The 363079-nt window shown below is 38.9% G+C and carries 321 protein-coding genes, 1 tRNA gene, 2 rRNA genes, 1 other RNA gene and 1 other annotated feature; of the genes, 195 read left to right on the top strand and 130 right to left on the bottom strand.

Annotated elements, in window-relative coordinates; all coding sequences use genetic code 11:
• Positions 1-96: 96 nt before the first annotated feature.
• From rrf (I6E72_RS03280) to glsB, 3 genes are all read left to right on the top strand, one after another.
• Positions 97-211: ribosomal RNA gene (gene rrf / locus I6E72_RS03280) — 5S ribosomal RNA — on the top strand.
• A gap of 62 nt (positions 212-273) precedes the next feature.
• Positions 274-388 (top strand): 5S ribosomal RNA (gene rrf / locus I6E72_RS03285).
• Positions 389-926: 538 nt separating this feature from the next.
• Positions 927-1850 (top strand): glutaminase B, encoded by a 924-nt coding sequence (glsB, locus tag I6E72_RS03290; RefSeq protein WP_197111049.1) that lies wholly within the window; start codon positions 927-929, stop codon positions 1848-1850.
• Positions 1851-1887: 37 nt separating this feature from the next.
• Here the strand turns inward: glsB and I6E72_RS03295 are convergent, their stop codons facing one another.
• On the bottom strand, positions 1888-3192 hold the full coding sequence (locus I6E72_RS03295) for an inosine/guanosine kinase (RefSeq protein ID WP_010554383.1): 1305 nt from the start codon (positions 3190-3192) through the stop codon (positions 1888-1890).
• Positions 3193-3370: 178 nt separating this feature from the next.
• Between I6E72_RS03295 and tadA the strand changes: the two genes are divergently transcribed.
• On the top strand, positions 3371-3886 hold the full coding sequence (gene tadA, locus I6E72_RS03300) for a tRNA adenosine(34) deaminase TadA (RefSeq protein ID WP_033026952.1): 516 nt from the start codon (positions 3371-3373) through the stop codon (positions 3884-3886).
• Positions 3887-3888: 2 nt separating this feature from the next.
• On the opposite strand, the gene I6E72_RS03305 is transcribed toward tadA, so the two are convergent.
• On the bottom strand, positions 3889-4056 hold the full coding sequence (locus I6E72_RS03305; RefSeq protein WP_007584688.1) for a hypothetical protein: 168 nt from the start codon (positions 4054-4056) through the stop codon (positions 3889-3891).
• Positions 4057-4219: 163 nt separating this feature from the next.
• Positions 4220-5728 carry a membrane-bound lytic murein transglycosylase MltF gene (mltF, locus tag I6E72_RS03310; RefSeq protein ID WP_101217691.1) on the bottom strand — a complete coding sequence of 503 codons (1509 nt, stop codon included), beginning with the start codon at positions 5726-5728 and terminating at the stop codon, positions 4220-4222.
• 211 nt (positions 5729-5939) lie between these two features.
• Between mltF and purL the strand changes: the two genes are divergently transcribed.
• The 4 genes from purL (at position 5940) to I6E72_RS03330 (ending at position 12943) form a co-directional block, all read left to right on the top strand.
• Positions 5940-9830, top strand: a complete 3891-nt coding sequence (gene purL / locus I6E72_RS03315; protein WP_197111051.1) for a phosphoribosylformylglycinamidine synthase — start codon at positions 5940-5942, stop codon at positions 9828-9830.
• 121 nt (positions 9831-9951) lie between these two features.
• Complete coding sequence (locus tag I6E72_RS03320; protein ID WP_197111053.1) at positions 9952-12402, top strand: intermembrane phospholipid transport protein YdbH family protein; 2451 nt, start codon at positions 9952-9954, stop codon at positions 12400-12402.
• A gap of 2 nt (positions 12403-12404) precedes the next feature.
• Positions 12405-12602 carry a YnbE family lipoprotein gene (locus I6E72_RS03325; RefSeq protein WP_007584699.1) on the top strand — a complete coding sequence of 66 codons (198 nt, stop codon included), beginning with the start codon at positions 12405-12407 and terminating at the stop codon, positions 12600-12602.
• Positions 12603-12613: 11 nt separating this feature from the next.
• The gene (locus I6E72_RS03330; RefSeq protein ID WP_007584701.1) at positions 12614-12943 is read left to right on the top strand and encodes a YdbL family protein; all 330 of its coding nucleotides are present in this window, start codon (positions 12614-12616) and stop codon (positions 12941-12943) included.
• Between the two features lie 83 nt (positions 12944-13026).
• On the opposite strand, the gene I6E72_RS03335 is transcribed toward I6E72_RS03330, so the two are convergent.
• Together I6E72_RS03335 and waaA are read right to left on the bottom strand one after the other, a co-directional pair.
• Positions 13027-13575, bottom strand: a complete 549-nt coding sequence (locus tag I6E72_RS03335) for a DUF1415 domain-containing protein (RefSeq protein ID WP_024591451.1) — start codon at positions 13573-13575, stop codon at positions 13027-13029.
• Positions 13572-14870, bottom strand: a complete 1299-nt coding sequence (gene waaA, locus I6E72_RS03340) for a lipid IV(A) 3-deoxy-D-manno-octulosonic acid transferase (protein ID WP_197111055.1) — start codon at positions 14868-14870, stop codon at positions 13572-13574. Before waaA ends, I6E72_RS03335 begins: the two co-directional genes overlap by 4 nt.
• A gap of 182 nt (positions 14871-15052) precedes the next feature.
• On the opposite strand from waaA, the gene I6E72_RS03345 reads away from it, so the two are divergent.
• Positions 15053-15643, top strand: a complete 591-nt coding sequence (locus I6E72_RS03345) for an SIS domain-containing protein (RefSeq protein ID WP_002961065.1) — start codon at positions 15053-15055, stop codon at positions 15641-15643.
• The gene (gene hldE / locus I6E72_RS03350; protein ID WP_197111057.1) at positions 15643-17082 is read left to right on the top strand and encodes a bifunctional D-glycero-beta-D-manno-heptose-7-phosphate kinase/D-glycero-beta-D-manno-heptose 1-phosphate adenylyltransferase HldE; all 1440 of its coding nucleotides are present in this window, start codon (positions 15643-15645) and stop codon (positions 17080-17082) included. Before I6E72_RS03345 ends, hldE begins: the two co-directional genes overlap by 1 nt.
• Positions 17083-17180: 98 nt before the next feature.
• Here the strand turns inward: hldE and I6E72_RS03355 are convergent, their stop codons facing one another.
• Entirely contained in the window at positions 17181-18686 is a 1506-nt protein-coding gene (locus I6E72_RS03355) for a capsule assembly Wzi family protein (RefSeq protein WP_197111241.1), read from the bottom strand.
• Positions 18687-18897: 211 nt separating this feature from the next.
• On the opposite strand from I6E72_RS03355, the gene I6E72_RS03360 reads away from it, so the two are divergent.
• Positions 18898-19968: a glycosyltransferase family 1 protein gene (locus I6E72_RS03360; protein ID WP_165739968.1), complete on the top strand. Its 1071-nt coding sequence runs from the start codon at positions 18898-18900 to the stop codon at positions 19966-19968.
• On the top strand, positions 19968-21053 hold the full coding sequence (locus tag I6E72_RS03365) for a glycosyltransferase (RefSeq protein WP_197111059.1): 1086 nt from the start codon (positions 19968-19970) through the stop codon (positions 21051-21053). Before I6E72_RS03360 ends, I6E72_RS03365 begins: the two co-directional genes overlap by 1 nt.
• Position 21054: 1 nt before the next feature.
• Here I6E72_RS03365 and I6E72_RS03370 read toward each other — a convergent pair whose 3' ends face one another.
• Positions 21055-21783 (bottom strand): 3-deoxy-D-manno-octulosonic acid kinase, encoded by a 729-nt coding sequence (locus I6E72_RS03370; protein WP_197111061.1) that lies wholly within the window; start codon positions 21781-21783, stop codon positions 21055-21057.
• Between the two features lie 122 nt (positions 21784-21905).
• Here I6E72_RS03370 and I6E72_RS03375 point away from each other — a divergent pair, with 122 nt between their 5' ends.
• The 6 genes from I6E72_RS03375 (at position 21906) to glpG (ending at position 27167) form a co-directional block, all read left to right on the top strand.
• Positions 21906-22964 carry a glycosyltransferase family 9 protein gene (locus I6E72_RS03375; RefSeq protein ID WP_197111063.1) on the top strand — a complete coding sequence of 353 codons (1059 nt, stop codon included), beginning with the start codon at positions 21906-21908 and terminating at the stop codon, positions 22962-22964.
• Positions 22964-23527, top strand: coding sequence for a D-glycero-beta-D-manno-heptose 1,7-bisphosphate 7-phosphatase (gene gmhB, locus I6E72_RS03380; RefSeq protein WP_197111065.1), 564 nt, complete (start codon positions 22964-22966; stop codon positions 23525-23527). The genes I6E72_RS03375 and gmhB overlap by 1 nt, the downstream gene beginning before the upstream one ends.
• 169 nt (positions 23528-23696) lie before the next feature.
• Positions 23697-24890: a glycine C-acetyltransferase gene (locus I6E72_RS03385; RefSeq protein ID WP_007584715.1), complete on the top strand. Its 1194-nt coding sequence runs from the start codon at positions 23697-23699 to the stop codon at positions 24888-24890.
• Positions 24891-24940: 50 nt separating this feature from the next.
• A complete protein-coding gene (gene tdh, locus I6E72_RS03390) occupies positions 24941-25966 on the top strand; it encodes an L-threonine 3-dehydrogenase (protein WP_197111066.1) in 1026 nt (341 codons plus the stop codon).
• Positions 25967-26034: 68 nt separating this feature from the next.
• Positions 26035-26352 (top strand): thiosulfate sulfurtransferase GlpE, encoded by a 318-nt coding sequence (gene glpE / locus I6E72_RS03395; RefSeq protein ID WP_007584717.1) that lies wholly within the window; start codon positions 26035-26037, stop codon positions 26350-26352.
• Positions 26349-27167, top strand: a complete 819-nt coding sequence (gene glpG / locus I6E72_RS03400; RefSeq protein ID WP_007584718.1) for a rhomboid family intramembrane serine protease GlpG — start codon at positions 26349-26351, stop codon at positions 27165-27167. The genes glpE and glpG overlap by 4 nt, the downstream gene beginning before the upstream one ends.
• Positions 27168-27170: 3 nt before the next feature.
• Here glpG and I6E72_RS03405 read toward each other — a convergent pair whose 3' ends face one another.
• Positions 27171-27569, bottom strand: coding sequence for a flagellar basal body-associated protein FliL (locus I6E72_RS03405; RefSeq protein ID WP_007584719.1), 399 nt, complete (start codon positions 27567-27569; stop codon positions 27171-27173).
• 154 nt (positions 27570-27723) lie between these two features.
• Here I6E72_RS03405 and I6E72_RS03410 point away from each other — a divergent pair, with 154 nt between their 5' ends.
• Both I6E72_RS03410 and ubiA read left to right on the top strand, forming a co-directional pair.
• Positions 27724-28263 (top strand): chorismate--pyruvate lyase family protein, encoded by a 540-nt coding sequence (locus tag I6E72_RS03410; protein ID WP_165729394.1) that lies wholly within the window; start codon positions 27724-27726, stop codon positions 28261-28263.
• Positions 28260-29138 carry a 4-hydroxybenzoate octaprenyltransferase gene (gene ubiA, locus I6E72_RS03415; RefSeq protein ID WP_197111067.1) on the top strand — a complete coding sequence of 293 codons (879 nt, stop codon included), beginning with the start codon at positions 28260-28262 and terminating at the stop codon, positions 29136-29138. The genes I6E72_RS03410 and ubiA overlap by 4 nt, the downstream gene beginning before the upstream one ends.
• Before the next feature lie 37 nt (positions 29139-29175).
• On the opposite strand, the gene I6E72_RS03420 is transcribed toward ubiA, so the two are convergent.
• The 3 genes from I6E72_RS03420 to I6E72_RS03430 all read right to left on the bottom strand — a co-directional run bounded on the left by I6E72_RS03420 (position 29176) and on the right by I6E72_RS03430 (position 31573).
• A complete protein-coding gene (locus tag I6E72_RS03420) occupies positions 29176-29796 on the bottom strand; it encodes a 2OG-Fe(II) oxygenase (RefSeq protein WP_007584723.1) in 621 nt (206 codons plus the stop codon).
• A 92-nt stretch (positions 29797-29888) separates the two neighbouring features.
• The gene (locus I6E72_RS03425; protein WP_007584725.1) at positions 29889-30773 is read right to left on the bottom strand and encodes a LysR family transcriptional regulator; all 885 of its coding nucleotides are present in this window, start codon (positions 30771-30773) and stop codon (positions 29889-29891) included.
• A gap of 377 nt (positions 30774-31150) precedes the next feature.
• The gene (locus tag I6E72_RS03430; RefSeq protein WP_007584730.1) at positions 31151-31573 is read right to left on the bottom strand and encodes a DUF2721 domain-containing protein; all 423 of its coding nucleotides are present in this window, start codon (positions 31571-31573) and stop codon (positions 31151-31153) included.
• Between the two features lie 75 nt (positions 31574-31648).
• On the opposite strand from I6E72_RS03430, the gene I6E72_RS03435 reads away from it, so the two are divergent.
• Genes I6E72_RS03435 through tsaD form a run of 3 tightly spaced genes read left to right on the top strand, consistent with a single transcriptional unit; the run spans position 31649 to position 33637 of the window.
• The gene (locus I6E72_RS03435; RefSeq protein WP_007584731.1) at positions 31649-32002 is read left to right on the top strand and encodes a putative signal transducing protein; all 354 of its coding nucleotides are present in this window, start codon (positions 31649-31651) and stop codon (positions 32000-32002) included.
• The gene (locus I6E72_RS03440; protein WP_007584732.1) at positions 31995-32585 is read left to right on the top strand and encodes a YjaG family protein; all 591 of its coding nucleotides are present in this window, start codon (positions 31995-31997) and stop codon (positions 32583-32585) included. The genes I6E72_RS03435 and I6E72_RS03440 overlap by 8 nt, the downstream gene beginning before the upstream one ends.
• Positions 32586-32623: 38 nt before the next feature.
• On the top strand, positions 32624-33637 hold the full coding sequence (gene tsaD / locus I6E72_RS03445) for a tRNA (adenosine(37)-N6)-threonylcarbamoyltransferase complex transferase subunit TsaD (protein WP_007584734.1): 1014 nt from the start codon (positions 32624-32626) through the stop codon (positions 33635-33637).
• Between the two features lie 11 nt (positions 33638-33648).
• Here tsaD and plsY read toward each other — a convergent pair whose 3' ends face one another.
• Positions 33649-34260: a glycerol-3-phosphate 1-O-acyltransferase PlsY gene (gene plsY, locus I6E72_RS03450; RefSeq protein ID WP_007584736.1), complete on the bottom strand. Its 612-nt coding sequence runs from the start codon at positions 34258-34260 to the stop codon at positions 33649-33651.
• A 230-nt stretch (positions 34261-34490) separates the two neighbouring features.
• Between plsY and folB the strand changes: the two genes are divergently transcribed.
• The 8 genes from folB to trmB all read left to right on the top strand — a co-directional run bounded on the left by folB (position 34491) and on the right by trmB (position 40658).
• Entirely contained in the window at positions 34491-34850 is a 360-nt protein-coding gene (gene folB, locus I6E72_RS03455) for a dihydroneopterin aldolase (protein ID WP_197111068.1), read from the top strand.
• A complete protein-coding gene (gene folK, locus I6E72_RS03460; RefSeq protein ID WP_007584740.1) occupies positions 34851-35339 on the top strand; it encodes a 2-amino-4-hydroxy-6-hydroxymethyldihydropteridine diphosphokinase in 489 nt (162 codons plus the stop codon).
• Positions 35336-36136: an undecaprenyl-diphosphate phosphatase gene (locus I6E72_RS03465; protein ID WP_197111069.1), complete on the top strand. Its 801-nt coding sequence runs from the start codon at positions 35336-35338 to the stop codon at positions 36134-36136. The genes folK and I6E72_RS03465 overlap by 4 nt, the downstream gene beginning before the upstream one ends.
• Before the next feature lie 176 nt (positions 36137-36312).
• Entirely contained in the window at positions 36313-37668 is a 1356-nt protein-coding gene (gene mpl / locus I6E72_RS03470) for a UDP-N-acetylmuramate:L-alanyl-gamma-D-glutamyl-meso-diaminopimelate ligase (protein WP_024594077.1), read from the top strand.
• Position 37669: 1 nt separating this feature from the next.
• A complete protein-coding gene (locus tag I6E72_RS03475; protein ID WP_007584746.1) occupies positions 37670-38290 on the top strand; it encodes a flavin prenyltransferase UbiX in 621 nt (206 codons plus the stop codon).
• Positions 38290-39219: an ABC transporter ATP-binding protein gene (locus I6E72_RS03480; protein ID WP_007584747.1), complete on the top strand. Its 930-nt coding sequence runs from the start codon at positions 38290-38292 to the stop codon at positions 39217-39219. Before I6E72_RS03475 ends, I6E72_RS03480 begins: the two co-directional genes overlap by 1 nt.
• Entirely contained in the window at positions 39220-39987 is a 768-nt protein-coding gene (locus I6E72_RS03485) for an ABC transporter permease (protein ID WP_010554413.1), read from the top strand.
• Positions 39987-40658 carry a tRNA (guanine(46)-N(7))-methyltransferase TrmB gene (trmB, locus tag I6E72_RS03490; protein ID WP_165722914.1) on the top strand — a complete coding sequence of 224 codons (672 nt, stop codon included), beginning with the start codon at positions 39987-39989 and terminating at the stop codon, positions 40656-40658. The genes I6E72_RS03485 and trmB overlap by 1 nt, the downstream gene beginning before the upstream one ends.
• Before the next feature lie 6 nt (positions 40659-40664).
• Here trmB and I6E72_RS03495 read toward each other — a convergent pair whose 3' ends face one another.
• A complete protein-coding gene (locus I6E72_RS03495; RefSeq protein WP_010554415.1) occupies positions 40665-42548 on the bottom strand; it encodes a bifunctional diguanylate cyclase/phosphodiesterase in 1884 nt (627 codons plus the stop codon).
• Between the two features lie 264 nt (positions 42549-42812).
• Between I6E72_RS03495 and panP the strand changes: the two genes are divergently transcribed.
• A complete protein-coding gene (panP, locus tag I6E72_RS03500; protein ID WP_197111070.1) occupies positions 42813-44438 on the top strand; it encodes a pyridoxal-dependent aspartate 1-decarboxylase PanP in 1626 nt (541 codons plus the stop codon).
• 53 nt (positions 44439-44491) lie between these two features.
• On the opposite strand, the gene serA is transcribed toward panP, so the two are convergent.
• The 5 genes from serA to metK all read right to left on the bottom strand — a co-directional run bounded on the left by serA (position 44492) and on the right by metK (position 48928).
• Positions 44492-45721 carry a phosphoglycerate dehydrogenase gene (gene serA / locus I6E72_RS03505; protein WP_165722874.1) on the bottom strand — a complete coding sequence of 410 codons (1230 nt, stop codon included), beginning with the start codon at positions 45719-45721 and terminating at the stop codon, positions 44492-44494.
• 9 nt (positions 45722-45730) lie between these two features.
• Positions 45731-46384 carry a ribose-5-phosphate isomerase RpiA gene (rpiA, locus tag I6E72_RS03510; RefSeq protein WP_197111071.1) on the bottom strand — a complete coding sequence of 218 codons (654 nt, stop codon included), beginning with the start codon at positions 46382-46384 and terminating at the stop codon, positions 45731-45733.
• A 53-nt stretch (positions 46385-46437) separates the two neighbouring features.
• Positions 46438-47034, bottom strand: a complete 597-nt coding sequence (locus tag I6E72_RS03515) for a 5-formyltetrahydrofolate cyclo-ligase (RefSeq protein WP_010554418.1) — start codon at positions 47032-47034, stop codon at positions 46438-46440.
• Between the two features lie 18 nt (positions 47035-47052).
• Complete coding sequence (locus I6E72_RS03520; RefSeq protein ID WP_101217711.1) at positions 47053-47601, bottom strand: hypothetical protein; 549 nt, start codon at positions 47599-47601, stop codon at positions 47053-47055.
• 175 nt (positions 47602-47776) lie between these two features.
• Positions 47777-48928, bottom strand: coding sequence for a methionine adenosyltransferase (gene metK, locus I6E72_RS03525; RefSeq protein ID WP_197111073.1), 1152 nt, complete (start codon positions 48926-48928; stop codon positions 47777-47779).
• A 303-nt stretch (positions 48929-49231) separates the two neighbouring features.
• On the opposite strand from metK, the gene tkt reads away from it, so the two are divergent.
• From tkt to I6E72_RS03555, 6 genes are all read left to right on the top strand, one after another.
• Positions 49232-51223, top strand: a complete 1992-nt coding sequence (tkt, locus tag I6E72_RS03530) for a transketolase (RefSeq protein WP_197111075.1) — start codon at positions 49232-49234, stop codon at positions 51221-51223.
• Positions 51224-51407: 184 nt separating this feature from the next.
• Positions 51408-51722 (top strand): pyrimidine/purine nucleoside phosphorylase, encoded by a 315-nt coding sequence (ppnP, locus tag I6E72_RS03535; protein WP_182720484.1) that lies wholly within the window; start codon positions 51408-51410, stop codon positions 51720-51722.
• A gap of 177 nt (positions 51723-51899) precedes the next feature.
• The gene (gene hpf, locus I6E72_RS03540) at positions 51900-52256 is read left to right on the top strand and encodes a ribosome hibernation-promoting factor, HPF/YfiA family (RefSeq protein WP_007376058.1); all 357 of its coding nucleotides are present in this window, start codon (positions 51900-51902) and stop codon (positions 52254-52256) included.
• A 202-nt stretch (positions 52257-52458) separates the two neighbouring features.
• Positions 52459-53634, top strand: a complete 1176-nt coding sequence (locus I6E72_RS03545; protein WP_197111243.1) for an NRAMP family divalent metal transporter — start codon at positions 52459-52461, stop codon at positions 53632-53634.
• A 64-nt stretch (positions 53635-53698) separates the two neighbouring features.
• A complete protein-coding gene (locus I6E72_RS03550) occupies positions 53699-54154 on the top strand; it encodes a GNAT family N-acetyltransferase (RefSeq protein WP_197111077.1) in 456 nt (151 codons plus the stop codon).
• 187 nt (positions 54155-54341) lie between these two features.
• Complete coding sequence (locus tag I6E72_RS03555; protein ID WP_182780327.1) at positions 54342-55142, top strand: hypothetical protein; 801 nt, start codon at positions 54342-54344, stop codon at positions 55140-55142.
• Positions 55143-55395: 253 nt separating this feature from the next.
• On the opposite strand, the gene I6E72_RS03560 is transcribed toward I6E72_RS03555, so the two are convergent.
• From I6E72_RS03560 to I6E72_RS03570, 3 genes are all read right to left on the bottom strand, one after another.
• Complete coding sequence (locus I6E72_RS03560) at positions 55396-56583, bottom strand: vWA domain-containing protein (protein WP_197111079.1); 1188 nt, start codon at positions 56581-56583, stop codon at positions 55396-55398.
• A gap of 265 nt (positions 56584-56848) precedes the next feature.
• Positions 56849-57694, bottom strand: a complete 846-nt coding sequence (locus I6E72_RS03565) for an AAA family ATPase (protein WP_182692907.1) — start codon at positions 57692-57694, stop codon at positions 56849-56851.
• 52 nt (positions 57695-57746) lie between these two features.
• Complete coding sequence (locus I6E72_RS03570) at positions 57747-57986, bottom strand: DUF1653 domain-containing protein (protein WP_024594065.1); 240 nt, start codon at positions 57984-57986, stop codon at positions 57747-57749.
• A gap of 60 nt (positions 57987-58046) precedes the next feature.
• On the opposite strand from I6E72_RS03570, the gene I6E72_RS03575 reads away from it, so the two are divergent.
• From I6E72_RS03575 to rpoS, 11 genes are all read left to right on the top strand, one after another.
• Positions 58047-58526, top strand: a complete 480-nt coding sequence (locus tag I6E72_RS03575) for a DUF2947 domain-containing protein (RefSeq protein ID WP_010554439.1) — start codon at positions 58047-58049, stop codon at positions 58524-58526.
• A 74-nt stretch (positions 58527-58600) separates the two neighbouring features.
• Positions 58601-59236: a hypothetical protein gene (locus I6E72_RS03580; RefSeq protein WP_197111081.1), complete on the top strand. Its 636-nt coding sequence runs from the start codon at positions 58601-58603 to the stop codon at positions 59234-59236.
• 37 nt (positions 59237-59273) lie between these two features.
• On the top strand, positions 59274-59561 hold the full coding sequence (gene ftsB, locus I6E72_RS03585; RefSeq protein WP_007584772.1) for a cell division protein FtsB: 288 nt from the start codon (positions 59274-59276) through the stop codon (positions 59559-59561).
• On the top strand, positions 59551-60252 hold the full coding sequence (gene ispD / locus I6E72_RS03590) for a 2-C-methyl-D-erythritol 4-phosphate cytidylyltransferase (protein WP_165722867.1): 702 nt from the start codon (positions 59551-59553) through the stop codon (positions 60250-60252). The genes ftsB and ispD overlap by 11 nt, the downstream gene beginning before the upstream one ends.
• A complete protein-coding gene (gene ispF / locus I6E72_RS03595) occupies positions 60249-60746 on the top strand; it encodes a 2-C-methyl-D-erythritol 2,4-cyclodiphosphate synthase (RefSeq protein ID WP_010554441.1) in 498 nt (165 codons plus the stop codon). Before ispD ends, ispF begins: the two co-directional genes overlap by 4 nt.
• Entirely contained in the window at positions 60743-61795 is a 1053-nt protein-coding gene (gene truD, locus I6E72_RS03600) for a tRNA pseudouridine(13) synthase TruD (RefSeq protein ID WP_197111083.1), read from the top strand. The genes ispF and truD overlap by 4 nt, the downstream gene beginning before the upstream one ends.
• Positions 61776-62540: a 5'/3'-nucleotidase SurE gene (gene surE, locus I6E72_RS03605; RefSeq protein WP_007584778.1), complete on the top strand. Its 765-nt coding sequence runs from the start codon at positions 61776-61778 to the stop codon at positions 62538-62540. Before truD ends, surE begins: the two co-directional genes overlap by 20 nt.
• Positions 62530-63168, top strand: coding sequence for a protein-L-isoaspartate(D-aspartate) O-methyltransferase (locus I6E72_RS03610; protein WP_007584780.1), 639 nt, complete (start codon positions 62530-62532; stop codon positions 63166-63168). The genes surE and I6E72_RS03610 overlap by 11 nt, the downstream gene beginning before the upstream one ends.
• A 9-nt stretch (positions 63169-63177) precedes the next feature.
• A complete protein-coding gene (locus tag I6E72_RS03615) occupies positions 63178-63756 on the top strand; it encodes a YqaA family protein (RefSeq protein WP_007584782.1) in 579 nt (192 codons plus the stop codon).
• A gap of 41 nt (positions 63757-63797) precedes the next feature.
• Positions 63798-64622, top strand: a complete 825-nt coding sequence (locus I6E72_RS03620; protein ID WP_197111085.1) for a peptidoglycan DD-metalloendopeptidase family protein — start codon at positions 63798-63800, stop codon at positions 64620-64622.
• A 35-nt stretch (positions 64623-64657) separates the two neighbouring features.
• Positions 64658-65632: an RNA polymerase sigma factor RpoS gene (gene rpoS / locus I6E72_RS03625; RefSeq protein WP_007584786.1), complete on the top strand. Its 975-nt coding sequence runs from the start codon at positions 64658-64660 to the stop codon at positions 65630-65632.
• 91 nt (positions 65633-65723) lie between these two features.
• Here rpoS and mutS read toward each other — a convergent pair whose 3' ends face one another.
• On the bottom strand, positions 65724-68309 hold the full coding sequence (gene mutS, locus I6E72_RS03630) for a DNA mismatch repair protein MutS (protein ID WP_197111087.1): 2586 nt from the start codon (positions 68307-68309) through the stop codon (positions 65724-65726).
• A 21-nt stretch (positions 68310-68330) separates the two neighbouring features.
• Here mutS and I6E72_RS03635 point away from each other — a divergent pair, with 21 nt between their 5' ends.
• Complete coding sequence (locus tag I6E72_RS03635; protein ID WP_165722864.1) at positions 68331-68819, top strand: CinA family protein; 489 nt, start codon at positions 68331-68333, stop codon at positions 68817-68819.
• 68 nt (positions 68820-68887) lie between these two features.
• Positions 68888-69931, top strand: a complete 1044-nt coding sequence (recA, locus tag I6E72_RS03640; RefSeq protein WP_024591486.1) for a recombinase RecA — start codon at positions 68888-68890, stop codon at positions 69929-69931.
• A gap of 382 nt (positions 69932-70313) precedes the next feature.
• Here recA and I6E72_RS03645 read toward each other — a convergent pair whose 3' ends face one another.
• Positions 70314-72437 (bottom strand): TonB-dependent siderophore receptor, encoded by a 2124-nt coding sequence (locus I6E72_RS03645; protein WP_197111089.1) that lies wholly within the window; start codon positions 72435-72437, stop codon positions 70314-70316.
• 220 nt (positions 72438-72657) lie between these two features.
• Positions 72658-73824: a DcaP family trimeric outer membrane transporter gene (locus I6E72_RS03650; protein ID WP_010554447.1), complete on the bottom strand. Its 1167-nt coding sequence runs from the start codon at positions 73822-73824 to the stop codon at positions 72658-72660.
• 440 nt (positions 73825-74264) lie between these two features.
• Between I6E72_RS03650 and acs the strand changes: the two genes are divergently transcribed.
• Positions 74265-76205 (top strand): acetate--CoA ligase, encoded by a 1941-nt coding sequence (acs, locus tag I6E72_RS03655; RefSeq protein ID WP_121955524.1) that lies wholly within the window; start codon positions 74265-74267, stop codon positions 76203-76205.
• Between the two features lie 104 nt (positions 76206-76309).
• On the top strand, positions 76310-76960 hold the full coding sequence (locus tag I6E72_RS03660; RefSeq protein ID WP_197111091.1) for a response regulator transcription factor: 651 nt from the start codon (positions 76310-76312) through the stop codon (positions 76958-76960).
• 181 nt (positions 76961-77141) lie between these two features.
• On the opposite strand, the gene purU is transcribed toward I6E72_RS03660, so the two are convergent.
• Both purU and I6E72_RS03670 read right to left on the bottom strand, forming a co-directional pair.
• Positions 77142-77972, bottom strand: a complete 831-nt coding sequence (gene purU, locus I6E72_RS03665; protein ID WP_197111093.1) for a formyltetrahydrofolate deformylase — start codon at positions 77970-77972, stop codon at positions 77142-77144.
• A 213-nt stretch (positions 77973-78185) separates the two neighbouring features.
• A complete protein-coding gene (locus tag I6E72_RS03670; protein ID WP_197111095.1) occupies positions 78186-80072 on the bottom strand; it encodes a hypothetical protein in 1887 nt (628 codons plus the stop codon).
• Positions 80073-80289: 217 nt separating this feature from the next.
• Here I6E72_RS03670 and I6E72_RS03675 point away from each other — a divergent pair, with 217 nt between their 5' ends.
• The gene (locus I6E72_RS03675; protein WP_101217730.1) at positions 80290-81264 is read left to right on the top strand and encodes a DNA topoisomerase IB; all 975 of its coding nucleotides are present in this window, start codon (positions 80290-80292) and stop codon (positions 81262-81264) included.
• Positions 81265-81312: 48 nt separating this feature from the next.
• Here I6E72_RS03675 and pelG read toward each other — a convergent pair whose 3' ends face one another.
• From pelG to I6E72_RS03715, 8 genes are all read right to left on the bottom strand, one after another.
• The gene (gene pelG / locus I6E72_RS03680) at positions 81313-82677 is read right to left on the bottom strand and encodes an exopolysaccharide Pel transporter PelG (protein WP_101217731.1); all 1365 of its coding nucleotides are present in this window, start codon (positions 82675-82677) and stop codon (positions 81313-81315) included.
• Entirely contained in the window at positions 82665-84182 is a 1518-nt protein-coding gene (gene pelF, locus I6E72_RS03685; RefSeq protein WP_197111097.1) for a GT4 family glycosyltransferase PelF, read from the bottom strand. The genes pelG and pelF overlap by 13 nt, the downstream gene beginning before the upstream one ends.
• Positions 84175-85158 (bottom strand): HEAT repeat domain-containing protein, encoded by a 984-nt coding sequence (locus tag I6E72_RS03690; RefSeq protein WP_165736375.1) that lies wholly within the window; start codon positions 85156-85158, stop codon positions 84175-84177. The genes pelF and I6E72_RS03690 overlap by 8 nt, the downstream gene beginning before the upstream one ends.
• On the bottom strand, positions 85155-86453 hold the full coding sequence (locus I6E72_RS19890) for a PelD GGDEF domain-containing protein (RefSeq protein WP_007584806.1): 1299 nt from the start codon (positions 86451-86453) through the stop codon (positions 85155-85157). The genes I6E72_RS03690 and I6E72_RS19890 overlap by 4 nt, the downstream gene beginning before the upstream one ends.
• Positions 86450-86965, bottom strand: coding sequence for a hypothetical protein (locus I6E72_RS03700; protein WP_007584808.1), 516 nt, complete (start codon positions 86963-86965; stop codon positions 86450-86452). The genes I6E72_RS19890 and I6E72_RS03700 overlap by 4 nt, the downstream gene beginning before the upstream one ends.
• A 14-nt stretch (positions 86966-86979) precedes the next feature.
• Positions 86980-90261, bottom strand: a complete 3282-nt coding sequence (locus tag I6E72_RS03705; protein ID WP_197111099.1) for a tetratricopeptide repeat protein — start codon at positions 90259-90261, stop codon at positions 86980-86982.
• Positions 90261-92969: an endo alpha-1,4 polygalactosaminidase gene (locus I6E72_RS03710; protein ID WP_197111100.1), complete on the bottom strand. Its 2709-nt coding sequence runs from the start codon at positions 92967-92969 to the stop codon at positions 90261-90263. The genes I6E72_RS03705 and I6E72_RS03710 overlap by 1 nt, the downstream gene beginning before the upstream one ends.
• A gap of 308 nt (positions 92970-93277) precedes the next feature.
• Positions 93278-95983 (bottom strand): endo alpha-1,4 polygalactosaminidase, encoded by a 2706-nt coding sequence (locus I6E72_RS03715; RefSeq protein ID WP_197101416.1) that lies wholly within the window; start codon positions 95981-95983, stop codon positions 93278-93280.
• 524 nt (positions 95984-96507) lie between these two features.
• On the opposite strand from I6E72_RS03715, the gene I6E72_RS03720 reads away from it, so the two are divergent.
• The 5 genes from I6E72_RS03720 (at position 96508) to I6E72_RS03740 (ending at position 102610) form a co-directional block, all read left to right on the top strand.
• Positions 96508-98175, top strand: a complete 1668-nt coding sequence (locus I6E72_RS03720) for a methyl-accepting chemotaxis protein (protein ID WP_197101418.1) — start codon at positions 96508-96510, stop codon at positions 98173-98175.
• A gap of 120 nt (positions 98176-98295) precedes the next feature.
• Positions 98296-98814, top strand: a complete 519-nt coding sequence (locus I6E72_RS03725) for a MarR family winged helix-turn-helix transcriptional regulator (RefSeq protein ID WP_231614031.1) — start codon at positions 98296-98298, stop codon at positions 98812-98814.
• A gap of 133 nt (positions 98815-98947) precedes the next feature.
• Positions 98948-99697 (top strand): hypothetical protein, encoded by a 750-nt coding sequence (locus I6E72_RS03730; RefSeq protein WP_007584826.1) that lies wholly within the window; start codon positions 98948-98950, stop codon positions 99695-99697.
• Between the two features lie 313 nt (positions 99698-100010).
• Positions 100011-101363 carry a magnesium transporter gene (locus I6E72_RS03735; protein ID WP_007584828.1) on the top strand — a complete coding sequence of 451 codons (1353 nt, stop codon included), beginning with the start codon at positions 100011-100013 and terminating at the stop codon, positions 101361-101363.
• Between the two features lie 185 nt (positions 101364-101548).
• On the top strand, positions 101549-102610 hold the full coding sequence (locus I6E72_RS03740) for a DUF21 domain-containing protein (protein WP_197101426.1): 1062 nt from the start codon (positions 101549-101551) through the stop codon (positions 102608-102610).
• A 33-nt stretch (positions 102611-102643) separates the two neighbouring features.
• Here I6E72_RS03740 and I6E72_RS03745 read toward each other — a convergent pair whose 3' ends face one another.
• The gene (locus I6E72_RS03745; RefSeq protein WP_007584830.1) at positions 102644-103249 is read right to left on the bottom strand and encodes a TIGR04211 family SH3 domain-containing protein; all 606 of its coding nucleotides are present in this window, start codon (positions 103247-103249) and stop codon (positions 102644-102646) included.
• Positions 103250-103556: 307 nt separating this feature from the next.
• Here I6E72_RS03745 and I6E72_RS03750 point away from each other — a divergent pair, with 307 nt between their 5' ends.
• From I6E72_RS03750 to I6E72_RS03760, 3 genes are all read left to right on the top strand, one after another.
• On the top strand, positions 103557-105080 hold the full coding sequence (locus I6E72_RS03750) for a CYTH and CHAD domain-containing protein (RefSeq protein ID WP_007584831.1): 1524 nt from the start codon (positions 103557-103559) through the stop codon (positions 105078-105080).
• 424 nt (positions 105081-105504) lie between these two features.
• Positions 105505-106314, top strand: coding sequence for a phosphate/phosphite/phosphonate ABC transporter substrate-binding protein (locus I6E72_RS03755; protein WP_197101429.1), 810 nt, complete (start codon positions 105505-105507; stop codon positions 106312-106314).
• Positions 106301-108532 carry an ATP-binding protein gene (locus tag I6E72_RS03760; protein WP_197111101.1) on the top strand — a complete coding sequence of 744 codons (2232 nt, stop codon included), beginning with the start codon at positions 106301-106303 and terminating at the stop codon, positions 108530-108532. Before I6E72_RS03755 ends, I6E72_RS03760 begins: the two co-directional genes overlap by 14 nt.
• A 39-nt stretch (positions 108533-108571) precedes the next feature.
• On the opposite strand, the gene I6E72_RS03765 is transcribed toward I6E72_RS03760, so the two are convergent.
• Complete coding sequence (locus tag I6E72_RS03765) at positions 108572-110089, bottom strand: S10 family peptidase (protein ID WP_197111102.1); 1518 nt, start codon at positions 110087-110089, stop codon at positions 108572-108574.
• A 365-nt stretch (positions 110090-110454) separates the two neighbouring features.
• Between I6E72_RS03765 and I6E72_RS03770 the strand changes: the two genes are divergently transcribed.
• The 4 genes from I6E72_RS03770 to mrcB all read left to right on the top strand — a co-directional run bounded on the left by I6E72_RS03770 (position 110455) and on the right by mrcB (position 115969).
• Positions 110455-111678: a diguanylate cyclase domain-containing protein gene (locus tag I6E72_RS03770; protein ID WP_007584842.1), complete on the top strand. Its 1224-nt coding sequence runs from the start codon at positions 110455-110457 to the stop codon at positions 111676-111678.
• 220 nt (positions 111679-111898) lie between these two features.
• Positions 111899-112237 (top strand): P-II family nitrogen regulator, encoded by a 339-nt coding sequence (locus I6E72_RS03775; protein WP_004587162.1) that lies wholly within the window; start codon positions 111899-111901, stop codon positions 112235-112237.
• Positions 112238-112246: 9 nt separating this feature from the next.
• Positions 112247-113476 carry an ammonium transporter gene (locus I6E72_RS03780; protein ID WP_010555509.1) on the top strand — a complete coding sequence of 410 codons (1230 nt, stop codon included), beginning with the start codon at positions 112247-112249 and terminating at the stop codon, positions 113474-113476.
• 150 nt (positions 113477-113626) lie between these two features.
• Entirely contained in the window at positions 113627-115969 is a 2343-nt protein-coding gene (gene mrcB / locus I6E72_RS03785) for a penicillin-binding protein 1B (RefSeq protein WP_010555510.1), read from the top strand.
• A gap of 65 nt (positions 115970-116034) precedes the next feature.
• Here mrcB and I6E72_RS03790 read toward each other — a convergent pair whose 3' ends face one another.
• From I6E72_RS03790 to I6E72_RS03810, 5 genes are all read right to left on the bottom strand, one after another.
• Positions 116035-117876, bottom strand: coding sequence for a methyl-accepting chemotaxis protein (locus I6E72_RS03790; RefSeq protein WP_197111103.1), 1842 nt, complete (start codon positions 117874-117876; stop codon positions 116035-116037).
• Positions 117877-118054: 178 nt separating this feature from the next.
• Entirely contained in the window at positions 118055-119335 is a 1281-nt protein-coding gene (gene hemL / locus I6E72_RS03795) for a glutamate-1-semialdehyde 2,1-aminomutase (protein WP_024589288.1), read from the bottom strand.
• Between the two features lie 33 nt (positions 119336-119368).
• Positions 119369-120385 (bottom strand): aspartate carbamoyltransferase, encoded by a 1017-nt coding sequence (locus tag I6E72_RS03800; RefSeq protein WP_007584862.1) that lies wholly within the window; start codon positions 120383-120385, stop codon positions 119369-119371.
• A gap of 114 nt (positions 120386-120499) precedes the next feature.
• Positions 120500-120934, bottom strand: coding sequence for a CopD family protein (locus tag I6E72_RS03805; protein WP_007584864.1), 435 nt, complete (start codon positions 120932-120934; stop codon positions 120500-120502).
• 15 nt (positions 120935-120949) lie between these two features.
• Entirely contained in the window at positions 120950-122632 is a 1683-nt protein-coding gene (locus I6E72_RS03810; RefSeq protein ID WP_007584866.1) for a chloride channel protein, read from the bottom strand.
• A 322-nt stretch (positions 122633-122954) separates the two neighbouring features.
• On the opposite strand from I6E72_RS03810, the gene erpA reads away from it, so the two are divergent.
• Positions 122955-123293 (top strand): iron-sulfur cluster insertion protein ErpA, encoded by a 339-nt coding sequence (gene erpA / locus I6E72_RS03815; protein WP_002958911.1) that lies wholly within the window; start codon positions 122955-122957, stop codon positions 123291-123293.
• Positions 123294-123342: 49 nt separating this feature from the next.
• Here the strand turns inward: erpA and I6E72_RS03820 are convergent, their stop codons facing one another.
• The gene (locus I6E72_RS03820) at positions 123343-123531 is read right to left on the bottom strand and encodes a hypothetical protein (protein WP_010555198.1); all 189 of its coding nucleotides are present in this window, start codon (positions 123529-123531) and stop codon (positions 123343-123345) included.
• Positions 123532-123983: 452 nt separating this feature from the next.
• On the opposite strand from I6E72_RS03820, the gene I6E72_RS03825 reads away from it, so the two are divergent.
• Positions 123984-124223 carry a helix-turn-helix domain-containing protein gene (locus I6E72_RS03825; protein ID WP_007584874.1) on the top strand — a complete coding sequence of 80 codons (240 nt, stop codon included), beginning with the start codon at positions 123984-123986 and terminating at the stop codon, positions 124221-124223.
• Positions 124224-124293: 70 nt separating this feature from the next.
• Here I6E72_RS03825 and I6E72_RS03830 read toward each other — a convergent pair whose 3' ends face one another.
• Genes I6E72_RS03830 through I6E72_RS03845 form a run of 4 tightly spaced genes read right to left on the bottom strand, consistent with a single transcriptional unit; the run spans position 124294 to position 128050 of the window.
• Positions 124294-125673 carry an AmpG family muropeptide MFS transporter gene (locus tag I6E72_RS03830; RefSeq protein WP_007584875.1) on the bottom strand — a complete coding sequence of 460 codons (1380 nt, stop codon included), beginning with the start codon at positions 125671-125673 and terminating at the stop codon, positions 124294-124296.
• A gap of 50 nt (positions 125674-125723) precedes the next feature.
• A complete protein-coding gene (locus I6E72_RS03835) occupies positions 125724-126344 on the bottom strand; it encodes a peptidylprolyl isomerase (RefSeq protein ID WP_010555196.1) in 621 nt (206 codons plus the stop codon).
• 2 nt (positions 126345-126346) lie between these two features.
• The gene (locus I6E72_RS03840; protein ID WP_101164209.1) at positions 126347-126907 is read right to left on the bottom strand and encodes a YajG family lipoprotein; all 561 of its coding nucleotides are present in this window, start codon (positions 126905-126907) and stop codon (positions 126347-126349) included.
• Positions 126908-128050, bottom strand: a complete 1143-nt coding sequence (locus I6E72_RS03845; protein WP_010555194.1) for a methyltransferase — start codon at positions 128048-128050, stop codon at positions 126908-126910.
• 42 nt (positions 128051-128092) lie between these two features.
• Here I6E72_RS03845 and I6E72_RS03850 point away from each other — a divergent pair, with 42 nt between their 5' ends.
• The 17 genes from I6E72_RS03850 (at position 128093) to cyoE (ending at position 144997) form a co-directional block, all read left to right on the top strand.
• Positions 128093-128704, top strand: a complete 612-nt coding sequence (locus tag I6E72_RS03850; protein WP_197111104.1) for an alpha-ketoglutarate-dependent dioxygenase AlkB family protein — start codon at positions 128093-128095, stop codon at positions 128702-128704.
• A 62-nt stretch (positions 128705-128766) separates the two neighbouring features.
• A complete protein-coding gene (locus I6E72_RS03855) occupies positions 128767-129078 on the top strand; it encodes a BolA family protein (RefSeq protein WP_007584885.1) in 312 nt (103 codons plus the stop codon).
• 107 nt (positions 129079-129185) lie between these two features.
• Positions 129186-130379 (top strand): enoyl-ACP reductase FabV, encoded by a 1194-nt coding sequence (gene fabV / locus I6E72_RS03860; RefSeq protein WP_197111105.1) that lies wholly within the window; start codon positions 129186-129188, stop codon positions 130377-130379.
• Between the two features lie 629 nt (positions 130380-131008).
• Positions 131009-132352 carry a Na(+)-translocating NADH-quinone reductase subunit A gene (locus tag I6E72_RS03865; protein ID WP_010555190.1) on the top strand — a complete coding sequence of 448 codons (1344 nt, stop codon included), beginning with the start codon at positions 131009-131011 and terminating at the stop codon, positions 132350-132352.
• A 4-nt stretch (positions 132353-132356) separates the two neighbouring features.
• Positions 132357-133559, top strand: coding sequence for an NADH:ubiquinone reductase (Na(+)-transporting) subunit B (locus I6E72_RS03870; RefSeq protein WP_007584889.1), 1203 nt, complete (start codon positions 132357-132359; stop codon positions 133557-133559).
• Positions 133552-134304 (top strand): Na(+)-translocating NADH-quinone reductase subunit C, encoded by a 753-nt coding sequence (locus tag I6E72_RS03875; RefSeq protein ID WP_007584890.1) that lies wholly within the window; start codon positions 133552-133554, stop codon positions 134302-134304. The genes I6E72_RS03870 and I6E72_RS03875 overlap by 8 nt, the downstream gene beginning before the upstream one ends.
• Complete coding sequence (locus I6E72_RS03880; protein ID WP_007584891.1) at positions 134304-134936, top strand: NADH:ubiquinone reductase (Na(+)-transporting) subunit D; 633 nt, start codon at positions 134304-134306, stop codon at positions 134934-134936. Before I6E72_RS03875 ends, I6E72_RS03880 begins: the two co-directional genes overlap by 1 nt.
• A 10-nt stretch (positions 134937-134946) precedes the next feature.
• On the top strand, positions 134947-135555 hold the full coding sequence (nqrE, locus tag I6E72_RS03885) for an NADH:ubiquinone reductase (Na(+)-transporting) subunit E (protein ID WP_007584892.1): 609 nt from the start codon (positions 134947-134949) through the stop codon (positions 135553-135555).
• Positions 135556-135574: 19 nt separating this feature from the next.
• Entirely contained in the window at positions 135575-136804 is a 1230-nt protein-coding gene (gene nqrF / locus I6E72_RS03890) for an NADH:ubiquinone reductase (Na(+)-transporting) subunit F (protein WP_007584893.1), read from the top strand.
• A 109-nt stretch (positions 136805-136913) separates the two neighbouring features.
• Positions 136914-137945, top strand: coding sequence for an FAD:protein FMN transferase (locus tag I6E72_RS03895; RefSeq protein ID WP_165734694.1), 1032 nt, complete (start codon positions 136914-136916; stop codon positions 137943-137945).
• A gap of 101 nt (positions 137946-138046) precedes the next feature.
• A complete protein-coding gene (gene nqrM / locus I6E72_RS03900; RefSeq protein WP_007376137.1) occupies positions 138047-138259 on the top strand; it encodes a (Na+)-NQR maturation NqrM in 213 nt (70 codons plus the stop codon).
• Between the two features lie 1175 nt (positions 138260-139434).
• Positions 139435-139854: a hypothetical protein gene (locus I6E72_RS03905; RefSeq protein ID WP_007581161.1), complete on the top strand. Its 420-nt coding sequence runs from the start codon at positions 139435-139437 to the stop codon at positions 139852-139854.
• Between the two features lie 319 nt (positions 139855-140173).
• Positions 140174-141133 carry a ubiquinol oxidase subunit II gene (gene cyoA, locus I6E72_RS03910; protein ID WP_024608764.1) on the top strand — a complete coding sequence of 320 codons (960 nt, stop codon included), beginning with the start codon at positions 140174-140176 and terminating at the stop codon, positions 141131-141133.
• A 2-nt stretch (positions 141134-141135) separates the two neighbouring features.
• Positions 141136-143124, top strand: a complete 1989-nt coding sequence (cyoB, locus tag I6E72_RS03915; protein WP_007581166.1) for a cytochrome o ubiquinol oxidase subunit I — start codon at positions 141136-141138, stop codon at positions 143122-143124.
• Positions 143121-143747 (top strand): cytochrome o ubiquinol oxidase subunit III, encoded by a 627-nt coding sequence (gene cyoC, locus I6E72_RS03920; protein ID WP_024589277.1) that lies wholly within the window; start codon positions 143121-143123, stop codon positions 143745-143747. The genes cyoB and cyoC overlap by 4 nt, the downstream gene beginning before the upstream one ends.
• The gene (gene cyoD, locus I6E72_RS03925; protein ID WP_010555185.1) at positions 143747-144103 is read left to right on the top strand and encodes a cytochrome o ubiquinol oxidase subunit IV; all 357 of its coding nucleotides are present in this window, start codon (positions 143747-143749) and stop codon (positions 144101-144103) included. The genes cyoC and cyoD overlap by 1 nt, the downstream gene beginning before the upstream one ends.
• A 9-nt stretch (positions 144104-144112) precedes the next feature.
• Positions 144113-144997, top strand: coding sequence for a heme o synthase (gene cyoE / locus I6E72_RS03930; protein ID WP_197111107.1), 885 nt, complete (start codon positions 144113-144115; stop codon positions 144995-144997).
• A gap of 60 nt (positions 144998-145057) precedes the next feature.
• On the opposite strand, the gene I6E72_RS03935 is transcribed toward cyoE, so the two are convergent.
• Positions 145058-145645: an FMN-binding negative transcriptional regulator gene (locus I6E72_RS03935; RefSeq protein ID WP_169060007.1), complete on the bottom strand. Its 588-nt coding sequence runs from the start codon at positions 145643-145645 to the stop codon at positions 145058-145060.
• Complete coding sequence (locus I6E72_RS03940; protein WP_197111110.1) at positions 145645-146220, bottom strand: GNAT family N-acetyltransferase; 576 nt, start codon at positions 146218-146220, stop codon at positions 145645-145647. The genes I6E72_RS03935 and I6E72_RS03940 overlap by 1 nt, the downstream gene beginning before the upstream one ends.
• 106 nt (positions 146221-146326) lie before the next feature.
• Here I6E72_RS03940 and pdxR point away from each other — a divergent pair, with 106 nt between their 5' ends.
• Entirely contained in the window at positions 146327-147784 is a 1458-nt protein-coding gene (gene pdxR / locus I6E72_RS03945; protein WP_197111112.1) for a MocR-like pyridoxine biosynthesis transcription factor PdxR, read from the top strand.
• A 14-nt stretch (positions 147785-147798) separates the two neighbouring features.
• Here the strand turns inward: pdxR and I6E72_RS03950 are convergent, their stop codons facing one another.
• From I6E72_RS03950 to ettA, 5 genes are all read right to left on the bottom strand, one after another.
• Positions 147799-148464 (bottom strand): hypothetical protein, encoded by a 666-nt coding sequence (locus tag I6E72_RS03950; protein ID WP_197111114.1) that lies wholly within the window; start codon positions 148462-148464, stop codon positions 147799-147801.
• A gap of 85 nt (positions 148465-148549) precedes the next feature.
• Positions 148550-149044, bottom strand: a complete 495-nt coding sequence (locus I6E72_RS03955; RefSeq protein WP_197111115.1) for a TlpA family protein disulfide reductase — start codon at positions 149042-149044, stop codon at positions 148550-148552.
• A 62-nt stretch (positions 149045-149106) separates the two neighbouring features.
• Positions 149107-150015, bottom strand: a complete 909-nt coding sequence (locus tag I6E72_RS03960; protein WP_021032146.1) for a histone deacetylase family protein — start codon at positions 150013-150015, stop codon at positions 149107-149109.
• Between the two features lie 53 nt (positions 150016-150068).
• Positions 150069-150437, bottom strand: a complete 369-nt coding sequence (locus tag I6E72_RS03965; protein WP_007581201.1) for a PilZ domain-containing protein — start codon at positions 150435-150437, stop codon at positions 150069-150071.
• A gap of 156 nt (positions 150438-150593) precedes the next feature.
• Positions 150594-152267: an energy-dependent translational throttle protein EttA gene (ettA, locus tag I6E72_RS03970; RefSeq protein WP_007581203.1), complete on the bottom strand. Its 1674-nt coding sequence runs from the start codon at positions 152265-152267 to the stop codon at positions 150594-150596.
• Between the two features lie 333 nt (positions 152268-152600).
• On the opposite strand from ettA, the gene I6E72_RS03975 reads away from it, so the two are divergent.
• From I6E72_RS03975 to I6E72_RS04010, 8 genes are all read left to right on the top strand, one after another.
• Complete coding sequence (locus I6E72_RS03975; RefSeq protein WP_197111116.1) at positions 152601-153248, top strand: outer membrane beta-barrel protein; 648 nt, start codon at positions 152601-152603, stop codon at positions 153246-153248.
• A 214-nt stretch (positions 153249-153462) separates the two neighbouring features.
• Positions 153463-154410, top strand: a complete 948-nt coding sequence (locus I6E72_RS03980) for a homoserine O-succinyltransferase (protein ID WP_010555178.1) — start codon at positions 153463-153465, stop codon at positions 154408-154410.
• Positions 154400-155473 carry a homocysteine S-methyltransferase family protein gene (locus I6E72_RS03985; protein WP_166378502.1) on the top strand — a complete coding sequence of 358 codons (1074 nt, stop codon included), beginning with the start codon at positions 154400-154402 and terminating at the stop codon, positions 155471-155473. The genes I6E72_RS03980 and I6E72_RS03985 overlap by 11 nt, the downstream gene beginning before the upstream one ends.
• A gap of 9 nt (positions 155474-155482) precedes the next feature.
• Positions 155483-158113, top strand: coding sequence for a methionine synthase (metH, locus tag I6E72_RS03990; protein WP_197111119.1), 2631 nt, complete (start codon positions 155483-155485; stop codon positions 158111-158113).
• A 1133-nt stretch (positions 158114-159246) separates the two neighbouring features.
• Complete coding sequence (locus I6E72_RS03995) at positions 159247-160002, top strand: hypothetical protein (protein WP_197111120.1); 756 nt, start codon at positions 159247-159249, stop codon at positions 160000-160002.
• Positions 160003-160212: 210 nt separating this feature from the next.
• Entirely contained in the window at positions 160213-163311 is a 3099-nt protein-coding gene (locus tag I6E72_RS04000; RefSeq protein ID WP_197111121.1) for an Ig-like domain-containing protein, read from the top strand.
• Between the two features lie 543 nt (positions 163312-163854).
• Positions 163855-164352 carry a (2Fe-2S)-binding protein gene (locus tag I6E72_RS04005; RefSeq protein ID WP_197101447.1) on the top strand — a complete coding sequence of 166 codons (498 nt, stop codon included), beginning with the start codon at positions 163855-163857 and terminating at the stop codon, positions 164350-164352.
• Positions 164349-166610 carry a xanthine dehydrogenase family protein molybdopterin-binding subunit gene (locus tag I6E72_RS04010; RefSeq protein ID WP_197111122.1) on the top strand — a complete coding sequence of 754 codons (2262 nt, stop codon included), beginning with the start codon at positions 164349-164351 and terminating at the stop codon, positions 166608-166610. The genes I6E72_RS04005 and I6E72_RS04010 overlap by 4 nt, the downstream gene beginning before the upstream one ends.
• A 68-nt stretch (positions 166611-166678) precedes the next feature.
• Here the strand turns inward: I6E72_RS04010 and I6E72_RS04015 are convergent, their stop codons facing one another.
• Positions 166679-166876: a CsbD family protein gene (locus I6E72_RS04015; RefSeq protein ID WP_007581220.1), complete on the bottom strand. Its 198-nt coding sequence runs from the start codon at positions 166874-166876 to the stop codon at positions 166679-166681.
• A gap of 280 nt (positions 166877-167156) precedes the next feature.
• On the opposite strand from I6E72_RS04015, the gene I6E72_RS04020 reads away from it, so the two are divergent.
• The 5 genes from I6E72_RS04020 (at position 167157) to I6E72_RS04040 (ending at position 172980) form a co-directional block, all read left to right on the top strand.
• The gene (locus I6E72_RS04020) at positions 167157-167570 is read left to right on the top strand and encodes a group II truncated hemoglobin (protein ID WP_197111123.1); all 414 of its coding nucleotides are present in this window, start codon (positions 167157-167159) and stop codon (positions 167568-167570) included.
• 83 nt (positions 167571-167653) lie between these two features.
• Positions 167654-170080 (top strand): ATP-dependent helicase HrpB, encoded by a 2427-nt coding sequence (hrpB, locus tag I6E72_RS04025; RefSeq protein ID WP_197111124.1) that lies wholly within the window; start codon positions 167654-167656, stop codon positions 170078-170080.
• Positions 170081-170176: 96 nt separating this feature from the next.
• Complete coding sequence (locus I6E72_RS04030; protein ID WP_197111125.1) at positions 170177-170641, top strand: nuclear transport factor 2 family protein; 465 nt, start codon at positions 170177-170179, stop codon at positions 170639-170641.
• Positions 170642-170673: 32 nt separating this feature from the next.
• On the top strand, positions 170674-171018 hold the full coding sequence (locus I6E72_RS04035) for a DUF6694 family lipoprotein (RefSeq protein WP_007581228.1): 345 nt from the start codon (positions 170674-170676) through the stop codon (positions 171016-171018).
• A 396-nt stretch (positions 171019-171414) separates the two neighbouring features.
• On the top strand, positions 171415-172980 hold the full coding sequence (locus I6E72_RS04040; protein WP_231620496.1) for a diguanylate cyclase domain-containing protein: 1566 nt from the start codon (positions 171415-171417) through the stop codon (positions 172978-172980).
• 49 nt (positions 172981-173029) lie between these two features.
• Here the strand turns inward: I6E72_RS04040 and I6E72_RS04045 are convergent, their stop codons facing one another.
• Positions 173030-173245 carry a hypothetical protein gene (locus tag I6E72_RS04045; protein WP_002958138.1) on the bottom strand — a complete coding sequence of 72 codons (216 nt, stop codon included), beginning with the start codon at positions 173243-173245 and terminating at the stop codon, positions 173030-173032.
• 170 nt (positions 173246-173415) lie between these two features.
• On the opposite strand from I6E72_RS04045, the gene I6E72_RS04050 reads away from it, so the two are divergent.
• The 4 genes from I6E72_RS04050 (at position 173416) to I6E72_RS04065 (ending at position 178685) form a co-directional block, all read left to right on the top strand.
• On the top strand, positions 173416-175323 hold the full coding sequence (locus I6E72_RS04050) for a DUF1800 domain-containing protein (protein WP_197111126.1): 1908 nt from the start codon (positions 173416-173418) through the stop codon (positions 175321-175323).
• 9 nt (positions 175324-175332) lie between these two features.
• The gene (locus I6E72_RS04055) at positions 175333-176673 is read left to right on the top strand and encodes a DUF1501 domain-containing protein (protein ID WP_010555167.1); all 1341 of its coding nucleotides are present in this window, start codon (positions 175333-175335) and stop codon (positions 176671-176673) included.
• Between the two features lie 108 nt (positions 176674-176781).
• A complete protein-coding gene (locus I6E72_RS04060; RefSeq protein ID WP_010555166.1) occupies positions 176782-177495 on the top strand; it encodes a DUF1499 domain-containing protein in 714 nt (237 codons plus the stop codon).
• Positions 177496-177638: 143 nt separating this feature from the next.
• Positions 177639-178685, top strand: a complete 1047-nt coding sequence (locus I6E72_RS04065) for an NAD(P)-dependent alcohol dehydrogenase (protein ID WP_007581239.1) — start codon at positions 177639-177641, stop codon at positions 178683-178685.
• A gap of 76 nt (positions 178686-178761) precedes the next feature.
• Here the strand turns inward: I6E72_RS04065 and I6E72_RS04070 are convergent, their stop codons facing one another.
• The gene (locus tag I6E72_RS04070) at positions 178762-179967 is read right to left on the bottom strand and encodes an MFS transporter (RefSeq protein ID WP_007581242.1); all 1206 of its coding nucleotides are present in this window, start codon (positions 179965-179967) and stop codon (positions 178762-178764) included.
• Positions 179968-180324: 357 nt separating this feature from the next.
• On the opposite strand from I6E72_RS04070, the gene I6E72_RS04075 reads away from it, so the two are divergent.
• The 3 genes from I6E72_RS04075 to I6E72_RS04085 all read left to right on the top strand — a co-directional run bounded on the left by I6E72_RS04075 (position 180325) and on the right by I6E72_RS04085 (position 185112).
• On the top strand, positions 180325-181623 hold the full coding sequence (locus I6E72_RS04075) for a methyl-accepting chemotaxis protein (protein ID WP_197111128.1): 1299 nt from the start codon (positions 180325-180327) through the stop codon (positions 181621-181623).
• Between the two features lie 154 nt (positions 181624-181777).
• A complete protein-coding gene (locus tag I6E72_RS04080; protein ID WP_197111130.1) occupies positions 181778-183934 on the top strand; it encodes a TonB-dependent receptor in 2157 nt (718 codons plus the stop codon).
• Positions 183935-184149: 215 nt separating this feature from the next.
• The gene (locus I6E72_RS04085) at positions 184150-185112 is read left to right on the top strand and encodes a TDT family transporter (RefSeq protein ID WP_197111132.1); all 963 of its coding nucleotides are present in this window, start codon (positions 184150-184152) and stop codon (positions 185110-185112) included.
• A 2-nt stretch (positions 185113-185114) separates the two neighbouring features.
• On the opposite strand, the gene I6E72_RS04090 is transcribed toward I6E72_RS04085, so the two are convergent.
• Entirely contained in the window at positions 185115-185306 is a 192-nt protein-coding gene (locus tag I6E72_RS04090; protein ID WP_024610949.1) for a DUF2986 domain-containing protein, read from the bottom strand.
• Between the two features lie 137 nt (positions 185307-185443).
• On the opposite strand from I6E72_RS04090, the gene I6E72_RS04095 reads away from it, so the two are divergent.
• Positions 185444-186931 (top strand): dipeptidase, encoded by a 1488-nt coding sequence (locus I6E72_RS04095; protein WP_197111134.1) that lies wholly within the window; start codon positions 185444-185446, stop codon positions 186929-186931.
• A gap of 45 nt (positions 186932-186976) precedes the next feature.
• Here I6E72_RS04095 and I6E72_RS04100 read toward each other — a convergent pair whose 3' ends face one another.
• The gene (locus I6E72_RS04100) at positions 186977-187753 is read right to left on the bottom strand and encodes an EAL domain-containing protein (protein ID WP_165721299.1); all 777 of its coding nucleotides are present in this window, start codon (positions 187751-187753) and stop codon (positions 186977-186979) included.
• Positions 187754-187971: 218 nt separating this feature from the next.
• Between I6E72_RS04100 and I6E72_RS04105 the strand changes: the two genes are divergently transcribed.
• Positions 187972-188157 (top strand): 2TM domain-containing protein, encoded by a 186-nt coding sequence (locus I6E72_RS04105; RefSeq protein ID WP_010555348.1) that lies wholly within the window; start codon positions 187972-187974, stop codon positions 188155-188157.
• Between the two features lie 66 nt (positions 188158-188223).
• Here I6E72_RS04105 and I6E72_RS04110 read toward each other — a convergent pair whose 3' ends face one another.
• The 3 genes from I6E72_RS04110 to I6E72_RS04120 all read right to left on the bottom strand — a co-directional run bounded on the left by I6E72_RS04110 (position 188224) and on the right by I6E72_RS04120 (position 190452).
• Positions 188224-188661: an OsmC family protein gene (locus I6E72_RS04110; protein ID WP_197111136.1), complete on the bottom strand. Its 438-nt coding sequence runs from the start codon at positions 188659-188661 to the stop codon at positions 188224-188226.
• A gap of 130 nt (positions 188662-188791) precedes the next feature.
• Positions 188792-188926, bottom strand: a complete 135-nt coding sequence (locus I6E72_RS04115; protein WP_121954948.1) for a DUF2256 domain-containing protein — start codon at positions 188924-188926, stop codon at positions 188792-188794.
• Positions 188927-188928: 2 nt separating this feature from the next.
• Positions 188929-190452, bottom strand: a complete 1524-nt coding sequence (locus I6E72_RS04120; RefSeq protein ID WP_197111138.1) for a cryptochrome/deoxyribodipyrimidine photo-lyase family protein — start codon at positions 190450-190452, stop codon at positions 188929-188931.
• A 120-nt stretch (positions 190453-190572) separates the two neighbouring features.
• Here I6E72_RS04120 and I6E72_RS04125 point away from each other — a divergent pair, with 120 nt between their 5' ends.
• From I6E72_RS04125 to I6E72_RS04145, 5 genes are all read left to right on the top strand, one after another.
• Positions 190573-191181, top strand: coding sequence for a flavin reductase family protein (locus I6E72_RS04125; RefSeq protein WP_197111140.1), 609 nt, complete (start codon positions 190573-190575; stop codon positions 191179-191181).
• A gap of 298 nt (positions 191182-191479) precedes the next feature.
• Positions 191480-193135, top strand: a complete 1656-nt coding sequence (locus I6E72_RS04130; protein ID WP_197111142.1) for a YHYH protein — start codon at positions 191480-191482, stop codon at positions 193133-193135.
• 9 nt (positions 193136-193144) lie between these two features.
• Positions 193145-193675 (top strand): hypothetical protein, encoded by a 531-nt coding sequence (locus tag I6E72_RS04135; protein ID WP_197111144.1) that lies wholly within the window; start codon positions 193145-193147, stop codon positions 193673-193675.
• Positions 193675-195120, top strand: a complete 1446-nt coding sequence (locus I6E72_RS04140) for an ATP-binding protein (RefSeq protein ID WP_197111146.1) — start codon at positions 193675-193677, stop codon at positions 195118-195120. Before I6E72_RS04135 ends, I6E72_RS04140 begins: the two co-directional genes overlap by 1 nt.
• Before the next feature lie 39 nt (positions 195121-195159).
• Entirely contained in the window at positions 195160-195834 is a 675-nt protein-coding gene (locus I6E72_RS04145) for a response regulator (protein ID WP_101217776.1), read from the top strand.
• A 27-nt stretch (positions 195835-195861) separates the two neighbouring features.
• Here I6E72_RS04145 and I6E72_RS04150 read toward each other — a convergent pair whose 3' ends face one another.
• Complete coding sequence (locus I6E72_RS04150) at positions 195862-196719, bottom strand: PA4780 family RIO1-like protein kinase (RefSeq protein ID WP_007376869.1); 858 nt, start codon at positions 196717-196719, stop codon at positions 195862-195864.
• 311 nt (positions 196720-197030) lie between these two features.
• Between I6E72_RS04150 and I6E72_RS04155 the strand changes: the two genes are divergently transcribed.
• Together I6E72_RS04155 and I6E72_RS04160 are read left to right on the top strand one after the other, a co-directional pair.
• Entirely contained in the window at positions 197031-197306 is a 276-nt protein-coding gene (locus I6E72_RS04155; protein WP_007581281.1) for an EF-hand domain-containing protein, read from the top strand.
• A 12-nt stretch (positions 197307-197318) separates the two neighbouring features.
• Positions 197319-197774, top strand: coding sequence for a hypothetical protein (locus I6E72_RS04160; protein ID WP_101217777.1), 456 nt, complete (start codon positions 197319-197321; stop codon positions 197772-197774).
• 88 nt (positions 197775-197862) lie between these two features.
• Here the strand turns inward: I6E72_RS04160 and I6E72_RS04165 are convergent, their stop codons facing one another.
• The 5 genes from I6E72_RS04165 to I6E72_RS04185 all read right to left on the bottom strand — a co-directional run bounded on the left by I6E72_RS04165 (position 197863) and on the right by I6E72_RS04185 (position 204268).
• Positions 197863-199242: an FG-GAP repeat domain-containing protein gene (locus I6E72_RS04165; RefSeq protein ID WP_197111148.1), complete on the bottom strand. Its 1380-nt coding sequence runs from the start codon at positions 199240-199242 to the stop codon at positions 197863-197865.
• Between the two features lie 519 nt (positions 199243-199761).
• Complete coding sequence (locus I6E72_RS04170; protein ID WP_197111150.1) at positions 199762-201702, bottom strand: putative bifunctional diguanylate cyclase/phosphodiesterase; 1941 nt, start codon at positions 201700-201702, stop codon at positions 199762-199764.
• Positions 201703-201963: 261 nt separating this feature from the next.
• Complete coding sequence (yghU, locus tag I6E72_RS04175) at positions 201964-202809, bottom strand: glutathione-dependent disulfide-bond oxidoreductase (protein ID WP_197111152.1); 846 nt, start codon at positions 202807-202809, stop codon at positions 201964-201966.
• A gap of 77 nt (positions 202810-202886) precedes the next feature.
• Entirely contained in the window at positions 202887-203468 is a 582-nt protein-coding gene (locus tag I6E72_RS04180; RefSeq protein WP_010555361.1) for a rhomboid family intramembrane serine protease, read from the bottom strand.
• Between the two features lie 116 nt (positions 203469-203584).
• A complete protein-coding gene (locus tag I6E72_RS04185; RefSeq protein ID WP_121955668.1) occupies positions 203585-204268 on the bottom strand; it encodes a type 1 glutamine amidotransferase domain-containing protein in 684 nt (227 codons plus the stop codon).
• A gap of 157 nt (positions 204269-204425) precedes the next feature.
• On the opposite strand from I6E72_RS04185, the gene I6E72_RS04190 reads away from it, so the two are divergent.
• Positions 204426-205349 carry a LysR family transcriptional regulator gene (locus tag I6E72_RS04190; protein ID WP_101164168.1) on the top strand — a complete coding sequence of 308 codons (924 nt, stop codon included), beginning with the start codon at positions 204426-204428 and terminating at the stop codon, positions 205347-205349.
• Positions 205350-205381: 32 nt separating this feature from the next.
• Here the strand turns inward: I6E72_RS04190 and I6E72_RS04195 are convergent, their stop codons facing one another.
• From I6E72_RS04195 to I6E72_RS04215, 5 genes are all read right to left on the bottom strand, one after another.
• Positions 205382-206116, bottom strand: a complete 735-nt coding sequence (locus I6E72_RS04195; protein ID WP_197111154.1) for a dienelactone hydrolase family protein — start codon at positions 206114-206116, stop codon at positions 205382-205384.
• 80 nt (positions 206117-206196) lie between these two features.
• On the bottom strand, positions 206197-207528 hold the full coding sequence (locus I6E72_RS04200) for a glycerophosphodiester phosphodiesterase family protein (protein ID WP_197111155.1): 1332 nt from the start codon (positions 207526-207528) through the stop codon (positions 206197-206199).
• Between the two features lie 74 nt (positions 207529-207602).
• Positions 207603-208448 carry a carboxylate/amino acid/amine transporter gene (locus tag I6E72_RS04205; RefSeq protein WP_024604670.1) on the bottom strand — a complete coding sequence of 282 codons (846 nt, stop codon included), beginning with the start codon at positions 208446-208448 and terminating at the stop codon, positions 207603-207605.
• 119 nt (positions 208449-208567) lie between these two features.
• The gene (locus I6E72_RS04210) at positions 208568-210703 is read right to left on the bottom strand and encodes a M3 family metallopeptidase (RefSeq protein WP_165721311.1); all 2136 of its coding nucleotides are present in this window, start codon (positions 210701-210703) and stop codon (positions 208568-208570) included.
• 208 nt (positions 210704-210911) lie between these two features.
• Positions 210912-211121 carry a hypothetical protein gene (locus I6E72_RS04215; protein WP_024590275.1) on the bottom strand — a complete coding sequence of 70 codons (210 nt, stop codon included), beginning with the start codon at positions 211119-211121 and terminating at the stop codon, positions 210912-210914.
• A 201-nt stretch (positions 211122-211322) separates the two neighbouring features.
• Between I6E72_RS04215 and I6E72_RS04220 the strand changes: the two genes are divergently transcribed.
• The 6 genes from I6E72_RS04220 to yegD all read left to right on the top strand — a co-directional run bounded on the left by I6E72_RS04220 (position 211323) and on the right by yegD (position 218322).
• Complete coding sequence (locus I6E72_RS04220; RefSeq protein ID WP_197111157.1) at positions 211323-212183, top strand: mechanosensitive ion channel family protein; 861 nt, start codon at positions 211323-211325, stop codon at positions 212181-212183.
• Positions 212184-212603: 420 nt separating this feature from the next.
• The gene (locus tag I6E72_RS04225) at positions 212604-214871 is read left to right on the top strand and encodes a TonB-dependent receptor (RefSeq protein ID WP_165721312.1); all 2268 of its coding nucleotides are present in this window, start codon (positions 212604-212606) and stop codon (positions 214869-214871) included.
• 116 nt (positions 214872-214987) lie between these two features.
• Complete coding sequence (locus tag I6E72_RS04230) at positions 214988-215287, top strand: hypothetical protein (RefSeq protein WP_007581307.1); 300 nt, start codon at positions 214988-214990, stop codon at positions 215285-215287.
• 75 nt (positions 215288-215362) lie between these two features.
• Positions 215363-216019, top strand: coding sequence for an HAD family hydrolase (locus tag I6E72_RS04235; protein WP_197111159.1), 657 nt, complete (start codon positions 215363-215365; stop codon positions 216017-216019).
• Between the two features lie 33 nt (positions 216020-216052).
• Positions 216053-216895 carry a DNA ligase gene (locus I6E72_RS04240; RefSeq protein WP_197111161.1) on the top strand — a complete coding sequence of 281 codons (843 nt, stop codon included), beginning with the start codon at positions 216053-216055 and terminating at the stop codon, positions 216893-216895.
• A gap of 62 nt (positions 216896-216957) precedes the next feature.
• Positions 216958-218322 carry a molecular chaperone gene (yegD, locus tag I6E72_RS04245; protein WP_007581315.1) on the top strand — a complete coding sequence of 455 codons (1365 nt, stop codon included), beginning with the start codon at positions 216958-216960 and terminating at the stop codon, positions 218320-218322.
• A 19-nt stretch (positions 218323-218341) separates the two neighbouring features.
• On the opposite strand, the gene I6E72_RS04250 is transcribed toward yegD, so the two are convergent.
• The 3 genes from I6E72_RS04250 to I6E72_RS04260 form a co-directional block, all read right to left on the bottom strand.
• Positions 218342-218806, bottom strand: coding sequence for a methylglyoxal synthase (locus I6E72_RS04250; RefSeq protein WP_002958191.1), 465 nt, complete (start codon positions 218804-218806; stop codon positions 218342-218344).
• Between the two features lie 67 nt (positions 218807-218873).
• Complete coding sequence (locus tag I6E72_RS04255) at positions 218874-219518, bottom strand: LysE family translocator (RefSeq protein ID WP_101164159.1); 645 nt, start codon at positions 219516-219518, stop codon at positions 218874-218876.
• Positions 219515-220714, bottom strand: a complete 1200-nt coding sequence (locus I6E72_RS04260) for a multidrug effflux MFS transporter (protein WP_101164158.1) — start codon at positions 220712-220714, stop codon at positions 219515-219517. Before I6E72_RS04260 ends, I6E72_RS04255 begins: the two co-directional genes overlap by 4 nt.
• Positions 220715-220897: 183 nt before the next feature.
• On the opposite strand from I6E72_RS04260, the gene I6E72_RS04265 reads away from it, so the two are divergent.
• Complete coding sequence (locus tag I6E72_RS04265; RefSeq protein ID WP_193226136.1) at positions 220898-221371, top strand: hotdog fold domain-containing protein; 474 nt, start codon at positions 220898-220900, stop codon at positions 221369-221371.
• A 21-nt stretch (positions 221372-221392) separates the two neighbouring features.
• On the opposite strand, the gene I6E72_RS04270 is transcribed toward I6E72_RS04265, so the two are convergent.
• The 12 genes from I6E72_RS04270 to bcsR form a co-directional block, all read right to left on the bottom strand.
• Entirely contained in the window at positions 221393-221875 is a 483-nt protein-coding gene (locus tag I6E72_RS04270) for a bactofilin family protein (protein ID WP_024607173.1), read from the bottom strand.
• Positions 221865-223028: a M23 family metallopeptidase gene (locus tag I6E72_RS04275; protein WP_165721313.1), complete on the bottom strand. Its 1164-nt coding sequence runs from the start codon at positions 223026-223028 to the stop codon at positions 221865-221867. The genes I6E72_RS04270 and I6E72_RS04275 overlap by 11 nt, the downstream gene beginning before the upstream one ends.
• A 143-nt stretch (positions 223029-223171) precedes the next feature.
• On the bottom strand, positions 223172-224485 hold the full coding sequence (gene fahA / locus I6E72_RS04280; RefSeq protein ID WP_165721314.1) for a fumarylacetoacetase: 1314 nt from the start codon (positions 224483-224485) through the stop codon (positions 223172-223174).
• Positions 224486-224621: 136 nt separating this feature from the next.
• Entirely contained in the window at positions 224622-225668 is a 1047-nt protein-coding gene (hppD, locus tag I6E72_RS04285) for a 4-hydroxyphenylpyruvate dioxygenase (protein WP_024589439.1), read from the bottom strand.
• Positions 225669-225971: 303 nt separating this feature from the next.
• A complete protein-coding gene (locus tag I6E72_RS04290; RefSeq protein ID WP_197111163.1) occupies positions 225972-228719 on the bottom strand; it encodes a metallophosphoesterase in 2748 nt (915 codons plus the stop codon).
• Between the two features lie 145 nt (positions 228720-228864).
• Entirely contained in the window at positions 228865-230358 is a 1494-nt protein-coding gene (locus tag I6E72_RS04295) for a peptide MFS transporter (protein WP_007581335.1), read from the bottom strand.
• Positions 230359-230604: 246 nt separating this feature from the next.
• Complete coding sequence (locus I6E72_RS04300; RefSeq protein ID WP_197101496.1) at positions 230605-234423, bottom strand: cellulose synthase subunit BcsC-related outer membrane protein; 3819 nt, start codon at positions 234421-234423, stop codon at positions 230605-230607.
• Complete coding sequence (gene bcsZ / locus I6E72_RS04305; protein WP_010555125.1) at positions 234414-235544, bottom strand: cellulose synthase complex periplasmic endoglucanase BcsZ; 1131 nt, start codon at positions 235542-235544, stop codon at positions 234414-234416. The genes I6E72_RS04300 and bcsZ overlap by 10 nt, the downstream gene beginning before the upstream one ends.
• A complete protein-coding gene (gene bcsB, locus I6E72_RS04310; RefSeq protein WP_101217795.1) occupies positions 235544-237790 on the bottom strand; it encodes a cellulose biosynthesis cyclic di-GMP-binding regulatory protein BcsB in 2247 nt (748 codons plus the stop codon). Before bcsB ends, bcsZ begins: the two co-directional genes overlap by 1 nt.
• Positions 237783-240452, bottom strand: a complete 2670-nt coding sequence (gene bcsA, locus I6E72_RS04315; protein ID WP_007581342.1) for a UDP-forming cellulose synthase catalytic subunit — start codon at positions 240450-240452, stop codon at positions 237783-237785. Before bcsA ends, bcsB begins: the two co-directional genes overlap by 8 nt.
• Position 240453: 1 nt before the next feature.
• Positions 240454-241170 (bottom strand): cellulose biosynthesis protein BcsQ, encoded by a 717-nt coding sequence (gene bcsQ, locus I6E72_RS04320; RefSeq protein ID WP_197111165.1) that lies wholly within the window; start codon positions 241168-241170, stop codon positions 240454-240456.
• 20 nt (positions 241171-241190) lie between these two features.
• On the bottom strand, positions 241191-241379 hold the full coding sequence (gene bcsR / locus I6E72_RS04325) for a BcsR/BcsP family cellulose biosynthesis protein (RefSeq protein ID WP_007581346.1): 189 nt from the start codon (positions 241377-241379) through the stop codon (positions 241191-241193).
• Between the two features lie 114 nt (positions 241380-241493).
• On the opposite strand from bcsR, the gene bcsE reads away from it, so the two are divergent.
• The 3 genes from bcsE (at position 241494) to tyrR (ending at position 246616) form a co-directional block, all read left to right on the top strand.
• Positions 241494-243116, top strand: coding sequence for a cellulose biosynthesis protein BcsE (gene bcsE, locus I6E72_RS04330; RefSeq protein WP_024593571.1), 1623 nt, complete (start codon positions 241494-241496; stop codon positions 243114-243116).
• A 169-nt stretch (positions 243117-243285) separates the two neighbouring features.
• Positions 243286-244866, top strand: coding sequence for a cellulose biosynthesis protein BcsG (gene bcsG / locus I6E72_RS04335; protein WP_197111174.1), 1581 nt, complete (start codon positions 243286-243288; stop codon positions 244864-244866).
• Between the two features lie 193 nt (positions 244867-245059).
• Complete coding sequence (tyrR, locus tag I6E72_RS04340; protein WP_197111176.1) at positions 245060-246616, top strand: transcriptional regulator TyrR; 1557 nt, start codon at positions 245060-245062, stop codon at positions 246614-246616.
• Between the two features lie 28 nt (positions 246617-246644).
• Here the strand turns inward: tyrR and I6E72_RS04345 are convergent, their stop codons facing one another.
• Positions 246645-247139: a hypothetical protein gene (locus I6E72_RS04345; RefSeq protein ID WP_165744524.1), complete on the bottom strand. Its 495-nt coding sequence runs from the start codon at positions 247137-247139 to the stop codon at positions 246645-246647.
• 105 nt (positions 247140-247244) lie between these two features.
• Here I6E72_RS04345 and I6E72_RS04350 point away from each other — a divergent pair, with 105 nt between their 5' ends.
• Positions 247245-247781, top strand: coding sequence for a thioesterase family protein (locus tag I6E72_RS04350; protein ID WP_024603739.1), 537 nt, complete (start codon positions 247245-247247; stop codon positions 247779-247781).
• A gap of 85 nt (positions 247782-247866) precedes the next feature.
• On the opposite strand, the gene I6E72_RS04355 is transcribed toward I6E72_RS04350, so the two are convergent.
• Entirely contained in the window at positions 247867-248520 is a 654-nt protein-coding gene (locus I6E72_RS04355) for an OmpW/AlkL family protein (RefSeq protein ID WP_197111178.1), read from the bottom strand.
• A gap of 263 nt (positions 248521-248783) precedes the next feature.
• Here I6E72_RS04355 and dapE point away from each other — a divergent pair, with 263 nt between their 5' ends.
• Positions 248784-249968: a succinyl-diaminopimelate desuccinylase gene (gene dapE, locus I6E72_RS04360; protein WP_197111186.1), complete on the top strand. Its 1185-nt coding sequence runs from the start codon at positions 248784-248786 to the stop codon at positions 249966-249968.
• A gap of 46 nt (positions 249969-250014) precedes the next feature.
• Here the strand turns inward: dapE and I6E72_RS04365 are convergent, their stop codons facing one another.
• The gene (locus tag I6E72_RS04365; protein WP_197111188.1) at positions 250015-251721 is read right to left on the bottom strand and encodes a GNAT family N-acyltransferase; all 1707 of its coding nucleotides are present in this window, start codon (positions 251719-251721) and stop codon (positions 250015-250017) included.
• Between the two features lie 129 nt (positions 251722-251850).
• On the opposite strand from I6E72_RS04365, the gene I6E72_RS04370 reads away from it, so the two are divergent.
• The gene (locus I6E72_RS04370) at positions 251851-252771 is read left to right on the top strand and encodes a 2-hydroxyacid dehydrogenase (protein ID WP_197111190.1); all 921 of its coding nucleotides are present in this window, start codon (positions 251851-251853) and stop codon (positions 252769-252771) included.
• A gap of 97 nt (positions 252772-252868) precedes the next feature.
• Positions 252869-253015 (top strand): hypothetical protein, encoded by a 147-nt coding sequence (locus I6E72_RS04375; protein WP_007581365.1) that lies wholly within the window; start codon positions 252869-252871, stop codon positions 253013-253015.
• Between the two features lie 178 nt (positions 253016-253193).
• Here the strand turns inward: I6E72_RS04375 and I6E72_RS04380 are convergent, their stop codons facing one another.
• A complete protein-coding gene (locus I6E72_RS04380) occupies positions 253194-253439 on the bottom strand; it encodes a hypothetical protein (protein WP_002958222.1) in 246 nt (81 codons plus the stop codon).
• Positions 253440-253545: 106 nt separating this feature from the next.
• The gene (locus I6E72_RS04385) at positions 253546-253989 is read right to left on the bottom strand and encodes a hypothetical protein (protein WP_101217800.1); all 444 of its coding nucleotides are present in this window, start codon (positions 253987-253989) and stop codon (positions 253546-253548) included.
• A 113-nt stretch (positions 253990-254102) separates the two neighbouring features.
• Between I6E72_RS04385 and I6E72_RS04390 the strand changes: the two genes are divergently transcribed.
• On the top strand, positions 254103-254486 hold the full coding sequence (locus I6E72_RS04390) for a response regulator (protein ID WP_008168737.1): 384 nt from the start codon (positions 254103-254105) through the stop codon (positions 254484-254486).
• A 75-nt stretch (positions 254487-254561) separates the two neighbouring features.
• Here I6E72_RS04390 and rpsT read toward each other — a convergent pair whose 3' ends face one another.
• Positions 254562-254822 carry a 30S ribosomal protein S20 gene (gene rpsT / locus I6E72_RS04395; RefSeq protein ID WP_002958225.1) on the bottom strand — a complete coding sequence of 87 codons (261 nt, stop codon included), beginning with the start codon at positions 254820-254822 and terminating at the stop codon, positions 254562-254564.
• Positions 254823-255117: 295 nt separating this feature from the next.
• Between rpsT and murJ the strand changes: the two genes are divergently transcribed.
• The 13 genes from murJ to I6E72_RS04460 all read left to right on the top strand — a co-directional run bounded on the left by murJ (position 255118) and on the right by I6E72_RS04460 (position 270018).
• Positions 255118-256656, top strand: a complete 1539-nt coding sequence (gene murJ / locus I6E72_RS04400) for a murein biosynthesis integral membrane protein MurJ (RefSeq protein WP_033012718.1) — start codon at positions 255118-255120, stop codon at positions 256654-256656.
• Positions 256657-256740: 84 nt separating this feature from the next.
• On the top strand, positions 256741-257691 hold the full coding sequence (gene ribF, locus I6E72_RS04405; RefSeq protein WP_197101517.1) for a bifunctional riboflavin kinase/FAD synthetase: 951 nt from the start codon (positions 256741-256743) through the stop codon (positions 257689-257691).
• A 5-nt stretch (positions 257692-257696) separates the two neighbouring features.
• Entirely contained in the window at positions 257697-260525 is a 2829-nt protein-coding gene (gene ileS / locus I6E72_RS04410; protein ID WP_024589422.1) for an isoleucine--tRNA ligase, read from the top strand.
• A 12-nt stretch (positions 260526-260537) separates the two neighbouring features.
• On the top strand, positions 260538-261038 hold the full coding sequence (lspA, locus tag I6E72_RS04415; RefSeq protein WP_165734747.1) for a signal peptidase II: 501 nt from the start codon (positions 260538-260540) through the stop codon (positions 261036-261038).
• Entirely contained in the window at positions 261035-261475 is a 441-nt protein-coding gene (gene fkpB / locus I6E72_RS04420) for an FKBP-type peptidyl-prolyl cis-trans isomerase (RefSeq protein ID WP_002958231.1), read from the top strand. Before lspA ends, fkpB begins: the two co-directional genes overlap by 4 nt.
• Entirely contained in the window at positions 261475-262404 is a 930-nt protein-coding gene (gene ispH, locus I6E72_RS04425; RefSeq protein WP_007581370.1) for a 4-hydroxy-3-methylbut-2-enyl diphosphate reductase, read from the top strand. Before fkpB ends, ispH begins: the two co-directional genes overlap by 1 nt.
• 39 nt (positions 262405-262443) lie before the next feature.
• On the top strand, positions 262444-263478 hold the full coding sequence (locus I6E72_RS04430; protein ID WP_101217802.1) for a sensor histidine kinase: 1035 nt from the start codon (positions 262444-262446) through the stop codon (positions 263476-263478).
• The gene (locus I6E72_RS04435; protein ID WP_101217803.1) at positions 263475-264176 is read left to right on the top strand and encodes a LytR/AlgR family response regulator transcription factor; all 702 of its coding nucleotides are present in this window, start codon (positions 263475-263477) and stop codon (positions 264174-264176) included. The genes I6E72_RS04430 and I6E72_RS04435 overlap by 4 nt, the downstream gene beginning before the upstream one ends.
• 183 nt (positions 264177-264359) lie before the next feature.
• Positions 264360-264920 carry a type IV pilus modification protein PilV gene (pilV, locus tag I6E72_RS04440; protein ID WP_024589419.1) on the top strand — a complete coding sequence of 187 codons (561 nt, stop codon included), beginning with the start codon at positions 264360-264362 and terminating at the stop codon, positions 264918-264920.
• A gap of 1 nt (position 264921) precedes the next feature.
• Complete coding sequence (locus I6E72_RS04445; protein WP_007581375.1) at positions 264922-265917, top strand: PilW family protein; 996 nt, start codon at positions 264922-264924, stop codon at positions 265915-265917.
• Positions 265905-266408 carry a hypothetical protein gene (locus I6E72_RS04450; protein WP_007581376.1) on the top strand — a complete coding sequence of 168 codons (504 nt, stop codon included), beginning with the start codon at positions 265905-265907 and terminating at the stop codon, positions 266406-266408. The genes I6E72_RS04445 and I6E72_RS04450 overlap by 13 nt, the downstream gene beginning before the upstream one ends.
• 1 nt (position 266409) lies before the next feature.
• Positions 266410-269592 (top strand): pilus assembly protein, encoded by a 3183-nt coding sequence (locus I6E72_RS04455; RefSeq protein WP_197101535.1) that lies wholly within the window; start codon positions 266410-266412, stop codon positions 269590-269592.
• A 9-nt stretch (positions 269593-269601) separates the two neighbouring features.
• Positions 269602-270018 carry a type IV pilin protein gene (locus tag I6E72_RS04460; protein WP_024607276.1) on the top strand — a complete coding sequence of 139 codons (417 nt, stop codon included), beginning with the start codon at positions 269602-269604 and terminating at the stop codon, positions 270016-270018.
• A gap of 6 nt (positions 270019-270024) precedes the next feature.
• Here I6E72_RS04460 and I6E72_RS04465 read toward each other — a convergent pair whose 3' ends face one another.
• Positions 270025-270555, bottom strand: a complete 531-nt coding sequence (locus I6E72_RS04465; RefSeq protein ID WP_197111192.1) for a GspH/FimT family pseudopilin — start codon at positions 270553-270555, stop codon at positions 270025-270027.
• A 79-nt stretch (positions 270556-270634) separates the two neighbouring features.
• Entirely contained in the window at positions 270635-271186 is a 552-nt protein-coding gene (locus tag I6E72_RS04470; protein ID WP_121954429.1) for a GspH/FimT family pseudopilin, read from the bottom strand.
• 160 nt (positions 271187-271346) lie between these two features.
• Between I6E72_RS04470 and glnB the strand changes: the two genes are divergently transcribed.
• On the top strand, positions 271347-271685 hold the full coding sequence (gene glnB, locus I6E72_RS04475) for a nitrogen regulatory protein P-II (RefSeq protein ID WP_002962211.1): 339 nt from the start codon (positions 271347-271349) through the stop codon (positions 271683-271685).
• 47 nt (positions 271686-271732) lie between these two features.
• Here glnB and I6E72_RS04480 read toward each other — a convergent pair whose 3' ends face one another.
• Complete coding sequence (locus I6E72_RS04480; protein WP_007581382.1) at positions 271733-272497, bottom strand: outer membrane protein assembly factor BamD; 765 nt, start codon at positions 272495-272497, stop codon at positions 271733-271735.
• A gap of 141 nt (positions 272498-272638) precedes the next feature.
• Here I6E72_RS04480 and rluD point away from each other — a divergent pair, with 141 nt between their 5' ends.
• The 3 genes from rluD (at position 272639) to clpB (ending at position 277020) form a co-directional block, all read left to right on the top strand.
• A complete protein-coding gene (gene rluD, locus I6E72_RS04485; RefSeq protein WP_007581384.1) occupies positions 272639-273616 on the top strand; it encodes a 23S rRNA pseudouridine(1911/1915/1917) synthase RluD in 978 nt (325 codons plus the stop codon).
• On the top strand, positions 273616-274347 hold the full coding sequence (gene pgeF / locus I6E72_RS04490; protein WP_197111194.1) for a peptidoglycan editing factor PgeF: 732 nt from the start codon (positions 273616-273618) through the stop codon (positions 274345-274347). Before rluD ends, pgeF begins: the two co-directional genes overlap by 1 nt.
• A 96-nt stretch (positions 274348-274443) precedes the next feature.
• The gene (clpB, locus tag I6E72_RS04495) at positions 274444-277020 is read left to right on the top strand and encodes an ATP-dependent chaperone ClpB (RefSeq protein ID WP_165734758.1); all 2577 of its coding nucleotides are present in this window, start codon (positions 274444-274446) and stop codon (positions 277018-277020) included.
• 52 nt (positions 277021-277072) lie between these two features.
• Here clpB and I6E72_RS04500 read toward each other — a convergent pair whose 3' ends face one another.
• Positions 277073-278620: a methyl-accepting chemotaxis protein gene (locus I6E72_RS04500; RefSeq protein WP_197111196.1), complete on the bottom strand. Its 1548-nt coding sequence runs from the start codon at positions 278618-278620 to the stop codon at positions 277073-277075.
• 587 nt (positions 278621-279207) lie between these two features.
• Between I6E72_RS04500 and gshA the strand changes: the two genes are divergently transcribed.
• Both gshA and I6E72_RS04510 read left to right on the top strand, forming a co-directional pair.
• Entirely contained in the window at positions 279208-280785 is a 1578-nt protein-coding gene (gshA, locus tag I6E72_RS04505) for a glutamate--cysteine ligase (RefSeq protein WP_010554628.1), read from the top strand.
• A 145-nt stretch (positions 280786-280930) separates the two neighbouring features.
• Positions 280931-281542: a transglycosylase SLT domain-containing protein gene (locus I6E72_RS04510; RefSeq protein WP_010554629.1), complete on the top strand. Its 612-nt coding sequence runs from the start codon at positions 280931-280933 to the stop codon at positions 281540-281542.
• 48 nt (positions 281543-281590) lie between these two features.
• Here I6E72_RS04510 and I6E72_RS04515 read toward each other — a convergent pair whose 3' ends face one another.
• Together I6E72_RS04515 and I6E72_RS04520 are read right to left on the bottom strand one after the other, a co-directional pair.
• The gene (locus tag I6E72_RS04515; protein ID WP_007581396.1) at positions 281591-282859 is read right to left on the bottom strand and encodes an HlyC/CorC family transporter; all 1269 of its coding nucleotides are present in this window, start codon (positions 282857-282859) and stop codon (positions 281591-281593) included.
• 61 nt (positions 282860-282920) lie between these two features.
• Complete coding sequence (locus I6E72_RS04520) at positions 282921-283727, bottom strand: cytochrome C assembly family protein (protein WP_007581398.1); 807 nt, start codon at positions 283725-283727, stop codon at positions 282921-282923.
• Positions 283728-283980: 253 nt separating this feature from the next.
• Between I6E72_RS04520 and ffh the strand changes: the two genes are divergently transcribed.
• The 6 genes from ffh (at position 283981) to tyrA (ending at position 288959) form a co-directional block, all read left to right on the top strand.
• A complete protein-coding gene (ffh, locus tag I6E72_RS04525) occupies positions 283981-285360 on the top strand; it encodes a signal recognition particle protein (RefSeq protein WP_007581399.1) in 1380 nt (459 codons plus the stop codon).
• A 260-nt stretch (positions 285361-285620) separates the two neighbouring features.
• A complete protein-coding gene (rpsP, locus tag I6E72_RS04530; protein ID WP_002962192.1) occupies positions 285621-285869 on the top strand; it encodes a 30S ribosomal protein S16 in 249 nt (82 codons plus the stop codon).
• Positions 285870-285886: 17 nt separating this feature from the next.
• Complete coding sequence (rimM, locus tag I6E72_RS04535; RefSeq protein ID WP_010554631.1) at positions 285887-286423, top strand: ribosome maturation factor RimM; 537 nt, start codon at positions 285887-285889, stop codon at positions 286421-286423.
• Positions 286423-287190, top strand: coding sequence for a tRNA (guanosine(37)-N1)-methyltransferase TrmD (trmD, locus tag I6E72_RS04540; protein ID WP_007581405.1), 768 nt, complete (start codon positions 286423-286425; stop codon positions 287188-287190). The genes rimM and trmD overlap by 1 nt, the downstream gene beginning before the upstream one ends.
• A gap of 33 nt (positions 287191-287223) precedes the next feature.
• The gene (gene rplS, locus I6E72_RS04545; RefSeq protein WP_007581406.1) at positions 287224-287583 is read left to right on the top strand and encodes a 50S ribosomal protein L19; all 360 of its coding nucleotides are present in this window, start codon (positions 287224-287226) and stop codon (positions 287581-287583) included.
• Positions 287584-287825: 242 nt separating this feature from the next.
• The gene (tyrA, locus tag I6E72_RS04550) at positions 287826-288959 is read left to right on the top strand and encodes a bifunctional chorismate mutase/prephenate dehydrogenase (protein WP_197111198.1); all 1134 of its coding nucleotides are present in this window, start codon (positions 287826-287828) and stop codon (positions 288957-288959) included.
• A gap of 127 nt (positions 288960-289086) precedes the next feature.
• Here the strand turns inward: tyrA and I6E72_RS04555 are convergent, their stop codons facing one another.
• Positions 289087-290244 carry a chorismate mutase gene (locus I6E72_RS04555; RefSeq protein WP_007581410.1) on the bottom strand — a complete coding sequence of 386 codons (1158 nt, stop codon included), beginning with the start codon at positions 290242-290244 and terminating at the stop codon, positions 289087-289089.
• 44 nt (positions 290245-290288) lie between these two features.
• Positions 290289-290406, bottom strand: a sequence feature (Phe leader region).
• Between the two features lie 192 nt (positions 290407-290598).
• Between I6E72_RS04555 and I6E72_RS04560 the strand changes: the two genes are divergently transcribed.
• The gene (locus I6E72_RS04560) at positions 290599-293613 is read left to right on the top strand and encodes a bifunctional diguanylate cyclase/phosphodiesterase (RefSeq protein ID WP_021032079.1); all 3015 of its coding nucleotides are present in this window, start codon (positions 290599-290601) and stop codon (positions 293611-293613) included.
• A 12-nt stretch (positions 293614-293625) separates the two neighbouring features.
• Here the strand turns inward: I6E72_RS04560 and I6E72_RS04565 are convergent, their stop codons facing one another.
• A complete protein-coding gene (locus I6E72_RS04565) occupies positions 293626-293955 on the bottom strand; it encodes a translation initiation factor (RefSeq protein ID WP_007581414.1) in 330 nt (109 codons plus the stop codon).
• Positions 293956-294090: 135 nt separating this feature from the next.
• Between I6E72_RS04565 and I6E72_RS04570 the strand changes: the two genes are divergently transcribed.
• The 4 genes from I6E72_RS04570 (at position 294091) to I6E72_RS04585 (ending at position 298032) form a co-directional block, all read left to right on the top strand.
• Entirely contained in the window at positions 294091-294396 is a 306-nt protein-coding gene (locus tag I6E72_RS04570) for an STAS domain-containing protein (protein WP_002962948.1), read from the top strand.
• Positions 294396-296045 (top strand): SpoIIE family protein phosphatase, encoded by a 1650-nt coding sequence (locus tag I6E72_RS04575; protein ID WP_197101543.1) that lies wholly within the window; start codon positions 294396-294398, stop codon positions 296043-296045. Before I6E72_RS04570 ends, I6E72_RS04575 begins: the two co-directional genes overlap by 1 nt.
• Before the next feature lie 56 nt (positions 296046-296101).
• Positions 296102-296761, top strand: a complete 660-nt coding sequence (locus tag I6E72_RS04580; RefSeq protein ID WP_197111200.1) for a GAF domain-containing protein — start codon at positions 296102-296104, stop codon at positions 296759-296761.
• 80 nt (positions 296762-296841) lie between these two features.
• On the top strand, positions 296842-298032 hold the full coding sequence (locus I6E72_RS04585) for an amino acid aminotransferase (protein WP_010554636.1): 1191 nt from the start codon (positions 296842-296844) through the stop codon (positions 298030-298032).
• Positions 298033-298116: 84 nt separating this feature from the next.
• Here I6E72_RS04585 and I6E72_RS04590 read toward each other — a convergent pair whose 3' ends face one another.
• Positions 298117-299319 (bottom strand): aromatic amino acid transport family protein, encoded by a 1203-nt coding sequence (locus tag I6E72_RS04590; protein ID WP_197111202.1) that lies wholly within the window; start codon positions 299317-299319, stop codon positions 298117-298119.
• Between the two features lie 215 nt (positions 299320-299534).
• Here I6E72_RS04590 and I6E72_RS04595 point away from each other — a divergent pair, with 215 nt between their 5' ends.
• Complete coding sequence (locus I6E72_RS04595) at positions 299535-300428, top strand: DMT family transporter (RefSeq protein ID WP_024608926.1); 894 nt, start codon at positions 299535-299537, stop codon at positions 300426-300428.
• A 5-nt stretch (positions 300429-300433) separates the two neighbouring features.
• On the opposite strand, the gene I6E72_RS04600 is transcribed toward I6E72_RS04595, so the two are convergent.
• Complete coding sequence (locus I6E72_RS04600) at positions 300434-301312, bottom strand: flagellar protein MotY (protein WP_197111203.1); 879 nt, start codon at positions 301310-301312, stop codon at positions 300434-300436.
• Positions 301313-301514: 202 nt separating this feature from the next.
• Between I6E72_RS04600 and rnt the strand changes: the two genes are divergently transcribed.
• On the top strand, positions 301515-302207 hold the full coding sequence (rnt, locus tag I6E72_RS04605) for a ribonuclease T (RefSeq protein ID WP_024589404.1): 693 nt from the start codon (positions 301515-301517) through the stop codon (positions 302205-302207).
• Here rnt and I6E72_RS04610 read toward each other — a convergent pair.
• The gene (locus tag I6E72_RS04610; RefSeq protein ID WP_197111204.1) at positions 302191-303816 is read right to left on the bottom strand and encodes a DUF342 domain-containing protein; all 1626 of its coding nucleotides are present in this window, start codon (positions 303814-303816) and stop codon (positions 302191-302193) included. The genes rnt and I6E72_RS04610 overlap by 17 nt on opposite strands.
• A 263-nt stretch (positions 303817-304079) precedes the next feature.
• Between I6E72_RS04610 and ssrA the strand changes: the two genes are divergently transcribed.
• Positions 304080-304436: a transfer-messenger RNA gene (ssrA, locus tag I6E72_RS04615) on the top strand.
• Between the two features lie 104 nt (positions 304437-304540).
• Here the strand turns inward: ssrA and I6E72_RS04620 are convergent.
• The 3 genes from I6E72_RS04620 to I6E72_RS04630 form a co-directional block, all read right to left on the bottom strand.
• Positions 304541-305647: a hypothetical protein gene (locus I6E72_RS04620; RefSeq protein ID WP_331459201.1), complete on the bottom strand. Its 1107-nt coding sequence runs from the start codon at positions 305645-305647 to the stop codon at positions 304541-304543.
• Between the two features lie 156 nt (positions 305648-305803).
• Positions 305804-306100 carry a hypothetical protein gene (locus I6E72_RS04625; protein WP_169043866.1) on the bottom strand — a complete coding sequence of 99 codons (297 nt, stop codon included), beginning with the start codon at positions 306098-306100 and terminating at the stop codon, positions 305804-305806.
• Positions 306101-306135: 35 nt separating this feature from the next.
• Positions 306136-307140: a YHYH protein gene (locus tag I6E72_RS04630; RefSeq protein ID WP_169043867.1), complete on the bottom strand. Its 1005-nt coding sequence runs from the start codon at positions 307138-307140 to the stop codon at positions 306136-306138.
• Between the two features lie 186 nt (positions 307141-307326).
• On the opposite strand from I6E72_RS04630, the gene I6E72_RS04635 reads away from it, so the two are divergent.
• Positions 307327-308085 carry a sulfite exporter TauE/SafE family protein gene (locus I6E72_RS04635; protein WP_169059928.1) on the top strand — a complete coding sequence of 253 codons (759 nt, stop codon included), beginning with the start codon at positions 307327-307329 and terminating at the stop codon, positions 308083-308085.
• 179 nt (positions 308086-308264) lie between these two features.
• Here I6E72_RS04635 and I6E72_RS04640 read toward each other — a convergent pair whose 3' ends face one another.
• The 3 genes from I6E72_RS04640 to mnmC all read right to left on the bottom strand — a co-directional run bounded on the left by I6E72_RS04640 (position 308265) and on the right by mnmC (position 311483).
• Positions 308265-308900 carry an NAD(P)-binding oxidoreductase gene (locus I6E72_RS04640; protein ID WP_007581997.1) on the bottom strand — a complete coding sequence of 212 codons (636 nt, stop codon included), beginning with the start codon at positions 308898-308900 and terminating at the stop codon, positions 308265-308267.
• Between the two features lie 182 nt (positions 308901-309082).
• The gene (locus I6E72_RS04645) at positions 309083-309406 is read right to left on the bottom strand and encodes a hypothetical protein (protein WP_197111206.1); all 324 of its coding nucleotides are present in this window, start codon (positions 309404-309406) and stop codon (positions 309083-309085) included.
• 67 nt (positions 309407-309473) lie between these two features.
• A complete protein-coding gene (gene mnmC, locus I6E72_RS04650; RefSeq protein WP_197111207.1) occupies positions 309474-311483 on the bottom strand; it encodes a bifunctional tRNA (5-methylaminomethyl-2-thiouridine)(34)-methyltransferase MnmD/FAD-dependent 5-carboxymethylaminomethyl-2-thiouridine(34) oxidoreductase MnmC in 2010 nt (669 codons plus the stop codon).
• Between the two features lie 178 nt (positions 311484-311661).
• On the opposite strand from mnmC, the gene fabB reads away from it, so the two are divergent.
• Positions 311662-312873 carry a beta-ketoacyl-ACP synthase I gene (gene fabB, locus I6E72_RS04655; protein WP_007582000.1) on the top strand — a complete coding sequence of 404 codons (1212 nt, stop codon included), beginning with the start codon at positions 311662-311664 and terminating at the stop codon, positions 312871-312873.
• Between the two features lie 103 nt (positions 312874-312976).
• Here fabB and I6E72_RS04660 read toward each other — a convergent pair whose 3' ends face one another.
• Positions 312977-313342, bottom strand: a complete 366-nt coding sequence (locus I6E72_RS04660; RefSeq protein WP_165721357.1) for a hypothetical protein — start codon at positions 313340-313342, stop codon at positions 312977-312979.
• Between the two features lie 51 nt (positions 313343-313393).
• Here I6E72_RS04660 and I6E72_RS04665 point away from each other — a divergent pair, with 51 nt between their 5' ends.
• Entirely contained in the window at positions 313394-313942 is a 549-nt protein-coding gene (locus I6E72_RS04665) for a GNAT family N-acetyltransferase (RefSeq protein ID WP_197111208.1), read from the top strand.
• Between the two features lie 86 nt (positions 313943-314028).
• Positions 314029-315702 (top strand): gamma-glutamyltransferase, encoded by a 1674-nt coding sequence (gene ggt / locus I6E72_RS04670; RefSeq protein ID WP_197101557.1) that lies wholly within the window; start codon positions 314029-314031, stop codon positions 315700-315702.
• 48 nt (positions 315703-315750) lie between these two features.
• On the opposite strand, the gene I6E72_RS04675 is transcribed toward ggt, so the two are convergent.
• The 9 genes from I6E72_RS04675 to I6E72_RS04715 all read right to left on the bottom strand — a co-directional run bounded on the left by I6E72_RS04675 (position 315751) and on the right by I6E72_RS04715 (position 325049).
• Entirely contained in the window at positions 315751-316611 is an 861-nt protein-coding gene (locus tag I6E72_RS04675; protein ID WP_197111209.1) for a Tim44 domain-containing protein, read from the bottom strand.
• A gap of 164 nt (positions 316612-316775) precedes the next feature.
• Complete coding sequence (locus I6E72_RS04680; RefSeq protein WP_007582005.1) at positions 316776-317528, bottom strand: DUF3379 family protein; 753 nt, start codon at positions 317526-317528, stop codon at positions 316776-316778.
• The gene (locus tag I6E72_RS04685) at positions 317528-318085 is read right to left on the bottom strand and encodes a sigma-70 family RNA polymerase sigma factor (RefSeq protein WP_032827217.1); all 558 of its coding nucleotides are present in this window, start codon (positions 318083-318085) and stop codon (positions 317528-317530) included. Before I6E72_RS04685 ends, I6E72_RS04680 begins: the two co-directional genes overlap by 1 nt.
• 60 nt (positions 318086-318145) lie before the next feature.
• On the bottom strand, positions 318146-319804 hold the full coding sequence (locus tag I6E72_RS04690) for a BatD family protein (RefSeq protein ID WP_197111211.1): 1659 nt from the start codon (positions 319802-319804) through the stop codon (positions 318146-318148).
• A complete protein-coding gene (locus tag I6E72_RS04695; protein WP_197111213.1) occupies positions 319798-321729 on the bottom strand; it encodes a VWA domain-containing protein in 1932 nt (643 codons plus the stop codon). Before I6E72_RS04695 ends, I6E72_RS04690 begins: the two co-directional genes overlap by 7 nt.
• On the bottom strand, positions 321729-322715 hold the full coding sequence (locus tag I6E72_RS04700; protein WP_033028574.1) for a vWA domain-containing protein: 987 nt from the start codon (positions 322713-322715) through the stop codon (positions 321729-321731). Before I6E72_RS04700 ends, I6E72_RS04695 begins: the two co-directional genes overlap by 1 nt.
• The gene (locus tag I6E72_RS04705) at positions 322708-323142 is read right to left on the bottom strand and encodes a DUF4381 domain-containing protein (RefSeq protein WP_121954306.1); all 435 of its coding nucleotides are present in this window, start codon (positions 323140-323142) and stop codon (positions 322708-322710) included. Before I6E72_RS04705 ends, I6E72_RS04700 begins: the two co-directional genes overlap by 8 nt.
• A 2-nt stretch (positions 323143-323144) precedes the next feature.
• Positions 323145-324089, bottom strand: coding sequence for a DUF58 domain-containing protein (locus tag I6E72_RS04710; protein ID WP_010554656.1), 945 nt, complete (start codon positions 324087-324089; stop codon positions 323145-323147).
• Between the two features lie 3 nt (positions 324090-324092).
• Positions 324093-325049 (bottom strand): AAA family ATPase, encoded by a 957-nt coding sequence (locus I6E72_RS04715; RefSeq protein WP_004335627.1) that lies wholly within the window; start codon positions 325047-325049, stop codon positions 324093-324095.
• A gap of 306 nt (positions 325050-325355) precedes the next feature.
• Between I6E72_RS04715 and fadI the strand changes: the two genes are divergently transcribed.
• The 3 genes from fadI (at position 325356) to I6E72_RS04730 (ending at position 329456) form a co-directional block, all read left to right on the top strand.
• Positions 325356-326666 carry an acetyl-CoA C-acyltransferase FadI gene (gene fadI, locus I6E72_RS04720; RefSeq protein ID WP_004335629.1) on the top strand — a complete coding sequence of 437 codons (1311 nt, stop codon included), beginning with the start codon at positions 325356-325358 and terminating at the stop codon, positions 326664-326666.
• Positions 326666-328873 (top strand): fatty acid oxidation complex subunit alpha FadJ, encoded by a 2208-nt coding sequence (gene fadJ / locus I6E72_RS04725; RefSeq protein ID WP_197111215.1) that lies wholly within the window; start codon positions 326666-326668, stop codon positions 328871-328873. Before fadI ends, fadJ begins: the two co-directional genes overlap by 1 nt.
• 73 nt (positions 328874-328946) lie before the next feature.
• Positions 328947-329456, top strand: a complete 510-nt coding sequence (locus tag I6E72_RS04730) for a GNAT family N-acetyltransferase (RefSeq protein WP_197111217.1) — start codon at positions 328947-328949, stop codon at positions 329454-329456.
• 36 nt (positions 329457-329492) lie between these two features.
• Here I6E72_RS04730 and I6E72_RS04735 read toward each other — a convergent pair whose 3' ends face one another.
• The gene (locus I6E72_RS04735) at positions 329493-329879 is read right to left on the bottom strand and encodes an MmcQ/YjbR family DNA-binding protein (RefSeq protein WP_007580596.1); all 387 of its coding nucleotides are present in this window, start codon (positions 329877-329879) and stop codon (positions 329493-329495) included.
• A gap of 194 nt (positions 329880-330073) precedes the next feature.
• Between I6E72_RS04735 and efpL the strand changes: the two genes are divergently transcribed.
• Together efpL and I6E72_RS04745 are read left to right on the top strand one after the other, a co-directional pair.
• Positions 330074-330646, top strand: coding sequence for an elongation factor P-like protein EfpL (efpL, locus tag I6E72_RS04740; protein ID WP_007580599.1), 573 nt, complete (start codon positions 330074-330076; stop codon positions 330644-330646).
• Between the two features lie 304 nt (positions 330647-330950).
• A complete protein-coding gene (locus I6E72_RS04745) occupies positions 330951-331145 on the top strand; it encodes a hypothetical protein (RefSeq protein ID WP_007580601.1) in 195 nt (64 codons plus the stop codon).
• On the opposite strand, the gene I6E72_RS04750 is transcribed toward I6E72_RS04745, so the two are convergent.
• A complete protein-coding gene (locus tag I6E72_RS04750; protein ID WP_197111219.1) occupies positions 331142-333400 on the bottom strand; it encodes a sensor domain-containing protein in 2259 nt (752 codons plus the stop codon). The genes I6E72_RS04745 and I6E72_RS04750 overlap by 4 nt on opposite strands.
• Positions 333401-333454: 54 nt before the next feature.
• Entirely contained in the window at positions 333455-336178 is a 2724-nt protein-coding gene (locus I6E72_RS04755) for an insulinase family protein (RefSeq protein WP_197111221.1), read from the bottom strand.
• Between the two features lie 192 nt (positions 336179-336370).
• Between I6E72_RS04755 and sixA the strand changes: the two genes are divergently transcribed.
• From sixA to I6E72_RS04770, 3 genes are read left to right on the top strand one after another with little or no spacing between them, the layout of a single operon-like run.
• Positions 336371-336841 carry a phosphohistidine phosphatase SixA gene (gene sixA, locus I6E72_RS04760; RefSeq protein WP_024608902.1) on the top strand — a complete coding sequence of 157 codons (471 nt, stop codon included), beginning with the start codon at positions 336371-336373 and terminating at the stop codon, positions 336839-336841.
• A gap of 24 nt (positions 336842-336865) precedes the next feature.
• Positions 336866-337219, top strand: a complete 354-nt coding sequence (locus I6E72_RS04765; protein ID WP_197111223.1) for a RidA family protein — start codon at positions 336866-336868, stop codon at positions 337217-337219.
• Between the two features lie 8 nt (positions 337220-337227).
• Entirely contained in the window at positions 337228-337965 is a 738-nt protein-coding gene (locus tag I6E72_RS04770) for an SDR family oxidoreductase (RefSeq protein ID WP_197111225.1), read from the top strand.
• Between the two features lies 1 nt (position 337966).
• Here the strand turns inward: I6E72_RS04770 and I6E72_RS04775 are convergent, their stop codons facing one another.
• Positions 337967-338896 carry an AEC family transporter gene (locus I6E72_RS04775; RefSeq protein WP_024591640.1) on the bottom strand — a complete coding sequence of 310 codons (930 nt, stop codon included), beginning with the start codon at positions 338894-338896 and terminating at the stop codon, positions 337967-337969.
• A gap of 27 nt (positions 338897-338923) precedes the next feature.
• Complete coding sequence (gene smrB / locus I6E72_RS04780; protein ID WP_007377742.1) at positions 338924-339481, bottom strand: endonuclease SmrB; 558 nt, start codon at positions 339479-339481, stop codon at positions 338924-338926.
• A 152-nt stretch (positions 339482-339633) separates the two neighbouring features.
• On the opposite strand from smrB, the gene prmB reads away from it, so the two are divergent.
• The 9 genes from prmB (at position 339634) to I6E72_RS04825 (ending at position 347315) form a co-directional block, all read left to right on the top strand.
• A complete protein-coding gene (gene prmB / locus I6E72_RS04785) occupies positions 339634-340569 on the top strand; it encodes a 50S ribosomal protein L3 N(5)-glutamine methyltransferase (RefSeq protein WP_007580615.1) in 936 nt (311 codons plus the stop codon).
• Positions 340570-340633: 64 nt separating this feature from the next.
• Complete coding sequence (aroC, locus tag I6E72_RS04790; RefSeq protein WP_008138551.1) at positions 340634-341731, top strand: chorismate synthase; 1098 nt, start codon at positions 340634-340636, stop codon at positions 341729-341731.
• A 120-nt stretch (positions 341732-341851) separates the two neighbouring features.
• Positions 341852-342241 carry a DUF4112 domain-containing protein gene (locus tag I6E72_RS04795; protein ID WP_101216624.1) on the top strand — a complete coding sequence of 130 codons (390 nt, stop codon included), beginning with the start codon at positions 341852-341854 and terminating at the stop codon, positions 342239-342241.
• 106 nt (positions 342242-342347) lie between these two features.
• On the top strand, positions 342348-342995 hold the full coding sequence (locus I6E72_RS04800) for a glutathione S-transferase family protein (protein ID WP_197111227.1): 648 nt from the start codon (positions 342348-342350) through the stop codon (positions 342993-342995).
• A 62-nt stretch (positions 342996-343057) separates the two neighbouring features.
• Entirely contained in the window at positions 343058-343519 is a 462-nt protein-coding gene (locus I6E72_RS04805) for a zinc-ribbon domain containing protein (protein ID WP_121954637.1), read from the top strand.
• A gap of 118 nt (positions 343520-343637) precedes the next feature.
• A complete protein-coding gene (locus tag I6E72_RS04810; RefSeq protein ID WP_197111229.1) occupies positions 343638-344192 on the top strand; it encodes an elongation factor P hydroxylase in 555 nt (184 codons plus the stop codon).
• A complete protein-coding gene (locus tag I6E72_RS04815) occupies positions 344182-345345 on the top strand; it encodes an ATP-NAD kinase family protein (RefSeq protein ID WP_197111231.1) in 1164 nt (387 codons plus the stop codon). The genes I6E72_RS04810 and I6E72_RS04815 overlap by 11 nt, the downstream gene beginning before the upstream one ends.
• Entirely contained in the window at positions 345342-345617 is a 276-nt protein-coding gene (locus tag I6E72_RS04820) for a YfcL family protein (RefSeq protein ID WP_002962183.1), read from the top strand. The genes I6E72_RS04815 and I6E72_RS04820 overlap by 4 nt, the downstream gene beginning before the upstream one ends.
• A gap of 144 nt (positions 345618-345761) precedes the next feature.
• Positions 345762-347315, top strand: a complete 1554-nt coding sequence (locus I6E72_RS04825; RefSeq protein ID WP_039489264.1) for an AbgT family transporter — start codon at positions 345762-345764, stop codon at positions 347313-347315.
• A 76-nt stretch (positions 347316-347391) separates the two neighbouring features.
• Here the strand turns inward: I6E72_RS04825 and I6E72_RS19710 are convergent, their stop codons facing one another.
• The 3 genes from I6E72_RS19710 to I6E72_RS04840 all read right to left on the bottom strand — a co-directional run bounded on the left by I6E72_RS19710 (position 347392) and on the right by I6E72_RS04840 (position 350508).
• A complete protein-coding gene (locus I6E72_RS19710; RefSeq protein ID WP_231620497.1) occupies positions 347392-347706 on the bottom strand; it encodes a hypothetical protein in 315 nt (104 codons plus the stop codon).
• 512 nt (positions 347707-348218) lie between these two features.
• On the bottom strand, positions 348219-350084 hold the full coding sequence (locus I6E72_RS04835) for a DEAD/DEAH box helicase (protein WP_007585469.1): 1866 nt from the start codon (positions 350082-350084) through the stop codon (positions 348219-348221).
• A 160-nt stretch (positions 350085-350244) separates the two neighbouring features.
• On the bottom strand, positions 350245-350508 hold the full coding sequence (locus I6E72_RS04840) for a GrxA family glutaredoxin (RefSeq protein ID WP_007585470.1): 264 nt from the start codon (positions 350506-350508) through the stop codon (positions 350245-350247).
• A gap of 257 nt (positions 350509-350765) precedes the next feature.
• On the opposite strand from I6E72_RS04840, the gene I6E72_RS04845 reads away from it, so the two are divergent.
• From I6E72_RS04845 to I6E72_RS04885, 9 genes are all read left to right on the top strand, one after another.
• The gene (locus I6E72_RS04845; RefSeq protein ID WP_010554674.1) at positions 350766-351803 is read left to right on the top strand and encodes a response regulator; all 1038 of its coding nucleotides are present in this window, start codon (positions 350766-350768) and stop codon (positions 351801-351803) included.
• A gap of 22 nt (positions 351804-351825) precedes the next feature.
• Positions 351826-352434: an isochorismatase family cysteine hydrolase gene (locus I6E72_RS04850; protein ID WP_197111235.1), complete on the top strand. Its 609-nt coding sequence runs from the start codon at positions 351826-351828 to the stop codon at positions 352432-352434.
• Positions 352427-355237, top strand: coding sequence for a PAS domain-containing hybrid sensor histidine kinase/response regulator (locus I6E72_RS04855; RefSeq protein ID WP_197111237.1), 2811 nt, complete (start codon positions 352427-352429; stop codon positions 355235-355237). Before I6E72_RS04850 ends, I6E72_RS04855 begins: the two co-directional genes overlap by 8 nt.
• 337 nt (positions 355238-355574) lie before the next feature.
• A complete protein-coding gene (locus tag I6E72_RS04860; protein ID WP_007585474.1) occupies positions 355575-355865 on the top strand; it encodes a hypothetical protein in 291 nt (96 codons plus the stop codon).
• Positions 355866-356291: 426 nt separating this feature from the next.
• Complete coding sequence (locus I6E72_RS04865; RefSeq protein ID WP_139016253.1) at positions 356292-357104, top strand: putative bifunctional diguanylate cyclase/phosphodiesterase; 813 nt, start codon at positions 356292-356294, stop codon at positions 357102-357104.
• A 108-nt stretch (positions 357105-357212) separates the two neighbouring features.
• A complete protein-coding gene (locus tag I6E72_RS04870) occupies positions 357213-357587 on the top strand; it encodes an Hpt domain-containing protein (RefSeq protein WP_101216632.1) in 375 nt (124 codons plus the stop codon).
• Between the two features lie 9 nt (positions 357588-357596).
• Positions 357597-358994, top strand: a complete 1398-nt coding sequence (locus I6E72_RS04875) for a sigma-54-dependent transcriptional regulator (RefSeq protein WP_197101590.1) — start codon at positions 357597-357599, stop codon at positions 358992-358994.
• A gap of 112 nt (positions 358995-359106) precedes the next feature.
• Positions 359107-359637 (top strand): peroxiredoxin-like family protein, encoded by a 531-nt coding sequence (locus I6E72_RS04880; protein WP_007585494.1) that lies wholly within the window; start codon positions 359107-359109, stop codon positions 359635-359637.
• 229 nt (positions 359638-359866) lie between these two features.
• A complete protein-coding gene (locus I6E72_RS04885; RefSeq protein WP_007585496.1) occupies positions 359867-360313 on the top strand; it encodes an Hsp20 family protein in 447 nt (148 codons plus the stop codon).
• Between the two features lie 60 nt (positions 360314-360373).
• Here the strand turns inward: I6E72_RS04885 and I6E72_RS04890 are convergent, their stop codons facing one another.
• Both I6E72_RS04890 and I6E72_RS04895 read right to left on the bottom strand, forming a co-directional pair.
• On the bottom strand, positions 360374-361930 hold the full coding sequence (locus I6E72_RS04890) for a cryptochrome/photolyase family protein (protein WP_101217269.1): 1557 nt from the start codon (positions 361928-361930) through the stop codon (positions 360374-360376).
• A 191-nt stretch (positions 361931-362121) separates the two neighbouring features.
• Complete coding sequence (locus I6E72_RS04895; RefSeq protein WP_197111239.1) at positions 362122-362583, bottom strand: globin domain-containing protein; 462 nt, start codon at positions 362581-362583, stop codon at positions 362122-362124.
• Between the two features lie 421 nt (positions 362584-363004).
• Between I6E72_RS04895 and I6E72_RS04900 the strand changes: the two genes are divergently transcribed.
• Positions 363005-363078: transfer RNA gene (locus I6E72_RS04900), tRNA-Met, on the top strand.
• Position 363079 lies beyond the last annotated feature (1 nt).

The following is a 363079-nucleotide window of genomic DNA, read 5'->3' on the forward strand; positions in this document are numbered from 1 at the left end:
TAAAGTAGATATTACTGAAGAAAAACTTAAAAAATATTATCAGATATTTTCCAAATTCAGTTAGTGCGTAGCGATACGAATTAACGCCCAAATTTGCTTGGTGACAATAGCGTTTTGGACCCACCTGATCCCATGCCGAACTCAGTAGTGAAACGAAACAGCGCCGATGATAGTGTAGCATTTGCTATGTGAAAGTAGGACATTACCAGGCTTCAAATTCAGTCGAAGGACTTTAACCTTAATAATTAAAATAAGAAAATTGAAAAGAATTTTCTTGGTGACAATAGCGTTTTGGACCCACCTGATTCCATGCCGAACTCAGTAGTGAAACGAAACAGCGCCGATGATAGTGTAGCATTTGCTATGTGAAAGTAGGACATTACCAGGATTTAATTAAGAGAAACCCGTTACAGTAATGTAACGGGTTTTTTGCTTTTTGAAATTAGTAAAACTCTGCATACTAAGAGACGATACGATTAATAATAGTGTAGTATTTGCTATGTGACTCTCTACCGCTGTGGGCACTACGACATCCTACTGCGTAGCGCACCGACTTCACATTGTAGAGCGCTCGAATTTAAGATTCGGGCTTTTTATGTCTGCAGAAAAGTGAAAAACACGCAATTAACACACACTCACATCAACACCTATCACGTAGGTCGGGCGAGCGTAGCGACTCCCGACGCTAAAATCATAAAAATCTCCGCTCGACAATGAGTTCGTAGCATTTGCACTGTGACTCTCCATCGCAGTGGGCATCATGACATTACCAGGATTTAATTAAGAGAAACCAGATACAGTAATGTGACGTTTTTTTCTATTTAAATTTAGTAAAATCTCACCGTTAAATTCGACAACAAAACTAGGTGCACTTAATCGCGCGTGTTAAAATCCAATTTTTATGAATGACGATATAGAGGTCTAGATTGCCTACAGCTGATTACCAAAAGGTGCTTGATGAAATAGCACATGAAGTACGTCCTTTATTACCACAAGGGAAAGTAGCTGATTATATACCGGCGCTTGCCGAGGTTGATCCGGAACAATTTTCTATCGCTATTTATACAACTGATGGTGAAACTGTATGTGCGGGGGATTGTTCTCAACGCTTCACTATTCAATCAGTTTCTAAAGTTATGACACTTACTATGGCACTACAGCGTTATGGTGATGAACTTTGGCACAGAGTCGGAAAGGAACCCTCAGGTACAGCCTTTAACTCGCTTACACAGCTTGAGTTTGAAAAGGGGATTCCTCGTAACCCATTCATCAATGCAGGCGCAATTGTAACGTGTGATGCGTTATACAGCCGCTTATCTGCGCCAATGCATTCTATGCTCGAAACTTTCAGGTTATTAGCTGGTAATAGAGGCATAGTAATTGATAAAAAAGTCGCTAATTCAGAGTATGAGTTCAGGCACCGAAATGCTGCTATGGCACATTTAATGAAGTCGTTTGGTAATTTTGAAAACGAAGTTGATGATGTTTTGTGGGCTTACTTTAACTTTTGTTCTATTGAGCTCAACTGTATTGAATTAGCAAAAGCTTATAATTTTTTAGCTAATAAAGGTGTTGATAATCGATCGGGCAATCGTGTTTTAAGTAGTCGTCAGAATAAACAGCTTAATTCGCTTTTATTCACGAGTGGTTTATATGATGCTGCGGGTGATTTTGGTTACAGAGTGGGCATGCCAGGTAAGTCGGGAGTGTCAGGAACTATTTTAGCTGTGTTACCAAATAAGTTTACTGTAGCTGTTTATTCTCCGGGGCTTAATTCGTTTGGTAACTCCGTTGCAGGAATAGCAGCATTAGAACTGCTATCTAAAAAGCTCGATATTTCTATTTTTTAGGAAATCGATAGGGAGCAATAATTGCTCCCACCGTTATTTATTGTTCCCAATAAACTTGTTCTAAACAATCTTCACGTTCAGGTAAACCTCGAGATAAACGCGGAGAGTGCTGAACTAATACTTCATAGCTCGCTCGGTTAGCATATTTACTAATTTGCGATAGTGACGAGTAAGTAATAGCTTGTTGCTGATGTTTAGCTGAGTTTGCCACATTAAGCTTATGGTAAACATTCGCTGATAAATCATGTAGTACAGCCGCAAGTGCGCAGTCACCTGCACCATTGGTGTTTTTGATTGAATCAGGTCCCCCCATAAATGGGGCCGTATGACTATATGCTCTGATAGGTTCATCACACTCATCTTTACGCATAGCTCGTGAGAATTCGTAACGGTTAAAATCAGGTATGGCGCCTGGTAGTAACGGGTATTCGGTTTCACGCTTTAAGCTTTCGTCTACGTAGCCGGCCATAAATAAGCCTTTTTCGCCAGCGGTACAAATAACTAAGTCTACCCAATCAAGTGCTTTATCAGCAGCTAGAAGAGGATCTTCAAAACCTGTAATAGCTAAACCTTCTTCTTCGTTCATAGCAAGAATATCAACATGCTTTTCAACAAAGTTTGCCCACCAAGTAGGGTCTTGTTCAATTAAGAACTTAGTACCGAGTGTAAGCACAACTGGCACACCTGCGTCATTAGCGTATTTTACCGCTTGCATAGTGGCTTCAGTCATTGTTTCGCTACCTTGAGTACGCATAAGATAGGCACTAATCACTAACGCTGATGAATTCTCAATAAGGTCTTTATCGATAGATTCAGGACGTAAGTGATTCATTAGGCCTGCACTTATTGCAAAAGTACGCTCACCGGTTTCATCAATTAATGTAAAACAACGGCCTACAGGCCCATCAACTGGTTGAAGGTAGTTTAAGTCTACACGGCTTGAGGTATTACATAAAAAACGGTAAGCGTAGCTACCTATTTTTATATTTTCGCTCATTACGCCTAATAAAACTGAGCGATCATCTGCAAGTACAGAGTAATTGTGCATAGTGTTACCAATGGTTCCACCGGCAAACTCAAAATCAACCATATTGTTTAATTTTAAACGATCGTATAAGGCGTTTGTTGTATCGCTATCAATAACTTGCGACATCCCTCTACGTAGTTGAAATTCGTCAAGGAAAGCTTGATCAACTTTTGCCTCTATATCAACAACGATCTGATCGATACCCGTAATATAACTACGTTGTAATCGCTCTGTTGCGTTAAGTTGATTGGTAAGTGGATCTTTGGCTTCCACTGGAAAATAATGTTTATGCCTGCGGCGTCCAGGAAATTTCATTTGCTACCCGTGTTGTGAGCTAAATAAAAAAAGCGTGAGATTATAGCGTAAATCAGCACGAGTGAGCCATTACAAACGGGTAAATATTGTTTTATTTTTGCAATAAAGTAATGAATGGCGCACTTTAGAGTGCTAACTAGGTATAATTACAGCATAAAAGGCTATTTAAGTAGAAATAATGAACGAACCATTTGATGATTCCTACTGGATGGAACAAGCGCTTTTGTATGCAAAGCAAGCAGAGCTGCTTGATGAAATTCCGGTTGGAGCAATTGTAGTCAAAGATAACCAGCTAGTTTCAGTCGGGTATAACCGCTCAATAACGGATAATGACCCATCTGCCCATGCCGAAATGATTGCAGTGCGAGAAGCTGGAAAAGTCCTTAACAATTACCGCTTAATTGATTGCACCCTATACGTAACGTTAGAGCCTTGTTCTATGTGTGCGGGATTGTTAGTGCATAGCAGAATAAAGCGTTTAGTATTTGGAGCAGTCGATGCTAAAACAGGGTCTGCGGGTTCAATTATGAATTTATTACAAGAGCCTAAGTTAAATCATCAAGTTGAGGTGTGTGGTGGTGTTTTGGCACAGCAGTGCGGTGATACTATTTCGAATTTTTTTAAACGTAGAAGAGCGCAAATTAAAGCAGCTAAGAAAGCTGCTCGTGATGAACAAATAAATAAGCCTAACTAAAGCTAACTAGCGATTGGCTCTATTTCTGATTCAGCCATTTGCTGCATAGCAAACATTCGGCGACGCCAGATGATTTTTTTGTGTAGTTTTCGCAACATAACACGACGACGTGTGGCCGTTGAATAAATGACATTGCGTTTTAATCTTTGTGTGCGTCTACGTTTTAGCATGTTTTCTCCTAATGCAAGAGTGAGAAAGGCACGGGTATATCTTATAAAATAATGATATACAATTAACACACATTAGTGATCATTTGGTGACAAGTAAACAGATATTTAATTTACTTAAATTTTGCTTACTGACATACTCAATAAACGGGTACTTATATTAATCTTAGCCATTGTTTTCACTCGACTGTTCGGGTTCGATTATAGGTTGTTGTTTTTCTGTTTGAGCTTCATCTGCCTTACTTTTTACTTCACTTTTTTCGTTTAGTTTTAGCTCAGTATCAGTGCTCAACTCTGTAATTGGTTCTGGCTCAGGCTCTGCAGCAATAGCATCATTTTCATCTAGCCAAACAAGTGCATCGTAATAGCGACGAATATTATCGACATATTTAACAGCTACATCGCCTCGGGCATAACCGTAGCGAGTTTTACGGTAATAGCGCTTTTTAATTAATAGCGGTAGGCGTTTTTTTACATCAGCCCATTTGTCAGGACTTGCGCCTTGCTGTTCGGTAATTATACGTGCGTCGTTAACGTGCCCCCAACCTACATTGTATCCGGCCAAAGCAAGCCATGTGCGGTCGGGTTGCGGGATACGGTCAGGAATACGTTTAATAAGCTTGCTTAAGTATTTAGCGCCACCACGAATGTTTTGCTCTGGTTCTAACCGGTTAGTAACACCTACTTGTTTGGCTGTACTGCGAGTTAGCATCATGATGCCGCGCACACCTGTTGGTGATTTAGCGCGAGGATTCCACATAGATTCTTGATAGCTTAGTGCCGCTAATAACCGCCAGTCAAGGCTACCTGCATATTGTTCAAACCATGGCTGGTATGTTGGTAAGGTTTCTTTAATTGCTTCGATATAAGCAAGGGTATTTACATAGTTAAATTGGCGTACGTGACCAAAGTATTTTTCTTCAAGTACATAGAGCTGGTTACTTTGCTTAACGTCACCAAAAAATGGCACCAACAACGCATATAAAGAGTCGTCTTTAGATTTATTAAGTATCCATGCAATCGGGTCGTTATGGCTAACTGAAAAACCAATGCTTAAATTTGGGTGATAACGGCGAAACAGCGATAGCGTATGCGTATCAGCGAGTGTGTAATCTATCTCGCCATCAATAACTGCTTGAAGTAGTTCTTCTTCATCAAACTCTTCGCTTTCTATCCAAGTGAGATCTGGATTGTTCTTCTTCATTTTTTGTAGAGTAAGCGAGTGGCTACTTTTAGCTATAACCGTAAAGTTGCCATCTAAATCGTCAAACTCTCGAGGACGAACGCGCCCTTGTTTATAAACTAACTTTTGGCTGATTGTTCTGTAAGTTGGTCCGTAACGGTATTGCTCTGCACGGGTTTTATTATAGGTAAGTCCTGACGCTATTAAGTCTAAATCACCGCTTTCAAGGCGTTCAAACATGTCAGATAAGTTAAAGAAAGGGACTATTTCAAGCTCTACACCTAAATATTCAGCGAAGGCTTGAGATAACTCATATTCAAAGCCTTGCTCACCTTGAACGGCTTGATAATAATTACTAGCACTGGCAAGGGTACCCACACGTATTTTATTGTGTTCTTTTATTTGGGCGAGTTGAGTTGGCTGCTCTTGCATATCGCATGCACATAACAGCATAACTAAAGTAATGATTATTATTAGTTTTTCTTTCAACATTGAGTGCCCCTTAAGCTCGCCAGCCACTGTTATAGCAAAACTAAGCTATCGCGTCACTTTACGTTTTATTTTATTAACCAAAAGAGGCTATAAATAAAGCTAAAAAGTTAATTTTATGAAAAGCGTAATTTTGAGTTAAATCTGAATGCTAATTGGACTATAATGCGTGCCTAAAATATCGTTCAATCCCTAACCCCGGATGAAATTACCTATGTTGATCCTTCGTGGTGCACCAGCACTGTCAGAGTTCAGAGTTAATAAAATTTTAGCGCGTTGCCAACAATCGCAACTTCCAGTCACTAACGTATACGCCGAGTATGCTCACTTTGCCGATTTAACATCGCCGTTGAGTAGCTCCGAGCAAACCAAGCTTGAAAAACTATTAACTTACGGTCCAACTATTGCTGAGCATACCCCAGCTGGCAAACTTGTACTTGTTACACCTCGCCCAGGTACCATTTCACCTTGGGCATCTAAAGCAACCGATATTGCCCATAACTGTGGTTTAAAACAGGTTCACCGTGTTGAACGCGGTATTGCTTATTATGTTGAAGGTGACTTAAACGCAGAACAACTTGCACAAGTAATTGCGTTATTGCACGACCGTATGACCGAAGCCACGCATAGTGAGCTTGAAGATGCTGCACAACTGTTTCGCAGTGATGCACCGCGCCAAATGTCGTCTGTTGATATTTTAGGCGGCGGACGCGAAGCATTAGCAATAGCTAATGTTGAGCAAGGTTTTGCCCTTGCTGATGACGAAATAGATTACTTGGTAGAAAACTTTATAAAGTTAGGACGTAACCCTAACGACATCGAATTGTTTATGTTTGCACAAGCAAACTCAGAGCATTGTCGCCATAAAATATTTAATGCTGACTGGACAATTGATGGAAAAGAGCAGCCAAAATCGCTGTTTAAAATGATTAAAAATACGTTTGAGTTAAATCCTGAAAATGTATTGTCGGCGTATAAAGATAACGCGGCAGTAATGAAAGGCTCAAAAGCGGGTCGCTTCTTCCCAAATGCGCAAGGTGAATATGCGTATCATCAAGAAGACATTGAAATACTAATGAAAGTTGAAACTCATAACCACCCAACAGCTATTGCGCCATTCTCTGGTGCGGCTACAGGTTCTGGTGGTGAGATTCGCGATGAAGGCGCAACTGGTCGTGGCTCTAAGCCAAAAGCAGGTTTAGTTGGCTTTACTGTATCAAACTTACGTATTCCAGGTTACGAGCAACCATGGGAAAGCGATTTTGGTAAGCCGAGTCGTATTGTTAACGCGCTTGATATAATGACAGAGGGTCCACTAGGTGGCGCTGCATTTAATAATGAGTTTGGTCGTCCTAACTTATTAGGCTACTTCCGTACTTACGAAGAAAAAGTAACAAGCCATAATGGCGAAGAAGTACGTGGTTACCATAAACCAATTATGCTTGCCGGTGGTTTAGGTAATATTCGCTCTGATCATGTTCAAAAGGGCGATATTCCTGTTGGCGCTAAATTAATTGCGTTAGGTGGACCTGCAATGAACATTGGTTTAGGCGGTGGTGCTGCATCAAGCATGGCTTCAGGTCAATCAAACGAAGATTTAGATTTTGCTTCAGTACAACGCGAAAACCCAGAAATGGAACGTCGTTGCCAAGAAGTTATCGATAAATGTTGGCAGCTAGGTGATGAAAACCCAATTGCATTCATCCACGATGTAGGTGCTGGCGGTTTATCAAATGCGTTTCCTGAGCTTGTTAATGATGGCGGACGTGGTGGTAAGTTCCAATTACGTAGCATTCCTAACGATGAGCCAGGCATGGCACCACACGAAATTTGGTGTAATGAATCACAAGAACGTTATGTACTCGCTGTTGGCGTAGAGGACTTTGATCGCTTTGAAGCAATTTGTAAGCGTGAACGTGCCCAGTACGCTGTTATTGGTGAAGCAACAGCTGAACCTCACTTAACAGTGTCAGACAGCCATTTTGAAAATAACCCTGTTGATTTACCGCTGGACGTATTATTAGGTAAAGCACCTAAAATGCACCGCGATGTAACGTCAAAGCAAGTTGTTGGTAAAGCGCTTGATACTACATTAATAAATGCAGCAGATGCAGCGCAGCGCTTAATGCGTTTACCAGCCATTGCAGAAAAAACATTCCTAATAACAATCGGCGATCGCTCAGTTACGGGTTTAGTAGCGCGCGATCAAATGGTCGGTCCTTGGCAAGTACCTGTTGCTAACTGTGCAGTAACTGCGGCAACGTATGATACTTACCACGGTGAAGCTATGTCACTTGGTGAGCGTACTCCTGCAGCATTACTTAATTACGGTGCATCTGCTCGTTTAGCGGTAGCTGAGTCGTTAACTAATATTGCCTGTGCAAACATCGGTAGCCTTGAAAACATTAAGTTATCGGCAAACTGGATGGCAGCAGCGGGTCACCCAGGTGAAGATGCTGGTTTATATGAAGCTGTTAAAGCTGTAGGGGAAGAGCTTTGTCCTGCGCTTGGTTTAACGATTCCAGTGGGGAAAGATTCTATGTCAATGAAAACGACATGGAAAGATGAAGGTGACTCACAAGAGAAGTCAGTAACATCGCCGCTTTCACTGGTTATAACTGCGTTTGGTCGTGTTGACGACGTACGTAAAACAGTCACTCCACAACTGCGCACAGATAAAGGCGATACATCGCTTATATTAGTTGATTTAGGTGCGGGTAAAAACCGCATGGGCGCATCAAGCCTTGCGCAAGTTTATAAGCAATTGGGTGATGTAACACCTGATGTTGATAGCCCTGAGTTATTAAAAGGCTTTTATAACGCAATGCAAGCGCTTGTGGCTGATAGTAAGTTACTTGCTTATCATGACCGCTCAGACGGTGGTTTATTTACCACGGTTGCTGAAATGGCGTTTACGGGTCATACCGGTGTAACGGTTGATTTAGCTGGTTTAACAGGTTCAGACATTGAAGCGCTTTATAACGAAGAGCTAGGTGCCGTAATCCAAGTAGCAAATGCTGATTTAGATGCAGTAAATGCGGTGTTTGAACAACATGGTATAGCAGCAATTAGCCACAACATTGGCACGCTTAACAGTGACGATACGATTATATTTAACCGTGGCGAAAATACGGTACTTAATCATACGCGTACTGAGCTTCGTACTATTTGGGCTGAAACAACGTATCAAATGCAAGCACGCCGTGATAACCCTGAATGTGCTAAGCAAGAGTTTGATGCTAAATTTGATGCAAAAGATCCAGGCTTAAACGTAAAACTAAACTTTGATTTAAACGAAGATATAGCGGCGCCATACATTGCAACCGGTGCTAAACCGCAAATGGCTATTTTACGTGAGCAGGGTGTTAACTCTCATTTAGAAATGGCGGCAGCGTTTAATCGCGCAGGTTTTGCAGCAGTTGATGTACACATGAGCGACATTTTAGAAGGTCGTTTAACACTAGAACAATTTAAAGGTTTAGTGGCCTGTGGTGGTTTCTCATACGGTGACGTACTTGGTGCGGGTGAAGGTTGGGCTAAGTCTATTTTGTTTAACGACATGGCACGCGATCAGTTCCAGAACTTCTTCCACCGTGAAGATACCTTTAGTTTAGGTGTATGTAACGGTTGCCAAATGTTATCAACGTTAAAAGAGTTGATCCCTGGCACAGAACATTGGCCGCGCTTTGTAACTAATAAATCAGAGCGTTTTGAAGCACGCTTTAGTTTAGTAGAAATACAAGAGAATCCGTCTGTGTTCTTTAACGGAATGGCTGGATCGCGTATGCCTATAGCGGTTTCTCATGGTGAAGGTCATGCTGAGTTTGCAAACGATGCAGCCACTAAAGCGGCGCTTAATAGCGGCACTGTAGCGGTTAAGTTTGTAGATAACTACGGTAACCCTACAACGCAGTACCCAGCTAACCCTAATGGATCTCCAGAAGGTATTACAGGTATTACGTCAACTGATGGTCGCGCCACTGTAATGATGCCGCATCCAGAACGTGTATTCAGAAGCGTTGCCAACTCTTGGCATCCTGATGAGTGGATCGAGGATAGCCCGTGGATGCGTATGTTCCGTAACGCACGTAAAAATGTAGGTTAATTACATTTGCGTTTATACAAGTTAGATTCATAATCTTACTGTAAAATAAAAAAGGCTGCATTGTGCAGCCTTTTTTGATTAGTATAGTTTTAGCTAAAAGCACAAAGCATTTAAGGATAGTATGTTTAAGCGAGTTGGTTTAATTGTTGGCGTTTTATTGCTAAGTACCTTGCTGCTTAGTTATGTGTTTCGCTTGCCGTTATTACAGTGGGCTATAGCGCCTGAGCTTAAAAAAGCAGGCATTACGTTAAGTTGTCTCGATTTTTCAATTACGTCTGAACTAAATATTCATGCTGATAAAGTGTGTGTAAATTACCAAAATCAACAGTTACAACTCACTGGTATTACTGCAAATACAAAGCGTATAGATATTAAAAATGCAGTGCTAGCAGTTAATTCACTCCCTAAAAGTGATAATGCTAATCAACTTGCTAAAAATCTCGATTTAGCACTTCCCTTAAATCGCCCATTAATCAGCATTAAACAGCTTGTAGTAAAAAGTGACGAGCTCAATAAGTCACTTAAAATAAGTATATTAGAACCCGAGCTAAATAAATTTAATGTTACGGGTGATATAAACGCGAGTGCAATTTTGACTGCTGATAAAGTAAGTGGTCAGTTTGAAATTAATGACACACTTTTAAAGCAGGTTATAAACACTAAAAATACATTAATCGCAGATTTTAACTTTAATACTCAGCAAGCGTTTAGCTTTGATGGTATAGAACTTGAGTTAAATGGTGATATTAGTTCCCAGCTTGCTCACACTTATGAGCAGTGCAAAGTTAACGTATTAACCACTGGTAAATTGACGACTCATTTTAATTTAAATAGCCAAGCGTTAATGTTTAATACCGATTTGCTTAATAACAAAATTAATTTAACACCAAGCTGTATTGAGTTAATACCACCGAGTGAATATGCAGGCTTTATTAGCAAACAAGTTCCTTTAAATTGGCAACTTAAACTCCCTCAATCAATTAGCTTAGAGGCTAGTGAGCTCAGTGTACCTGTAATTAATTTGATGAGTGAAGGCGATAAGCAATTTGATTTTTTAATAACAGATACAACACTAAATATTACATCTCCACTTGAGTACTTACAGACAAATTTATCAGCTCAAATAAATACACCCGATATAAATAATATTAGCGTTAATGCTCAGATATCTAGCGCTGCAATTAAAGGCGATTACGCCGTTATGCTTGAAGGCTTGCCTGAGTTTGCACCTGCAACAGCGAATGGGCTTAGCCTTAGTGGTCACTTTAATATAAGTGAGTTTATAGACTCAAAACCAATTGGGCTTATAAATGCTAAATTAACGCTTAATAGTGTAGATGCGTTTGATATAAGTGCAGTGCAATACCAAGGTGATTTAACAGCAAAAATGGATAAACAGTTAAACGCAGAGGTAGCGTTAACTCAGCAGTTAAAAAGCGCAGAATATAAAGAATTTAAAGTCACAGATATAAGTAACACATTAACAGCAAATGCTAATTTAGGCGTAGGTGAGTTATTTGCTGATCTAACTGCAAAAACGAATATAAAGGCTGCTAATAGCCCCGACATAAAACTTAATAATATAAAAGTAGAGTCTACAGGCTTGCAAAGCCGTGCACTAAAAGCCACGCATCACGCATTTATAAACGATGTTGAGTTAGTTGTAAATCATCATATGTCGTCGCAAGCTCATCCGTTTGAAGTCATTATTCCTGAACAAAGTACGCTGCTGTTAAATGAGCTTATTAGGCAATTTGAGCCACTTGCACAACTAACAGAGGGCGAATTTAATGGCTATATTAGTGGCGATATAAACTTACAAAATGCACTGTTCAATATGGGGATTAGTCATACAAGTGCACTGTATAACGATTACCTTGCGAGTGATTTAAACAGTGTATTTAGCGGGGAATATAATTCAGGTAAGCTTAATGTAAAACCAACTACCTTTAATTTAAATGAGTTTAGAGCGGGTGCCGTAGTTAAAGCGATTAAAGGGCAATGGCAAGTGAGTAGTAATACCGCGCTTATAAATGATGTAAAAGGAAGTGTGTTTGGCGGCGAGTTTTCGTTAGATACCTACACAATAGGGAAGCCAAACCAAGTTGCCAATGTTAAGTTTGAAAATATTGATGCAAGTAAACTCGTTACACTCGACGATAAGTCGGGCATTGTATTAACGGGACGCTTGGCGGGGTCTTTACCTGTCCATTTTGATAGTGGAAAAATTGAAATAATTGACGGTAGTTTATTTAGCCAAGGAACAGGTAATTTAAAAATCACCAATAATGCCGCGTTTGATTCAGTAATGCAGCAACAGCAAGAGTTGCAACCTGTATTAGGGCTATTAACTAATTTAGATATTCAAAAACTTAATAGCAGTGTGGCATTAAAAAACGATGGCTGGTTAAAGCTTGGGGTTAATTTACAAGGCTATAATAAAGCAGAGCAGCAGCAAGTTAACTTTAATTATAACCACGAAGAAAACGTATTTACACTTTTACGCGCACTGCGTTTAAGTGACGAAATTACACAAAAAGTTGAGCAACAATACTCACAAAAAGGAAACTAATAATGAGACAGTCGTTATTGATAAAAGTACTGCTCGCGCTAGGTGCTATTAGTGCACTAAGTGCCTGCACGCACCGAGTTGAGGTGTCTGCTAAAGAGCCCATTACTATTAATTTAAATGTGAAGGTCGATCACGAAATTCGCGTAAAAGTAGATAAAGAACTCGACAGTTTGTTTAGTGACGACAGTGAGTTATTTTAAGGAGCTAAAACATGAATACGAAGAAAAAATTAAATATTATTACGTTAGTTAGTGCAGTATGTATGTCGTTCTCTGCGTGGGCTATTAGCCTTGATGACGCTAAAAACCAAGGTTTTGTAGGTGAAGATAGCTCTGGTTATTTAGGGCTCGTTGTACAAAACGCAGAAGCAAAAGCAGTTGTTGATGACATAAATGCAAAGCGTAAAGCGCAGTACTTAAAGCTGGCTAAAAAGAATAACTTGTCACTTTCACAAGTAGAAGCACTTGCTGCCGCTAAAACAATTGAAAAAACCCAAAGTGGTCATTACGTTGAAGTAAATGGTAACTGGGTTAAAAAATAAGCGTTAGTTATTGCCTTGTTTTGTAAAAAGTTTTGCACAAAGTTTTGTACAAAGTTTTTACAAACCAAAATAAAACCGAGCATTTAAGCGCTCGGTTTTTTACAGCCTTCGAGTAACTGCTGCCAAAAATCAATACCCTTACGCCTTGCTAGGTTTATATTATGCTCTGGAATAGATTCAGGCTCGTTATAACTATCAAGTGCTTCGCTCATACTTGCTTCGCGAATTAAATGCAAAGTAGGAAAGGGCGCTCTATTTGTGTAATTTGCGGCATCAGTTTCATCGCTGTCGGCAAATACGTAATCAGGATGAAAGTTAGCAATTTGATACTTCCCTTCAAACCCCTGCGCGACTAAAAGTGCATTAGCTAAATCGACCAAGTCTAAAAAGTCTTCAAAATCACTAAAGCCGTTGTCAAACATGATAAGGGTTGTTTCGCGCTCTGGTTCGCGGTCAAGCTCAACACATTGCTCAAGCATATCCATTACAGCATCATCCATAGTTGCTGCAGGGCTTACTATGTAATGAATACAGTTGTTTTCTACTTCTTTTCGAGCAAATGGGCAAAAGTTATATTTAACAATAACAGATGACACCCATTCACGGGTTTGGCTTATAGCTATGTTGGTCACGGTTTTGGCTCTAAATATTGATTAATAATGGTAAGTGTTTTTTGTATAGCACCTTGGTTTTTAGTTACGCATTGCGCAGCTTTAATACCTAAGGTTTGGCACGCTTTTGTGTTTTGGCTAAACGTTATGAGCTGCTTTGCTAGTTCGTCATTGCTATCAACCACTACAGTGCCTTTAAGTTTTATTAGCTCGGGATAAACATGATCAAAATTGTATGTGTGTGGACCTGTTATTAAACCTACCGAAAACGCGGCTGATTCCAGTGGGTTATGCCCACCTCTGCGTATTAAGCTGCCACCAATAAAGCTCACATTTGCAGAGCCATATAAACACTGTAATTCACCAAGCGTATCAGCAAGGAGTACTTGTTCATTGTTGTAGTTATTTTGGCTACGACGGCTAAAACTAAGTGGGCTTTGTGTTAAAAGCTCAGCTACTTTATCAAATTGCTCTGGATGGCGCGGGGCAATTATAAGTAATGCATTAGGTTGCTTTTTTAGTAACTGTTGGTGAGCTGCCAATACTAATTCATGTTCTACAGGATGTGTTGAGCCTGCCACCCATACAAAGCGTTCATCGTTATTGTCTTCATTACTGTTATAAAGCTGTTTAAGGTTGAGTGCTTCAGCTAATTGCTCGTCACTTGGTGTTATATCAAATTTTATAGAGCCTGTTACATGGCTTTTTGAAGTTTCGAGACCAAGCTCTATAAAACGCTCCGCATCTGCCTTGTTATGACTCGCAAGTACTGTAATTGAGCGCATAATAATATGCGTTAATTTAGCGACCTTTTGATAGCCTTGCTGCGACTTTTCAGAGAGTCTTGCATTGATAACAAGTACCGGTATATTTTTTTTGTGACTTATCGCCATTAAATTTGGCCATAGCTCTGTTTCTAAAATACATAATGCTTGTGGCTTTATACGCTTTAAAAATCGGGCTGTCGCAAACGGAAAATCGATTGGTAAGTAGCTACACGCCACAGTATTTTTAAACTGGCTAAGTATTTGCTCTCTGCCTGTTGGAGTATTACAGGTTATAAGTATATTTAAATTTGGATGCGCTTTTTGAAGAGCTTTAATAAGCGGCGTTGCGGCTAGTACCTCACCAACAGAAGCACAATGAAAAACTAAAGGTTTGGTTTTAGTCGTAAATAAAGACTTACTGACAAACCCAAAGCGCTCTTTAAAGTGTGCACGATAACCTTGGTTTTTTTTACCTCGTAAAATATAGAGATAAAATACAATCAGTGGGCTAATAAAAATCAATGCTAGAGAGTAAAAAATGCGTGCCATACTGATCTTTCTTAAAGGGAAGTGGCGTTAGTTTACCGTGAAATAGCCGTTTTCTAAACATACTCGCAATAAAATATGGTCTGGGTTCAGTTATAACCCGATAAAATGCACACAATTAAATAAAATTATGGAATAATGGATTTAATTTTTCCCTGCTATTTCAGTTCCTAGAGGAATTTTTCATGTCAATTATCGATTCAGTGGCAACTAGCTACGTTGAAACATTAAACCGTCATCAAGCATTATTTGAAACGATGGAAGCTTATCATCAAGAATCTATGCAACTGTTAGAAGCATGCCACAGTGCATTACAAGCTGGTGGCAAGATTGTTTGGTTTGGTAACGGCGGTAGTGCAGCCGATGCGCAGCATTTAGCAGCAGAATTTGTAGTGCGTTACAAATTAGAACGTGGTCCGCTTGCCTCTATGGCATTGACTACAGATACATCAATTTTAACAGCTCACAGCAACGACTATCACTTTGATACGGTGTTTGAACGCCAAGTTCAAGCGCTATGTAAACCAGAAGATTTAGTTATAGGTTTAACCACATCAGGTACTAGTAATAATATTAACTTAGCATTAGAAGCTGCAAATAAACTAGGCGCTTTTACAGTGGCATTAACTGGGCGTGATGGCGGTAAAGTAAAAGACATTGCTAAGTTACCTATCATTATAAAAAATGACGAAACAGCACGTATTCAAGAAGCTCACATGTTTATAGGTCACTGGTTATGTGAAGCCATGGATATGGTTGTTGCGGAGCAACAGTAATGGATTTATCGTTATTAAAAAACTTATCAGCGGCACGAATATTAGTTGTTGGCGACGTAATGCTAGACCGTTATTGGTATGGCGATACAGGTCGAATTTCGCCTGAAGCGCCAGTACCTGTTGTTAAAGTAAGTAAATTTGAAGACAAAGCGGGCGGCGCAGCTAACGTTGCAAAAAATATAGCGCGGTTAGATGCAAAAGTTGGCTTACTGGGTTTAATTGGTGAAGACGAAAGCGGGCAGATTTTAGAGACTATTCTAAAAGGTGAAAAAATAAGTTCACAATTAGTCAGTGTATGTGATTTACCGACTATTTCAAAAATGCGTGTTATTAGCCGCCACCAACAACTGGTTCGTCTTGATTTAGAAGAAACATTTACCGAGCAACACAGCCAACTTTTATTAAACCGTTTAGAGCTTGTACTTGATGAATACGATTTTATTGTGTTCTCTGATTACAGCAAAGGATCTTTAAGCTTAATTAAAGAAATGGTAAGCCTTGCTAAGGGCGCAGGGAAAACGGTTTTAATCGACCCTAAATCGCCAGACTTACACTTGTACGAAGGTGCTGATTACATTACGCCTAATTTACATGAGTTTAAGTTAGCGGGTGGTCAAACCGATTCAGAAGAAGCTTTAGCCGCAAGTGCGCGTGATTTAATTAGCAGAAATGGCATTAAAGCTATGTTGCTTACGCGTTCTGAGCAAGGTATGTCGCTTATTAGTGCAGATGAAAAATTTGATTTTGCAGCGCAAGAGCTTGAAGTAAGCGATGTAACCGGGGCCGGTGATACGGTTATAGCTACATTAGCTGTTATGCTTGGCGCGGGCATGGAACCTAAAGATGCTGTCGAAATTGCTAACTTAGCGGCAGGTATAGCGGTTAGTAAATTTGGTGCAGCTACAGTTTCGCCAGAAGAGTTAAGTCGTAAGCTTGGTCAGTATTTACATACTACTGGTGAGCATTACCAAACACCATTTGATGATGTCCTTCAACATATTGAGTTTGCAAAACAAAACGGCGAAACCATTGTATTTACTAATGGCTGCTTTGATATTTTACATGCTGGGCATGTGCGTTATTTAGCACAAGCTAAAGCACGAGGCGATAGACTCGTTGTTGGATTAAATAATGATGAATCAATTACGCGTTTAAAAGGGGCAGAACGTCCTATTAACCCACTAGATGAGCGTGCAATGGTACTTAGCGCACTTTCATCAGTTGATTGGGTTATTCCGTTTGGTAGCTTAGATGAAAACGATACTCCCGCTAAATTAATCGAGCAGATAAGCCCTGATATTTTAGTTAAGGGTGGCGACTACACCGTAGAGCAAATAGCGGGTGCTGAGCATGTACTTCGCCATGGCGGAAAAGTTGAAGTGCTTGAATTTTTAGATGGATGCTCAACATCAAAAGTAATTAGTAAAATTAAACAGTAATTACTGATTTAGTTTGCTAAAAAATACAAAAAAGGGATGAAAACACTGTTTTCATCCCTTTCTTACTTTTAATACGTTACTTTATTAAAAGTAACGTATTAAAAGTTATATTCGTACTTAGCAAACGCAGAAGTATCGTTTTCAGCACCGTCGTTGTTAGACGCAAAAGCACCTAAAGTGACGCGTCCTCCCATAGAAAGCATTCTGTAACGAAGTTCTAATTGCTTAGAGTTGTACGCTGTTTTAGTTATGCTGTTACCTAAATTTGGATTGCTAGGGTACCAATCGCTATTGTCACTATTGTAATCAACACTGCGTAATTTCAACTGCCAATCATCACCATTAGAAAGCTGACCAAGTAGTGTTAGGACAACTGATTGCGCATCATTATCATACGTCGAACCAATAGTGCGTCCATGGTAGCGATAGCCAGATTTGTAATCAGTATGTTCATAATAGCAATTTTCATCGACTAACCCTGTTGTGCATGAAACACCTGTATCGACATGCTCTAAATTTATTAATATGTTTTGGTCATAAATTCTTTGTGTAGTTTGTAAGCCAAATAAATATGCTCTACTTGATGGTTTAAATTTTGAACTAGCATCTTCGCCTATAGTACTGGCGTATATAGCGTATGGATGATTGAATAACGTATCTGACCACCGAATATCAATTCCTGCTAATTGGTTACCAATTTTAGATTCGAATTGATTATCGCAGTTTTCGCTACCATCAACACATGAAGCCTTCCCTGTAACTACATCAATAAAATCACCCGCAGAGCCCGGTTGTCCGTCACCTGCCCATTGTGCAGACCAGCTAAGTGCAATTTCTAACTGTTGAATAGGGCGAAAATTAACACGAGTACTCCACAGTAAAGCATCAGGTATAACACGCGTAGACTCAAGTTTAGCCATTTGTGCAGTAAAGCTCCATTGACCAATCCAGCTCAGCCATGGTGTATCGAAAGCAGTACTTTTTTCTCTGGTAACACTTAGTGCAGGTAAAGGTTTCGCATTACCTGACATAATTAAGCTGTTATCAACACCAGGTCCCCAAAATTGTTCAACAGCACCGGCTCTAAAAATCCAGTTACCTAAACGGTAAGCTAAGTAACTATTATCAAGTGAGGTATCGTTACAATCGGTTAAAGCTTGCTCGTTGGTAACTATATCGTCAGTCGTTTTTCCATCAACTAAACATTTTTTACCGTCTTTTCTATAATTTATAGCTACTTTAGCTGCAAAGTTATCGCCTAAATAAGCGTAAGCTGCAGAAAGCTCTGTTTCTTGAGTATTTGTTGCACCAAAGCTTGTTGCTATGATTGGATCTGTGGCTGCAAAAGCTGATAATTGAAGACTATGTGAGCTACTATTTTCCGATTTATATCGATGTTTAACGCGAAGTAAAGCATCTTGTAAGCTTGGAGATAATTGCTCCAGCGGCATGCTTTCCACATCGCTTATAAAACTTTTCCACATAAGCGGATAGGTAGTTACAGGAGCTAAAATAACACCGGCATCAGCTAATTGTTGAATATCAGCTCTTAGACCATAATCATCGGGTTTTACCCATGGCTCAGCATTAACTGATGCGCTCATAGCGCAAAAAAGAGTAGAAAGTAGAAAAATTCTGTTTCGCAAAGTTCAGATCCTTGTGATTAAGATTGCGGCTAAGTTTATCAATCTAAGTCTGCTATTGCAGTAAATAATCAAATTTATAGAGTTAATTTAATATATTAAAATGTAACCTGTCTATCGTAATAAGTATCTGATTGATATACTGGAGCTCAAATAGGACATTGAGAATGCAATGAGCAACAAACGACTTTTATTTATTCCAGTATCATCACCAGAAGGCATTGGTGAATATATGCGCTCGTTGTTGTTGGCTCAAAGTTTAAAGGCAGAACTTGCAGATTCTCTCGATATTCACTTTATATTAAATAAGCATACAAGCTACGCAAAAGATTGTCCTTTTGAAGCCACACTACTCGAACACTCAGCGACTAAAGAGCTTGATTTTGTTTGCGACTTTATAGAGCAATTTAAACCTGATGTCGTTGTTTTTGATTGTGCAGGACGTGCAGGGCATATGAAGGCGGCTAAAAAGGTAGGCGCTAAAGTTATATTCATTTCTCAGCATGCAAAAAAACGTGCTAAAGGCTTAAAACTTAACAGAATTAATTTAATTGATACACATTGGGTAGTTCAACCTGATTATTGTATTGAGCCACTTACATGGGCTGAAAGTACGAAGTTAGACATGTTTCCCTTGGCACATCCTCGAAATGTAGGTCCTTTTGTTACATTTGCCTCTTGCGCGCAAAAACGTGATGTTTTAAATCGCTATAACTTAGTATCGGAAGGCTATTTTATTGTAAATGCTGGCTCAGGCGGACATGTATTAAATAACCTTAATTGCGCTGATGTTTACTTTAAAGCCGCGCTTAAAATTACTAAGCACACTGGTTTAAAAGCAGTTGTTGTGTTTGGTCCCAATTATAAGAAAGCCATTCCTGAAAGTGATGAGGTTACTTGTTTAGCAAGTTTGCAGAGTACTGATTTTTTGGCATTAATGAGCCAAGCTAAAATCGCATTACTTAGCGGTGGAGATACTTTACTGCAAGCAATTGCAGTTCAAACCCCCGTTGTGGCATGTGCTATCTCAAAAGATCAAAATACACGTTTGGATCATTGTGTTAATGCAGGTGTTGTCATAAAAGCAAATCTTGATATTGATGAAATCACTACGAAAATAGCTCAGGTTATTAGCGAGCCTTTCTATAATGAATTCGTTGCTAAATATAGCCAACTTGATAATACACATAGCTTCGATGTGATCACTAATGGCATAAAAAATATGCTTATAGGGGATCGCTAATGAATATAGTGATTGTAATTGATTCCCTAGTGGGTGGTGGTGCTGAAAAAGTAATGCTTACCCTTGCTGAGGAAATGGCCAAGTTAAAGCACCGAATTACTATTTTGTCTCTTGCTAACTCTATTGAATATAATATACCTGAAGTACTTAGCGTGGAGAGTTTATTCGCACATAGGGCATCAAAAGTAGATCGATTTTGGCAGCGTAAAAATAGCATTTTAACACTACAAACTTGGTTTGAAAAAAAACAAAGCGAGCTGGGCAATATTGATTTAGTGCTTTCTAATCTTGATAGAAGTAATAACTTGCTCGCGCGTAGTAATATCAAAAATGTTCATTTTGTTATTCACAACTCAGTTAATGCAGAACTTGCACGTCAAAAAAAGTTAGGTCCATTTTCATACTTATATCTTAAAAAAAGTAAGCAAAATTTAAATGGTAAATCACTTATTTGCGTATCAAAGGGTGTTGAAAAAGAAATAATACAAGGGGATTTAATTAACCCAAGTGCAATTGCGACTATTTACAACCCGTTCGATTTTGAAAAAATAAGACAGCAAGCAAATGAACAAAATAACAATATCCCAAATGAGCCCTACTTAATTCATGTAGGAAGACTCGCCAAACAAAAACGCCACGATATATTATTTGCAGCATTTGCAAAGCTTGATAAAAAATACAAGTTAGTACTTTTATGTAATAAACCGGCTAAAGCGTTAAAGCTTGCACAGGAATACGGCATAGAAAAACAGTTAGTAGTGCCTGGATTTCAACAAAACCCGTACAACTGGATTAAGCATGCCAAAGCTTTAGTGTTGAGTTCTGATTTTGAAGGACTTCCAACGGTATTAATTGAGGCTTTAGCGGTGGGTACTCCGGTAGTCAGCACTAATTGTACATTTGGACCAAGCGAGATATTAACAGGCGAGCTAAGTAAATATTTAGTACCCGTTCAGCAAAGTGAGGCATTAGCCAATGCCGTTAAGCAGGTGCTAGCAGATAAGCCAAATGTAGAAAACGCAGATATTCTAAAACAAGTACAGGCAGAGCAGGTTGCTCTGCAGTATTTAGCATTGGCTAACTAAGTTAACTTATATTAGCGAGTGCTTTGAGATAGTTGCTATGCAGAGTTTGCCAGTCAGTCGCTTGCCAATTAAATGTCTCGTTTCGACCCTGTTCTTTTAAAAACGAGCGCTCAAGACGTGCCATATTACTTTGTTGCCATTGTGGGTTAGGCGCTCTTATTTCACCTCTATCAAAGTCGATAATATAAACATCACCAGTATCACTAAACAAAATATTATTAATGTTTAAATCGGCGTGATAAACACCTTTTGAATGAAATAGCGCGATTGTTTTAGCTATGCGCTCCAACTCATCTTCGGTCAATGGGCGTTCAATTAATATATCGAGTACACTTTTAGCGCTTTTAACAGCCTCTGTAATAATATCACCACGATAAATTAATCCGCTACGCGTTACTTTAGCTGCAATAGGGGTTGGTACGTTTAAACCAAGCTCTATAAGCTTACTCATTAAGCTAAACTCTTTATACACACGGGTTTGTTCAAGCCCAGTATATAAATACTGATCGCTTAGCAATTTACCCACTAAGCCACCGCGCCAATAATGCCTAAGTACGGCTGTTAATCCGTCTTGTTTAAAAAACCACGCAGTTGCTCGGCCCTTTTTGGCGCCCACAATTTTATTTTGTTGTTGCCAATAATTTGCATCAAACCAATCGAGGGTAATTTGGCTTGTGTATTTAGGGTGGCTTAATACAGTGTGACTGCCTCGTACGTGTTGTTTAAACATAGCTCTGTGTAATTGCTAAATAATGTGCCTATATTAGCGTGTTTTAAAGCTGAGGATAAGTGCTTGCAATAGCGTGATTATAATTTAAGATCGGCTTTTGTATTTATTACCTAAGGGAATGTGTGACTCAAGCTCCTAACTATTCATCTATTTGTATATTAAGACTCTCAGCCATTGGTGACGTATGTCATGGTGTGAGTGCTGTACAAGCTATTCAAAAAGCACACCCTAATGCAAAAGTCACGTGGGTTATTGGCAAAATAGAAGCCATGCTACTTGCCGACTTACCGGGCGTTGAGCTGGTGGTATTTGATAAAAAGCAAGGCAAAGCAGCGCTTAAAAGCTTAAAGCAACGTTTTAAAGGTCAAAAGTTTGATGTACTACTTAATATGCAAGTTGCATTAAGGGCTGGGTTTGTAGCGCGTTGTATTCCTGCAAAAATAAAAATAGGGTTCGATTGGGCGCGTTCAAAAGAATTGCACAGCTTATTTATTAATAAACGAATAGCCCCAGAAGCTCAGGCGCATGTGCTTGAAGGCTTTAAAGGTTTTGCAAAAGCCATTGGTGTAGCTGATTATAAGCCGAGTTGGAACATGCCATATACCGAGCAAGACCAAGCGGTTGCCGATGAGCTACTAACACCAAAATACCTAACTAATAAACTATTTGTAATATCGCCAGCAGCAAGTAAAGCACAGCGCAATTGGCTCGCAGATCGTTATGCCGCATTGGCTGATTATGCAAATGAGCAAGGCTTTAAAGTTGTATTGACGGGTGGTCCAACAGAACTTGAAATTAACCTAGCAAATAGCATTATTAAACATAGCAAAACACCTATTTTAAATTTAGTTGGCAAAACGAAACTCAAAGAATTGTTGTGCGTGTTAAAGCGTGGCAGCTTAGTGCTCGCGCCCGATACGGGTCCTGCACATATGGCGGTAACGGTTGGTACGCCGGTTATTGGTTTATACGCACATTCAAACCCAGCACGCACAGGTCCTTACTTATACCAAGACTACGTGGTAGAGGTTTATCATCAAAATTTGCTTAAGCAAACTGGTAAAACAGCTGAGCAAGTGCCGTGGGGTACGCGCGTAAAAGGCGATGATTTAATGAGCCAAATTACAGTTGATGACGTAAAAGCGATGTTTGATCATGTTGTACAAAAAGAGTCTTTGTAATGAATGCACAAAAAAAAAATAAAGCACTTTTTTTAGACCGAGATGGCGTAGTAAATGTTGACCATGGTTATGTGTATCAAAGCGATAAATTTGAATTTATTGAAGGTGTTTTTAGTACTTGTAAAGCATTTTATGATGCGGGCTATAAAATCATAATCGTCACTAATCAATCTGGAATTGGCCGAGGTTATTACACCGAAACTGATTTTTTAGCACTAACTGATTGGATGAAAACCCAATTTAGCGATCACAGTATTGAAGTTGCCGATGTGTACTTTTGCCCTCATCACCCTAAAAAAGCGCACCCTGAATATTTGAAAGAGTGCAGTTGCAGAAAGCCTGCGCCAGGGATGTTATTGCAAGGCATACAAGAGCATAACATCGACCCTGCTTACAGTATAATGGTGGGCGATAAACTCAGTGATATGCAGGCTGCGAAAAAAGCAGGGATCACTACCCGCGTTTTAGTGCGTTCAGGTCAAAGCTTTGATGAAAGTGCCAAGCAAGAGGCTGATTTAATTATCGATTCTATAAACAGTTTACCTGCACTTTTAAAGACATAAATAAACTAAACAGATTAGCCTGTAAACTGGCAGGAATTCCTTCCAGTTTAGGGCGTTTGCGACGAACTGCAAACCGTGCATTTTCCCCATTAAACTTTTACAATACCCCCCATAATAAACAGTCGCTTAAATGTGGTTGTTGACCCGTTCAAATAAATGGAGAACACAGATGAGAGCATCTGCTTTTTTTAGCCAGCTACAACAGCAAATTGAAGACGTAAAAACCGAAGGTTTGTATAAAAGCGAACGTATTATTAAATCTCAGCAGCAAGCTCAAATCGAAGTTGCGTCAGGTAAAGTAATCAACTTTTGTGCTAATAACTACTTAGGTTTAGCTAATAGCCCAGAGCTAATTGAAGCTGCGCAAAACGGTTTAAATAATCATGGTTTTGGTGTGGCGTCTGTTCGTTTTATTTGTGGTACGCAAGATATTCATAAAACACTAGAGAAAAAAATCAGTGAGTTTTTGGAAACTGAAGACACCATTCTATATTCTTCGTGTTTTGATGCAAACACCGGTTTGTTTGAAACTATTTTAGGCGCAGAAGACGCTATTATTTCTGATTCATTAAACCATGCATCAATTATTGATGGTGTACGTTTGTGTAAAGCTAAGCGTTTTCGTTATGCAAATAACGATATGGCTGATCTTGAAAAGCAACTTATTGCAGCAGATGAAGCCGGCGTTAAAACGAAACTAATAGCTACTGATGGCGTGTTTTCTATGGACGGCGTTATTTGTAATTTAGAAGCTGTGTGCGACTTAGCCGATAAATATGATGCGCTTGTAATGGTTGATGACTCTCACGCAGTTGGCTTTGTTGGCGAAAACGGTAAGGGTACACCTGAGTACTGTAATGTATTAGACCGTGTAGATATTATCACCGGTACATTAGGTAAAGCGCTGGGCGGTGCTTCAGGTGGTTATACTTCAGGTAAAAAAGAAATTGTTGAATGGTTACGCCAACGTTCGCGCCCATACTTGTTCTCAAACTCATTAGCGCCTTCAATTGTTACTGCATCAATTAAAGTACTTGAAATGCTAGAAAATGGCGGTGAGCTTCGCGCTAAACTTTGGTCAAATGCTAAATACTTCCGTGAGCAAATGGAAGCTGCTGGTTTTACGTGTGCAGGTAAAGATCATGCAATTATTCCAGTAATGCTGGGAGATGCAAAAGTAGCCTCGTTAATGGCTGATAAGTTACTTGTTGAAGGTATTTACGTAACCGGTTTTTCATTCCCAGTAGTACCAAAAGGGCAAGCGCGTATTCGTACACAAATTTCAGCGGCGCATAGCATTGAGCAACTTGATATTGCTATTGATGCATTTACCCGCATTGGTAAAGAAATGGGCGTTATTTAATTTTATTTTAAACCGAAGCCTTGCTTCGGTTTTTTAGTTGAGTGTGAATTATGAAAGCATTATCTAAATTAAAAGCAGAACCGGGCATTTGGATGACAGATGCGCCAAAGCCAGAAGTCGGTCATAACGACTTACTGATTAAAATTCGTAAAACAGCTATTTGTGGTACCGACGTACATATTTACAAATGGGATGAATGGGCAAGCAAAACTATTCCTACTCCAATGGTTGTTGGTCACGAATATGTTGGTGAAGTCGTTGATATGGGCCAGGAAGTTCGTGGCTTTAAAGTAGGCGATCGCGTATCGGGTGAAGGTCATATTACATGTGGGCATTGTCGTAACTGTCGTGCTGGGCGTGTACATTTATGCCGTAATACAACGGGTGTTGGCGTAAACCGTGAAGGTGCATTTGCAGAGTATTTGGTTATTCCTGCATTTAATGCATTTAAAATTCCAGATAATATTTCTGACGAACTGGCTTCAATTTTTGACCCGTTTGGCAATGCAGTTCATACCGCATTATCGTTCGACTTAGTTGGCGAAGATGTACTTATTACTGGTGCAGGCCCAATTGGTATTATGGCAGCAGCGGTTGCAAAACACGTTGGTGCTCGCCACGTCGTTATTACCGACGTAAATAAATACCGCCTAGATTTAGCCCGCAAAATGGGTGCATCTCGCGCGGTAAACGTGGCAAGCGAAAAGCTTGAAGATGTAATAAAAGACTTAGGTATGACAGAGGGCTTTGATATTGGTCTTGAAATGTCAGGTGTGCCAAGCGCTTTTAATTCAATGCTTAATAACATGAACCACGGCGGTAAAATTGCCATGCTAGGTATTCCACCATCTGATATGGCAGTTGATTGGAACCAAGTTATTTTTAAAGGTTTAGTGATTAAAGGTATTTACGGTCGCGAAATGTTCGAAACGTGGTACAAAATGGCAAGCTTGATTCAATCTGGTCTTGATTTGAACCCAATCATTACACATCAGTATTCTGTGGATGACTTCCAAGCTGGCTTTGATATGATGATTTCAGGTCAGTCAGGTAAAGTGATTTTAAACTGGGATTAGTTCCTAACTAAATTACAAGAAGGGCGGCTTTAGCCGCCTTTTTTATACTATTAATTAAAGAGACTTCAATGGCATTTAAACACATTTCTATAGCGCAAACGTTAGAACTTCTAGATAAAGAAGACGTTGTAATTGCAGATATTCGCGATCCAAATTCGTATCAAGCTGGTCGTATTCCAGGCTCAGAAGCACTTTCTAACGGTAATATTGCACAATTTATGATGGAAAAAGAATTCGATCAGCCAATTATTATTGTGTGTTACCACGGTATGAGCTCTCAGGGCGCAGCTAGTTATTTAGTTGAGCAAGGCTTTGAAGATGTTTACAGCATGGATGGCGGTTTTACTGCGTGGGAAGCGTCTTATAGCGAGAAAGTAGAGCGATGATAGAGCTTGGCAGTTTAAATAACCCACGCGCCGCACAGGGCTTTATAGATTATTTAAAAAGCCAGGGCCTAGATGCAAAGATACACTCGGCAGATGGCAGTAATGTCATTATTAGCGTGACTGAGGAGGACTTTCATCAAGTTCAGCCTTTATGGGTTGAGTTTACACAAAACCCTAATCATGAAAAATACCAGCAAGCATCTTGGGATGTAGGCAGCACACAGTCGCCGCTTAAATATCAAGGGCAATCACTTAATCTTATGGCGCGGTTTAAAGCGCTTAGCTGGCTTAACCAAACTGTTAGCATATTAAGTATTGTTATTTATGTCGCTTTTTTATTGGGTGGATTTGATGAAATTTATACAGCTCTGCAATTTAATCCATCACAACCGCTTAGTTGGTTAACACCTGCGCTTGTGCATTTTAGCGCGATGCATATTGTGTTTAATTTAATTTGGTGGATGTCGCTTGGCGACAATATCGAAAAGCAATGCGGAAAACTCAGCTTAATAGGTTTGTTTTTAGTGACTGCACTTATTAGTAATTGGGCGCAATACCTAATGGTTGGTCCCAACTTTGGCGGTTTGAGTGGCGTAGTATATGGGTTACTTGGTTTTTGTTGGATTCATAGTTTTTTAAATCCGAACAAACCTGCGCTGGTTAGTACGGCTATTGTTGGTTTTATGTTGATTTGGTTAGTGCTTGGGTTTGCAGATGTATTGTTTGTAGGTATGGCTAATTGGGCGCACTTAGGTGGGTTAGTTAGCGGTATGGCTTTTGCCTACACCGCCAAAGTATTTAACGCAAAACGTTAAATACTAATGATATAAATATTTAGTGAACAAGACTTCACGGATGATCTCTTGTCCTGTTTCTTCTTTTAAGAGGCTTTTTAGTTTTTCGGCGCACTTTGCGCGTATTTCTTCACGGCCAGTAAGGGATTTTATTTTTTCTTCAGGCTCTTTAGATAAAATCTCTACTAGGGCATCACGTAGTAATGGCGTGTGGTGCTCTACTACTGCAATATCTGAAGTGTCATTAAGCATTAAATCAATAGTTACACGCACATAGCCCATTTTTTTACTTGATGCGCCAATGTAGTTGGTGATTATATCGGGCTCAAAACCAAAATAACCAACTGTAGATTCAGCACGAGCTGTAAAGCTTATGACGCTTACAAAGAACGTAAAAAGACCTGCGTATACTATTTTTTTCATATTTAAAGCGTTTCTTAAAACTTGTTACAAATAGTTTATACTTAATAGTGGGTAATAAACAGCGCCAAGCTATTATTTATGGTTATAAAACATCACTTTTTCAAAAGCTTTGGCAATGGTATCATCTCGTTGTTTTTTATTTTGTTGAGCTATTGTGATTACTTATCCTCTGTCTATATCTGCTAATTGGCAGTCCACTTCATATGTAAGTGACTTATCTCCTCTAGAGCAAGAATGGCTTTTTGAACCTAATTCTTTAACTGCTAAATTAAAAAGTAAATCACAAATTTTTAGTGTAAGAGTATTAAGCGAGCAGTTATTTACTTTAAGTCTAGAGCAAAAGTTATTACTAAACTGTAGCGCTAAAACAGCTATTAATAGAGAAGTACTCTTATTGTGCGATAACAAACCTGTGGTATACGCACAGAGCTGGCTTCCTAAAAATGATTCGAGCAATCCTTTGCACAATATGGGTGAACGACCTCTTGGTGATGTGATTTTTCAAGACCCAGCACTAAAACGAACGGATATAGAAATTGCTTATTTTGATGCCAAGCACCCCGTTCAGCAATTAGTTGCAAAATTAAATCTACCCGAAAAAAACTTACTAGGGCGTCGAAGTGTATTTTCACTCAAAGAATATAAATTTTTAGTGTGTGAAGTGTTTTTACCAGGAGCATATTTATACTCATGAAATTAGCCGCTTTAAAGCCAAAACATATTTCTTACTATATACAGCTAATGCGTATAGATAAGCCCATTGGTACCTTGTTATTACTTTGGCCAACATACTGGGCTTTATGGCTTGCTAATAGTGGGATGCCGAGCTTACTCAACTTTATTATATTTACGCTGGGCGTTGTTGTTATGCGAAGTGCAGGGTGTGTAATTAATGATTTTGCAGATAGGAAAATAGACGGCTCTGTAAAGCGCACAGCTCAGCGGCCGCTAGCTTCAGGGCGGGTTAGTAGTGGTGAAGCACTTAGCCTATTTTTACTGCTCATAGTTATTGCGTTTATTTTAGTATTAATGCTTAGCGTTAATACTATTTTGCTTTCTTTTGGGGCTTTGGCTTTAGCCTTTTGCTACCCTTTTATGAAACGCTATACACAATTACCACAAGTTGTTTTAGGAGCTGCATTTGGTTGGGCTATTCCAATGGCCTATATGGCTTCAATAAATGCATTACCGCAGCAGGCATGGTTATTATTTATAGCCAACATTTGCTGGACAGTCGCTTATGACACTATGTATGCGATGGTTGATAGAGATGACGATTTAAAAATAGGGGTAAAATCAACCGCTATTTTATTTGGTAAATTCGACCGCCACATAATCTTTTTACTTAATGCTGTATTTATAGCGCTGGTTGCGTTTATTGGTATAAGTAATCATTTAAGTGTCGCGTTTGGCGTTGGTTTGAGTGTAGCAGCTGGTTTATTGGCATACCAACAAACGCTTATTCATAAGCGTGAAAGAGATGCCTGCTTTAAAGCGTTTTTAAATAATCATTATGTGGGCTTGGCTATCTTTATAGGGTTATTACTTTCATACCCAATAGCATTTTAAAGCCTTAGTAAAGGCTGTTAAAATGAGTTATTTAGAGCTATCGGGGCGGATCAATAATACCGCTAATAGAGGCGTTTTTTCTAAACCATCCAGCAATAGAATAGCGTTCGTCAACTGCAGGAAGCACTTCATGGGCAAAACGTTCACTTTCAAACATAACCAATGTGCCAGCAGTTGGTTTAATCGTTATTTCTACTTCTTTACTTTTAGGTTTATAAATAACAAGTTCGCCACCTTGCTCTGGCGTATTTAAATAAAGCACCGTTGTAAATACACGATTAGATCGACCTTTAAATGCATCTAAGTGTTTTTTGTAAAAATCACCCTGTGTATATTTTGCATAATGGCATTCGTAATCAAATAGCCCCATAAAAAAGCTACGATTTAATGTGGTTTTTATACTTTGCATTATTGCTTGGTAAGTAAGCTGTGCTTGAGAGCTGCCGTCAAACCAATAGGTTTTGTCAGTACGAATAGTTTTATCTATTTGTAAGTTATTTAATCGACCAATACCGGCAAGGCTAAAGTGGGGGTTTATACGGTGACAATCTGCAACTAAATCGTTAACTAAATCGGCAATAAGCGCGTTATGAATTACGGTGTATCCTTGGCGTTCTATATCATCTAAATAGACATCAGGACCAAAAAGTGTGTTCATTCACATCAGCTGTTTAAAAAAGGTGCGACAGTGTAGCCGAAAAGCGATTTAAAGCTACTGTTTATTGTGCCGCACTTTTTCAAAAAGAAGGATTAGTTAAATGCAGCTCCCGCTTTTTTTATAAGCGACAGCAAGTGCTCTACATGTTCGGTAATAGATGTTTGTTGGCTTGTTTGTACAACGAGTTGTTCGTGATTTAAATCTTTATTTGTTTTTAGTTGTACGAGTTCAGAGTTCTCTGCGATTGTGTTTGCATGCTCAATGCTTGCTATAGCAAAGTGATCTGATTTAACTACACCAGCCATTACTTGCTCAATGCTGCCCACTTTAATACTTGATGATTTATTTAAAGAATCAATTGCTTCATTAAGCATAGTTTGCACTTGTTTAGATTGAGAGAAGCAGCCAAACATAGGGTAGCTATCAAGATTTTGCTTACTTATATCGTTTTTATGTGCAAGAGGGTGATTTTTTGAAACAAATAATACAAGCTGATCAGGTAAGTGAATGTCACTGCCAATACTATTAATAGCTTGAGAGTATACACTTATGTCTATTTCACCTTGTTGGAGTCTGCGTGTTAGCTCTTGTTGATCTTGTAACTGCATTTCAATTTTTATATGAGGATATTGGGCTAAAAACTGTCCACAAGAAATCGGTACTATGCTGCTTGCCTTATTGGTATAGCCAATAACAAGTTTTTCATTAGCATTACCGTTTACTGATTGAAAAATCCGTTTTTTCGTTAGCTCAAGTTCCGATAGAGTCGTTTTAGCATATTCAAGGAAAAGTTCGCCTTCAGGCGTTAATTTAACCGAACGAGTTGAGCGTTTTACTAACTCATATCCCATTTCATTTTCAAGTGTTTGAATACTGCGCGTTAGCGCTGAAGTACTAATTTGGGTTTGTTCAGCTGCTTGTCTAAAGTGACGTAATACACCAAGTGCTACAAATTGCTCTAATTGTTCAAATCTCACTTTATAGTCCCTTTTTATAAGTAAGTCGCAGATACCACGGATATCAAATATATTAATTTTTATTCTAAAGTTTAGTAAAATTCTATATTGAAATACGGTTGCAAGTTCATACGTGTTTCCAGCAGGATACCCCCCTTTTAGTATTAATTAAAGAGGAAAGCGACCAAATAGTATTACTTTTTTAATTGATAACTAGTTGTTTATTGTGTTTTGTCTATATTTTTGCAATTAACTATCTAGGCAAAGTTATTTTAACTCAGTGGGTTAGTTAGGAGATTGGAATTTAATTGTTCTAATTAATAAAAAAGTACGCCCCAAAATAGGGCGCACATATAACATGATTATGACAAATAATAGGGTGTTTTATCTATAAGAGTTTATTTTACAAAATTTCTATTTATTCGGCTGCTTAATGGTTTATTTTCAATGCTTTGTAATTCTATTTCAATCGCATCACAGGAAATATGTATTTCGAATAAAGACGTTAATAACGATAAACTTAAGCAAGCTAAGCTAATGCCAAATAAAATAATTCCTGTGGTATTAAATTCAATAAATAAAGCAAACATCGAAAATGTACACAGTAAAAAAGAGGCTACGCCGTATACCTGCATTGTTCTTATTAAGTTTATTCGTTTACGTAAGTTAGTGATTTGAGCGACTACAACAGGTCGGATAGATTCGCCTTCACGCGCATTTAACTCTCTAATTAATTGCGCTAAAACTAAAAATCGGTTTGTATAGGCTAATAATAGCAGCGATATGGCCGGAAAAAGTAAGCCCGGGGTTGTAAGTGTCATGTTTATTCCTTAAAAGTGCAGCATGCTAATAATTTAGCGCAGGATATTGATAACACAAAATAAATGAGGTGAATATTGCAAAATATTAATAATAAAAATTCAACTGATAGCTCTTTTCAATGGGTTACAATTTATAAAGCCGAAAATACCCTTGAGGCTAATATTATTAAAGGTTTAATACAAACCAGTGGCATCGAATGCAAAATAAAAGGTGAGATGCTCCAAGGCGCATTGGGAGAAATTCCATTTGATCAAGCACAAGTTAGTGTGCAGGTTTATGCGATAAAAGAGCGCCATGCGCGCCAAATATTGTTAAACTATCAACAAGTAAAACAATCCGCTCCAGATTGGGTATGCCCTAACTGTAATGAGCATAATGGATCAACATTTGATTTTTGTTGGTCGTGTGAGACGTTAAAGAATGACTAAAGCAAATAATTTTCAGCGTATTAGAGAGCTTAACTATTTACAAAAAGCTGTTTTAGCAAGTGCTTTAATAGAGCGAATGCTGCCAAATTACGGTTTATTTAGCGAAGCAACGGGGTTTGGTGATGAAACCTTACTTCGTAATTCGCTTAATGTTTGTTGGGAAAAAATATTACTGCCTAAAAGTAAAATAGATCTCGAAAAACAAGTTGAAAAAATAGAACCGAATGTTCCTGAACTTGCTGATTTTGATATGTTTGGTACTTACCCTGCTATTGATGCTGCAACGTCTTTACTTAGCTTAATGCATGGTTTAATGGCGCAAGATGAGCAAGAGTTCATTAGTGTCAGTAAAATATCTCAAGCAACAGTGGCCCGCTTTATTGAATATCAAATGACGGTTGAAGGTGAGGTTGCAGATAACACGGCCGTTAGAGAGCATCCATTAATGCAATACGAAATTGAAGTATTAGGTGAGCTAATTGATTTTGTAGAAAATATGGGGCGTATTACCTCTGATAGCGTGAAGGCACTTAAAAAGTTTGCCCTAGAAGATGGCCAAACAAATATTGGCCTTACGTTATAAAAACAGCGAAGTGAAATTTTAAAGGCAGGAGAAGTACAGTGCGAATTTTAGGCATTGAATCGTCATGCGATGAAACAGGTATTGCAATATACGATGACGAAAAAGGCTTGTTAGCTCATCAATTATACAGCCAGGTAAAAGTACACGCTGATTATGGCGGTGTAGTACCGGAACTTGCATCGCGCGATCATGTTCGTAAAACGCTACCACTTATAGACGCAGCTTTTGCACAAGCGGGTTGCGGCCCAGAAGATTTAGACGGTATTGCTTATACTGCAGGCCCAGGTTTAGTTGGAGCATTGTTGGTAGGTACTTCTATTGGTCGTTCATTAGCATACGGTTGGGATATTCCAGCTGTTGCTGTTCATCATATGGAAGGGCATTTACTTGCTCCGATGCTTGAAGAAAATATTCCTGAGTTTCCGTTTATTGCATTGCTTGTATCAGGCGGTCATACCATGATGGTTAAAGTAGCGGGTATTGGACAATACGAAGTACTAGGTGAGTCAGTTGATGATGCCGCAGGCGAAGCCTTTGATAAAACGGCTAAGTTACTTGGTCTTGACTACCCTGGAGGTCCGCGCTTAGCTAAAATGGCTGAACAAGGCGTTGCGAAGCGCTTTATTTTTCCTCGCCCGATGACCGACAAACCAGGTCTTGATTTTAGTTTTAGTGGTTTAAAAACTGCAGCATCAATCACTATTCGTGAAAATGACGACGACGATCAAACTAAAGCTGATATAGCGCATGCATTTCAAACAGCGGTTATTGATACGCTGGTTATTAAGTGCAAGCGAGCGCTTAAACAAACAGGTATTAAGCGTTTAGTAATCGCCGGTGGCGTAAGTGCAAATACACAGCTTCGACTGCAGCTTGAACGCGTAATGAAAGGTATGAAAGGCGAAGTTTTTTATCCACGTACTGAATTTTGTACCGACAACGGTGCAATGATTGCTTATGCAGGAATGCAACGTTTAAAAGCAGGGCAATTTGCCACACTTGATATGAAAACAAAACCTCGTTGGCCTATAGATAGCCTTGAGCCGATTTAATGACTCATATTTTAGATATTTTTGTTTTCATCGGTGGGTGCTTTTTTAGCACCCACTTTTGGTTCTTCCCCGCTAAATAATCGAATAATATTAGTACGGTGACGAAATATAATTAACAGCGTGATAAAAGTAACGGGAAGAGTATAAAGTGGTTTTATTAGCCATGTATATAAGGGCGCTAAAGATACAGCTACAAGCGCTGCCAGTGATGAATAGCGTGTTATTGCCACTATAACCAGCCATGTACAAACAAGTAAACCAGCCAATGATAAGCCAATAGGTAATAATGAGCCAAATGCCGTTGCTACTGCTTTACCGCCTTTGAAGCTAAAAAACAGTGGGTACATATGGCCTAAGCAAGCAGCTACTGCGACTAAACCAAGCTCTAAAGGTTCAACTTCTAAAAAATAAGCCCCCCATACCGGAATAGTGCCTTTTAAAATATCAAACACTAAAACCAAGCAAGCCGGAAATGCTCCGCCTAATCTATAAACATTTGTAGCTCCTGGGTTGTTAGAACCACTATTACGAGGGTCAGGGAGTTTGAACAACCGCGACACTAAAATAGCCGACGAAATCGACCCAAGTAAATAAGCTAAAACAAACATTAAAGTGGCTAACACACGCTTCCTTATTTTTTAATTGCTATACCAATTGATAGTACTTTTAAGCTATTATTGGCAGCAAAATTTATCGTGAAAATTATTAACAGGCTATTTAATAGCTAGTTTGGTTATTTTGCTATTGTAGAAGTTATTTTCACATATTTAAACACTGGCTAAACCATATACAGTATTAATTTTATTGATGCTTTGTATAGTTGCTTAGTCGTTTGTTGTTATTTGGAGTATCAATGGATAAGGTTTTTATATCTCAATTACACGTCGACACTATTATTGGAGTGTACGACTTTGAAAAAGAAAGTAAACAGAGCCTTTATTTTGATATTGAAATGCTTAGTGATATTAAGCCTGCAGCCGAAAATGACGATATTAATTTAGCACTGGATTACTCAAAAGTAAGCGAACGCGTTATTAAGCACTGCACTGCAAAACCTGTTGAGTTGCTAGAGACTTTGGTTGAGCAGTTGGCTGAGATTATTTTAAGCGAGTTTAATACGCCACAAGTTACTATAAGAGTAAGTAAACCTGCAGCAATAGCACAAGCACAAACTGTGGGTGTTGAAATTACACGTGTTAAGGCAACTGACTAAATGGCTCAAATTTATATCAGCCTAGGGTCAAATATAAATAAAGCGCATTATATACAATGTGCATTAATTGCACTTAAGCAGCACTTTGAGCACATTGTGCACTCGTCTGTTTTTGAAAGTGAAGCAGTTGGGTTTGCTGGCAATAATTTTTATAATTCAGTAGTTGGCGCTACAACTGATATGTCGCTTGCTGATGTATGCGCTTTATTAAAACAAATAGAGCGTGATAATGGGCGTACAGCGAACGATAAAAAATTTAGTCCACGAACGCTCGATTTAGATTTACTGTTTTATGATGATGTAACTTGCGATTCCCCAGCGCAATTACCACGTGATGAAATAACTAAAAATGCATTTGTATTACAACCTCTGAGTGAGGTTGCCCCAGATTTTTATCATCCTGTAGCTAAGCAAACGATTGCGCAGTTATGGAATGAATATAATAACCCTCAACAAAAGCTATGGAAGGTGGAGTTTTCTAACCTATGAGTATTATCGAAATAATTATTTTAGCCCTCATACAGGGATTTACTGAGTTTTTACCAATATCGAGTTCTGCGCATTTAATTCTCCCATCGCAAATTTTAGGCTGGGAAGATCAAGGGCTTGCGTTTGACGTAGCAGTACATGTTGGTACTTTAATAGCCGTTGTTATTTATTTTCGTAAAGAAGTAGTAGATATACTAAGCGCATGGTTTAAATCTTTTGGTAAGCAAGGCACTACCGATGACAGTAAATTAGGCTGGTGGATTATACTAGGTACAGTGCCTGCCGCTATTTTAGGTTTACTTTTAAAAGACTTTATTGAGTTATATTTGCGAAGCGCTTGGGTAATTGCTACTACCACCATTGTATTTGGTTTGTTGCTTTGGTACGCGGATGCAAAAGGGAAACAAATTAAAACTATTTATCAGCTCAATTGGAAAACGGCACTTATCATTGGTTTTGCACAAGCTGTTGCAATGATCCCGGGTACTTCTCGATCAGGTATCACGATGACCGCTGGTTTAATGTTGGGTATGAATAAGCAAAGCGCAGCGCGTTTTTCGTTTTTACTAGCGATTCCGATTATTTCTATGATGGGGCTTTATTATATTGCAGAGCTTGCACTGGGTGACCATGTAGTTGATTGGAATACATTATTGCTTGGTGTGGTGCTATCGTTCTTATCGGCTTATGCATGTATATTTATGTTTTTAAAAGTAATAGAGCGAATGGGTATGTTGCCATTTGTAATATATCGTTTATTACTCGGTGTAGGTTTGATTGTATTTTTAATGATGTAGAAAATAATCGCCTAACAAAAAAGCCTTCTGACTAAGAAGGCTTTTTTGTTATCAAGTGGACATTTTGGCACGAGTGAAATGCTTACTCGCAATGGTAACTAAGCACGAATTTTGGCATTATAGCGCCATTAAACTTTGCATAGCTGTAAAGTGAGCATACGATTTAAGGAAAGTATATGCATATACATATTTTGGGCATTTGTGGCACGTTTATGGGTGGTATTGCAGCCATTGCTAAATCATTAGGTCATAAAGTAACGGGTTCTGATCAAAACGTTTACCCACCAATGAGTACGCAACTTGAAGAGCTTGGCATTGAACTGACTCAAGGCTACGACGTATCTCAATTAGAGCCAAAACCAGATATGGTAGTTGTCGGTAATGCAATGAGCCGTGGTAACCCGTGTGTTGAATATGTGCTTGATAAAGGTCTGCCTTATACATCTGGCCCTGAATGGCTTAAACATAACCTATTACAAAAATCGTGGGTACTTGCTGTAGCGGGTACGCATGGAAAAACAACCACAGCAAGTATGCTTGCGTGGGTTTTAGAATATGCAGGTTTAAAACCAGGGTTTTTAATTGGCGGCATAGTCCAAAATTTTGGTGTATCGGCAAAAGTGGGTGAAACGCCATTTTTTGTTATTGAAGCCGATGAATACGACACTGCTTTTTTTGATAAGCGCAGTAAGTTTGTCCATTACCTTCCACGTACACTTATTTTAAATAATCTTGAATTCGATCACGCTGATATTTTCGAAGATTTGAACGCAATAAAAAAACAATTTCATCACTTAATGCGTACATTACCTCAAAGCGGCAAGGTAATTTGGCCTAAGCAAGACGTAGCGCTTAATGACGTAATAGCACAAGGGCTTTGGAGCGAAAGCGAAACGCTAGGCGATGATTGGAGCTATGAATTAATAAAAGCCGATGGTAGTGAGTTTAATGTACTTTTAAATAACGAAAAGCAGGGCACTGTTTGCTGGCAAGCAATAGGCGAGCATAACGTTAAAAATGCAATTATGACTATCGCAGCAGCGCGTCATGTGGGTATAGCTGTTGATCATAGTATTGATGCCTTAGGAGAATTTATTAGCCCTAAAAGGCGTATGGAGCTAAAGGCTGATATTAATAATATTAAGGTGTATGACGATTTTGCGCATCACCCAACAGCAATTAAAACTACGCTTGCAGGACTGCGCGCAAAAGTAGGTGATGAAAAAATTATCGCTATTTTAGAGCCGCGCTCAAACACTATGAAAATGGGCGTGCACCAATATACATTATTAGATTCACTGCGTGATGCTGACGACGTACTACTTTTTGAACCAGAGAATCTAAATTGGTCGCTAAAAGAGCAAGCAGATAAAGCAGGCATGCAGTGCTTTAGCAGCACGCAAACAATTATTGATACGGTGCTTGAAAATATTGAGCCTAATCAGCATATTTTAATTATGAGCAATGGCGGTTTTAATGGCCTTCATCAACACCTTGTTGATGGTTTAGCTGATAAATACAGCGGAGAATAGTGTGCAATTTAAAGATAGAATTACGCTCGCTTTTAGCGGTGCATCAGGTGCGCCTTATGGTTTAAGGTTACTTGAAGTATTGCTTGAGCAGCAATTTCAAGTTTACGTACTTATCTCAAGTGCAGCGCGAGTGGTGCTTGATACAGAATCAAATATTAAGCTCTCTGGTAATGAAGATAAAGCCACTGAGCAGTTAAGTACGCTGTTTAATGCTAAATCTGGGCAGTTAAAAGTATACGGTAAAGATAACTGGTTTAGCCCTGTGGCTTCGGGCTCTGCTGCACCTAAAAAAATGGTGGTATGTCCATGCAGTGCTGGATCGGTTTCTGCAATTGCAGTAGGGGCGTCAGATAACTTATTAGAGCGCGCCGCTGATGTGGTAATTAAAGAACGCGGACAGTTAATTTTAGTGCCGCGCGAAACACCGTTTAACGAAATTCATTTAGAAAACATGCTTAAGTTATCTCGTTTAGGTGTGACCATAATGCCAGCAGCGCCTGGCTTTTATCATAAGCCACAAAGTATTGAAGACTTAGTTGATTTTATGGTGGCGAGAATTTTAGATCATTTAAATATTGAACATAACCTAACAAAACGTTGGGGTTATGGTGAGGGTAAGTAATGAATAAGCAAAATATTGCTTTAAATATAGAAGGCCTTACCAAGGTTTATAAAAATGGTGTTGAGGCTATTAAAGGCGTTGATTTACAAGTTAAAGAGGGCGACTTTTTCGCTTTACTTGGTCCAAACGGAGCAGGTAAATCAACCACTATTGGTGTTATTTCGTCACTTGTTAATAAAACAAAAGGCAAAGTAGAAGTATTCGGTTGTAATATTGATACTGATTTAGAAGCTGCAAAAGCGCATTTAGGCTTAGTGCCTCAAGAGTTTAACTTTAGTCAGTTTGAAACACTTAGCCAAATACTTGTTAACCAAGCCGGTTATTATGGTGTGCCACGTGGCGAAGCCCATAAACGTGCTGATAAATACTTAGCGCAACTTGGCTTACTTGAGAAAAAAGACAAACAAGCACGTACGCTTTCAGGCGGTATGAAACGCCGATTAATGATTGCGCGTGCCCTTATGCACGAACCTAAGTTGCTTATACTTGATGAGCCAACAGCGGGTGTAGACATAGAACTTCGTCGTTCAATGTGGGATTTTTTACGCCAAATAAATGAGCAAGGCGTAACTATTATTTTAACTACACATTACCTTGAAGAAGCAGAGTTATTGTGTAAAAACATCGCCATAATCGATAATGGCCGAATTGTTGAAAACACGACCATTAAAGCACTGCTTGCAAAGCTTGATAAAGAAACCTTTATTTTAGATTTAAAAATGCCAGCAAACCCTGTAACGCTTGAAGGTTATAAATTTACCATGACGGACGATCACACTGTTGAAGTGGAAGTCGCTAAGTCTCAAGGCTTAAATGCGGTTTTTAGTGCATTAACAACTCAAGGTAATACTGTATTGAGTATGCGAAATAAAGCAAACCGATTAGAAGAGTTATTTGTTGGATTACTAGAGCAAGGGCGGGGCGAATAAATGTTTAAATATGGCGTAGCCTTAAAGAGTTTGTGGATCAAAGAGTGCATTCGTTTTTTACGTATTTGGGTGCAAACTTTAGTACCGCCAGCAATTACGATGAGCTTATATTTTGTTATTTTTGGTAACTTAATTGGTTCACGCATTGGCGACATGGGCGGCTTTAGTTATATGGAGTTTATTGTACCTGGCCTTATAATGATGTCGGTCATTACCAATTCCTATTCCAACGTAGCCTCTAGTTTTTACTCAACAAAGTTTCAAAAAAGCATTGAAGAGCTTTTAGTTGCACCTGTACCTAACTACATCATTGTTCTAGGTTATATGGGGGGCGGTATGACGCGCGGTATTATGGTGGGCTTTATAGTTACCTGTGTGTCGTTATTATTTGTTGATATTCAAATTCATAATATTTTTGTAATTATAGCGACGGTTATTTTAACCTCAGCCGTGTTTGCTTTAGGTGGCTTAATTAATGCGATTTACGCAAACAGCTTTGACGATATAAGCATTATCCCCACCTTCATACTAACGCCACTAACTTACTTAGGCGGTGTATTTTATTCAATTACGTTGCTGCCTGAATTTTGGCAGAATGTATCACAAATCAACCCTATAATTTATATGGTTAACGCATTTCGTTATGGCTTTTTAGGTGTGTCGGATGTTGATTTGAGCGTGGCTCTTGGGGTTATTTTAGTATTTATAACAGCGTTATTTACATTAGCGCTTACATTGATCAAAAAAGGTGTGGGGCTAAGACACTAATGAGTGATGCAAATTCACGTAGTATTGTATCTAATCAAGCGGGTATTCACGAAAAGCTTGATGAAATAGTAAATAAGCACTTAGATGCTGAATTTAAAAAGCCAATTGCAGCGCATACCCAAGCCGCATTTGACGAGGTTAATGCTAAAGTACAAGCCTTTAGTGGCCCGCTTATTTTAGACTCGTGTTGTGGCGTAGGTGAAAGCTCAGCTAACTTAGCTAAGCGCCACCCAGATGCACTTATAATTGGTATTGATAAATCGTCGCACCGATTAGATAAGCACGATGTTGAATATAAGCAAACCGACAGTGGTCAGTACATCTTAGTGCAAGCAGACTTAAACGACTTTTGGCGTTTAGCGGTTGCTGCTAATTGGCAACCTATACACCATTATTTGTTGTATCCAAACCCGTGGCCTAAATCTAAGCATATTCGTAGACGCTGGCATGGCGCGGCTATTTTTCCATTTATCGTTAAGTTAGGTGGAAAATTAGAAGTGCGCAGCAATTGGGATATTTACGTTAAGGAGTTCGCTCGGGCGCTTGAATTAACAGGCAACCCTTGCGATGTAACGCTTTATGAGTCAGACGATGCAATTACGCCTTTTGAGCGTAAATACTGGGCCAGTGGCCAACAAAGCCACCGGCTCGTTATTAACTTACCTCGCTAGAGTAAGTTAAAGTGCTAATTCTTCTTCTATAACCGTACTAACATGTGACACTGGGTGGGCAAAGTAGTTGCCTTGCATTAGTGTCACATTCGCCTTTTTAAGTGCGGTTACTATGGTTGCATTTTCTACCGACTCTGCCATTAATTGCAAACCAAGTTGATTAGCAAAACTGGCTATATGTTCAATAAATAAATAGATATCTTTGTCATTCACTATTTGCTTTATTAGTGCGCCATCTAGCTTAATACCATCTACTTCCAGCTTAAGTACGTTTGATATATTTGAATAACCACTACCAAAGTCATCAATAATAACCTTAACGCCTTTCGTTTTAACCATTCCAATAAATGCTTTCACCTCAGAAAAGTTGGCAATAGCTTGGGTTTCTAAAAGCTCTAGTGTGATATTACCAGGATGCGGGTAGCGCTTAAGTTCGTCCGCAATAAACTCACTTAAATTAGGGTCGAGCATATCTTGTGCTGTTATATTTAAACTCCAGCAAATATCGGTTTTTCTAAAGCGACTAACACATTGTGAAAATATAGTACGGGTAAGTATTCCGTCCATTCTTGAGCGAGTAACAACATTTAAAAATGCATCAGGTTTCAACACTTCCCCTTGCGCCGTTACCATTCGAGCTAAACATTCGTATTGAACGACCTTGTTGGTATTTGTATCAATAATGGGTTGAAAGTAAGGCACTATACGGTTGTTATCAAACGCTTCACGCACCTCTTTAGCCATTTCAACATTGTATTGATATTGCGTTTTTACATCGTGTAGCGCTTTTGAGTAGTTAACTACGCTATGCCTGCCTTGTTTAGCTTGCAGCGCCGCTATATGAGCGTTTTCAAGTAGTAGTGATTTATTGCCACTGGCAATACCTGCACATAGGGTTATGTAAATAAAAGGGTCAGTTAACACTGGGGTATTAAAGTTATATGTTTTTACGAGATCGGTAAATTCGTCATTACTCATTTCTTTAGGAGCGAGTAATACTATTTTGTTGGTTGCTAGTCTGTATATATGGCAATGCGCAGAGCTTCTGAGTTTAAAGTGAATAAGTAAGTTTTTCATTACTTTGTCACCCACTTCAGTGCCGTAGAAACTGTTTATATCTTCTATTTCATTAACCCAAATAACGGCTAACTGCATGTGATGAGCATTACTTTTTTTAATAAAGTACTCAAGAGCAATATGATTTGAAAAACCAGTACTTGAGTCAGTTGCTAAAGAGCGCTTTAGTAAATAAATATATATGGCGGCAACTAGTATCGCGATAAAAAAGAAGAAGCTCGCCATGGCAGCTGCTTTTGATACGCTTTCTTTAAGTTTCTCGTTTAAATTGTAAATAGTTATATCGGCACCCGTTAAATAGGTATTGCCGTTAATAGGGTCAACGTAAGGAATAAAAATAGTTTTAAAGTGGCCCCACTGATCGCTCGATATTTCAAATACAGGCTCGGTTGAGTAAAAAGCACTTATATTTGCATCGGTAGCTTCAGGGTAGAGATCTAAAAATTGAGTTACTTTGCCATTATTCTGATCGTCTTGCGTGTAGCTTGATGAGCTAAAAAGAACCTTTCCGTCTTTTAAAATCATTGAATACACATAAGCAATATCAAGTGCTTGAGCAAACTCAGAGAGCTGTTTACTCTTATTTTGATAGTAAGAAAAACTTATGTTGTCGCCTTGATTAACCGCACTTAAGTAATTTTCACCTAGAATATGTTTAACGCTGGTGGCGGCATTAAGTAAGCGATTATCAACCGACTGCATTATTTCAGCACGCGTGGTTTGGTAAGTGTAGTAAACATAGGTAAGCAAGCTTATTAAAAATAAGCTAAAGCCTGCCACTATCCAACTAACTTTGACTCTTCCTTCTGGCATATGTGTCCCTTTTTTGTTATCAAATTTATTATACCCAAAATAAGTAAATGCCCAATAAATAATTAGGTTTGGTAGAGTTTTAATTAAATTATCATTTTTTTGTCATCGCTTTGATTGCTTTTATAGGTTTAAACGAGACATTTTAGTTATATTGCAGTAAAGTTAGCGCAATTTTTAAAGAAACACGATTGCTCTAAATGTCCTAATAATTAGGCGTTTTTGATGGGTAAGCGCGTGTTTTAGCTACACACACTAGGTATTGAGATGGATCAAAAGCGTTGTGCCGTCGCCTCTAAAGAAAGCCTTAAGCGTATATTTACTGTACCTGAAGCGCCAGACTCAACTTTAAGCAAAATCGAGCTTGAAATTTCGAGTAATTTAGCAGGTTTTCTAAACGAAAATATAGCGGCAATTGAAAAACCATTACATGAAATCGAAAAAGATTTTCAGTCGGCAGTGATCCCAGAGGATCCAACGTTTGTATCTGCTTATGCCCAAGACATAATGGAGCAACTTGTTGCGCATTCTGTGCATACAGCTGCGCCTAGCTTTATTGGTCACATGACCTCTGCCTTGCCGCATTTCTTATTACCGCTGTCAAAATTGATGGTAGGGCTAAATCAAAATCTAGTAAAAATAGAAACGTCTAAAGCGTTTACGCCTCTTGAACGTCAAGTGCTTGGAATGATGCACCATTTAGCTTATGGGCAAGACGATTCATTTTATTCTAAATGGATGCACAGTGCTAAAACCTCATTAGGTGCATTTTGCTCTGGTGGAACGGTCGCTAATATTACTGCGCTTTGGATTGCTCGAAACCGCTTATTAAAACCCGATGGCGATTTTAGAGGTATCGGCGCACAAGGCCTAATTGCCGGTATGCTGCATTACGGCTATAAAGGTTTAGCAGTATTAATATCAGAACGCGGACATTACTCGTTAGGTAAATCGGTTGATTTACTCGGTATTGGCCGCGATAACTTAATTGGCATTAAAACCTGCAAAAATAATAAAGTTGATGTAGGAGCTATGCGCGAAAAAGCACGTGAGCTTGAATCGCAAGGCATTAAAGTAATGGCGATTATTGGGGTAGCGGGTACAACCGAAACCGGTAATATTGACCCACTTGATGAAATGGCCGACTTAGCACAAGACATTAACTGCCATTTTCATGTAGATGCTGCATGGGGAGGAGCAACCCTTTTATCGAACACGCATCGCCCTTTACTAAAAGGGATTGAGCGAGCAGATTCAATTACCATCGATGCACATAAACAAATGTATGTACCAATGGGAGCGGGCTTAGTTTTATTTAAAGATCCCGCTGCAACCGATGCAATAGAGCATCACGCTGAGTACATATTACGTAAAGGTTCAAAAGACTTAGGTAGCCACACGCTTGAAGGCAGCCGACCTGGTATGGCAATGTTAGTACATGCTTGCTTACGTGTTATTGGTCGTAAAGGTTATGAAATGCTGATTGATCGAAGCATCAAAAAAGCACATTACTTTGCTGATTTAATTAAAGCTGATGAAGACTTTGAGCTTATTTCAGAACCTGAATTGTGCTTATTAACGTATCGTTATGTACCTAAGCAAATTAAACAAGCAATAGCCGATGCAGATGCTGCAACTCGGTTAGATATTTTTGCCTCTCTGAATCGTTTTACTGCCAGTATGCAAAAACGTCAGCGAGAGTCTGGTCGCTCATTTGTATCACGTACTCGTTTAACGCCTTCTAAATACGACAATCAACCTACAGTTGTATTTAGAGTGGTACTTGCAAACCCGCTTACTTCAGGTGCTATTTTAAAAGAGATATTAGCTGAGCAAAAAGAGTTGGCAGCAACAGATCCGGTATTCAAAAAATACTTAAGAAAGTATATGTAATCTAAATACAAAAAAGGGTCCATAAGGACCCTTCTTAATGTCAAAAGTACTTATTAATGTAAAATACGTGCTCTAATTGTACCCTCAACAGCGCTTAGTTCTTTAAGTGCTACTTCAGATTGATCTGTATCTACATCAATAACTACATAACCAATAGATGCGTCTGTTTGTAGGTATTGCGCAGCAATGTTAATACCGTGCTGTGCAAACGCTTGGTTAATTTGCGTTAGTACACCAGGGCGGTTGTGGTGCACGTGTAATAAACGGCTGCGATTAGCAAGCTCAGGCAGCGATACTTCAGGGAAGTTAACGGCTGTAATAGTTGAGCCATTATCTGAGTATTTAGCCAGTTTACCCGCTACTTCAATACCAATGTTTTCTTGCGCTTCTTGTGTAGAACCACCAATGTGCGGCGTTAAAATAACATTGTCGAATTGGCGCAGTGGCGATACAAATTCTTCATCGTTAGATTTTGGCTCAGTAGGGAACACATCGATTGCTGCACCACTTAGTTTTTTCTCTGTTAGTGCTTCTGCAAGTGCATCAATATCAACAACAGTTCCGCGTGAAGCATTGATCAAAATAGATCCCTGCTTCATAACAGCAAGTTCTGCGCTACCAATAAGATTTTTAGTTTGCGGTGTTTCTGGTACGTGTAAACTAATAATATCAGAGCGTTGTAATAGCTGAGTTAGGTTGTGAACTTGCTTTGCATTACCCAGTGATAACTTATCTTCGATATCGTAATATTCAACGTTCATACCGATATTTTCAGCCATAATACCTAGCTGAGTACCAATGTGACCGTAGCCAATAATACCTAATGTTTTACCACGTGCTTCAAACGAACCATTTGCTGTTTTTAACCAGCCACCACGATGAGCCGCTGCATTACGCTCTGGAATACCGCGTAATAAAAGTAGGATTTCACCAAGTACAAGTTCAGCAACTGAACGAGTATTAGAAAATGGTGCGTTAAATACAGCAATACCGCGTTCGCGTGCTGCATCTAAATCAACTTGGTTTGTACCAATACAAAAACACCCAACAGCAACTAGCTTGTCAGCTGAGTCTAATACGGCTTGGCTAATATGAGTACGAGAACGAAGTCCTACAAAGTGAACATCTTTAATGCGCTCTTTTAATTCGTCCTCAGGTAAGGATGTTTTAACGTAGTCGATATTGCTGTAACCGTTACGTTTTAGCGTTTCAACAGCGCTTTGGTGAACACCTTCAAGCAAGAGAATTTTAATTTTGTCTTTTGCTAACGATACCTTACTCATAACCTCATCCTATTTAATTTGTGGCCCATTTTTAGTACCGATAATCACTTTATCAGCACCACGCATTGCAAATAGGCCGTTGGTAACTACGCCAACAATTGAATTTATTTGTGCTTCAAGTTGTTTAGCATTGGTAATTTTTAAGTTAAATACATCTAATATAACGTTACCGTTATCGGTAACTACGCCTTGGCGATAAACAGGGTCACCACCAAGCTTTAATAATTCTCGTGCAACGTAGCTGCGAGCCATTGGAATAACTTCTACCGGAAGCGGGAAGTCGCCTAATGCTTTTACTAATTTGGTGTCATCTACAATGCACACAAATTGTTTAGCTACAGCGGCTACTATTTTTTCGCGAGTGAGGGCTGCACCGCCACCTTTAATCATTTCGTTTTGATCGTTTATTTCGTCAGCGCCGTCAACGTATACATCTAAAGCAGCAACGTTATTAAGCTCAAATACTTCAATACCTAACGCTTGTAGGCGCTCGGTTGAGGCTTCTGAGCTTGATACAGCGCCTACAATAGTGTCCTTTACTGAACCAAGGGCATCAATAAAGTGATTAACAGTAGAGCCTGTACCCACACCTACAATAGTGTTTTCTTTTACAAACTCGAGTGCTGCCCAAGCAGCTGCTTTTTTTAATTCATCTTGTGTCATTGCTTTGTGCTCATGTATGTCAGAAATATGCGGTTAGTAATCAAATTTAATTGTTACCAACAGTATGTTTTATCTGGGGTGATAATGGTTTTAAGTGGTACATCCCACGACTCGATTGGTAGAGCCTCAACTTTTTGGCATTCATGTGCAAGGCCAATTAGTTGTGGTTTTTGCCAATTTTGTTCGTGTAAACGTGCCAATGTCCGGTCGTAAAACCCACCTCCCATTCCTAGGCGATTACCTTGTTTATCAAATGCAACTAATGGCATAAGGAGGTAATCAAGCACTGGTAATGGGCATATTTGAGAGCAGTTCAGCTTAGGCTCCAAGATACCATAGCGATTTGCTCTCATGGGTGAGTTTTTCTCATAGCGCTGAAATAGTAAATTAGCGCCATTGAATGGGTGTATTATAGGTAGGTAAACGGTATGGTTTAAACTCCATAATTCTTTAATTAACAATGAAGTGTCTAGTTCCCCATCGTTACTCAAGTAAATGGCAATATGCTTTGAATTCGTTGTTTTTTCGCTTTTTAAATGTTGAATAAAATTCATTTTTAGCGATTGCGCAGCAATTATTTGCTGATTATTTGACAAGTTTTTACGGGTGTTACGAATTTTCGCTCTTATTTTTGCGCGTTTATTGCTCATTAAATTAATTAACCATTCTTAAAAAGAGAATAAATCGGGAAAAATTAAAAAAACAGCCAGTACGACTAGCAAAATGGTGGCAGTTGCAATCAATGAATATAAAAGTAAGTTACTGCGTTTTTTAGGAGGCGCTAAATCATCATCTAGCATTAGATCGTCACCTTGCCATTCGTCAATACTTTCGTCTGGTGCTTTTAATTGAGCTTCAGGAAGGCGTTGCTCTAACTCGTCTAGCTTTTCTTCAAGGCGAATTAAGCTGCTAGTGATGTAATCGAGTGCATCAAAAATACGTTCGTCACGTTGGTTGTTATTTGCAGCTGCGGGGGAGCTATTTTGAATTGCATTTGAAACAGCTTGCAGCTTACTTTTAATACCTAAGCTTGCTAGTAACTTAGCCTGTTTTAACGCTTTGTCTTTATCGCTTGGTGCAAACAGTGGCTTACCTTTAAAAAAAAGAGCTACTTTTTCATCTGACGTTTTTAATTTTGCAGCTAAATTTGTACATGCTGTTTTTATGTCAACGTTATCGGCAAGTCCTGCAAATATAACGCGAAAGTTATCGGCCATTTAACTGTCCCTAAAGCTTTTATAATGAAATGAGTATATACCTAAAGTACAAAAGAATTCGAGGTCGATTTAATAGTTATTTTGTAGACGCGCTACAAACAATATAGCGAATAAGTTTTAGATGCAAAAACGGCCCTTAAAAGGGCCGTTTTTAATTTACTACAACAATTTTGGCTTAAAGGCCAGCAGCTGCGCGAAGTGCGTCTGCTTTATCTGTACGTTCCCAAGGGAATTCGTCACGACCAAAGTGGCCGTAAGCCGCTGTAGGAAGGTAGATAGGGCGCTCTAAATCAAGCATTTGAATTAAGCCGTAAGGACGTAAGTCAAAGTGTTCACGAATAAGCTCGATTAAACGGCTTTCTTCTAGCTTGCTTGTACCAAACGTTTCAACGCTAATAGAAGTAGGCTCTGCAACACCAATTGCGTAAGAAACTTGTAGCTCACACTTGTCAGCAAGACCAGCAGCAACAATGTTTTTAGCAACGTAACGTGCAGCGTATGCTGCTGAACGGTCAACTTTTGATGGATCTTTACCAGAGAATGCACCACCACCGTGACGAGCCATACCACCGTATGTATCTACAATGATTTTACGACCAGTTAAACCACAGTCACCCATTGGTCCGCCAATTACAAAGCGACCTGTTGGGTTAATGAAAAACTTAGTTGCACTTGTAATAAGCTCTGCAGGGAGTACCGTCTTGATGATTGTTTCCATCACAGCTTCTACTAAATCTTTTTGCGAAATGTCTTCGCTGTGCTGAGTAGAAAGTACAACAGCATCAATACCTACAGGTTTGCCATTTTCGTATGCAAAAGTAACTTGAGATTTTGCATCTGGACGTAACCAATTAAGCTCGCCGCTTTTGCGTACTTGCGCTTGGCGCTGTACTAAACGGTGTGAGTAAGTAATTGGAGCAGGCATTAGTACTTCTGTTTCGTTACATGCGTAACCAAACATTAAGCCTTGGTCGCCAGCGCCTTGCTCTTCTGGGCTAGTACGGTCAACACCTTGGTTAATGTCAGGAGACTGTTTACCAATAGTGTTCAAAATTGCACATGAATCGGCATCAAAGCCCATGTCTGAATTTGTGTAGCCAATGTCACGAATTGTTTTACGTGTAATTTCTTCGATATCAACCCATGCGCTAGTAGTGATTTCACCACCAACCATAACCATACCGGTTTTAACGTAAGTTTCACACGCTACGCGAGCCTGAGAGTCTTGCTCTAGGATTGCATCAAGTACCGCATCAGAGATTTGATCGGCGATTTTATCCGGATGACCTTCAGAAACAGATTCAGAAGTAAATAAATGTTTTGCCATTGTATTTCTGCTCACAAATATTGCGCTTCACAAATGTCGGTATTAGCGCTAAAAAATTAAGGGGCGTATTTTATCGAAAACAAAACGCATTGCATAGTGTTTTTACGCCTAGACGTCTAAATAAAATTACGAATGTCGTTCTAGTCTCAAAAAAAATTCATAATGCTGCCTTTTCTGGGGTTTTTAATTGCACACCGCCCCCACAATAAGTAAGAATGGATATATAACAGTATCCAAGTTATTTGGTTACATAAACAAACACATAAATACCCGCGCAAATACACATATAAGGTAGGAGAATTCATGCCATCTCGCAAAGAACTTGCAAATGCTATTCGCGTCTTGTCAATGGACGCAGTACAAAAGGCCAAATCTGGCCACCCTGGAGCCCCTATGGGCATGGCTGATATCGCAGAAGTATTATGGCGCGATTATCTAAAACATAACCCAACGAATCCAGAGTGGGCTGACCGTGACAGATTTATTCTTTCAAACGGCCACGGTTCAATGCTTATCTATTCTCTATTGCACCTAAGTGGTTACGACTTACCACTGGACGAAATTAAAAACTTCCGTCAAATGCATTCTAAAACACCAGGTCACCCTGAATATGGTTATGCACCAGGAATCGAAACTACTACGGGCCCACTAGGTCAAGGGATCACAAATGCCGTAGGTATGGCAATTGCTGAAAAAGCGCTAGCTGCACAGTTTAACCGTGAAGGTCACGATATTGTTGATCACTTTACCTATGCATTTATGGGCGATGGCTGCCTTATGGAAGGTATTTCTCATGAAGCAGGTTCACTTGCAGGCACATTAGGTCTGGGTAAACTTGTTGCATTTTGGGATGACAACGGCATCTCAATCGATGGCGAAGTAGAAGGTTGGTTTACAGATGATACACCGGCTCGCTTTAAAGCATACGGTTGGCATGTAATTAGTGGTGTTGATGGCCACGATAGCGATGCTATTAGTGCTGCAATTGCAGAAGCTAAAAGCATTACCGATAAGCCATCACTAATTTGTTGTAAGACAATTATTGGTTACGGCTCACCTAATAAATCTGGTAGCCACGATTGTCACGGTGCACCACTAGGTGATGACGAAATTAAAGCGTCTCGCGAATTCTTAGGTTGGACTGGCGATGCGTTCGAAATTCCTGATGATATTTACGCACAATGGGATAGCAAAGAAAAAGGTCAACAGCTTGAATCAAGCTGGGACGAAAAATTTGCAGCATACGCAAAAGCATACCCAGAGCTAGCGTCAGAATACAAGCGTCGTATTAACAATGAACTTCCTGGCGATTGGGCTGAAAAATCTCAAGCGTACATTGAGCAACTTCAAGCAAACCCTGCAAACCCAGCGTCTCGTAAAGCATCGCAAAATGCATTAAACGCATTTGGTCCGTTATTACCAGAATTCATGGGTGGCTCAGCCGATTTAGCAGGCTCAAACTTAACAATTTGGGATGGCTCTAAAGGTTTAACGCACGACGACGCAAGCGGTAACTACATTTACTACGGTGTACGTGAGTTTGGTATGTCGGCAATTATGAATGGTATTGCCCTTCATAAAGGTTTTATTCCTTACGGTGCTACGTTCTTAATGTTTGTTGAATATGCAAAAAATGCCGTACGTATGGCTGCATTAATGAAGCAACCAAGCATTTTTGTATACACGCACGATTCAATCGGCCTAGGTGAAGATGGTCCAACTCACCAACCAGTAGAGCAAATTGCAAGCATGCGTTTAACGCCTAACTTATACAACTGGCGTCCATGTGACCAAGTTGAATCGGCAATTGCATGGCAACAAGCTATTGAGCGTAAAGACGGTCCTACATCGTTAATCTTTACTCGCCAAGGTCTTGAGCAACAAGCCCGTGACGCACAGCAATTAGCAGATGTTAAGAAGGGTGGTTACATCCTTAGCTGTGACGGCAACCCAGAGATTATCTTTATTGCAACAGGTTCTGAAGTGCAACTAGCACAAGATTCAGCAAGCGAACTACGCAGCCAAGGTAAAAAGGTACGTGTTGTATCTATGCCATGTACTGATGCCTTTGAAGATCAAAGCGCAGCATACAAAGAAAGCGTATTACCGGCATCTGTTTCACGCCGCGTAGCAGTAGAAGCAGGTATTGCTGACTACTGGTACAAGTACGTAGGCCTAAACGGCGCAGTAGTAGGTATGACTACCTTTGGTGAGTCGGCGCCTGCAGGCGAGCTGTTTGAGCACTTTGGTTTTACAGTGGCAAACATTGTAAGCAAAGCAAACGAGCTTTTTTAATCGCTTTGATTAAATAAAGTAAGTAATTGAAAAACCCGCACATGTTGCGGGTTTTTTTATGCCCTTACATGAAGCAACTTCACCTTGATCAATGCTGCTTTCCTTGCAAGAAAGTAAGCTATCAGGCAAGGTAGTGCGATAAAATTTATAAATAATAATCTTAAATTAATAGCAGGAGCTAAAAATGCCAAAGTTCGATAACGTAAGTGTAGTAAAAAAAGCCAATGTATATTTTGACGGAAAAGTGTCAAGCCGTACCGTTATTTTAGGTGATGGCGAAGCGAAAACGTTAGGCTTTATGCAACCAGGTGAGTTTGTTTTTGATACAAACCAAAAAGAATGCATGGAGCTTTTAGCTGGCCAATGGGATATTTTATTACCAGAGGCGAGTGAGTGGAAAACATTTAACGCAGGTGAATCGTTTAATGTTGATGCAAATGTAAGCTTTAAAGTAAAAGTATCTGATTTTGCTGACTACTGTTGTTCGTACACAGATTAATCAATACAGCTAGACGTCTGAAAGCCCATGCAACATGGGCTTTGCATAAACTTTGCGCAACGCATGATTTAAATCACCAAAAACCGCAAATAAACCTCAAATATCTCTCTTTTTTCCTTGTGTTAATCTAAATAGCCCCCAATACTATTTATGAGGTAACAAATAAAAGGATACCCTATGAAAATTAATCTTTCTGGTCACCATGTTGAAGTTACTGACTCTATTAGAGAGCACATCAACGAAAAATTTTCAAAAATCGAGAGCCATTTTCCATCGCTTATTGCACTCGATATTATTTTGTCTAAAGAGCATCATAAAATCCAAGCTGAAATTAGCACTAATTACGAAGGCACGCGCATATCGGTAAAAGGGGAAAACGAAGTTATGTACCCAGCCATTGCAAGCGCAGCTAAAAAACTCGATGCGGCACTAAAACATCGAAAAGGGCAGATAAAAGCAAACTTACACGAAAAGCCTGTTAGCACTACACCTGAAATCGCACACGAGATCATCCAAGAGATGGATCTTAAATAAAATTTAGTCACAAAGTATTGTAAAAAAGAGCCGTGTGGCTCTTTTTTATTGCCTGTAATTTAGGTAAGTTATGCGTTCTTGCAGTTTATTAATTATAAAAATTAATAAAAAGAACACACAACACACATATTTTGAGAAATTAATGCACACAACAAAAGCAGTATGGAAGTCTCGACTAGGTGCGCTTGGCCCTGGGATCCTAATGGCAACAGCCGCTATTGGCGGATCTCACTTAGTTGCCTCTACGCAAGCTGGGGCAATATTTGGCTGGCAATTATTTTGGCTTATCCTCGTTGTTAATGTTTTAAAGTACCCGTTTTTTCGCTTTGGGATGGAATACACACTCGCTACTAAAAATAGCCTAGTGGAGGGCTATAAAAGCAAAGGCCCGTTTTACTTTTACAGCTTTATTGGTTTAAACATTGTAGCTGCTGTAGTTAATACTGCCGGTGTATTACTGCTTACCGCAAGCTTACTGCATTACGCGCTGCCTATTGTGATTGAAGTAACCTTGCTTTGTTGGATGCTGTTGGGGGTATGTTTAGTTATATTGCTACTTGGGCACTTTAAAGCGCTAGATAACGTTGCCAAAGGCATTATGGGGCTGCTTACGCTCGCTACTTTGATTGCCCTTGCCATTGCATTTAGTAACGGCCCAATGGCACCTGCTGATTACATAGGGCCTTCACCGTATGAACTTGCCATGCTTAGCTTTATGGTGGCTTTAATGGGCTGGATGCCTGCCCCTATCGAAATATCTGCATTAAGTTCTTTATGGCTAAAAGAAAAACAAGCGCAACAAACAGTGTCTAAAAGCCAAGGCTTGTTCGATTTTAACGTAGGTTACTGGCTTACAGCAGGCTTAGCCTTAGTATTTTTTAGCTTAGGTGTATTAGTGCAGTACGGGCAAACCAGTAGTATAGAACTCGGCGGTGTCGCGTTTGCCAAGCAGCTTATTGATATGTACGCATTAACAATAGGCGAGTGGGCAAGGCCGCTTGTATCAGCAATCGCCTTTTTATGTATGTTTGGCACTACACTCACCGTGCTAGATGGCTACGCCCGCACGCTTAACGAGTCTCATAAACTACTTGGCTTTAAGCAATCCAAACACGGCCTAAATATTTGGTTAATACTACAGGCACTTGCCGGTATGGCCGTTATTTTGTTTTTTAAATCAGCCCTTGGCCCCATGCTTACGTTTGCAATGACGCTTTCATTTGTCACAACGCCTGTATTTGCATGGCTCAATTTTAGCCTTGTGCGATCAGAGCCTGCTATAAAGCACAGCGTGCCATTACGTAGCTTAACGTGGTTAGGACTAGTGTATTTAGTAGGCTTTGCAGTAGCGTTTGTAGTGTGGAAACTAGCAGCCTAAATATAGCTATTTACTTTAGGGTTTTAATTTAAGCCCTAAAGCTTAAAATTTAAACGAGGTATAAATGGATATTAGAATAGGTGAGCTTTCAAACCCACACGTTATAAAGTTACTACAAGTGCACCATAACGATATGTTAAAGCACTCACCCGTTGAGAGCGTACATGCACTTGATGTGAGTAAACTCACTCAGCCCGATATAACTTTTTATAGCTTATGGATTGATAATAATTTAGCGGGTGTTGGCGCTTTAAAAGCACTAAATGTGACCGAAGGCGAAATTAAATCAATGCGCACATCAAGCAACTATTTACGCCAAGGCATAGCCGCTAAGTTACTTACGCATATTATTGAGCAAGCGACCTTGCGAGGCTATAAAAAGTTAAGTTTAGAAACCGGCACTGCTGAAGCATTTTTACCCGCACAAAAGCTTTATACTCAGTTTGGTTTTAAAGAATGCGAACCGTTTGGTGATTATGAGCTAGATCCGTACAGTTTGTTCATGAGTAAATCGGTTTAAACCAAAATGAACGAGAAAGTAAGGTTTTATAGTCAGACGACGTATATATTATCTGTATGGCGGCTCAGAGTGTGAAGCTAACAGTCAAAAATTATGATGTATGAAGTCAAGATTTGACACTTTGCTTTCATGAGGGGAAGCCGAGATTGTGTTATGTTACTAGATGTCTATATAAAGGAAATGTTAAATGCTTAAGCATCTAAAAGTAAAAGTAGGTCGACTTTATATAAATTACTTCTTTTGGCTCGCTCTTTGGCTTTCAATAGCAACTCTTTTATACGGCTCATTTATAATTCTATCAGTAAAGGGAGAGTCTAGTAATATTTTAGCAAACTTTGGAAGCTTTTCTGGTGGAATGGCTACAGTTGTAGCTGCTCTTGTTGCTGTAAGAGAATTTATATTATTTAGGCATAATCAAGGTGTTAAAGAGTTTAGAGAGTTTTTTATTAAACAGGTACAACCTTTGCCTAACTTTATTCTTGAGATGGCCGATGAGGCTTATTTACTATTTGCTAAGTTGGATCGTAAAGCTAAAGAAGACTTAAAAAGACCCGAAGTAATCCATGAAATCCAAGAGCTTGAGAATAAATTAAAGCTGTTTGAAGAAAAAGTTTCTGCCCGACACCATCAGCTAAGTGCACAGGCTGCTAATATTTTTTCTATGAGTACATACTTAGAAATATTAATAGGCACGAAAACTAAACGTTTGCTTTGTATTTTAGAAGAGTTAGAAGACGCAATTCATAATTACGAGTTGAGAGCTGATTATTATACCAATACAGTCTCAAAAATGAGAAGCTCAGAAATAAAGTGTGATTGCGTAGTTAATAATAAAAACGAGTTTATATCGCACTATCCTGGCTTGGATTACAAACGAAGAGGATCACTATTTCATAGGATGCCAAAGCTCCTTGGAGCTAAAAGTAATTCAATAATAGGAGAAGTTTTTAAAATATATAAAGAGTTAGAAAAGTTAAAGATAACTTAAATTTACGACCATAAAAGAAGCTTCTATTTCTAAATAACCACAAAAATGAGAGGTGTTTTGCTTGCATACGATTAACGCGGTAAGTCGGGTTGTTTCTAATAAATTCATCATTTTTGTCGGATGGCGTGGCTGCGCCACTTATCCGACCTACGTCAAAAGGTAGGTTGGTTAAGCTGAAGGCGCCACCCAACAGGGTTTCAGATAAACGACTTGAAGGTCTGCCGCTGGCACTGAGCAGTCGTAAATTAATATTCTAACTCAGCTCTTTTATCGCTCTACTTATTCCATCCAAACTCAGCGGGTACATTCTGTTATCCATCAGCTGCTTTATAAAATCAATTGATTGATAGTACGGCCAGTGTTCAACGGGTTGTGGGTTGAGCCAGGCGACTTTATCAAAGTGGTTGGTAATGCGTGCAAGCCATGCACTGCCGGGCTCTTCATTGTAGTGCTCTACTGAGCCGCCGGGGTAGGCTATTTCGTATGGGCCCATAGTGGCGTCACCGACAAATATTACTTTATAGTCGCTGGTGAATTTATTAATCAGCGTCATAGTGTCAATCACGTTTGAATGGCGGCGCGCATTGTCTTGCCAAACGTGCTCGTATAAACAATTATGGAAGTAGTAAAACTCTAAGTGTTTAAATTCGCTGTGAGCGGCGCTAAATAGCTCTTCGCAGGTATGAATGTAGTCATCCATTGAGCCGCCAATATCAAACAGCATCAACACTTTTACTGCATTGTGGCGTTCGGGTGCCATTTTTACATCAAGCATGCCGCCTTGTTTTGCAGTAGCGCGAATAGTCTCATTTAAATCAAGCGTGTCGCTTGCGCCAGTGCGGGCAAACTTTCGTAACTTTTTAAGGGCGAGTTTAATTGTGCGCGAGCCAATTTCTCTGTCGGTGTCGAGGTTTTTGTATTCTCGTTTATCCCACACTTTTACCGCTTGGCGGTTACGATTGCCGTCTTGCCCTATGCGTACGCCTTCTGGGTTATAGCCGTATGCACCAAAAGGTGATGTGCCGCCAGTGCCCACCCATTTATTGCCGCCTGCGTGGCGTTTTTGTTGCTCTTCTAAACGCTCTTTTAGGGTTTTCATAAGCTCATCGAGCCCGCCTATAGCTTTAAGTTGGGCTTTTTCTTCATCGCTTAGGTTTTTTTCGAATTCTTTACGTAGCCAGTCTTCAGGTAAGTTGTGCTGTTGCTTTAAGCTCTCGAGCAAATCGAGGTCAGCAATACCACTAAAATAGTCGCTAAAGGCTTTGTCAAATCGGTCAAAGTGCGTTTCGTCTTTTACCATTATGGTGCGTGCTAAATGGTAAAAGGCGTCTACGTCGGCAAATATAACGCCTTTTTTTAAGGCGTTAATTAAATCGAGTAACTCGCGCAGGCTCACCGGTAAACGGTATTTACGTAGCGTGAAAAAAAACTGTACTAACATATTAGGGCCTGTTTATCTTTCGAGGTTAAATTTGCAGCAGTGTGTTTGGTATTTAGGCAAGGCAGAGCCTATGTAGTGTGGTTATTCCCCATAAATAGGCGATAACACAGCATAAATACCAAACACGCGCTGCCTGAAGGTTCGTCCTAGGGACGATTAACTCTTTGTTGCTCGGCTTTTACTTAGCCCACTAGGTTACAAACCTCGCGCCACGATTAAATCGTCCCTAGTTAGAACAAATTTAATCCTGAAAGGTCAACAGGCCCTAGCGGCTCATAAAGGCTAATTTTTCGATTAGGCTGATGTCTTGCTCATTTTTAAGCAGTGCGCCAAACATTGGCATTAAACCACCTTTTTTAGCTTTGTCGTGCAGTGTTTTAGCGTCTATGTCTTCAGCCATTAAAAGCTTTAGCCAGTCGAGTAATTCGCTGGTGGATGGCTTCTTTTTAAGGCCGTTAGCTTCGCGCAGGTTAAAAAACACTTCGAGTGCTTGGCGTACTAAATCTTGCTTAACGTTAGGGTAGTGCACGTCAATAATTTGCTGCATTTCGTCGCTGCTAGGAAAATCAATGTAATGAAAAAAGCAGCGGCGTAAAAATGCGTCCGGTAATTCTTTTTCGTTATTTGATGTGATGATCACAATAGGGCGCTCTTTTGCGACAATGCGCTCGTTAGTTTCGTAAACATGAAACTCCATTTTATCAAGCTCAAGTAGTAAGTCGTTTGGGAACTCTATGTCGGCTTTGTCTATTTCATCAATTAATAATACGGGGCGTTTGCCGTTAAGCTCTGCATACGTAAATGCCTGCCAAAGCTTACCTTTAACGATGTAGTTGCCAATATTGTGTACACGCTCGTCACCTAATTGGCTGTCGCGCAGGCGCGAAACCGCGTCGTACTCGTATAAACCTTGCTGCGCTTTAGTGGTCGATTTTATATGCCACTGAATAAGCGTGGTATCTAGGCTTTTAGCCAACTCCTCAGCCAGCATGGTTTTACCTGTGCCTGGTTCGCCTTTAATTAAAAGTGGTTTTTCGAGCATAATGGCAGCATTTACAGCTTGTTTAAGTGCGCTACTCGCTATGTAATTGTCAGTTGAATTAAATTGCACGGTGTACCCTTGTCTGGTCTGAGGAGTAAGTTATTTTGTTATAATGCCATAGTTAAACGGCAGGTCCAAGGTAGGCAAAACGCTGTATGACCTCACCTTCTTTTTCAACAGTTTCTAAAAACATACTAAGTGGGCGCGCCCACATACCAAATTCACCATAGAGTGCTTGATAAATCACAAGCTGCTCCTCGGTTTCGCTGTGGGTGGCAACATGAACAACTTTGTATTGCGGCCCTTTGTAGTGTTGGTATATGCCTGGTTTGAGTGAAAGTGGTTTTATTGCTGTAGTCATGTTTTGATCTCTTGTATAATTTGGCTTTGCACTTTTAATGTTAACTAATTTGCCAATACTATGAACTATATTTCGCTAGATGATTACAAAAAAGCATGGGTTTTTCGTCATAAAGACTTACCTGTATCAGATGAAGACGCAGTAAAAATAAAGCCTATGGGAGATGAGCGCGCAGCCGTACTTTGGACAACCATGGTAAGCCGTGAGTTTGATCACCCAGATTTTTTTGAAGACACCGATTGGTGTGGCCAAGAAAAAAGCTTTAGCCAAGAAGTAGATTGGCAAGATGCGTGGGAAAATGGTGATGCGCAACCACCAGAAGCAATCTTAACTTTTTTAGATTGGGAAGCTAACACCACTGTTTATTTTTGTATGGCACGCGATAATATTATCGAAACAACATTTGATGTATTTAAACGCAATTGGCAAAACTTTATGTTTTTAGCTGATGGCAGTTTGCTGATTGGTAAAAAGCGTAATACGGTTGTGCAATTTTTAGAATCAGGTAAAGCAAAATTAGGTGAAAAGCCAAGCGCTTAATTAGTGCGCTGCGCTTAAAAAATATTCAATACTGTGTTATAAAACATTTACCTGAATATTTTTGAGTACAGCTTTTGGTCGCTAAAAATCAGTCACTTGGTGCTCAGCAGCAAGTTGAAATTTGGCAAACTGATGCACAAAAAGTGTTGTATGCACAATTGTGCAATGCGTTTTATCAGCGTGAGGTTCAGCGATTAGTTGCAGAGCCTAATGCCGATAAACTGCGCCGCCAGTTAAAAAGCCTACCATATTATATTGAGCGAGCTGCAACGTTAGTTGTCAATGGTGACACGCCTTTTACGCTGGACGCGCACAATGGTACGTGGCTTGAAAAGCAAAAACCGACCCCACCCGATGTGAATGTTCAAGCTAATGAACTTTTTTATCAAACGTATGCCAAAGTGGGGCTTATAGTGCCCGTTATATTACATGGCTACGATCAGGTGCGTCTTAGAATAGACAGTATCGATCAGTTAGGCGAAAATAAGCTGCATTGTAACGAGCTTGGTTGGTTTGATTTTTTAGGAAATGGGCTAGAGCAGCAAAATGCTCAGTTAATAAAGCCAAGTAAAGTGAGTTTAACCGCTGCATGTTGCGGGCATCAGTGGCAATTTTCGAAGCGTTGTATGCCACGGGTTTTATCACTACGCGAAATGCTTTTAGCGGGTAGTATTAATTGGCGCAATTTAAAGCGCCCCTTAGCGTATTAAAGTTAAGGTATTTGGAATTTAAAATAAGGAGTGTTAAATGCGTATTTTTCAAGTTGGCTTACTGTGCTTAGCACTGTTTGTACAATACAGATTATGGTTTGGTCATAATGGTTTACAAGACTACACACGGCTAAAAGGTGCTGTAGCGTCGCATCAAGAAACCAACGAAAAGCTCATTAAACGTAATAAAGTACTTAAAGCAGATATTGAAGACTTAAAGCTTGGCCAAGAAGGCATCGAAGAGCGTGCACGCAACGAATTGGGAATGATTAAACCGGACGAAACATTTATTCGTGTTTTACCGGGCAAACAATATGACAAATAAACAGACTATTGCAGCAATTGTTCCTGCTGCGGGCGTTGGCAGTAGAATGCAACACAATGCGCCTAAGCAATATATACAATTAGCCGGTAAAACCATTCTAGAACACACCTTAGCTAAACTTTCTCAATTACCTCAATTACGCACTATTGTTGTTGCCCTTAGCGACAGCGACCCCTATTTTGACGAACTCCCAACACTTGATAAGCGCATTGTTCGCGCCAGTGGCGGTAAAGAGCGTGCAGATTCAGTACTTAATAGCTTACTTTTTTTAGCACCTAACCCGCCTACATGGGTGTTGGTGCACGATGCTGCGCGTCCGCTAGTTAATATTAGTGATATAGAACGTTTAATTGATGAATGTATACGCGCTGATGAAGGCGGTATTTTAGCTAGCAAAGTAAAAGACACCATAAAACGCGGCCACACTCATGCCCTACAAACTGTGCCACGAGACGATTTATGGCAAGCACTTACCCCGCAGTTTTTTAAATATGACGAGCTTAAAAATGCATTGCAAAACGCATTAGCAAACGGGGCTACTATTACCGATGAAGCCAGTGCAATTGAGTGGGCGGGTAAACCGGTTAAGCTTGTAGCAGGTCGCAGCGATAATATTAAAATAACCACGCCAGAGGATTTAGACTTGGCTGGGTTTTTATTACATAAACAACAAAACGAGAGTGCATTATGATACGAATTGGCCATGGTTTTGACGTACATAAATTTGGCGGCGAAGGCCCGTTAACTATTTGTGGTGAAAAAATTGATTATCCACAAGGCTTTTTAGCGCACTCAGATGGCGATGTCGCTATTCATGCATTATGTGATGCTATTTTAGGCTCGCTTGCAATGGGTGATATTGGTAAGCACTTTCCCGATACGGCTAGCGAGTATGAAAATATCGACAGCCGTATTTTACTTCGCCATGTGGTGAGCTTAGCTAAAGAGCAAGGTTATGTAATTGGCAATGGCGATGTGACTATTGTTGCACAGGCGCCAAAAATGCTGCCACACATTCAAGCTATGCGTGCTAATTTAGCCAGCGATTTAAATTGTGACCTTAGCCAAATTAACGTTAAAGCCACTACTACCGAAAAGCTAGGCTTTGAAGGGCGCAGGGAAGGCATTTCTAGCCATGCGGTGGTTATTATGAGTAAAGAGCTTGCGAGTACAAAAAACGCATGAGCGATTTAAATTATTTATACGGTGCACCGCTTTCTAAAGCTGATTTTAAAACCACTGCTGAAGACTTTATGGTTGATGAAGACCTAGGTATAGAATTTACCGGCAGTGGCGAACACGTGTGTTTGCAGGTGGTTAAAAAAGGCGAAAATACGCAATACGTTGCAAAGCTAATTGCACAGCGTGCGGGTGTTTCACCGCGAGACGTAAGTTACGCCGGCATGAAAGATCGTCACGGAGTGTGCTCACAGTGGTTTAGTGTAAAAGTACCGATTAAAAAGCCTATCGATTTTAGCGATTTAAATAGCGAGAGTATTTTTATTGTGTCGCAACAGCGCCACGATCGTAAATTACGTACGGGTTGCCACAAAGGTAATAGATTTACTATTACGCTTCGTAATGTAACCAAGCCCCTTGATATTTTATGCCGTATTAATGCAGTACGCGCAGGTGTGCCTAATTACTTTGGTGAACAGCGCTTTGGGCATGGCGGTCATAACTTAGTAATGGCTGAAAAAATGTTTGCAGGGGAGCGCATTCGCGATAAAAAACTGCGCGGCATTATTATTTCAGCAGCGCGCTCTCATGTGTTTAATCAAATAGTAAATTTACGTGTTAAAGAGCATGGTTTAGCTAAAACAATGCACCGTGAAGTATTTATGCTCAGCGGCAGTAATGCATTTTTTGAAGATGCAATTAACGACGAAAACATAGAGCGATTAGCCACTGGCGATATTATGATGTCGGCACCTATGGTGGGTAAAAGCGAAAAAGGTTTAACCGAACAAGAAAAAATATGGCTTGAACCTTTCCAAACATGGTGCGATGGCTTGGGTGAGCTAGGCCTTAAAAATGAGCGCAGGATGCTGCGTTTAATTCCGCAAAACTTAACGGTTGAGACCATAGATGAAACCTGTTTAAAACTGAGTTTTGGTTTGCCAAAAGGGTGTTTTGCAACTGCATTATTACGTGAGCTGGTGGATTATAAAGATGCTAGCCCTCGAGAGCGCAAAGAAAAGGATAATGACATAAATGAAGATACTGTTAAGTAACGATGATGGCGTAAATGCTAAAGGCATTGCGGTTTTATATCAGGCGCTTATACAAATTGCAGATGTAACCCTTGTTGCACCTGATCGCAACTGTAGTGGCGCAAGTAATTCTTTAACATTAATGAACCCGCTACGAGCAACTACACTCGAAAATGGTTTTATGTCGGTTAATGGCACACCTACTGATTGTGTACATTTAGGTGTAAATCAGTTAGCTGATGAAAAACCAGACCTTGTTGTTGCTGGTATTAACCATGGTGCCAATTTAGGCGATGATACGCTTTACTCTGGCACTGTTGCAGCTGCAACTGAAGGTCGCCATTTAGGCTTACCTGCAATTGCGGTATCGCTTTGCTCACATAAAGGTGAGCATTTTGAAACAGCCGCTGCTGTTACCGTAAATATTATTAAAGGTTTGGCTTCGCATCCGCTTCCAAAAGATCAAATAATAAATATAAATGTGCCAGACATTCCATTAAGTGAATTAAAAGGGGTGCAAGTAACACGTTTAGGTGCTCGTCATAAAGCAGAAACCATGACCAAACAAACCGATCCTTGGGGTCGAGATATTTATTGGTATGGATCGCTGGGCATAGAAAGCGATGCAGGTGAGGGTACCGACTTTTACGCAATCAATAACGGTTATGCCTCTGTTACGCCATTGAGTGTTGATATGACAGCCAAAGACAGCCTAAAAGCAGTAGGAGACTGGTTAGCCGATTTGGAGATTAATCGTGCTCGCTAATTATACCCGCAGTGCAAAAGCGCTATCTGACTTACTAAAGCGCGAAGGCGTTGAAGATACACAAGTACTGAGTGCTATAGCTGATATTCCGCGACATATATTCGTAGACGATGTGCTAAAACACAAAGCTTATGAAAATACGGCGCTACCTATTGGGCAAGGGCAAACTATTTCCCAGCCTTATATAGTAGCGCGCATGACAGAGCTACTTCGCTTAGCTGGTGTGCGCAATAAAGTGCTGGAAATTGGTACTGGCTCTGGATATCAAACTGCAATATTAGCCAAAACGTTTACAAAAGTTTATTCGGTAGAGCGTATTAAAACGCTTCAGTGGCAGGCAAAGCGTCGATTGCAGCAACTCGATTTATATAATGTAACCATGAAGCATGGTGATGGTTGGCAAGGCTGGCAATCACAAGCACCTTTTGATGGTATTATAGTGACTGCTGCGGCCTCTAAAGTTCCACAAGACTTACTTGCTCAGTTAGCCGATGGAGGCGTGTTATTAGCGCCCATTGGTGAGAGCGATCAAAAATTAGTAATGGTTATCCGCGAAGGCGATAATTATAAAGAGCATGTTATTGCTCCCGTTAGATTTGTGCCGTTAGTACCTGGCGATATTGAATAGGAATTCATTTTGAAGTTGTTTACCAAGTTATACGATATGGCCCTAGTGTGGGCAAAGCACCGCCATGCGGAACGTTATTTAGCTGCAATGAGCTTTGCAGAGTCAGTTTTTTTTCCGATACCGCCTGATGTAATGCTTGCACCTATGTCGCTTGCGCAACCCAAAAAAGCATGGCGTTTTGCAAGCTTTGCCACAATAGCATCGGTTGTTGGTGGAGTAGTTGGTTACTTGCTTGGGTTTTGGCTATTTGAACCCGTTGTTGAGCCATTGATTGCACAAATGCACTGGCAAGAAAAGTTTGATATCGCATTAAATTGGTTTAAAGATTACGGTGTTTGGGTTGTGTTTTTAGCTGGTTTTTCGCCTATACCATATAAAGTATTTACCATTGGCGCAGGTGTTTTACAAATGGCATTTTTGCCATTTTTACTCGCATCGGCGATTGGACGTGGTGCGCGATTCTTTTTAGTTTCAGCCTTAATGAAGTGGGGCGGGGCTAAAATGGAAGCAAAATTACGTCAATATATTGAAATACTTGGTTGGGGATTAGTGGTATTAATTGCGCTAGCGTACTTTTTATTGCGTTAAGCGTTAAAAATATCAATTGTCTAATTTGGGAGAAAAATACAATGAATAAACAGTTTTTACTGTATGTGACTATATTTGTTGGTGTTTTTCTTTCTGGTTGCTCTTCTCGCCATATTCCAGCGCCTGTTAGCAGCCTAAATAATAATGTTAATGATTTAGGTCATACCATTAACATAAATGGCGATATTTATAAGGTGCAAAAAGGTGATACGCTCTATTCGATAGCCTTTAGCGCCGGTAAAGATTTTAGATTACTTGCAAAAAACAATTCAATTCCATCACCTTACACAATTTTCCCTGGGCAAAACATCTCCTTAACCCCCAAGCCCGAAAAAACAAAAAGGGATGAAAATTATACGAATTTGAGTAAAAAGTCTATAAAAAACACACAAAAAAATAACATAATATTAAAGAAAGAGCTTGATCCTCCAAAACAACGAGAGTATGTTCAGAAACAAGCCAGTAACAAAGTTAGTAATACTAAACGTTTGTCGAGCAGTAAAGTAAAGTGGTTTTGGCCTGCAAAGGGCAAAATTACCAAACGCTTTTCTAATAAGGAAAACGGTTATAAAGGTTTACAGATTACTAATCGCAAAGGGGCTTCAGTCTTAGCTGCGGCACAAGGAACAGTGGTATACGCGGGTAACGCTCTACGAGGTTATGGTAGTTTAATCATATTGAAACATAATGATGATTACCTAAGTGCTTATGCACATAACTCGAAATTACTTGTTAAAGAAAAGCAGAAGGTTAAGGCAGGACAAAAAATAGCAGAAATTGGTAATTCAGAATCTCCGGTCACCGCGCTTCGTTTTGAAATTCGCTACCGAGGGCAAGCTGTCAATCCTGCTAAATACCTACCCTAATTTTCAGGTATTGATAATTGCTCGGGAGAAGGCTTATGGCTAGCGCAGCAAAACTTGACAAACACACTACGACTGACGAAAAATTCGATGACATCGCTGCTGATGAAAGCACAACTTTACTAGATAAAGTAGAAGACGATGAAATCTTTGCAAAAGAAGAAGTAACTAAAAACCTTGATGCAACCCAACTTTATTTAGGCGAAATTGGTTTTTCTCCTTTGCTTAGCGCAGAAGAAGAAGTGTTTTTTTCTCGCAAATCACTTCGAGGTTGTGAAGCCTCACGCAAACGTATGATTGAAAGTAACTTACGTTTAGTTGTTAAAATAGCACGCCGTTACAATAACCGTGGCCTTGCTCTACTCGATTTAATTGAAGAAGGTAACTTAGGCTTAATTCGCGCTGTTGAAAAATTTGACCCTGAACGTGGCTTTAGATTTTCTACTTACGCTACATGGTGGATACGTCAAACAATTGAACGTGCCATTATGAATCAAACTCGCACCATCCGCCTACCAATACATGTTGTTAAAGAGCTTAATGTTTACTTACGTACAGCGCGTGAATTAACTCAAAAGCTTGACCATGAGCCAACAGCTGACGAAATTGCAGCTTGCCTAGACAGACCCGTTGAAGACGTAACTAAAATGCTACGTTTAAACGAGAGAATAGCATCGGTTGATATGCCGATTGGTGGTGAAAACGACAGTGTATTACTTGATATCATCCCAGATGAAAAAAGTGCAGGCCCTGAAGGCGAAGTACAAAATAATGATATTAATAAACATATTGTAGATTGGTTAGGTGAATTAAACCCTAAACAACGCGAAGTGTTAGCACGTCGATTTGGATTACTTGGCTACGAGCCATCTACACTTGAAGATGTAGGTCGTGAAATAGGCTTAACACGTGAGCGTGTAAGACAAATTCAGGTAGAAGCATTACGTCGTTTGAAAGACATTTTGCAACAAGAAGGTTTAAGTACAGATAGCTTGTTTAATCAGTTTTCGTAACTGGTTAAATAGTTTAAGAGACTATGTGTGTTAAAAAGCCGAAGAATTTATTCTTCGGCTTTTTTTATGCTTGTAAATTAGATGATATAAATTACAACAATGCTTTTAGTTTATATAATAAATCGTGCGCTTGGCGTGGCGATAAATTATCAGGGTCGATAGCGCTTAATTGTTCTTCTACTTCAGAAGGGGCATTTTGTGCAGCTTCGTTATTAAAAGTAAAGGCTTGTTGCTCAGTATTTGGTGCAGTAACGCTTTGATGGTTTTCGAGTAACTTAAGTTTTTGCTTTGCTTGTGCAATAACAGCTTTTGGCACACCCGCAAGAGCAGCTACCTGTAAGCCAAAGCTCTTGCTTGCTGCGCCATCAAGTACTGTATGCATAAAGGCGATTGTATCGTTATGCTCTATTGCATCAAGATGTACATTTACAAGACCAGTGGTTTGTTCAGCAAGTTCTGTTAACTCAAAGTAGTGCGTAGCAAATAATGTTTTAGCTGATATTTTTGACGCTAAATGATCGGCTGTTGCATACGCAAGCGAGAGCCCATCATAGGTACTTGTACCGCGACCAATTTCATCCATTAACACTAAAGACTGCGCCGTGGCATTATTTAAAATAGTCGCTGTTTCGGTCATTTCTACCATGAAGGTTGAGCGACCTGATGCTAAATCATCGCTAGCACCAATACGTGTAAATATGCGATCAATATTACCTATTTTAGCGCTGTCTGCAGGTACGTAACTGCCAATGTGAGCCATTAGTACAATAAGTGCTGTTTGGCGCATATAGGTTGATTTACCGCCCATGTTTGGACCCGTAATAATCAACATTTTACGTTGGCTGTTTAATTCAACAGGGTTAGCAATAAACGGTTCTTTCATTACTTGTTCAACAACAGGGTGACGACCTTGTTTAATGCTTATATTGTCGTTATCGCATAGTTCTGGTTTTGCATAATTGAGTGCAAATGCACGTTCGGCCAAGTTATTTAATACGTCTAAATCGGCCAGTGCTGCTGCCATCATTTGCAGCTGTTCAATATGTGGAGCGATAAATCTGAACAGCTCTTCGTATAGTTGCTTTTCAAGCGCTAAGGCTTTTGATTGGCTACCAAGTACTTTATCTTCGTGCTCTTTAAGCTCAGGAATAATATAGCGTTCGTTATTTTTGAGCGTTTGGCGACGAATGTAGTCGGCTGGCACTAAGTGGGCATTGGCGCGGCTTACTTCAATAAAAAAGCCATGTACGCGGTTATAACCAATTTTAAGCGTACTAATACCCGTGCGTTCGCGTTCACGTAACTCTAGTTGATCAAGTACATCGGTTGCACCTTTACTTAAGTTACGCCACTCATCTAGTTCGCTGTTGTAACCAGGGGCGATAACGCCACCATCACGAATAAGTACCGGTGGGTTTTCTATCACTGCACGTTCTAATAACTCTTGTAAATCAGGGAGCTCAGGCGAGTGCTTGATAATACCTGTAATACGAGGATCGTTAGCATCACCTAGCAAAGTGTGTAGTGGCGCAAGTGCTTGTAATGCGCTGCGAAGGCGAGTTAAATCGCGCGGGCGAGCTGTGCATAAAGCTAGGCGTGCAATAACTCGCTCTACATCACCAATCTCTTTTAATGATTCGTGTAATTCACCGCACAGTTGTACATCTAAAATAGCGCTAATTGCATTTAAGCGTGAATTTAGCTCGTCTTTATTACGTACAGGTGTATGAATACGGCGCTTAAGTAAACGAGAGCCCATAGGTGTTGCTGTTTTATCAAGTACCTGGGCAAGTGTATTTTCAAACCCACCTGATAAATTAACGGTAAGTTCTAAATTTTTACGGGTTGCGGCATCTAAAATAACAGCGTGTTCGTTGTGCTCAAGCGTAATTGCACGAATATGTGGCAGTGCAATACGTTGTGTATCTTTTACGTATTGCATTAAACAACCGGCAGCAACAAGCGCGCTGTGGGCTTTATCAACACCAAAACCAACTAAATCTTTAGTACCAAACTGATCGCATAATAAGTGCTGAGCCGTATCTAAGTCGAACTCCCACTCTGGGCGGCGGCGGGCACCTTTTATATGCTCAATTAAATGAAAGTTTTCAAAGCTTTCGCTATACAGAAGTTCTGCCGGAGCTAAGCGCTGAATAGTTGAGCTAAAGGCTTCGCCGGTGTTAACCTCTACAACGTTAAAGCGACCAGAGTTAATATCAAGGTACGCGATACCGTACAGACCTTTTTTACTTTGCCAAACGCTGGTAAGGAGGTTGTCTTGTCGTTCTTGTAAAAGCGCTTCATCAGAAATTGTACCAGGTGTAACTATACGAACAACTTTACGATCGACAGGGCCTTTACTAGTTGCAGGGTCACCCACTTGTTCACAAATAGCGACTGATTCACCCATTTGGACTAGGCGTGCTAGGTAGTTTTCTACTGCATGATAAGGTACGCCCGCCATAGGGATAGGATCGCCACCGGCTTTACCGCGATGTGTTTGCGAAATATCGAGTAATTGAGCGGCGCGTTTAGCGTCATCAAAAAAGAGTTCGTAAAAATCGCCCATACGATAAAACAATAAAATATCGCGATGCTCTGATTTTATTTTTAGATACTGCTGCATCATAGGGGTTTGTTGTTTTATAGTGTGTGGTGCATAAAGATCAAACGACATGTATTTACCCAAAGGCTGAATATGGAATTACATCAAGAGATTAAAACACTTGCTGCGCAATTAGGCGCTATTTTAACGGATAAATGCTTATGGATCACTAGTGCTGAGTCATGTACTGGTGGCGGAGTGAGTTATGCCCTTACAGATACGCCCGGAAGCTCGGCTTATATTGACCGCGCATTTGTGACTTACAGCAACCAAGCAAAGCAAGACTTACTAAATGTAAGTGCCAGTACATTAGCTCAATTTGGTGCTGTGAGCGAGCAGACAGTACGTGAAATGGCACTAGGTGCAATTAAGGCAACAAACGCAAATATATCTATAGCTGTATCGGGTATTGCAGGACCTGGCGGGGCAACTGATGGCAAACCTGTGGGACTTGTGTGGTTTGGCATACAAATTAATGACAAAGTACTGACCTTTAAACAAGTATTCTCTGGCGATAGGGCTCAAGTTAGACTGCAAGCTATTGTATTTGCATTGAAAAGTGTAATAGATGAGATAAAATAAAAAAATTAGCTTGATACTGTGATTTCATACAGTATACTTGATTCCATTAGCTGGATTTGGAGAATAAAATGAACGATAACAAACAAAAAGCGTTGGACGCTGCACTATCACAAATTGAACGTCAATTTGGTAAAGGCTCAATTATGAAATTGGGTGATAACAAAGCGTTAAACATTGAATCTGTATCTACAGGCTCATTAGGTATTGATATTGCTTTAGGCATAGGTGGTTTACCTATGGGACGTATTGTTGAAGTATACGGACCTGAGTCATCTGGTAAAACAACGCTTACTTTACAAGTTATCGCAGAAGCACAAAAAGAAGGCAAAACATGTGCCTTTATTGATGCTGAGCATGCTCTAGATCCAGTTTATGCACAAAAGCTTGGTGTTAACATTGATGAGCTTTTTGTATCGCAACCAGATACCGGTGAGCAAGCATTAGAAATTTGTGACATGTTAGTGCGCTCAAGCGCGGTAGACGTTGTTGTAATTGACTCGGTTGCTGCACTTACACCAAAAGCTGAAATTGAAGGCGACATGGGCGACTCGCACATGGGCTTACAAGCACGTTTAATGTCGCAAGCATTACGCAAGCTTACTGGTAACATTAAACGCTCTAACACGTTATGTATTTTCATTAACCAAATCCGTATGAAAATTGGTGTTATGTTTGGTAACCCAGAAACAACAACGGGTGGTAATGCACTTAAGTTTTACGCATCGGTACGTATTGATATTCGTCGTATTGGTTCTGTTAAAGAAGGCGATGAAGTTGTTGGTAACGAAACTCGCGTTAAAATTGTTAAAAACAAAGTAGCGCCGCCGTTTAAACAAGCTGAATTTATCATCATGTATGGTGAAGGTATTTCTAAGCAAGGCGAGCTAATTGACCTAGGCGTTAAGCATAAAATTGTTGAAAAAGCAGGTGCTTGGTATAGCTACTGTGGCAACAAGGTTGGCCAAGGTAAATCTAACTCAATTAAGTTTTTGAAAGAAAACCCAGAAATTGCAGATGAGATTGAAGGCAAGTTACGCGAAATGCTTTTATTAAAAGCAACTATTGAACCAGATGATGGTGAAGATAAGTTGGGCGATGACGCTGATCTTTAACAGCCTCAAAATGAGTTTTTAAGCTTGATTTGACCCGAGCTTTAAAAAGCGTTAATCAGTAATGATTAGCGTTTTTTTGTTATTAAAAACTTAAAGTAGATAACCTGAGCTCTGGATAATAAATCTATCTCGAGCAGCTATTTTCAGCGCTAACTGCGTTGAATTTACTTACAATAGGCCAGCTATTGACGCGTAAATTCGCCTTGTTTCCACTGAAAATCTCTGGCTAGAGAAAATAAATTTAAATACCACTATGATTCAATACGTTAGTAAATCTCTTAACCAGAGTTTAGGTTAGATAAAAATAAAAACGACACATTAAAAATGTGTCGTTTTTTAATTTAACCGCAAAAATCTACAGCCTTTAATTAATCAAATATATTTATAACTGCCAATTTACAGATAGAGCGTAGTTACGCGGTGCACCGTAGTAACCTTGTTCCCAGTATAGGCTGTGCAAATATTTTTCACCTGTGGTGTTATTAACGTTGAAAGTGACTCCTACGTTATCTGTAATTTTGTAAGTGGCCATTAAATCAAGTAACCCGTATGCATCTTGGTTGGTAGTAACACTTGCAATACCATTAGCATCTTTAACTTGAACTCGGCTAGTTGAATCCTGCCAGCGATAGTTTGCACCAAATGATAAGCCATCAACTAAAGGAACTTGGTAGGTTGCGGCCACTTTAAGTTGGTTTTCTGGTGTGTAATCTTTTACTAAATCATCACCATCAATATTTAAATTACTAAAGCTAATACTTGCACTTAAATCATCTGTAAATTTACCACTTAACTCTACTTCAAAACCATTACTACTAATGCCATCAGCTGCATAATAACGCGTATCACTTGGTAATGAGTTAGCTATAGCAACAGCAAGGCCATCTTGTTTTGCATCAAAATAAGCAAACGTTACAAATAACTGGTCGTCTAGAAGCTGTGCTTTGACACCTATTTCGCTACTTTTGCCAGTAACAGCAGGTAGTTGATTGGCATTTATGTCTAGTTCTTTTTGCGGTACAAATGTTTCTGTATAGCTTGCATAAGCCGATAGAGATTCGTTAAAGTCGTACACTGTACCAATGTACGGTATTAGCTCAGAGTCACTTCGAGTTTGAGCAACGCCATAGGCTGTGCCTTTTGTTTCCCAATCGGTATAACGCACGCCAGCGAGCACACTTAAAGGCTCACTTAATTTAATGCGAGTAGATATGTAAGCTGATTTTTGCTCGTTAGTAATATCACTACCATTTACGCCATCAGCAAGTGTTGCCTTTGGTACTACACCATCCCACGTTTTAAGTGATGGCATATCTGGAAAACCATTGCCTGTAGTGTAATCGTAAAGAGACTGCTCGTTGTAATCCATTTTAGCTTGGCTAACACCAAATGATAGGTCGTGCTCTTGATTAAATAAATCAAACTTACCACTGGCGTATAAATCAAATAAGTCATGCTTATCTTCGTAATCATAACGGCTAGCATAACCTGTTAAACCAAGTTCAGTATCTTTATCAGGGGTACTGTATACGTAGAACAGCTCTGAGTTTTGCTTGTTTTCGATGTGAGCATAGCGTGCTCTAGCCACCCATGTTGCTGATAAGTTTTGTTCAAGCGTTACATATACTTGCTCTGCACTGTTATCCCAGTAAGACCAATCAGCAGCAGTACTGGTTGATTCGTCATAGTTAGTTGGTGAGCCGTCGGTGTAATAAAGAGGTAGTGCCCCCCAAAGTGGGCTATCAGCATCTTTTTGTTGGTTAACGTAGTTAACGCTTAATAATGTGCTGTCTGTTAATTTGCCTTCGTAGGCTAAATAAATAATTGTTTTATCTGTTTCGTAGCGATCTAGGTATGAATCAGCTTTTTGCTTTGTAAATACAGCACGTACGGCGTGTTCTTCATTTATTGGCGTAGATACATCTAAATCTAAACGTTTTTTATTCCATGAGCCATACGAGGCTGATGCATTTGCTTGTGTTGTGTAAGTTGGTTTCTTTAAAACCATATTTACAGTTGCAGAAGGATTACCGGCACCGGTCATTAAGCCATTAGCGCCACGAACTATTTCTACACGGTCATAAATTGAAGTATCAAGGCTGCCTTGAATAGATCCAGAGCTTTGTGGAATACCTAAGCCATCAACTTGAAAGTTAGTAATTTCAAAGCCACGAGCTTTAAAGTAAGTACGATCTGTTTCTATTTGCTCTACTGTTACGCCGGGGGTGCTTTCAAGTACTGAGTTTATATCGTCTAGTGAAAAGTCGTCCATTAATGCGCGTGATACTACCGAGATTGACTGTGGTGTTTCTTTAATTGTTAAACCTAGTTTGGTAGCTGATTGCGCTTCTTCTGTTATGTAGTTTTTGTGATGTTGACCATATACCGCAATTTTTTCGAGAGGTTCATCTTTTACAGTTGCTTCATCAGCAAGTGCATAACCAGATAGAATTAAAGAAGTAGCAAAGCTTAATTTAGATAAACGCAAAACTTGAGGGCACGACATAAGTTTTTCCAGTTAGTTCAAAAAGAAGTGCGTAACTTAATCTAAATGATATCGATTTGCAATTAGGTTGTGTGTTTTTACCTATTATTATTCTATTTTGTTGGATTTTAGCGTCACATAAAGAGATTATGGGTACGAATTGATGAATTATATAGAACTTAATATCCCTTATAAAAAAGCGGCCTAGGCCGCTTTTTTAAAGTAGTTAGCTTTTTAGTTATTAAAAAGAGTATTTAACAGAGAATTGTAAACGATCTAAATCGCCATCTACGCCACTTTCAGTTTCACGCTCAGCATGTTTTAGCTCAGCTCCAAATGTTAGGCGTTTAACAGGGGAATATAAAATGTTAGCGCTATAGCTTTGGCTTGATTCAGTCGGATCACCAGAAATAGCTAATAAATCAGTGTTGTTATCAGCAGAGAAGAAAGAGTATAAGAATGTTGAACGCCATTGGCTTGTCCACTTGTGCTGGTAAGCAACAAAACCAGAAGTCGAATCAATGGCATCTAGTTCATCGCCATTAAGTACTGCGCCGTGAGCAACGTTTAAGCCTACGTAACGGCCTAAGCCTTTACCTTGAGTAAGCATAAATTTAAGGTTGTCTTCACCAAGGTTTATTTTACCCGACGCACTAATACCAAAAGATGTTTCATCTGCATCAACACTGCCTACCTTATAGGTAAGTTGGCGAGCAAGCGCTGCAACAACAATGTTACCCCAATCAGCTTTGTGTGTGTAACGAGCTGTAAAGTCAGGCAATGATGCATCATCAGTTACTACCATACCGCTAGTAGTAGAAATTGTACTTTCTGGGTTTTCTAATGAGAAAGACCATGCGCCAGTGGTATATTTAATTTGCGATTGACGAACAAATATAGTGCCTTCAGCTGGGCCTACAAAATCAAGCGTTTCAGCAAGGGCACCCACGTTTTGAAAGTTAGACCATGTTTGACCAAATAACCAACCGTCGTATGTCACAAACGCATGGCGAATACGTGGAGCATAAGAGTTTGATACACGTTCATTGCCGCCAGCAGCTGAGGCTAAAAAATCAATCTCAATTTTAGTGTTAACGGTCTTACCGTTATCCATAACAGTGGCTGTGCCAAAGTTAAAGCGTGACTCGCGAGCATGCATATCAAACACAGCATCTGAGCTGTTATCGTCGCCAACTGTTAGCGTACTTGGTACGTAAAAGTCACGACCTACGTTTGAACCTGCAGGCGCACCCGCTGAATAATCACTCCACATAGAGTCGAGTTTAATGTATCCACCGTAAGTAAATTCGGTATCACCAATTTTTGCAGCAGTTGCCGCGTATGCAGTACTTGATAGTGCACATAGTACAGCGCTTGCTGCCAATGTTTTTAATGGGGTAAATTTCATTGTGGTGTCCTTTATAGGCTACTTGTTATTTGTTACTTTTTTTTCATAGATATTTGTATTACTTGCTACGAGTATTACTTACGAATAAAAAGGGTTGTTAATTTGGCTTTCAATTCACTTTCTATTTTCATTCGTTAAATAAAGCATTTTAGTAAGTACAACAAAATATCTTTATTAGAGTACGACAACACTGTTGAATATGTGCAATATTTACTCAATTACCTATTGGTCTATAAGACTAAGGTTTGAGAGCAGATTAGTTTGTATTTACTTACATTTAACGCGTTGTATTATTTATGTAAAAAAATTGAAAGCAGAAGGATTATAAACTACAAATGAGGAAATTGAAGAGGTGTACAACTAAGGTCTAATACTTAATGTAGCACTGCTGAGTAATCCTTGATAAAAGCTTAAGGCAAGTAATTTAAATGGAGACTAAGATGTCACAAAGTATCTATCCAGTTCCTGCGCATATTAAAGATGCGACTCTTGTAGATAAAAATAAATATAATACGCTTTACAAGCAATCTATTGATGACCCAGAAAGTTTTTGGCGTGAGCATGGCAAACGTCTTGATTGGTCTACCCCTTATACAAAAGTTAAAAACACATCATTCGACAAAGGCCATATAAATATTAAATGGTATGAGGATGGCTACCTTAATGCTTCGTACAATTGTATCGATCGTCACTTAAAAACCAAAGCAGATAAAACGGCGCTTATTTGGGAAGGTGACAGCCCATCTCAAAGTGAGAATATTACTTATCAACAATTGCATGATGAAGTAGCCAAGTTTGCCAATGGTTTAAAAAAGCTAGGTGTTCAAAAAGGTGACCGTGTAGCGATTTATATGCCTATGACGCCTCAAGCTGTTTATGCAATGCAGGCTTGTGCACGTATTGGTGCTATTCATTCGGTTGTATTTGGTGGCTTTTCACCTTCTGCGATTGCAGATCGTATTCGAGATTCGGGTGCCAAGGTCGTTATTACTTCAGATGAAGGGCGCAGAGCGGGTAATTGTGTTCCATTGAAAGCAAATGTAGATGAAGCGGTAGCGCAAGAAACTGTAACCTCAATTGAGCATGTTATTGTGCACCAATTAACCGGCGGTGAAGTTGATTGGAATGAGCACGATATATGGTGGCATGACCTAGTTGCTGATTTACCAGCAAAGTGTGAACCAGAGCCAATGAACGCTGAAGATCCATTGTTTATTCTATATACGTCAGGTTCAACAGGTCAGCCGAAGGGGGTTGTGCATACGACTGGTGGCTACTTAGTTTACTCATCAATGACACATGAATACGTATTTGATTTAAAAGAAGACGATGTGTATTGGTGTAGTGCCGATGTAGGTTGGATCACAGGCCACAGTTACATTGCATACGGGCCATTAGTAAACGGTTGTACACAAGTATTATTTGAAGGTGTACCAACTTATCCAACTGCAGGACGTATGGGCGAAATTGTTGATAAACACGGTGTAACTATTTTATATACTGCGCCTACAGCAATTCGTGCGCTAATGGCGAAAGGTGATGAGCCAACAGCTTCGTCAAATCGCGATAGTTTACGTATTTTAGGCTCGGTTGGTGAGCCAATAAATCCAGAAGCATGGACGTGGTATTACGAGAGTATTGGTAAATCTAATTGTCCGATTGTTGATACGTGGTGGCAAACAGAAACCGGTGGCATAATGATTACGCCTTTACCGGGTGCAACTGATACAAAACCTGGTTCTGCGACACATCCATTTTTTGGTATTGCCCCTGCATTATTTGATGCTGAAGGCAATAACCTTGAGGGTGCTGTAGACGGTAATTTAGTAATTTTAGATAGCTGGCCATCGCAGGCGCGAACGGTTTACAACGACCATGAACGTTTTGAACAAACTTATTTTAGCGCCTACCCAGGTGTTTACTTTACAGGTGATGGTTGTCGTCGTGATGAAGACGGGTATTACTGGATCACAGGACGTGTGGACGATGTACTTAACGTATCAGGCCATCGCCTTGGTACTGCCGAAATTGAAAGTGCTTTAGTTGCGCACGAAGCAGTAGCCGAAGCTGCAGTAGTGGGTTACCCGCATGATATTAAAGGCCAAGGTATTTATGTTTATATTACGCCTAACGAAGGTGTAACAGTAAGCGATGAGTTAACCAAAGAGGTACGTAACTGGGTTCGTAAAGAGCTTAGCCCAATAGCATCACCAGATATGATTCAATGGTCACCGGGTTTACCTAAAACGCGCTCAGGCAAGATTATGCGTCGTATTTTACGTAAAATCGCTGCAAATGAGCACCAACAACTCGGTGATACGTCAACGCTTGCAGATCCATCTGTAGTTGATGAACTAATCGAGAACAGATTAAATCGTTAAATGTGCGTTAAAAACTTGATTACAAGTTGATTCTAAACGTAGTATATCGGCTGTCAGTAATGGTTTTATACCTAACTGGCAGCCGAATTTATTAGGAGTGAACCATGAGTCAGTTTTTAATAGCGGACGACCATCCGTTATTTCGTGAAGCACTAAAGGGCGCATTGAGCGCAAAATTTGAAGGTTTAGAGGTTTTTGAATCATCCGATTTTGACAGCACACTGCAAGTGTTAAGCGAGCAAGAGGATCTTGATATATTACTGCTAGACCTTCACATGCCAGGTAATGATGATTTATATGGTCTTATTCGTATTAGAGAAGAATACCCAAGCTTACCTATTGCCGTTGTTTCGGGTAGTGAAGACGCTAATATAGTTTCTAAAGTAATGGGTTACGGCGCTATGGGTTTTATTCCTAAATCGTCATCGTCTGATGATATTGCCAGTGCAATTAACCAAATACTTGAAGGCGATACATGGCTACCAAAAGAGCTAAAAAACAAAGTAGCTGAAATTGAAGGTGAAGACCGAGAAATAGCAGCGCAAGTTGCCTCATTAACACCTCAACAATACCGAGTGCTGCAATATCTGCACGAAGGTTTACTTAATAAGCAAATTGCTTATGAACTGCACATATCAGAAGCAACAGTAAAAGCACACATTACAGCCATATTTAGAAAACTCGGCGTGTACAATCGTACCCAAGCCGTTTTAATTGCCGCTAAATTAAAACTCGAGCCAATAGAGCAGGCATAATTTACATTTAAAAAGTCACTTGCTTATTTATGAGCAAAAAAATGCCAGCAACAATGCTGGCATATTTTTATGTGTAGAATAATCAATTAGAATTCAGGTTAATAACAAAATGCATACCTTGTTATCAACACTGTTTTATTACCTCAAAATAAACTACTTAATTAAGCGAATTGGTACAATGCTAAGAAAACACTACAGTTTTATTACCATTAATAAATAACTTATGCTCTGATGCAAGTTGGAGTGCTTTACAAAACACTGTTTTCTCTACATCTTTACCCATTTTAGCCATCATTTCGGCGGTATTAGCATGTGTAACGCTTGTTACATCCTGCAAAATAATAGGGCCTTCATCAAGCTCATTATTCACAAAGTGAGCGGTAGCACCAATAATTTTTACGCCGCGCTCAAATGCTTGATGATAAGGTTTAGCACCAATAAATGCGGGTAAAAATGAATGATGAATATTAATTATTTTGCCTTCGAAGCGACCCACAAATTCAGGGCTTAAAATACGCATGTATTTGGCAAGACCAATAATATCAGGGTTGTAGCGGGCAATTAAATCACCTACTTTTTGATCGTGCTCGCTACGAGTTAGTCCTTCGTGCGATACAGCATGAAAGGGCACATCAAACCCTTTTGCTAAAGGCTCTAAATCAGCGTAGTTAGCAATAACTGCTAATACTTCAATATTAAGAGTTTGTTCAAATTGCTTTAGCAACATACCACCTAAACAATGGGCTTCTTTAGTTGCAAGTAAAACTACTTTAGTTTTTGCACCGCAATGTAGGGCAAGTTTAGCGCCTTGTGGCAACAGTGCGCGTAGTTGATCTAAAAAGTCGCTTTGTGGCTCGCCTGTAAGCTCTGTGCGCATAAAAAATCGCTGTGCGTCTTTATCTACAAACTCGTTGTTACGCGTAATATTTAAATTATTTTTATGACAAAGCCCTGTGATTTTAGCTATTAAGCCTACGTCGTCAGCACATTGGGTGGTTAGTATATAGCTCATTGTCCTCATTCTTACCCTGTGATTAATACTTCATTATTTGTGTTTTGGCACATAAAGCAAGGGCTTTGTGGACTAATCCAATATTAATCATGTTGTTGAGTATAAAAGAGGTAGTAAAGTTAAAAGGTATTGAATAGAGGTTAATAAAGGATAAAAAAATGCCACCTAATTTACAAGGTGGCATTAATACTAATAATCCAGAGTTTAAGTTAATTAACCCTTTGGCTCGGGAGATAAGTTTTCTTCTTGTCTTAAATACCCAGCAGCTTCTTCGTCATCTTTAGCTATTGCTTGCTGAGTAGGTATCGCGCGCGTTTGTTGGTTTAATTGATGTATTTGTGACGCATTACCTAAATCACGCTCACTGGTGATTGAGGCGATAGATTCACGGTCTTTCAAGAACGCGATAACGTCTTTTTTGATTGCTTGTAATTGGCCTTCGTCTTTATGCATTTCCATAATATGGCGAGGATGTTCAAGATTTTTCATACCTGTTGCTGCAAACGTAGTAGAAACAACACGAGAAACAATGATCCAAGGCGTTATACTACTGCGTACTAACGTATTTTCTGAGCGAGTACTATCGTGAATACCCGTACCAGTTGATATTTTTGACTCAGTAAAAGTGCCTTCACATTTAAAATACACTAGTAGTGATTCAAATTGCATTTCAGCAAAAAATAGATGGGCTGTGTTTGTAAGCAATTGCGCAAATGCTTTAATAAGTATACCTATTAGCAATAAGTGAAAGCTTGTCATTAATAGTTCACTAAATTGAATAACATGTTGGTTATTAAATGCTTGTTTAAAGCTGCTAATATTTGCCGCGTCAACGTAATGATAAATATTAATAAACGAATACGCTAAAAATACAGTAAACGCCAACGCTACAATATAAAGTAAGTTACCGCTCACTAAAGAAATTAGCCTTGCTAACGAGAAGTTTTTACCTAAATCCATTGAGTGCAATTTAGGCTGAATTTCTTGGATCATTTCACCTTTAAAGCCGCCTTTACCTTCAATTTGTTCTTGAAGCTTAGGATCTAATTCGCGATAAACTCTGTTAGGTACTTCTTTATAACGACGGTTAGCCATTACTAGATTGTCTAGGTTTATAAAAATTTCGTCTGGATGAACAGACTCTTGCCAGTTTTCACGTAGTTCTGATACTTCAGCAGAAGGGGTAACTGCATTTAAACGCGCTTTAATCATAATAAAAGCAATTGCGCAGCTCAGAGTGGCTAATACAATAATCGCAATTAAGTACATGCCAGCATGAAGACTAGGTAGTTGCTCAATCCAGCCATCTATTTCTTGTTTGCTAATGTGTTGTTCTTTCATCAGCCATGACATAGAAAGGCCAATAGCGATTGGTAGAATAAAAGATAAAGAAATAATTTTAGCGAGTGCACCGGTACCAAGTGCTTCAATATTTTTTTCAGCGTTTCTAGAAATAGGTTTACCCGTAGAGCGCCACGAAAAAAGCACGTAGAACATTAATATGGCACTATAAACAGGAAATGCTAATTCGCCTGCTTCACCGGTAAAACCCGATAAAGATACAAATGCCACAAGGCCATAAGCAATAAGTGCAACAAGGGTACTTACCCATGAGCCAAATAAGCGCTGAGCAACATTACGAATAGGATAAGGTAGGAATAATAACTTAGGGATTAAGCTGTGAAGTAAACGTGATAAAAAACCATTAGGCTCTTTAAACGTACTGTTTTTACGACCAACCAGCATTTCTTCGAGTGATTGCGCGGTGTAGGCTACTTCTTTTTCTTCTTCTTTGGCGGTTGATGCTTGTGATTTACTGTAGTTATAAGCAAGTGAAGTAGGGTGGTTTCTGCCTACAAAATACTTAAGAGTTGCATAAATACCACTTGAAAGTGAGCGAATGCCGAATGCTAAAATAAGCATGCCAAACACCATTAAAATCCATCCAGCGGTTGTATCTTCTTTTACTGAGCCCGCAGCAATAACAAGTAAACTAATACCCGCTATAGACTCGATGAGTCCTCTTACAGCTGTTACTTTACCTTCAAGTTTGAAGGGGTTTTTTAGTCCAAGATCAATCGATCCATAATCAAAAGCCATTGAATGCTCCTTTTAAACAGCATGCCCAATTAAGGGAGAATATAAGCGTAGTTATAATAACCATTATATATATCGTATTTTTGTTTTTGCTCAATTTTTGATTATATATCAATAAAGTCGTTCAGTTTAAGGTTATTTTAAAGTGGTACATTCTATGCTTTGAAATATAAGCTTAAGCGAGTTAACAATATCTCTTTTAAATGCTTGAGGAGGAATGATGGAATTGATTTACGTTGATGATAGTTTGCCCGGAATTACCCGAAAGCAAAAAAACAAACATTGGCAGTATTTTGACCCAATAGGAAAAATAATTAAAGAGAAGGCCGTTATTGAGCGCTTAAATTCACTCGCGTTCCCGCCTGCTTATAAAAGTGTATGGTTTTGCCCTGAAGAAAATGGGCATATTTTAGCAACAGGTTACGACAGTAAAGGACGAAAGCAGTACCGGTATCATCCATTATTTACACAACAACAAGATGCTAAAAAGTATCAAGCTTGTAGTGTGTTTGGACATAAGCTACCGTTACTTAGGGCTCAATTAAAGGAAGCATTGCAAGGTGATGAGCTCGATTATGAACGTACTTTAGCAGCCATTGTTAGATTAATGGATTTAGGTGCTTTACGGGTGGGGAATGAACGTAATGTAAAACAAAATAAAAGTTTTGGTGCGACAACCCTAAGATCAAGGCATGCAAAATTAACAGGTAAAAATATTAGATTAAAATACCGTGCAAAGTCAGGTAAAGAAAGGGAAGTAAATATAACGGATAAAGCATTGAGTAGTGTTATTAAGGAGCTTCAGGACTTACCCGGGCAACACTTGTTTCAATATATAGAAGAGGGGGAGCGCTCTAACGTTACTTCGACTGAAATCAATCAGTATATTCAAAATATAATGGGTGAAGAATTTAGCGCAAAACACTTTAGAACATGGCGAGCAAGTGTGATTGCTTTTAAAGAAGTGTATGAAGCAAAAGGCGCTATTACATTAAAAACAATGCTTGATGAAGTGTCTTCAAAGCTTGGGAATACGCCAACAATAGCGCGTAATTCTTATATTCACCCTGATGTTATTGAGCTTTGTAAGAAAAATGAATCAGAACAAACTCATTGGCGCGACAATTTTAAATTACCCCGTAAAACAAAGTATCTTAGTCGGTTTGAGCGCGGTTTATTAGAGTTTTTAACGTAACGATAAAGGCTGTAGCTTACAGCCTTTATGCTAAGTTTTTATATTATGCTATTGCAGCATAAACGTTTCGTATTCTAAATCTTCAAATTGTTTTGAAAGCCAAAATAATCCTACTACCGAGGTAATAATGGTTGCTAATGCAAAGCCATAGCCATAAAACTGCGGTCCAAAAGCAATTGATAACAAAGTTAAAACAACGTTTATTACCAAAAATAACCCCGCTAAAAATAGCACTGTTGAGCGTTTATCTAAATAAAACAAAATATTTAAAATAGATAAAAATATAACTTGTACGCCTACACCTACTACATCAATAAATAAAAGCGTTTTATAGTTTGGATCAATGCCAATAAAGGTAAGTATTTGCTCACCCCATAATAACAAGCAGGCAACGGTAATACCCTGAATTTTAAATATATCGTATAAACCGGCACGCGCAGTTTGGATCATACTGTCTTTTAATATGTAGATCTCTTCAAGAGATGAGCCACCACGAATAGCGGTGTAAAAACGGTCGTACTCTTCTACAAAGTCGGTTTCCATTTTTACTAAAAATACCGCCATACCGGGGATAATAGACAAATAAGCCAAAAATATAGGTAAGTCATAAATTGGGCTGGCTCTCAACGTGCCAATAATTTGTATTGATGTGCTTGGAGAATACCAAAAAATGATTTTATCAGCCCATACACCAATGTTATAAAACAGACCACAAAAGAATAGGCTGTAATACACTTTTTTATTGCTTAAAAAGTCAAAACTTATAAGTTTTTCACCCGGGTAGCGGCGAATAATCATAAATAAAAAGCTAAAAAAGAGCAGTGCTTCGCCAGCAAAAAACGCAAAAAATAAGCCGTCTAACTGCCAGTCTCTTAATAAATATGCAAGCAATACCATAAAGGCGTAACCACTTAGCATGGTAATTAAAATTAACCGGTATTCTTTCATACCTGATAGAAAAATAGCGCCAAGCCACTGATTACATAAGCTTACAAAGGCACCTAAAATTATAATCTTAGTAACAACGGGTATAGGGAGCATAGGCCATACAGCTAAGCCCACCAATAGCGCGGCTATTGTTGTTATAAGCTGTGCACCGAGTAGATTAGGCAGTACCTTTGCCTCTTCTTTTTGAAAAAATAAATCGGCAATAAATCGAGTTAGTAATAACTGCAAACCACCCGTTAAAATAAGTGAGGCGGCCATCATGTAGGTAACAAGCGTTAAAAATTGAATAATAAGTACTTTAGGTAATACAATTCCTAAACTTAAAATACCAATAAGCATTAACGCTACAATAGAGAGCAGCCAAGGGCCCGAGCCTATTAAACCTGCGTAGCCGTATGCTTCAAAAACTGAGAGCAGGGTATTTTTTTTGAGAATTTTTCGTATCTCAAAACCTATTCCGGCCATGCTATTGTATCCTTATAAAGTTTATCGTAGCGGGCAAACATGTGGTTCTCGTCATAAAATTTTTGTACGCGGTCTAAACCACTTTTTTGATACTCAAGCCAAGCTTGCTCATTTGTTAGCATGTTTGATATTTGTTGTGCTGTTTCGCTAGGTGAAGCAATTGAGACAACTTCACCGGCTTTACCTAATGCTTTATCTTCATCGGTTCCGCCTTCGATTATTTCGCGGCACGAGCCAACATCACTAGCAAGTACAGGCACACCGGCCGCCATTGCTTCTAAAAGTACTAAAGGCTGCGCTTCGGAAATTGAGGTTAAAGCAACAACTCCGAGCTTAGGCAAAATTTTGGTAATATCTTGCATACCTAAAAACTTAACACTGTTTTGTAAATCAAGGCTGCCTACCAGTAGCTCACACTCTTTGTAGTATTGTGGGTCTTCTTCGAAAGGGCCGATGATCCAGCCTTCGACCTCTGGTAATATCGATTGCGCTTCTTTAATCGCACGTATAAAGGTTTTAATATCTTTTATAGGCACTACACGTCCAATTAACCCAACAACCGGTGGTATCTGTTTTGGACGCTGAACAAACGCTTCAATAAAGCGCACTGTTTTAATACCATTAGGTACAACAAATGCTTTTTCTGGCGCTGCACCATCTTTTATTTGGCGCTGTCTGTTACCGTCGTATAGCGAAATGATCTTATCTGCTTCTTGGTATGTTGTTCGGCCTATTTGCTCAAAAAAGCTGATCCACATTCGGCGAATAAAGCCCATCTCGGTATTTAAGTTTTTACCTAGGCTTTGTTCAGACTCTTTGATCCAACTGGCTTGAATAAGATCTATTTTTCTCTCTTTGGTGTAAATACCATGTTCGGTCAACAAAAAGGGAGTATCGCTTATTACACTGGCACCAGATCCTAAAATACCAGCATACCCGGTAGATATTGAGTGAATAAGTTTAACTTTTGGAAGTCCACGTGCAATTTCGGCTATTTTAAATAGCGGTTTATATAAATTGCGATATGACCAAAAAAAGTCAATAAAAGAGGATTCATCACAAAAAGTTGAATAGTAATTAGTGAGCACTTGCCACGATGATTCACTATATAAAAAGTCGGCTTCGTTAATACCGTCTTTTTTAGCCAAAGTTTCAAATGCAAATTTTAACAATTCAGTCGGGATAGGCTCGTTACAATCTCTAAAATAATTTTGTAGTTGTTGCCAGAAATCAAAGAGCTCTTTTTTATATTTAACCCCATGCTTGGCTTTTATTTCAGAAGTATCATTTTCCACTAAATAATGAACATGCAGCTTGGTAACGTTTTCAGGTAAAGTATATTGAATCTCGCCATAATGCTCTGGTGCTCCACCTATAAAAACAAGCTCAAAGTTATAATGAGGTAACCCTTCAATTATTTGATGAACCCAACTAGATACACCACCACGTACGTAAGGGTAGGTACCTTCCAAAAGCAGTAAAATGTCTGCATTTTTATTACTCATGCCAATACTCCTGCAAATGACGTAATTCACTGCCTTTAGGTTGTTCTGGGAGTTCTTTTAAATAGCGTTTACAGTCGTCAAACTTGTTCATACAAAAGGCAACTTCGGCTTTATAAGGGAGAACATGACGCCTTGCCATACCAAACTCAGTTGCTTTAAGTAAGTACTCATGGGCTATTTCGTATTTGTCTAAGGCTAAAGATATTCGGCCTAAAAATATAAAGGTTGCAGGTGTTTTTACGTGCTCAATACTTTGCTCTGCAAGTGCTTCTGCTTTTTCTAAAACATATTTACGCAGTGCACCTTGGGCTAAACCCAAATAGCTAAGTTCCCAATACAGTTCGGCTAGCTGTTTTTGTAAATGGCTCAATTTAGGCTGCTTAGTCGTAACGGCTATTTCTTGCTGATACAAACTGATTTTTTCGTTGAGTTTGGTTTCTTTACCATCAAGGGTTGAGTAGGCGAGTAGTCGAATATCATCTTCTAAATCTTTAAGTGCTAGCTTTAAAATAGGAATAGCTTGTGAGTCACTCATGTGACGAGCTGCCATTACAGCACTTAAACGTTTATTTGGTTCACTCGCGTGCTTCAAAATTGCTTTAAGTCCGCCAATAGAATAGGTCGGGTTTGCTGATATTGCTCTGGCTTCAAAAGGAAGCTCAGGTATTTTATGCTCTTCTATTTCTATCTCGTCGTTTTTGAGAGGTTTACAAAGAGCAAACGTAAGCGCTACTACAACACCTATAATTCCAAGTACTGGTAATGTAAACAATAATAAAAACATGAGCAAAAAAGAGCTATAAGGAGTCGTTTTGTATTTTTTAGGTATAAAAACATAACTAACAATAGCAAAAAGGATGCTAGCAATAGCATGCAATAGTATAGCTAAAAACCAATTAGGTGTTTCCAGTACTTCTATTAGTGCAAAGTACTGGCAAATACACCCTAAAATAGCCGCTACAATAATTATAATCATGAAAGTGAAACCAATCTCTTTATATCATCTGAGCTTATTGGTAGTGCAAGTTGTTGCTCAATAACAATATCAAGCTCAGCTAAAGTGTTACCCGTACGCTCTTTACACCAGGTGTTCATTCGGGCGATAAATCCTGCTTTTTCAAGTTCATCAGCTAATGGCATTAATAGCAGTAATACCTGATTTTGATTATCATACAAATAAATGTCTAAACCACGGCGTGCTTCACTTAAATAACTCATAAGTTGAGTCGATTTATCAGTAATATTATTGGCTTTTATTTTTAGCAGCTGCGATGGAATGTTGTATCGTTTTGCTTCTTTATTCGCGCGTTTAACTTGGCGAATAAAGTACGGAGACTCTTCATATGTCATTACTGGGTTTGTTATTTCATGGCGCAGTAGGTCGCCAATATGCCCAGCCATAACAGCAAGTAGTGTAAGAGTTGTATTTTTAAGTGCAAAAAATTGTACTCTTTCAACTAAAATAGCGCCGTAAATTGTATTATTTACGTCGATAAGTGGGATTGCCATATGGTATTTACTTATCCCTAACGCAGTTTTTGCGTCTTTTACTGATACTAATTCTTTTTCTTCAATCATCGCTAATATAAGAGGATCATTTTCAGCTATTTGACCCATTTGGCCAATAGAGGCAAGTGGAGGCTCTAAAACAGTGTCGTTTTCAACTTTATATAAGCCCGCTCTTTCTAATAAACCATATTCAACGAATAGGTCGATTATTTTTTGCGCTGCGCTATCAAGCCTTCTTTCTTTTAATAGCCCGATAGAGGTTCTTACTGCTTGTAGCGATTCACGCAAACTTAACGTATGGCCAGCAAGCATTTGCTCTATTCTATCGTGAGATGAATTAATTAAGTGATACTGACGAGTAAATGTTTCAAGGCGATCGGTTACGTACTCAAGCTGAATACTTTGTTGTTGATTAGTACGTTCCCACACATCCCTAAATTCGCCAGTGATCATAATTACAATAATGTAGCCAATCATGGCGTTAATATTGAAGTCGCTTTGTGGTGATAAAATATTTGCTTGAAGTAAAAAAAGTTGACCAACAAGCAAACATAAAATACTAATAAAGCCTTTTGAAAAGCCATAACGTAGAGAAACTAAAAGTGGGCCAAGTACAGGCCACGAAAACCCTCCCTCAGTCCAAAATGGGTCCTCTGCGTTAAATAATACAGGCAGCCCTAAAGCAAGCGCGGTAAATATAAATACCTCAGCCCATATTTGTAGCTCAGGAACGTCTCTTGGTCTAAGGAAATGTGTTTTCACTCACTAACCTCTATATAAGAAATTAAATCGGCAATCACATCTTGTGCTGTTGCTGCAATGCTATCGCGGCCCCAACCACTTTTAGCAATAGTACCCGTCCAAATCGGCGTTGTTTGTCCATTTTCAGTGAGTGATAATGTAAGTGCAACAACGGGTTCGCCGTCAAGCCCAGCTTTGTAGCGCCACTCTTCAATGCTGCCTGTTAGTACATAGTCAGCTTGTTGAGTGCTTAACCACTGCATAGCATTGTCTAAACGGTATTGATCGTCCAGTGGTGGAAGCTCTTTGGTGTTTACGCGAGGTGCGCGTATAAGAGTTGGTAATTTATTTTGTTGCCAAATACTGGCTAAAATATCTTCAGCACGCTCACCTGCAAGCGGTGTTTGAGCATGATTAACAAGTGGCATTAATGCCACAATTTTTGAAGGGCTAAGCTCTACATCATCAGCAACTCTGCTGGTGGTACATGCTGATAATAGTAATACCAAACACGGTATAATTAAACGAAACATACTCTCTCCTAACATTAAAAATGTACGTAATAACCTAATTGTAATTGTGTATCTGAGTTACCCACTTTATTACTACTTTGGTAACCCAGCTGTAATTTAAATAAATCATCGCCCAGTACAGACCAACCAGCGCCACTTGAAACTGATACATCTACTGTATCGTTAAGTGTTTGATAGCCAGTACTTATATCAAATAACCATGAAGGGCTTGCGCCTAAATAAGGAGGTTCTAAAGAACCAGTTGAAGCAAATGAGGTCCCTAGTGCAAAACGTCTAAATGGTTGAAGGTCAACTCTTAGAGGTCTTGATTCTGTATTTATTAATGCATTTACACGTTCAAAGTCTTGCCATTGCGCACTAAAATAAGCGTTCCAAATTGGGCGGTCTTTTAAAATGCTGTATTGGTAACGTGCATTATATTCTTGGCCATTTATTAGTGAGCTGCCATCGCTTCTTCGAGAAAAAGACATCGCTGCTGCTGATAGCTGTACGTTTTGTCTACCATCAATATTGTAGTTAACATAGGCCGTGGCTTTATCTAGCTGAGCATAGCTAAGTAGCGCTTCTGATTGGCGGTTTTCAACATTATATTCAAGCTTTAAACCTACCTGTGTACGCGAATCCCATTGATAACGAGAGTCCAAGCTAAAACCTTGACGGCTAACTAAGCTGCCTTGGTGAGAATCTATTTTTGCATCAAAATACCAACGACCAAATGTCATCTTATCTTCTATCGCAAACAGTAATCCGTTGTTATCAAGATTTTGCTGATTACTTAAACTTAATTTCCATTGCCCATTAGCATAAGGAAAATAAACGTTTACATCGTACTGGCTACTGTTTAAACCAGCCTCTGGCGATAGGTTTATTTCAAGCGCTCTAAAATAGGATGCGCGTGCATTTCTGAGTAAACTCAATTGCGATTCATTTGGTTCGCTAGTGAGTTCTTCGTACCAACGTTGCATGGTGGCATAGGGTTGTTTTAAATAGAGTAGGGCGTTTAGCTCATCTAATTTGCTTAGTGAACCTTCAGCTATAAGCTGTTTCGCTTTATTAAATTCGCCGTTGGTCATATAAAGTTGTAGCTTTTGCCATGGCTCTAATTTTTGTGCAGCCCTGCGCGCTAACCACCAGTTTGTTTGAGGTTCACCAATAGTGTCGGGGGCAAGTTCTTCCATTGTGTTTAATTGCATTAAATGAGGAACAGCCATCGCGCCCGCCCAGCGGAACATTAGGCCTCTGTATGCATATTTATCTTTAGGTAAGTGTTGCAGTAAATAGTGATTAAGTTCAGCAGCATTTGCATAGTAGCCAAGTTGTTTCATTACATCGGCTAAGTTAACCAGTGTTGTTAAGTCACTTGGATCTGCAATGGCCAATTTACGCAAATAAAAGTAAGCACTGTTATATGACTTCTCGTGAATAGATAAGCTTGCTAATAGCTGGGTCCACGCATAGGAAGGATCGCTTTGAGAATAGCGAGCTAAAATGCGGCTAATCATCACGGTGTCGTGCATTTGCAGCGCTAACCAACCTTGTGCAAGCACAACATCAGAGTCATATTCACTTAATTTAGCGGCGCGGTTTAAAGTTGTATAAGCTGAATTTAAATCACTTTGGTTTTGATACCAATTTGATAGAATTAACCAAGCAGGGTAGAGGGCTTTATTGTAGCGCTGCTTATCAAGTTCAGCATGAATACGTGCAACTGATTTAGCATCATTTACTTGTGTACTTAATAATGCAATTTGAATCAATTGACGGTCAGTTTGCGACTCGCTTTTCCATAAATAATCAAGAAGCTCCTGAGGCCGACCTTCAAAGCGTAATTGTTGGTAGTGCAGCATGTCGCCTACGCTTAAAGGGCTTATTTTTTGTAACTGTTCTAATGCATATAGCTCATGAGCTTTGTCTTGGACTCGCATTGCCATGTCTACATTGGAGCTCCAAAACTCATCATCAGAACTTTGTTGTTTACTTTTTAGCACTTGCAGAGCTGTAGCAAAGTCATCTTCTAGCCAAAATGCGCGGGCAATCCAAAGTAAATCTTCTTCATTTTTAGGCCCTTTATATGTAGGCCACAAGACTCTTAAGGCTTTTAAATTACCAGTATCGTGAAGCACTTTTGCTTTCCAGTATTGTGATAATACACTTTTACCATTTATTTGCTCAAAGCGTTCAATATTGTTTAACTCTTGCTTTGTGTTACCAATAAATTCGTTAGCTTGCATCCAATTAGCAAAACCATTGCCTTTCAGACTTCTGTTTTGCGCCTTGTATTCGTATATATCATTAGCATCTTGGTATAAATATAAAGCGGTGGCATCGTTAATACTGTCGGTAAGCATCGCAGGAGTTACTGCTTTGTTAGACATTAGCCATTTAAATTCTCGAAGAGCTTCTTTAGGCTTGTTTTGCCAGCGCTTTATCTTCCAATTTAATAAATGTAGCTCTTTGTCATCTGGGCTCTGTAGTAATAACTTTGCGAGTAATTGTTCTGCCCCTTTTGCATTTCCATTTGCTAAACGCAGGTGCATAGCTTGTGTTAAGTAGTCGGTGTTATTTGGCTCAGCTTTTAATAAGCTTTCAATGGCTTGAGCTGCATCTTCTGTGTTGCCAGCTAGGTTAGCTAAATAAAGGGTGCGTTTAACATCGGCTTGGTCGCCATAGGTTTTCCACCATGAATAAGCTTGAATCGGGTTATTTGCGCCCAGTGCAGTTTCAATCGCTTTAGCTGCAATGTCAGCATTTATATTTATTTTATAAATTGCGAGTGCTTTGTCTGGTTCGCCTGCGCTTAACCAGTAATCGGCTGCAAGGAGTGGCTGTTTATTTTTTTGATAGTACAGAGCAACTTTTGCGTTTAACCCAACTGCTTTTGCAATAGTTAGTATTTGTTCGTTCCAATTTTTATGAGCACCTATTTTTAAAGATAGCTCTTCAAAGCGGTCGTCAATATTAGCCCCGCTTGCTAGCCATAATGAGTAAAGCAGCTTTATTTCAAGCGTCGCTTTGCGCTCACCTCTAGGTAGTTTTTCAAGCTCGTTAGTGGCTTGTGAATACTCACTAAGCCCTATATGTAGCTCAACCAACTTTGCGCGAAGCTTTTCGTTGTCGGGCTCTGCATTGAGTGCTGCATTAAGGTACGATTTTTCAAAGGTATAATCTTGCGAAAGTGCATCATCTTCAAAAAATAAGGTGTGAGGAAATAATGCATAAAGTGCAAAACAACTTACAGCTAGTATCGCTAATATTGTTTTTATAGAAATTAACTGAGGGCGCTTTTTAGTATTCATTATAGAGCAGCTCCGTTGCAGTTAAGGTAACCATAAAAGTCACCTGTAGGTATTTCAAAATGTGTTAATTTACCTCGATTAATACCTTTAAAGCGCTCACCCAAATTAGATACAAATTCGCAAGAGCGTGCATTCATTAAATCAAGTGAAGCGGGTACCCACGCTTTAAAACTAACAGGCCCGTTAACTTGCCAGTTATTAATAACAACATTTGCAGACGCTAAATAAGGTTTTTTACTATTTTGGCTGTGATCAAAGCTAAGGCGAGCTATGTTATTTATAACGTGTATGTAGTCACCTTTTTCAGTTACACCCGATACACCTTCACTTTGAGCTATGTTTGGCACATCAAAATCGGTAGGTATCCGTAGAGTACGAATGTACTTTGAGCTAAATAACCATTCATTATTATTGTTTTTTGCAAGTGCAGAAAAGTAAAAATCTTTTGCTACTTTTGCATAATGGCTTAAATGCACAGGCGTATTTGGTCTTGCTAAAACATAATCTATGTTGTGTTTAAGAGCGTCTAAACCCGCAAGAACTTCGCCTGAGTAAAAGTGATAGTAAATAGTGTAAGGTTTTAACCTATATGGTTTTTCTGTTATTTCGAAAGTTTCGGTTAAACGTCTAAAGCCGTAATAAGGGCCATGCCATAGGTTTGTGTAAACATTTTCATTTAATATGGGGGCATAAATTTGATACAGCAAATCACGCTCAGGTCGGCCAATAGGTGATATATGTGTAAGACTAGGATTATCGGCATTTACATCAGTGTTACCACCGTTGACATTTAACACACCTGCATCACGAGCAAGTTCAAGTGCTTTAGGACCAGGAGTTGCATCGCCTGACCATAACATCATCACTGTTTTTTTATTTTTAGGTGTGAGCTTTTCATCAATGTACTTTATTGAATCTGTAATTTCTTTTTTAAGGCTGATAGTGTTGTAGCCAGGTACATCTAGATGAAAACCGTAATCGGTGTCGTCTTCATCTATTTTTTTTCGCCCAGACAGTGCTGTCCAAAAATAGGGGTGACTATAAGTATGCGAAGCAACTTCTACGTAAGGTAGGTTAAAAATACTACGTGCAATGCCTTCAAGTTTGGCACTTTGTTTAGAGTGAATACCGCCTTCTTCAATGTCAGCTTGGATCACAGATGACGTTAAAGGCAGTTTATAGCGTTTAATTATTTCATCTCGAATTACTTCTGCTGAATAAGGCTTACCTTCGTAATGGGCAACACTTGTAAATCCATCTCCATCGATATGCAGCGTTAGCATTCGCCTGCCACTTTCGGTGGTTGTATCTGGCACTAATATAGGCGGTAGTCCCATAGCCTGAGTTAGTAGTGTACGCGGATCAATAACCCATTTGCTGCCTTCCATCGGAAATGTATCAATTAGCCAAGGAGCAACTACGACTGCACCATATTTAGTTTTAGCAGCTTGTACAACTATTGTGTCATCCGATGATTTTATTGTAATTAAAGGAGTCGCATCAGTTGCTAATTTGAGTAAGTATGGTTTAACAATAGGGGGAGGTGTTGTGGATTCTCCTTTGAGCCAAGGTGCAAAGCTATCTTGTTTATATGGACCTTCAGGCAGTGTGTTTAACGACTCAATACCCAAGCTTAATAATAATTTAGTTGATTGTGGTAACTCGCCTAAAATAAGCTCTGGCACCACACCTAAATTAGCTTCAAGCCAATTGGTAAGTGTTGGGGTGTAAAATGCGTCGCTTGAGGTCCACGAAATAATACCAGCATGTAAGCTAGGGTCAACCAAAGGTAAATCGCGCTTTGCCATATCTATGTAATCAGGTATATACCCCGAATACTCAATCATGGTCGCAAGCTTTAAATGTACGGTAGTGTAAATGAGTGGCTTTACGTTACTGTTGTACGGGATCAAAATGCGCCTAGGCACCGGTGTAATAGATGATGTTCCCCATGTTTGCAGGTGACCATCGGTTACCCATGGATTAAAACCGGCGTCTATAATATTTTGTGCCATAGCGAGGCGATTATCGGGTTTTGCATAATCAATAACTTGGACGTTAAGGCCTAAGTCTTGTGCTGTTTTTAATTGTGCGCTTAGCCAATCTTGGTCGTTTTTGTTGGTCAGCTTATAGCTATTGTCGGTTGGATTAAAGTGGCTATACAAACCCTCAGCAACTAAGTCTTTAGCTAAATTAGCGAGTTTAGGCAATAACTCAAAGCCCCGGTTAAGAATAAGGTGCTTGTCAAAAGTCTCAGATAGTGAGCTTATTATGGTGACTAACCCAGCTTGTTGATCGGGTTTACTGTGTGTAGCATCTAATAGCTGATAGCTATCAAGGGTATCTAAAAATAAGCCGCTAAAGCCACGTGCTTTTAATGCCGCAGCGCTATTTGCAATATATTGTTGCCAATGTGCTGATGTTAAATCCGCAATGTGGCTATTCCAGTTGGGGTTTATGCTAAGTGATGACTCACTTTGATTAAACGACTCACCAACACTTAAATAAGCATAAACAGCAATATTACGCTGTTTAAACCAATTAAGTTCGTGCTCAGTCACAAGATCAGGCTGGACTACAACGCGAGAATAAAAGGTCATTTCGGCTAGAGGCATAGGGGATGAGTAGTAAAAAGCTATACTATTATTTACAGGTTTTGCGAATGCGTGAGCCGACACTAAAAGTGCAAGGTATAAAATATACTTCATTAATAATTCATTTTTATTAGATTATAACTGTGACTCAAAGTGATGTGTTCCGATTTAATGCTAATTTTTTAGTATTAGGAATATAGGACTATTATATGTTAATGAAAGATTGATCTCTACATGTAAATTCAACCTTATACTCAATAGGTTAAATTTACATGTAGGTTTGATTAACTCACAGCAGTAAAACTTATTGGTTTGCCACTCGAGTTATTAAGATCAACCTATAAACCTATACTTAGAAAAACGATAAAAGAGTGCATCAATATATTAACTATAATAAGAGTATAGTTTTTTATTGCTCACCATCATGCAGCTATTTTACATTTTAAGTAGCCATAGAATTGTCCTTTTGGCAGACTAAACTGTGTGATATCAGCATTCGATTTACCTCTAAAGCGCTTTCCATCATTAGACACAAACTCACACGAACGACCATTAACTAAATCAATTTTAGCAGGCACCCATGCTTTAAAACTGACAGCTCCATTTACTTGCCAATTATCCATGGAGACATTAGCTGAAGCTAAATAAGGCACATTGTTTTTCTGGCTGTGATCAAAGCTAAGCTTTGCTAGATCATCAGTTATATGAATGTAATCACCTTTTTGAGTGATGCCAGATACACCTGAGCTTTGAACTATATTAGGGATATCAAAATCATTGGGGATACGTAATGTTCGAATGCTTTGAGAGCTAAAAAACCATTCGTTATTGCTGTTTTTAGCAAGAGCTGAAAAATAAAAGTCTTTAGCTATTTTTGCATACTGGCTTAAATGTACTGGCGTATTCGGTCTTGCAAGTACGTAGTCTATGTTATATTTCAGTGCATCAAGTCCAGCAGGTAATTCACCAGAATAAAAATGAAAGTAAATACTATATGGCTTTAATCTGTATGGTTTTTCTGTAATTTCAAATGTTTCGATTAGGCGTTTAAAACCATAGTAAGGCCCATGCCACAAGTTGGTGTATACGTTCTCGTTAATAATGGGTGCATAAATTTGGTATAGCAAGTCACCTTCAGGTCGACCAATTGGCGAAACATTTGTAAGTGTTGGGTTATCAGCTTTTACTGAAGTATTACCACCATTCACGTTGAGAACGCCAGCTTTTCTTGCTATGGCTAAAGCCTTTGGTCCTGGAACTGCATCGCCGGACCATAGAATTAATACTGTTTTTTTATTCTTTGGCGTCAGTCGTTCATTAATGTATTGAATTGACCCTGAAATTTCTTTTTCTAAATCGACAGAGAGATACCCAGGAATATTTAAATTAAGTCCGTATTTTGTATCATCTTCATCTATGTTTTGTATTCCTGATAGTACTTTCCAAAAGTAAGGGTGGCTGTATGTGTGCGATGCAACCTCTACATAAGGTAGTTCAAATATATCTCTTGCAACTTGCTCAAGTTCTTTACTTTGTTTTGAATGTAAGCCGTTAGGTTCTATATCTGCTTGTATTATGGAGGAGGTTAATGGCAATTTGTACCTTTTTATTACCTCATCGCGAATTACTTCTGAGTTGTATGGCTTACCTTTGAAGTGCGCAACGCTACTAAATCCATCACCATCTATATGCAAAGTTAACATACGCCTTCCGCTTAGAGTCGTTGTATCAGGAGCTAATATTGTGGGTAAATTTAGTACTTTATTTAACAAGTTCTTAGGGTCGATCACCCATTTACTGCCTTCCAGTGGTAAATTATCAATTAGCCAAGGGGCTACTATTATGCCACCCAGTTTAGTCTTACTTCCTTGCGCTAAGGTTTTGCCGTTTGCTGAAGTAATGCTAATTAACGCTGTGGCGTCTGAGGTTAATTTAAGAAAGTTTGGTCTGATTATTACAGGTGATTTTGTAGTTTCACCTTTTAGCCAATCAGCAAAGTATTCAACTTTATAAGGTCCAGCTTGCGCAACATTTATATTTTCTACGCCTAAACTAACTAGTAATTTATTTGATTGAGGTAATTCTCCTAATATAAGTTCAGGTACTATTCCTAAACCTTCTTCTAGCCATTTAATAATCTCAGGACTATAAAATATATTATTAGTAGTCCAAGAAATAATGCCGGCATGTAAACTTGGGTCTATTTTAGGTAAGCTTTCTTTAGCTATGTCTACATAATCAGGAATATACCCTAAGTATTCTATGATTGTAGCAAGCTTTGAATGAACTGATTTTTTAACTAATGGTGAAATATCGCTATTATAAGGGATTAATATTCGCCTTGGCACCGGTGTTATTGATGATGTACCCCATGTTTGCAAGTGGCCATCTGTCACCCATGGATTAAAACCTGCGTTTATAATCTTTTGTGCCATAGCGAGTCGGTTATCGGGCTTTGCATAATCAATAATTTGGACGTTGAGGCCTAAGTTTTGTGCTTTTTTTAATTGTGCGCTTAGCCAATCTTGGTCGTTTTTATTAGTTAGTTTATAGCTATTGTCGTTTGGGTTGAAGTGGCTATACAACCCCTCAGCAACTAAGTCATTGGCTAAATCAGCGATTTTAGGCAATAACTCAAAGCCCCGGTTAAGAATAAGGTGCTTATTAAAAGTCTCAGATAGTGAGCTTATTATGGTAACTAACCCAGCTTGTTGATCTGATTTGCTGTGTTTAGCATCTAATAGCTGATAGCTATCTAGGGTATCTAAAAATAAGCCGCTAAAGCCGCGTGCTTTTAATGCCACAGCGCTACTTTTAATATGTTGTTGCCAATGTGCTGATGCTAAATCGGCAATATGGCTATTCCAATTGGGGTTTATACTAAGTGATGACTTATTTTTATTAAAGGACTCGCCCACACTTAAATAAGCATAAACAGCAATATTACGCTGTTTAAACCAATTAAGTTCGTGCTCAGTGACGTGTTCTGGCTGAACTACAACGCGAGAATAAAAAGTCATTTCGGCTAGAGGCATAGGGGATGAGTAGTAAAATGCAACACTATTATTTACAGGCTTTGCAAATAGTTGACTAGAGATTAAAAGCACGAGGTATAAAATATATTTCATTAGTAATTCATTTTTATTTATTCATAACAGTGGCTCAAAACAATATGTTTTAATCTATCTGGTTATTTATTCCTAGGGAGATAGGGTTATTGTATGTTAATAAAAAATTAATTTCTACTTGTTGATTTAACCTTGAGGTCAATATTTATACTCACTTGCTAAATGATCTAACTTGCTACAAGTAAAACTAATTAACCTAAAATACAGGCAGTAAACCTACATGAATACTATTCTATAGATAGTGTTTTAAATAACGGACAAATGTTGGGTAAATTATTTTTTGATTAAGACTAAGGTCTCTGCGTTATTGGTGTCTAAAAACCCTGGTTGGGACTATAATATGGCTAAGCTGACCTCTTAAAACTTGGTCCTACCTGATTTTATTTATGCTTTTCTTATATGAGTTAAAAGCGATATAAATGAGCGAAGTTATTTTTGGGCAAATAAGTAAAACTGCAAACTATATTGGTTTTGCTAGATTTTAGTTGTTGCTGCATATACGCCTTTATTTACCCGGAGAACAAATGAGTAATTTAAGCTTGAAAAACAAACTGTTGTTATTAGCTATATTGCCCTTAATGCTACTTTTGATTAGCTTGATGCTGAGTTCTTATTATTTAGAGAATAAAAATCAGCAACAAAATTTTGAAGCATTTCAAACTAAACTAATAAGTGACAAACAAACGTTGCTAAGCACCGAGGTGGAAATTGCCAGTAAAATTGTTCGCTATCAAATAGCAAATGGCTCTGAGCAAGATGCTAAAAACGCTTTAAGAGATTTAACATTTGGTCAAGGTGGTTACTTTTTTATATACGACACAAATGGCGTTAGTGTTTTTCATGCATTATTAGGTGATGCTATTGAAGGACAAAACAAAATAGGGATGACTGACCCTAACGGTAAAAAAATAATAGTGGGCTTATTAGATCAAGCTAGAAAAGGCGGTGGTGCTTTTAACTACCATTTTCAAAAACCAAATACCACAGGTTTAGTTGAAAAGATGGGCTATGCAGCAATGATCCCAGGTACAAACTGGATGATTGGTACTGGCGCATATATGGATGATATAGACGCAGAACTACTTAAATACCAAACAGCAATGCAAGAGCACATGAATGATAAGGTAATGACCTTATTATTAATTGCTTTGTTTTGGGTTGTGTTAACCGTTATATGTGCGTTAGTTGCCGCAAATACAATGGTAAAACCAATACAACGTATGGCGCAAAGCCTTGACGACATTGCTAAAGGTGAGGGTGATTTAACCAAGCGTTTAGATATTGATACTAACGATGAAATAGGCCAACTTGGCGAAGCATTTAATATGTTTGTAAGTAAGCTACATGGTATTATTGCCAATGTGGTTGATGTAACACACGATGTAAAAACAGCCTCTAGTGATATAAATACACAAACACGATTAATTGAAGACAAGCTACTTAATCACAATCATGAAACAGACCTTGTTGCGACGGCTATTACCGAAATGTCGGCTACTTCTCATGAGGTGGCTCAAAATACGAATCAAGTGGCAGAGTCAACCCAAGCGGCAACGCAAGAAGTTGCTAAAGCTCAAGAGTGTGTTGATATTTCACTCAGTGAGGTGTCTAACCTAATGGGCGAGATAAACCTAGCCGCAGAACAAGTTGATTCACTCAGTGATCAATCTAAAAAGATTAATAGTGTACTAAGCGTAATTGGTGGAATTGCCGAGCAAACAAATTTACTTGCACTTAATGCTGCAATAGAAGCTGCACGAGCAGGTGAGCAAGGGCGAGGGTTTGCTGTTGTTGCTGATGAGGTAAGAAGCTTAGCAAGTCGTACTCAAGTTAGCACATTAGAGATTAGTGAAATGTTGAGTGAGTTACATAATTTAGTATCGGATGCTGTAGCCGCAATGCAAGCGAGTCAGAATAGTTGTAATCGCTCAGTAGAATCGTCTCGTGCTATTTCAGAAAGTTTAGGTGCGGTAACAACCTCAGTTAGATCAATTAACGACATGAGTACGCAAATTGCGACAGCGGCGCTGGAGCAAAGTAGCGTTACAGAAGAAATAAACCGTAATGTATTTGCCATTCAAGAAATCGTTAATGAACTAACTATTTCAAGCAAAACTACCTCTTCGGTAGGCCAGCATTTGGCTGCGCGTGGTGAAAACTTAGGACAACTCGTTGGACAGTTTAAAATTTAACAAAGTTTAAAGCTTTACAGTAAAAGCCGCTAATAGCGGCTTTATTTTTGTGGCTTAGTTTTAGCTGCTTAGTTTTTATAAAAATTATTGAATTTTTTGTATGTGTTAAGGTCTATCAGCATGCAAATATACCTATACAGTGGAATAACCATGCAAAACATGCCATCAATTAAACGTTGTACTCGAGAAGAGTTAGCGCCAGAGCAAGACTTGGGGCGTTTAGTGTCTTTTTTACGCTCGAGATTAGCCATTCATGTTGATGCCAAGTTACTCCCTATGGACTTAACCTCAGCGCAATATATTGTGGTAGTACTACTTGCGAGAGAGTCGGTTAATACGCTTGCAGGACTTTGCGAGTATATGGTTTATGATCGTGGCGCTATGAGCCGCTTACTAAACCGACTTGAAGAAAAAGGACTCATTATTAAAACGCAATGTGAGCTTGATAAGCGCTCAACTATTTTGTGTTTAAGTGAAAAAGGTAAAGCTCTTTGTCCAGAAATAATGCCTGTAGTAAACGAAGTCTATGCTCAAGCATTAAATGGTTTTTCAGAGCCAGAAAAAAATCAAATAATAGACTTACTATTTAAAGCTATAAATAATCTAGATACATTACCCGAAATTTCCCCCCACAAATAGATTATCAATAAAATAGCGATACTGTTTCAACAGAAAGTTAGCGTGCTAATTAGTTGATCTGATTGTGCGTAGAATCTAACTTTGATAATATAGTTGCCTAGGCAATTAAAGTTATCATCTTGTTAGGTTTGTTATGATTGAAAATAATTTGTTAGTACAATTACAGCAGCAATATCCAGAACATACTTTTATGCAACATCACTTAAGTGTTGTCCATAAGGGACGTTTTGCTAACGCGATTGTGTATCGATATAAAGATAATGAATTTGATTTAATTGTTAAAGATTTTAGCCAAAGCCCGTTATTTATCCGCAAAACATTTGCGCGACTATCTGTAAACCAAGAATATAAAGGATTGAGCCGTTTAGCTGAGCTTGATGCAGTCGCTAACCGCTTTTGTAGACTATCGCCGATAGCCGTAGCTTATAACTATATTGAAGGCACACCACTGCGCGCTTTAATTCATGAAGATAAAACGCTACCAGTAAGCTTTTTTAGCGAGCTTGAGCGTCAAGTAGCAAAAATGCATCGTAAAGGCATCGTGCATTTAGACTTGCGTAATATGGGTAACATTTTATGTGGCGCAGACGGTAAACCTTATTTTATTGATTTTCAGTCCACTATTAGCTTTTCACGTTTTCCGCGCTGGTTGCAACGCTTTATGCGAGGGTCTGACATGTCAGGTGTATATAAAGCATGGAATAAATTGGGTGAGCAACCTCTGCCACAAAAAAAGCAAGACTATTTAGAGCGCTTTAATCACGTGCGTAAACGCTGGATTTTTAAAGGTTACCCAATACAGCGTGGCTATGCGTGGGGCGCTGCACTTATTACTCAATTTGTAGATTCTGACTTAGTACGAAATATTACTGATAGACTTTAATTTAAAGCATAAACCGTAATTTAAAAACACCTAATTCATTGTGTGATTTTGCCCATATTAGCCTAGCTAATATGGGATTTTTTTTATTATAAGTAATCCCTTTGGTTTGCTTACTTGTTGTTTAATCCCTCAAAAACAATTCCTTTTACTGTTTTTTTAATTTTTTAAAATAAATATTAGTACTGCATTTAGTTTGCCCATACAATGCGCAAAAGTAGCTTGCGCATACTTAATAAGTTCACGTTTTTTCTGCAATTTTTTATTGTTCAAGTAGACTATAAATAATGTGCGCTTTTAAATTTAAGGTTTTAAGATGATTGAGTATCCGGTAGACCAACTTCCACAACTCATAAATGATTTACTGCAATGCGATACAACAGAACGTAAAAATAAATTATTAGCAGATGCGCAGTTAACGCTTTCAACAGAGCACCTGTCATTACTTTTTGAGGCGATACCAAAAGAACAACGACTTGAAATTTGGCAGTTGCTTGACGAAGACACGCAACACGAAATTTTTGTTAATTTAAGTGAAGACAGTTGTCTGTGGTTACTGCAAACACTAGAAGACACTGAGGCTTTTAAACTTCTTGATGAAGTTAATGTAGAAGAGTTACTGGAACTTGAAGAAGTTATACCAGAGCGATTTGTTGAGTATGCAAAAAAGCAACTCGATGAAGCGCAAACCAAACAATATGATTTAGCGCAGCAATACCCGCCAGAACAACTTGGTCACTGGTTAGGTTTTGACTTTTTAAAAGTATCAGAGAAGCTAACTGCCGGTGGCGCTAAAAAATTGCTACATAAAGGTTTACCGCAATACAGTGAAGTTATTTATTTAGTAAGCCGCAAGGGTAGTTTAATAGGTGAGGTTGCGGTAAATGATTTAATAAAAGCCAGCGACACCGATAACTTAATGACATTGGCAAATCATGACTTTTCATCGCTCCATGCTGATGATGATTTATATGAAGCGGCAGAAGTGGTGATCCACAGTGAAAAAATGGCACTGCCAGTGGTTAATGCAGATAACAAATTACTTGGGCGATTAACCATTGCCTCAGCGTATGAATTACGCCAAGAAATTGCTGATGAAGCTGCCGCTAAAGCCGGTGGTTTACGTGAAGACGAAGACCTGTTCGCAAGTGTGCGAAAAAGTGCTAAAAACCGTGGTATATGGTTAGGTATTAACTTAGCTACTGCCTTTTTAGCGTCCTGGTTCATCGGTTTATTTGGCGCAACTATAGAACAGGTTGTAGCACTCGCTGTATTAATGCCAGTGGTTGCTTCTATGGGCGGGATTGCAGGCAGTCAAACATTAACCGTTATTGTGCGTGGTTTAGCGCTCGGACAGGTTACAGATTCAAACCGCAATGCGTTACTTAAAAAAGAGCTACGTGTTGGCGCTGTAAATGGCTTGGTATGGGCGTTTGTAATAGGTCTGCTTACCTTCTTATGGTTTAACGATTTAATGCTCAGTATTACGATTACGGTAGCCATATTATTGAATTTAGTCGCTGCGTCACTAGCGGGTGTTGTTATTCCGTCTATTTTAGACAAAATGAAAATTGATCCTGCGTTATCTGGCTCGGTAATTTTAACTACCGTTACCGATATTGTTGGGTTTGTTACCTTTTTAGGTTTAGGCAGTTTATTGCTTTTATAAGCCTTATACCAATTCGCTTAATTAAGTGCTCTATTTTGAGGGAAGAAAATCGTGTCGATAACAAGGCAAAAATTTCGTTATTTAGTTGTTCTATATCAGAAATTTTTAACGTAGTTAGCGTCAGATTTAACCCCTCAAATTGATTAAGTATTATTGCGGATTGGTATTACTAACAGGAAAATACAATGACCTTTGAAGTCATGATTTGGTGTGCAATTGCTTTGTGTATTTCACAATCGGCAATATTTTCGGGCTTAAACTTAGCGTTTTTTTCACTAAGTAGGCTTCAGCTCGAAATGGAAAGTGCAAAAGGGAACGAGGCGGCCATAAAAGTGATGGCCCTTCGAAACGACTCTAACTTTTTATTATCGACTATTTTGTGGGGCAACGTAGGTATTAACGTACTACTTACACTACTTTCTGATTCGGTATTAATAGGCGCAAGTTCGTTTTTATTCTCAACTATCGCAATTACTATTATTGGTGAAATAACACCGCAGGCTTATTTTTCGCGTAATGCGCTAAAAATGGCGAGCCTACTTTCGCCGCTAATTAAGTTTTATCAGATTCTGTTTTATGTAGTTGCTAAGCCAACGGCTTTAATTCTTGATGCATGGTTAGGTAAAGAGGGGATTACGTACTTTGCTGAAAGTGAGCTCAGAGGTATTATTCGCAAACACATAGAAGCAGAAGAGGCTGATGTTCAGCACGTTGAGGGAATAGGCGCGCTTAACTTTTTTAGCTTAGATGAAATAAGCGTAACCAAAGAGGGTGAGGTAATTGATCCAGACTCTATTATTGCTTTGCCTACTAAGCTTGATTTGCCTATTTTCCCAGACCTTACATTAACGACTGATAATGAGTTTTTACGAAAACTACATAAGTCAGGTTATAACTGGGTGATCATTACCAATGAAGACGGTTGGCCTTTATTAGTGGTAGATGCTGACGGCTTTTTACGTTCGGCCTTGTTTGAACCAGAGACGTTCGACCCTTATCATTATTGTCATAGACCTATTATTGTTGCTGATGAAGCGATGCGCCTGAGTGAAGTTATTTTAAAAATACGGGCTAGTCATTCTTTAGATAAATCGTTTGATGGGGCCATTGATCACGATGTGGTGTTAGTGTGGAGTGATGTGAAGCGCATTATTACCGGCGCTGATATATTTGGTCGGTTACTCAAAGGTATGAGTGCACCAAAACTCGAACTGCATGAAAATACAGAAAATAAAAAGCCGCTATAAAGCGGCTTTTTTGTATTCTATAGAAAGAGGGGGTTATGCCCAACCTTCGTAGCGCTTACGACGCGACAACACTATCGTTAATATAATACCTAAAAACAGGCCTAAAAACGCAATAGCACCACCGTAAGTAAGTAGCTGACGTTTCTCTTTTGAGCTAGCAGCTTCCTTTTGGGTGCGCTCTTGTTCTAGTGTCGTTTTAAGCTTAGTAATTTGGGCCGATAACTGCAGGTTTTGATCAGTTAAAGTTTGGTTTTGCTCTTGTAGCTGCGGAAGTTCTATTTGAGCTTGGCGCAGGTTTTCTTGCATAGTGCTCATTTCGCTACTTAGTGTTTTGTACTGTTGGTGTAAGCCTGCCGTTTTGGTAACAAACTTAGTTTCTATCCAACCTTCGCGGTCTTTATCATCTTTAATTTTTATAAAGCCGTTTTCTTCAGCAGATAACAAGGTTAACTTTGTTCCAGCATCTACAGAGCCGAGTAGTCGATAATTCTTACTCGCACCAGAGCGCATAAAAGTATATAAATTATCGATAATATAAGCGGTGTTTGCATTAGTTGAATTTGCAGGTTTTGCTTCTTCTGCATAACTCATAAATGTGGTGGCTGTTAAAAGTAGCCCTAATAAACAATGTTTTAGCATTTATCTACCTTGTTGATCTAACTGCGTCCGTTATGAACGTGATTTTTATTTCACATAAGTAGTTAGATAGTATGGATTAAATAGCTCAATAGCAAGACTGATATTGTAACCCAGTAGGGTAACACAGGAGCAGTTACCTAGCCCACTAGGTTACAAACCTCGCCCCACGATTAAATTGCCTCTAGATAGAACGAATTTTAATCCACAAAGGTCAACAGGCACTAAAATAAGGCTAAAAAATTTGCATTGTTAGTGTGCTTTGTTTATTTTGAGCACTTATTTATTTTAAAGGTAATCCGCAAACCGAATGGATACTGAGATAGAACTGAAATTTTTGGTATCAGATGCCGTTATTCCACTGATCCCCTCGTTAATTACTCAATTTGCAAAAACGGTGAAGAATAAACCGTCACGCAGCTTACAAAATGCATACTACGACACGCCAAGCCGAGAGCTTAGAGCGCTTGACATAGGCTTTAGAACTCGCTGTTCTGACAGCGAATGCGAGCAAACTATAAAGCTTGCAGGTGAAGTTGTAGGTGGTTTACACCAACGTCCAGAGTACAATTTACCAATTGAATCAAGTCGCCCTAATTTAATGGCGTTTGATGCTGATATTTGGCCTCATGGCATGCAAATAAGCGCAATCTCAAAAAACTTGTATCCAATATTTAGTACTAACTTTATTCGTCGTACTTGGTTAATTGAAACCGAAAGTGGCGCTAAAATTGAAGTTGTACTCGATAAAGGTGAAATTGCGGCTTCGGGTAAAATTGAAATTATTAGCGAGCTTGAAATTGAGCTTGTTGAGGGCAGTCGTAATGAGTTGTTTGCGTTTGCAGATGTACTGGTTAGCCAGAACTGTATCCGTTTAGGATTATACTCTAAGGCCGCGCGTGGTTATCGCCTTGCAGATGAAAAACCTTTAACACCAAGCAAATCTATTGGTTTTGTTCAATTACCAAAGTCGACTACCCAAGAGCGTGCTTTAGTTGAAGCCATGAACTTTGGCATTCGCTTTGTGCAAAAGCATGAGCAATGCTATTTCGATAAGCCAAGTTTAAAAACGCTTAAACGCGTAACTGACGGCATTAGCCTAATACGCCATACTTTTTGGCTGTACGACGATATAGTATCCAAAGAAAGTACAGAACATTTACGTACAGAGCTTAAATGGTTATTAAGCGAATTAGCGTGGGTAGAAAACGCGATTCAATTAAAAACGTACACGTCTAAACGCCATGCTTTTTATAAAAAAATTAATGCTGCTCCAGCACTGACTCAAGTCATTGGTGATTTAAAAGAGTTACAGCCAAGCATTGACGATATAAATGCACTGTTTCATAGCGCGCGTTATAATCGTTTATTACTGTCGTTAACTACGTGGTTAATTGATAAACAGTGGCGTAAAGATTGGGGGCAAATAGAGCTTCAAGCGGCTGAGCAAAACGTGTCGTCTATTGCTAGTCGGCTTTTTAATAAAGACTGGAAAAATCTGCATGAATTACTGCCTAAAGAACAAACACTCGATGTCGCTTCGTATTTAAACCTGCGCACTCAACTTGAAAATAGTTTACTGAGCGGTAACTGCTTAGGATCGTTATTTGATAAAGAGGAACGCCTAGAGTTTAGATTGCCTTGGCTTGATATTTCTCATGGTATTTATGAGTTAAGTACGCTTGAGTATTTAAAGCAGTTATGTGCTGGGCAAGAAGACGAACAGCTTGCTAAAATCCAGTCATGGCTTGAACAAAAGTCTGAATATTTGGTTAGTGCGATGGAGCAAAGTCGCCTTGCTTCATTTGACATAGAACCTTACTGGCAAAAATAAATGATGCACTTTTGTAATGAAATTCAGTTACAAAAGTGCTTATCCGTTATTTTTTAACTCGTTATTTTTAACACTTACGCTGAGCCAACATGGCATTTGTATAAAAACAAAAATGGCCTAAGTGTGTATTATCAAAGCCACAGTGATAATATTTTTGAAGTAAAAGCGCAGATGAGCAAAATACCAACCAGCTTTGCCTCATGGATCAATCCCTACTTGGCTAAGCAATAAAGCCGGCCTAAAAAGTACTTACAACATCTTTATTAATTTTCATCGTATGCTCACAGATAAAAAATACACTCCAAAACTACCTGTAATCAAAGTAGGTCAGTGCTAAATATCGAATATATAATAATTTTATGGTGTGTTGAGTAGTCTTTAACTAAGCTTAAACAATAATGACACGCTATTATTTGGAGAATTGATGAAGTATTTAGTGGCTATATTATGTTTGATGCACAGCTCACTCTTATTGGCTCAAGAATATACCTTTGGTGTAGTGCCGCAATATGAGCCGCAAAAGCTAAATGCTATTTGGCAACCTTTGTTAAAGCAAGTAAGTAAGCAAACAGGGGTATCAATAAAGCTAATTACAGTTGAGTCTATTCCGGTATTTGAAAAAGCCTTTGCTAATGGCGAGTACGACTTTGCATACATGAATCCATGGCACAGTGTTGTAGCATATGAAAAGCAGGGATATTTGCCACTAATAAAAGATGCAGGGCGAAAGCTGCAAGGTATTTTGCTCGTAAACAAAGACAGTGGTATTGATAATTTAAGCCAACTAGAGGGCGCCGAAATAGCATTCCCTGCACCTAATGCATTAGGTGCGTCATTATTAATGAGAGCCGACTTAGCGTTGTTGTATGGGCTAACAATAAAGCCTGTATATGTTCAAACCCACCCTTCGGTATATTTAAATGTAGCACTGCATTCAACAATGGCGGGCGGTGGTGTAATGGGCACATTTAAACAACAACCAGAAAGCTTGCAAAATAAGCTTAAAATTATTTATAAAACGCGTGAAATTAGTCGCCATCCAATTGTAGTCCACCCAAGGGTTGACCCTGCAATACAGTTAAAAGTGCAACAAGCTATTTTAGATATTGGGCAAAGCCCAGAGCATAAACATTTACTTGCAGGTATCCCAATTATTAAACCTAGTATTGCAACTTTAGCAGAGTATCAGCAGTTAACTCAGTGGGGCTTGCGCTCATTTTATGTTGAAAATTAGAGGGTTTCGTAGTCTGAGGGCACAAAGCTTTATTGTTGTATTGCTTTGTGGCTTGCTTATGGCCTGTCTTTTTATGTTTTACGCCTTACCTGAGCAAGCGCGTTGGGTAAACGATGGGCTTTCAAAGGCTGCTCAGCGTTCTTTAGCGCAGTTATCGACCTCTATAACGACTCCGTTGTTAACTAGGCAGTATGCAGAGCTGTATGAAGAAATAGACAGCCAACTCCAAACTCGCCCTAATTGGAAAAGTATTAAAATTGTTGATGTGGATTCAAATAACCAATTATACCCGCTTGAAAACTGGATTGGAGCAAATAAAAACGGTGACATGTTGTTATCTCAGCAGGTGGTGTTTTTAGATAAACCGCTGGCTAATATTAGCTTGGTTGTTAATTTTACGAATGAAATAAACGAATCTTCAAAACTTCATTACACCTTAATATATATACAATTTATTATTTTAGTTATCGTTTTTATAGGTTTAGCTTGGCTGGTGGATTACAGGGTTACGTCGCCTTTAAGGACTTTAAAACAGGGGTTTTCACGTTTAGCCAAAGGTGACTTTGATTGTCATATAGATAAACAACAACAAAATGAAGTAGGTAGCGTAATAAGTGCATTTAATAACATGGTTGATGAGGTTGCTAATAACCATCAAAAATTAAATGTATTACGAATTCAAGCTGAGTCAGCAAGTAAAGCAAAGTCAGATTTTATGGCCAGTATGAGCCACGAATTAAGAACCCCATTAAATGCAATTTTAGGCTTAGCCCAGCTGTATGGATATGATGAGAGTGCTAATAAAGTACAAAAAGAAAACGCGAAAAGCATTTATCAAGCTGGAGAACATTTACTATTACTTATAGACGATGTACTTGATTTAACGGCTATTGAGTCGGGTAATATGCAGTTTAGTTTTTCTTATGTGCCTATTAAAAGCATATTAGAGGAGTCAGTAGAGCTCGTCACTGAGCTTATTAAAGGGCAATCAATAACACTGCATACCCAAGGTTTCGAGTCCTTAGAAGGGTTGAGTATTTACATTGATCAGCGCCGCTTTAAACAAGTGATGCTTAACTTGCTTTCAAATGCGATTAAATACAACAAACCAAATGGCAGCATTAATATAAATTGCCGAGTGTTAAGTAATAAACAATGCGAAATAGATGTAACAGACACCGGATGTGGATTTGCTCCAGATGATATTTCTCGCTTATTTAAACCTTTTGACCGTTTAGGAGCTGAAACCAGTAAAGTAAATGGCACGGGTATTGGTTTAGTGATAACTAAGCAACTGGTAGAGCGCATGCAAGGTTCTTTAAGCGCGCAAAGTGAGCAGCACAAAGGTTCTTGTTTTACACTAAACTTTAACAGCTTTGATGAAGCTGACTTGCCAGCACAAGTGCAATCTCCTCAAATAACACTGCAAAGCTTAGATACAGTAACTCTTCCTACACTTGAGGTTTTAGTTGCAGAAGATCAGGTTACAAATCAGCAAGTATTAAAGCAGCAATTAACCATGCTTGGGGTGTGTTCTACTTTTGTAAGTAATGGCGAACAAGCTTGGGAAACTCTGCAAAATAAACACTTTGATATTTTACTAACCGATATTCAAATGCCTTTACTCGATGGGTTAGGGTTAGCCAAAAAAATACGCGAAAACACTCATTTTGATAAACTTATTATAATTGCAATTACGGCCAACATTACCAAAAACAATATAGATAATTGTTATGATTGTGGAATGAACGGCTTTTTAACCAAGCCCATTGAGCTTGTTAAATTAAAATCGCTGTTGATGGAACACTCTCAAACAATGGTTAGTACATGTTCAGATAAATCTGATAGTGAAAATATAGCTTCAGATAGTTTTGATCAACTAGATATCACGTTATTAAAAGCAATGCTTGGTGATGATCCTACTGTGCACTGCATGGTGTTTAATGCGTTTTTACAAACGGCAGGGGAGCAAATTAAATTAGCTAATGCGTATGCTAAGAGTAAAAATTATGTTGATTTGGCTTTTCAGGCCCATGCCTTAAAGTCGTCGTCAAAATCGGTAGGGGCTATTAAACTGGCTGATATATGCCAGCAGATCGAAACGTATGCAGAAAATGAATCTATTGATAACAATGAAATGCAAAGTCTCGAGACCTGCTTCAACGATGTAGTAACGCAACTTAAAAGCTATTGTTTACGATATGAAAAACGCACATAAAAAATGGCTCATAAAGAGCCATTTTATGTTTAAAATATTTTAGTATTTAGCCGCTTCCCCTTTCTTAGGTAAAGCGTCCTGTATAAAGTCACGTAAATCGTTATTAGAGCTTTCTAAGTCAGCGTGGCGAAGGTACATCATATGCCCACTTCTGTAGCCTTTAAAGCTCAAACGGTCTTTCATTTTACCGCTTGGGTCTAATTGCCATAACGTATATTTAGCGTCAAAGTAATTGGTTGCACCATCAAAGTATCCTGATTGAATCATCACGTTTAAGTAAGGGTTTTGCGCCATTGCTAAACGTAGATTTTCGCCCGTATTATTACCGGTTCTATCCCATGGGTGAACATTACCAAATAAATTATATTTTACATCTGTTTTATAGTTTAGCTCTTCACGTAAGTAGTGATTAATTGCAGGAGTGAAAGAGTGTAACCAAGAGGTAAGTTCAGCCCAGTAGTCTGGGGATTCACCTGCGCCTCGTTTATCTATTCCTAAATAACGAGAATCTAAGCGACCCACCGTTTGACCACGTTCACGTAGTAGCTCTTTCCAGAAAAATTGAGTTGGAATATCCAAGTTATTTTGTTCAACAAACTTTTCTGATAAGCCAGCGTAGTGTGCCATTTTTGTAATTATTCGACGTTTTTCTTCAGCATTAATAAAGCCACCCTTAGCAAGCGCTGGGATTAACTCGTTTACAGTAAATTCTTCAACTTCAGGTAATAACTCATCTAGATCTTTAGCTTGTAAATCGGCTTTAAGTGCTTTGTGATACCAAGCCGTCGCTGCAAAGTAAGGTAGGCGGTTAGCGGCTTTAATCGGGCCGTCGCGCTTAATACCAATATCAGTGGGTGATACGAGAACAACACCGTTTATGTACATCCATTGACTATTTTGAAGCTCATGAGCAAGACCCGATACACGTGTTGTACCGTAGCTTTCACCAATTAAAAATTTAGGCGATCGCCAGCGCTCAGCTCTATTTACAAAAGTATTTAACCACTCTGCAAGGTATTTAATATCGGCATTAACACCAAAAAATAGCTCTTGTTGTTTTGCTTTAGAAGGAAGTTCGCCTTTTTCGTTTTCAAGTACGCGAGAGTAGCCAGTATTTACAGGGTTTACGTAAACAATATCGGCAATATCAAGTACAGAATATGGGTTGTCTTTTACGCCATAAGGTTGAATTGGATAGCCTTCGTCATCAATCTTTAATACGCGAGGACCAGTATAAGCAAGGTGCATCCATACAGAAGCCGAACCTGGCCCGCCATTAAATGAAATAAGTAATGGGCGATTTGTCCTGTCGTCAACTTTGTCGCGTGTGTAGTAGGTGTATTGCAATGTCGCAACCGCGTCGCCTTTATCATCCCATACAGGTTGTGTGCCCGTGGCAACGGTGTAATTAAAGCGTTGACCGTTGATTTTAGCTTTATGTTGAGTAACAACTTTGCTGTCTACATCAATACGACGTTGGTTATCGGCAAGCGTGCTTGTACTGATTATTAATGCAATAACGGTTATCGGTAAACTGATAATACGACTAAGCTTCATTAGGTGTCCTTATTATTGTTGATACACCATTAAAGACATTAATGAGTTAAATAACAAAAGTATTGAGACTAGTGGCCGATAATACTAGTTAAGTAAGGTATTAATGCGCTTAGAGACGCGTGCTTACCACTTTTATAGTTATTTGGGATTTGGTTTCTTTATTTAGTTAATCACAGAATTCAGGTATATTGCGGGCCTACTTGTATTGATTTTATATACAAGCTATCACCAAAAAAATCTAATGGATTACGCTTTCAAGCACATAAGTGCACTCTACACCGGATGTTTATGACTAATGCTATTGCAGTAATAGCATTGTATTTGTCGTTTTGTTACAAAATTAATTAAAGGTAAAGAGAAGCTTTATGCAAAGAGTATTAGTGGTTGAAGACAGTAAAGTAGTGCAGCAGGTGCTTCGCCACTTAACTGCACAATACCTTGATGTAGCAATTGATTTTGCTTGGTCTTTAGCAGAATGCGCTACGTTCGTAGAAAAATACGACTATACGCTTGCGTTAGTTGATTTAACTTTGCCAGATGCTCCGCACGGTGAAGTTGCAAAATATACTTTATCTAAAAAAATTCCTACGGTTGTTTTAACCTCAAAAATAGATGAGTACAAGCGCCAACAAATGCTTGAATTGGGCGTAGTTGATTATGTTATTAAAGATAATCGCGATTCTTACCATTATGCCGTTAAGCTCGTTGCGCAATTACTCAGAAATCAAGGCTGTAAAGCACTAATAGCAGATGACTCATTACTAAGTCGCTCGTTAATGAAGCAAATGCTAGAAAAGCAATTGTTTGATGTAACAGATGCCCACGATGGACAACAAGCACTCGAAATATTAAAAGCTAATCCTGATATAAAGCTACTTATGACCGACTACGCTATGCCCTCTATGGATGGCTTTGAACTTGTCAAAGCGGTACGTAATTTTAGAGGCCGAGACGACTTAGCAATTATTGGCTTGTCGGGCGCGGGGAAGCATGGCCTATCAGCACGATTTATTAAATATGGCGCCAATGACTTTTTAACAAAGCCATTTATGAATGAAGAGTTTCATTGTCGAGTACTTCAAACAATGGAGCAACTGTCGTTAATTTCAGATATTAAAGAAAGCGCACATAGGGATCACTTAACAGGGCTTCATAACCGACGCTACTTTTATCAATATGCAGAAAAGCTCCTTAAAAGTAAAAACCAGAAAAATACTTTGGCATTGCTTGATATCGATTTTTTCAAAAACATTAACGATACATTAGGCCATGAAGGCGGCGATCAGGCCTTAAAGCAGGTTGGTTCATTAATACGATCTACGTTTTCAAAGTTTACGGTTGCACGGGTTGGCGGGGAAGAGTTTGCCATAATATTACCTGAAATAGAGCTAGAACGCGGTCGTGAATACTTTGAAGCATTTAGGAAAAAGATGGCTAGTTACGATTTTTCTATTAGCGATAAATCAATTAAAATTACCACCAGTATAGGCTTGGCTGACTTTCAAGACACTAGTCTAACGCAGGCTATGCGTGTTGCTGACAAAGCATTATACGAAGCTAAAAACCAAGGCAGAAACTGCGTGGTATAACCCTTCTTAAACAAAGCTAGGTACGTGATAAATATATAGAGATATAGCACGCACCAATGTAGCTGACTTGTTAAATTAACGCACCTAATTGGTGCGTTTTTTTTAATCTTGAGTTTGTGTTTGTTACTAAGTAGCTGTTTTTAATTGATATAAAATAGTGGCACAAAGGTTGGATTGTTTAACTCAATAAGATAACAATAAAGAGTCCGAGGGGGCCGCTATGAAAATGATTAGTGCAATCATAAAACCATTTAAATTAGACGACGTGCGTGAAGCACTCGCTGATTTAGGAATTGAGGGGATGACAGTAGTTGATGTTAAAGGTTTTGGACGTCAACGAGGTCATACCGAGTTATATCGTGGTGCAGAATACCAAGTAGATTTTATTCCTAAGATCAAACTTGAAATTGCAACTCGTACTGAAAATTGTCAACGCGTTGTTGAAGCAATCACTAAAATTGCATCAACAGGTAAAATTGGTGACGGTAAAATTTTCGTGTACGACTTGGATCAAATTGTTCGTATCCGTACTGGCGAACTTGACGAAGAAGCAATTTAAGGGGGTCTCATGGAAAATACAATAATAGAACTAAAGTTTTCACTCGATACCTTCTATTTTTTAATATCAGGTATATTAGTAATGTGGATGGCAGCAGGTTTTGCCATGTTAGAGGCGGGCTTAGTTCGCTCTAAAAACACAGCTGAAATTTTAACTAAAAATGTCGCGCTATATTCAATTGCATGTACGATGTTTTTATTAGTTGGCTACAACATTATGTATGTAGACAATGCCGAAGGTGGTTTTATTCCTTCAATAGGCGCTTTAATTGGTACACAAGCTGCCGATGCTGACCATTCTTTAGAATCTGACTTTTTCTTCCAAGTAGTATTTGTTGCAACCGCTATGTCGATTGTATCGGGTGCTGTTGCTGAGCGTATGAAACTGTGGGCTTTCCTAGGTTTTGCTGTAGTACTAACTGGTTTTATTTACCCTATTGAAGGTTACTGGACATGGGGTGGTGGTTTCTTATCTGAAATGGGCTTTGTTGATTTTGCAGGTTCTGCAATTGTGCATGGCGCAGGTGCAGCCGCTGCACTAGCTGGTGTATTAATCCTAGGTGCTCGTAAAGGTAAATATGGTAAGAACGGTGAAATATACCCAATTCCAGGTTCAAACTTACCACTTGCTACACTAGGTACATTTATTTTATGGATGGGTTGGTTTGGCTTTAACGGTGGTTCTCAATTACTACTTTCGGATAAAGAAAACGCAACTGCAGTAGGCCAAATATTACTTAACACCAATGCAGCAGCTGCAATGGGTGCTATTGCAGCACTATTTGTATGTAAAGTACTTTGGGGTAAATCAGATTTAACAATGGTCTTAAATGGTGCATTAGCTGGCTTAGTTGTTATAACAGCAGACCCTCTATCTCCATCACCATTAATGGCATGTCTACTTGGTCTACTTGGTGGTGCACTTGTTATATTTAGTATCATAGCACTTGATAAAGTTAAGATTGACGATCCAGTGGGTGCTATCTCTGTTCATGGTACGTGTGGCGCATTAGGTATTATGTTAGTACCGCTAACCAATGGTGACGCAAGCTTTGTTAATCAGTTAACGGGTCTAGTATGTATTCTTGCCTTTGTATTTGTAGCATCATTTATTGTTTGGACTGTGCTTAACAAAACAATGGGTATACGAGTAACCGAAGAAGAAGAACTAAACGGTATGGATCAACACGATTGTGGTATTGAAGCCTACCCAGAGTTTGTTTCTGTTCGAAATAGCTAATAGTTTATTTAAATAATAGTGTGTTTACACAAAGCCCTACTTCGGTAGGGCTTTTTTTGTTTCAGGGGGGGTTAACTTTTCGGATGTTAGGATATATCCAATATGCTAAGCTCACACTCGTGAATAACCCTTGGAATAAATTACACTTAAATGGCCGACAATAAAAAAACACCTACCAGTAAACCTGCAGTTAAACGTGCAAGTAAATCGTCAAGCAAGACAAAAAAAAGCACCTCAAAGGGCAGTAAAAAAACAGTGGAAACCACTGTTAAACGCTCTTTTATGAGAAAAACATGGTCAGTGTTTTGGAAACTAAGCTTGGCTGTTTTTATTGCAATGGCAATGTATTTCATTTATTTAGATTCAAAAACAACGCGTATATTTGAAGGTAATAAATGGCAACTTCCAGCGCAAGTGTATGCTCGTTCTATGGAGTTTTATCCGGGGCAATTTTTATCAAGTCAGGAAGTAGTGTTTGAGCTAGAGCGTTTAAATTATTCATCGGTTAATAGATTAAGCCGCACAGGGCAGTTTGTTAAAACAGCAGATAGCATCAAGATTTATCGTCGTGATTTTGAATTTTATGATGGCCTTGAAGAATCACATATTATTGAACTTCGCTTTGCAGGGCAAAAAGTTGCGACCATTAAAGATAAATTTGGCAGGCGTTTAAATTCTGCTCGTCTAGAGCCTGTGCAAATAGCGCGTATTGGTAATGACTCTAAACAAGATAGAGAATTTGTACCACTAGATAAGTTTCCAGCAATGCTAAAAGATACGCTATTGGTGGTTGAAGACCGTGATTTTTACGAACATCATGGTGTATCAGTGTTTTCTATTTTACGCGCGCTTTATTCTAATATTAAAGCGGGGCGCACCGTTCAAGGTGGTAGTACGCTTACTCAGCAGTTAGCTAAAAATATTTACCTAACACGTGAGCGCTCTTTAGTACGAAAAATAAATGAGGCCTTTATTGCCCTTATTTTAGATTATCGTTATTCAAAAGATCAGATATTAGAAGCTTACTTAAATGAAGTATACCTAGGGCAGTCATACAACCAAGGTGTGCACGGTATGGGGCTTGCTGCTGACTTTTACTTTTCAAAGCCGGTAGATGAGCTTGAGTACGATCAAATTGCTTTGCTGGTGGCAATGGTTAAAGGTCCATCTTATTACAATCCACGTCGCTATAAAGAGCGCACAATGGAGCGCCGAGACTTAGTGCTTCGCCTTATGGTTGAAAACAAGCTACTTAGCACAAAAGAGTACCGTGCATCGCTTAATCGCCCAATTGATATTGCGCCAATGAAAGCGAGTTTACAAAAATCATATCCAGGCTATTTAGAGTTAGTAAACAGAGAACTAAATGAATTATTGCCAGATCAGCAAACACTTGATGCAGGCGTAAGAGTATTTACTTATTTTGACTTACAAAAGCAAACAGCAATGGAAGAGTCTATTGAAAAGAGCTTACCGTACCTGGAAAATCGTCCTAGAACCGAAAAACTAGAAGCAGCCATGATCTCTGTTAATGTAGAAAAGGGCGGTGTATCTGCACTTGTTGCAGGGCGCGATGTTCGTTATTCAGGGTTTAACCGTGTTTTAGATACAAAGCGTAATATTGGCTCGCTGGTAAAACCGGCTGTGTATTTAAGCGCATTGCAATTACCACATTATAATTTAGCTACTTTGCTTGATGACTCGCCAGTACAGGTTACAAATGAGCAGGGAAAAGTGTGGCAACCAGAAAATTTTGATCATAAATACCGTGGAGCAATCCCTCTTTATAAAGCATTTAGTAACAGTATTAATATTCCAGCGGTTAATTTAGGCCTCGATGTAGGTGTTGATAAAGTCGCGAAAACACTAAAAGGATTAGGCGCTAAAGGGGCGATAAACGAATACCCATCGTTGCTTTTAGGGGCTGTTGAAATGTCGAGTTTTGAAGTTGCTCAGCTTTATACGACAATTGCTGCAGATGGCGAATATAAAAAGCTCACTGCAATTTCGGCATTAACTGACTCGGTTGGTAAAGTACTTTATAAGCATAAAGTAAATGCAGAGCCTCGTTTTGATAAATCTGCAATGTATATGACTAAATACGCGATGAAACGCGTAACGAAAGACGGCACTGCTAAACGCTTAAATTTACACTTCCCATCAATCCAACTAGCAGGTAAAACAGGAACTAGTAACGATTTACGTGATAGTTGGTTTGCAGGCTTTGATCAAAATACTGTGACTGTTGCGTGGCTTGGTCGAGACGACAACAAAAGCACGGGTTTAACAGGCAGCGTGGGCGCATTAGAAGCGTATATTCGTTACTTAAAGCCACTTAATCCACAAGCAATAGCTGATACGCGTCCTCCATCAATACGCTGGGCATTTGTAAATGAGCAAACGGGTAAGCAGGCACCACCAGGATGTGGCAAGGTGATTCAGCTACCGCTTAGAGCGAGTGAGTTCGAGCCAAGACCACAATGTATTCGTTAATTTAAGATTACTTTAAACAACAAAGCCGCTTATTTAGCGGCTTTGTTGTAAGTTGTAGTTAACGCTTAAGATTTAAAAAACTGCATTGATTTGGTTAAATCATTAGATAAGCGACTTAGCTGTTGTGCATCTTGCAGCGTTGATTGAGCTGATGTTAGCGTTTGATCTGCTAAATTGCTCACCTCTTGCGAATCATTCAATGCCTGTGTTGTCGCATTTGACTGCTGTTTAACACGCTCTGCAATAACTTCACCTTGATGTTTAATGTCGCCCATACTTTGCTCTGCGCTTTGCAATACTTCATTGGTTTGATTGGCTGCTTTTACTGATTGCTCCATTTTTTCAACACTTGAGCGCATTTTTTGCTGAGTGTCGTCAGATGCTTGTTGTAAGGAGCTAATAATTTGATGTATTTCTTGGGTTTGTGTTTGTGTACGCTGAGCAAGAGTTCTTACTTCATCAGCTACAACGGCAAAGCCTCGACCATGTTCGCCAGCTCGTGCAGCTTCAATAGCGGCATTGAGTGCAAGCAAGTTTGTCTGATCGGCTATCTCACTAATACCTTTACTTACTTTGCTAATTTCTTGGCTATCTTGTGCTAGCTTATCGAGCGCTTGTTGGCTCTCTGCAAATTCAATTTGTAGATCTTGCATATATTTAGCAAGCTCCATTGTATTGTCTGAACCTTGTTTTACATGCGCAGCAGCATCTTGCGCGGTAAGCGTTGCTTGATGGGCTGACTCTTCAACTGCAAGTGCGTTTTGAGCCATTTCGCTTAGTGCACTATAAATGGCATTTACTCGGATTTGCTGTTTTGAAACATCATTGCTTGTTTGGCTACTCGCATGTGATAGCGATTTAGTTGCGCCGCATAGCTCTTCTGTACTTGCTTTAACATCAATTAATAAATGTGAAAATGCATTAAGTAATGCGTTGTAGCGCGATGCAATAATTCCCATTTCATCATTAGTGCTCGAATCGATAGTGGCATTTAAGTCGCCATTCGCGGCTCTATTCGCTGCATCAGCAAAGCGATTAATGGTATCAACAACTGCAAAATAAAAACCAATCATCAAATAAAATGCAAATAACAAACTAATTAATGAAGCAGCTAAAACAAGATTTCGAGTCCACTGTTGAGTTTGTAGTTTTGCTTCAATAAGGCTCTCAAGCGTTGGAATACTCTTACTAACAAGTTGATTAATACTGCTGTGAACATTGTTTGTTAGTTTAGTAAATTCTGATTGAGTTAATAAAATATCGTCTGGCTCAAGTAGTTTTTCATCTATCGCTTTTTTAAATGCACCAACAGCACTGTGTAAATTATCTAACGAGGGCATGAGCGCTTTATTTACTGACTTGTCTGCACTGGTGGCTACATTGAGTATTTTATCGAGTTGTTTTTCATATAAAGGCAGTGATTTACTAAAATTTGAAAGTGCTATAAACGTATCTGGCGTAAAACGATTACTTGCCAAAACAGTGTTTGCGCTTTGCGCTGTCGAGTTTATTTGCATTATAAGTGCAGGAATTGGTGTGACTAAAGAGCGGTTTACGTAAGCACTAGCTAACTGGCTATCTAATGCTAAGTTAGACTGGATAGAAACAAGTTCAAGTACATCATTTGCTTGATCGTCTTTTATATCAAAACCGAGTGAGCGAGCAATTTTTATATTTTGATTTGCTTCCCCCTGCATTTGATTTGAGAGTATTGACCTGTAGCCTTTTAAACCTTGTTGCTGCATTTTTGAAACAGCGATACTTTCACTTAATAATGAGACTAAAAAAAACAAACTAAGTGCAAGAGGAACGAGTAAAATTCCAAACATTAAGCTGATTTTAGTTTTGTATTTTAAATTTGCCATTAGCTGGATAGCGGGAAAAGAAAATTGGCGTAATCCTGACATAAGGCTCTCTTGTATTTTTGTAATTAGGGTAAAGGTGAATAGACCTTGTTATGCTTAATTATCATTCATTTATAGTACTTTACAAATAAAAAAAGCCCTTTCGGGCTTTTTTCAATCTTTAGTCTTAATTACACACTGTAAAAACAAGTGCTTATAAAATATAAAAAGTAATTTTAACTTAAAGTTTAGCAAACGAGCGTTCTGCTGCCGCTATTGTTTCTTTTACTTCTTGCTCAGTATGCGCAGCACATACAAAACCAGCTTCAAATGCTGATGGAGCAAGGTACACACCTTCTTCAAGCATAAGGTGGAAAAAACGTTTGAAGCGCTCTAGGTCGCATTCAGTAGCTTGTTTGTATGTCGTTACTTTTTCAGCATCAGTAAAAAAGAATCCATACATGCCGCCAGCATAATTAGTTGTTAATGCAATGCCTGCTTTTTTAGCGCCAGCTTCAAAGCCTTCACAAATTGCTTTAGACGTTGCTTCTAACTTATCGTGTAGACCTGGCTCACATAATAGCTCAAGTGATTTTAAACCTGCAGCCATCGCAATAGGGTTACCAGAAAGAGTACCCGCTTGGTAAACAGGGCCCACAGGCGCAATGTAATCCATTATTTCGGTTTTACCACCAAACGCGCCAACGGGCATGCCGCCGCCAATGACTTTACCTAAACACGTAAGGTCTGGTTTAATGTTGTAATACGCTTGAGCGCCGCCAAGTGCAACACGAAAACCCGTCATTACTTCATCAAAAATAAGTACTGATTTATATTCGTCACACACATCACGCAAACCTTCTAAAAAGCCAGGTACTGGTGGAATGCAGTTCATGTTACCGGCTACTGGCTCTACAATAATACAGGCAATTTCGTCAGCGTATTTTGCAAAAATAGCTTTTACTTCATCTAGGTTATTAAACGACACAGTAAGTGTATGCTTAGCAAAGTCCTCAGGAATACCAGGAGAATTAGGTACGCCCATTGTTAGTGCACCAGAGCCTGCCTTAACTAATAACGAGTCAGCATGGCCGTGGTAACAACCTTCAAATTTTAATATTTTATCGCGGCCGGTAAAGCCACGTGCTAAACGAATTGCACTCATTGTTGCTTCAGTGCCTGAGCTAACCATGCGTACTTTTTCGATTGATGGAACCAGCTCTTTTACTTTTTCAGCCATTAGTATTTCGGCTTCAGTTGGCGCGCCATAGCTAAGGCCATTTTCTACTGCTTCGTGCACGGCTTGTTTAATTGCAGGGTGGTTATGGCCCATGATCATAGGCCCCCAAGAGCCAACATAATCAATGTAACGATTACCGTCGGCATCAAATGTAAACGCGCCTTCTGCTTTTGTAATAAATAGCGGCGTACCGCCTACACCGTTAAAAGCACGAACTGGCGAGTTTACGCCACCTGGAATAGAGGCTTGAGCGCGTTCAAATAAGTCTTGGCTAATTGTCATGAAAAATCCTATAAATTGTCACTTAAAGAGGGTTTAGCTGTCGCGTTTGCGGCTAAACCAAGGTACGTCCACTTCATACTTATCGACTTTATTTTCTACGCCGAGTGTTAAAGCAAACAGTGCCATACGAATTAATACGCCATTTTGTACCTGGCGGAATATTGCTAAATTGTCGTTACTGTTTAAGTCGTTATCAAGCTCGTTGGCTTCTAAGCGACTATCACGTGGTAACGGATGCATTAATACAGAGTTAGGTTTGCAATGAGCGCTGTAAATAGATTGGCTAATTCTAAAACCGCCACGGTATTTATTTGCTTCTTCTTGTGAAGGAAAACGCTCTTCTTGAATACGTGTTTGGTAAACAATATCGGCGGCTAAATTACCTTCCATCTTGTTCACTAGCTCAATTTTGTGTCCTGCATTTTCTACGGCATCTAAAATGCTCGTTGGCATTTGTAGGCCATCAGGCGCGACCATCGAAAACTTTACGTTTTTATAATGGCACAATAGTTTTGATAGAGAATGCACTGTGCGACCATATTTTAAATCACCCACAAGCGCTATATGCATGCCATCAATATTTTGATCAAAACGGTGTAATTCACGCTCAATGGTTAATAAATCAAGTAATGCTTGAGTCGGGTGCTCATTTGGGCCGTCGCCGCCATTAATAACTGGCACAGTACAGCCATCAGCAAATTCACTTACTGAGCCTGCATCGGGGTGGCGCATAGCAACAGCATCGGCGTAAGCTGAAATAACGCGCGCGGTATCGTAAAGTGATTCACCTTTTGCAAGCGCTGAGCTTTGCATACCTGTAGTTTCACGTACACCACCGCCTAGTAAGTTAAAGGCTGTACCAAAGCTAACTCGCGTGCGAGTACTTGGTTCAAAAAACAAATTAGCTAAAATAGCGCCTTTAAGCACCGTTGTTTGCTTTTGTTTTTTAGCATAAGGCTCCATTTTTTTAGCTACTGCAAAAATACGTTCAATGCAGTCTCTGTCTAGCTGATTTACAGACAGTATATGTTCGCCTTGGAAACTTAACATGGGGTAATTCCTAATCAATCAAATGGGCGCGATAATCCATAAATGGAGCACGCAATCGCGCGTGTTATAGCAAGTATTGTAAATTGCAGCGCAGTTTAACATGCACCGAAACGCTTATAAATTAGGTTTTATTACCGCAAGTGCCACTATGATGAGCAGCGCAATAACAGGGAGCTCATTAAAAATACGGTAAAAGCGGTCTGTTTTAGTGTTTCGGTCATGTTTAAAGTCACTTAATAACTTAAAACAGTAGCCGTGGTATAGGTATAAAATAATTACCAGTACAAGTTTGTAATGTAGCCACATACTGTATTTAAACCAATCACGACCATATTCAACAATGGTTAACACACCAAATACAGCCGTTAAAACAGCAAATGGGGTTACGAAATAAAGTAACCTGCGCTCCATAACTTTAAGCATAGAGTTACATGATCTTTCTTCGCTCATTGCGTGATATACAAATAATCGAGGCAAGTAAAAAATACCGGCAAACCACGCAATCATAAAAAATATGTGGAGTGTTTTATAAATCAATAATGCGCTCATAATAGTCCTTATTGCTTAAAGTAAGCTGTTACGAATGGTTAAAATATGATGAATTTGATCCCAGCGTAATAGCCCCATAATTTGTTGATTATCTAAAAGGTTATAAACGTAAAGCGCGCCACTTCTTTTATCTTTTAGTATATCGAATGCATCGGCTAGAGTGGCTTGGCTGCTGATGCCCTGCAAGCTAATGTAATTTATATTTATTGCTTCATCAGACATTAGCGTTAAATCGTATTCAGCGAGGCGATAGCCATTTTCTTCGTCAAAAACAATCAAGGGTGTTTGGCTATCCATGGCATCAAGCGTATTTTTTATTTGCTCTTTATCGTCTGAGTAAAGCAATTTAAAGTCTTCATCCATATCATCCATTATTCCCACTTTTTGTAATGCTTCGGTAGCGGGAGATACATGGTACGGCAATCCCTGAAAATCTAATTGCTGCAAAAATATGGAGCGATTTCCAAAAAATTGTAATGCAGTTACATATGCAGTGGTTATAACTATCATCGCAGGAACGATTATTTCAGGTGATGATGTAAGCTCCATTACTGTTGTTAATGCAGCAAGTGGTGCATGCAGTGTAGCCGCTAATAATCCAGCCATACCTAAAACCCCATACGTACCCGCAATATCAGTACCCGGGCTAATATATTGAGCAAAAAAGGCCATTAATGTACCAATTAATACACCAAGCCCAATTACCGGACCAATTAAACCGCCCGGAATACCCAAACCAATAGCAAACAATGTGGCAAGTAGTTTAGCTATTAAAATGGTAGTAAGCAGCTTTACGTTATCAGGCGATTCAACCGCGATAGTAATCGCACTCATACCAGAACCCATAGCATGAGGCACCGCGTAAGCTATCAAGCTGGCAATACAGCCTGCGATTAGTAAACGAGGAAACATACTTAAAGGTTTAAATGTTTTAATAATTAGCATTAAGTTTTGATTAAAGCTAAATGCTATAGCGCCCAGCGCCATACCGCATAATATTAAATAAGGGTAATGCCAACCACTTAATGGCGCTATTGTAATGAGTGCAAGTTCAGAGCCTTCACCAAAAACAAACTGCGTAGCGAGTGCACCAGTAACAGCAGCAAGCATGATTGGCACAAATATGTGTACTTTGTATTCTCGAAGTACCACTTCCATTACAAAAATAACGGCTGCAAGTGGGGTATTAAACGAAGCGGCTATACCTGCTGCAACGCCGCAACCACTTAAAGTACGCATGGCGTTATGCGGTAAATGTAGTTTATCCGCTAAAATACTCGCACCTGTTGCGCCCATATGTACGGAAGGCCCTTCTCGGCCAACCGAAAAACCGCTAATGAGTGCAAGTGCGCCACCAACAAATTGATTAACCGTATTGTATAAAGGCATTTGCCCGTAATGGCGTTTAATACGATGAATAACAAAAGGAATGCCTAAACGGTAATGTTTAAAGCCAGTAAATGCAGCAAAGCACGCAATTAAAAATGCGGCTATTAATGGCATTAAAACGCGTTCAAGAGTGGGTAGGGTAGTAAAGTCGTCAGGTGTTTCCAAAAATAAGCTTTGAAAAAACAAAATAGTTAAGCGAAATAAAATAATAAAAAATGCAGCAATTAATCCGGCAACTACGCCTAATAAGCATAATTGTACAGATGTTTTAGGTTTTGCCAGTCGACGCCTGAGTTGCTCAAGCCACATGCATTATTTCCTCGCCGCATTTTTCAGCAGCATTTTAGCAAAAGAGTTTAGTTAAGTCCTTGTGATTTTGAATTTTTCGTAACTTATATTAACAATTTGCAGTAAAGATTAAGACCTATTTTTTATAACTAAAATTTTTAATGAATTTATAGTTTACAAGGGTCGCTTTTAGTTTGCTTAAGTATTATTTTAGTGAGCTAATGTTTAGCCACTTTTTTACTAATTTATAGGTATAACTTAGAGTAAAGAGTTGTTTTACTATACTTGATTAAAACACTCGGGTATTAGATAATCACGCCATTGCGATATTGAGGGTTTTAAAATGTCTGAAGAATTACCAATTAAGTTCAGCGATGCAGCTGCTGTTCGCGTTAAACAGTTAATCGACGAAGAAGAAAATCCAGATTTAAAACTGCGTGTTTATGTAACAGGTGGTGGTTGTTCTGGTTTTCAATATGGTTTTACTTTTGATGAAAAAGCGAATCCTGGCGATTTAGAAATTGTAAAAAATGGTGTAACACTCGTTATCGATCCAATGAGCATTCAATATTTGGTTGACGGTGAAGTTGATTACACTGAGGGATTAGAAGGCGCACGCTTTTTTGTATCTAATCCTAATGCAACAACAACCTGTGGTTGTGGTGCAAGCTTTAGCGTTTAACAGCCAAACGCTAAATAGAATGAAGCCGCTTTTGCGGCTTTTTTAATGCCTACAAATCGGTTGGGGCATATTCGGTTATTTGCATTATCAATACAAAAAAGCCAAGTACAAAAGCAGAAAACGCTAAAATGTATATGAAGCCTTTTTTGCCTTGCTTAATTGGTACGCCGTTGTGGCGCAAAAAAAAGTACCAACCCAAGCACAACACAATCGGTAATAAAAAAAGAAGTCTGAACATTATTCGGCCTTTTTGGTGCTAATTATTGCTTAATCATAAACATGTGACGATAAATTGGAACAAAATTGTTATAAAAATTCATTTAAATATTTTATAACTAGAAATTAATTTATTAATACTTTTTGAGTACTTAGGTCAATATTCAGCGTTTATAAATATTCACTCGTGTTCATATTTGTACCGAGTATGTAATTAGTTATTTAACCAAAGTGTTAATAGTATATAATGTATCCAAGAATGAGACGGGCAAAATTTCATTCTCAATAAAAACAAATCTTTACCACATTATTAGCGTAGTTTTTTAGCTATATTGGTGGAGTGAGTAGCAACACATGCTTTGTTAAGCAATAGCTTGCTATTGAAAATATGGTATGACTGCTTACTTGCCTACAGCTATTGATAGAGACTACTGCTTTAATAGGTACGTCAAATCATCTAGTAGGAGATGTAAAATGATGGGCAAAACAGTTTCTTCTGAAGAAAATGCAAAGCTAACAAAGTGGCTTAAAAGTAAGCGCCACGAAAAGGGTCATACAATGCGAAGCCTAGCACAAGTGCTGGGAACGCCTCATTCGTTTATCGGCAAGATTGAAAATCAAGAACGCCGTTTAGATGTGATTGAGTTTGTTCGTTATTGTACAGCTCTAGAAGTTGATCCACATGAAGCACTTAGCTTGCTAAAAGTAGATTAACTCAAACATTGCTTAGTACACTTTAAGGGGCACTTGATAGTGCTAAGCAATATGTTAATGCAGGGATGCATTAAATATTTTTATGATAATTTTTCTCAAGCTCATATAGTTTATGCCTAATCAGGTATAAAAATATCAGCGAAGGTATAACCATCAAGGCTGTTAAAACAAAGAACAGCGACCAATTTCCCATTAACCAATCATCAATTACTACACCACTGTAGCTCGAAAGTAACGTTCGTCCTAAATTCCCTAATGACGCCAGTAATGCATAGTGTGTTGCACTAAATGCTCTATCGCATAACATCGATATAAAGGCCACCATAGCGACCAGCGACCATGCTTGCGTAAACCCATCAATAACAATAGCAAAGGCATACAGTCTTAAATCAGGGCCAACTAAAGCAATCCACGAAAAGGCTAAGTTTGAGGCCGCCATCGCAATGCCACTGACAAATAAACCCTTAACAATGCCATATTTTTGATTAAATAAACTGCCAACAAAGGTAAATATGATTGTAAGTACGGCAGTACCTACCTTTGAAAATGTAGCTATATCGCTATTGCTAAAACCAATTTCTTTATAAAAAACAATCGACATTCGCCCTAAAAACGCTTCGCCTATTTTAAATAAGAAAATAAACGCAAGTAATGCCAGTGCCGTTTTAACGCCATTTTTAGTAAAAAAAGCTCTAAAGGGATCAATAACGGTTACCGCGAGCCACGCAACAGTTTTTGTAAGAGGGGTTTGTTTTGTAGAGGACAGTTTTTCAAGGTACACACGTTCAAGTTCGGCATGTACCGCTTCTCTATTTGATTCAGGCTCTTTTGCAAACAATGCTCCACTCATTAGCAGCAGCATTACAGCAGCTAAAAAGTAATAAATTTGTGGCCAGTCGAGCGAGGGGATATCAGCCATATAAAATGGAATTGCACCTAAAAGCGCATAACCTGTCCACCAACCAGATGTTGCCATAGCGGCTGCCGCTGTTGCTTTGTGAGATTCGTTTGCTTTAAGTGTGTCTATTCTGAATGCATCAATAGCAATGTCTTGCGTTGCAGAAGCAATGGCAATTAACAAACAAATTGCAGCAACAATTGCTAAATTAGCTTTTAAATCAAGCCCAGCTAATAATAAGGTGCCAATAAAAATAAAGCTCTGGCAAAATAGTATCCAACTACGACGTTGGCCTAGCCATTTATATAAAATAGGGAGTTTTGTACGATCAATGAGTGGCGACCATAAAAAATTTATACTGTAAGCGCCAAATACAATGCCGAATAGGCCAATCATGCTGCGGCTTAGCCCTTCATCCTTTAGCCAAGCCGACATAACAGAGCCAATTAATACCCACGGAAAACCGCTACTCATACCAAATATAAAAATATGGATTAAGCGTTTGTCTTTAAAGTAAGAAAAATATTCGCTAATAGAGAGAGATTTGCTCATAGGGCCTTCATTGGCTTTGATGCAGAGCAGCTAAGCTGCTCTTAAATAAATTACAGTGGAACTTGTTCAAGCATTTTAATATTTAAGATGATCACCGGTTTTTTAGGAACAAAATCGTAACCAATCTTTTCATTAAACCCTGTTTCAACAGCCATGATCTTATCAAGGGTATCGTAGCCATCCATTACATTACCAAACACAGCGAATCCCCAATCTTTACCTGGGTTTAAGTGATCGTTGTTATCCATATTAAAAAAGAACTGACGTGTTCCCGAGTGCGGTTCACGGTCTTGATACGCCATAGCAATGCTGTACATATCATTTTTTAAACCATTGCCGCTTTCATTAAAAATAGGGTCATTTTCGTGTAAGCCGTCGTAATCTTTATCGTAGCCACCACCTTGAATAACAAAGTCGCGGTCATTTTCCACATCGCGCTCAATACGATGAAAAACACTGCCTTGATAGCTCTTATCTGACACGTAAGTTAAAAAGTTATTGACCGTAATGGGTGCTTTTGAACGGTCCAGTTCAACAACAATACTGCCCATCGTTGTTACGATTTCGACGCGTGGAAAAATATTGTCTTTTTGCACAAAGCGGCCTTCTTGGGCTGCCAAGCTACTTACACTAAAAAATAGGCCTAAGCAGATTAAAAAAAGTCGTTTCATAGTTAACCTTCTAAAAATTCTATTAATTCAGGGTCAGATACAATGCGGGTAATAATTTGCTCAGTCAACTTATTGAGCTGACCTTCTATTTTTACTCGCTCGTGACTAAACGGACCTTCTAAATTAGCACTGCCTCTATACACTTTACTAAAATTACTTGAGGCGCGAATAACGCGCACGCCAAGCTCTATATGGGCTTCGCTGGTATGGCTCACTAGTTTTTCGGTTACCACCGCTTGTAGTGCATGAATATCTACTTCAAAGCGTACAGACGCTAAATTAGAAATACTGGCACCATTGCGGCTAAGGGCGCTGTCTAAAACACTTTTAACTGATTCAGTAAGGCCTTGGCTTGCAAAGGTTTTAGTTTTGTCTGATTCAATAAGTTTAAGTGTTGACGAATCGCCACGTAAATCAATTACACTGGTGCTTAAGCTACTATTTATAGTGCTTATTTGACCACTTTTATAAACAGGATTGAGTATTACTTGGCTAGGCTGATTCGCACAGCCACCAAGTATTAGTAATACACAACACCCAATTATAATGTTTGTTAATTTCATTTATAGCATTCCACTATTTTTAGTTGCACTTAGAACGACAAACTTTTTGTTTGAGCCTAATAACTTACAGTTTCCGAACATACGGTTTAATTTATCGTGATAATCTAAATGACGATTACCAATAATACGCAGCTCGCCGCCTTCTTTTAAAGTATCTTTTGCTTGTTTAAACATTTGCCAAGCAATGTGATCGGTAACAGCCTGAGCTTGGTGAAATGGAGGATTACAAAGCACCATATCCACACTGTCTCTTTCAAAGCCTGTTAAACAATCGTTTTCGATGAACTCACAGTTATCAAACTTATCGCCTAGGTTAATTTCTACATTTAACCGGGCTGACTCTACTGCCATGTAAGACTCATCAACAAAGGTAATTGATGCATTAGGGCAACGAGCAAGCGTCATTAATCCAACAACGCCGTTACCACAGCCTAAATCTATAATGCTTTTAGCTTTTGGTGTTTCTGGTAAGTAGTTAAAAAAGAAGCGCGCACCAATATCCAACGAATCACGCGAAAACACATTTGCATGATTTGTTATATTAAACTCAGTACCTTCAAGCTCCCATGTTATAGGGAAGTCTGCTGCTTTATATCCGCCTTTAGCTGTGCTTAATATAAGACGAGACTTTTTAACTGCTAGGCTTGTTGTTGTTTCACCAATAAATTGCTCAAATGATTTTATTGTTGAATTATGAATTTCTTTTGTTTTACCTGCGGCAATTACTGGCGTACCAGGTGCAAGTACTTCACTGAGTTCACTTAATTGGAACTGTAAAAAACCTACATTACGAGGGATTTTAATAAGTACTAAATCTACATCCTCTGGTAATGCCGACAAACTATCTACTTGCGTAAACTCTGCTGTAGGCAGCTTGTTTTCTTGTAAGTTATAAGCCGCAGCTTGGTGGCTAATATAAGAATCATTAACTGAACAAACCGTTAACTTATTAAAATAACAAGCAAGTGCACCAAAGCTATCGTTTAAAATAAGCAATGAGCGACAATCTGGGTGATGTTCGTTAACATAATTGATAAGGTACTCATCTGCCGAATCCCACGCTTGTAAGCTGCGGTTTTTTTGATCCAATGGAAAGCGTTCAAGAGTAAAGGTTTTATCGCCTAGCTGGGCTTGCGTCGTCATAATGGTTCGTTGATCAGTAATCTAATGTAGGTAAATTCTAACATGCAACGGCAAAACGCCAACCCCCAACAGTTACCAAATGGCTTTTCTTATCAAAGTAGGACACTTAGTGCACAAAAAAGCCTCGATCTATTTTATTATTTGCAAAAAAACCTACGTTGGCAGCAACCCGATGTAACCGTTTATGGCAAAACGGGGCCTATTCCACGACTGCAATGTTTCATGAGTGATTTAAATATTGAATACGGCTATTCAAGTAGTAAGCAAATAGTAGAACCATGGGATGAATTGTTACTTAATATGCGAAAGCGTTTAGAAGCACATTTAAACCAGCCTCTAAACTCATTGCTCGTTAATTATTACCGAGATGGTAATGATACGATGGGATGGCACAGTGATGATGAAATAGAGCTTGGTGATAAACCAACAATTGTGTGTGTCTCTCTAGGAGCTGATCGGGTTTTAAAGTTAAAGCACAAGGCGAGCAATAAAGTAACCGACTTAAAATTACAAAGTGGCAGCTGTTTAATAATGAATGGACATAGCCAACGAGATTATCAACATGCAATACCTAAGCAAACCACGCTTGCGCATCCGCGAATAAGTTTAACTTACCGATTTATAAAGCACATTAAGCAAAAGCAATTTAGTTAGCCAATCGCTGCGTTAAATTGTTATAGTAAGTGTATAAATTAGCTAATTAAAACGGTCTTTTTATGTCAATGCAGCAACAGATCCAAGAAAAAATAAGCAACGCCATTGCGTGTAAACATTTAAACGTGATTAACGAAAGCCATATGCACAGTGCTGGCACTGAATCACACTTTAAAGTAGTAGTGGTTAGCGAAGGTTTTGCGGGTAAGCGTTTATTACAACGTCATCGCGAAATTAATGAAATTTTAAAAGATGAGTTAGCAAATCATATTCATGCACTCGCTATTCATACATATACACCCGATGAGTATGCAGAGCAGGGCGGTGAAGCGCCTGATTCACCTAATTGTATGGGTGGCTCTAAAATTAGCTAAGTAATGTTTTAGAGTATTTGATGAGTGTTTAACTGATCAGATCAGTGTTTTTAGTATTAGCCTTTAAACTAGCGCTAATTTTTATTGTAAAAGATATAGGATGATCAATGGTCATTAAGCCTAAAATTCGTGGATTTATCTGCACAAACGCACACCCAGCTGGTTGTGCAGAGCATGTTCAAGAACAAATTAACTATGTAAAACAACAAGGCGCATTAAAAAGTGCACCAAAAAATGTATTAGTTATTGGCGCATCAACAGGCTACGGCTTGGCATCGCGCATTACTGCTGCATTTGGTGGTGGTGCTAAAACATTAGGTATTTTCTTTGAAAAAGAAGGTACAGATCGTAAAACAGGTTCTGCTGGTTGGTACAATACCGCTGCTTTTCAAGATGCAGCGGACGAAGCCGGCCTTTGGTCTAAAAATATTAATGGCGATGCGTTTTCTAACGAAATCAAGCAAAAAGCAATCGACACTATTAAAGCAGATTTGGGTAAAGTAGATTGTATTATTTACAGCCTAGCGTCTCCTCGTCGTACTGATCCAAATACAGGTGAAGTGTTCTCATCTACACTTAAGCCAATAGGTAATGCAGTAACCACTAAAAACTTAAATACATCAAAGCGTGAAATTGATGAAATTACGGTTGAAGCTGCAAATCAAGACGATATCGACAACACTATTAAAGTAATGGGTGGTGAAGATTGGGAAATGTGGATTGACGCATTAAAAGAAGCGGATGTATTAGCCGATAACTTTAAAACTACAGCGTATACTTATATTGGTAAAGAGCTAACATGGCCAATATACGGACACGCTACTATTGGTAAAGCTAAAGAAGATTTAGACCGTGCAACGGCTGCTATTAAAGAATCAACAAAAGATTTAAATGGTGAGGCGTATGTTTCATCACTTAATGCAGTAGTGACACAAGCAAGTTCTGCTATTCCTATTATGCCGTTATATATTTCTGCTTTATTTAAAGTTATGAAAGCAGATGGCACGTATGAAGGCACCATTGAGCAAATTCACGCATTATTTAGTGAAAATCTATATGGTGAATCGCCTCGCTTTGACGACGGTGGGCATTTATTCCAAAACTATAAAGAGCTAGAAGACGATGTGCAAGCACGCGTTCAAGCTGTATGGGATAGTGTTGATACAAGCAGCATTGATGAGCTAACAGACTATGTTGGTTACCATAATGAGTTTTTACGCTTATTTGGTTTTGGTGTAGACGGTGTTGACTACGATCAAGACATAGATTCAGTTAAGCCAATTGCCAATATGATTGACTAACAGAACTTAGGGCCTGTTTATCTTTCGAGTTTAAATTTGCAGCAGTCTGTTTGGTATTTAGGCAAGGCAGAGCCTATGTAGTGTGGTTATTCCCCATAAATGGGCGATAACGTAGCATTAATGCCAAACAGGCGCTGCCCAAAGGGTTCTGCCTAGGGGCTATTTACTCTTTGTTGCTCGGTTTTTACTTAGCCCACTAGGTTACAAACCTCACGCCGCGATTAAATAGCCCCTAGATTGAACAAATTTTAATCCTGAAAGGTCAACAGGCCCTAGTTATTAAAAGCCGCAATAGCGGCTTTTTTTGTATTATGCGATTTGTTTAATTTGCGATGAAATCAGGAACGATAATTGCTTAGGCTACCACTTTGGTCTACCTTGATTTTTATTTAAATCACTTAACAAAACTAAATAAGTGTTTCTGTCGTATAATTTTCATAAATACACTCGCATAGTCATCTAAAATGATGTTAAAATCTCGACAATATGTGATGAGTTTTACTACGTTGCTTGTTTGATATTTCTAGCAAGCTGCTCTTTTGTACCTTGATATAACTTGGAATAACTCAAATGGCGACGTGGTTGATACGATTTTTCAGTTTCTTTCCTTTAATGTAATGCAAGTGCGTATGATCAATATAAAAAAAGGTCTGGATTTACCCTTAGAGGGCGCGCCACAGCAAGTTATACATGACGGTTCTGCTGTCAAACGTGTAGCTGTGCTTGGCGAAGAGTTTATCGGTATGCGTCCAACCATGCATGTTCGTGTGGATGACCAAGTCAAAAAAGGCCAGGTACTTTTTGAAGATAAAAAGAACCCAGGCGTCCTATTTACTGCTCCAGCTTCTGGCACAGTAAAAGAAATAAATCGTGGTGCTAAACGTGTGCTGCAATCTGTTGTTATTGAAGTAGCAGGCAGTGAGCAAATCACCTTTGACTCTTTCAAAGCAGACGAGCTTGCGAGCTTAGAGCGTGAAAAAGCCAAAGAAGTACTTATCCAGTCTGGTCAATGGACAGCACTTCGTGTTCGCCCATTCAGTAAAGTAGCGGCTGTGGATGCAAATCCTAGTTCTATTTTCGTGACCGCAACTGACACAAACCCATTAGCTGCAGATCCTGCAGTGATAATTGCCGAAAATGCGCAAGCATTTGAAGCGGGTCTTGCTGTTATTTCGCGTTTGACCGATGGTAAAGTATTTGTGTGTAAAAAAGCAGGTAGCCAAGTTCCTAGCTCATCTATAGCTCAAGTAGAAGTACATGAGTTTGGTGGTGTGCATCCGGCTGGCCTCGTTGGCACTCATATCCATCATCTTGATGCAGTTTCTGTTAGCAAACAAGTTTGGCATATTGGTTACCAAGACGTTATTGCGTATGGTCACCTATTCCTTACTGGTGAAATTTACACAAATCGTGTTATTTCGCTTGCAGGTCCTCGCGTTAAAAACCCACGTTTAGTGAAAACACAATTAGGTGCTTCATTGGATGATTTAGTGGCTGGTGAGCTAGAAGACGGAGATAACCGCGTTATTTCTGGTTCTGTTCTATCAGGTTCTATTTCAAACGGTGTTCATGCATTCTTAGGTCGTTACCACGTTCAAGTATCTGTTTTACTTGAAGGTCGCGAAAAAGAATTGTTTGGCTGGATTGCACCAGGTAGTGATAAATTCTCTGTAACGCGTACATTCCTTTCTCACCTTGCGCCGAGTCGTTTATTTAAAATGACAACGTCAACAGGTGGTTCAAAACGTGCCATGGTACCAATTGGTAGCTACGAGCGCGTAATGCCGCTAGATATTTTGCCTACTCTATTATTACGTGACTTAATTGCACGCGATTTAGACAGTGCAATTTCATTGGGCGCGCTTGAACTTGATGAAGAAGATTTAGCGTTATGTACCTTCGTTTGTCCAGGCAAATACGAGTATGGTTCTATCCTACGCGATTGCTTAACTACGATCGAGAAGGAAGGCTAGAGAGATGGGTTTAAAAAAATATCTAGAAGATATCGAGCCGAATTTTGAAGCCGGTGGTAAATATGAAAAGTTTTATGCACTGTATGAAGCAGCTGCAACTATTTTTTATACACCAGGCTACGTAAATAAAGGCGCGACACACGTACGCGATAACATCGACCTAAAACGCATGATGATTTTAGTGTGGATGGCGACGTTCCCAGCTATGTTTTTTGGTATGTTCAATATCGGTCATCAGGCCGCAGGTGCTTTAGCACAAGGTTTTGAACTAGCAAACACGTGGCAAGTTGGTTTGTTCCAGTTATTCGGTGGTGAATTAACCGCTGATGCAGGCTGGGGCGCTAAGATGTTCTATGGAGCATGTTTCTTCCTACCTATCTACGCGGTAACATTTGCAGTAGGTGGTTTTTGGGAAGTAATATTTGCTTCTGTGCGTAAGCATGAAATTAACGAAGGTTTCTTCGTTACTTCAGTATTATTCGCACTTATTTTGCCTGCAACGATCCCTTTATGGCAAGTTGCGTTAGGTATTACGTTTGGTGTAGTAATCGCTAAAGAAATCTTTGGTGGTACTGGCCGTAACTTCTTAAACCCTGCTTTAGCCGGTCGTGCGTTCTTATTCTTCGCATACCCAGCTCAAATCTCGGGTGACACAGTATGGACAGCAGTAGATTCTTTCTCTGGTGCAACTATGCTAGGCCAAGCTTTCATCGGGCAACTAGACTTTGCAAACATGGAATTATGGTGGAATGCGTTTTACGGTTTCATTCAAGGTTCTGTAGGTGAAACATCTACACTTGCATTGTTAGTAGGTGGTTTGTTCTTAATTTACGTTCGTATCGCTTCTTGGCGCATCGTACTAGGTGTATTCCTAGGTATGGTAGCAACTGCATTTTTACTAAATGCTGTTGGCTCAGAAACTAACCCTGTATTTGCAATGCCTTGGTATTGGCATTTAGTACTAGGTGGCTTTGCGTTTGGTATGTTCTTTATGGCTACTGACCCTGTATCAGCTGCATTTACTGACAAAGGTAAATTGGCATATGGTCTATTAATTGGCTTTATGGTGGTTATGATACGTGTTGTGAATCCTGCTTTCCCAGAAGGTATGATGCTAGCAATCTTATTTGCTAACTTATTCGCTCCACTGTTCGATCACTTTGTAGTGCAGGCTAATATTAAGCGGAGGTTGGCACGTAATGTCTAGTAATAACGAATCAATCGGTAAAACGTTATCAGTTGTTGTAGCACTATGTTTAGTGTGTGCAATCATTGTATCGTTTGCTTCTGTACAGCTTCGTCCTTTACAGCAAGCTAATAAAAACAAAGATATTCAAAGCAATATCTTGGCTGCTGCGGGTATCGATAAAGTTGAAAATGTTTTAGAAACATTTGATGCAAAAATCGAAGCGCGCGTTGTAAACATGACTACAGGTGAGTTTGTAGATACAGACCCAACAATTTTTGATTTTGAAAAAAGCAAATATGATGCAGCGCTAAGTGTTTCTCTTCAAGAGAAAGGCGTTAAAGATATTGCTGGTATTCAACGTGTGACTAAAGAGTCGCCGGTGTATATCTCTAAAAAAGAAGATGGCTCAGTTGATGCAATTATTCTTCCTATCCAAGGCTACGGCTTATGGGGCTTAATGTACGGTTTTATCTCGCTTGAAAGCGACGCTGAAACAGTTAAGAGCATTATCTTTTATAAGCATAATGAAACCCCAGGTCTAGGTGGCGAAATCCAAAATCCACAGTGGACTGCTACATGGGAAGGTAAAGAACTTCCAATTCAAATTGTTAAAGGTACTGCGGGCAATGATGAGCATAAGATCGATGGTCTTTCAGGTGCTACATTAACGTCTAACGGTGTTGATCATGCAGTTGACTTTTGGACTGGCGAAAATGGCTTTGGCCCTTTCCTTGCGAAAGTACGTAAAGGAGCATTGAAATAATGGCTGATACTAAAGAAATGAAGGCGGTCCTATTTGGTCCGGTTTTAGCTAACAACCCAATCGCACTACAAGTACTTGGTATTTGTTCTGCGCTAGCGGTAACGTCTAGCTTAAAAAATGCGTTAATCATGTCAATCGCATTGACATTAGTAACTGCATTTTCGAGCTTCTTTATCTCGCTTATTCGTAATCAGATCCCATCATCTGTTCGTATCATCGTACAAATGACAATTATTGCATCGTTGGTAATCGTTGTTGACCAAGTATTACAGGCATTCTCTTACGCTACGGCAAAAGAGCTTTCTGTATTCGTTGGTCTAATTATTACTAACTGTATTGTAATGGGTCGTGCTGAAGCATATGCGATGAAGTCGCCACCAATTATGTCTTTCCTTGACGGTATTGGTAATGGCTTAGGTTACTCTGTAGTACTACTTACTGTTGGTTTCATTCGTGAGCTATTCGGTAAGGGTTCACTATTCGGTGTTGATATTATCCCATTAGTACAAGATGGCGGTTGGTATCAGCCTATGGGTCTATTGATCTTACCACCGAGTGCATTCTTCATCATTGGTTTATTCATATGGGTACTTCGTACTTATAAGAAAGACCAAGTAGAAGCTAAAGCGTAAGGGGCAAATAGTGGAACATTATATTAGTTTATTTGTAAAAGCCGTTTTTATTGAGAACTTAGCGTTGTCATTCTTCTTAGGCATGTGTACTTTTTTAGCAGTATCTAAAAAAGTAACTACATCAATTGGCCTAGGTATAGCGGTTATAGTTGTATTGGGTATTTCTGTACCTGTTAACAACTTGGTTTACCATGCGGTACTTGCACCAGGTTCACTTACTTGGTTAGGTTATCCAGATGCGGATCTTAGCTTTTTACGTTTCTTAACTTTCATTGGTGTTATTGCAGCACTTGTGCAAATTCTTGAAATGGCATTAGATAAGTTTTTCCCTGCACTATACAACGCATTAGGTATCTTCTTGCCACTTATCACAGTTAACTGTGCAATATTTGGTGCGGTATCTTTCATGGTTGAGCGTAACTATGACTTCGGCGAGTCTGTTGTCTATGGTATTGGCGCTGGTGTTGGTTGGGCGCTTGCAATTACATTACTTGCAGGTATCCGTGAGAAACTGAAATATTCAGACGTACCAGATGGCTTACGTGGTTTAGGTATTACCTTCATCACTGTTGGTTTAATGGGACTTGGCTTTATGTCATTCTCTGGTATTTCACTGTAAAGGGTAGCGAGGATAAATCATGGATTATCAGATTTTCTTAGGCGTTGGTGTTTTTATCGCTATCGTTGTACTACTAGTTTTAGTGATCATTGGTGCTAAATCTCAGTTAGTTGCAAGCGGTGACATCATCATCGGTATTAATGGCGATAAAGACAAAGCCATTACTACATCAGCAGGTAATAAGCTTTTAAGTGCATTATCTGAGTCAGGTATATTTGTATCATCTGCTTGTGGTGGCGGTGGCTCTTGTGGTCAATGTCGTGTACACATTAAAGAAGGTGGTGGTGATATCCTGCCAACTGAGCTTGATCACATTTCTAAAGGTGAAGCCCGTGAAGGCTGTCGTTTAGCGTGTCAGGTAAATGTTAAAAACGACATGGAAATTGAGCTTGAAGAGTCAATTTTCGGTGTTAAAAAATGGGACTGTGAAGTTATCTCTAACGATAACAAAGCAACCTTCATTAAAGAACTTAAACTGCAAATCCCTGGTGATGAGTCAGTGCCTTTCCGTGCGGGTGGTTACATCCAAATCGAAGCGCCACCTCACCATGTTAAATATGCAGATTTCGATGTTCCTGAAGAATATCGTGGCGATTGGAACCATTTTGGTTTCTTCGACCTGGAGTCAAAAGTAGACGAAGAAACAATTCGTGCATACTCAATGGCTAACTACCCAGAAGAAGAAGGCATCATTATGCTTAACGTGCGTATTGCTGCTCCGCCTCCAAGAAACCTAAGCTTGCCATGTGGTAAAATGTCTTCGTACATTTGGTCACTTACAAAAGGCGACAAGGTAACTATTTCAGGTCCATTTGGTGAGTTCTTTGCTAAAGACACAGATGCAGAAATGATCTTTGTTGGTGGTGGTGCTGGTATGGCGCCAATGCGTTCACATATCTTTGACCAACTTAAACGTTTGAACTCTAAACGTAAGATGAGCTTTTGGTATGGTGCACGTTCTGAACGTGAAATGTTCTACGTAGAAGATTTTGACGGCTTAGCCGCTGAAAATCCTAATTTCGTATGGCATACAGCACTTTCAGATCCACAACCTGAAGATAACTGGGAAGGCTACACTGGCTTTATCCATAACGTGTTATTTGAGAACTATCTTAAAGATCACGAAGCGCCGGAAGATTGTGAGTACTACATGTGTGGTCCTCCAATGATGAACGCGGCAGTTATTACTATGCTTAAAGATTTAGGTGTTGAAGACGAAAATATCTTACTAGATGACTTCGGTGGCTAACACTAATACCAAAACAGTTTAGTTTTGGTTAAAATACCAGCCTCGTAGCACTTGTGTTACGAGGCTTTTTTTATTCTTTAATTTTATCAATCTATTAAGTAGAGCTGTTATGAATCGAGTAAGTACTTCACAAGGCATAATGGCCTTTTTACTAATCACACTGACCTTATTACTGTCTGGGTGTGGCGAAAAACCAGAGTCGAGGGAAACCTTTTTAGAAGGTAAGACTATGGGCACCACTTATCATATTAAATATTACGATGAGCAGGGCCAGCTATCAGCTTCACAATTACAGCTGCAAATAGACGCTGTTTTAAAAGATGTGAATCAGTCTATGTCTACTTACATAGAAGACTCTGAAATAAATACATTTAACAGATTACCAGCAAATCAAGTTATGCCAATTAGCGAAGATTTTAGGGCTGTTATCAGCGAGTCTATTCGCTTAGGCGAATCAACTAAAACACTCGATGTCACTATGGGGCCTTTAATTGATTTATGGGGCTTTGGTCCTGATAAAAAACCAACCAATCGCCCAAGTGATGAAGCGCTTGCAAGTATGGTTGAAAAAATAGGTATTGATAAACTTATTTTAGATGAGCAAGGACTGTCTAAAACAGTTAATGGGTTAGAGCTTTCGTTTTCGGCAACGGCTAAAGGCTATGGTATTGATAAAGTAGCGCAGTTATTAGAAAGCCACAGTATTACCAATTACATGGTTGAGATTGGTGGAGAGCTGCGTATAGCAGGTGAAAAGCCAAATAATCAGGATTGGAAAATTGCGATTGAGCAACCAGATGCGCAACCTGGAGAGCGAAAGGTACACCGTGTTTTATCGCCAGGTACAAACGGTATTGCTACGTCAGGTGATTACCGTATTTTTTATAAAATGGATGGCGAGATCTATACTCATTTAATTGATCCCGTGACCGGCATGCCTATTAAGCACGACTTAGTGTCGGTAACTGTGCTTCATCCAAGCGCTATGACGGCAGATGGTTTAGCGACTGCACTTACTGTGATGGGTATGGAAAAAGCGCAAGCATACGCTCAGCAGCACGATTTACCGGTATACTTAATAGGTAAATCAAATGAGGGTTTAGTTACTTATTCAAGCCCTGCATTTAAACCTTATTTGTAGTATGGTGCTGGCTTGTTTATTTTCGCGTTATTTGGGTATATAATAGCAGTCGCTCAAAAATGTTTGAGTTTAATTAATTGCTGATCAATAGGGGCTAAGCAATGTCACTTTTTCTTCTTACTTTTGGCTTACTAATTTTGATAGTTTCGGCTATGGCCGTTGGTATGATCGTGCAAAAAAAATCTATGGCAAGCAGCTGTGGTGGTTTAGGTTCGGTTGGTATTGATAAAGCCTGTGATTGCGATGATCCATGTGATAAACGCAAAAACCGTTTAGCAAAAGAGCAAGCCTGGAAAGAAAACCAAATTATTTAAGCCCGCCTTAAATATTAAAAAGCGCTTTATAGCGCTTTTTTTGTGTCTGTAAAACTGCTTAACTAGATAGCTTCTAAAGTAATCCAATCTTAATGTATTAGACAAACGTCTATAGTTTAGTTTTTTTCACCTATTAGGTTTATTTTTCTCGTTTGTCAAATTGGAGCTAACACTCTAAAGTTTAATTATAGACACAGAGCAAGGCTCTCGTCATAAGCTTGAGGCAAGTTAGTCTCGCTTAAAATAATCTTTATATTGTGTGTGAAGATGTTGTCAGTGTGAAAGGCAACTCAAATTCGGTGGATTCACTTCCATAAAGAACGAGTTTGAGTTGTTTTTATTCCCTTTCAATACCACGTAATGTAAAACAAGAATCTTTATATTGTGTGTGAAGATGTTGTCAGTGTGAAAGGCAACTCAAATTCGGTGGTGACTGCATTTGAGTTGTTTTTATTTCCCTACAATGCCACGCAGTGTAAACCAAGAATCTTTATATTGTGTGTGAAGATGTTGTCAGTGTGAAAGGCAACTCAAATTCGGTGGTGACTGCATTTGAGTTGTTTTTATTTCCCTACAATGCCACGTAATGTAAACCAAGAATCTTTATATTGTGTGTGAAGATGTTGTCAGTGTGAAAGGCAACTCAAATTCGGTGGTGACTGCATTTGAGTTGTTTTTATTTCCTTACAATGCCACGCAGTGTAAACAAAAAATCTTTATATTGTGTGTGAAGATGTTGTCAGTGTGAAAAGCGGCTCAATTTCGGTGGTGACTGAATTTGGGCTGTTTTTATTTGTGCCACACAATTATTACCCCCTCCTAAAAAGCTATAATTCTATTAAATATTTCTATTTAAATCGTTTTTTATTTGTTCTAATCGATTGTTTATTATCATGTTATTTTTTATTAACAAAATAGCTTCGAAAGCTTAACTCAAATTAATTGATTTTTAGTTGAACAGAAAATTCTCTTTGTTATACTCACGTTCGAACTTTCAGTAAGTTTTGAAAGTTTGATTGATACGGATCAATTTTCACAAGGTAAATTTGTGCTAACCGGATTTGATCGTATTTAGCACCTGGTTTTAGGGCTTACAGCAGCGATGTTTTTTGATTTTTCCATTGCAAACTGTATTCCTCTAATTTTGTTATAGTCATTTTAGTAGGTTAATGTTTTTGAACACACTTTCTTTGCATCATACAAATACGGATCTTGCCTCTGGCGAGCCGCAGACGTGTGAGCGCTTGAATAAAGCAGGCAAGGGCGTGTGTGTAGCTATAACTTTATTAGTGTTTAATACTGTAATGTTGCTAAGTGGTGCACTAGAGGATGCCTTCAAGCTTGAAGCGCTATTAAGTGATGGGTTTATTGTAGAGCCGCTGTTACTTACTATTGTGCAATTTTTAGCTCATCCGATCATATCAAGTCAGTTACTTATTGGCCTTTGCTGGCTATTGTTCCATATTTTTCCAGCGCGTCGTGCTGGAATTATCCTCCGTAAAGCAGCCTTTGCTTTTAGCGAGGCTAAAGTTCTTCAGCCAGTGCAAGTTGCACACGGTTGTCGTGCTCCACCTAGCTTTACAGGTTGTCTGTAAGGCTGCATTTTGTTGCTGGTTTTAATTATTTGTTCTTGCTGTAAATAATTAAGGTTAGCTAAAACAAAGTAGCTCAGTGTTTTTTAAACACATTTCAGCCAACCACCACTCACCCAAGTTAACTTTTATTACGTTATATAAATGCGTTTAGAAAGCTGGGTTTGTTGCTAGGTCATTATTGGCATGAGCTTTAGGTTTTGAATAGCCCCCTTATTTTTTATAATTTAATTCCAGTTAACTTGGGTTTTACCGAAAAATCGTTGCTTTGTTTTTTATTTAAAGCAGCAAATTAGAACTTTTAGGTTTGTAGGATACTCCCTTGTTAATTCGTAACCTTTGTAATATTGCTTTAGCTAGTACAGTGCTGGCGTTGTCAGGCTGTAAAGGCGGGATACTCGATCCAAAAGGGCAGATAGGCATAGATGAGAAAAATTTAATCATCATTGCAACCGTGCTTATGTTGCTTGTAGTCGTTCCCGTTATTGTGATGACTTTGTATTTCGCATGGAAATATAGAGACACGCAAACTCATGAAATTTACGCTCCAAAATGGGCTCATTCAAATAAAATTGAAGCCGCAGTTTGGGCTGTCCCTATTGTTATTGTGATTATTTTAGGTGTTATTACCTGGGTGTCTACCCAAGAGCTAGACCCTTACAAACCAATTGAAGGTAAAGGTAAGCATCTTACTGTTGAAGTGGTTTCATTAAACTGGAAGTGGCTATTTATTTATCCTGAGCAAGGTATTGCTACGGTTAATGAATTAGTGTTTCCGGCTAATGTACCTGTTGAATACAAAATCACTTCAGAGAGCACAATGAACTCGTTTTTCATTCCGCAATTGGGTAGTCAAATATACTCAATGGCCGGTATGGAAACCAAGCTTCACTTAATTGCTAATGAGCCAGGTACATTTAAAGGCTTTTCGGCAAATTACAGTGGTGCAGGCTTTACTGGTATGAAGTTTAATGCCATTGCTACACCTACTCAAGCTGGTTTTGATAAGTGGGTGAGTGATGTGAAAGCGAATTCAAGCGCTAATAATCTTACTCATGCAAATTATGTTGAACTTGCAAAAGCAAGCGAAAATAACCCAGTTGCTTATTACGGTAAAGTTGATGACGGCTTATTTCATACCATCGTTATGAAATACATGCAGGCACATGGCGATATGAACAAAAAGCAACATGCAATGGGCGAACATGGGCAAATGAGTAAGAAGCATCAAGCAATGGATGAACACTCAATGCCATCATCTCACAGCCAGGGCGAGGAATAATAATGTCGTTATTAGGTAAACTAACAATAGACGCAATTCCGTTTCATGAGCCAATTCTTGTGTTCACGATGTCGGTTATTGCTATAGCTGGGCTTATTATTGCCGGGCTTATTACAAAGTATAAAAAATGGGGCGTGCTTTGGCGCGACTGGATCACGTCTGTTGATCATAAACGCTTAGGCGTAATGTATATTCTTTTAGCACTAATAATGCTGTTCCGTGGTTTTTCTGATGCCATTATGATGCGTGCTCAGTTAGCGCTTGCTACCAGTGGTGCGCCCGGTTATTTACCACCTGAACACTACGACCAAATATTTACTGCCCACGGCGTAATTATGATCATATTTATGGCTATGCCATTTATGATTGGTTTAATGAACATTGTTTTACCACTGCAAATTGGTGCTCGCGATGTTGCATTCCCATTTTTAAATAACTTAAGCTTTTGGTTTACAGCCAGCGGTGCCATTTTAATTAATATGTCGCTAGTGTTTGGTGAGTTTGCTAAAACAGGTTGGGTGGCCTATCCACCGCTTTCGGAGTTGACCTTTAGCCCTGGGGTGGGGGTAGATTATTATATTTGGGCCTTGCAAATATCCGGGCTCGGTACACTTCTAACAGCAGTAAACTTTTTAGCAACCGTGTTTAAAATGCGTGCACCAGGTATGACCCTAATGAAAATGCCAATTTTCACATGGACATGTACGTGGGCAAACATTTTAATTGCAGCATCATTCCCAATTTTAACTGCTGTACTTGCAATGCTAACGCTTGACCGTTATCTCGATTTCCACTTCTTTACCAATGAATTGGGCGGTAACGCCATGATGTACATCAACCTGTTTTGGGCATGGGGTCATCCTGAGGTATACATATTAGTATTACCAGCGTTTGGTATTTTCTCTGAAATTATTTCTACCTTTGCCGGTAAACGTTTATTTGGTTACAAATCGATGGTTTACGCCAGCGGTGCAATCTCAATTTTAGGCTTTATTGTTTGGTTACATCACTTCTTTACGATGGGGTCGAGTGCTAACGTTAACGCGTTCTTTGGGGTAATGACCATGGTTATTGCTGTACCAACTGGGGTTAAGTTGTTTAACTGGTTATTTACCATTTACCGAGGTCGCTTACGTATTAGCGTACCGGTACTTTGGACACTTGGCTTTATGGTTACCTTTACCGTAGGCGGTATGACCGGTGTATTACTTGCTATTCCTGGTGCCGATTACGTACTGCATAACAGCTTATTCTTAATTGCACATTTTCATAACACCATTATTGGTGGTGCTGTATTTGGCTACCTAGCTGGTTTTGTATTTTGGTTCCCTAAAGCAATGGGCTTTAAACTTAACGAAAAATGGGGCAAAGCATCATTCTGGTGTTGGATTATCGGTTTCTTCGTTGCATTTATGCCGTTGTACGTACTTGGTTTCTTAGGTATGACACGTCGTTTAAACCACACTAACAACCCAGATTGGAACATTTGGTTATACATTGCCGCAGGCGGTGCTGTAATTATTATGTTTGGTATTGTTAGCCAAGTAATTCAATTATATGTGAGCTTTAGAGACCGTGAAGCGCTTGACGATACAACAGGCGATCCATGGAACGGCCATACACTTGAGTGGGCTACAAGTTCACCTCCGCAAATTTATAACTTTGCAACAATTCCACACATCGATGATATTGATGCATGGACCGACATGAAAGAAAAAGGCCAAGCATACCAAGATAAAGCAAACTATAGCCCTATTCATATGCCTAAAAACACATCAGCTGGCGTGTTAATGGCAGCAAGCTTAACAGTATTCTGTTTTGCAATGATTTGGCATATTTGGTGGTTAGCTGTTGTTGGGCTAGTCGGCGCAATTGCCATCTTTATCAAACGTTGTTACACCAGCGATGTTGATTACTATATTCAACCTGATGAAATTGCACGCACTGAAGCTGCGTATAATTCAAGTGGCATTAAGGAGCTAAAAGCGTGAGTACACTTTCTGCAAATTTAGAATCAGTATCGCACGATGATCACGCCCACGTGCATGATCATCACGATACATCGGGTGACACCATATTCGGTTTTTGGTTATACCTAATGACCGATTGCCTATTGTTTGCCTCGTTTTTTGCCACTTACGCTGTGTTATTTATGAACACAGCCGGTGGTGTATCGGGTAAAGATATTTTTGAACTCGACTTTGTAGCAGTAGAAACTGCTGCACTACTTATTAGTAGTATTACCTTTGGCTTTGCCATGATTGCCGCTCAAGGGCAAAAAAAGGCACTAACACTTACTTGGTTATTTGTTACGTTTTGTTTAGGTGCTGTGTTTATTGGTATGGAAGTATACGAATTTCATCACCTAATTGTGCACGGTAATGGCCCACAACAAAGTGCCTTTTTAACATCGTTTTTCTCATTAGTTGGCTTACATGGATTACATGTAACGGCTGGACTAATTTGGATGACCATAATGATGATTGAAGTTGCTAAACGTGGTCTAGGCAAAGCAACCGTAACGCGTTTAAGCTGCTTAAGCCTATTTTGGCACTTCTTAGACATTGTTTGGATTTGTGTATTTACCGTTGTTTATTTGATGGGAGCAATGTAATGAGCCACAGCGAAACGCATGCGTTAAAACAAACGCAAAGTGATCATCATGATGAATCTCATGGCAGTGTTAAAACTTACTTAATTGGCTTTGTGCTATCGGTAATTTTAACTGCTATACCGTTTTATATGGTTATGGAAGGTGACTTCTCAAAAGCAACAACGCTTTGGAGCATTGTTACTTTTGCAATCGTACAAATTTGGGTGCATTTAAAGTACTTTTTACACCTTAATTTTACCACCGAAAATGGCCGTGCAAGTACTTTTTCATTCCTATTCAGTGCTCTGATCATCGTAATGGTTGTTGGGTTATCTGTTTGGATCATTTATGAATCTAACGCAATGATGATGTACTAGGAGTTGAAGATGTTTCGTCGTTATTTATCAGTGACAAAGCCGGGTATTATTATGGGCAATTTGATCAGCGTAGCGGGCGGGTTTTTACTTGCCTCGCGCGGTGATATAGATCCATGGTTAATGATTGCCACATTAATTGGCTTGTCGCTAGTGGTTGCATCAGGTTGTGCTATCAATAATGTAATTGATAGAGACATAGATGTAGCCATGGCACGAACTCGTACGCGGGTAACAGTAACAGGCGAAATGTCGGCCTTTGCTGCACTTAGCCACGGTGTTTTATTGGGCGTTATTGGCTTTGCTTTACTTATCGCCTATACCACTCAAGCCGCGGTATTTTTTGCAGCCTTTGGCTACGTAATTTATGTAGGGGTTTATAGCCTCTACATGAAACGCAACTCAGTATATGGCACTTTTGTAGGCAGCCTTTCTGGCGCTGTACCGCCAGTAGTAGGTTACTGCGCCGTAACAGGGCAGTTCGATATGGGCGCATTAATACTGCTAGTTATGTTTAGCTTGTGGCAAATGCCGCACTCTTACGCCATCGCTATTTTTCGCTTTAAAGATTACCAAGCTGCAGGTATTCCTGTATTACCCGTGGCGCAAGGTATTGATAAAGCAAAGCGCCATATCGTACTTTACATCGCTGTATACGCATTAGTTGTGATGTTACTGCCAATTACTGGCTACACAGGTGCTGCTTTTATGGCTGTTGCTTGTATTACCAGCTTTTGGTGGTTGCTAATGGCGCTACGTGGTTATCGTCGTAATATTGATATGAGCAGTTGGGCACGTAAAGTGTTCGCATTTTCAATTATTAATATTACAGCGTTAAGCATTGCTATGGCTGTTGATTATCATAGTGTTGCTCCACAGCTATTAACGCTTACCTAATTTAAAATTTTTAACTATTCCAAAGTTAATCCAAAGGCTCGAAAGAGCCTTTTTTTATGCCTAAAATAGTTTTGCAATAGAGCGCTTATTGGCAAGTTCTAGGCTTTGTTTTATGCTTGCTCTTACCTCAGGTGATTTATTTTGGCTTAACTTAAAGTTTCCACTCCAATGAGTGGGAGTAAATTCTATAAAGCTTAATTGTTGATACATTTCTTGGCGATTGCTTTTGGGCACGTCAGTAATCTTCCAAATTGGCGTAAAGCCTTGCTCAAAATGGCTCGTTAGTTGCCGCATTATTTTGTCTTTCTCATTATCGCTTTCAATAATATTCACATTTGCAGTTACTTGTACTGATGAATAAAGCCAGCTTGGCAGGGTTTTATTATTGCTATAAGAGGGCGATAAATAACAGTTATCGCCATTAAATAGTAATTTCACTGACTGTTTATCACATTGCGTTAGCGGGTTATGTCTTGCTACGTGTGCAATAAATACATTACGTGAGGGCTCATATAATACAGGGACTTGGCATATATTATTTAAGTCACTTTGCGAGCAGGGCATTAAAATACTCGCTAGAGGGAATTGCTCAACTAATGCCTGCAAACGTTCAATATTATGTTCTTGAAAATGTATTGGTGGGTACATTAAAGCTTCTCCTCTAACTGCAACTTAATACTCTGCCAATGCTCGTCAATAATGCTAAATTTTGCAGTGCTTCTGTAACTTCCATCACTTAGCAATCTATCTTTATGGGCTATACCTTCAAATCGGGCGCCTAGTCGAGTAATTGCATTTCGAGATTTTTGATTTTGTTCGTGAGTATTAAATGTTATTCGCACTAAATTCAACGCGTCAAAAGCATAGCTAAGCTGTAAATACTTAGTGTGAGTATTAATATAAGTTTGCTGCCAGTGATGGCTTATAAATGTATGACCAATTTCAGCACTTAAGTTATGTGTATCTAATCTAAATAGTCGTGTAGTGCCTACAACCTCTTTGCTGGCTATGTCTATTATGGCAAATACAATTTGTTCTTTTTTATTAAATTGTGCACTTGTAGTAAACCATTTCTTTAACTGTTCGGGTGTTTTTGTATAGTTGCTTAATACCCATTCCCATATTTTTGGATGTTGCCCAGCTTTATATAAGCTGTTTAAATGCTCATAATTTAATGGCTCTAAAATGACCTTATTTGTTTTATGTATCTGTTGAGTAAACATGTTGCCTCTAAGCTTTGCTATTTACGAGCAACAAATGTACGCTTATTTGGTTTGGTAAAAACAACCAGAATTGGCTTTTTAGCTATACCAGTTTTAAAGGAATAACATGCAACCGCTTAATATTGAATTTAATAACTCAAACAAAGCTAAGTACTTACAAGTTGCAGATGCTCTGCGCTATTCAATTGTAAAAGGGAATATTGCACCTGGTACAAAACTCAGTTCTGCTCGAGTTATGGCGCAAACGTATCAGTTAAATCGCCATACAATAATGAACGCATTGCAGTTATTAGTAGCCGAAGGATGGCTAGAATCCCATGAACGCTCTGGGTATAGCGTCACTCAAACACTACCAATTCAAAGCAGTGCTAACTGTGAGCACACGCCAGTTTTAACACCAAAACCTTATAAATTTGCTACAGAGTTAGCCGTGCCTATTCCGGCAATGAATTTAAAAGACTACGTATATAATTTCGCAGGTGGACTTCCTGATTTAAATAGCTTTCCCTATAAAGAATTTAAACGCTCTATGAGCCATGTATTTAATCATTTAGATACCAGTAAACTTCATTATGGTGATATAGGTGGAGTGAGTGAGCTAAAAGCTCAGATAAGTGATTACTTACATAAAACTAGAAGTTTAAAAGTATCAGACTTACTTGTATGTAATGGCTCACAAGAAGCTTTATTTTTAATTTCAAAGGCATTTATAAGTAAAGATGACTTCGTAGCCGTTGAAACTTTAGGCTATCCGCCAGCACGTAAAGCGTTTGCTGCTTGTGGCGCGCAATTAATAGATATAAAACAAGATGAATATGGTTTATGTGTTGATGATTTAAAAGCGCAACTTAAACGATATCCAATAAAAATGCTGTACTTAACCCCGCTACATCAATACCCAACTACCGTTACGCTTTCGCCTACACGGCGCATGCAAATTTATCAATTATGTTATGAGTATGGCGTAATGATTGTAGAGGATGATTACGATCACGAGTTTCATTATCGCTGTCAGCCATTACAGCCTATGGCTGGGGACGATCCCGCTGGGATTATTATTTACTTATCTACATTTTCTAAAATCATGTTCTCAGGCGCTAGAATTGGCTACATTTGTGCAGCTCCTGAAGTATTAGCACAGTTAACCGCATGGAAGCAGTTAATGAATCATAAAAATGATGTGGTTATGCAGCTAGCCGTTGCGCACTTTATGCAAGAAGGTGGATTTGAGCGCCACTTAAAACGCATGACTAAACACTATAAACAACGTTATGAAGCAATGGACAACACGTTGGCGCTGCTGCAATCACAGGGTTTACCAATAGAGTATAAAAAGCCAGATGGCGGCATGGCAATGTGGGTTAACTTAAATAAAAATACGAGCAATATAAAACAAGCAATGCAAAGTAAAAGCGTATATTTACAAGCAGAATCTGAGTTTTACTTTGCTGATTCAGTGAGAAGTTTAATGTCTAAGCAATATAGTTATGTTCGCTTAGGCTTTGCAGGACAATCAGTTGAGGCAATGAAGCAAGGGCTCAAACTAATCACTGAATATAAGTAACTAGATACCATTAACTATTTCTTAAAATTATCAGCATTGTAATAAAGTGGTTTAAGTGTGCCGCAATTAATAAATTTATAGGTAAGCTCATTTTCAGCTGGGACACGTTTTGAGGTACGAAGTTTTTGCATACACGCATTAACTAAATCTACAAAAATAAGATGGTTATAGCTCGGTGATTTTTGAATTTTATGAATATAAATACGCTCAGTACCGCTTAGTGTAATCATGTCGTAGTCTTGCCATTGCGATGATTCACTCAAATCTTTTAGTTCTCTGGCATACAGCTGCTTACTCAAGACCAACTCTTTTTTTGAATAAATTAAACTACCACCTTGTTGATAATCACCCTCGTAAATATCGGCAATAATCGTAATTTCTTCACCACGCATTAAATGCTGAATATTAAACGCTTGTGGCTTTACGGTGATTAACTCGGCATTTCTAACAAAGCCTAAAAATGGAACATCGGGGTTTCCTATTTTATAAACAACTTGCACATCATTGGGTAAATTATAGGTGGGTAAATTCATTGCAATAATAGATGAGCCTTGATTAACCAAAGCCATAGGATGCTCAGCATTGTAAGCGGGGTCTACCGGTGGAAGTTCTGCTTTTTCTTCTTCAGCTGCGGCAAAGCCACTTAAAGTAATTAGTAATAAAGTAAGTAGTAAGCGCATTATAATCTCAATTAATTTATGAGCTTAAATTGTAGTATAAAGTTTATATTACTTATATTTTTAAACTAAATTTAGACCTATATTATTACTCAGATATGGAGTGCAACAATGTTCGTGCCTTTAAATGTAGGTTTGCGTCCTCTGGGTTTGACGTATTAGTCAGCCAAATTACATTGCCTTCTTTATTTACAAACAATGTAGTAGGTGTGCCTCGTATACCTAATTGCTGTGCTATTGCATCGGCTTTTACGGCTGTTTTAAAAGTATAACCTCTATCGCTAAGCGTTTTAGCGGGAGTAGCATCGTCATCTTCTTTAAAGCTCACGGCAATAACTTTTAAGCCCATATCATCAATTTTTTGAAGTGCTGGCTGCAGCTTTTTACAGTACGGACACCACGTTGCCCAAAAGTGCAAAACGTAAGGTTGACCTAATAAATCTTGAGTATTGAGTGTAGATCCATCAGCCATTTGTAAATTTAATGTAGGTAACTTAGGGTATGTTTCTTGCGTACTTTCTTCTTGCGAATAGCTTGTAAAGCTTATAAAAATTAGTGCGATGGCAATAAATAGTTGCTTCATAATATGTTCGTTCTTATTTTACATATTAAATAAGAACGGGAATTTAACATTTTTATTTCAAACTAAAAGCGAGCTGCTTGCTCAACAACAATAGCGTGGCGTTTAGCAAGGCGAAGATGGTCTTTATCGTATCCTCCACCTATTACTGTGGCTACGGGTGTGTTGTGTTCAAGGCAGCGTTTTAGCACTAAATGGTCGCGCTTAACTATGCCATCCCAGCTGATATCTAATTTACCCAAGCCATCGCCTTGCCAAATATCAACGCCAGCATCGTAAAGTACCAAGCTTGGGTTTAGCTCTTTAAGTAAATAACTCAAGGTGTCGTCAACTACGGCAAGGTATTCGTCGTCTTTCATATTATCGGCTAAGCCAATATCTAAATCGCTAGCGGATTTTCTGAAAGGGAAGTTTTTTTCACAATGGATAGAGCAAGTATAAGCGTATGCTTGATGCTGTAACATTGCGGCTGTGCCATCACCTTGGTGCACGTCTAAATCAAAAATAAGCACGTTAGTTACTTCACCCGATTCAATTAAAGTTTGCGTGGTAAAGGCTAAATCATTAACCATGCAGTAGCCTGAGCCAAAATCGGTATGCGCATGGTGTGTACCACCGGCTAAGTGGCACGCTATACCATGTTTAAGTGCTAAACGAGCTGTTTGCAAAGTGCCTTGAGGTGCTGTAAAGGTACGTGCCATAAGCTCTTTTGACCAAGGTAGGCCAATGCGACGCATTGCTTTTTCATCTAAGCGGTTATTCCACAAATCATGTATGTAATTTTCGCAGTGTATTAGCTCAAGTGGCTCTGGCGTGCCTAATATTGGCTCAACCAGGTTATCGCCAATCAAACCAAGCTTTGCTACATGCTGATATAAATGTGCAAACTTACTCATTGCAAAACGATGCTTTGGATCGAAATTAAACGAGTAGTTAGGGTGATACACCAAAGGTAAATGTGGATTTAAAGTCATGTTTGCACAAGTTAAAAAGTTTGCACTATGGTAATCAACTAATCCAAATGAGTCTATTCTTGCGTGTCGTGAATCAACATAGCGAGTTCGCGATGTAATAGTTCGTCATCAGCTAAGTTTAGCTCTATTAAACGCTTTAAATAAGTAATGCTGTCTATATCAATATGGTGGCATTTTAAACCAATATGATCTGCTTCTATATGGCACACCACAACCTCCATTTTTATTTCTATTTCGCTTTGAGGCAGCGAAAAACGCAGAACAGCTTGGCTATTTTGGTTGCCAATAAAAGCATCACATTTAGTGATTAATGCGCCATGCAAAGATACATCAAGTAATTTACATGGGTATTGGTGATCATTAAAAATTACTTGTGCATCGGTTGAAAATAAAACACGAGAAAACTGACGACGATTTTGCATAACCTAATTTAGCCTTACTGTTTTTATAATAAATTAAGCATAGCGGGTAATTCTCTACATGCTAGCAGGATATGCTCCTGTAATGCTGGTGGCATAAAAAAGCCCCGCATAAATGCAGGGCTTAGTATTACTGTAATAAATTAGCTACAGTAAATATTAACCAATTTTTTTGTACTTAATACGTTTAGGTTCAGTTGCTGCTGCACCTAGTGTCTTTTTAAGCCACTCTTCGTATTCAGTATAGTTACCATCAAAGAAGTTAATTTGACCTTCGTCGCGGTAATCTAAAATGTGCGTAGCAATACGGTCAAGGAACCAACGGTCATGCGAGATACACATTACACAACCAGGGAACTCTAAAATAGCGTTCTCTAGTGCACGTAGTGTTTCAACGTCCAAGTCATTGGTTGGCTCATCGAGTAGTAACACATTGCCGCCAGCTTTTAATAACTTAGCAAGGTGTAAACGGTTACGCTCACCACCTGATAGGTCTTTAACAAACTTTTGCTGATCGTTACCTTTAAAGTTAAAGCGACTTACATACGCACGGCTTTGGAACTCAAAGTTACCAATTTTTAGTACGTCTTGGCCGTCTGATATTTCTTGGAAAACAGTTTTGCTTTCGTCCATACCGTCGCGGAACTGATCAACAGTAGCAAGGTGTACGCTTTCGCCAACGGTAATGCTACCGCTGTCTTGCTTTTGCTCACCACTGATCATTTTAAACAGCGTTGATTTACCCGCGCCATTAGCACCAATAATGCCCACAATGGCACCTTTTGGCATGCTAAAGCTTAAATCGTCAATTAAAACGCGATCGCCAAAACTCTTACGAAGGTTAGTTACTTCAAGCACTTGGTCGCCTAAACGTGGGCCAGGTGGAATAAACATCTCGTTAGTTTCGTTACGTTTTTGGTAATCAGACTGCTGCATTTCAGTAAACTGAGCCATACGTGCTTTTGACTTAGCTTGACGACCTTTAGGGTTTGAACGAACCCATTCAAGTTCTTGCGCAATTGATTTTTGACGTGCTTTTTCAGATTTTTGTTCTTGCTGTAAGCGCGCATCTTTTTGTTCAAGCCAAGAAGAGTAGTTACCTTCCCATGGAATACCTTCACCACGGTCAAGCTCCAATATCCAACCCGCTACATTATCAAGGAAGTAACGGTCATGCGTTACCGCCACAACAGTGCCTTCGTAATCGTGTAAGAAGCGCTCTAACCATGCAACCGACTCAGCATCCAAGTGGTTAGTTGGTTCATCGAGAATAAGCATGTCTGGTTTTTCAAGCAATAATCGACATATAGCAACACGACGACGCTCACCACCTGAAAGGTGCTCAATTTTAGCATCCCATTCTGGTAGGCGAAGTGCATCAGCAGCACGCTCTAAAACGTTGTCGATGTTATGACCATCGTGCGCCTGAATAACAGCTTCAAGTTCGCCTTGCTCTTTTGCAAGTGCGTCAAAGTCAGCGTCTTCCATGGCGTATTCGTTATACACTTCGTCAAGACGTTTAAGTGCGTGTTTAACTTCGCCAACAGCTTCTTCAACAATTTCACGAACTGTTTTGCTTTCGTCTAAAACAGGCTCTTGCGGTAAATAACCAATTTTTGTACCAGGCTGAGGATGTGCATCACCTTCAAAATCTTGGTCAACACCGGCCATAATACGTAGTAACGTAGATTTACCAGAACCGTTTAAACCAAGCACACCAATTTTAGCACCAGGAAAAAAGTGTAACGAAATATCTTTTAAGATAGTGCGCTTAGGTGGCACAACCTTAGATACTCGACTCATCGAGAATATAAATTTATCAGGTAAAACCATGGAGGAAAGCCTTCAAATAATAATAAAAATTTCAATGTTGTATTGTAGTGGCTGACAGGTGAAACAGTCAACGAATGCTGTATAGAACAATACGCTTACCTAAGCGGTACTTTGTTTTGATTGCTCGTTTAAAACACTACTATTACAGGATTTCTATTATGTAAAATTCTGTAATCTATTGTTTTATATTGTTCAAATACATTCCATTTTTAACAAAAGTGGTACAGTATATTTACAAGCTGTAAAGTATAAGCAAGTTATATAGGCAGGCCACACTTAGTTTGTTGTTAAACATCACATTATTAAATATTACAAAGATTTAAAGGAATGAACATGAAAATAGTTACAAAGTTAGGAGCGTTACTTTTAGGTTTATACTCATTTTCGAGCGAAGCAGACATACTCCACGTAAATGGTTATTACCAAGGAATAGGGATAGGGTCTACGCAAATTGATGTATACGAGAGTGATAGCATACAGTTTACAACGCTTTATGGCCGGTTTGGATATCAGTTTTCGCGATACTTTGCATTAGAAGGGCGTATAGGTTTTGGGTTAAATGATGAGTCAACTCCTCTAAACGGAATTGTTTATACTCAGAACCCACAGGACGGTTCGCTTAGCTCAGAATTCATTAAGAGCGAAATCGATTCAAGCCTTGATTTGCAAACAAGTATATTTGTAAAAGCTAATTATCCAATTTCATCTCGAGCTGATGTGTTTTTATTTGGTGGCTATGGTAGAAATAAATTAAGTTACAATGAAGGCGACTTAAAAAACCTTGCAGAATCAATAACTGGTACAGATACAAATTCTACGTTAATAACTGAGCAAAACTACGACGAAGGCGGCGTAACGTATGGAACTGGCGTTGACTTTAGGTTAACTCAACGCTGGCAATTAAGCGCTGAATACCAATATTTTGATACAGATGAAGGCGATATTTACGCACTTAATTTATCTGTGGTTTACCGTTTTTAACTGTATATGCGCTACTCGTTTTTAGTAGCGCTACTTCAAAATATTAAAGCAGGTTATTTTATAATAGAGGCGTTTTTCCTCATACATACCACCTCGGTAAATCCTAATTTAATAGAATGAATAAATTTCATTTAGACATCTATACATCTAGAGGTTGATATTTTTTACTTTCAGTTCATAATTAAGCTTCGGTTTTTATGAGCAGGAGTAAAGTATGCCAATTACAGTAAAAGACGAGTTGCCGGCAATTGCACGTTTACGTCAAGAAAACGTATTTGTAATGCCAAAAACACGTGCAAAAACGCAAGAAATACGCCCAATGCGTTTGGCTATTTTAAATTTAATGCCTAATAAAGTAGAAACCGAAGTTCAGTTTATCCGCTTGCTTGCCAACTCGCCTTTGCAAGTAAACGTAGAGCTGCTGCGCCTCGACACTCACCGCAGTAGTAGCAACTCAGAAGAGCACCTTGATACCTTTTATCGTTATTTTTCTGAGGTTAAAGACAACAATTACGATGCGTTAATTGTAACCGGTGCGCCACTTGCTCATTTAGAATACGACGATGTAGCGTATTGGGATGAGTTAAAAGTCATTATTGATTGGGCTGAGCAACACGTTACCTCTACGTTATTTTCGTGCTGGGCAGCACATGCAGCGCTATATCACCGTTACAATTTAAAACGCGATTTAAAAGACGACAAACTGTGTGGCGTATTTACTCACCAATGTTACTTTGATCACGGCGCACTGACTCGCGGATTCGACGACACCTTTTTAGTACCGCACTCGCGTTATGGCCACATTGATATAAATAAAATAAACGCCTGTGATGAGCTAGTTGTACTGGCTGGTTCTGAGCGAGTAGGGGCTTACTTACTTAAAAATAAATCGGGTAGCCAAGTGTTTATAACCGGTCACCCAGAGTACGACGCCGACTCGCTAAAAGCAGAATACGACCGCGATTGTAAAAAAAGCCCTAATGCACCAAAACCCGAAAATTACTTTCCGGATGACGATGCAACCAAACAACCTTCAAAAACGTGGCAAAGCCATGCTTTTTTACTTTTTTCGAACTGGTTAAATTACTACGTGTACCAAACCACACCGTATGATATTAATTTAGTTAGCCAAGACGTGAGGACTAACAACTATGCCGAATAACGCTCCTACAAATAATAAGCAAGCCGAAATAAGCGCCGCATTAAAAGAACGCATTTTAATTTTAGATGGCGCTATGGGCACCATGATCCAAGATCATAAGCTAGAAGAAGAAGACTATCGCGGAGAGCGTTTTAAAGACTGGCATGTATTAATTAAAGGCAATAACGATTTATTAAGCCTAACCAAGCCCGATTTAATCACTGATATTCATCGTGGTTTTTTATCAGCGGGCGCCGATATTATCGAAACCAATACGTTTAACTCGACCACTATTTCGATGGAAGATTACGACATGGCAAGCCTAAGTCGTGAAATAAACCTAGAGTCGGCTAAATTAGCACGCGCCATTTGTGATGAATTTACGGCTAAAACGCCAGAAAAACCACGTTATGTAGCCGGTGTTTTAGGGCCGACATCTAAAACGTGTTCAATTTCGCCAGACGTAAACGATCCGGGTTACCGAAATGTCACCTTTGACAAGCTGGTTACTGCGTATATTGAATCAACACTTGCATTAATGGAAGGCGGCGCCGATTTAATACTAATCGAAACTATATTCGACACCCTTAACGCAAAAGCCGCCTCGTTTGGCGTTGAAGAAGCCTTTGAGCAAGCAGGGCGTAAATTACCAGTTATGATTTCGGGTACTATTACCGACGCCTCTGGCCGTACGCTTTCGGGGCAAACAACCGAAGCATTTTATAATTCTATTCGCCATATTAAGCCTATTTCGATTGGCTTAAACTGCGCGCTTGGTCCTGATTTACTGCGCCAGTATGTAGAAGAGTTATCGCGCGTGTGCGAAACCTTTACATCGGTACACCCTAATGCGGGCTTACCAAATGAGTTTGGTGAATACGACTTAGAAGCGGGCGATATGGCAACTGAAATTATCGATTGGGGTAAATCGGGCTTTATTAATATAGTAGGCGGATGCTGTGGCACCACGCCTGCGCATATTCGCGCTTTTGCAAAAGGTTTAGCGGGCGTTAAACCACGCCAACTACCAGAGCTTGAAGTACGCATGCGTTTATCAGGCCTTGAAGCCTGTAACTTAAATTAAGGAGCCAGCATGACCCAACAAATAGCAGTATTTACTAATGTCGGCGAACGTACCAATGTAACGGGTTCTGCCATGTTTAAACGTTTAATCATGGAAGAAGACTTTGAAGCCGCGCTAACAGTGGCACGCGAACAAGTAGAAAACGGCGCACAGGTTATTGATATAAACATGGACGAAGCCATGTTGGACTCAAAAGCCGCCATGGTTAAGTTTTTAAACTTAATAGCCTCAGAACCTGATATTTCTCGCGTACCAATTATGGTCGACTCCTCAAAATGGGAAGTAATAGAAGCAGGCTTAAAGTGTATTCAAGGCAAGGCTATTGTTAACTCAATATCGTTAAAAGAGGGCGAAGAGCCGTTTACTCGCCAAGCTAAAATAATAAAACGCTTTGGTGCAGCCGCTGTTGTAATGGCGTTTGATACCGACGGGCAAGCCGACACGGCAGACCGTAAGTTCGCAATATGTGCGCGCAGTTATAAAATATTGGTAGAAGACATTGGCTTTGCGCCAGAAGATATTATATTCGACCCTAATATATTTGCCGTAGCCACCGGTATTGAAGAGCACGACAACTACGCCGTAGAATTTATTGAAGGCACTCGCCGCATTAAACAAAATTTGCCGCACTGTAAAGTGTCGGGCGGTGTATCAAATGTATCGTTTTCGTTTAGGGGTAATAACCCCGTGCGTGAAGCCATTCACTCGGTGTTTTTATATCACGCTATTCAAGCTGGTATGGACATGGGTATTGTAAATGCGGGGCAACTAGCCGTTTACGATGATATACCAGAAGAACTACGTAAAGCCGTTACAGACGTAATACTTAACACCGACTCAGGCGCAGGCGAGCGTTTAGTAGAGCTTGCACCAAAATACTCGGGTATGGCGCAAGCCGAGCGAGTAGAAGATTTAGAGTGGCGCACATGGCCTGTTGCAAAACGCCTTGAGCACGCGCTTGTTAAAGGTATTACTACCTTTATAGATGAAGATACCGAAGAATGCCGCGCCGCAGCAGCTAAACCTATTCACGTAATTGAAGGGCCGTTAATGGACGGCATGAACGTGGTAGGCGACTTATTTGGGGCAGGTAAAATGTTTTTACCACAAGTTGTTAAATCGGCGCGCGTAATGAAGCGAGCCGTAGCCTACCTAGACCCATACATTGAGCTTGAAAAAGAAGAAGGCTCAACTAACGGTAAAATAGTAATGGCGACCGTAAAAGGTGACGTACACGACATAGGTAAAAATATTGTAGGCGTGGTACTGCAATGTAATAACTATGAAGTAATCGACTTAGGTGTAATGGTACCGGCTGATAAAATATTACAAACCGCAATCGACGAAAAAGCCGATATTATTGGATTATCGGGCTTAATTACCCCATCGCTTGACGAAATGGTACACGTAGCAAAAGAAATGAAACGCCGTGGTTTTGAACTGCCGCTGTTAATTGGTGGAGCTACTACTTCTAAAGCGCACACCGCAGTAAAAATTGAGCCGCAATATGACAAAGGCGTAGTGTATGTAAGTAATGCCAGCCGTGCGGTAGGTGTAGTATCTAATTTATTATCAAAAGAGCATAAGCCTGGTTTTTTAGAAAAAACCCAAGCTGAATATGTAAAAGTACGCGAGCAACAAGCACGTAAAAAACCACGCTCTAAGCCTGTCACAATCCAGCGCGCACGCGATAACGCAGCACAACTCGATTGGGATAACTACACGCCACCAGTGCCTAAAAAGCTCGGCGTGATCGAGTTTAAAAACGTATCAATTGCCACTTTACGTAAATACATAGATTGGACGCCATACTTTATGACGTGGTCAATCGCTGGTAAATACCCGCGCATAATGACCGATGAAGTAGTAGGCGAGCAAGCGCAAAGCTTATTTAAAGACGCTAACGATATGTTAGACGACCTTGAAAAAGCAGGCAGTTTGCAACCACTTGGCGTAATTGGTTTATTCCCTGCTAACCGCGTTGGGGACGACATAGAAATATACACCGACGAAACACGCAAAGAGCTGTTAACTACCTCATGTCATTTACGTCAGCAAACCGAAAAAACCGACTTTGCTAACTACTGCCTAGCCGACTATATAGCACCCAAAGGTACACCAGATTATTTTGGCGCATTTGCAGTAACGGGCGGTTTAGAAGAAGACGACTTAGCGAATGCGTTTGACGCACAGCAAGACGATTACAACAAAATAATGATTAAAGCGGTTGCCGACAGGCTCGCAGAAGCGTTTGCAGAATACCTGCACGAAAAAGTACGTAAAGAGTATTGGGGTTTTGCACCAGACGAAAACCTAGCAAACGATGAGCTAATACGCGAAAACTACCAAGGTATTCGCCCAGCGCCAGGTTACCCAGCGTGCCCAGAGCACACCGAGAAAAAGAAAATTTGGCAGTTGCTCGACACCGAAAAACGCATTGGCATGCAGCTAACTAGCTCGTACGCCATGTGGCCAGGTGCTGCTGTTTCAGGTTGGTACTTCTCACACCCAGAAGCTAAATACTACGCAGTAGCAGCAGTACAAAAGGATCAGGTAGAAGACTACGCTAAACGAACCAATATGACGCTTGAAGAAGCTGAACGTTGGCTGTCGCCGAACTTGGGGTATGATCCAGAGTAGAGCGAACGGTCAGTTTTTAGCTATCAGTAAAACAAAAACGAGCCAAATTAGGCTCGTTTTTTGTTCTAAAATCATTAATGTTTATTGGCTAATAACTCATCTATTTTGTTCATGACAACTTCTGGAGTTGGTTTAGACGTTTGTTGTTTTAACCAATATATTATCCACTCTGACTTTAAAGCCTTCTTTAATGCGATAGCTTTGACCGGTTACCTAAATATCGGTGCATAAATGGAACCACGGGCATACCAATTAAAAATACTATAACCTTTATCATCAATTTTACTTTCAATAATGTTGGTATAATAGGTGTAGTAACCACCATAAGTAATAAAGTTATTCCATATAGTTTGTACCACTTATTTAAACTGTGTAGGCTAATTTCGGTATTTTTAATTTTTAGCCAGAGCAAGCCTGCTAGCATTGCAGACATAGGAGTACCAAAAATTAAACTCGAACTAAATGGTGTTCCTTAAAAATGAGGGCGTTGTTGTTTAAAGTTTCAATTACTGATGATACTTCAACCCATGACACCCAAGGTTAAGTCAAAAAAATAAAATAAAGAGCAAACTCTGTTTCATTTTAAGTAACGTAATCTGACTCTGCTTCACCATTTTTATTATCATATTGATAAAAGTATTTTTGCACTTTGACGTAAAACAAGTCAAATTAGCCGTTCTAATCATATTTTAGGAACAGAAAAACTAAAATGCATAGCTCGTGTACTATTAAAACTCGTGATATTAGCTTGTTAAAAAGAACTTTAAATTTAGCTTTACTATTTACTCATATAATTTTCTTATTTGGAGTCGCTGCCACCGCATTCGATCGTGAGAGTTATGAGGTGATAAGTACCGAAAGATATGGCAATAGTGATCTTTTAATGCAATCTAGCTTAGCTGATATGTTTGTATCCCCTTGGTTTGCTTATTTGTGCTTAGTTTTGATTCCAATAACGTTAGTAAAAGAATGGTTTATGAAGGGCTATAACACCCGGGTTTACTTAAATGCATTAGCTTCGTTTATAAGCGGATTAATAATCTATATATTTATTATTAATCTCTATAACATCTAAAGGTTTAAGCATGCCTTTAGGCGGTAAATTAAGACATGAACGCGCTAAAGGACTAAAAATGAAGTATCTAAATTTCATCTTACTTTGCTTATCTCTACTTTTTACATCTAGCACATTTGCTCTTGAGCAAAAGTATCACGAGTTCGTTTTACCTGTTATTGCTGCATTTGAAGCTAATGACAAAGCCGCAATTGCAGCACTTGTTCGTTACCCATTAAAACGACGATACCCCATACCTGACATTAAAAATGAAGCTGAGTTTATTAACCGCTTTGATGAGATATTTAATGATGACCTCGCCGCAGTTATTGGTAGCTCTAATATTGATACCGATTGGGATAGTGTCGGTTGGCGTGGCATTATGCTAAATAACGGCGTTATGTGGGTAGATACCGAAGGTAAAATTATTGCTGTAAATACACAAAATACTAAAGAGCAGGCACTTGCTAAAAGCTTAATCGAACAAGGTAAGCAATCCTTGCACGCAAGTATTAATACATTTGAAAAGCCAGTACTCGATTGGAAAACGTCTAGCTACCATATTCGAGTTGATGATTTAGGCGATCATAATTATCGGTATGCAGTGTGGGGTATTAATAAAAAACCAAGCGACAAGCCTGATATGGTTTTACTAAATGGCGATATTACATTTGAAGGTAGCGGTGGGAATCATCATTATACCTTTAAAAATGGTCGCTATAGTTATGTGCTACAAGTAACTATTATTGGCTGCGATACATCACCGCCAGGTTGGCTTGAAGTTTATAAAGACGATGAGAGGTTGTTGTCTGAAGATGTTATAAGCACTCAATAATCGCTTTTTATTAGTAAGTATGCGGCTAAAATTTTTATAAAAGTAGTTTTAGCTGCAAGTTAAATGTTATTACTTTATTTCTTCTATCTCTTTGTAAAACTTTGTTAATCGCCTCTTTATTTCCGGTTGGTACTCTATATAATGCCGTGTTAATGGAACGTTGCAGTTGTAGTGACGTGATTAAATAAAGAAATACAAAGGATTATGGAATTGATTAAACTATCTTGCCTTACGTTGCTCATGATGAGCGCGTATTCAGTGAATGCCAATACTCATGCACAACCTATAAAAAACACTCAAGAAAATACTTACGGTGATGCTGTTTTAATTAACGATCAAAAAATAAATTTTGATAAAGCTCATTTTGAAAGTTTATCTAAAAAACCTCAATTCGCGCCAATTATAAAAAATAATAGCCTTACTCAAACTGCCTCAGACGAGGAAAGCATAGAGCTTAGTAGTGTATTTCGTGAATTTTCGCTAGGTAACTCAACAGGCCGCAAAGGCTTGTACGTTGCACCTCTGTCGGGTGTGGGTAGTAAGCATATTATATCCGCCCAAGAGAGCAATTTTAATATTATAGAATATGTAAAAGGTGCGTATGAAGTAACTGGTCGCTACGACTTTGATGACTATATTGAAGATACCACGCTAATTAAAGATATAGTGGCAGATACATACTACTTATATGTTTTAGAAAATAACGCAGTACATAAAGTTAATTTAGTCACTCAAGAGATAGAGCTAAGTAAAGAGTTTTATTACCCAAGAGCAGCAGATAAGTTTGATATAAACAACGATGGGCAAGATGAGCTTTTTGTTTATCAAAGTAGTAAGCTTTTTGTACTTAACTCGCTCGATTTGTCTGAAATTGCGGTACTTGAAAACGTACCACAAAATTTTGTGACAGGCTCGTTTACTGAGGCTAATGCAAAAGAAGTTTTATTTAGTGATGGTGCGGTTTATAGATTCGAAAATTCAGAGCTTTTACTGCATAAACAACTTAGTGTGAGTCTTAATGGCGAGCATTTAATTGCTGTTGATATTAATAACGATGGCTTAGATGAAGTGATTAATGGGCAAAGTTGGTACAGCATAGAAATGCTAAGCCCAAGCACTGAAAGCATTTTATGGACAGCTCAAAGCGACTTAGATATTGATAAGGTAATAGTTGCAGACATTGATAACGATGGTACCGACGATTTAGTTTACGGCGATGGTCAGTGGGGAAGTTTATACGCGCTTTCACTCACAACAGGCGTTGAGTTTTGGAGTATTAATAATCCAGAGCATGGTGTGTCGGGCATTGTTGTAGATGACCTTAACGGTGATGGTAAGCAAAATATTGCTTGGGGCTCAGGTTATTCTTCATCTGGTGAAGATGGTTTTTATATTCACAACACGGATGACAAAACTCAACAGTGGGCTAAAGGCATTAAGTACTACTCAAATAAAGCGTTAGCACTTGCTGATATTAATAACAACGGAAGCTTAGATATACTTTATTCCGAGCGTGACAGTAACGCTTTGCATATAGTAGATACACAAACTAATGAAAAAATACTTACAAATATAAGCGTTAATAACGATTGGGATAATAATAATTTAGTTACTACTGCTCAGCTGTTTGATGATGGTAAGAATTATATTATTGCTGGCAGCTCTGCTATATACGATGCGAATGTACAGGTGTTTTCACCTGAAACGGGTGAAGAGCTATTTCAAACATATCTTGGCGACGGAGACTACATTAGTACCTTAACAACGTTAGATATTAATAATGATGGCAAGCTAGAAATAATAGTAGGTAATGGTGCTGAGCATACAGGAAGTGAAGGTACCTTTTTTAAAGTATTAAATGGGCAAACTGGAGAGTTATTAAAAACATCGCCTCGCTTAGGATTTTATTGGGGCGGCATGAGTTCAATAGTAACTGGAAGCTTTCTTAATAACGAAAATATAGATGTGGTTGGTCTCGTTAGTGATTACCTCATTAGTTATGACTACTCTGAAAACACTATATCTAAAGTTGCTTTGGAGCAAAGCTTTAACGGTTTGGTTAACACTGTTATTAATGGAGAAGAAACTTTAGTTGCATCTACCTATAACGGCTCACTTTACAAAGTGGCATTAAATGGGCAGACAACATTAATTAGTGAAGTGTGCCAAAACACTTTAAATAATATTGTGTCTGTAAGAGCTGGATTTGTGCAGTATTCGTGTTCTGATCAGTTTGGTGAATATAACCTAGATAACAATGTGGTTTCATACACTGCTAAGCGTAAGAATAATGACAGTTGGTTAGCAACTTCTACGTATAATAATGTTGATTATACCTTGTTGGCAGGTCAGTCATTGGAGGTGTTTTCTAATCAAGTTGCTGAGCCTTTAGCTAAGCCTGAAGCTTTAAGCTACTCTGATCATGTTTTAAAAAGCATACAAATAGACTTACCTGTATCAGATGATATTGATTATGTAGTTTTAAATAAGAGACCAACTCTGGGTAGGGTCGAGTTTACCGACAGACAGGCGGGTCTATTAACTTATATACCATCGGGCGCTGTAGGCATTGACGAGCTTAGTTACTACACAGTAAAAGATCGTTCACGTTCAGCGTTATCAAGCTTAACGTTAGAGCTAAAAAATACAGCACCTACAGCAAATAATATGACACTACAAACTCATTGGAATACACCGCTTAACTTTAATTTAGAAGGTATGGATGAAGACGCAGAGCCATTAATATTTCAAATTAAAAATTCGCCTGCTCATGGGCAAATTCAGTTAATGGACTCTGCTTTAGGTAGCGTGACCTTTTCACCAAGTGGTGACTCGGTTGAGCCAGTATCAGTTAGCTTTACAGTGAAAGATTCTTTAGTTGAATCAGAGCTTCATAATGTTGTTATTGAACTGACAAATACAGCTCCACAAGCTCAAAATGTAACATATAACACCTCTTATAAGAGTGAAGTGAATGGTCGCTTTTCAGCATTAGATAGCGACAACGATACACTTGAATTTGAAGTGGTAACAGAGCCAAATTCAGGAACTTTAACATTTGAGCCTGATACTGGATTGTTTAAACTAACTCCTACGAGCGAATCCGATCATGTAGTAACGTTTAGCTATGTAGCTAAAGATAAATTTGATAGTTCTGCAGTTCAAACTGTGACTATAAACGTTGAAGGTAAGCAAGCTGCTACGGTAGCGACTCCTTCATCTGATTCAGGCTCTAGCTCAGGTGGCAGTATTTATTACTTACTTACGCTGCTATCAGTGGTTTTATTTGGTAGACGCCGTTTTAATTAGTAGTTAAAAGCTTATTTACACTATCTAAAACCGCCAAATGGCGGTTTTTTATTTATTAATAATCTTTTTAAACTCAACGATTTATTGCTTACTTTTGTCATAGGTGTTCGTATAACCCTACACTTTGCTAATAACGATGTGGTTACTTAATACGATTTTTGCTTAAATATATTGTAAGTTTTAACTTGGATGTTTTTAGGCTTTTATTTAGGGCTGTTTATCTTTCGAGGTTTAACATGCACTGCCCCGAGGATTCTGCATAGGGGCAATTTACGCTTTGTTGTTTACAAACCTCCCGCCGCGATTAAATCTCCCCTAGATTGAGTGAACTTCAATCTAAAAAGGTCAGCAGGGCCTAGTTATAATACTAATAATCAGACGTTAATATTTTCAATGTGGTTTAAACGTTCTAATAATTAGTATTTTTATAAAATAGATCTAAGTGGTAGGCTAAAAGTAGTAAGTATAAAATAGTAAGTAATTAAAAATAGTTCTCGCGCAACAAGGAACCCTCCTGTAAAGCGCTTTGCCAAGGAGTTTAGTATGATCACGCTTACCATTAATGGTAATAAACATGAGTTTTCTGGCGATCCGTCAACGCCAGTATTATGGTATCTCCGAGACGAATTGAATTTAACTGGGCCTAAATTTGGCTGTGGTATGGCTCAGTGCGGTGCGTGTACGGTGCATATAGATGGGGTAGCTCAGCGCTCGTGTGTATTGCCTGTAGCGGCAGTAGCGGGTCTTTCAATTACAACAATTGAAGGGTTAAGCGAGCAGGGCGACCATCCAGTACAACAAGCATGGGTTGAGCATAAAGTACCGCAGTGTGGTTTTTGCCAGTGCGGCCAAATGATGCAAGCTGCAAGCTTATTAGCTGCAAATCCAAACCCAAGCGATGATGAAATAGTAAGTAATATGTCGGGCAATATTTGCCGTTGTGGTACATATCCGCGCATTCATAAAGCAATTAAATCAGCCGCTAAAACTATTGCGGGCGTGCAGTATTTTGACCCAAATGAGCAAGGGGAAGAAGTATGAGCCAAGATAATAAATATTTTGATTTAAACCGCCGTAAGTTTTTAAAAACCAGTGCAATAGGTGCGTTGGTACTCGGTACTTATTTTGTAGGCAGTGCGCCAAGAGCGATTGCTGGTGTGTTAGAGCAGCCATCGGAGCTGGCAAAACGCGCAAACTTATTTATTGCACTGCGCCCAGACGGCATGGTTGAAATAACCTGCCATCGCTCTGAAATGGGTCAGCAAATTCGCACTGCAATCGCACAAATTGTTGCCGATGAAATGGAAGCCGCGTGGGATAAGGTTATTGTTATTCAGGGTAAGGGCGACCCTAAATACGGCGATCAAAATACCGATGGCTCGCGCAGTATTCGCTACAACATGCAGCGCCTGCGTGAAATGGGCGCAAGTGTGCGTTACATGATGCAGCATGCTGCCGCTAAGCATTGGGGTGTAAAACCAGAAACATGTACCGCAGTACAGCACGTTGTTACTCACAGCTCAGGTAAATCACTTACTTATAAAGATTTAATCGACTTAGCATTTACAATAACGCCACCAGAAGCTGACAAACTAACACTTAAAACACGCAAAGAATGGCGCTACATTAATACCGGCATGGCGCACATAGATTTAGCCGATTTAGTAACAGGCAAAGCTATATTTGCAGCCGATGTACGCGAACCACAAGCGCTGGTGGCTATAATTGAACGCCCGCCTGTAGTAGGCGGTGTTGTTAAGTCATTTGATGCCAGTGCTACAAAAGCGATAAACGACGTTATAGATGTTATTGAAATACCTGCACCAAAAGGCGCGCCGCAGTTTCAGCCAAAAGGCGGAATTGCGATTATAGCTAAAAACACATGGGCTGCATGGCAAGGGCGTAAGGCATTAAAAGTCGTGTGGGATGATGGCAAAAATGGCGATTACAACTCAAAAGAATTTAAAAAGTCATTACTAAAAACAGTACAAACTCCACAGGCAAACATACGTGATAAAGGCGATGCCATGGGCGTGTTGGCTAAATCGAGCAATAAACTGGTAGCTGATTATTACGCGCCGCATCTAGCTCAAGCCCCAATGGAGCCACCTTGTGCAACTGCTATGTACAACAAAGACAGTGTTGATATATGGGCTGCTACGCAAAATCCACAAGCCGATATGAAAACAGTGGCGGCAATGCTTGGCATGGACGAGAGCAAAATTAATGTTCACGTTACCATGTTAGGAGGCGGCTTTGGGCGTAAGTCAAAACCTGACTTTTCAGCAGAAGCAGCTTATCTTTCAATGAAAGTAGGCAAGCCTATTCGCGTGCAATGGACGCGTGAAGACGACATACAACATGGTTTTTACCATGCAGTTTCGGCTCAGCACATTGAAGCATCGCTAGATAAAAATGGCGCAATAGAATCGTATTTACACCGCACCGCGTTTTCACCAATTACCTCTACCTTTTCAGAAGGGGCGACTACGCCAGGAAGCTTTGAACTGCGCTTAGGATTTACCGATAATCCTATTAACACACCTAATATGAAGTTAGAAAACGGTGATGCGCAAGCCAAAGCACGAATTGGTTGGATGCGCTCTGTATCAAATATTTTTCATGCCTTTGCTATTCAGTCATTTATTGGCGAAGCAGCGCATAAAGCCGGTCGCGACCAAAAAGACTATTTACTAGACACTATAGGTCCGAGTCGCATTGTTGATGTAACTGAGCAAAATGCCACATACGATAATTACGGTGGCGATAAAGCGGTTTATCCTTTAGATATTGGCAGACTGCGCCATGTTATTGAAAAAGTAGCTGACATGAGTAAATGGGGGCGAGAGCTTCCTAAAGGTCGAGGTTTAGGAATAGCAGCACACAGAAGCTTTTTAACTTACGTAGCTACGGTAGTTGAAGTAGAAGTGTCGGATGCTGGCGATTTAAAAGTAATTAAGTCGTGGGTTGCCATTGATGCGGGTACTGTTGTAAACACCGACACTGTTAAAAACCAAACCCAAGGTGGCTCTATTTACGGTATTACAACTGCAATCAGCGATGGTATTACCTTTGATAAAGGGCGCGTACAGCAAAGTAATTTTCATGATTATCGCGTACCGCGTATGAGCGACGCACCTCTTGAGATTGAAGTTGAAATTGTACAAAGCGATGCACCACCAGCAGGGGTAGGCGAGCCATCTACACCGGTTTATGCGCCAGCATTATGTAATGCTATTTTTGCAGCGTGCGGAAAGCGTATTAGGCAGTTACCGATTGGTAACCAATTAAAAGCGTAGCTAAATAACCTACAGCTTAAACAAAAAAACCGCCAAATGGCGGTTTTTTTAAAAGCGGTTAACGCGGTTTAACGACCTTTTTCAAACTCATCAACTTCACGCTCTGCTTCTTCTTTAGATTTACCGTATTGCTGCTGGATTTTACCAACTAGCTCTGTACGGCTACCTTCAATTTTATCTAAATCGTCGTTGGTAAGATCGCCCCATTTTTGTTGAGCCTTACCTTTAAGTTCTTTCCAATTACCTTCGATACGATCGCTGTTCATAAGTTTATCCTTACTTTAGGTTAGTGAATTAACTGTCAGTTATAAAGTAGCAAGCCTTGTACCAAGGAATAATAATGGTTTTATTGTTTTTATTATCAGTTGGTTATATTTTTATGTTGAGCGATTTTGTTTTTAATATTGCGCTATTTATTAAAAAATATACATAGCAGCCTGTAATTATTGCTGACATAAGTTACGCCGCTTTGATGTAACTCATTCTTAAATTTTTGTTTTAAGCTAATATGCAGGTATTAAACAAAGTAGTTAAGCTGAGTGAGTTATGAATACAAAAACGTGTGAATATGGAGTGGGTGACTGCTCATACAAAATGGCAGGTGAGTTAGCAGGTATTACACAATTGGTGAATGCGTTTTACGATAATATGGACGCTTTAAAAGAGGCTGAAAATATAAGGAGTATGCATTCAAAAGACTTATCGGCATCGCGAAAAAAGCTCGCTTATTTTTTGTCGGGCTGGTTAGGTGGTCCTAAATTATACGCTGAACATTTTGGCAGTATTAACATTCCTCAAGCGCACAAACATCTACATGTAGGAATTGAGCAAAGTGATGCATGGCTTTTATGCATGCAAAAAGCGGTTGATAAGCAACCTTACGAAGCACCATTTAAAATTTACTTAATGCAGCAATTACGAGTGCCTGCAGATCGAATTAGAATGGTGTCGGGTAGTTAATAGCAATTATTAATAAGCATCTACCGCGGTGTCGCTGCGGTTTTTTGTTACAATGCCTGCAAAGCAATTTAGGGTAAATAGCTGTGCTGCCGGTTCAAGACATATATCAACAACTCGTTACTACATTACAAAGTAATCCTATTACGTTATTACAAGCGCCGCCTGGTGCGGGTAAATCTACGTGGTTGCCGCTGCAACTAATGCGCGATGGGCATTTTAAACGTATTGTAATGCTAGAGCCTCGCCGTTTAGCTGCTCGTAATATAGCCAGCTACCTAGCAAAGTGCCAAAACGAGAGTGTTGGGCAAAGTGTGGGCTTGCGGATTAGGGGCGAGAGTAAAGTAAGCGCTAATACGCGCCTCGAAATAGTCACCGAAGGCATGCTAACGCGCATGTTGCAAAACGACCCCGAATTAAGCGATATTGATTTACTGATATTTGATGAATTTCATGAGCGTTCAATTGCAGCCGATACCTCACTTGCCTTTGCGCTCGAGACCCAAAGTGCGCTGCGTGAAGATTTAACCATTATGCTTATGTCGGCAACTCTTGATACCGAGCGTTACACTGCGTTTTTTGATTGCCCTGTAATTCAATCGAGCGGTCGCAGCTACCCAATAGACGAAGTATACATACCCATAAAAGATGAAAGCCGTTGGCTTGATGCAATTCCTACCATAATAAAACAAGCACTTAATGAGCAAACAGGCAGTGCGTTGGTATTTTTACCTGGGCAATTTGAAATACTACGCGTGCAACAAGCACTCACCGATTTACCTAGTAACTGCCAAGTCGCAACGCTATTTGGCGAGCAAGATAAAGCTAATCAGCAAGCCGCTATTGCTTCTGCACCAAACGGTATGCGCAAAGTAGTGCTTACCACCAATGTAGCCGAAACCAGTTTAACTATTGAAGGCATACGCATTGTAATTGACAGCGGCAAGCGCCGTGCAGCTACCTTTAATTTAAAAACAGGGGTTACAGAGCTCACAACACAAAGTATATCGCGCTCCTCTGCTGTGCAACGTGCAGGACGTGCAGGGCGAATAGAGCCGGGCATTGTTTATCGAATTGGCTCAAAGCAAACCTTTGAGCGACGTAATAGCCACGACAATCCCGAAATACTCACATCAGACATAAGCCAACTTATGCTTGAGGCAAAGCAGTGGGGAGCCAGTACTGATGAGCTAACCTTGCTCGATAAGCCCACTGAGCAACAATGCGAGCAAGCAAGTAACTTGCTTAACATGCTAGAAGCTATTGATAGCAAGGGTAAGCTCACACCGCTTGGCAGTAAAATGTTAGGTTTTGGTGCTGATATTCGTTTGGCGCATATGCTACTAAAAGCACAAATACTTGATGACCAACTCCCTGGTATTTTTAGGCTCGCTATTTATTTAGTGGCATTACTTGAGAGCCGAGTAAACAGTGCAAACGAGTTGAGTTTAGCGTTGCATAGCCAACAGCAACGTCCGCATCCGGTATTTAAACAGCAGTTAAAATATTGGCAAAGCCGCTTAAAAGTAAAAGACGAAAACAGCGAATTAAATACGCATTATATTAGTTTGCTAGTGGCATTGGCGTACCCAGATCGCATCGCTAAAAAACGCGGTAATGGTTACCTACTTGCCAATGGTGCAGGTGCTGAGTTAAATGCCGATTACTGGCACAACGACGATTACTTAGCTATAGCAACCATGGGCGGGCACAAAGGAGGGCGTATATTTACAGCCACCGCACTTAACCCATTTGAGTTACAAGAATTTTTACCGCATTTATTTAGTGAACTTACTCGCTGTGAGTTTGACGAAAAATCAGCACGTTTTATTCATCAAGATGAAGTAAAGCTCGGGGCTATAACGCTCAGCAGCCAGCCTAGTAAACAAAAACTAGATAAGGGCGAGCGCGCTAAAGCGTGGCTTAACTTATTTGCTAAACACGGTTTTGCATTATTTAACGAGCAACCTGATGCGCAGCAATTGCTGATACGTATGAGCTTAGCAAGTAATTTAATGCCTGATAAATTCCCAAAAATAAACGAGCAACAACTTATTCAAAATGCAGCGCAGTGGCTAGGCGTGTTTTTAGAAGATATTAAAACGCTTACGCAGCTTAAAAAGTTTAACTACTTTGAAGCATTACAAAACTGTTTTGATTGGCAACAACAAACAGCGTTAAAAGCATTGTTACCACTGCGCTTAACGGTGCCAAGTGGCTCAAATATAAAAATAGAATACCAGCTTGATGGCCCCGCAAAGCTAAGCGTGCGCATGCAAGAAGTTTACGGCTTGACCAGTACGCCTATGCTTGCCAACGGTAAACTGCTACTGCTTATGGAGTTGTTATCGCCAGGTAAACGCTCATTGCAACTTACTCAAGATTTAGCGCACTTTTGGGCTAGCAGTTACCGCGATGTGCAAAAGGAAATGAAAGGTCGTTACCCTAAACATTTTTGGCCAGACGACCCTGCCAACAGCGTTGCAACGAATAGAGTTAAGAGCAAAATGTAGATGTTAGTTACTTAAAGTTATTTGTTTTATTATTGAGCGTATTAATATAGTGTACCTATAAATGAATCAATATTTTTAACTACAGGGAAGTAAGTGATGAAGCTACTTTTAACGTTAGGCTTGGCCTTAGTAACTGCTTTTTCGGCTTATGCTGAAAAGCCACTCGACTTAAATGCGTTTGCGCAGCAGTACTATAAAACAATGACCGCCACACAAGCACCTAACGCAGGTGCTAAAGAGCTTGAGGCTTACCTTGTATTGTTAACCGATGATATTGGCAATCAGCATATTCCGTATCAACCGGATGACTCACGTACTCCAGATGGTAAAAAGCAGATGCGCAAAGGTATGAGTTTTTACTTAGGTGCGCACACATTGTTTGAAAGCACACTGCTTAATACATTTGTGTTTAACGATACAGGCTTTGCTATTCGTTATAAAAACTATGTAAAAGGTATTCATCCGCAAAATAAGCAGCCAATAGAGTACACCTCCACAATGATGGAAGTGATTGAAATTGAAAACGGCAAAGTGGCGATGATCCGCAAATATCACGAATAAACGAATAACTAATAATACAAATAAGGATATATATGAAACATTTACTTATCGCATTATCAATATTAATGCTTAGTGCATGCGTTAGCACAAAAAATGATTTTAGATTTGATGGCTCCACACCAGAGACAACTCAAGTGGGAGTTAATAAAGTTTTAAAAGCATTAAAGCCTCAAGATTCCATGCGTTTTTTAGGCGCTTTAATCGCAATTCAATTTTCTGACGTGCAAAGCTTAGACGATATTATGGGCGACCCGACCATGATGGGGGAAATGAATTACTTTATTATTGGCAAAAAAATAGATGGTTTAAATTATTACGAAGTACTGGAGCTTGCGAGTTCGTCTCCATCAAAAGTTGAATTTTCTGTAGTGGAATAATTTCAGCTTTTTGTACTACTTTAAATGTGTAATACCAATCCGCAATAATACTTAATCATTTTGCGGGGCTAAACGTGTCGCTACCTGCGTTAAAAAATTCTCATTTAGAACAACTAAATAGCGAATTTTTTGCCTAGCTATCAACACGTTTTTCCGCCCTCAAAATAGACCACTTAATTAAGCGAATTGGTATAATTTTATGTCTATATTAAATATATTATTGAAAGGGCTAAAGTTTTAACGCTATAAAATTTAATAGTAAACTTTGTTTATTCCTGCTCATGAATTTATACTACGCTTTAGTAAGAAGCTAATTATTTATTATTTAGATGCAGCAAGTCTAAAGCATAAAATGTAAGCTACTTTGACTTAATTTTACACGATTAGATAGAGACTATGACATTAAGATTTTTTGTAATAATAGGTACTTTGATTTTAATGTGCTTTGTAACAAGTTTATTAGTAGGGTACCGCTATTTCTTTAGCCTGCCGACCATAAACACTAGTATTGAAGATTATCAAAATCGTGAATTATTAAGTCTTAAAATTGCGCTTGATAGAGAGTTTATATTTTTAGAAACACTCAATTATGACTACGCCGTATGGGATGATACTTATAATTACATGGCTGATTTTGACGTAGAATATGTAGATTCAAACTTTGTAGGTGACACCTTCTACTCTCTCAAAATTGATGGTGTGTTTATTTACGATATAAATTTTAATATGGTTTACGGGCAAGCGTATGATTATATTAAACATACTGAGTTTGATGCGCCTGATTTAGATTTACAGGTTAATAAATTAAACCGCGCAATTATTCCTAATTCAAAAGCCTCTGAAGACGACAACAGTTTAAGCCATTCTGGTTTTTTGCAAACAGCGGACGGCCCTGTCATGTTTGCATCGCATGTAATAAAGCGAACAGATAAAACAGGTGAGCCTGTTGGTAGTATTGTTTTTATAAAAAAAGTAAGACCGTCGTTGATCAAGTCCTTAGCTGAGATTGCACAAGTGGAGCTTAGCTACTTACAAATAGAACAGGCTAGTTCTTTAAACGATATTGCGACGCTTAAAGGGAGCCTCCAAGGAGAGGACATTGCCACTCAAAGGAAAAGGGTGATTCTAGATATAAACGGTAATCCACTTCTTGCTTTGAACATTAAGCACCACCATCAAACACTGCCAGTTTTATTTGATCACTATTTAAAACTTATTTTGTTAATGTTTTTTGTAATGTCACTTTTGAGTTTCTATATTGTAAATCGTTACTTTATTGAACCACTTATTAACGGTGCGTCCGCTATCAATTCAATGTTGGTTAAAAACGATTTACAGCCTCTGAGATTCAGTAATAAATTTTTAGAAATGCGCGTTTTAATTAGCGGGTTTAATGCATTAATTAAACAAGTTAAAGATCAAAATTTTAAGCTTGAAAAAATAAGTAAAATTGATGGGTTAACCCAAATTTACAACAGGCGTGCCTTTGACGAAATTATTGTGGCGCAATGGGAACAGGCTCAACAGCAAAAAAATGCCTTTGGAATAATATTACTTGATGTAGACCATTTCAAAAATTATAACGATTTTTATGGTCACCAAGGCGGAGACAACGTTTTACAAGCTCTTGCCCAAAAGCTAAAGCAAGTAGCTAAGCAAAACACAGGTACAGTGGCGCGCTATGGCGGCGAAGAGTTCATATTATTCTTTAAACAGCTTTCTTATGAAGAGTTTGTAGATATATCTCAGCAATTGCTTTTGGCGGTTAGGGAATTAAATCTACCTCATGAAGCGTCGCCTGTACGTGAGTATTTAACAATTAGTGCTGGGTGTGTATTTGCTACAAAAGAAACCTTAAGTAGTAATAATGTGTCTATGCAATCACTAATTAAAGAAGCTGACATAATGCTTTACGAAGCGAAAAACTCAGGTAGAGATAAAACATCAATCAAATCTATATAATTCAAGTGAATTATTAAAGATGCATCAGCTGTTTTTTATTATAAAACGCTTAAACCTCTTTCCCGCCATGGCTCTGTGCTAGGTCGTCAAGTTCGGCGCAAGTGTAATCAAAACCACTTTCGTCGTATTCGTATGTCACTTTTACACTATCGCCGCCATTAAAAAGTCGTGTTTTTACATCGTTAACCGGCCAGTCTTTCAGCTCGTGTAAAAACCGGTTAGCAACTTGTGAAGATTCAAAACAATAGCGAATTTCTGTTTTCATAAATAATAAAGCTCTGGCTGTTTACCCCTGCAGCTAGTGCATTATTAATGGGGCGTTCATGATTCGGTTACAAAAAATAAAGAGTTAAATTGTAAATTTTGTGTTTCAATAAATGCATCAAACTCGGTACACACTAACGTACTTTAATTAACAAATGATGACGACTTTACATGCATTATAAATTTGCTCTGATCGCAAGCACTGTTTTTATACTAAGCGCTTGCGGTGGTTCAGGCTCAGATGATACGCCAACCGTTAACGGAAATAAAATCCCCATTTTGTCAGTCGCTGATATTCCTAGTGAATTAAGTAAGGGCCAAACAATTGAGCTAACAGCAACAGCCAGTGATAAAGACGGCACTATTACATCGGTTGTATGGCAACAAACGCAAGGGCCTGAACTAATTAGCGGGCCTTTAGAGGCAGTAACCACCTCAGTAACACTGCTAAATGCGCAAAGTTATAAGCCTGTTAATTACGCTTTTTCGGTCACAGCAACCGACAATGAAGGAGCAAGCAGTGTAAAAACGCTGAGCTTTATAGCGCGCAATAATATGGATGAGATTAGCGCCGCACGGTTACTACACCAAGCAACAATGGGGCCTAAGCTTAGTGAAATACAAAACGCACAAGGTTTAAGCGAGCAGCAATGGCTTGATAAACAAATAGCGCTACCTATTAATTATCACCGTGATTATTTAGTAAAGCTAAATGACGATGACGACTTTAAATACATAAGCCGCATAGATGCATGGTGGAAAGCAGTAATGCAAAGTGACGATCAACTCCGTCAACGTGTTGCATTTGCGTTAAGTGAAATATTAGTGGTGTCGGATGAGAACAGTGCCTTAAGAGGGCAACCTGAGGGCATGATCACTTATTACGATTTATTACTAAAGCATGCCTTTGGTAATTATCGTGACTTACTCGAAGATGTCACGCTTTCGCCTATTATGGGAACTTATTTAAGCCATTTGGGTAACGAAAAAGCAGACGATACACTTAATATTCGCCCAGACGAAAATTACGCACGTGAAGTAATGCAGTTATTTACTATTGGCCTTGAAGAGCTAAACCTAGATGGCAGCGCCAAGCTTGATGCACAAGGTAATACCATTGCCACTTACGGACAGGTAGAAATAGAGAGTTTTGCACGCGTATTTACCGGTTGGACGTTTGCCGATAGTGAAACATTTAAGCGTAAAAGTCGTGATTATATTAAGCCAATGGAAGCATTTGACGAGTACCATTCTAGTAAACAAAAAACCTTACTAAACGGTGAGGTTATACCACAAGGTTATGTAGCAGAAGAGTCATTGCAAATAGCGCTCGATAATTTATTTAATCATCAAAATGTTGCGCCGTTTATTAGCAAGCAGCTTATTCAGCGATTAATTACCTCAAACCCAACACCCCAATACGTTGAGCGAGTAGCTAATATATTTATTGATAACGGCGCTGGTGTACGCGGCGATTTAGCGGCGGTAGTAAAGGCTATATATTTAGATGATGAAGCACGGCATTTTGGCTCAGTGCTTGATTACCAAGGTAAAATTAAAGAGCCTATTTTAAAAACTGTACAGTTTTGGCGAAATCTCGATGCTAAATCGCCAGCGGGTTATTATAAAACATGGAATTTAATAAATAGCTACGGACAAGGACCCATGCAATCGGCTTCGGTATTTAACTTTTTTAGGCCTGATTATCAAACCGCAGCTTTGCGAAATGAAGGTATTGTTGCACCAGAATTACAAATAGCAAACGACGCAACACTGATTGGTACCATGAACGCGCTTTACGCAAGTTTAGTTTGGAGTACCGCAGAAGCGCGCAGCGATTTAAATTCAAATAGTATTTATATTTATGTTCAAGACGACATGAATGTTTTAGAGAAAAACGGTGTTAGCGCGCTGTTAGCTCAGTACAACACGTTATATTTTGCAGGCGCAATGAGCAGTGACACACGCCAAGCATTACTTGATTTAGATGCCTACTTTAATGAAGAGCAATACCGTGAACGGGTTTCGTATTTATTATATATGATTGCTATTTCACCTGAATTTAACGTGCAGTATTAGGAGCGCATAATGAGCATTAATAGAAGAGAGTTTTTGTCGTTATGTGTAAAAGGTAGTGTATCGGCTGCCGCGTTAACGAGCCTGCAATTACAAGCATTAACTGGAGCGACTAATGCAGTTGAGCTAGGAGATTACAAAGCATTAGTGTGTGTGTATTTATACGGAGGGAATGATTCGTTAAATATGCTAGTTCCGCTTGAAGGCGAGCAACGTAGTGTTTACGAGCAAAGTAGGCAGAACCTGGCGGTAGAGAGCCCACTTGAGTTAAGTATTAAAAGCCAGTTTGCCGGTGGAGTCGGTATTCATCCCTCACTTGAACCTATACAAAATGTGTTTGAATCTCAAAATTTAGCATTTATAGGTGGGGTAGGTACTTTACTCGCTCCCACAACATTGAGTGACTATAAAAATAAAACAATAGGTTTGCCTAAGCATTTGTTTTCGCATAACGATCAGCAAGCTGCATGGATGTATGGTCGAGAAAAACAATCACTTAATAGCGGGTGGGGCGCACGACTTTTAGAACGTTTAGAGCTACAAGATGAGTTTGCAGCTAATGTATCACTCGACGGTACTAATTTATGGCAAACGGGAAGTGCTAGCAATGCATTTGCGCTTAACAAAAGTGGCATTAGTAGTATTAACGCGTTTGGAGGGTATCAACCTCGTAGCGAGCACGTAACTTCTATTATGAACCGCTTACTAGGCAATACGAGCCATCCGTTAAGTACAGCTTATGCCAATGGCTTAACAAGTGCGATAAATAACACTCAAGCAATGAACAGCGCGTTAGAAAGCGCGCCTGCACTTATTACCCCATTTAGCGATAATAGCCTTAGTGAGCAATTTGCAGCAGTAGCTAAAACAATTAGCGTACAGGCAAAATTGAGCACTCAGCGCCAAGTGTTTTTTGTTTCTATGGGGGGGTATGATACGCACGATAACCAATTAACAACGCACCCTGCTTTATTAAATACGTTAGCTCAAGGGTTAAGTGAATTTGATAGCGCGATGAAAGAGCTTGATATGGCAGATAAAGTGACTGCGTTTACTATGTCTGATTTTGGTCGCACGTTGACCTCAAATGGCGATGGCACTGACCATGGTTGGGCAGGAAACCAAATAGTAATGGGCGGCGCAGTAAAAGGCGGCAATATATATGGCGAGCTACTAACTCAACATTTGGATGGCCCACAAGATACCGGTGGCGGGCGTTTAATTCCAAGTGTTGCTAATGAGCAGTACTTTGCCACATTGGCTCAGTGGTTTGGTGTGCCAAGCTCTGAGCTTGTTGATATTTTTCCAAACTTGAGTAACTTTGATCACACAACATTGGACTTTTTTGTGTAATTAGTCGCTAATAGTAATCTAAAAGCACTTGTTAGTAGTATAAGCTACTGGTTAAAAGTGCTTATCTGCTTTAATAATAAAAATCACACACAATATAGGAATCATAAAATGAAAGTTTTAGTGAGCTTAGTTAGTTTAATCGCTTTTTTACTCGTCATACTGCCAGGGCCTTTGTATAAATTTGGTATTGTAGAATTAGGTGTTGCATTTACGGGGTTTAAATTTGGCGTTTATGCTGGTGGCGCTGCATTGGTGCTACTTATAGTACAAGCGTTATTTATGCGTAAAACGTTAACGCTAAGCAGTGGTGTTATTGCACTTGTATTTTCGGTTGTGGCTATTGCTATGCCACTTAATATGATGAACAAGGCTGAAGGTGTACCGGCAATTCATGACATTTCAACTGATTTAGTTAATCCACCAAAATTTGTAGCAATTGCACCACTACGTGCAAATGCATCTAACCCAGTAGAATACGCGGGTGAAGAAACGGCAGTACAGCAACGCAAAGCATACCCGGAGCTGGTAACGTTAAGCTTTGCACAATCTAAAGCCGATTTAATGACAGCAAGCGAACAAGCAGTTAAAAATCTTGGCTTTGCATTGGTAAGTGCAAATACGGCTACAGGTATTGTGGAAGCTACCGATACAACAACGTGGTTTGGTTTTAAAGACGATGTGGTAATTCGTATTAAAGATGAAGGCAGCCAACGTTTTGTTGATATTCGTAGTAAGTCGCGAGTAGGGCGTAGTGATTTAGGAAAAAATGCAGAGCGCATTCATTCAATTATTAATGAATTAAACAGCTTACTTGCAAAATAATTAAATTTAGCTCCCTAGTCCTAACGATTAAGCCCAAACACTGTTTGGGCTTTTTTTGTGCCTATTTTATATTGTCAGGTTCTATTCACAGGCTATGTACTATGCTGTTGATGATTTAAATTTTTAACCACTATGGAGTTATTATGAAAACAGTAGGATATGCAGCAAAAAGCCAAGGTTCTGAATTGACAGAATTTTCTTTTGAGCGCCGCGATTTACGAAATAACGATGTAGAAATTGAAATTTTATACTGTGGTGTGTGCCATTCAGATTTACACGCCGTACGAAATGATTGGGGTGGCAGTGACTACCCATTAGTACCTGGGCATGAAATTGTTGGTAAAGTTATGTCGGTAGGTAGCGACGTTAAAAAATACAAGCAAGGCGACACGGTTGCTGTTGGTTGTATGGTTGATTCGTGCCAAAGCTGCGATCAATGTGATAACGACGAAGAGCAATTTTGCCGCGAAGGTATGATTGGTACTTACGCAGGCAAAGACCGCATTAGTGGTGAAATGACCCAAGGTGGGTATTCTAAACATGTCGTTGTACGCGAAGAATTCGTACTTTCCGTACCAGAAAATTTAGACCTTTCTCGCGTAGCACCGCTACTTTGTGCAGGTATTACTACTTACTCGCCACTTCATAAATGGGGCGTAAAAAAAGGTAGCCGTGTTGGTGTTGTTGGTCTAGGCGGACTTGGCCATATGGCCGTTAAAAATGCAGTTGCAATGGGCGCAAGCGTTACGGTAATCGGCCGTAGTGAGTCTAAAAAAGATGATGCGGTTAAATTGGGTGCTCAGCACTACTTAGTGTCATCTAATGATGACGAAATGAAAGACTCGCAATCTGCCTTTGACGTCATTATAGATACGGTACCTGTAAAACATGATTTATCTATTTACACACCACTACTTGATGTAGATGGTACTTTAGTTATTGTAGGCCAAGTTGGTCCTGTAGATGAGCTAAGCACGGTGCCACTGTTAATGGGTCGCCGTCGTATTGCAGGCTCACTTATTGGTGGTATTGCACAGACGCAACAAATGCTCGACTTTTGTGGTGAAAATAACGTGCTACCTGAGTGCGAAATGATCAACATTGACGAAATTAACACTGCATACGAGCGTATGGAAAAGTCAGACGTACGATACCGCTTTGTTATTGATATGGCATCGTTAAACGCTTAATTTACTAGGTAAATTAAAAATAAAAGAGCCGCTAATTAGCGGCTCTTTTTGTATTTTAAATTAATCTGAACTCAAGTTAATTAGTGGCTTGCGCTGTTGGTTGCTGTTTATTTAGTTGTAAGTAACTTAGTAGCCACATACCCAAACCACCTAAAAATAATGCAGCTGCTACGTAACCTGTTTGATTAGGTGCAGCACCCTGTGCTATTGCAATTCCACCGACCCAAGGGCCTATAGCATTGGCAGTATTAAATGCGCACTGTACTAAGGCACCAATCATAGCGTGGCCTTCGGGTGCAACGTCCATTAAAAGCGTTTGAATCAGCGTAGCCAAGCCCACACTGCAACCAATAAAGAAGATCACTGCATAAAGAGCCCAAATATTATGGCTTGCCGTTACATAAGCAAAGGCAAATACAATTGTACATACAAGCGCAAGTCCTGTTGTTTTAATTGCTGATTTATCGGCAGCTTTACCCAGTACATAGTTACCGAGCGTACAACCAATACCAAACATTACCATTGCGATAGAAATAGTATACGGTGCTGTTTTTGTTACCACTAAGATGGTGTCGGCAATGTAAGTATAAATACAAAACACCCCGCCAAAGCCAATAATTACAATACCCAAAATAGACCAAACCAGTTTATTTTTAAGTACACCAAACTCGTTTAGTAAGTTAGAAGGCTTAGCGTTATCTATATTTGGAACTACTTTATAAACAAAAATAAAAGCAATAAATGCAAGCACTGCAGCGCCGGCTAAACAATACCGCCAACTAAGGTTTTGACCCACAAGTGTTACAACAGGCACACCAACAATAGTGGCCACAGTTAAACCCATAAACACCTTAGACATAAAGCTAGCACGCTTACCTTTTGGGGCAATATCAGATGCTAATAAAATAGCCGCGCCAAAATATGCACCATGAGGTAAACCACTTAAAAATCTAAATATTACAAGCTGCTCAAGCGACGTTGCCATCGCGCTTAATCCGTTTGAGACAAACATTAAGCTTATAAATATGAGCAATGCTTTGCGCTTTCTCATATTAGCAGTGGTAAGCATTAAAATAGGGGCGCCCACTACAACACCAATGGCGTAAGCACTAATTGCATAGCCACTTTGTGATGGCGTTGAGCCAAATGTTTCGCTAATTAGTGGCAGCATAGGCATCATCGAAAACTCAGATAATCCTAAAATAAATGTGCCAAGCGCTAATACGAGTAAAATAGCAGTTCTGTTTAGTTGACTAGATGCCGACGTTACATCTGATGTCATAGATGATCCCTTAGGTTTAATTTAAAAATGAAATTGCACAATGAATCCTGAATAGGAAATATCATGTGTATGCTTAAATTTGGTGTGAGAGGGTAGTCAGTGAGAACGTTATTTTAATTTAAAAAAAGCACAGAGTCATGCATAAATTAGTGTTTTTGTTAGGTTTTTAAAATGTTAATTAGAAGAAAATACTACTTAACATTCATAAAATAAAAAAACTATTTATAAAGCAGGCGTCTACAGGGTATTAAATATTAGCCGAAAGGTTATTTAAAGCTTATATTTACAGTACAGCTACATATTGATATCACATTAATTTGCTAATTTTTGTACTAATTTACTCCTTAAGGTTTTTATATGTTTGGTATTTCTAAAAGAAACGCAAAAATTGAAGAAATGGAGCTTCAATTAATTCAAAAACAATCTATCTTATCGGCAATTAATAAGCACGTTGCTTATATAGAGTTTACACCTGATGGAATAATATTAGACGCAAACCAGTTGTTTTTAAAAACGATTGGGTATAGCAAAGAGAAAATAATTGGTAAGCATCATCGTATGTTTTGCGAACCTGAATATGCAAAGTCAAACGAATATAGTCAATTTTGGCAAGCATTAAAAACAGGGAATTCTAAAGCAGGCTCGTTTTTAAGGTACAAAGCTAATGGCGATAAGCTTTGGCTTGAGGCAACTTACTTTCCTGTAGAAGAGCGCGGCGTAGTCACCAAAGTTATTAAAATAGCCTCTGATATTACGACCAGTTACATACAAAGAAAAGCGCAAGAAGCTATTGCAAATGCACTCGACAAAGCCTTGGCTACAATAGAGTTTACCCCAGAGGGTAATATTTTAAAGGCGAACCAAAACTTTTTAGCAACAATAGGTTATAGCTTAAAAGACATTGTAGGCAAGCATCATAAAATGTTTTGTACTAAATTGTTTTATGAGAAAAACCCACGCTTTTGGAGTGAATTAGCGCAGGGGCAGTTTAAGTCAGGAAAATTTAAACGTATTGCCGCCGACGGTTCAGAAATTTGGTTAGAAGCAACTTATAACCCAATTTTAGATAACAAAGGTAATGTAATTAAAATAATTAAGTTTGCATCAAATATTACCGATCGAATTAATAATAACAGTGCAGTGACAGAAGCCGCTGCAATAGCACATGAATCGGCGGTAGCTACTGCTACAACCGCTAAAAAAGGCTCTGAAATACTACAAAGCTCTATAGCGAACTCCGACGCCATTGTAAGCCAAGTACTTAAATCGGTAGATTTAATAAAAAATCTTAATGAACAGTCTGCGGTCATAGGTTCCATTGTTTCGACAATTAGCAGCATTGCGGATCAAACTAATTTACTGGCACTTAATGCCGCAATAGAAGCAGCGCGTGCTGGTGATTATGGTCGAGGTTTTGCTGTAGTAGCTGATGAAGTAAGGCAGCTTGCAGCCAGCACTAGTCGCTCTACTAATGAAATAGCAAGTGTTGTTAAAAATAACCAGGAGCTCACTAATGATATATCAAAGCAAATAACGTCAGTTTCAGACTCATCAAAACAAGGAAGAGAGCTTATTGCTAATGTGTCTGAGGTCATTAAAGAGATTGAACGTGGAGCCGATATTGTTTCTCAAACGGTAGCTAAGTTAAATACTTAGTTAATTGCATGTTCCTATGTTTAAAGCTGCCTTCTTATGTGTTCAAACACCCCTAACAACATTTTAAATTGATAAAGTGCGACAATATGTCGCGCTTTTGCTTTTGCAACTCACACTATAATTACGTCAATTATTACAGTGGCATAAATTAACAATGGTTTATAAAAGCAAAACTCAAAAAACATATTTACTAACGCCTGTCGCACTTTTTATTAGCGGTGTGCTATCTCCTTTTGCATTTGCCGACGATATGCCTTTAGAAGTGATTGAAGTACACGGACATGCTCAAAATAAGCATTTAGCACTTGGTTCGTCAGAATCGTTATTAAGTGATTTAGGTGTCGATTTTTCAGCAGCGGGCGGCGTATCTAACTTACCTATTTTAAATGGTTTAATGGGCGACAGAGTTAAAGTGTTAGTTGATGGTGCAGATGTAACCGCTGCATGCGCTAATCATATGAACCCGCCACTTTCGTATATCTCGGCTAATCAAATTACGTCTTACAATGTGGTTGCAGGCGTGTCGCCAGTAAGCGCGGGCGGGGATAATATTGCCGGTGTAATAAGCGTTAATTCTATTTCACCACAGTATAGCGATAGCAATGAATTAGGTTGGCACTCAGGTTATGTGTCAGCAAAGTACAGTAGCGTTGATAACGGACGTAAACTTGGCGTTGGTGCACGTTTAGCAAGTGACACGTTTAGCCTTAATTATCAGGGTTCGTTTAGTGACGCAGATAGTTATGAAGACGGTAACGGCGATGTAGTATTAGATACATTGTATCGAGCACAAAATCATAGTTTAACCGCAGCTATGCGCGATGATAAACAGCAATTAGTTATAAAGCTAACGCATCAAAAAATCCCGTATCAGGGATTTGCAAATCAGTATATGGATATGACCGATAACACCAGCTACGGTGCAATAGCTCAATACAAACGCTCCTTTGAAAACAGCGAGCTTGAAGGGCAAGTTAACTGGCATAGCGTAAAGCACGAAATGGGTTTTTTCAGTGAAGAAAAAACAGGCATGATGCGAATGAAAACCGATGCACAAGATATAAGTACGCAGCTTAAATGGCGTATCGCGCTTGATAAAAACAGCAGTATTTTACTCGGTCAAGAATATTACAATTACAGTATTGATGATTGGTGGCCAGGTATTGAAGGCTCAACCATGATGGGACCAGACGATTACGTAAATGTAAATAATGGTAAACGAGAGCGCATAGCGGCATTTGCAGAATTTGAGAGCCAAATAAATACAAAGTTATGGTTAAACGCAGGCGTACGTATTGAAAGTATTAATACCCACGTTGGAGAGGTTCAATCTTACAACGATGACATGAGTATGACGGATATGGACGATATGAGTAGTATGGAAAGTATGACCATGAGCGATACGTCTACAGATAATACCATCGCTGCACAGAATTTTAATGCTGGCGACAGAGATAAAACCGACACTATAGTTGATGCTAACTTATTAATTAACTATCAAATAACAAATTATGATGAGCTGCAATTTGGTCTTGCCCGTAAAAACCGAGCGCCTAATTTATATGAACGATACAGTTGGGGTGTAAGTACCATGGCAACCACCATGATTGGTTGGTATGGCGATGGTAATGGTTATATTGGTAAGCCTGATTTAGACGTTGAAACAGCGCATACTTTAAGTGCTACCTATATTAAATCGGCTAAAGATGATCGTTGGCGATTAAGTACCAATGTGTGGTATACCGATGTGAGCGACTATATTGATGCTGGTATTGTAAGAAGCTTCAATAGTTATAACTTGGACAACACGGCGCGTAACATTTTTCAGTTCACTAATGTCGATGCCATTTTGTATGGTGCAAAAATAGATTTAACAGCCAACATTTATGAATCTAAGGACTTAGGTAACTGGCAGTTACACGCTAATGTTACTAATACGAGAGGCAAGCGCGACGATACTAACCAGCCGCTTTATCAAATTAAACCACTGCAAACCCAGCTAGGTATTAGCCAGCAAATAGGTCGATTTGAAAATGCATTATCTTGGCAGTGGGTAGATACTAAAAGCCGTGTAGATAATAATCGTTTTGAAAACCAAACAGACAGCTACAGCTTGGTTAATTTAAGCTCTAAAGCCACATGGGATTCATTAACGCTAAGCGCAGAAGTGAGTAACGTGTTTGATGAGTACTACCAACTCCCGCTAGGGGGTGTAAGTATTGCGGCACTTAAACAAGATAGCAGCAACGGGTTTGAACAACTTGCAGGGCAGGGGCGTTCATTTAATTTAAGCGTTAGTTACACGTTTTAATTAACCTCATATTCAAATTTAAAATAAAGCAAAAGCCATAACCACGTTATGGCTTTTTTTGCGCTTTAATAATTAAGCCGTAAACTTATTTTTATGAAATGTTTGTACGCAAAAAGCGTTCTATTAAACACGCTTGTATTAATTTTACAGCGTTATTTTAAGGCAATGCAGTAAAAAGCAGTAACTTGTTCATCACCCAATAATTAGGAAATACAGTGTTTAAGCAATTTAAAAATAAAGTGATGGGTGCGCCAACAGCTATGGCCGGTTTAGCTTTGGGTATTGCTAGTATGGGATGGACATGGGAAAACGTTTTTAATTTAAACTCCCAAGGGCAATTTTTGGGAGCGGTACTAGCTGGCGTATTAGTTTTACTTTTGGCTGCTAAGTTTTTACTGCACCCTCACTTATTAAAAGCCGATTTAGCACACCCAGTTGCAGGAAGTGTGATCCCTACATTTGCAATGACTAATCTTGTTATTTCAAACTCAATTGGGCAATTTAACCCATTGGCTGGTGATATTATGTGGGTTTTAGCTTTTGTGCTGCATCTCACATTTTTGGTGAGCTTTTTATACCAGCGAGCAAAAAAGTTTAATTTTGAAGATATGGCGCCTAGCTGGTTTGTGCCACCAGTGGGGATAATTATTGCAGACATTACTTTTTCGGGAAATCCGACATTAGCGTGGTTAGCTTATAGTGCGTTAGTTATTGGTATATCAACGTACGCTATAATGCTGCCAATTATGTTTTATCGCTTTTTATTAGCATTAAAAAGTGACTACGAAATACAGCCAACACTTGCCATTTTAGCAGCGCCTGCCAGTTTAACATTAGCGGGATATTTTCATATTGTAGCTAATCCATCACTTTTTATAGTGGGCGCATTATTTATATTAGCGATAATAAAAACACTGATTGTTTATGTGTTATTTATAAAGTTATTACGCAGACCTTTTACGCCTAGCTACGCTGCCTTTACGTTTCCAATGGTTATTGGGGCAACTGCATTATTTAAAATGGCTGATTGGATGCAAAGTATAAACCTCGCAATACCATATGTAGATGCAGTTAATTACTTAGCTACGTTTGAGCTTATAGTTGCCACGGCAGTAGTGTGTTATGTAAGTGGTCGGTACTTTTGCCACTTTAAATTATCAAAACAACAGGTAACGTAAAGTTACTCTTGGATTACCTGTGGCTCATTACTTTCTTGTTCAGCTAGTTTTTCGCGCTCAGCTTTTGACACATAAGACGGTTTATTGCCTTTGTGCAATTTAGCGTTAGTGCGTTTATCTTTCTTTTGAAATTTAGTGACGATTTTTTTACGACGGTTCACAATTAAATACCCTGTTAATTTTAAGTCGCGCATTATACAGCCATCCTTATAAAAGCTGCTATATAAATATTCAGCTTAAGTTACCTGTGTGTTTAGCGTAAAGAGCTATAAGTAAGCGCTTCATAGCGTTATAATTACCGCTCTTAGTTATTAATTAAATGGGAATTGTTTTGAAAAAGTTAGCTTTAGCCAGTATTGCTTTATTTGCGTTTGGTGCTCATGCGCAGTTAAATAAAAATATTGATAGCGTTGCCGATTACGCAGTAAATACCTACCAAAATGCTCAAATACACACACTTACTAACTTAGTGGCTTTTCCGACCGTTAATAAGAGCGATATTGCCGCTCCTCAAAATCCCGATTTTATTGGGTTTAAAGCACTTTTAAAAATGAAAGCCGCAGAGCTTGGTTTTGACTATCAAGATTTAGGTTATACCGTATTAATAGGTATGGGCGAGCAAAGCGAAAAAGTAACGGTAGTAACGCACGGCGACGTGCAACCTGCTAATGCTAGCAAGTGGAAACAAAGCCCTTTTATTATTGATACATCTGAACCGGGAAAATTAGTTGGTCGTGGTACGGAAGACGATAAAGGTGCAATAGCAACAGCGCTTTACGCCATGAAAGCAATTAAAGATAAAGGCATAACCCTTAATAACCGAATTGAGCTTATGATTTACCTTGCTGAGGAGTCTGATTGGGGTCCGCTTACTCAATTTATGAAAACGTATGAACAACCAAAATATGCAGTAACGATTGATGCATCATACCCTGTAGTGGTTGCCGAGAAAGGCTGGAGCTTAATTGCACCTACTTTTAATGCAACATCACCACAAACGGGTTTATATGTAAAGGATGTAACTGGCGGTGCGTTTAGAAGCCAAATTCCAGAAGACGCCAGCTTAGTACTTCACAATGCAGACGCTGCACTTATTAATACATTAAAAGCAAAAGCCAAAACATTAAATAAAGTTGAGTTTAACTTTAGTGAAAAAAGTAATGGTTTAGCAATAAGTGTTAAAGGTATGTCGGCGCATTCATCAGAGCCGGAGTCGGGTATAAATGCCATTGCTTATTTAGCTGAGTTATTTAAAGGCGTGGAGCTTGAAAATAACAGTGACGGTGAGCTAATCGACTTTGTGAATCAGTTAATTGGTTTAGATATTCATGGTAAACAGTTTGGCGAAATAGCTTACAAGCACGACTTTATGGGTCCGATGACAGTGGCACCAACCGTTATTGAGCGCGATGGTAATGCGCTAACACTTGCTGTAAATGCACGTCGCCCTATGGGTAAAGACGAAGCTGTATTACAAAAGCAAATTGATGATGCGCTCGCTAATTGGCAAGCCACTAACAATGTAACGCTTGCCAACATAGAAACAATCATTGGCACACCTATGCTGCTTGATAGCGCGCCGCATGCGCAAAAGCTGCTTGATATTTTTAAGCATTTTACGGGCGACGAAAAAGCTGACTTTGTATCAATAGGTGGTGGCACTAACGCAAAGCTGTTTGATAATGCGGTATCGTTTGGTCCTTCAATGCCGGGTAAGCGCTACACAGGTCACTCAGAGCATGAATTTATGACCATTGAGCAACTTAAGCTTAATTTACGTATGTACACAGCGATGATGATAGAGCTAGGTAATATGTAGTTTAAGCGTACTTAGTTTCAATAAACTTAAAATAGGTGCTGGGTATTAATCAGCACCTATTTCCTCAAAATTTACTTCAGGCAAGTTTTCAAAGCTTGGTTTGGCAAATAAATACCCTTGCATAAGCTCAACACCTGCGTTTTTAAGCCATGTATATTCATCTACTGTTTCAATCCCTTCAGCCAGTGCGATAATATTTAAATCGCGAAACATATTTAAGCAATGAGTTACTATTAATTGGCGTTTTTTGTCGTTGCTTATATCGCGTATTAGCGCCATATCCAGCTTGATAATATCTGTTTGAAAGTCAGCCAGCAAATTTAAACCAGAATAACCTGCACCAAAGTCATCAGTGGCGGTTTTAAATCCGAGAGACTGATAGTAATCAACAACGCGTTTAATGTGTGCGGTGTCTTCTATTTTTTCTACTTCAGTAAATTCAAACATAATATTTTGAATTGGGAAGTTATACTTTTTTGCAGCTTCTAGTGTGGTGCGTATACATCGCTCTGGTTTATAAATAGCATTAGGTAAAAAGTTAATGCTTAGCATTGATGTTATGCCTAGCTTTGAGGCTAGTTGAATGGCTTTAATACGACAAAGCTGATCAAATGCATAGCGGTTGTCTTCATTCACTTTTGAAATGATTGAATAAGCAGACTCGCCATTTAAACCTCTAACCAGCGCTTCATAGCCATAAATAAGATTAGTTTTACAGTTTATAATCGGTTGAAAAGCCATAGAAAAATCAAATTCGAGATCGTTAGCGTCAGCACAGTTACTACACGTAACTTTTTCACAATCTTTTGATTTTTCGCTCATTTAGCTCATCCTTTTATGTTTATTTGTTTAGGTTAGTTGAGATTAGATTCTAACACAAATAGATTAAAGTATTGTTTTTTATGTTTTTACACATAATAAATGACTATGTAATTAAATGAAAATTGATGACTAATGTCAGATCACTTAGTGACATTTAGCAAGTGTGTACGTTGCTTATTAAAACAATAATAGCGACATACATTACTTGGAGAATATAAATGAGCAATACAGTGACATTAGGCAAAAAAATTAAAGGATATTTACTTATTTTAACTTTGCTAAGCGTTATAAATTTACTAACTTCGCCTAGTTATATATGGGTAGTATGGCCAGCAATTGGGATGGGAATAGGGCTTGTAGTAAGTACTTTGAGTAGGAATAAACCTAAAAATACTTCTTTATAATAAGCAAGCCAAGTAATTACTTGGCTTGCTTATTAGGAAACTGTCTAAATAGTAAAGTCTAAATATTTAAAATGCTGATTGAAGTGTCGCATCTAGTGATATTTCAGTATTTAAGAGCTTGGAAATAGGACAGTTCTTTTTGGTTTGCTCGCATAAGGCTTGGAACTGCTCATTTTGAATATCATCAATACGCGCTTTTACTTCAAGGGCAATATGCGTCACCGAAAAACCATCATCTACTTCATCAAGGCTTACAGTGGCTTTAGTATCAATTTTGTCTGCAGTAAAGCCTGCATCACCTAATGCAAGCGAAAGTGCCATACTAAAACATGCACTGTGAGCTGCACCTACTAATTCTTCAGGGTTTGAGCCTGCCTTATCTTCAAAGCGGGTATTAAAACCATAAGGTTGTTTATCAAGCGCGCCACTTTGAGTTGATATGCTACCTTTGCCTGTTTTAATATCGCCAGACCATGTTGAACTAGCCGTTTTTTTAATCGTCATCATCTTCTCCTTGCTTGAGTGTAAGCTTTTCAGGTTAGCTAAGCGTTATTTACAAAATAAACTTATATAAAGCCTTAAAAGCATTAATTGCTGATGATGTTGCAAAATAGACGCCAGTTAATTATTACTCTTATTTATTACGCCTGCAGCGCTCTGAACAGAAAATAACGTTATCCCAGTCGCACTGCCATTTTTTACGCCACGTAAAAGGTTTATTACAAATAGGGCATATTTTCTGAGGTAAGTTTAGTTTTTTGTGCGCCATGCTTACTTAGCCTTGCTGTTACTTTTAGTATCTGTTTTACTTTTTGTTCGAGTAACTTTTTGAGTACCCCCAACGTGCTTTTTAAGAATCCTCCCTATGGCGCGTTTAACATCGGCTCGCTCACGGTATTGCCATAAGCGTTCGCGTGCTTCTTTTGAGGCTGCTGTTAAATCAAGCATCGGTTCGGGATAATCCTCCCCTAACTTAAAGTCGTTAAAGAGTGCTTCCATCGGAGTTTGCTCCCAAGGTTGGTGTAAATATTCAATAGGGAGTTTTTCAAGCTCGGGGCACCACTTTTTAATAAACGAACCTGTTGGGTCTTGATCTTCTGATTGTTTAATTGGGTTGTAGTGCCTAATGGTGTTAATGCCTGTTACCGAGGCTTGCATTTGAATTTGCGGATAGTGAATTGCGGGCTCAAAATCTAAAAAGTAATTAGCGAGAGGAAAGCTTGCTTGCTGCCAGCTTATATTTAAATGATGCGTGACAAAGCTTACAAGCATGGCGCGCATTCTAAAGTTTATATAGCCGGTGGCTTTTAAGCAGCGCATGCAAGCGTCAATAATGGGAATACCTGTTTGACCTTGCGCCCAGCGTTCAATATCGTTTTTAACATGTTCATCATCACGATACGGAAATACATGATAACCCGGATTAAGGGCTAAAAACTCCATAGAACATTCGCTCTCAAACTTTTGCATAAAGTGGCAGTGCCAATGCAAGCGCGATACAAACGCAGCAAGCGGGCGCTTCCAGCCTCTTTTGTTAGGGTGTTTTGAATGATATTCATCAATGGCCATTTGATACACTTGCCTAAGGCTAATATTCCCCCACGCTAAATACGGCGAAAGTCGGGAGCAATGTGTTTGGCTTAAACTTGGGCTCGATATTCCTTTTTGATAACCTTTACCGCGCTCGGCAAAAAAGCTCTGCATTACAGTTCGGGCATGCAGCGGGCCACCTTGTTGAAAGCTGTCGTGATCTTGCGTGTAAGCGCTTGGTAGCTCAGGTGTTTGGTAGTTATTGAGGGTAATTGTTTTTATACTCTTCCAATTAGGAACTGCAATAGGTGCTTGCATTGTTTGCTGCCAGCGTTCGTTCCAATTATTACGATTTTTTTTGCCGCGAATAACCGCGCCTGTTTGCGACTCTTGCCAATTAATATGGTTATGCTGGCACCATGCTTTTATTGCTTTATCGCGCTCAAAGGTGTTGTTTAAGCCTATTTCTTGATGGCTAAAAATATTTACTATTTCAAACTGTGCCTTTAACGATTCAAGTAAATCGCTCATATTTAAATTAAATATATAAACACAGGCGTTAAAACGCGCTAGTTGCTTGTTTAACTCAACTATTGATTGATACACAAAGCGCCAGTGCCGCTCATTGTAGTGTGCATCTTCGAGCAGCAATGGCTCAAAGTTATAAAGTAATAGGGTAGGTAAGCCATTACTGAATGCATTTTTTAATGGTTGATGATCGCTAAGACGCAAATCACGTTTAAACCACACGATGTTTATTTTCATATAATTTGTTTATTGCTTTAAATAGAGATAAAAATTAGCTTGTTATTTAACTGAGTCAGCCAAACCTATACGTAACTACCTGGAATTAAGATTTAGTTTTAATGTATTAAAAGGAAAAGTATGTTTTTAGATTTAACTGTAAATAAAGAGCTTAATGTTTATTCGTATTTAGTTGGCGGGATCAGTCCTCGTCCAATTGCATGGATAAGTACATTAAGTAGCGACGGTGTGGCTAATATTGCTCCTTACTCATTTTTTACAGTAGCGAGTTGTAACCCACCAGTATTGAGTGTGACGCAAGTAAATCCACGCGATAAAGCAATCAAAGATACATTAATTAACTTATTAGCGACTAAAGAATGTGTAATTAACATTGTGAGCCATGAGCAGGTCGAAAAAATGAACCAAAGCTGTGCTAATTATCCTAGTGATGTTAGTGAGTTTGATGCTGCAAATATAACTAAAATTGATAGCCAAATGGTCGCAGTGCCGAGTGTTGCTGATTCAAAAGTACGCTATGAGTGTAAGCTACGCGAAGTTATTACTATTTCAAGCGAGCCAGGTGGCGGGCAAATGATGTTACTAGACATAGTGGGTATTTGTGTTGACGATGAAGTGTTTGTTGACGGTTATATTGACCCAACACTTTTAGATGCGGTAGGTAGAATGGGTGGAGATTACTATGCAACCACTAAAGACAAATTTGTACTTAAACGACCACAAATTTAGGGCGTGTTGATCTTTGTGGATTGAAATTTGTTCAATCTAGGGGCGATTTAATCGCGGCGCGAGGTTTGTAACCTAGTGGGCTAAGTAAAAACCGAGCAACAAAGAGTCAATCGTCCCTAGAAAGAACCCAAAGGGCAGCGCATGTTTGGTCTTTATGCTGCGTTATCGCCTATTTATGGGGAATAACCACACTTCATAGGCTCTGCCTTGCCTAAAAACCAAACATACTGCTGCAAATTCAACCACCAAAGATCAACACGCCCTAGTTTTATGTTTATTCTTCCTTAGTTTGTGCACAATGTTTGCACTTTTACTTGTTAACTTTGTTTTATTAAACGTTAAAGTAAAGGTTCAAACATTGAAAACACTTCTTAAAACAAAAGCCGCTAATGCAACTAAGTTATTTGCGTTAAGTGCGCTTTGTATCGCTTTAAGCGCATGTAATAGCGATTCAACAAGTACTGCAACAGACGGCGATACAGTCAGTTATAGTGCTCCAACGGTTGATGCTGGTATTGACCAAACTGTTAATGCGGGCGATACCGTTTATTTAAGTTCAACAGTTGAAGATGATGGCGAAGTATCTGTTAGCTGGTCACAAACATCAGGCACTACCGTTAGCTTATCTTCAAGTACTGCAACGTCTACTGAGTTTGTTGCACCTGAAGTTTTAACCGATGAAGCACTTGTATTTGAAATCAGTGGAGATGACGGCACAAACGATGTCGTTGTAGATACAGTTATAGTTAATGTTATTGCTTCATCAGACTCAGATACAGTTGATAATAGTGCAAAACTTACCAGCTGGTTAATTAACAACGATACAACCTCTACTTATATACAAAACAATGGCGCAGTGGTTGAAGATGTTCAATCAGTTGAAGTTGTTACCGTTACTGAGGAAGATGCTGACGTTGAATACATGTATGTGCAAACAACTGACATTCCTAAATATGACGTAACGCTTACACAAGACCAAGTAGACGCGTTAAATAACCGCCCGCGTGCAGCTACCGATTTTTATAACGGTGTAACCTCTGCAGCAGCAGGTCAAACTATTTCGTTTGGTGAAGATATTGGCTATAACAGCAGCACTGAAAACTGTGATGACACAGGCGGTGCAGGCTATTGGCCTCCAGGACCAGGTTGCCCGGCAGAACAAACAGTTGAGGCGTATTTTCCGATAACACCTACCGATTTATCTGACACTGAAACTTGTGAAACAGGTTTAGGTACAGTTGGCTTAATGGTTAATGGCACCAGTATATTTAACTGGGGCGATGGTATGAGCTACGGTAATAATATTTGGTATACATTAGCGCCCATTGCTGAGCAATATGATGTTGATGTGTGTGGCGGACATGCTGCTAACGGTGAATATCATCACCATTTTTATACTAGTTGCTTAGCTGATTTACTTGAAGATGATGGCGATGCGCATTCACCTATTTATGGGTTTGCAGCTGATGGCTATCCGCTTTATGGTCCTTATGAAAGTAACGGTCAACTTGCATTAAGCGGCTGGGAAATGCGTGATTATGGCGCATCAGAAAGTGAAGGTGGTTGTGGTACTGAGGGCGAGCGAAGCTGTACTTTAGTTGATCAATACGATGTTAGCCAAGGTACACAAACAAGTGATGCAGGTCCTGCTATTGGCGCAGAAGTGACTACGCTTTCAGGTAATACATTAAATGCTGATGACGGTTATTATTTTGAAGATTTCTACTACGCACAAAAAACAGTAACCGGTGCTCAATTAGATGAACATAACGGCCACGATACTAACGATGGCAAGGGTTATCACTACCATATAACACTAACTTTAGACAGTGATGGTAAATTACAGCCTTCTTTTCCTTATCAAATAGGGCCTCGTTTTAAAGGTCAATTAGCCGATAATTCAATTGGTCGCTGTGATACTGGCGAAACAATGGGTCCACCACCGGGAATGTAAGGAGTAACTATGCGTTATTTTAAATACGCATTGATCCTAACTACTGCTGCGCTATTGAGCTTTAAGCTCTTTGCGCAGCAGGAAATGATGGATCATAGCCATATGCCTATAGCAGTGCCAAGTGATACGCCAATCCCGGCATTAAGCCTTAAGTTATTAAAAGATAGTATGTCGGGTTATAACTTAATTTTAGATACTCAGCGCTATGATTTATCTGTACCCCCTGAGGGCGCAATGAACATGCAGCAAATGATGAGCGTTACTACAAACGATGACACGGGCTTTTTACAAGGTCATGCTCATTTATATATAAATGGGGTTAAAATACAGCGAATTTACGGACATGCATTGCATTTACCTGCTAACTTATTTAAAAGTGGTATAAATACCGTATCGGTTACTTTAAATAATCATGGTCATATGTATTGGACCGCTCAGGGCAAAAAAATAGTTGCTACGCTGTATGTTAACGATCAAACCAAAGAGTTTATAACATACCGATTTGAAAGCTTTCCTAGCAAGGTTGAAAACACTAATTAATGAAAATTCATAATAAACTTTTCTTAATACTATTTAGTTTTACCTTTAGTGTTATTGCAGGGCTAGTAGTACTTATACAATGGAGTATAGGGCAAGGCGTAATTGATTTTGTTAATGCAAAAGAAGTAAAAGCGCTTGAACCACTTGTTGTGCAACTTGCAAAGCAATACGAACAAAACCCCTCATGGGAACGTGTTGTCGGCAATGGCGAAAATTTTAGAAAACTTGTTGAATCTCAGCTAGAAAATAGCCAGTTTTTACCTAGGCCACCAGAAGGTCCGGGCCCCAGAGGGGGAATGATGCGACGGCCGCCACCCGATCATATTCGTTTAGGGGGAGAGCGCCGCCTACCACCTGAAAATATTGCTCACTACGCTTTGCTTGATGAAAATAAGCAGCGAGTAGTGGGTAAATACCTCAGCGATTTAAAATATATAACAACCCCAATTACAGTGGGCGATAAAACAGTGGGTTACTTAGCTGTATCTAAAAGAGATAGCTTGGTTGATGGTTATGAGCTTGATTTTTTACAGCAGCAAACTAACTACTTATGGTTTATTGCTTTAGCCGCTGTATTGCTTACATTAATGGTTACTTTTTTATTGTCTCGTCACCTAGTAAGCCCTGTAAAGCAAATTGCTAACGGTATGCATCGCTTAACGCAAGGTAATTACGAGACCAAACTTACGCTTGAGCGAAAAGACGAATTAGGCCAATTAAGCGAAGATTTTAATATCCTTGCATTTACACTCGCTAAAGATGAGCAAGTGCGCAAACGCTGGCTTGCCAATATTTCTCACGAGCTTAGAACGCCAATGAGTATTTTGCTCGGTGAACTTGAAGCTATGCTACTTGGAATACGTGAGCCTAATGCAAAAAATATTAACTCGGCTAACGACGAGGCATTGCATTTAAAACGCTTAATAGATGATTTACATATGCTCAATAGCGCAGAGTTAGGGGGTATGCATTACACTATGCAACCTACTGATATGGCTTTATTATTAAATACTATTGAGCAAAAATATCAGGTTGTGCTTGAACAACATAATATAAAAATTCACTTACTAAATAGCGCTAAACACATAACTGTACAAGCAGATAAAACACGCCTTTTGCAGCTGCTCGATAATATTTTAATGAACGCCGTGCACTATGCACAATGCACCACTATTTCATTAACGGCTAATAATATAAGCATTAAAGGGCAAACCTACTTAGAGCTTATAATTGAAGATAATGGCGTAGGTGTAGAGCAGTCGCATTTATCGCATTTGTTTGAGTATTTATATCGAGTAGATAGTTCGCGTAATCGCCAAGAGGGCGGTTCGGGCTTGGGCTTATCTATTTGCCAGCATATAGTTAAAGGCCATAATGGTGAAATAGCTGCTGAAAAAGCCACTTTAGGCGGTCTTGCTATTATTATTAGATTGCCAACTATTTAGTTTATAAAAATAAAGTTGAGGTTACTTACAGAGATGCCTATGAGTGAACAAATACTGATTGTGGAAGATGAAGTAAAGCTAGCTAACTTAATGAGTGACTTTTTAAGTAGCCATCATTTTGTTACTCATCAAATACATCACGGAAATGAAGTATTACCTTGGCTTGAAATTAACAGGCCGAGCGTAATTTTGCTCGACATAATGCTACCTGGTCAAAGTGGTATTGAACTATGTAAAGCAATCAGGCGCTTTTCAAATGTGCCTATTATTATGGTATCGGCAAAAGTAGAAGAAATAGATAGGCTGCTTGGACTTGAGTTAGGTGCAGATGATTATATTTGTAAGCCGTTTAGTTATGCTGAGCTGGTGGCGCGAGTTAAAGCTATATTAAGGCGATTAAGTAACGCAAGTGATGTTACAGAGTCAACAATGAAGCTCGACGAGAGCACCTACAGCGTAAAATACAAATCAAGCAGCATAGAGCTAACGAACTTTGAATTTCAGCTATTTAAACCTTTGTTTAACAACCCAAATCGTATTTATTCGCGCGATAGTTTAATGGACACTATGTACGCCGATCAGCGTATTGTGAGCCATCGTACTATTGATAGCCATATTAAAAAGTTGCGTAAAAAACTAGATGAAGTGACACAAACTGAAAGTGTTATTCAGTCTGTTTATGGGGTTGGCTACCGATTTGTGCACCCGCAGTAAGAGGTATTAGTAAGCTATGACGATGAGCTACTCATCATCGTCAGCATTTTTAATTCGCTCTAAGCGGTCAAACTCTTCGTATTCGGCAGCTTGAATTTCATCAAGAATAGAATCTACATCGGCAAGTTCGTCACTGTCTTCAAATTCACCAGTAAGCGTTGAATTAGGCGTTAAATTTGCCTCTTCAAATAATGCCCACATTTCTTTAGCGTATTGAGTTTTTAGTATGCTTGGCGCAAATTCACCATAGTAGCGGCGTATGTTATTTACATCGCGTGCAAACATAGCTTGTGCACTGTTATTTGCTGAAGCGTTAACTGCTTGCGGTAAATCTATAATTACAGGGCCGTTATTATCTACAAGTACATTAAATTCAGATAAATCGCCGTGTATTATACCTGCGCAAAGCATAAGCTTAATGTAATGCATCATGAGTTTATGCTGCTCAATCGCTTGCTCTTCACTAAAAACGACATGTCCAAGTTGAGGGGCTACGTTACCGTCCTCGTCCGACACGAGTTCCATAAGCAGCACGCCATCAATACAAAAGTAAGTATCAGGAACACGTACACCCACGCCAGCTAAACGAGATAACGCATCAACTTCGGCATTTTGCCAAATCTCTTCTTCTAATTGACGGCCATAGCTAGAACGTTTACCCATAGCACGCGCTTGGCGTCCACCACGTACTTTTCGGCCTTCTTGGTATTGTGCCGCTTTTTTAAAGCTACGTTTAACCGCGTCTTTATACACTTTCGCACAGCGAATGTGCTCACCACAGCGGACAATAAATACATCGGCTTCTTTACCGCTCATTAGTCGGCTTATAACTTCGTCAATAAGGCCATCATCAACAAGGGGTTGTAGGCGTTTAGGTATTTTCACAGATTGCCTGCTAAGTAGGGTTGGTTATTAATCATTATTTATGAAAGTGCTCTGTATTTGTTTGTTTAATTGGCTCAAGCAGTATATCAGCTTTGAGAATTAAGGGCAGTAACACTACTGCCTGAGAGTAATTAATCGTATTATTTTATTAGCTTATATATTGATTGCAAAGCAATCAACCAGAACTTTTTAAATAAGCATTTAGATTACTATTTTTTATTAAAATAATTTATTACTTCCTCATTATTTGCACATTGTTTGCGTTTTTAAAGCGTAAGCTTAGTTTAATTCTTAAATACGAGGTTATTACTATGAAGCATTTTTCAACTCTTGCCACTGTGGCAATATTATCTATTGCTTTTTCAGCTAATGTAGCTGCTCGAGGCGGTGACAATCCTCCTGAAAAACCTGACTTTTCAACTATTGATACTGATGGTGATGGCGTAATTAGCTTTGAAGAGTTTAGTGCTAAAAAACCGCCACACGGCGATGCACAAACAATTTTTGATTCTATAGATGCCGATGGTAATGGCGAAATTAGTGAACAAGAACTTAGCGATCATAAACCACCTCGTCGTGAACGCTGAAAGGATACTAAAATGATTAATAGTATTAACAGTAGTTCTGCGAATTTTATGCCGCAACAAAGTAGTCAGGCTGCAAAACTAACAACAGAGCAAAGCGATTTTGTTAAAGAAACGCTTGCAGAGTTTGACGCTGAAAACTTAACCGAAGAAAACGCGCAAAGTATTCAAGCGGCATTTAAAGAACAAGGTATTGAACCAACAAAAGAGCTTGCTGATTTAATGAGCGAACTTGAGTTTGATGCTAAAAGCATTGGTGATGCAGGACGAGTGGAAGGTCAAAGACCGCCACCGCCGCCACAGAACTCATTAGAATCAGTAGATACAGACGAAGTAGTCAGCTACTTAGATGAGCTATTAACTGAGTATTCAAGCCAGTTGTCTGATGAAGATAAAGAATCAATCCTTGCATCAGTACAAGAGAAGTTTGGTTTAAGTGAAGGCGATTCACTGCTAAATGTAACTGCTTAGGTGTTATAACTTAGAGTAAAGCTGACTGTTACTCGAAAGTCTTAAGTCCAAAGCTCAACGGTTAACTCTGTTGGGCTTTTTTATTGGCTTAATTTAAGCGTGTTTCTATTTTGCTGGTGCCATCTTCTTCGGTAAATTTAAATACAAAATCTTTTTTACCGTCTTGGTTTATATCTACTAGAAGAATATCTTTATTATTTTTAGGCAGCGTTAGTTTTAATTTTTTACGTTTATCATTTAGGAGTGAGTCTTGCTCTCCGTAATAAATATAGAGCGTTTTTTTACTGTATTTGTATACTGCGTCAATATAGCTGTCGCCGTTAATATCACCTAAATATAGGGCTGGCTCGGAATCATCGCCGTTCATTCCTACTTCCATTTCTAAATCAAGTTCTATACTCGATTTATTGGCAAATGAGCCGTCGGGTTGCTGCTTATAAATGTTCATTTCTACATCTACATCAGTACTGCCACCGCCCAATGCCATAGACGCAATAGTACCTAAGCCAATATCTAAATCCATTTTTTGTAAATCAATTAAGCCATCATTATTAAAATCAGTTTTGAGCAATAACTCACTAGGGCCTTGTGTTTCAAATAAGGTAATGGGCGTATTACTAAAGCCTTTAGCACTTCCTAGGTACAAAGTATGTGCTATTTTTATATCTAACGAATCCATACCTTGCGTTGGCTTAAACTGTCTAGTTGTAAAATCTAGAAATCCGTCGTTATTAATATCAATAATTTGCTTTATTTTGCGAGTTTCGCCATTGCTTAGCTCGCCTAATTCGATGTTAAAATCAATTGAGGTGAGCTTTTGCTCAAAGCCTTCTGGATTAGCAAGTAGTACATCTGCTCCAAAGTCATTTGAAAAAACCAAGTCGCTTAACCCGTCGTGGTTAAAATCAATAACGACGGGTTTATTGTTAATATTAACTTCTAGAGAAAGCCCTTTTCCTGAAAAGCTGCCTTCATACATAGGTGTTTGTTTAAATTTGTTAGGCTTAAAGCTGCCATCTTTATTTTGAATGTATAAAGTACTGCTTGCTAACCCAGGGATGAAAATATCGCTTAGACCGTCGTTGTTGGCATCGAAGACAAAGTCTACTTTTTCAAATTTATCTATTTTTAATTGATTTAGAACCGACTCATAATTAAACAATAGTGTTGGTTTACCAGCATGGGCTTTGTATACGCCATCACTTGTTAGTACGAGTGCTTGTTTATCGGTAATGTTAGCAAGTGTAGCCACATCAAACCCGATGGCATTTTTTGGTAAAGCAAGTTCACTACTTAGTGATGTGAGTAAATTGATGGCTTCTAATTGTTTTGATTCTTTATTATATGCAAATAAAATCTCTGAATCGGTTGATACTAATTCATCCGTTGTTTTTATTGCTATTGTTTGAGCTATAGCGCTAATGGGGGTAAGTAAAGTGATGAGTGAATAGCAAAGTGGTTTTATCATGCAAATCCCTTTTTTATATTTAGTTGTATCGTTACATTTTTATTATTCACTTATATAAGCAACATCAGCGCACAACTTAACGTAGGGTCCAGCACTGGCGGTTTGCTAATTAGCGTAAATTTAAACGTAATACACTTATGTAAGTTGGTTTATATTTAGCCTACGCTAATAACTATGTACTGGGTGTAAGTAATTGTAAGATTATGTTTTAAGGAGGGCTTGTTGACCTTTCAGGATTGAAAATTTTCAACCCAAGGAGGGTCTAATCGCGGCGCGAGGTTTGTAACCTAGTAACAAAGAGTCAATCTCCCCTAGGCAGAACCCTTCGGGCAGCGAATGTTTGGTATTTATGCTGCGTTATCGCCTATTTATGGGGAATAACCACACTACATAGGCTCTGCATTGCCTAAATACCAAACAGTATGCTGCAAATTTAACCTCGAAAGATAAACAAGCCCTAATAAGAAAGGTAGTGCAAAACTCATATGGCAGTTAAGCGCTTTTAGCGGGTTTTGGTTATCAACGGCACAGCTTATTTTGCTCATTTAAATAAGCATCTACAAAATCTACTTCCATCGGTTTTGAAAAGTAATAACCTTGCAGGTGAGATACACCAATATTAGTAAGCGTGTTTGCTTGTTCAATAGTTTCAACGCCTTCGGCAACAACAGTAAAATCTAAAGATGAGGCCATTTGTACAATTGCATGAATAATACTTAACCCTCTTTTATCCATATTTTGAATAAAACTTCTGTCTATTTTTACTATATCTACACCAATATCAAGCATGCTTGATAGTGATGAGTAGCCAGTTCCAAAATCATCAATTGAAATACAAAAGCCTTGTTTTTGTAGTGCTTTAACGGCTGTCAAAAACGTGAGTTTATCTTCGGCAAATACTGATTCGGTAATTTCTATATGCAGATCTTTAGGCTCTACTTGGTGATTGTTTACTATTTTTAATACCTTAGTTACAAAATTTGGATCTTGTAATTGTATTACCGATACGTTCACGCTTACTGCAATTTTTGTCGGTAAATGGTTGAATTTATTTGCTTGTATACATGCTTGTTCTATGACCCAGAGGCCCATTTGGGTTATTAAACCGTATTGCTCGGCAATAGTTATAAATTCATCAGGGAAAATATTTTCACCGTCTAGTTGCCAGCGTAATAATGATTCGAAAGAGGTTACTTTTGATGTTTTACTATCTACAATTGGCTGAAATACTAGTCTTAAACTGTTTTCTTCTATGGCACTGGCTAGGCGTTGACTCAACAGGTACTCTCTTTCTTGTTTTAATTTGAGTGAATCGTTATAAATATTGATATTACCTTTAGCCATGCGTTTTTGGTGATACATTGCAATATCAGCAGAGCGAATTAAGGTATTTAAATCACTCCCGTGCTCAGGGTACATGGCCATTCCAATAGTTGCTGATACCCATTTTTGATATTTATATGTTTCATGCTCGGCGCTAATGCTTTGAAGCACTTTATTAGCAAACTCGATAAGCTCAGTTTGGTTTTGATACGTTGCTAAAATTAAAAACTCATCCCCGCCCCAACGGCATTTATAGAGTTTTTGGTTGCATACATTACTAATTCTCAGTGCTATTTCTTTTAATACTTTATCGCCCACCTTATGACCCAACGAATCGTTGATTTGCTTAAAACCATCTAAATCTACAAATAATAAAGCAAAGGGTTCTTTAGGGTTATCTGCTAGTTGTTTGTTTGCATTTTTTAAAAATGCGGTACGGTTTAATAGATTTGTGAGTGGATCGGTATTCGATAAGCGGTAAATTTCTTCAGTGCGTTGTTCGACCTTGTTTTCCACTTCATTAAGCAGCTCTCTGTTTTGGTTTTTGAGCTTGATTGCACTGTGTGTAAATGTGGCTGATTTGTACGAAGAGGCAATCATGATTGTGGCAAAAGTTAAACCTAATAACCCCAATACGTGTTGGTAGTGATCGTTTGAAAGCGCTAGCAAAAAAGAGTAGGGCGCCAATAAAGTAAAACTATATAGAACAGCGGTAAAACGACTTCCAGACAGCAAATTTGCAGAGCCACCGGCAAGCGCCGATAAAATAGCGATGGTCGTAGTAACTTCCACCGTAGATGAAGTGCTATGAAACCAAAGAGCATAACCACACCAAGACACGGCTGTTGATATACAGCCAATAGCAAAGCGATTTAGATAAGAATGTGTGTTGTAAGGTTGGCGAGAATTTTGAGCTTTCAAAAAAAGCCCTACATCAATAATACGTAAAGTAAGCACGCACATCATTATGCCTAACCAGACTACTTTATCGTGGTTAGTTTTCTCATTAGTTATATCAAAAGCAAATACTAAAGCAACGCTGACTAGTACAGAGACTGCAATTCCGGAAATAGCATTCGAGTATAAAATTTTGAGCGCTTCTTTTCGCTCATTATTACTTAAATTGTTATATGGCACTAATTAAAACCTTTTTCAAAAACAACCCCTAGGAAATTAAGTAAACCATTTAGCAAATTACACTAATGCAATACTGGTAATACAAAGAGCTTAATAAGCCTTTACGCAGCTAAATAAAACTTTAATGTAAAGTAAATATAGTTTACGGGAGGGATAAAAAAAGTTTAAAAAGTAAAAAGGCCCAAAATAAATATTTATTTTGAGCCTTAAAATTATCAAGCAGGTTAAAGTGTTAACGACTTTACTTGCTGTTCTATAGATTTAACCTTCGAAATCACTATCGTTATGGCGCTCTGCCATTTGCTCTTCTTCAGGACCCCATGTGCGATTTACGCGACGACCGCGCTTTACTGCGGGGCGCTCTGATATTTGCGTAGCCCAGCGTACAAGATGGGTGTATGAGGCAACATCTAAAAACTCTGCTGCATCATATAAAGCTCCAAGCACTAACGATCCGTACCACGGCCAAATTGCAATATCGGCAATTGAGTATTCATCACCTGCCATGTATTCATTTTCGCTTAAATGTCGATTTAACACGTCAAGTTGGCGTTTAGTTTCCATGGTAAAACGGTCAATAGGGTATTGCATTTTACTTGGTGCGTAGCTATAAAAATGACCAAACCCACCACCTAAGTAAGGTGCTGAGCCCATTTGCCAAAATAGCCAGTTACGACACTCTGTTTTAGCTTTTAGATCTTTAGGTATAAGTACATCAAATTTTTCAGCCAAATACTGTAAAATAGAACCTGATTCAAAGATGCGAGTAGGCGGCGTGGTTGAATGATCCATTAGCGCTGGGATTTTTGAGTTTGGATTAATATCAACAAAGTCAGATCCAAACTGATCGCCATCACCTATGTTTATTAAATATGCGTCATAGTCTGCATCGGTGCAACCAAGCTGTAAAAGCTCTTCAAACATGATTGTAGCTTTTTGGCCATTAGGTGTCGCAAGAGAATAAAGCTGAAATGCGTGCTCACCAATAGGTAGAGTTTTGTCATGAGTCGCGCCTGCAATTGGGCGGTTAATGCTGGCAAACTTACCGCCACTTTCACTTTCCCACGTCCATACTCTTGGTGGCGTGTATTCGTTTTTATCACTCATAAATAACCTCTGTTAGATGAAATACATATATGGTAAATGTGGCCATAAAAAATTAATTAAAGGCCCTAATACTTAATTTACCGACCTTTTAATTTATCGGCTTTTGCTAATCTATAACCTAAAAACAACCCGCTTAGCGCTCCAAATAAATGGCTTTCAAACGATACATGATAGCGCTGAGGTAAAACACCCCATATAAAACCGCTATAAAGTATAGCCACTACAACTGCAATTATAATTGATTTTAATGAGCGTCTTACTAAGCCGTAGCATAGAATAAAGCCCCATAAACCATATATAACACCGCTTAAACCAACATGTATGTTACTGCGCCCAAATGCCCAAACTAAGAGTCCACCGACTAGAGCGGTAAAAATAAATACGTTATAAAAACGTTTTACGCTGTACTGGCAAATTAGCCAGCTTAATACTACAAATGGGATCATATTACTGGCAAAGTGCCACCAGCTACCATGTAAAAAAGGTGCGCATAGTATGCCAATTAATCCTTGGATACTGCGTGGATATATGCCTAAACCATTAAGATTTATGCCAGGTAGACTATTGATCACCTGTAGTACGAAGCAAATAACAACAATACTAAATATTGCGAAACGGGTACTAGTTAGTAATGACAGTGTGGTTGGCTTGGTTGCCATATAATCGCCCTAATTGACTTTAAGAGTTGCCAGTATAGGAATTGTATTTGCTAATGAAAAGCAATTAAAAAAGCACAGCATAAAATGCTGTGCTTAATTTTAATTATTACTCACTATTAACCTAATTTAGTTAATAGTTTTTTTGCAGCTAGTTCAGAGCTTGCAGGGTTTTGGCCGGTAATTACTAAACCGTCTTCTAGTGCTAATACACCCCAGTCGTCAGTTTTTTGATAATCGCCACCTTTTTTAATTAGCTCGTCTTCAACTAAAAATGGCACGATATCGGTAAGTTGCACTGCAGCTTCTTCAGAGTTAGTAAAACCAGTTACTTTTTTACCCGCTACTAATGCATTGCCATCAGCATCTTTAACATTTAAAAATGCAGCACTTGCATGGCATACCGCAGCAACAGGCTTTTGCTCTTTAATAAAGCTTTCGATAAGCGAAATTGAATCAGTGTTGTCAACTAGGTCCCATAATGGACCGTGACCGCCTGGGTAAAATACAGCGTCAAAATCGCTAGATTTTACTTCACTCAACACTTTAGTGTTTGCCATAAGTGTTTGTGCTGCGCTATCGGCGTCGTAACGTTTAGTTGCATCTGTTTGAAAATCGACAAGTGTACTTGTCGGGTCAATTGGTGGTTGACCGCCAGCTGGAGACGCTAATGTTACTTCAACGCCTGCATCAACAAATGCATAATAAGGGGCTGCAAATTCTTCTACCCAAAAACCTGTTTTTTCGCCAGTGTTACCAAGTTCTGCGTGAGATGTAAGAACCATAAGTATTTTTTTAGACATTGAATATATTCCTTCTGATGATTTAAATTGGTTTATCTTGCTTACCAATTACTATATGCACTAACAGAGCTTTAAACAACGATGATAAATTTAACTTTATTGGTTTAATAATTGATACAATAGAGGGGTTGAATTTAAAACACGCTACGGAGCACATATGAAGGTGTCGTTTGAGCAGTTAAAGAGCATGGTTGTATTTGCGCAAATTGTAGAGCAGGGCAGCTTAACCGCTGCTGCCAAACAGCTAGGGCTTACGCGAGCAGTTGCAAGTTATCATTTAAAAAAATTAGAAACGCAGCTTGAAGTTACTTTACTAAATCGCTCAACCCGTACCATGGCGCTCACTGAAGCAGGCATTGCTTATTATGAGCGTTGTAGAATAATTACCGAACAAGCTAATGCAGCTAATCAGCAAATAGAAAATATAAAGAGTGAGCCACAAGGTTTACTTAAAATTAGCTGCCCTGTTAATGTGGGAATGCAGCTAATTGTGCCCGCAATAAATACGTTTAAGCGCCAATACCCTAAAATTAAAATAGACTTACAGCTTACTGACGATGTGGTTGATATTATTAAAAATGGGTTCGATTTTGCAATTAGGGGTGTGGCACTGAGTGACTCCAACTTGCAAGCAACCAAGCTGACGACAATGAGCACTTGTATTTGTGGCGCGCCGGATTATTTTACACATTTTGGTAAACCTAAAACACCTTTAGAATTGGCAGATCATCAATGGGTGGTTTATCAGCTAGGAAGTAAAACGTTAACACTTTCAAAAGATGGCAAAAAACACGACATTACAATGCAAGGCGCCTTAAGTACTAATAACGCAGCTGCACGTACTGCCTTTGTAGAAGCGGGGCATGGCATTGGGCGTATTCCGCTTTACGATGCGTGGCCTAAAGTACAAGCTGGGCTACTTGAAATAATATTAGATGATTATAAAAGCAAAGATATTGAACTGTACGGGGTATTTCCGCCAGGAGCTGCGGGTTCTAAAAAGCTACGGTTATTTATTGATTACTTAAAAGCGTATTTTGTAAAACAGCATACCGCCTTGGGTATGCTGAAAAGCGTTTAATTATTTTCGCTTTTAAAGCATTTATAAAACACTTATAAAGTACGGCTAAATAATGCAACCGCTTGTTGATACATATTAATTGCAAGGGCTGCATCGTATCGCTCACCTTCATCACGCATAAAGGCATGTTGGGCATTAACTTCTTGCCATTGGTAATTAATGCCTGTGTTTACGCATTGCTGGTATATTTTAGTGCGGCCTTCTTGTGGCACATGCGGGTCTTGTTTACCCCATATAAAGTGAATTTCGCCTTGTATATCAGCCATGCGCTCAAATGAGTTATTACCTGATTTTGCAGGTAATGTATTGCTATGAATATCAGTCGCGTATAAGCAAAAAGCCGCTTTAATTTCAGGATTAAGCGCCGCTCTGTAAGCTAAATGCCCGCCAATACATACGCCCATAGAGCCTACTGTACTTGTGCAGTAATGTTGCTGCTTTATAAAGTCGATCATGGCTTGCGTGTCGCTATCATGATGCTCAAGTGGCTTTGCCCACTTATCTGCATTGCCTTTGTCTTTACCTGCATCGTCGTAAGCAAGCACAGTGCCCATAGGATTTAACTCGTGAAACACTTCCGGTACTAATACCACAAAGCCATGGCTTGCTAAAATAGCTGCGCTGCGTGCAATAGGTGCAGTTTGCTGAAATATTTCAGAATAAAAAATGATAGCAGGGAATTGCCCTTGCGCCTGAGGGCGATATACGGTTGTTCGCATTAAACCTGTAGGTGTTGGCAAGTCTGCATTATGTTGTTGAATTATCATAAAAGCGCTCAGTTAAATAAAATTATATAATGATATGGTAACTGAGCGCGATAAAATAAACGACTTTTGTTGTCGAGTATTTAAATACTTGCAGGCATTTTATTACAACTAGCGTAATAACTTACGGTAGCCGGCCAATCTGAAAATATAGCCATTACCCCCACGTCTTTTGCGAGTACATCAACGACTGTCATCATATCGCCATCGTTATCTATAACATCAGCAATAGATTGATAGTAATAACCACCACCTTCATTAAGCGGACCTGAGCGCTCAAGGCTCCATGCAATAAGCTCTAAACCTGCTGCTTTTGCGTCAATTGCGTATTGTGATGGCACGATATTATTTTCGTTATCTATTGTTAGCATCATCCAAATAGGAGGGGCTAAAATTTTAACGCCGTCAGCCACAAGTTCATCCATACCCGGTTGCCATGTTTGTGGGTTACTTGGATCAAATCCGGCTTCACTGTCGCGACCATCTAGGTATACGCTTTTATCTGCAAAGTCAGGGTTAGTGTTAATCCAGTATTTTACGTCATCAAGGTTAAACGATTGCGGATAAACTTTTGAGGCTGGCACGCCCATTTGTGTGTACTCGTCTAGCATTTTTTGCGCATATTGCTCTTGCGTCATTCCATCAAATGGCATGCTTACTTGTGGCGATTTAAGTTCTGGTGTCATTTTTACACCTAGCTGATTAAACAGTGCAATGCTTTGTTTATGGGTCATCAATGTGCCGTTGGTGGCATATAAGTCAGTGCGCCAATTTGGTGTACCATCCATGTAGTCGGCAACGGTCGTTGCATTAGTGTTTGCACCATCCATTTTACCTTCAAGGGTTAAAAATTCCGCTAAGCTTATATCACTGGTGCAGCATTTAGCTGACGCAGCAATACCATTAGTAGGGTCTGCTGGTGTAAATGGCACACTGCATTTAGCTGCAAGCTCAGGAATGGCTAATATATTAGTTGTGGTGTGTAAGTCGCATTGAGAGTGACGACATACTAGTTCTTTATCGTTTGTAAATGTAACATCGCATTCAACAATGCCTGCGCCCATTCTAGCTGCAGCAATGTAGGCTTCTTTGGTATGCTCGGGGTATTGCATTGATGCACCGCGATGACCAATAGAAAAATCGGTACGGTAAAAAGGACCTTCACTGCACGACTCTAGTTGTGTTTTTAAAGCGCTGTCGCTCATGTCATTAACTAGATAATAAGGGCGAGTGCCTAGTTGAATATCTGGCGCACTACCACTTGGTACCTCTACAACAATGGGCGTAGGTACTTCAACAATTTCCACTTCGGTGTTGGTAACAACCACCTCTTTTTCTACTATTTCTACATCGTCGTCGCAGCCAGCAAGTGTGGCTAACAATATACAGCCTGTAAGTAAGGTAATACGTTTCATTGTTTATCCTTAAAAAGTAAAATTTGTACTACCTTAATGATTATTAATGACAATTTAGCTACAAGTTTATTAATTTACTTTTTATTAAGCATTTGATTCACTAATAATGCACCTAACATTATAGCTGCACCAATACTTAACCTAACTATGTCAGCATCTCTGTTCCAAATAAGCACGTTAACAATAATCCCTGCTGGGATAAGTAAGTTATTCATGACTGCCAGAGCTCCAACGTTGACGAGTGTTGCGCCTTTATTCCACATAAAGTAACCAAGGCCTGATGCAACAACCCCTAAATAAATCAGTATGCCCCACTGAGTAGAAGTGGTTGGTAATTTGTTTGAATTACCAAATAATGCATAACAAATTGTGGCAATAATAAGTGCGCCTATAAAAAACCATCCAAATACGGTTTTATCATCAAGCTTATTGTTCATCATTAAGCGTTTATAGGTTACTTGGCCTACAGCAAAACTTATGTTCGCACCTTGAACTAATAATAAGCCAATTATGAAATTGCTATTTAGGTTTTCGTAACGAATGGTAATTGCACCAATTACAGCAATAAGTGCGACTATAAAAAAGCGTGGGTTAAAATGTTTGTTCAATGCATCATTTAGCAAGGTAATGTACAAAGGAGTCATTACTGTAAATAGCAGTACTTCGGGGACGCTTAAAAATAAAAAGGAGTGGTAGTAAAAGCTATACATAACACCAAGTTGTATAGCGCCAATCAGCATGAGCTTTAAGGCTAAAGGTTTAGGTGTTTGTTTAAACTTTAAAAATGGTAAAAATACGAGGGTTGCTAGTGCTATGCGAATTAACACACTAAACCATGCATCAACCTGACCTGCTAAATACACGCCAATTAAACTAAATGAAAATGCCCAAAGTAAAGTTACTGCAAATAAGTACCGCATAGCCGTCGTCTTTTAATAATTAATGGCAGCAGTTTATCTGTTATAAATTAATGTATAAACAATAAAAGCCCGCAAGCGGGCTTTTATAAATTTAGTATATCAATAAATTAGTTTATTGATTACTCAACTAAACCACGGCGCTTAAGTAGTGCGTCGGTAGTTGGTTTCTGACCTCTAAACTCAATGTAGCTTTGCATTAAGTCGCGGCTGTTACCTTTTGATAGGATTTCTTTACGGAACTTATCACCATTTTTACGTGTTAAGCCGCCGTTGTTTTCCATATGTGCAAAGGCGTCTGCTGCAAACACTTCAGTCCATAGGTACGCGTAGTAACCCGCTGAATAACCACCTGCAAATGTGTGGCTAAAGAAGTTTGATTTATAACGCGGTGGAACAGGGTAGTAAGCAATACCGTGTTTTTCTAGCGCGTCTTGCTCAAACTTTTGAACGTCAGCTACTTTTTTATCAGAACCAAATGAATGCCATTCCATATCAAGTAGTGCAGCGGCTAAGTATTCAGTAGTGCCGTAACCTTGGTTGAATTTTTGCGATTCAAGTACTTTATCAAGTAAAGCTTGTGGAATTGGCTCACCTGTCTTGTAATGCTTAGCATAGTTTGCAAGTACTGTTGGTTCAATCATCCAATCTTCATTTGCTTGCGACGGAAACTCAACAAAGTCACGTGCCGTTGCAGTACCTGCTAGGCTTGGGTATTTAACATCTGAGAATAACCCATGTGCAGCATGACCAAATTCATGGAACATAGTAGACACTTCATCAAATGTCATTAGCGTAGGCTCGCCTGCAGCAGGTTTTGGAATGTTCTGCGCATTGTAAATAACAGGTTTGGTGCCTTTTAAGCCGCTTTCGCTAACGTATGCACTCATCCATGCGCCGCCACGTTTACCTTCACGTGCATATGGGTCTAAGTAAAATAAACCAATAGCGCTGCCATCAGCGTTAAATACTTCGTATACGGTTACATCTTCATGATAAACAGGAAGATCTTTACGTTCTTTAAACGTAATACCGTACAGTTTGTTCATTGCAAAGAATAAGCCATCGTGAATAACCGATTGCATTTCAAAGTATGGTTTAACAAGTGCTGGATCTAAGTTGTACTTTTCTGCACGTACTTTTTCAGCATAAAAAGTCCAATCCCATGGTTTAAGCTCAAAGCTTTCGCCTGAATCGTTAATCACTTTTTGAATAGCGGCTGCTTCAATTTTTGCTTTTTCAACTGCTTTTGGTGCTAGGTCATCAAGGATGCCGTAAACGTTTTCAGTTGTTTGCGCCATACGCGACGTCATTACATAAGAAGCCCAATCTTTGTAGCCTAAAAGCTCTGCTTTTTGAGCGCGTAGGTTGGTTTCTTTAATAATAATAGGGCCGTTAGTTTTTGCTGCACGGTTTGCAGAAGCTTTAAAAATTCGCTCACGTAGGTCGCGGTTTTCAAGGCTGCTTAAAATTGGTTGTTGCGTTGTATTTACCAAAGTGATCATGTAGCCGTCTTTGCCCGCTTTTTTAGCTGAAGCTGCAAGGCCTGCAATTTCGCCTTCAGAAAGACCCGCTAATTCACTTTTATCTGTAACTACAATAACGTCTTCTTTAAACGATTTTAAAATGTTTTGTGAAAACGCAGTAGATAGCTGAGCTAGCTCTGAGTTAATTTCACGCATTTTAGCTTTTTCAGCGTCATTTAATTTAGCACCTGCTTTTACAAACTGCTTGTAGTAAAAATCAACTAGGCGTTTATCTTCTGCGTTTAATTTATCTTGATTGTCGTAAATTGTTTGTACGCGCTTAAATAATTCACCGTTTAAGTAAATATCATCCGAGTGAGCAGATAGTACCGGCGCCATTTTTTTGCTAATGCGTTGGTATTCGTCATCTGAGATTAAGCCTGATAAATTGAAAAACGCAGCCGATACGCGATTTAATAGCTCCCCTGACAATTCCATTTTAACTAAAGTATTTTTAAATGTTGCAGGAGCAGGGTTGTTAGCAATCGCTTGTACTTGCGCTGTATGCTGCGCAATACCAGCGTCAAAGCCTGCTTCGTAGTCTTTTGTACCAAATTTATCAAACTCTGGTGCCATGTATTGTAATGGGCTTGGCTTAAATAAAACATTGTTTGCGTTCATGTCTTGCACTTGTGCTGCACCTTCTTTTGCCATGTTTTGTGTATCGTTAGATGAACAGGCCGATAATATTAAGGCACTAGCAATAGTAGTGGCGATCAGGGTTTTACGCATAATAACTCCATAGAAAGATTAGCCGGAATAGGCTTTGCGAGTCGAAAAACCTAGTTAACTTATCAAATTTTGGCGTTTATACAATAAAGTTTATCGGTATTAAGGGGGATTTGAACGCAAATTAGCTAATATTTAGCTTTAAGGGAGGTAAAAGTAGCTCTAAAAGTAAACACCTGAGCTACTTAATAAGTCGTTGAGTCATAATTGCTTAGTTATATCCAAGTACAAATTTTCTCTCAGAGCCAAAGTTGCTAGGTTGTTGTTGGCCAAACTCTTTGTTGATAGATGCCAGTGTTTGCTCTTGTTCTGCAAGAAGGCACAAAATTTTATTTCGGTAATCTAGGCTGCTTTCAAATAAATGTAAGTCTACCTGCGGCTGCAAAGTAGCGAGTCTTTGATTTAAAGTAAGTTGTGTCATAGGTGATCTCCAGTGCTTGTACACTATTTATATAGCACTCGGTGCAATAAATAGTTAATAAATTGTTCATAAAAAGTATATTGAACTTATTAACTTGGCGTTTTAGTTATATTATGACTGCTAAACTTACCCAACACTGAACCGCTTTCACTTTATAGCGATTTAAATTTAAAGCGCTCCTTTGCTTGTTTTGGAAAATAAATGACCTTAGAACACATAAACCAAATTCTTGCCTTTGTTGTATTTAGTTACAGCGATGTACACATTACCGTAGCAAAAATTATTAAAGTGCCTTTAATACTTTTCGCTATTTGGTTTATTGTGACGCGTATTGGCAAGCTAATAACAAAAACATTATTGGCAAAAAAGTTAAGCCAAGATGCCGTGCATTTATTTACACGTATCTACTTTATTTTAAGTATCGCTATTTTAATTTTTACATCTTTAGAAGTATTAAGCATACCGCTTACTGCGTTTGCTTTTGTTTCAGGTGCAATAGCTATTGGTGTAGGCTTTGGTGCTCAAAATATTATCAATAACTTTATTAGTGGCTGGATATTAATGTGGGAACGCCCAATACGTATTGGTGACTTTTTAGAGGTAGGCAATGCAAAAGGCGTGGTAGAAACAATTAATACTCGCTCAACGCGTATTCGCCGAAATGACGGCGTACATATGCTTATTCCTAATTCTCAATTGCTCGAAAATACAGTAACAAACTGGACGCTAATAGATGGCAATGCTCGCTCATCGGTCAGTGTAGGCGTTGCGTATGGAGCAGACGTGATACTGGTTAAAAAGCTTATTCAACAAGTGCTTGATGATCATGAAGCAATATTGGCTAATCCAAAGTCATCGGTGTTATTTGATGACTTTGCAGATAGCTCGCTCGTATTTAACGCTATTTTTTGGGTGTGCGCCGAGTCTGAAACCATGCTTAGAAAAGTACGCAGTGATATTCGTTTTAGTATTTACGCTGTATTTGAAAAGCATGATGTAGTGATTGCTTTTCCGCAGCGTGATATTCATATCGACGGTGAAATTGCATTTAAGCGCTCATAGCTCAAATATGGTAAATATTAAAAGTCGCTCTTGGGCGGCTTTTAATAAAAACACAGGTGTTTCTATTTTAGGTTAACATGTAAAACAATCCCTTCTTCCTACTCCATTTTATTAAATCCAATAAAGGACATATGTCCTCAATATTAGAATTTTGCATCTAAATAGTGATAAAAACACGTGATTTTGTAGTTAAATGTTGCAAAAAAGTTTCTAATTATGTCTATATTTATGCAGTAAAATTGTCACACAATGGTATAATCTTAATCGTTCGTTCAGCCTTATAACATCGTTTTTGTACTCTCGGTAATAAGGTCCGCGCGCATGACGCAAGTCGCGAAAAATTGAACGAGCCCGCAATGAATACATTGCGCAACACAAAAAACCGTTGAACAAGAGTGCACAAAAAAGGTTAAACCCAACATGAAAGCAATGAAAAGATCTACGTTAGCTACCCTAATCAATGCAACGTTGTTCTCTGCAGTAGCAGGTACTTCATTTTCTTCTTTAGCTGCTGAAGAAAAAACAGCTAAAAAAAGTAATCAACTAGAAGTTATTCAAGTAACAGCTCGTAAACGTGTAGAAAACGCTCAAGAAGTACCAGTAGCAGTATCTGCTCTACAAGGTGATAACCTTGATGCGTATAGCTCAGCTGGTATGGATATTCGTTTTTTAAATGCGAAAATCCCAAGTTTATCTATTGAATCTTCATTTGGTCGTTCATTCCCACGCTTTTACGTTCGTGGTTTAGGTAATACCGATTTCGATTTGAATGCATCACAACCAGTATCACTTGTTGTTGATGAAGTAGTTCAAGAAAATGCAATTTTAAAAGGCTTCCCAGTATTTGATGTTGAACGCGTAGAAGTATTACGTGGACCACAGGGAACTTTATTTGGACGTAACACGCCGGCTGGCCTTGTTAAGTTTGATACTGTTAAACCAAGCCAAGAATTTGATGGTTATGGCTCTGTTTCATACGGTAGCCGTGGCGCTGTAGACACAAGTGGTGCTGTAGGTGGTGCTTTAACTGACCGTTTATCTGCTCGTGTTTCATTATTATGGCAAGATAAAGACGATTACATTGATAACCAAGCTCCAGGCTTTGAAGCTAAAGACGAGCAAGGTGGTTACACTGAAAAAGCGGCACGTGTTCAATTTTTATATGAAGGCGATGATTTTACTGCTTTATTAAACTATCACACACGTGATTTAGATGGCTCGCCAATTGCCTTTCGTGCAAATGTAATTAAAACGGGTACTAACGAGCTAGTAGATAATTACGAAAGTGATGTTGTTTATCAAGATGCAGCATCTCGTTCTACTCAACAAGTAGAATCTGAAGGTGCAAGCTTAAAGCTTGAGTGGGAACTTAAAAATCACACAATCACTTCAATTTCTGCATGGGAAAGTGCTGAAATTTATTCTCGCGCTGACATCGACGGCGGTTACGGTGCTTCTTATATTCCAGATTTCATGGGGCCTGGTTTTATCCCTTTCTCTTCAGAAAGTGCTGATGGCATTCCAGATCACGACCAGTTGACGCAAGAGCTACGCTTATCTAGTAACTTTGATGGCGATTTAAATTATCAAGTAGGTGTTTTTTACTTCGATGAAGAACTAACAATTGAAAACTACAGCTACGATACATTCTCAACACCCGATGCTGGTGCTTTAAATGGCTATGTTCGTCAACAGCAAGATACTACAGCTTGGGCTGTATTTGGTTCTGTAGATTATACTTTTTCAGATGATTTAAAAGTAACAGCGGGACTTCGCTACTCTGATGACGATAAAGATTTTGTCGCTGACCGTACACTTAGCCCAATTGGCGGTGGTGCTTTACTAGTAGAGCGTGACGTTAGTGACGACCATGTTAGCTGGGACTTATCTGCAAATTATAAAGTAAACGATGATGTTAACTGGTACGGCCGTGTAGCAAATAGCTTCCGCGCACCTAGTTTACAAGGTCGTATTTTGTTTGGTGATGATGTAACAACAGCTGAGTCAGAAACTGTAACATCGTACGAAACGGGTATTAAATCAGACGTGTTAGATGGCCAAGGTCGTGTTAACGCGACTGTGTTTTATTACACAATGGACGACCAGCAACTTACCGCTGTAGGCGGTGGTGCTAACTTTAACCGTTTAGTTAATGCTGATAAAACGACTGGCTATGGTTTTGAGTTAGATACGCAGTGGGTATTAAGCGATGAGTTTAATGCAACGTTTAACTTGAGCTACAATAAAACAGAAATTAAAGATAACGATTTAGCTGTCGCTGTTTGTGCTCAATGTACTGTAACTGACCCAATTAATGGTTCTGGTCTTGCTGTACTTGATGGTAATAGCTTACCGCATGCTCCTGAGTGGATCTCTAACTTTACGCTTCGCTACACTAAAGAACTTGCCGATGGTAACTTCTTCGCAAGCGGTGATATTTCTTATCGTAGTAAAATCAATATGTTCCTTTACGAATCAGTAGAGTTTGAAGGTAAAGAGCTTATTGAAACAGGTTTGCGTACAGGTTACACATGGTCTGAAGGCGATTACGAATACGAAGTAGCCGCTTTTGTTCGTAACTTATTTGACGAGCAACAAGTTATTGGAGCTGTAGACTTTAATAACAATACGGGTATTGTTAACGAAGAACGTTACGTAGGTGCTGAGTTTAAAGTTAGATTTTTCTAACTAATAGCTAAAAGTATTTACTTTAAAAGCCTGCATTGCGCAGGCTTTTTTATTTGTATAACCCCTTTTAGAGCTGCTAAAGTAGCGCCTAATTGGTTTATTTAAAGAGAAGAGCAATGGCTGGATTTTGGAATTACCGTGTAATTTTTTGTGAAGCAACGAAAGATGAAGCAGCGCAATATCAAATACACGAAGTAGAATATAACCTGAACGGTAAAGTGACTAACTGGTCAGAAACAGGCGCAGCCCCTTTTGGTACAACACTTGATGAGTTGAAAGATGACTCAGATCGTTTAAAAACAGCATTTGAAAAGCCTGTACTTAAAGTTATGCGTAAAACGCGTGGCTACGAGCTTGTTGATGTTGATACGGGTGAAGAAGCAACGGGTGAGCCACCAGCAGGCTTAACGCAATAACAACAATTTAATAAAAGGTGCTTAAGGCGCCTTTTTTATTGTCAAAATTTGGCTTAGGTTAAATAAGGAATGAGGATGACATTAGAAGCAGTATTATTTGATATGGATGGCACATTAGTTGATTCAGAAAGCATGCACTTTGTATGTTGGAGTAAACTACTTAAGCCTTATGGTGTTAGTTATTTAGAAAGTGATTTTTGTCAGCGCTTTTCAGGACGACCCACTTTAGAAGCTGCCATCGACATCAAGCAAGAGCATAACTTATCAGTAAACGCACAATTTTTAGCGGATGAAAAATACCGTTTATTTGGCGAATATGTAATAACACATTTACCGCCACTAATGCCGTTTACTGAGCAAACGTTAAAAGCGGTAAAAGCGAGTGGCTTAAAAATGGCGCTAGTAACAGGCAGTGCTAAAAGTGAGGCTATGCCGATACTTAAAGGTTTAGGCTTTTATGAGCTGTTTGACACTGTAGTAACAAAAGACGATGTAACTAATCCTAAACCTGCTGGAGACCCATATTTATTGGCACTTAAGCAGATAAATATACAGGCAGGCAATGCAATAGCCGTTGAGGATACATTTACCGGCGTTACGGCGGCCAACAACGCCTTGTTACGTGTTGTAGCCATTGCTAATAGCCACACTAAAGATCACGATTTCAGCCAAGCTACCTATAAAATGAGTAACTTAGATGAGTTTTGGCAATGGGTGCAATCTCAACTATAGTTTAAGCCAACTTTTACTTGCTTGGATGCGCTAATGTTTACTATTAAACACCTGCTTTTAATTGTTGTTGTACTTTTTACGCAATGTATAAGTGCAGCACAACCCTCTGTTTTACTGGCTAAAGTATATAACGAAACTAAACATTACGATGTAAGTAAGTATTTAGTCAGTGAAAAATATGATGGCGTAAGAGCTATATGGACCGGCACGCAGTTTGTTACTCGCAAGGGCAATATTATTAATGCGCCGAGTTGGTTTACAGCGCCATTGCCAAATGTATGGCTTGATGGTGAGCTATGGACCAAGCGTGAGCACTTTTCTAAGCTTAGTGGCATAGTAAGAACTAAAAAACCTAATAATCATGATTGGCAAACTATTACTTATAAAGTATTTGATATGCCAGATAAAACCCTGCCTTTTAGCACTCGTTATAAAAATTATAATGAGCTTATTACTAGCCTAAACTCGCCGCACATTAGCGTTGTAGTTCAATATAGCTTTACTAATAATGAGCAGCTCACAGAATATTTTGAAAACATAACTAAGCAGGGCGGCGAGGGCGTAATGCTACATTTGGCTAGTGCTAAGCACAGCAATGGGCGAAGCAGTGCATTACTAAAATTAAAACCTTATTTAGATGCAGAAGCGGTTGTGATTGCGCATTTACCAGGTAAAGGAAAATACCAAGGTATGTTAGGGGCATTAAGGGTAAAAACAGCACAAGGGCAGGTGTTTTCTATTGGTACTGGGTTTAGTGATGCAGAGCGCTCAGCTCCGCCTGAGATAGGTAGCACTGTAACGTACCGATTTCATGGATTAACAAAAAACGGGTTACCGCGTTTTGCTAGTTTTTTACGAGTAAGAGATAGTTTATAACATTTATAATTTTTACAAAGTGTGCTAAATTGCGCGGCCTTTTTGGTAATGTGTGGTGAAGTATGTTTGTAGGTTTTGATTACGGTAGTTCTAATTGTGCTATGGGTGTAATGAGCGAGGGTAATGTTCAATTAGTACCGCTAGAGCAAGGAAAACATTACTTACCGTCTACACTTTACACTCATCACAGTGCCTTGGTTGTTGACTTTGTTGCTAAGCATTTACATGGCACAGCCCATGAGCATGACTTTTTAACACAGCGCCAAGCATTATTAAATACCTTACCTCGTATTAAGTCAGACCTTGATTTACAGCCTTCAGATGAAACCCTATTTATTGGTCGTGAAGCGATTAGCGAGTACGTGCAGTTCCCTGAAGAAGGCTACTTTGTTAAGTCCCCTAAATCATTTTTTGGCGCAACAGGTTTAAAGCAAGGTCAAATTAACTTTTTTGAAGATATCGCAACCGCGATGATCTTAAAAATTAAGCAACGCGCTGAGCTCTCTTTAGGTAAAACACTTACACAAACAGTGATTGGTCGCCCAGTAAACTTCCAAGCTGTGGGTGGTGAGCAATCAAATCAACAAGCGGTCGGTATTTTAGAACGCGCTGCTAAACGCGCTGGTTTTAAAGACGTAGAGTTTTTATATGAGCCACTTGCTGCGGGTATCGATTACGAGAGTGATTTAACTCAGGATCAAAAAGTACTCGTTATTGATATTGGTGGTGGTACAAGTGACTGCTCATTTGTACAAATGGGCCCAAGCTTTAGAGGAAATAGCCAGCGCGATGGCGACTTTTTATCTCACAGTGGTAAACGTGTTGGCGGAAACGATTTAGATATTGCTTTGAGCTTTCATGGTTTAATGCCGTTATTGGGTTTAGGCAGTACGTTTAAATCAGGTCTACCTTTGCCTAATCAAGCGTTTTGGCAAGCGTGTAAAATTAACGATGTAAATTTACAAAGCCAATTCTATAGTGAAAGCCATACCCGAGAGCTAAATGCACAATTACGTGATGTAAGTGCACCTGAGCTTTATAAGCGTTTAATACATTTACAGCAAAACAAGCAGGGTCATCAGTTAGTACAACAAGGTGAAGCGGCTAAAATAGCACTTTCGTCAGCTAGTGCGTTTGATTGTGATTTAAGCTTTTTAGATAGTGGGCTGAATAAAAATGTATCGGTAAGCGATTTAGCTGTTGCCGTTGAGAGTAGTATTAGCCAAATAGTTACTTTAGCAAAACAAGCAATCAGCGACGCTGCGACCACGCCAGACATTATTTACTTAACAGGCGGTAGTGCACAGTCACCATTGATTAAAGCGGCTTTAAGTGAGCACTTAGGTAATATAAAAATGGTTAACGGGGACCACTTTGGTAGTGTAACTGCTGGCCTGACTAAATGGGCCAGCATGCTTTATAAATAACCTAGATTACAATTGAGGTTTAAAGATCTATTTGTCGGGTTGCGAGGTATTTTTCGTAATCTGGCAATGTACGTTCAAGCTCTACATCCATAAGTGGTGAGCTTAATAACATATCTGCACTCACCTCATTACACGCCACCGGAATATTCCAAACAGCGGCTAAACGCAGCAGTGCTTTAACATCAGGGTCATGAGGCTGTGATGCTAATGGGTCCCAAAAAAATATCAAAACATGTATCTCATGTTCAGCTATTTTAGCGCCAAGTTGTTGATCGCCGCCCATAGGACCACTTAATAGCTGAACCACATCAAGTCCCGTGGTTTTTTGAATTAAATGCCCGGTAGTACCTGTGCCATATAAAGTGTGCTTACTTAGTATTTCTTTGTGCTTTTCACACCATAATTTTAATGCTGCTTTTTTACCGTCGTGGGCAACTAAAGCAATATTTTTTTGTGCGGGAAGAGATTGTGTTTTTTGTTCCATGCTGATTCTTTTTTATTAGTTAGCTTAAACTCTGGGTAATAAATCTCTTAACCAAAGTGCAGGTTAGTTAAAATAATAGATTGATAGCAAGGGCTATAAATACAATGCCGGTGATCCTATCAATCCAAAGTTGGCTATTTGGGTTACGTCTAAAAAACTGTGCAATTTTGTCGCCAAAATAAATATACGTGCAGTCAATCGGAAAAGCAAAAATAGGGTAAAGCAAGCCAAAAAAAGCGAGTTGAAAAGTAGCAGATGAAAGCGTTGGATCTACAAATTGCGGAATAAATGCAATAAAAAACAGCGCCACTTTAGGGTTTAGCACTTCAGTCATCATGGCTTGAAACATGACATTACTTTTTTTACTGGTACTTATATGCGGTTTATCGGTTTGCTTGTCATCAGATATAGGCTCTGGCTGCTTTAGCGTGCCTTTAATCATCATAAATCCCAAATAACATAAATATGCTGCGCCTACATATTGCACTGCGGCATAGGCACTTGGGGAAGCTTTTAGGACTGCGCTTAGGCCTACAACAGCAAATAGAGTATGAATAACCCCACCTAATGCAAAACCAAAAGCACTTTGCATACCGGCGCTTCGACCATTAGCAAATGTTTGTGCCATCAAAAATGCATTTGATGGCCCAGGTGCTACAGCCATTAAAAAGCTGGCTAATAAAAACGAGGCTAAAAAATCAGGATTGATCATTGAGCGCTTTTAGTTGGGTGTAAAGTATGTGCTTTTTTGCTCATTAAAATAATCCAAAGCGGAACTAGTAATAATAAATGAAAAGCAATTAACCACGGTGTACTTAACCCCAAATATTGGGTTAAAACAACGAGTATACTCGCGCCACTCATTTGCATAGCACCAAGTAATGCCGAGGCTGTGCCTGCTTGTTTAGGAAAACTCGACAGAGCCATACCTGCAGCTGAGCCTAAACTTAGAGCAAAGCCTAATGCTGCAATTAAAATAGGTAACATAAGCGCAAATGCCGTCTCTATACCGCTAAGGGCTAGCATTAAAACACCTGAAAAAACCAGTACACTCACACCGACACGCAAAGCACGTTGGCTATTTCGTTTAATGTACGTTGGTAAAATAAAACTAGCGACAATACTTATTACGGCATTTAACGTAAACCAAAAAGTAAAGTCGGCTACAGTGCCGCCTAAATGCGTAATAAGCCAGCCTGGAGCTAGCGTCACATAAACTAATATGGCCGACATTGAGACCATGCAAATTAGGCTATTAAACAAAAATACCGGTGTTTTTATAATAGGTGTAAAGCGACGTAAATCTAAAATATGCCCCTGATAATGGCTATCAGCAGGACGAGTTTCTCTAAAAAAGAATAGCGTAACAACAAGCCCTACAATGGCAAACGCGGTTAAAAACATAAAGTTCATACGCCAGCCAAATTGTACGGTAAGCCAAGCCCCTAAAATAGGTGCCATTGCCGGAATAAAGCACACAATCCCGTTAAGGTAGGTAATCATTTGTCCACTTCGTTCACTGCCATATTTGTCACGCACTATCGCAAATGCGACAACAAATGTGGCACAGGCTCCAAAACCTTGAAGGGCACGTGCAATCATCAATACTTCAAAAGAAGGCGAGTAATAGGCAAGTAATGCTGAGCCTGCATATAAACTTATACCCACTATAGCCACTGGCTTTCGGCCAAACCTATCGGCCAAAGGCCCCGCAATTAATTGGCCTAAACCTACTGTTAGCATAAAAATAGCAACGGTTTGCTGAACTTGTTGTTCTGTAACTGCAAATTGTTCTGCAATAGTAGGAAAAGCGGGTAAGTAAATATCGATTGCCATAGGGCAAAATATAACGAGTAACGCTAGGATAAGTAACAAAGTCATATTAGGTTTAGCGGGCTGTGTTTGCATTGAGTCTCCTTTTGCCGAGTATTTTAGGTGGGCACTCGTAAAAAAGAAAGGGCTTATGACCCCTGCATAGGTTGTCATTTTTATTTTTTGATTGGATTAAGCTAAAAAGGCAGCGTAAATGCACTTTTTAAAACTGGTCTGATGTGTTAATTTGAAAAAAGTAACTGTTGATGGAAAATAATAATGAGTAATAAATCTGCACTTGTACAAACATGGCATAAATTTAAGCGCCTACCTTTTGGGAATTGGCTTTTTACTAAAGCTGTTTGCTTTAAAGCGCCATATTTTGGTTCGATGAAACCTTACGTACTCGATCTTCGAGAAGGGCATTGTAGTGCGGTGGTAAAAAATCGTCGCAGCGTTCATAATCATATTGGAACTATTCATGCTATTGCGCAGTGTAACTTAGCTGAATTGTGTGCAGGTGTAATGGTTGATGCGACAGTGCCAGTTAAAACGCATCGTTGGATCCCAAAAGGCATGACAGTTAGGTATTTGGCTAAAGTAGATACAGATGTAAGGGCAGTCGCTGAAATTGATTTACCGCATAAGTGGATTGATAAAGAAGACTTAGTAGTACCGGTTAAACTGTATAATACCCGCAATGAGCTTGTTTTCACTGCAGATATTACAATGTACATTACTGAGAAAAAGTAACTTACGTAAAGCTGATTTGACTTAGCTTTTATCAGCGGCTTGTTTATTTACAAATGATAAGTCGCTGCCATCTTCCTTCAACAATGCTTTAACTTCTTTTGCGGGTTTAAGCTCTTTTGAAATTAGTTCCGGCTCTTCTTTTTCAAAGCGCTGTTTTAAACTGCCTTCAATTACTGCACCTGCATCAATACTCAATGTATCGTGAAACACATCGCCATGAACATGAGCGCCACTTTGTACTTTTACTTCACTGGCATTAATTGAGCCAATAACTTTGCCTTTAACAATAACGCTTTTAGCTTCAACAATACCTTCAACAACACCCGTTGAGCCAATAACTAAATGCTCCACTTTTATATCGCCATCAATGCGGCCATCAAGCTGTACTTCACCTTGGCTAACTAAAGTGCCTGTAAGGCGTACGTCTTCAGAAATAATAGACGGAGTGTGATTTACTCTTTTTAAATTAGAGCTAACTGTTTTTTGTTTTTTTCTACCAAACACGAGAAAGCGCCTTTGTTATTTTTAGAGGATTGACTTGTTTACCGTTAAGTAATACTTCGTAGTGTAAATGAGTACCTGTACTTCTGCCTGTGCTGCCCATTAAACCGATTACATCATGTTTAGTGATTGATTGACCTTTTTTTACTTTAATTTTATTTAAGTGTCCAAATCGAGTCACTAAGCCATTTTTATGTTCAAGCTCAATAAAGTTACCATAACCACCATTGCGACCGGCACGAAGCACTACAGCGTCTGCTGGGGCAAATATCTCGGTTTTATGCCAACCGGCTAAATCAATTCCTTTATGAAAGGCATGATTACTATTCATTGGATCTTTTCTAAGACCAAAACTACTCGAAATATAATATTTAGCTTTAGCTAAGGGGAGGGTGTTTGGTAGTTCAGTTAAAAAGTTTTCTAAATTATTTAATGCTAATAACTTATCAACGATGGCTAAAAAGTGGCTTGGAATTTTTGTTTCGTTAAATGTATCAAGTGGGCCACCTTGTGCGGTTGTTTGGGCACTTAATATTAAGTGTTGCTCAAGCGCTGACTCAATTCCTGCGCCTTTGACCATAGCTAAAATGGCTTGATGACGTTCACTAATTTGGTTATCTAAATAGGTAAAGCTTTGCTCATAATGATTATTTAAGTTGGCCACTCTTGTTGCGAATGTAATTGGAACGATTAACTGTGCTTGTTTACCTTTTTGATTTTCATCGACTAATGGCTCATGAAATTCATTGCCATTTTCATTAATAGGTACATCAAGTTCTGTATCAAGCTTAATAACATCTTTGCTAATTGAAGCAGGAAGGGACTCTATCATGCTTTGCAGTAGCGCCTGCTTTTGCTCAAGTATCGCAAGTTGTTCTAATTGCGTTGCTTGCAGGGCTTGCTGTTCACTGACTTTTTGTTGCCAAAGTGTTTGCTTGTTTATTTGACTTTGTTCTATATCAGATATTTTATTAGTTTGTGTGTAAACACGAAAGCTCGAAATACTCAGCCAAATAAAAGTGGCTAAAATAAGCGATGCTACAAGAAGTTGAAACCAAGAGGCTAAAACAACATGCTTAACTTCGCCATTCTGGCGAATAAGTAGCTGACGAGCTGGGAAAAATTTATGATAAAAAGACTTTATAAATACTGACATGGCATATAAACACTGGCTATTAACCGAATTAAGATAGCAATTTGAGTTAAAAAAGCTAGAAAAAAATTGTAACTGTTCAAAAATTAATAAAAAAGGGCTGCTTTTAGTAAGCAGCCCTTTTAATAATTTTTTTAATACTCGTATTACTTTGTAGGCAGTACTGTGCTCTCTACAGAGCCAAAACCTATGCGTGCATAGCCTTCTTTTTCACACCAGCCGCGCATAATAACGTTATCGCCATCTTCTAAAAAGCTACGTTGTTCGCCATTGCTTAGCGTAATTTTTTCTTTACCGCCACGAGATAGTTCAAGTAAAGAACCCGCTTCTTCGTGCGTTGGACCAGACTGAGTGCCCGAACCTAACATGTCACCTGGCATAAAGTTACAGCCATTTACTGTGTGGTGAGTAACCATTTGTGCCACAGTCCAGTAAGAGTGCTTAAAGCTAGATGTTGATACACGCGTTGGGTTATGGCCTTCGCTACGCATTTTTTGCGTTTGGATTTTAACATCCATTTGAATATCAAAAGCACCTTGGTCGCGATTCGCTTTTGACTCTAAATAGTCCATAGGCTGTGGATCGTTTTCATCACGCGTCCAGCTTGTTCTATAAGGCGCTAGCGCTTCGGTTGTAACAATCCAAGGCGATACAGTTGAGGCAAAGTTTTTAGCTAAAAAAGGACCAAGCGGTTGGTATTCCCACGCTTGCAAGTCACGTGCTGACCAATCGTTAAATACACAAAAGCCAAATACGTGGTTTTCTGCATTTTCGATAGCGATTGCATCGCCCAGTGCATTGCCTTTACCTAAGTAAATACCTAGTTCTAATTCGTAATCAAGACGTTTACAAGGACCGAATGACGGCACTTCTGCATCAGGCGCTTTAGTTTGGCCTTTAGGGCGATGAAATGTTTGACCTGATACGTCAATAGATGAAGAACGACCATGGTAACCAATGGGTACCCATTTATAGTTAGGTAATAATGGGTTGTCAGGGCGAAATAAACTGCCTACGGCTGTAGCATGATAAATAGAAGTGTAAAAGTCAGTGTAATCACCGATACGACAAGGCAAAGAAAACTCTATATCAGATTGTGCAACAAGCGTATCCCTAAGTGCTTGTTGGTGCTCAGAGCCTGCTCTTAGTGCTTTTGAAAGGGCTAAACGCAGTGCTGACCAATACTGCCCCCCTAAACCCATAAATGTATTTAGAGTTGCTTCACTTGCTGCATCAGCGGCTGTTTTAGCGTCACCTGTTAAAACATTTAATTTACTCAGTTTTGCTAAATCAATTACTTGGTCACCAATTGCAACACCACCACGAAAGGCCTCATCAGACCCTTTACGGCGAAACTCTGCAAACGGTAAGTTTTGAATAGGGAAGTCGCAATTATCAACATTAGCTGACTCTACCCAGCTGGTTAAATTAATATCGTGGGTTTCGTTAATTAGGCTCATTACATTTCCTTTGGATTTTACTGTATGGCGACAAGGTATAGTTTATTTAATCATACTTGTACTTGGCGCCATACTTTTTAAATATTAAAACGACAAAAAGCAGCGAAGTTCGCTGCTTTTAATTTACTCAAATATTTTATAAAACGCCGCGACGCTCTTGGTCGCGTTCGATTGATTCAAATAATGCTTGGAAGTTACCTTCACCAAAGCCACCATCATCAACGCGTTGGATCATTTCTATAAAGATTGGACCAAATAAGTTTTTAGAGAAAATTTGTAATAAATAACAATTTTCACTTTGGCTATCTACGAGTATCTGGTGCTGACGAATTTTTTCTTTATCTTCAGCTACCCAAGGTACTCGGTCAAAAATAGTATCGTAGTACTCTGGGATAATATCTAAAGTGGCAATTGTTGATTTATCCAGCTTATCAAGAGAGCTTACTAAGTCATCTGTTAAAAACGCTAAATGTTGAACGCCTGGGCCGTTGTACTCACCAAGGTATTCATCAATTTGGTTGTTATCGTTACCTTTACCTTCGTTTATTGGAATAGAGAAGGTGCCACAAGGTGATTTTAGTGCATACGAAATAAGCGCTGTTTTTTGACCTTTAATGTCAAAGTAGCGTACTTCAGTAAAACCAAATACGTCTTTATAAAAGTTAGCCCATTTTTCCATGGTGCCTTTATAAACGTTATTGGTTAAATGATCGATTCGGATAAAGCCTTTATCTTCTACAACATTTTGCGTTTCTAAATCTTCAAAATCACTTTCGTAAATAGTGCCTTTGTCGCCAAAATTCTCAATAAAGTAAATTAGGCTGTCGCCAATGCCATAAATTGCAGGGTAAGGCATGTTTTTATGTGTTGAATCAGTGGCTGGTTTTGCACCACGCTCTACTGCAGTTTCAAATGCTTTTTGTGCATTCTCAACACGCCAACCCATTGAACAAATAGCAGGACCATGGCTTTTAGCAAATTCTGCAGAAAAACCTTCACGCTCGTTATTCAGTAAAAAGTGAATATCGTTTTGGTTGTAATAAACAATGTCTTTACCTTTGAATTTTTTAAGCTTAGAGAAGCCAAAATCAGTAAATACTTTATCCATATAATCAGCATCAGGTGTTGCGTACTCGGTAAATTCAATACCGACTAAACCTAAATAGTTATTTACTTCACTCATTATTATTACTCCCGCAATTAAGCACTGCGATTATGTGTTGTTGTCATATTGCAGTAGATAATCAACCAGATTTTTGATTTGGGGAAGGGGGAGGCACTATTTAGTGTGTAGTGTATGTGTAAATTTTATAGGACGGTTATTATAAAGTTACGTGTTTGTAATACAGTTAAGTAAAGTGAAGTTATACGCCATAGGATTGAATAGTGGTTTTTATTCTTAATTTGTTGTTTTTAAATAATAAAAAGGAGGGGGCACCTGCATGAAGCCTCCTTTTAGAATGAACAAGAAAAAGCTTAGTTGTATTTAATTATTTACACTTTTAGAGTTGCCACCAAAGAACTTGTTACGTTGCTCAATCCATTGGTTTGTTTTTATCGCTGGCGCAGCTTGATAGTGACGTTCAATCGTTTGATTTAACACTCGCGTTGGTTGCTCAAAGGACAACTTTTGTTGTGCGCCGCCCATACTTTTAATTTCACCGCGAGTCATAGCACGACCAGCATAGAGTAATGCATTTAAGTAACCAGGTCGGGTTTCGTAGTTGTTATCTGTAAATAACAGGATTGTTTTATCAAGTGCCCATCGACGGTTTATCTCACCTTCTTCTTTAACACCTTCGAGTTCACCATCTACGTATATTTCAAATACGCCATTTGTTGGTGCGGCATAAAATACAAAGGCAATACGATGCCAGTTACCTGGTTCAGTATCGCCAAAGTATCCACTATTGCTGGTTGCTTCACCGTACCCACCGTCTGGGCTTGCAAATATATCTGCGTCATCTGTATCGTAGTTTTCGGTATCTGCTTGGATTATTGCGCGGTAAATGTCGTTTGTTTCCAATGGCCAGTTTATATCCATAACTATTGTGTAGTCAGACACTAACCCGTCATCTTTAAAATCACCATTTGCAGCTGTGTTTAACGTAATTAATAGGCCTTCTGTTGGGGAGTGACGAGTAAAAGCCATTACACCAGAAGGACCATCAGTTAAATCCCCAATATTAAGATCAGTGGTTGTCTCATAGCGGGTGTCTTCTGGGCCCCAACCGTCATTTTCTGGGTCAAAGTAGCTTAAAACAGATGGGCCTGAGTCTGGAGTTAGTGGGTTTGTTGGATCGTCAAAGTTCCAAGTTGTTATATTTGCAACATCTTGGCAAGCATTAAGCTGTGTGTCTGTATCAAGGTGAAGACATTGAGTTGTTCTAAAGCGCGCGTATTGATCAAGTAGCCACCATGCTTCGGCAATTGGCTTTACATCATTAAAAGTAACACTGCTAAAAAATAAATCTGGATTAAGTGCCGGACCTTTAAATAAAGCGACATTATAATTTGTCGTTACTTGAATATCTTCTGGCTTTAACACAAACCAATCGGGTTGGCTGGCAATCATTGTGTTTAAATCAGTGCCTGTAACGGTTACTTGATACAGTGAATTAAAGCCAGGCGTGTTTGAAGGCTGTCTTTCAACATAAAATGCTTTGTGAAAATCTTCTTGTGTAACAGTGCCTGGCGTCCATCTTTTTTGTATAAGTTCAGGGTTAAGCAGCGCTGCGTTGATTGAGCTTGAATGTTTAGTTGCAAGTGCTGCTATTTCTGCAACTTCAAAACTACTTGGGTAGTTTTCTGAAATGGCAATTTCTGTATCAGCATCGGGTGCATATCGGCCCATTACTTCATCGATAGCTAGCTTGGTTTCTTCGTCAGGTTCTATAGATGTTCGCGTATCTACATGTTGATAATCGTAACGACTTAGTGCTTTATCTGCAGTATTAAATACTAAATTTAAATCGGTGACTCCGCGAGCATAAAATTCTGGTTGAATGACTAAAGCATTATTTTCAAGCTCTATAAAGTCTTCACCACCATGAGTATGCCCACCAAGCACTAAGTCTATACCGGGCACATTGGTTGCTATCTCAACGTCAGTTCCTTTACCTAAGTGGCTTAGCATTATCATGTAATCAACATCACCGCTGTATTGGCTTACAATACTTTGTGCGATTTGTTGCCATTTCCAACTCATTTTAAATTGTTTTATAAAGTCAGGAATAGGGTCATCTTCAATTGGCTCGTCAAGTTCATCCCATGGTACTGACGTCATCCCAAACACACCCAATGTTATGCAGCCAACCTGTACTTTAGCAAAGTCCACACCGCCAAAACTCTTATTTTGTTCTCCCTCAAATCGGGTATTACTGGCGAGTACAATGGCATTATCGTCTTGTGAAAACTCAAGCAGCTTTTCAGGACCCCATGCATAGTCATGATTCCCTAAAACACGTAAATCAAAAGCCATTAGCTTTACGGTTTCATCAGAGGCTAAGCCTTGTGATATTTGCTCTGCAACGGTCCCTTTTTCGTAATCATCGCCACCATCGGTAAATAATGTATGGGGTGATTCGCTTAGCGCTTTTTTATAATAAGCTTTAATGCGGCTAAAATATTGTTCCTGATACCCAAAGCGAGAATGCATGTCGGCAACGTGCACAAACCTTACAGATTGCTCTGTTGCATTTGCATCACAGGTTGGGCCAATATCAGAAAACGCGACAGTACGTTGCATTTCTATTGCATAGCTACCTAGTTGGTCTACTTGTGCGCTAACAAAGCCTTGCGATACCGTTGAATTAGTAATACTTGACCAAGAATCGCCGCTCAAACGCGCAATAGTTAATTGGCCGCCTAATACATAGTCGTCAGGTATTTTTATAGTGATTGTCATTGAGCTAGAAAGTTGGAGTGTATTCGGGGTAAGCGTATGTATATCTGAAATGATATTTTTAGCTTGATTATTCTCATCAAGGACTAATTTTTCGTAGGTTATTTCAGTATCGTTAGCCACTATTTCCCCAGGGGCATTGATAGTAAAGTTACCTTCATCTAATGACGTTTGTAAGCCATTAGCATTGGTAATAATTAAGCCACTAGGCTCAGGTTCTACAGGATCATTTGGATTTACTGTAACTTGATCTTCGGCTCCACCACAGGCAGATAAAAAAATAAGGAGAAATGCTATTAGAGTGGCACGTAATAATGTTAATGAATGCATATACTGCTGTCCCTGGGTCTATTGAATAATCAATCAGGACATAATATCAGTTAACGGGGGCAGGGCAAAGTTGAATAAAAAAATTCCCCCATAGAGGCTATGGAGGAATGTTTAGGTTATGTTGTTATATTAAAATAAACAACAATTAAGAGACTTTCTCTTCTAACCCTTGTTTTTCCCATACTTTAGCTTTAAAGGTCATTAGTACTAAGACAGCACCAACACCAATGCTAAATAATGCAATTTGTAAGTATAAGTTAGGAATTTCAGAAACATTATTCGGATCGAAATTACCAGCAAGTAAACCCGCAATAATATTACCAATCGAGTAAGTTAATACAAATACACCCATCATTTGACCTGTGTAACGTCTAGGCGATAACTTACTTACAGCACTTAACGCTACAGGGCTTAAACAAAGCTCACCCACTGTATGTAAAAAGTACGTAGTAACAAGCCAGTAAGGCGCTACTTTTAAACCTTCAGCTGCGTAATGAGCCGCCATAAACATAACTAAAAAGCCAGATGCCATGATAATTAAGCCAATTGCACATTTAACGCTGTAGCTAGGTGACACTAAGCTTTTAGATAAGTTAATCCAAAGTGCTGCAAAAAATGGCGATAAAGCAATAATAAACAGTGAGTTTAATGATTGAAACCACGTTGTAGGGATTTCAAACGTACCAATAAATCGGTCGGTGTAATCACGGGCAAATAGGTTTAATGAAGAACCGGCTTGTTCAAAGCCAGACCAAAAACATGCAGAAGCAATACAGACTAAAAATAGTGCCCACATTCTTTGTTTTTCGGCATCGGTTAATTTACCTGTAAAGTAAATAACACCAAAATAAACAAAAAAGATAATAGTAAATACAATCGCTGTGTAACCTGCAACCACTGTTGGATTGATTACAATTGCGCCGGTCATTGCAGCCGTAGTAACTGCAGCAGCTGCAATTACAAATGCAGCAATACCAATCCATGCACGTGAAGTACCTTTAGGACCAAGTGGATTAGCAGGTAAAGCGCTGTGCTCTGGTAAGTTATTAAGTGTGAGTTTGTACTGAACTAAACCAATGGCCATACCGACAGCTGCCGCACCAAATGCCCAGTGCCAGCCTACGTTCTCCATAAAGTAACCACATACGTAGTAACCGATTAAAGAACCCATGTTAATACCCATGTAATAAAGAGCGTAACCGCCATCACGACGCTCATCTGTATCACTGTATAGTTGGCCTACCATTGCACTGATATTTGGTTTTAGCAAACCAGTACCTGTTGCTACAAATATTAAGCCAATGAAGAAAGAATAATCATGTGGAATAGCCAAAATAATATGGCCAATCATAATAATTATGCCGCCATACCATACTGCTTTTTGACCGCCAAACAATCTATCAGCTAGCCAACCACCAGGTAAGCCTAAAAAGTATACTGCGCCCGTATACAAACCATAAATTGCAGCAGCTGAGGCAACAGTAAAGGCAAGGCCTTCTTCTTGTAAGCTTGCTGTCATGAATAATACGAGCATAGCTCGCATACCGTAATAACTCATTCGTTCCCACATTTCAGTGAAGAACAATGTCGAAAGTCCTTTAGGGTGGCCACACCAACCACTATCTGGAGCTGAACTCATATTTACTTCCTAACTTTAAGAATTGTTGTAATGGCCTTATAATTTTTTGCTTTAGCTATTTTAGAATTTGTAACCACTAAAATGCTCGACCATCAGTATATTATTTGTAGCTAAGATAATGATTTGCTATATGGCAGTAACACCACAAGGTAAGAGACACACCCTTATCCTAGTTACAATTGCGCTCAAGTATACATATACCTTAGTGCTAGGGGAAGTGTTCGCGGTGTATCACCTTATGCCAAGTTAAAACTCAGCATAAGGAACAATAGGGGTGCCTGGAAACTCAAGTGTTCCGTACACAGGATTAAAGTAGTAACGTATATAAAGCTGACCAAAATTTGGTTCGTAAAAGTCAGAACGATCGATGGCTAAGTAACCACCAAAGAACCAATTCGGCGTTATTCTATACTCAAAACTACCTTCAATATTATATGAAACACCAGAACTTGTTTCACCTTCAAATACAGGATCAACACCTGTTATTGACTCTCTATCATATGCAGCTATTTGCAAATCGCCATCATTAGGGAAGAAATCAATAGATTGAGTTTTTGTTTGCGAGTACGAAACACCGGTTTTTAATCGATAAACAAAATCATCTCCCCAACGCGCGTCATAAGTGAGTGGCACAGATAAACCTACATAGTTTTGTGGGCTGTAATAACCACCATGACCCCATGTTTCTTCACTTAAATTATACTTGTATGCCCAATGTAATAAGCTAGCGCCTGCGGTGAATTCACGCTCTTGATTGCTAATTACACGGTAATAAGTACCGCCCATCATACGATAGCGTTGGTTGTCTTTTACATTTTGGCCTTTATATAGGGTAAAGTCGGCGCTTGACCAAAAACCCCATTTTCCGCCTAAGTCGTGTGATACATTAGCAGTTAGGCCTGTAGAGCGAACACCACCCCAAACTTCACCTGTTTTTACATCTTTAAGACCTGCATAAGAAAGTACTGAGCTCGTAACTGGGCGTTTTTCAAGTTCTAGGCTGTATCCAAAGTCGCCAAAACTGTCTGCGTAATTTACACCCCATACAATGTCTTCAATTAAAAAGCCAAGTGGGGTAGTGCCTACATCTACACGCCAGTTTTCGTTTTGCCAACCAATACCTATATCTACACCACTTTCCTCAGGTGTTACTTCATCGATTGAACAGGTAAAAATACACAGTGCACCTTGTCCATAGCGGCTGCCAGCAAATTGCTCATCAAAGCGCGTTGTTTGTGCGCTAATAGTAGTTGGGTCTACTTTAATAAACCCTTGGCCTTGCCAAAGCGGAAAGTAAGCTTCAATCGGGACTAAGCCCGCACCAAGTGTTGCTTCGCTTTCGGTGCTTGTTTGCCCACTAAAGTTAACACCAATAGCAATGTATGCTTGGTTTTTGTTTTGCTCGTTTATTAGCTCTCTTTTAGCACCGTTTACATACCATTCATCGTTTTCATCTATTTTTGAAAGCGCTCCGTAAAGCTCTTTTTCATTTAATGTACGATTAGGAAATAGGGTTTGCGTGTACCAAGATTGTGCTTGTTCGGTTTCGTTGAATTTGCTGGCTACTTGAGCGCCTAAATAACGTAGTTCTTGATCGTTGGGTGACTTTTCAACAAGTTGCTTAGCTAAGTAAAGTGCATCCCCTGAGTAATTAAACTCATTGAGAGATGACATGATTTGGCGTTGCAAATAACCTTCTTGCGATGTGGTTTGCGTAATCGCTTTTTGCGTAACTTCTTTTGCTTGAAAGTCGTCCCCAAGTTCTATGTATGCATTAGCAATAGCGAGTAGTGCTTGAGGCTCAATGGTTTGTTTATTTTGTACTTTTTGCTGGTACAAAATAACGGCCGCTTCGCGTTGTTCAAGTGCTAAATTTGCATTAATAAGAGCAGTAGTTGTTGCTGGAGTATTTTTATATTTTTGATCCAGCTGGTTAAGCTTAGCGATTAAATCACTACCATTGTAATACTGAGTAATATAGCTATTTTGTAGCTGTACATATTGAGTTGTTTCGTTTTCAGTTGCGCTCTCTGGTAATACGTACTTTTCAAACCATTGCTTCGTTTTATTTTCATCACCTTGCTCTAAAAGCCACTCACCATAAAGTGTATGCCAATAAGCAGAAAGAGAAGGCTCAGCTTCCAGTGCTTTGTTTATAAGTTTTATAGCGTGTTTTTTTTCATTAATTCGATACCAGCTTCGCGATAACTCTGCCTGCATAGCGGGTGTTAAATTTTGTGCCTCTAGGTTGCTTAAATGATAGATTGCAGTGGCTTTATCTTTAGCATCAAGGTGGCGCTCACTTTGTGTTAAAGACTCATTAAGTTGCAGCTGCTGTTCAAGCGCAATAATGTCTTTATCTCTGGATTTAAATGGAATGTACTGCAATGTTTTAATAGCACCTTGATAGTCATCAAGAGAGCGTAAAAAAAGCGCGTGGCTGTAACGAATCTGAGGGTTTAACGGAAATTGCCACAGCACATTATTAAATAAAGCGCGGGCCTCTTCTGTCAGCCCCTTTTGTTGGTATATAAAGGCTAAATCGTAGTATAACCAAGGCTGTTCTGGCGCTATTTCAATAGCGTCTTTTAGTACTTTTTCGGCTTGCTCTAAATCTCCCGACTGTGCAAACGTATTTGCCTTTGCGCGGTACTGACTACTTAAAGATACAGAATAAGATTCTTTAATTAGTTTCTTTTGATTAAACGATAAACTGTTGTAAAAAGAGGTTAGGGCTTTTTCATTCTGCTCTAATTCAGCTATTTCAAGTAGGCCTATTAAAGCGCTGCTATTAAGTGGATCACTTCTTAAAACAATTTGATATGTAAGTGCAGCCTGTGAATATTGCCCTTGAGCAAATTGTAATAAACCTTTGTTATATATTACTGTATTAGTTTCTTGTTCTAAGGTGGCTGCTAAATCAAGCTTAAGCTTAGCCGTTTTAAATTCTTTATTATTAATGGCATTTTTAGCTTCGCGTATATAAAGCCAAAGCTTAGCTGTTTTTGCTAATTCTTGTAGTGTTTCACGTTCAGCGAACTCAGTTGTGTACTTTTGTGCACGAGTAAAATATTGATACGACTTTTGGTTTTCACCAAGGCGTAAATAGAGTGTGCCAAGGCTTCGCATTATAGCGCCGTCTTGCGGTCGGCCTCTTAAAGCTTTTAAAAGTAAAGGCTCTGCGGCAGCAAGTTTATTTTTCTCAAGTAATCTATCGCCCCTAACCCAAAGCTGATAGGCGGGGTCGGCAAGAAGTGTTTGACGTTTTTTATAATCTTTTAGAAAATCTTGGTATTGTAATTCACCTTTACTACTAAAGGGATAAAGAGTGAAATAGCGCTGATACTGCTTAACTGTATCATCCGTTAAGGGCATTTCTAGCAAAGCACTAAGCCAAATATATTCTACTTCATTAATAAAAGTAGGGCCTGCGCCATATTTACTTAAAATATCAATCGCTTTTTTATCTGTAAGATTACGCCTAAGTAGGTGACGGGCATAAGCAATTTCTATCTGCGCAATACTTGGGTAGCTTTGAGCTAATTTATTATAGCCTTTTTTAACACTTTCCCATTGGGAGCTATCTTGTCCATACCAGCTTAAATGCTCAAGCTCGTAATCTAATGTAGGGTAGACGTTTTTAAAAATATTATTATAGATTTCGCGAGCTTGTTCATAACGACCCGCGCGAGCCAATAATTTAGCTTGCTGAATTGAAGATTTGTCTTTTCCTTCAGTACGCGAAAGGACTTTTAGCTTTTCAACGCACGGAGCTTGTTTGGTAAGCCCATTATCTATTTTACTTAGTAATTGGTTGGCTTTCGCTGATTCGCCATTGGCAAAATCATAACGCGCTACTGCGCACTGCGTTTCTATTCGGGCAGGGGCAATAGCGACTAGCTTTCGTAAGCTATCTTCAACTAGTTTTTTATTTTGCTGTGCTTCACCAATACCTATTTGGCTTAGTAACCAATCAACAGATTGCGTATCAATATCGTTGACTGTGTTAGCGCTCAATCCAGAGCTAAGCGCTAATGTGCAAGCGAGGGCAAACCTTAACGGCATTCAGTGCTCCATACCGGTTGTAGCGTCCCATCTGCTGTAATTGAAAAACGCTTATTTAAAGCACTTGTACCAAACAAGTTAAGCACGCTGTCGTAATAACGAGTCTGGGTAAATGATTTATCAATCATTAGTTTTTGCTGAATAGCCATTACTGTAGAATTATCGTTATTAGTCGCTAGTAAAGGTAATAGAGCTGAGTTAAAGCCTAGAGGGCCTCTTTTTTCAGACTTTCCTGATTTAGCAAAAGTATTTAAAGGCACGTAACCACGTTTATTAATTGTTTCTATAAAAGGGTTAAATTGTGCTAATAGCTCTTTTTTATAAGGTGCGTTGTCTGCCATCATACTTGCCCATAAATACACTCTAATAGCGTTGTAACTGCCCAAGTCGCTCGTTTTTTTATCGTAATAAAAGCCGTTATTTGCATCAAACATTACCCAGTCAGGGCTAACACCTTGCTTTGCTGTATCTAAAATCAACTTTGCTGAGCCTTCGTGCAGTTGATGCCAAGGCGAGTGTGGATAAAGCTTTTTAAACTGCTGATAAATAAATAACGGTGAGTAGCTTGGGTTTAACTTAAAACGCTCATTATCAAATTCAAAACCAGTAGGGGCGGGTAGTAATGATAAACCTAGGCCCGAAATATAGGCGGTTTCTTCACGCATTATTCGCTGTGCAAGTACGGCTGCTAATATGCTGTAGCGGCGGTCATCCCAAAGAATAGCAGCTTGCGATAAACTGTATGCTATCCATAAGTCAGAATCAGACGCTGGATTTGAATCTAAAATTCCGCCAACATTTTGATTGTTAACACCCCATTGCCATGCCGGTAAACGAGTGCTTAAATCACCTTCTGATAAATGTTCTTGCGTCCAATCCAGGACTAGGTCAAACATTGCTTTGTCATTTGCTACGACAGCAAAAAATAAGGCATAAGATTGGCCTTCAGAGGTTGTGACTTTTTGCTCACTCCCCAAATCAATAACGCGACCATCTTGGCTTATAAAGTTACTTTTAAACGTTTGCCATGCATCCCATGGTTGGCATTGCTCTATTTGTGCATTGGCATTAAAGGTAAATAATGCAATCACGGTAAAAAATACATTAATGAGTGACTTCATTACTTATCTCCTTCAGCTAAGCGCTTGTATGTTAATGCTTGTAGTAATCGCCATATAATAAATGAGATCAGCAGTAGTGTTAAAATAGACAATAGTGCCAGTACAAATGGGTGATCCGATAAATGGAACCAAATTAGGGTATGCACAGGAATGTGACCAACAAAATATTGTTCATCAGTTTTAATTGTCTTAATGCCTTGAGAATTTATGACCGCAGCACTGCCTTTAATTTGCGCAAGAGCTTCTGAACTCATTAACGCATCATCAAGTAGAGTAAAGGCTTTTTGTGATGTTGCACTAAGCGATACAATTGAACGCTCTGAATCAAACGGTGATTGAAAGCCAGTAATAACGGCCATATCACCACTACTTTTTATACTTACTTGGACTTTATCTGTTGTTTGCTCATCGTAAGCACCATTGTATATAGCTTGTTTAATAGCGCGCTGATTATTATCAAGCAAGATATTAGTTTGCGCATCTTCATCTAAGTTGTTAGCAATGCTATTAGGTTTGGCGATTACTAAGATGTCTTTATCATCTAAGTTGGCATCTTCATTTAAATGAGCAACACTTATTCTATGAGCGGGGTAGCCTGTAATAGCACCAAAGTGGCCTGTTAAATTAAACAATACAGATAGTGCTTTAGGTGATGGAACTTCATCTATCAATACTAAAGTTTGTTGTAAGTCTGCGTATTTTGTAAATGGGAATCCGCTGTTTGCAAATACATTTAAATCAGGTAAAGCCATGTAATGATCAAACCCACTTACATCAATGTTAGAGTTTCCATCAATTACCCCGTACTCGCCACCAGGTGGAGCAACGGCACATTCGCCTTTTTTAAGTACTGCAAATCTAAAGTCAAAATTTAACTCATTTCGGCTGGCAAGATTAATACCGTCTAATGAAAAGTCTTCAGCGCTTTGCGTTGTATCTGTATTAGCAATTAAAGGCAGCAACGTTTTAGCGGTAGTTAACGATGAGTCTTTTTTATCAAGTAAAAAACCACTTATAAATTCTTGGTTTATTAACATGTTTAAACGTGAATTTAATGTTTCGCTCTCTGGCGTATTACGGTATTGCAAAGTAATAGGAATACCTTTTTCACGCCAAGTAAATAAATCAGGTGCAAAACGAACATTTAATTTTATAGGGCCGTTGTTAAGACCCTCAGCTTGTAACTGAGTTGGGTAGTCAATAAGCTCGTCAAAGTGCACGGGACGATCGTTTCTTAGCCATCTCGGCGCATCATAAGCTTTACGCAGTGGGAGTTTGTTAATTGCCTCGATGCTTGCACTTCGGCCAGTCATAATTTTATGACCAAATACAAGACCAGTGACCGCTGTTTTTAAGTCTTTTTCATCACGCCCCAAAATTAACAGCATTTTATTGTATCTGTGAATAGGGCTTGAAATTAGCTCGACAGTTGGCTTTTCAACATCTGGATAATCTTTTAAAAAATCAGGTTTTGAGTCATTAGTAATAAACACCACGCTATGCTGCTCTGGTGCTTTATTTAAAACTACTGGAAAGTTAGCGCCACGCCAGTCAGCTTGTGCGCCAAACCAACTAGATAAAGTGGCTGCAGCTTCTATTGCTTGTGTATTAGGTGTGTTTGCAAATACAAAAGGTAAGTTTAATTTGTTGTAATCTTTAGCATCAAAAAATGGTTCTGGTAAATATTCAAGGCGGCTATCAATTGCTAACTGTTTTTGATCAAGCGTGATGTGGCTTGATTTGTTTATTTCAGTCCAAATTGAGCGGCTAAAGTAATCTTGGCATCGTAAATCGTAGTAGCCAACTAGTTCAAAGCGAATTTGGTTGTAGTCTTGAATGTATTTAGCATTTAGGTCTAGGCTATGACTTACCGTATTTTTTACAATACTTAATTGCTCATTAATAGGTAAAACAGTAACTAAGTTATCGTTAAAATAAACTTTTAAATGCGATACATTAGCCAGCAATGAAGGTGAGTTGGTGTACGAAAAGTTAAGCTTTAGATTAGTGCTTAATTTATCAATTCTATTTGTGAAATCGACTCGAGAATTATTATTCACGCCGTCGAGTTTATAGTCGTTGAACCCTAACTTTTCAAAGCTAAGACGTAAACTAGAAACCTGAGCGCTCTCAGGGTAGCCATTTACAAACATAGTTTTGTCGTGCATAGGCTCGATAGCGAGCACTTGATATGCGCTACTAATAAGTAACAATGTTAGAAATGTATTAAGTAACTTTTTAATCATAATTATTATGCACTATCGGTTTTTTTGGAGTAAATGAATTTATGTAAATGACAGTATTAGTCATAAACTTAATTATAGGTTGTAACGCTCTTGGGGCATGAAACAATAAATTACTAAAGCCCCGTAAACTGGTTTTTTGCACTTCTTTGAAGCTATACGATGGACGGTCATGTCTAAAGTTATTTTGCCAATCTAGCCAAGCATCTGCTCTGGAGAAAGTACATTGTATAAAAGCTCTTTGCTTTTCGAGAGATAAATCTTTAAGTGTAAGGCCAATTTGTTTTTTACGGGTATTACATACATAAGTTGTAAACGAAAATTGCTTGTTACCGCGACTCATTAATAATTCAATTTTATCGTTAACGCGGCATAAATGTGCGTGTTCAGTCTCTATACCTACACCGTTATCTGAATAATCCGTTATTTTTACTTTTAAAGTATGACCATTTGCTAAACGAACGCCGGCAGGAAAGTTTGCCTTTATACGATGCGAGTGCCTCACTTGGCGAGCCTCAGCAGCAACCGCAACCGCAGCACCCAAAATAATAATATTATAAAAAGCCCAACCCATACTTATTATAAGTACGCCAATCTGGCTTGAATCACCTAAAAACAGACGTAATACACCCACTATTATTCCAAGTAAGTTAATAAGTAAGAGAATTAAATACGGTTTAGAAATCCCCCAGTCGTAATGCTCTTCATCATTTAAACCGCCTTTTTCGGTTACGTTAAATTTACCTTTATTAGGATTAAATAAAGCAACGGTAGTTGGTTTTAGTATGTACCAAGCAAGTACTGACTCATACACTTCACCCCAGAAAGAGTAACGGTATTTACCTTGAATACGTGAGTTAGTCGCTTTTATTTGAATTAGTGTCGGTACCACATAGATAAAAATAGCAATAAAAGGAGCATAAATTATGTAGGCATTAAAATATATTAGCGCTAAAGGAGCTGTTAAAAATACAATACGAGGAATACCCGATAGGAAATGCAGCATTGCGTTTATATAGCATAATCGTTGAGGGATGCTTAAACCTTTACCCATCAATGGGTTATCAAGCCTAAATATTTGTGCCATACCACGCGCCCAGCGAATACGTTGGCCTATATGCGCTGACAAGCTGTCGGTAGCAAGGCCTGCGGCTTGTGGGATGTTTATATATGCAGTTTTATAACCTGCGCGCTGCATACGAAGGGCCGTGTGAGCATCCTCAGTTACTGTTTCAAATGCAAAACCACCAATGTTATCAAGCGCTTCTCGTTTTAATACGGCACAAGAACCACAAAAGAAGGTTGCATCCCACATGTCGTTACCATCTTGAATCAATCCATAAAACAACATGTTTTCGTTAGGGATTTGACTGTGGTTATTAAGATTTCGCTCAAATGGATCGGCAGAAAAAAAGTGATGCGGTGTTTGGACCAAACACACTTTACTGTCTTTTAAAAACTGTCCCATTGTCATTTGTAAGAACGAGCGAGCAGGAACGTGGTCACAATCAAAAATTGCGATATATTCGCCATCGGTATAACGCATAGCGCTATTCATATTACCGGCTTTAGCATGATTGTTATCCGAACGCGCTAAATAACCCACTCCAATCTCGGCTGCAAAATCCTTAAACTCTGAGCGCTTACCATCATCTAATATATAAACATTTAGCTTGTCTGCAGGCCAATCGATACTTAAAGCAGCGAGAGTAGTGGGTCTTACAACGCTTAACGGCTCGTTATAAGTTGGAATATATACATCAACAGTTGGCCATAGGTCAGTGTCTTTAGGTAAAGGCACTGGTTTTCGCTCAAGCGGATTAACTGTTTGAAAAAAACCTAAAATCAGTACAAGCCATGCATATGTTTCAGCAAGTAGTAAGCCGCCACCTAGTGCAAGTGCAAGTGGATCATCCCAGTTTAAAGTCTCAGTGTAACGCCACCATAAGTAACGAGAAGAGGTAGTTACTGACAAGGTGATCATGACAATGGTTGCCATTTGGCCTTTTACTCGTTTAAGTGCATACGCAACTAATAAAATAAAGCTTATAAATACGGCTTGAGCTTCCAAGCTAAAAGGAATTGTAATGAATATTGCTAATAAAAATAAAATAAACGCGAGGATGACGTATTTAACTAATTTATTTTGCCATACACGTGCATCAGCCATGGCTTTAAATGCACTTTTTTTAGGGCCTTTTTTGTTTTTTGATAGTAGGCGTTTTAATAATTTACCTAACTTTAAATCAAACCAACGTAATTGCCTTAAAAGGTAGCTAACGCCATCATAGAAATAATTAACTGCATCTTCTTTTACTGAACTAGATTTAAGCTGGTTTTTGAAAAACACTAAAAAAACACTTTGAATAATAAAGCGTAATATATTTGAGTAAATATAGGTTCGGTAAGGCAACCTTAAATGAGGGTAGTAGTCATAAAGGGTAAACTCAAAGCTGATTTTATGCTGTTTAATGTTTATAAATAGCGAGCTTAAAAGCGTAATAAAAGGCATTAAGAAAGCTTCAATTACATTTACTTTATGTTGATTAAAGTAGCTATGAAACTTGAATAAAATGTACCGAACTAACTTATCAGTAAATAAAATGCTCAGCAGCAAGTATAAAGTGCTGTGAATAGGGCGCTGATAAAATAGTGTAATGCTCATTTTATAAGGCCGCTTTACTAACTAGCCAACCAGCTAGTGTTTCAAAGTCATCGTTTGCGACACTATATGGCGCGCAATTAAGTGCTACATTTCTGTATGCGGTTGACTCTTTAATAACTTCGTCACTATTAATAAAAAAGGGAGCCATAAGGGGAAGTGTCGATTGCCATAGGGAAAATAAGTCAAATTCTAGCGTTGATGCAGAGTTATAGCGGTTAACTAAAAAGTAATGTTTCCAATTGGTATCTGAATTTTTAAGTCTTTGCAGGCGCCTATAAATTAAGCTGTGACAAATAGCGTCGCAATTAACAAGTTCAATTACAATATCGTCTTTCTCTAATGGGTAGTGAGAAATGTTAATATGTGAAGGGCAGTCAAAAAGTATCCAGGCTTCGTTGTTATAATTTAGGTTTTTGCATTTATTGACCATTTTAGTGATGTTATCGGTGCTAGTGTCGTCGTTATCACCAAATGGTAAAAATATAATGCCATCGTTATCTTGGTGAAAATGCGTAAGTGCATCTTCAAAGCGCACTTCATTACTCCAGCCTTTGGTGTATTTCCACGGTAAACCAAAATGTAAACCTAAGTCACTTTTTGCATCTAAATCGATAGCAACAACGTCAACGTCAGACTTTTTTAGCACGCATGCAAGATTGGCAACTACAGAAGTACTGCCTAAACCGCCTTTGATACCTTTAATGAAAACTCTTTGCAACGGGGTTACCTATCCTTAGTTTAACTAGTGTATGTGTTTAGTTCGTTGTTTATCTCTTTAAGCAATGCATATTTATTAATTGTATTATTATTTTGCTGCTTGTTTACTATTTCTATGTAGTCATCACTCTTTCCACCAAAACGCAGTGTAAGGTTTTCTATATCACTCGATGTTAACGTTTGTGAGTTTTTAGATGTTAAGTTGTTCATCTTTACCTTTACAGTTACTTTAATTATTTTGATTAAAAGTGGACAATATTTGGCTATTATATATAGAATAACGGTTAAAACTAGTAAAAAAGTATTTTTTATAGGGCATTTTAAGTGCATAACTTTAACATAACGGGATTAGAGCCTGCTGCAAAAGAGTTAAAATCGGCTTCAAGTTATGCTGTTTTAGCCCCTTTAGACAATTTTGCAATCGAATTAGCGTTACATTCAATTAACCAAAGTTTGGCTAATGATATATATATAGTTTCTCAAGAGGCTGAATCATTTTTTGATTCTTCTTTTTCTGCATCGTTAAATTATGCTTATGAACATAATCGAGTACATCCTTTTTCGTTGGCCCCAGAAACACAACACTATTCAATTGAGCGAATCAATTCAGGTATTATAAAAGAGATAAGTGCTTATAAACGTCTAAACGAAGCGCTCATTTTTGTTCATTTTAATACAACACAGTTAAACAGTGCTGGCGAAAAAAGCTTAAAACTGATGATGAATGAGTACAACGACTTTGTTCGTCGTACCGGGGCTACATTACTATTTTTAATATCTGGGCCTGATATTGCTAACTACCGTTTTCTAGTTAGGCGATTAAATAATGTATTTGATGGGCTGGTTTTTGTTGATAATGATTCTGCAATGCGAGTTCTTGAATATGATTATTGGCGCCATAGCACGGGTGTTATTGCTGGTGAACATTACCCGTTATTATTAAGTAATAATCAGTTTGTTGTTCAAAAGGGAATAATAAGCGAGAGCAAAGCACCTAAAAGTTCAGACTTTTCCGATGAAGACGATGTTTGGCTTGTGCAAAGTGCGGTGCCCGAAGGTACTAAATTACCAATGCACTATAATAGTGTAAAAGATAATAATGATTTATTTAATAAAGGCCCAAAGGTAGAAGCAGCCACCTTAATTTTTGCAGTAACGCGCTACACTGATTTAGCGTTATTAGGTAAGCAGTGTTTTGAACTTAGAAAAAACTGTGGGCGCTGGTTAAAGCTTGTTATTCAGAATGTAGACGGTGTTATTCGCCATCAAGATGAATGTTTATTTTTAACATTGGGTGTAAACCTTATTCTATATAGTTTTTCAGAGCCTTCTCGGTTGCTCTCACAAATTCAATCTATTCAAGGTTTTCAGTTTTCTAGGCCTTTACCTCCCTCAGTTGAGGACGTATTGAAATACACCGAAAACACTTTTTCGAAAGGATATTTACCTTTCATTGAGTTTACAAAACAAGTAGAAATTCATAGTGACTCAGCCGTTAATTTAGGTGTGAGTGGTGTGCTAGTAAAGCTTGAATTACTGCCACGAATCGACCCAATACACCCTTTGCATTTATTTCATATTAAACGCGAAGGTGATGTATTTAGTATTGCAGATAATACAGTGTATTTATATTTGCATGCTTGTAGAGAGAATGACGTTGATAATGCGATTAAGCATTTGTTTAAATTAAAAACAAGCGATTTTTTTGTACAGCAAAATGTAATTTCTGATCACTTTTACATTCAACAAGAATGTAAACAATTAAGGCGTTTTTATAAAGGTAAGAGTGTTGTAGATTTCTCGCAAAAACTTGCCGAGAATGATAGCTATAAATTTGCACCTGATATAGCAAACAGCGTTACTGAAAATATTAACACACCTGAATTTTCTAGCAAAAGCCGCCCAGATGCTAAGCCTTTTATAATGAAATTAAGAGATAACTTATGAGTATGAATCAGCTTTTAATTACCGTGTTTCTTGCAATGGTACTTGGCGCGGTGCTTTGTATGCTAGGCAAATACATTTTATCTCAAATAACAAAATATTATTATAAGCTTACTTTTAAACATGAAGTACTAGAGCCTTATACACCAAATACAGTAAAAAAGGATAAGAAGTGAAATTATCAGGTTTAGGGGTTTGGAACCTTTATTTTTTAGTTAAGTTTGCTCTGTTTTATTATGGTGCAATTGATTTTAACGTATTAACTAATGCGGCCTTTGCTGCGTTGCTTGCGATTAAATTTAAACAGCCATTAATAGAGAAGGCAAAACATATAGTAGGTGCTGTGTTTGCTGTGGTATTACTTTACCAAGACTCATGGTTGCCACCAATAAACAGGTTGACTAAACAAGCGGGTAACGTTCAAGATTTTAGTTTTGGTTATTTTATTGAGTTATTAACCCGTGTTATTAACATTGATATGTTATTGGCTTTGTTCGTAATTAGTGTGTGTTTTTGGTATACATCGCAATGGATACGCTTTACCACCGTGACTATTGTTGGGCTGTTAGTTGTAGGATGGCAAGGGGATAACTCTCAATCACAATTTGTTAATAATGTGGCTAACCCTGAGCCGGTTACACAGAGTCAAAGTAATCCTCAAACACAAGTGATCACTCAGGCAGCACAATCTCCTGATCAAAAATTAGCTGATTTTTATCAACAACAAAGCTTATTAATGAGTCACTTTCCAAGCCAAGTAAATGGTGAACTGTTTGATGTAATTATTTTGAACATATGCTCAATGGCTGTTGCTGATTTAAATGCTATTGGTGTAAGTGTTACTGATATGTATAAAGACTTTGATGTGGTGTTTTCAGACTTTAACTCGGCTACATCATACAGCGGACCCGCTGCGGTAAGGTTACTGCGCGCTAGTTGTGGCCAAACTAGTCAAACGGCATTATTTAAAGAGGCACCTGAACAATGTCACTTGTTTAAAAACCTAGAAAAACTAGGTTATCAAAATAATGTTGTGATGAATCACGACGGACATTTTGATGAGTTTAAAGGTTTAATAAATAAGTACGGTGGCCTAGATAGCACGCCATTTAATATCGATTCAATGCCAGTTGCGCTTCGAGGATTTGATAATAGCCCTATTTACTCTGATGAAGCTGTGCTGGATGGTTGGTTAGAGCAATCTGAGGACTGTAAACCCTGTGCAATGTACTACAACACAACAAGTTTACATGACGGTAATCAGCTAGAGAATCAACCAAGGGTGAATAGTAAAGAGACATACCCAATCAGGCATAAAAACTTGTTTGCTGATATTAACCAGTTTGTAAAAAAATTAGAAAAGCGCGGCCGCAATGTGATGTTGATGATAGTGCCTGAGCATGGCGCTAATTTAAAAGGTGATAAGGTACAATTTGCAGGTTTACGTGAAATCCCTAGTCCTGCGATTGTGTCTGTACCTGTAGCGATTAAGTTTATAGGCCCAGACGTACAAAATTACTCGCAAATTGTGGTTGATGATTCAACAAGTTACTTTGCGCTTTCAGAGCTGGTAAGTAAGGCGCTGCAAACTGATGTGTTTGGTGGGAATAACAGTGTTGCTAATTTACTTGAAAACCTACCTAAAGCACCTAAAGTTGCTGAAAATGAAGGCACAATAATGATGTACGTTAATCAACGACCATTTATACAATTAGATGGTGGAGATTGGTCAGCTTATCCACAAGGTAAGTAGTCTCATAATAAGAATTAATAAACAGCATTGATATTGTTAAATATAAATATCAGTGCTGTTTTTCTTCGTTTAATTACATCCCACCCTTTGGCTTTAAAAGCTGTTTTGTCCAAAAATGTTTACAATAAACTACCTTCTCAAAGCGACTTAGCGTATTATTCGGCTAATATAGTTTTTCCTTCTTTGAGGATGTATGCGTCTAGATATTCACTGTGCTGATCGAATTGGTATTGCTCAAGAAATCCTTAATATATTAGTTAACTACAGCGTTGATTTAAAAGGAATTGAGGTCGATTCTGTAAATTGTCGTATGTACGTTAGTTTTCCCGAAATTGAATTTGAACAATTCCAAAAAATTATGCCATCGATACGTTTAATCGACGGTGTACATGATGTGCGTACCACTGCATTTTTACCATCTGAGCGTGAACACAACGAATTAAATACTTTACTACGTGCATTGCCTGATGGTGTTATCTCTATTGATGCCAAAGGTTGGGTACGTTTATGTAATGATGCAGCATGTAAAGACTTACAGCTAATTGAAAAAGACGTGATTGGTGCAAATATTAATAACCTGCTTAAAGGCTTTAACTTTACACGCTGGTTAGAAGGTAAAGAAGTACTCGGACAAACTACACGCGTTGAAGTTGCTGGTGAGGATTTTATTGCAGACATTTTGCCAATTGCAGTTCCTCAAGGTAGTGAAGGTGATGTGCTTGCTGGTGCGGTTATTAATATTAAATCGCAAAGTCGCTTAGGGCAGCAAGTCAGTGCATTTAGACGTTACGGGCAAGAAAGCTTTGCCACTATTCATAACTTTAGTACGGCAATGCGCCGAGTTGTGCGCGAAGCCCGAAAAATGGCGCAACTAGAAGCCCCTATTTTGATTACTGGTGAAACAGGAACAGGTAAAGAGTTATTAGCTAGAGCGTGCCATTACGCATCTAATCGTTCTGTTAAACCTTTTATTGCTCTGTCGTGTGCTTCTCTTCCTGATGATGTTGCTGAGTCTGAATTATTTGGTTATGCCGGGTACGAAGAAAATGCAGCGCCAAAGCGCGGTGTATTAGAGCAAGCCGATGGTGGAACTGTATTTTTAGATGAAGTTGGCGAAATGTCGACTCAACTACAAACTAAGTTACTGCGTTTTTTACAAGATGGTACGTTTAGAAAAGTAGGCGATGAGAACGAAGTTAAAGTAAATGTACGTATTGTTGCTGCTACTCAAAAAGACTTACCTGCAATGGTACAAGAAGGGGTTTTTAGAGAAGACTTATATTACCGTATAAACGTGCTTACTTTAGAAATAGCGCCACTAAGAGATAGAAAAGCAGATGTAGGACCACTTGCAGAACATTTTATTCAAAAATATGCGCAACAAAATGGTCATGCAATTCCTGTTTTATCACAAGAGTGTTTGAACTTTTTACAAGAGTATCCGTGGCCAGGAAATGTGCGCCAGCTTGAAAATGCAATTTACCGTGCAGTGTCGTTACTAGATGATAGCGAGCTTCGCGTAGAGCATTTACAGTTACCCACTTTTACTCACGATTTAGGGTATTTAGAGTCTGATTTTGAAGGTTCGTTAGATCAAGCGGTTAAACGTTTTGAAGCGACCTTACTTCGTAAACTCTACCCAGCTTATCCGAGCTCACGCCAGTTAGCTAAGCGATTGGGCCTAAGTCACACCGCTGTAGCTAACAAGTTACGTGATTACGGAATTAACCGAAAAACAGTAAAAGTGTAATTAACATAAAGACATTAAAATATGGGGACTAATTTTTAGTCCCCATATTTTTTGTAACCCCATCAATTGCAATCGTTTCAATACCTTCTTCATTAAAGTTCATTACAATACTGGCGTTATTACGAGTGAAAAAATAGCTACGGCCATTAAGTTCAATAACATAATCGCCTTTTACGGGGTCGCTAAATTGCTGCTTTTTTAAAGTGATCCTATGTTCGCCAATTTGCCATTCAAATTCTTTAATAAACCCATTATTAAATTCTTGCACCCATACTTGGCTGTCATCTTTTGAAAGCGTTATAGCAACTGAATAAGAACTAGGGATCTGCTCCATATTGTAACTTTTAGAGCCAATAATGAATTTTTCAGCTTTTTGTTGCCATTCAAAACCAAATTTAAACTCTTTAACTACACCGGTAGGGTAAGTAACAGAGCCTTTACCTGGTAATGAAAAGTCGGCAAACGCACTATAACTAGGTATTAATAAAGCTAGCGCAGTGATAATTTTTCGTTTTGATTTCATGAGTTATCTTTTTATTATAATAATGATTTAAGATTAAAGTAGAATATTCGTCTTCGCAAGAGGCTATGCTACACTCGAATAAATTTAACTGGTAAGACCTTTTTTGTGAACTTATATATTCGACTTTTATTATTGTTTTTTAAAATCAAACGTAACAAGCAATATCAAAATTTACTTGATACGGTAGATATTGATTACAAAGCTTTACCTACTGATTGTGACATTAATTTACATTTAACAAACTCACGTTACCTTGCGATGATGGACTTATCTCGAACTTGGATGACAGAACGAGTTGGCTTGTTAAAGCAAATAATGAAGCGTCGTTGGTTTCCCATTGTTAACGCAACGGCCATAACTTATATCCGCGATATTAAACCCATGCAGCGATATACAATAAGCACCAAGTTAGTGGGCTGGGATCATAAATACTTTTATATTGAGCAAAAGTTTCACTCAGAACGAGGCCTACATGCTATTGCTTATGTACGCGGTGTATTTAAAAGTAAAAAGGGTATTATAAGTATTGAAGAAATGCTTGAGGTTGCTGGTTTTGATGGGCAAACACCTATATTGCCAAGTGAAGTAATGCACTGGAAAGAAATGCTAGAACAGAAAAAGTTAAGTAACTTACCAAGGTAATTAATACTCTCCAAATGAAAAAAAGGCCTTTCGGCCTTTTAACACACATTGTAATTGGGTAACTACGTACTATTTTATATATGCTTTAAAAGCTGTATCTAACACCGAACATAGCAACAACGGGGTCAAGCTCAACAGTTGATGTAAGTGCTTTTGCACCATTTGCATAAACAGTGGCATCGGTATCAATATCCATAATTGATACCATAGCGTGTAAACCCCAGTTTTTATCAATTTTATAGTTAGCACCTACCTGAGCCATAAAGCCAAACGAATCATCTAGCTTTACTTCTACATCATCTGTTCCCAGCGTCGCTTTAAGTGCTTGAGAAGGTTGCTCATCAAAAAATGCAGTGTAGTTTATGCCTACGCCTATAAAAGGTCTTAGCGCATAGCTGGTATCTAAAAAGTGATATTGCGCAACTAAAGACGGCGGAAGTTGTTTTATATCAGCAATTTTGTTGCCAGCTAAGGCTCCGGCACCATTCACATCGTGTGAAAACGGTGTTGCTGCTATCAGTTCCAACACCCATTGATCGTTAAAAGCATAATCTACTGTGATACCTAGTTGGGTATCTGAATCACCTTTAAGACCCAGTGTCGGCGCCTCATTAATTGCTGAGCTACTGTTATCTGGATTTACGTTAATAGCGCCAACATTTACGCTAAAGTTAGCGTGTGCAGCTGGAGAGATTGCTAATAAAGAGGTTAATAATGCGATGCTAATTTGGGTTTTCATGTTGTTCTCCAAGAACTACTGTTTAATTGGCGCTATTATTACCGAGCAATAAAAATGAAAACCTGTTCTAGATCAAAGTTTAAAAAATATTTTAACCTTGTGAATTGTTTTATTGATTTAGATTAATTTTAGTGTCGTTCTGTCTTTGTAACGATTGACATATATATTCCATTAACAGTCATATGAATGTATTAAGGCTGACATCGCTTAGTCATATACTCACGTTTTAATAAAGGCACATTAAATAATAAAGTGTGTTTACCATGTTTTTAGAAGCATTTGAAAAAAAATCAAAAACAACGGATATTCAAAAAGAAGTTGTAAAGCACTTACAAACACTAATTCGCTTTGAATCAGTAACCCCTAATCAAGCGGGTGCAATTGATTGGCTTGCAGATAAATTGGTGGATTTAGGTTTAAGTTGCGAGCAATTTACTATAAATGGTGTAACTAATTTAATTGCCTGCATAAAATTCAAAGAAGGCCCATGTGTTGCTTTCTCAGGGCACATTGATGTAGTACCAGCAACAAGTAACGGTTGGCTAAGTCCTCCTTTTGAAGGGCGAGTGCGAAATGATGCAATATACGGTAGAGGAGCAGCTGATATGAAAGGCGGTGTTGCTGCTATGTTGAGTGCCACAAAAAAATTAATTGATAGTAAATCAGCTAAAGCAGGGACTCTTTACTGGCTTATCACGTCAGATGAAGAGGGAGAGGCTGAATTTGGCACTCAAGAAATAGTTAATAAGCTTGCCAAGCAAGATGTTGTATTAGATGGCTGTATTGTGGGGGAGCCAACAAGTGTGGCACAAGTTGGCGATACGGTTAAGAATGGCCGTCGTGGTGCGCTTTCAGCTCGCATTTTAGTTACTGGTAAGGCAGGTCATGTAGCTTATCCTCAAAACACACTCAATGCTGCTCATATTGCTGCAAAAATAGTAAATAGCTTGAGTGATCAGATCTGGTTACTCGATGTGGCTAGCTCAAAAACCACACTGCAAGTGACTGGAATTAACATAAATAATGTGGTCGATAATTTAGTGCCAAGTCATTGTGAAATTACATTTAATGTACGTTATAGCCATGGTTACAGTAGCACAGCAGTTAAAACGCAATTAATGAAGACCCTAAACAAGTTTGCTGAGCATTTTACGATTGAGTGGGAGCGCCCATGCGAGCCTTATTACACAAGCCATAATACGGGATGGAGTTTACTTACTCATATTGAGCAAGCTATTTATAAAAACACATCAAGTCACCCATTACTAAGTACAGATGGAGGGACATCAGATGGACGATTTTTTGCCAGCCCCCATACTCAAGTGATTGAATGTGGTGTACGAAACAATACGATTCATCAAGTTAACGAACATGTATCTATTAGTGACTTACTTAAAATTGAAGCTATTTATACAACTTTACTTGAGCAAATATTTATTAATAATTAAATATAAATAGAGTACTTTATAGATATAAGGACTCACTTTTTATTGGTTATTGTAAATAACGTTTGGCTTTATTTTCTTTTACATTTTCAAGATCGACCAATACTAATCCATCAATACAATTATTGAAATCGGGATCAATACTAAAGCTTAAAAATTGCACTCCACCGGGTTTACAAAGTTCAGTGTATTGTTTAAATAAAGTAGGGACTTGAGCACCCATATTAGCTAGTACATGTTTTAGCTCTACAAAATCTTCTTTCACGTCATTGCCGCTAAAAAGAGTATTACACTGGGTTAGCTGTAGCTCGGTTAACTTAAACTCATTATTAGGCGTAGCTAATTCAATGCCACTTTTATAATAATGCTGATAATAATAAACGAGCATGGCCTTTGCTTGCTCGGGTAGAGCATTTGATACACTTACAGCACCAAACAAGTATCTGTACTGTGGATAGTTTTTGATAAAAGCGCCAATGCCATACCATAAATAATCGAGGCTTTTACGTCCCCAATATTTAGGCTGCACAAAGCTGCGGCCAAGCTCAATTCCTTGTTGTAGGTAAGGGGCCATATCGTCGGTGTAAGAAAATAAGCTATCAGTATATAAACCTTTGCGGCCGTGCTTTTGTATTATCTCTTGTGCGCAGGCTAATCGATAAGCACCTACCAGCTCTAGTTGCATGGGATCCCATAGTACAAGGTGCTGGTAATCCATATCGTATTTATCTATATCACGACGTTTACCGCTACCTTCACCTACCGCTCTAAACGCGATTTCTCTCAGGCGCCCTAACTCTCTAAAAATAGGTGAGCTACCTACATACTGGTATAGATGAATATGCATACCGTCTTGTGTTTTACCAAGTAGTTGGCATTGCTCAATTGCTTTTTTTAGCTCCTTGCGGCACTCGGGAATAGCGATGGGTGTTTGTGTTTTTAGCGGTAGGGCTTTTTTTGTTGTAAGCCTATAAAGTTGTTTACGAATAAGGTTTACAACTTCTTTATCTTTAAGGTTTTCTATTAAGTAAGATTCAGGAGGGATAGAGGCACCAATCTCAAACTCTAAAGATTTTTGGCGTTGCTTAAACATTTCTGTTACTAAGAGCAAACTTGCCAACGGCTTATAAATCATTGATGTGCCATAAAAAAGTGGACTATTTTTGGCTTTAATATAAATAGGTAAGATAGGGCAGTTAGCTTTTTTTGCCATACGTAAAAAGCCACTATTCCATTTGCAGTCTTTAATACCTGTTGGCCCTAATCGCGATACTTCTCCTGCCGGAAATATAAGTAATGCGCCTTCATCCTTTAAATGGTTTTGTATATTACTAAGCTCTTGTTTCTTACTCATGCCTGATAAGTTATCTACGGGGAGTAAAAGTGAGTGCATTGGAGTAACCGACATCAACATGCGGTTTGCCACTACTTTTAAATCCTGTCTTACAGTTGAAAGTACTTTAATCAGTGCTAAAGCATCTAATGAACCAATAGGGTGGTTAGCAACGATAACAAGTTTACCCTCATTAGGAATATGTTCTATCTGCTTAGGTTTATAGCGCGTATCAAAATTGAGTTCATCGAGCACTTGTTCAACAAATTCTAATCCTTGTAGGTGAGGGTAGGCATCACCAAAAGCAACAAACTCTTGTTCATGTAATAAGTAGCCTAGGCCTTTTTTTACTAAACCTTTTACTTTTGGAGAGTTCTCTAGTTGTGGTAAGTTTGCAGCAATTACTTTATCAACACTTATCATATTAACCTCATATTCCGTTTGGCCTATTCGCCATACATGTAAGATTAAAAAAAGGGTGTGACAGTTACTTTGCAGTAGTGTGACTTTTTAAAGTGCTAACTTATAAACTGTGTATTGTTAGGAGAATTTATGTCGGTATTGGTTGCTATAACTGGGCGTGACAACACAAAACTAATAACGAAGTTACAAGAGCGATTACCAAATACGCTGATAGAGCAATGGCCTGATTGCAAAAACGCACATGATGTGGATTTTGTACTTGCGTGGAAAGCGCCAGAATCTATGTGGCCACAGCTACCTAACTTAAAGGCTGTGTCGTCATTTGGTGCTGGCGTAGACAGTATCGATTTAACATTACTCGACGAAAGTGTTGAAGTAGTACGTATTGTTGACATGCAACTAACTGAAGATATGGCGGAATATGTACTGACACATGTGTTAGCTCAAAAGTTACGTTTAAAAGAGTATTACATTAAACAAACACAGCAAACATGGAAGCCAAAGCGGGCGCATAGTAATAAACATGTCGGCATACTTGGGTTTGGTGAATTAGGTAAAGCATGCGCGCAAAAGCTTATAAATAATGGCTTTAAGGTAAGTGCCTGGGCGCAAAGTAATAAAAGCGCGGCTAATGTCGAAATTTTTTATGGCGAGGAAGGCCTCAATAGTATGCTTTCTGATGTTGACTACCTTGTATGTCTATTACCCCTTACGCAAGCAACGACAGGCATTATTAATCACTCAATGCTCGCAAAGCTACCTAAACATGCTGTTGTTATTAATGTGGCACGCGGTGCTCATGTTGTTCAGCAAGACTTACTAAGTGCATTAAATAACGATAGCTTACGCGCAGCTACACTCGACGTGTTTGATCAAGAACCTTTAGCGTCGAATCACCCTTACTGGGGAAACCCCAAAATAACGCTTACACCACATTGCGCGGCGATTTCTGATTTAAATAGTGTTATAGAGCAAATAGCCGATAATATTGAATGCTTGGATAAGGGGTTAGTACTTAATAATCCAATAGATAGAACTAAAGGTTATTAGCTGATAGCTAATTAGTTTAAAAAACAGCTTGTTAACATTTGTAATTTTCATTAGTGTAAAAGGTATTCTCACTAATAAAAAATACAAAGAGGGTGTTATGAAATCGAGTCAAAGTGGCGTTAAATTAAGCCTAGTTATTGTTTCAATTATTATACTTGGTGTTTCAGCTTGGTTTAATCAGGCTAATGCAGAGGATACTCCTTCTAAAATACAAACCCAAAGCGAGTTAACAATAGCGGACTAGCCTACTTACTATGTATTCCTCTTTTTAGCAGTACACAAGCATTATTTTCACAGTAGTGCTTGTGTGCCCCTGAAGCTCTAATTTTCATCTTGATTGAAAGTGCTTTTTAATATTTTTAAATTCTTAACAAAAAAAAGCCCAGCAATGCTGGGCTATTAAATATTCTAGGGAAAAGTTGTTAACTTTGGGTTACATTAAATTGCCCAAATGTATAAACTTTAAACAAGTAAAAAGTATTGATCAACACTAAACTCATATTTGAAATAACACTCGACGACATAAGATCTAAGCTAAATGATAAGAATAATAAACCACACGCACTAATGGCGGCAACGCGCAGCAGTGTTATCTGGTTAATAAAGAATGCACCTAAACCTAGTGCAAGTAGTGTAGTATTTAAAAGCCAATCTAGCTCGTTTAGCATGGTCGTTTCAATAGTTCAGTTGTTGAAAAAAGGAGCGCCATTATGTTGATCTTTTGCGCACCTTTCAACCAAGTAATTTTAAATTTTCAGATTAGTTTTTTTAATGCTAAAAGTAGCTACCGATTGCTGAAAATAAACCATTATCAGCAATTACTTGATACTTTTGGCAGCTCTGCGGTTTTTGTAAGTCACTGCATAAATAAAGGGACTCACGGCTAGAATCATAGGTGGGGTGTAGGTTTGAATCAATTAAAGTAGCCCCCTTGCCAAAGAATCCGGGCCAGTAAACACTCTCACTTACCATCCCTAATTTTTTATAGGTGAGTAAGGTAGGTTTTGGAAAAGCTAAAATTATTACAGCAACGACAGCGAGTGATATAAACAGTCCTTTTTTTTGCGTTGTTTTTTGGCTTATATCATTCTTTGCACTGGAATTTAACTCGCCAGGTGAAGGGCGCTGAGTAGAACGCTGAGGTTTTCTTTTTTGCGCTGTTTTTTTTCTTGCCGGTGCTTTACCTAGCAACGATTGTTTATTTGGGGTTTTAGACATAAAGCAAATCTGGCCTTTTTTCCGTAGGTCTCTATAATTAAATGAGTAAATTTATATACTAAGCTAATTATTATGATAACTTAAAGTTAGCTTATAGCCTACGAGGAATAAAGATGAATACGCAGCTATCAATTTTAATTGTAGATGACGTTAGCACAGTGCGTAGTTTTTTGAGCCAAACGCTCATGCACTTAGGGATAGATAACGTAAAGGAAGCATCTACTGCCTCACAATGTATTAGTGAGTGCCAAGCTGCAAATTATAATATCATTTTTTTAGACATTGAATTGCCAGACGGTGATGGTAAAGATTTGATTGCACAAATCAATGAATTAAGCCCAGAGACAAATGTGGTTATGGTATCTGCACATTCAGGTATTGAGAATGTTAAGGATGCAATTGATAAAGGCGCTAAAGGGTTTGTAGTAAAGCCATTTACACCTAAAAAAATAGCGGCAATGCTTAAGAAGTTTTATCCAGAGTTAGAAAATGTCTAATAAAGTAAGTACATTTAAAATTTAAACAAAAAAAAACCGGCAAAAGCCGGTTTTTTATATTCTATCAAAAACAAATTATAGAGCTTTAATCTTAGCTGCTATACGGCTCTTATGACGAGCTGCTTTGTTTTTGTGAATTAGACCCTTAGTTGCGTAACGGTCTAGGATAGGTGTAGCAACAGAAAAAGCTTGCTGTGCAGCTTCTTTATCGCCCGCTTCAATAGCAACAATTACTTTTTTGAAGTAAGTGCGCATCATTGAACGACGGCTTGCGTTGTGCTGACGGTTTTTTTCGCTTGTGATAGCGCGTTTTTTTGCAGACTTGATGTTAGCCAAGGTTTGCTCCTAACAATCTTAAAATAAAGCTTAAATTAAAGGCCGTGGAATATGCCTGTTTCTATCATGGATGTCAATTTAAATTTAACAATCCAAGAAAAACTGCACCATATAACGAGCATCAATTTGCCGCTTTAGCAGTTAATACCGACATTGTAACAAAGCACAGACCCCCAGCCTAGTGCTTTAAAGCGATTTATAAAAAAGACTGTGGCATAATCGCCTATCTTGAGGATTTTTGAGTAGGTTTAAGGTGTCAAAAGGTTTATTTCGCTCCGGTATGATTGTTAGTTGTATGACTATGATATCGCGTATTTTAGGGCTCGTTCGAGATGCAGTCGTTGCCAATTTATTAGGCGCAAGTGCGGCGGCTGATGTTTTTTTATTTGCTAACCGTATTCCTAATTTTTTACGTCGTTTATTTGCAGAAGGTGCCTTCGCACAAGCATTTGTACCCGTGCTGAGTGAAATTAAAGAACAGCAAGGCGACGACAAGGTCAGACTTTTTGTTGCACAAGCAGCAGGCACATTAGGAACCATTTTACTGATTGTCACTATTATAGGTGTTGTTGCTTCACCCGTTATTGCAGCATTGTTTGGCACCGGTTGGTTTATAGATTGGTGGCAGGGCGGCCCTAATGCCGAAAAGTTTGAGCTTGCAAGTTCATTACTTAAATTTACATTCCCTTATTTGTTTTTTGTAAGCTTAGTTGCGCTTAGTGGTGCGGTAATGAACGTGTATAACCGTTTTGCTGTTGCTGCATTTACACCTGTTTTACTCAATGTTTCTATTATTACGTGTGCAATTTTTTTACATGATAAATTTAGTGTCGGGGCTTATTCTCTCGCAATTGGCGTATTTATTGGTGGCGTTGTGCAGTTATTGTTTCAACTTCCATTTTTATACCGTGCAAAAATGTTGGCGCGTCCACGCTGGGCATGGCAAGACGAAAACGTAAAAAAAGTACGTAAACTTATGCTTCCTGCTTTGTTTGGCGTATCTATTAGCCAAATTAATTTGTTGCTTGATACCATGATTGCTTCATTACTGATGACAGGCTCGATTGCATGGCTTTATTATTCAGACCGTTTAATTGAATTTCCGTTGGGCTTATTTGGTATTGGTATTGCGACAGTTATTTTACCGGCGCTCTCTAGGTTACATAGCAGTAAAAAAAGTAGTGACTTTCAGCATACCCTCGACTGGGGGGTGCGTTTTGTTATATTTTTAGGCCTACCAGCAATGATAGGTCTAATGATCATCAGCCCGCTTATTATCACCGTATTGTTCGACCACGGTGCGTTTAAAGAAGACAGTGTTGATCATGTTAAAGCAGTTAGTTTAGGCGTAGTCGCATATTCAGTAGGGCTTGTAAGCTTTATGCTGATTAAAGTACTTGCTCCTGGCTTTTATGCTCGTCAAGACACAAAAACGCCGGTGCGTATTGGTATTATTACCTTAGTGTTGAATATGGTATTTAATATTATGCTGGCTCCTTTCATTGGTTATTTAGGATTAGCACTCGCTACTTCGCTATCGGCTAGTTGTAATGCATTTTTGCTGTATAGGCAGCTTAAAAAAGAAAATGTGTATCAATTTTCATCAATGAGTATGCGCTTTACACTAAAATGTGTTGTTGCAAGTATGGTTATGGGAGCTGTTACATGGTTTGTGAGCAGTTACTATTACTGGGCTACATGGGCTTTTACACAGCAGGTAGTCTTATTAATAGCACTCGTGGCTTTGGCAGGTATTAGTTACTTTGCAATGCTATTTTTGATGGGCGTTAGACTAAATACGATAAAAAGTGTAGCAATTACTGAATCAAACTAAAAAAAAGATTATAATCGGCAACTCTGCGGCTTTAATTAATTTTTAGTCGTAATTAATAGCTCGCTAAACAAGGCATTAGGTGGCATGGAGTTAATTAGAGGTATACACAATATTCGCCCACACCATTTTGGTTGTGTGTTAACTATTGGTAATTTTGACGGTGTTCATTTAGGCCACGCAGAAGTACTAAAAGGCTTACTTACTGATGCTAAAGCGCATAGTTTGTCTAGCACTGTAATGCTATTTGAACCCCAGCCACAAGAATTTTTTGCTAAAAAAAATGCCCCAGCACGGCTAACGCGCTTACGAGATAAGCTACGTTTGCTTAGTGATTTAGGTATTGAGCGAGTTATTTGCATTAGCTTTAATCAGCAATTTGCAAACATGCATGCTGAGCAATTTGTTAATGATATTTTGATTAAAAAGTTAGGTGTTAAAGCTCTCACTGTTGGCGATGATTTTAAGTTTGGAAAGCAGCGCCAAGGTAACTTTGACTTACTTGCTAGCATGGGCAAGCAAGCGGGCATGGACGTAAAAAGCACCGCGAGTTTTCGTCAATTAAATGCTAGAGTAAGCAGCACTTTAATACGAGATGCTTTGGCATCTGGTGACTTAGCAAGTGCTAAAACAATGCTTGGTCACGATTATGCTATTTCTGGGCGTGTTATACACGGCTGGAAAAGAGGACGTGAACTCGGTTTTAGAACGGCAAATATTGCCCTAAAACGCCAAGTGTGTCCTGTCAACGGGGTGTTTGCAGTGCAAGCAACGATTGCAGGAAAACAGATTTTTGGAGTTGCAAATGTAGGCAATAAGCCGACATTTAATGGAACTCGTGCATTATTAGAAGTTCATCTTTTTGATTTTGCACAGGATATTTACGGACAATTTATGCATGTGGAGTTAATAAAAAAACTTCGCAACGAAAAAAAATTCGAGACATTAACACAATTAACGGCGCAAATAGCAACTGATGTTGCTGCCGCTAAGCAGTGTTTTGGTTTAAATCAGGTAGCCGATAGAGACGGAATGTAGGATAAATGAGCGACTATAAACATACTTTGAACTTACCGGAAACACCGTTTCCAATGCGTGGCAATTTGGCACAACGTGAACCAAAAATGCTTAAAGCATGGTATGAAGACGACCTGTACGGTCAAATTCGCAGCGCTAAGAAAGGTAAAAAGACCTTTATTTTGCATGACGGCCCTCCGTATGCAAATGGCGACATCCATTTAGGCCACTCAGTTAATAAAATATTAAAAGACATTATTGTTAAGTCTAAAACATTATCTGACTTTGATTCACCATTAGTCCCAGGTTGGGATTGTCATGGTTTACCAATCGAGTTAATGGTTGAGAAAAAAGTAGGCAAGCCGGGCGTAAAAGTAACCGCGAGCGAGTTTCGTGAAAAATGCCGTGCATACGCTAAAAAACAAGTTGAAGGTCAAAAAGTTGATTTTAAACGTTTAGGCGTATTTGCAGATTGGGATAAGCCTTACTTAACAATGAACTTTGACTTTGAAGCGAATGCAATTCGTGTACTTGGTCGTATTATTGAAAAAGGTCATTTGCATAAAGGTGCTAAGCCTGTGCATTGGTGTACAGATTGTGGTTCTGCATTAGCAGAAGCTGAAGTTGAATACCAAGATAAGCAATCACCAGCGATTGATGTACGTTTTACATTTGTTGATCAAGATGCTGTTGTAAGTGCATTTGATTTGGCTGATGGTCATAAAGGTGAAGGCAGTGTTGGTACTGTTATTTGGACAACAACACCGTGGACGCTTCCAGCAAACCGCGCAGTAGCTGTGCATGCCGATTTAGAATATGCATTGGTGCAGGTTGAAGATGAAGGCGTACAACAACGTCTAATTTTAGGCTCTGAGCTTGTTAAAGATGCAATGGACCGCTTTGGTTTTAATCACTTCCACGTATTAGGTTATGTAAAAGGTGCTGCACTTGAAAACTTACAAGTAGCCCATCCTTTTTATGATTTTAATGTACCAGTGATTGTTGCAGAACACGTAACGACTGACTCAGGTACCGGTGTTGTACATACAGCACCAGGGCATGGTCAAGAAGATTTCGTGGCGGGTTTAAATTACAACCTTGAAGTAGCTAACCCTGTTGGCGCTAATGGCGTTTATTTACCAGATACTGAACTTTTTGCAGGTCAGCATGTATTTAAAGCAAATGCGAGCGTAATTGAAGTATTAAAAGAGCACGGTGCATTAATGCATCATCATGCTATAACTCATAGTTACCCACATTGTTGGCGCCATAAAACACCGATTATTTTCCGTGCTACACCACAATGGTTTGTAAGTATGGATCAGGCTAACTTGCGTGAAGATTCTTTAAAAGAAATTAAAAACACGCAGTGGTTGCCAGAGTGGGGCGAAAGCCGTATTTCGAACATGGTTGAAAGCCGCCCAGATTGGTGTATATCTCGCCAACGTACTTGGGGTGTGCCAATTGCATTGTTTGCAGATAAAGATACCGGTGCACTTCATCCAAATACTCAAGAACTCATTGAGCAAGCTGCACAGCTAGTTGAAAAATCTGGTATTCAGGCATGGTACGATTTAGAACCAGCCACATTACTTGGTGAAGAAGATGCCAAGCAATACATGAAAGTGCAAGATACGCTAGATGTATGGTTTGACTCAGGTGTTTCACACGCATGTGTGGTAGACGCACGTGAAGACTTGGTTGGTCCAGCTGATTTATACCTTGAAGGTTCTGATCAACACCGTGGTTGGTTTATGTCATCAATGATGACATCAGTGGCTATTAATGGTCATGCGCCATACCGCCAAGTATTGACTCATGGTTTTACTGTTGATGAAAACGGCCGCAAGATGTCTAAGTCACTAGGTAATGTTATTTCACCACAAAATGTGATGAATAAACTAGGTGCCGACATTCTACGTTTATGGGTTGCCTCTACCGATTACACGGCAGAAATGACTGTGTCGGATGAAATATTTAAACGCTCTGCCGATCGCTACCGCCGTATTCGTAACACTAGCCGTTACTTACTAGCTAATCTAAATGGTTTTGATCCAAAAACAGATCAAGTTGCTGTTGATGATATGGTTGAGCTTGATAAGTGGATTGTTGGTCGTGCTGCTCAGTTGCAAGACGAAATTTTAGCCGCATACGATAGCTACCAAATGCTATTAGTAACGCAAAAGCTAATGAACTTCTGTACGGGTGAGCTTGGTTCGTTCTATTTAGACGTTATTAAAGATCGTCAGTACACAGCTAAGAGTGACAGCCATGCACGTCGTTCTTGTCAAACAGCGCTTTATCATATTGCAGAAGCAATGACGCGTTGGATGGCACCTATTATGAGCTTTACTGCACAAGAAATTTGGGAAGCTTTACCGGGTGAACGTAGTGACTACGTATTTACATCTGTTTGGTATGATGGCTTACAAGCGCCAACAAATAGCCAATTTAGTAACGATGACTGGTTAGAAATTCTAACAGTACGCGACGAAGTAAACCGCTTATTAGAAGCTGCACGTAAAGAAGAAGTTATTGGTGCAACGCTTCAAGCAACGGTTAATTTATTTACTGGTAAAGAGCTTGCCGCTAAATTAAATGCGCTTGGTGATGAACTGCGTTTTGTATTATTAACATCGGCCGTAAATGTTTCTGAAGTTGATAGTCAGCCAGCTGATACACAAGCTACCGAAATTGAAGGTTTATTCATTAGTGTTGCTGCAACAGATGCTGCTAAATGTGAGCGTTGTTGGCATTACAGTGAAGATGTAGGTGTTAACCCTGCTCATCCTGAAATTTGTGGTCGTTGTGTAAGTAATGTTGACGGCGAAGGCGAAAAGCGTCAATTCGCTTAGGAGTTATTCTTAGTGAGCAAACTAGCCCAAAAAAGTGGTTTAGTGTGGCTTTGGTTGAGTCTATTACTATTAGTAATAGACTTTGCCAGTAAAACACTTGTTGTAGGTACTATGGATTATCAAGAGTCGATAAACTTACTCCCTGTTTTTAGTATTACTTATGTGCATAACTATGGTGCTGCTTATAGCTTCTTAAGTGAAGCGGGTGGTTGGCAGCGTTGGTTTTTAAGTGCGATTGCCATTGCTATTAGTGCTTTGCTTGTGTGGTGGCTAAAACGCTTACCTGCAACAAACAAAGTACTATGCGGTGCTTATGCACTGGTACTTGCAGGCGCTATTGGTAATTTATACGATCGTATTGCGTATGGTTATGTAATCGACTTTATTCACGTATTTTATAAAGACTCACATTTTCCTGTATTTAATATTGCTGATTGCGCTATTTGTATTGGCGCAGCATTATTGTTATTTGATGCCTTTACCGGCGAGAGTCCGAAGGAGCATAAAGCATGAGCCAAGCTGTAATTGGTGAAAACTCGCAAGTTATTTTCCATTTTTCTATTAAATTAGAAGATGGCTCTGCCGCCGATTCTACCAAGGTGCACAACAAACCTGCTAAATTAACAATGGGCGATGGCAGTTTAACGGCAAACTTCGAAAAGTGTTTATTAGGTTTAACTGCAGGCGAAAGTAAAACGTTTGAATTAGAACCTGAAGATGCGTTTGGTCAGCCAAATCCAGATAATATTTACTACGTTGACCGTAGTAAATTTGGCCCAGAAACACCAGCTAAGGTAGGTGCAATTATTGCGTTTACTCAACCAGACGGTACCGAGCTTCCTGGATTAGTTCGCGAAGTGCAAGGTGAGTCGGTAACGATTGATTTTAATCACCCTTTATCTGGCCAACGTTTAACGTTTGAAGTTGATATTATTGAGGTGGAAGGTTAATGGAAATATTACTAGCTAATCCACGCGGCTTTTGCGCTGGTGTTGACCGTGCTATTAGTATTGTTGAGCGCGCCCTAGATATTTTTGAAAAGCCAATTTATGTGCGCCACGAAGTAGTACATAACCGCTATGTGGTTGATGGATTAAAAAGTCGTGGTGCGGTATTTGTTGAAGAGCTTGATCAAGTACCTGACGACAGCATTGTTATTTTTAGTGCACATGGTGTTTCGCAAGCTGTTCGCAGCGAAGCTAAACGTCGTGATTTAAAAGTATTTGATGCAACGTGTCCGCTTGTAACTAAAGTACATATGGAAGTTACACGTGCGAGTCGTAAAGGTATTGAGTGTATTTTAATTGGACACCATGGCCACCCTGAAGTAGAGGGAACAATGGGACAATATGATAACTCAGCCGGTGGCATTTATCTTGTTGAAACCGTTGATGATGTTGTTGCGCTTAATGTAAAAAATGCTGAAAATCTTTTTTATTGCAGCCAAACAACACTCTCAGTTGATGACACAGCAGATGTTATTGATGCACTACGCAATAAGTTTCCATCAATTGACGGACCTCGTAAAGATGACATTTGTTATGCAACGCAAAATCGTCAAGACGCTGTTCGTGACTTAGCTGATAAAGTTGATGTGCTATTAGTTGTTGGCGCTAAAAATAGCTCTAACTCTAATCGCTTACGTGAACTTGCAGATAAAATGGGCACAGTTGCTTATTTAATTGATGACGCAACTGATGTACAAGAGCAGTGGGTTTCAGGCTCTAAATCAGTTGGCGTAACTGCGGGAGCATCTGCGCCAGAAGTACTTGTACAACAAGTAATAAGCCGATTAAAAGAGCTTGGTGGCACACAGGTTGTTGAGAACCCAGGTGAAGTAGAAAATATAGTATTTGCTGTTCCTGTAGAGCTACGTTAATTTAAATATATTAAACATTTAGATTAAAGGAGAGTCGTTATGAGCAAGTCACTTCAAAATGATGGTTTGCTTTTTTCGGCTCTTTTTAATGAGCGAGGCGTATTAGCCACGCTTATTGTTTCTCAAGTTATTGCTATTGTTTTAGCTTTTGCACCTAATGTAGAAGGAGATATTTGGCTACGACTTGGGATCATTAGTTTGTTTATGCATTTAATTGTTTTAGTCGGTACCTCTTCTTTATACTTCTGTAGATTTTTCTTACAAAAACGTACTCAAACTTTTCAATTAAGTCTATTTTTTGCCTTTTTTTTATTATCTACCTGTATTTTTAGTATTTTATTTTCTCATTTTGCTTTTGATATAGATGATACAAATAACCTAATTTATTTCACACTTCGCAATTGCATTATAGTGGCTTTACTGGCGGCTTTATTCGTCCAGTTTTTATTAATTCATTTTGAAAAAGAGCAGCAAACTAAAGCTCTTTCTCGTGCTGAGCTTGATGCCCTACAAGCTAGAATACGTCCTCATTTTTTATATAATAGTTTAAACACTGCTGCAGAACTTACTCATCATGATGCCGATGCGGCAGAACAGGCTATTTTAGCATTAGCCGCCTTATCGCAGGCTGCAATGCACTCGGGGAAGAATGTATCTCTTGAAGATGAAATAACGCTGAGTAAGCAATATATCGCACTTGAAACGTGGCGTTTTGGTAATCGCTTAAGAGTTGATTGGCAAATACCTAATAAACTACCCGCATTGAGTATTCCTTGCTTAACCCTGCAGCCATTAATTGAAAATGCGGTATGCCACGGCGTTGAAACAAGTGAGCATGGTGCAGAAATAAAAGTAGAGCTACATATCACTACCGGCTATATAACCATGATTGTTTCTAACCCTATAACAATTTCTAATGCTCAAACTAGGCCTAATAACGGAATGGCGCTTGAAAATATTCGCCAGCGATTAAATATTTATTATAAAAATAAAGCGCAGCTAACAATTACTAATAAAAATGATGTGTTTAGGGTCAAGGTTGTTATCCCTAAGCTAATTGAGGGCCGTGTATGAATGTGCTCATTGTTGATGATGAACCTCTTGCGAGATCTCGCTTAATCCGTTTGTTAACATACGATAAAAGTATAGTTGTACAAGGTGAGGCAAGTAATGGTAAGGAAGCTCTAGTACTTGCTAAAAAGCAAACGCCAGATTTGATTTTTTTAGATGTTGATATGCCTGGTATGAATGGTTTACAAGTTGCTAATGAGCTCAATAGTTTAACTCTACCTCCTGCTATTGTTTTTATAACTGCCCACCCTGAGCATGCCTTCGATGCTTTACAATTAAGCGCTGCAGGTTATTTAGTTAAACCTATTTCAGAGCAATCACTGCAAAAGGTGCTTAAGCAAGTTGGGCGTTTAAATAAAGTACATATTCAAAAACAACAAAATGTAAAAATCTCTTATCAGCTAGCTGGTACTCTACGTAGTGTTGATATAAATGATGTTTTGTATTTTAGTGCCGAAGAAAAGTACACCAAAATGATATTCTCGGGTGGAGAAGCTTTACTGGAGCAAAGCCTAAAGCAATTAGAGCTGCAATATCCCACATATGTTTTGCGAATTCATCGCAATACATTGGTTAATAAACAAAAAGTAATTGCTTTGCATTCAAAAGGGAATAGCCATCATATGATTGAGCTACAAGGGTGCAGTGAGTTATTGCCAGTGAGCCGCCGCGAGCTTAAATTAGTTAAAAATACGCTTTAGACTTATTTCGCAATTAAGTTGCCTCTGACTTAAATACATTTACGCTTAATTACTACTGTTTTGTTGAATGAGCCGATTTAATTAACCGTTTATCAACAAATATAACCGCTTGTCTTAGTCCTCATTGATTCCTCAAATAAATAGCATAAACTTATAATCAGATAATTTTTATTTGGTTCTACTATGCAGTCATCTCAAACAAAAGTGCAAAGAGGCTTCACTCTAATTGAAGTGTTAATTGCATTTATTATTCTTAGTTTTGGCCTTTTAGGCGCAGTTGCCCTGCAAGCAAAAGCAAAGCAAGCAAGCTTTGATTCTATGCAGCGTGCTGCTGCAGTTGCACTTGGTAATGATATTGTGCAGCGTATCCGTGCTAACGATACCCCTCAAATAGCCGGGCTGTACACACAAACATTTGATAGTGAAACTGCAACGACAACCTCGCAGGCGTGCTTCACAAACACTTGTAGCGCAGCGCAAGTTGCGGCGTTAGATCTTGAGCAGTGGAAAAGAGCTATAAGAGCTCGAGAAAATACGGGATCTTTAGATGGTGCTACCGTATGTATTGCACCTACAGCAGTTGCTGGCTCGGGTGGTAAGGCATTTAATTTAGAAGTAATTGTTTCGTGGCAAGGTCGACAAGAGTTTAATGCAAATGATGCTACTGGCGCTATAAAGTGTGGAACGGCTGACAAAAAGCGCCGCTTAGTTGTTTTAACTAGTTACATTTACCTTAGGAGCTAACATGAAGCAAAAAGGTTTTACACTTGTAGAAATGATGATTTCATTATTTATTGGTGGATTAATACTAGGTGGCGTTATGTTCACCTATATAGGTATGAAAGTAACCACTAAAGATACGATGACTATTGGTGAACTTCAAGAATCAGGGCGCCTTGCAATTAACATAATGCAACGTGATATTGAACAAATTGGCTTTTGGGGAACTTATTATGACGATTCGTTCACTGCAGTAAATACAGATACACTAGCAAACCCTGGAACAGACTGCTTTGAAGGATTAAATAATGGGAGTTTTCCTGATTTTGCTACAGCTAGTAATTTTAGAACTATTTACGCAAAGGTTGCTGGAGAATCAAAAGAGCTTAACTGCCTAAATAATCCGATTAAAAGCACTGACATTATTCAATTAAAATTTTTACAAGGTAAGAGTTTAACAGTTAATACAGTAACTAATGAGACTCAGGCCGATGAAAACTACTTTGTAGCTGAGCAAGAGAAAGCTCAATTTTTCCGTGGAACGGTTAACGCTGCGACTCTTAATGTTAATGCAACCGTTTGGCCTTACAGCCATCATGTTTATTATCTATCAGAACAAACTTATAAAGTTAATAATAAAAATTTAACTGTACCTGCATTAATGAGAAAGCGCCTGGTTGGTGGAAGCATCAACACAGAAACTATTATGGAAGGTGTTGAGAACATGCGGTTTGTTTTTGGTCTTGATACTAACAGTGATAATCGTGTAGATACCTACCGAAGTATTCAAGATATGAAGTATACAGATTGGGAAAATCGTAAAGGTATTTTAACTGTTCAGGTTTTTTTATTAATACGCGCATTACAGCCAGACCCAGGAGTTAAAATTAAAAACCAAACTTATACGTTAGGTGAGGATGAAGATAAGCGTGTATTAACATTTACCGATAATTTCAGACGTACTGTGTTTACTACTACTATTCGATTAAATAATGTTGGATCAAATTTATGGCGTATTTAAAACAATCACGAAAAAAACAGCAAGGTGTAGTTCTAATTACAGCTTTAATAATGGTTATTGCAGTGACCGGTATTGCTGTAACGCTTATGAGCAGTAGTAGTATTGATATTAAAATTACCAATGCAGCACAAGAGCGCGAAGTGGCCGAAAATGAACTCATTGGTGAAGTGCAGCGCATGATCTCTGATGAGGCAAATCAAGGCGCTAATAATCAGTTCTTCCTGACTCCCGATGAAGTAACTGCAATCGCGGATGGTGATGACAAAGGTATGGTGATTGCAAATCATGCAGATATGCAAAGCAAAATGACTAACCTGAACAAGGGGGCGTTAGATTTAGAATGTCCTCGACGCTTTAATTTTACTGCAGGTATATCGTGCAATATGTTACAGGTTGCCACCACAATAGAATATGGATCTAAAAGTAAGCATGAACTAACTATTGTTACAGGTATAGCACAAGAAATGGCCAGCGTAAGCAAGGGGATTTAAGATGAAATTTAAATTAAACAAAGTGTTAGCCTCTTTGCTTGGCTTAACAATAAGTATGTCGGTATTCGCTGAGGATATTGAGCTTTATGTAAATCATGATGTAGAGACAGACGAAAATCCAAGAGTGTTAATGATATTTGATACCTCTGGGAGTATGGCCTGGGATGTTGTAGATGGAGGCCAGTGTTATCGTCGATATCAAAATGGACAGTTTTATACATCAGATTGTTTTAAAAGTCAGACTTACTTTAGTTACACACAGCAATGTTACAAGTCTGTAAACGGATATGCACAAGCTGTTTGTGAAGATAGCCGCTTATTAGTAGCAAAAAACGCTGTTAGCCAACTTATTACCGATAATGATGATATTGATTTTGGTTTAATGAGATTTAGAGAAAGTTCAGGTGGCTATGTACTAGCAAGGCTTGGTGCTAACAAAAACACTTTACTTAATGAAGTTGACGATTTGCCTGCAAGTGGTGCAACTCCTTTAACTGAAACATTATGGGAGGCGTATAGGTATATTACTGGGCAAAGCCTTTATTATGGGTATGGTATTAACAGCAGAGATAAAGCAGCCGATGCTAATGGAACTTATAAGTCACCATTTAAAAAGGAATCAGGAGATCCTCTCAGGTGCGATAACTCAATTAATATTATTTTGATGACTGATGGAGACCCTACTAACGATGATGGTCGTGATGATCAGATTAAAAGTGTACATAATAATTTATTTAATGATTCAATCCCTTTTGTGAGCGGTGATTATTCTAATAGCTATTTAGTTGCTCTATCAAAAATAATACATGGAACAAATAATACAAAAGTAGATTTATACTCTGATACAAGTGATGTGCTAGATACTGGTAGAGTTTTTACCATTGGCTTTGGCACAGGAATGAGCGAGGGCGGTATCGACTTACTAGAGAAAGCTGCATCAGTTGGTGGAGGCCAGTACTTAGAGGCGCGAACTTCAGAAGCTTTATCTGAAGCATTAAAAAATACTATTTCAAGAATTAGAGAAGTAAATGATAGTTTTTCATCGCCTTCAGTTGCGAGTAATAATGTAGATCAAACTCGTAGCCGGGATGCTGTTTATTTTGCCATGTTTTACCCTGAAACAGGTGCTCGTTGGCGTGGAAACTTAAAAAAACTGAAAGTATCAGGGAATCAAATTGTTGATTCAAAAGGATTGTCGGCACTTGATGAGAATGGCTTAATTGACGAAAATGCAGAAACATTTTGGTTGCCAAGTGGGGAGCCAGCGGATGGTAACTTAGTTGCACAAGGTGGTGTGAACCTTCATTTAACGACATTAGATTCAGATAGCCGTAATTTATACACTGACAATCAGGGAGCTATAGTAAATTTTAATACCTCAGTTGTGAGTGATATTCTCAATTTAGTCGATAACAATCCGCTAAGCTTATCGAGTAATGATATCAAATGGGCAATGGGTATAGACGTTGATGATGAAGATGGCGATGGGTCTAGCGTTGACCAGCGCAAAGATATTTTTGGTGACCCTCTGCATTCTAAACCTGTTGCAATCGATTATGGTAATGATGATATTCGAGTTTTGATAGGAACTAATGCTGGCTTTTTACATATGTTTAAGGATTCAGATGATAGTGTAAGTGAAAGTTGGGCATTTATACCGTCTGCTTTATACAACATTATTGAACCTCTACGTGAAAATCAAGCCGATACGAAAGTATATGGTGTGGACGGTCCTATTAGTATTTATTTTGATAATAAAAACTTAAATAGTGATGGTTTAAATGACGGTATTATTGATGCGAGTGGCGACGATAAAGTGTGGGCTTTTGCGGGGATGCGTCGCGGTGGTAAAAATTACTACGGACTTGATATAACAAATCCGAACATACCGAAAAAATTATGGGACGCTCCAATCGAAGGTGGTAAAGGTGATTTTAAAGAGCTTGCACAAACCTGGTCAAAGCCACAAATAGCCTACATTAAAGCATTTGGGGATAAACCCTTATTAGTTTTTGGTGCTGGTTATGATACTAATAAAGACGCAGCTATCCGTAGTGAAGATAGTACAGGGCGAGGTATCTATATTGTTGAAGCCGAAACAGGTAAAAGAGTATGGGCATTAACACCCGATATTAATGGCTTTAAAGGTAAGCATAGTATTGCTGCAGATATAACCACGCTTGACTCAGATTATGATGGATATATAGACCGAATTTATGCGGCAGATACAGGTGGAGATATTTGGCGTATAGATATGCCTGGTAGTAATACTAGCGAGTTTAGCCACTTTAAATTAGCTGAGCTTGGTAGTAATAAAGCAACTGAGGACCGACGCTTTTTCTATAAACCACTCGTAGCACGTACAATTTATAGTAAAGTAAGCGAGTCAACAGTTAATGGTAGCACCGTTATAACACGCTTAGATACACCGTATGATGCGATAGTTATCGGCAGTGGTAATCGCTCAAAACCAACCGGCACCAATGAAAAAGATCAATTGTTTATGATCAGAGATGAAAATACGGTTACTAAATCGTATAAAACGAATGCACCAGATACTATTCTGCCTGCTGATTTGATGCAAATGAATTCAGACCCATTTGGCAATGCTCTAGATGACGTTGATGATTTTGTTGACTTAGAAGTAGACTTGGCTAAATTTAATGGCTGGAGATATGAGTTAGGAACGGGTGAAAAGTCGCTAGCTGCTGCCACAGTTGTTGGAGGTGTTGCCTATTTTACAAGCTTCACACCTGCATCAGATACATCGACTGAAAATCAATGTTCGCTAAGTGGTGGTGGTGGTTCTTTATACGCTTTTCACTTACATTACGGTACTAAGGTGTATGACGACCTTAAATTTACAACCAGCTATGATGTACCAGACACACCTCAGTTATACTTTGGTGAAAGCCCTTCATGTGTAGATGGTAATGGCGATGGTAAATGTGATGACGACCCAACAGTTGACGTAATACAAGAAAGTCAGTTTTATTTAATTGGGCCTGGTATTAAAGGTGAAAATGCGGAAAATCCAATGAAACCTGTAGAAATAAAAGGTCCTGGTTTAACTGTTGTCGATGGTAAAGTTGTGTTGGTTAATGACAATACAGTAGGGTTTGGCTTTAAAACCCAACAAACATATATCTATAAACGTGAAGAAAATGACGAAGTTAATAATTAAGGAAATTAGATGAAAAAACAACACGGGTTTACCTTAATTGAGCTGATGATAGCCGTTGCTATCGTCGGCATACTCGCTTCAATTGCGCTGCCTAACTATACTGAATATGTAAAGCGTGCTTCGCGCGCTGAAGCTGCTGCAGCATTGTTAGATGCTGCAAACAAGGAAGAGCAATATTTTGTCGATAATAGGGAATATACAGAGACATTTACTGATTTAGGATTGCAAAGTAAAACCGAAAATGGCCATTTTGAGCTATCCATAAAGGTAGTCGATAGCAATACCTTCACTATTACAGCTAAACCTATAGACGGTGCTGTAAAAGGCGATAATGATTGTAAAGAGCTTACAATTACTGACACAGGCCTCAAAGGTGCAAAAGGGTCTAAAGGAGACTCAGATGTTGACTATTGCTGGGGTCGATAGCCTAGATTACTTCTTCTGACACTTATCAGTTGATTTGATGCGAATTCTACCCGTTTGACTTACAGATAAAGCCAATCCTTCGAGATTGGCTTTATCGCTATTGGGGCAATATATAAAAGTCCCATTTTGAAAACCATTTAAAGAACCATCTGGACGAAATGTAATGGCGTTGCGCGGATACTCTAAAGTATCAGCATCATGAATATCCTCGAAAGTGCTTAAGAGTAACTCATCATCATCTAGAGTCGTTGATTTATCTTTGTCGATAAATAGTGACATTTGACCATCCCACTCGTCCTTTGTGCATTGACTGCCTTTTAGTGCGCAAAGCGTGACGTAAGTACCATTTTCAATTGCGTAAAGACGGCCATAATTTATATTTCGGTGTAGTAGATTCACATGGTTATCTAATCGGTTTTTAGCCAAGAAGTCTGGATAAAACCACATCGATAATTGACTGATTACACTGACAACAGCAATTGAAACCATTAATTCAAGAAGTGTCACTCCCTTGTTTTTTGATATTGATAATCTCATCCTTGAAGACCTGAGTTAATAAATGATTAACTCAGTCTAGTAAATGATACAAATATGACAAGATTAATTTGTATGTTTTTTAACCGCAAGTCTGAGCTGTATCACCAGTATAAAAAGAAGTACCAGATTGAGATACTGTTAAAGCTTTGTTATTTTCATTATCACTATTAGGGCAATAGATAAAGTCTCCCGGATTTGTTGTAATACGACCACTGGTATTAAAACGAAGACTTGTCTCGTTACCACTATAACTAAGGCTATCAGTTGCAGGAATATCCTCTATAACTCTCAACAAGGCATCGTTAGCTACGTTATAACTTCCATTGTTATCAGCATCAACAAAAACAACAATGATTTTATTCGTGTCCCATTCTGGTTCACATTCAAACTCATCTTTAGCTTGTTTAATAGCGCCTTCTTGTGCGGGACATAAAATAACTATTTCATCCGTACTTGCCGCTTGAGAGCGTGCATAAGTAATGCTTCTTTTTAATTCCAACAAAAAATTCTCAGCTCTATTTTCTTCTAGCATATCGCTGCTATTCCAGATCGCAATGGATGCAATGATCCCAACGATAGCAACGGTTACCATGAGTTCTAAAAGAGTGAATCCGTTTTGTTTATTTTTCATATTAATCTCATTTACTGCTAGTCATTTAAGTATCGCTATTTTTATACAATAAATTATACCATGATCGGTTGTTTTATCACCGTAATTCAATCGCTTTGTTTGCTATGAGCATCATGATTGTCTAAAATCGAGGCAACTGGAGCTTTCAAAAGTAATTAATATGAAAAAAATAGAAGCAATTATCAAACCTTTTAAGTTAGACGATGTGCGTGAAGCATTGTCTGATGTAGGTATTACAGGTATGACGGTAAGCGAAGTTAAAGGCTTTGGACGTCAAAAAGGTCACACTGAGTTATATCGTGGCGCAGAGTATATGGTTGATTTTTTACCTAAAGTAAAACTTGATATTGTATTGACTGATGAAGATGTAGACCGTGCAATTGAAGTTATTGTAAAAACGGCACAAACAGGAAAAATCGGTGACGGTAAAATATTTGTCACTGATGTTGAGCGTGTAATACGTATTCGTACTGCTGAGGAAGATGAAGAGGCGATTTAAGATTTTCTTCTACGCAGTAAAAAGGCGCTTACTAAGCGCCTTTTTGTTTATTTAGTTCTTTTATTTAGTCTTCGTGTTTGCTTTGCGTGCTCACTAAGCTCAGTTAAACCTAATTGGTCGTAACTTTTTTCCATCATTTCAAGCGCGGGATCTAAGTAACTGCTTTGTGAGTAGTGTTCAACAACAAACTTACCTCTATTAGCAGCAGCTAAATAAGCTTCACGCTCATAATAGTAAGTGGCTACTTTTAATTCATAACGTGCCATACGGTTTAAAAGCCATACTAAACGACGCTTAGCTTCAGGCGCGTAATCACTTTTCGGAAAGCGTTTTACTAGTGTCGATAAATCGGTAAATGCAACACGTGTACGGTTAGCATCACGGTCAGCTCTATCTACACCAAAGTACTCTTGGAACGCATTTTTATCTGCTTTAATGTTTACTAAACCACGCATGTAATACATGTAATCTAGGTCTTTATGGTTTGGATTTAAGCGGATAAAGCGGTCAATGGTTGCAAGTGCTTGTTCAGTATTACCTGATTGGTAATGTGCATACACTAAGTCCATTTGTACTTGTTTAGAGAATGGGCCAAACGGGTAGCGAGAATCTATTGCACTCAAAAGTTCAATTGCGCGAGCATATAAACCAGAATCTAGTGTTTCTTTTGCATCTTCATATAAAGCGTGTGCAGATTTATTCGGTACACGTTGAATGTCTTCTTGGTCTGGAGCAGACGAACAAGCGCCTAAACTAAGTACAGAAACTGAAAAAACAATGGCAAATGCACGTTTCCCTATTTTATTTATCATTTTATTTGTTACCTTCGATGTCTTCGGCTAGGCCAAGTCGGTAAAACCGAGTAAACTATGCGTATTATATTATGCTTTTATTAAAAGCGATTCTAACCCAGTCGAGCAAAGCTTGCACTGGTAAATTGGGTAAAGTTACTAATGTCAGAGCAAATTTCTCTTCAAGCCGACGTTCCAACCGAATTAGGTGGTAAACGTCTAGACCAAGTATTAGCACAATTGTTCCCTGATTATTCACGTTCTCGTATAAAAACGTGGATATTGGATGATAAAATCACCGTAGACGGTGAAATTTTCAACACTCCACGCGAAAAGCTACTAGGTGGTGAAGTTGTAAGTGTTGAAACAACAATTGAAGCACCACGCGAATACGAAGCACAAGATATCAAATTAAACATTGTTTATGAAGACGATGATATTTTGGTAATTAATAAACCAATGGGCCTAGTGGTTCACCCTGGTGCGGGTAATCCTAATGGAACAGTGCTAAACGCATTACTACATTACTACCCTGAAATAATTAACGTACCACGCGCGGGTATTGTGCATCGTTTAGATAAAGACACGACCGGTTTAATGGTTGTAGCTAAAACGATTCCAGCACAAACGCATTTAGTAACAGCGTTACAAAAGCGTGAAAACTTCACGCGTGAATATGAAGCGCTGTGTAATGGCACTATGACCGCAGGTGGTATGGTTGAAAAAGCAATTGGCCGCCATCCGACTCAGCGTACGCATATGGCAGTACATGAACTGGGTAAACCGGCAATTACACATTACCGTGTTGCTGAAAAATTCCGTGCTCATACTCGTTTACGTCTGCGCTTAGAAACAGGTCGTACTCACCAGATTCGTGTGCATATGGCACATTTAAATCATCCGCTAATTGGCGATCAATCTTATGGCGGCCGCCCGCGTCCACCTAAAGGTGCAACACCTGAGTTATTTGAGTTACTTCGTAGCTTTAGACGCCAAGCACTACATGCTGTAAAATTGAGTATTGCGCATCCAATCACGGGTGAAATGATGACATGGCAAGCACCTATCCCAGACGATATGGTTGCTATGACACTCGCATTACGTGAAGATACCAAAGCTAATCCTGATATCGATAGATAATGCACTTATTGTCAGCGACATGGCAAAACCTTCATAAAGTAGGAACGTTAAGTACTACTTGTGGAGGTGGTGTTTCAAAAATCCCATTTAAAAGTTTTAATTTGGGATTCCATGTTGGTGATAATCAAAATCATGTATCAAAAAATCGCTCATTATTAACAAATCTCCTACCTAAACCTGCCGTGTGGCTAAATCAAGTTCATAGCTCTAATGTTGTTATTGTTGATGAACATTTTGATTTTGATGAGTTACACGATGCTGATGCGCTTTATACTCAGTTATTAAATCAGCCTTTGGCTATAATGACCGCCGATTGTTTACCTATTTTATTAGTCAGTGATGATGAAAAAGAAGTTGCAGCTATACATGGCGGCTGGCGAGGACTTGAGCAGGGAATTATTAAAAATACATTAGGGTGCTTTAGTACAAAATATGAAAATATAAATGCGTGGCTAGGGCCTGCAATTGGGCCAACTCGATTTGAGGTTGGGGCTGAAGTGTTTGAGTTATTTCAAAAAAGGTCCCCTTCATTTATTCACGCATTTACACCACAAGCTAATGGTAAATATCTTGCTGATATCTATGGTATTGCGCGTACTTTACTTACCCAGCAAGGCGTTAAAAATATTACGGGTGGCGACTACTGCACAGTCTCTCAAAGTGACTTATTTTTTTCTTATCGACGAGATGGACAAACTGGACGTATGGCTAGTTTGATCTGGCGCAAGTAATTCACATCTTTAATCATTATATTTCCCCCTACACCTTGAACAAACACCTAAACATACCCATTAATTAAGCAATTAGATTATTTAATAGGTAACACCATGCGTTTAGATAGATTTACAAGTAAATTTCAATCTGCGCTTTCTGATGCGCAATCGCTAGCCCTTGGTCGCGATCATCAATTTATTGAACCCGTACATTTAATGTATTCATTGCTAAAGCAAAGTGGCTCTAGTGTACGTGCATTATTTGCACAAACGGGTGTCAGCGCTGACGAACTCAACACCAAGCTTTCACAAGAAATAGAAAAATTATTTAAAGTAGAAGGTGTAGGTGGCGACGTCCAGCTATCAAACAATATGGCATCACTTATTAATCTATGTGATAAGTACGCGCAAAAACGCAAAGACAAATATATTTCAAGTGAATTATTTGTACTGGCGGCATGCGATGATAAAGGTCCACTTGGCGATATATTTAGGTCGTTAAATATTACCTCGGCTAAAATTGAAACTGCAATTAAAGCGATTCGCGGCGGTCAAAAAGTTGATGACCCAAATGCCGAAGAAACACGTCAAGCGCTTGAAAAATTCACGATTGATCTAACTGAGCGAGCAGAGCAAGGTAAGCTTGACCCCGTTATTGGTCGCGATGACGAAATTCGCCGCACGATTCAGGTACTACAACGCCGCACTAAAAATAACCCTGTATTAATCGGTGAACCAGGTGTTGGTAAAACAGCAATTGCCGAGGGGTTAGCACAGCGTATTATTAATGGTGAAGTACCTGAAGGATTAAAAAATAAACGCGTACTATCGCTTGATTTAGGGGCGTTAGTTGCGGGTGCTAAATACCGTGGCGAATTTGAAGAACGTTTAAAATCAGTATTAAACGAATTGGCTAAAGAAGAAGGCCAAGTCATTTTATTTATTGATGAAATACATACTATTGTAGGTGCAGGAAAAAGTGACGGCGCCATGGATGCAGGCAATATGTTAAAGCCAGCATTAGCACGCGGTGAATTACACTGTGTTGGCGCAACCACGCTTGATGAATACCGTAAATATATAGAAAAAGACGCAGCTCTTGAGCGTCGATTCCAAAAGGTACTTATTGAAGAGCCATCTGTCGAAGATACCATTGCAATATTACGTGGCTTAAAAGAGCGATATGAGTTACATCATTCAGTAGAAATTACTGACCCCGCGATTGTTGCTGCGGCGCAGTTATCTCATCGTTACATTAGTGACCGTCAGTTACCCGATAAAGCGATTGATTTAATAGATGAAGCGGGTTCTTCAATTCGATTACAAATTGATTCAAAACCAGAATCGTTAGACAAGCTTGAACGCCGTATCATCCAGCTAAAGTTAGAAGATAATGCGCTAGCGAAAGAAAAAGATGAAGCAAGTCAAAAACGCCGAGCTGAAATGCAAGAGTTGATCACCGACCTTGACGGCCAATACCGCGAGCTAGACGAGATATGGAATGCTGAAAAAGCATCACTTCAAGGCACGCAAGTAATTAAAGCCGAGCTTGAACAAGCAAGATTAGATTTAGATGTAGCGCGAAGAGCAAGTGATTTACAGCGTATGTCAGAGCTGCAATATGGGCGAATTCCAGAACTTGAACGAAAACTTGATTTAGCCTCACAAGCTGAAATGCAAGAAATGACCCTGCTTAAAAACCAAGTAGGTGAGGATGAAATTGCTGAAATACTGTCTCGCTGGACAGGTATTCCTGTTGCAAGAATGCTACAAGGTGAGCGTGAAAAGCTACTGCAAATGGAAGATAAGTTACACAGTAAAGTAATAGGGCAAGATGAAGCGGTTGTTGCTGTTTCTAACGCAATACGACGCTCACGTGCCGGGCTTGCAGATCCTAATCGTCCTATTGGTTCTTTCTTATTTTTAGGTCCAACTGGTGTGGGTAAAACCGAGCTGACAAAAGCACTGGCTGGTTTTATGTTTGATACCGAAGATGCCATGGTGCGTATCGACATGTCTGAGTTTATGGAAAAACATTCAGTTGCACGTCTAGTAGGGGCTCCTCCAGGTTACGTGGGTTACGAAGAGGGCGGTTATTTAACAGAAGCTGTTCGTCGTAAACCTTACTCAGTGATATTGCTTGATGAAATAGAAAAGGCACATCCGGATGTGTTTAATATTTTACTGCAAGTATTAGATGATGGCCGATTAACTGACGGGCAGGGTAGAACCGTTGATTTTAAAAATACTGTTATTATCATGACCTCAAATTTAGGCTCAGATATTATCCAAGAGCAAGCGGGTAATAATGACTATACGACCCTTAAAGCTAAAGTAATGGAAGTATTAATTAATGAGTTTAGGCCTGAATTTATTAACCGTATCGACGAGACTGTCGTGTTCCACCCGTTAGCAAACGAGCATATAAAAGAAATAGCTGATATTCAGTTAATGAAATTACGTGAGCGTTTAACAGAGATGGGGTATCTGCTTGAAATAAGCGATGCTGCTCTTGAGCGAATTGCAGCAAGTGGGTTTGATCCTGTGTACGGTGCACGTCCGCTTAAGCGTGCTATTCAACAAACGATTGAAAACCCGCTGGCACAAAAGTTACTTAATGGAGACTACTTACCAGGTTGCGTGATCGTTATTGATGCAAATGACGACTCTCTGGTATTTTCCAAGCGTTAATTGTAAATAATTAAACTCAAAAGCCGCTAAAATAGCGGCTTTTTTATGTTTGTTAAACTTTAAAAGTTAGTAATAAATCGTTCACCCTACGTGAACCTTCAACAAGTTCAGCTGCTCCTTTTGCCACATTAAAGCTTAAGCTTAAGTTGTTATCTCCAAAGTCTTTAATTTGCGAAACATTATTACTAATATCATTACTAACCATTTGTTGCTCTTCTGCAGCAGATGATATTTGTATTGCTAAATGAGATATTTCACTGATTTGGATAAAAATCCCCTCTAATTCAACTTGAGTTTTATCGGTTGTCAGCACACAATTATCGGCTTGTGCTTTAGTGCTTTGCATTACTTTAGACCAGCTAAATAAAGTATCTTGTATTTCTTTAATAGAACTGTGGATTTGTGTTGTAGCATTTTGAGTACGTGACGAAAGGGTCCTTACCTCGTCGGCTACTACAGCAAAGCCTCGACCATGCTCTCCCGCTCTAGCTGCTTCAATCGCTGCATTAAGGGCAAGTAAGTTAGTTTGATCGGCAATTCCTTCTATTTCACTCATTACTTTACCAATCTTATCTGCTTCAGAGGCTAAGCTGGTGGCTGTGGTTGCAGCCTTTTCTACTTGAAAAGCTAAATCAGATACCATTTTACTATTATCTGCAATATGGTCTTTTATTTCAGAGCAACTTTGATGGGTGTTATTCACTTTATCAGCTGTTTGAGCGGTATTTACTGATATTTCACCAATGGTAGAGCTCATTTGAGTCATCGCTGATGCAATTTGTTCTAAACGCTCACCTTGCGAAGAAATGCCTTTTTCAGTAAGCGTTGATTGTTTATCTAGATCAGTCGCGATCCCATTAAAGCTTAATGTAGAGTCTTTCATACGGCCAAGAACCGTGCGCAATTTTGCGCTTAGCATTTGCTCTCTATAATCACTTACGCTATGCGGTGTGTGGCCGCTGTAAATATAGCGAGAGATTGAATCGGCTTTTGCTTTTTGTTCGCGTAATATTTTAGGGGTAACAAGCAGTTCGTCATAATTTAGCCCAATAACCAAAGCGCAAATAAATAGGCTAATTGCAGCTATAGAGATTGATCCCGTAACAGCAATAAAAATCAGCCAAAGTAATAGGCATACAAAAGTAATACTTTGTCTTATCCCAGTGTGCTCCCGCAGATTAAATAATGACTTATTGGTATTTATTTTGTCGTAAAGGTTTTGTGCGCGTTGTTTAAGTTGAGAGCTTGCTTTAGTTCTTACTGATTGATAACCAACAAGTCGGCTATGCTCAAAAATAGGGGTTACAAAGGCATCTACCCAATAATAACGGCCATCTTTACAACGGTTTTTAACCATACCGCGCCACGAGTGTTCTTGTTTTAATGTTGCCCACATTTCTTTAAAGGCCGCTTTTGGCATATCAGGGTGACGAACAATATTATGATGCTGACCGATAAGCTCTTGTGCGCTATAACCTGCTACAGAGCAAAACTCTTGATTGACGTATGTTATTACACCTTTGAGGTCGGTAGTAGAAACAAGCTCTTGTGACTCATCAAAGTATACTTCTTCATTTTTTAAGCTTTTATCATTGTGCATTATGTTTATTATCATCCTTTATTGTTGCTGTCATTATATTGGTTACACACTACAAAGCAAAAAATAGCGTCTTTCCTTTTATGCTCATAAGGCAAATAATTGTTTTTATTGATCTAGATCAAATTTAAATATCGAGTAGCTAAATTGAACTCATTTTAAATAAGTTCCGGTCTATTATTTTAGGCTTATATTTTGCGTATTTAATTTATACTTAAATACGCATTTAAAGCATTTGTATAATGCCCAGAGCAATGGCAATATTACGACTTAATATAATGATGTTGGTCATATCAAACGCATGTATAGAGTGGGTAAATAATTATTAACTTAGAAAAATTATATTGTTCTAGCAATTTATACCAGTTGCATTAAATAAGTGATCAATTATAGCGCTAAGAAAATAGCACAATAACAAGGCGAAAATTATGACATATAGTTGTTCTATATGAATAATTTTTAACGCAGTGAGTGCGCTATTTAATGCGATAGAATGATCATATTTTCAATAAAATTGGTATTAATCTTGAGTCTAAGTAATTAGCCCCCATAACCTTATGATTAAGCCACGTGGCCCGAGGAAAGATTTTTTGACAACACATGATTTAGCTAACGCACTTGAAGCGTTATCAGTAAATGAGCACCAACATGCAGTTAAAGGCATTAAACGTGGCATAGAGCGAGAGTCGCTAAGAATACAAGATAATGGTGCAATATCACCTCAAGGTCACCCAAAAGGTGTAGGCAGTGCGTTAACTAACGGCCATATCACAACTGATTTTTCTGAGTCTTTACTTGAATTTATTACTCCAGTTAGTGAATCGTCAACGCAAACGCTTAAGCAATTAAAAGACCTTCAAAAGTTCACTCTAGAAAAAATGGGCGATGAACTACTTTGGCCCATTAGCATGCCGTGTTTTATTGAGCACCAAGACGATATAGTGCTAGCTCAGTTTGGTAGTTCAAATACTGGTCAAATGAAAACACTATACCGTGAAGGATTAAAAAATCGCTACGGTAGTATGATGCAAGCAATTGCAGGTGTTCACTTTAATATTTCATTCCCAGATACGCTTTGGCAGTCACTTCATTCGTTACAAAAAAGCAATGCAAGCCTTCAAGATTTTATTTCAGAAGGCTACTTATCGCTTATTCGTAACTTTAAACGCGAACTATGGCTAATAAGTTACATGTTTGGCGCATCGCCAGCATTGTGTAACTCATTTTTGCAAGGTCGAAAAACTGACTTACCATTTAAAAAACTAGGTAAAGGCACGCTTTACTTAGAAGTTGGTACAGCACTGCGTTTAGGTAATTTAGGCTATACAAATAGCGCTCAGTCGTCACTACGCGTAATGTATAACTCGTTAGATGAATATGTAGCGGGCCTTAAAAAAGCAATCAACACACCATCAGAAATTTATGGTGATCTTGATGACTACAAGAGTGAAAACCCTAAGCAGTTAAATAAAAATATTCTGCAGATTGAAAACGAATTTTACTCGCCAATTCGTCCTAAGCGCAATGCGAAAAGTGGCGAAACGCCAACGGATGCATTGCTTCGAGCAGGCATTGAATACGTAGAAATTCGCGCATTAGACGTTAACCCGTTTAGCGAAGTTGGTATTGATATTGAGCAAATTCACTTTTTAGATGTGTTTTTAACGTATTGTTTATTAAAAGATTCAGCTCCAATGGATTGGAAAGAACAAGCACGTAGTACTGAAAATCTCGACACAGTAGTAAACCAAGGTCGAGAAGAAGGGCTAATGCTTAACTTTAATAACACACAGCGTAGCCTTCAGTCGTGGGGCGATGAAATATTTACCCAGCTTACAGATGTCGCTAAATGGATGGATAATGCTTATGGTGTTAACTATTACTCAGATACTATAAAGCGCATGGCAACGTGGATACATAATCCAGAGCTTACTTACTCTGGACGTTACGTGTCACAATTAAAAGAGTCTGGTTTAGACAACGGCCACTTTGCACTAGCATTGGCTAGTAAATATAAGCAAAGCCACGCAGATACTGACTACAGCGAGTTTTTAAAGCCTTGGCTGGAACAACAAGTTGTAGAGTCTAACGAAGCACAAGCTGCAATTGAGCAAGCAGATACCCAGTCATTTACCGCGTTTTTAGATGCGTATTTTGACGGTAAATAACCTTGGTATTTAGCAACATTTAAGCAAAAAAAACGCAGCCTAAGTTGGCTGCGTAAATATATTCAGGGATGAATTAATGCTGTACTGCTGCATTCATTGAGTCAGACCCACACTTTATAAAAAAGTTCTGTGAGATCTTAGAAAAATGAAAAAAAATGCAATTATCCTATCTCTCGCCATTACTTTAGCCGGTTGTGCTACAGCACCTCCAAAGCAACCTAACGATTTATGTAAAATCTTTGAAGAAAAGCCAGATTGGTATTTCGACGCAAAAGATGCACAAGAAAAATGGGGTTCTCCCAAGCATGTACTCATGAGTATGATGTACCAAGAAAGCTCATTTAAGCATGATGCCGCTCCGCCTATGGAGTACTTCTTATGGATAATTCCTACCGGTCGCGCAAGTGATGCCTATGGTTACTCGCAAGCTAAAACACCAACATGGTCTGATTATATTCGTGAAACAGGCAACAACGGTGCTGATAGAGACGACTTTGACGATGCAATCGACTTTATGGCGTGGTTTGTTTATAAAACGCATAAAGTAAATAAAATATCTAAATGGGATGCTTACGCACAATACCTTAATTATCATGAAGGTTGGGGTGGGTATAAGCGTGGCACGTACAAAAAGAAAAAGTGGCTAATGGGTGTTGCGAACAAAGTTAAGCACAGAGCGAGCCGTTATGGTGCGCAATTAAAACACTGCGAAGAAGAGCTTGATAAAGGTTGGTTTGAACGTCTTATATTTGGCTAGATAGTTATTAATGGATATAAAAAAGGAGCCAATTGGCTCCTTTTTTATTTAGCGAGAACGCTTATTCGGCAGTATCTTCACTTGTTTTATCATATTTTCTTTAACTTCGAGTACTTCAATAGGATATCCCGCGATACGCAAACTAATATTTGCATCAGGAATATTCTCCAAGTATTCAACAATTAAACCACTCAAAGTTTTAGGTCCATCGAGCGGGAAATCCCAACCCATTTCTTTATTTAAATCGCGTACGTTAGCGCCGCCATCCACAATACATGAGCCATCAGTTTGTGTTTCTACTTCTTCGCTCGGCGTACGAGTTTGCGTAGTTGTGAAATCGCCAACAACTTCTTCTAAAATATCTTCTAGGGTCACTAGGCCTTGGATGTCGCCATACTCATCTACCACTAAGCCTATGCGTTCTTTAGATTGCTGAAACTTTAATAGCTGAGTATTTAGTGAGGTTCCTTCAGGGATAAAGTAAATTTCACGTACAGCTCGTAGCAAAGATGGTTTATCAAATTGCTCTTTTGTAAGTAGACGAAGCGCATCACGTGAGTGAATAAAACCTACTGCATCATCTATATTATCGCGATACAACAACACACGAGTATGTTGTGCATGGGTAAGTTGGCGACTAATTAGCTTCCAATCGTCATTAATATCAATGGCCACAATTTCGTTTCGTGGGATCATAATATCTTCAACGGTTACTTGTTCTAAATCTAAAATTGAAGTCAGCATACTTTGATGACGAGCAGGAATAAGTGCGCCTGACTCATTGAGTACTGTTTTTAATTCTTCTTTACTCATGCTGTGTTCGTCGATTTGTGCGGCACTAATACCAAATAATCGCAATATTCCGTTGGTCATCCAGTTAATAACAACCACAAAAGGGAACATTATTTTAAGTAGCCCTTTTAAAATAATAGAGCTTGGAAAGGCAACTTTTTCAGGATAAAGAGCAGCAAGGGTTTTAGGGGTTACTTCAGCAAATATAAGCACGACTAAAGTTAACACACCTGTAGCTATTGCAATACCGAGGTCACCGTAAAGGCGAATACCTATAATGGTTGCAACTTGGGCTGCTGCAATATTAACAAGGTTATTACCGATTAAGATTAAACCGATGAGCCTATCTGGACGGCTAAGTAATTTACTGACTCGTTTAGCTGCACGATGATCCTCTTTAGCAAGGTGTCGCAGGCGTATACGATTGATTGACATAATTCCGGTTTCTGAACCAGAAAAATAAGCAGAAAAAAGCACCAAAAAACCTAAAATGATAAATAGGGTACTTGTCGATATGTCGTCCAACGATGGATCCTTTTCTTATAAATCAATGCGTATTAAGCTAGAGTGAGCAAGCAGAGTCAAGTTAAAACTTATTTAGTATCACTTCTTGTATGAAACGGCTGCCAAAATAAGCGAGTGTGAGGACAAATGCAGCGACCATGATTGTAATAACCACCGGTTTACCGCGCCAACCCTTTTTCATATGACCAATAGCAACAACGGCAAAAATAGCCCACGCAACTAACGACAATATTGTTTTATGAATGAACTCTTTAGCGAACATTCCATCAAGAAATACAAACCCTGAAAGTAATGCAAATGTGAGTAATATAGTGCCTAAATTAAGAAGTTGGTAAAGCTGGCGCTCCACAACCATTAAAGGCGGAAGATGGCTATGCACAATTGCTAAATCTTTACGTTTTAAACGTTTATCAATAAAGTAAAACTGTACACCATATAAAGTAGCGATAATTAAAATACAGTAGGCTAACAAAGATAAAGAGATGTGCGTTACTAAACCCACCTCAATATTAATACTTTGCAATAAAATATGATGAGGTATAAATAAACTGGCAATGGTTAGTAAGGCACCAAAACCATAAACAACGGGCAACAATAAAGTAGCAGGGAATTTTAGCGAGACAGTCGTCACCGAGACCACAATCACCCAGCACGTCAAAAGAGCGACGTTTACGATACTTAAATCTTGACCGTCGGCTCTAAAAACAGAGTTAACTAACAGCAGCATGTGCGCCACTATAGCAACCGTGCTTAAAATAACGGTTACTTTTTGGCTTGGGCCTTGTTGATGAAACAGGCGTGAAAGCACGTGAGACGTTGCTAACACATAAAATAAACTGGCAATAATAGTTAAACTAATAATCAGCATTGTGCTTGGGCCACTTAATTTGAGACAAAATAATCCTTGTTGTTATATAGCCATTGTATTTTATAGCAAAGCAAATGCATAGACCTTAAAAAAAGAAACTCATCAAGGTACACTTGAACACTATATTGTAAGACGCCATATACGGTATACTACTTTTAATTGAAACTTAATAAGTCAATCTAGGTTAATTGAAAAATCAAATTAATCGTAAAATTTAAATGGATTGATATAAACGTCTTATCGGAACCGTTACATGTTTGAGAACCTCCAAGAACGATTAGGTAAAACCTTAAAAAATATCAGTGGCCGTGGCCGTCTGACGGAAGACAACATAAAAGACACACTTCGCGAAGTGCGTATGGCATTTTTAGAAGCCGATGTGGCATTGCCTGTTGTTCGCGACTTTGTAAAACAAGTTAAAGAACGTGCAGTTGGGGTTGAAGTTACAAAAAGCTTAAGCCCAGGCCAAGTATTTATAAAAATAGTGCGTGAAGAACTAGAAAAAGCAATGGGCGAGGCTAATGAAGAGCTAAGTCTAAATGCGCAACCGCCAGCCGTTGTAATGGTAGCGGGTCTACAAGGTGCGGGTAAAACCACCAGTGTAGCTAAGCTTGCTAAGTTTTTAAAAGAGCGAAAAAAGAAATCAGTACTTGTAGTAAGTGCCGATGTTTATCGCCCTGCGGCTATTAAACAGCTAGAAACGCTTGCAGCAGAAGTTGATGTTGATTTCTTCCCAAGTGATATTTCGCAAAAGCCTGTTGATATTGCAACCGCTGCAATTTCTCATGCTAAAAAGAAATTTATAGATGTAGTACTTGTTGATACTGCAGGTCGTCTACATGTTGATAGCAACATGATGGATGAAATTAAAGATCTTCATAAAGCAATCAATCCAATTGAAACCTTGTTCGTTGTTGATGCAATGACAGGTCAAGATGCGGCGAATACAGCTAAAGCATTCGACGAAGCATTACCACTTACCGGTGTTATATTAACAAAAACCGATGGTGATGCGCGTGGTGGTGCTGCTTTATCTATTCGTCACATCACTGGCAAGCCTATTAAGTTTATGGGTGTGGGTGAGCGCACTGACGCACTTGAACCTTTCCACCCAGACCGTATAGCGTCGCGTATTTTAGGTATGGGTGACGTACTTTCATTAATCGAAGAAGTCGAGATGAAAGTAGATAAAGAGCAAGCTGCTAGAGTTGCTGAAAAAGTATTTAAAGGCGCAGGTTTTACTCTTGATGATTTTGCTGACCAATTAAAGCAAATGAAAAGCATGGGTGGCATGATGTCAATGCTTGATAAGCTCCCTGGTATGTCTAACTTACCAGATGCTGTTAAAGGTCAAATGGGTGATAAAACATTTATCCAAATGGAAGCTATTATTAGCTCTATGACTAAAAAAGAGCGTGCGCGCCCAGAAATCATTAAAGGTTCGCGTAAAAAACGCATAGCAGCTGGCTCTGGTACACAAGTGCAAGAGATTAATAAGTTGCTTAAGCAGTTTACGCAAATGCAAAAAATGATGAAAAAAATGAAAGGTAAAGGCGGCATGACTAAAATGATGCGCGGTATGAAAGGCATGTTACCACCTGGAATGATGGGCGGCGGCGGTCCTAAATTTTAAAAAGTACCATTAAGTTACTTTTTAAAATAATAGCGAATCATATTTAAAGGAGCAAATAGCTCCTTTTTTGTTGAATAAATTATGCATGTAATACACCTTTAACTCTTATTTGTCGTTGAGATCACGGTTTAACCTACTAAACTGCCTTTTTGGTTCACTTCTTACTTGCGTTATTGCCAAAAACTCGTACAATTCCCCAGCTCCCCATTCTGGGGAGTAAATCTTATTAATGAAAACAGTCAATCTTTATAGAGGACGGTATGGTAACTATTCGTTTGCAACGTGGTGGCGCTAAAAAACGCCCTTTCTATCAAATTGTGGTTGCGGATAGCCGTTTCTCGCGTGACGGTCGCTTCATCGAGAAAGTAGGCTTTTTTAACCCAATTGCTTCAGGTCAAGAAGAAAAAATTCGTTTAGATTTACCACGTGTTGAACACTGGGTAGGTCAGGGCGCATCTCTTTCAGATCGCGTAGCTAAGTTAGTAAAAGACGCTCGTAAAGCGGCTTAATAGGCGTAAGTGTAACCATGAGTCAAGAGAACACCTCATCAATAATTGTCGTAGGAAAGCTCGGTGCCCCATATGGTATAAAGGGCTGGCTTAAGGTACATTCATTTACTGATGATCCCGTAGGGATCTTCGATTTCAGCCCGTGGTTGATAGGGCAGCAAGGTAAATGGCAGTCCTTAGAAGTGGTCGACTGGCGTCGCCACAACAAAGGCTTTATCGCTAAATTTGCGCAGGTAAACGACCGAGACGAAGCAATGGCTTATACCCATGCTGAAATCTCAATGGATGCAGCGCATTTACCAGAACTCCCGCAAGGTGAGTTCTATTGGCGAGATCTCATTGGCATGTCTGTTGTAACCGATAAAGGTTATAGCTTAGGCATTGTTGATGACCTGATGGAGACAGGATCAAATGACGTACTGGTTGTTAAAGCAAACAGTAAAGACGCATTTGGTCAAGCTGAGCGTTTGATTCCTTTTTTAACTGATTCAGTTATTAAAGAAGTTAAATACGATGCAAGAGAAATTACCGTAGACTGGGATCCTGGTTTTTAATGACGCAAACTAGTTCATTATGGGTAGGGGTGATAAGCCTTTTTCCAGACATGTTTGACGCTATTACAGACCAAGGTGTTACCGGTCGCGCAGTAAAAAATGGCTTAATTGATTTTAACTGCTGGAATCCGCGAGACTACGCTTTAGATAAGCATAGAACCGTAGATGACCGTCCTTACGGGGGCGGACCTGGTATGTTAATGATGGTTGAGCCATTAAAAAAAGCGATTGCCGAAGCTAAAAAAGCAGCTGGTGATGGTGCTAAAGTAATTTATATGTCCCCGCAAGGGCGCAAACTTGATCAGCAAGGTGCTAGCGAACTCGCTAACTCTAAAAAACTGATTTTGATTGCCGGTCGCTATGAAGGTATAGATGAGAGAATAATAGAATCATATGTTGACGAAGAATGGTCAATTGGTGATTTTATTCTGAGTGGTGGTGAACTACCTGCCATGACATTAATTGACGCAGTAGCGCGATTAGTGCCAGGTGTGTTAGGTCATAACCAGTCAGCAGAACAAGATTCGTTTTCGGATGGCTTGTTAGATTGTCCACACTATACACGACCAGAAACATTGGACGACAAACAGGTTCCTGCTGTATTACTCAGTGGTAACCACCAAGAGATAGCAAAATGGCGGCTTATGCAGTCATTAGGCAGAACTTGGTTACGACGTCCTGACTTGTTGCATAACCTAGCTCTGACTGAGGAGCAAGCGGTATTACTCGCGAAATTTCAGCAAGAGTACCAAAAAGCTTGTGGCTAGAAGACAGTTACACCTAGGAAAGTGAGAAACATAATGGCAAAAGTAAACCAAAATATTATTAAAGCGCTTGAAGATGAGCAGCTTAAAACAGACGTACCTGCATTTGGCCCTGGTGATACAGTGGTTGTACAGGTAAAAGTAAAAGAAGGTGCTAAAGAGCGTCTACAGGCCTTTGAAGGTGTTGTAATCGCTAAGCGTAATCGTGGTCTTCACTCAGCATTCACAGTTCGTAAAATCTCGAACGGTGAAGGCGTTGAGCGTGTATTCCAAACGCACAGCCCTCTTATTGATAGCGTAACAGTTAAGCGTCGCGGTGCAGTTCGCCGTGCTAAGCTTTACTATCTACGTGAGCGTTCTGGTAAATCTGCACGTATTAGAGAAAAACTTAACTAATACGCGCTGTTTATCAACGCAAAAAAACGGGTTGCATCCTTCGGGTTGCAACCCGTTTTGGTTTTAGAATATTATTTTCTCAATTCTCAATTCTCAATTCTCAATTCTCAATTCCTCATTAGTAAAATTTCCGCTTTAGCCTTTTCTCAGTTAGCTGATCCTGTTAGTATTTATCGTATTGATTAGTTTACTTTTATGTAAATTTATATTTACGTTATTTGGTTTTTTAAGGTGGGACGAACGTGGCTGACATAAGTGATTTAGCACAGCTAAGAGAAGGTATAGATGAATGCGATGCACAACTTGTTGCCTTACTCGCTAAACGTAATGGTATTACGCAAAAAATTGGTGAGATAAAACAACAAACAGGCGCGCCTTTACATGCACCTGTCCGTGAAGCAGAGCTATTAGCGGCAAGACGACAAGAAGCAATAAATCAAAATGTAAGCCCAGATCTCGTTGAAGATATACTAAGACGTATGATGCGAGAAGCCTATCAAAACCAACAAGCAAAACTTGCATGCGCAGCGCCAGAGCTTTCGCCAATTGTGATTGTGGGTGGTCAAGGTGCCATGGGCCAGTTATTTGCACAGCAGTTTATTCGCTCAGGTTACGAAGTTAAAATCTTAGATAAAGATCAGCAAAACGATGCTAAAAGTATTTTAAAAGGTGCCAAGCTGGTAATGATTAGCGTACCTATTAATGCATTGGACGCTGTCGTTGCTAAGTTACCTAAACTAGATGAAGACTGTTTACTAGTTGATATTACATCGGTAAAGCAATCGCCTATTAAAGCACTAAAAGCTGCGCACAGTGGCCCTGTGGTTGGTTTACATCCTATGTTTGGGCCTGATATATCACACTGGGTAAAACAAACAGTTGTTGTATGTGAAGGGCGAGAATACCAAGCGGCAAAAGGTTTGTTACAGCAGTTACAAGTATGGGGTTGTCAGCTTGTTGAGCTTGATGCTAAAAAGCATGATGAAGCAATGCAAATTATTCAGGTAATGCGCCATTTAACGACATTTGTGTACGGACAATTTTTAGCAAAACAAAGTCATACACTAGAAGAATTACGTAGCTGCTCGTCACCTATATATCAATTAGAACTGATGATGGTAGGGCGTTTATTTGCGCAGTCGCCTGAGCTTTACTCAGATATTATGCTAGCACAATTCGATGATGTAGAAACCTTACTTGCACAGTACCAAGATACCTTCGCAAGTACGTTAGCAAAATTAAAAGCGGGAGATAAAGCCGCGCTTATTGATTCTTTTGCGCAGGCTAAAGTTTACTTTTCTGACTCGACAGAACACTTTTTAACGCAAAGCAGAAGCTTATTAAATAAAGCGAATGATTCAAAAGTTTTAGATTAATATTTGTTATACCGTTTGCTTAAGTATGGGGATTTAATTCGTTAAATTGCTAAAATATTTATGCAGACTGGTACTAGTTAACGAAAAAGGGCCGATATCGGCCCTTTTTGATTTGTAAAATTGCTTATTAAGTATTAACGCTTACTGCCTGTAGTGACTCGCTTTGGTAGCATCCTAAAATACGTACATATTGGGTGTGCTCTTTAAGTTCTTCTAGCGCTTCTTTTACTTGGCTTTCAGCTAAGTTTGCTTCTAGGTCAACATAAAAAACTTCTTCCCACGGATTGCCCGGAGTAGGGCGAGATTCAAGTTTTACTAAATTAATCTTATGCTGCTTAAAAATCATTAACGCATCGGCTAGTGAGCCCGCTTGTTGTTTTGTCGACATGATCAAACTAGTTTTAGTTGGAATTTGGTTAGACACTTGTAGAGGCTTACGTGCAACAACAATAAAGCGGCTATGGTTTTCGCTTTGATTAGCTAGGTTTGATTTAATAACCTCAAGCCCTACGTTTTTCCCCGCTTGTGCAGAGCCAATTGCAGCACTGTATGGAGTGTTCAGAGCTGATTGTAGCGCGCTTGATGTTGAGTCACATGTTTCGTGTTGTAAATCACCTAAGCCCTGTAAAAAACGGCTGCACTGCGCAAATGGTTGTGGGTGTGCAAATATTTTTGTTAGTTGACTAAGTTCAGTATCAGGGTTGGCGAGTAAGCAATGCTCTACACTGTGAGTTACTTCTCCAACAATAGACACTTGCGCGTGCTGTAATAAGTCAAACACCTCGTTAATACTGCCAGAGCTTGTGTTTTCAATGGGTAATAAACCAAAATCAGCTTGTCCGTTTTCTACTTTACCTGTTATTTCGTCAAACGATGTACAGCCAATTTCAACTAATTTCCCCGGGCGGCGGCTAAAATATTTATGGCATGCTAGTTGGCTATAAGAACCCTGACCACCTAAGTAAGTTACACGGTGTGTTTCACTAAGGGCATCTGGATTCAGGTTTTTTTGTAGCATTGCTTGTTGGTGTAAAACTGAGTCTTCCAAAATAGTTTGAAAAACATTATTCACGTAGTAAGCATCCAAACCTAGTGATTTACCATAACCAATCAGTTTCTCTAAAAGTGCGAGTTCACGTGCTTCATCGCGAATTGGCTTGTTGTTAGCAATTTTATACTCAACCACACCGTGGCTAATACGACGACGTTTAGCTAATAACACGAGTAAATCGGAGTCTATTTCATTTATATCGTGTCTTAGTGCATTTAATACATCATTTGTCATTTTGGTATCCTCATTCCAAAAGTAGGCTGTTATTACACAGCAAAAACAAAAAAGCCTCCCGGTTGGGAGGCTTTACTATTCGATTGATTTTATCTCACAAACAGGGAAGCCTCTTCTATATAAAGAAGCTAAAAAACGAAAAAAAAGTGCGAGAGATAAATATGTTCATGCAGTTAATGTATGGAGAGTTGCTACCAATGTCAATAAAGATCTAAATAAGCTTAGAGTACTATTTATTTCCCTATATTAGTTTTTATAGAAAGTTTACAAATAATTTATAAATATGAATGCGGATCTGGTATATTTCGTTAACTGGTTCAAATAATAACAATTATTAATAATTAAGGTTGACCCGTGGTTTACAGACGCCCTCCATCGCGTTTTGGATTGAATTCTTTAAGTGTAAAACTATCGCTACTCATATCTGCTATTTGCTTAATAGCTGGGGTATGTGCGGCTGCCTTAATGCTTAAATCTGAAGAGAAACAACTCGTTTTTGAAGAACACGAAGTTTTAAAAAGCTCGACAGATTTATTAGTGAAGCAATTTAATGAGCGCATTAAAACAAAAGTAAATATTGCTCAGCAAGCTAATAACGTAGTAACACAACAACTTTTTCAACCCAATTCACCAATTAATTTAAGCAATAAATCACAGTTACAATTTAATAGTGACGGTACGATTCGAAGTGCCTCTGCTGATGGTTTATCAGCAGCATTTTTACCACAGCAAAATTACTCTCCTTTTTATAAACGCCTATTTAATGATTCTGAGATGCTGTGGCGCATAATTTCTCCTACACTGGTACACGACTTTTTTAACTTTTATTTAATAACAGATGATGATTTTATTCGTGTTTCTCCCCCTAATTGGGCATTAAACGCACCTGCCGACTTTAGAGCAACGAATGGCTCAACTTATAAATCGATTAAAAGCACGCTTGAAACAGTAAGAGAGCCTGCATGGTCAAAAGTCTATTACGATACAGTATGGCGCAAATGGGTTATTAGCTTACTAGTGCCAGTTTATGTCGATAATGAGTTTTTAGGTGTGACGGGGAGCGATATTTCCCTCAACAAACTTATTTCGTTTTTACCTGTTGGTGATAAAGAAAAACACCTACTTGTGTTTGATAGTAAAGGGCAATTGTTAGCACACCCAGATTTAAATCCGACCTTACTAGCCGACTATGGTAGCGATAATAAAGCACTCGCTACTAACGAATTTGTAAACCCAGCGCTGCAGTCGATTATTGATGATGTAATTGCGGTGAAATTACCTGAATACGCAAATTCGTTTGAAAAAAATGACGAAGCTCATATTATCAATATTCGTAAGATTGATGACTTAGATTGGTACATAGGGGTATATAAAAAGCGTTCATCGACGTTATCTGCATTACAAGATTTAAAACTGAAGTTTTTTGGTCTCTTTATTTTATACGCAATATTAGTTGCCTTATTGCTGCATCAAGCGCTTTATCAACTAGTCCTTCGCCGTTTACATACTTTGGTTTATGCAGTTACAAGTTTTGGCAAAGGTCAATTAACTACAGAATTTCCACCAGAAAACAAAGATGAAATTGGCACGCTTAATGGCTCATTTAGAGACATGACGGTAGAAATTCGCAAACTTATCGATGGCTTAAACCAGAGAATTACAGAAAAAGAAATTGCTGAAAAAGCAGCTAACCGTTTATCTAAAGCGGTAGCATTCTCGGGCACTGGCGTTGTGATCACCGATGAGAATTTTGTAATTGAATACGTAAATCCAAAAATGCTCGAAATGACAGGCTACCCAGAAAGTCATTTTAATAGAGCACCATTACTTAATATTATTGCCTCAGAAATGTCTATTTTAGTTGAAGATATAGACATAGATTTACGCAGCCGTAATTACTGGCGCGGTGATACATTAATTCAAGGCTTGAATAAAGAGCCAATTTGGGTGTCTTTAAGTGTTTCGCCAATTCGTGAAGAGGGCGGTGAAATAACCAGCTATGTAGCATCTGCACAAGATATTTCGTTTGTAAAAGAAAGCCAGCGTAAAATGGAGCAGCTTGCTTACTTTGACACCCTTACGGGCCTTGCCAACAGAACGTTTTTTAGAATGCAATTGCGTAAATCAATGGCATTAGCAGAACGTGGGCACTATGCATTTGCATTGTTTTACTTTGATTTAGACGAATTTAAACGTATTAACGATACATTAGGTCACGATGCTGGCGATCAATTATTAATTGAAGTGGCAAACAGACTTAAAAAACGTTTACGAGCCGAGGACACCATAGCGCGCTTAGGTGGTGATGAATTTGCAGTATTACTCAGTGGTATAGAAAGCCAAGCTCACGCGACTGATGTTGCCAATACAATTCAAAAAACACTGAATGTGCCTATAAAACTAGGTAGTAATGAAGTTATTGTGAGCGCGAGTATTGGTATTACAATGGCTCCGTACGATAGCCTAGAAGAGGATCAGTTATTAAAACACGCTGACTTAGCAATGTATGAGGCAAAAGCAAAAGGGCGTAATACATTCCATTTTTATAGCCAAGAATTGAACGCAGCTGCTAATGAGCGTTTATTTATTGAAAATGAGCTACGTATAGGACTAAAAGAAAAACAGTTTGTAGTTTACTACCAACCTCAAGTTGATAGTCGTACTCATCAGGTCATTGGCTATGAAGCGTTATTAAGATGGTTCCACCCAACTGAAGGCGCAATCCCTCCAGATAAATTTATTCCTATTGCAGAAGCGACAGGCCTTATAGTTGAATTAGGCGAATGGGTGCTTCAAGAGTCTTGTGATTTTGCCGTAAGATTAACAAAGCAAGGCTTAGAAAATAATATATCGATAAACTTATCGGCTCGCCAGTTCAAAGACTCAAGCTTAGTCTCAACACTGAGTAAAATGATAATTAGGACGGGTGTTTCGGCTAAGCGCCTTCATTTAGAGCTGACTGAAAGTATGCTAATGGGAAATGTAGAAGCTGCAATTACACAACTCCACGAGCTTAAAGCCTTAGGTATATCTATTTCTATTGATGATTTTGGTACTGGCTATTCGTCACTCAGTTACTTAAAACGATTCCCGGTTGATATATTGAAAATTGACCGTTCATTTGTAAAAGATATCCCTGAGGATACAAATGATATGGAAATCACTGCCGCTATTATTGCCATGGCGCAAAAGTTAAAGCTAGACGTGGTCGCAGAAGGGGTTGAGACAATAGAGCAGATGCAGTTTTTACAAAATAATAACTGCTTCATTGTACAAGGCTATTATTTTAGTAAACCAATTGCTGAGCACGAACTGCCAAAATTGTATGAAAGGTTAAATGAACTCTCAAATAGCGAAGTAAGTAGTTAATAAAATAGCGGGTTAACCACCCGCAATTTTAACTTTAAATTTTAACGCTTCTAAAATGGCTTTTAGTTTATCGCGGTCATCACCTTGCACTTCAATAATGCCTTCTTTTACTGCGCCGCCTTGGCCCATTTTGCTTTTTATAGTTTTAGCTAACTTTTTTAAATCATGATCTTTTGGATCAATGCCTACAACTAACATTACGCCTTTGCCTTTACGTCCTTTTGTTTGACGCTCAATGCGAATAAAACCATCTTTAAAAAGCTTAGCTTCTAACTCTTTTTCTGGTTTTGGCTGGTCAATGCGCCCCGTACTTGTTGAATATACTAAGTGACTATCACTCATACCTTACCTTTATGGATAAAAATTAATTAAATATTGGCGTAAATGATAGCAAATTTGAAGTTGTGTGTTTTTCTTTTTGCTAAATACTTTTAACAGGTTATATTTAGTTCAAAGGAAATATTATTGGAGTTTAATATGAGTTTAACTAAGAATGAATCAGTCGATGGCACTACATTAACAATACAAATCAAAGGTAAATTTGACTTTAATTTAGTGCAATCTTTTCGCCAAGCTTATGCTCAAATGAGCGAAAAAACAGTAAAGGTTATTATCGATTTAAGAGAGACTGACTACATGGATAGCTCAGCACTTGGCATGTTACTTAACATGAAAAAAACAATTGATAGCCAAGTGAAAACTATTGAAATAAGCAATTGCCAACCTCAGCTTAGAAAAATTCTACAAATTTCACGTTTTGATAAAAAGTTTGATATTAGCTAATGATACATGTGTTAATTGTAGATGATCAGGCGCTCAATCGCATTTTACTAAGTAAAATGCTTGAGCAAGAGGGTTATAAAATATCAGTGGCTTATAACGGGCTAGATGCACTTAATGTACTTAAAAGAGAGCAAATAGACGTTGTTTTACTTGATGTTTTAATGCCTGTAATGGATGGTTTTGAAGCTGCTGAAAAAATAAAGCAGCAGTATAGTGAAGTTTACTTACCGATTATTTTTATAACCTCCTTAGAAGATCAAGCAAGTTTTGAGCGCTGCCTCGAAGTGGGTGGCGATGACTTTATTCATAAACCATTTGAAAAAGTTATTCTGCATGCAAAAATTAAAGCACATATTCGCACCAGAGAGCTGAGTAAAAAAGCAAACCAACAAAAGAAATTGCTTGAATATCATCATAATCAAATTGAACGTGAACACGAAATAATTGAGCATATTTTTAATAACTCATTAGAAAACCAAGGTAAGTTTAGAGAGTATTTAGATTTTAATTTATCACCGGCCTCTATGTTTAACGGCGATATGTTTTTAGTAGCGCAAAGCCCAATCGGTAATTTGTATTGCATGTTGGGAGATTTTACGGGCCATGGCCTTGCAGCAGCTATTGGTGCATTACCAACTTCTCGTGTGTTTTATACTATGGTACAAAAAGGCATGGCGGTTAACGATATTGCCTGTGAGCTAAATACACTACTGTACAACCTACTACCTGGGCATATGTTTTGTGCTGCAACCATTATAGAGCTTAGTGCATCAGGTAAAAGTGTTTCTGCATGGATGGGCGGCTTACCCGATGCCTACCTAATAGATAAAGACGGTAATGTAAAACAAACATTAGAATCGCAGCATATGGCGCTGGGGATTTTAGATGAACAAGAATTTGAATATGAAGTAATTCATTTTGAAACAAATAGTAATACACGCCTAGTATTAGCAACCGACGGTATTATAGAAACGGCAAACAAAGAGGATATATTTTTTGGGGAAGAGCGTTTTTTACAAACCTTAAAAAGTAAATCGATGATTAGTAGTGAAGACATAGTTGCTAATGTTACTAAGTTTGCAGATGGTACTAAGCAGCAAGACGATTTAAGCATTGTTTTACTAAACTGCCTGCCTTTAATTCCTGAGGAACAAGAGCGAGAAGCATTTTCTACTTTAGCTTTTAATTTGTCTTTGAGCTTAAACTCAGAGCAAATAAAAAAAACAGACCCCGTTTACGACGTCGTTAATATTTTAAGCAGTGTTGAGGGTCTAAATACTCATCGTTCTAATATATTTTTACTGTTGTCTGAGGCTTATAACAATGCGCTTGATCATGGTGTATTAGGACTTAACTCAGAAATTAAAAAACAAGAAGACGGCTTTTTTCGATATTACGAGTTGAGAGAGGCAGCCCTTGCTAAACTTACAGATGCCATGATTATTATTGATATGCGCTATTGCCCCGACACGCTCAGTTTATATTTTATTATTTGTGATTCAGGCCGAGGGTTTAGTAGTAAGCACGATGAGTTGGCAAAGGCTAATAACGAATTTGGCAGAGGGGTGTCTTTATTAGAAGAAATAGCCGAAAAAGTCACTTATAACGCCAGTGGTAACCAAGTTGAAATGTGCTACAAGTTGAGCTAGCTCTGTAAAAATATCCATGCTATTATTCTCGAAACTTTAGATGTATGGATGGCCAAATGATTTCTTCTTACTTAAAACAAGCACAACTTAGTGCTAATCCAGCTTTGATTTCAACAGAGCTTGAAAAGCTTGATCTACATTTAGCAAACACTGCTTTGCCTGATGTGTGTTGGGAGTATCAAATACCAGAGCTTGGCGAGGGCGGTGCATGTAGTTTATTTGGTTACTTACAAGATGAGCCATTCAAATTAACTGACTATATTAAAAATGATGAGCAAACACAGTTTAAGCTGGCTAATTTACAAAGTATTGTAAGCTACATTGAGCAGCAAACGGGCGTTGATTGGTATGGTATTTATCAATCAACTAATACCCCTGAAGGTAATCAACTATTAAAATTGGCTTATCATGGAGCGCCTAGTCGTCCGTTGTTTCCTTTAACGCAAGCATTTGCAGCTGGCAGTAACAACGTACAGGTTGCGCTATCTCACAAGGGCCGCATTATTAATAACGTTGAGGCGTATTTATCACAAGGTGGTGAATACTACACATGCGATCCTAAAGTTAAATCAGAAACCTGCCTACCTTTATTTAATGCACAAAATGAATGCGTTGGTATTGTAGATGCAGAAGCCTTTAAAAATGATTTTTTTGATGAAAAGACACTTGCCGTTTTAATTGCATGTTGTATTAAAATTCCTCACTTTCTAGTGTAAATAACGCTAGTCAATATGATGTGCTTTTATGTTAAGCTTAGCTTAACAGCTAACCCCTAAATAACGATAAGAGATAGCCAATGTTCTCAGTATTAAAACCATTACCAACAGATCCTATTCTTGGCCTTATGGCGGCCTATAAACAAGATACAAACCCTAATAAAATTGATTTAGGTGTAGGTGTCTACAAAGATGAGCAAGGCAATACACCGGTTCTTAAAGCGGTTAAAAAAGCTGAAGCGTTTCGTCTTGAAAACGAAATGAGCAAATCTTACATTGGTTTAGCGGGTAATTTAGATTACTGCCAAAAAATGGAGCAGTTACTATTAGGTGAGCATCAAGTATTACTAGCTAACCGCGTACGTACTGCGCAAGCTCCTGGTGGTACGGGTGCACTTCGTGTTGCAGCTGAATTTATTAAGCGTTGTAATACAGACGCAACTGTTTGGGTAACTAACCCAACATGGGCTAACCATATTAGCTTGTTTGAAGCTGCAGGCTTAACAGTAAAAGAATACCCATATTACGATTACGAAAATAAAGATTTATTGTTTGATGAAATGATCAACACACTTAAACAAGTGCCTAAAGGTGATGTGGTTTTACTGCATGCATGTTGTCATAACCCAAGCGGTATGGATTTAAACGAAACACAGTGGAACACGGTTGCCGAACTGGCAAAAGAAGTTGGCTTTACACCACTTGTTGATATTGCGTACCAAGGCTTTGGTGCCTCACTTGAAGAAGATGCACGTGGCTTACGTATTTTAGCCGATGCAGTAGAAGAGCTAATTATTTGTTCTTCATGTTCTAAAAACTTTGGCTTATACCGCGAGCGTATTGGTGCATGTTCACTAATTGCAAAAGACAGCGCAACAGCAGATATTTCAAACTCTGTAATGCTAAGCGTTGTACGTAGTATTTACTCAATGCCGCCAGCGCATGGTGCTGACATTGTTAATACTATTTTAAGCAGTACAGAGCTTACACAATTGTGGCACTCTGAGCTTGATGAAATGCGTAGTCGTATAAATGGCTTACGTAGCTTAATTAAAGAAAGCTTAGCAACTAAAGATATTGCTCAAGACTTCTCATTTATTGAACGCCAAAACGGTATGTTTTCTTTCTTAGGTATTAATAAAGAGCAAATTGCTCGCCTACAAAAAGAATACGGCATTTACATAGTTGGCTCTAGCCGCGTAAATGTTGCAGGTGTTAGTCATTCAAATATTGAATACTTTTCAAATGCTGTAGCTGACGTTTGTAAATAAACGCAGTTAATATAAAAAACCGCACATCATTACTAATGATGTGCGGTTTTTTATTATCTAAATTTAAACAAAAAGCAGCAATCTTTAACCGATAGCAGGAATAAGCCCCGCCATTTGCATAAACTGCGCAGCAATAATAGTTATGCCACATATAGCTGCTATACCAAGCCCAGCATTCCCACTTTTAACTTGGTAACCTGTTTTATTTGATGTTGTACGCTGTTTATAAACCATTGCTACAGGCAAAAATATTGCCAGTACAACAAGTGCTATTGCTGCGTACCCTAAGGCCATAATAAAGCCTTGAGGATAAAACAATGCAAAGCCAAGTGGCGGAATAAACGTAATTAAGGCTGTTTTAATTCGGTCTGTTTTATTGTCACCCTTTTTAAATGCATCAGCAAAAAAATCAAATAACCCTAAACTCACCCCTAAAAATGATGTCGCAAGTGCTAAATCAGCAAATAACTTAACGGCCGTTGCCACACTTGGGTTATGCGCAATACTTGCCACGCTAGATACAAACCCATTAAGACCTTGGCTGTTGAGTAAATCAGCTTGGCTCATAATACCTTGGCTAAGTAGTTGCCAAAAAATATAAATAACTAAAGGTAGGGCGGCTCCAGCAATAATTACTTTGCGCAGTACTTTTATTTCAACACCAACATATTTAACAATAGAGGGGATAGAACCATGAAAGCCAAACGAAGTAAATATAACCGGTATAGCTGAAAGGATTAATCCTTGCTCTACAGGCATCTCTAATAAGTGTTTACCCTGCACATAAGGGGTAAGCATGTAAAACAAACTAGCTAATACAATAATTTTTATTGTAAATAACACTCTGTTTAGTTTATCTACCTTGCTAGTGCCTAGCGTTACCACACTTGCAATAATAACAGCGAGGATTACAGAGCCAAACTGTGGGGCTATATTTACATCAAAGCCTATATTTATACGCGCTTGGAGTTGTGCACCACCACCTGCAATATAAGCAGCGCATAAAGCGTAAAATAAAAAAACCATCGAAAAATTCGCAATATATTGTCCGCGCTTTCCAAGCCATAATTTAGCCAATGTATTTAACGTTGCATCGCGTGGTGCATATTGGTGTAGCTCTAACATGAGTAGTGCGGTGTAGGTCATTAGTAACCAGCTAGCAATTATTAATGCAAGTGCAGTACTAAACCCAAGCCCGGCAGATGCAATTGGCAATGCCAACATACCCGCACCAATAGTGGTGCCTGCAACAATTAACATGCTTCCAGTTGTTTTATTTTTAAGCACTTAATTACCTTAATTATTATTAATATTGATGCACCATATAACTAGTTGCTCAAATCTCAAATAGTTTTGTAATAAAAGAGCAGTATTAAAATGTAACTTACAATTTACAACTGTATTTATTAAGGACTTTAGTGTTTAAAAAGTACTAAAACACGGTAGTGAGCGTATAATTTATTCTTTGTTTTATTGATTCATATAAAGCGTAGGGATGGCACGTGCCAGTTAAAGTATCGTATTTTTTAATGGTTCTTATATGGTCCACTACACCACTGGGTATAGTGTGGAGTAGTGAAACTGTATCGCCAACACTTGCTGTGTTAATGCGGATGCTGGTGGGACTATTGTTAGGTGGCTTAATTGTTGCTATTACAAATATTAGAGTGCCTTGGAGCAAAAATGCATGCTTACTTTATTTTTATTCGAGTATAGGTATTTTTGGCGGTATGTTGTTGAGCTATATGGCAGCTAAAACAGTCCCTTCTGGTATTATTTCGCTTATGTTTGGCCTTGCACCTATTTTGTCGGGGTTGCTTGCTCAGCAATTATTAAATGAACCTAAATTTAGCCCGATTAAATTAGTTGCGTTAGCGTGCGCTTTAATTGGCTTATATTTTGTTAGTTATAACCAAGTACAAAACTCGCAAACTCAAGGGCTCGGGTTGCTTTATGTGTTTATGGCTGTCTGCTTTTTTAGTTTAAGTGGTGTGATGATCAAGCGCGTACAGATTGCGATTCATCCTATGGCGACAACATTTGGTGCCTTAGTTTTTGTAACCCCACTCTTTTTTATTGCTTGGTGGTTATTAGATGGTGAGTTGCATATACAAAACTGGAGTGCAAAATCATTGTGGGCTATTGGTTATCTAGGAATATTTGGATCTTTAGTAGGGGCTTTGGCGTATTTTCATGTGCTGCAAAACCTAAATGCAAGCACGGTATCACTTACTACACTTATAACTCCTAGCTTTGCGTTAGGCTTGGGAGCTTGGCTAAATAATGAGTCATTAAGCCAAGAGCTAATAATTGGTGCGGTTATTATTTTAATTAGTCTAGGTTTTTTCCAATTTGGTGATAAGTTTTTAAAGCAAAAGAAAGCAAGCGAAAATTAGCTTTACTACATTTTTTCTATTTGAATAATTAAACGACGGTTTTTGTCTCGGCTTAAAATGTTATCGTTATTATCAACAAAGCGTTTTTCGCCTAAACCGGTTGTTTGTACTTTTGCTTCATCAACACCCAAGCTCACCATATAATCTTTTATAGTTTTGGCGCGCTTGCGCGATAAATCTAAGTTATTCCAGCGTCCGCCATAACTATCAGTGTATGAGTCAATACTAATGGACTCTATGCTTGCATCATTTTTTAAATACTCAGCAATCTTATCAAGACGTTGTTGCGAGGATTTAGTTAATTTACTGCTGTTAGATTGATAGTTCATTACAGTAAACGAAATATCTTCAAAGCTGTAAGGGAGTAGCTCATCGCGGCATTGTAAAAACGCCCAGTAAGCTTGTTTAAAGTTTACGCTCGATATACCAATGGCAATTTTATCGGCACTGTTTTGCCAGTCTTGATAATAAAAAGTAGGGTAGTAGCCTTTTTCAAGCTCGGTAAGCATTTCCCATGCGGTTTTATTGCCTAGCTCGCCATCAAACTTTTTAAGTAATTTCATATTTGCAATATCGCGAGCGGGCAATCCTGCACGCCATGTAGGTGGCACTGCTTTTAAACCTGCAATTGCATAGTTATCTGGGCGTACAACCATATCTAAATTAAATGTTAAGTTTTTATTTTTACTTGCAGAAGCTTTAAATATAGCTTCACCGTAATAAGGAACCTCATGATTTAATTGGCATTGTAAGCGCGTTGTTTTAACTACTTCCCAGTTGGAGTTGTCTTGGGTTGCTGTGTATTGGCGCATAGCAGCTTGCGAGTGAGTACTGCAAAACACCGCACTTATACTAAGGCTAATAAATAACAACTTATACTTCATGGTGCTCTCCAGCTATCCGGGAATGCCAATAATTTGGCAAATTAACGACTGCAATGATTAGTTTATTCTCTGTATAACTAACTTATAAGTTAAAGCAAGTTATGTGCCTACAATTTTAAAGCAATAAATACTTAAATCCCCTAGCCTAGGGGGCATCAATTTTGACATAATAGTCAGCTTACACGTATAAACAAAGAAGACTATGGCAAATACTGAGCAAACACCTTTCGCAAAACGCTTTCGTGGATTTTTTCCTGTTGTTATTGATGTTGAAACTGCAGGTTTTAACAAAGAAACAGATGCCTTGTTAGAAATAGCAGCCTCTGTTTTAAAAATGGATGACGAAGGACTGCTCAGCATAGATCATACTGTTCATTTTCATGTTCAGCCATTCGAAGGCGCTAATATAGAACAAGCAGCCATCGACTTTAACGGTATAGACCCGTTTTCACCATTACGTGGCGCAGTACCTGAAGATGAAGTAATTAAAGAAATATGTAAAGTAGTACGCAAAGCGCAAAAGGCTGCTGGGTGCCAACGCTCAGTTATTGTGGCGCATAATGCCGCATTCGATCATGGCTTTTTAAATGCTGCAATAGAGCGTAATAACATTAAGCGTACGCCATTTCATCCCTTCGTAAGCTTTGATACAACATCTTTAGCGGGTTTAGCGTTAGGGCAAACTGTATTAGCAAAAGCATGTAGAGCGGCTGGTATCGAGTTTGATAACAGCCAAGCGCACTCAGCGCTTTACGACACAGAACGTACAGCTGAGCTTTATTGTTTAATAGTAAACCGCTGGCAGCAATTAGGTGGTTGGCCATTAGCACCAACCGACGACGCTGATGCTGAAGTTGAAACTGAAAATGACGAAGAAACTAAAACGTCTGAGTAATTTTACCCTCAGTTAGCTTAACTAGGTGGGGCGGGTAAATACGCGAAAATTGTTTAGAATCTTTCGCTATTTTAAGCTCCACACCAGGGTGCATTAATTCATTTACTTTTAAACGACTGCTGGCAAGTAATTGCACTATTTTTTGCTTAATAAGTAGTTTTTGACGATGAATATGCGCAGAGCGTATTTTTATATGCTTTTCATTTTCAGTTATTTTATTCATGAATTGCTGACGCTGAGCAGCCCCCGCAATTTTACTCGCTTTTTCGCGAGCTTGTTGTAAAGCGGTTACTTTAGTCGCAAGTACTTTTTCAAAATCGGTGATTTGTATTTGCTTTTGGCGAAGCTCAAACCAGAGTTGCGCTAAAAACACGCGCGTTTTAGTACCGGCTGGCGCGCCTAGCTCACCTGTTTCAATGCGCATAGCATCTAAAATATTACCGCCAATAATTTTACCTCGCGGGTCATTTGCTTTGCCTACACGTATTAATCGCCTAGCACTCAAATCACAATGCAGAGCTTGGCGTTCAATAAATAAATCTTGTTCGGATTTAATATTGCAGTACTGGGCATAACCAATCGAAATAGTTCGTTGAGCGGTTATACAGCATGTAAATGCTTCCTCGCCTTCACGTTTTCGGCCAATTGCGCCAAGCATAATGGTTACCGCACTTTTACTTTCAACAGTTCCTGATTCTACAAAACCAAGTACCGTAATATCACCGTTAGCTTTTACACGCATGCCGTCTTTAATATCGCCAGTAATAATTACGCTACCATCAAAATCAACGTGGCCGGTGCTTACATCTACGTTATCAAAGCATAAAACATCATCTACACGCATACCACGGGGTAGGGCAACGGGCACACCTTTGCAGTCGGCAATAAGCATATTTGGATTATTAGGATCTACTTTTGTACCTTCGAAAGGCTGGAGTTGGTGATCTTTACCTGGTTTTGCACTAATTGAATCGCCAAATACCGTATAGCCTTCTTCTCCAGGGGTAGCTGCAATACGCTGCATTAAGGGAGTGCCAGGTTTTACGGTGATAATAGCGCCAAGGTTTTTCATATCAACCTTACCGCCTTCTTTAGCTTGTGGGCTAAGTACTCGGTCTTGAGCTGTTGAGCATAAACGCACAAATTTGGCATCGCTGCCTTCTTTTGGATTGCGCCCATGTGCAATTATGGCACTGTAAGAGCTTCCTGCTGGTTGCTCAAACTGCTGGCCCAAAAAGGTATCAAGCGCACGAGGACTTATTCCTTTTTTAACACCTGCATCAGCAAGTGCTTTTTGCGCGCCTTCCATAGACAAAAGTGCGCCACCTTTAGCGGTAGTTAATGTTGCTTCTGCGACCATGTTTTTTTCATCAATATTAATGACAAGCGACGCATCTACAGCTCTAGCAACGACAAGCGATACTTCCTGATAATTTTTAGTTGGCGCAAAAAGCTTTCCAATATTGGCAATGACAGCTTCGTACTCACTAAACTCAGATTGCTCTAGCATTTGCGTTAACTGAGTACTTGTAACAGGAAAACCACTATCAATAGGGTGACTTTCTAAAGAGACAAACCCTGTACTTTTATCAAATGAAAAAACCGACATTTATTAATTCCCTACTCTATGCCTGTTATTATTTTTATTTTTTACAACTAAAGGTTTAGAAATAGCAAAAACCTTAACTCCTCATTTGAACACAGGTTAAACACATTGTTAAGTAAATGTTTATATAGGTTTGCATAAACTAAATTTTGGTTACTTAACACGCGATTGGCACATACAATTAAAATAAAGCGTTACTAGGCCTTGAGTATCAGTACTTTACTCAGTTATACTGTTTGCACGCTCTGAATTGAGTTACTAATTCAGGGGCTGATTAGGATTCGACGGAATTCAAGAAGCCCAAGGTGCATGTCGAGGTGCGGTTTGCCTCGTTAAACAGCCGCAACCTAAAGTAATCGCAAACGACGATAACTACTCTCTAGCAGCTTAGGCTGGCTAGCGCTCCTTCCATGTATTCTTGTGGACTGGATTTTGGAGTGTCACCCTAACACCTGATCGCGACGGAAACCCTGGCCGGGGTTGAAGCGCTAAAACTAAGCGGCCTCGCCTTTATTTACCGTGTTTGTCCGGGACTTAAAGGTTAATTAAATGACAATACTAAACATGTAGTACCGACGGTCGAGGCTTTTCGGACGGGGGTTCAAATCCCCCCAGCTCCACCAATAAAGGTTTTTGAACTCGTTATTCGAAAACCATAAGAAACCCGCAAATTTGTTAATCCAAATTTGCGGGTTTTTTTATGGAATTTATAAAGTAAAAGTAAAGTTTAAAAATGTCTTATAGCGCGTAGCTTCATTTTTATTGCAATCACAAGCAGGCTAAATAATGACAGCATACTTATTAACAACGTTAGATTAAGTATAGGGTTACTTGGCTCGTAGGTAGCGACAGGAGAGTTGTTTGTAGTTTGCGAGTTTTGATGTTGCCTAATATAGCTTTGGCTGATCCAATCTACCGCGTTTATCCATTGTACTTTGGCGGGATCAGTGTTGTTTAGCATCCCTATTGCGTGCTTATCGTTATCTAAGCTTTTTGAAAGTTGCATCAGTTGCTGCCAAAATTCATTTTTAGGGCCTAGGTCGTCTATTTCTTGCAGATGCTGTTGTAATTTATCACCCCCCATCGTTTTTATATCAGCTTGTCCTGTACTTTGCGCGTAGCTATTTATTAGTGATGAAAAGCGACTAAAGTACTCATTACTTTTTTGCTGTGTAGGGTTAGCTGTTCGCTCGTTTGTTACTTTTTGTGTTGGTTGATTTAGGCTATTTTGATCAATCAAATATTGTTTATAGTTTTGGTAACTTAAGTTGTTTGTAGTTGTGTTATTTGTAGTTGTGTTATTTAGAGTACCAAAGTTGTTTTTAAGTGCATTAACACTGATCACTACACCTACTAAGGTAATAATACAAAGTGCGCTATAGCAAAAGTACAATGCGCTTTTTAAAGTGTTACGCAGTAGTTTATATTTATTATAACTTTGCTTAATAGCTGCAGCTGTATTTGGGGCTTCGTCTGTATCTAGGCGTTCGTTTTGTATTGAAATACTTTTGCCGTCAGTACTTTCACTAATGTGTTTATCTGTATTTTTACTGTGCTCAGTGAGTGCTATTTGATTATTTTGAGATTGAGAGATTACAGTAATGAGTTGAGGTTCTACTTTAGTAATCAAACCTAGCTTTTTAAGTGAGGATTCTGTTTTAACAGCATCAATACTCGATAAGTCTTTTTTTAAAGCGTAAGCTTTTCCATCAAACAACTGAATAACAATATTATGAGGAATATTAAGAAGTTGGCTGAGTTGTTCTTGGGCAGAGGTAAGGTCAGTATTTTGATATAACTGACCATTAAAAACAATTTTAAATGTAGCGCTCACGTTAGTACCTTGCTTGTGTAATTCCATTTTTGGAATTTTATTTTTATTATTTGATACACAAAACTAACTTAACAGATAAAGGGTATGCTTTCTAATGATTTGCGATTAAAAAAGCCTTAACAAACAGCGTTAAGGCTTTGGCGTGTAGCTGTTACTTTATCGTTTAGCGAGTGATTTTACAGATTGCTTTTGATCACTTGCTGGTTGGGTTGCTTTGTCTATTAATGTTTCAAGTGGTTTATTTCGAACGCACATAAGCACATTGTTCATTGCTTGGCATGTGCCTGTCGCTTTTTTATCATGGCTTGTGTAGCTGCAATCTTCATTAATGGCTTTTGCTTCACATGCTTCCCAAGGCGCGTTTGAACCATGACCTGAATGGCTTAGCGCTGAGCATGAGGCAGCAAGTAAAAAGCCAGTGGTTAGTGCTTTTATCACGTTAAATATTTTCATTAGTATCTCAGTTAATTATTTGGCCAGAATGCGAGTTATCTTGCGGTAGCACCTTTAAAACAACCAATAAACATGTTTTCAGATACATCGGCTGCATGGTAGTGGTATCCGCGTGTATCGTCGGTGTGGCCTCTACATTCGTCTAAATCAGTGGGTTCTAATCCATCTTCGTTAAGCATGCCAAATATACCAAATCCATCGAGTGCATAACCCATCATGGCGGCATGACCGTCTGATTGAATTTGTGTTTGGCTACAACCTGCTTCACCGTGGTAGTGATAGCCTGCTACTAAGTTAATATGGCCAGCGCAATCATCAAAGGCTGCAATAGTGTATGCGCCTAAAATAGCCTCAACAGGCGCGGGTGCAGCAAGTACAACACCATTGAGAGCAACACCTACATTGGCGTTACCAATACTGCTATTTTGAGTGGTTGCAACAGGTGTTATTGGAATTAAAAATGATTCTGATATACCGCCATCAACATAATCAATAGAGCATTCTACGCAGTGGTTTTGGTATTGTTCTTCTACGTTTGGACGTGCAGCGCCATCACACGATTCTTGTGTGTCGGTTACATTTACAAGGCCTGTACCTTCGTCGTATAGCTGCCAATGACTATCGTTATATAATGTAGGTAGATTTAAAATAAAGTCTCCGGTTATATCGTAAACCTCACCGGTGCCATCAAACCAAATACCGGCTTCGTCTGCTGTTGAGGTGATATTTTGAGGGCAAAATACACCAATCTCGTAATTTGAAGGCGCACCGGCAATATCAATTTTGTAGCATGAGGCTTCATCGCCATTACTTAGCGTACATGTTTGAGTGGTAATTGATGAAATGAGCGCATCGCTTTCAAAGTTAAAAGGGTCAACTTCTACAACAAAATCGGTTGAAGTATCTGTTGTAGTTCCCTCATCGGTGGTTGTTTCAGTTACAACTGTACTTTCAGCATCGCTACCGTTACAGGCAGCTAAACCCAGTGCAAATATACACACTGCAAGCGGTGTCAAAATTGGTGTGTTAAATCTTCTCATCAAAAATATCCGGTAATGAAGTTGAATGTATAATATTTGTTAAATGTGCAAACAAAGTGCAAAAACAACGCAACATAGTACATAGCACGAGATAGAAGCTGATAAAGTTGCTATAAATGTGTTTAGTACCTTTTTTACTATTTAAATACTGCGACTTAAAAGTACTTAAATAGGCAGTGGAGTTTTATGGATTTTTTATTTCCTGACAGCATGTCTTTATTTTTGTTTTTATTGTTAATGATCACCGCTGGCTTTACTTCTTTTATATCTGCTGCATTTGGTGCTGGTGGCGGATTAATGCTGCTTGTTGTTATGGCGTCGTTTATGCCAATGGCAGTTGTTGTGCCTGTGCATGGTTTAGTACAGCTTGGCTCTAATGCAAATAGGTTTTTACTCAGTTTTAAGCATATTGATAAAAGCATGTTTGTATATTTTGCGTTAGGCGGCTTAGTAGGGGCGGGGTTATCAAGTTTTGTTATTGATGATATATCGCTTGATGCTATGAAGTTAGTGGTCGCTATTTTTGTTATTTATTTACTGTGGGGTAAAACGCCACCTATAAAATTAACCTCTAAGGTGTGGCGTATGGTCGCCGGTGGAATAACTACTTTTATTTCTATGTTTGTGGGGGCAAGTGGTCCATTAGTTGGTAGCTGTTTATATATAAATAATTACGAAAAGTTAAAATTTACGGCAACGTTTTCGAGCGTTATGAGTGTGCAGCATTTATTAAAAGCGATAATTTATGGCGCTGTTGGCTTTAGTTTTTGGCAATGGATACCGCTTGTAATTGCCATGGTAATAAGTGGCGCTGTAGGAACTTGGTTCGGAATTAAATTACTTAAAAGGATGTCTGGGGATAAATTTAAGCATATTTTTAGGATAGTTTTAACGTTATTAACGCTACAACTTGGTTGGCAAGGTATAAAAATATTACTCCACTAATTTGCTTAGTGGAGTAAATTTAATTTTATTAAACATAAATTATTTAAGAGGATTAAATAATTCATTGCGCCAAAAAGTTACTGATATAGAGCGACTATACTGTAATTTTTTGCCTTATCGATGAATTACATATTCTTTGTAATAATTGTTCATACGTTTAATTAAATTGGTATTAAAGCCTATTTAACAGCGGCTTTAATTGGCTTATCGCCATCAAACAACTTAAAAATGCGGTTACTAATAAATGAGTTGGTCGCAATATGTAATAATGCATTGGCTACGTTTTCGCGGCTAATTTTAGCTTCTGAACGATCACTTGGTTGCTGCGTAGTTACTTGCATTGAAGCACTATCGTCAGTCAATGTACCAGGGCGAACAATGGTATAATTTAAACCACTGTTTATTAGGTGCTCGTCAGCCATATGCTTAGCAACTAAGTAAGGTTTTAAATCACCTTGAATCGAATCTGGATCGTCAGCACCAATTGAACTGACCATAATAAAGTGATTAACGCCGTGCTCTTTAGCGAATGTAGCTGCTTTTGTTGCAGCCCATAAATCAATGAGTACAGTTTTATCATCGCCTGTACTTCCACCAGAACCAGCAGCAAAAATCACTTGGTCACAGCCTTTCATTGCATCACCAAAATCGCCTTCAAGATCTTGCTCAACAATAGTTAAAAAAGAGCTGTTTAAATCGCTTAACTTATTTTTGTCACGCACTAATGCCACAACATTTTGCTCATTTTCTAAAAGTAGCTCAGTTGTCATTTTACCTATTTGTCCGCTTGCGCCAATAATTAGGGTCTTACTCATAATTAACTCCTTCCAATAAATAGTAAAAGTAATGTGCTTACAAACAGACCTTGGGGTAGGGGATTATTTTTAAAGGGTAAAAAAGAGTTTAAATGAGCTAATTTCAAAAAATACTTTAATTAAAATTCAATACTTAACTGAGCATTAAAATTAGCTGCTTTTGGCGTGTTTTTTAGAACTTTTTATTCAACCATTATACTCACTTCGGTCACATAACTACGGCGGTATAGACTAATACGGACTTTATGTTCTTGGTAATTATAAAACAAAGTGCGATATGTACTATTGCCATTTGTTTTTGAAGGTTCACCTAATTTTTGCTGATAAAAGCGAGTGATATCAGAAATTGAATCGGTTAAATAACCAGTACGTACCATTGGGTATTCGCTTGCTACGTCCATCGTTGTAACAAACTCTTCAGGAAGTGGGATTTCAGTGACGTTTTGGCTAAGTGCGTTAAACGATCGAGTGCATAGCAACATTATTAAAAATGCTAAAGTTTTCATTAGAGTCCTTTGAGTAATAAATTCCTTTTATTGGTACTTATTTTACCTCAATAAGCACCTTTGTCATTTAAATTTTATTACGAATTAAGTCTCGCACTATAAACCGAGCAGGGTGAATAGCTTGGCTTACACGTTCGCTTAATGGACGGGGTTCGTTATTTAAACAACTTACGAGGTGGTCTGCACTTAGCGGTGCGCTACACAATGCGCGTGCGCCAAAACCGGTAAAAATATGCAGGCCTTGTTGTGGTTTATTAAGTTGCTCATATTGGTAGCGTTTACCTAAACGTAGATTAGCAAAGGCCATTATGTAATCACTTTGCTCGCACCATTGCCCTGCCATTGGTAGGTGATCTATAAATGTGCAGCGAACAGCCGCTTTTGCCGAGGTTATATTGCCAAGGGTAGAGGCAAATTCACTTTGTTGGTAAAAGCTAAGTAGTTGCTCTTGGTTTAATTGGTTGTCGAGCGCTTTAACTTGGCGGCTTTTAGTGTTTTTTTCAAACGTGGCACCCATACAGTGATGATCTAAATAAGCCGGGGTAAAATACCCTTTATGGCATAGCACTGTTTTGAGTTTGCGTGATTGCTCACTTGCCTCAATATGTGAAACCTGACCGCGCACGCCTACTATAGGTAGCGCTTTTGTTTGCTCAAATGCATCGCTGTGCTCGCCTGCACAAATAATTACATCGCTAAAAGGGCCTAGCTGCTCATCATTCGTTAATAAAAACCAACCGTTGTCAGTTTTTTTAAGCTGCTTTATATTGCAGTTAAATAGGCTTTTAAATGGGCTTATGCTATTTGCAGCGCTTAGCATAGCGTTTACTAATTGTGGCGGGTTAACCCAGCCGCCTTGTTCAAAAAATACGCCTGAATAACCTGTCGTTACGCCGGCTATTTCATCGCCTTGCTCTGCGGTTACGTTACGCATTAGCTGGGTTGGCCACAGTTGCTTTTGTGCTAAGTTTTCGTGCTTATCAGCGAGAGGTTTTTTCACTGCGTGTTGTAATACGCCGCACCAATCGTAATCAAAGCTAAAGCCGTTTTTGAGTAACTGCTTATACAAACGTTTTGCGTATAAAAAGCTATGTGCAAACAATTCGCTGTGTGGCGAGTTTTTAGCTTGTAGGTGAGGGTAAATAGCGCCTTGCACATTGTGCGATGCCCCCATTGCAGGCTTTTCATCTTGGCAGAATAATTGGCTGGTTATGCCTCGTTTAGCCAAGCTGTATAAAATACAGCTACTGGCAATACCACCGCCAATGACCGCTACATTTTTTAAAGTACTGCTATCTTGATTAAAATAAGCGGGGGTTGATTGAGCGTTATTAACATGTTTAAGTTGGCCAATAAGCATCTTTTCTTTTTGATTAAAATTTTTGGCTTTTTTAGTGCTAAAGCCAGCCTCTATCAATCCTCGTTGAACAAAGTCAGCGGAAGTAAAAGTCGATAAGGTTGCATTAGCTCTTGTTATATTAGCCATGGAGTTAAATAAACTTTGCTGCCACATATCAGGATTTTTACTTGGCTCAAGCCCATTTAAATACCAAGCATCAACAATTCCTGTTTGCGGGTAGCTCATTGCTTGTATTGATTCAAGTGCATCACCAAAGTATAAATCGAGAACAACATTGCCATTATTAAATTCGAGCCGGTGGCATCCTTCTAAATTAATTGGGTAGTTTACTGTTAATTGCTCACTAAAATAACTTAAGGTAGGCCAAGCGGTTAATGCTTGTTTTAAGTCTGTTAATGTTAAGGGGTACTTTTCAAACGAAATATAGTGAAGGCGTTTTACGCTTTTTTCACATTCATTTTGAACTTGCATCCGCTCAAGGTGGTCTTTAAAGCGTTGCCACGTATTTAAAAAGTTTAAACCGGTGCCAAAACCGGTTTCGGCAATAACAAAATGTGATTGGTCATGATTTTGTAATCGTACATCTATATTATTTTGCTCATAGTACACATAATGCGATTGAGCTAAGCCATCGTCATTAGAAAAATAAATATCACCGGAGTCATTAGTCAAAGGTGTACCTAAATTATTAATGTGACTATGTGCGTTCTTAATCATAATTTTTTAAATTTATAGATATATTTTTAATTATTTTACGGGTTTTCTTTGTAATAGTCTGGCGTTATTTATAAGCTAGCAGTTCAGAGTACAAGTGTACGCTAGAAAGCTGACCACTTAGGTGATTAAATTCGCGTAAAATAGAATGCAATTAAGTATTAAGCTAAGGGAATTACCCATGAGAAGAGCTGTAATTACAGGTATCGGTGTTGTATCAAGCATTGGTAACAACAAAGAAGAAGTATTAGAATCGTTAAAAACGGGCAAAAGCGGTATCGCTTTTAACCAAGAATTTGCCGATTATAAGTTACGTAGTAACGTATCGGGTAAAATTGATATTGACGTTAAAGCACATGTTGACCGCAAAGCAATGCGCTTTATGGGTGATGCTGCTGCATATTCTTATATTTCGATGACTCAAGCAATTGAAGACTCAGGTTTGTCTGACGACCAAGTATCAAATGAGCGCACGGGTATTATTGTTGGCTCTGGCGGTGGTTCGTCTAAATGGCAGGTAGAAGCTGCTGATATTTTACGTGAAAAAGGCGTAAAACGTGTAGGGCCTTATATGGTTCCACGTACTATGGCGAGCACTACATCTGCTTGTTTAGCAACACCCTTTAAAATTAAAGGTGTTAACTACTCAATTAGCTCTGCATGTGCAACATCTGCGCATTGTATTGGTAATGCAGTAGAGCAAATCCAACTTGGTAAGCAAGATGTTGTTTTTGCTGGTGGCGGTGAAGAACTACACTGGACATTGGCAATGGAATTTGACGCTATGGGCGCACTTTCTACTAAGTACAACGAAACACCAGAAAAAGCGTCTCGTACATACGATGCAAATCGCGATGGTTTTGTTATATCTGGCGGCGGCGGTATTGTTGTAGTTGAAGAACTTGAACATGCACTTGCACGTGGCGCGCACATTTACGCTGAAATAGTTGGTTACGGTGCAACATCAGATGGCTACGACATGGTTGCTCCATCTGGCGAAGGTGCAGCACGTTGTATGCGCCAAGCTATGCAAGATGTAGACAGTATTGATTACTTAAACACGCATGGTACATCTACACCTGTAGGCGACGTTAAAGAGCTTGGTGCGATTCAAGAAGTGTTTGGTGGTAAGTCACCAATGATCAGCGCAACTAAAGCAATGACGGGTCATGCCCTCGGTGCTGCAGGTGTTCACGAAGCTATCTTCTCATTATTGATGCTAGAGCACAGCTTTGTAGCGCCTTCAATTAATATTGATGAGCTAGATGAGCAAGCGGCAGGTTTAGATATTATTACTGAACGTCGTGACGTTGAGTTAAATACTGTAATGTCTAATAGCTTTGGCTTTGGTGGCACAAACGCTACTTTAGTTATGAGTAAGTACAAAGGTTAATTTGAGCTTATAAGCCCTAAATATGTAAACACATGTCAGGGCTAAACTGCTTAAAACAAAAAAGGAAAGCCGAGGCTTTCCTTTTTTATTATCGAAAGTTAAATTAACCTTCGTTATGTTCTTTACGCGCTTGCTCAATTTCGTCAGCAATTTCTTGCGCTTTCTGCTTAGTTTTTTCAGTTAACTCGCCAGCAGCTTCTTTGCTTTTAATCCATGCATCAACCGCAATCTCTTTGCCGTCGTCGTACATGTCTAAGCCCATTGTTTTACTTTGCTCTAATAGCTCGTTTAAAGACTCATCATTTTTAAGATCGTTAGTTGTCTCTTTAACGTCGTTCCATGCATCACCAAGCTTTTCTTGCATTTGTGCGCTTTTATCTTTTGCATCTTCTTTTACTTCGGTGGCATCTTCACAACCAGTTAATGTAATTAAAGTGCCTAATAAAGCTAAACCTGCTAATTTATTCATGTGCTATCTCCTTTAGAGACTGATAATTAATTCGAGGCAGACTATACAACAATGAAAATGAACGCCCCCGTAACAAAACGATTAAATTTTAAATTAATGAGTGAGCACGATTGGCCTCAATTATTTGAACTCGACCAAGACCCAGCCGTAATGCAGTATTTAACGCGAGGTGTACCTACCTCCGCAGAGCAAATAAAAAATGAGGGAGTGCCTCGTATGCTCGCATATCGAAATGAGCTAAAAGGCTGGGGGCTGTGGAGTATCACTCTAAAGCAAACCAATACATTTATTGGCTGGGTATTAATAAGACCTATGGATTTCTTTAGTGATGCACCAAATTACAGCGATATTGAAATAGGTTGGCGCTTTAAACAAGCGAGTTGGGGGCATGGTTATGCAACCGAGGCGGCTTTAGCATTATGTGATGAACTCATTAAGCAAGATGACGTTAAGGCGATAAGCGCAACTGCACTAAAAGATAATACGGCCTCTATAACAATAATGAAAAAGTTAGGCCTGCAATTTATAAAAAATTATACACATACAGATGAGCAAGGCGACTTACCCGCAGTACTTTATTCAAAAAACGTTTTAAGATGATTAAATATCAACAGTATAAAGATTGACCTGCCCTTAAATGACGTGCATTAATATGGGCAACAAAAATAATAAATTAAGGATGTTGTATGGGATTGTTTTTTTCACCACGTAAATTAATCGTCAAAAGTGTACTGGTTTTACAGTTCACTACTTTTAGTGTTTTGGCGCAGCCTTTAGCGCAAAGCGCGGTCGCAATGCCTGACTCGTTCAGTGCCGATGCTGCTAAAAGTATATTAGAGCAAGGCGGTAATGCTGTTGATGCGGCTATTACGGCACAATTTGTACTTGCAGTGACGCTTCCTGAAGCCGGAAATATTGGCGGCGGGGGATTTATGCTTATTCAAAAAGATGGCAAAGGCGATTTTATAGATTATCGCGAAACAGCGCCAACAGCGGCTCATCGTGATATGTATTTAGATGAGCAAGGTAATGTTATTGCAAACAAATCAATATATGGCATTCACGCAAGCGGTGTACCTGGCAGTGTAGCGGGTATGTGGCTTGCCCATCAAAAGCATGGCACTTTAAAGTGGGAAACACTAGTACAGCCTGCTGTAACGTTGGCTGAGCAAGGGTTTGTTGTTCCGCCTAAGTTAGCAAAAGGTGTTAGCCATTATATAGCCCATCTAAAAGAGCAAAAAATAAATGTAAACTTTGAAAAATATTTTGCTGATGTAAAAGCCAATAAAGTCTTTAAGCAACCCGAGTTAGCGGCAACGCTAAAGCGTATTCGTGATAACGGTCAAGATGGATTTTATAAAGGCGAGACTGCAAATATTATTGCTAAATTTATGCATCTACATGGTGGTATTATTAATCAAGATGATTTAAAAAATTATACCGCTAAATCACGTACACCCATTAAAGCGAGTTGGAATGGTTATGAAGTACTTACTTCGCCACCGCCAAGTTCAGGTGGTATTGCTATTTTACAGTGGCTCAAAATGTATGAGTTACAAAAACCAGATACAGGCTTAGCGCATAACTCGACTCAGTATGTGCACTTACTTTCTGAAATAGGTAAACGTGTATTTGCAGATAGAGCAGAGTATTTAGGCGATCCTGATTTTTTTGATGTACCAGTAAATGCGTTAACTAATATTAACTACCTCAAAGAGCGCAGTAATGGCATTTCGTTAACCGCTATCTCGACTACCGAAAATATTAAACCGGGCCTTAAAGAAAGTGAGCAAACTACGCACTTTTCAATCGTTGATAAAATGGGTAACGCTGTAGCAAATACCACCACAATAAACTTAGGGTTTGGTAGCGGTGTCGTTGTTGAAGGTGCGGGATTTATTTTAAATGATGAAATGGACGACTTTAGCGCCAAACCAGGCGTTATGAATGTGTTTGGCGCAATAGGCGGTAAAGCTAATGAAATACAGCCACACAAGCGTATGTTGAGTTCGATGACACCTACAATACTACTTAAAGACAACACCGTTAAAATGGTGACAGGTTCGCCTGGTGGCACAACCATTATTAGCTCTGTGTACGAATCTATCTTAAATGCGATAGAGTTTGATATGAGTGCAGAGCAGGTTGTAAATAGTCCTCGTTTTCATCATCAATTGTGGCCTAAAAATATAATTAGAACGCACATAGGTTTAACCGATAGCGTAAAAGCAGAGCTTATAAAAATGGGTTATACCATAGACGAGAGACACTTTGGTGACTTACACGTTATTATTAATAAAGAGGGCCAATTAGATGCCGCTTCTGAAGCATCAGGGCGCGGTAAATCAATTGTTTTTTAAATAAAAAAACACCGCGCTAAAAAGCGCGGTGTTTAAAATAATAAAAGCTTATTGAGTATCAATTAAATCTTCAACACCCACTATTAGCCATGGAGCATCGTCTGAAATTAGACGCTCTAAGTGCCAAATTTCTAAAATAGGCTGTTCTTTTTTATCGCCTAAATCACGGTACTTACCTTTAAAGCGAACACTAACCTGCCACGATTGCGCATTTGTATCTGCACGCACAAGTTCGGCATCAATAAACATTACTTCAGTGTTTACACTCTGTATAGCTTCACGATCAGCTTTAAATTCGGCAACAAGTGCAGGGCTTAAGTATTCAGCCATTGTGGTGTAATCGGCATTATTCCATGCAGTTTGTAGCGTATGGTAATGACTACGGGCACCTTGCAAAAAGCCATTAACGTCAAAGTTAGGTGGTAGATTAAAAGGGACACTTTCACCTTGTGGGGCGCTGTTAGCAAAGCCTGTACTCATTGGCTGCTCGATTGGTGCTTGTTTAAAAGCATTTTGCTGAGCACTTGTATCCGCACTGGCATTTGCAAGTTGTGGGGCACGATTAGCACGTAAAAAGCCTGTTACTAGCTTAAATAAAATAAATAGTCCGCCAGCTAATAAAATCATTTCTAATAGCTGAAAACCTTCAAAATCGTCGCCTAACATCGCTGCAATTAAGCCACCCGCTAAAAGACCACCCAAAACGCCAGCCATAATGCCTTTTTTATTTGATGTGGCTTTAGGTGCTGCTGTTGGGGTTGTTGTATCTGCTTTTTGTTTTTGTGCTGTTTGTTGTGTTGCAGGAGTTTGTCCACGTTTGCTACTGCCAAACTTTTTACGTGCGTGTGCATCAAAACTGGCAGTACATAATAATGCCAATAGTGAAAAAATAACGATGATGTTCTTCATGAAATTCCCTAATTAAAATCGAGCCGCGATTATAATTTACTTTCTTAAGGAATTTAATTAATTACTTTAAAAATCAGAGGTTTTGAGTATAAAAGAAAAGGTTTATTGGTAGGTATATAATCAAAAAACCGCTTAGTAGGGACTAAGCGGTAAATTTGTTTATTTTAAAGCCAACGAATAGCGCCAGTAACGCGTTCGTTATAAGTATTTAGAGGTGCTCCAACACTTGCCACTAAAATAGTATCTGCTTGTGAGCCTCGGTTAATATGACCTTCAAAGCGCTCGTCTTTGAAATTATCATCGCCAAAACCAAATGATTTATTTTCAGAAGGCACTATAAATACCGTCATAGGACCAAAGTCAGACTCAAATATCAAATGTAGCCCTTTTTCGCCTTTAAAATCACAAAACATAGCGTAAGTTACATCACCAGGAAGCTCATCAAGATGACCACCTAATACTGCAAGCTTGTCGTTAACGCTTTGTAGGCTAATGGGCTCTTTTTTATCAAGCGCACTAATTTCGTAGTACACATGGGCAAGCGCATGCTCACCCGCTTCGTGTGCAATATTTTGCTCTGTACTAAAAAAGAAGGCACTAATAGCCACTACAAAAGATGCAGCTAATGCAAGATGCACGCGGTCAAGCTTAAAACGCGAGCGGGCATCAACTACATTTTTTCCTGTTGCTTGCTCTTCTTGTAGTGCTTTTTCTTTTAACGATGTGTTTAAAAGAATGCGATCTGCAAGGTTTTCAGGCACAGGTATATCTAAAGAGTCTTGAATAAATTTATCAAAATCTTTCATATCATTAATAAAACTTTGTCGCTCTGGGTTATTGTTAGCAAACTCCATGAGCTCCTTGTCAATGTCGTTTGGCTGCGCAATAGTGCGGCGACGAAACTCAAGTTCATCCATTATTTTGATGCCCCTTTAAGTTGTTCATCATCACGGCTTAAAGCCTCTTTAAGTTGATTTCGGGCACGGTATAAACGAGTCATTACCGTGTTTTTATTTAAATTAAGTATGCCTGCGATCTCTTCGCCAGAGCAGCCCATTACAACTTGTAGTAATAATGGCTCTCGGTATTCATCAGATAGCAGGGCAATCTGGCGTTGGATAACCGTTTGCTCCATTTCATCATCTAATGAGTGGCTGGTTTCATCAACAAGCGTATCGTTTTCTACGTCGCTGTAATCAAACTGTTTACGTTCAAATCGGCGCGCATTTTCTCTTCGTAATATAGTAAGCAGCCAAGGTTTAGCTGCCTTTTGATCAAGTAAAGAGTCGAGAGAACGCCACGCGCGTAAAAACGTTTCTTGTACTAAATCATCTGCTATGTGCGGATCACGGCATAACCAATAAGCAAAGCGATAAAGCTCTTTATTGTAAACGTGGACCAAGGCTTCATAACGCTTTTGTTTCTCTGCCATATCGATTAAGACCTGATTGTTTGATTTTTTCTTTCCAAGCATAAGCACTTTTTTAATTAAAAATTATTATTTATTGCAAAAAAGACCTGAGTATCGTAATTATTAATCATAAAGGTCTTTTAATACAGCTTGTTGCGACTTTGATGCTTGAGTTTGATAGTTCTCAAGAATTTTAATAATAGCATTAAGATCCGTGTTTGCGCCTTTATTACTATAAAGTTGTGCCTGCAATTGGCTAATGAGGCCATTAAGCTCGCTGCTGTTTACGCGGATGCAAAGCTCATCAATCGCGCCAACATTTTTATGGGTCACCTTTACAGAAAAGTTATTTAATGCGGTGTAAAAAGCTTTCACATCGTTCGTTTTAGCGAGCGTTTTAAGCTCATTTAAGCTCGGCTGAGAAATATCACGGTTGTTTAGTTGTAATTTCTCAGTCGTATTTTTAGTAGAACGGGTCATTAAGTAAAAAATTACAGTACCAATCCATAAAATATACCCTAAAGCGGCAACAACTATTAACCAAAGAGGAGTATCACTTTTAGTTTCAATACGTTGTGTGCCTGTCGTTTCATTCGAAATATTTTCAATAGCAGGTAAATTGTTTGGGTTTGATTGTGGGTTTACCACGGCGGTATTAGGTGCGGTACTACTTGGCGTTACCGTTATAGTGCGCTTTGGTAATGTAGCTACGCTAATACGGTTCATTTTAGTATTAAACCAAGGCAGCTTTATTTCAGGTAAAGTGTAAGTACCTGGCTTTTGCGGCAGTAATGCATACGATGCAGTTTGCTGCGATACAACTCGCCCGTCACGTACTGCATTGTTATTTTCTTTTTTATCTGGGTAGCTGCGTATGCCATCAATGGTAGGCATAGAGATTTCAGGTAATTGCTCTTTTGTAACCCCAAGCGCGGTAAGCGTAATAGTACGTGTTATAGGTGTACCTACTTCTACGGTGTTGTCATTAGGTTGCCATTCTTCATCAAGATTAACCAGCTCGCTTGGTAACCATGCGCCCTTGTAATCACCCGGAATTGGTTTTATTTCTATTTGCTGATCGTCGCCAAGAGCTGACACTTCTAACTGACGATAATTTTGTTGTACTCGTCCTTGAAAAGAGAGGCCTGCAATAGTGTACGCACCGCTTTTTTGTGGCTGAATCAAATACTCGCGAGTAATAACAAGGTAGCGTTTACCATCAACAAGCTCATAGCTTTCAGTTTGTTTACCCAATTGGGTTAGCTGAGCATCTTCCATATTTGGTGTGCTTAAGCTGCCATCAAGCAGTTCTTTCGCAAGGTAAAGCTTAATAGTGTAAACACCGGCTTCTTGGACAAACAATGAATTACTTGAGAGCGACGTTTTTAAAAATATTTCGTTATTTTTATCTGCATCAACTGAACGTTTTGCCACTTTTAATTTAATAGGCTGTGAGGTTAACCCTGCAACGCTAAATGCCGGAATAGTGTAATCGCCCTCTGCACGGGTCATTAATTTAACCGACCACGTGGTTTGTTTATTAATGCTGCCATTAATAATGTTGGTACGAGAGCTTAAGCTTGTTGGGCCAACAACAAAGTCTTTTAATAGCGATGAGGTGTCTGGTTGCTCGCCTTTAACTGTATCGTCTACGGATATATTAAGCATAAAAAATTCACCCGCTAAAACAGGGTTTTTATCTACGCTGGCTTCTAATTTGCTGGCAGCCCACGAAGGCATCGCACTTAATAGCAATAAACAGCAAAATAATCGCATTACCATGATTTTTCGACTCCTGTAGGGCGACGTTTATATTGTCTTTTTTGGGCTTCTAATTGCATTTTATTCCGTAATAAAATAGCCGGATCGTCCGGGACTTTTCTAAGTAGTTGATTAAGCTGTTGTGCTTTTTCTTTTTCTTCATTAGTGAGCTCACTTGCTTGGGCTTGCATAGCTTGTTGCTGAGCATTTTGTTTTTGCTCATCAGTGGCTGGTTGCTCATTTATTGCTTGTGGCTTACTTTGTTGCTGCTCGTCTTTAGGTTGGTCAGCGTCTTTATTTTGCCCTTGCTCACTTTGTGGCTGGGCTTGCATATCAGGTTCATTTTGCTTGTCTGATTGCTCGCCAGGCTCACCTTGTTGATCTTTTGATTGTTCAGACTCTTTATCTAATTCTTTATCAGATTTTTCATCGCTGGGGCTTTGACTTTCGTTTTCGCCTTTTTCAGAATCGCTTTTATCACCATTTTTTTGCTGATCCTGTTTTGACTCATCAGAATTTTGCCCTTGGTTTTGCTCATCTTTTTTCTGGCTATCATCTTGGTCTTGAGAGTCGTCGCCGTCGCTTTGCTGATCTTGTTGCTCTTGTTGATTTAGTAATTGTTCAACTAAAGATTGGTTGTCAGCTGCTTGCGTAAAGTCGTCTTGTAAGGTTTGGGCTTGTTTGTAGGCTTCAATGGCGTCCTCAAGCTTGCCAGCTTTGGCGAGGGCATTACCGTAGTTGTATAAACCGGTAGCCGACTTATCACTACTAAACTCATTAAGTGCAGCATCAAAATCACCTTGCTGGTAAAGCGCAGCGCCTTTTAACTCACTCGATTGCGCCTGTGTTGCTGCATCGTATTCTTTATTATTGTAAGCCTCTAATGCACGTTGATCTGCATTTTGCAAAAGAGTAGGGAGCTCTACGGCATACGCATTTTGCTGCGGTAAAAAGCTAAAGGCTAAAAAAGCCCCCAGCAAGGCAGCGCGTCTAAATAAATACAAGCCAAATGGCAGTAATAACAAGAGTCCGTATATACCTGCATCTATTCGCCAAAGTGCGTGGCTTTGTTTTTCGTCTTTCAATAATTCACTCTGTGCATTTGGGGCAAACGTATTTATGTCGTTATTACTAGGCTGGTAACTAGCAAATTTACCACCACTGCTCGATGCTAAATTTTTAAGCTGACTGGCATTGAGAGTAGGTACTACAATTTGGCCGTATCTGTCTTTCAAAAAACCACCTTCAGGTAACTTAATTGGAGCGCCTTGAGCGGTACCCACGCCATATATATTTAATCTATATTGGGTGTTACTGGTAAAGCTACTCACGTCGCTTTGTTCTTGTTGGTCAATACCGTCGGTCACTAAAATAATGTCGCCATCAATATAACCCGCTTGCGTTAATAGCTCTTTGGCCATATCAAGACCGGCTAAAACGTTTGAGCCTTTGTCTGGCATTATTTCAGGGCTTAAGCTTGGAATTAAATTACTAAGTGTTGTGGCGTCGTTTGTTAGTGGTGAAATTATATAGGCCGTGCCTGCGTAAGCTACAAGCGCGGTATCACCTTCTTTAAACAGCTCAATCATATCAAGCGCTTTAAAGCGTGATTGCATTAAACGATTTGGTAAAATATCGGTGCTGTACATTGAGTACGACATATCCATAACAATTACACGGGCACTTTTACTTTGAAATACAGGAACTTGTTTTTTCTCAAAGCTAGGCCCAGCACTAAATAAAATGCCAAGGCTGCAAAACAAAGCAACTAACCAAAGTGGCTGGCTGGCTTTAGTGTTTGCTTCGCTCATTATAAATTGTGCTAAATGCGGTGCAATTAGCTGCTCACTAGTCGTTTTTTTATGCTTAATTAAGGCAACAAAAAATAATGCCACAGCAGGTATGAGTAACCATAAAAGAGCAGGGCGAATAAATTCAAAATCCATTAGTTTGGCTCCTTTAATGCACGCAGTGTACTAAGCATTACTTTTAAGCTAATAAGTAAAATAGCGATAAGTAACGGGTAGTAAAATAATGAGCTTTGTGGGCGAAATGTTTGTTCATCAGCGCTAATAGGTTCAAGTTTATCAAGCTCTGCGTAAATTTGTTGAAGGCCTGCTACATCTTTGGCTCTAAAGTATAATCCGCCAGTTTGCTCGGCAATCTTTTTAAGTAAGCTTTCATCTAAATTACTGCCACTAGAGCCACCCATATTAAAGAGGCTAAAGCCGCGCGGATTATCTGAGCCAACGCCAATGGTGTACACTTTAATACCTTCTTCGCGAGCTAGCAGTAGTGCATCTTCTGGGTTTAAATTACCAGCGGTATTTTGTCCGTCGGTTAATAGCACCACAATTCGGTTACTTTCATCTTTATTGGCAAAGCGTTTTACCGAAAGACCCAATGCATCACCAATGGCTGTTGCGCGTCCCACTAAACCAATTTGCGCTTCACTGAGCATTTTACTTACTGTTTTAACGTCGCGCGTGAGGGGGGTTTGTAAAAACGCGGTATCGCCAAATAATATCAGCCCAAGCCTGTCGCCTTGACGCTGCTCTATAAAATCACTGAGTACGGCTTTTACCATGGTAAGGCGGTCAACATATTGGCCATTGTAAGCCATGTCTTGTTCGGTCATCGAGCCTGATAAGTCAACTGCTAACATTATATCGCGCCCTTCATTTGGTAATGAGATTGGCTCATCTAACCATGTTGGATTAGCAGCAGCAGTAACAAGTAATAACCAAATTATCCATTCGAAAGGATTTAAACGTCGTGCGTGTGGCTCAATGCTTTGGCTGGTTAAATTGTGCTTTGCAAAACTGGGTATACGTAAACGCGTACTGGCATTACTTGCCGCGGGTTTTAATAGTAAAAGTAATAAAGGTAAGGGTAGTAATAAAAATAACCATGGCCAGCTAAATTCAAACATTTACTGACTCCTTTATTTTAAATTGTTTAATACCTTGGCGAAATTTTTCGCACAGTGTTGTATCTTTTTGGCTGGGGTTATACAAGCTTAGTATTTCTTGTTCGCTAAAGCTCAAACCGGTAAGCGTATTAAGTGTTGTGCACCATTTAGAGGTAGATTGCGCAGCAAGGCGCTTGTCGTAATATTCAATCACTAAACGTTTTAAAATAATATGCAGTTGCTGAGGATTTTGCTCACTTTGGCTTAATTGTATTGCGTAGCGTTTAGGCTTTTTAAATTTATGTTTTTTGTAAAATATATAAATAGCCACGCACAGTGCTAAAAACAGCAGTGCAATAATAACCCACCAAGCAGGGGCGAGTGGCCACCAATTAACTTGGCTTGGCGCTATTATATCGTGCAGGCCATCGAGTGGATTGGTTTGCATGGTTATTTTCTCACTAATTGCAGCTCAAGCGGTGTTGCTGCATTGAATGATATTAAATTAAGACCCGATTTAGTTAAGCGATTAAAGCGCGTACTAAATGCTTGCTCAGCATTTTTAGCAAAGCGTTCTCTAAAGCTGTTATCCATTAATGGTAGGGCAAAGTCTTGACCATTTGCATTAACGGTGACTGCTTGCTTAAACGCAGGTAACTGATGCTCAAATGGATCGCTTATATGGCAACCAATCAGCTCGCAGTGGCGGCTTAATATTTCGAGTTGTTTAAAGCTGGCATCATCCAGAGCATTAAAATCAGACACTAAATACACTAAGCTGCCTGGTTTTGCTAAATGATTAAGGCGCTTTAGGTTATCGCTAAAGTTGTTAGGGGCTGTTTTATCAATATTGTTGAGCGCTTGCTGGTGGTTGTCGCATAAATTATGACAAAGCTTAAGGACGGCCTTTTCACGGGCGCTGGGTTTTAGCTCCAAATGCGAGTGCTGATTAAACACTATACCGCCAATTCTATCGCCGCGCTGACACGCCGACCATGCAACAAGAGCGCTTATATGCGCAGCTTGCACCGACTTTAACAGTAACTTTGAACCAAACAGCATTGAGTTTGAAAAATCAGTAAATACAAACACAGGGCGCTCTTTTTCTTCTTGAAAGAGCTTTGTGTGAGTCTCGCCGGTACGCGCAGTAACTCGCCAATCAATAGAACGAATATCGTCACCTTGCTGATAATGTCGCACTTCGGCAAATTCCATTCCTCGGCCTTTGTGCGGTGCAAGGTATTGCCCTGTTAAGGTGTTTTTTATTTTTACCTTAGGGGCAAGTTCAAGCAATTGCGCTTTGGCTTTGTAATACATCAGCTCTTTGAGTGCTAAATTAACACCGTGGCTATGGCTCTGTTTGAGCCATGCTTGGGATTCTAATTGTTTTTGCATAACTTATGGTACGGCTACAAGTTCAACTATACGGCTTATTACTTGATCTTTAGTAATGCCATCGGCTTGGGCTTCGTAACTTAAAATAATGCGATGACGCAGTACGTTATGCACAACAGCTTGAATGTCATCAGGTGCTACAAAGTCACGGCCTTGAAGCCATGCATGAGCACGAGCACATTTATCAAGTGCTATTGTTGCACGCGGACTTGCACCAAATTCAATCCAGCTACCTAGTTGCGCATCTAATTTAGCGCCTTCACGGGTGGCAATAATAAGTTGTACTAAATATTGCTCAAGCGGCTCTGCTAAATAAAGGCCTAATATTTCTTTACGCGCTGCAAATAAATCGCTTTGACTAATTTTTTGCATTACTGGTTGTTGCTCGTTAAGCGCTTCGCCACGTGTTAAACGTAGTATATCAAGCTCATGCTCTGCGCCAGGGTAGCCAATACTTAGATGCAGTAAAAAGCGATCCAGCTGGGCTTCTGGTAACGGGTAAGTCCCTTCTTGCTCTAGCGGGTTTTGTGTTGCCATAACTAAAAATAGTTCGCTAAGCGGATAAGTGTTTTTACCCACGGTCACTTGGCGCTCTGCCATAGCTTCTAATAGTGCTGATTGTACTTTGGCTGGTGCACGGTTAATTTCGTCAGCTAAAATTAGGTTGTGAAAAAGAGGGCCTTTTTCAAATACAAACTCGCTAGTTTGTTGGCGGTAAATATCGGTACCTGTTACATCAGCCGGTAATAAGTCTGGCGTAAACTGTACGCGCTGAAACGATCCTTCAATACCTTTAGCAAGTGCATTAACTGCACGTGTTTTTGCAAGCCCAGGAGGGCCTTCTACTAATAAGTGACCATCAGCTAAAATAGCAATAAGTAGCGCTTGTGTAAGCTCTGGCTGGCCAATGATTTGTGTATCTAAGTACGTTTTTAATTGTGAAAATGCGTTAGCTGCCATAATAAGTGGACTGTCCTCGTCAGCTGGGTTTGTACCTAATAGTGTTAGGTGATAAATACTGACCTATTTATAAGGTTTATAATTGGGTAACTCAAGAGTTAGACTGTATTTTTTAAAATAGTTCGTTATTTTTTAACGATTTTTAGCGTACCACAAAACTTTGTAAATGCGTCTAAAAAAGCCTATTGTGATAGTCGTAATTAAACACTATTTATATAAATTTGTGTTTATCTATTGGCTTTAGTACACGGGTTGTTTAGAATCGAGGAAAACAAACAGGTCAGACCTGTCAGCGGGAGAGCATAAATGTCTGAGCAAAACATACTAAAAACACCAAAGGGCGACCGTATTGCCATAGTTAGCGGCTTACGTACACCTTTTGCAAAGCAAGCAACAGCGTTTCACCATGTACCTGCACTTGATATGGGTAAATTGGTGGTTAACGAAATGCTTGAACGATTAAATTTCAACAAGTCAGAAATTGATCAACTTGTATTTGGTCAAGTAGTACAAATGCCAGAAGCGCCAAATATTGCACGTGAAATTGTATTGGGCACAGGTATGCCGGTATCGGTTGATGCATATTCTGTATCGCGCGCATGTGCTACCAGCTTTCAGGCTATTGCTAATGTAGCAGAGTCTATTATGGCGGGATCTGTAAGTGTAGGTATTGCAGGCGGCGCAGATTCGTCATCAGTACTGCCAATTGGTGTTAGTAAAAAGCTAGCAGGCAGCTTAGTTGATTTAAATAAAGCGCGTACGCTTGGTCAGCGCTTGAAAATATTTTCAAAACTGCGCTTAAAAGATTTATTACCAGTGCCTCCTGCAGTTGCAGAGTACTCAACAGGCCTTTCAATGGGGCAAACTGCTGAGCAAATGGCTAAAACACATAATATTAGCCGTGAAGATCAAGATGCGTTAGCGCATCGTTCTCACTCACTTGCAACGCAAGCATGGGCTGATGGAAAGTTAAAAGATGAAGTAATGACGGCACATTTGCCGCCATATAAAAGCTTTATTTCAGAAGATAACAACATTCGTAAAAACTCAACGGTTGAAGGCTACGCCAAGCTTAAACCTGTTTTTGACCGTCAGCACGGTACTGTTACTGCCGCAAATGCAACACCATTAACTGATGGTGCAGCGGCCGTACTTATGATGAGCGAAAGCAAAGCAAAAGCACTTGGCTATGAAATACTAGGCTACGTACGTAGCTTTGCATTTTCGGCAATTGGAGTAGAAAAAGACATGTTAATGGGCCCAGCTCATTCAACGCCTATTGCACTAGATAGAGCGGGTATTACGCTTGCTGATTTAGATTTAATTGAAATGCACGAAGCGTTTGCATCGCAAACACTTGCCAACATGAAAATGTTTGCTTCAGACAAATTTGCACAAGAGCATTTAGGTCGCAGCAAAGCAATTGGCGAAATTAACATGGATAAGTTTAACGTTAACGGCGGCTCTTTAGCATATGGTCACCCATTTGCAGCAACAGGTGCACGCTTAATTACGCAAAGCTTACACGAGCTTAAACGTCGTGGTGGCGGTTTAGCATTAACAACAGCGTGTGCTGCTGGTGGTTTAGGTGCAGCCTTTGTATTGGAGAGCGCGTAATGACTGATTCAGTATTTAATTTAGCGGTAGATGAAAACAAAATTGCCGTGGTAACGATTGATGTGCCGGGTGAGAAAATGAATACCCTGCGCAGCAGTTTTGCCGATGATTTAAAAGCATTATTAGAAGACGCTAAGTCGCAAAATGTAAAAGGCATGGTATTTATAAGCGGAAAAAGCGATAACTTTATTGCTGGCGCCGATGTAAAAATGCTTGATAGCGTGCAAAAGCGTGAAGATGCTTTAGCTATTAGCGAGCTATGTCATCAAGCATTTTTTGATATGACAAAACTGCCATACACAACAGTAAGTGCGATTCATGGCGCTGCATTAGGTGGTGGCTTAGAGTTTGCTTTAGCATGTGATTACCGTGTTGGTACCGACAGTGATTTAACAAAAATTGGCTTACCAGAAGTACAACTTGGTTTACTTCCAGGTGGCGGCGGCACCCAGCGCTTAACTAAAATTGTTGGTATTCAAAAAGCACTAGAGTGGATGCTAACAGGTAAACAAATTCGTCCTACGCAAGCTAAAAAAGCAGGCGTGCTTGATGATTGTGTACCGCACAGTGTGCTGTTAAAAGTTGCAAAAGAATTTGCGACTAAGAAAAAGCCACAAGCAAAAGAGCCAAAGCTCGACAATATTAGTAAATTACTAGAGTCAAACCCGTTTGGTCGTAACTTTATCTTTAAAAAAGCAAAAGAAAACGTACTTAAAAAAACGGGCGGGCACTACCCAGCACCACTAGCTATTATTAAAGCAGTGCGAGCTAGTGTAGAGCTTGATGAGCTAAAAGCTTATAAAACAGAAGCTGAAAGCTTTGCAACACTTGTAATGAGTGACGAATCTAAAGCGCTTCGCGGTATTTTCTTTGCAACCACTGAAATGAAAAAAGAGTGGCGCAATGATGACGCACCCGCAATAAGCAAAACTGCTGTTTTAGGTGGTGGACTAATGGGCGCAGGCATTGCGCACGTAAGTGCTGTTAAAGCTAAAGTACCGGTACGTATTAAAGATGTAGCAGAGCAGGGCATTAGTAATGCAATGAGCTACACCTATAAAATTTTAGATAAGCGCCTTAAACGTCGTATTATGTCTAAAGCTGATGTGCAGTTAACGATGAACCGTATTACAGGTACAACTGACTACAGTGGCTTTAAACACATTGATTTAGTAATAGAAGCGGTGTTTGAAGATCTTGCACTTAAGCAAGGTATGGTTGCAGACGTAGAGCAGCAATGCCAAGCAAATACAATTTTTGCAAGTAACACGTCATCATTACCAATATCGCAAATTGCAGCGCAGGCAGCACGTCCTGAAAATGTAATTGGCTTGCATTACTTTTCACCAGTGGAAAAAATGCCATTAGTGGAAATTATTCCACACGAAGGTACGTCTCAAGAGACCATTGCTCGCGTTGTTAACTTTGCACGTAAGCAAGGTAAAACGCCAATTGTTGTAAAAGACATGGCCGGTTTTTACGTCAACCGTATTTTAGCGCCTTACTTAAACGAAGCTGCTAATTTGATGCTTGCAGGTGAGCCAATTGAAAAGATTGATGCAGCGCTTGTTGAGTTTGGTTTTCCGGTAGGGCCGCTGGCTCTACTTGATGAAGTAGGTATTGATATTGGCTCTAAAATTGCTCCAATTCTTGAAAAAGAATTAGGTGAGCGTTTTAAAGGCCCTGATGCATTTATGCGTATGATTGATTCAAAACGCCTTGGCCGTAAGTCTGGTCGTGGTTTTTATGAATACGATAAAAAAGGCAAAAAGGTTGATGAGTCAGTTTACGAACTATTGGGTGTTACCCCGGCTCCACGTTTAAACAAGAGCGAAATTGCTAAGCGTTGTGTATCGCAAATGCTTAACGAAGCAGTACGCTGTTTAGATGATGGCATTATTGCCAGCCCACGTGATGGAGACATTGGTGCAATATTTGGTATTGGTTTTCCACCATTTTTAGGTGGCCCGTTTAGCTATATGGATAAATTAGGCGCGAGTAAAATAAGCTCTGATATGTCTACATTAGCTAACAGCGATGCTAACTTTGCACCATGTGAATCACTGGTAACAATGGCAAGCTCTGGTGCTACTTTTTATAACACAACACATGTTGAGGTTGTAGCTCCTGAAGTACAAAGCACTGAGTCACAAGAGCAAAGTGTAACTGAGCCTGAAGTTATTAAAGAGATTGAAACGAAAGAATAAAGTTTCTGCTATCTAAAAAAACCGCATTTAAATGCGGTTTTTTTATAGTTTTTATAAATAAATGAGGAGCTTAATGACATTATTTACACAAAGATTGAGCATGTACCAAATGGAAGAATCTGATTGGCCTCTTTTTCTAGCGCTTCATCGCGATCCTCAAGTCCTTAAGTTTTGTTTTGATATGCCAATGGAGTCACTGGTAAGAAACCGCTTTGAGATACGCTTGCCTAAGTGGAGTGCTAAATCACGTCATCCCCTGTGTTTACTCATTATTAATAATCAAACAAAACAACCTGTGGGTGTTACAGGTTTTGCCTATGACGGAAAAACCGCAGAGCTTGGTTATTTATTACTGCCAGAGTATTTTAATAAAGGCTACGCGACAGAATCCCTAAGAGCTGTGATTGACTGGGCTTGGAAAGAACGTGGTATTAGGCAGTTTAAAGCAGTCGTAACGCGTGGCAATATTGGTTCTGAAAAGGTGCTTGGTAAGTGCGGTTTAACCCATACCGATACACTTTTTAAAGTGCATACAATAGGCGAAAATTTATATGACGATTTAATTTATACGCTTAAGGTGTAGGGTTTTAATGGGCTAGTAGCCTAGCCCAAAAAGTGTTTACAAGTGAAGTGAAATAGCTTTTCGGTCTTTTTCTGGCATGTTTTCTACGACTAAATTAAATGAGTTATCAATCATTCTCTCAATTTCACCTTGTGGAATTGTGCCGTCTAAAATTACTGTGTTCCATAAGCGTTTATTCATATGGTAACCAGGGATCACTGCCGGGAAAATATCACGCAATGATATTGCTTCATCAGGATCGCACTTTAAGTTAAGCCACCAAATAACCTCACCATCATCATTAGTTTGACCGTCATTGCCAATAGCAAGAGTCGCAAACATTTTATGATTCACTTTATATACATCAACCTCTTGCGCAAATGGTTTTGTAACCTGAACAAGTGGTTTTTTAACTAAATACTCATGTACTTTTTTCTGGTCCATGATCCATTCCTTGAAGTCATACTCGGTAAAGCTACCATAGCAGTTTTTTTCACATTTGATTATATGTATTTTAGTATAAATTAAAATTTTACAAGCTAATACAACATGTAGCGTAAAACCAACGTAATTTTAGTTGAACAAAATCCAGTTCGTGGTATGTTTCTGGCAATCAAAAAAATAATAGGAATTCACACATGCCAAAGGCGAGTGATGTTAAAAAAGGTACTGCTATTGACTTCAATGGACGCGTTTTAGTTGTAAAAGATATTGTGCGCTCTGTGCCGCAAGGTCGTGCTGGTGGTAGTTTATACCGTATGCGTTTATACGATGTGGTAACCGGTGGTAAAGTTGACGAAACATTCAAAGACAGTGACATGCTAACGCTGGCTGATTTAACACGCCGTGAAGTAATGCTATCGTACATTGATGGTGACGAGTATGTGTTCATGGATAATGAAGATTACACGCCTTATAACTTAAGCAAAGATGCTATTAGCGAAGAGATTTTATTTGTTAATGAAGAAACACAAGGCGTACACGTAATTGTTATTGATGGCGCGCCAGTAGGGCTTGATTTACCGTCAAGTGTTGAACTTGTTGTTGAAGAAACAGACCCGTCTATTAAAGGCGCGTCTGCCAGTGCTCGCTCAAAACCAGCACGTATGTCGACTGGCTTAAATATTTCTGTGCCAGAGCATATTTCAACAGGTGACCGTATTCGTATTAATACAGTTGAGCATAAATTTATGGGTCGAGCTGAAAAATAACTTGTAATACCAACCTGCATAAATCTTTGATCAATTTAACGAATTAAATTGCACTATAACGTCGTTAAAAGTTTTTTATTTAGAACAACTAGATATAAAAACTTTTGCCTAGTTCTAGCGTGATTTTCTTAACGTTAAATAGACCCCATATATAAGCAGATTGGTATAAATTATAATTTTAAAAGCCGAATCTGTGTTTAGCAGGTTCGGCTTTTTTGTGCGCGCGGGGGATTTGTTGCTTTAAATTTAATCATGTTAGCGTTAGAATAAGCGCCGTATTTTTGAGCAACTTTAAAGGGTAATTTTGTTTATAGTTTTACTAAGCAGTGCATTTATAGCTTTAATGTATTTAGAAGCCATTAAAAAAGGCATGCCAATTAAGCGATGGCTTATTTTAGGCGGTTTACTTGGGCCTGTGGCCTGGTGCTTGTTTAATCTACATTATCGTCGTGCTTTAGTAAGAAATGTAGGTATAAATGCGTGTATATGGCGCCCTTAATTTATCGACGCCACATTTTTATTTTTTCTAATTAAGCTTGGGGCTGCTTTAGTTTGTTGCTGCTTTAAAAATTCAGTAAATTCACTTTTTGATAGTGGCTTAGAATAGTAATAACCTTGTACTGTTTCGCAATTAAGCTTTTTAAGTATATCAATTTGATGAGCTTGTTCTACACCTTCAGCAACTACATGCAAATCAAGGTTATGCGCAATAGTGACTATTGAGTCGACCATATTACGCCCACGTTCGTTGGTCATGTCATCTATAAATGCTTTATCTACTTTAAGTGTATTAAGCGGAAATTGCTTTAAATACGCTAATGATGAATAACCAGTACCAAAATCATCCATTGCTAAATGAATACCTCGGGCACTTAACGAACGCATAATTGCAATGGCTTCTTTAGGGTCGTCCATTACAGTACCTTCTGTTATTTCAAGCTCTAAAAAGTAAGAAGGTAATTCGTTTTTTTGCAAAATAACGTCAATACGAGAAGTTAAATCGGGGAGGCTAAATTGCTTTGCTGATAAGTTGACAGCTACTCGGCCGCTAAATAAACCACTATCTAGCCATTCTTTTACGTCTCTGCAGGCTTTGTTTAATACCACTTCACCAATTTCAATTATTTGGCCCGTTTCCTCGGCTATGGGTATAAACACGCCTGGGCTAATAATGCCTTTTTTGGGTGTAATAAAGCGCACTAATGCTTCCATTCCGGTTAGCTTGCCTGTGCGAATATTCATTTTTGGTTGGTAGTACACTTCAAAATGATCTTCTTTTAAACCAAAGCGCATAAGGTTTTCTATTTGCAGACGTTTAACGGCTTGGCGGTTCATCGTGTCGTTAAAAAATAGGTAGCTATTACCTTTCTTTTTAGCATGATACATCGCGGTATCTGCATTTTTTAGGAGCAGTTCAGGCGTATTACCGTCTTCTGGGAATAATACAATGCCTACACTTGAGGTGATTGCCAGTTCGTGGCCAGCCATTTTAAATGGTGTAGCAATGGCTGCTAAAAACTGTTTTGCCATACGTGTAATTACATGTATGTCGTTAGTGTCAGACATTACAAGAGCAAACTCATCGCCGCCTAAACGATAAAATACATCATTTTCGCGGGTTAGTTTATTTAAGCGCATTGCTAGTTTAGCTAATAAGCTGTCACCTAGTTGATGCCCTAACGAGTCATTTATTTTTTTAAAGTTATCTAAATCGAATACAAGCAAGGCGTGATGCGAGTTGAGCTTTACTAGCTTTTGCAAATCAGTAAAAAATAAATTTCGGTTAGGCAGACTAGTTGTGCGATCTCGATTCGATAAGTTATGTAACTGCGATTCGGCTTTTTTACGCTCTGTTAAATCTGAATAAACAACGACATAATTAGTTATTTGATTTTGATCGTTTTTAATTTCATCTATCGATATTTCTATAGGCAATAAAACACGCTCACTATTACGAAGCTTCACTTCTTGTTGGATATGTTCGCGCTCTTTTACTATTTCAATAATTCTGTTTGTGTAGCTTGGCTCATACCCAGATAGGTTGAAATCTTTTCCTAAGTATTGCTCGCGTACGCCACCAAACAAGGTTAAAAAACTCGGGTTTATATCAACCAGTTTAAAGTTTTTATCGTAAATTGCTAAGGCGTCAGTGAGTGATTCAACACATTTAGCAAAAAGGTTTAAGCGCTCTTCCGTTGATTTTAACTGTGATATATCGCGAACGGTACCTGTCATTCTAAGGGGTGATAAGTTGGCGTCTTTTTCAATTATTTTTCCGCGATCGAGTACCCAATGCCAACGACCAAATGTATCTTTGATTCGGTAGGTGGCTTCAAAAAAAGCAGACTGCTCTGCAAAGTGTACTTTTAACAAGTGCTCAACGTTATTAATATCGTGAGGATGAATAAGGCCTTTGTTTGGCGGAAACCCCATTAAGGTAGTCGAATCCATTAAGTACTTATCGTTAATACGAATAACTTCGCCTGTTTTTATGTTCCAGTCCCAAAGTGTATCGCCGCTACCTTCTACAGTACTTTTAAGGCGTTTTTCCGAAAGACGGAGTTGACGGCGTGAGCGTCTAAGTTTGTGGATTACAAATAACAGGTAGGGCAAAGCAAGCGCTATAATGGCGCTTGCTAGTATAAGTATATTGTCGGAGTTGTAATTAAATGATGACTCAAAGGCAAAAAGCTCAAATGAGTAAGCAAGTACTACAAGCATGCTTAGTTTTATTATTATTTTTATTTTTATCATTTTTTTATTACTTCTAATTTACAAATGATAATTTAAAACAAGCTAAACCTAGTGTCAAAGAGATTGAGAGTAAACGGGCATATTTTGAGATTTATTGACTTTTGCCGAGCTTAAAAGCTCATATCTTGGTCTATTATCATCAAATAGGCTTAGTGCATAAACTTTTAGTTCTTTTAGGGTTAGCGCATTTAAGGCATCTAAAAGTCGTTGTTGCATATGAAATTCATGATCTCTGTTACCAATAGCAAGCCATAACCGTTGTGAGCGTAGGCGCAGGTTTTTATCTTTTTCTGCAATATGAGTACTAAGGCCGTGTTTTTGCTGTTGCCAATCGTTTTCATCAAGTGCATCAATGTTATCAAGGTAGTTTTTAATAAAACGGTTATGTCGATGCAATAAAGCTTTTGCATCAAACTTAGGTGACTGCACATAAAATGCTATACCAGCACGCGTATTAAATGGTGCATAACCTGCGCCTACTAAGTAGCCAAGTTGCTGTGTAGTTCGTAATTCATTAAAGTAATCTTGATTAATTAAATGATTTAACGCCATCATTTTTACTTTTTCGGCCACGCAATCCGTTTGCGCTTGATAGTAAATAACCATTGCATGGTCGTTACAAGGAAGCTCTAGCTCGTAGCGAGTTACTTTTTTAATTTCAAAAAGAGGGCGTCTTAAATCTTCAATTATGGTTGCGTTTTTTAAGTGATTTGCGACCTTTTTTTGAAAGGCTATTGCATCACTTTGCTGCCAGTTACCATGTAAAAATGATTCAACATGTAGTGCTTTAAAAAAGTCTGTTCTGAACTCATTAAATTGCTGAAAACAGGTGTTTTTTAATGCCGATGCAAGCTCCCCAGGTTGTGGGTTCCAAGGCATTATTTTTGCGCCTAAAATGCTAAATAACTCACTGACTGGTTTGTTTTGGTTGCTATTGCGCCAATGCCTTACAAGCTGTTTTTTATATTCAGCAAAGCGTTTTGCACAGATCTCTACATTAAATAAAGCATCTATTAATTGATCAACAAGCTCTAACTGGCTAGATGAAAGCCCCGCGGTATGTAGAGTTAATCCACCTTGATGCGAGGTTAAGTGGTAGCTAAGTCCCGCAAGTTCTGCTGGATAAAATTGCTCGCCCACACTATCCATAAATAAATCTGTAAATAAACGGGTGAGTGCCATATGTTTTACATCTTTTACGGCAAAATCAGAATCCATGGCCAAATAAAAATGGCCTTTAGCAACACGAAATGTGTTGTCTTGTTTAAACCAAAAGTCAAAACCGGGTTCTTTTACTAATAACTCGGGTTTTGTTTGTGGTTTTACGACATCAAATAACACCACTTCTTTTGTTAAATAAGGATTAGCTGTAGGTAGCAGCATTTCGCTCAGCGGCTTATTTATCTCGCTAAGGGCATCAAGCCAACTAGGTGAAATATGTTCTACTTTATATGGTGTGTTGTACCATGCCGTTTTATGTTCAGGCTCTACATCTGGATGTATAAGTACGATGCGCATATTATGTGGCGTTAACCACTGCATGGCCATTTCGTGGGTCGCTTTTTTAAAGCCTTCCATTAAATAGTCGCCTTGCACGTAATTTGCTTCGTCGTAATGCTGCATATTAATGCTTAAATTACTGACCCAATCAATTAAGCGTGATTTTTCTTGGTTATCGAATGCTATTTGTAATAGATTTTTTTTATCTTGATATAAGCGCGGCAATTTTTCGGTGTTATCGTTAATTAAACAAATGTATTCAAACACCATTTCAATAATATCTTCAAAGTATTCAATACCCTCATCGGTAAGCGCTAAGCTAATATTAAAATCTTTGAAGTTGCTGCCATTAATACCACCGCCAGCAGAAAGTGCATTGATCCAGCCTTGTTCTTTTAAAATAGAATAAAGAGAACCCGCGCCTTCATAGCCAAGTAAGTGGGCAATAAAACTTACTGTTTTATGGCGATAAAAGTCGTCAATATTAGGCATAGCAAAACTTATAATAAGTTTTTGCATATGCTTATGTGGCTCAATATGGAGTATTTTTCCTATGTCTTGTTTGCGATAAAGTGGCTCACTGATCTCTGGCTTTTTAAGGTTTTTGTTGCCGTTAATTGCGCCAAAGTAAGTTTGAGTCCAGCTTTGTAGTGTATCTAGTGTTTCGTTTGCGCAAATAACTAAAGTCATCCACTGAGCTTGGTACTGGCTATTAAAAAAGTCACGAAGCTCATCACTAATACATCGCTCTCTGTCAGCTAAGGTTTGTAGGTTTCCTACAGAAAATTTAGCAAATGGATGAGCAGGGTTTACCGTTTCTTTGTGGGCTTGATAAATACGGCGACCGTCGTCTTTTATTTTTAGTTTAAACTCGGCTTCAATTGCGTTACGTTCTTTTTCTGTTTCGGCTGAATTTAAAAGAGGCGCAATAAAAAAGCGGCTAAATTGGGTAAGTGCTTGTTCAAATTCTTGATTGTTAATATCAAAAAAGTAACAGGTATGCTCAGTGCCGGTCCACGCATTGGTGTTGCCGCCAGCTTGCGAAACAAAATTATTAAAACTGCCTGAATCTGGGTATTGGTCAGTGCCTAAAAAAAGCATGTGCTCTAAAAAGTGTGCTAGGCCTTGCCTATCAAGAGGGTCGTCAAAATGTCCGGCGTTAACTGCCATTGATGCTGCCGCTTTTGTAGAATCTTTATCTTGCACTAATAGTACTTTTAGACCATTGTCCAGTGTAAAGGCGCGGTATGCTCTGTTATCATTGCGGCTGATATTCAAATGATGCTCCTGAAACTAAACGTTTACTTGTTAACAACAGATGATGGCTTCAGGAAAGCGAAGTACAGCTTAAAGATTTACCTGAATCTCATGAAAGAACTATTTTAGAAATAAATAGATTTATATTGTTAATATAGCTGACAAACGGGCAAACTGGCTACTGTTTTATATTCTTTAATCGGTTGATTTTTTATGAAAACAATCCTAATAATGCGCCACGGCGAAGCAACACCCATGCAGGCTGATGATGCAGGTAGAAATTTAACCCAAGCAGGGCATGATGAAGCTGAAAAAATGGGCCTTTGGCTCAGTAAAGCACATTACCCTGATGCACTGTTAGTTAGTCCTTACATTCGAGCACAGCAAACAGCTGCAGGTGTGGCTAAAAATAACGTATTTAAATTTAGCGAAACCACGTCTGATATAATTCCCGAAGGCAAACCTCAAATTGCTGCTGACTACATCGAAACACTTATTGCTACTCACCCCCAATGCAATACATGGCTTGTTGTATCACATATGCCTATTGTAAGTTATTTAGTGGACCAATTAAGTCCTGGCAATATGCCCATTTTTAATACGGGTGCTGTTGCTGTTATTAGTTACGATGAGCAAACCCAGCGTAGTAGTTATTTAAGTATAAATGCCCCAGAAAACGTTTAAATATAAATAATTGAGTAAAGTAAAATGACAATAGAACGTTTACAAACAGGTGCGCGCATGAGCCGCATTGTAAAACATAACGGCACTGTGTATTTATGTGGGCAGGTATGCGCCGACGCGCAAAAAGGTATTAAAGAGCAAACTCAAACTATGCTTGATAAAGTAGAAGTATTACTTGATGAAGCGGGAAGTTCAAAAGAACATATGCTTAGCGCGACTATTTATGTAAAGAGCATGGAATACTTTGCTGATATGAATGCAGTATGGGATGCGTGGGTAACCGAGGGTTATGCACCAGCACGTGCCTGCGTAGAAGCTAAAATGGCACGTGATGCACTGCTTGTTGAAATTTCAGTAGTCGCAGCTTTAAAAGAATAATAGCTTTAATGACTCGCTCCCCCGTTGTACTTATCACAGGCTCTAGTCGAGGTATTGGCGCAGCTACTGCACTATATTTTGCAAAGCATGGTTATGATGTTTGCATTAATTATAAAGCTGATTTAGCTAGTGCGATATTGGTGGCAGAAAAAGTAAAGCGATTAGGCGTTGAGGCTGAAGTAATTCAAGGTGACGTATCACTAGAGGCTGACGTTTTAGCTTTATTTATGCATATAGATAAAGTCTTTGGTCGACTTGATGTACTAATAAATAACGCCGGTATTTTAAAACCACAAATGCCTTTGTTAGAAATGAGTGCTGAGCGCATAAACGAAGTTTTGACTACAAATATTACCAGTGCTTTTTTATGTAGTCGTGAAGTAATAAAGCGAATGGGAAATGGCGGTAGTATTGTTAATGTTTCATCGGGGGCCGCTAAAACGGGCTCTCCTAATGAGTACATTGATTATGCAGCATCTAAAGGTGCAATGGACACATTTACTATTGGCTTGGCCAAAGAGGTGGCAAGTAAAGGTATTCGTGTTAACTCGGTTAGACCTGGGCTTATTTACACTGATATGCATAGTGATGGCGGTGAAAAAAATCGAGTCGATCGTCTTAAAAGTAAATTACCCCTTGGCAGAGGCGGTACACCCGATGAAGTTGCTGCAGCAATTTACTTTTTAGCTTCGGAGCACGCTTCTTTTACAACGGGTAGTTTTGTTGATGTAGCCGGCGGTTTGTAAGCTAAAGTAATAAAGCTAGCCAAAACGTAAAGCTAATAACACTTAAGATAGTAGAAAGTACGACAGCCCCAGCAAGAGTAGCTTCATGCTGCTTTATTTGACTCGCAATAAGATAAGCATTTACGCCAACAGGGGACGCACTTAAAAGTACCAATACATTAAGTATTTGCGTGTCTAGCTTAAATACATAGGTGCCTACCAATAAAACTAACGCAGGCAATAAAAATATTTTTAAAATTGATGCTATTAACGCAGGTTGCCAATTTGCTGCTATTTTATAAAAAGCTAAATTAGCACCAAGTACAAATAGCGCACAGGCAATTGCTGGTTTAGCTAATAGCTCCAAACTATTTGCTAAGTCGGTGAACAGTGTTACTCCTAATATGTTTAATATAAGCCCGCATCCAATACTCAGTACTATTGGATTTAACACCATACTTTTTCCAAAGTGCGACCACGAAAATTTATCGCTACTGCCCTTAGCCCCTATTAAAAAAGTAAGTGCAAATAACAATGTGCTATGAAAAGTAATGATCATAAACGCAATGGCTATCATCTCTTTGCCAAGCGATGCAATAACAATAGGAATACCCACTAACACCATATTTGAATAGCTAGAAGCGAGTCCAAAGACGCCGTGTTGTTGGTAATTTTTTAAATACTTTTTATTTAAATAAAAGCGATCAATTAAAATACCCACCCCAAACACGCTCAGAACGGGTATGTAAAAACTCAAAAATGCAAAAAGGCTAATGCTTTGCTGTAAGTTAATTTGCGACATATTTAACAATAAAAAAGCAGGCAAACTAATATAAAAAGTAAATTTACTTAAGCCTGCAATATGCTGCTTTTCGAAAAATTTTAATCGGCAACAGCTATAACCAAACGCCACAATAAAAATGAGCGGAAAAATAATTGAAAAAATATGCACGTAGTTACATCCTAGTAATAGCTAAAGTTAGCGTCTAAATTCATCACTTTGCGGTAAATTAATTAGTATGAGTACAGCGCCTCTACCACCATATTCGAGAGGGGCTTGGTGCATCGCTATTACGTCAGGATGCTGTACTAAGTACTGAGGCACTTTATGCTTTAATACGCCGCCGCCAATACCGTGCACTACACATGCACAATAGTAATGCTGCTTTTTACATTCGTGAATGAGTCCAGCGAGTTCATCTTTAGCAAGTTCTTTATTTAAGCCATGTAAATCTAGCGTCAAATCGGGTGCAAAGTCACCACGGCGAAGCTGTTTAGCTAGGAAGGTATCTTGGCCAGGTTTTACATATTTAACCGTGCCGTGGGTGTCTATATCGGGAATATAAACGTCTGAGAAGAAAAATTCAGATTGAGCCTGCTTTTTTTGCTGGGCAAATTGCTTAGCTTGTGACACCTTAGGCTTTGTATCAAAACGATGAGTATCTTGTTTAAATACTTTGGCGCCTGTGATCGTTTGACGAAATAAGCTTATGTCGTCATTGCTTAGGGACGAATGTGATGGAGTGTCTTTTTTCATAACTATTACCTAAACAAAAAAACGTAAAAACGCAGCGCAAAAGGCGGTACAATACTTAAATGAGGGGCAATTGTAATTTGCCCAGCGCAGATAGGCAATGCAATCGTCTTAAAGACTCAAAACAGTCAGTAAGCTAATACAGGTAAAAATATATGAGCGATTTACAAATAGAAGAAGCAACACTCGAAGAAGCCGTTGCAGAACTGTCAACTTTACATGACTGGTTACGTTGGACTACAAGCCAATTTGCAAGTAGTAGTATATTTTTTGGACACGGTACAGATAACGCATGGGATGAAGCTGTAAGCTTATTACTGCCTGCGCTTAGCTTGCCTGTTGATGCGCCAAAAGAATTAATGCACGCGCGTTTAACAAGCACAGAAAAAAACCGACTTGCGGGTCTTATTGCAGAACGTATTAACGACTGCACACCAGTACCTTACTTAACAAACATTGCATGGTTTGCGGGTATGCCATTTTATGTGGATGAACGTGTACTTATACCTCGCTCACCGTTTGCTGAGCTTATCAGCAACCGCTTTACACCCTGGCTTGAAGAGCCACAATCGGTTAACCGCATATTAGATTTATGTACGGGGTCGGGTTGTATAGCAATTGCACTTGCTCAAGCTTTTGAGGAAGCACAAGTTGATGCGGTAGATATATCGTATGAAGCGCTTGAAGTGACAGACATTAACATTAACGATTACATGTTAAGTGATCGTGTGTTACCCATTCAGTCTGATGTATTTAGCGGTGTACCAGGTCAAAAATACGACCTAATAGTTGCAAACCCACCGTATGTTGATGCAGAAGATATGGCTGACCTGCCACGTGAGTTTCATCATGAACCAGAGCTTGGGCTTGCATCAGGCCACGATGGTTTAGATGTAACCCGTACTATTTTAAGTGAAGCGAGTGAACACCTAACCGATAACGGTTTGTTATTTGTAGAAGTTGGTAACTCTATGGTACATATGGATGCACTTTATCCGGGCGCGCCGTTTGAATGGATTGAATTTGAACAAGGCGGCTTAGGTGTATTTGTAATTAGCAAAAAGCAGCTAGATGAGTATTTTGCAAAATAAGTAAAAAATGAATAGCCAAGCCGTGTGCTTGGCTATTGGTAGTCATTAGGAATGAGGAAAGTTAATGGCAGGTAATAGCATTGGACAGTTATTTAAAGTGTCCACCTTTGGTGAGAGCCACGGCGTTGCATTAGGCGGCGTTGTTGATGGTACTCCCGCAGGTCTTGAAATCACAGAGGCCGACTTACAAATTGATTTAGATCGCCGAAAACCAGGCCAAAGCCGTTATACAACGCAGCGCCGTGAAAGCGATCAAATAAAAATATTAGCAGGCGTTTTTGAAGGTAAAACCACAGGTACCAGCATTGGTTTATTGATTGAAAATACCGATCAACGCTCGCAAGATTACGGCAAAATTAAAGATGTATTTCGCCCAGGTCATGGCGATTACACGTATTGGCATAAGTACGGCTTGCGCGACTATCGCGGTGGCGGTCGTTCATCTGCACGCGAAACCGCAATACGCGTAGCGGCAGGTGCTATTGCTAAAAAATACTTAAAGCAATTTCATGGTATTGAAGTTAAAGCATGTTTAAGCCAGCTAGGTCCTATTAAGGCGGAAACGTTTGATTGGGACGAAGTTGAAAATAACTTATTCTTCTTCCCTGATGCAAGTAAGCTTGAAGCGCTTGACGAATATATGCGTGACCTTAAAAAGCAAGGTGACTCAGTTGGCGCTAAAGTAAAAGTAGTGGCAAGCAACGTACCAGTAGGTCTTGGTGAGCCAGTATTTGACCGCCTTGACGCTGAACTTGCACACTCATTAATGAGTATTAATGCAGTTAAAGGCGTGGAAATTGGTGATGGCTTTGATGTAGTTGAGCAAAAAGGCTCTGAGCATCGCGACGAGCTAACCCCTGAAGGTTTTACATCAAACCATGCAGGTGGCGTACTTGCGGGTATTTCGACAGGGCAAGATATTATTGCTTCTATTGCGCTAAAACCAACGTCGAGCATTACCATCCCAGGTAACAGCATTAATACAAGCAACGAAGCGGTAGAGATGATCACCAAAGGTCGTCACGATCCGTGTGTGGGTATTCGTGCAATCCCGATTGCGGAGGCAATGATGGCTATTACCTTAATGGACCACTTACTGCGTCAACGCGGACAAAATCCGCATGTAAATCACGAACACGGGCCAATTAATGGCTCTGTGTAAGTATTTATAATTATAAAAAAACGCGGATTACCGCGTTTTTTTATGTCTGTAATTTAGTTTAAAGCCTTTCAGGAGTTGTTCAAGTAGGCCCTATATACTGCAAGAAGGAGGGTAGTAATCATGAACGATAATATTAATGAACACTCACAAATAAAAGCCCAAGCTGCAATAGCCCGCTTAGAGCGATTCAGTAAGTTAACTGATAGCAGCATTGGCATTCCTTTTACTAAATTTAATATAGGTTTGGAGGCTGTGATTGGTTTAATTCCCGTTATAGGTGATGCCGCAGGGCTAATTTTATCAAGTTATGTGCTGATAGAAGCCCAGCGTTTAGGTGTGAGTAAACGTATAAAAACTAAGATGATTATCAATATGCTCATAGATTTTGTGGGCGGTTTAGTACCATTTTTTGGTGATATTTTTGATGCCTTTTTTAAAGCTAACACGCGTAATACACAACTATTAAAAAAGCATTTAAACAAGCATTTAAACAAGCAGTTAAGTGAGTAATTAATAGCTTTAAGTAACAGTTAGCAAAGAGACTTTAAACAAAATGTTGTTGGTTGTTAAATCACCTAGTAAGGTAGGAGCGTCTATTCACTTTGGTATCTACAATATGCAATTATTTATCGGTAATAAAAACTACTCTAGCTGGTCATTACGCGCATGGTATTTAATGAGTAAATTTGATGTTGAGTTTAGTGAAACCCAGCTGGTACTCGACACCCCCGACTTTTACAATGAACTAAAAAAGACCTTTGCTTTGCAAAAAGTCCCAGCGTTAATTGATGGCGATTTACAGGTATGGGATTCGCTAGCAATTTGTGAATATATTAACGATGCTTACTTATCAGGCGCTGCATGGCCAAAATATATTACCCAAAGAGCTAAAGCGCGTGCACTAAGCGCTGAAATGCATTCAGGCTTTATGGCACTGCGCAGTGAAATGCCAATGAATATAAGAGCAACCCGTAAAGTAGACCTATCGAGCGAAGCACTAAAAGACATAGGCCGTATAGACGAGATATTTGCACAGCAACAAGATGTGTTTCCAAATGAGTGGTTTTTTGGTGACTTTAATATTGCTGATGCCATGTATGTGCCTGTTGTACTGCGCTTAAAAACCTATCAAATTACGTTATCGCCAGAGGCGCAGCAATATTGTGATTTTGTGATGCGCTGCCCAGTATTGCAAGCATGGATCACTCAGGCATTAACCGAGACCGATATTGTAGAGTGTGATGAAGCAGGAACGCCTGTATAATTATTGTTTTCTTATATGGCATGTTTTATACCTTAAAATCATAAGTTTAAACTAGGCAGCTCATGTATCTAAATCACCCAAGGTATGGCAATACACCAATAACTACCAATACCCCAGTGACAATAGAGGCGATAGAGAATGCGCACTGGCGTTACTCGAGCCTTAAATACTTCCCTAATACGGTAATATTGGCTGATATAAAAAAGCAAAACTATGCCATTTATCCTCGGGCACTTTATGTTGATATTGAAGAGAAGTGCGGGACTTGCTCTAAGGCATTTATTTTTTTTGCTCAAGAGCAGCAATATTGGTTTGAAACATTAAGATTTTGGGTCGATTCACACTGTACTCATTGCTTTGAATGCCGTAGACATGCCAGATATATACTAACTCTACGTAAACGGTACGATATGTTAACTAGCTTAGCCAATAAAACCTCAAGTGAAAAAACACAGCGTAAAGAACTTGCCAATACGCTTTACTGTTTAGGTATTATTAAAAATATCAATAAAGTGAAAGATTAATCCGCTTATATTTTACTATCACGCCTTATTTTTACTTTAGTTGTAAAAGTCCGTACAATTCGTATCGTTTTTAGTGCGCTAATATGGCGCTGTAACCGAGACGAATTAATCAATTTTTATGCATCAAATAGCTGATCTAATTTCAATTTTTGAGCGCACTTTTTATCAAAGTCACAATACACGACTGATAAAAGGCGATTGTGAGCCTGTGTATTTACCAGCAACAGAGCAGGTGCCATATCACCAAGTTGTATTTGCGCATGGTTTTTATGCCAGTGCATTACATGAAATAGCACACTGGCTGGTGGCCGGTGATGCACGTCGGTTATTAGAAGATTACGGCTATTGGTACTGCCCTGATGGGCGCGACAAACAAAAACAAGCTGAGTTTGAAAAGGTAGAAATAAAGCCTCAGGCGATAGAGTGGTTATTAAGCACTGCAGCAGGGTTTAATTTTAATGTGTCGGTGGATAACTTAAACGGCGAACAAACGTGTCGGTTTGATTTTCAGCAGCGCGTACATGCACGGGTATTATCGCTAATCGAAAATGGCTTTAACTCTCGTACAGAGTCACTTTTAAAAGCACTGTCTGATTTTTACAATACACCGTGGCCATTAACAGTGCAGCAATTTAATTGGCAATATCCGAAGGAGCTTTGTAATGGCGTTTAAATTAGGTTTAATTGTAAACCCAGTAGCGGGTTTAGGCGGAACAGTTGCTTTAAAAGGCAGTGATGGCGCACACACAGCCGCTAAAGCAATCGAATTAGGTGCAGAACCCAAAGCAAATAGTCGTACAAAAGCAGCGCTTGAAGTGCTATTGCCTTATAAAGAGCGCTTAACCATTTACACCGTTAACGGTGACATGGGTGAGCAAACAGCAAAAGCCTTGGGCTTTAATGTAGAGGTTGTATATAACACTGCAGCAATAACAACCCCAGATGACACAGAACAAGCAGCAAAAGTACTTAAAGACTTTGGTGTTGATTTAGTTTTATTTGCTGGAGGCGATGGTACAGCGCGTAATATTTGTCATGCAATCGAAGATACCATTCCCGTACTTGGTATTCCTGCAGGCTGTAAAATTCACTCTGGTGTGTACGCTATTACACCAAAAGCTGCAGGGCGCGTAGTCGAAATGCTGGTTAAGGGTGAGTTAGTTACCTTAGCCGATGCAGATGTAATGGATATAGATGAAGATGCTTTCAGGCAAGGCACAGTAAAAGCAAAGCGCTACGGCGAAATGCAAACACCTAGCGAAGTACGCTATATGCAAGCGGTTAAAAATGGCGGTAAAGAAACCGACGAGCTCGTACTTGCCGACATTGCTGCGCATGTTGTATCGCAAATGGATGAAGACACATTTTATATAATGGGTAGCGGCTCAACGGTTGAAGCCATCATGGAAGAGATGGGACTTGAGAATACGTTGCTTGGCGTTGATTTAATAAAAGATCAAACCTTAGTTGCTCAAGATTTAACGGCTAAGCAATTACTTGAGCTTACACATGATCAAAGTACTAAGTTAGTCATTACGCTCATTGGCGGGCAAGGGCATATTTTTGGCCGTGGTAATCAGCAATTGAGCCCTGCGCTTATACGTGCAATTGGCAAAGAAAACATTATTGTAGTAGCAACAAAAACAAAACTACAAGCGCTTAATAGCCGCCCCCTTATTTGTGACACCGGCGATGGCGAATTAGATGATGAATTAACGGGTTATATTAAAGTAACCACCGGATTTAACGACCATATTATGTATGCAGTAGGGCACCAAAACCTTGAAAATACAGGTGCTTTGCAAAACCAGGAGATTAATAAATGAGTTTAGTGAACTATATCGATGCAGCCCAGCAGTACTTCGATGATTTAGTAATAAAAGCAACTGACGATGAGTTATTTGCAGGCGGCTATTTACGAGGTCATTTTGATCTTGCAGTTGGTTATGCCGAAGTAGAAAAGCTGACAATCAGTATAGATGAACTAAACGAAACTGTAGAGCAGAGCTTAGTTAAAGCGTATCGTAATGGTGAGCTTAACGAAGAAGATAAGACATTAGTTGCACGCTTGTGGGAAGAAGTTAAAGCCCTCGCTTAAAAGTAAGTGATACAAAAAACACGATTTGTTTATCACTATCGTGTTTTTTTGTGCCCAAAACTTTCAAAGCTGATTTTTATGTTAATTTACTGTTTTGTTTTTATGCGATATTGTTACTAAAAATAAATTTTAGGAACGATAAGAATGAATAATAATCAAGACGCTTTACCTTCAGGGGTTGTTGCGCGTTTTTTAAATTTTGTTGAGCGGGTTGGCAATAAGCTTCCAGATCCAGCCGTAATATTTCTGTTTGCAATGTTATTAATTTGGTTTTTGTCGTGGTGGTTTTCAGGCGTAAGCTTTGATGCAATAGATCCACGTACCGGTGAAGCGATTATTATTAATAATATGCTGGCAAGTGATTCGCTCGCTACTTTTTTATCCTCTATGGTAAAAACTTTTACTGGCTTTGCTCCCTTAGGTGTGGTGTTAGTAGCTATGTTAGGTGTCGGTGTTGCAGAGCATTCGGGCTTTATTAATACCGGTCTTAAGTTAATGCTTAAAGTTACTCCTAAAAAGCTATTAACGCCTTCAATCATTTTAGTGGCCATTGTGAGCCATACCGCTACTGACGCAGGTTATGTATTAGTTATTCCACTTGCAGGTGTTATATTTTATGCTGCAGGACGCCATCCGCTTGCGGGTATTGCAGCTGCCTTTGCAGGAGTCAGTGGTGGTTTTGGGGCTAACTTTATTCCATCGGGTATCGACCCATTACTACAAAGCTTTACCCAAAGTGCGGCGCAAATAATTAATCCTGCAATAACAATTAACCCGTTAAATAACTGGGCATTTGCTTCAGCATCTAGCTTATTTATTGTGGCATTAGGCTGGTACATTACCGATAAAATTATTGAACCACGTTTACAAAAAACAGCAGTTGATGGTGCTAAAGAGGATTTACCTGTATTTGAAGATGCACGTAGTGATGAAAAACGTGCCTTTTATATAGCCAGTACCGTGATGATTGCAGGACTTGCGTTATTAGCATTTGTCTCTGCTCCAGACGATTCTGCAATGCGCAGTAGTGATGGATCCCTTACTAATTTTAGCTCTCCTTTAATGCAATCAATTGTACCACTAATATTTTTACTTTTTTGGATCCCAGGCACTGTATATGGTTTTACGGTAGGTACCTTTAAAACTTCAAAAGATATGATTGATGCAATGAGTAAAGCGATGAGCGGCATGGCATATTATATAGTCATGGCGTTTTTCTGTTCGCTATTTATTGCTGCATTTAGTAAATCAAATTTAGGTGCACTGCTCGCAATTGAAGGTGCGCAGTTATTAAAGGCGATGGAATTGCCAAGTGCAGTAACGGTTGTAGGAATTATCTTTTTAACCGGCTTTGTTAACTTGTTTGTAGGTTCAAGTTCAGCAAAATGGGCGTTACTTGGCCCCATTTTTGTACCGATGTTAATGCAACTTGGTATTTCGCCAGACTTAACTCAAGCCGCTTATCGTGTAGGTGACTCAAGCTCTAATATTATTACACCGTTAATGCCATACTTCCCATTGGTGGTGGTGTACTGTCAAAAGTATGTCAAAGGCACCGGTATAGGCACTTTAATTGCTATTATGCTGCCGTACTCAATCGCCTTTATGATTGGCTGGAGTATTTTCTTGCTAGGTTATTGGGCACTTGGTATTCCTTTAGGTTTAGATGCTAGCTACATTTATCCAGCATTGCCTTAACCTAAACCTTTAAAAACCTCACTCACTTGAGTGAGGTTTTTAAATAAAAGTCCTGTAATGTAAAAGTAAGTCTAAGTTACCTTTCTAAATCTCTCACTATATAGCCAAATAAGCTGGCCTCTCCAACAATATACACATAATCATTTTTGTTGTTCATTATTGTAGACTTATCGTCATACCACCTAAAATGATGAATCTTATTCGTTTTAGGGTCTTTGAAGTATAAACGAGTACAGCTATCTTCATACTCAGTGCCACACTCTTGTACATCGGTCAGGATGTATTCTTTATACCAATAGTCGCCTTGCGTGTAGTAAGCCCATAATTTAATAGGATCAGAGATAAAAATATAGAGTATTCCATAGATTAATAAAGGGGATAATGGGTACATGAAAATGGATGCTAATTTTATTTTAGTATCTGAGAAATTATATTTAAGTGATTCTCTATATTTACTGCAGCGTTTATATTTATTGAAAATAAGTATATTTAAATAGATAAATAGTGCACAACAGATAATAGGGAGGGTTATAAAGAAAACAACGCCGTATAGTTCATTTGAGATGAATGGTGGATCTGTAAAGTCCATTAAAATAGGTATAGTGATGCATAATAAAATGGGGAGTACTATTGCTACAAAGAGCAAGTTGTCGTAAATCTTTTTCAATTTTTAATTCGTCCGTGAACTATAGCCTTTGTCTAGTTTACAGAATTTTTGTTATTTTAAAAATCAGAGAAATGTATTTATAGGCATTAAGCAACCCGAACTCAGGCTAAAAAAACTATCTCAAGCCGCTATTGAATTGACGCGAAAGTTTACTTTGTTTTCACTGTAGCAGCAGCTTAAAAACAAAAAAACCTTGTCACTTTCGTGGCAAGGTTTTTTTATTAAAGAGTCGTTGCTTATTTAGCTGTGAAGCTTACAGGGCGACGTTCTTTACGAGGACCAGTACGCTTATCACCGCGTTGGCTATCGTCTTTATCTTTACTAAAGGTGCGCTTTTTGTCACCAGCTGGACGCTCAGAGCGTTCTGCACGTGGCTCAGCAGGGCCTTGATCTTGTGTAATTGTTAAGCCCATAGGACGTTTACAAATAAACACTTTTTGGAAATGATCAAGTACATCTTTAGGCATGTTTTGCGGTAATTGAACCGTACTGTGATTGTCGTGTAAACGAATATCACCAATAAACTTGCTTGAGATGTCAGCTTCGTTAGCGATAGCGCCAACAATGTTCTTAACCTGAACACCGTGTTCACGACCTACTTCGATACGGTAAGTATCCATAGGGCCTGCATCACGGCTGTTACGTTCGCGAGGTTTACGCTCAGCGCGTTCACCACCACGTTCGCCGCCACGTTCGTTACGACGTCCACGGTCACCACCGCGATCATTGCGGTCGTTACTACGTGGGTTGCGATCGTTACGCTCGTTACGTTCACGAGGTTGAATCTTAACTTCTTCAACTTTAATTGGAGACTGTTGCTGTGCTAAACACAGTAACGCACCCGCTAAGCTTTCAAGAGGAAGTTCAAGTTTTTCAGCCATGTTAGTAGCTATCTCGTTAAAGAATGTAATATCTTTGTTTTCAAGCGCAATAGTTAATTTTGCTTGTAACGCTTCAATACGTTTTTCTTCAACGATTTTTGCAGTTGGTAATTCAACTTGTGCAATTTCAGACTTCGTATGACGAATGATATTTTTAAGTAAATAACGTTCGTTATGTTTTACGAATAAAATTGCTTTACCAGTACGACCAGCACGACCTGTACGGCCGATACGGTGAACGTAGGCTTCAGAATCTTGTGGGATATCGTAGTTGATAACTAAGCTTAAGCGGTCAACATCTAGACCACGAGCAGCAACGTCTGTTGCAATAACAACATTTAGCATGCCGCTTTTTAAGCGTTCTACAGTGCGTTCACGTGCTTGCTGGTTCATATCACCATTAAGTGGAGCAGCAGAGAAACCTTCGCGCTCTAATAACTCAGCAAGTTGTACTGTATCGTTACGCGTACGTACGAAAACAATAGCACCTTCATACTGTTCAGCTTCTAAGAAGCGAACAATAGCTTTATTTTTATGTACGCTTGCATTCCAAAACACTTGCTCAACAGATGATACTGTAGAGTTACGCGCAGAAATATGAACCTGTTCAGGATTGTTCATATACTTGCTGCTGATGTTTTGAATTTGCTTAGGCATAGTCGCAGAGAAAAGACATGTTTGCTTTTCGCGCGGTGTTTTTTCCATGATGCTTTCTACATCATCGATAAAGCCCATACGTAACATTTCATCGGCTTCATCAAGTACAAGTGCTTGTAGAGCATCAAACTTGATAGTGCCACGGTTAATGTGATCGATTAAACGACCTGGAGTTGCAACAATAACCTGAGCGCCACGACGAAGTGCGCTTAATTGGATACTGTAGCTTTGGCCACCATATAGTGCCAATACTTCAATACCACGAACATGTTTAGCATATTGTTCGAATGCCTCAGCAACTTGGATCGCAAGCTCACGTGTTGGTGTGAGTACAAGGATCTGTGGCTGTTTCACAGACGGGTCAATATTATTTAGTAATGGCAGTGCAAATGCTGCGGTTTTACCTGTACCCGTTTGAGCTAGTCCCAGTACGTCCTTTCTTTCTAGCAATAACGGTATACATTGAGCTTGGATTTCAGATGGTGTCTTGTAACCCAACTCTTCAACTGCCTTCAAAATTGCAGGAGAAAGATTTAGAGATTCAAACGTGACTGGTTCTGACATTAATACGCCTCAACGAATTTAAAGAGGCGCGCATTATATAGGATTCGCGAGGCAAATGCTTGTATAAATTGAAACTAATTTGTATGTGTTTGATGTTGGTCGAAATTTAACCAGCTCAATGTAGGGTTTATTAAGCTGGTTAACATATTTAATACAAAGCTTATTTATACAAGCCTAGGTTTTCTTTTGCGTAAGCTTCAAATTCTGTAAATCCACCAATGTGATTTTGGTCTACAAAAATTTGTGGAACAGTAGGGCAAGGCTTACCCGCTGACTTTTCAAGGTCGGCTTTACTAATGCCCTCTTTAATTATGTCGATGTAACGAAATTTAAAGTCATCACGTTCATTTGATAATTGCTCAGCAACATCTTTCGCACGAACACAAAATGGACAACCTTCACGGCCAAAAATTACGGTTAACATAGCTTTCTCCTCAATTTGATTAATATCAGTTTAAATGAATGGAAAATTATTTAAAGAGAAAAAAATCGATTGCACCATTCTAATAAAAGCATAAATCATATTATGCATAGCAATATGATTTGCAAAATGCGAATGAAAAACCAGAGCCCTGTTTGTCTAATACTTAAGTCTATGAATGCAAGTGTGTTTATAAGAATTAATTTATGGCACATAACTTGATGATGTAGAGCTATACATTGGGTTAACGAGAATGCTTTATGAATATTAATAGTCACGTTTTAGAAATTATCCAAGGGGTAATAGGTAAATATTGTGAAACCCAAAGTCAAAAATTCTCTATTACCTTAATCAACAAGTTGCAATGTAACTACGTCTGTTTGCAAATTCCGCCAGAGCAAATGATTGCACAATGCGAGGCGTTTCTTACTCCGGCGCTAGCAGCAGTAAAGCAGTGCTTTTTACTTAACCTCGAAGCAAATATTCAGGGAGTTAGTATTCACTATCAGATTGATGATTCTGAACAAGTAAACACGTTGGATTTTCACGGGCTCTTAGCAACTAAAGAGTCTGTTAGTTTAGCGCTTGATGTTAGACAAAATGTAGACGTTTTAACTGATTGCGAAGCGTTACTCAAAAGCTGTTTAAAAATGTCAGCTAATACTCACGATCGTTTTGGTTTAAATTTTAAATTATTTAATAGCACGCTTAGAGAGTCTGCACAGCTAGAGGATTTACGCCATCTTAGTGGTAACGCATTAATTGATAAATTAAATAGTGACAGCTTAAATACACACATAAAGTTGTGCTCTATTAACGACATTTACGAGCTGAGCCAAGCTCATAAACTATCTAAAAAAATATTAGGCTGGCCATTTTTTGATACCGACTTAATTACTATTTTAACAACATTTCACACACAAACACGTTTATCGGTATTAGTAGCAGACGACAGCTTACCGAGCCAAATTGCTACAAAAGTAATGCTTGAAATGCTGGGCTGCTTAGTAACGTGTGCAGAAAATGGTGCCAGTGCATTAACACTTGCTCAAAATGAACCATTTGACTTGCTACTTTTAGATGAGCGTATGCCAGGAATGTTTGGTAGCGATGTGGCGCAGCAATTAGTTAGGCAAAATACACCTAATAACAATACTCCTAAAGTTATTTTAACGGGGTTAACAGGCGATGAGCAAATAGCTGAGTTGTTTGATAAAGGAATTACTCACTATTTACAGAAGCCAGTGACAAAAGCGGTACTTGAGAAATTTATTAAACCTTGGCAGTTAGCCTCTTAAATTGATTAATAAGGAGAGAGTTATGGATGATTTCTCTAAGACAGCACCTATTTTAATTGGTTTTCAAAACAATTACTTTTTGCCAAAAGGCATTTTGTATGACGAGGTTGAAGAGTCATCAAGAATTACTGGCGTGGGGGAAAATACACTCTATTTATTGACCTTCTGCGCAGAGCAATTTGCTTTAGTTATTAATACACCCATTCACTTTACGCAAAACTATAGCGAGCTTAAAAATCCGATTGGTATATTAAAAGTCATTGCGGTGGGGGCATTTAAAGCAGGTTCGTACGGTGCTCAAACCATTAAGCAGCTAGACCTTTTTAGTAATATTATAGAGGTGGTATTTGGGAAAAGAAATTTAAATGCTTTTACACATATAGGTTTAGCCGAAAACATCAAAAAACATGCGACCACTAATATAATTTTAGCGGGTACTGTGTCTTCTATCTGTATTGATTCAACTGTGCGCACTGCTGTTGCACTTGGTTCTAATGCCACTATTTTAAGTGACTGCACACCGAGATGCACTCCTTTTGAACAAGCATTCTACCGTGAAAAGGTTTCCCTTCTTTATGCACGAGTTTGTCAGAGTAATACTTTTATAAAGTATTGGAGAGATCATGAATAATAATGATGAGCTACAAGTTCAAATCCAATATGCACTAGTTGAAAAACTTTCCAATAGTAATCGACGTCAAGCAAAGCTATTAGCTATTTTAGATGAGTGTATTTTTGAGTGTGATAAACATTTGAATTTTACTTATATTAATGAAGCTTGGGAGAAGAAGTTAGGTTACTCAACCGATTCATTAATTGGCTCCAATATTACTAAGTTAATGAATTGCGATGATATTATGCATTTTGTCGCATACAGCTGTTGTTTACTAGAAGGGAAGCAGGCTCCCAGTGTAGAAATACAAATTAAAAGCAGCATCGGGCTCATGAACTGGTTTGAGTTAAGGTTAGTTTATGATGAAAAAAGCGGCTTTATAGGCTCGTTCTATGACATTCAACGTCATAAAGATTCTCAATTTTTGCTAACGCAACAGCAAAAATATGTTAAACGCTTATCGCTTGTTGCGAGCCATACAAATAACTTAGTGATTATTACAGATAAGTTTGGTGTGATTGAGTGGGTTAACAATAGTTTTGAAGTACTTACAGGTTACACCTGTGATGAGGTTATAGGCACTAGCCCAGGTCAATTGCTACAAGGGCCAAAAACATGTGAAAAAAGTCGTAAGGTTATGTCTCACGCTGTAAAAAATGGGCTTCCTTTTCAAGTTGAAACCACAAATTATGATAAGAATGGTAACGTTTATTGGGTTGCTATTGATGCAAACCCAGTGCGAGATGATGAAGGTAAAGTAAAGCATTTTATCGCTATAGAAACTAATATTACGCAGCGAGTTAAAGCTGAACAAGCAATGGCAGAGATAGAATATAACTACCACTCTGTCGTCGATAATATTCCTGATATTGTTTTACGCCTTGATACATTTGGCAATTTATTATTTATAAATCAAGCATGGCAACGCGTCTTACACAGCAATGTAGATGAGAGCCTTGGCTTACCTATAATTAAGTTTATAGCAAAAGAAGATGTAGAAAAAATTTGTAGCACTTTGCTTGATTATAAACAAGGTAAGCGTGATATACGTCGCTTTGATATACGTTTGATTAATGCACAAGGCATAAATAATTGGGTTGAAATGACACTTACTCCCATTGTGGGTGGCTACGAAAGCGATTTGTTATCTATTGCCGCAACACTTGTTGATATACAAGAACGTATTGAAAGCGAGCAAATATTGCTTGAAGCTAAACATCAGGCAGAAACATTAGCTGAGTCTAAAAGCCGATTTATGGCAAATATTAGCCATGAAATTCGCACGCCATTAAATGCCGTTATTGGCTCTGCAGATATTTTGCATCATACCGGTTTAACTTCTGAGCAAATGCGTTACACGCAAATGATTAAAACAAGCTCTGATGCATTACTGAGTGTATTGGACGATGTATTAACGTATTCGCGTTTTGAAGCACAAGCTATAACACTCGATAATCAGCCATTTAGTATTGATACGTGTATTGAAGAAGCAATAGATATTATTACCCAAAGTGCTTTGCAAAAAGGGCTTGAGGTTGTTTTTGATTTTTATCCTGATGTCCCCGCTCAAGTAATTGGTGATCATGCACGTATAAGGCAAATAGCCATTAATTTATTAGCCAATGCGATTAAGTTTACTCAACAAGGCGTAATAACGGTGACCGTTAGATGTACTTACATTGGAGCCAATAATTTAAATCTTCATTTATCAGTAAAAGACACTGGAATGGGAATCGCAAAAAATAAAATAGAAAGTATGTTTATGCCTTTTATTCAATCAGATAATTCAATTACCCGAAAACATGGTGGTAGTGGCTTAGGCCTTGCGATATGTAAGCAAATTTGTGATGTAGTAGGGGGAGATATTTCGGTTAACTCTGAGCTCAATAAAGGGAGTGAGTTTATCGTTAATTACCCGTTAAAAATAGACACAACAGACTCAATATTGCGAGAGGGGTTTGCAGCACGAAGTAAAAAGCCAAGAGTATGGATTGTAGGACATAATCAAATTTTAAAAACCGCGTTGGAGCACACACTCACTCGGTTTTCTATCGCTTTTGAGCACTATGAAATATGTCCAGATATCCCTGAGTATGATAGTTTTCCTGATGCAATTGTATTAACTGATCCTCCAATGCTAGCCCAAACACGCGAGTGTATAAATACATATAACTCCCTTAATTCACCATGTTTACTTATCTTAGACTTACTAGGTGAAAGCTTATTACCGCAAAATCTTAACGACAGAGAGCTTAGGTTAAATGGCCCTTTTAAAGTATCGCATGTACCGCGAGCAATTAGTTTATTGGAAGAGCAGTTATTTCATTTAGATATTATATTTACTAATCGTGAACAAAAAGAAGCCTTAGAAAGCTCTTCAGGGTTAGCTCAGTTGAATGGGACCAATGTATTGGTTGCTGAAGATAATACTAATAATCAAATAGTAATAAGACAGTTTTTAGAGCAAAAAGGTTGTCGGGTATATATTGCTAGCGATGGTCAAGAGGCAATATTAAAGGCGCAAAGAGATGAAATTGATATTATTTTTATGGATATCCAAATGCCAATACTAGATGGGATCTCTGCAACCAAAGCAATCAGAAAGTTAGGTATAGCCACTCCTATAATAGCGCTCACAGCAAATGCAATTCATGGTGATAAAGAGCGATTTATTGAAGCGGGGATGAATGATTATTTAGCTAAACCAATTGTAAGTGAAACACTTTATTTATTGCTTGATAAATATGCACCAAAGCAGGCTATTGAATCTAAGCATTTAAAGCTTACTCGTTTAGTGCAAGTGTGGGAAAAGCTGAGTTGAGCAATTGAAGAGCAATATAAAAAGTGGGTTTGTGTTGCATAAAACTTGATAAACGAAGAAATTAACCTAGTATTTTAGGAGTAAGTTAAATTTATTTTTTAGTATTTAATGAGTGTTTTTATTATAGTTTTTCAATTTGATTCGCAAATTGCAATTCAAAATAAAAATACAACGTTACGAATTGTTTTTGGATTCTAAATTACATTTTTAATTTTTTTAATACTTTGATTTTGTTGTTTATTTTATCTTTCGTTTGTTTTTGTTTAGTTGGCACGGCTTTCGCAACATATTAAATATCAAATCAAGACAATTTAGTTAAATTTTTAAGAGGTGCAATATGCAAACAAATACAAAAGCCAAACAACAACCTAAAAGTAATAATTGGGTACTTACACCTGAAATCATGGTTTTGTCTATTTTGCTTGTAGCTACCTTAGTAATAGGTATTACAGTTCTGCGCGGTAGCGATTCTGTAGAGCCGTTAACGGACATACAGCCGATTACTTTTACACAAGCTGATGTTGAAAATGCACAGTCGATGAGTAATACGTTTGACTCGCAAAATACTAACTATGCACAACATGTAACAGCCCCTAAAAACGAAAATAACGACACTCTTTCAAACTAGAGACTTTTGCGCAGGTAACTATTTATTGTTGCCTGCGTTTTTTTATGTTTCCTGCCACCGTTTTAACTTTTTATCCCTAGCTTTAAAATTACGTGTACGCTTTTTAATTCAAGCTGTGCGTAACCAAATTAGTTTTATCCAGCCTTTCTTTATACTCATCTTCAATTACTAATCCTTACTTTTAGCCAACAATTATTAACTGGTTTCTCTGTGCTGTTTGGGCTTGAGTAAGCTCTCATTTATTAATTTAGGTGCATTGCAAATTGAATTGCAAAATGCAAATAAAATGGAAAAATTTAAATACTCAAATAACTAAACTTAACCTTTTGAATTTGCTGTTTTTATTTTTGTTTTATTCACTTTCTAAATGGTCTGTAACTTGCTCTTGATTACATAAGTCACTAAGAGTGAAAATCGGAGCAAAACATGAATGCATTTAAGTACCTAGAAGCAGAAAGCCCAGTCAATCTCGCAAGATGGCATGAGTTAGAGAGAATCATGTCGGATGCAATGCAAAATAATTATTTTAAAATGGTTTATCAACCGCTTGTATCATTAGGAACGGGAAAGTTGGTCGGCTTTGAATCGCTAGTAAGGTGCCAATCACCCCGCTTTGGTATTGTAGGCCCTGATGAGTTTATCCCTCATGTAGAGCAATCGGGAATGATTTTAGAATTAGGTGACTGGATTTTTGAGCAATGTTTGTCTGATTTAAAACAGATGCGACATTTTGGTATGACAGATATTGCTGTTTCTTTAAATATTTCACCGGTACAAATTTTAGATGGTGATGTGTTTTCAAAAGTAATGGCTTTGCTAGAAAAGCACCAAATACCACCACAAGCCATTAAAGTTGAATTAACGGAAACAGCGCTAATTCATAGTCCTGATAAAATAGCTAAGGCGTTTGAAAACTTCCATAAAGAAGGCGTAAAGGTGTGGATTGATGATTTTGGCACTGGGTACGCGTCTTTAGGTCTACTTCGTCAATTTGATATCGATGGTTTAAAAATTGATCGCAGTTTTGTAAGTGGTATTGCAACTAATAACGAAGACTTTACGTTATGTAGCGCAATTATTGCGATGGCTCAACGATTGGGCTTACAAACTGTAGCAGAAGGCATTGAAGAGAATGAGCAATTACAAATATTAGAACAACTTGGTTGTGATATTGCTCAGGGGTACTTGCTCGATAAGCCGCAAACATTAACAAAAAGTATTGATACCTGGGCTCTGTAATTGTTTATATTCATTTTGATTTGCAAAATGCAAAAAACAAATTACTCTTAAACTACAATTCTTACATTTTATTAGTGTACGAAGCTTTAACTTACACAAAGGTTATCTATGCCTATATCAGAGCAGTTTATCGATAAAAGTATTACGGAGCTAAATGTTTTAATTCAACTTGAAAAGGATGTTGGAATAAGCGTTTTAGCTCGATTAGTAAACTTATTTATCGATGAATTAGTTACTATGGCTAACCAATTAGATACGGCAATTAATAATGCAGATATTATAAAAATTAGAGAAATAATGCATGTTTTGAAAAACTCGGCTGCCTTATATGGAGCCGCTCCTTTAGCTGCATTGGCAACACAGTTACACGATTCACCACCACCAACCACAGAAGAAAATTTGCACGCAGCGCTTGTTATTAAGCATAACTTGGATAAAACCAGAGATGCATATCAAATAATGAGTAAGAGTATAGCTATCTAGGAGAAAGCCGTGTCAGATATAATGGGTAAAGGCCTTGTTTATATTGTTGAAGATAGCATCGCAAGTGGTGCTTTGTACGCCAGTCAGCTAGAGCAAGTAGGTTTTGAATGTAAGCATTTCGCAGATGGATATTCTGCTTTGGTCGGTATTAAAGAAAAAATGCCTGCGGTGATAGTACAAGATGTATGCTTGCCTGATATAAGTGGGCTTGAAGTTTTACAATTTGTAAATAAACAAAAAAATCCTGCTAATGTAGTCATGATCACCTCAAATAGTTCTATTGATATTGCAGTGGAAGCTATGCGTTTAGGTGGCTTCGATTTTTTAGAAAAACCCTTCACAAGTCAGCGACTTATTAGCTCAGTAGAAAGTGCGTTAACACCCAAAGAGCAAGCTAAAGTACAACCTTTGGTTCAAAGCAGTGATAAAAGCCAAGATTTTGTTGGTGAATCTCTCGCAATGAAAACCGTTTTTAGATTGCTAGATAGCGCAGCTAGAAGCAAAGCATGCGTATTTATTACAGGTGAAAGTGGAACCGGTAAAGAAGTATGCGCACAAACCCTTCATGATTCGAGCCCTCGCAGCCAAGGCCCTTTTATTGCTATAAACTGTGCTGCGATCCCTGCTGAGTTATTTGAATCAGAATTTTTTGGGCATGTTAAAGGGGCATTTAGTGGCGCTTTAAGCGATCGTAAGGGCGCAGTTGAAGTGGCCAACGGCGGTACGTTATTTCTAGATGAACTATGTGAAATGGAGCTTAACTTACAAGCTAAGTTATTGCGCTTTTTACAAACCGGCATATTTAGCAAGGTTGGTAGCAGCGAGGTATTACACAGCGATGTTCGCTTGGTATGTGCAACCAACAGAAATCCAATAATAGAGGTAGCAGAGGGGCGCTTTAGAGAAGATTTATATTATCGTTTAAATGTTATCCCCGTAAAGCTCCCGCCTTTAAGGGAGCGCGGAAACGATATTTTACTGCTCGCTGAGTATATTTTAAAACAAAAAAGCGATAGCAACGCTAAACATTTTATTGGCTTTTCTGATGAAGTTAAGGCGCTTTTTTGTAATTACGATTGGCCAGGTAATATACGCGAACTGCAAAATGTAATTGAAAATACAGTCGTTATTAATGATGGCGATGTAATAGAAAGAGATATGCTACCAAATTCATTTGGTCTAGGCGCTGTAAAACACTCAAGCTCAGCTAAGTCAATTCACAATACAAACGATCAGAGTGTTCAATTATCTCCTATGTCGGTTCACGATATAGAACCATTATGGCAAGTTGAAAAAAGGGCTATTGAAAACGCAATCAAAAGCTGCGAAGACAACATTCCTCTTGCTGCTGCTTATTTAGGGGTAAGTGCATCTACCATTTATAGAAAAATAAAGGGATGGTCTTAAAGCTTTAATAGATTTTAATTGCAATTTTAGGTTGAATTAATAAAAGTTACCCTAAACTCTATGTGTGAGAGCAAAATTAATTTTTAATCTGAAATAGTAAAAGGAGATCGCAATGAGTAACACTAGTTTAAAACCTGCGGATATTATGCCATCACTAGTAGTGAGTGATGTTGATGAGAAAAAGGTAGATTTAGTTGACAGAATAAGTGACTCTCCGTGGAAAATGATTGTTGTTTATCGAGGCCAGCACTGCCCTAAATGTACTGCGCAACTCAACGAGCTTGCTAAAGTTCATAAAGACTTTAAAGAGGCTGGAGTTGAAGTGGTTGCAGTAAGTGGTGATAGCCATGAGCAGCTTAATAAACATCTTGAAAAAATAGATATTAACTTCCCAATTTACTATGGTTTAACAATCGAACAAATGACTGATTTAGGGCTACATATTAGCGAGCCTCGCAGTGGTGCAGAAACTGATCATCCATTTGCTGAACCAGGAATTTATGTGCTTAATGAAAAAAATCAGCTTCAAATGGTAGATATATCAAACAGCCCGTTTGTTCGTCCTGATTTAGAGCAACTGCTAGGTGGGATTAAGTTTTCAAGAGAAAACGACTATCCAATCCGGGGCACATTTATTAAATAGTATTCATTTTAAATGGTTTCAAAAAAGGCACTCTTCAGTGCCTTTTTTATTTATTTTTAATAAATTTACTTGAAAACAATTTTACCGTCCATATATAGTTAAGTAGGACGCCTGATGGGTCCTAAATTAAACTTAAACAATTGAAATTTATATTATTAATTAAACTTTGCTTGAGCTTGTTCAATAGAAAAGCACATGCAAAATATCGCTTAAATATGAGGATATTATTATGCGTACAGTAGACTTATCACCACTTTATCGTTCATTTATCGGCTTCGAACATTTAGCATCACTTATGGATGCGGCAGCTAATACAGACAAGCAGCCGAGTTTTCCTCCTTACAATATAGAAGCACTCGATAAAGACAAATACAGAATCACTATGGCCGTTGCCGGTTTTAGTGATAGTGAATTAACCATTGAGTCAGAAAACAACACATTAAAAGTTGCAGGTATTAAAGCTAATAAAGATGAAAATAATGAACGTAAGTTTATTCATCAAGGTATAGCAGAGCGTAACTTTGAACGTAAATTTCAGCTTGGAGACCATGTAAAAGTACTTGGTGCCGATTTAGCTAACGGCTTATTAAGCATAGAGTTACAGCGTGAAATTCCTGAAGCACTTAAACCACGTAAAATAGAAATTGGTAATAGTAATCTAATAGAAGGTAAATAGTCTTCTAAAGTACATATTCCCCTGATTATTTAGCCGCCTCATTTGAGGCGGTTTTTTTACTTAAAGCGCTTCTAAATTATTAAGGTAGTAGGTTGCTTGTTGCAGCGTTTGTTCTTGAAGTGTTTCATCTTGTTTATCCCAGTTTTTATATACCATACCAATACGTGGGTTCTTCTCTAGCCTGTCTCTGTGTCTATTCATGAAATGCCAATACAAGCTATTTAGCGGGCAAGCTTTATCTCCTACTTTTTGTTTAACATCGTACTGACAGCTTTTGCAATAATCGCTCATTTTATTAATGTAGTTACCGCTTGCAGCATAAGGCTTTGTTGCAATTATTCCATCATCGGCAAACTGACTCATGCCTCGGGTGTTGGGCATTTCTACCCATTCTATGGCATCTATATAAACGCCTAAGTACCAGTTGTCTACGTCATCAGGGTTTATTCCTGTGAGCATGCAAAAGTTCCCAATAACCATTAGGCGCTGAATATGATGAGCATAAGCGGTTTCAAGGCTTTGCTTGAGTGAGTGGCTTAGACAATTCATTTTTGTAGAGCTGTTCCAAAAATAAGATGGCAGTTTATTTTTGGCTTGTAATTGATTTTTAACTGCGTAGTCGGGCATGTTAATCCAATAAATGGCACGTACATACTCTCTCCAGCCTAATATTTGCCTAGTAAAGCCCTCTACTTGCGAGAGGGATATTTCATTGGGTCTTTGTTCGTATTCGCTTATTACACGTTTGATTACATATAACGGGTGGAGTATTTTTGCGTTTAGGGCAAACGATAAACGGCTATGGTACAGGCTGGTATTGTTTTTACTTTGATCTGTCATCGCATCTTGAAAGTGACCAAAGCGACTAAGTAAGTGCTCACAAAAGTATTCAAGAGATTCAATCGCTTGTTTACGCGTTGTTGGCCACTCCAGTGAATGTTCATTTATTTCACCCAAATAAGCGACGTTGTGTTTATTTAAACGAGAAATAATGCTGCTAACATCAGTATTGAATAACTTAGGCTCTGGGATGTCGGCTAAGTCTTTTTTAGAAAATTTATTACGATTATTACTATCAAAATTCCATTTGCCACCAGTTGGCTTTGCATCATCAATTAATATATTAAATTGCTTACGCATAGCACGATAAAAGTGCTCCATTGTTACATGTTTGTTTTTTGTAAAGCGTGTTTTTATATCGGTGAACGGTAATAAAAAGTGTTCAGTATCTGTAGCAATTACATTTAATGAGCTATCACTCTTAAACTTAGCTAATTGAGATTTTAGCCTAAACTCGTCAGGGTATTGATATTCAATAGAGTCGCATTGGTATTTATCGGCAACTCGCTTGAGTAATTCAATCAAGTCCTTGTCGTCATCGGTATCATCAAGTGTTAAATGTAAAACATTAAAACCTGCCGTGTTTAATGCAGTTGCAAAGTTTTCCATAGCATTAAAAAAAGCACACAGTTTTTGAATGTGATGTTTAACGTAGTCAGTTTCTTGTTTTAGTTCTGCGATGAGGTAAAGCGTGTCGTCGTCTTTTTGCTTGTACCATGAATGAGATGGGTTTAGCTGATCGCCTAGTATTAGTCTGAGTGTTTTGTGATGGGTCATAGTAAAGCCAAATTTTTTTATACGGACGTATTTAATTAAAGGATCGTTTTACTATTTAACTACGAGTGAATAGAGCAAAAAGGCTTAACCGATTATCAAGGCAATAAAGGCGTGTTGGATCATGGTGTGCAAATGAGTTTAATTAATGGGGAGGTTAAGTAAGTTAAATTGCCACCCCTAAAATTTTATATTTAAATTTTATTACTTTGCTTTTGCTGCATTTTTTGTTGTAACGAAACCACATTAGATACATTAAATAGAATATTGCTGGCAAAGTTTTCAAAATATTTAAGGGCTTTTTTCCAAGCGAGCTGGCTCTCAGGAGTAAAGTGTTTACCAAGGTGCTCTTTAAGGGTTTCGTAAAACGCATCAGATAATAGTGCAATGTCATTTTGTGAAACACTGCTTTTTTTTAGGTATATTAAATGATGTGCTAAAAAAGGAGCTACCGATGCTGGCTTATCTAAATGTTTAACAATTCGTTCTAACACACAAAAAAGGGTAAAACTCTTTTCGTTAAATTGTAAGGCTGTTGGGTAATTCATTTCAATGCTAGATTCAGCCAATTTACTGTGAAATCGAGCCGTGAATGCATGAAAATTTGGCTTAATAATTGTTAAGTTATTTAACAATGCTGATTGTTGTTGGTTCATTTTTATCTCGCTGCAGTGAGTAATAACTATTATTATTAAGTAGCATAAAATTGATTATAGCGGGCAGATAAAATTCTGCACGTTTTTTTAGTGTTAAAGTATGGGTTTTAGTTATATCAATTTATTTTCTGGTAAATTGTAAGCATCTAAAAGGTACTAAGGTAGCTCAAATTTAGTTTGTTTGATTTTCACTCAAAAATAATAAGCTGTAATATTTAATAATTTAGAGACAGCATTTTATAAAATTGATTGATTACTTATATATACATTAAATTAGCATCTTGACGAATTGGAAATTTTACAAACTAATTGCGTATTATAGTTGCTAATCATCCCGTACATCCTTATAATAGCGGCCATTGTTTAGCATGTTGTAAAACAGCTAACAGCGATATTAAATTTAAAGTTTGATATCTATTGGCGCGGGATGGAGCAGTCTGGTAGCTCGTCGGGCTCATAACCCGAAGGTCGTCGGTTCAAATCCGGCTCCCGCAAC

It is taken from the genome of Pseudoalteromonas sp. NSLLW24 (assembly GCF_015864725.1).
Taxonomy (GTDB): Bacteria; Pseudomonadota; Gammaproteobacteria; order Enterobacterales; family Alteromonadaceae; genus Pseudoalteromonas; species Pseudoalteromonas arctica.

Coding starts and splice junctions, on each gene's coding strand:
- I6E72_RS04380 (WP_002958222.1), bottom strand. CDS start 253,439: ATGCTAAACGAGCTAGATTGGCTTTTAAATACTACACTACTTGCACTA.
- I6E72_RS04165 (WP_197111148.1), bottom strand. CDS start 199,242: ATGATAAAACCACTTTGCTATTCACTCATCACTTTACTTACCCCCATT.
- ispF (WP_010554441.1), top strand. CDS start 60,249: ATGATACGAATTGGCCATGGTTTTGACGTACATAAATTTGGCGGCGAA.
- I6E72_RS04825 (WP_039489264.1), top strand. CDS start 345,762: ATGAATAATAATCAAGACGCTTTACCTTCAGGGGTTGTTGCGCGTTTT.
- fkpB (WP_002958231.1), top strand. CDS start 261,035: ATGAGCCAAGCTGTAATTGGTGAAAACTCGCAAGTTATTTTCCATTTT.
- I6E72_RS04370 (WP_197111190.1), top strand. CDS start 251,851: ATGTCGGTATTGGTTGCTATAACTGGGCGTGACAACACAAAACTAATA.
- I6E72_RS04585 (WP_010554636.1), top strand. CDS start 296,842: ATGTTCTCAGTATTAAAACCATTACCAACAGATCCTATTCTTGGCCTT.
- I6E72_RS04135 (WP_197111144.1), top strand. CDS start 193,145: ATGCGTTATTTTAAATACGCATTGATCCTAACTACTGCTGCGCTATTG.
- yghU (WP_197111152.1), bottom strand. CDS start 202,809: ATGAGTGATAAAAACGAATACACGCCACCAAGAGTATGGACGTGGGAA.
- I6E72_RS03765 (WP_197111102.1), bottom strand. CDS start 110,089: ATGAAGCTTAGTCGTATTATCAGTTTACCGATAACCGTTATTGCATTA.
- I6E72_RS04810 (WP_197111229.1), top strand. CDS start 343,638: ATGCATCAAATAGCTGATCTAATTTCAATTTTTGAGCGCACTTTTTAT.
- I6E72_RS03960 (WP_021032146.1), bottom strand. CDS start 150,015: ATGACTTTAAATCCACATTTACCTTTGGTGTATCACCCTAACTACTCG.
- tkt (WP_197111075.1), top strand. CDS start 49,232: ATGCCATCTCGCAAAGAACTTGCAAATGCTATTCGCGTCTTGTCAATG.
- I6E72_RS03745 (WP_007584830.1), bottom strand. CDS start 103,249: ATGCTAAAACATTGTTTATTAGGGCTACTTTTAACAGCCACCACATTT.
- I6E72_RS04040 (WP_231620496.1), top strand. CDS start 171,415: ATGACATTAAGATTTTTTGTAATAATAGGTACTTTGATTTTAATGTGC.
- I6E72_RS04255 (WP_101164159.1), bottom strand. CDS start 219,518: ATGATCAATCCTGATTTTTTAGCCTCGTTTTTATTAGCCAGCTTTTTA.
- I6E72_RS03740 (WP_197101426.1), top strand. CDS start 101,549: ATGACCTTTGAAGTCATGATTTGGTGTGCAATTGCTTTGTGTATTTCA.
- I6E72_RS04210 (WP_165721311.1), bottom strand. CDS start 210,703: ATGCGTAAAACCCTGATCGCCACTACTATTGCTAGTGCCTTAATATTA.
- aroC (WP_008138551.1), top strand. CDS start 340,634: ATGGCAGGTAATAGCATTGGACAGTTATTTAAAGTGTCCACCTTTGGT.
- I6E72_RS04510 (WP_010554629.1), top strand. CDS start 280,931: ATGAAAAAAAATGCAATTATCCTATCTCTCGCCATTACTTTAGCCGGT.
- I6E72_RS03835 (WP_010555196.1), bottom strand. CDS start 126,344: ATGAAACGACTTTTTTTAATCTGCTTAGGCCTATTTTTTAGTGTAAGT.
- I6E72_RS04800 (WP_197111227.1), top strand. CDS start 342,348: ATGCAATTATTTATCGGTAATAAAAACTACTCTAGCTGGTCATTACGC.
- I6E72_RS04690 (WP_197111211.1), bottom strand. CDS start 319,804: ATGGTAATGCGATTATTTTGCTGTTTATTGCTATTAAGTGCGATGCCT.
- prmB (WP_007580615.1), top strand. CDS start 339,634: ATGAGCGATTTACAAATAGAAGAAGCAACACTCGAAGAAGCCGTTGCA.
- I6E72_RS04885 (WP_007585496.1), top strand. CDS start 359,867: ATGCGTACAGTAGACTTATCACCACTTTATCGTTCATTTATCGGCTTC.
- I6E72_RS04045 (WP_002958138.1), bottom strand. CDS start 173,245: ATGAAAACAGAAATTCGCTATTGTTTTGAATCTTCACAAGTTGCTAAC.
- I6E72_RS04520 (WP_007581398.1), bottom strand. CDS start 283,727: ATGCTGATTATTAGTTTAACTATTATTGCCAGTTTATTTTATGTGTTA.
- I6E72_RS04385 (WP_101217800.1), bottom strand. CDS start 253,989: ATGTCTAAAACCCCAAATAAACAATCGTTGCTAGGTAAAGCACCGGCA.
- I6E72_RS03985 (WP_166378502.1), top strand. CDS start 154,400: ATGCCGAATAACGCTCCTACAAATAATAAGCAAGCCGAAATAAGCGCC.
- I6E72_RS04250 (WP_002958191.1), bottom strand. CDS start 218,806: ATGGAACAAAAAACACAATCTCTTCCCGCACAAAAAAATATTGCTTTA.
- glpE (WP_007584717.1), top strand. CDS start 26,035: ATGGCATTTAAACACATTTCTATAGCGCAAACGTTAGAACTTCTAGAT.
- I6E72_RS04695 (WP_197111213.1), bottom strand. CDS start 321,729: ATGGATTTTGAATTTATTCGCCCTGCTCTTTTATGGTTACTCATACCT.
- rpsP (WP_002962192.1), top strand. CDS start 285,621: ATGGTAACTATTCGTTTGCAACGTGGTGGCGCTAAAAAACGCCCTTTC.
- I6E72_RS03705 (WP_197111099.1), bottom strand. CDS start 90,261: ATGAATACTAAAAAGCGCCCTCAGTTAATTTCTATAAAAACAATATTA.
- I6E72_RS03760 (WP_197111101.1), top strand. CDS start 106,301: ATGTTGAAAATTAGAGGGTTTCGTAGTCTGAGGGCACAAAGCTTTATT.
- fadI (WP_004335629.1), top strand. CDS start 325,356: ATGTCTGAGCAAAACATACTAAAAACACCAAAGGGCGACCGTATTGCC.
- I6E72_RS03675 (WP_101217730.1), top strand. CDS start 80,290: ATGGAATTGATTTACGTTGATGATAGTTTGCCCGGAATTACCCGAAAG.
- hldE (WP_197111057.1), top strand. CDS start 15,643: ATGGATTTATCGTTATTAAAAAACTTATCAGCGGCACGAATATTAGTT.
- I6E72_RS04115 (WP_121954948.1), bottom strand. CDS start 188,926: ATGGCGCACAAAAAACTAAACTTACCTCAGAAAATATGCCCTATTTGT.
- I6E72_RS03620 (WP_197111085.1), top strand. CDS start 63,798: ATGAATAAACAGTTTTTACTGTATGTGACTATATTTGTTGGTGTTTTT.
- I6E72_RS04610 (WP_197111204.1), bottom strand. CDS start 303,816: ATGTCGGTTTTTTCATTTGATAAAAGTACAGGGTTTGTCTCTTTAGAA.
- hemL (WP_024589288.1), bottom strand. CDS start 119,335: ATGACAATTAGCCAAGACTTATTTGAACGCGCTCAAGCCTCTATTCCA.
- I6E72_RS03670 (WP_197111095.1), bottom strand. CDS start 80,072: ATGGCTTTTGATTATGGATCGATTGATCTTGGACTAAAAAACCCCTTC.
- hpf (WP_007376058.1), top strand. CDS start 51,900: ATGAAAATTAATCTTTCTGGTCACCATGTTGAAGTTACTGACTCTATT.
- trmB (WP_165722914.1), top strand. CDS start 39,987: ATGAGTGATGCAAATTCACGTAGTATTGTATCTAATCAAGCGGGTATT.
- folK (WP_007584740.1), top strand. CDS start 34,851: ATGGCTCAAATTTATATCAGCCTAGGGTCAAATATAAATAAAGCGCAT.
- mpl (WP_024594077.1), top strand. CDS start 36,313: ATGCATATACATATTTTGGGCATTTGTGGCACGTTTATGGGTGGTATT.
- I6E72_RS04865 (WP_139016253.1), top strand. CDS start 356,292: ATGAATGCATTTAAGTACCTAGAAGCAGAAAGCCCAGTCAATCTCGCA.
- I6E72_RS04600 (WP_197111203.1), bottom strand. CDS start 301,312: ATGAAGTATAAGTTGTTATTTATTAGCCTTAGTATAAGTGCGGTGTTT.
- clpB (WP_165734758.1), top strand. CDS start 274,444: ATGCGTTTAGATAGATTTACAAGTAAATTTCAATCTGCGCTTTCTGAT.
- I6E72_RS03570 (WP_024594065.1), bottom strand. CDS start 57,986: ATGACTACAGCAATAAAACCACTTTCACTCAAACCAGGCATATACCAA.
- erpA (WP_002958911.1), top strand. CDS start 122,955: ATGTCTGAAGAATTACCAATTAAGTTCAGCGATGCAGCTGCTGTTCGC.
- ftsB (WP_007584772.1), top strand. CDS start 59,274: ATGCGTATTTTTCAAGTTGGCTTACTGTGCTTAGCACTGTTTGTACAA.
- pilV (WP_024589419.1), top strand. CDS start 264,360: ATGCAGTCATCTCAAACAAAAGTGCAAAGAGGCTTCACTCTAATTGAA.
- I6E72_RS03825 (WP_007584874.1), top strand. CDS start 123,984: ATGATGGGCAAAACAGTTTCTTCTGAAGAAAATGCAAAGCTAACAAAG.
- I6E72_RS04890 (WP_101217269.1), bottom strand. CDS start 361,930: ATGACCCATCACAAAACACTCAGACTAATACTAGGCGATCAGCTAAAC.
- glnB (WP_002962211.1), top strand. CDS start 271,347: ATGAAAAAAATAGAAGCAATTATCAAACCTTTTAAGTTAGACGATGTG.
- mutS (WP_197111087.1), bottom strand. CDS start 68,309: ATGTCGTTTGATCTTTATGCACCACACACTATAAAACAACAAACCCCT.
- I6E72_RS04035 (WP_007581228.1), top strand. CDS start 170,674: ATGAAACATTTACTTATCGCATTATCAATATTAATGCTTAGTGCATGC.
- I6E72_RS04815 (WP_197111231.1), top strand. CDS start 344,182: ATGGCGTTTAAATTAGGTTTAATTGTAAACCCAGTAGCGGGTTTAGGC.
- pdxR (WP_197111112.1), top strand. CDS start 146,327: ATGCAACCGCTTAATATTGAATTTAATAACTCAAACAAAGCTAAGTAC.
- I6E72_RS03430 (WP_007584730.1), bottom strand. CDS start 31,573: ATGACACTTACAACCCCGGGCTTACTTTTTCCGGCCATATCGCTGCTA.
- murJ (WP_033012718.1), top strand. CDS start 255,118: ATGACTATGATATCGCGTATTTTAGGGCTCGTTCGAGATGCAGTCGTT.
- I6E72_RS03875 (WP_007584890.1), top strand. CDS start 133,552: ATGTCTAGTAATAACGAATCAATCGGTAAAACGTTATCAGTTGTTGTA.
- I6E72_RS04840 (WP_007585470.1), bottom strand. CDS start 350,508: ATGTTAACCGTAATTTTTGGCCGTGAAGGTTGTCCATTTTGTGTTCGT.
- I6E72_RS03305 (WP_007584688.1), bottom strand. CDS start 4,056: ATGCTAAAACGTAGACGCACACAAAGATTAAAACGCAATGTCATTTAT.
- I6E72_RS03805 (WP_007584864.1), bottom strand. CDS start 120,934: ATGAGCGCATTATTGATTTATAAAACACTCCACATATTTTTTATGATT.
- I6E72_RS04750 (WP_197111219.1), bottom strand. CDS start 333,400: ATGATAAAAATAAAAATAATAATAAAACTAAGCATGCTTGTAGTACTT.
- I6E72_RS04090 (WP_024610949.1), bottom strand. CDS start 185,306: ATGCGCGACTTAAAATTAACAGGGTATTTAATTGTGAACCGTCGTAAA.
- I6E72_RS04155 (WP_007581281.1), top strand. CDS start 197,031: ATGAAGCATTTTTCAACTCTTGCCACTGTGGCAATATTATCTATTGCT.
- I6E72_RS03755 (WP_197101429.1), top strand. CDS start 105,505: ATGAAGTATTTAGTGGCTATATTATGTTTGATGCACAGCTCACTCTTA.
- I6E72_RS04290 (WP_197111163.1), bottom strand. CDS start 228,719: ATGCATTCATTAACATTATTACGTGCCACTCTAATAGCATTTCTCCTT.
- I6E72_RS04080 (WP_197111130.1), top strand. CDS start 181,778: ATGGTTTATAAAAGCAAAACTCAAAAAACATATTTACTAACGCCTGTC.
- I6E72_RS03555 (WP_182780327.1), top strand. CDS start 54,342: ATGCTTAAGCATCTAAAAGTAAAAGTAGGTCGACTTTATATAAATTAC.
- I6E72_RS03870 (WP_007584889.1), top strand. CDS start 132,357: ATGGGTTTAAAAAAATATCTAGAAGATATCGAGCCGAATTTTGAAGCC.
- I6E72_RS03385 (WP_007584715.1), top strand. CDS start 23,697: ATGAGAGCATCTGCTTTTTTTAGCCAGCTACAACAGCAAATTGAAGAC.
- rpoS (WP_007584786.1), top strand. CDS start 64,658: ATGGCTAGCGCAGCAAAACTTGACAAACACACTACGACTGACGAAAAA.
- I6E72_RS03560 (WP_197111079.1), bottom strand. CDS start 56,583: ATGTTAGTACAGTTTTTTTTCACGCTACGTAAATACCGTTTACCGGTG.
- I6E72_RS04680 (WP_007582005.1), bottom strand. CDS start 317,528: ATGGATGAACTTGAGTTTCGTCGCCGCACTATTGCGCAGCCAAACGAC.
- I6E72_RS04010 (WP_197111122.1), top strand. CDS start 164,349: ATGAGCCAAGATAATAAATATTTTGATTTAAACCGCCGTAAGTTTTTA.
- I6E72_RS04180 (WP_010555361.1), bottom strand. CDS start 203,468: ATGGCAACCAAGCCAACCACACTGTCATTACTAACTAGTACCCGTTTC.
- I6E72_RS03480 (WP_007584747.1), top strand. CDS start 38,290: ATGAATAAGCAAAATATTGCTTTAAATATAGAAGGCCTTACCAAGGTT.
- ffh (WP_007581399.1), top strand. CDS start 283,981: ATGTTTGAGAACCTCCAAGAACGATTAGGTAAAACCTTAAAAAATATC.
- pelG (WP_101217731.1), bottom strand. CDS start 82,677: ATGGCCGGAATAGGTTTTGAGATACGAAAAATTCTCAAAAAAAATACC.
- I6E72_RS03810 (WP_007584866.1), bottom strand. CDS start 122,632: ATGTGGCTTGAGCAACTCAGGCGTCGACTGGCAAAACCTAAAACATCT.
- ppnP (WP_182720484.1), top strand. CDS start 51,408: ATGCCAAAGTTCGATAACGTAAGTGTAGTAAAAAAAGCCAATGTATAT.
- I6E72_RS03730 (WP_007584826.1), top strand. CDS start 98,948: ATGATTGAAAATAATTTGTTAGTACAATTACAGCAGCAATATCCAGAA.
- I6E72_RS03360 (WP_165739968.1), top strand. CDS start 18,898: ATGAGCAACAAACGACTTTTATTTATTCCAGTATCATCACCAGAAGGC.
- ribF (WP_197101517.1), top strand. CDS start 256,741: ATGGAGTTAATTAGAGGTATACACAATATTCGCCCACACCATTTTGGT.
- rimM (WP_010554631.1), top strand. CDS start 285,887: ATGAGTCAAGAGAACACCTCATCAATAATTGTCGTAGGAAAGCTCGGT.
- I6E72_RS04640 (WP_007581997.1), bottom strand. CDS start 308,900: ATGAGTAAGACCCTAATTATTGGCGCAAGCGGACAAATAGGTAAAATG.
- I6E72_RS04795 (WP_101216624.1), top strand. CDS start 341,852: ATGAACGATAATATTAATGAACACTCACAAATAAAAGCCCAAGCTGCA.
- purU (WP_197111093.1), bottom strand. CDS start 77,972: ATGAGCTATATACTAACCACCCAATGTGCTGACGACGTAGGCTTAATA.
- I6E72_RS03420 (WP_007584723.1), bottom strand. CDS start 29,796: ATGAACACACTTTTTGGTCCTGATGTCTATTTAGATGATATAGAACGC.
- rpiA (WP_197111071.1), bottom strand. CDS start 46,384: ATGACACAAGATGAATTAAAAAAAGCAGCTGCTTGGGCAGCACTCGAG.
- smrB (WP_007377742.1), bottom strand. CDS start 339,481: ATGAAAAAAGACACTCCATCACATTCGTCCCTAAGCAATGACGACATA.
- fahA (WP_165721314.1), bottom strand. CDS start 224,485: ATGAGCCTAATTAACGAAACCCACGATATTAATTTAACCAGCTGGGTA.
- I6E72_RS04200 (WP_197111155.1), bottom strand. CDS start 207,528: ATGAAACGTATTACCTTACTTACAGGCTGTATATTGTTAGCCACACTT.
- I6E72_RS03750 (WP_007584831.1), top strand. CDS start 103,557: ATGGATACTGAGATAGAACTGAAATTTTTGGTATCAGATGCCGTTATT.
- I6E72_RS03515 (WP_010554418.1), bottom strand. CDS start 47,034: ATGAGCAATAAACGCGCAAAAATAAGAGCGAAAATTCGTAACACCCGT.
- hppD (WP_024589439.1), bottom strand. CDS start 225,668: ATGAGTGAAGTAAATAACTATTTAGGTTTAGTCGGTATTGAATTTACC.
- I6E72_RS04240 (WP_197111161.1), top strand. CDS start 216,053: ATGTTTACTATTAAACACCTGCTTTTAATTGTTGTTGTACTTTTTACG.
- I6E72_RS03330 (WP_007584701.1), top strand. CDS start 12,614: ATGAATACGAAGAAAAAATTAAATATTATTACGTTAGTTAGTGCAGTA.
- recA (WP_024591486.1), top strand. CDS start 68,888: ATGAACGATAACAAACAAAAAGCGTTGGACGCTGCACTATCACAAATT.
- I6E72_RS04100 (WP_165721299.1), bottom strand. CDS start 187,753: ATGAGCGAAAAATCAAAAGATTGTGAAAAAGTTACGTGTAGTAACTGT.
- metK (WP_197111073.1), bottom strand. CDS start 48,928: ATGGCAAAACATTTATTTACTTCTGAATCTGTTTCTGAAGGTCATCCG.
- I6E72_RS03575 (WP_010554439.1), top strand. CDS start 58,047: ATGAACTATATTTCGCTAGATGATTACAAAAAAGCATGGGTTTTTCGT.
- I6E72_RS19710 (WP_231620497.1), bottom strand. CDS start 347,706: ATGTACCCATTATCCCCTTTATTAATCTATGGAATACTCTATATTTTT.
- I6E72_RS03465 (WP_197111069.1), top strand. CDS start 35,336: ATGAGTATTATCGAAATAATTATTTTAGCCCTCATACAGGGATTTACT.
- bcsA (WP_007581342.1), bottom strand. CDS start 240,452: ATGAGCATTACACTATTTTATCAGCGCCCTATTCACAGCACTTTATAC.
- I6E72_RS03850 (WP_197111104.1), top strand. CDS start 128,093: ATGCAACGGCAAAACGCCAACCCCCAACAGTTACCAAATGGCTTTTCT.
- nqrM (WP_007376137.1), top strand. CDS start 138,047: ATGTCACTTTTTCTTCTTACTTTTGGCTTACTAATTTTGATAGTTTCG.
- I6E72_RS04260 (WP_101164158.1), bottom strand. CDS start 220,714: ATGCAAACACAGCCCGCTAAACCTAATATGACTTTGTTACTTATCCTA.
- cyoD (WP_010555185.1), top strand. CDS start 143,747: ATGAGCCACAGCGAAACGCATGCGTTAAAACAAACGCAAAGTGATCAT.
- I6E72_RS04070 (WP_007581242.1), bottom strand. CDS start 179,967: ATGACATCAGATGTAACGTCGGCATCTAGTCAACTAAACAGAACTGCT.
- I6E72_RS03735 (WP_007584828.1), top strand. CDS start 100,011: ATGATTGAGTATCCGGTAGACCAACTTCCACAACTCATAAATGATTTA.
- I6E72_RS04060 (WP_010555166.1), top strand. CDS start 176,782: ATGAAAGTTTTAGTGAGCTTAGTTAGTTTAATCGCTTTTTTACTCGTC.
- rluD (WP_007581384.1), top strand. CDS start 272,639: ATGTCAGAGCAAATTTCTCTTCAAGCCGACGTTCCAACCGAATTAGGT.
- I6E72_RS03545 (WP_197111243.1), top strand. CDS start 52,459: ATGGCAACAGCCGCTATTGGCGGATCTCACTTAGTTGCCTCTACGCAA.
- I6E72_RS03485 (WP_010554413.1), top strand. CDS start 39,220: ATGTTTAAATATGGCGTAGCCTTAAAGAGTTTGTGGATCAAAGAGTGC.
- I6E72_RS03690 (WP_165736375.1), bottom strand. CDS start 85,158: ATGATTATAATTATTGTAGCGGCTATTTTAGGGTGTATTTGCCAGTAC.
- I6E72_RS04225 (WP_165721312.1), top strand. CDS start 212,604: ATGAAAGCAATGAAAAGATCTACGTTAGCTACCCTAATCAATGCAACG.
- rplS (WP_007581406.1), top strand. CDS start 287,224: ATGGCAAAAGTAAACCAAAATATTATTAAAGCGCTTGAAGATGAGCAG.
- I6E72_RS04215 (WP_024590275.1), bottom strand. CDS start 211,121: ATGACACAACTTACTTTAAATCAAAGACTCGCTACTTTGCAGCCGCAG.
- I6E72_RS04470 (WP_121954429.1), bottom strand. CDS start 271,186: ATGAAAAATAAACAAAACGGATTCACTCTTTTAGAACTCATGGTAACC.
- I6E72_RS04345 (WP_165744524.1), bottom strand. CDS start 247,139: ATGAAATCAAAACGAAAAATTATCACTGCGCTAGCTTTATTAATACCT.
- ubiA (WP_197111067.1), top strand. CDS start 28,260: ATGAAATTAGCCGCTTTAAAGCCAAAACATATTTCTTACTATATACAG.
- I6E72_RS04120 (WP_197111138.1), bottom strand. CDS start 190,452: ATGAAAATAAACATCGTGTGGTTTAAACGTGATTTGCGTCTTAGCGAT.
- I6E72_RS04450 (WP_007581376.1), top strand. CDS start 265,905: ATGGCGTATTTAAAACAATCACGAAAAAAACAGCAAGGTGTAGTTCTA.
- gmhB (WP_197111065.1), top strand. CDS start 22,964: ATGAATGCACAAAAAAAAAATAAAGCACTTTTTTTAGACCGAGATGGC.
- I6E72_RS03775 (WP_004587162.1), top strand. CDS start 111,899: ATGAAAATGATTAGTGCAATCATAAAACCATTTAAATTAGACGACGTG.
- I6E72_RS04855 (WP_197111237.1), top strand. CDS start 352,427: ATGAATAATAATGATGAGCTACAAGTTCAAATCCAATATGCACTAGTT.
- cyoB (WP_007581166.1), top strand. CDS start 141,136: ATGTCGTTATTAGGTAAACTAACAATAGACGCAATTCCGTTTCATGAG.
- I6E72_RS04685 (WP_032827217.1), bottom strand. CDS start 318,085: ATGCTTGGAAAGAAAAAATCAAACAATCAGGTCTTAATCGATATGGCA.
- I6E72_RS03365 (WP_197111059.1), top strand. CDS start 19,968: ATGAATATAGTGATTGTAATTGATTCCCTAGTGGGTGGTGGTGCTGAA.
- I6E72_RS04300 (WP_197101496.1), bottom strand. CDS start 234,423: ATGCCGTTAAGGTTTGCCCTCGCTTGCACATTAGCGCTTAGCTCTGGA.
- I6E72_RS04735 (WP_007580596.1), bottom strand. CDS start 329,879: ATGGACCAGAAAAAAGTACATGAGTATTTAGTTAAAAAACCACTTGTT.
- ispH (WP_007581370.1), top strand. CDS start 261,475: ATGGAAATATTACTAGCTAATCCACGCGGCTTTTGCGCTGGTGTTGAC.
- I6E72_RS04555 (WP_007581410.1), bottom strand. CDS start 290,244: ATGACAAATGATGTATTAAATGCACTAAGACACGATATAAATGAAATA.
- fabB (WP_007582000.1), top strand. CDS start 311,662: ATGAGAAGAGCTGTAATTACAGGTATCGGTGTTGTATCAAGCATTGGT.
- I6E72_RS04390 (WP_008168737.1), top strand. CDS start 254,103: ATGAATACGCAGCTATCAATTTTAATTGTAGATGACGTTAGCACAGTG.
- surE (WP_007584778.1), top strand. CDS start 61,776: ATGAAGATACTGTTAAGTAACGATGATGGCGTAAATGCTAAAGGCATT.
- I6E72_RS04125 (WP_197111140.1), top strand. CDS start 190,573: ATGTTTTTAGATTTAACTGTAAATAAAGAGCTTAATGTTTATTCGTAT.
- I6E72_RS04850 (WP_197111235.1), top strand. CDS start 351,826: ATGGATGATTTCTCTAAGACAGCACCTATTTTAATTGGTTTTCAAAAC.
- mnmC (WP_197111207.1), bottom strand. CDS start 311,483: ATGATTAAGAACGCACATAGTCACATTAATAATTTAGGTACACCTTTG.
- I6E72_RS04030 (WP_197111125.1), top strand. CDS start 170,177: ATGAAGCTACTTTTAACGTTAGGCTTGGCCTTAGTAACTGCTTTTTCG.
- ileS (WP_024589422.1), top strand. CDS start 257,697: ATGAGCGACTATAAACATACTTTGAACTTACCGGAAACACCGTTTCCA.
- I6E72_RS04880 (WP_007585494.1), top strand. CDS start 359,107: ATGAGTAACACTAGTTTAAAACCTGCGGATATTATGCCATCACTAGTA.
- I6E72_RS03635 (WP_165722864.1), top strand. CDS start 68,331: ATGGAATTACATCAAGAGATTAAAACACTTGCTGCGCAATTAGGCGCT.
- I6E72_RS04500 (WP_197111196.1), bottom strand. CDS start 278,620: ATGCACAATGATAAAAGCTTAAAAAATGAAGAAGTATACTTTGATGAG.
- I6E72_RS04895 (WP_197111239.1), bottom strand. CDS start 362,583: ATGAACCAACAACAATCAGCATTGTTAAATAACTTAACAATTATTAAG.
- I6E72_RS04660 (WP_165721357.1), bottom strand. CDS start 313,342: ATGAATAAATTAGCAGGTTTAGCTTTATTAGGCACTTTAATTACATTA.
- I6E72_RS04275 (WP_165721313.1), bottom strand. CDS start 223,028: ATGTCAGTATTTATAAAGTCTTTTTATCATAAATTTTTCCCAGCTCGT.
- I6E72_RS04435 (WP_101217803.1), top strand. CDS start 263,475: ATGAATGTGCTCATTGTTGATGATGAACCTCTTGCGAGATCTCGCTTA.
- I6E72_RS03830 (WP_007584875.1), bottom strand. CDS start 125,673: ATGAGCAAATCTCTCTCTATTAGCGAATATTTTTCTTACTTTAAAGAC.
- I6E72_RS03325 (WP_007584699.1), top strand. CDS start 12,405: ATGAGACAGTCGTTATTGATAAAAGTACTGCTCGCGCTAGGTGCTATT.
- I6E72_RS04005 (WP_197101447.1), top strand. CDS start 163,855: ATGATCACGCTTACCATTAATGGTAATAAACATGAGTTTTCTGGCGAT.
- I6E72_RS03855 (WP_007584885.1), top strand. CDS start 128,767: ATGTCAATGCAGCAACAGATCCAAGAAAAAATAAGCAACGCCATTGCG.
- I6E72_RS04635 (WP_169059928.1), top strand. CDS start 307,327: ATGGATTTTTTATTTCCTGACAGCATGTCTTTATTTTTGTTTTTATTG.
- I6E72_RS03660 (WP_197111091.1), top strand. CDS start 76,310: ATGAGTCAGTTTTTAATAGCGGACGACCATCCGTTATTTCGTGAAGCA.
- I6E72_RS04700 (WP_033028574.1), bottom strand. CDS start 322,715: ATGTTTGAATTTAGCTGGCCATGGTTATTTTTATTACTACCCTTACCT.
- I6E72_RS03370 (WP_197111061.1), bottom strand. CDS start 21,783: ATGTTTAAACAACACGTACGAGGCAGTCACACTGTATTAAGCCACCCT.
- I6E72_RS04375 (WP_007581365.1), top strand. CDS start 252,869: ATGAAATCGAGTCAAAGTGGCGTTAAATTAAGCCTAGTTATTGTTTCA.
- I6E72_RS04570 (WP_002962948.1), top strand. CDS start 294,091: ATGAGTTTAACTAAGAATGAATCAGTCGATGGCACTACATTAACAATA.
- I6E72_RS04015 (WP_007581220.1), bottom strand. CDS start 166,876: ATGAACAGCGATCGTATCGAAGGTAATTGGAAAGAACTTAAAGGTAAG.
- I6E72_RS03495 (WP_010554415.1), bottom strand. CDS start 42,548: ATGCCAGAAGGAAGAGTCAAAGTTAGTTGGATAGTGGCAGGCTTTAGC.
- I6E72_RS03845 (WP_010555194.1), bottom strand. CDS start 128,050: ATGACGACGCAAGCCCAGCTAGGCGATAAAACCTTTACTCTTGAACGC.
- mrcB (WP_010555510.1), top strand. CDS start 113,627: ATGGCCGACAATAAAAAAACACCTACCAGTAAACCTGCAGTTAAACGT.
- I6E72_RS04265 (WP_193226136.1), top strand. CDS start 220,898: ATGAGTAATAAATCTGCACTTGTACAAACATGGCATAAATTTAAGCGC.
- I6E72_RS03980 (WP_010555178.1), top strand. CDS start 153,463: ATGCCAATTACAGTAAAAGACGAGTTGCCGGCAATTGCACGTTTACGT.
- I6E72_RS04565 (WP_007581414.1), bottom strand. CDS start 293,955: ATGAGTGATAGTCACTTAGTATATTCAACAAGTACGGGGCGCATTGAC.
- tdh (WP_197111066.1), top strand. CDS start 24,941: ATGAAAGCATTATCTAAATTAAAAGCAGAACCGGGCATTTGGATGACA.
- I6E72_RS03880 (WP_007584891.1), top strand. CDS start 134,304: ATGGCTGATACTAAAGAAATGAAGGCGGTCCTATTTGGTCCGGTTTTA.
- I6E72_RS04230 (WP_007581307.1), top strand. CDS start 214,988: ATGGCTGGATTTTGGAATTACCGTGTAATTTTTTGTGAAGCAACGAAA.
- I6E72_RS04190 (WP_101164168.1), top strand. CDS start 204,426: ATGAAGGTGTCGTTTGAGCAGTTAAAGAGCATGGTTGTATTTGCGCAA.
- dapE (WP_197111186.1), top strand. CDS start 248,784: ATGTTTTTAGAAGCATTTGAAAAAAAATCAAAAACAACGGATATTCAA.
- I6E72_RS04205 (WP_024604670.1), bottom strand. CDS start 208,448: ATGCGGTACTTATTTGCAGTAACTTTACTTTGGGCATTTTCATTTAGT.
- I6E72_RS03710 (WP_197111100.1), bottom strand. CDS start 92,969: ATGAAGTATATTTTATACCTTGCACTTTTAGTGTCGGCTCACGCATTC.
- I6E72_RS04295 (WP_007581335.1), bottom strand. CDS start 230,358: ATGAGTTCAGCTCCAGATAGTGGTTGGTGTGGCCACCCTAAAGGACTT.
- rnt (WP_024589404.1), top strand. CDS start 301,515: ATGGCAAATACTGAGCAAACACCTTTCGCAAAACGCTTTCGTGGATTT.
- I6E72_RS04160 (WP_101217777.1), top strand. CDS start 197,319: ATGATTAATAGTATTAACAGTAGTTCTGCGAATTTTATGCCGCAACAA.
- I6E72_RS04105 (WP_010555348.1), top strand. CDS start 187,972: ATGAGCAATACAGTGACATTAGGCAAAAAAATTAAAGGATATTTACTT.
- I6E72_RS03995 (WP_197111120.1), top strand. CDS start 159,247: ATGAAGTATCTAAATTTCATCTTACTTTGCTTATCTCTACTTTTTACA.
- I6E72_RS03320 (WP_197111053.1), top strand. CDS start 9,952: ATGTTTAAGCGAGTTGGTTTAATTGTTGGCGTTTTATTGCTAAGTACC.
- I6E72_RS04575 (WP_197101543.1), top strand. CDS start 294,396: ATGATACATGTGTTAATTGTAGATGATCAGGCGCTCAATCGCATTTTA.
- I6E72_RS04835 (WP_007585469.1), bottom strand. CDS start 350,084: ATGTCAGAACCAGTCACGTTTGAATCTCTAAATCTTTCTCCTGCAATT.
- I6E72_RS03965 (WP_007581201.1), bottom strand. CDS start 150,437: ATGCAAAATCGTCGTCAGTTTTCTCGTGTTTTATTTTCAACCGATGCA.
- fadJ (WP_197111215.1), top strand. CDS start 326,666: ATGACTGATTCAGTATTTAATTTAGCGGTAGATGAAAACAAAATTGCC.
- I6E72_RS04145 (WP_101217776.1), top strand. CDS start 195,160: ATGAGTGAACAAATACTGATTGTGGAAGATGAAGTAAAGCTAGCTAAC.
- I6E72_RS04050 (WP_197111126.1), top strand. CDS start 173,416: ATGCATTATAAATTTGCTCTGATCGCAAGCACTGTTTTTATACTAAGC.
- I6E72_RS03295 (WP_010554383.1), bottom strand. CDS start 3,192: ATGAAATTTCCTGGACGCCGCAGGCATAAACATTATTTTCCAGTGGAA.
- I6E72_RS04580 (WP_197111200.1), top strand. CDS start 296,102: ATGATTTCTTCTTACTTAAAACAAGCACAACTTAGTGCTAATCCAGCT.
- tadA (WP_033026952.1), top strand. CDS start 3,371: ATGAACGAACCATTTGATGATTCCTACTGGATGGAACAAGCGCTTTTG.
- ispD (WP_165722867.1), top strand. CDS start 59,551: ATGACAAATAAACAGACTATTGCAGCAATTGTTCCTGCTGCGGGCGTT.
- I6E72_RS04765 (WP_197111223.1), top strand. CDS start 336,866: ATGACAATAGAACGTTTACAAACAGGTGCGCGCATGAGCCGCATTGTA.
- I6E72_RS03645 (WP_197111089.1), bottom strand. CDS start 72,437: ATGTCGTGCCCTCAAGTTTTGCGTTTATCTAAATTAAGCTTTGCTACT.
- I6E72_RS04430 (WP_101217802.1), top strand. CDS start 262,444: ATGAGCAAGTCACTTCAAAATGATGGTTTGCTTTTTTCGGCTCTTTTT.
- I6E72_RS03715 (WP_197101416.1), bottom strand. CDS start 95,983: ATGAAATATATTTTATACCTCGTGCTTTTAATCTCTAGTCAACTATTT.
- I6E72_RS04140 (WP_197111146.1), top strand. CDS start 193,675: ATGAAAATTCATAATAAACTTTTCTTAATACTATTTAGTTTTACCTTT.
- serA (WP_165722874.1), bottom strand. CDS start 45,721: ATGAGTAAGGTATCGTTAGCAAAAGACAAAATTAAAATTCTCTTGCTT.
- I6E72_RS04235 (WP_197111159.1), top strand. CDS start 215,363: ATGACATTAGAAGCAGTATTATTTGATATGGATGGCACATTAGTTGAT.
- bcsR (WP_007581346.1), bottom strand. CDS start 241,379: ATGAACAACTTAACATCTAAAAACTCACAAACGTTAACATCGAGTGAT.
- I6E72_RS03355 (WP_197111241.1), bottom strand. CDS start 18,686: ATGAGCGCATCAGTTAATGCTGAGCCATGGGTAAAACCCGATGATTAT.
- I6E72_RS03345 (WP_002961065.1), top strand. CDS start 15,053: ATGTCAATTATCGATTCAGTGGCAACTAGCTACGTTGAAACATTAAAC.
- I6E72_RS04705 (WP_121954306.1), bottom strand. CDS start 323,142: ATGCAAACCAATCCACTCGATGGCCTGCACGATATAATAGCGCCAAGC.
- I6E72_RS03895 (WP_165734694.1), top strand. CDS start 136,914: ATGAATCGAGTAAGTACTTCACAAGGCATAATGGCCTTTTTACTAATC.
- I6E72_RS03840 (WP_101164209.1), bottom strand. CDS start 126,907: ATGAAATTAACAAACATTATAATTGGGTGTTGTGTATTACTAATACTT.
- I6E72_RS04195 (WP_197111154.1), bottom strand. CDS start 206,116: ATGATAATTCAACAACATAATGCAGACTTGCCAACACCTACAGGTTTA.
- bcsZ (WP_010555125.1), bottom strand. CDS start 235,544: ATGAAGTCACTCATTAATGTATTTTTTACCGTGATTGCATTATTTACC.
- nqrF (WP_007584893.1), top strand. CDS start 135,575: ATGGATTATCAGATTTTCTTAGGCGTTGGTGTTTTTATCGCTATCGTT.
- trmD (WP_007581405.1), top strand. CDS start 286,423: ATGACGCAAACTAGTTCATTATGGGTAGGGGTGATAAGCCTTTTTCCA.
- I6E72_RS04820 (WP_002962183.1), top strand. CDS start 345,342: ATGAGTTTAGTGAACTATATCGATGCAGCCCAGCAGTACTTCGATGAT.
- I6E72_RS04675 (WP_197111209.1), bottom strand. CDS start 316,611: ATGAAGAACATCATCGTTATTTTTTCACTATTGGCATTATTATGTACT.
- sixA (WP_024608902.1), top strand. CDS start 336,371: ATGAAAACAATCCTAATAATGCGCCACGGCGAAGCAACACCCATGCAG.
- I6E72_RS04625 (WP_169043866.1), bottom strand. CDS start 306,100: ATGAAAATATTTAACGTGATAAAAGCACTAACCACTGGCTTTTTACTT.
- metH (WP_197111119.1), top strand. CDS start 155,483: ATGACCCAACAAATAGCAGTATTTACTAATGTCGGCGAACGTACCAAT.
- cyoE (WP_197111107.1), top strand. CDS start 144,113: ATGTTTCGTCGTTATTTATCAGTGACAAAGCCGGGTATTATTATGGGC.
- I6E72_RS03720 (WP_197101418.1), top strand. CDS start 96,508: ATGAGTAATTTAAGCTTGAAAAACAAACTGTTGTTATTAGCTATATTG.
- I6E72_RS03820 (WP_010555198.1), bottom strand. CDS start 123,531: ATGTTCAGACTTCTTTTTTTATTACCGATTGTGTTGTGCTTGGGTTGG.
- I6E72_RS03935 (WP_169060007.1), bottom strand. CDS start 145,645: ATGTACCCACCAATACATTTTCAAGAACATAATATTGAACGTTTGCAG.
- I6E72_RS04445 (WP_007581375.1), top strand. CDS start 264,922: ATGAAGCAAAAAGGTTTTACACTTGTAGAAATGATGATTTCATTATTT.
- I6E72_RS04645 (WP_197111206.1), bottom strand. CDS start 309,406: ATGAAAACTTTAGCATTTTTAATAATGTTGCTATGCACTCGATCGTTT.
- I6E72_RS04715 (WP_004335627.1), bottom strand. CDS start 325,049: ATGGCAGCTAACGCATTTTCACAATTAAAAACGTACTTAGATACACAA.
- I6E72_RS03940 (WP_197111110.1), bottom strand. CDS start 146,220: ATGTTTACTCAACAGATACATAAAACAAATAAGGTCATTTTAGAGCCA.
- I6E72_RS03440 (WP_007584732.1), top strand. CDS start 31,995: ATGACTAAAGCAAATAATTTTCAGCGTATTAGAGAGCTTAACTATTTA.
- I6E72_RS04020 (WP_197111123.1), top strand. CDS start 167,157: ATGAATACAAAAACGTGTGAATATGGAGTGGGTGACTGCTCATACAAA.
- I6E72_RS03780 (WP_010555509.1), top strand. CDS start 112,247: ATGGAAAATACAATAATAGAACTAAAGTTTTCACTCGATACCTTCTAT.
- I6E72_RS03950 (WP_197111114.1), bottom strand. CDS start 148,464: ATGCGCTTACTACTTACTTTATTACTAATTACTTTAAGTGGCTTTGCC.
- I6E72_RS04665 (WP_197111208.1), top strand. CDS start 313,394: ATGAAAATGAACGCCCCCGTAACAAAACGATTAAATTTTAAATTAATG.
- I6E72_RS03405 (WP_007584719.1), bottom strand. CDS start 27,569: ATGAAAAAAATAGTATACGCAGGTCTTTTTACGTTCTTTGTAAGCGTC.
- ggt (WP_197101557.1), top strand. CDS start 314,029: ATGGGATTGTTTTTTTCACCACGTAAATTAATCGTCAAAAGTGTACTG.
- I6E72_RS03865 (WP_010555190.1), top strand. CDS start 131,009: ATGATCAATATAAAAAAAGGTCTGGATTTACCCTTAGAGGGCGCGCCA.
- I6E72_RS04630 (WP_169043867.1), bottom strand. CDS start 307,140: ATGAGAAGATTTAACACACCAATTTTGACACCGCTTGCAGTGTGTATA.
- I6E72_RS04805 (WP_121954637.1), top strand. CDS start 343,058: ATGTATCTAAATCACCCAAGGTATGGCAATACACCAATAACTACCAAT.
- pelF (WP_197111097.1), bottom strand. CDS start 84,182: ATGAGTAATAAAAATGCAGACATTTTACTGCTTTTGGAAGGTACCTAC.
- I6E72_RS04465 (WP_197111192.1), bottom strand. CDS start 270,555: ATGAGATTATCAATATCAAAAAACAAGGGAGTGACACTTCTTGAATTA.
- waaA (WP_197111055.1), bottom strand. CDS start 14,870: ATGGCACGCATTTTTTACTCTCTAGCATTGATTTTTATTAGCCCACTG.
- tyrR (WP_197111176.1), top strand. CDS start 245,060: ATGCGTCTAGATATTCACTGTGCTGATCGAATTGGTATTGCTCAAGAA.
- I6E72_RS04075 (WP_197111128.1), top strand. CDS start 180,325: ATGTTTGGTATTTCTAAAAGAAACGCAAAAATTGAAGAAATGGAGCTT.
- I6E72_RS03800 (WP_007584862.1), bottom strand. CDS start 120,385: ATGTTAAGTTTCCAAGGCGAACATATACTGTCTGTAAATCAGCTAGAC.
- truD (WP_197111083.1), top strand. CDS start 60,743: ATGAGCGATTTAAATTATTTATACGGTGCACCGCTTTCTAAAGCTGAT.
- I6E72_RS04455 (WP_197101535.1), top strand. CDS start 266,410: ATGAAATTTAAATTAAACAAAGTGTTAGCCTCTTTGCTTGGCTTAACA.
- I6E72_RS04710 (WP_010554656.1), bottom strand. CDS start 324,089: ATGCAAAAACAATTAGAATCCCAAGCATGGCTCAAACAGAGCCATAGC.
- I6E72_RS03700 (WP_007584808.1), bottom strand. CDS start 86,965: ATGTTTCGTTTAATTATACCGTGTTTGGTATTACTATTATCAGCATGT.
- I6E72_RS04480 (WP_007581382.1), bottom strand. CDS start 272,497: ATGATAAATAAAATAGGGAAACGTGCATTTGCCATTGTTTTTTCAGTT.
- I6E72_RS03725 (WP_231614031.1), top strand. CDS start 98,296: ATGCAAATATACCTATACAGTGGAATAACCATGCAAAACATGCCATCA.
- I6E72_RS03975 (WP_197111116.1), top strand. CDS start 152,601: ATGAAAATAGTTACAAAGTTAGGAGCGTTACTTTTAGGTTTATACTCA.
- yegD (WP_007581315.1), top strand. CDS start 216,958: ATGTTTGTAGGTTTTGATTACGGTAGTTCTAATTGTGCTATGGGTGTA.
- pgeF (WP_197111194.1), top strand. CDS start 273,616: ATGCACTTATTGTCAGCGACATGGCAAAACCTTCATAAAGTAGGAACG.
- I6E72_RS04355 (WP_197111178.1), bottom strand. CDS start 248,520: ATGAAAACCCAAATTAGCATCGCATTATTAACCTCTTTATTAGCAATC.
- glpG (WP_007584718.1), top strand. CDS start 26,349: ATGATAGAGCTTGGCAGTTTAAATAACCCACGCGCCGCACAGGGCTTT.
- I6E72_RS03520 (WP_101217711.1), bottom strand. CDS start 47,601: ATGGCCGATAACTTTCGCGTTATATTTGCAGGACTTGCCGATAACGTT.
- I6E72_RS04130 (WP_197111142.1), top strand. CDS start 191,480: ATGTTTGCACTTTTACTTGTTAACTTTGTTTTATTAAACGTTAAAGTA.
- fabV (WP_197111105.1), top strand. CDS start 129,186: ATGGTCATTAAGCCTAAAATTCGTGGATTTATCTGCACAAACGCACAC.
- I6E72_RS03955 (WP_197111115.1), bottom strand. CDS start 149,044: ATGAAGCAACTATTTATTGCCATCGCACTAATTTTTATAAGCTTTACA.
- I6E72_RS03550 (WP_197111077.1), top strand. CDS start 53,699: ATGGATATTAGAATAGGTGAGCTTTCAAACCCACACGTTATAAAGTTA.
- I6E72_RS04110 (WP_197111136.1), bottom strand. CDS start 188,661: ATGACGATTAAAAAAACGGCTAGTTCAACATGGTCTGGCGATATTAAA.
- I6E72_RS03650 (WP_010554447.1), bottom strand. CDS start 73,824: ATGAAATTTACCCCATTAAAAACATTGGCAGCAAGCGCTGTACTATGT.
- efpL (WP_007580599.1), top strand. CDS start 330,074: ATGCCAAAGGCGAGTGATGTTAAAAAAGGTACTGCTATTGACTTCAAT.
- I6E72_RS04860 (WP_007585474.1), top strand. CDS start 355,575: ATGCAAACAAATACAAAAGCCAAACAACAACCTAAAAGTAATAATTGG.
- I6E72_RS04065 (WP_007581239.1), top strand. CDS start 177,639: ATGAAAACAGTAGGATATGCAGCAAAAAGCCAAGGTTCTGAATTGACA.
- I6E72_RS04460 (WP_024607276.1), top strand. CDS start 269,602: ATGAAAAAACAACACGGGTTTACCTTAATTGAGCTGATGATAGCCGTT.
- I6E72_RS03790 (WP_197111103.1), bottom strand. CDS start 117,876: ATGTCAGGATTACGCCAATTTTCTTTTCCCGCTATCCAGCTAATGGCA.
- bcsB (WP_101217795.1), bottom strand. CDS start 237,790: ATGATTAAAAAGTTACTTAATACATTTCTAACATTGTTACTTATTAGT.
- I6E72_RS04185 (WP_121955668.1), bottom strand. CDS start 204,268: ATGTCTAAAAAAATACTTATGGTTCTTACATCTCACGCAGAACTTGGT.
- ettA (WP_007581203.1), bottom strand. CDS start 152,267: ATGGTTTTACCTGATAAATTTATATTCTCGATGAGTCGAGTATCTAAG.
- mltF (WP_101217691.1), bottom strand. CDS start 5,728: ATGTTGAAAGAAAAACTAATAATAATCATTACTTTAGTTATGCTGTTA.
- I6E72_RS03770 (WP_007584842.1), top strand. CDS start 110,455: ATGCAAAGAGTATTAGTGGTTGAAGACAGTAAAGTAGTGCAGCAGGTG.
- I6E72_RS04220 (WP_197111157.1), top strand. CDS start 211,323: ATGACCTTAGAACACATAAACCAAATTCTTGCCTTTGTTGTATTTAGT.
- I6E72_RS04365 (WP_197111188.1), bottom strand. CDS start 251,721: ATGATAAGTGTTGATAAAGTAATTGCTGCAAACTTACCACAACTAGAG.
- folB (WP_197111068.1), top strand. CDS start 34,491: ATGGATAAGGTTTTTATATCTCAATTACACGTCGACACTATTATTGGA.
- I6E72_RS04845 (WP_010554674.1), top strand. CDS start 350,766: ATGAATATTAATAGTCACGTTTTAGAAATTATCCAAGGGGTAATAGGT.
- I6E72_RS04770 (WP_197111225.1), top strand. CDS start 337,228: ATGACTCGCTCCCCCGTTGTACTTATCACAGGCTCTAGTCGAGGTATT.
- I6E72_RS04730 (WP_197111217.1), top strand. CDS start 328,947: ATGACATTATTTACACAAAGATTGAGCATGTACCAAATGGAAGAATCT.
- acs (WP_121955524.1), top strand. CDS start 74,265: ATGTCACAAAGTATCTATCCAGTTCCTGCGCATATTAAAGATGCGACT.
- purL (WP_197111051.1), top strand. CDS start 5,940: ATGTTGATCCTTCGTGGTGCACCAGCACTGTCAGAGTTCAGAGTTAAT.
- panP (WP_197111070.1), top strand. CDS start 42,813: ATGGATCAAAAGCGTTGTGCCGTCGCCTCTAAAGAAAGCCTTAAGCGT.
- I6E72_RS04055 (WP_010555167.1), top strand. CDS start 175,333: ATGAGCATTAATAGAAGAGAGTTTTTGTCGTTATGTGTAAAAGGTAGT.
- I6E72_RS04870 (WP_101216632.1), top strand. CDS start 357,213: ATGCCTATATCAGAGCAGTTTATCGATAAAAGTATTACGGAGCTAAAT.